Source organism: Streptomyces sp. RLB3-17 (assembly GCF_007113425.2).
Classification (GTDB): domain Bacteria; phylum Actinomycetota; class Actinomycetes; order Streptomycetales; family Streptomycetaceae; genus Streptomyces; species Streptomyces mirabilis_D.
In genome coordinates this window covers 8,466,320-8,924,595 of record NZ_CP041610.2, presented here as the reverse complement: position 1 = coordinate 8,924,595, position 458,276 = coordinate 8,466,320, and the positions used below count along the sequence as shown (strand labels likewise).

Genomic DNA, 458,276 nt, shown 5'->3' with positions numbered 1-458,276 from the left:
GATCGCGGAAGGGGACGAGGTACTCGCCGATGCGAGCGACGTACACCAAACCCCCGGCGGAAGCCTGCGCCGCACCGGTGGCCTCCTCTCCTCCGTCAGCGGCCATGGGCCACAGCAGACCGCCGACCTTGGCGGCCGTGTCCCTTAGCACGCGACCGGTCAGGTGCTGGTAACGGCGACGCATCCGAGCGGAGTTGCCGGGCTCCCAGCCCATGATCCGGTCCACCACGGCGTCGGGGACACCGAGGATGAGCAGGACGGTCGCGGCGGTGTGGCGAGCGTCGTGGAGGCGGCCCGTCGCGGACGGCGGCAGCCTTCAGCAGGTCCTTCCACCGGTGGTAGTCGGTGTTCGGGTTCAGCGGCTCGCCGGTCGGCGAGGTGAACACGTACCCCTTCTCCACCCACAGGTCACGGGCAAGGGCTCGCTCGCGAGCCTGCTTCTCCTTGTGCAGCCGGAGCAGCTTCACGAGTTCCTCTGGGACACCGATCGGGCGCTTGCCCGCCTTGGACTTCGTTCCCTTGGTCTCCTTGCGGGTGTTGATCTTCTGCGGGCAGTACCCGGGCTTACGGCCGCACCGGTTGCCGCAGCCGTGCTTGTAGCGGGGCCTCAGGCGGCTCTGCCGTACGCGGATCACACCGGCATCGAAGTGGACGCCACGATGCCCAGTGTCCTGCCTGGTCAGGCACCCCATTCGGGCCCATGGATTCTCGGACTGGGCGTCTGCGGATGATGAATGGCTCGGCGGCGTGTGCTGTCTCGACCCGTCCACGCACGTCCGCGTACGTCCAGACCCGCCAACTGCAGACAACTCTGACGGCCGACAGCAGTGTCGCATCCGAAGGAGGCACACGAGCTCTGCAAGCCGACTCTGTGAGCCCCCGAATGGTCGCTACGGACCGCCGCGGTATGGCCTCACCCGGCTGACGACAGGCCCCGCTTCGCATCGGAGGCGATGTGACGGCGGGTCACCTTGGCGATTTCGTCCCAGAACGGCTTGGCGGTGAGGTAGGTGCCGAGCGCGGCAAGTACGCCGAGGGAGACGTCGACGCTGAGCCGTCCCTGCCTGGCCCAGTAGACGTCCTGCAGGTCCAGCAGCAGGGCGAACTCGTCGGTGATCAGGGCGGTTCCGGCGCCGTAGGCGGCGGCGACCGCGGGATGGCCAACAGCGCGTTCGTCACCGCGTACGGCGATCAGCCCGATGCCCGCGAGGGTGGCGATGCCGAAGTTGTAGTGATGCAGGTGCTCCCCGCCGGCCGAGATGTTGCCGGGCCGAACAACAAACCCACTCCACTCTCAAGCGGCTCAGAGGGCGGCTTCATCAGGGCCGGCAGGACGGCCGGACGCTGAGCAGCTCGGTCCGCAGCACGGGCATGCCGTCGACAGGCGCCGGGTCCTGCGAAGTTGGCTCGATACCGCCAGCAGCGATCTTGTCGAGCGTCTTCAGGCCGGCGGCACCGACAGTGCCGAACACCGTGTAGTTGGGTCGCAGCGCGGAGTTGCCGTAGACGACGAAGAACTGCGAACCGTTCGTGTTCGGCCCGGCGTTGGCCATCGCCAGCAAACCGCGCCCGTAAAGGCGACGGACGCCGGTCGGATCGCTCGGTGCCGGCGGCAGGTCCACCGGCAGCTCGTCCTTGTACTCGTACCCCGGCCCACCCTCCCCAGTGCCGGTCGGGTCGCCACACTGCAGGACCTTCAGCGTCGGATACGCCGTCAGCCGATGGCACACCGTACGGTCGTAGAACCGGTGCCGCGCCAGGTGCACGAAGCTCTGGACCGTGCACGGCGCCATCGCCCGGTCCAGACTCAGCGGGAGCGGGCCCTGGCTGGTCCGGACAGCCATACCGACCGTGCCGTGACTGGGGGTGTGCCGCGGGTCGGGCGGCAGGGGAACCCGCCGCGACGCCGGCTCGTCCGGGGTCTGGGTGTACTGGCAAGGACCGTGCGTGGTTCGCGGCGGGGCATCGTAAGCGGAGGCGGTGGTGCTGCCCCCGGACACGACCAGCGCTGCTGCCGCCAATGCGGTCATGAGAGCTCGGCTCATCCTGCACACCCTCCAAAAGATCGCCAGATTTCGGAGCGGTCGCAGCCTAAAGCGCGGCCCGGCGGGCGAGAACCCGCCCGCAAGCCAAATCCACCTCCCAGCCTTCGGCCCGCGGCCGCAGGCCACTTCGTTCGGATGCAGCACAGCGTCGGCTGGCCGATCAGGGCGTCCACCCGGTGCACGACGGATGCTCCCCGAACCCGGTCGAGCGGCCTCCCCAGTCCACGCAGAGGCCCCCACCGAACGCTGCCGTGCGCATGAGGTGATCTCACCGGGGTGCCGCTGTCGAGACTGACGGTGCCGCTGCAGTCATCTCGGGTCACTCCGGGGGAAGGCGTCGCCGGTCGGCCAGCGTTCCGGCAGACCGAGAGCAGTGTGGACGGAGCGATTCGCAGGGTGGCGCTCGACCTGGATCCCAGCCAGTTGCGCGGTTGCCCAGGTAGGGAAGATGGGGGCAGGAAGCGAGGCGGGATCCGGTCTTTGCCAGAGAACGGGAGTGTTTTTCGTCCAGGTCCAGGGTGCTGGGTTGTTCACGACGAGCACGCCGCTGACACGGCTGTAGGCATGGTCGTAGGTGGCAGTCCAGTAGCCATCGGGCTTTCGGCTGAAGGTCGATCCGCTGTCGTAGGCGTACTCGACCGTACTCCCGTACAGCGCTCTCTCGATGTCCTCATCTTCGGGGAAGTCGGCTGCATGGCCTACCGCCACGATGAATGGCAGTTCCAGGTCACCTTACTTCCCACCCTTGTGCGTGACGGCGTCGAGCACTCGCTCCGATCCGTCCTCGACCGCCCACGCCGAGGGGTAGACGCCGATTGTCCTGCTGGATGGATTGCCACGTTTGCCTGGGCTGCGGGGGATCGCTTGAAACGTGAGGCACCAGCCAGCCTCTTGCCAAGTGTGACTGGGAAGCGGCACCTTGTGCTCATGGTCGGCGATGACCTTGTCGGGGTTTAAGCTTGCAAGCCATCGCGTGAGCCCGGACTTCAGCCGTCTCTGCGGCGGCGTTGCCGTACCGACGCTGTGGAGTTCGCACGATACGAAGAAGTTCGGACTCGGCAAGCGATCGATGGCATCGCTCAACTGCGGTGGGAGCGAGTAAGACCCAGCGTCGCGCTTCTGAGCCTTCCAGATCGCCTCGACGACGAACTGCTCGTTGCCGCGCGTAACCAGGAAGTCGGGCTTAGAGGTCGTCTCAAGTGGCTCGATCACTAGGCTGTCCGTCGTGATGGCGTGGGTAGGACGTCTGGTTCCGGACGGGTTGTGGGAGTTGTTTCAGCGGGTGGTCCCGGCTGCTCCGGTGCGTCCGCAGGGCGGTGGTCGACGGCGGTACGGTGATCGCGAAGTGCTGGCGGCGATCCTGTTCGTGGCCACGACGGGCTGTACCTGGCGGCAACTGCCGCCGTTCTTCGGTCCGTCCGGACCGACCGCGCACCGCCGGTTCACCGAGTGGAGCCGGGCCAGGGTGTGGAGCAAGCTCCACCGCCTGGTCCTGGACCAACTGGGCGCCCGCGGCGAGTTGGACTGGTCGCGGTGTGCGATCGACTCGGTGAACATGCGGGCCCTTAAAGGGGGGGACCTGACAGGTCCGAATCCCGTAGATCGCGGCAAGAAGGGATCAAAGATCCACTTGATCACCGAGCGGTCCGGTCTGCCCATCTCGATCGGAATCTCCGCCGCCAACACCCATGACAGCCAGGGTCTCGAACCCCTCGTACGCGGTATCCCGCCGATCCGCTCCCGCCGCGGACCGCGTCGACGACGCCCCGCCAAACTCCATGGCGATAAGGGCTACGACTACGACCACGTGCGGCAATGGCTGCGCTCTCGGAACATCACCCCGCGCATCGCCCGCAAGGGCATCGAGTCCTCCCAGCGCCTGGGCCGCCACCGCTGGACCGTGGAGAGGACGGTGGCCTGGCTTGCCGGGTGCCGCCGTCTGCACCGGCGCTACGAGCGCAAGGCCGAACACTTCCTCGCCTTCGCCGGCATCGCCGCCACCCTCATCTGCTACCGGCGTCTGGGTGGGTGAGCCGGTTCATGCGACTCCGAGGAACCCCGGATCGGCACCGTCGAGCTGAAGGAACGTGTTGCGGCTCAGGCTCAGGAGTTCCGCCATGGGCACTGCACGACGGCTGGCCGCCAGCAGATCCTGGCGGGCCTCGGCCGACCACAACGGAGGGAAGAACGACAGTCCCTGACGGGCATTGAGCAGAGAGACTTCGTCGCGCCAGCCGTCCCACCGCAGGCCCTCATAGAACTCCTGGAGCCCTCCCGAGAGAATCCAGGACAGCCATGCCGAGTGGCCGGCGCCCAGGGCCTCCCAGCCGAGAGCATCGGGGGCGAAGTAGAGGATCTCGCCCGGCTCGCCGGGCCGACCGGCCTGACGTGGGTTGCCCCCGTTGAGGGTGAAGACCCCGCCTAGCACATCGTGTGCGACCACGAGTCCTGCACCCGACGGCCATGCGGGATCGAACGTCGCGGGCATGGCGTTGATCTCGGCCAGGCCGGGCAGTCCTTCGGTGTCGGCACCACTCGGGCTTCCGAAAATCCGCAACCATCCGCTGTCCACGAGCAGTCCGCCGCAGTTCAGCACGATGCCGCCCAAATGTGATCGGGCGGAGACCTGTAGTTGCAGCAGGCAGGCGCGACCTTTCTCGGGATCGCCGGGCACCACCTCAACTGGTACGCCGGTGCCGGACAGCTCCTGGAGGAGGAGCGGCCAGGCTGGATCGTCGACGTTGATCAGCTCATTGACCTTGCGCATCCCCGCATCGTCGCACCAGCACCCAATGGCTCAGTCCGCCGGGTCGCCCGCGCCTCGATCCACCAATCGAGATGACCTCTTATAGCCACCTGTTCCCGTTTGCCGCTCAACCTCAACGCTGCAACCGGAACCGAGCAACATCTGGTGCAGGTACAACTCCCAGAGCGCAGAGTAGACATTCGCGTCGGAGTTTCGGTCCCGCAGCCGGCTGAGCAGGCCGGGTTGAGCCTGGTCAGGGAAGCGCGACCACCATTCGTTGATCACATCCCGAACCTGGTCCCAGAACGGACCGGCGACCCTCTCTCGAAGAACTCGGCCTGTGGCTCGGCCGCCCGCTTCGGCGCCGCATCCGTCCGATTCAGGCTCGCGTATACACCCATGACAGGCGATCGTAGGTCGCTCTGCGGGCCATTCTCATTCCATTTCCTCTGCGTCCCGACGACCGCAGGGCTCAACCGAGTCAGCCGTTCTCACCCCTTCCGGGCCCCTGTTGGGCCGATCGGCGAGCGCCGTGTCAGCGGCACCCGCCGACGGCAGGCGGCGGCCGTCCCCGACACCAGCAGGTGCGGCTGTCCCGACGCGGCACAGAGGGGGGGAGAGTTCCTCTGCGATGTCTTCAGACAAGGTCCTTGCGGCCGGCCTCTACCGTCTGGTCTGCGGGGCTTCCTGGCCGGGCATTTGGTGCGCCAGGACGGGTAGCGCGCATCAGCTCGAGTGCCGTCAGTGGTACGAGGGTGAGTGCGGCAGCCACCGTGCCGACCAGCGGTGGCCCTGCCTGCCGCGAATGTTGCACGCTCGAGCTACTGCATGCTGGCTGAACGCACGAATCTGATCCATTTCGGGCCCTTACCCGTGTGACTGTGGGCGTGTTGGCCGCGGTGGTTGCGGTGCAAGCTGGTCGGGAGGGGCCGCCCGGAACGCTGCACGCCCCGGACAATCCGAGATGAGTCCAGGCAGCGACTTCTGGATGAGCCCGCAGTCCTTGGCCTTCTCAGGCCGCACTCTCCGGGTTCGCCGATCCGGCTGCGTGACGGTGTTCGGCGTTGATGCGCTGTGCTTCTTCGAGCTGGTCTTCGAGGATGACGATGCGGCAGGCGGCCTCGATGGGGGTCCCCTGGTCGACGAGTTCGCGGGCGCGAGCGGCAATGCGCAGCTGGTAGCGGGAGTAGCGGCGGTGTCCCCCCGCGGAGCGCAGTGGGGTGATGAGGCGGGCTTCGCCGATGGCACGGAGGAAGCCCTGGGTGGTGCCGAGCAGCTCGGCGGCCCGGCCCATCGTGTAGGCGGGGTAGTCGTCGTCATCGAGCCGGCCGAACGAATCGTCTGCTGTCATCGCACCTCTCTGTGGAACGCCTGGAGGGGCCCTGGCGCTATTGGCGCCAGGGCCCCGAAGGAACTGCTACACCATCTGCCGGCCCTGATACTGCGCCGGCCTTCTGTGTCCGCACCAGCTCACGGGGGATGAGGGCTTGTGCGGGGATCGCGGTTGCTCGACCGGAGACCACCTCACTATCGATGTCCTGCGGTACCCGGGCTCCACATGTACGCCCGGGCGATCCTGATGGCGCTCGGCCCCTCCGTTCTTTCCCTCTTGGATCAACTAACTGCTGGTACCGCTCTACTGCGCACTGCTGGTGATGCGACCTGCTCGGTGACCTGTGACAGCGTCAATCTTCGGCAGCCAGCCCCGTCACCCGTCCTGCGACTACTGCTCTGGCTTAGAACCCCACTGCCGAACTTCCCGGTGCGCGCGCCCGCAGCCGACGCCTTCACCGAGGAACCACTTACTGACTTCACTGCTGAGTACTGCGAACTGCTCTAACGGGTAATGCACTTGCTTCAACTGCGGTCCTGCTCACGGCGACCCCTGATCGCTGCGGGCCACCCGGTCCGGTCGTCAGCCCCGTCGCCGTCCTGCAACAACCCTGGCTTCGGAACTCCACCACCGCACCGTCCTACACATTCCAACTGCATGTACTGCTGCCCGGCAGTTCGTGTCTGCCAGGCCCTGCTGATCTCGGCTACGAGAGAAACCATAGCCAGGCGATCTCCCAATGTCTACTCCAGCCAGCATAGATTTTCGTGGGTCCGGCTGGGAGGTAGTCGTCCTCGGCGGTGACGGAGGCTGAACCCGTCACTGCCAGGGTGAGCGGGCGACAGGCCCGGGGCATGCGCAGCGGGCAGAAAAGTGCCGTCGCGCGATCAAAGACCCTGGGGACCCTAACGAAGAGCGTCAACGCCACAACCACCCGCTCACCTGCTGGCCGGGGAGGATTTCGATAGGCGGGCCTGCACGTGTCGCACGGACAGGGCGTGCGACTGCGGAGTCCGGGGCGGGCATTGGCGTCTATTCAGGGACTTTGTGGCGCAATGGCATCTGCCCGGCACCGGGTCCTGTCGCCGCCCCTCGCCCACTCGGCAGGAGCCCTGAGCGTTGGCCGGCAGTAGGGAGCGAGGAGTCACCGTGACCGTATGCGGGCCTGACGAAGAAGGCAGGCCGACCGCTCGTCTTCCCGACAGCAGGGGTGGCCGGGGCAGGGCGATGACTTTGGCAGGGACGCTGGCGGCGGCGGAGGCCGCGGCGCCGGTGGAGTCCCTTGACGTGGTCGCTCGGATGCTCAAGGAGCACCTCGGGGCCGCTTCGGTGTCGTTTCTGATCACCGACTTCACCGGCGGCTCCGTCGTACGACTGGGGGCGGCGGGCAGCGTCGAGACCGACGAGCCCGCGCGGCGCATCACGTTGCGGGGAACCCTCTACGACGACGTGATCCGCACCCAGCGGCCGAGCGTGGAGGACATAGGCGAGGGCGGTCTGGTGCGGCTCATCGCCCCGGTGACCAACCGTGGGGACGCCATCGGGCTCCTGGAACTGTTCTTGCCCGCGGCACCGGACGCGGAGGTGATGCAAGAGGTCAGCGAGACCGCGCACGCCCTGGCGTACATCGTCATCGCGAACCGGTCCTTCACCGACGTGTACCAGTGGGGCCGCCGCACCGCCCCGCTGAGCCTGGCCGCGGAGATCCAGCATCGGCTGCTCCCGGCGTCGCTGGCGTGCGAGGCGGCACAGTTCGCGGTGGCCGGGGCGCTGGAGCCGGCCGAACACGTCGGGGGTGACACCTTCGACTACGTGGTCGACCGGGACACCGTCCAGCTCTCCGTCACCGATGCCATGGGCCACGATGTCGATGCCGCGCTGCTTGCAACTCTCCTGGTGGGTGCCCTGCGCCGGGCACGGCGGGCCGGTGCCGACCTCGCCGAACAGGGCCATCAGGCCGATCAGGCCGTGCACGAGCACGGCCGCCAGGGCTACGTCACCGGGCAGCTCCTGCGAATCAGCCTGCGCGACGGCACCACCGAGTTCATCAACGCCGGGCACCCCTGGCCGCTGAGGATGCGGGACGGACAGGCGCAGGAGATCACTCCGAAGGTCGACATGCCGTTCGGCTTCCACGCACCGCACAGCTACCGGGTCCAGTCGTTGGACCTGCGGCCGGGCGACCGGCTGGTGATGCTGACCGACGGCATGCTGGAGCGCAACGCCCACACCCTTGATCTGCCGGACCTGGTCGTCCGCACTCGCGCGCTGCATCCCCGCGAGGCCGCCCGCGCCCTCATCGCCGCGGTCGTCGAGGCCAACCACGGTCACCTGCAGGACGACGCGACCGTCATGTGCCTGGACTGGCAAGGCATCGGCCACTCCCATCGGGACGCCGACACCGGCGCCAACCTCGCCGATGCCTCCGCCCCCTCACCTCCGGAGGAGACTAACTGCGGACAATGACCCGAGACCGCTCCGTTCCCCCGCTTCAGCCGGGCCCGTGTGGGCAGGAGAAGCGGAGGAGCGGACGGCTCCCGCGTGCAGTGTGATGCCTCGACTGCCGTCCGACCCGTCGCGCCCTGGCACGCGGCAACGTGCGTGCCCGGCGGCGCGGGCCATACATTGTCGCGGTCAGTAGGCGGCGAGGGAGATGGCGATGTAGTGCGTCGTGAAGGCTGCCACAGTCAGGGCGTGGAACACCTCGTGGAAGCCGAACCACCGCGGCGAGGGGTCGGGGCGCTGCAGACCGTAGACGAACGCACCCGCACTGTAGAGAAGACCGCCGGCCACCACCAGGGCGAGTACGGCCATTCCGCCGGTATGCAGGAAGTCGGGCAGGTAGCGCACCGGTGCCCATCCCAGTGCCAGGTAGCACGGGGTGTACAGCCAGCGCGGAGCTCCCACCCACAGCACCCGGAACGCGATGCCGGCCAACGCGCCCGCCCACACAATCCACAGCAGCACGGACCGCTGGCCCGGCGGGAGGAGGACCACGGCCAGGGGCGTGCAGGTGCCGGCGATGATCAGGAAGATGTTGGCATGGTCGAGACGTCGCAGAAAAGCCTCGCCGAGCGGCCCCCAAGTACCGCGGTGGTAGATGGCGCTCGTTGCAAACAGCAGCCAGGCGGTGACCGAGTACACGGCGCAGGCCAGGGCCGCCTGCGGGGTGCGAGCCAGGCAGATGAGCACGATGCCTGCGATCAGTGCGGCGGGGACCATCCCGGCATGCAGCCAGCCACGCAACCTCGGCTTGATCGGTTCGGCCAGGTCGGCCGCCCGCTCCACCAGAGCGGCAACCGGGTGAGCTTCCTTTTCTGCTTCGTCGGCTTGTGATCCGGCGGGCGGCCCGTCTTCACCGCGTTCTCCACCCCTTGAGGCGGCGTGAATGTACTCGGCTTCAGCGGCGTCGCGGGACACAGCTTCTCGCCCTCCCTCTCCCTCGGACTCCTGAACGTCACCGGTGATCATGGGGTCATGCTAGGAGACGACACCCCGACGGGATTCTAGGAGCCCGGTTGCGGAGCACCACGCCCACGTCGCCGGCGTGGTGCTCCGCAACCGTTTGAACGCCGACCTCGTTGATCCTGGCGTCAATTGGGCCCGCCACAGCCGAGTAGATCGGCTGGTCATGGGAACGATCAGGACTTCCGAACGGGCATTGGGCCCGCCTACGCGCAAGGATCGCCGATGCTTCCTGAGGTCCGCCCCACGTATCCGCCCCCCTCGCACACCAGGTGGAACACCAATTGGGCCTGGCTCCGCATCTCGAAGCGGGCCATCTCGATGTGGAGCGCGTCGCCGGCATCGCAGTCGTCGCAGCCGCCCACTCCGACGGCTATGCGGCCACCGGCCATCTCCTCGGGCTGCTGGCCGCACTCCCTGCCCCCACCAAGGCAGGAGAACGCTTCTGGGCGGAGCTGTGGAGGACCTCGGGCACCGCATACCTGCTACCCGCCAACATCAAGGCCCTGGTGCTGCGTTCCCTGACAGGAGAGGGAACCGCCCTGGCCCGACAGATCCTCTCGGCCGTCGACCAGATGACCCCGCCCCAGCGCGTCGCAGCCGGAGAGGTGATCGGTCAAGCCCTCGCCGAGTCCGACCACTTTCCCGACCTCAAGACACAGGTCATCGGAGAACTGTGGCTGCGAGATCTCGAGCTCACCGCCTGGCGAGTCCTGCACGCAGACCGCAGGTCGGACGACCCCGCTGCGCGGAAAGCCTTCCTCGACGCCTGGACGAGCGCCTGAGGGGTTGTCCGCGATGCGTTCACGACACGACGCGGACGCTCCGTTCCATGCTCGTGTGCGGTGCTGATAGCTCTGTGGTGCGGCGGGCGGCGGGCCGACGCGTCAGCGCTCGCTGGCGTGAGGGGTGAAGAGTTCCAGCAGTCCCCGGACGGGCACGTGCGCCTCTGCGGGGTGGCGGAGGGTGCCGTCCGGGCAGAGGATGTAGCGCGTGCGCCGTCCGTTGCGCTCGCGGCGCATGTAGCTGGCCTGTTCGAGGTCCTTGACGATGCTTTGAGCGGTGCATTCGGTGATGTGGCAGGCCGCGGCGATGTCCCGAAGGCGGCTGGCAGGGTCTCGGGCGATGACGATCAGCACGCGGGCGTGGTTGGTGAGGAAGCTCCACTTCCCGGCCTGCTCGTTCAGGATCGCCCGTTCTTCGATGCTGACCAGTTTGACCGCAGGGAGTTTGGTGGCCATCACCATCAGCGGCAGGCCCCGCGATGTCGACCACGAGATGTGCTTGCGGTCGCTGATCCCTTTCCCGGCGCTCGATGCCACTTTGGCTGACTGCGAGTCGATTATCGTGGCGACCGCATTAGTCCTTCGTCCATATCCCGGCCGAACCTCCCGGTCAGCGCGGCCCGGACCGGGCCGACCACACCGGCAGCCGCCCAGCGGGCCATGAACCCCGGACCGTCCGCCACCGGCGCGCCTCCGGCCTGATTGGCGGCAGCGCCGGGGGTTCGGCTGAGCGTGTTTGATCGCCTCGCGCGCGCCACCGGGGTCACCCTGGTCTTCGGCGCCACGACCGTGAACGGCCTCCGCGCGCGCTGTCGCCACCGGTCAAGGGCAGGGTGGCCGGTAAATATAATCTGCCTTATGTCGAAGCCTGACGAGCTGCTCGTTGACGTCGCGGCCCTGGTGGAGTCCGGGCAGAGTAACCAGATGTCCCTGACCGTGGTCACCGGTGGTGCTGTCATCACCGGTCGGCTGGCTCCCGAAGCCGTGTGGAGGCAGAGGGTGTCGGATGTGCTGACGGATTCCGCCCGCTTGGGAGAGTTCTCCGCCGTCTTCGACACCCCCGCGAAGAAGAACGGGCCGCCCACGCATCTGCACTTCCATGTCGCCCGGATCCTGCAGGGCACGGTGGGGATCCCGGAGACAGGCGGGATGTACCGTGTGGCGATCGACGACGTCAGCGCCTGGACCATGGGCGACTTCAGCTATTCCGACCACTGAGCAGCCACTGCGGCGGGAATCCGTCGCAAGCAGGGTGGGCCCGGCCGGCGCGCGCCGGCCGGGCCCACCCTGCTGTTCAGGCGTCGGCTCGTTGCCTGTCCCGTCGGTCAGACGGACACGGGAGTACCGAGCATCGCGGCAGCATGCTGGAGCGAGCTGAGGATGCGTACGGGTGCGGCCGTGGGGAGGGTGCGGCAGGTGAAGCCGAGCTGAGTCATGGCCCGGAGGACTTCGGCGGCGCTGAAGTCACGGCGGTCCTGGCGGGTGATGACCTGGCCGACTTGCTTGACGGGGTAGTGGCGGCGACCGATGATCACCGATTCACCGGAGCCCGGCTCGGGCTTGATGCCCTTCATCGATTCCAGCACGCCGCTCTTGGTGAGCTCGAAGGGGAAGCGGGCGATGACGCAGCGCATGTGGCCTCACAGAGAGAAGGGGAGAACGGTCCGGCCAGGGTGAGGGAGTTCAGCGGGAGAGGGCGAGGGTGCCCAGGGCGCTGCCTTGCCCGTCGACCACCGGCAGGGCACCGAGCCGGCGGGAGCGCATCGCGTGCTCGGCTTCGGCCATCGTGGTCACGGGTGAGGTGAACGACCTGTGGTCGCCGAGGATGTCGCGCAGGCGGACGCGGTCCGTGTAGGCGGAGCTGGCGCGGACGGCGGTGAGTTCGGTCTGGGTGACTAGTCCGGTGCACTGGCCGTCCTGGTCGCAGACGACCAGCCGGCGCGTGCGGGCGGCGGCCATGACGGCCAGCGCCACCTCGACGCTCATGTCGTCACAGACCTGCGGTCCGGCCGTGTCCATGACCTCAACCGCCGTCCCGTGCACGGGGTTGGCGATCGCCGGGCGGGGCTGCATCTGAACCAGCGTCAAAAGGTGCCTCCTGCAGAGATGGGTCAGCTTCCTGATCACGAAGGTTCTAGGCTGCCGCATCGAAGACGGACTGGCGTACGGGCGCGCGCCGGGTCGTAGACGAGGGGCGGCGCCGGCCTCGGGAGGTGGCGCTGCGCTGGGGGCGTTCGGCCACCGGTGCGGTGATGACGACCGGGATGCCGGAGGGGGCCTGGGCGCCGGTGATCCGGCTCAGGGCCTCGTCGCCCGAGTGGATCTGGGTGGTCTGCGGCCGGATCCCGGCGTCCGACATGAGGCGGACCATGTCGCGGCGCTGGTTCGGTGTGACGAGGGTGACGACGCTGCCGGACTCGCCGGCGCGGGCGGTACGTCCGCCGCGGTGGAGGTAGTCCTTGTGGTCGGTCGGCGGGTCCACGTTGACGACGAGGTCGAGGTTGTCGACGTGGATGCCGCGCGCCGCGACGTTGGTCGCTACCAGCACGCTGACGTGCCCCGTCTTGAACTGCGCCAGCGTGCGCGTGCGCTGCGGCTGCGACTTGCCACCGTGCAGCGCGGCGGCCCGTACCCCGCTGTTGAGCAGGTCCTGGGTCAGCCGGTCGACGGCGTGCTTGGTGTCCAGGAACATGATCACCCGACCGTCGCGAGCGGCGATCTCGGTCGTGGCGGCGTGCTTGTCAGCGCCGTGGACGTGCAGGACGTGGTGCTGCATCGTCGTGACCGCACCGGCCGACGGGTCGACCGAATGCACGACCGGGTCGGTCAGATAGCGGCGCACCAACAGGTCGACGTTACGGTCCAAGGTGGCGGAGAACAGCATCCGCTGCCCCTCCGGACGCACCTGGTCGAGCAGCGCGGTGACCTGCGGCATGAACCCCATGTCGGCCATCTGGTCGGCCTCGTCCAGCACCGTGATCCCCACCTGGTTCAGCCGGCAGTCACCACGGTCGATGAGGTCCTTGAGCCGGCCCGGGGTCGCGACGACGACCTCGGCCCCGCCTCGCAGCGCGCCGGCCTGCTTGCCGATCGAGATCCCGCCCACCACCGTGGCCAGCCGCAGCCTGACGGAGCGGGCGTACGGAGTGAGCGCATCGGTCACCTGCTGCGCCAGCTCACGCGTCGGTACGAGGATCAGCCCCAGCGGCTGGCGCGGCTCAGCACGCTGCCCGGCGGTACGGGCGAGCAGGGCAAGGCCGAAGGCCAGGGTCTTGCCGGAACCGGTGCGCCCGCGGCCCAGGACGTCACGGCCCGCCAGGGAGTTCGGCAGCGTCGCGCCCTGGATCGGGAACGGCGCGCTCACGCCCTGCCTGCCGAGTTCGGCCAGTAGCTGCTCGGGCATGGCGAGATCGGCGAAGCCCTCCACGGCGGGCAGCGCGGGGGTGATCGTCGTGGGGAGCGCGAACTCCCCCTGCACCGCGGCGGGCCGACGGCCGTAACCGCCGGAACGGGCCGGGCCGCCGGAACGGCGCGGTGCCGGCGAGCCGAAGCGGCTGCTGACCTTTCCGGCGGCGGTACTGCCATTACGGGTGCGGGCGGAGCGGTCGTTCGTACGTGTGCGGTTCATGCGGAACCTTCCTCGATGTGGCACATATCAAGGAATTCCCGCAAGCGATGAGCAGCACGGAATTACAAGTATGGACCGATGTCAAAGCAAATCCGGCCGACGGGAATCCGCGCGGGCGGAGATACTGAAATAGGTGACGCAGTGGGGACGTCAAATCCGGGCGTCGACTGCGGTGCAGCTCTTCAGGATGCGCCTGCATCCCCGAAGGAGGAGTAGCGTGTGGTGAGACTGCGGATTTCTCCGAGCCGTCCCGCGAGTGAAACCGCTGCGGGAAATGGGTGCAGCTGGGGCCCGCACCCCGAAGGATGCGGGCCCCAGCTACAAAGTGTGCGTCAGCGTCAGGCCGGAACGATGTTCTCGGCCGTCGGGCCCTTCTGGCCCTGCGCGATGTCGAAGTTCACCTTCTGGCCTTCGAGCAGCTCACGGAAGCCCTGGGCGGCGATGTTCGAGTAGTGGGCGAACACGTCAGCGCCGCCACCGTCCTGCTCGATGAAGCCGAAGCCCTTTTCCGCGTTGAACCACTTCACGGTACCAGCAGCCATGTCATATCTCCTTTGGGGCAGTGCACCGGAATCCGCACTGTGCGGACGCCGTGTCGCCGCGATGATTACCCCGCCCGGAAAATGACCGGAAATACAAAAGCGCCCTCCCCGGCAAGAGCCAGGTCGGAGCACTTGAAGTTTCGGGAACCACAACTGCAACTGAGATGGACAGTAGCACGCCGCAATGGCCCGCGTCGGTTAAGTAATTCCACTCCGCTCGTCGCGGCAAAAACTCTCACTGCATCGTCCGTCAAACCCTCATGGCATGGTCCGTCAAACTCTCACCTCAAGAGCACAGATATTGACTCACTCGCAGTGCAACGTTCCAAAAAAAGGAGCGGAGTCGTCAGCCGCTACCGTGGCCGCCAGGGCGCTATGACGTGTGCGGCCGCCCGAAAGATCGCCTTCAACGCACGCGGCGGACGATCAGCCGCATGCCCTCCGGCCAGCCGTCGCGGGTGTTCAGGTAGGTCAACTCCGCGATCTGGCAGCCCGCTTGGAGGTCGCCGTCCTGCTTCAGCGAGGTCTCCCAGGCGCTTTCGGGAAGCCTCGCGATCGCCGACTCGTCCTCGGGCGTGATCTTCCAGCCGACCGTGTAACGGACCGTGCGCCGCCTCGTGTTTCACCTGGGAGCGCGCCGAGGACGTCACACGCGCCGTGCTGAGGGCCCTGGGCCACCAGCTCACCGGCGACGAACGCGTCGACCTCGCCGCCCGCCTGCCCACTGAGGCCGCCCTCGCCTTCACCAGCCAGATCCCCGACCCTCAACCGCTCACCGGCTTCGTCAAGGACCTCGCCACCTGCACAGGTACCACTCCCGCAGTGGCCCGCTGGGACACCGGAGCCGTCCTCGCCGTCATCTGCCACCTTGTCGGAACCGCCCTCCTGGACCGCATCCTCAACCAGCTCTGTTCGGCCGCGCCGAACTCGTCCCGGCCGCCTGACAGCTTCGGACAGGACCGGGCATCGCGCGCACGGTCATCTCCGTGAACCGTTCGCACAGGGGCATCTGTGATGACTGAGGGCGCGGTAGGAACGGGAAGAGGCTCCGCTGACGTCATCACCGGAGCCCTGCCGTCGGGCTGCTGTTGCCTGCCCGGCCAATGCCGTCATGCAGCTGACGGCCGCGTGAAGGCGCCGGGGCATCCTGACCCCCTCACCTTCCCTCCCCCGATGACGCCAGCCAGCACAAGAGCGCAGCGGATCAGGGGTTGAAACGGCCTGCCGTCGAGGCCGAGCTGAGTACCGGACCGGAAGACGGAGTGGCTGGTCCACAGCGCGTCAGGCTGCGGCCGTCGGGTTCGCTGATGCGGCGGCGCGGCGGTGTTCGGCGTTGATGCGCTGTGCTTCTTCGAGCTGGTCTTCGAGGATGATGATGCGGCAGGCCGCCTCGATGGGGGTCCCCTGGTCGACGAGCTCCCGCGCGCGAGAGGCAATGCGCAGCTGGTAGCGGGAGTAGCGGCGGTGTCCGCCCTCGGAGCGCAGCGGGGTGATGAGGCGGGCTTCGCCGATGGCGCGCAGGAAGCCCTGGGTGGTGCCGAGCAACTCGGCGGCCCGGCCCATCGTGTAGGCGGGGTAGTCGTCGTCATCGAGACGGCCGAACGAATCGTCTGCTGTCATTGCACCTCTCTATGGAGCGCGTCGAGGGGCCCTGGTGCCGTACGGCACCAGGGCCCCGAAGGAACTTCTACACCATCTACCGGCCCTGATACTGCGCCGGCCTTCTGTGTCCGCACGCCCGCCCGGGAGAGGACGGGGAATGCGAGGATCGCGAATGCGTGACCGGAGACCACCTCACTATCGATGTCCTGCGGTACCCGGGTTCAAGACTTCCGCCCGGGCGATCCTGATGGCGCTCGGCCCCTCCGTTCTATCCCTCTGGGATCAATCACTTACCAAACGGGAACTGCGTACTGCTGGTGATGCGAACCGCGCAGTGGCCTGTCACAGCGCCACTCTTCGGCAGCCAGCCCCGTCGCCCGTCCTGCGACTACTGTGCTGTGGCTTGGAACCCCACTGCCGAACCTCCCGGCGCGCGCGCCCGCAGCCGACGCCTTCACCGAGGTACTGCTCACTGACTTCACTGCTGGGTACCACGAACTGCCCTTACAGGTACTGCCACCGCGTCAAACGCGGTCCTGCTCACGGCGGCCCCTGATCACTGCGGGCCACCCGGTCCGGTCGTCAGTCCCGTCGCCGTCCTGCAACAACCCTGGCTTCGAAACTCCACCACCGCACCGTCCTGCGCACTGCAACTACATACTGCTACCTGGCAGTTCGTGTCTGCCGGGCCCTGCTGTCTTCCTGGCTACGAGAGAAACCATAACCAAGCCACCACCCAATGTCTACTCTGGCCACCATAGATTTCCGCATGGCCCGTGAGAAGGTAATCGAGCTCGAACGACACGGCCGCTCCCCCGGCGCCGCCGAGGCGCAACCCAGGGAGCAGTGCCAGCCGCGCCGAGTTCAGGTCGCTACCCTCACCAGCCGCCGTACCCCATGGACGCGAGGCGGGACGGGCTGCCGCGCGCCGCCCACTGCGCCGGACGCCAATCCGGCCCGGCAGGATCTACGGCGACGTCACCGTCCCATCCCGACAGCGGAGAGAGAGTTCCGTGGCCAGCGAACCGAGTCCCCAGATGTCAGCTGAGCTTTCGAGGCGGGCGGGCCACTATGCCGTTGCCGTCGCCGAGTGCCTCCTGGAAACGGATCTGCCGGTGACCGGCATTCAGAGTTGCGGTCCCTGGCGCGACACGGACGGCGCGTACCTCGATGTCGAGGCCGCCATCTCGTTCACGCAGGCATTCCAGGATCAGCATGGCGGGGGCGACTGCGGGCTCCACTGGGCGGCCACGTCCGGCTGGTGTCTCTACACCGCAGACAAGGAAGACCGGTACCTGTCCGGTGTCCGCTGGCCCGGGTCCGGCCTGCTTCCCGAGCCCCGGCTCATCGCGGCCTTCGTCGACGCTTTCCGTCTCGACCCGGCCAAATCCGGCAGCAGCGAACAGCCGTCCTACCGTCAGGAGGGCCAGGACTTCCCCATGCTGCTGGACAGCCTGGCCCCCTACCTTCCCGGCCAGCCCTGCCTGTTCGAGGAACCCCAGATCCGTTTCGCCGACCTGCACAGACGCGCCTACGAGAACCGCGTGCGGCGGGCACTGGTCTCCCGCGCCGCCGACCCCCTGACCCACCTGTACCTCCGCCAGGGTGAGCTCACAGCCCTGTTGCACCTGCTCGAGTACGCCGAAAGCAGCAACCCCAGCGCCCTCAACAGGCTGCTGGCGGCCGACCTCGGCGCCCGCGCGGGCCGGCCCCCCGAAGCCGCGGAGACACACAAGGGTGCCCTCCAGGAAGCGAACCACCGCCGACAAACGCCTTGACAGAGGCGGAGCGCAGCGGCAGAACGTGCCGCCCTGCCGCTCACTGCGCCGCCCCGGCAGCTTCCCGCTCCACGCAATCCCGCTCAGCGTGACGGCGCGGGCGGAGCGGGGTCAGGTGCCAGGTCCGCGAGGCCCCGCCCCGCGGGCGCTCGGGGAAACACGCCGGGGTGGGAGTTCATTCCAGACGGCCCAACGACCAGACGGACCAACCGGTTTACGGCCGGGCAGCCCAACGGTGTCGCACCTCGCTGAGGGAGGACGCTGGCCGAGGTCGTCGCAGCGGACCAGAAACGGTGTCCAAGAGGGCGGACGAATCGTTTTGACGAACGTGACGGATGATCATTGGACGACCTCCAGCCCCGGCGCACAGGCAGGCAGCGGCAAACGCAGAGCCGACGCCCGTCTTCCTGAACAAACGCGCCGAAGGCACCCCTCGCACGCCCGTGGCCAGACCCCAGCAGAAGCCCCGGACCAGGGCACACCCGTATACACACAGCTCGCCGCGGAATGGGCCGCACGCGGCGCCACCGTCCCCTGCCGCCCCGACCCGCTGTGGCAGCGTCTGGCTTCTCCCGAACACCTCAGACACGAGACAGAAAGCACCTTGCGCCAGCTTCACCTGGAAGGGAACACCCACCCCGCTGACCGCACACCCCAACTAGCTCAACTGGAGGCACCCCGCAGTGCGGGACGATGAGCTTCTACGCGTGGCACGCTGCCCCGCGCCAGCCCCATCCTCGCGGTACGCCGCTCTCCACACGGATCAGGGCCGCACAGCCGCTGCGCGGCCCTGATCCGTGCATCTCAGATCCCGCCGACGCGCCGGAGAAGTCCAGGCGTCCGTTGTTCGGGTCGGGCGGTACGGCCGCATGGGGCAGCCGTGCACGCCGAGCGCGGGCGGGGGGTGGGGAAGGTCAGGCCAGGTTGACGTTCTCGGCCTGCGGGCCCTTCTGGCCCTGGGTGACGTCGAACGTCACGATGTGGCCCTCCTGAAGCTCACGGAAGCCCGAGGAGTTGATCGCGGAATAGTGGGCGAAGACATCCGGGCCGCCGCCGTCCTGGGCGATGAAGCCGAAGCCCTTCTCGGCGTTGAACCACTTCACAGTTCCCGTAGCCATGTCTCATGCCTTCCAGTCGATGAACGCCTCCCACTCCATGTGGAAGGCGGAGGTGATCGCCCTGGTTCCTGCGGCACAGCACAGCAAAACGCCCACACCAAAGGCGTGGACAAAGGGCACTTCCGAACCACGACAGCTGACGCAGACGCTACACGCCCACACCCCCGTCACCAGAGGAACCGAGCCCGCGGCACGCCTCAGACACGCGCGGATGCGCGGCCCGGGACACCGGCGGGCACGCCCACCTCAGGCCGCGGGGGGCGCGGGTGTTCTCATGGCGGCATCCGGGCACTACGCGGCATGCCGGTCGCTTACGGCTCCGGGAGCCTCTTCACCAGGGCTGCCGTCAGGTGCCGCGGATGAACCCCCAACCGACGGGGCCTCGGTGAGGCGGTCGACGCTGTCGGCGGGCCGCCTGGCGGAAGACGCCGATGCTCGCCGATCAACGTCCGAGAGTGTCAGGCAGCGCGCACCCGGCGTAAGACCTGGCCACGGCCACGGCCGCTTCGCCGGACAGGTCGTTGGTGGCAGCGATGACGGCATCCAGCAGGGCAGTTCGTCGTCGCTGCCGGCGCGGGCGCAGCCCCGCTCCACGCGCCGACCGCCGCGGCCGCGCCGTGATGCACCGGCTGGTCGGGTAGCCAGTGGATCACCTCGGCAGACTCTCCGGTAACGTCAGAATATGAGTCATCCGCATCCCGAACTGCAAGCCGCCCCTCCCCTGCCTGAAGGAGGGCTGAGGGTCGTCGCCCTGGGCGGTCTGGGTGAGATCGGCCGCAACATGACCGTCTTCGAGCATGTCGGCAAGCTGCTCGTCGTCGATTGCGGCGTGCTGTTCCCCGAAGAGACCCAGCCCGGCGTGGACGTGATCCTGCCGGACTTCACCTCGCTCCGTGATCGCCTGGACGACATCGTGGCCGTGGTGCTCACCCACGGCCACGAGGACCACATCGGTGGCGTGCCGTATCTGCTGCGCGAGCGCTCCGACATCCCTGTCGTGGGCTCGAAGCTGACCTTGGCGTTCCTGGAGGCCAAGCTCAAAGAGCACGGCATCAGGCCGCGCACGGTCCGGGTCCGCGAAGGCGACCGGCGCGGCTTCGGACCCTTCGACTGCGAGTTCGTCGCGGTCAACCACTCCATCCCGGACAGTCTCGCCGTCGCGATCCGCACCGGTGCCGGGATGGTGCTGCACACGGGTGACTTCAAGATGGACCAGTTCCCGCTGGACGACCGCATCACCGACCTGCGCGCCTTCGCCCGCCTCGGCGAGGAAGGCGTCGACCTCTTCCTCACCGACTCCACCAACGCCGAGGTCCCTGGCTTCACCACCTCCGAGCGCGAACTGAACCCGGCGATCGAGCAGGTGATGCGCACCGCCCCGCGCCGGGTGATCGTCTCCAGTTTCGCCAGCCATGTGCACCGCATCCAGCAAGTCCTGGACGCCGCGCACCAGCACGGCCGCAAGGTCGCCTTCGTAGGCCGCTCCATGGTCCGCAACATGGGCATCGCCCGCGACCTCGGTTACCTGAAGGTGCCCAGCGGCCTCGTCGTGAGTACCAAGGAATTGGAGAAGCTCCCCGACCACAAGATCACCCTGGTGTGCACCGGATCCCAGGGCGAGCCGATGGCGGCTCTGTCCCGGATGGCCAACCGCGACCACGTGATCCGCATCGGCGAGGGCGACACCGTCCTGCTCGCCAGCTCGCTGATCCCCGGCAACGAGAACGCCATCTACCGGGTGATCAACGGGCTGACCCGGTGGGGCGCCCATGTCGTCCACAAGGGCAACGCCAAGGTGCACGTCTCCGGGCACGCCAGCGCCGGTGAACTCGTGTACTGCTACAACATCGTCAAGCCCCGCAATGTCATGCCCGTGCACGGCGAATGGCGCCACCTGCGGGCCAACGCCGACCTGGCCATCCGTACGGGGGTCGATCCCGAGCGGGTGGTCATCGCCGAGGACGGCGTGGTCGTCGACCTCGTGGACGGGCGTGCGTCGATCACCGGCAAGGTGCCCGCGGGCAACGTCTACGTGGACGGCATGGAGGTCGGCGGCGCCACCGAGGCGTCCCTGAAGGACCGCGTCACCCTCGCGCAGGAAGGCGTGGTCACCGTGGTGGCGATCGTCGACGCCGACACGGGCGCCCTCGCCGAGACACCCGACTTCCTGGCCCGCGGGTTCGTCCACGACGACACCACCTTCGAACCGGTCATCCCCGTCATCGAAAAGACTCTGGCGACCGCAGCCCAGGAAGGCGTCGGCGACGCACACCAGCTGGAACAGCTCATCGCCCGTGCCGTGGCGAACTGGGCCTTCCGGACCCACCGCCGCAGGCCCCTCATCATCCCCATCATCATCGACGCCTGACCAGCGGACGCCCGTCCCCACTCCTGCCCTGCCGGCAGCAGGGACGGTTCCCCGCCGGCGTCCACACCTACGCAGAGCGGCGTTCCAGACACCGACCTCGGGCACCGACCGCGCGACAGAAAGGAAAACGGATAAGCGCACTCGGCCCGCACCTGCTCCTCGCGGCGTTCGTCGTGCCAGATCACGTCCACCAGATGCGAGACGAGCTTGACCAGGTCGGCCTTCGTACACTCGTGCCACCCGGTCAGGTCCCGCAGCTCGCTGCGATACCGTTTCACGGCGCGTGAGGCGAAGTCATAAATCCCCAGCTCGGATGCGTCCACGCCCACCCAGCGGGGGTAGGACGGTCCTCCGCGGCCGCGGCGCCGTTGCCGTGCGCTGGTCGGGATGGGCGGAGTGGGCAAGTCCCAGCTCGCCGCCGACTACGCGCGCACCGCTCTGGCCGAGCGGGCCGTGGACGTGGTGGTGTGGGTGACCGCCACCGGCCGGGCGGCGGTCATCGGCCGCCTCGCCCAGGCCGCTCGATGCGCTGGGCCAGCAGGCTCAGGGTGATGTGGGTGGCCTGCGCCACGGTGTCCTCATCGCCCTCGCCGTTCCCGTCGGGCAGGCTGAGGCGCGCGCGGGTGCGGAACAGCTCGCGGTTGCCCAGGCTGGACAATCGTTCCCGTAGGGCCGGGTCGGCTATGACAACTGGACGCCCGAACCGCTGTGGAGGAGGTGGAGAACGGGGTAGTCGACGGCAGCTTTCCCTGGGCCTGCCGTGGCGAAGCCGAGCCGGTGCAGGAGAATTCCGAGCCAGCCTCGTGAGGCGGATCATGATCTATTCGCCGGTCCCGGCGGCTGGAGCCACGCCCTCATCGTCCCTGAGGCCCGGGACACCGGTCTGGAGTGGGACAGCTGGGCCTGCAAAACCAGGGCTCGAGTCATTCAGCAGACGATCCAGACCGATGTCGCCCGCTATCCCGTATGGATTTGCTCCGGTTGGATTCCCGGGCTGACCGCCTTTCCGCCGCGCCAGGCGTGGTCGATGGCGGACAAGCGTCTTGGCCTGGTCGACCAGCCGCTCGTCTGCCAGGCAGTCTCCGATCTCGCTCGCCGGGCGCCACCGTTCCCGACCTCCTGGCCCACTTCAGCAGATCCCGATATCCAGTCGCGCTGGCCGGGAACTCACTGGTGGCCAGCACCGCCCCCGTCAAGGAGAGCACCGAAGCCACATGGGCATCACGGTGCGTGTCCACTCCTAACACCACTTCCCCCGCAGGGCGGCGACGGCGGGGCTTCGGAACAGAAGACGGCGCACTGGGTCCGACTGAAGTGGACATGCCTGATCCCTTCCGGTCCGATGACGTGTCGCGTTGCCGGTACCGGGCCACGTCAGACGGTCAGAATCGTGAGGACGCCACAACGAACGGCAGGCCCCTGACTTGTTGAATCGGGCCCAGACGCGCGGTCTGACGCGTGAGCTGCTGCAGATCTGCTCGTCAACAAAAACGCGGAACTACGGACCGCGCATCAGCGGATCAAGCTGCTGAAGCAGGAGAACGAGGTCCTGTGCCGGACCGCGACTACCTGTCGCAAGCGCATCTGCCAGGAAAAGCTCTACCCGCTCGTGAGGGAGCCGGCCGTGGACGGGGTTCCCGTCACGATCACGTGCCGGGAACCCCAGCACGCCAGACGGCCCTAGGGCCTGTTGTGAAAGTGGATCTTGCTTGTGGTTGATCACGCGCCATCCGGGTGTGATGGGTGAGCAGTCGTGGGCCCGGACCAGAGCCACTCATTGACGGCCGCGACCAACATGGTCGCTTCGTAGCGGACCGCGAGTTTCATATCGGGTGGCCACAGCACAGTGGCGTTGGAGGCGGTTGATGCCGCACTCGACCGCGTGGCGCTCGCGGTAGTCGGTCTTGTCGAAGCCCGGTGGCCGACCGCCGCGGGAGCCGAGCTTCTTGCGGTTGCGGATCTGGTCCTTCTTCTGCGGGACCGTGCAGCGGATGAGGAGCGGGTGGCGTGCACGGGGCGGGCGGAGGCTGTCACCGGCCTCGCCCGCGATGCTCTCCGGCGGATGTCAGGTGTCACTCGGCGGTTGTCGGAACTCGGTTAAAGAGCCGTCCGGCCAGGTCCGCCCCGATGATGGCGCCGTTGGCGTCGCGGGTGAGGAAGCCACGCTGGCCGATCAGGCCGCCGCCGGTGACGATGTACTCGTCCCCGTTTCCGGGCAGCAGGCCGAGCCCGACCGGCGGCATGTCCGGCGGCAGTTCCGTCTCGGACGCTGCGCGGATCTCCGGCTTGATCCGGCATTCGACCGTCATCGTGTCACCGTCGGTGTCGATGATCAGTGTCATGAATTCGTTCTCGTAGTGCCCGGCGATCTCTTGGGCGCGCTCGGGGTCGTACGGGAGCGGCTCGAGGTCGCGCTCGACCACGCCGAGGTAGTGCTCGAGCGCCCAGCGGACTACGGCCTGGTTGAACTCCAGACCACTGTCGGGCCCGGCGTTGGACACAGCCACGATGGCGAAGTCCCGCTCCGGAACCAGCAGCAGGTCGGCGAACTGGCCATTGGCCGATCCGCCGTGCCCGGCGGTGCGCACACCGTCCACGTCGCGCAGGAACCAGGCGATGCCGACGGCGTCACCGAGCGTGGAGCCGTGCAGCTCGGCCGTCGGCTCCTGCATCCGACGCGCCAGGTCACCGCCGCCGAGGTGGAACCGGGCCCAGCGGAGCTGGTCGGACACCGAGGACGCCAGGCCGCCGCCCGGGTTGTTGCCGCGCGTGTCCTTCCATGTCCTCGCGACCTTGAGCGTCCCCTCGCTGAGGTTGTGGCCCACGGCGAACCGGCGGGTGATGGCCTGTCCTGCGGTGAAGACGCTGTTGGTCAGGCCGGCCTGCTCCAGGACGAGTGAGGCGACGGCGGCCTCGTAGGTCTGGCCGGTGACGTGCTCGATGACCCGGCCGAGCAGGTTGTAGCCGAGCTGGCTGTAGGAGGCACGCCCGCCGACCGGACCGATCAGTGCCACCTCGGCCATCTTGGCCACCTCGCCGGCCAGCGCGTCGTCTCCGTCTCCGCTGTCGAAGACCATCCGGGTGTCCAGCCCGGCGGTGTGGTTGAGCAGGTTCAGGATGGTGATCCGCGCTGCCGCGTCCTCGTCGGGGAGCCGGAGTTCGGGGACGTAACGGCGTACCGGCGCGTCCAGATCAACCCGGCCGGTCTCGACCAGGCGCATGATCGCGGTCGCCGTGTAGGTCTTGGTGACCGAGCCCAGCACGAACAGCGTGTCCCGGTCGACGGGCAGCGGGTTGTCGATGCTCGTCACGCCGTGACAGGCGAACAGCTCCCGTCCCTCCACCCACACCCCCACCGCGACACCCGGGATGTCGAACTCCTTGGCCTTCGCCTCGATGAACTCCGCCAGCGCATCGCGTGACATCTCAATTCCCTCTCGCTCAGATTCGTCGCACGACGACGAGGTGTCCAACGGGCACCGCGGCGACTTGCACGATGTTCAAGTGAACGCTAACGACAACTTGAACACAGTGCAAGAGCCTTCTTGAACGACGTGCAAGTCGACGGCTATCGTGACTCCATGCCCCGCGACACGCTGACCCGCGAACAGATCGTCACCGCCGCTATCGCCCTGCTGGACGCCGACGGTCTGGAGGGCCTGAACATGCGGGCGCTGGGCAAGCGGCTGGGCTCGGCGGCCACCGCGGTCTACTGGCATGTGGGCAGCAAGGACAACCTCATCGTCCTCGCCGGCGACCAGGTGTGGCACGAGATCACGCTGCCCGACCCGGACCTGGTCGACTGGCGCACGGCCGCCACTGCCATGGCCACCGACCTGTACGCGATGCTCACCCGCCACCCGTGGCTGCTGCAGGCATTCGGCTCCTTCCTGATGTCCGGCTCCGGCAAGGCCCGCCACGACGACCACCTCCTCGCCATCTATGAGGCCGCCGGATTCACCGGCGCCGCGGTCGACCAGGCTGCGGCCGCCGTCTTCACCTTCGTGCTCGGCAATGCCCTCGGCCCAGCCGCGGCCGCCTCACTCACCCGCAAACTTGGCCGCGATGGCAGTGACGGCGAGCAGATCATCCGCGACACCATGACCGAAGCCCGCCAGATCGCCGCACAGTTCCCCCGACTGCACGCCCGCTTGGACACCCACGGCGCCGACTACGGCGCCGCGCCCGACAACACTTTCCAGTTCGGCCTCCAGGCCGTCCTCGACGGGCTGGAAGCGCGACTCGGCGCGATTTGAGCAGTTAACCGGTACACCCGACTCGCTCAACGGCATCGGAACGGTGCACCTGTTCAAGTCGCTGACCGATTCGAAGCCGTCGTGCCAGTCGTAGGCGTGATGGTCACAGCCATTCGTTGATGGCCGCGACCAGCACCGTCGCTTCGTAGCGGACCGCGAGTTTCTCGTATCTCGTGGCCACGGCCCGGTGGCGCTTGAGCCGGTTGATCCCGCACTCCACCGCGTGGCGCTCCTTGTAGTCGTCCTTGTCGAACTTGGGCGGGCGGCCGCCGCGCGTCCCGAGTTTCTTGCGGTTGCGGACCTGGTCGGCCTTCTCCGGGATCGTGCAGCCGATCCCACGTCTGCGAAGGTAGGCCCGGTTCGCGCGGGAGCCGTACGCCTTGTCCGCGCGGACCCTGTCCGGCTTGGTCCGTGGGCGGCCCGGGCCGATGCGGGGCACCCGGATGCCCTCCAGGACCGGCAGGAACTGCGGGCTGTCGTGCCGCTGCCCGGCGGTGATCAGCAGCGACATCGGCTTTTGGCCCTGCTCCACGGCCAGGTGCAGCTTGGTGGTCAGCCCGCCGCGCGACCGCCCGAGGCCGTGGTCGTCGGGCTCGGTGAAGACTCCTCCGGGAGGCTCCTTCTGCAGTGCCCCTTTTTACGCGCGCCGGCAGCGTGCTGGTGAGCCCGGGCGACCGTGGAGTCCACGCTTACATCCCACGTGATCAAGCCCTTCACATCGGCCTCGGCCTGCAACTGCACGAAGATCCGCTTCCAGCTACCGTCCCGTTGCCAGCGTCGGAACAAGTCGTAGACCCGGTCCCAGGGCCCGTACCGCTCGGGCACGTCCCGCCACGGCGCACCAGTCCGGGTCCGCCACCTTATGCCGTCGATCAACTGCCTACGCGTCCACGTCGGTGGCCGGCCCGGCTTCTTGCCATGCGGCAGCAACGGCTTCAGCCGTGCCCACTGGCCGTTCGTCAGATCACCACGCCCCACGGACAGTGATCATCCACGATGGTGATCCACTTTCACAACACGCCCTAATACCGCTGGCTCGACCGGCCGGTGACCGATGCCGTACTAAAGGAGGCTTACCGCGCGAACGTGTTGTTCGACGCCCATCGTGAGGATCCGGAGTTCCGCTACCGCTTCCTGGCCGATGAAGCCCGCGACGCGAGGTCGGTCATGGCCACCGGACCGCGTGGCGGATCTGCCGGGACAACCGCTGGTGGAGCGTGTTCGGGAAAAGACGCGGCAGGACCAAAAAGGCCGGTCCGCCGGTACACGACGACATGGTCCGCCGTGACTTCACCGCAGATGGCCCGAACCGCCTGTGGCTCGCCGACATCACCGAACACGCCACCGGGAAAGGGAAGTTGTATCTCTATGCGATCAAGGACGTCTTCCGCAGGAGGATCGTCGGTTACTACATCGACGCGCGGATGAAGTCCGGCCTCGCCGTGACGGCCCTGGACAACGCCGTTGCCCGACGTGAGAAGGTCGCCGGGTGCATTCTGCATACCGATCGCGGGCCGCCCAGTTCCGGCCACGGACCTTCGTCCGGATGCTCGACGGCCACGGGATGGCCGGATCGACAGGAAGGGTCGGAGAGACAGGCGACAGCGCGGCCATGAAACACGCCGTGCGCGAGGAGGAGATCCCCAGCAACGTCGCCCGTAGCGTCCACACCGGAACTGATGCAGCCCTCTCATGGACAGTCTCCTAGCAGCGCGCCTCGTCAGCCACCGGCCGCCATCAGCTCAGCACCGGCCGCTGCTGAGCTGATGGCCCTGGGTGTCTTGTCTGCCCGCTCACATCGGCTTCGCTGCTGTGAAGTTCTAGGCGACGTCCGGGGTTCAAGAGTCCCGGTCACCGGTAGGGCTTATCTCCTTGGACTTGGTCGCTGCCCAGCTTGCGAGGAGCTTGAGCCGGTCCTCGTCAGGGGTGCCTGGCTCGGCCGTGTAGATGGTCAGCGAGTGGACCTCGCGTGGAGAAATGGGCAGGTCCAGAGGCTGGTAGACGAGTTCGAGAGGCCCGGCGTCAGGGTGCTGGAACTGTTTGACCCCACCGTGGTGGATGCGCACGTCGTGGTCGGCCCAAAGAGTGCGGAACTCGGCGCTCATCGTGCACAGTTCACCGATCAGTTCGCGCAGCGCTTTGTCGTGCGGGTAGCGCCCCGCCTCGGCACGCAGCAGGGCGACGGTGGCGCCAAGGGCGCCGTCCCAGTCGGCGACGAAGTCGGGTGCCCCGCGGTCGAGGAACCAGTACCGGGCGAAGTTCGGCCGGCCTCGAGCATCGGTGGTCTCGCTGTCGAACAGTGGCGCGAACAGGGCGCGGGCCAGTGCGTTGGCGGCGACGATGTCGAGGCGGCCGTTGGTGACGAGGGCCGCGGACAGTGTCATGGAGTCGAGCAGCCACTGGACGCGGGGCGGCACGTCGACGGCCTTGCGGCGGCGGGGGGTGCGGCTGGACGGCTGGGCTGCCCGGGCCAGGTCGAACAGGTAGGTGCGTTCGTCGTCGTCCAGCTGCAGCGCACCGGCGACCGCGTCGAGGACGTCTTCGGACACTCCGTTGATGTGGCCCTTCTCCAGACGCGTGTACCACTCGGTGCTCACGCCGGCGAGGACGGCGACCTCCTCGCGCCGCAGCCCCGGAACCCGGCGTCGGCCGCCGGTGGGCAGCCCGACCTGCTCCGGGGTGATCTTCGCGCGCCGGGTGGCGAGGAAGTCACGGATGTCGGCGCGGCGGTCGGGGAGGCGTTCCATGCCCTCAACGCTACGGCGCGAGCCGCTGAGGGAGGGGGTTGAGCTTGTCCCCCCTATAAACCCGGCCTCCCGCGCCTGCGGCAGGAGCGGTTTCGTGGGATGCGCCCCCCGATTTCGACCCGCTGCGGAGATGAAGCATGACGACGCGAGGCGACACCCTCCACGCCCCCGACGCCCTGCAGGGCACTGGCCCTGGGCAGCCGCCCGCCCGGCTTCCGCTCGTCGTCCACGTCCTGGCACTGGGCACGTTCTTGATGGGCACGACCGAGTTCGTGGTGGCGGGCCTGTTGCCGGAGATTGCCGGTGACGTGCAGGTCAGCGTGGCCCAGGCCGGTCTGTTGATCACTGTCTTCGCGGTTGGGATGATCGTCGGTGCGCCGCTGATGGCGATGCTGACGTTGCGGCTTCCCCGGAGGCTGACGCTGATCCTGGCGCTGGGGGTCTTCGCGGCCGGGCGCGTCATCGTCGCCGTCGGCTCCAGCTTCTCGCTGTTGCTGGCCGCGCGGTTCCTGACCGCGTTGGCGACCAGCGCGTTTTGGGCGGTGGCCAACGTGGTAGCCGCCCGTGCTGCAGGCCCCGTCTCGAGTTCGCGCGCCCTGGGCGTCGTGGGCGCCGGCGCGATGCTCGCCAATGCCGTCGGCGTGCCGCTGGGTGCTTTCGCCGGACAGGTCATGGGCTGGCGGGGCCCGTTCTGGGCGCTCGCGGCCCTGGGGGCGGCCGCCATGGTGCTCATCGCCCGCCACGTCGCGCCCGACGAAGTGAGTCACGCGGCGGTGTCGATCCGCTCCGAGCTGTCCGCTCTGAGCTCGGGCCGGATGTGGCTGGTCCTCGTGGCCTGCGCGACCACGACGGGCGGCGTGCTGGCGACGTACTCCTACATTTCGCCGCTGCTGACCGACCGGGCGGGGCTGGCCTCCGGCCTTGTGCCGCTGGTCCTGGTCGGATTCGGCGTCGGTGCCCTGGCGGGCTTTCTCGTGGGCGGCCGCCTGGGAGACCATCGTCCGCACACGACGACCATCGCTGCCGCTGCGACAACCCCGATCCTGCTCCTGGCGCTGTGCCTGCTGTCCCGGTCCGCCGCGCCCACGATCGTACTGGTCGCCCTGCTGGGGCTGTTCGGACTCGGGGCCAACCCGGTACTGATCTCCCTCGGCGTCCGCTTCGCAGGCCGGGCCCCCACTCTGGACTCCGCCCTCACCGTCTCGGCATTCAATCTCGGCACGGCCGTCGGCTCCTGGTTCGCGGGCCTCGCTCTGGAGTCACCCCTGCGAGCCACCGGTCCCTCCGCCGTCGGCGCCGCCATCGGGGCTCTCACGCTGATCCCCACGATCGCCATCGCACTCACCCAGCGCCGTCGCTCGGCGGTGGTGATGCCGGACCCGGGATCGGACACTTCGGCCCTTTGAGCGGGCTCGACCGCATGAGCTCTCCAAAACGAGGAAGCCGCGGCAGCGCCGTGCCTTCCTGAACACGAACCGGTGCCTTCGGGTGCCCGCACGATGAAAGCAAGGAGATCCACGATGCGTGGAGTAGTGATGTACACCGCCGGCGACGTCCGTGTGGAGGAGCGCGAGGATCCGAAGATCATCGAGCCCACCGACGCGATCGTGAAGCTGACCGCGACGTGCATCTGCGGCTCGGACCTGTGGCCGTACCGCGGTATCGAACCCGTCGACCACACGCTCATGGGCCACGAGTACGTGGGCGTGGTTGAGGAGGTAGGCGCGGAGGTGAAGACCGTCAAGCCCGGGGACTTCGTGGTCGGGTCGTTCGTCATCTCCGACAACACCTGCGAGATCTGTCAGGCCGGGTTCCAGTCCAAGTGTGTGCACGCCGAGTTCGTCCACGCGGGCATCGGCACCCAGGCCGAGAAGGCCCGCATCCCGCTGGCCGACGGCACCCTGGTGGCCACGCCCGGGCAACCCGACCCGGAGCTGATCCCCGCCCTGCTGGCCGCCTCCGACGTGCTGGGCACCGGCTGGTATGCGGCCGTCGCCGCCGAGGCCGGGCCCGGCAAGACCGTCGCGGTCGTCGGCGACGGCGCGGTCGGCCTGATGGCAGTCCTGGCCGCCAAACAGCTCGGCGCGGAGCGGATCATCGCCATGTCCCGCCACCCGGAGCGGCAGAAGCTGGCCCGCTACTACGGCGCGACCGACATCGTGGAGGAGCGCGGCGAGGAAGGCATCGCCAAGATCAGGGAACTCACCGGCGGCCTCGGCGCCCACTCGGTCGTCGAGGCGGTCGGCACGCAGGAATCGTTCATGCAGGCCGTCGGCGCCACCCGCGGCGGCGGCCACCTGGGCTACGTGGGCGTCAACTACGACGTCCAGATTCCCGGCATCCAACTGTTCTTCGCCGGTATCCACACCCTCGGTGGCCCCGCCCCCGTGCGCCGCTTCCTCCCTGAGCTGATCCAGCTCATCTGGGACAAGAAGATCGACCCCGGCAAGGTCTTCGACCTCACCCTCCCCCTGGAGCAGGCTCCGGAGGGCTACAAGGCGATGGACGAGCGTCGCGCGACGAAGGTCCTGCTTACCCTCTGAGTATCGGGCCGACAGCCCCGCTCTCGCCCTCCCACCACCTCACGGACGGAGAACCCGACCACATGGTCCTGATCTTGGTGACGGGAGCCTCCAGCGGGCTCGGCTATACGACGGCGACCGCGCTGGCCGAGGAGGGGCACGACGTGGTCGTCCACGCCCGCACCCCGGCACGCGTCACCGCGCCGGCGGGAGGGGGTCGGTGGGCGGGCGTGGTGACCGGGGATCTGGCCGAGACCGGCGAGGTCCCCGGCCTCGTTCGTCAGACCGCCGCGTTCGGCCGCTTCGACACGGTCATCCACAACGCCGGCACCATGCACACCCCCGAAGCGGCCACCGTCAACGTGATCGCGCCCTACCTACTGACGGCCCTGATGGACAAGCCGTCCCGACTCATCTACCTGAGCAGCTCCATGCATCGGGGCGGTTCCACCAGCCTTGCGCGGTTGGCGGACGGCACGGCCTCCTACAGCGACAGCAAGCTGTGGGTGACCACCTTGGCCATGGCTGTCGCCGACCGGTGGGAGAAGACGGCCGCCCAGGCCGTCGATCCGGGTTGGGTGCCCACCCGGATGGGCGGCCCCGGCGCGACCGACGACCTCGCCGCCGGCCACCAGACCCAGGTCTGGCTGGCCACCCACGACGACATCACGCCGCCCACCGGCGGCTACTGGTACCACCAGCGCGCCCAGGACCCGCACCCCGCCGCGCGCGAGCCCAAGTTCCAGGACCGGCTCCTGCACGCCCTGGAAGAGCGCACAGGGGTTCGGCTCGACTGACCGCCGACCGGGGGTCAGTGCCCCTTTCCGGTTTCGGTTGAGGTGGGGCCCAGGCTGGCGCGGCGCATGGCCTGATACAGGGCGGCGTCCTCCGGCGGGTCTGGCAGCGGGCCACGGGCGGGCGCTTTGAAGGACTGGATCATCCACGCGACCGGGCGGCGCCAGGCATCGGGCGCGTCCTCACCGGTAGCGCTCAGGACGCCGGCGTTGGCCATCAGCAGCAGGACCAGGTCCCGGCTGGTGAAGTCCTCACGCAGGTCTCCGCTGTCCTTGGCGCGGGCGATGAGCTCCAGGAAGCCCTGGTACGCCTCGGCGCGACACGCCTCCAGGGGCTCGGCCCCGGGCAGACTCATGGGCGGCGCGGTTCATCTCGACGACGTCGTCGACGGTGGGATTGGCACCGAGGGCGGCGAAGCGTTCCGGGAGGCTGTCGCGGACGCGCGCGTCCTTCACGCGGTCGGCCGCGGCCAGAGCCGCCGGCAGCTCGTCGAGGGTCAGTTCGGTGCAGTAGGCGGGGCTGTTCGGCTGCTGGCGCCAGGAGTCGGCCAGTGTGCCGGCGTCGTAGGGGTCGAAGCCGGTGTCGTTCACCAGGCTCATGGCGACCTTCCGCGCCTCCTCGGCGTCGCCGGCGACGGGGATGGCGAGGCGGCCGGGTGTTCCGGCCGGGACGCTCTTGGTCCGCTGGGTTTCGGCCAGCGCGGCGTTCCACGCCTTGGCCACGGGGCGGCCGAGCAGTTCGGCGGTGTACACGCTCTCCACCTGGCCGTTGTCCACCGCCTCGATCGGTTCGCTAAGCATGCCGGGGTAGTAGTTCGAGGTGTCGATGACCACCGTCTCGTCGGGCACCGACGCGAACAGGTCCGCCAGCTGGCCCGCCACCCCGAAGGGGATGGCCAGGACGATGACGTCCCGGCCCTGGACGGCGTCGGCGAGGTCCGCCGCGCGGGCCCCGGACTCCAGCACCTCCGCCCGGACGGCCTCGGGGCCGCGGGCGTCGGCCACCTGGACGTCGTGACCCGCCGTGCTGAGCTTGGAGGCAAGGTTCCCGCCGATGACACCGGCTCCTATGACAGTAATTTTCATGATTTGTTCCTTCGGAGGTTGTGCCGCTCCTGAGGGCAGCGCGATGTGATGGCCGGGTGGTGGTGCCGCCTGGCGTTGCGCGAGTTGGGGCGGGGTGCCTGGCGGTTTACGCCTGGGTGTCCCTCTGGCGGTAGCCGCTTGCGATGAGCGTGCGGAGCCGGTCGAGCGGCTCCTCCTCGGTGCCAGTGCCCTTGATCCAGGCAACGGAACAGGCTGCGAGGAACAGGTCGTGCCCCCGCACCGACGCGCGCACGCGACCCGCGAGCTGCGCGGCTCGCACGTACTGATCAGTGGCGGAGATGAGGATGTCGCAGGGAATCGTGAGCGGGTTGTCCGGCTCCTGCGCCCGGGCCGCGGCCATGAGCGGGTCCGGCAGCCCGCTGAAGGCGCTGAAGTACTCCTCCATCGCGCGCAGCCACTGCTCCAGCGCCTCGGCCGGGTCACCGAGTTGCTCGATGTCCGCCTGGCGGGCCACCAGCTCCTCGGAGCGCGTCTGCAGCACAGCCGCCAGCAGCGCCTCCCGGGTGGGGAAGTGCCGGTACAGGGTGCCAGGCCCGACGCCCGCCTCCCTGGCCACCGCCTCAAGAGAGGTGCCGACCCCGTGCTGCAGGAAGTGACGCTGCGCGGTCTCCAGGAGGGCAACGCGGTTGCGCTGGACGTCCGCTCGGGGCCTGCGTCCCCGCAGTTCACCGGCGCTCATGCGCCCTCCTGCCTGCCGTAATCCTGCGGCCGCATCAAAACGGATGCTGCCTCCGTATTCATTCGAGAGTAAAACGGAGGCGGCATCCGGTCAAATCGGCGGTCCGACCACGGAGCCCGGACAGCGCAGGGAGCCGACATGTCTGGCCGCAGAGCGCAGGGCAAATGCGGGCTGCACCATTCCAGGGTTCCCTTGCCCAACCCCTCCCGGGCCGAGCCCGGCCCTCTCCCCCGGTCCAGGACGTCAGGGGGTGAGCTGCTGGTGTCCGATGACGGAGAGCAGTTCGAGTTTGCTGTCGCTCTCCGTGCCGGGGCGAGTGGTCAGCACCACCAGGGTCTGGGCGCGGTTCTCGGTGAACAGGACCTGGGCGTCGACGTCGATGCGGCCGAGTTCAGGATGGAGGATGGTCTTGCAGTCGTCGTAGCGTTGCGCGACCTCCTGAAGTTCCCACATGCGGACGAACTCGGGGCTGTGTTCCTGGAGTTCGGCGAGGATCCGGGCGGCTCGGGGGGTGTCGCTGCCGGCCGTCAGCGCGGCCCGCAGGCGCGCTGCCTGGGCACGGCCGTGGCGTTCGTGGGTCTCCTCGGGAACCATCAGACGCTCGGCCGGGTCCATGAACCAGCGGTAGTAGCCGCTGCGGGCCAGACCGGTGTGGCGGGTCTGGTCGCCGAGCAGCGCGACGGCCACGGGGTTCATGGCGAGGGTGTCGAACAGGTCGGTCTGCACCATGGCCGGGGAGTCGTCCAGACGGTCCAGGACCCGCATCAGCGTCGGGCTGACATGCTCGGAGCGGTGGAAGCGGGCCGGGGCGTTGTGGCCGATGAGCACGAAGAGATGGTCGCGCTCGTCCAGGGACAGCCGCAGCGCCCGGGCAAGAGCCGCGGTGATCTGGACGGAGGGCTGCGGAGCACGCTGCTGTTCCAGCCGGGCGTAGTAGTCGGTGGACATGCCGGCGAGCTGCGCGACCTCCTCGCGGCGCAGCCCCTGCGTACGCCTGCGCGGCCCCTCGACCAGCCCGACGTCGCGGGGGCGCAACATCTCACGCCGGTAACGCAGGAATTCCGCCAGTTCCTTCTTGTCCATGCCGTCCATCCTCGCCGCATCCCGCCCGGCTATCCAGAGACCGCCGATCCATGGCTGAGCTCTCCTCTTCTGCCCGCGCGAAGCGGCGCGTACGGCCGACGCCGAGGGCGCTCGCGGCGAGACGACCCGATGATCACCTGGCCTGTCTGACCCGCTGGGAAATTCGCCGGCTGTCGGCGGTGCGGCGCAGGCCGTCGGCCTGGAAGACGGCCCGCCGCGACGGCCCCCGTCGAGGACACCCAACGCTTTGGACCCAACACTTTGACCGGCCCCGGGCCCCGGGCCTCGTCGCCCGGCCCGGCCGACACGACGATGTCCGTCGTGTCAGACAGGCGCCCGCATGCCCCTCGGCGCTCAGGACAGAGCCGGTCGCCTCCAGAGCGACGACTGGGGCGAAGCCGAAGGCGCTTCCTTACCGTTCCGCGTCTTCGGTGAGGACCTCCCCGAGGCGGGTCCAGCTCGCGTTCGTCCATGATGTGGCCCACCAAGACCTGCCCGCGTGCTGTTGTTCCGCGTCTGTCGCTGCAGGTCCGTCAGCTGCCGGTCATCATGGCGAGGACGTCGTCGTAGGAGCCGGTGGCCACCGCGTCGCGGATGAACCTGGCGCGCTCGACGACGATCTCCTTCGCGTCGGGCTTCTCACGCAGCAGGTCGAGGGTCTCGGTGAGGAAGTCGTCCAACGGCATGGACTGGTCGCTGTCCTGCTGGCCCAGCAGCGTCGTGCGCACGCCCGGCGGGACCACCTCGATCACCTGGACGCCGGCGTCAGCACCGGCGAGCTGGATGCGCAGGCTCTCGGAGAAGGAGTGCAGCGCGGCCTTGGTCGCGCTGTAGGTCGGGGTGATCGGGAACGGTACGAACGCCAGCGCGGAGGTGACATTCATGACGACCGCGTCGTCCTTGCCCACCAGCAGCGGCAGGAAGGCATACGTCATCCGGATCGTGCCGAGCAGATTGGTCGCGACGTGATCCTCAGCGACCTGGAGTCCGGCCGGGTCGAGGAGGTTCTCCAGCAGCATGATGCCGGCGTTATTGACCAGGACGTTCAGCCCCGGGTGGCTCGCCGCCACGGTCTCACGGGCCCGGGCAATCGAGTCGGGGTCCGCGACATCGAGGACGAGCGCGTCGATGCCCGGGTGCTCGGCCGTGATCTCGTCGAGGAGTTCCTTGCGCCGGCCGGCGACGATCACTTTGTTGCCGGCCTCGTGCAGGCGCAGGGCCAGGCCGAGGCCGATGCCCGAGGTGCCGCCGGTGATCAGGATCGTGTTGCCGGTCATCTTCATGGGGGTCTCGCTCCTTCGTAGCGGTGGGGCGGTGAGCGCCCGCAGCCTCGACCGTAGGGGCGCCCGCGCAGGGCCGGGAGAGGAGGGTTTATCCATGGATCGGCGGTCTCTGCCTCGTGAAGCGGCCCCGCGCAGCGGATCCGGTGTCGTGGGCGGTGGAGGTGGCGGCTCGGTGGTGACGTCGATGGCGAGGCGGTCGGCGTCGGCTGACGACGGCGAGGGCGGTGACTGAACCGCCCAGCGCCTCCATGGTGGCTGTCAGCTGGGAGACCGCGTTGCCTGCCGCGAGACTTCGAGCCGGATGGTCACCGAGTAGGAGACGCTGGGCGTGCTTACGGGAAGGGTCCTCATCTGTCCCGGTGCACGGCGGCCTGGAGGATGCCGCCGGCGGGTGACGTACATGCCGTCGAGGGGTGACTGCACTGACGGGCACGGCTACTTGCCGGCGCCGACCTTGGCGGTGTCCAACTCGTCCTGCGGCGGCGTGGTGGTGCGGGAGTGCAGGACCTTGCGGGCCTGTTCGATGTCGAAGTCGTTCTCCCAACCTGCGGCTGGGCAGCCGGGACACCCCGGCGGCCGTCCCGGCCCCGAGCCGGTCACAGTTGGGCCTGCCGCGCGCTGACGGAGCGCGCCACAGCCGCACGCATCCCTCGACTGCCGCCCCAGCAGCCTCACCTATCGGTCCGTGGCTCCTTTCTGGTTCAGGGCCCGGGTCCCTCTCCCCCTGCGGTTGGACTTGCTGCGGTTGACGTTCGTCGAGCTGCACCAGATGTCCGTCGCGCACTCGGAGCAGACCGCTGTGACGTCCTACCTGGCCCGTAATCGGGACAACATCACCGAGTACCGGAAGGTCGTCGCTGCCACCTTGGCCGACGAGGTAACCAAGGCCCGTACCCGCGGCGCACTGGCGGTGATGTCCGCCAGGGACGTTCAGCGGGCCCGTACGGATCCGGAGGCGGTGGCCGCCGAGCAGCAGCTTGACGTCACCGTCCTCCAGCAGGTGCTCGCGAAGGAACTGGACACGGTCCTGGCGGCCTGCACCGACAACCGCCACGGTCCGCATGGCCCGCCGGGAGCGCCGTGCCCGGCCTCGTTCATGCTGTGCCTGGGCTGTGAGTGCGCCCGCGCCTTGCCGCACCACATCCCCGTCCAGGTACTGGTTCACAACCGGCTGGCCGAGCGGCGCGGGCAGATGGATCCGCTGCAGTGGGCCGAGCGGTTCGCCGCTCCCCACGCGCAGCTCGCCGACCTGCTCGATCAGCAGGACGAGGCAGCCGTCGCGGACGCCCGGCGGGGCGCTACGGATGCGGAGCGTTCCCTGGCCGAACGGTTTTTGAACCGGGAGCTCGACCTGCGATGACCAAACTCGCGCGGCAACCGACAGTGGACGAGATCCCGCCCGGGACGCAGTGGCCCGACCCGGACACCCCGGTGCTGCTGAACCGTGACCTGCGACCGGAGACCGACCTCTCCCAGCTGTCGAAGTTCCGTCACGACCGGTGGGACCTCAACCCTGCGGTCTTTGCGGACCACTCCAGCTCCTACGCGCCCTCAACTTCGCCGTGGTCCCAGCCCCGTTGAGGCTGGCGGCGAAGCACAACATCTGGCAGCTGCTCAACCACACCAAGCCGCCCGCGATGCGCGGCGCGGGGCGAGTATGCGCCTTCCTGAGGCACCGCCCTGGGTACTCAGCAGGCGTGCCAGCTGCGGTGCCTCGCTCGGCGTGGGCCGCCAGGATGTCCTCGGCGAAGTTCTCGGCAAACCGCAGCCAACGTAGTCAGCGCCGCGGGCAGGCCCGCACGACCAGCTCCGTCGCCAAGGATCTGGCGGCGTTCGTGGAGTGGGTCAACACCGAGTGCCAACACCGCGGACGCACCGACCTCATCCCCGACGACGGGCGCGGCCACCTCACGACAAGCCGCTTCCGGCGCACCCTCGCCTGGTTCATCCGGCGCCGACCGCGGGGCCTGATCGCGGCCTCGATTCAGTACGCCCATCTCCACACCCGCATGCTGCAAGGCTACGCAAAGGCACCTACGAGTCGGGTTTCCCCGACGAATACGCCTTCGAGGACTGGCTCTACCGCCTGGAGAACCTGGCGGAAGACGAACAGGCACTCTCCCAGGGAGAGCATGTCAGCGGTCCCGCCGCCGACGCCTACCGCTACCGGGTCACCGCAGCCGGCCGGGAGTTCGCCGGCCGCGTCCTGACCAGCGATCGTCAGGCCCGCGACCTGCTGGGCAACCAACTCCTGCAGATCCATCACGGCATGGGGATGACGTGTGTCCTCAACCCGCAGACCGCGGCCTGCCAACTCCGTGGAGCGGTCGACGACCCAACGGTCACCCCGGACACGGACGACTGCCGCCCCCAGTGCGTCAACCTGGCCCGGACCGACCGCGACATCGCACACGTCGAACAGCAAGCGCGTCACCTCGCCGAGATCGTGGCCGATCCCCTCGCCCCGCTGATTCGTCACGCCCGTGAACAGCATGAACTGACCCGCCTCAAGCAGATCATCGAGGCGCACGAGAAGGGACGAGGGCAGCAATGACCACGTTCTCGATCGACGACGAGACCGATCCGGTCCGGAGAGCGATCGTTGCCGCCATGAACCGGCTGTTCACCGGGAAGGTCCAACGATCCAGCGGGCGGCTCAACGTCTGCCAACTCGCCATCGAAGCCGACGTCAAGCGATGGCACCTGACCCATCAACACCTCGATCTCAAAGAGCGCTTCCAGGCCCACGTCGCCCAGACAGAATCGCAGAGGGCGACACACCTTCAGGACGCGGACGCCCTCACCGAGCTCCAGCAGAAACACGCCGAGCTCCAGGCACACTGCAGATTCCTCGAAGCCCGGCTCCACACCTACGCGACGGCCCTCAACCTGCTCTCCCTGGAGAATGCCGCGCTCTGCGGACAAGACGCGGAAGCGACCAAGGTCCGCACCCTGCCTCGCCCCTCACCCCACCTGCCGTGATTGGAGGTGATCGCGACGGCCTCAACGATCCCGGCTCGGACCGTCTCGAAACCGTGCCCCACGCCGCTGTCACGCTCCCATGCCTCTGTCAGCCGACCTGGAGGGTGGCGGGAGTGCCACAGCCACCTCCGCCCTGCTCAGCTTCGGCATTCGTGCCGGTCACAGGCGTGGTCTTGGGTGGTGTGGGAGGGGCTTCGGGAGCAAGTCGGCTCCCGCATGGCTCCCGAGCGGGGATACGCGTGGCTCATCACTCGTTCGAGTCTGAGATCCCACAAGCCACTTCGTCTCAGTGCCCGGCGGCGTAGCTTCGGATGGTTGGCTCGGGCCCCGGTCCCTGGTGAGGGCTTTCGCAGCCCATCCATTCGTGCACCTCACCAGGGATCGAGGGCGTCATGCCCAACCCTCCGCCAACATCACTGCTCGATACCCAAAGTCATGGACTCAGCGTCCTTGCCACACTGCACGGCGAGATTGATCTGCTGACGGCGCCGGTGCTCAGTGCCCTGTTGACGCCACTGACCGTGTGCGCTCGGCCGGATGTGCTGGTCGACCTCCGGCAGGTCGCCTTCATCGACGGAACGGGCATCGCGGTCCTCGCGGTCGCTCGCGATGCCGCTACCGCGCACGACGGGCGCCTTCGTTTGATCTGTACGCACCCCATCACGCTGTGGATCTTGCTTCATCCTGGGCTGGGATTCGGCTTCGATGTCCTCGAGGGCCTCCCTGCAGCAGCTTGATCAGGCAGGGAGGGAGTGTCGCGGGAAGAGGTCCGGCCAGGAGGGGCCTTCGGGGCTCTCGGCGGTGGCCATCAGGCGCGTGGCCTCGGCTTTGGCTGTGTGGGGCGGGATGACCAGGAGGTCCCATCTGCCCCTGCCGGGTGCGAGCAGGCAGAGGGTGTCCGGGGTGTGCAGACCGGCGGCCCGGTGCAGCTGGATCACGTGATTGGCGATGAGGATCCGGCCGGGGAAGGCGGACCACATGGCGGCGTTCACGGTCACGTGGGCGATCTGTGGCCAGCTGTGCGGCAACGCGCGGATCAAGCGCGGCAGTTCAGCGGTCAGGTCGTCGGATCGGGGCCACCAGGCGCCGTCGATGTGCCGTGGACCGTTTCCTGACGGTGCCAGGCGCAGACGGAGCGGGCGAAGAGATCTCAAGGGCCGAGGTGTCATGGCCATGGGTGCAGGTCCTCCAGTACGGGAAAGCGGTGTCTGGTCTGTAAGGGGGCGAGTGCCCTGGGAGCCGGATGGAGCGGCGTACCGGTCGGGGTGGAAGCCGACCGGTACGCCGATGCCCTTGCAGCAGGCGAGAGGTGGCCCTGGTCGAGGTGCGGCCAGGGCCGAGGGTGCGGGGTCAGACCTGTTGTGGGACCGGGCCGGGCCTGTAGTTCGGTCCGGGATCGTGCCCCGGCTTGGTGAGGCCCGCCGGGTCCGGAGGCGTGGGTAGGAACGGTGCCGGCACCGCCGTGGCGGCTGCGGATTCCCTGCTGAGGAAGGCACCCAGTTCGCCGATGGTGCTCATCAGCGGGGCGGGGAAGACGACGGTGGTGTTCTTGTCGACGCCGATCTCCACGAGGCTTTGCAGGTTGCGGAGTTGGAGTGCCAGGGGGTGCGCCATCATCGTGTCCGAGGCGTCTCCGAGTGCCGCGGCGGCGAGCGATTCGCCTTCCGCGTTGATGATCTTCGCCCTCTTCTCCCGCTCCGCCTCGGCCTGCCGGGCCATCGCGCGCTTCATGCTGTCGGGCAGCTGGATGTCCTTGAGTTCGACCAGGGTGACCTCCACGCCCCACTCGGCGGTGGCGACGTCGAGGATCGCGCGGATGTCGAGGTTGATGCGGTCGGTCTCCGACAGGGTCTCGTCCAGCGTGTGGCGGCCGACGACCTTGCGCAGGGTGGTCTGGGCGATCTGGTTGGTCGCGGCGTGGACGTTCTCGATGGCGACGACCGACTTCACGGCGTCCACGACGCGGAAGTACGCGACGGCCGAGACGTCGACGCTGACGTTGTCGCGGGTGATGATGCCCTGCGACTGGATCGGCATCGTGACGATGCGCAGCGACACCCGGTGCAGGACGTCGACTATCGGAACGATGGTGCGCAGCCCGGGAGTTCGCGTTCCGGCCAGGCGTCCGAGCCGGAAGAGGACCCCTTCCTCGTACTGCTTGACGATCTTGAGGGCCATCGCGAGCCCCAGTAGGGCGAGCAGGCCGATGACGACGATGAGGATGATCAGGAGCTGCATGTGCGCCTCTATTCGGCGGGGGTCCGTGCGGTCAACTGCACACCCCAGGAGGGAAGTGCCTCGGGTCAGCGCTGTCCGTGTGCCCGGCGGATGCGGCGCCGTGGGCGCAGGCGCCCACGGCCCCCGTCCCGGTGATCGCGGCGCTCGGGAGCGGAGGACGGCCGGGGCGGGGCCGGGAGCGGTCGTGCGGTGCTGCCGCGAGCGCCTCGGCCGCCGGGCTGAGAGTGGCTGTAGTGGAGCAGTGCGATCCTGTCGGCACGCTGGGCGTTGAGCCGCTGGATCACGTACGCCGCTCCAACGATCAGGATCAGCAGGCCGCCGACGGTCAGGGACGTGTCCATGACGATCACACCCCCGCTTTCGGACGGCCGGCCAGGGCCACGGCGGCCGCGTGGGTCGAGGACGCGCCGCCCTCGTACTCCCACGCCTCCTCGGGGTTCTGTACCCGGCCGGCGGACGAGTCGCCGTGGCGGGCTTCTTCCACGGCCATCAGCGCGCTCGCGGTCAGCGGCGCCCCCGTGGGGTCGCTGGCGGCGGCCATCAGCCGGGCGGCGACGGCAGGGCGGGTCTCAGGTGGGATCACCAGGAGGTCCCAGCGTCCGACGCTGTAGGAGAGCAGCAGGACCTTGTGCGGGTCGAGCTCCGGGGTGAACCAGCCGACCTTCACCACGTGCCCGTGGACGGGCACCTTGCGCGGGATCACAGGCCAGTGGGCGGGATTGACGGCGATGCGGGTGATGCGCCCCCAGTGCGGGTCCAGCACGTCGGTCAGATCGGGCAGTTCACGCAGCAGGTCGCGGGAGCGGGGCCACCACGCGCCGTCCAGCAGGCCACGGGGGGTGCCCGGGGCTTTCAGCGAGAGGCGGGCGGCCGGTACGGCGGGGTCCGTGGGCGGCGGTGGGAGCAGGCTGATGGTCGCGGACATGGCGCGAACCCGTCTCCAGGCAGCTGTCCGAGGGCAGTTGGCTGGTGTATTTGCTCACCGAGAACGACTAGGGCGCGATGGCCGGTGTGCGACATGCTCTCGGTATCTCCAGGTTACTCCCCGGTCAGGCGCAACGGACCGTGCGAAGCAGCCGAGTTCGCATGCCTCCGCTCCTGGGGTGCGTGTCACGACTCGTCCCTGGCGTCACATGACCGGAAGCACGGGGGCATCGCGCTCCTTTGGTGGGAGGCTGGCCGCACGGGAGTTCCGGCCCGGGACGATCGGGCCGGACGGCCGCCGCTCCCCTGGGCGACGGCCGTGGGCGCGAGGATGCGAGGCCCCCCTCACCGCGTCCTCACGCGGTCCTCCACGGCAGCGGGGACCCAGGAAGATCCCGCTGCGGTCCCTGCGGGGAGGACGGAGGCTGGAGCCGTGTCGTCGGCGATACGGCTCCGGCCGGGCTTCGACGGTGTGCGCCGGCTCATGGGCTGGGAGCCTGGGGACCGGTGGATGGCGGTGATGCATACATCACCGTCCGGCCCATTTGCCCCTCGGGCAGCGTAGGGCGGGAGCCGTGAGCTGTGAAGGGCACACGACCGGCGCACTCGGGGCTCCCGCATCTGCAGCCGACTACCAGCAGAGGTTCCCAAGAGGCTTCTGGCGGCCTGGGCCCCGACCGTGGGCTCACTCGCCGCTGCCGTGGGCCTTGGCGTATCGCGCCGTGACGGTCCTGATCAACAACGCCGGCATATCCACCGGCGGCAACCTGCTCACCGGCGACCCGGACAACATCCGCCGGGACATGGACACCAACTTCTACGGCACCCTCTCGGTGGTCCGGGCCTTCGCACCCCAGATCGCGGCGGGCGGCGGCGGTGCCATCCTGAACATCCTGTCCGCCCTGTCCTGGTTCAGCTTCCCGGACGTCGGCGCCTACTGCGCCGCCAAGTCCGCCCAGTGGTCGCTCACCAACTCCCTGCGCGTCCAGCTCGCCGACCAGGGCATTCGGGTGGCCGGACTACACGTCGGCGGCATGGACACCGACATGTCCCGGGATCTCGACGGGCCCAAGACCACCCCCGCCGACGTCGCCCGGCTCGCCGCCGACGGCCTTGCCGAGGGCGCCTACGAGATCGTCGTGGACGACGTCAGCCGTCAGGTGCTGTCCGGTCTGTCCGGAGGCGTCGCCGCGCTGTACCCGCAGCTGCCCTGACCGACAGTCGTCCGGCACGTCGATGAGTGAGACCACCGCCCCCTCCACAACGGCGCAACTCACCACCTCAACTCCCCGATCGGCCTCGACCTCGGCGCCCACACCCCCGAGGAAACAGCCGTCTCCATCACCGCGGAGATCATCGCCCACAGCCACCGGGCCCCCGGCCTGCCCCTGTCCCACGGCACCGGCCCCATCCACCGCTCCGGCCCTGCGAGCCCAGCGCCTTCAAAGACAGCTCGAACCGCAGCGTGACCCGCTGTCCGAGCCCTGGTGAACACCGCTCCGCCCCTTCTCCGCAGTCCCCTTCCCCGACCTTCGTCAGGAGCAGCCATGCACGGCACCATCACGGTCATCGACAAGGGCCCGGTCCGCATTCACAGCTACACCGCGCCCGAGGACGGCCTGAACGTCAACACCCAGCTGATCGAGACGCCGTCGCGGATCATCGCCGTCGACGCCCAGTTCGCCCTCGCTTACGCCGACGAGGTCGTCGCCTACGCCAAGCAGCTCGGCAAGCCGATCGACCGCCTCGTCATCAGCCACGCGCACCCCGACCACTACCAGGGCGCGGCCCGCTTCGGCGCCCCCGTGCACGCCCTGCCAGAGACCACCGCGGAGATCGTCGCCATGGGCGACAAGACCGACCTGCCCACCGGCGCCCCGATCCCGCTCGCCCACATGACCCCGACTGTGGAGATCACCCCCGGCACCGAAGTCATCGACGGAATCCCCTTCGAGTTCGAGAAGGTCACCGGCGGCGAGATCCACACCACCCTCGTGATCAAGCTGCCCGAGCAGGGCGTCCTGGTCGCCCAGGACGTCGTCTACCACCGCACCCACCTGTGGTTCCTGGACAAGGACTTCGACGGCTGGCAGACCAACATCGACCGCTTCGCAGCCGAGACCGAGTGCGACACCATCCTCCCCGGCCACGGCGAACCGACCACCCCTGCCATCTGGGCCGAGCTCACCGACTACGTCAACGCCGGCCGCGAACTGCTCGGAGACGACGGCGACGCCTACAAGAAGGCCATCACCGCGCGCTATCCCACCTACAAGGGTGCCGCGCTCATCGACGTCGCCAACGCCTACACGTTCGGCCCCCAGCACTGAATCCAAGACGTTCGCAGAGGTCAAGGCACGACTCTGGTGAGACGGGCGAGTCTCGCACAGATAGTTCCTCCCCTGGCTGCCGGGGGAGGAAGGGGCCGTGAGCTGCGGCGGGTGCTACATCAGGAGGGCCGCTTGAACCCACGGCCGCCGGACTATGAGTCCTCGGGGTGCCAGGGGCACGGCCTCGTAGTGGGCGGCGACGGCGGCGAACAGCGGCAGGTACAGTGCGATGGCCTTCTCCCCGCCGGGGAGGGCGCCATGCAACTTCTTGCTCAGCGGCTGCCAACCGGTTCCGTTCGCTCGGTCGAGGCGCACGGTGAAGCGGTGCCGGACTGTGTAGTCGAGCACCTCGCCAAGCTGCTCCTCCCAGCTCGCGGCCGTGTCGCTGCCCTTGGCCTCCTCGATACGGGCGCGGAAGAAGGCGTGCAGGGCGTCCCGGTCGGTCTCGTTGATCCGGCCGGGGTCCTTGAGCAGCAGCTGACGGGCGGTTCGGGTACCGTCCGGGAGATCCAGACGGACGTCCCGGACCAGCTGGACGGCGACGTAAGGGCGGCTTCCGCATCAATCCCATCGCGGGTGAAGACGTCGCGGCCATCCTCGCTGATGCCGTCAACACCGACGACCGGGTCATTGAACTCGGCGGCCCGAGGTGCTCACGCACGAACAGATCGCAGGAGCGGCTTTCCGCGCCCTGAGCACGCCCGCCCGGATCACTCACCTCCCGCGATCGGCGCTCAGGATCTGCTTGATTCTGTTGCGCCGGCTGACAGCGACGGCGAGGAACCACGATGACCGCTCCCACGGAGGGGTCATCGTGGTTGGTTCCTCGCCGTCGAAGCCGGTCTTGCGCGACAGGCACTACCCACACGTCAGCGTGGGCAGCCCCCAGTCACCATGATCGCTGCCGTTGCCGTCGCCGCCGTCGCCGACCTTGAGGTCGATCACCTGGGCGCCACTGACGTCCACGTCGATCGGCACGACAACTTGTTTGCCGTGGATCGTCGGCGTGGTCACCAATGTCTTGCCGTCGGCCGTCACGGAGAACGTCACTGTTCCCGCGCCGCTGGTCTCGTCGTCCACACCGACCTCGGCCGTCAACCGCGAGCAGTTCCCTGCGAGATAGAGCTCGATGTCGCTGTCCGCGTTGGTGCCCAGGCCCTTGGCGTAGCTCGCACCGGCGATGCTGATCGGACGGCCGTCGCCGGCTGCCTGCTCGCCGACGCTGGTGTCACGCTCGACCGGACCCCACCCGTTGGTGGACGAGAAGAACGGCAGGTCGCTCACTGCGTTCTTCCCGGCCGGTGGAGCAGGCGGTATCGCGCCGACGATGCGCTCGTCCGTGCCAGTGGCCTGCCGTCCGTTCTGCAGGTAGTGGACTGTCCCGGTGAGTGCCGAGGCGGACGGCAGCTTCCCCGTCTGCGGTTGGACCTTCCAGGTGAAGGTGGCCGACTGGCCGGGTTGCAGGCGCTCGACCGACGCGGGGCTCGCGGCGCTCACGTCCCAGCCGTCGGGCGCGGAGAGCGAGGCCGTCAGCCGGGCGGCGGACGGTTTGTCCTTCGGCACCCGCACCGTCGCCGAGGCCGCGAAAGTCCGTCCCGACTGGGCGGTGTCGGGCACGTCCAGGGTGACGTCCGCCCCCGGCCGCTTCGGCATCGCGTACGTGTGGGCGTCGTAGCGGGGGCTGTCGTTCTGCGCGACGTGCAGGGACGAGGCGTAGCTGCCGTAGTTGGTGAGCGACACCTTGCCGAGGCCGCCGGTGCTGCCGTCCAGGTTCCATACGGCAATGGCGATGCTGTTGCGGCCGTTCGGGTTCAGGATCCCGTTCGGCACCGGGAACGTGTGCTGCGGCCCGAGGTAGTTGACGTAGTTGCCGACCTGCCAGCCGTTCACGAAGATCGTGGCCCGGTACTTGCGTGACGGGTCGTCGGTGAACGTCAGCCCGAGCGACGTGTCCTGGCCGTGCGGCAGGTCCAGGGCGACGTCGGAGCGGTACCAGGAGACCCCGGGACGGGTGTCGGTCGTCGGAAGGGACGTCTTCTTCCACTTGCCGTCCGGGTAACCGGGCAGGGACCAGCCGGCCCGCTCGCCGTACAGACCGCCCGTCGAGAGCGGCCCGCGCACCGTGTCCTGCAGGTCCTCGCCGCCGCGTACGCCCTGCAGCCGCCAGGTGACGGCGGTCAGCGGTGCCCCAACGACGGAGGCGCTCGTCAGTCCTCGGGCTGTCTTGTTGCCGTTGGTCGAGTTGTAGTCCTCCTCGTGACCCATGTTCACGGTGAGCACGGAAATGACGTTGTCAACCTTGGACTTGAGCACACCGGCCGGGAAAGTGAAGTCGGCGCTGCCGGTGGTCGAGCTGCCCAGGAAGGTGCCGTTGAGCCAGGCGGAGAACGCCTGCGCCCCTCCGCCGGAGTCCGAGACCAGGCGGACGCCGGTCTCCTTGCCGGTGGCGTGGAAGCGGCCGCGATACCACGTGTTGCCGGTGTGGAAGCCGTAGTCGTCCGCGTAGAGCACCGGCGGCGCGTTGACGCCGGAGACGCTGTTGGTGGTCGTCTTGTCGGCCACCTGCCAGCTGGTGTCGTCGAAACCGGGGGCCGCTTCGGGCGACTCCTCGCTGTGCTTCCAGTTGGTGAGTGCCGGCAGGTGTACCGGGGCTGCCGTCGGGATCTTCCCGGTGAGGCTCCCCGTGCCGCCGGCCCCGGTGTCGACGATCCGGCCGTTCCAGGTGATGTGGTCGGCGGAGGTGAACACCTCGATGTTCTTGTCGTCGGCGTTGTCGCCGGTGAGTGCCAGGGTGCGGCCGCCATGCAGGCTGGTCGCCGTCCGCAGCAGGTGGCTGCCGCGCACGAGGACAGGGCCGGCCGCTGTGTCCTGACGCCAGAAGGTCTTGGCCGTGGCCTTGTCGCCGACGAGCAGTTCGAGGAGGCGCTGTCCGCCGCCGGTGATGCTGACGCGGATCAGGTCCTTGTGCGTGTAGTTCAGCCGAAGGTCGCCGGTGGTCGCGTCCCAGGTTGTCGTGACCGGGCCGCCGCTGGAGGTCACCGTCGGCTTGGAGGCGTAGCGCAGCACGGTCTCGCCGTCGCTGCCCGCATCGCCGTAGAGCACGGCGACGTCCCGGTCACCGATGGTCGCGCTGGTCATGATCTCCGAGGTCGAGTACTGCAACTGCGAGTCGCCGAGCCGGTAGTTGGCCACGATCACGTGTGAGTCGCGTCCGTCGAGCGTGATCGCGGTGCCCGGCTGCTGGGGCACGACCGGGTAGGTCGGCTCCGCGGCGGCGGTACCCGTCGGCACGTCGATGGCGTCGATGGCCACGTAGTCATCGGTGGAGCCCGAGCTGTGACTGCCGTCGACGACGATCTTCAGGGTGTGCGCTCCGTCCGGCAGGCCGGTCTTCTGGAAGACCACTGCCTGGTTCTCGCTGCCGGAGTCGTCGACCGTCGCGACCTTGGTGCCGTCGAGGTAGACGTCGGCATTGCCGTGGTTGTTGGTCTTCGAGCCGATCCAGCGGATCGCGGTGCCGTCGAAGGGTATGGTGACCGAGTCACCGGCCTTGTTGGAGAAGGACTCGGTGTGCTTGTAGTCGCCGCCGGTGTAGCTCTGGTCGGCCACGTGCGACCACGAACCGGTGTACTGCAGCGCGGAGTCGGGGTCGTCCCAGGTGTAGGTGGTGTCGGCGGAGGGCTGGGCGTTGAAGTCCACCGCGATGTGGGTCTTGTCGACCGCGGTGGACGTGGAGTTGCCGTGCCGCAGGACGTGGAACTGCGTCTTTGTGTCGGGGTTCATCCGGGCGGTGTCGACGACCACGGAGTCGTCGGGCGGTGTGGCCCTGATCGTCTCGGTCTTGGTCAGCGGTGCGACCGACTGTGTGAAGTACCCGATCAGCTTGTCCTCGTCGTACTTCGGGTCGAGCTGGCGGTTCTCGCGGATCGCGGCGCCGTAGTCGTAGGACGTGTAATTCTGCGGCATGCCCAGCCAGCCCCAGTTGGTGCCGCCGTAGGTCATGTAGAAGCTCTGCGCGGTGGCGCCGACGGCTATGTTCTGCTTGTAGAACACGTTGGCGAACTGGTCGTTGATCAGCTGGGCGCACTTGTCGTAGCCCGGCCCGCCCCAGGGGTCGAAGGCGCCGCCCTGGAACTCCGGCGAGTACAGCGGCCTGCCGGCGGGGTGGTCGTAGCTGATGTCTGGAACGCCGTTCCACTTCGAGGGGTTCGAGCAGTCGAAGCCCTGCGGGTAGGAGTCGGGGCCGTCGACGTCCAGGGCGCCGGTACCGGAGTTGAAGGTGCCGTTGTTGTTGCCGGTCAGCGGCACGGTGATACCGTCGGCACGGGCCTTGTCCTCCAGGTGCTTCATGTAGGAGTGGCCGGCGGCCGAGCCGTTGTAGTACTCGTTCTCGACCTGGTAGGCGATGACGGAGCCGGTCCCGTTGGTCAGTTGGTGGCGGGCGATGATCCGGTCGATCTGGGTCAGCCATTCGTCCGCATACTTCAGGAACCGCGGATCGTCACTGCGGTTGTTCCCCGCCTTGGTGGTCAGCCAGCCGGGCAGGCCCCCGCTGTCGACCTCCGCGTTGATGTACGGCGCCGGGCGGGCGATGACGTAGAGCCCGGCCTCCTCGGCCATGTCGAGCAGCTTGTCGACGTCACGCACCCCGCTGAAGTCGTACACACCCGGCTTCGGCGAGTGGTATCCCCAGTCGAAGTACAGCGACGTGGAGTTGAAGCCTGCGGCCTTCATCTTCTGGAAGATGTCGCGCCACAGGTCCGGGCTCGGGAGCCGGAAGTAGTGGAACTCGCCGGACCACAGGTAGGTCCGCTTGCCGTCGACGAGGAACGAGTAGCCGTCGATACTCACCGTGTGCGCCCGCGGACTGACGGCGGGCGCGGCGGCGGGCGCCTGCGCGCCGACGTCCCGCGCCGCCGCGGCGGGCGCGCTCATGCCCGCGGCCAGGGCGATGGTCGCGGCGGTTGCGAGAACCGCCCTCCACCGTCTCCCCCGACCGGGCCTCATAACTTCTGAACTGATCCGATTACCCCGCACTGCGGCCCTCCATACGGCCCGAACGATCAGCACCAAACAGACTCAGGCAAAGTCGAACAGTAGGGCCGCACAAGGCTCAACACAATGGGGCGGGAAAGGACAGATGAGAAATGCGGGGCTGCAAATCCCTTGTACGCAGGGCTGGTTGCCCGGCTTGCGCGCAGCCACGGCCGAGCGCCGTTTCAAATACCGCCTTCGACAAAGCGTTTTCGGCCAGAGGATCCATAAGTACGAACGGGGCACGGCCGGTTGTGTACGCGTGCGCCGGGATGAGTCGGTACGAGCCAGGCCGAAGATCAGCAGGATCAGACCGGCCGTGGCAACGACCTCGCCCAGCAGCAGGTGCTGGAGACCGCGCGTGTCACCACCGAGAACAACGTCAAGCGGTCCTGCCCCTCGTCGGCGGCGTGGTCGGGTTGGCGCTGGTGGCCCTCATCTTCATGCGCGGACGATCAGCCGAGTGACCAACAGGACGCAGGTGGTGGTGATCGGCGGCGGCCAGGCCGGGCTCGCCGCCGACCCACCTGCGCCGCCTCGGCCTCGACTTCGTCATCCTCGACGCCCAGACCGAACCCGGCGGGCCTGGCAGTACACCTGGGACTCACTGCACCTGTTCTCCCCGGCCGCCTACTCCTCGCTGCCCGGGTGGTTCATGCTCTCCGCGCTTCCGCAGACGAAGGTGGTGTCCTGCAGGAGTTCCGGCGTGATGCGCCCGCCCGTCAGGTGCTCGGCGAGGGCGAATGCTGCTTCCGTGGCCAGGGGTTCTGCGGTGTCGGAGGTCTCGTCCCAGAACTGGAAGCCGCTGTGGTGCATGGCGTCCAGGAGTTCGTCAGGGGTTGTTCGCCACCGATGGTCGGGGAGCCCGGGCTCGAACGTCAGACTCCGCTGTGTCCTCGGCCCAGAGGAAGGAATCTAGGCCGTTGATGTTGACGAAGTGCGAGACCCAGCGTGTTCCCGCCGATGTCGAGAGGGCTTTCTCCTCGGTGACGCCGAGATAGCCGTTGGGCTCGATCAGCAGGGTCCGGTCGCCGACGGTGGTCATGGCGATGAACTGCCGAGCGCTGTCCGAACGACCGAGGACGGTCGAAGGCCACGTCTACTATCGCCGCCGTGCCGGTCTGGGAGGGCTCGGTCTGACCTCCGCGGCGGGCAAGTAGGTCTGAAGGTGGCAGGTTGTGCACCAGCGTGAAGCAATACGCTTCCGCGAGGGCAGGGAAGCGCTCATCGAGCCACACGTCCAAGGTTCGCGCCAAGGTCGACCGGGCCTTCGACCGTACGACCATCACGACACTGCGCGGGCGCGGCTACCGCCTGGAGACCTCCCCGTGACGCCCGGCCGACTGTCGGCGCGCTTCCGCCGCCTGCCGGTCGTCGCACGCCTGATGCTGACCGTCGCCCTCACCATGGCGCTCGTCCTCGCGGGCGCCGCGGGCCTGGTCTACTGGCGGGTCGAAGCCGCCCTGGACAGTCAGCTGGACGAGGACCTGACCGCGTACCAGCAGAGCCTGGACCGGGCCGTACGAACCGGTCAGCAGCTGCCACCCGGCGCGAACGGCAGTCTCCACCAGGTCCTCGACACGGACGGCCGGGTGCTGCGCTCCAGCGACACCGTCCGCGATCGGCCCCTGCTCACGCCCGCTGAACGTGAGGCCGCCGCGCGCGGCGCCACCGTCCACCGCGACATCGGCGCCCTGCTGCCCATCACCACCGGCACCCTGCGCCTGCGGGCCGACCGCGTCACCGCAGACGGACACCCGCGCATCGTGATCGCCGCCGCCCAGCGCGGCCACCGCGACGAGGCACTGCGCGAACTCCTCGCCCAGCTCGCCCTCGCCTCCGGCCTTACGCTGCTGGCCGCCTCGTACGTCGGCTACCGCACCGCCCGCGCCGCCCTGCGCCCCGTCGAGCGCTACCGCGTCGGCGCCGCCGCCCTCGCCGACGGCACCGACGACGAACAGGACCTGCGCCTGGAAGTGCCCGCCGACCGCGACGACGAGATCACCCGCCTCGGGCACACCCTCAACCGCATGCTCGACCGGCTGGCCGCCTCCGCCACCCGCGAACACCAGTTCATCGCCGACGCCAGCCACGAACTGCGCACCCCGCTCACCCTGATGCGCGCCGAACTAGACGTCGCTCTGCACCGGCCGCGCACCGCCGAGGAACTCACCGACACCCTGCGCGCCGTCGACACCGAGGCACGCCGCCTGGTCACCCCGGCCAACGCCCTCCTCGACCTCGAACAGCTCGCCAGCGGCGAACACATCCAGCGCACCCCGACCGCCCCCGACCGCCCTCGGCCGCCTCCTCGACGACGCCTGCGCCCCTACCGGGCAGCCGCCGAACGCGACGGCCGCACCCTCACCGTCGAACACGACCACGCCACCGTGCACATCGACCCCCGTTGGCTCGAACCGGTCATCGGCACCCTCCTGGACAACGCTCTCCGCCACGGCGCCGACACGATCCGGCTGCATGCCCAGACCCACGGCGGCCGCCTGCGCCTGTCCGTCACCGACGAAGGCCCCGGCTTCCCACCCGATTTCCTGCCGCACGCCTTCGACCGTTTCAGCCGCGCCGAGGCCAGCCGCACCACTCCCGGCACCGGCCTGGGCCTGGCCCTCGTCGCCGCGGTCGCCGCCTCGCACAACGGCACCGCCCACGCCGCGAACACCCCGCCGGGGGCCGCAGCACTCTCGACATCGCCTGCTGAGGGCCTGTCGGCGACCATTCGGGCTTTGTCATTCGTCAACCACCTATCCCTGTAAGGGCGTTCTCGTGTGATGCTCGCGAAGAGACCGAGGTGAACGCCACAGAAGTGTTCCGGGTTCCACGGCCCGCATGGCATCCGATGCCCGCGACGGAGTCCCGCGCGTCGTCACGGCTGCCTCCAACGCATCAACAACCAGGCCAGTGCACATATGTTCGACCATGGACAGTCCACAACACGGCGCGAGTGAATGGCGATGACGGTCGCCAGATACATGCAGCCCTCATCACGTGCGGGACTGCCCACAGTGCCCGGCAGGACCGGGCCGCTGCGCTGCCGGCGCCACACTGCGCCGGGCCTGCCCGGCGGCACACAAGAAGAAGCGGTGAATGGCCACCGCTGTCACGGGGGCTTGGCTGCTGACGACGAGATAGTGCGCAAAGCGGTGCGACGGCAGGAGACGGCCAGAAGCTGCCGTGCGGCCAGTCGCAGGGCCATCTCGCAGCCGATCCCGCTGCCCGCTCCGGTGACAACTCCCCGTCGGTGGTCCAGGTCCATGCCCACTCCCAAACTAGTTCTTGATTGAACTATCCATTATTGCTACGGTGACATCACCACGGCAAGGGAACCCCCTTCCATGCACGGGTTACGTATTGATCAATCCAGAAAAGGTGTGAGGTCATGGATCTCGAACTCGACAACAAGGTCGTCGTCGTCACCGGTGCCAGCAGGGGCATCGGCCTGGCTGTCGCCCGCGCCTTCGCTCACGAGGGCGCTCACGTGGTCGCAGGCGCACGCAACCCGGGCAAGGAGCTCGCCGAGCTGAGCGAGCGGCACGGTCTCGTCTCGCTGCCGGTGGACCTGAGCACGGCCGAGGGCACCGCCGCCCTCATCGACACGGCGGTCACCCACTTCGGCAGCGTCGACGTACTCGTCAACAACGTCGGCTCGGTCGCTCCGCGCCTGGGCGGGTTCTCGTCCGTCAGCGACGACGACTGGACGCAGACCTTCAACACCAACCTGTTCAGCGCCGTGCGGGCCAGCCGGGCAGCCCTCCCCCACCTCCTGGAGAGCCGCGGAGCAATCATCAACATCGGCTCCGTGAACGCGATCCTGCCCGACCCGAGCATCGTCGACTACGCGGCATCCAAGGCCGCCCTGGCCAGCTTCGCCAAGTCGCTCTCCAAGGAGGTCGGCCCCCAGGGCGTCCGCGTCAACACCATCAGCCCGGGACCGGTCGAGACCGACATCTGGCTGGCCGACGGCGGCATGGCCGACACCGTCGCCAATGCCATGGGTGTCGGACGTGCCGCGGCACGCGAGGCCATCGTCGCGGGCCTCGGCGGCCTGGCCACCGGCCGCTTCACCCGCCCCGACGAGGTCGCCGACCTCGCCCTGCTGCTGGCCAGCCACCGCACCGGCAACGTCACCGGCGCCGACTTCACCATCGACGGCGGACTCATCAAGACTCTGTGACACCCGCCCGGAGCCACCCGCGCCCCCCGCGCGTCGCGGGGGCGCGGAACGGACACACGCCCGCTCCGCGCCCTGCTCGATGCAGTCGATCGACTCATGCGCTCCAGGTGACTGTCTTGCCAAGGTCTACGGCATGACCCACATCTTCGGCTACCGCTCGCCTCTTGGCGCCGTCCAGGCCGGTCGGTACGCAACGGACGTGCGAGGAGGGGTCCTGGCCCGCCCGGGCCACCGGATCCTCGAGGAGCACCCCGCGGACACGCCGCCGCAGCCGCGGCGGCATCCGGCTTGACCAACCGCGGGCAACCGCCCGAACCCCGCGCCCGCAGACCGGTGCGCCCCTTCACCGTTCACCCCGGATCCAAGGAGACAGCCATGTCCGAGTCCGCCCCCTCCACCCCCGCTCCCCGCCGGGTCGCCGAGTCGATGTACGAGGCTCTCCTGCACTCCGACCGGGAGGCCCTCGCGGCCATCACCTCCCCCGAGATCCGGATACATGTCACGAACGACCTCGCCTACGGCGGCGAGTACGCGGGCCTGCCGGGCTTCGCCGCGCTGTTCAAGAACACCTTCGATCTGATCGACAGCCGCATCGAGATCGAGCGGTTCTTCGACGCGGGGGCCGACACGGTGGTGGCCGTGGGACGCACCCGCGGGACCGGCCGCGCCACCGGGACGCCCTTCGACTCGGCCCTCGTGCATGTCCTGACGATCAAAGACGGCCTCCTGGTGGGCTTCGACGCGTTCGTCGAGGACCAGCCGATCACCGCCGCGATCAGCGCCGCGGCCGCTCAGAACTGAGCGGGCGCAGCACTCGGGCACACCTCGGCTCCGCGCTCCGGTCCGGCCGTCGCGGCTGCTGGCCTGGGACGCGGTCGTCCCCTCGGTGATCGACCTCCCCGATACTGGAATAAACATTCCAAAAATGTTACGTTCGTTTCATGGCACGCCCTCGGAAGTTCGACACAGACCAGGTACTGGAGCGGGCCATGGACCTCTTCTGGCGTCAGGGCTACAACGCGACATCACTGCCGCAACTGACGATGGAACTGGGCATCGGCAGCGGCAGTCTGTACGGCGCGTTCGGCTCCAAGGAGGGCCTGTACGCCCAGGCCCTGAAACGCTATTGCGACAACCAGGCCGCCTCGCTCGTGGAGCGACTCGATTCCGCCTCCGACATCCGTGCGGCACTTCGGGAGACGCTGCTCGCCATGGCCGAAGCGGACCTCGCGGACCCCGAGCGCGGCTGCCTGCTGGTCAACGCGGCTACGGAGCGCGCGGCGCACGAGGCCACAGTCGAACGTGTGAAGTCGACCATGGCCACCGTCGAGTCCGCGCTGACCGGAGCGTTGCAGCGCGCCCAGGTTCGGGGTGAGCTGGCCGCCGAGAAGCGTCCGGCCGAGCTGGCTCGCTTTCTGACGACGTTCATCCAGGGCATGCGTGTGATGGGCAAGGCCCACGCGGACCGGGAGTTCCTCGAGGGCGCTGTGTCCGGCGCCCTGAAGGTGCTGGACTGAGGCCGCACGGAGGGATATGCCGCAGCGGTGTCGACGGGAACGTGAAGAACCTGACCGTCGACGCTCGGCGCCAGCAGGTCATGTCCGGCCGGTCGGCGTCTCGGCCTCCGACGGACGCGCCACCTCAGCCAGCGCATCCCGCGGCGAGGCACGTGAGGAGATGCCGAGCTTGGGGAAGCCCCCTCACCCGGAGTACAACGGTGCCCACGCTGCACGTCGTCGTGCAGTCAGCTGTCACGCGCGAATCACAGACCCCGTGGACACCCTCCCAGCACAGGATCCCGAACCTGGACATACATGTCCGCATAGGACTGGATGGACGGCCCTGGACGGCTTCTACGACATGTGCCATGTGGTACCCAGTGAGGGACCGAAGATCAGGACAGGGGCGTCTTCTGGCCCGTCAAAGCGGTATTGCAGGGTGTTCATCGGTGTCTCACTCACCCGCCTGACCCTTTCATCTGTCACGACAGCCCCTATGAGCGGGGTCCTGACTGTAGCTGTTTGACCAGGTGGAAGACCGCCCGGGCCGCCTCACGGCTTCCCAGTTCCTGGCCCGATTGCGTATCTCCCAGCACCACCTCCCCCGCAGGGCGACGACGACGGGTCTGCGGAGCAGGCGGCGTACTGGACAGGGTCGAACTGGACATGCCTGTTCCCCTTTCCGGTCCGACGGCGTGTCGCGTTGCCGGCACCGGGCCGCGTCGGGCGGTCAGAATCGTGAGGACGCCACAACGAACTGCCGCCGCACGCTCAATCAGCCTTAACACCGAGGAACATCCGTTCAAATGTGACAGCCGGGCACAGCCAGCTCCGCGCCAGCTGGTACCCATCTGCCGGTGTGCCGTCACCGCCGCGCCACCAGCCGGTCGCTCAGCGCCGCTTCCCGGTCTCGGGGGAGCTAACTCCGTGGCTGGCGCGGCGCATGGCCTCGTACAGTGCGGCGTCCTCCGGCGGGTCCGGTAGCGGGCCGCGGGCAGGGGCCTGGAAGGACTGGATCATCCACGCCACGAGGCGACGCCAGGCGTCCGGGGCGGCGTCGCCGGTGGCGCTGAGGACGCCGGCGTTGGCCATCAGCAGCAGGACTAGATCCCGGCTGGTGAAGTCCTCGCGCAGCTGCCCGCTGTCCTTGGCGCGGCCGATGAGTTCGAGGAAGCCCTGGTACGCCTGGGCGCGGAGTGCTTCCAGTGCCTGGGCGCCGGGGAAGCTCATGGTCAGGATGTCGGCGAAGCCGCGGTCGGCGGCCTGCATCGCACAGACTTCCTCGATGTAGCCGGTGAAGCCGTTCCACGGGTCCGGGTCGGCCAGGGCCTCGGCGGTCGCCTGCGCGTATGCCTCCATGCGGTCCGCAAAGACGGCGACGACCAGCTCCTCCTTGTTGGGAAAGTGGCGGAAGAGGGTGGCGATCCCCACCCCCGTCTCCCGTGCGACCGAGGCCATCGACGCGTTCAGTCCGTCGCGACCGAACACTGTGCGCGCGGCGGCGATGATCCGCCCCCGGTTGCGCTCCGCGTCGCTGCGCTTTGACGGGGCTGCGGAGTCGGCCGTGCTGCCGGTGCCGTTGGCGTGCTGGTCTCGGGGGTTCATGCCGATCAGGCTAGCAAACCGGAAAGCCCTATCCGATTTCTGTGTTACGCTCGATCGTGAACCGGATAGGGCTTTCCGGATTGAAAACGGATAGCCCTATCCATCTTTACCTCTATGAAAGGCCCCTCATGCCCACCATCGCCATCGTCGGCGCCGGCCCCCAGCTCGGTCTCGCCATTGCGCGCACGTTCGGCACCCACGGCTACGGCGTCGCGCTGATCGCCCGTAACCGCGCCAAGCTCGAGAACCTGGCCGGTGAACTGACCGCCGAAGGCATCACCGCCGCCGCGTTCCCCGCCGACGTCCTCGACCGCGACGCGCTCACCCAGGCCCTCAGGGACGCCGCCGCGCACTTCGGCGGCATCGACGTCCTCGAGTACTCCCCGGTCGGCGGCTTCGACTCGACCGTCCTGACCGCCCCGAGCGCGACCGAACCCTCGCATGTGCAGCACGAGATGGAGTTCCAGCTCTACGGCGCGATCGCCGCCAGCCAGGCGGTACTGCCCGCCATGCGCGAGGCCGGCGCGGGCACCCTGTTGTTCACCACCGGCGCAGGCTCCATCGACCCCGTGCCGCAAGTCGCCAACGTCAACGCCGCTGCCGCGGCCCTGCGCAACTGGGCGATCAACCTGCACAAGGAACTGGAGGGCACCGGCGTCCAGGCCGCCCACGTCGGCATCGACGTGTCGATCGGCATGTCGGTCGTCCCTGGGTTCCCCACGGCCAAGCCCGAGGAGATCTCGCCCGTCTACTGGGATCTGCACACCACCCGCCGCGACCAGGCCGAGCTCGTCTTCAGCCACTGACACCCCACCGCCACCCGGCCGCGTGCCTCTCGAACCCTGATCGTGCCGCGGCGTGCTCCGTCGCGGCACGATCACTGGGGCGGGCGCCTGGTCTTCGGCGCGTTCGCAGCGCGTGCAGCCAGAGGTCAGGACATGCCGGGCCGGCTGCGGCGGACCATCGCGCGATACAGCGTGGTCGGCGGGGGTGCGTCGGGTAGCGGGGGGGCGGGGCGCCGGGGGCGGCGTAGGAGCGGAGCATGTGCGCGACGAGGCGGCGCCAGGTGTCGGGGGCGGCGTCGCCGGTGGCATTGACGACGCCGGCGTTGGCCATGAGCAGAACGACGAGGTCCTGACTGGTGAAGTCGTCGCGTAGGTGGCCGGTGCCCTTGGCCCGGTCGATGGGTTCGAGAAATCCGTTGTACGCCCCGGTGCGCCGGGTCTCCAGGGCTTTGGCGGCGGCCCCGCCCACGTCGCGACCGAACGCTCCGGGCGCCGCTCGTCGGAACCATCTGGAACGGGAGATCGCCTTGCAGGCCGCCGCGATGAGGGAGCAGATCGCGCAGCCGACCGCACGGCTGGACGAGCTCGGCCGGCCCGCCGAAGAGGTCCGGATCACCCGCAAGAGGCTGCTGCAGTTGCCCGGTCCGCAGCCGCCCGCGCCACAACCCCTATGAGCGGGGTGCTGGCCGTAGCTGTTTGACCAGGTGGAAGACCTCGCGGGCCGCATAGCGTTTGAGGCAACGGACGATTTCGCGCCGGGTCTTGCCCTCCTTGATCCGGCGCTCGTAGTAGTCCTGAGTGCGCGGGTCGACCCGCAGGCGGGTGAACACGATGCGGTGGAGCGCGGCGTTGGCCTGCCGGTCGCCACCACGGTTGAGGCGACGGAACTGCCGGCGTCCCGAGGAACGCTCGACAGGGCTGACACCGCACAGCGCGGCGAACGACGCCTCACTGTCCAGCCGTTCCGGGTTGTCCCCCACCGTGATCAGCAACGTGACCGCCGTGTCCGGACCGATCCCCACCACCTCAAGCAGTTGCGGGGCATGACATTTCACGAGCCGGGCCAGACGAGCGTCCACGTCCCGGATCTGCTCGGAGAGCTGGCCGATCGGCCCGTGACCGCAACAGGTGCGGGATCTGCCGGCGCCCCGCCAGCGGCTACGACCAGGGGCGAGGGCGTCGGCGCTGGCGGTGCCTGGACGCGGGCACGATGAAAGTGTTCCTGGAAGCCGATGCTGTCCGGGTGCGCTGCCGCGAGCACGGGGTGGTGGCCGCCGCGGTGCCCTGGGCCAGACACGGCGCCGGGCACACGCTGGTCTTCTACCAGCAAGTGGCCTGGATGGCCGCCGAGTGCTCGAAGTCGGCGGTCGCGCAGCTGATGCGCACCTCGTGGCGGACGGTCGGGGCGATCGTGGAGCGGTTCGTGGCCGACCGGGACGCCGGGCTGGACCGGCTGGCGGGCCTGCGCCGGATCGGCATTGATGAGATCAGCTACCGCAGGGGGCAGCGGTACATGACGGTGGTGGTCGACCACGACACGCGGCGGGTGGTGTGGATGGCCGACGGTCACGGCAAGCAGGTGCTGCAAGGCTTCTTCGACGCCCTCGGGCCCGAGCGGGCCGCGAAGCTCACCCACATCTCGGCCGACGGGGCGGAGTGGATCGCCGAGACCGTCGCCGCCAGCGCCCCGCACGCGCTGCGGGCAATGGACCCGTTCCACGTGGTGGCCTGGGCCACCGAGGCGCTGGATGCCGAGCGGCGTGGAACCGCGCCCGCCGCCAAGCCGCCGACCCCGAGCTGGCACGGAAGCTGAAGCACTCCCGGCACGCGCTGTGGAAGAACCCCGAGGACCTCACCGAACGCCAGCAGGCCAAACTTGCCTGGATCGCCTCCACCGATCCGCGCCTGCACCGCGCCTACCTGCTCAAGGAGGGCCTGTGCACGGTCTTCGCCATCGCCGCCGAGCAGGGCCCCAAAGCGGCGATAGAGGCCCTGGACCGCTGGCTGTCGTGGGCCAGCCGCTGCCGCGTCGAGTCCTTCACCGCCCGCCCGCCGCATACGCCGCCACCGCGACGCGATCGTCAACGCCATCATCGAGCGTCTGTCGAACGGACTGATCGAGTCCACCAACACCAAGACCCGCCTGATCATCCGCCGAGGCTTCGGCTTCCGCACCGCCGACACCATCATCGCCCTCGTCATGCTCACCCTCGCAGGCGACCGCCCCACCCTTCCCGGACGCCAACTCGCCTCAGACTGACCCACACATCAAGCAGAAGAGCCTCAAAAGAGGACCCCGGCGGCGTCGAGGTCGACGGGCACACCGGGGTCACTCCTGATTGGCATCTGGAACCTACCTCGAACACAACACCGAAGGCACACAGTGTCGCGCTGTTGTGATCATCACCTCTCGACACGGCACGCCGGACCTCCTCTTAAGAAACCGAGGAAGGACCCCCAGGCAAAGTGCAACTGGTCAGAGCACACATCACCAACTACCGGTCCGTCGAGGACTCCGACATATTCGACGTCGAGAGGGACGTCACCTGCCTCGTCGGCCAGAACGAGTCGGGCAAAACGACCCTTCTCCAGGCGCTCTTCCGGGTCAACCCCGTGGAGCCCACCACCTTCGACGAGGTGGTCGACTTCCCCGCCCGCAAGATCCGCGACCGCAAGCAGCTCCGGCCGGCAAGAAGATCCCCGTGGTCCAGGCGACCTTGCGCCAGGAAATCAACTCCGACATGACGGCCTCCTCGGACACCACAATGTCGAGGTCGATGATCGGTTTGGCGGCGCACCCGGGCACGGCCGTACTGCCGACATGCTCGATGGACACAGCCAGATCCGCGACGTGAGGTTCCAATCGCTGCCGCAGTTCCTCGAACCGCTCGGACCATCGGGGGGCGTAGTCACTGACCACGATCATGCCAGTCATGTCGGCAGTCTCGCAGGATCGCCGGGACCCCCGGACCACGGTCCGTGCGTCCTTCTGCAACCAAAGGGTCTGCTGCGGCCGTGTCCTGTGGCTGTGGTGCGATGCTGGGCACTTTAGGGCTCGATGACGAGGCGTTCGATGAGGCCGTCGCTGAGTGTGAACTGGTAGCGCAGATCGATGGTGCCGCCGGGGAAGTTGCCCTCGAGGTGGTGGGTGGCGATGTAGCGGGTGGCGTCGGTCTGCTGGGCGTGGGTGAGGTGGATGGTGTAGGTGAATTCGGTGGCGGAGCGGTTGAGCCACGCCTCGATCGCCTCGGTACCCGCGTGGGTGTTGCCGTCGTCGATCACCGTGGCTTGGTCGGTGAACGCCGTGATTGCGGTGGCGGTGTCGTGGGTGCGGTGCGCGTTCAGGTAGCGGGTGATGACCTCGGGCAGGGTGTCCTGGTTGCTGGTGCGGGGCTGGTTGTCGTGCATGACGCTCCTTGGGGTGGTGGCGGGTTCAGACGGTGGGGGTGGTGCCGCCGTCGATGACGTGTTCGGCGCCGACGATGGCCGAGGCGCGGTCAGAGACGAGGAAGGCGACGAGTTCGGCGACTTCCTCGGGCCGGTTGGGACGGCCCAGCGGGATGCCGCCCAGCGAATCCATGAGCCGGCCCAGCGCCGCTTCCTGGGTGATGTCCGCGTCGTGGGCGATCCGGGTGACGAGGTTGTCGGCGGCCGAGGTCTGCACGAAGCCGGGCGAGACGGTGTTGACACGGACACCGTGCGGGGCGACCTCGTTGGCCAGGCCCTTGCTGTAGGTGGTCAGGGCGGCCTTGGCGGCGGCGTAGGCCAGGGTGCCGTTCCACAGCGGCATGCGGCGCTGGATCGAGGTGACGTGCACGACCGCCCCCTTGCCCGTGGTGATCATGTGAGGGAGGAGTGCCCGGTCCAGGCGGACGGCGGCCAGCAGGTTGGTGTTCAGCTCCCTGGCCCAGTCGTCCTCGCCGAACGCCGCGAACCCTCCGGCCGGTGCCTCGGACCCGCCGAGGGTGTTGACCAGGATGTCGACGCCTCCCACGCGGGCGTCCACCTCGGAGGCTACGCGGGCTGCGCCCTGGGCGGTGGACAGGTCGGCGGTGATGAACGTCTTCTCCTCAACGTCGTCGGGGCGGCTGCGGGCGGTCACCAGTACGGTTGCGCCGGCCTGGGCGAGACGTCGGGCGATGGCGGCTCCGGTGCCCTTGGTGCCGCCGGTGACCAGAGCGCGTCGGCCTTCGAGGGACTCGCTGAGGGGTGTGGTCACGGTGTGCTCCGTTCTCGGGTGCGGGCGCGGAAGGCACCGCTCCCTTCATTACTGCTAAAATGGAAGCTACTAACTTCGACTTTAGCAGCAACTGAGAGGATGGTCGCCGTGGCAAGCCGGATCAGGCTGGAGGACCGGGAGTGCCCGCTGTCCACGACGGTGGAACACGTAGGCGAGTGGTGGACGCTGCTGATCCTCCATGACGCCTTCGACGGCTACACCCGCTTCGACCAGTTCCAGGAGAGCCTGGGCATCTCCTCCAGCATGCTCACCACGCGGCTGAAAACCCTCGTCGCGGACGGGCTGCTGGAGCGCCGGCCCTACCAGACCAACCCCGTACGCCACGAGTACGTCCTCACCGAACTCGGGCGCTCCCTGCGACCGGTGATCGTCGCCCTGGCTGCGTGGGGCAACTCCCGCCTCACACCGGCCGAACGCAGCATGATCCTCGTCGACGCACACAGCGGCGAGGAAGTCGAGCCCGTCGTCGTCGACGCCAAGACCGGCCGCCGACTCGACAACAGCGACACGTACATCTTCACGGCCGGACCCGCGGCCAGTGACGCCATGCGCAACCGCTACACGACACGGCCGGCCATCCCCGCAAGAGGCGTAAGGCTGCCCCGGACAAGCACCGAACGACCTTGAACAGGGCCGGACCAGCGGCTCGCCCCGCCGGGCAGGGCCGGCAGGTTGGCGCGGATCAGGGTGAGGGTGTCGGCGGCGGTGAGCTGTTCGCGCCGCCCCAGCAGGCCCAGGTGTGTCACGGCGAGGGCTCAGCAGGTTGCCACCCAGCGGCGCCCGGGGCGTGCGCCTGCGGCCAGGGCGAGCAACAGACCGTGCAGGTGGGTGAGCTCGGTCAGGGCGCGTGGGCGGTTGGCTGCTTGCCGTGGTGATCTGCGGTCGGCCTGACCGATGAAGCGTGCGACCGCAGGCGGGGACAGGGAGCCTTCCCTCGGCGCAGTCAGGAGGGGATCCGTACTCCCCGCCCAGCATCACCAGGAGGGCGGCCCTGTGGATCGATGGAGCCATGGCCGTCGACGAGATTGATCTTGCGGTGCCGGGGCAGGGCTGGACCGGCCCCGCCGTGGTCAGGATGTTTCGGGTACGGCGCGCGTCAGGGGATCGAGGTCTCCGTACAGGGCGGCGTGCAGCGCGGCGGCCAGGTCACGGGCCCGCTGCTCGCTCTCCACGTCGTACAGCACGAAGTAGACCGGGCCGGCCGAGGAGTCGGCGCGGATCTGCTAAGAGCGGATGAGCCGGATGACGGCCGCGCGGATCGCGTCGTACGTGCTGTCGACGATGGTGTGGCCCGGTCCTGCGGCGAGTGCGTCGGCCTTCACCGTCCATCGCTGGCCCTGCTCCTCGACGGCGACGAACACCTGGTGCTGCTGCTTGGCCCGCCGGTAGGCGGCGTTGAAGGCGTCGACGTCGGTGGTGTCCGGGACCAGGCCGGGCGGACACGGTGTGGGCAGCGGCTGCATGAGGATCATCGTGCCAGGACCAGGAAGTACGCGGGATACCCGATGCCGGAACGGTCGCCCGCTCCGACGCGGGTGTTCGGTCAGTCGGGTGGGGGCGGGGCCGTGGCGGTACCCGTGAGGGTGTCGAGTCGGGCGGCGAGGTCGGGGTGGGTGGTGGTCAGGTGGGGGCGGGTGGCGTTGAGGGGGTGGATGAGGTCGGCGGGGTCGTTGTGGGCCAGGGCCGCGTGGAGTTGGTCGAGCAGGTGGCGGGCGGCGGTGGGGAGGTCGGTGAGAGCGGTGATCTGGCCGGCGATGCGGCGCAGGTCGGCGGCGTTGCGGCGGGCCCATTCGGCTTGGGTGCGGTCGGCGGCGCGGCGCTCGCGGGTGGCCTGGACGCGTTGTTCGCCGGTGGTTCCGGCGGGGCCGGGCCGGCCTCGCAGATAGCGGCGTTCGGCGGCCTGGCGGCTGGCGACGCCGAGGGGGTGGGCGAGGTCGGCCCAGCTGGCTCCCGCGTGCCGGGCCGTTTCGATCAGGCCGGTCTCCCATCCGGCGAGCTGCTCGCGGACCTGCCGCAGCAACAGCAGGGAGGCCAGGGCCTGCTCCGCGCCGGGGCTGGCGGCAGGGGTGTCGGAGGTCTCCTGCCGGGCGGCGTGCAGGGCGTCGTCTATGGCGTGCAGGGCCGCCGCGGCGGCGAGGAACGAGGCCGGGCTTCGGCCGTCGGCGCTGGACGGGGCCGACTGGTCGGCTGCTGTCACGGGCACCCCCTCGGGCTTGTCATCGACTGGACGACACCGTGCTTGTCATCCATTGGATGACATGTTACAACGGTTTCAGTGAAGCGCATTGGCAGCAACTGCCCGAACTTGCAGGAGGTGTTTTCACGATGTTGATGCGCACTGACTCCTTCGGTGAGCTGGACCGGCTGGCTCAGCAGCTGATGGGCCCGGGCACCTGGTCGCGGCCGTCCCCGATGCCGATGGACGCCTACCGCGAGGGCGACCGGTACGTGGTGGCCTTCGACATCCCTGGCGTCAGCGCGGACGCGATCGACATCGACGTCGAGCGGAACATGCTGACCGTCAAGGCCGAGCGCCGGCCCGTGGCGAAGGCCGACGACGTGCAGATGGAACTGTCGGAGCGGCCGCTGGGTGTCTTCTCCCGCCAGATCGTGCTGGCCGACACGCTGGACACCGAGCACATCGAGGCGGACTACGACGCCGGCGTGCTCACCCTGCGGATCCCGATCGCGGAACGGGCCAAGCCCCGCAAGATCGCCATCGGCGGCGGATCCGGCCGCAGGGAGATCTCCGGCTGACCCAAGGGCGACAAGGGCCGAACAGCGGCGGAGGACGGGTCACTGGTCTCCCCCCTCTCCCGTCCTCCGCACCCCATCGACCGGAAGAAGGTGGCGGCGGTGACCCTGCGACGCGAAGCGTTCCTCGACCGGGTGAAGGAACGCGGTAAGTACGACAGCCTGCAGGAAGCACAACGCGCGGCCCGTGTGGTGCTCGCCCTGCTGGGGGCGCACCTGGTCGGCGAGGTACGCGCCCAGCTCGCGGCGCGCCTGCCCGAAGACTTCGCCCTGATCCTCCTCAACCCGCTGCAGAGCGCCGAGCCGTTGCCACCGGAGCGGTTCGTTCGGGCGACGGCGGCCTGGATCGAGGGGGCCACCGAGCAGACCGCGGCCTGGGACGTCAGCGCCGTCCTCTCCACCGCCGCCGACGCGGCCGGTGACGACCTGCTGGGGCAGATCCTGCTCCAGCTCCCCGCGGGCTACGACCTCCTCTTCGGACACCCCCAGCCCGCCTGATCACCCACCCACTCACCCGGTTACCACCATCCCGGCGGCAGAAAGGCAACCACAGCAAGTGTTCCCCGACCCGCGCGACCCGCTGCAGCCTGTGCCCGCGATGTCGTACGAGCAGATGCTGGAGAAGGTCCGCTACGAAGGCGCCTACCCCACCCGCGAGCGGGCCGAGGAGGCCATCCGTCTGGTCGTCGCGGGATTGGGGCGCCAGCTGACGGGCGACGAGCGCGTCGAGCTCGCCGCCCGTCTCCCCATCGAAGCCGCACGCCTCCTCGCCGCTCAGATCCCCGACACCCAGCCCCTGACCGGCTGGGCCTTCGTCAAGGACCTCGCCGCCCGCGCCGAAGCCTCATTGGCCACCACCCGCTGGGACACCGGAGCCGTCTTCGCCGCCGTCGCCGCCCTGGCCGGCCCCGACCTCCTCACGCGCATCCTGCGCCAGCTCCCTTCCGGGTTCGCGCTGCTGTTCGGCCGCGCCGAACTCAACCCTGCCGCCTGAGCGCGCCGTGTCCGTCCGGCGCGGGCGCGTTGGTCACGGTGACGCGTACACGGGTTGCAAAGACCCCACGGGACTCGTGCCGCGGGCGCCGGGCCGCAGATACCCGTTCCCCCTTCCTGGCCGTCGATCGAAGCCCTGGTCCGCCCGGGACCAAGGCTTCGTGCTGCCCCCCGCGCGCTGGGAGACGGCGGGGCGGGGCGGGTGTGGACGTGACGGGCTGCGGGCCCGGCGGCAGCCCAGGAGCGCGGCGCCCGCACCGCGCGGTCAGCGACCAGGCCAGGGATGACGGCGGACAAGGATCGCACTCCTCATCCGGCCGGCCCGGTACGAGACGGCCATCCGTCTCCCACCGCAGACCGAGTTCGGTGAAGGTTGGCCTTCAACACACTGGACTTGACAGGGAACGCACCTGGTCCAACGACACCACCCTCGCGATCCACGAATCACAGACCCTGCGCATCGAGCGCGGCCACGAAGCCCACCCACGCGAGACCTCGTCCTCCCCGGGTGCCGGACGGCCGACGACGGGCCGGCGGCTCTTCGTCCTGCGCGGCCTGTTGCCTGACGACGCCGACCACCGCCTGCCGCCCCCGGCGCCGCAGACTCCGGGAACCGAGGGCGGGCAGTGAGATCGGTGCGACCCTGTGCTCGGGTCCGACCTCGGTGCTGACCGGGTTGCGCTCCATCCGGCTCGGCAGGTCGGTGAGGAAGACGCCGAAGTCTCGGTCGCCCATCCTTCAGACGGGTGCCGACGATTTCGACCACGTGGGCCACGTCGACCTGCTCGTCCGCCACCAGGCGCGCCGTCACGGTGTCCGCCTGCCGGCGGATGCCCCTGGCGATGCGGGGCACAGATCCTCCGGCAGGCGGGGGCGAGGTCCCGGGCCGTTTCGGAGGGCAGGCCCGGGTCGGCGACCAGGACGAGCCGCAGGTTTCCTGCCGTTCGTGTCCGCGTCGGGCTGCCTCATACACCCTCGTCCTGCCGCCGGGTGGGCCTCGGTGATGTCGCGCCTCCCCCAGGCTGTTGCCACCACAGGGAGGGATCCGCCCGTCCACCCGTTCGGCAGCACGACGCGCCTGCGGGCCGGGGAACCCCTACTAGCATGCTGACTGTGCGACCCATTCTCCCGAAGATCGAGGGCGGCCGGGTACAAGGCCTCCTGCAGCTCATCGAGGACGGCATCCACCTCGTCGTCGCGGCGCTCCTCGTACTGCTCGCGGGGCTCCTGACCGTCGGGGTCGTCCACGACGTCATCAGGTCGATCCAGGGTCCGTACCGCGAGGAGACGGTCGTTCTCTCCGCCCTGGACAACGGCCTTGTGCTGTTCATCGTGGCCGAGCTGCTCCACACCGTCCGCCTCACCATCAGGAACCAGACCCTCGACGCGGAGCCGTTCCTCGTCGTCGGCTTGATTGCCGGCATCCGCAAGGTGCTCATCGTGACGGCCGAGGCGGAGAAGTCCTTCCGGTGGAACGTCGAGGGGATCGAACTGCTCATCCTGGCGGGGCTGATCCTCGTGATGGCGACAGCTGCGTACGTGTGGCGGCGCTCGACGCGGCCGGGAGACTACTTCCCGCTCCAGGAGGCGCGGCGCTCCCCGTCGCCGTCACCCGCCCCGGTGCGCGGGTCCTGATCCGTACCTTCCCCCGCCACGGCCGCCCGCACCCGCTGCTCCTCGCGAGCAGAGCCGACGTCCCGTTCCAGAGGTGTGCGGCTCACGGCCGTCGCGAGGTCCTCCAAGGCCCGCTTCTGCAGTTCCGCCCCGCGCCGCACCACCGGGCTCCGGTTCTCGGCGGTGGCGCCCTCCCACGCGTGGAGCGCCTCCTCCACGCGCCCCCAGTCCGGATTCCTGTGCTCGCGCACGTCGACTGCCGCCTGCGCGGTGTCCGCCTCCAGTGCCTCGGCGAGCCGCTCCGCCTCGGGGACGAAACGGCTTTCGTCCCGCGGGACGTGGCTCTCCATGAGCATCGCCGCCCGGCCGAACCCTTTGAGCGCCTCCTGCGCCTCCTCCGCCTCGCGCGACGTCAGACCCCTGGGGCGGACCGGTTCCTGCTTTGCCCGGTCGTAGGTCTCCTGCCAGGCGGCACGTGCCTCCCTGCTCGCCAGCAGTGCCCTGCGCATCTCGGCGCGATGCTCCCGGGTCGGTTCGGCGTAGCTGCGGAGCACCGCGGCCGCGTAGCGGCCGCTGGCGGCGAGCCAGTCCGCAAGCCGACCCGGCAGCCGGGGCGTCTCCCATGCCGGGAACACCACGTACGCCAGCATGGCCAGGGCCCCGCCGAGCAAGGTGAGCACCACCCGTTCCGGGACAGTCTGCTCCCACGCCTGGCCGCCCATGCCGAGCAGGAAAACGACGTACGCGGCAGTGAAGCACTGGGAGTAAGCGTAGCCGGTACGGATCAGCGTGTACGACAGGCCCGCCGAGACCACCGCCAGCGCGCCGAACACATGGGCGTCCGGGCCCAGGGCCCGCACCATCCCGGTGGCGAGCGCGACCCCCGCCAGGGTCCCGGCGAGACGGGCCACCGCACGCGCGTACGTCCGGTGGAAGTCCGGCCGCATCACCATCACCGAGGCGATGGGCGCCCAGTAGCCGTGGCCCAGGGGTAGCCGCGCGGCGATCAGATAGCCGAGCGTGGCCACCGCCGCCAGGCGGACGGCGTGCCGGAACACGGGCGAGTCCCCACGGAGCTCACGGCGGACCGCCCGGACGACGACCGGGACCAGCCGGAACATGGTCGGGCGCACCAGGAACTGAGCGCCCGCGGGGCCGGGCGGCGTGGGCGTCCTCCCGCGCGCGCCGCCGCTCCCGGCGATCTCCAACGCCTCACCGAGCAGTTCGACGAGCCGCTCGGCGGCCCGCCGCGCGGGCCCCTCCAGCACCTCGTACTCCTCGTCGACGCGCAGGACGTCCGCGCTCCTAGGTGGCACCTCGGCGGGAGTGCCGCGGCGGATCGAACGGGCGGCCGCATCCAGGACGTCGGCGGCCGCGTCGAGCAACTCCCGCGCGCGGTCCCGCCCGGGCCCCTCCGCCGGGGCGCCGACGTCCGGGTCGGCGAGCGCGGCGACGACCGGCCGAATGCGCTCGGCGAGGCCCCGGGGACCGTGGAGGACGGGGGGACGGGTGCGGGCCTGTGATGGCGTCACGGCGGCCGCGTCCCGGGCCGTCATCAACGGCTCCGGGTCGAACAGGGCGGTCGGGTCGTGCCGCAGCCGGCGGGCGTAGTCCGCCACGGCGGCCAGGGCGTCGGCGAGCGCGTCACGATGCGCCCCCCAACGGCGGATCGGGAACAGCAAGATCAGCACGGCCTGCGCCACGCCCCCGAGCGCGATGACCCCGGCGTGCTCCAGGGCTCGCCCGACGCTCGTGGGCATGGTGACGGTCACCAGCATGCTGCCGACCGTCGTCGCTGCGACGATCCCAGCGGTCGATCCGACGGCCCACGCCATCCCCGCAGCAAAGGCCCATACGGCCAGCAGCGGGAGGAACGTCACGAGTCGCCCCGCCGCCAGGTAGCCCACGAAGGTGCTGAGCGCCAGACCCGCGCCCGCGCCGAGCGCGATCACCTTGCGTGGACGCCAGGTGCGCTGGAAGGTGGCCCCACCCGCGGAGTAGGCACCGAGGGCGGCGGACGCGGCATACGCAGGAGAGACCAACCACAGCGCCGACCCGATGACGATCGCCAGCCCAGCAGCCGTGCGCAGCGCGAGCAAGGGCTCCAGCCGCGTCTCCTCGATCGTGAGCCCGGATCGCACGACCTCCCCGAAGGCCCGCAGCCACGTCACGGGTGCGAGCCTAGCCGGAGCGCCCTGCCGGGTCGCGTCGGCCGCGCGACCCCGGGCCGACCTGCACCCACAAACCGGCACCCTCGCGTACAGGGCAATCGATGACCACACCCCCAGCGCCGACTGTTCACCGCCAGCGGCCGCGGCTCGACGTCGTCCTCGTGGCCGATACGGGATGGCCGACGGAGGTCGCGAAGCGACTGAAGAAGGGTGACGGACCTGCCGTACCGGGACATTACCCGCCCCGTCATCGCCATGATCGACCCGCCGGAGCACATCGCGCTGCTGTCGCTGCCCATGCTCAGCCTGATGCGCGTCGCCCACCGCCTGAGGGGAGCGGCCCTCGGCGTGATCGGAGCGCTGATCCCGGAGTCCGGCCACGCCCCGCCACCCGGAAGGATCCAGTACACCAGCGAGGCACAGCACTTCGTCCTGCCCGCGTCCGCGGGCGGTTGCGGCTGCTAGGCGGGATGGTCCGCGTCAACCAGCCCTGGCTGCTGATCACCGGCCTCTCCCGAGCGCTCGCTGGCGTGTTCGCCACCGCGGCGTTCGGCCTCATCCGCAGCGACATCTGGCAGGTCACCCTTTACACGGGGCCGCTCCGCGACGCGGTGTTCACCCTGCTGTCGATCCGCACGCCCGTCCGACTACCCGGGCAGTCGGACGCCTGAGCCTGGCAGGGTAATACAGGGAGGCTAATTGGTCCCGACAGGCGCATGCGTTCCCGCACGGCGTCCGCCAGGCTGGCTGGGAAGCCCAGGGGCCGGGAGCGACCCGGCGCCCGCAGCCGGAGGTTCCGTCATGACCGTGATGTCCATCGCCAGGTTCGAAAGGTTCTTCCGCGCGGCCGCGGGGCTGGACGTCGACAAGAACGATCTCAAGCGCTACAGCGACTTCGTCGACGCCAAGCTCTACGATCTGCTGACCGTCGCCCAGGCCACTGCCAAGGCCAACGGGCGCGACATCATGCGGACCTGTGACCTACCGATCACGAAAGGCCTGCAGGAGAGCATTCACCACTTCCGGAAGATCGACCAGGAAGTAGAACTCAAGCCGATCCTGGAACAGCTCGCCACCCACCCCGCTCTGGACCGCACGCCCGACGAGGAGACCGAGGCGGCCTATCCGGACATCATCGGCGGACTCAGCCTGGCCCTTGCCCAGAGCTTCAAGATCCTCCACCCCGACCTGAAGAACCCCCAGACCCAGCACTGGGACGAGGCCCGAGCCGTCTTCGACCTCCTGCTGTGAGTGGCGACCGGACCAGGCGGTGCAGGCCACGGCCACACAGCGTCAGCGCACTCTGCTTCCTCGGCTGCCGCAACGATCCTGCTGGCCCGCCGCAGGGCCTCGTCCACGTCCAGGGTGCTGCCGAGAGCGGTCGTGACCTCCGCCAGCAGCGCCAGGCGGCCCAGAGCCCGCTGCAGCGCCGCGTCCACGTCGAACTCGTCCTGCGGTGGAGCGCAACGCCCGACGCGCACTGGGCAAACAGCCCTCGGGGCGGCGGACGCACCTGGTCGGTGAGCTGGCCGAGACCGCGGCGGGCACCCGCCGGCTGCTGGATCAGACCGCTGTGCGGCTTGCGGGGATCCGCACGATCCCCGACCGGCTTGTGTCGTTAGCCGAGCCCGATGCCCGACCGATCCGCAAGGGCAAGCCTCAGCACCCCAGGCTGATCGGCCCACATCTCGGGTGTCGGAGAGCTCAGATTGTGGCGGCTCGACCTCGCAGGGATCATCGAAGGCATGGACAGGAACATGTCCGTCGGGTCCGGGGAGCAGCTGCTGGAGGAACTGGTCAGAGCAGCCCAGCTGGCATCACCTGCGGAACTGCCCGTGGTCCTGAATCGGTATGCCGGGGCCATGGGTCTGGGCAGGGCCGTTATCTATCTGGTCGACATCCAGCAAAGACTGCTGGTGCCGTTCGTCGAAGGCGAGCCGGAACTGGAGCTCGACACTTCGCTGGCCGGATGGGCCTACCGCACCGACTCTCTCCGAGTGGAAGAAGGCCCCTCCGGGGGGCTGAACGTATGGCTGCCCCTGGCCGACGGAGCGGAGCGGCTGGGCGTCGTGGAGCTGAACATGACCACCCTGGACGGGCTCAAGCTACGGCGCTGTCGAACGACGGCGCTGCTCCTCGCACTGATCATCACATCCAAGCGCACCTACAGCGACACCATCGCGCAGCGCATGCGTACCAGGCCGATGCACCTGCCCACGGAGATGGTGAGGGCTTTTCTCCCTCCCCGGTCGATCGGCACCGGGCGGGTCGTTTCGACGGCGGTTCTGGAGCCTGCGTACGAACTGGGCGGCGATGCTTTCGACCATGCGTTCACCGAGGACGTTCTGCACGCCACAATCCTTGACGGCATGGGGCACAACCTGGCGTCCGGACTTGCCACCTCTGTCGCCATGGCAGGCTGCCGTAACGCCCGGCGCAGCGGGGCAGACCTGAACGAACTCGTGGGCACCGTGGACGAGGCGCTGGCGAAGTGGCTTCCGGAGCAGTTCTGCACGGGCGTCTTCACCCAGTTGCACATGCCCACCGGTGTGCTGCGCTGGTGCAACTGCGGCCACCCGCCTCCGTTGCTCATCCGTCGCCACCGCCTGCTCCATAAAGCCTTGGAGCGGCCACCTGAGCCTCCTTTGGGTCTGCCCGCCGGTCTCGCCGGGACCGCCCGTCAGGTGCAGGACGTCAGCCTCGAACCCGGTGACCGAATACTGCTCTACTCAGACGGCGTCGTGGAGTCACGCGACGAGGCAGGCGAAGAGTTCGGCCTGGAGCGCTTCACCGACTACATCATCCGGTCGACCGCAGCCGGGCAGAGCGCCCCGGAAGTGCTGCGCCTGCTCATCCATGCCATCCTCGAGCATCGGCACAACAAACTCAGCGACGACGCCACGATCTTGATGTTCGAGTGGCAGCCCCCTGGTCCGTGACCGCAAGAGCCGGAGAGCGCAGCCGTGGCGCCGGTACTCCGAGGACGCAGACGCTGACGTCGGTGGATGCCGAGCGTAGCTCAGTCTCCGAGAAGCGGCGGGTATGGCTCCGCACATCTGCAGCGCCATACCCGCGCAGGCAGGGACCTCAGGCGACGGGCTGCAGGTCCTTGGCCGCAGCGGCGCCCTGTTTATCGGCGGATGCTGCCGGAGGCTTGGATTCTGTGGTGGCCAGCCGCAGATACACCGCCTCGTAGCCGGACGCCTTGGCGTCCGGCTGGAACCGGTCCACGACGCTCTTGCGGCATTGCGCCGGGTTGAGATCCCCCACGGCCTCCAGTGCCTCCGGCAGTCAGCAAGCGATATCCGACGGCCCAGGACGCCGAGCGTTACGCACGGGCATTCGACCGCGAGGACCAGGGGGACATGGGCCGGCGAGCACCGCTGGGCCTGCTCCCCCTTCGGCTGCTGCGCGCCTGGCGTCTGCGGCGCCGAAAGGAAGCCGGTGGGGAGCCGCGCGCTGCATCTCCGCCGCCGTGAGGGGTTGTGATATGGGACGTCGTTCATGAGCCGCCCCGGGTGTCGAGCCGCGCCGGCCCGGCCGCGGTGCCGGACGTGTGTCCGGAACCGCGGCGTTCGCGTCTCAGCCGCTGCTCTCGGTGCTTTCGCTCGTCTCGCTGATCTCGATGTGCCGGGGCTTTGCGACCTCGGCCTTGGGGACGGTGATGGTGAGCACTCCGTCCGACATCTGCGCATTGATCTTTTCGGTGTCGACCTCTCCGGGCAGCCGCAGCCGGTACTCGAAGGCTCCGGTGCGGCGGGTGCTCCGGCGCAGGACGCCTTTGCGTTCCTTCTCCTTGATCTCTCCGGTGACCACCAGCTCCTGGCCGCTAGCTTCGACGTTGATGTCCTTGCTCTTGACGCCGGGGAGTTCGATCTCGACGTGGAAGACGTCGTCGGACTCCGTGACATCCGCCAGGGGTGTCCACGCGATTGCGGGCGCAGCGCCTCCCACCGTGGATTCGATCAGTCCGCTCATCTCGCTGAGCAGTTGGTCGAACTCCGTCAGCGGATTGCGTGCCCAGCCAAGGGGCCTGTCCTGCATTGCGCCACCACGGTGGCGCAGGACGGGCGTGGTCATTCCCATCGCCTCCTTCTCCTTCTCGTAATCTCGTCGCCCGCTGGGTGTCATGCGAGCCAAGCGGACTCCTTCGGACGGGTGTGCGGGGAGCTGTCGGTGCCGCCGGGCGCCGCCGTGTGGCCCAGGTAGCGGTGCACGAAGTGGATGCTCATCGCGCCTTCGCCGACCGCGGAGGCCACGCGCTTCACTGAGCCGCTGCGGACGTCGCCGGCGGCGAAGACGCCAGGCAGGCTGGTCTCCAACGTCAGGCAGTCGCGGCCCTGGCTCTGCCACAGTTCGGGAACGGAGCACGCCTGCGCCTCCGCGCCGGTGAGCACGTAGCCGCGCGCGTCGAGGGCGAGCGCGCCGGACAGCCACTCGGTGTGAGGGTCGGCGCCGGTGAAGACGAACAGGGCCCGCACCGCGAGGTGGCGGTGCTCGCCCGTACGGTGGTCGACCACGGTGACCGCCTCCAGCGCCTTGTCGCCGAGTGCCTCGGTCATCTCGGTGTGCAGCAGCACGCGCACCCGCGGGTGGCGCTCGATCTGATCGATCAGATAGCGGGACATGTGCGCCTCGAGGCTCGGCCCACGGACGAGCAGATACACCTGTGGTGCGTACCCGGCCAGGAAGAGCACGGCCTGGCCCGCGGAGTTGCCGCCGCCGACCACCGCCACCGGGTCGGTACGGCACTGCTGGGCCTCGTAGACGGTCGCCGAGTAATGGACGCTCGCGCCCTCCAACGGCTCGATGCCGGGCACATGGAGGCGGCGGTAGCGCGCGCCGGTGGCCAGGACGACGGTACGGGCGGTGATCTCGCTGCCGTCGGCGAACCCAACGGCGTAGTGGCCGTCCCGCCGTTCGAGCCGGGCCGCCTCCGCCGGGACGCTGATCCGGGCGCCGAACTTGCCCGCCTGGAGCACAGCGCGCTCGGTGAGTTCGGCGCCGGAGATGCCGGAGGGGAAGCCGAAGCAGTTGTCGATGCGGGACGACGTCCCGGCCTGGCCGCCGGTGGCCAGCGCCTCGACCACGGTCGTGCCGAGGCCCTCCGAGGCGGCGTTCACCGCGGCGGCGAGACCGGCCGGACCGGAGCCGATGATGAGGAGATCGCCGCGGCCGTTGCCCGATTCCAGGGGCGGCAGGCCGATGAACCGGGCCAGTTCGGCGTTGCTCGGATTGCGCAGCAGGGTCGTGTCCCGCCAGATCACCAGCGGCGTCTGCTCCGGACCGACCGCGAAGCGGCGCAGCAGCGCCTCGGCCTCCTCGTCCGTCTCCAGATCGATCCAGCGGTGCGGCAGCCGGTTGCGGGCGGCGAACTCGCGCAGCCGCCGGGTGTCGGGCGAGTAGCGCGAGCCGATGATGCGGAAACCGGCGCCCTGCCCGACGAGCAGGGCACGGCGGCCCAGGCAGGCGCGCAGCACCACATCACCAAGGATGGAGTCCCGGGTCACCAGGTCACGCAGCTGATCCATGGACAGGGCGAGGATCTCGCCGGGGTCCCTGACCACGGCGGTGTAGAAGGCCACCTGTCCGTTCAGGAGGCCGAGTTCGCCGATGAAGCGGCCAGGGCCGTGCACACGCAGCAGGCGTTCGTCGGGTGTGCTGTAGCCCTCGACGATGGCGACCGAGCCACTGAGGACGACGTAGAACGCCTCGCACCGCTCCCCCTCCCGGATCAGCACGTCACCGGCGTCAACCGCGCGCCTCCGGCCATGCTGCGCCAGGCGGGCCATCTGGTCGTCCGACAGGCGGGGATAGGCGCCGTAGATGTCGGGGGTCTCGAAGGGGACGCTCTCCTCCGCCTCGTCCGGCACCGGCGCTGCGCCCGGCCGCGTCTCGTCGCCGGACATCACACGAACGCCTCGTGGACGAAGCACCACCGCCAGTCCTCGCCGGGCTCCAGCGACGCCACGATCGGATGGCCGTCGGCGGCGGCGTGACGGCGGGCGTGCCGGTTCGGCGAGGAATCGCAGCAGCCGACGTGGCCGCAGGTCAGGCAGAGCCTGAGGTGGACCCAGGGGGAACGCGTGGCCAGGCATTCCTCGCACCCCGGGGCGCGCGGGGTGACGGGGCGTACGAGGGCGAGGTGGGGGTCGGTTCGTACCGTCATGGCCGATCACCCTTTCCCGGCCGGTTCGCGGCCCGCGATCGACTGCTCCACCCACCGCCGCAGGGCAGGGGCAGGTGCGGCACCCGCCTGCCGGGCGATGGTCTGTCCTTTGTCGAGGACCAGAAGCGTCGGTACCGCCTGGACCTCGAACCGCCGCGCCAGGCGCGGGTTCTTGTCGATGTCGACCTTGACCAGCTTGATCGTTCCCGCGAGATCGGCGGCGACCTCCTCCAGCGCGGGGCTCACCATGCGGCAGGGGCCGCACCAGGTGGCCCACAGGTCGACGACGACGGGCACGGTGGCCTGCTCGACGACCTCGGTGAAGTCGTCGTCGCCCGCGTCGGCCATCCATGGCAGAGGCTGCTTGCAGTTGCCGCACCTGGGGCGGCCCTCGGCGGCAACCGGTACCCGGTTGGTGCGCCCGCAGTTCGGACAACTGACGGTTGTCGCCTGCATCGTGCTCATGCCGCCCTCGCTCCCTTCACGTCCTCGGGCTGGTCGTAGGTGACCACCAGCTCTGCGTGCTCGGCGTCGACGCGCACCGTCGCGCCGTCCTGGACGTCGCCGCGCAGCAGGGCGCGCCCGACCAGCGTCTCGACCTCGTGGGAGATGTAACGCCGCAGCGGCCGGGCCCCGTAGACCGGGTCGTAGCCGTGGTGGGCGATCACTTCCCGGGCGGAGTCGGTGAGTTCGACGGTGATGCGGCGTTCGGCGAGCCGCTGCCGCAGCTCGTCGAACTGCAGCTCCACGATCCGCTCGATCTGCCGCTCACCGAGCGGCTTGAACAGCACGATGTCGTCGACGCGGTTGAGGAACTCCGGGCGGAAGTGCCCGCGCAGCTCGCCCATCACCAGGGCGCGGGCGTCCGGCTTGATCTCACCCTCGGCAGTGGCGCCGTCGAGGAGGTGCTCGGAGCCGATGTTGGACGTCATGATGATCACGGTGTTCCGGAAGTCGACGGTGCGGCCCTGAGCATCGGTGATACGGCCGTCATCGAGGATCTGCAGCAGGGTGTTGAAGACATCGGTGTGCGCCTTCTCGATCTCGTCGAACAGCACAACCGAGTACGGCTTGCGGCGTACGGCCTCGGTGAGCTGGCCGCCTTCCTCGTAGCCGACGTAGCCGGGCGGTGCGCCCATGAGCCGGCTGACGGTGTGCCGCTCCTGGTACTCGCTCATGTCGAGGCGGACCATGTTCTCCTCGGAGTCGAACAGGGTCTGGGCGAGGGTCTTGGCCAGCTCGGTCTTCCCGACGCCGGTGGGGCCGAGGAAGATGAACGAGCCGATGGGGCGGCGAGGGTCGCGGATGCCGGAGCGGGCGCGGATGATGGCGTCGGTGACGAGCTTGACGGCCTCGTCCTGGCCGATGACGCGCTCGCGCAGGATCTCGTCGAGGCGCAGCAGTTTCTCGCGTTCGCCCTCCTGGAGGCGGGCGACTGGGATGCCGGTCCAGGCGGCGACGATCTCGGCGATCTCCTCCTCGGTGACGACCTCGCGCAGCAGCCGGTTCTGCCCTTGTTTGGCGGCCAGTTGCTCCTCCTCTGCGGCGAGTCGGCGCTCCAGGTCCTGGAGGCGGCCGTAGCGGAGCTCGGCGGCGCGGTTGAGGTCGTAGGCGCGTTCGGCCTCCTCCGCCTCGTGGCGGACCTGCTCCAGTTCCTGGCGCAGGTCCTGCACGCGGCGGATCGCCTGCCGTTCGGCCTCCCACTGGGCGTGTTTGGCGTCGGCCTCGCCGCGCAGGTCGGCCAGTTCCCTGCGCAGCTCCTCCAGGCGGGCTTCGCTGGCGGGGTCGGTCTCCTTGGAGAGGGCCGCCTCCTCGATCTCCAGGCGGGTGACGCGGCGGGTGAGCTCGTCGAGTTCGGCGGGCATCGAGTCGATCTCGGTACGCAGCCGGGCGCACGCCTCGTCGACGAGGTCGATGGCCTTGTCGGGCAGGAATCGATCGGTGATGTAGCGGTGGCTGAGGGTGGCCGCGGAGACCAGCGCGGTGTCCTGGATCTTCACGCCGTGGAAGACCTCCAGGCGTTCGCGCAGTCCGCGCAGGATGGAGATGGTGTCCTCCACGCTCGGCTCGTCGACCAGGACCTGCTGGAAGCGGCGTTCGAGGGCGGCGTCCTTCTCGATGTGCTTGCGGTACTCGTCGAGGGTGGTGGCGCCGATCATGTGGAGTTCGCCGCGGGCGAGCATCGGCTTGAGCATGTTGCCCGCGTCCATGGCCCCTTCGGCGGCGCCCGCGCCGACGACCGTGTGCAGTTCGTCGACGAAGAGCAGGATGCGCCCCTGGGCGGCCTTCACCTCAGACAGCACGGCCTTGAGGCGTTCCTCGAACTCACCGCGGTACTTGGCGCCGGCGACCAGGGAGCCCATGTCGAGGGCGAACACGGTCTTGTCGCGCAGTCCTTCGGGCACGTCGCCGCGGACGATGCGCTGGGCGAGACCCTCGACGATGGCGGTCTTGCCGACGCCGGGGTCGCCGATGAGGACCGGGTTGTTCTTGGACTTGCGGCTGAGGATCTGGGTGACGCGGCGGATCTCGGCGTCCCGGCCGATGACCGGGTCGAGCCTGCCGTCCCTGGCCTCGGCGACGAGATCGCGGCCGTACTTCTCCAGCGCCTCGTAGGCCACTTCGGGGTTGGCGGAGGTGACGCGCTGGTTGCCGCGGACCTGGGTGAGCGCGCTCAGGAACGAGTCCGTGGTGATGCCGGCCTGTTTGAGCAGTCGCCCGGCGGCGGTTGAAGAGCCCTCCTCGGCCAGGGCGAGCAGGAGGTGCTCCACGGACACGTACTCGTCCTTGAGGCGTTTGGCCTCCCGTTCGGCGGCATCGAGCAGGCGGGCGAGGCGCTGAGTGACGAAGACCTGGCCGGGTGCCGCGCCGGGGCCGGTGACCTTCGGGCGGCGGGAGAGTTCCTCGCGCACGGCCGCGCGCAGTTCCTTCGGCTCGGTGCCCGCCTGTTGCAGCAACCGCGGGATCAGACCGTCCTCCTGATCGAGAAGTGCGAGCAGCAGGTGTTCCCCGTCGACCTCGGTCTGGCCCATGCGGACGGCCGCGGTCTGGGCCTCCTGGAGGGCTTCCTGGGACTTCTGGGTGAGACGGTTCATGTCCATGGGTGTGTTTCACTCCTCGTGCCGCGGCCGCGCAGGGCGGCTTCGAGCAGGCTGATGCGGTCGAGCAGGTCGAGCACCAGGCCGATGGATGCGTAGTTGAGGCAGAGTCCGGAGCGCAGCCGCTGGATGCGGGCGAGGACCGCCGGGGCCGTGGGGTCGAACACCAGGTGCCCCGCGTCGTCGCGTTCGGCGTCGACCAGGCCGAGGGCGACGAACCGGCCGATCAGATCGGGGGGGAGGCCCGAGCGACGGGCCACGGCGTCCAGGGAGAGCCTGGGGGCGGGCACGAGCGCGTACCGGACAGCCGTCGAGGCGGTGACGTCGGCGCCCGTTCGTACCGGACGGGCGCCCACGCCGGCCCGGCCGATGCCTGCCGCTCCCGCGGGTCGGTCGTTCATCGCGTCCTCCTGGGGTCGAACGAGGAGGTGGCGGCGAGCTCCTCGAACAGTTCGCGCTCCCGGTCGCCGAGGGTGGGCGGCACCATGATGCGGAGTTCGGCGTACAGGTCGCCGTTCGCGCCGCGCGGGTTCGGCATGCCCTCTCCGCGCAGCCGCAGCCGCCGGCCGCTGGACGAGCCCGCGGGCACCGTGACCTTGGCCGTGCCACCGCCGGGGGTGGGCACCGGCACGGTCGCACCCAGGGCCGCCTCCCAGGGGGCGACCGGGACCTGGACGTGCACGTCGCGGCCGTCCAGCCGGAACCGGGGGTGGGGCTGGATACGCACCCGCAGGTACAGGTCGCCCGCGGGGGCGTCACCACTGCCCCGGCCGCCCTCGCCCGCCAGCCGGATGCGCTGCCCGTCGGTGACGCCCGGCGGCACGTCGACCTCGTACCGCCGCGGCTGCCCGGTGGGACCGGCGAGCGTGACGGTGCGGCGGCCGCCTCGGTACGCCTCCTCGACGGTGAGCGGCAGTTCGGCCTCCTGGTCCGCTCCGGGGACGCCGCCTCGGGCGGCGCCGGCTCCGAACATGGAGCCGAGCAGGTCCTCGATGTCGATGCCTTCCGCTCCGAAGTCGTCGCCGAAGCCGGTGGCGTACCGGACGCGAGGACCGCCCGCGCCTGCGGCCCTCCGACCGCGGAAGCCGCCTGTCCCCGCCGCGACCCGTTCGTCGAAGTCCTCGGGGATCTTGCGGAAATTCTCGCCGAAGCGGTCGTAGCGGGCCCGGGTCTTGGGATCGGACAGGACGCTGTATGCCTCGTTGAGGTCCTTGAAGCGTTCCTCCGCCCCGGGGTCCTTGTTGACGTCGGGGTGGTACCTGCGGGCGAGTTTGCGATATGCCTGCTGGATCTCGTCCTGGCTCGCGCTCCGCGACACGCCCAGCACCTCGTAGTAGTCCCGTGCCATGACCGGTCACTCCCGCTTCGCGACGGTCACCGCGGCCGGCCTGAGCTGCCGCTCGCCGTCCCCGTAGCCGGGGCGCAGCACCTCGACGACGGTGCCCGGTGCCGCGTCGGGGTCCTGGACGACGCCGATCACCTCGTGCCGGGCCGGGTCGAAGGCGACGCCGGTCTCCGCCCGCCGCGGGTAGCCGAGCCGTTCGAGGACGTTCACCGCCTGGTCGCGGACCGCCCGGATGCCCTCCACGATCGCGCCCGGATCGGCGCCGGCGTGGGTCAGGGCGAGTTCGAGGTTGTCGAGGACGGGCAGGAAGGCGGCCGCCGTGCGGGAACGCTCGACCGCCCGTTCGCGCTCCAGTTCCCTGGCGTGACGCTTGCGAAGGTTGTCGAGGTCGGCGAGTGCGCGCCGCCAGCGGTCCTCCAGTTCCTGGATCGCGGTCGTGTACTCGTCCTCGGCAGGCGCGGGGCCGGCGGCGTCGGGTCCCGGTTCGCCGTTCGCCGCTTCCGGCCGGGGCGGCGGGCCCGGTTGCGGCAAGTCCCCGCGAGGAGGGCGTACGGCGCCTTCCGGTACCGGTTCGACCGGATCCGACGCGGCCCGGTCGGGTTCCTGGGGGTGGCTGGGCATGGCGCGCCTCAGCTCTTGTCGAACTCGGCGTCGATCACGTCTTCGTCGGCGCCGGCCCCGCCCTGCCCGGAGCCGTCCGGCCCGGTGGTGCCCGACGGACCACTCGCCGCCGCGGCTTCGGCCTGGTGGGCGGCAAGCCCGGCGTAGACCTGCTGGAGTTCGGAGGTCAGGGGCCGCACGCGCTCCACGCCCGCCTCTTCCTTGACCGCCGTCCGGGCGTCGGACACGAGCATCTCGGCGCGTGCCTTCTCGTGCGCGGGCGCTGCGTCACCCAGTTCGGCGAGACGCTTCTCGACCTGGTACGCGACGGCGTCGAGCTCGTTGCGGGCGTCGACGGCCTCGCGGAGTGCCTGGTCCTGGCCCCGGTTGCGCTCGGCCTCCTGGACCATGCGTTCGACCTCACTGCGGTCCAGGTTGGAGCTCTCGCTGATGGTGATGCCCTGTTCCTTGCCGGTGTCCCGGTCGCGGGCCCTGACGTCGAGGATGCCGTTGGCGTCGATGTCGAAGGTGACCTCGATCTGTGGTTCGCCCCGCGGCGCCGGCCGGATGTCGGTGAGCTGGAACCGGCCGAGCACCCGGTTGTCAGCGGCCCGCTCGCGCTCGCCCTGGAGGACCACCACATCGACGGCCGGCTGGTTGTCCTCGGCGGTGGAGAAGGTCTCGCTGCGGCGCACCGGGATGGTGGTGTTCCGCTCGATGATCTTCGTCATCACTCCGCCGCGCGTCTCGACACCCAGCGACAGGGGCGTGACATCGAGCAGCAGCACGTCCTTGACCTCGCCCTTGAGCACCCCGGCCTGGATCGCGGCGCCCAGGGCCACGACCTCATCGGGGTTGACGCTCATGTTGGGTTCCTTGCCACCGGTCAGCCGGCGCACAAGGGCCTGGACCGCCGGGATACGTGTGGAGCCGCCTACGAGGATGACCTCGTCGATGTCGCTCTCGCCGACCTTGGCGTCGGCGATTGCCTGCTGGACCGGTCCCAGGCAACGCTCCACCAGGTCGCTGGTGATCTGCTCGAACGTGGACCGCATGATCGAGTCGGTGAGGTGCTTGGGGCCCGAGGCGTCGGCGGTGATGAACGGCAGGCTGACCTGCGTCTGTGTCACCGAGCTGAGTTCGGTCTTGGCCTTCTCCGCCGCCTCGAACAGTCGTTGCAGCGCCTGCGGGTCCTTGCGCAGGTCGATGCCGTTCTCCTTCTGGAAGTCGTCCGCGAGGTAATCCACCAGACGCCGGTCGAAGTCGTCGCCGCCCAGGTGGCTGTCGCCGGCGGTGGAGCGCACCTCCACCACGCCGTCGCCGACGTCGAGGATGCTCACGTCGAAGGTGCCGCCGCCCAGGTCGAAGACGAGGACGGTCTCGTGCTGCTTCTTGTCCATGCCGTACGCGAGGGCGGCCGCCGTCGGCTCGTTGATGATCCGCAGCACCTCCAGTCCCGCGATCCGTCCGGCGTCCTTGGTGGCGGTGCGCTGAGCGTCGTTGAAGTAGGCGGGCACCGTGATGACCGCCTCCGTGACCCGCTCCCCCAGCTGCTTGGAGGCGTCGTCGGCGAGTTTGCGCAGCACCTGTGCACTGATCTCCTCAGGCGCATAGAGCTTGTCGCGCACCTTGAAGCGGGCCGCCCCGCCGTCGCCCTCCACGACGTCGTACGCCACCGCCCTGGCCTCGTCGGATATCTCGTCGAAGTGCCGGCCGATGAACCGCTTGGCCGAGTAGATGGTGCCCTTGGGATTGAGGATCGCCTGGCGCCGGGCCAGCTGGCCCACCAGGCGCTCGCCGGTGTCGGTGAAGGCCACCACGGACGGTGTCGTGCGGTTGCCCTCGTTGTTGGGCACGACGGACGGTTCGCCGCCCTCCCACACGGCGATCACCGAGTTGGTGGTGCCCAGGTCGATGCCCACTGCCTTGGCCATGAGGAACTCCTCCCGGTGCGGCGGTATGCGCCGACTCTCCGGATCACGTTCGTTCAGGTACGACTGGGACCTCCGCCGGTGGTCTGCAGCCCGCCGATCAGCCGTACAGCCTCGTCGGCGACCTCCTCGTCCACCACGACCTCGTACCGGCTCGGCTGCATCGAGCGGAGCGAGGCGAAATCCCGGCGACCGCCTTGCAGGGCGTGCAGCAGCATGCCGAACAGCGCGCCGACGATCGCTCCGAAGATCAGCCCGTACAGGGCGAGGAGCAGGACGGAGACGACGGGGTCAAGCCAGTTCACAAGGCCGAAGAGCCAGCCGATCAGGACACCGGGGAGCACACCTCTCGCCGCTCCATGAAGGGCGGCCCTGCCGTAGTCCATCCGGCCGATCACCTGCTCGACCAGGCGCACGTCCCGGCCGATGATCGCCACCCTCTCCACGGGAAACCCGTGGTCAGCGAGGTGGTCAACGGCGCGTTCGGCTTCCCGGCACGTCTTGTACGAGGCAACCGGCCTGCGATGCTGCTCGGTCATCGCCCAGCCCTTCCTGCCGGTGCGCACGGAGGGTTTCGAACACTTCCCAGGGTTGCGGGCCGAGTGGCTCCACGCCTGCGCCTGGCGAGTCAGAAAAGCACGGCTTCCGTCGCCCCACGAGTACTAGAGGAAGAGTCCGAACACCTCGGATGAGCCGGCCCGAGAGCGGGTACCCGGAACACCGCTCGCCTCTCTGAAGGCTCGGGGAGAACGCAGTGATCCCATGGCCGGCAGCCGGGCGCACAACCTGTACCGCCGCCGCTCCGACCGAGAGGGCAGCCTTCCGCGGGGCAGCGCCGGGGCGGCACCCCACGGCCGCGCGGAGAGGGCCGCCCACCCGTTCCAACCCCAGCCGCCCATGCCCTCCACGAACTGATGGTGCTCTCCCGCGCCCTGTTCGGCACCCGGGACAAAGGCGAGATCCTGCGCCTGGCCATGGACCACGTAGCCGCCGCAGGGCCATACAGCGCCAAGGCCGGATACCTCAGGGTGGACGGCGACCTGGTCCCCAGCCCGAGGGACGGGCAGATCCATGCCTTGGCCGTGGACCGGAGGGTGCGGGAGCTGACCGGGCAAGACGGCCCTGTGACCGTACCCGGTCGGCCCTGGGGCTGGGCCCTGGGGCTGGGCCCTGGGGCTGCGCGGACTTGAGGGACTCCACGGCTACCTCGTGGTGACGTCCCGCTCCCGGCCCACCGAGGCCGAGCGCTCCCTGCTCGCCACGCTCGTCCGACACACCGCTGCTGCTCTGTCAGTCGCCTTCACACACCGCCGCCAACGCGAGGACGCGCTGGAGCTGCACCGGCTGAGGGAGGAACGCACAGCCCTCCAGCGGCAGCTGATCTCCGTCGTGGCTGAGCTGGGGTACCAGCGGGCTGTTCACGCGCTCATGGCCGACGTCGCTGCCTCGAGGGAATGTCCCGGCGCCCAGGCGGGAAGGGTCTGGCCGCCCAGGCTGTAGCCGAAGAGGAACACCAGCACGGGCACGCTCCAGTGGAGGCGCAGGGGCACCCCAAGGACTCGCCCGATCTGCGGCGCGTTGTTCATCGCTGTCTCCTGCACGACTGAGCGTGCGTCCGTCCACGCGTGCCGGTGGGCCACGGCGGCGTGCGCGCGACCGGACCTGCGCGGTGTCTCCTCACATACAGTCTTGCTCCGTGGAGCCGCGTAACCGAGGACGGGGTAATCGAGGGCATAGACGAGATTTCTACCGAGTAGGGCCGGACGGCGACGGCCGTCGCCCAGGTTCAGGCGTCCGCCGCGATCCTGACGAGGAGCCCCGCCGCATCGCCCAGCACTGCCCGTCGCGGAAGTGCCCGCGAAACGGCGGCCCAGGACACGATCGCCAACGGGTTGGCCGCCGTCGCGCAACGCGCACCCGGCCGGGCGGCGCGGCATGCTGGAAGTGACGCCGGCCAGCGCCAGGCTGCTCTGCGCGCGGAGGGAAGGCGAGGCGATGAACAGGTATCCCGGGCGGTGGCCCGCTGAGCAGCGCGCGGTGATCGCGGTGCGGGTGTCCGGGGTCCGGCGAGCAGGACCATGCTGCACCGGCCGGTGCGGACAAGGCGCCCGCGTCGCCGGCCCGTGGAACCGCCCTGGCGAGGAGGTCAACGGCCAACGCGTGGCTTAGCCCCGCCCCGCTCGGGAGCCGGGCTGATGCGTCAGCCACATTCCGTGCATTCCAAGGCGGTGAGGTGCGCCATGGCAACGTTGGAGATCCACGGCCTGCACTGTTCGGTCCAGACCGACACCGGTCCGCGCGAGATCCTGCGCGGGGTCGACCTGACCGTGCAGCAAGGTGACACTCACGCGATCATGGGGCCGAACGGATCCGGCAAGACGACCCTTGCATACGCCCTCGCCGGCCACCCCAAGTACAAGGTCACTTCCGGCACGGTCACCCTGGACGGGGAGGACGTGCTGGCGATGAAGGTCGACGAGAGAGCCCGCGCCGGGATGTTCCTCGCCATGCAGTACCCCGTTGAGGTCCCCGGGGTCTCCGTGTCCAATTTCCTGCGCTCCGCCGCCACCGCCGTCCGCGGCGAGGCCCCTCGCTTGCGCATCTGGTTGAAAGAGGTCCGCGAGGCGATGGAGAGGCTCCACATCGACCCGTCCTTCGCCGAGCGCAACGTCAACGAGGGCTTCTCCGGCGGGGAGAAGAAGCGCCACGAGATCCTCCAGCTGGAGTTGCTCAATCCGCGCATCGCGATCCTTGATGAGACCGACTCCGGGCTGGACATCGACGCCCTGCGCATCGTGTCCGAAGGCGTCAACCGGGTCCGCGCCACCGGGCAGACCGCCACACTGCTGATCACCCACTACACGCGCATCCTGCGCTACGTCCACCCCGACCACGTCCACGTCTTCGCCGCGGGCCGGATCATCGAATCCGGCGGCCCAGAGCTCGCGGACAAACTGGAGGAGGAGGGATACAAGGCATACGTCAAGGGCGTCGGCGACGGCTGACCGTCCCACCTCGTGCAGGCCGGACGTCGGCTGCGTCAAGGAGGTCGTTCGGGTACCGGGAACGGGGACGCCAAGCCCTGCCGCGCCGGTCACCACGGGACCGTCGACTCACCAGTGGCGCGTGCCGACAGAGGGGCGGGCAGTTTGCGGTGGTCCAGCTGCGGTCCAACATCGCGGTCGTAAGTACGGCGCCGTCGCGGCACGGGTGTTGAGGTCGTATCCCGCGCCTGTGGAAGTGATGACGCCGAGCTGTCGACATGAAGTCCATTGGTCTGGCCGGGTGGGCGCCCATAACCGACCGGCGGGGGGGTGACCGGCGCAGTTTCTGCCCGTCAGGGTGGTCAACCTCCTCGACATGTCCCGCCTCCAGACCGGCACCGGCACCCCGCTGATCCGCGAAGTGGACCTTGATGAGGTGGCCCCCATGGCCCTCGGCGGCATACCGGACCCGGAGACGACCGTCGTCCTGGACATTTCCGAGACCCTGCCCATGGTCGCTGTCGGCAAGGGCCTGCTTGAGCGGTCGGTCGCCGACGTTGTCGAGAACGCGGTGAAGCACAGCTCCAACGACGAGCCGGTCCTGGTGTCGGCGAGCGCCATCGCCGACCGGGTGGAGGTCCGCGTCGTGGACCGCGGGCCGGGCGTCCCGGACGAGGACAAGGGCCGCATCTTCGAGCCCTTCCAGCGCTACGGCGACGCCCCTCGCCCCAATGAGGTGGGTCTCGGCCTCGCGGTCCGAGGCTTCGCCGAGACCATGGGCGGCACGCTCAACGCCGAGGACACGCCCGGCGGCGGCCTGACGATGGTACTCACGCTGCCGTCGGCCAACGGCCGCGCGTCGACGGTTCAGTGGGACCTGCCGACGACGGCGACTTCATAGCCGAGGCGGCAGCGGGTCGGCGCAGGCGATGCGCTGACCGGGACAGGCCACCACGGCAGTGGACGTCTGCCTGGCCATGCGCCCCTGGTGGGTGATCGTCTCGCCGACTGAACGCAGCAGCCCGCCGATCAGCGCGGCGAGTCGTCGGCGCGCCGTTCCGCCACCGCGCAGCGCCGAGCTCACTCAGCGGGCCGGCAACAGCATCTGGGTTCTCCTGCCCTGGTACGCACAGTGCCTCTACGACTGGTAGTCCATCAACAACCGCCGCATCGAACACTGCTGCGCGCGTACGACCGGCCTCCCGAGGCGGATGAGCAGCGTTCGGGGGCGAAAGAGTCACGACCCTCATGACTGCTCCTGCGCACCGCTCACTCAGCGGCTTTCATTCATGGCCGGATCTCTTCAGGAATGGTCTGTCTCCTCAGGGACGGGAATAGCCTGCCGCCGACAGGTGGAAGAGTCGATCTTCGGTGCCAGACGCCAGAGCCATCGTGCCGTGGCCTCGGCGTCGTCCCGCACGGAGACAGCGATCAGGCTGAAAGGAGCCGTGGGCCACAGTTCGATGCACACCACGGGCCTGCCGGGCCGCACCGCCACGAAATCCTTTCCGCCGTGGTGGCCCCGCGTGCCGATGCACAGCGCACCGGGAATCCAGACGCCGCGCTGAGCGACTCCGCGCAGGGCGCGCCACCAGTCGGGTTCCACCGTCACCCGGCACACCGCCGCCAATAGCACGCGCACTGTGCCGCGGCCTGCGGCCGCCTTCTCCCACCACGACAGACGTACGACGAGGTCGTCACCCTTGACGAGGATCCGCGCCATCATTATTCCCTCTCCTCCATGCTCCCTCCGGCCTCACCGCGAGGCCATAAGCGGGGACGTCCTGCCGGCACCAGATGGGAGGCACCCCAAATGCGGTCGGCGCCCCACGGCATTTTGTCGGTGACGGAGAAGGCCGAGTGACGGCAGCGGAAAGCGGGGTCGGCGAGGAAGCCGGCGCGGTGGTGTCGGCTGCGGCCACGAGAGGGTTGGCGGTCATGGCCTCGCGCACTGGGACGCCCCGCAGGAGTACTTGGAGCGTGCCCTGCCCTCTCCGCAGTCGCTGAGGCGATCACGAACCAACCGAAGAGTACGAGCCGGATGCCGCTGAACACGGCCCCGAGGAAGACCACGTACAGGCCCAGCACGCCAGACCACAGCGCAAGAGCCCCGCACGCCGCTGACGTCACCGGGCGCAGCCGACGTCCAGCACTTCGATCACGTCACCGTGGCTGGTGTAGACAACCCAGCACCATTCACCGAATACTGCGGCCAGCTCCGGGGCCTGTGGCTTCGGGGCCCGGGCCACAGCAGTGATGAGCGTGATGATCTCCTCATGCACATCGTCCGGGACGCCGAACAGCACGTTGGCAGCCTGTTGGATCATTTCGACTTTCATTTCGCACCCCGCGGACCGCAGGAGCAGCAAGGCAGGGCAGCTGTGTACTCCGCCCGTGCCTGTGGACGACTACGACCAGAGTCCGTCATCGGTACCAAGCGCCGCAAGGTGTTGGGGTCCCCGTAGTACTCACTGCGAAAACAACGGATATCGCTGACCAGCAGGGATGCGGCTTGGATCACTGATCAGCCTTCGTGGCTGGTGCTCTCGCGGTGCTTGCGTAGGTCTCGGTACAGCGCGGAGCGGCTGACGCCGAGCTTCTGCGGCGACCTGTTCGGGGATCGCGCCGCCTTTGATCCGCTGGGCGGCTCCGGCGCGGGTGGACCCTCGTGTGGGGGGGGCAGTCCGCTCAGGTCAGGACGACGCAACTCCCGCTGATCCAGCTCGGTCAGCGTCCACGGGGAGAGCTCGCACGGCTTCCAGCGCAGGTCCGGCTTCTCCAGCGAGGGTACCCGGACGCCCCAGCCCAGTCAGCCGGGCAATACGGTTGCTCCGCACATCGAGCCGGCGCAGTCTGGGCAGTTCGGCAAAGCGTGGCTGCGTCTGCACCGTGCACCCCGGCATGACCGCCCAGCTCGTGGTCCAGGCCGCCGCCGTCCAGAGGCCGACCACCGCGGCGCCCGCCCACCGGCACAGCGACTCCTCGGGCCCCACCAAGGCGACTGCCCCGCACACCCCCGCCCGGGGCACCACGTCCGCGCACCCGCACGACACCGCATCGGCGGCCGCCGTACCGGCCGCGTCCAGCAGCCCGCCCTCCACCGCTCAGACCACGACGCCCACAGTCCAGGCGCAGGTCCCGACAGCCGCCGACAACGCCACCTCCGCCCGGCCGCTCGACCCGCTGCTCGTCCAGGCAGGCGTCGTCGCAGGGGTCGCCGTACTGTGCCTGCTGCTCGTCGGCTCCCGCTCCGCGGCCGCGTCCTGAGCTCCCCCAACGGCTGACGGCGAGGCGGACAGGAACTGAGCACGGCGTCAGGTGCGGCTCTTCCAGTTGCCGGTCGGCGTTGTCGGCACAAGAGGCGGCTGCGCCGACCTCGCTCCCGGGCCAGGAGGTGGCACACCCTAGTGCTGGCTGTTGGTGAACCCGATGACGACGGCGCCCCACCAGCAGACCTGAGAGACCAGGGCCGTAGCGGCTCCCCAGATCAGGGTCCGTCTCGCCAGAGGTGCCGCCTCGTCATGCATGCGCTTGTTGAGAAGGCCGGCCTGCAGTCCGTTGAGAGTGAGGATCAGGACAAGGGCCAGCTTGGTGCGGGTGAGGGCGGAGGCGAAGTCGGGATGGAGCATTGCCCCGCTGACGATCAGGCCGACGAGTCCGGACCAGATCGGGACGTGCAGACGAGTGGTGCTGTCGAGGGTCTCGCGCAGGGTGCAGCGCGGTCCAGGGCTTCGATCACGGTCACTGTGGTGCCGAGGTGGGCGAAGAGCTGGGCCTGCTCCAGGCCGACGGCGTTGCCGCCGACCACGAGCAGCGACCTGGGCAGGGCGCCGAGTTCCATGGCGGTGGTCGAGGTCAGATACCCGGCTTCCGCCAAGCCGTCGACGGGCGGCGCCCACGGGGCGGAGCCGGTGGCGATCAGGTAGTGGGCGGCCTCAATCCGCCTGATGCCGGTGTCGTTCAGCGCCACCTCCAGCACCGGATCGTCGGTGTTCCCGGTGAAGGCGGCGGTGCCGTGCACGATCTCCCAGCCGTAGTGGGCCGCCAGGTCGAGGTACTTCTCGGCATGTAGCCGGGTTACCAGGGCGTCCTTACCGCCGATCAACTCCGCGAAGTCCAGCGGCAGATGAGCCGGTGCCAGGCCCGGGAACCGTCCTGCGGTGGCTGCGGAGTGCCGGGCGTCGGCCGCCGCCAGCAGGGCCTTCGACGGCACACACCCGACATTGACGCAGGTGCCGCCAACGGCGCCGCGCTCCACCATCACCACCCGCCTGCCCTGGCCAGTGGCCGCGATCGCGGCGGCGAAGGCCGCCGAACCGGAGCCGACGACCGCCAGGTCGAAGCCGGGTCCCCTCGTGATCATCGCGCTGCCTCCTGGCGTCGGCCTCGACCGCAGAAGCCAGCTATACGGGTTGCCGAATAAGTCAGTGGCTTCATACTATTCGAGTAGGCGAATAGTTCCAGGGTGAGGAGGAGCCCCGTGCCCCAAGCTCGTGCCGTACTCGAGACCGCGGCGGTCCCGTGCACCCACCTGGACGCCACCGCCCGGTTTTTCCGTGCTCTGAGCGACCCCACCCGGCTCAAGCTGCTGGAGTTCATCCTGTCGGGCGAGCGCACCTCGGCCGAGTGCGTCGAGCACGCCGGAATCTCCCAGCCCCGGGTGTCGGTCCACCTGTCCTGCCTGGTCGACTGCGGCTACGTCACCTCCCGCCGCGACGGCCGCAAGCTGCGCTACTCCGTCGGCGACCCACGCGTGGCCGACCTGGTCGTCCTGGCCCGCTCCCTGGCTGCGGACAACGCCGCCGCCCTGGACTGTTGTCCCCGGATCCCCGAGAGCCGGGGCTGACCCTCACGGAACGCCCGCCCATGATCGCCACCCGCCGGCCACATCTCCGCCCCCATCAGCGCTCCGGCAACGGCACGGCTGTCGCCGGGATCTGCGCCGTCCTGTTGATGCTCGTGTGCTGCGCCGGACCCGTCCTGCTCGCCGCGGGCGTGCTGGGTGCGCTCGGCGCCTGGCTGTCCAGCCCTTGGGTGATCGCCACCGCCGTCATCCTGCTCGTCGTCGCTGTCGCCGCCGTCGTACGCCGCCGCCGCGCGGACCGCGCCACCTGCTGCCCGCGCACCGGCAACCCCACCGACCGGATACGCCCGCTCCACCCCACAGGCAAGGATGACCCGTACCGCCACTGACACCCACCCTGCGGGCGGGCCTCGCAGCGGCGCCCCTGCCCTGATCATCCGATGCCCCGACGTCCGATGCCGGTGAAGCAGCCTCCCGGCAGGTGTCCCCGCCGGGCGGTTGGTCACACCCGTTCGTCGGCATCCCAGCGGCCGGAACCTGCATTTCCGGCGACCGCGAGTTCGTAGTCGCCGATGAGGTCCCCGAGCAGGCTGACTGACACTCCGGGAAAGGGCCTGGGCCTGGCCCTCGTGGCCGCGGTCGCCGCGTAGCGTGGACGGAGAAGGAGATGAGGATCATGTCCGGACAGGTATTGACCGAGGTCAGCGCCATCGTCACACCCGAGCGCGAAGCCGACCTTGTCGCCGCCTACCGTGAGCTCGTCGCCCACACCCTGCCCGATGGGCTGATGCGCACTGAACTGCTGGGCGGGCAGGACGGACGCTGGCGCATCCAGACGCTGTGGCGGGACCGCGCCGCCCTCGACGTCGTGCGCGCGGCTCCGCAGGGATCGGCAGCGACCCGGCTCTTCCGTGGAGTCGGCGCCGAACCCGCCCTCGCCCTGTTCGACGTCAAGGCCCGCCGCATCGCGCAGACCCAACCGATCTGACACTCACACTGTCCAGTTGGGGCCGGTGTCCACATCGGCATGGGCGGTCAGCGAGCACCTGAGTCCCTGCGTATGAGGCCCCATGCCGGTCCGATCGCGAGCAGGACGGCGAGTGCCGCGTAGCCGGAGGTGAGGGTGGTGAGCGTGGCGACCGCCGCGACCAGCAACGGGCCGCCCGCATCGCCGAGTTCACGGCCGAGTTCGGCGGCGCCCATGGTCTGGCCGAGCCGTTCGGTGGGTGTGGAGGCGGCCAGGGCGGCGAAGCCGAGGGGGGTGATCAGGCCGGTTCCGACGCCGATCAGGGCAGCGCCGGACAGCACGCCGAGCAGGCCCGGCAGCATCGCGCAGGCCAGACCGGCGGCGGTGATCAGCAGCCCTGCGGTGATGCCCCCGCGCGCGGTGAGACGGCCGCCGTCCAGGGCGCGGCCGGCCCGGGGCTGGACGATCGCGGCGCAGGCGGCGAGCACCGACACCGCGACCCCGGTGGCGACCGTGCCCAGTCCGGCCGCCCGTCCGGAGACGGGCAGAAAGCCCACGCCGACCGACAGAGCGGCGGTCGCCGCGGCCAGCGCCGCGGTCGGGCGGAGGAAGTCGGGATGGGTCAGCCGCCGGGCCAGGTCGAGGACCGTCTGCCGGGCCTTGGGCAGCGGGGGTACGACGGGGACGGCGAGCGCGGCCCACAACGCCACCGCCGCGCCGAGCACCGCCAGCACCGTGAACAGCAGCCGCAGCCCCCCGGCCCACACCAGCACCCCACCGAGCAGCGGGCCGAGGGTGTAGCCGACGGACTTGTAGAAACCGTAACTGCCGAAGGCCCGGCCGCGCCCCGCCGCCGGGTTGAGCCGGGCGACCAGCGCGGAGGCCGAGGGGGAGAAGGCAGAGGCGGCGGCGCCCTGGCCGAGAACGCGCCGCCCACAGCCAGCCGGGGCTGTCCGCCAGCGCGTATACGGCGGAGGCGGCGGCGAAGGCGACAAGCCCTCCCAGCAGCACCGGGCGGGCGCCGACGCGGTCGGCGAGCGTGCCGAAGACCGGCTTGAGCAGCACCTCGGCCCCGTCGTACAGAGCGAGCAGGCCACCCAGCACCATCAGCGAAGTGACCGCGTCGTCGGAGAAACCCCCGAGGTTGGCGGCAATGCCGTGGGCGCCGAAGGCGGTGGTGAATCCGGCGGCGTACAGCGGCCACATCTGCCGGGCGGGCGCGGCCCGTACCGTCTCGCGCTGCTTCATCAACTCTGCTCCGGAGTCTCGTGCCCGAACCGCACTCGCCGGCGCCGCTCGTCCTGTCCGACCGGCCGGGGGACCACATCGAGCTCAGGGCCTGCCTGTCCCACTGGGATCCAGAGCCCGGACACCCGGTTGAGAACGAGGTCGTGGTCGAACTCGGTGTGGAGTTCCTGGAACTGAAGGAGCTTCCGCCGGAAGACGGCGCGATCCGGCTTCCACCTCGGCAGGATCCGCGCCGGCCGAGTGCAACTCCTGCTCCAGGGTCTCCCCATTCTGCGGGGCCTTCTTGGGCATGCCTACTCCTCAATCCTCCGCGTCGCCGGCGCAGTCGTGGTAGAGCTGTTCAGCCAGAGGAATGTTGTCGCGGCGCGCCAAGGGAACGGGCTTCGCGCCCTGGGCACTTCGGTCATCGAGATCGGCACGGACCGGACCATCGGCGCCGACACCATCCGTGTCACGGGGCATCAGCGCCTTCCGCGACACCGAGCGCCTCTTCCCGCTGTTCGGCCCGCCCCGCCCAAGTGCCCGTGTGGAGCACACGGGAGCGGTTCACCTGCCGGCGCTCTCGGCAAGTGTGTGCGCGACGAGTGCGTTGGCGTGGCCGTGCCCGAGGCCGTGCTCGGTCTTGAGCCAGGAGACGAGTTCCATGTGCTTGGTCAGCGGTGAGGCGCGGATCAGGTCCTTCCACTCCGCTATCGGACGGCCGTAGTTCTTCTCGATCGATGGGAAGTAGCTGGCGGGGCCCTTCACCGGTGCGGTCATGTCGGTCGCGTCCATTCCCTCAGTCGGTCAGTCGGTCAGTCGGTCAGTCGGTCAGTCGGTCAGTCGGTCAGTCGAACGACGTTGTGTCGCGGTCAGTGGTCACGGCCATCACGCGAAGTCTGCGAGGTACGCCCGCCCGCTGTCGGTCATGACCGTCGGAGGCAGAAGAAGTGATCGACCGAGAGAAGTGATCTGAGTCACCCTGCCCTGAGGTCGAAGGCCCTGAGCCTCCGCTGGTCGCGGTAGCGGAGCTGACGGTCACAGGCCACGGTGAACGGGGCGCGGTCGTGCGCCTCGGGCGCGTCGTCGGGACGGTCGCAGAGCAGTTGGCCGGTCACGCCGAAGTGCAGCATGAGGGTAAGGCCGACGGTACTCATCGCCGGATCGACGTCCAGCCGGGCGCGGATCCGTTCCGCCAGTCCTTCGTCGTATGCCATACGCCATCACAGACCTCGGGTCGTCAGGGGCGAGGGAATCGGGTCATCGCCGGGCCCGCAGCCTGCGTTCGAGGTCGCGCAGGTCCTTGCCGAGGGAGGAGCGGACCTTCCTCGCCATGAGGGGCGCGGCCAACCGGTAGTACCGGCTGGAATCGCCCTGTACGCGGATGTGCGCGAGCGTGCCTTTCGGATGGGGGCCGAAGGTGTAGGTGACGTGCATCGGCATCGGTCCGGCGACGGACACCATGTCCAGCAGCCGCCCTGGTTCGTGGGCGGCGACGCGGAGCACGTAGTCGATGCGCTTGCCGAGGAAATACGCCGTCCGGGTCACCTCCGCCCCGACGCCGAACCCGCCGCCGTCGGCCTCCCGGGTCAGGGCCGCCTCGCGGATGCCCTGGGTCCACTCGGCATCGTGGCGCCAGTCCATGGCGTAGGCCGCAACCTGGCCCGGCGGGAGCGGGATCAGCCTCTCGGCCGTCACGTCGATCGACATGACCCGCCCCGCTCAGAGGGTGAAGAAGGGCTGCGCCGTGCCCGTCTCGGCGTACTGCTTGAGCCGGGTCATCAGCCGGCTCCAAGTGTCGTCCGTGTGCGGGAGGTCGGGGTCGTCGGCGGCGAAGCCGGCGTGCCGGAAGTCCACCCGGGTGCCGGTCCCGTCGGGGGTGTCGGTCAGCTGCCAGGTGATGACGGTGCCGGACCAGTGGGGCGGGAAGGCGCCGATCGCCGTCCACACGATCTCCTCCTTGTCCGCGCGGTCCCGGCGGAGCCGGAAGGGCTCGGGGATCTCCGGGAAGTCGAAGAGGAGGACCTCGCCCTCGCGGTTCACGCCGGTGGTCCACCAGCCGGTGAGGCCGTCGTGGGTGTTCAGCGCCTCGTACACCTTGGTGCGGTCGGCGTCGATGTCGGTCCGGAGGGTGATCTCGGACATTGTGCTGCTCCTTGCGTGTGCGGGAAGAACCGGGCGGGGGGCGAACGGGGCGGGGGCTCAGAGGGTGAAGTACGGGACCGGGGTGCCGGTCTCCACGTACTCCTTCAGGCGGGCGAACATGCCCGCCCAGCCCATCGTGACCTCGCGGAACATGTCGTCGATCTCGGCGAACCCGATGTGGTCGAACCGGACCACCGTGCCGCCCTCGGGATGGGCCTCCAGGGCGTAGACGATCTCAGTGTCGATCCACTGCGGCGGTCCCGCGACCACGGTCTGCGCCAGGCGCTTGCCCGCCGCGGCCTCGTCGATGCGGAAGTCCCAGGTCATCGGTGCGCCGGGGAACGACAGCCGGTGCAGGGCGCCGACGCCCTCGCCGATCTCGGCTCCGGTGGTGAACCAGCCGGCGACGCCTTCGAGGGTCGAGACAGCGCGGTACACGGTCTCCGGGTCGGTGGCGATACGGATCTGCAGGGCGATGTCAGCCATGGGGGCGTCCCTCTCGTGGGGGATTCGGCGGACACGCCGAACCCTTCCCTTTAGTTCACACTAAAATGACACTGGGCGAGTTGGCAAATTGCAGTTAGCGCTAAAATGAGAGGTATGGATGCGGTACGGGCGGTCGCCGAGCCCAGGCGGCGCGAGATTCTGCGGCTGGTCTGGGACTCGGAGCTGTCGGCGGGTGAGATCGCCGACCGGTTCGACGTCACCTTCGGCGCGGTCTCCCAGCACCTCAAGGTGCTCAGGGACTCCGGCCTGGTTACGCTGCGCCAGGACGGCAAGAAACGGTTCTACCGAGCGGACCGCGAGGGCATGGGCCCCCTGGCCGACTACCTGCAGTCCATGTGGGCCACCAAGCTCGACACCCTCGCCGAACTGGCCGAGGCCGCCGAGCGGGCGGAGGGAACGGACGCATGAGCGTGAGCGGCGAAGTGAGCGGCGACGGCGTGGTCACGGTCGAGCGGCACATCGCCGCCCGCCCCGAGATCGTGTTCTCCTTCTTCACCGACCGGGACAAGTGGCTGTCCTGGATGGGCCGGGAGGGTGGGTTCGTGTTCGCCCCCGGCGGCGCGTACCGGACCCACGTCACCGGCGAGAACGTGGCCGAAGGCCGGTTTGTCGAGGTGGACCCGCCCAAGCGACTGGTGTTCACCTGGGGCTGGGCCGAGGGCGGAATGCCCGTACCACCCGGCTCGACCACCGTGGAGATCACCCTGCAACCCACCTCGGACGGCACTCTGCTGCGCCTGGTCCACCGCGGCCTGCCCTCGCCCGAGGCGTGCGCCGCCCACGAGGAAGGCTGGAAGCACTACGTGCAGCGCCTCGCCGTACGAGCCGAAGGCCGCGACCCGGGCCCCGACCACTGGATGTGACCTGCCTGCGCGCGGCAGCCGGTGATCTACACGCGTGTACGTGCGCACCCGAGGGTGCGCGAACGGACTCCACCAAGGAACTTGTCGCCGATGACCAGGGCTGACGGCGGGGGCGGTGGGCGCGGGGCTTGGTCTCACAACTGCCCCTATGACGGGGGGCGTGGCTGTGTGGGTCTGACCAGGTAAAAGACCTCCCGGCGGCGTAGCGGGACCCGCACTGCCACTACGGCGAGGACACCGGGATTCGCGCGCCCCCGCGACACCGGCGACCCCATCGACGCCTCCGACTGGCTCTCGAAGGATCCGCGGCCAGAATACAGGTCCACGTGGAACGTGGACGGCTGGGAGATTCCCGGCGGCGTGGTAACGGCGAGGGTGATGTTGGACTCTGCCCTTCAGCGCCTTGGAGAACGCGCCGACGCCCTCCCGGCGGGAGCCGACATTGCGGCGGGACGAGTCGACATCACCCGCGCAGAACGAGAGCGGTGGCTCACAGCCCGGGAAGAGTGCAGGCGACTGGCCGCCGCACTGGCGACCCACCCATGGCTGCCCTCGACCCACGACCCGTTCAGTGCCCGCAGGGCTGTCTTCGCCGCCGCGCGCAAAGCTCAAGCCGTGGAACCCGCCAACGCGACGTATCAGCCCAAAAAGAGCTCGCCTTGACCAGGCTTCTCGGCATAGGGGAACACCCTCTTCTTGGTGACACGGCGCGGCTCTGTGGCGACGACCTTGTCGTCCCGCATTTTCTCGATGAGCGAGATGACCTGCCAGGGACGGTAGACCGTCTCGAGCAGCGTGTACTGCTGAAGGTCCTCGACCATCCGCCCACCGGGCCTGCCGACGATGAACTGGCCTGCCGACGATGAACTCCAAGAGCATTCGGTGCAGTGGATCCGTGTTGGGCTCAAACTCCAGGTCCAGGGCCTGTTGTTGCACGTCCTTGGGATCCCGGTACTGGACACCTGGACGTGCTGAGCCAGCAGGTAGCGGGACAGGCCCGCTCCGAAGGTGCCGGTGCCCTCCACACCGGCCCGGCGCACCGCCCCCAGCTTGCGGGCCCAGACGAGCAGCCGCCGGTAGCCGGCCGCCGCGCGGTCTGGACCGACGACGACGGTCGGCGCCACTACGTCGGAGACAGCCCCGACGTGTATCTCACACTGGCCCGTCAGCGCGCGGCGGGAACGGCATGAGCACTACGTCTACGGCTAGCACGCGCGGCGACCGGCAGCGATCCAGATCCTCGGCTCCGCGCCGAGGACTCGACACCGGATGGACTCCGCTCCGATGAGAAAGCCGGCTGGCTATTCCCACCGACCACGCGACGACCCGCCGGCCGACCGCCGAGTCGGCAGCCGGTGGCGCTGGCGGGTGAGTTCGTGCTCCTAGTGCCTCCGATGCCGCAGCCCGGCACCGACGTTGACGAGCACAGCAACGACACGCTGGCGTTGTTCGTGGCGCGGGCGCGCTTTGTCCTGTGTGACGACAACCGCGCCGAGGTCATCGCGTTGTGTCAGCGGCTGGACGGGATCCCGCTGGCGATCGAGGTTGTTCCGAGATCGAAGCGTGTCCGGGTGGTCACCGCCCAGCACCCGCTGGAAATCGGTGTGGGTCTGCTCGAACAGTGAGATCGCGCGGCCCAGGTCCCCCGCCGACTGGTAGGCACGGCGAGGTTGTTCCGCGACGACAGCGTGTCGCGATGGTCGCCGCGGCAGTATGCGGGCGGTACCGCCACGCATGGCGTGATGACGCTGAGGTTGTTCGACGAATCCGTGTCGGCAACCCGACCCGAGCCGCAGCGATGACTTTCGCGGTGAGCTCGCCTCTGTATAGGTATGAGCTCATCGCGCCAGTCACAGACCACGGCGGTGGTCACCGGAGCCGGCCGCGGCTTCGGATCGGCGATCGCCGCCGCACTGATCGACCAAGGTCACCAGGTCGTCGGTGTTGCGCGCACCGCCAACGACCTGGCGGACGTGCACCGACGATTGGGTGCGGCGTTCGTCCCGGTTGTCGCCGACGCGACCGACGCGGAGACCGCCCGCACCCTGATCGAGCAACACCAACCGACGTTGCTCGTGCTCAACGCGGGCGCGACACCCGCCGTCGGCCCAGTACAGGAACAGTCGTGGGAATCGTTCAGCCGCAACTGGCAGGTCGACACCCAACACGTTTTCCATTGGATCCGCGCGGCACTGCGCCACCCGCTGACGCCAGGCAGCCTGGTGGTGGCGATATCCAGCGGGGCTGCCCTGCGCGGCTCACCGCTCAGCGGCGGATACTCGGGCGCAAAGGCGATGATCCGATTTCTCGCCGGATACGCCGCCGATGAATCCCGCCGCGCCCAGCTCGGCATCGGCTTCGCCACCGTGCTGCCGCAACTGACGCCTGCCACCGAACTCGGCGCCGCCGGGGTCGCCGCATACGCCCAGCGGCAGGGAATCGACACCAACACATTCACGGCGGCACTGCAACCGCTTCTCACGCCGGCCATCGTCGGCGCCGAGATCGCGCGGCTGTGCCAGGACATCGGCGACCAGGATGAGCACCGAGTTTACGAGCTCACCGGCCGCGGACTTCACGCGCTGGCGTGAACAACCAGAAAGAGAAGGTTATGTTGCTGGAAAACAAGAATGTAGTCGTCTACGGCGCGGGTGGCGCGGTCGGCAGCTCGGTGGCCCGCGGTTTCTCTGACGAAGGCGCGAGAGTGTTCCTGACCGGGCGCAATCTCGACGTCATCGACACGGTCGCGAAGGAGATCGCCGACGCGGGTGGAGCGGTCGAGACCGCTGTCGTGGACGCCGGGGACGAGAAAGCCGTGACCGAGCACCTGGACGCGGTCATCGCCGACGCGGGCAGCATCGACGTGTCGTTCAACGCGATCGGAATCTCGCCGGTGGGGTTGCAGGGCATCCCGCTCACCGAACTGCCGGTCGAGAATTTCCTGCGCCCGATCACCACGTATGCCCAGGCTCATTTCATCACCGCGAAATCCGCCGCACGGCACATGATCGCCCGGCGGTCGGGCGTGATCATGATGCACACACCCGAACCGGCCCGCCTGCCCCTGCCCCTGGTGGGCGGCATGAGCGTCGGCTGGGCGGCGATGGAAGGTCTCAACCGGGCACTGTCGGCCGAATGGGCCCAGCATGGTGTTCGCGCGATCTGCCTGCGCACCACGGGCATGGTGGAGACACCGGTCATCGACGTCGTGTACGGGCTGCACGCCGACGCGCTGGGCATCACGAAGGAACAGTTCACCGCGGTAGCGGGTGGGATGAGCCACCGCAAGCGCCCGACCACGCTGGCCGAACTCACGCAGGCGGCGGTGTTCCTCGCCTCCGACCGGGCATCCGCGATGACCGGCACCGTCGCCAACCTGACCGGCGGAGTCATCGTCGACTGACTCCGACTCGCCCCGACCACCGTTTCGGCGGCCGGGGCATCCGGAACAGAGGAGCAAGAGCAATGAACGATCTACTCGCGAGCGCCGTCGCCGCGCACGGTGGCTTGGACCGGTGGAACCGGATCCACACGATCGATGTCGACGCCGCCATCACCGGGGCCTTCTGGCAGATCAAGGGACAAGGCGACGCACTGACGAACGTCCGCATCGAGGTGGACACCACGCGGGAACGGCTGACCATGGACTTCGTCGGCCAGGACCGACGGTCGGTCTTCGAACCCGACCGGGTCGTCCTGCAACGACCGGTCGGCACGGTGGTCGAGGCACGCGACAATCCGGAGCGGTCGTTCGACGGTCACCAGTTCGAGACGCCATGGGACGACCTGCATCTCGCGTACTTCACCGGGGAAGCACTGTGGACGTACCTGAACACGCCGTTCCTGTTCACCTGGGCGGGGTTCGTCTGCGAGGAGATCGCCCCGATCGAGGCCGACGGTGAACAGTGGCGGCGGCTGAAAGTGACCTTCCCCGACCACATCAAGAGCCACACCCGCACGCAGGTGTTCTGCTTCGGCCCGGACGGGTTGCTGCGCCGCCACGACTTCACCATCGACATCGTCGGCCGGACGGTCGAGGCGCAGCTTTACGCCGCCGACTACCGCGACGTCGACGGCATCGTCATCCCCGCCACGCGACGGGCCTACGCCCCAATGGGCGACGACCAGATCGTCTTCGTCGCCATCGACATGGCCGACATCGCCGTCGGTTGACCAGGCCCCAGCCGTCACACCGGCGAAGTGGGAGGCCGCCCGCCTGCGGCTGCTGACAAAGGAAAAGAAACTGACCCGCGCCCGGGACGCGATGGCCGCGGACCGCAGGCGGATGCCATGGCTGATCAGTACGGCCGCCGAACTCTGCGGCGCCCGCGGTCGTTCATCGCACGAACAGCACGAATAGGGAGAACCATGCACATCGGAGTTATCGGCGCCACTGGCACCATCGGCAGCCGAATCGTCGCAGAGGCACTCGACCGCGGCCACCAGGTTACGGCGTTCAGCCGCGACGTCTCGAATGTTCGGGACGGTCGTGACAACATCGCGTGGAAAGACGTCGATGTCACCAATGCCGACGGCATCGCCGCGGTCCTACCCGGCCTCGACGTCCTGATCAGTGGATTCGGACCCGGCAATACCGCCAACGATCCCGCTGACGCCGTGACGCGCGCTATCGGGGACCCCGGGATCTACGCACGGGCGGCCACCGCGTTGCTGACCGCGCTGGCGAGCCATGCCAGAGTCCGGCTCATCGTCATCGGCGGCGCCGCCACCCTCGAGGTCAAGCCCGGACTGGCGTTCGCCGACTCCGACGAGCTTCTCCATGCCGCGATCGACAGCTTGGGCCTGCCCAGAGAATATGCAGCGGCGATGCGCGGCCACCGCGACGCGCTGAACATCTATCGCACCTCCAACCGGCTCTGGACTTACTTCTGTCCGGCCGTGGAAATCGCCCCCGGCGAACGCACCGGCCGTTTCCGCATCGGCGGCGACCAACCCGTCATAAACGCCGAGGGCCGCAGTCGTATATCCGCCGAGGACGCGGCCGTCGCCCTTCTCGACGAAGTGGAGCTTCCGCGTTTCGTACAGCGCCGCTTCACCGTCGGCTATTGACCGCGGCACCGATAGCCGACCTGGAAAACACCTGACCACGAACGGATCTGAGGCATCATGACCTCGCTCGACCGAAGCAACGCTGCCGGAGACGACACCACGGTCTCCGGCGACGTTCACCCGCCGGCGAGCCTTCTCGCTGCTCGCCGTGGCATACCTGATGACGGCCGTCGTCGACATGGCTGACATCGCCGTTCGTTGATCCGAATTCCATCTCACAAGGGACATCACGATGAACTACAGCTACCGGGCCCCGGTCGTCACGCCGGCGGAATGGGAAGCCGCCCGCCTGCGCCTGTTGGCGAAGGAGCAGGAGCTGACCCGCGCCCGGGAGGCGATGGCCGCTCAGCGCAGGCGGATGCCGTGGCTGAAGGTGGACCACGACTACGCCTTCGACGGTCCGAACGGCGCCGCCCGGCTGCTCGACCTGTTCGAGGGCCGTCGTCAACTGCTGCTCTACCGCGCCTTCTTCGAGCCAGGCGTGGGCGGCTGGCCCGACCACGCCTGCGTCGGCTGCTCGCTGATGGCCGACCAGGTCGCCCATCTCGCGCATCTGAACGCCCGCGACACCACCCTCGCGTTCGCCTCACGCGCACCGCAACCCGACATCGAGCGGACGAAAGCGCGCATGGGCTGGGCCATACCGTGGTACACGATCACCGACAGCTTCGACACCGACTTCGGCGTGGCCCAGTGGTACGGCACCAACGCATTCATCCGGGACGGCGACAACGTCTACCGCACGTACTTCATCAACGACCGCGAGCACGAGCCGATGGGAGCAACGCTGGGTTCCCTCGACTTCACCGCACTCGGACGCCAAGAGGACTGGGAGGACTCCCCCGACGGATACCCCCAGGTGCCGCGATATTCGTGGCTGAAGCGACACGACGAATACGGCCCGACCGGGCGAGCCGCGCACCCCGCCACCACAGAATCGGCGGATCATGCACACCATGACTGAAGCCAAGGCCGGCGACAAGGATTTCGGAAGGCTGAGCGAACCGTTCCGGCGTGAACTGCTCGCCTACTGCTACCGCATGCTCGGCTCGGTCGACGAGGCCGAAGAGGTGGTGCAAGACGTCTACCTCGACGCCTGGCGTGCCTACGACGCGTTCGAGGGACGGTCGTCGCTGCGTACCTGGCTGTACCGTATCGCGACCCGAGCGTGCTTCAAGGCGCTGGAAAAAAGTAGACGCAGGCCACTGCCCGCGGATCTCGGCGCCCCCCAGACAGACCTGGATGCGGCGCTCGGCGCACCAGCTCGGGAGGTACCGTGGCTCCAGCCGATACCCGACTTCCTGTTCACCACCGCACCGGTCGATCCGGCGACGGTCGTGGTGGAACGACAGACTATGCGGCTCGCGCTGGTGGGAGCGCTCCAGCAGCTGCCGCCGCGACAACGAGCCGTGCTGATTCTCCGCGACGTGCTGCAATGGCGTACCGCCGAGGTGGCGCAGTTGCTGGAGATGACGACAGCGGCCGTCAACAGCGCGCTCCAGCGCGCCCGAGCCCAGGTTCCGCTCAGCCAAGACAACCTGACCGAACCCGCCGAGCCACGACAGCGGGCCCTGCTCGACCGATACGTCACCGCCTTCGAAACCGCGGACGTCGATCAGCTCGTCGCGGTATTGACCGAGGACGCCAGATGGGAAATGCCGCCGATCGCGACCTGGTTCGAAGGCCGCGACACCATCCTCGCCTTCCTGTCCAAACAGATGCGAGTGATCGGACCGGCCGCGCTGGTCCCCACCTCCGCCAACGGACAACCCGCCTTCGCGGTGTACGCCCGCGGCCGCGACGGCGCACACCGCCCACATGCGCTGCACATACTGACACCCACAACCGAGGGCGTCTGCCGGATCGTCGCGTTCCACGGCTCAGGGCTGTTTCCACTGTTCGGGCTCTGACACGGCCAACGGCATGTCCGAACCAGAAAACATCACCCAGCACAACGAGGAGCTTCACGCACAGCTGCGACTGTTCTGCCACCTCATGCTCGGTTCGGCCGACGCCGCCGACCGCGTCATGCGGCAGATCTACCATCGCGCACTCGATCACCAAGACGATCAACAGCATCGGCAATCAGAACGCGCCCGACTGTTCAGTATCGCCGCCGACCTCTGCGGGGCCCGCGGTCGTTCACCGCACGAATAAGCTACGCGACGAACCCCAACGCCTGCATCTGGGCACCTTCACCGGCCCCGCCGGATCCTTCCCCAGCGCACCGAGCTGACCCCGGCCGTCAAGAAGACCCTCGCCGCACTCGACCTGCCCGAACCACGCTGGATGGACGGCCCTGGACGGCTTCTACGACATGTGCCAGGTGGTGCCGAGCGAGGGTCCGAGGATGAGGACCGGGGCGTCTTCCGGGCCGTCGAAGCGGTACTGGAGGGCAGGGGTCTTCGTCTCACTCACCGCACCACGCTAACTTCCGCGGCTGTGGGCGCGGACACGGGCCCCGGGTGTCCACCGCGCCCACACCGGTCCGTCACATGTTCACGTACATGGTCAGCCTGCCTGTGGTGCCTGTCCGGGATGCCGCGTGACTCGCTCGGCGCGGGCCTGCGGATCAGAGCTCGCCCGGTGCGCCGAGGCCGGTCAGGGCCCCGACCGGGTCGAGGTCGGGGGTGCCCCGGGGCCACCAGTCCTCGTGGCCCGGTTCCGATTCGTAGGCGTACCAGAGGCCGTCGTGGCCCAGGCGGAGCTGGGCGTGGCCGCGGGGGTGGGTGAGGTGGTTGCGCCAGGGGCGGAAGGCGGGGAGGTCGGCGGCGAGCAGGAGGGGGCGGGCGCGATCGAAACGGCCCGCGGGCGGGTCCCAGGGCTCTTCGAGGACCGTGAGCCCTACGAGGCCGCCCTGCCGCCAGGCGGCGACCGCGCGCGCCAGGTCGGCGGGGGTACGGCCGGCGGCGGAGGCCAGCGAGGCGTACAGGGCGCGGGTCGCTGCGGTGAGGCCGGAACCGGGGCGGGCGGCGGCGAGCCGTACCGCGTCCTGCCACAGCGTCAGCTCCGCGACCGGGTCGCGGCCCGTGGTGAGCAGCGCGTGCGCGCGGGCGGCCGCGTCCGTGGCGAGCTGGTCCAGCGCGAACGGGTCGGGGCCGCCCGGCGCGCCCGGGTAGGTCGGCGGCTGCTCGGGGTGCGCGGGGGCGGGCAGCGGCGCCGGGAGGGGCGGCAGCGCCCGACGCGCGAGGGCGTCACGGGCCCGTACGCCGGGCAGTGGCGCCGACTGCTGTTCCTGGGCGGCGCGGGCCGCGCGGGTGGCGTTGCGGCGGGACAGCGCGTCCAGCAGCTCGCGCTCGCCCCTGCCGCGCAGCAGAAGCAGCACGAAGGGGTCCTCGTCGAGCAGCCGTGCCGTCTGGTAGCAGAGGGCGGCGGCGTGTTTGCAGGGGTGGCCGTGGTCGGGGCAGCTGCACTGGGGTACGAGGTCGCCTGGGCCGGGAAGCAGGTCGGCTCCGCAGTCCGCGAGCGACTTGGGCATCTCCTTGTCGAGGAGCGCCGCGATGTGCCCGGGGCGCTCGGCCGCCGCGTCGAGGAAACGGTCCCAGTCGCCGTCGTCCAGCGTCCGCAGTCGGACCTGGACGCGGTACGGCCGCGGGCGGCTCCCGTGGACATAGGCCAGCACGAGTCCCGGTGTGACGGTGATGGCGTCGACGTGCCCCTGGTCGGCGTACGCCCGTCCGCGCGCCAGCCGCGCCGCGTCCAGGGCCCCCTCTTCGAGGGCGCGCACCCAGGCGTTGCCCCACCAGGTCTCCGCGAAGGTGTCCGCGTGCGACGTGCGGGCGGGGAGCGCTTCGAACGTGCGGCGCAGCTCGCCGTCGCGGCGCGGGGATGCCATGGAGCGCGGCACGGCGACGGCCGACGGGAACGTGCTCGCCTCGCTGAGCCGGGGCTGCGTCGGGTGCGCCGGGTGCGCTGGGTGTGCCGACCTGTGGTGCCCCTTCTCGGCGTCGGCTTCGGTGTCGGTCTTGGTGTCGCTGTTGGCGTCGGGGGCGGTCTCGGTTTTGGTGTCGATATCGGTGTTGGTGTCGACGTCGGTGTTGGTCTTGACGTCGGTCTTGGTGTCCGTGTCGGGGTGCGCCGGACGTCCGGTGGCGGTTGTCTCGCGGGGCGCTTCGGCGCCGGGCAGCTCGAATGCCTCCGCGAGCACCTCTCGTACGTCCCGGACCCGGCCTCCCCGGTCCTGGTCCCGTCGGTCGCGCCGGGCCCGCGCACCGGCCGCCGCACGGTCTGCCGACCGGTGCGCGCTTCCGGCTCCCTTGGTCTCCGCCGCCGTCCGCGCCTGTCGGGCCTCCGTGCGCGCCGCGCGCAGTGCCTCGCGGGCGATGTCACCAGGACGCGTGCCGGCCGGGGGCACGTCGGCGGACGGGGCGTCCGCCGTCTCCGCACGGGCGGAAGGCCGTACCGGACCGGGTCCGGCGCCTGAGGCGGTCTCCGGATCCGGAACGGTGTCGGCACCCGAACCCGGGTCCGGATGCGGAGTGCTCCCCCTCGTGGCGGCCCGGCGCAGGGCCTCCCTGGCCGCGTCGCCCGGTCGGGCCGCCGGGGAGGTCACCCCGTCGGACCGCGAACCCGGCTCCCCCGCCGCCGCGCCCAGGGTGTCGCGCTCCCGCGCGGCCCGCAGCGCGCGACGCGCCACGTCGGCGGGGCGCGGCCCGGCAGCCGGGCGTGACGGTTCGGCGGCCTGCGCGTCCGCGTCCCCGTTCACCGGCCGCGTCTCTTCCTGCGGACCGTTCACGACGACCTCCGCAGTGACACCAGGTCCGACAGCTCGAGGTCGGTCAGTTCGGTCAGGGAGGCCTCGCCGGAGCCCAGGATGGCGTCGGCGAGCGCCCGCTTCGCTTCGAGCATCTCGGCGATGCGGTCCTCGACCGTGCCCTCGGTGATGAGGCGGTGGACCTGGACGGGCTGGGTCTGACCGATGCGGTAGGCGCGGTCGGTGGCCTGTTCCTCGACGGCCGGGTTCCACCAGCGGTCGAAGTGGACGACGTGGCCCGCCCGGGTGAGGTTCAGGCCGGTGCCCGCGGCCTTGAGGGACAGCACCAGGATCGGGGTGGCCCCGCTCTGGAAGCGGTCCACCATGTGCTCGCGTTCGGCGACCGGCGTGCCGCCGTGCAGGAGCTCCACCGGGACGGCGCGCGCGGCCAGGTGGGCGGTGATCAGTCGGGCCATCCCCACGTACTGGGTGAAGACCAGAGCCGAGCCGTCCTCGGCGAGCAGTGTGTCCAGCAGTTCGTCGAGCAGGGCGAGCTTGCCGGAGCGGGCGGAGGGTCCGAGGGCGACCGCCCGGGCGTCCTCCTTCAGGAACAGCGCCGGGTGGTTGCAGATCTGCTTGAGGGAGGTGAGGAGCTTCAGGACCAGCCCGCGACGGGCGATGCCCTCGGTCGTCTCGATGGCGAGCATCGACTCGCGGACCACGGCCTCGTAGAGGGAGGCCTGCTCGCGGGTCAGGGGGACCGGGTGGTCCGTCTCCGTCTTGGGCGGGAGTTCGGGGACGATCCCGGGGTCGGACTTCTTGCGACGGAGCAGGAAGGGGCGGATCAGCCGGGCCAGGCGGGCGATCGCCTCCTCGTCCTCGCCGTTCTCCACGGCGCGCGCGTGTCGGGCGCGGAAGGACTTGAGAGGTCCGAGCAGGCCGGGCGTCGTCCAGTCCAGCAGGGCCCACAGCTCGGAGAGGTTGTTCTCCACGGGCGTGCCGGTGAGGGCCACGCGCGCGGGGGACGGGATGGTCCGCAGGGCCTTCGCCGTCGCCGAGTAGGGATTCTTGACGTGCTGGGCCTCGTCGGCGACGACCATGCCCCACGTCTGCTGGGCGAGCCGGGGCGCGGCCGAGCGCATCGTGCCGTAGGTGGTGAGGACGAAACCGCCGTCGAGGTCCTCCAGGGTGCGGTCGGGGCCGTGGAAGCGGCGGACGGGGACGCCGGGCGCGAAACGGTTGATCTCCCGCTGCCAGTTGCCCATGAGCGATGCCGGGCAGACGACCAGGGTGGGTTCGCCGCGGTCCCGGCGCAGGTGCAGGGCGATGACGGTGATGGTCTTGCCGAGGCCCATGTCGTCGGCGAGGCAGCCGCCGAGGCCGAGGGAGGTCATGAGGTCGAGCCAGGCGAGGCCCCGCAACTGGTAGTCCCGCAGCCGGGCCTGGAGGCCCGGGGGCGGCTCCACGGGGGTGATGCCGGCCGTCAGACGGTCGCGCAGCGTGGCGAGGGCGCCGACCGGCACCGCCTCGACCGTCTCGCCGTCGACCTCCGCGGTGCCGGTGAGCGCCACGGACAGGGCGTCGACCGGGTCGAGCAGGCCCAGCTCCCGCTTGCGGGCCTTGCGGACGAGGGCGGGGTCGACGAGGACCCACTGGTCGCGCAGCCGGACGACCGGGCGGTGGGCCTCGGCGAGGGCGTCCATCTCGGCCTCGGTGAGCGGGTCGCCGCCGAGGGCCAGCTGCCAGCGGAACTGGAGCAGTTCCTCGCTCTCGAAGAATCCGGTGCCGTCCGTGGCCGAGCCGGGCGCGGGGCGCACCACCGCGGCGGCGCTGAGGTCGTGGGCGAGGTCGCGGGGCCAGTGGACGGCGACACCGGCCGCGCCGAGTCGGTTCGCGGCGATGCCGAGCAGGTCGGAGAGCTCCTCTTCGGAGAGTGCGAGGACGTCGGGCACGTCCTGTTCGGACAGGCGGTCCAGGGGCGGCCAGACGCGGGCGGCGCGGCGCACGGCCAGCGCCGCGTCCACGCGCGCGCGGGGGCCGAAGGCCGTGTCGGCGTCGCCCGCCCACAGGGCCGCGGCGTCGACGACGAGGGTGGGGTCGGCGAGGCTGTGCACCTGGACGACGGCGGCGCCCGCGCGGTGCGCGCCCTCGCCGTCGTCGAAGAGCTGGTACGCCGACAGGTCCAGGCGGAGCGAGATCCGTACGCCCGCGTCCATGCCCGCGGCGACCTCGGCGGCCCAGTCGTGGGCTCCGGGCAGCCGCTGCGGCTCTCCGGCCGCGAAGGGTTTCCCTGAGGTGTGGGGAGCGGCGGGGGTGCGCGGCAGGGTGTCGGCGACCGCGTCCAGGAAGGAGCGCATCAGCGCTTCCGGGTCGGGCAGCCGGAGGGGGCCCTTGCCGGGCAGCGGGACGGCATGCCCTTCGTAGGGCAGAGCGGCGGCCACGGCCCGCAGGTGGGCGATGTCGTCCGGGTCCAGTGGGCCCGCGCGCCAGGCGTCGTGGCCCTCGGGGGTGAGCCCGGGCAGCATCCGGCCCCGCGCGACGAGCCGCAGCGCGTGCAGCGCGGCCGCGCCCCAGCAGGTCGTGGCCGGATGCGCGGCGCGGTCGTGGCGGGCCCCGGCGAGCAGGGGGAGGGCCTCGGCGATCGGCAGGGTCAGGGCGGGGACGGTGCCGCGGCGGGCTCCCGAGCCGTGCGGTCGTACCACCGTCAGCTCGGTCGGCTCGGCGGGCGACGTGTTCTCGGCGGGCGACCCGCTCCCGGCGCCGTCGCCGGAGGGCAGCGGCCCGCCGTCCGGGTCCCAGAAGGCGACGCGCCCCTGGCGGGGCACGGGTGCGGGCAGGAAGACGGCGGCAAGCCGCACCGGCACAGCCGTATCGGTCTTCACGGCCTCGTCGCCCATACGTCCGGTCACCTCCCGCCCCTCGGTCGAATCAGTTGTCTTCGACTCTACGGGCGGGCTCTGACAACCGGTCCCGACGGTGGCCCCGGCGCGGGGCCGGGGCGGCTCAGGGGATCGTGCGGGAGACGACGTAGACCACGGCGCGCCCGGGCTTGGGCCAGTTCACGACGATGTCCTGGGTGGGCGCCGGGTCCTTCTGTTCGTGCGTGAGGCCCCACCACGAGCCGGGGCCCGTGAACTTCCAGCCGACGACCTTCTGGTCGCGGGTGCCGATGGCGATGTTGTTCTTGCGCAGTGTGTCCCGGCTGGTGCCGACCTCCGCGAGGAACTGCTCCAGCCCCGCGCCGTTCGTGGCGAACTGCACGTAGAGACGGCTGGTCTTCCAGTTGTTCGTCTCGTAGGAGGCGACGGCGACGCCGTTCATCGGGATGGGCACCTGGTAGAGGCGGCGCTGGACGCGCGAGGGCCAGCCCACGGTGAGGCCGGTCGCCGAGTAGTTCTCCTCCTTCTGCTTGCCGCTGTCGCGGCTCTGGTTGGCGGAGATCACCAGGTAGCCGGCCGGGACGCCGATGAGCAGCACGATGATCAGCAGCGTCAGGGCACGGCGGCGGAACTTGTGGCGCGGGTCCTCCGGCGGGCGCCGGGGCTCGTCCGGAGGCGAGGCCTGGCGCGGCAGCGAGGCCGTCACAGCGTCCCCTGGGTCGTACGGCGGGACTCGGAGTAGCGCTCGTACCGCTCGTAGCGCTCCACACGGCGGCGCTTGGCGCGACGGAAGCGGCGGGCGACGAGACGCGCGAGGTCGGCGGCGCCGACCATGCCGGCCTCGGGGCCGAGCTGGGCGCGGGCGATACGGGCCTCGGGACGGTAGCCGCGGCCGGTCAGGTGGCGGCGGAAGGCGTCGCGCGCGGGGCCGATGAGGAGGTCGTCGGCCGCGCTGACGCCGCCGCCGATGACGAAGCAGGAGGGGTCCAGGGCCGCCGCCAGGTTGGCGATGCCGACGCCGAGCCACTGACCGATGTCCTGGAGCAGCTCGATGCACATGGCGTCGCCCTCGCGGGCGAGCTCGGTGATCATCGGGCCGGTGATGTCGCCGATGTTGCCCTTGACGTGCTCGATGATCCCGTACGCGACCGGGGAGTCCGCGGCGGCGAGTTCGCGGGCCTCGCGGACCAGCGCGTTGCCCGAGCTGTACTGCTCCCAGCAGCCGCGGTTGCCGCACGGGCAGCGGTGGCCGCCGGGGACCACCTGCATGTGGCCGAACTCGCCCGCGACGCCGAACTTGCCGCGCTTGACCTGGCCGTCCTCCAGCAGCGCGCCGCCGATGCCGGTGCCGAGCGTGATCATGACGAGGTTGTCCTCGCCACGCCCCGCGCCGAACCGCCACTCCGCCCAGGCGGCGGCATTGGCGTCGTTGTCGACCAGGACCGGGACGGCGAGCCGCCCGGCGAGGCGGTCGCGCAGCGGCTCGTTGCGCCAGGACAGGTGGGGGGCGAACAGGACGCGGTTGCGCTCGGCGTCGACCCAGCCGGCCGCACCGATGCCCACGGCGTGCACGTCATGCCGGTCCGAGAGGTCCAGGACCAGCTCCACGATGGTGTCCTCGACGACCTTGGGGCTCTTGGACTTGTCCGGCGTCTCGGCGCGGAGCTTCTCCAGGATGTTGCCGTCGGCGTCGACGACGCCCGCCATCACCTTCGTACCGCCGATGTCGATACCGACGGTGGGGACGCGGGGAGCCGTCAGATGGGAACGGCGTTCACGCGTCCCTACGGTCCGCAGGACGGTGGCCCGCGCGGAGCCGCGGTGTGCGAGGTCGCGGTAGGTGCTCATCGGGCCGATTCTGCCTCACCGCGCCAGGGGGGCGCATGGCGGAGTCCCCCCTGAGCTCTCCAGGGCGCCCCGCCGGAGCGCCCTGGAGAGCCTTGGGCCGTGTGTGAGCGGAGAGCCGTATGTGACTGGACGCACAGTTCCCCGCGCCCCTCAGGACGCGCTTCGCTCCAGCTCGTGTCGGAGGTCGTCCAGCTCGCTGCCGCCCGCCATCTGGCGGGTCAGCTCGTCGAGGCTGATCTCGTCGCGGGTGTGGCTGCCGAACATGGCGCCGCGCTTCAGGAGGACGAAACGGTCGCCCACCAGGTACGCGTGGTGCGGGTTGTGAGTGATGAGGACCACGCCGAGGCCGGCGTCCCGCGCGGCGGCCACGTACTTGAGGACCACGCCGGACTGCTTCACACCGAGCGCGGCGGTGGGCTCGTCGAGGACGAGGACCTTGGCGCCGAAGTGGACGGCGCGGGCGATCGCCACGCACTGACGCTCACCGCCGGAGAGGGTGCCGATGGGCTGGTCGACGTCACGCAGGTCGATGCCCATGCGCAGCAGCTCCGCGTGGGTGGTCCTGCGCATGCGGTCGACGTCCATGCGCCTGAAGGGGCCCGTGCCCCTCGACAGCTCGGAACCGAGGAAGAAGTTCCGCCACACCGGCATCAGCGGGACCACGGCGAGGTCCTGGTAGACGGTGGCGATGCCCCGGTCCAGGGCCTCGCGCGGGGAGGTGAGGCGGGTCTCCTCGCCCTCGATGCTCAAGGTGCCCGCGTCGTGCTGGTGCAGGCCCGCGATGATCTTGATCAGCGTGGACTTGCCCGCGCCGTTGTCGCCGAGCACGCAGGAGATCTCCCCCGCGTGCACCTCCAGCGAGACGCCTTCGAGGGCACGGATGTTGCCGTAGTACTTGCTGACGTCGTCGAGTTCGACGAGCGCCGTGCGTTCCGTGGCGGCCGAGCCGGTCGTCTTTCCCGCGTCCGTCGTCATGCCGTCGCCGTTCGTCGTCATGCCGTCGCCTCCGCGCGCTTGCGGACCCAGTGGTTGAGCAGGGTCGCCAGGAGCAGCATCACTCCCAGGAAGAACTTGAACCAGTCCGGGTTCCACTCGGCGAACACGATGCCCTTGCTCACCATGCCGAAGATCAGCGCGCCGACCGCCGCGCCGACCGCGGAGCCGTAGCCGCCGGTGATCAGACAGCCGCCGATGACGGCCGCGATGATGTAGATCAGCTCGTTGCCGACGCCCTCGCCGGACTGCACGACGTCGAACGAGAACAGCAGGTGCTGCCCGGAGATCCAGGCGCCGAAGGCGACACCCATGTAGAGGCCGATCTTCGTCTTGTTGACCGGGACGCCGACCGCGCGGGCCGCGTCCTCGCCACCGCCGACGGCGTAGATCCAGTTGCCGAAGCGGGTGCGCAGCAGGATCCAGGTGGCGACGACGACCAGGGCCAGCCACCACAGGATGGTGATCTTGAAGTCGACGCCGCCGATGGTGAACGTCGAGGCGAAGACGTCCCTGGCCGAGGAGAAGCCCTGCATGTCGGAGATCGACTTCGTGGAGACCGTGCCACTGATCAGCTTGGTGAAGCCGAGGTTCATGCCGGTCAGCATCAGGAAGGTGCCGAGCGTGATGATGAAACTCGGCGGGTCCGTGCGGGTCAGCATGACGCCGTTGAAGACGCCGATCGCCAGCGTGACGACCAGCGAGACGAGGACGCCGACCCAGACGTTCGCGGTCATCTGGTAGCTGAACATCGAGGAGATCAGCGCGGAGCTGGTCACCATGACGCCCGCGGAGAGGTCGAACTCGCCGCCGATCATCAGCAGCGCGACCGGCACGGCCATGATGCCGATCGTCGAGGCGGCGTACAGCACCGTGCTGAGGCTCGCGGCCCGTACGAAGCTGTCGGCGAAGATCGCGAAGAAGAGGAAGACCGCGATCGCGCCGACCACGGAGCCGAGCTCGGGCCGTCCCATGAGTCTGCGCAGGGGCGAGGTCTTCAGGAGGCGCTCGTCGACCTTGGTGTCGGGCGACGGCGCGGGTGCAGGCGCAGTGGCGCTCATCGGGTCCCCCGCTTGGTGTACTCCTCGAGCGCGGCGGCCTGATCCTTGGTGATGATCTGCGGGCCGGTGAGGACCGGCTTGCCGCCGCCGAGGACATCGGCGTTGTACTTGTAGAGCCACAGCAGGTCCACGGCCTCGTACCCCTGGAGGTAGGGCTGCTGGTCGACGGCGAAGCCGAGGGTGCCGTCCTTGAGCTCCGAGGCCACCTTCGCGTTCAGGTCGAAGGTGTCGATCTCGGCCTTGCTGCCCGCGTCGGCCTTCGCCTTCACCGCGGTGTCCGCGTACGGGGCGCCGAGCGTGACGACCGTGTCGATGGACTTGTCGGCCTGCAGCTTGGCGCCGACGGAGGACTGCACGTCGGGCATGCTGGTGCCCTGGACGTAGAGGTTCTGCACGGTGCCGTGGAAGGTGTTCTTCACACCCGCACAGCGCTGCTCGTGGCCGACGTTGCCCTGCTCGTGCAGGATGCACAGGGCCTTCTTGCGGCCCCGCTTGTTCAGCTCCTCGCCGACCGCTTCACCGGCGATCGTCTCGTCCTGCCCGATGTGGGCGAGCGCGCCGAACGCCTTGGACTGCTCGGAGCCGGAGTTCACCGTGATCACGGGGATGCCGGCCTTCTCGGCGCGCGCGACGGCGGCCTTCATCGCGTCCGGCTTGGCCAGCGTGACGATGATGCCGTCGACCTGCTTGTCCACGGCGGCGTCGACGAGCTGCGCCTGCTGCTGCGCCTCGGCGTTGTGCGAGTACAGGAAGTTGATGTTGTCCTTGACCGCTGCCTGCTTGGCGCCGTTCTGCACGATGTCCCAGAACGTGTCGCCATCGCCCGAATGGGTGATCATCGCGAAGGTCCACCTGGGCGTGTTCACCGCGGCCCTGCCCTGGGCCGACGCCGCCTTACGGGCATCCTCGGCCCGCTTCCCGCCGGTGCTGCTGCATCCCGCGAGGGACACCCCCAGCGCCCCTGCGAGCGCGATGCTTACCCAGGTCCGAGTCCGTGCCACGAGGCCGTGCCCTTCTTGCTGTGTTCTTTGGTGCGCCGGGGCCCGCGAAGCGGCCCGGCGGGCCGTTCCGCAGGCCCCGGGGGCCGACATCTCGCCGGCCCCAAACGCCCAAGTATCGAACACTGGGATCGTGCACCCCATCAGCGGGTCCCGCGCGCGGTGTACTTCTCGAGGGTCGAGGCGTCCTTCTCGGTGATGATGGCCGGGCCGGTCAGGACCGTCTTGCCGCCGCCGAGGATGTCGCCGTTGGTCTTGTAGAGCCACAGCATGTCGATGGCCTCGTACCCCTGGAGGTAGGGCTGCTGGTCGACCGCGAAGCCGACCTCCTTGGCCTGGAGGCGCTTGACCACCTCGGCGTTCAGGTCGAAGGTGTCTATCTCCGCCTTGCTGCCCGCGTCGGCCTTGGCCTTCACCGCGACGGCGGCGATCGGGGCGCCCAGGGTGACGACGGCGTCGATACCCTTCGTGGCCTGGAGCTTCGCCTCGACGGAGGACTGCGTGGCGGGAGCGTTGGTGCCGTCGACGTTGAGGTTCTCGAGCGTGCCCTTGAAGGTCTTCTTCACGCCCGCGCAGCGCTGCTCCAGCGAGACGTTGCCCTGCTCGTGGATGACGCAGACGGCCTTCTTCAGGCCCCGGTTGTTCAGCTCCTCGCCGACGGCCTCACCGGCGACCGACTCGTCCTGGCCGAAGTGCGCGAGCGCCCCGAACTGCTTGGAGAACTCGGCACCGGAGTTGATCGTGACGACCGGGATGCCCGCCTGCTCGGCCTTGGCGAGGACGTCCTTCATGGCATCGGGCTTGGCCAGGGTGACGACGATCCCGTCGACCTTCTTGTCGATGGCGGCCTGAACGAGCTGGGCCTGCCCGCCCGCTTCCTTGTCGTTCGAGTACAGGAAGTCGACGTTGTCCTTGCTCGCCGCCTGCTTGGCGCCGCTCTGCACGATGTCCCAGAAGGTGTCACCCTCGCCGGAGTGCGTCACCATCGCGATCTTCAGACGGGGCGTACTCGCGGCCTTGCCGCCGCTCCCGCCGGCGCTCGCCTTGTTCTCGGAGTCCTTGCCACCGGAGTTGCTGCAGCCGGCCGCGAGCGCGATCACGGCGATCACCGCCGCTGCCGTTCGGGCTGTACGCATGGTCGGAACACCCTCTTTTCCGCCGCACCTTTGCGGCTGAGGGGAGTTCTAGCTTTGCGCCCGCACACCAGTCAATGGACTTTTTAGAACATTCTTACGATTCAAATTCGGCCTCGCCGAAGCCGATTCACCGCCCCTTCACGGCAGCTTCACGGCCGTATTCACGACCGCTTCACGGCCGTACGAGGAGCTGGAATTCGAAGGAGTAGCGCGAGGCGCGGTACATGTGGCTGCCGAACTCGACCGCGCGCCCGGTGTCGTCGAAGGTGGTGCGCTGCATGGTGAGCAGCGGTGCCCCCTCGGGCTCGCCGAGCCGCTCCCCCTCCTCCGCGGTGGCCGCGCGGGCGCCGACGGACTGGCGGGCGCTGTGCAGCGTGATGCCCGCGGCCCGCATCAGCCGGTACAGCCCGGTGGCCTCCATCTGCTCGCTGTCCAGCTCCAGCAGCTCCGGGGGCAGATAGTTGCAGAGGTACGCCATCGGCTCCCCGTGGGCGAGCCGCAGCCGCTCCACCCGGTGCACATCACTGCCCTCGGCCACGCCCAGAGCGGCCGCGACCTCGGCGGACGCCGGTACGACGGTGTTGACGAGCACCCGGGTCGCGGGACGCTGCCCGGCCGCCTCCAGGTCGTCGTACAGACTGCTGAGCTCCAGGGGCCGCTTGACCTGGCTGTGCACGACCTGGGTGCCGACACCGCGGCGGCGCACCAGCAGACCCTTGTCGACGAGGGACTGGATGGCCTGGCGGACCGTGGGTCGGGACAGCCCGAGGCGCCCCGCGAGCTCGATCTCGTTGCCGAGAAGGCTGCCCGGGGTCAGGGTCCCGTGCTCGATCGCCGCCTCCAGCTGTTGGGAGAGCTGGAAGTACAGCGGGACCGGACTGCTGCGGTCGACGCTGAGCTGGAGCGACACGGTCGGATCCTCTTCTGGTTTCGGCACGGGCCGAGCGTAGCTCCGGGAGATGTTGACGGGAAGTTGTGTAGTTCGATTGTCCGGACAAAGCATTGACAGCGTGCCTGGCGGGCCCTCACTTTGTTCCCATGCGCATCGGACTTATCGGAACGGGTCGAATCGGCACATTTCACGCGACCGTTCTCAACCGCCACCGCGAGGTCGGCTCCCTCATCGTCACGGATGCGGACACGGTGAGGGCACATGCGGTCGCGGACCGGTTGGGCGCCACGGCGGCACCCAGCGTGGACGAGATCTTCACCTGGGGCGTGGACGCCGTGGTGATCACGGCGGCCACCTCGGCGCACGGCGAACTGATCGGTAGGGCAGCGCGCATGGGGCTCCCGGTGTTCTGCGAGAAGCCCATCGCCGTCGATCTGCCGGGCACGCTGTCCGCGCTCGCCGAGGTCGACGCGGCCGGCACGGTCCTGCAGCTGGGTTTCCAGCGCCGCTTCGACACGGGCTACGCGACCGCGCGCGAGGCGGTGCGCTCGGGGCGGCTCGGACGGCTGCACACCATCCGCGCGATGACCTCCGACCAGTCGCCGCCCCCGGCCGCGTACCTCCCGATCTCCGGCGGCATCTACCGCGACTGCCTCGTCCACGACTTCGACATGCTGCGCTGGATCACCGGCCGCGAGGTCGTCGAGGTGTACGCGATGGGCTCCGATGCCGGGCCCTCGATGTTCCGTGAGGCGCACGACATCGACACGGCCGCCGCCGTCCTCACCCTGGACGACGGCACGCTCGCCACGGCGACCGCGACCCGGCTGAACGGCGCGGGCTACGACGTCCGCATGGAGCTGGCCGGCGAGCTGGACCAGATCGGCGTCGGCCTGGACGACCGTACGCCCATCGCCTCCACCGAACCGGCCGGACCGCCGGCCGCCGACAAGCCGTGGACCGGTTTCCTGGAGCGCTTCGGCCCTGCCTACGAGGCCGAGCTCGCCGCCTTCGTCGACGTCGTGCGCGGCGAACGCGCCAACCCCTGCGACGGGCAGGAGGCCCTGCACGCCCTGCGCATCGCCGAGGCCTGCGAGCTGTCGCGGCTGGAGAGACGCCCGGTGTATCTGGCGGAGATCCCCGGCAGACGGGACTGAGCGAACACGTCCGTGCCGCTCCCCACCCGAAGCCGCACCACCGTCACCCCTCCACTCACTCCCCCACGCACCACCACTCACCAGCGCACCGGCAGGCTGCGCAGACCGCGCATCAGCATGCCCGGGAGCCAGTCACCAGGGGGCCCGTCCAGCGCGAGATCCGGGCATCTCTCCAGCAGGGAGCGCAGCGCGACCCGGGTTTCGAGACGGGCCAGCGGCGCACCCAGGCAGTAGTGGATGCCGTGCCCGAAGGAGAGATGGCCCTGCGGGGCGCGGTGGATGTCGAAGCGGTCCGGATCCGGGCAGCGCGCCGCGTCACGGTTCGCGGCGTCGAGCCCGATCATCACCGGGTCACCCGCCGCGATGGCCCTGCCACCGATCTCCAACGGCTCCGCCGCATAGCGGTACGTCGCCGTCTCGACCGGTCCCTCGAAGCGCAGCACCTCCTCCACCGCGCCGTCGAGGAGCGTCATGTCGGCCCGCAGCGCGGCGAGCTGGTCGGGGTGGGTGAGCAGGGCGTGCACACCGTTCGTGATCAGGTTGACCGTGGTCTCGTGGCCCGCGACCAGCAGGATGAACGCCATCCCGCGCAACTCGTCACGGGAGAGCCGGTCGCCGTCCTCGGCCCGGGTGCGGATGAGGTCGCTGAGCAGGTCGTCGCCGGGTGCCGTGCACCGCTTGTCCTCGATCAGCTCATCGAGATAGGCGGCCAGCTGCCGGACGGCGGCCAGCTCGGAGTCTCCATCGGTCGGCGTCACGATCTCGTTCGACATCGCGCGGAACGCCACCCGGTCGATGTCCGGGACGCCGAGCAACTCGCAGATGACGGTGATCGGCAGCGGATAGGCGAACGAGTCGACGAGGTCGGCTCCCCCCTTCGGCAGCATCTCGTCCAGCAGTTCGTCGGTGATCTGCTGGACGCGCGGGCGCAGCGCCTCCACCCGCCGCATGGTGAACGCGCCCGTGACGAGGGAGCGCAGCCGGGTGTGCTCCGGCGGGTCGGCGATCAGCACATACCGGCCCATCAGCTCTTCTTCGAGCGAACTCGACCCGCCTCTCCTCGTGTCCTTGGAGAGCCTCGGGTCGGCCAGAGCGGCCCGCGCCTCCTCGTACCCGACGACGAGCCAGCCCTCGTACGCGCCCGGCTGCGGTGTCCGCACCCAGTGGACGGGGCCGCGCTCGCGCAGCGCCGCGTACACCGGATACGGGTCCCTCGTGAACCCCGCGCCGTACTCCCCCAGATCGATCATGGTCCCCCTCCCGTTGTCCTTCCAACGCGCGGGCCCCACGCTCAGTGCCCGTCGTCTCCCTCCAGAAGTCCCGCGTCGTACGTCAACAGGGCGATCTGCACACGGTTGTTGAGGCCGAGTTTGGCGAGGATCCGTGAGACATGGGTCTTGACGGTGGCGACGCTCATGTACAGCTCGGCGGCGATCTCGGCGTTGGAGGAGCCCCGGCCGACGGCCACGGCGACCTCGCGTTCACGGTCGTTGAGCGCGCCGATCCGGTCCCGGGCGCCGGTGCGCCGCCCGCCCGGCGCCCCACCGGCCGCGTGCTCCATCAACTGGCGGGTGACGGCGGGCGAGAGCACGGGATCACCGGCCGCGACCCGGCGTACCGCGTCGAGGATCTGCACAGGCGGCGTGTCCTTGAGGACGAACCCGGCGGCACCCGCGCGCAGCGCCCGCAGCACCTGGTCGTCGGCGTGAAACGTGGTGAGGACCACGACCTGCGGCGCGTCCTCGCGGCCCCGCAGCCGTTCGGTGGCCGTGAGTCCGTCGATCACCGGCATCCGGATGTCCATCAGGACGACGTCCGGGCGGGTGCGGTCGACGAGCGCCTCGACCTCGCCGCCGTCCGCGGCCTCGCCGACGATCTCGATGTCGTCGGCGCCGCCCATCATGAAGGACAGGCCGGCCCTGACCAGCGGATCGTCGTCGACGAGAAGCAGCCGGATCGCATTCATGGTGCCTACCGTAGGTGCCCGCCGGGGCATTACCCACGCCTCGACCGCGACGAACGACTACCGTCGGCCGCCAGGACAGTCTCGACGGGGTCTCTCCCGGGAGTGAGGAGTTCAGTGCGCTATCGGCTCTTGGGCAGGACCGGCCTGCGCGTCTCGGAACTGTTCCTCGGTGCCATGACGTTCGGGGAGCAGGGCGGGGTGGGAGCGCCGAAGGAGGAGTGCGCGCGGATCCTCGACACGTACGCGGAGGCGGGCGGCAACGTGGTGGACACGGCCGTCAACTACCGCGGCGGCGCCAGCGAGGAGATCGTGGGGGAGTTGCTCAGAGGCCGACGCGACCGTTTCGTCCTCTCCACCAAGTACACCGTCTCCCGTGACGGCACCGACCCGAACGCCGCCGGGAACCACCGCAAGAACCTCGCCCTCTCCCTCGAGACGAGCCTGCGGCGCCTCGACACGGACTACATCGACGTCTACTGGGTGCACATCTGGGACCGGAACACACCGGTCGAGGAGACCATGCGCGCCCTGGACGACGCCGTACGGTCCGGCAAGGTCCTGTACGTGGGTATCTCGGACGCGCCCGCCTGGGTGGTCTCGCGGGCCAACACCCTTGCCGAGTGGCGAGGTTGGTCCCCCTTCGCCGCGCTCCAGGTGCCCTACAGCCTGCTCAGCCGCGACGCGGAGCGCGAGCTCCTCCCCATGGCGGAGACCCTCGGCATGTCGGTGGCCGCGTGGAGTCCGCTGCACAACGGCGTCCTGTCGGGCAAGTACACACGTCCGGGCGGTGTGGCCCCCGGCACGGCGACCCGCCTCTCCCCCGAGGCGATCGGGGAACTCGAACGGACGGTGGCCGAAGCGGTCCGGTCGGCGGCCGACGAACTCGGCGCCTCCCCGGCCCAGGTGGCCATCGCCTGGACCATGGCCCACTCCCCCACCGTCCACCCCATCATCGGCGCCCGCCACGTCACCCAGCTCACCGACAACCTGGGCGCGAGCGAACTCACCCTCCCCGACCACATACTGACCGGCCTGGAGGAGGCCACCGCCTTCCGCACAGGCTTCCCGACAGACTTCATCAACGAAACAGCAAGCTGGGTATACGGCACCGCAGGCCACCGAGTGATCCCCCGCATCCCCTGACACACCCGCACCCACCACCGCACCCGCAGCCGCAATGCGACGCGAGGGGCCGTGGCGGTGCGTCGCAAGCCCGTCGCTCACGCCCGGATCGAGCAGCGGCTCCCTTGCCCGGCCCCCGTCTGATCCAGCGGCGACGGGCTCGACGCACCGCCACGGCCCCGCCCCACCACGCAACCGCGGGCGCACCTCACGCACCGCAGGCGCACCTCACGCACCGCAGGCGCACCTCACGCACCGCGGGCGGACCTCACGCTCACCCACCCCATGGCAGCCACGCCCGCACCAAGAAGCCCCCACCCCCGTCGGACCCGTGCTCCAGACGCCCCCCGGCGAGAGTGGCCCGCTCGGTCAGTCCGATCAGCCCCTGCCCGGAACCCGGCACATGCGGTACCTCCCCCGGAGGAGCGGGGTTGCGCACGGACACACTCACACCGTCACCCGGGGCCCCCGAGACACCCACCGTGACCTCGGCTCCCGGAGCATGCTTACGGGCGTTCGTCAGCCCTTCCTGGGCGATGCGGTACACGGTCCGCCCGACGGACGCGGGCACAGCCGCGGCGTCGGCGACCCGCAGATCGAGAGCCACCTTCATCCCCGCCTCACGCGACTCGGAGACCAGCGCGTCCAACGCGCCGAGCGTCGGCTGCGGCCGCCCCGCGTCGTCGGAGTCACCCGCCCGCAGCACCCCGATGATCTCCCGCAGATCCTGCAGGGCCTCGTGCGCGCTCTCCCGGATCACCCCGGCGGCCCGCGCGACCTCCTCGCGAGGCGCGTCCGGACGGAACTCCAACGCCCCCGCATGCACGCTCAACAACGTCAGGCGGTGCGCGAGCACATCGTGCATCTCGCGCGCGATCGCCTCGCGCGCCAGCCGCTGCGCCTGCTCGGCCCGCAGCGCGGCCTCCGTCTCGGCCCGCCGTGCCCGGTCCCGCAGACTCAGCATGAGCTGCCGCTTGGACCGTACGAACATGCCCCAGCCGACGACCGCCAGGGTCAGCAGCGCGGTGACGGCGATGGCGGCGGCGTAGGACAGATCGGGATCGGGCCGCAGCCAGAAGTAGACCGGAAGCAGGGCGAGCTGGACACCGGCGACCCAGCCCACGTACTTGAGTGGCCGGTGCACGGCGAGCGTGAAGAGGGCGACCAGTCCTGCGCCGCCCGCGGTGTTCGAGAGCAGTCCGACGGGGATCATCGCCGCGGCCAGCCCCAGCGGCCACCGGCGGCGCGACCACACGGCGAGGCAGGCGAGTCCGCCGATCCACTGGTCGACGACGGCGAGGGCGTGCGGGGTGTCCGGGTCGCGGGTCAGCGTGTGCGCGGCCATCGCTCCGATGACGACGGCCAGCACGAAGCAGCCGAAGTCGACCACCCAGTCACGCGCGGTACGCCGGGGGCGCCCGCCCCGACCCGTCCGCTCGGGGTCGAGTTCCGCGACCACGGCCGACGGCAGCAGCCAGCGCCGCCCGGGCAGAACGGGTGCCGCCGGCACCGGATTGTCACCACTCACGGTCGACAAATCTACGGGCCGGCCCCGCGGGCGCCTCCCCCCGCGGCAGTGATCGTCGACCAAAGTAGCGGCGCCGCATACTTTCGTCCGGACGTACCTCGCCCCGCGGCCCATGACGTGGGGGGAACCGCGGGGCGAGGATCTTCCAGAAAGCGGTCAAACCAGTAGTACGCGCAGCCCTCGGCTCAGCAGCCGAAGTTGATCAGCTTGAACGTGACGTAGTGGTCCGAGGTGTAGTAGTCCTCCTGCGTCTTCTTGCCGGTCACGATGCGCTTGGCGCCACGCGTCGAGGAGCCCGGCGTGATGACGGTGTACTCGTGGTAGTACCCGGTGGACTGGGAGGGCAGGACACCCTCCCGGTTCTGGAAGACGGCCCCGTCCTGCGAGTACGGGAAGGGACCGCCGGACGCGATCAGGTCCAGCGTGTCGTACGCCTGCGACGGCAGGCTGCTGTAGCAGATGCTGCCCACGGCGGTGGCCGCCGCGTTGGCGGGGACCACGGCGGTGCCGCCGATGAGCAGCGCGGACATGAAGGCGACCAGGGCGCCGATACGAGTGATTCGTGGGGGGAATCTCATGACTCTAGGATGACGCGCGTAGACCATGGCATGTCAATGTCAAGGCGGAGGATTTCTCCCGCCAAGTCCGATGAATTTTCCGGGAGTTAACGAAGCCCGACACGACGCCCTGCGCGGTCAGCTGCTCGCGGGGCCTTCGGCGGTAGTGTGCCGAGGGACGGTGCGGTGTGCGCACGACGCCATCCACGGTGAGGGGCGATGATCGTTTCGGTGGTGTCGATGCCGGAGGGCGTCGTCGCTCGCACCGGTCTGGCACAGGCCCGGGAGCGCCTCGCGGCGACCTCCGGCTTCGTGATCGTGGACATCGATCTGGGAGACGAACCCCCGCCCGACGAGGAGCCGCTCTCCCGTCGGCTCGGACTGCACGACACGGCCGGCGAGTGGCTCGGCAGAGCGGACGAACACGTCCGGGCCGAGTACCACGACGGCACTGCCATCGGCGTCGTCCCGGTGGTCAGCGGAAACGAGGTCACCCATATCCATGTCCTCGCCGACCAGCGCCGCTTCATCACGGTGCACCACGGGCCCGTCGAGCTGATCGAGACCTTCCTCGACCAGCTGCCGCAGGACCTGCCTCCCGACACGGTGACGACGCTGTTCCTGTTTCTCCAAGGGGTCCTGGAGACCTTCCGCCGGGCCGTCACGCAGGCCCATCTGGAGGTCGAGGACCTGGAGGAGGCGATGTTCGAGCGGCGGCAGCCGGAACACGTCCAACAGCTGGCCCAGCTGCGACGGCGCGCGGCCCATCTGCATCGCGCGTTCCTGCCGTACGCCGCGGTCGCCCAGGAGATCCTGGTGCGCCGCAGGATGACGGATCACCACCTCTCGCAGGAGCGGCAGGCGATGAACCGGCTGCACGAGCACACCGTGCAGCTGGTCCTCGTGGAGATCGAGGCGCTGCGGGACGCGGCCCGGCGGGCCGCGACCAGCTACGCGTCACTCGTCGCCGATCAGCAGAACGTCGTGATCAACAGACTCACGATCGTCTCGATGATCTTCTTGCCGCTGTCGTTCCTGACCGGCTTCTTCGGCATGAACTTCGCCTACCTCACCAACCGGCTGATGAGCGAGGACTCCTTCCTGGAGTTCGGCGTGGGTCTGCAGGTGGGTGCCGTGGTCGTCGCCCTCTACTACGTGCTGTACCGCACGCACTGGCGCCAGCTGCGCGACAGCCGTACCCGCGACGCCGCCGACGACCAGTCCTGATCGCGGCCCGCCGGAGCCCAGCGCGGCGGCGCGGCCTCAGCCGCCGAGCTCCTGATACCTGGCCGTCAGGGCCGTGGCGCCCTCCTCCGTGAGGGAGCCGAACAGACGCAGGCGGGAGATGCCGCCGTCGGGGAAGATGTCCACGCGCGCGTGGGTCCCGATCACGGGCGCGGCGAGGACGAAGCGGTGGTTGGTGTCGGGCTGGAGGCGGGTACGGGGGAGGATCTCCGTCCAGTCGCCGTCGTCGCCGTCCTTCACCGACACCGACGCCCAGCCGGCACTGTTGCCCTTCAAGTACGCCGTGTCGATCTCCAGGGCGCGGATCTCGGACTGGGCGACCAACTGGTAGCGGATCCAGTCGTTGCCCTGGTCGCGGCGGCGGCGGGTCTCCCAGCCGTCGTCCATCTTGCGGGAGCGTCCCGGCTGGATGGTGTTCGTGGCGGGCGAGTAGAAGAGGTTGGAGGCGTCCTCGACCCGGCCGCCGTTCTCCAGGGCGAGAACGTCGAAGGTGCCGAGCGCGGAGAGCCACTGAGGGTCGGCCACGACCTCGCCGTGGACGCGCAGTCGGGCGATGCCGCCGTCGGGGTGCTGGTTGACGCGGAGGTGGGTGAAGCGCTGCTCGACGGAGACGGCGAAGCCGTTGGCGGCGTGGCCGCCGACCGCCGTGCGCGGTACGAGCGTCGTCCACTTCACGTCGTCCCCGAGGAGTTCCTCCGGTGACGGGGAGCCGGGCACCGAGGCGCCCTCGACCGAGACCGCCTGGGGGTAGTTGCCGCGGAAGTGGGCCGTGTCGACCACCACCCCGCGCACGACACCGGGTGCGCCGAGCCTGACGAGCGCCCAGTCGTGGTCCTCGGCCGTCGGCCACGGGTGCTCGGCCGAGGCGCCGCGGCGCCGCCGCGTCTCCCAGCCGTCCATGACCTTGCCCTTGTGCCCGAAGTGCTCGGGGTCGAACTCGGCCCGCCCGGGCAGCAGGAGGTTCTCGCGCTGGGCGAAGAACTCGTCGTTGGCGGCGATGACCCCGGCGCCCAGCTGCCGGTCGGCGAGGTTGGCGTACTGGGTGAAGGGGAAGTCGGCGGTGCGGTGGTCCGCGTACGGGTCGCCGCCTCCGTAGGGGTTCGCGTCGCCGGTGAAGTGAGGAATCGCCGTCACGTTGATCAGGTCTGCCTTTCGAGATCGGCCGCTACGGGTGCGGGTGCGGGTGCGTTCGAGGACTACGGGGTGCGCGTCAGGAGTTCGCCGCCGGGGGCGCCGAACTCGCCGTCGGACACGATGCGCTCGCCTCGCAGCCAGGTGGACTTCACGACCCCGCTGAGCGTTCGGCCGGCGTAGGCCGTGACCCGGTTGCGGTGCTGCAGCGCGGCGGGATCCACGGTGAAGGTCTCGTCGGGGGCGAGGACGGCGAAGTCGGCGTCATGGCCCACCGCGATGGCTCCCTTGCGGGAGTCGAGGCCGACCAGTCGGGCGGTGCGCGTGGACATCCAGCGGACCACGTCCTCCAGGCTGTGACCGCGCCTGCGGGCCTCCGTCCAGACCGCCGACAGGCTCAGCTGGAGCCCGGAGATACCGCCCCAGGCGGTCGCGAAGTCGTCCGTCTTCAGGTCGGCCGTGGACGGCGAGTGGTCGGTGACGACGCAGTCGATCGTGCCGTCGGCCAGCGCCTGCCACAGCAGGTCCTGGTTGGCGGCCTCGCGGATGGGCGGGCAGCACTTGAACTCGCTCGCCCCGTCCGGGACCTCCTCCGCCGTCAGGGTCAGGTAGTGGGGGCAGGTCTCCACCGTGATCCGCACGCCCGCACGCTTGGCGTCGGCGATCAGGGGCAGCGCGTCGGAGGACGACAGGTGCAGCACGTGCACACGCGCGTGGAGGCGTTCGGCCTGCGCGATGAGGTTGCCGATGGCGGTGTCCTCGGCGTCGCGCGGGCGCGAGGCCAGGAAGTCGGCGTACTTCCGGCCGCCCTTCTGAGGGGCGGCGGCGAGGTGGTGCGGATCCTCGGCGTGCACGATGAGCAGGCCGTCGAACGCGGCGATCTCGGCCAGGGACCGGGCCAGTTGTTCCTGGTCCAGCTCGGGGAACTCGTCCACGCCGGACGGCGACAGGAAGGCCTTGAAGCCGAAGACTCCCGCGTCGTGCAGCGGGCGCAGGTGCTTGACGTTGTCGGGGAGGGCACCGCCCCAGAAGCCGACGTCGATGTGCGCCTTGGAGCGGGCGACGTCCTGTTTCGTACGGAGGTGCTCGACCGTGGTCGTCGGCGGGAGGGAGTTGAGCGGCATGTCGACCAGGGTGGTGATGCCGCCGGCCGCGGCGGCGCGCGTCGCGGTCCAGAAGCCCTCCCACTCCGTGCGGCCGGGGTCGTTGACGTGCACGTGGGTGTCGACCAGGCCCGGCAGGAGGACGTCGTCGCCGAAGTCCTCCAGGCGGGCGCCGGGCGGCACCTCGGCGTCGTACGCGAGCACCGCCGTGATCCTGCCCGCGGCGACCGCGACCGTGGCGGCGCGCGTCCCTTCGGGAGTGATGACGCGCGTCGAGCGCAGCATCAGTTCGACCCATCCGACGTCGGACACCCGGACCCCTCTCTCTGCCGCTGTCGACTCCCGCTGCCGCAGTTAACTTCCACGTAACGGAATTCAACGTTCTGTTGAAGGAGTCTTCACTCAAGCCCTCGCGTCGTCAAGGGCTCACCCCTCCACCCTGCCCCCGAACGCACCCCTCTGGATATTTCCACAGAATGGAATTAGAATTCCGCAGAGCAGAACGTAGCTACGTACCACCAAGGAGTCAACCCAGTCCCGGGTAGGCTGCATCACTGCCTGTCAGCCTTGAAAGGACCGCGCCGTGCCTGCGTCCAGCGCCAGCACCACCGACGACGCCAAGTCATCCGCCCCTAGCGGTGGTGTCCAGTCCCTCGAGCGCGCCTTCGACCTGCTCGAGCGCATGGCCGACGCCGGCGGGGAGGTCGGCCTGAGCGAGCTCTCCGTGAGCAGCGGGCTGCCGCTGCCCACCATCCACCGCCTCATGCGCACGCTCGTGGCCTGCGGTTACGTACGCCAGCAGGCGAACCGCCGCTACGCGCTCGGCCCCCGCCTGATCCGCCTGGGCGAGTCCGCCTCCCGGCTGCTCGGCACCTGGGCGCGCCCCTATCTCGCCCGTCTGGTCGAGGAGACCGGCGAGACCGCGAACATGGCACTGCTCGACGGGGACGAGATCGTGTACGTGGCCCAGGTGCCCTCCAAGCACTCGATGCGCATGTTCACCGAGGTGGGGCGCCGGGTGCTGCCGCACTCCACGGGCGTGGGCAAGGCCCTGCTCGCGAACACCCCGGCGGACGAGGTGCGCGCGCTGCTCGCCCGGACCGGCATGCCCGCCGCGACGGAGAAGACGATCACCACCCCGGACGGCTTCCTCACCGCGCTGGAGGAGGTGCGCCGGCTCGGTTACGCGGTGGACGACAACGAGCAGGAGATCGGCGTGCGCTGCCTCGCCGTCTCGGTCCCCGACTCCCCCACGGCCGCCGCCATCTCGATCTCCGGTCCCGCGGGCCGGGTCACGGACGTCGCCACGGAGAAGATCGTGCCCGTGCTCCAGCAGGTCGCGGCGGAGCTGTCGGAGGCGCTGGCCAGCTCGGGCCCGGGGGCCTGACCGAGCACCCCCGGGGTCACCCGGCGGCGAAGTCCCGCGCCGTGGCCCGGCGCAGGGCCCGGTCGGGACGGGCACGGACCACCCTGCGGACGACGGTGACCTCGGACGGCGTACCGCCGAAGGCCTCCTCGAAGGCGCGGTCGAGCCGGGCGGCGGCCTCGCGGGCGCAGCGGGCGGCCCAGGCGCTGTCGGGGTTGCGGGCGTGGAGGACCTCACCCTCGGGCGGTTCCCACGCGAGTACGGCCACGAGCACGCGGCCGCTGGAGCGGGCGGCGCGGGCGGCGGTCCGCAGCGCGGCGAGGCTGGCGAGCGAGCCGCTGACGCCGACGACGACCTGTCCGGCGGCGGCCATCAGGACTCACCCCGGCGTGGCCGCGGCAGCCCGAGCCCCCCACCGGTACGGGCGGCGAAGCGCCCCGCGGCCAGCCTGCGCACCCACTCCCGCACCGGCACCCCCGGCATCCGCGCCTCCTGGCGCCGCTGCATCTCCCGCTCCGCACGATCGCTGAGGCAGTGGTCGCCTCCGTTGCCGCACGTACTCCCCTTCTCGCGGACGTTTCCGGCGTCGATCGACATCGCTCCGCTCCCCTTCCCAGGCCAATGCGGTGGGACGATTTCCCCTGGTCCCCGAAGTCTGTACGCTGATTGGCCTGCCCCACAGGGCCAATGCAAGGGAGTTGGCATGGTGAACGGACCGGTGGTTCACGGAATGGACAGGACGCTGGGAAGCCGGCAGCTCGCCGCGCTGCTGTCCGCCGCGCCCCACGCCGACGGCCGCCCCGGATATCGCGCGCTGGCCGACGGCGTGCGCAGGCTGCTCCTCGACGGCCGGATCGCGTTGCACGTCCGGCTGCCCGCCGAGCGCGAGCTGGCCTCCGCGCTCACGGTCAGCCGGGCCACGGTGACGGCGGCGTACGACCTGCTGCGCGAGGACGGGTTCGCGCGGAGCCGACGGGGCGCGGGGACCTGGACGGAGCTGCCCGCCGGCCACCGCCCGGCCAATGTGGCCTCCTTCCCGGCCGACGACGGGGTGATCGACCTGGCCATCGCGGCGCCCGGCGCGCCCGAGGCGGAGCTCGCCGCGGCCTTCGCGGAGGCGGGCGTCCTGCTGGCCCGGCGGGCCTCGACACCCGGCTATCACCCCTACGGAATCCCGGAGTTGAGGGCCGCCGTCGCCGAGCGGTTCACCCGGCGCGGGCTGCCGACACTGCCGGACCAGATCCTCATCACGAACGGCGCGCAGCAGGCCCTCTCGCTGACGCTCGGGCTGCTCGGGCGGCCCGGTGACCGGATCCTGGTCGAGAACCCCTCGTATCCGAACGCGCTCGACGCGATGCGCCGCGTCGGACTGCGCACCACTCCCGTGCCCGTCACGGCGGAGGGCTGGGACCCGGGGCTGATCGACTGCGCGCTGCGGCAGGCGGCGCCCCGGCTCGCGTATCTGATCCCCGACTTCCACAATCCGACGGGTCATCTGATGCCGCTCGAACAGCGCCTGGCGGTACTGGAGTCGGCGCGCGCGACCGGCACCTGGCTGGTGATCGACGAGACGATGACGGACATCGCGCTGGATGTGCCCGGGGCCGCGCCGTTCGCCTCGCTCGCACCCCGCGGAATGAGCGAACAGGTCGTGACGGTGGGGTCGTTGAGCAAGACGCACTGGGGCGGGCTGCGCCTCGGCTGGGTGCGGGCGGGATCCCGGCTGATCACGGAGCTGGCGACCGCGCGGGTGCCCACGGACATGGGCGGTTCGGTCCTGGACCAGCTGGTCGCGCTCGGACTGCTGGCCCGCACGGACGAGGTGCTGCGCGAGCGGCTGCCGCGGCTGCGCGTCCAGCGGGACGCGCTCGCCGACTCACTGGCCCGTCATCTCCCCGACTGGCGCTGGCAGTTGCCGCCCGGCGGACTGACGCTGTGGATCGACCTGGGCCGCCCGATCGCCTCGTCGCTGGCCCGCGCGGCCCTGGCCCAGGGTCTGCGCATCGAAGGCGGTTCCCGCTTCGGCGCCGACCCGGGCACCCATGAGCACCGGCTGCGTTTCCCCTACACCCTGCCGTCCGACGTGCTCGACGAGGCGGTACGTCGGCTCACGACCGCCCTGGACAGCGGGCTCACCGCGGCCGGAGCGGAGGCGGGCCGCCCGCACTGGGTGGCGTGAGAGGTACTCCGGGAACGCACCCGGAGAAGGACCCCCGCCCCCTCAAGGGCGCCGGGGCGGTTCCCCGAACAGCTCCACCGCGCTGCGTACGCCCGCGAGGCCGGTCGACAGCGCGCTGACCGAGCCGATCGCGCCCGCGATCAGCAGCAGGGAGCGGCGCAGCCGGGGTATCTCGGGCATGCCGCTGAGGGCCATCGCCGCGAGCGCGGCGAGCTCGTCCTCGGCGATGCCCCGGTCGGGGAACTCGGCCGGATGTGTGGCGAGTTCACGGCGCAGCCGGGAGACGGCGGTCCGCAGTTCCGCCACCCTCGGATCCTCGTCGCTGCCGGTCACTGGCCTCTGTCCCAAGCTCCGCAACACAGCTCGCCCCCTCGCACGTCCTTGTGCGCACGCCCTCGCCGGTCTCTCCCGCACCCCATGGCGATGGTCGGGCGCCGGGGGACGCGGGCCAGTAAACGCCACCCGATGCGGTGGCGCCACCGCGCAGACCGAAATTCAGCCCCGCGAGACCGTGCCCTCGGCGCCGGGTCAGGTATGCAGGAGGTATGACGCACAGGGGAGACGGCGTATGACGCACGAAGAAGACCAGGTGGCCGGGCTGCTCCTCGCGGCGGGCGGGGGGCGACGGCTCGGCGGGCGGCCCAAGGCGCTGCTCGAACATCGGGGGCGCCCCCTCGTGGAGTACGCGGTGGGGGTGCTGCGCGCGGCCGGATGCACGCGCGTCCACGTGGTGCTGGGGGCGCGGGCCGACGCCGTACGGGAGCGGGCGCGGCTCGACGGGTGTGTGCTCGTGGACAACCCGGAGTGGGAGAACGGCATGGGTTCGTCGCTACGGGCCGGGCTCGGCTCGCTCGCCGGCACGGGCGCGCGGGCGGCACTGGTCTCGCTGGTCGACCAGCCCGGCATCGGGCCGCGGGCGGTCGCCCGGGTGCTCGCCGCCCACCAGGACGACACCTCGCTGGTTTCCGCGACGTACGACGGTGTGCGCGGCCATCCCGTCCTCTTCGGCGCCGCCCACTGGGCCGGTGTCGCGGCGAGTGCCACCGGTGACCGGGGGGCACGCGCCTATCTGAAGGAGCACGAGTCCGCGATCACGCTCGTCGAGTGCGGTGACGTGGCGGAGCCGTACGACATCGACACGGAGGACGATCTGGGACACCTTGAGTGAACGGCGTGGCACTGAGCGCCACGGTGCCTCGACCTGGAGAATCTCGACATCAACAAACCATTGAACTTCCACCATGAGGAAACTACTATCCACTGTTCAGAAGCGCCGGGCTGCTCTCCCGGCGCCGATCGCCGTACCCGGGTCGCCTGGCACCCGGTGCCACGCTCGCTGAAGGAAGTGACAGCTCATGTCCGCACCAGCGCCGTCCCCGCTGGCCATCGTCGACGCCGAGCCCCTGCCCCGGCAGGAAGAGGTCCTCACCGACGCGGCCCTCGCCTTCGTGGCCGAGCTGCACCGGTTGTTCACGCCCCGGCGTGACGAGCTCCTCGCCCGCCGCGCGGAGCGCCGCGCCGAGATCGCCCGCACCTCCACGCTCGACTTCCTCCCCCAGACCGCCGCCATCCGCGCGGACGACTCCTGGAAGGTGGCCCCCGCTCCGGCCGCCCTGAACGACCGCCGTGTCGAGATCACCGGCCCCACCGACCGCAAGATGACCATCAACGCCCTCAACTCGGGCGCGAAGGTCTGGCTCGCGGACTTCGAGGACGCCTCGGCGCCCACCTGGGAGAACGTGGTCACCGGTCAGCTCAACCTGATCGACGCGTACACCCGCAGCATCGACTTCACGGACCCGAGGTCCGGCAAGACGTACGCCCTGAAGGCGAACGACGAACTCGCGACGGTCGTCATGCGGCCACGCGGCTGGCACCTGAACGAGCGTCACCTCGTCGACGCGGACGGCACCCCCGTCCCCGGCGCGCTCGTCGACTTCGGCCTGTACTTCTTCCACAACGCGCAGCGGCTGCTCGACCTCGGCAAGGGCCCGTACTTCTACCTCCCGAAGACGGAGTCGCACCTGGAGGCCCGTCTCTGGAACGACGTCTTCGTCTTCGCGCAGGACTACGTCGGCATCCCGCAGGGCACCGTCCGCGCGACCGTCCTGATCGAGACGATCACGGCGGCGTACGAGATGGAGGAGATCCTCTACGAACTCCGCGACCACGCCTCCGGGTTGAACGCGGGTCGCTGGGACTACCTCTTCTCCATCGTCAAGAACTTCCGTGACGGCGGCCAGAAGTTCGTGCTGCCGGACCGCAACGCCGTGACGATGACGGCCCCCTTCATGCGCGCCTACACCGAACTCCTCGTCCGCACCTGCCACAAGCGCGGCGCGCACGCGATCGGCGGCATGGCGGCGTTCATCCCCTCCCGGCGCGACGAAGAGGTCAACAAGGTCGCCTTCGAGAAGGTCAAGGCCGACAAGGACCGCGAGGCGGGCGACGGCTTCGACGGCTCGTGGGTGGCCCACCCGGACCTGGTCCCGATCGCGATGGCGTCCTTCGACGCCGTCCTCGGCGAGAAGCCGAACCAGAAGGACCGGCTGCGCGAGGACGTGTCGGTCGCCGCCGGGGACCTGATCGCCGTCGACTCCCTCGACGCCAGGCCGACGTACGACGGTCTGGTCAACGCCGTCCAGGTCGGAATCCGTTACATCGAGGCCTGGCTGCGCGGGCTCGGCGCGGTCGCCATCTTCAACCTCATGGAGGACGCGGCCACCGCCGAGATCTCCCGCTCGCAGATCTGGCAGTGGATCAACGCGGGAGTCGAGTTCGAGCACGCGGGGCACATCGTGAAGGCCACCCCGGAGCTGGCCCGCGAGGTCGCCGCCGAGGAACTGGCGAACATCCGCGCCGAGATCGGCGAGGAGGCCTTCGCGGCCGGCCACTGGCAGCAGGCCCACGACCTGCTCCTGGAGGTCGCGCTGGACGAGAACTACGCCGACTTCCTGACGCTGCCGGCGTACGAGCAGCTCAAGGGCTGACCTCCGAGGCGGCTCACTTGTCCGAGTGGCCCAGGGACCTTCCCGGGGCCACTCGGTCGCGTACGAGCTTCTTGACGGCCGTCGGTTCCGGGAAGCCCTGCTCGCGCCGGTCCCAGACCACCTCGTCGTTCACGCGGACGACGAACACGCCGCCGGTGCCGGGCTTCAGGGACAGCTCGGTGAGTTCCGTCTCGAAGGTGGTGAGCAGCTCCTGGGCCAGCCAGGCCGCGCGGGGCAGCCAGCGGCACTGGGTGCAGTATTCGATCTGGACGCGCTGGACGTCTGTCATCCGAGGTGCACCGACCAATCCTGTTGCGCCGCCGGTTTGCCGTGCAGGTCGGGGACCCGCTTGAGCCAGTTCGGACGGCCCTGCTGGGTTTTCGTCGCGCGGTCCGCGTCCTCGGCGGCGAGCTGTTCACGGCTCGGGAAGTCCGTGGGGAGCCAGTCCGCCGAGGCCTTCACGCGGGCGAGGAGATAGCGGACGTACGCCTCCCGCGCCTCGTCCGGGGTGGCGAAACCGGGTTCTTCCGCGAGCCAGGCGTCCGGCACCGCGGCGGTGACCTCGCGCAGCAGCTCCTCCGTCACTTTGGGCGCGAGCTCGGCGTCGGCGGCGCGGGTGTCCGGGGCGTAGCCGCCGAGGGCGTGGCGGCGGAAGTCGTACGCCTTCTCCGGGGCCGAGGCGTCCCAGCGGTGGTGGAAGACGAGGGCGGCGCCGTGGTCGATCAGCCACAGCCGCGGGGGTGCGATGCCGAACGTCGGCCAGACCATCAGGTTCGAGCTGTGCACCGTGCGGTCCACGTTGACCGTGAGGGCGTCCAGCCAGATCACCTTGCCCGCCTCCAGCGGGTCGACGGGGAACGTCCTGGCCGTCTCCGGGGTGAAGTCCTTCGCACCCGGCAGATAGTCCATGCCGAGGTTGAGCCCTGCGCTGACGCGCAGCAGGTCCTGGACCTCCTGGTGCGGTTCGTGCTCGGCGACGGCCGGATCGAAGTGGACGAGGACCAGCTCGGGGAAGCGCAGCCCGAGGGCGCGCGCCAGCTCACCGACGATCACCTCGGCGACCAGCGCCTTGCGTCCCTGCGCGGAGCCCGTGAACTTCACGACGTACGTCCCCAGGTCGTCGGCCTCGACGACGCCGGGTACGGAGCCACCGGACCGCAGGGGTGCGATATAGCGGGTCGCAGTGACCTCGTTCAGCATTTTCTCAGGCCATACATTTTCTCGACCTTACAATCCATGACCAACCTCAGACATATGCAACCAAGGTAATCGACGTGCGCCCCTTGCCTCCATCATGATCATGCCCTGTACGACTTCGAAGAACACGGCTCCTCTTCTTCAGGAAAGAAGGAGGAGCTGTGTTCCCCTCGCCGCGGAATGTCCCGTCCGGCCTCAGAGCGGGTTGGAGGGCACGGAATCCTGCGGCGTGCGGGCCGGCGGGCCGATCCGCGGGTCGGTGGGGCGAGGCACGTAGACGGGGGAGTCCGACTGGTAGAAGAGATCGATGTCGGCTTCCTCGCCGCCGACGATCAGCGTGTCCCACGCGCCGCTTTCCTGGAGCGTGCGGAGCGTGGCCGGGTCCAGCGTCAAGAGGTGGTTGCGCAGTTCCTCGTCGGTGGGCATACCGGGGAGACGGGTTGCGAGGCGCTCGCGTATCGCGGTCATGCGCTCCAGCAGGGCGTCGAGGGACGCGTGCTCGGGTTCGGAGCCGTCGCCGGGTTCCGGTTCCATGCTGCGGGCGATGATGTCCTTGATGGCCCGGGTGACGCCCTGTTCGTCTGTGGTGACCATGGCGTTCCAGGCCCGGCTCTTGTGCCGGTACTGCAGCATGGACATGGCCGCCTCGTGCCGGATGAAGTCGGCGTCGCGCAGCGGCTTTCCCTGCCATGTGCGGCTGAGGGAGCGAGCGAGCGAAGTGGCGGAGGCGAGACCGCTGTTGAGGCCGCGACCCGGCCAGAAGTGGATGGCGTTGGCCGCGTCGCCCAGCAGGAGGCCGTACGTGCCGGGGCCCGTCGCGGTCGGGCGGCTCAGCTGCGCCGTGAACCGCGGGCGCTGCACCATGTCCAGGCGGAACGACGTGATCGCGGTGAGGTCGTTCTCCGGCACGCCGAACAGCTTCAGTCCCTCCCGGATCCGCTTCCACAAGGGCGAACTGCGCAGCAGGGCGGGCAGGAAGAGGGTTCCGTGCGTGGGACAGCGGAACTCGTGGTCCTCTTCGCGGCTCATGACGCAGGGGCGAGCGGCGATGCACTCCTCGAAGACCTGACGGACCGGGTCGATGCCGATCACGTTTCGGGCCTCCTCGCGGGTGAGCCGCATGTTCAAGAAGCCCTCGCCGCGCAGCGAGTTGAGAAGGAACCTGTTCTGCGACACGGTCAGCAGGACGCTCATCTGGTCCGAGAGCGGGGACTTCACCCGAAGCCCCAGCACCACGTCCTGCAGGTGGTCGCCGTCGAGGGAGTAGATCGAGGCGTCGGCCGCGCCGAAGCGGTCGGCGTAGTGCTCCCGCGTGCGGGATCGTCCGCCTTCGCAGATCGCCAGGACGTGTTCCTGCGCGAGCCGACCCTGATGCTCCGAGGGGTCGAACCGCTCCGGCACCAGCCGGATCGCGGCGTTCTTGTTCGCCAACTCCAGCAGACAGTCCTCGATGTAGGCGATCCGGATGTTGCGGGGAGGCAGGCCGTCCACGGAGTCCGGTCCGACGGGCCACATTTCCGAATAGTCGCCCACGTCGCCGAACAGCGCCGACTGGATGTCCTCGGGCAGCGCGAGGTACTGCCGGCTCTGGACGGTCACGACCTGTTGGCGACGGACGTTTCCCTGGGTCTCGTCCTTCCAGACGACGGTGGAGCCGTTCTTGGTCCACCGCCCTTCGTAGACCGTGATCGAGACCCGCCCGCGCAGCATGTTCTCCAGCGTCAGCGCGAAAGCGAGGCCCACCGGGCCTCCGCCGGTGACGGTGACCCTGAGCACGCCAGGGTCCACGGAGGCGCTCACCCGGGGTGCGTCGAGGTGGGAGAGATCCATCATCGTCTCGATGGCGTCCTCCGACTCGAAGAGGAAGGTCTCCTCACCTATTCGGATGCGGTCGCCGGAGCGCAGTGCATGCCGGGTGATGCGCTGGTCGTTGACGAAGGTGCCGTTCCGGCTGTTGCGGTCGTAGAGCACGAAGCCGGCATCCTCCTCGAGGATTTCGGCGTGCAGACGGGAGGCGTTGGCGCTGACGATCACGACGTCGTTGTCGCTCTTGCGACCGAACGTCAGTGGAGCAGCGCTCAGGACCACGCTTTGACCAGTGAAGGGGCCCGTTTGCCCCAGGATGACCGATGGCACTCATACTCCTTATGAACGACATCCAACTGCGAAAGAGAGGCCGCGCGACGCGGCTGACCCGACACGAGACCGGAGCCTTCACTCAAACGTGAACGTGACCTGGTTTAGTTCGATTCTTGCGACAAATTCGTTCCGCGCCGCGTCGGGGGGCCGCGATCCGGACACCTCGCCGCGCCGCGGGAGAACTCCGGACACCTCGCCCCGCCACAGGAGAACTCCGGGCACGGGACGGCCCGGACCGAGGGCCGCCCCGCTCCGCAACGCGGTCCGGGCCGTCGGTCGGTGCCCGGACGACCTGTCTCAGCCCGTTCCGGCCTCGCAAGTCAGCGACAGAGGCACCATGTTGGACTTGCCCTGCACGGGTGCCTTGAGCTCCACGCCGATTTCGCTCTCGAGCTTTCCGGCCTCCGCCCACGTGCTCAGGCTCACCGTGTCCTGCTTGCTGAGTCCGCCGTCATCCGAGAACACCAGCGTCCTCCAGTGCGGATCGGTCACCGAGCCGTCCTTGGACACCCACCGGTAGGAGAATTGGGCCGGGAGCCGGTCCACCGAGAACGTCGCCGTAAAGGTGGGCGCCTGCTCGCTCGGCGGCGGGCACGGTCCCGAGTACGTCGTGTGCGAACCCGTCACCGTCACCCGCACCCCCAGGGTGGCGGAGGCGCCTTGGCCGTCGCCCTGGGTGCTGGCGGCGGTGGCGTTCCCGGCGTTCTTCGAGGCCGAGCCCGCCCCTGCGGTGGTGTTGCCGGCGTTCTGCCGATCCCCGCTTCCGTTTCCGTCGTTCATGAGCGCGTAGCCCACCCCGGCCAGCGCCAGCACGCACAGGGACACGCCCGCGGCGACGAGCGCGATGCTGCGCCGGCTGCGCCGCGCGTCAACCGGGGGGACGGGGGAGGCGGGTGTGCCGGCGGCGCGCGGATCCAGCACTGCTGGATCCGCGACCGCGGGCTGTGCCCCAGGATCCGCGTCCGCCGACCGCGCCAGGGAATGCGTGATCGTGGGCTGCGCCGAAGGATCCGCGACCGCGGCCTGCGCCAGGGGCTCGGCGACCGTGGGCCGCGTCACGGGATCCGCGTCCGCCGCCCGCACCGAAGGTTCCGCGACCGTGGGCTGCGCCGAAGGTTCCGCGACCGTCGCCTGCGCCGAGGGATCAGCGACCGTGGGCTGGTCCAAGGAATGCGTGACCGTGGGCTGTTCCCCAGGATCCGCGGGAGACGTCCGTGTCGTGGGCTGTGTCGAAACGGTCGGGGAGTCGGAGGACGGCGGCACGATTCCCGCGTCGGGGATGCCGCCCTGGCCGATGAGCCGCAGGTCCGCTGCCGCCTGCTCGGCGGTGAGGCGTTCGTCCGGATCCTTGCGCAGCAGTCCCTCGATGACCGGAGTGAGGGCGCCGGCCCGGCGGACTTGCGGCAACTCCGCGTCCACGATGGCCCGCAGGGTGCTGAGCGGGGTGTTCTGACGGAAGGGGGAGCGCGCCTCGACGGCCGCGTACAGCAGCACGCCGAGCGACCACAGGTCCGACGCGGGCCCGGACCGCTGGCCCAACGCCCGCTCCGGAGACAGGAACTCGGGCGATCCGACGACTTCACCGGTCATGGTGAGCGCGGAGTCGCCCTCGATCATGGCGATGCCGAAATCGGTGAGCACCACCCGGCCGTCCCTGGCTATCAGCACGTTGGCCGGTTTCACGTCTCGGTGCAGCACACCGGTCTCGTGGGCGGCGTGGAGCGCGGCGAGCACCTCGAGGCCGATGGACGCGGCACGTTGCGGGGAGAGTCGGCCCTCGGTCTTGAGCAGGTCGGCCAGCGACTGACCGCGGACCAACTCCATGACGATCCACGGGCGGCCCTCCTCCATGGCCACGTCGTAGACGGTCACCACGTTCGGATGCGCCACCCGGGCCGCGGCCCACGCCTCACGCTCCAGCCGCGTGTACATCCGCTCGATGTCGGGCGCCGCCAGTCCGGCAGGCGCCCGGACCTCCTTGATGGCGACCTCGCGGTGCAGCACCTTGTCGTAGGCGCGCCACACGGTGCCCATGCCGCCCGCGCCGAGGGGTGACAGCAGACTGTAGCGGCCGGCGACCACACGCTCGCTGCCCGACTCTTGGGACACGGCGTCCTCATTGGCCATCGGAGCGATTCTCCCTTTCCCTACCCAAGCCGCTCGTCAGAGCGCGGACATCGCACGTGGACCATGCACCTGGCCTGTCCGGAAAGCAGGGCACGGACGGAGTGACCCCACAGCGGAGGAACCCGTGACAACCCAACGGACCAATCCGACGGTGATCGTACCGTCGTTCACCGGACGCGGGCGCCGACGTGTGCGCGGCACCGCCCAGGTCGAATCGCTCCATCATCACGTTCACCTGACGTCGCCTTTTGTTCACCTCGCCAGGTCGGCGGGTCGGTGGTGGAGGTCCGCCCGGATCCAGGGGCCGGCACGGGAGTTGAGCTGCTCGGCCGCCAGGTGGGGAGCGTGAGGAGGAACCCGGTACTAGGCGCGGGCCAGCGGGTTCGGCAGCGGGAGGTAGCGGGCGTCCGCGCCGTCCGCGCCCGTCCAGCGAAGCAGCAGGTTCGTCTTGCCGGGAAGCGTGGGGGCGGCGAGCAACTCCGCGATCTCGTGCGCGATCCCGGGCAGGCCGTGGTGGGCCAGCTCGGTCCGTACGGCGGCCCACGGGTCCCAGCCCGGGTGGCCCTCCGCGAGCAGGGCGGCGAATTCTGACACGTTGTTGACGATCAGACAGTAGACGAGCCGCTCCCATCCGGCGGCCCGGTCCACGTCCGTGAGCAGCTTCACGCCCTCCGCGTCGCGGAACAGCGCCTGCACGGGGATGCCGTCGGCGTCCACGGCCACCACCGTGTTCTGCAGATGCGCCTCCAGGACGACTCCGTGCCGCGCGAACGCGTCCAGGGCCGGGGGGACGACCTGGCGCAGATACGCCGTCCACCAGGCGGACGGGTCGGCGAGACCGTCGAGGGGGCTGCCCTCGAAGCCCTCGACAAGGGCGGCGGCGAGGAGCGGGGTCGCGCCGGGGACGACGTGCTCGCGCAGCCCGTCACGGACGAGGACCGCGAGTTCCTCGAAGGCGAAGTCGGCGGTGCGGTAGCCGCGGTCGCTCAGCCAGGCGGCGCCGGTCCTCGTACCCGTGCTCGTCCCCGTGGTCGTGGTCGCGAACGCGGCGGCTGTCGCCTCGTCCGTACGGCGCAGTTTCAGCAGGTCGTGGCGCCACAGCCGACGGATGTCGTTGGTGATGCGCACGTCGAGGCTGAACTTGACGAAGACGTCCTCCTCGGGGGCGTAGAGCGTGCGGATCGCGGCCGTCGGCCACAGCGGACGCGCGGTGCGGCCCAGGCGGATCAGCCGGCCGTCCGCGAAGGCGGCCCGGATCTCCGGGCGGGCGCCGACCAGGTCGAGCTGCCAGGGATGGGCCGGAAGCAGCCGGTAGCCATCCGGGGACGGCCCGAAGTCGTCCAGCGTCGAGGTGTCGCCCTCCTCGACGACCGCGTCCTCCCGCACGCCGAGCAGCTCCAGCGGGAAGCGGGCGTACGCCTCGGGCGCGTACGGCAGCCAGCCGGCAACGGGACCGCCGCCCCGGGCCTTGGGCGCCGGGTGGTACGGATGCCCGGTGATCAGGGACTGCTCGGAGCGGATGTACGGGTCCGCGGGCGGCGTCGCGTCCAGGCGGGCGGCGAGCAGCGCGGCCACCGCGTCCCGGCTGTCGATCATCTCGGCGGGCAGCTCGGGGTTGGACAGACCGGTGAATCCGCGCAGTTCCTCGGCGGTGAGTTTGACCAGTTCGGCGTGGGTGAGCCGGTGCCAGGCCCCGTCGGCGTACACCTCGGGCGCCATGGGCCTGCGCGTCCCCCGCACCCGCAGCAGCCGCCCGCCGGAGCGGAGCCGGAACACACCGGAGCCCTCGGCGGGCTCTCCCACCTCCCGCAGCAGACAATTGAGCAGCGGAGCGGCGGCGTACTCGTCGGCGGCCTCTTCTATGTCGTCCCTGAGGTACCTGGGGGGCATGGAGTCCACGCGATCCATTCATTCCATACGGTGCACTGGTGATCAGTATGTCTGTCGGCGCGGGCGACCGCGACGCGCAGTCCCCGTACCCAAGGAGCCCGACCGTGCACCGTCCCCCCACGCCCGACGCCGAGGCAGCGCTCGCCGACGAGCTGAGCGCCGTACGCCCCGCCCTCGCGGCGTCGTACGCGGCCGGGCTCCCCGGTGCCCGGGCGGCCGTGCTGAGCCGTCTGTGGCGTGCGCTGGCGTATGAGCCGATGCCGTGGATCGCGCGCCGCGAACCGGGGGCCGACGGGCTCACGCTCCACCTCGCCGACGGCCGCCGGCTGCACGGCCCGCGCCCGGATCCGTACGCGACCACCTCGTACGTCACCGAGGTCCGGCTGGACGACACGGTGTACGAGCGTCCGGCGCGGCTCATGACGGCCCTCGGCATACCGCACGCGACCGCCTTCGCCGTCGAGCTCGACGACAGCGTCGCCTCGATGGCCCTGTCGCGCGCGAACCAGCCCGCTGTCGACCATGAGCCCCTCACCAGCGGGGAGTGGGAGCAGCGGGTGGTCGACGGTCATCCGTACCACCCCAACTGCCGTTCCCGGCCCGGGTTCTCGGTGGCCGAGCAGCTCGCCTACGGGCCGGAGCACCGGCCGGTCGTGGAACTCGGCCTGGTGGGCGCGGACGACTGCCTGGTCCGGGGTGAGTGGCCCAAGTGGCTGCGGGACGAGGACCGTTTCCTGATCCCCGTCCACCCCTGGCAGCTGGCGCACGTACTGCGCACCACGCCCCAGGAGGCAGTCCCCGCACACCCGTTGATGTCGCTGCGCACCCTCGCCCTGCCCGACGGACCGCACGTCAAGACCGCGCTGAGCGCCCGGCTGACCTCCTCCGTGCGGGACATCTCGGTCTACTCGATCGAGACGTCGGCGACGGTGTCGGCGTTCGCGGAGGACATGGCGGCCCGTACGGACGGCCTGCTGCACGTCACCCGCACCCTGGGCGCCCTCACGACCCACTCCCCCGACCTGGCGGCGGTGCTGCGCGAGTCCCCGGACGTGTACGCGCACCCGGGCGAGCGCGTTCTGCCCGTGGCCGCCCTCGCCACCACCGAGCTGCCCCGATCGGCCGCCTGGCTGACCGACTTCACCCGCCTCGCGCTCACCGTCTGCATGCGGCTGCTCGACCTGGGGGTGGCCCTGGAGGCGCACGGGCAGAACCTCCTGGTCGTACTGGACGCCACCGGCGCACCGGTCCGGCTCGTCTACCGCGATCTGGCCGACATCCGCGTGAGCCCGGCCCGGCTGGCCCGGCACGGCATCCCGGTTCCGGCGCTCTCCGGACGGATCGTCACGGACGACGTGACCACCCTGCGCCGCAAGATGTTCGGCTCGCTGATCGGCGGCACGCTGGGGGCGACGGCCGGTTCGTCGGCCGTACTGCGGGAGGTCCTGGAGACCGTCGTACGGGATCTGCCGCGCACCCCGGACCTGGCGGTCCTGCTCGACGAGCCGCTGCCGACCAAGGCGTTGAGCCTGATGCGGCTGTCTCCGCAGACTCCGGGGGACATCTGGGCGCAGCTTCCCAACCCGTTCGCCACCCAATAGTTCGTAGATCGTTTTGAAGCCCGGCACCTTTGCTCCATAGGATCCTGCGATGATCACAAGACAACGGCTGGCGGCAGGAGTCTGCGCCCTGCTCGCCGCCCTGACGGCCGGGATCGCCTTCCCGACCGGAGCGGTCGCCGACGAAACGGCGGAGCAGGCCGCTCCCAAGGTCGAACTCGTGCTGGACGTCAGCGGTTCGATGCGGGCGCGCGACATAGACGGCGGGTCGCGCATGTCCGCGGCGAAGCAGGCGTTCAACGAGGTGCTCGACGCGACACCCGAGGAGGTCCAGCTCGGCATACGGACCCTCGGCGCCAACTACCGCGGCAACGACCGCAAGACGGGCTGCAAGGACACCGCCCAGCTGTACCCGGTGGGCACGCTGAACCGAACGGAGGCGAAGACCGCCGTCGCGACGCTCACGCCCACCGGCTGGACGCCGATCGGTCCCGCGCTGCTCAAGGCGGCCGGCGACCTCGACGGCGGCAACGGCACCCGGCGGATCGTGCTGATCAGCGACGGCGAGGACACCTGCCAGCCGCTCGACCCGTGCGAGGTGGCCCGCGAGATCGCCGCCAAGGGCATCGGGCTCACCATCGACACCCTCGGGCTCGTGCCCGACGCCAAGACCCGTGACCAGCTCAGCTGCATCGCGGACGCGACCGGGGGCACGTACACCTCGGTCCAGCACAAGGAAGAACTCACGGACCGTGTCGGTCAGTTGGTAAAGCGCGCCGCCGACCCGGTGGTGACGCCGGTCGCCGTGGAGGGCGCCACCGCCTGCACGAGTGCCCCGACGCTGAAGTCCGGGCTGTACACGGACCGCGAGGAGTTCGGGCAGCACCGCTACTACCGCGTGGACGTCAAGCCCGGCCAGGAGCTGCGCGCCTCGGTGAGCGTCGCGGCCGACCGCGAGGTCAACCCGGACTACGGGGTGTTGCTGCGCGCCGTCACCGTGCACGGACGTGAGATCGTGCGCGGCGAGGCGGCGGGCAACGGCCGTACCGACGTCATCTCGACCGGTCTGCGCTATCCCAAGGCCAAGAGCGACGACGAGAACGCCCCCGCCGAGACCGTGTGTCTTCAGGTGTCCAACTCCTTCTCGGCGGCGAGCGGCGTGAAGACCACGCCGGGCATGCCGGTGGAACTGACGGTCGACGTCGTGGACGGGCCGGACCAGGCGAGCGACGTGGCCTCCTTCGGCCTCGGCCGCGGCTGGTGGCTGCTCGGCGCCCTCGTGCTCACCGGCTTCCTCGCGGGTGTGCTGTGGGGCTGGGTCTCGCGCCTGCGGATCGCGGTCTGGAGGACCAACTGATGCGTGTCAGAAGAGTGTTGAGCACCGCCCTGCTGCTGCTCGGGATCGCCGCGGTGCCCGCCGCGGCCGACTCCTCGCCCTCCGCGAGCCCCTCGGGCGACAGCGCCGCGCCGACCCAGGCCGGCACGTCGTTCCGTACGGCGACCGAGATCGAGCAGGGCCGGCAGGCCACCGCCAGCGGGTCCACGGGCGACTACCTGTACTGGTCGTTCCCCGCGGACTCCGGGCAGCGGCCCACCGTGAAGGCGACGGTGAAGCTCCCGGAGGCCTCCACGCGGCACGCCGGCCAGACCTGGCAGCTCGACGTCTACGACGGGCTGCGACGCCGCCAGGCCTGCCAGTACGGGGCACAGACACGGACGGCGGCACAGGACGCAGCCACCGTGGAACTGGCCTGCACCCTGCGCACGGTCCGATCCTGGTCGGAGACCTGGGCCAACGACCCGCTGCCGGGCACGTACTACGTCCGGCTGACCGTCACGGGGCTGCAGGCCTCCGACCTGGGTCTGCCGGTCGCGGCCGAGGTCAAGGTCGACTCCAAGGACGTCGGCGGGTCGGCGGCGGTGGACGGTTCGCTGGCGAAGCCGCTGGTGCCGGGCATCGCGACGAGCGCCGGGAAGTCCGACTCCGGCTCCGGTTCGTCGACGGCCGCGCTGTCGTCCATCGAGCCCGCCGACGGCTGGGCCTCCGGCTGGTGGTCCGACCGCTGGGTGTGGACCGCGATCGGCGGCATCCTCGCGGCGCTCGCGGGTATCGGCGGGTACGCGTTGACCCGGGGGTCGGGACGGCCTTCCCGGGTGCCGCCGGGTGCGTAGGCACTCGTAGGCGTCATGACGGCTACGTGACGGCGAAGGCCCGCCGTGCCCCCTCGGCACGGCGGGCCTCGTCCCCCGCCCGGGTTCCGGTCCGGTGAGGTGCTGGGTGGTGCGTTGCGAGGTGTGCGTCGCGAGTCGTGCGTTACCAGCAGGCCGGGAGCGTGTTGGTCTCGCTGCCGATGGCGGTGTCCTTCATCCAGCCGTACTCCCCGTTGTCGGCCTCGGTCCACTCCCAGCGGTAGGGATGCGGGCCGCCCACGTACTCGTCCGGGTTGCCGCCGTCGTAACGGCACTGGAACCAGCTCGGGTTGGAGTACATGTAGCCGACGATGCGGCTGGAGTCCGGGTAGAACCGGGCCAGGTCCTTGTAGCCGTAGACCGGGGCGCCGGAACGGTTGTTGCACCACCAGTGGCTCCCGCTGTACCAACAGCCGCTCGCGGCGGACGCGGAAGGTGCGGCGGTGGTGCCGAGACCGACGGCGAGCGCCGCGGCGCCGAACAGCACCGCCAGAGGCTTCTTGATACGCATGCGAGTCACCCTGTGGCCGCCGCCCCGCCGCCCGCAATGTTTTCGAACGCGCTGGAAGTGTCTGGCGCGAGCGGCGCGCGACGGCTACGGGGACCGTACCGGCGTCACTCCCCGCGCAGCACCTTGGCCAGAGTGCTCTGCCCCGTGACCTCGATCCGTCCCGCGCGCACCGCGTCCAGCACGGTCGAGGTCCCGCGGCTCACATCGGCGCAGGTTCCGGTGTCCAGGGTCAACCGGGCGTCCGGCTCCTCAGGGGCGGGCCCGTCGCCGTACACGGGCCCCTCCTCGGCGCCCAGCCACACATGGAACTCCCCCTCCTCCAGGCGGACTTCGACCAACCCTTCAGCGCCCTCCCCCGCCAGGCCCCGCAGCAGCGGCAGCGCGAACCAGTGCGCCCGTACGGCGTCCGTGGCCCCGCGCTCACCCAGCGAGGGCGCGCCCCACTCGCCGAGCGCCTGCAGCACGGGCAGCAACTCCCGTCCCCGGCCGGTGAGTTCGTAAACGTATGCGGCGCCCGGCGGCGGCAGTCGGCGCCGGGTCGTCAGTCCGTCGCGCTCCATGTCCTTGAGCCGGGAGGCGAGAACGTCCGTGCTCACGCCCGGCAGATCCGCGTGCAGATCGGTGTAGCGGCGCGGGCCGCCGAGCAGCTCGCGGACGATCAGGAGGGTCCAGCGGTCACCGACGGCGTCGAGCGCGCGGGCCGCGGAACAGTACTGGTCGTAGCTTCGGCGAGGTGACATGCGACGCAGTCTAGACATGTTGTTGGACTTTCCAAGCACTCACTTGGTAAAACCAAGCAACACCACGAACCGGAGGACACAGCGCATGGAGTTCCGGCAGTCGAGCAAGCTCAGCGAGGTCTGTTACGAGATCCGCGGCCCGGTGATCGAGCAGGCCGACGCACTGGAGGCGGCAGGCCACAGCGTGCTGCGCCTCAACACCGGCAACCCCGCGCTCTTCGGTTTCGAGGCGCCGGAGGAGATCCTCCAGGACATGATCCGGATGCTGCCGCAGGCGCACGGCTACACCGAATCGCGCGGCATCCTCTCCGCCCGCCGCGCGGTCGCCCAGCGCTACCAGGAACGGGGCCTCGATGTCGGCGTGGACGACGTCTTCCTCGGCAACGGCGTCTCCGAACTGGTCTCCATGGCGGTCCAGGCGCTGGTGGAGGACGGCGACGAAGTCCTCATCCCCGCCCCTGACTTCCCCCTCTGGACGGCCGTCACGACCCTCGCGGGCGGCAAGGCCGTCCACTACCTCTGCGACGAACAGTCGGACTGGTACCCGGACCTGGCCGACATGGAGTCGAAGATCACCGACCGCACCCGCGCGGTCGTCATCATCAACCCCAACAACCCGACCGGCGCGGTCTACCCCCAGGAGATCATCGAGGGCATCCTCGACCTCGCCCGCCGGCACGGCCTGATGGTCTTCGCGGACGAGATCTACGACCAGATCCTGTACGACGACGCGGTCCACCACTCGGCCGCGGCGCTCGCCCCCGACCTGGTGGTCCTCACCTTCTGCGGCCTGTCCAAGACGTACCGGGTGGCGGGCTTCCGCTCGGGCTGGCTGGTGGTGACGGGCCCCAAGCAGCACGCCCGCAACTACCTGGAGGGCCTGACCATGCTGGCCTCCATGCGGCTGTGCCCCAACGCGCCCGCCCAGTACGCCATCCAGGCCGCGCTCGGCGGCCGCCAGTCCATCCACGAACTGACCGCGCCCGGCGGCCGCCTCCACGAACAGCGCAACCGCGTCTGGGAGAAGCTCAACGAGATCCCGGGCGTCTCCTGCGTCAAGCCCAAGGGCGCCCTGTATGCCTTCCCCCGCATCGACCCCGAGGTCCACAAGATCCACGACGACGAGAAGTTCGTCCTGGACCTCCTCCTCCGCGAGAAGATCCAGGTCGTCCAGGGCACCGGCTTCAACTGGCCCCGCCCCGACCACTTCCGCATCCTCACCCTCCCGCACGCCGACGACCTGGACGCGGCGATCAGCCGGATCGGGCGGTTCCTGGGCGGGTATCGACAGTAGGGCCGCCGTATGGCGCACTCCGGCCTGCGGACCCCCGGGGGCGATGACACCGTACGGAAGGAATGACAGGACCGGAGAAGGGTGTCGGCCATGGGTGACCTGATCCTCGTGCGGCACGGCGAGACCGAGTGGTCCCTGTCCGGGCGGCACACCGGATCGACCGACATCCCGCTGACGGAGAACGGTCGCGAGCAGGCCAAGCGGCTGGCCCCGCTCGTCGCCTCGCACCACATCGCGGCGGCGTTCGTGAGCCCGATGCAACGGGCGCGGGAGACGGCGCGGCTGGCCGGGGTCCAGGGGGCGCGGGTGGACGCGGACCTGTGCGAGTGGGACTACGGCGGGTACGAAGGGGTCACGACTGTGGAGATCCACCGGACCCGGCCCGACTGGTTCCTGTTCGACGACGGGGTCGCGCCGGGGCCGCCGGAGCATCCCGGGGAAAGCCCGGAGCAGGTCGGGGCGCGGGCGGAGCGGATGCTCGCCAAGGTCGACGCGGCGCTCGCCGAGGCGGAGGGCAGCGTCGTCCTCATCTCCCACGGGCACTTTCTGCGGGTGCTGACCGCGCGGCGGCTGGGGCTGCGGGCTTCGGACGGCGCGTTGTTCCAGCTCGCCACCGGGACGGTGAGCCGGCTGAGCACCGAGCATCGGCGGCATGTCGTGGCCGGCTGGAATGTCAGACCCCCGTCGTAGTCTTCGAGTGTCTTCGAGTGTCTTCGAGTGGGTTCCAGTGGACCGGGGACGGGGTCGGCCCAGGGGGCGTCGTGCTTCGGCTGCGGGCCGGTGGGGGCCGTTCGCGCGGTTCCCCGCGCCCTGACGGGGCGCTGCGGCCGATGCAGGGAAAGGGGTGCCGTCATGACACGACCGCCGACCGTCGCGCAGCGCCGTGTCATCGATGCGGCGGACCCGGTGACCGGGCGGCTGAAGGGGACGGAAGCGCAGCTCGCCGCGCTGGTGAAGCGGGGGCTCGCCTTCCGGCATCCGCGGCCGCCGCACGACCATTTTCTGACGCCCGCCGGGCACCGGATACGGGAGGCGCCGGAGCCGACGGCGGCTCCTGAGCCTCCCGCCGCCCCCGCCGACTCGGGCGTGTTCACCGCGCGCATCGGCGGCGAGGAGAGCGCCGTTGACGGCCCCTCCCGCACACGCGAGGTGCACAGTGCCTGGCAGGGGCTGCTGGAGCTGCGGCGGATGACCCATCGGGACGGGGCGGTGGACCGCCCCTGCGGATGGGAACGTACGCATCTGGTGCAGGCCGCCGCACTCGCTCTGGAGGCCGCCGGGCACCGCCCCGCGGCAGCGGAAGGCCCCGGCTATCGGGTGCGGGCGACTCCGCAGCCGGAGGCCGTCGCCGTGCGCGAGCCGGACGCCGAGGCGCTGCGGGCCTGCGCGGCCACGCTGGAGAAGGCGGGCTGGCAGGTCGGCGAGCACACGGAGCCGCGTACGGGAGCGCGGTACGTGCTGGCCTCACCCCGGCGGGCGTGAGGTCCCTCGACGCCCTGCCACCCCTCAGTAGAGTGGCGCCCGTTCCAGCTGTCGTACACACGATCGAAGAAGGGAATGTCGTGGCTGAGCCGTTTTCCGTGCCCGTGACCGTCCGCGGGTACGAGACCGACATCCAGGGTCATCTGAACCAGAGCGTGTATCTGCAGTACGCCGAACACGCCCGCTGGTGCTTACTCGACGCGGCCGGGATAGGCCAGACCGATCTGATGTCCAAGGGTGTGGGACCGGTGACCCTGGAGACGACGATCCGCTATCTGCGGGAGTTGCGTGCGGGGGACCGGACCGAGGTGACCTGCGCGTTCGCCTGGGGTGAGGGCAAGACCTACCGGATCGGGCAGACGATACGGAAGGCGGACGGCACGGTGGCCGCCGAGTTCACCGCGGTGGGTGGGCTGCTGGACCTCAAGGAGCGCACGTTGGTCGCGGACCCCCGCGTGTACTTCCGCGCGCTGGCCGCGGATCCGAGCGTCTTCGGCCTCTGAGCCCACCCCGCGTGGCGTGGTCTACGCGTCCAGCAACTCCGGGCTGTGCTGGGCGTCGTAGGCCGCGCGCGACTCGGCGATCGTGACGCGGTGCCGCTCCGCCCAGTCCGTGAGGGACAGCAGGGTGGCGTGCAACTCATCGGCCACCGGCGTGAGTTCGTACTCGACCTTGGGCGGGACCATCGGGTGGACGGTACGGGTGAGGAGTCCGTCGCGCTCCAGATTGCGCAGCGTCAGGGTGAGCATGCGGCGGCTGATCCCCTCGATGCTGCGCTCCAGTTCGGTGAAGCGGATCGGGCCGTGTGCGGCGGCCACGATGATCTGCACGCTCCATTTCCCGGCGACCCTGTCAAGAACCTCGCGGACCGGGCACGCCTGCGCGTGCACGACCTGCGGGGTAACACCGGTGTTCCCTTGGGACATTGAGGTGCCTCCTTATGCCGATCTCCATGGTCACTCACGATGAACCCCGTTACAAGTCGTGCACCTATGGAAGCGCGGCACACACGTGGTCGCATACCTGGAGGTCGTCGTCATGCCGTTCCGGACCGAGTCACCGTCCGCACCGCCGGTCCCCCGACCGTACTCCCGCTGGGCCTCGCTCGTCGTTCTGTGCGCGGGCACCCTGATGACGATCCTGGACGGGAACATCGTCACGGTCGCGATGCCCGCGATCCAGAGTGATCTGGGGTTCTCGGGGCCGGGGCTCGCCTGGGTGGTGAACGCGTATCTGATCCCGTTCGGGGGGCTGTTGCTGCTCGTGGGCCGGCTCGGGGACCTCGTGGGGCGCAGGCGGATGTTCGCCGCCGGGCTCGTGGTGTTCACGGCGGCGTCCGTGCTGTGCGGGGTCGCCACCGGCCGGGGCCTGCTGGTCGCGGCCCGAGCGCTGCAGGGTGTCGGCGGGGCGATGACCTCGGCCGTCGTCCTCGGCATGCTGGTCGCACTCTTCCCCGAACCGCGTGAACAGGCCCGCGCCATCGCGGTGTTCAGCGCGGTCGGCGCGGCGGGCGGGGCGCTCGGCACCTTCCTCGGCGGGGCGCTGACCCAGACGGTCGGCTGGCACTGGATCTTTCTGATCAACCTGCCGATCGGAGTGGTCGCGTGGCTCGCCGCGATCCGGATCCTCGCCCCGGACCGGGGAGTCGGGCTCGGCAAGGGCGCAGACTATCCGGGCGCGGCGCTGGTCACGGGCGCGCTGATGCTGACGGTGTACACGATCGTCGGCGCGGGCGACCGGGATCCGGGGACCACGCTCGCACTGGCCGTGGTCTCACTCGGCCTCTACGTCGGCTTCTTCCTGCGTCAGGCGCGGGCCGCCCGTCCGCTGCTGCGGCTGCGACTCTTCCGCTCCCGCGCCCTGAGCGGCGCCAACGGGGTGCAGATCCTGATGGTCGCGGGGATGTTCGGCTTTCAGTACATCGGTGCGCTCTACCTGCAACGCGTTCTCGGGTACAGCGAGTTGGCCACCGGCACCGCGTTCCTCCCCGCGCCGATCGCGATCGGGGTGCTGATGCTGACCCTGTCCGCGCGGACGATCGCCCGGTTCGGTCCGTACCGGGTGCTGCTCGCCGGGCTCGTCCTGATCACCGGAGGCATGGCCCTGCTGAGCCGGGCCCCGGCCGGCGGCTCGTACGCCGCCGACGTACTGCCGGCGATGCTGCTGCTCGCCGCCGGTTTCGCGGCCGCGATGCCCGCGGTGACGGGCCTTGCCATGACGGGCGCCCGGGAGGAGGACGCGGGACTGGCCTCCGGGCTCTTCAACACCACGCAGGTGGTGGGCGGTTCGCTGGGGCTGGCCGTGCTGACGACGCTGGCGGCGAGTCGTACGGAGCGCCTGGCCGGTGGGGGCGAGGGAGCCGTGGCGGCCCTGGCGGACGGTTACCGGCTGGCGTTCACGGTGGCCACGGGGATCGCGCTGGCGGCCCTGGTCCTGGCGGCGGCGATCCTGCGGCCGGGGCGGGGACATGCCCCGCATGTCTCCCCCACCCGGCCCGAGCGATGGACGACGCGCCTTTCCCCTCGTAACCGGTCCTGACCAGGGCTGCACGCTCAGCTCCTGCCCCAGGGGCACCCGGCAGCCATGTAAGGAGCGCCAACTCGGCCTCGCCAGGCGGGTGTACGCCGTTCGAAATCTCTGGTAGGAAACTTTCCTAACAGTACGTGGACGCAACACTCCCCTCATCGGAGGTACCGTGCACACCCCCCACATAGATCCCCCGCTCCACACCTCACGGCGCACACTGCTCACCCTGATCGGAGCCTCGCTCGTGGCAGGCCCCCTCCTCGCGACCCAGTCCCAGGCCGCCGCCTCCGGCGGCCTGGACGACCCGGCGAAGAAGGAGATCGCCATGAAGCTGGTCTCCAGCGCGGAGAACTCCTCGCTGGACTGGAAAGCGCAGTACAAGTACATCGAGGACATCGGTGACGGGCGCGGCTACACGGCCGGCATCATCGGCTTCTGTTCGGGCACCGGCGACATGCTGGACCTGGTCGAGCTGTACACCCAGCGCAAGCCCGGCAACGTCCTCGCCAAGTACCTGCCCGCCCTGCGCAAGGTGAACGGCAGCGACTCCCACCAGGGCCTGGACCCCGGCTTCCCCGCCGACTGGCGCAAGGCCGCCCAGGACACCGCGTTCCAGCAGGCCCAGAACGACGAGCGGGACCGGGTCTACTTCAACCCCGCCGTCGCCCAGGGCAAGACCGACGGCATCGGCGTCCTCGGCCAGTTCACCTACTACGACGCCATCGTGATGCACGGCGACGGCGGCGACAGCACCAGCTTCAGCAACATCCGCAGGCGTGCCCTGGCCAAGGCCAAGCCGCCGGCCCAGGGCGGCGACGAGGTGACGTATCTGAACGCCTTCCTCGACGCGCGCGTCTGGGCGATGAAGCAGGAGGAGGCCCACTCCGACACCACCCGCGTCGACACCGAACAGCGGGTGTTCCTGCAGAAGCGGAACCTGAACCTCGATCCGCCACTGAACTGGAAGGTGTACGGGGACAGCTACCACATCGGCTGAGACCGAGACCCGGCCCCGGGGCGGGGTGCGGATCACCCGGCCCCCGGGGCATGGATCCTGACCCGGACCGCTAGGCGCCCACCACCGCGGGGCCGGGACCGGTGCGTCGGTCCACGATCTCCTCGCCCGGCTCCATCGGGGCCGTGACCTCGTCGTCGTCCCGGTGTCGGCCCAGGTGGTTGAAGACGAGGTTGAGCAGGACGGCCGCCACGCACCCCGTGGAGATCCCCGAGTCCAGGACGATCCGCGCGGTCTGGGGGAACGCGTGGTAGAAGTGCGGCGCGGTGATCGGGATGATCCCGACGGCCAGCGACACGGCGACGATCAGGACGTTGTTGTCCTTCTCCAGGCCGGCCCTGACCAGGGTCTGGATGCCGCTGGCCGCGACCGAGCCGAACAGGACGACGCCCGCCCCGCCGAGGACCGGGCGCGGTACGACGGCGATCAGCGACGCGGCCATCGGGCACAGGCCCATCAGCACCAGGAATCCACCGCCGGTGGCGACGACGTACCGGCTGCGGATCCGTGTCATCGCGACCAGCCCGATGTTCTGCGCGAAGGCACTGCACATGAAGCCGTTGAAGAGCGGGCTGAGGGCCGAGCCGAGGGTGTCCGCGCGCAGGCCCGCCGCGATGGTCCGCTCGTCGGCCGGACGCTCGACGATCTCGCCCAACGCCAGCATGTCCGCGGTCGATTCGGTCATCGAGACCACCATGACCACGCACAGCGAGAGGATCGCGGCGAGCTGGAACTGCGGGGCGCCGAAGTGGAACGGGGTCGGGAAGCCGACCACGGCCGCGTCGGTCACCGGACCGAAGTCCGTGACGCCGAACGGGATCGCCACCAGCGTGCCGATGACCAGGCCGAGCAGCACGGCGATCTGCTTGACGAAACCGCGGGTGAAGCGGCGCAGCAGCAGCACGAGCACGAGCGTGGCCGCCGCGAGGCCCAGGTAGGTCGGCGAACCGTAGTCGTGCGCCGCGGGATCGGGTCCCTGCGCCCAGCCGAAGGCGACCGGCAGCAGCGAGACACCTATGAGGGTGATGACGGTGCCGGTGACGACGGGCGGGAAGAAGCGGACGGCCTTGCTGAAGAAGGGGGCCGCCACGAAGCCCAGGACGCCCGCGACCATCACCGCGCCGAAGATGATCGGCAGGGCGTCGGACCTGTCCTTGGTGGAGGCGACGACGGCGGTCATGGGGGCGACGCCCGCGAAGGTGACGCCGTTGACGAACGGCAGCCGCGCTCCGATCTTCCAGAAGCCGAGGGTCTGGAGGAAGGTGGCGAGGCCCGCGGTGAACAGGCAGGCGCCGGTGAGGAACGTCAGCTCGGTGGGGGACAGACCGACGGCGGCGCCGACGATCAGGGGTGGGGCGACGACTCCCGCGTACATGGCGGCCACGTGTTGCAGACCCGTGGTGGCCATCTTGAGTGCGGGCAGTTTCTCGTCGACGGGGTGGGCGGTCACGGCGGCTCCTCCGGGCGGGTAACACGTCGGCTCTGACGTGGGTTTCAGGAGGTGGTGCGCGGTCGTGCGGGACCGGGGGACGGAACGCCCCAAGAGGGGCGAGGGTGACCGTTCCGGGGCGCGCACGTCCATGCACGCCCCGGAGACGGCCGCCATGGACCCCGCTCGGGTCCACGGCTACCGGCCGAGGGCCGTCCCCCTCAGCCGGAGATCAAGTGCCGGACGGGTCCAAGTGCCCTTACGGCCCAAGGAGATCGCGTACGGCGATCAGGCCTCCGCGGCGATCCGCGCGAGGCGCTGCGCCTCCTCCCGCGTGGCGCGGGCGATGGCGTCCTCGTCGACGTGCAGGAGCCGGCCGTTCTCCACCACCGGCTCGCCGCCCACGAGCGAGAGCGTGACCGGGGCCGCCGCGCCGAAGACCAGCGCGGTCACCGGGTCGGCGATCGAGGCGTGCGCGAGGGTGTCCAGCTTCCACAGCACGAGGTCGGCGAGCTTGCCCGGCTCCAGGGAACCGATCTCCGCCGCCCTGCCCAGGACCTGGGCGCCGCCGTAGGTGCCAAGGCGCAGCGCCTGACGGGCGTTCAGGGCGGCTTCCCGGTGGGCGCCAAGGCGGTTGATGAGGAGGGCGTTGCGCAGTTCGGTGTGGAGTTCGCCGGACTCGTTCGAGGCGGTGCCGTCGACGCCGAGGCCGACCGGGACGCCGGCCGCGAGCATGTCCGGAACGCGGGCGATGCCGGCCGCGAGACGGGCGTTGGACGAGGGACAGTGGGCGACACCGGTCTTCGTACGAGCGAAGGCGGCGATGTCGGAGTCGTTCATGTGGACGCAGTGCGCCATCCACACGTCCTCGCCGAGCCAGCCGGTGGACTCGAAGTACTCGGTCGGGCCCATGCCGAACAGCTCCTTGCAGAACTGCTCCTCCTCCACGGTCTCCGAGCCGTGCGTGTGCAGTCGTACGCCCTTGCGGCGGGCCAACTCGGCGCCCTGACACATGAGTTCGGTGGAGACGGAGAAGGGCGAGCAGGGCGCGACGGCCACCTGGGTCATGGCGCCGAAGGAGGGGTCGTGGTGCTCGTCGACGGTCGCCTCGGTGGCGGCGAGGGCACCTTCGAGGGTCTCGACGGCGAAGTCCGGCGGCAGCCCGCCGTCCTTCTCGCTGCGGTCCATGGAGCCGCGGGCGAGGGTGAAGCGGACGCCCATCTGGCGGGCGGCCCGGATGATGGCGCCGGACAGGTCGCCGGAGCCCCGCGGGAAGACGTAGTGGTGGTCCATGGCGGTGGTGACACCGCCGCGGGCCATCATGGCGAGGGAGCCCTGCGCGGCGGCGGACACCATCCGCTCGTCGATGCGCGCCCAGGTCGGGTAAAGCGCGACGAGCCAGTTGAAGAGGTTGTGGTCGGTGGCCAGGCCGCGGGTGATCCACTGGTAGAAGTGGTGGTGGGTGTTGACCAGGCCGGGGGTCACGAGGTGGCCCGTGGCGTCGATACGGCGTACGACGTTCTCCAGGCCCTCCGGGGCCCTGCCCGCGCCGAGCGACTCGATGCGGTTGTCCGCGACGACGACATGGCCCGAGGCGTACTCGGTGTCGCCCGCGTCCACCGTCGCGATCGCACAGTTCTCGATGACGATACGCCGGACTTCTGCCGATGCTGCCATGGTGCGTCCTTCTTCGTTTCGAGGGGTGGGCACGGCAGGACCCTAGGAGGTTTGAGTGCCGCGGCTGTCGACGCCACGGGTGCCGAAGGAGGGGCCTTCGCCAGACCTCGGAGGTTGGCTCAGAGGTTGACTCAGAGGTTGGTGAGGTCCACCGGGATGTGCGGCTCGCAGCCCTCGCGCAGGATGGTGGCCTCGATCAGTCCGTAGGGCCGGTCGGCCGCGAAGTACACCTCGTTGTCGTTCTCGAGCCCGAACGGCTTGAGGTCAACGAGGAAATGGTGCTTGTTGGGAAGGGAGAAACGGACCTCGTCGATCTCGCTGCGGTTCTCGATGATCCGCGAGCCCATCTGATAGAGGGTCTGCTGCAGCGACAGAGAGTAGGTCTCCGCGAAGGCCTGGAGCATGTGCTTCCTGACCTGGTCGTAGGACTTCTCCCAGTTGGGCATCTTCTGCTCGTCGCCGGTCCAGTTGAAGCGCCAGCGGCCGGAGACCTGGGTGGCCAGGATGCGGTCGTACGCCTCGGGGAGCGTCGTGTACTTGTCCTTGACGTAGCCCCAGAACTCGGAGTTCGTCGAGTTCATCACGACGAGGTCCTTCAGCCCCGAGATGACCTCCCACGACGAGCCGTCATAGGTGATCTGGGTGACCCGGGTCTCCTGGCCCTTGCGCACGAAGGAGTGCTTGACGTCGTCGGCGCCGATGAACCTGGAGTTGGCGTCGGAGGTCTCGATGCGCTCCCAGGCGTACTCCTCGATGCGGATGCGCGCCGTCTTGATCGGCTCCTGCGAGGTCACGAAGTGCCGGGCGAGGTGGATGCCGAACTGTTCGGCGGACTCGATGCCGTACTCCTTGGCGAAGGCGTACACCGTGTTCTTGGTGGTGTCCGTCGGCAGGACGTTCGCGTTGGAGCCCGAGTAGTGGACCTCTTCCATGTCGCCGCTCAGCGCCACGGACACGTTCAGGTCCTTGATGTGGTGCGTCGCCCCGTCGCGGGTGATCTTCACGACGCGGTTCTCGGCCTTGCCGTACTGGTTCTGCCCCAGCATCACAGGGCGACCGCGGTGGGAATTGTCGGTCATTTCTGCTAGCTCCCTCGGTAAACGGAGTAGCCGAACGGGTTGAGCAGCAGCGGTACGTGGTAGTGCTCGCCCGGCCTGACGGCGAAGGTGATCGTCACCTCGGGGAAGAACACTCCGCTCGCACCGCTGTCCCGATTCGCGGGGGCGTCCTGCTGCGCATCGGCTTGCTTCTTCTCGAAGTACGCCTCGACCTCGAAGTCGAGCCGTACGTGGGTCGTCCCCTCCGGCAGCGCCGGGAGGTCCTTGCACCGCCCGTCCGCGTCGGTCGCGGAGCCGCCGAGCTCCCGCCAGTCCGCCGTGCGGCCGCCGCGGGCCGCGAGCCGGACGGCGACGCCCTCGGCGGGGCGTCCGACGCTGGTGTCCAGGATGTGCGTGGACACGGATGCGGTGGTGTCGGTGCTCATACGTTCTCCTCCTCCACGAGACGGGCCAGCCGGATGCGGTTGATCTTGCCCAGTTCGGAGCGGACGATCTCGCGCTCCTGCTCGGGCGAGTTGCCGATCCGTTCCTTGACCGCGTCGCGCATCTGCTCGCCGGTCCGGCCGGTGGCGCAGATCAGGAAGACATGGCCGAACCTCTCCTGGTACGCCAGGTTCAGTTCGAGCATCTCCTCCTTGAGCTCCGCGGAGGCGCCGGCCATGCCGCGCTGCTCCCGGGAGGAGGTGGGGTCCCCGGGCTTCGGCCGCCCGATCGGCGGGTGCCCCGCCATCGCCTCCGCCAGGTCCTCGGCGGTCAGCTCGGCCATGGCGGCGTCGCTCGCGGCGAAGAGGTCGTCGGGGGTGGTGTACGGGCGGTGGGCGAGCAGGGTGCGCACCCAGGCCGTCGACGCGCACGCCTCGCGGAGGGCGGCGTGGGCCGCGTGCTCCTCCAGGGCGTTGAACCGGGCGAGGCCGCCGGGTGTCGTACTCGAAGTCACGGGAAGCCTCCGTGGCCTTGTGCTGGACGGGCTGCGGCTAGCTAACGCCCTCGGAAACACCACGTCAACACTTTGTTGAAAAATCGAGGTAACAACCGACGCCCCGCGCGAGGCGACAACCGCCGCCCGGCGCTCAGGCCTCCTTCTCGCGGTTCAGGTAGTTGTAGACGGTGAAGCGGCTGACGCCCAGCGCGCTCGCCACCGTCTCCACGCCGTGCCGCACCGAGAAGGCTCCGCGGGCCTCGAGCGCCCGTACGACCTCCTGCTTGGACTTGCGGTCGAGGTCGGCCAGCGGCTTGCCCTGCTTGCGCTCCAGGGCGACCAGGATGTGATCGAGCGAGTCGGCGAGCTGCGGCAGCCGTACGGCAACCACGTCCACACCCTCCCAGGAGAGCACGACGTCATCGGGGCCGGCCCGGTCGGGCGCCACCATCTCGCCCCCCATGGCGTCGACCAGCGGCTTGACCGCCGCGACGAAGGGGTCGTCTCCGATACCGGTCACTTATCGCCCTCCCCGACCGCGTTCACCTGCAGCGAGACCCTGGTGGCGCCGGCCGCCAGAGCCCGGCGCAGCAGCGCGTCGACCGCGGTGAGCACCGCGTCCGCTTCCCCCTCGGCGGTGTTGCCGAACGGGCCGACGTCCACGGCGTCCAGTTCGGCCGCCTCGATGACCTCGCGGGCGACCAGCGCGTGCGGGGGCGCCTCGTCGAGGTCGAAGGGCTCGGTCGTGAACTCCACTCTCAATCGCACGCGCTCAACCTACTGCGCGGTGCCGATTTTCCGGCAGCCCCCTCTTGACAAGCCTCGACGCCCGGCGGCAGTCTTCCATTAAGCAGAAACCAACTTCCGTAATACGGAATTCAATGACGTCTCGACACTCGCCGGCGAACGTCTCGACACCGAGGCGAAGGTCTCGACACGGAAGGGAGCGCCGAGCCACATGCCGGGTTCCGAATGGGGCACAGCCACCGAGCAACGCTTCAACGTCAACCTGTCGATCCTCTTCACCGAACTCCCGCTCCTGGAGCGCCCCGCGGCCGCCGCCGCGGCGGGCTTCACCGCGGTCGAGCTGTGGTGGCCCTGGGTCGACTCCCCCACCCCGGAGCGGTCCGAACTCGACGCCTTGAAGAAGGCGATCGAGGACGGGGGCGTCCAGCTGACGGGGCTGAACTTCTACGCCGGACAGCTGCCCGGCCCCGACCGGGGCGCGCTGTCGATCCCCGGCACCGAGTCGGAGCGGTTCCGCGCCAACATCGACGTGGCGGCCGACTTCGCGCGGTCGCTGGGCTGCAAGGCCCTCAACGCGCTGTACGGCAACCGTGTCGAGGGCGTGGAGGCGGCCGCGCAGGACGCGCTCGCGCTGGAGAACCTGGTCCTCGCGGCGCGGGCCGCCGACCGGATCGGCGCGATCCTCCTGATCGAGACCCTCAACCAGCCCGAGTCGCCGCTCTATCCCCTGGTGAGCGCCCCGGCGGGAGTCGCCGTCGTCGACCGGGTCAACGAGGCGACCGGCCTCGGCAACGCCAGGTTCCTCATGGACCTGTACCACCTGTCCATGAACGGCGAGGACCTGCCGTCGGTGATCGAGCGGTACGCCGCGAAGACCGGCCACGTGCAGATCGCCGACAACCCCGGGCGCGGCGCCCCGGGCACCGGGACCCTGCCCCTGGAGGACCTGCTCGGCCGGCTGAGGAAGGCCGGCTACGAGGGCTGGGTCGGCCTGGAGTACAAGCCGGGCGACCGTCCGAGCGCGGCGGCCTTCGACTGGCTGCCGGCCGAGGCCCGAGCCGCCCGCTGAGCGGCAACTCATCGACGTATCACAGCAGTCAGAGAGGCACCCTCATGAGCAGCACTCTTGCAGATTCTTCCCATCCGAACCGCCCGGCCCGTCCGGCGGTCGCCTGGATCGGTCTCGGCATCATGGGCTCCCCCATGTCGGAGAACCTGATCAAGGCCGGGTACGACGTCACCGGGTTCACGCTGGAGCGGGACAAGCTGGAGCGCCTCGCCGCCGCGGGCGGTACGGCCGCCGGTTCGATCGCCGAGGCCGTTCGGGACGCCGACGTGGTGATCACGATGGTGCCTGCCTCCCCGCAGGTCGAGGCCATCGCGTACGGCCCCGACGGCATCCTGGAGAACGCGAGGTCCGGCGCGCTGCTGATCGACATGTCGTCGATCACCCCGCAGACCTCCATCGACCTCGCGAAGGCGGCCGCCGCGAAGGGGATCCGGGTTCTGGACGCTCCCGTGTCCGGCGGCGAGGCCGGGGCGATCGAGGCCGTGCTGTCGATCATGGTCGGCGGCGAGCAGGCCGACTTCGACGAGGCCGAGCCGCTCTTCGAGGCGCTCGGCAAGACCATCGTGCTCTGCGGTCCGCACGGCTCCGGCCAGACCGTGAAGGCCGCGAACCAGCTGATCGTCGCCGTGAACATCCAGGCGTGCGCCGAGGCCGTGGTCTTCCTGGAGAAGTCCGGCGTGGACCTGAAGGCCGCGCTCGACGTCCTGGGCGGCGGGCTCGCCGGCTCCACCGTACTGACGCGGAAGAAGGACAACTTCCTGAACCGCGACTTCAAGCCGGGCTTCCGCATCGACCTGCACCACAAGGACATGGGCATCGTCACGGACGCCGCCCGCACGGTCGGCGCCGCGCTGCCGGTGGGTGCCGTGGTCGCCCAGCTCGTCGCCTCCCTGCGCGCCCAGGGCGACGGCGGCCTCGACCACTCGGCCCTCCTCCGCTCCGTGGAACGCCTCTCGGGCGCACAACTCTGACGAGCCCGCCCCGGCACGAGGGGCACAACCCCGACACGGCGGTCGAGGCCCGTGCGTCGGGCGCGACCGGCGCATCGGGCGCGGCCCGACACGACAGGCGCAGCCCCGGCACACCGGACGCGGCCTGACGGCGTCGGACGCAGACCGGGCACACAGACCGGGTACGGCCCCGGCACCTCGGGCGCAGCCGCGCGGCGTCGGGCGCAAACACGCCCCACCGGGCACGGCCCCGATATCCCGGGCACAGCCCGACACGACGGGCACAGCCCCGGCACACCGGACGCGGCCCAACACGACGGGCACAGCCCCGGTGCACCGGACGCGGCCCGACGGCGCCGGACGCAGCCCCGGTGCATAGACCGAGCGCGTCCCCGGCACCTCGGGCGCAGCCCGACACGATGGGCGCGGCCCGGACGCAGCGGGCGCAGCCCTTACGTCGGGCGCGGCCCGAAGCCTCGGCGCGGCCCGCTGTGCCGGGCGCAGCCCCCGATGTGTCCGGCGCAGCCCCGACGGCCTCGGGGTGGTTCTGAGACTTCCGGGTGGTGTCGTCGCTGACACCTGTCCTGTCGCGCCCAAGCGGTGGCGCCACCCGGAACCCAACCCACTTCAACAAACTGTTGACGTTCGGAACGCCCCAAACCTAGGCTCCACAAAGCGGAAGTCGGTTTCCGCTGCCCCTCGCATGGAAGGTCCACGATGTCGAAGCGTGTGCTTACGACCGAGTCCGGTGCTCCGGTCGCCGACAACCAGAACTCAGCCACCGCCGGCGCAGGCGGCCCGCTCCTCCTCCAGGACCAGCACCTTCTGGAGAAGCTCGCCCGGTTCAACCGCGAGCGCATCCCGGAGCGCGTGGTGCACGCCCGCGGCTCCGGCGCGTACGGCCACTTCGAGGTCACGGACGACGTCACCGGCTTCACCCACGCCGACTTCCTGAACACGGTCGGCAAACGCACCGAGGTCTTCCTGCGCTTCTCCACCGTCGCCGACAACCTGGGCGGCGCGGACGCGGTCCGCGACCCGCGCGGCTTCGCGGTCAAGTTCTACACGGAGGAGGGGAATTACGACCTCGTCGGGAACAACACCCCGGTCTTCTTCATCAAGGACCCGCTCAAGTTCCCCGACTTCATCCACTCCCAGAAGCGCGACCCGTTCACGGGCAAGCAGGAGCCGGACAACGTCTGGGACTTCTGGGCGCACGCCCCCGAGGCCACGCACCAGGTGACCTGGCTGATGGGCGACCGCGGCATCCCCGCCTCGTACCGGCACATGAACGGCTACGGCTCGCACACCTACCAGTGGACGAACGCCGAGGGTGAGGCCTTCTTCGTCAAGTACCACTTCAAGACGAACCAGGGCGTCCGCAGCCTCTCCACCGAGCAGGCGCAGGAGATCGCGGGCAAGGACCCGAACTCCCACCAGACGGACCTCCTGCAGGCCATCGAGCGGGGCGTACGCCCGTCCTGGACCCTCCACGTCCAGATCATGCCCGCGGCCGAGGCGGCGGACTACCGCTTCAATCCCTTCGACCTCACCAAGGTGTGGCCGCACCAGGACTTCCCGCTCCAGCGCGTGGGCCGACTGGTCCTGGACCGCAACCCCGACAACGTCTTCGCCGAGGTCGAGCAGGCCGCGTTCTCCCCGAACAACTTCGTTCCGGGCATCGGCCCCTCCCCCGACAAGATGCTCCAGGGCCGGCTGTTCGCCTACGCGGACGCCCACCGCTACCGCCTCGGCGTCAACCACACCCAGCTCGCGGTGAACGCGCCGAAGGCCACGACCGCGGACAACTACGGCCGCGACGGCTTCATGGCATCCAACGCGCAGGGCCGCGCCGCCAAGAACTACGAGCCGAACTCCTACGGCGGCCCCGCCGAGACCGGCCGCCCGCTGTCGGCCCCGCTGGCCGTCACCGGCTGGACCGGCGCCCACGAGGCTCCCCTGCACACCAAGGACGACGACTTCTTCCAGGCCGGTGAGCTCTACCGCTTGATGTCGGCCGAGGAGCGGTCCCGGCTGATCGCCAACATCGCCTGCGGCCTCGCGCAGGTCTCCCGCGACGACGTCGTCGAGAAGAACCTCGCCCACTTCCACGCCGCCGACCCGGAGTACGGCCGGCGCGTGGCGGAAGCGGTCCACGCCCTGCGCGAGGACTGACCCCTGACCGCGTCACCGGGCCAGACGGGAGGTCGGCCCGGTGACGCGCGGCCCGCGAGGACCCGAGCGACCCGGATGAGGGGTGGTCGCCGGTGGCACGCGGGCACGACGAGGACCGCGGCGGATGTGAGCCAGTGCGGTGGTGAAGGTCCCGGGACCCCCTTCTCGACCTGAGGGAAGGCCGGCCCCGGTTCCGTCGCGGCCGCCGCGGTCCCCGTCACACACCGAGCGAGGCGCCGGGTACGGACTCCGTACCCGGCGCCTCGGCGTGCTTCCCGGGGGGCTCCCTGGGTGCTCGGGGGGTGCTCCCGGGGTGCGGAGTCGGCCGGAGCACAGCAGCCTGAAAGCATGGACTATCCCAGCATCGTCGTGCACGCCCCGGCACTGGACGGCTCGCGACGGGTCACCACGGGGGACGAGACGCTCGGTGTCGCCTACCACCTCGACGACGTCATCGAGATCCTGCGGCGGGCCGAGGTCGACCTGGACGAGATCGAGGTCGACAAGACCGACATCATCGACTGGCAGGGCGGCGGCCCCGACCACTGGCCGGGATTCGAGGAGCTCGAGCTCCCGGAGGACTGACAACATGCCCCGGACACGTACTCCAGTGGACGTACGCCGGCTACGCAACCCTCAAATCAAGCTCTGAACACGACTCCAGGGGCTTCAACTCACCCCGGTGATGGGCACATTCTCGGCACACGAGGCCCGCCGGCACGGGGGCGGCGGGCCTCGCGACGGGGGTACGGGGGAACACGGGGGAACAACACGAGGGGCGGCTCACCCAAACGGTGAACCGCCCCTGGTACGTGCGCGACCGGTGCGCGAGGAACGCGTACGTCAGACCTTCAGCGTCCTGATGGACGTGGGCGCGTGGCCCGGCTCGGTCGCGATCTCCTCGAACTCCACGACGTTTCCGATGTCGTTCGTCGTGGACATCGAGATGTTGGTGACGCGCTCCAGGATCGCCTCGACGACGACCGGCACCCGGTACTCGGCGGCGAGCTTCTTGGCCTGCTCGAAGGCCGCGCCCAGCTCGGCCGGGTCGGTGACGCGGATCGCCTTGCAGCCGAGACCCTCGACGACCTTGACGTGGTCGACGCCGTAGACGCCGAGCTCGGGCGAGTTGATGTTCTCGAACTCCAGCTTGACCTGGAAGTCGATGTCGAAGGCCCGCTGCGCCTGGCGGATCAGGCCCAGGTAGGCGTTGTTGACCAGGACGTGGACGTACGGGATCCGGTGCTGGGCGCCGACGGCCAGTTCCTCGATCATGAACTGGAAGTCGTAGTCGCCGGAGAGGGCGACGACGGAGGCCTCCGGGTCGGCCTTGGCGACGCCCAGCGCGGCCGGGACCGTCCAGCCGAGCGGTCCCGCCTGGCCGCAGTTGATCCAGTGCCGGGGCCGGTAGACGTGCAGCATCTGGGCGCCGGCGATCTGCGAGAGGCCGATGGTGGAGACGTACCGGGTCTCCGGGCCGAAGGCCTTGTTCATCTCCTCGTAGACGCGCTGCGGCTTGATCGGGATGTCGTCGAAGTGCGTACGGCGCTGGAGCGTCGCCCTGCGCTCCTGGGCGGCGGCGGCCCACGCGGAGCGGTCCGGCAGCCGGCCCTCGGCCTTGAGTTCCTTCGCCACCTGGACGAACAGTTCGAGCGCGGCCCTCGCGTCGGAGGCGATGCCGTAGTCCGGGGCGAAGATCTTGCCGATCTGGGTGGGCTCGATGTCGACGTGGACGAAGGTGCGGCCCGCGGTGTAGACGTCCAGCTTGCCGGTGTGGCGGTTGGCCCAGCGGTTGCCGATGCCCAGGACGAAGTCGGACTCCAGGAAGGTCGCGTTGCCGTAGCGGTGCGAGGTCTGCAGGCCCACCATGCCGGCGTTCAGCTCGTGGTCGTCGGGCAGGACGCCCCAGCCCATCAGGGTAGGGACGACCGGGATGCCCGTCAACTCGGCGAATTCCACGAGGAGTTCGCAGGCGTCGGCGTTGATGACACCGCCGCCGGCGACGATCAGGGGCCGCTCGGACTCGTTCAGCAGCCCGATCGCCTTCTCGATCTGGGCGCGGGTGGCGGCGGGCTTGTACGCCTGGAGCGGCTCGTACGTCTCCGGGTCGAACTCGATCTCGGTGAGCTGGACGTCGATGGGCAGGTCGATGAGGACCGGGCCCGGACGGCCGGAGCGCATGAGATGGAAGGCCTGCTGGAAGACGCCGGGAACCTGGGCCGCCTCCAGCACGGTGACCGCCATCTTGGTCACCGGCTTCGCGATCGAGGCGATGTCGACGGCCTGGAAGTCCTCTTTGTGGATCACGGCGGTCGGCGCCTGGCCCGTGATGCACAGGATCGGGATCGAGTCACCGATGGCGGAGTAGAGGCCGGTGATCATGTCGGTGCCCGCGGGTCCCGACGTACCGATGCAGACGCCGATGTTGCCCGGGTGGGTGCGGGTGTAGCCCTCCGCCATGTGCGAGGCGCCCTCGACATGGCGGGCGAGGGTGTGGCCGATCCCCCCGGCGGCCTTGAGGGCCGCGTAGAAGGGGTTGATCGCCGCGCCCGGGACGCCGAACGCGTCGCTGACGCCCTCGCGCTTGAGGATCTCGACTGCCGCACGGGCAGCGGTCATACGAGCCATGGAGTACTCCTGCTTCGGCTGTCGGATTCGCGCTCCCGTCGCGCCCCTCGGAGAGCTGGTGATTCCTGGTGATTCCGCAGTACGGTGATTCCACATTGCGGAAATTAACTTCTACTATCTGGAAATAATGTAGGTGGCGTGCCGAAGAGCGTCAAGGGTGCGCGCCCGGCTGGATCCGCAGGAGGGAAGGGCGGGGGCTGTCGGGGCGTTTCGCTGCCGCGGGCCCCCCGCCTGGAGGACGATGGACACGCTGTCCCGACGTGACGTCCTGGAGTGGGCCATGGCCGAGAGCGTGCCGGTGCGGTGTCCGGCCTGCCGTCGCGAGCATCTCTTTGCCGCGCCGTCGTACCCGTGCGTGTGCGGCGCCCCCGTCACGCCTCCGCTCGACCGCCTCGCCGATCCCGCGCCGGTCACCCACCGCACCTGGGACGAGGACTGGGTCACGGTCCCCTGCGACACCTGCGGGCGCGCGGACCAGTGGCCCCATCCGGAACTGGGCTGCCCCTGCGGGGTCATGCTGCGGATTCCGGTACGAGGGGTACGGCGCCCCCTGCGCACGGAGGTCGTGCCGGGCCTCGGCGCCCCCGCGGACCTGGAGACGGAACCGGAACCGGAGGCGGCACCGCACACCCCCGAGCCACCGCCCCCCGGTACGGCAGCCACGACGCCGGGAAGCCCCCTCATCCCCGACCACCTGCCGCTGCCCCGCACCACCCCGACACCCCGCCCGGTGTTCCAGCCGGTGACCATCCGCACCGCCCGGGACGCGGTCACGGCGGCCGCGCTGTATCTGCGGTGGCTCGGCTACCGCGACATCCGCAGGGCGGATCAGCGCCCGCCCTCGGGCATCGGACTCGCCGCCCGCGGCATGCTGGCACAGGTGGACCCCACCGTCCGTCCGGCCACACTGCGCGACGTGGAGTGCCTGTGGCTGACGGCCATGTCGGAGTCCACGGGATGCGTCTACTTCTCCCTGGCCGGGTACGCGGACGACGCCCGCGGCCGCGCCGACGCCCTCGGGATCCCCCTCTTCGTGCTCGACCTCACGGGCACCCCCCAGCCGGTGAACACCCACGCCGACGAACTCCTCGCCACCGGGGCCTGAACCCCGGCAGCGGGGAGCGCTCTATTCGGCGTAGGTCTGCCGCAGTTCGATCTTGCGGACCTTCCCCGACACCGTCATCGGGAAGGACTCCAGGACCTGCAGGCGGCTGGGGATCTTGTAGTGGGACAACCGGCCCTCGCAGAAGGCGCGCAGTTCCTCCAGCGTCAGGGGGTCGGCCGGGTCCAGCGGGATGACGCAGGCGAGCACCTCCTCGCCGTAGCGCTCGTGGGGCACCCCGACCACCTGGACGTCGGCGATCTTCGGATGGGCGTAGAGGAACTCCTCGATCTCCCGCGGGTAGATGTTCTCGCCGCCGCGGATGATCATGTCCTTGATGCGGCCGACGATCTCGACGTACCCGTCCTCACGCATCACGGCGAGGTCACCCGTGTGCATCCAGCGCCCCGCGTCGACGGCCTCGGCGGTCTTCTCGGGCTCGTTCCAGTAGCCGAGCATCACGCTGTAGCCGCGGGTGCACAGCTCTCCGGCGGTGCCGCGGGGCTGCGTCACCCCCTCCGCCGGGTCGACGACCTTCACCTCCAGGTGCGGGAGCACCCGGCCGACGGTGCCGGTGCGGTGCTCCAGGTCGTCGTCCCTGCGGGTCTGCAGGGACACGGGCGAGGTCTCGGTCATGCCGTAGCAGATGGAGACCTCCGCCATGTGCATCTCGGCGACCACCCGCTTCATCACCTCGACCGGGCACGGCGAGCCCGCCATGATGCCGGTGCGCAGCGAGGACAGGTCGTACGTCGCGAAGCCGGGGAGGTTCAACTCCGCGATGAACATGGTCGGTACGCCGTACAGCGAGGTGCAGCGCTCGTCCTGGACCGCGCGGAGTGTCGCGGCCGGATCGAAGGAGGGCGCGGGGATGACCATGCAGGCGCCGTGCGAGGTCGCGGCGAGATTGCCCATCACCATGCCGAAGCAGTGGTAGAAGGGCACGGGGATGCAGATCCGGTCCTGCTCGCTGTAGGCGATCGACTCGCCCACGAAATAGCCGTTGTTGAGGATGTTGTGGTGGGAGAGGGTCGCCCCCTTGGGGAAGCCCGTCGTGCCCGAGGTGTACTGGATGTTGATGGGGTCGTCGCAGGACAGCTCGCCCTTACGGACCCGGAAGTCCTCGTACAGATCGGGGGTCCCACGCCCGATCAGGGCGTCCCAGCTGGGGTCGCCGATGTAGACGGTCTCCCGCAACTGCGGGCATCTGCCGCGCACTTGCTCGACCATCGCCCGGTAGTCGCTGGTCTTGTGGCTGAGGGAGGCGAAGAGCAACGAGATGCCGGCCTGCTGGAGGACGTACTCGACCTCGTGGGTGCGGTAGGCCGGGTTGATGTTCACCATGACCGCGCCGACGCGGGCGGTGGCGTACTGGACGAGCACCCACTCCGGGCAGTTGACCGCCCAGATGCCCACCCGGTCGCCCCTGGCGATGCCGGTGGCCAGCAGCGCGTACGCCAACTCGTCGACGTCCGCGGAGAACCGGGCGTACGTCCAGCGTCGCCCGGACGGCACGTCGACGAGCGCCTCCCGGTCCGGCCAGGCCGCGACCGCCCGGTCCAGGTTGGCCCCGATCGTGTCGCCGAGCAGGGTCGTCGCGCTGGTCCCGTGCGCGTAGGAGAGTGTGCTCACCGGAAGTCCTCCTCGCGGTACTCGGCGTCCGAGCCGGCGGCCGTGGCCTCGCGCAGCTCGATCCGGCGGATCTTGCCGGAGATGGTCTTGGGGAGTGTGCCGAACTCCAGGCGGCGGATGCGCTTGTACGGCGCGAGGACCGTCCGCGAGTGTTCGAAGAGCACCTTCGCCAGGTCGGGGCCCGGTGCGTGGCCGGTGGCGAGGACGATGTACGCCTTCGGGACGGCGAGCCGCAGTTCGTCGGGGGCCGGGACGACGGCCGCCTCCGCCACCGCCTCGTGCTCCAGCAGGGCGCTCTCCAGCTCGAAGGGCGAGATCTTGTAGTCGGAGGCCTTGAACACGTCGTCGGCGCGGCCGACGTAGGTGATGTATCCGTCCTCGTCCCGGGCGCCGATGTCACCGGTGCGGTAGTAGCCGCCCGCCATCGCCTCCGCCGTACGGTCGGCGTCGCCGTGGTAGCCGGTCATCACGCCCACCGGCCGCGCCGACAGATCGAGCGCGATCTCCCCCTCCACCGCCCCGGGCGCACCCGTGACCGGGTCGAGGAGTTCGACGCGGAAGCCGGGACTCGGCCGTCCCATGGAGCCCGTCTTGAGCTGCTGCCCGGGGCTGTTGGAGACCTGGACGGCCGTCTCGGTCTGCCCGAAGCCGTCCCGGATGGTGACGCCCCAGGCGCGCCGCACCTGCTCGATGACCTCCGGGTTCAGCGGCTCACCGGCGGCGACGGCCTCGCGTGGCGGGGTGCGCAGCTGCGTCAGGTCGGCCTGGATGAGCATCCGCCAGACCGTGGGCGGGGCGCAGAAGGTGGTGACGCCCGCCCGGTCCATCTCCGCCATCAGCCGGCCCGGGTCGAAACGCGTGTAGTTGTGGATGAAGACGGTCGCCTCCGCGTTCCAGGGCGCGAAGAGGTTGGACCAGGCGTGCTTGGCCCAGCCGGGCGAGGAGATGTTCAGATGCACGTCGCCGGGCTTGAGCCCGATCCAGTACATCGTCGACAGATGGCCGATCGGGTAGGAGGCGTGGGTGTGTTCGACGAGCTTGGGGCGGGCGGTGGTGCCGGAGGTGAAGTACAGCATCAGGGGGTCGTCCGAGTGGGTGACGCCCTCGGGCTCGAAGCTCGCGTCGGCGGCGTACGCCTCCTCGTACGACTGCCAGCCGGGCCGCGCTCCCCCCACCGTGATCCGGGTCTGGCGACCGGGCACCTCGTCGAACTTCTCGGCGTCCTCGGCGCGCACGATCACATGCCGGACGCGGCCGCGCTCGACCCGGTCGCGCAGGTCGGCGGGGCCGAGCAGAGTGGTCGCGGGGATGACGACCGCGCGCAGTTTCATCGCGGCGAGGGCCGTCTCCCACAGCTCGACCTGGTTGCCGAGCATGACCAGCACACGGTCCTCGGCGCGTACGCCCTGCGCGCGCAGCCAGTTGGCCACCCGGTTCGAACGCTCGGAGAGGGCGGCGAAGGAGAACTCGGCGCGCTCGCCGTCCTCCTCGACGATGTGCAGGGCGGTGCGGTCGTTGCCCCGTGCGATGACGTCGAACCAGTCGAGCGCCCAGTTGAAGGACTCCGGGCGGGGCCAGTCGAAGCCCTCGTACGCCGTGGTGTAGTCCGCACGGTGCTCCAGCAGGAAGTCCCGCGCGGCGCGGAACTCGTCCGTCGCACCGTTCGTCACCGTCATGTGTCCTCCTCGTTGCCGCACAGCCGCCTTCGACAAAGGCCCTAGCATCGTGTATTCCGTGATGGAGGTCTCACCACCCCCGAACGGGGGTACGCCGCGACGAAGGGGCGAACACGTGGCAGCAGACTCGGCCGAGGCGGTGGAGATGCGTGGTGCGTTGGTACGACTGCGGCGCGCCACAGGGTTGCCGGTCGCCTTCGGCGGCCTCGTCGAACCAGGTCGCGCCCAGGTACGTATCAGCGAACTCAGCGGTACGGCGACGCCCGCGCTCAGCGCCCTCGCCGTGTCCTCGGGCAACGGCCTGGGCGGCAAGGCGGTCGCGCTGGCCCGGCCCTGCGCGGTGACGGACTACTCCGCCTCCCGGCAGATCAGCCACGAGTACGACGTGGCGGTCGCCACGGAGGGCCTGTGCTCCGTGATCGCCGTACCCGTCGTCGTACGCCGCCGGGTGCGCGGGGTGTTGTACGGCGCCCTGCGCACGGCCCAGCCCCTGGGTGATCGCACGCTCGGCGCGGCGGTGGCGGCGGCCCGGGACGTGGAGCAGGCGCTGGTCGTACGGGACGAGGCGCAGGGGCTGCTGGCCGTCGCCCGGGAGCCCGAACCGGTGGTCGGGAGCCCCGCGTGGGAAGAGGTCCGCGAGGCGCACGGGGCGCTGCGGGCACTGGCGCCGCGCATCGTCGACCCGGCGCTGCGGGCCGAACTGCTGGAGGTGTGCGGGCGGCTGGCGGGTGCGGCGGCGTCCGACACCCGGACGCCTCGCGTCGACCTCGCCCCGCGCGAGGTGGACGTTCTCGCCTGCGTCGCGGCGGGAGCCACCAACGGGGTTGCCGCCGAGCGGTTGGGGCTGCGGCCGGAGACGGTCAAGGGGTATCTGCGCTCGGCCATGCGAAAGCTCGGCGCGCACACCCGGTGGGAGGCGGTGGTCGCCGCGCGCCGGGTTGGGTTGTTGCCGTAGCTTTCCGGTTGCCCCGGCTTTGGTCGCTCCGTGGCCTCTTCCCCGTCGCTCCGAGGCCTCTTCCCCGTCGCTCGGCGACGGTTTCCGACCCACCCGCCCCTTATGCCCGCTCCGCGACCCCCGTCACCAGCCGCTCCGCGGCCTCCTCCTGGCGTTCTCCATTCAGACGGCGACGCACTGAAATACGTTATGCCAACACTCTTGTTATTTCCCTCACCACCCGGAGACTCCGAAATTCAAAGAGTCGTTGCCTAATATTGGCTCGGACACGACATGCGAGGGGAGCGGTGACCGTGCGAGGGGACTTCAAGGAGCCTGCGAGACCCCGCCCCGACCTGGTCATCGGACGGGAGGAGCTCTTCGCGAGCGCGCGCGAGCAGCTCTCCGACGGAGGCAGCGTGCTCGTGCACGGCCCCGCGGGAATAGGAAAGTCCACCGTTCTGCGCGCGCTGGCCGCGGAATGCGCCGAATCGGCACGCACCGTCTTGCGCTGCTCGGCGACCGAGTCCGAATCCCATCTGCCCTTCCTCGCCCTGGCCGACCTCCTCGGCCTGGTGGTGGACCAGGTCTCCGACCGGCTGCCCGCCCCGCAGCGCACCGCCCTCGAATCGGCCCTCACCGGCCGCGGAGAATCGACCCTGCAACGCGACGGCCTCGCCCTGCGCCTCGCGGTCCTCTCCGTGCTGCGCGCGCTGGCCGCCCAGGGCCCGGTCCTGATCGTCGCCGACGACCTCCAGTGGCTGGATCCGGCCAGCGCCGAACTGCTCGGCTTCGCCGCCCGCAGGCTCGGCGAGATGCCCGTACGGATGCTGTCCGCGGTGCGCACCGACACCGAGCCACGGGACCAACAGCACGACCGCCATCTACGCGCGTCCCCGCCGGACACCCTGGCCGTGCGGCTCAACCCGCTCTCCCGCGCGCAGGTCGCCGAACTCCTCGGCCACCGCGGCTACACCGGGCTGCCCCGCACGACCGTCCGCGACATCCACCGCACCAGCGGCGGCAACCCGCTCTTCGCGCTGGAACTCGGCCGCGCGCTCGCCGAGAATCCCGCCCGGCCGAGCCCCGGCGAACCCCTGCCCGTGCCGACCTCGTTGCGCGCGCTCGTCCTCAGTCGTCTGGAGATGCTCTCGGCCGAGGCCCGCCGCACCCTGCTCGTCGCGAGCGCGGGCGCCCGCCCCACGCTGACGCTGCTGCACGCGGCCGGGCGCGAGAACGCCGAGGCCGAGACCGCGCACGCCGCATCCCTCGGACTGCTGGCTACCGAGCGCGAGACACCGGGCATCCGGTTCGCGCACCCGATGATCTCGGCCGCCCTGTACGCGGAGGCGAGTGCCCAGGAACGCCGCGCCGCCCATGCCGCGCTCTCCACGGCCGCCTCCGACCCCATCGAACGGGCCCGGCACCTCGCCCTGGCCACCACCGGTACCGATCCGCAGGTCGCCGCCCGGCTCGGGGAGGCGGCGGCCGTGGCCAGGGACCGGGGCGCGCCCTCGGTCGCGGCCGGGCTCGGGCTGCTCGCGGCCCGGCACACTCCCCCGGAGACCGTTCCCGGCCCGGACGAGCGGCGGTTGCAGGCCGCCGAGGACGCGCTGACCGCCGGGGAGTCGGACCTCGCACGGGACATCGCCCGCGACGCGCTCCGCCGGGTCACGGCGCCTGCGGATCGCGTCCGCGCCTGGATGGTCGTCATCGACGCGGCGGGGCAGGCCATGGCCGAGGTCGACGCGGTCTTCCCGCAGGCCCTCGCCGACGCGGGCGAGGATCCCCGGCTGCTCGCGCTCGTGCGCTACCAACTCGCCTGGCGGGCCCTGCTGGTGGAGGGCGAGATGGCCAAGGGCCGCGAGGAGGCCGCGATCGCCGCCCAGCTCGCCGCCCGCGCCGGGGACCGGCCCACCGAACTCCTCGCGCTCGGCTTCCAGGCCCAGATGGAGACCCTGATGGGCCACCCGGGCGCACCCGCCACCATCCAGCGGGCGATGCGCGAGCCGCAGGACCCCCGGGTGGCGTGCGACCACAACGGCGCCGGCGCCGCCCGCTTCCGCTGGCTGATCATGGGCGACCAGCTCGCCGAGGCCCGCACCACGATCACCGCCCTGCTGCGCGAGGTGCGGCGGCGCGGGATGGTCGAGAGCGAGGTGCACTTCCTGCGCGGGCTCGCCGAGACCGAGCTGCGCTCCGGGCACTGCGGGCGGGCGCTCGACCTGGCCCGGGAGAGCCTGCGGCTGGCCCGCGACACGGGAATCGGCGAGGCGGCCACCGCCATGTTCACCTCGCTCGCCGAGGCCGCGGGCGGCGACGTCGACCGGGCGCTGGCGCTGGCCCGGGAGGCCGTGGACCGCGCCGAGGAGGACGGCGACCTGGTCTACCTCTCGCGAGCCCTGGGCGCCCTCGGGCACGCCCAGTTGGTGGCCGGGGACTCGCTCGCGGTCGTGCAGTCGCTGCGGCGGGTACGGGAGCTGGAGGATCGGCTCGGGGTCACGGACCCGGCCCGGGGACGCTGGCACGGCGACCTCGCCGAGGCGCTGGTGCGGATCGGTGAGCCGGTCGAGGCGCAGGACGTCATCGACGCCACGCGGGCGCAGGCGCTGCGGCTCGGGCGGGAGAGCGTGCTCGCCGTACTCGACCGGGCGGAGGCGCTGGTGCGGGCCGCGCGCGGTGAACAGGGGCCCGCGGTACGCCAGCTGACGGCCGCTCAGGACCGGCTGGGCAAGCTGGGCTACGGCTTGGAGGAGGCCCGGGCGGCGTACGCCCTCGCCGGGCTGCGCACCCACCGGCCGGGGCCGACCTCCTACGACGAGGCGACGCGGCTGTTCCGCCGCTGCCGGGCGCTGCCGTGGCTGCGGCAGGTGGAGTCCGCGAGTGCGGCCGGGCCGGCGGCGGCCTCGGCCACGACGCCGCTCGCTCCCGCCGCGCTCGACAGCCTCGCCGCGACGGAGCGTCAGGTCGCGGCGCTGGTCATGGAGGGCGCCACCAACCGGGAGATAGCCGCGCGGCTGTTCATCAGCGTGAAGACCGTCGAGGCGACGCTGACGCGGGTGTATCGGAAGCTGGGGATTCGGTCGCGGGTGGACATCGTACGGCTGGCTGCGGGGCGCCGGAGCGGGTGAATTTTCCCCGCGCCCCTTCAGGGGCGCGGGGAACTGCGCGAGCGACCCCCACCGGCCCGCAGCCGCAGGACAACGGGCTCGGATCCAGGGCGCAGCCCCGGTCTTGAGAGCGCGGGGAACTGCGCCGGAAACCCCCAACGGCCCACAGCCGAAGGATCGGTGGCTAAACCCCGTGTCTCTCGAGCAAGGGTTTTCCCTCCCGCAACTCGCCTAGGGGGTTCCCCTCTTGGATGCGGAACCTTCCGCCTTCTAGCGTGAGCGTCGTGCCGCTCGCTCGGGCACACGGCGTCAGCCCACAGACGCCGTGCCTCACCCCCCACACCCGCGCGTCCCCCCACCGGCAACTTCTGAGGAGATCCATGTTCGGGCTCAACCGTGCCAAGAAGACCGCCGCTCTCTGCGTGGCCACCGCTGCCGCCGCCGCGACCGCTCTCCTCGGCGCACCCGGCGCCGTCGCCGCCCCCCAGCCGATCGTCGGCGGCACGACGACGACCACCACCGCGTACCCGTTCATGATGCAGATCACGGACGCCTCGCAGAACCAGTTCTGCGGTGGCACCCTGGTCGCGGCGAACAAGGTCGTCACCGCCGCCCACTGCATGGTCGGCGAGACCACGAGCAGCGTCCGCGTCGTCGGCGGCAGAACGTACCTCAACGGCACCAACGGCACCGTCAGCAAGGTCAGCAAGATCTGGATCAACCCCGCCTACACCGACGCCACCAACGGCGACGACGTAGCCGTACTGACCCTGTCGACGTCGATGTCGTACACCCCGGCGTCGTACGTCGCCTCCACGGACACCGGCGTGTACGCCACCGGCGCCACCGCCCGCATCATCGGCTGGGGCACCACCTCGGAGAGCGGCAGCTCCTCCAACCAACTGCGCACCGCGACCGTCCCGATCGTGTCCAACTCCAGCTGCGCCGGCTCCTACGGCTCCGAATTCGTGGCCAGCGACATGGTCTGCGCCGGTTACACCAACGGCGGTACCGACACCTGCCAGGGCGACAGCGGCGGCCCGCTGCTCATCGGCGGCGTCCTCGCGGGCATCACCTCCTGGGGCAACGGCTGCGCCGAGGCCGGCTTCCCGGGCGTCTACACCCGTCTGACGACCTTCTCGAGCCTGGTGAAGACGCAGATCAACTCGTAGCCATGAGTCGCCGGTGACTGTTCGTCAGTCACCGGCGGCCGACGGGCTCCCCAGACTCCTGAGCACCCCTCAGGTGAAAGCCAGGGGGCGTTGCGGGCCTCCACGAGCGGCCCGCAACGCCCCCTATCCATTTCCCCCTGTTCCTCCCCGTTGCCCCCCTCCGCTTGTCGGCTCTCCCCCTCTACTTGTCGGCGGTCAGCTTCCCCGCACTGCCCCAGCTGTCCGCCGGCACCTCGTGGATCCAGACGTGCACGCTCTCGGCGGGGATCCTGTACGCGTCGACGAAGGCGTCGGTGACGCGTTTGACGAGGTCCCGCTTGAGCTCGACGTCGCGCGGACCCTGCTGGATGGTGACGATGGGCATGGCTGAACTCCCTCTCCTGGGGCGGCTCCGGCCGCTTTCCGGGTACGGGTTCAGTTCATCGCGCGGGGGCTCGTCGACCAAGAAGCGGACGGCGACCGCAGCGATCAGTTCTCGTGATCGCCGCAGGCCGCGAGCAAGGCGTCCAGGTGAGGCGTGGGCGTCGCGCCGTGCACGGCGAGTCCCGTGGTGAGCGCGAGTCCCGGTGCCCGGAAGGGGACGAAGGCGACCCGGGGGCTGTGCAGGACGCGGGCGTGCGAGGCGTAGACGACCGTCCACAGCGGCCGGGTCCCGATGCTGGCGAGGGTGTCCTGGAGGGAGCCGCTCACCGGTCCGGGCAGTGGTTCGAAGCCGGCGTCGTGACAGGCCCCGACGACCAGGTCGACCAGGGTGGGATTGGTCCGGCGCGCGGTGATGCTCAACGGGAGTGCGGCGAGTTCGGCGAGGTCGATCCCCTCGCGGGCGGCCAGGGGGTGCCCGGCGGGCAGCGCGGCCACCAGTGGATCGGGCCACAGCGGCAGCACACGTACGCCCGCCAGGGGCTCCGCGCCCCGTACGAACGCGGCGTCGAGGCGACCGTCCACGACCCGCGCGAGCCGCTCCCGCGCGGGAAGCGAGACCAGCTCGACCTGGACCGCGGGCTTCCGCTCGGCGAGGCCCGCGAGCACCCGGTCCAGGTGAGCGCCGAGTCCGGTACTGGTGCCCAGACGCAGCACCTCGGCCGGGGCGACCGCAGCGCGGGCCCGGTCCACGGCGGCGAGCACCGTCCGCGCCTCGGGCAGCAGCCGCTCCCCCGCCCCCGTCAGCCGTACGTGCCGCGGTGAACGGTCGAACAGTTCGGCGCCCAGCTCCCGCTCCAGCCGCCGTATCTGCTGGCTGACGGCCGACTGCACGATGTGCAGACGCTCCGCCGCCCGCCCGAAGTGCAGCTCCTCGGCGACCGTGACGAAGTAGACGAGTTGCCGCAGTTCCATGTCCGGGACTGTAGGGCCCCTGTTTGAATGGCGGCCGTTGGGGGTGATGGACATGGTGTCCACGGACCGGTTCCTGGCGTTCGCGGCGATGTCGCTGCTGGTGATCGTGATTCCCGGGCCGAGTGTGCTGTTCGTGATCGGGCGGGCGCTCGCGCACGGGCGGCGCACGGCGGTGATGACCGCGCTGGGCAATGTCGTCGGCTCGTATCTGCTGGTGGCCGCGGTCGCCTTCGGGATCGGCTCGCTGGTGGAGCGCTCGCTGACCGTCTTCCTGGTGGTGAAGCTGGCGGGTGCCGCGTATCTGGTCCTGCTGGGGGTGCGGGCGTTCCGGCACCGCAAGGAGATGAAGGCCTCGGCGTTGCGACAGGAGCCCGCGGCCGCGGCGCGCGGCGATCTGCGGACCGTCCTGGACGGCGCCCTCGTCGGCCTCACCAACCCCAAGGGCCTGGTCTTCTTCGCGGCGGTGCTGCCGCAGTTCGTGGACCACTCGGCGGGGCGGGTGCCCGTGCAGATGCTGGTGCTCGGTCTGATCCCGATCTCCATCGGGCTGGTCACCGACACCCTGTGGGGGCTCACGGCGTCGGCGGCCCGCTCCTGGTTCGCCGGCTCGGACCGTCGACTGTCGCTGATCGGGGGCGCGGGCGGCTGCACCCTGATCGGGCTCGGGGTGACGGTGGCGGTGACGGGGCGCGCGGACTGAGTACCCCGGACGGTCGTACGGGCGCTGTGCGACTTCAGTGACGTGCGTGGTTCGGGTGACGTACGTGCATCGGGCTACGTACGTGGCTCGCATGATGTACGCGACTTAAGTGATGTACGTGGCTCGGGTGACGTACGTGACTCGGGTGACGTACGTGGCTTACGCGGCCACGGTCCCGAAGCGGATGTCGTACGACGCCGACGCGCCGGCCAGAGTCCGGAGCAGCCCCTCGGCCTCCGCCACCACCTCCTCCCGCTGGACCTTCGTGAGCCGGCCGAACGGTTCGATGGTGAGCACGTCCCCCTCCTGTCGCCACAAGCCCGCGAGGAAGCCGTCGACGAGCAGCGTGCAGTACGCCTGGTTGCCCGCCCAGGTACGCCCTTTGAGACCGTCTGGCACCACCCGGGAGCGGTCGGCGTGCGAGAGGAGCAGGTTGTCGAACTCGGGGAGGAAACGGGGCGGGGCCGGGGTGTCGGCATCGGGGCGGGGCGCGTCGGGGAGGTCGAAGAGTTCGACGCCGTTCTCGTCACGGAAGGTGAGCAGTCGCGGGCGGAGGCGTTCGAAGGCCTCGCGCAGCCGGGTCAGTCCCGCCCAGGTCTGCATGTCCTTCACGGAGGCGGGTCCGAACGCGGCGAGGTAGCGCAGGACGGCCGCGTCGGGGCCCGGGGACGGCTCGGTGGGACGGCCCAGCCAGTGTTCGGCGGTGGTCAGCGCGACCTGGCCGCTGCGGCCCCACAGCCCGCGCGGGGTGACCTGGACGAGCGGCAGTCGGCAGCGGGCGGCGACCGAGAGCGCGAAGGGGTCGGCGTCCGGCCAGTGGACGAGCAGTTCCTCACGCAGCTGTTTCATCGTGCGCGGCTCGGCCTCCACCAGCTCCCGAGCGATCACGGCGAGCCGGTCCAGGTCGACACCCGCGAGCCCCTTGCGGAAGTTGTTCAGCTCCCGGTCGCGGGCCCCCTGCACGAGCGGTCGCAGGGTGAGGGCGTCGTCGGCGGTGTGGGTGTGGATGGTGGAGCGCAGGGTCACGATGCGGACGACGGCACGGTCCTCCATGGCCGTCGACAACTCCTCGGGCCGGAACCCTTCGAGTCGGGCGGCGAGGGCGTAGTACGGCGGCTTCACGTTCTGCGCCTGAAGACCCACGAGGTGCCGGACGGCGTCCGTGACGCCACGACCGGCGGAGCGGCGCAGGAGGAACTGGCGGGCGAGGGTCGCGCGGTTGAGGGCGCGGGGTTCGAGTAGGGGTGCGGGGTGGGCGCCGACGCCGCGCCCCCTGTTCCCACCCCCGCCAACCTTCCTACTCCCGTCCACGCCGCTCGTCTTCGCCTTCGCGTTCGCCTTCGTCGTCATGGGGTGCACGCTAACGGGACTTGCGGACACCTTCTGTCCGCAAGCCGTGGGGCCCTCCACGGGCACGCCCGCCCGCACGGCACGCCCACTGCCCGCCCGTGACATTTGACCCGTATATCCTTCTCCGTGATCACAGCGACGTACCAGCGACTTGGGAGGCAGCCGCAATGTCCGAGCGACGCCCCCGTCCGACCGCCAAGAACGGCAGAAAGCCCGTCTGGCGACGCGCCCTGAACCCGCCGGCCGCGACCGGCGTGACGCCCCCGGCGCCGCGCGCCGACCCTCCGGAGCCGGAACCCGCCGCCGCCGACAGCGTCGTACAGGCGGCCCTGTACCGCGACGGCGTACGGGTCTCGACCCCCGCCTCCCTCGCCGACACCTTCCGAGAGCTGCGCGACCAGCCCTCCGGCATGGCATGGATCGGCCTCGCCCGCCCCACGGAGGCCGAACTCCTCTCCCTGGCCGCCGAGTTCGACCTGCATCCGCTCGCCGTCGAGGACGCGATGGAGGCACACCAGCGACCGAAGCTGGAGCGCTACGGCGACACACTCTTCGTCGTCCTGAGCGCGGCCCGCTATCTGGACGCGGCCGAGGAGGTCTACTTCGGCGAACTGCACGTCTTCGTGGGCCCCGACTTCGTGATCACCGTCCGGCACGGTGCGGCGCCGGACCTGTCGGCGGTGCGCCGCCGCATGGAGGACACCCCGGAGCTGCTGAAACTCGGTCCCGAGGCCGTCCTCTACGCGATCCTCGACTCCGTGGTCGACGGCTACGTCCCCGTCGTCGCCGGCGTCCAGAACGACATCGACGAGATCGAGACCGAGGTCTTCCGTGGCGACCCCGAGGTGTCCCGCCGCATCTACGAACTCTCCCGCGAAATGGTCGAGTTCCAGCGCGCCACCCGCCCGCTGGTCGGCATGCTGCACGGCCTGATGGCGGGTTTCGCCAAGTACGGCACCGAGGAGGAACTCCAGCGCTACCTCCGCGACGTCGCCGACCACGTCACCCACACCAGCGAACGCGTCGACGGCTTCCGCCAGGCCCTCACCGACATCCTCACCGTCAACGCCACCCTCGTCACCCAACAACAGAACGCCGAGATGCGCGCACTGGCGGAGGCGGGCTTCGAACAGAACGAGGAGATCAAGAAGATCTCGTCCTGGGCGGCCATCCTGTTCGCCCCGACCCTGGTCGGCACGATCTACGGCATGAACTTCGACAGCATGCCGGAATTGCACTGGGCGCTCGGATACCCCTTCGCGATCATCCTGATGGCGGTCGTATGCACCAGTCTGTACGTCATCTTCAAGCGGAAAGACTGGCTCTGAGCAATCGCCGCGAGAGGCGCCGCCGCGAGGAGGCGCGGCGTTATGGAGAGCGGACATCTACGCGGCCGTGACAACCGCGGCAGGTTGGCCGAGCAAGGCGTCGATGGCCCCACGCCCCTTGCCGCCGGTCTCGGGCATGAAGTGGGCGTAGTAGTCCCGTGCTCCGGCACACGTAGGCCTCGGTCATCCTCGAAGCGGGCGAGTCCGTCGTCACCCTGGGCCGTCGGCTCGGCCACTCGAGCCCGACCATCACCCACGTTCTTGGTCACGGCGCCGATGCCGTGACCGCGACGGTCGGGCAGATGTCGATGACTGGACCGCAGGGGCAGACAGGAAGTGGAGTTTCAGTACTTCTTGCTGTCGTGCATCACCCGTCGGCGAGACGTTGGATGGTGGCGCTCAGCCAGGCCTGGAGATCAGCGGGGTCGCCGAGTTCGGAACGCAGGACCCGGCGGCGGGTCGAGACGCCGAGCACGAAGGCGTCGATCGCTGCGGCTCGGCTGCGGGCGTCCGCGTCGTCCAGGCCGCTGTCGCGCAGGTAGCGGTGGAGCGGCTCCAGCGAGTTCGTGTCGAGGAAGGCGGCCAGCGTCTCCGCCGCTTCCGGGCGTTCGCCGGACGCGCGTTGCAGCACGAGCAGCGGATCCTCCCCGGGTGCACCGAACCAGCGCTGGACGATGCTCGCCGCGAGGCGCGAACCCAGCGCGGAGCGGTCGCCGTCGAAGGAGTCGGAGACCGGGATCTCCACCCGGGTGGCCGCCAGGAAAAGGCCGTCCTTGCCGCCGAAATAGCGCGTGATGAGGTTGGGTGACACGCCGGCCGCGTCGGCCACGCCTTTGACCGTGATCGCCGCGTACCCGTGCTGGGCGAACTGGCGTTGTGCGTGTTCCAGGATCCGCTGCCTGGTGGCGGCCGCATTGCGCAAAGTCATGTGTACGAGCATACACATGATGTGTACGCTGATACACATGAGCGACGAGATACGGGAACGACTCCAGCGGACGCGGCGTGTCACGACCCCGTGGAGTGACGACAGGACGCGCGGCATCAGCGGCAGCCACCTCGACGAACTGCTCGAACGCTGGGCGAACGAGTATGACTGGGGCGTGCACGAGCGCCGCATCAACGCGTTCCCCTGGGTGACGGTGCGGGCGGGCGACACCGACCTGCGGGTGATCCACCAGCGGTCCGCGGATCCCGGCGCCCCGGTTGTCGTGCTGCTGCACGGCTGGCCGGACTCGGTGTTGCGGTTCGAGCGCGTCCTGCCTCTGCTCGCGGACATGCACGTGGTGGTTCCCGCGCTGCCGGGCTTCCCGTTCGCGGCCCCGCTCACCGTTCCTGGTATGTCGGTCAACCGGATCGCCGGGATCGTCGCGGACGCTCTCGAGGAGCTCGGCCACTCGCGGTACACGGTGTCCGGCGGCGACGTGGGTGGCACCGTCGCGGAAATCCTCGCAGCCCACCACCCGGACCGGGTGGCTGCCCTGCACCTCACGAACACCGCCCCACAGCGTGCGCTCACGGCAGACCCGGCGAAGCTCGCGCCCGACGCGGCGGCCCACCTCCGCCGGTCTGCGCAGTGGTTCCGGACCGAGGGCGGATACATCGCGGAGCAGTCGACGCGGCCGAACACGCTCGCCGTCGCGCTCGGCGACTCACCCGCCGGCCTCGCGGCGTGGATCATCGAGAAACTGGAGTCCTGGTCCGACGAGTCGGCCTTCACTCCGGACGAGCTTCTCACCTGGGTCACCGCCTACTGGGTCACCGGCACGATCGGCACCTCTTTCACCACCTATGTCGAACCGGCCGCCCTCCCTGACCGGATCGACACGCCGACCGTGCTCTCCGTGTTCCCGCGCGACATCAAACCGGAGCCGCGAAGCTACGCCGAGGTGTTCCTGAACATTTGCGACTATGTGGAACACCCTGCCGGCGGCCACTTCGCAGCCTGGGAACAGCCCGAGGCCTACGCCGACGACGTACACCGCGCGGTCAAGCTGGGGGGCTGAAGCGGAGCTTGCGGATAATCCACCACTGCAACGCCGTGCGCCCGAAACAGCCCATGCCGTTGCAGCCAAATCCGTGAACGTTCGTGGTCACGGCACTAGCGGACGACCTTGACGGTCACTGGCGTGGAGATGCGGTCCGTCTTCGCGTGCTGGTGGTGCTTGTCGGTCGAGTACAGCACTGAACGAAACTGCAACTCGCCCGTGTGCGTGACCTTGACGTTGGCGCGCGCATCGCCGTCGAAGCTTCGCGTGACGGCGTGCCAGTGGCCCCAGTGGCCGGGTTTGCCGGACCGCTCCTGTATGACGAGCGTGGTGTATCGCTGGGCGTCGTCGTCACCCTGGCCGTGCACCTTCACCACGTGGCCAACATGCGCGGTGTGGGGGGTGGCCTGAATCGAGATGTCGCTCTTCGCGAACGCCGGGGATACCGCCAGTGCCGCTGAGGTCACACCCAGCGCGCCGACTACCGCGAGCCGCTTCATACCAATCCTCATGCTCAGGTCTCCTTGGATTTCTTCGTTCCCTTGGCACCAACTAAGTTTCTTAGCTGCCTAATTGGCGCGGTTTCACCGAAGAAGAGCAGTCTGCGCGCCAAGAAGTTGGCCCCCGGTTGTCACTACCTCGTAACTGGTGGCGGGTGGGCCTGACGAGGGAGGGATGGTGTCCCGTCTCCAAGGATCTGGTCTCCGTCCCAGGTGATCTGGTCCGATTCGCCTGCGGTCTCAGGTGACCTGGGTGTCCCTTGGCGGCGAACCTCGAGTGGGGCCTCCGAAAGCTGAGCAACGTGAAAGTCTGCCAGCCTCCTAGATTGATGCCAGAACACGGTCGAGCGCCGCCCGGCCCGCGGGTCCCCATGCCGGCTTGCCGCCCGGCAGACCCCGCTCCCCGGCCCGGCCCATGAGGATGAGGAAAAGGCTCTTCGCGGCAGCCAACCCTCGTGCGCGCCGGATCATCGCCTCGTCCACGTATGCGTACGCGTCGAAGAACCGTGCAGCCGCCCCCGCGGGAAGGAGCACCCAGGCGGCGGCGAGATCGACCGCCGGATCGCCGGCGCACATGTCACCGAAGTCGATCACGCCCGAGAGTGCGCCATCCGAGACGACGACATTCGCCGGATGAAGGTCGCCGTGCAGCCACACCGGCCGGTCCTCCCAATCGGGAGCCGCAACGGCCTCCTCCCAGACGTCCCGGACATCCCGGAGGTCAGCGGCAACGCCTCCGGAGGCGACTTCCTCGAGCCCCCTTTCGAAGCCGTCCGAGAGCGTTTTGAGGGGAACGCCGCGATCCTGACTGACCGGTGCATGTGCGGGCGCCCTCACATGGAGTGCCTCGAGGAAGCCCGCCAAAGTGTCGGCCGCGCTGTCGTTGCTGATTGGGGCACGGTCGGCTGGTTCGCCGGGAACCCATGTCGCGATGGTCCACGGCCGCGGGAAGCGTGCGGACGGTTCACCGATCCGCAGGGGGGTCGGGACCGGAAGTGGTAGACGCGGGGCCAGGGCGGGCAGCCACCGGTGCTCTTTGCGCAGGAGGGACGGGGCACGCTCCGTGCGCGGCATGCGCACCGCCAACTCGTCCCCGAGACGCCACAGTTGGTTGTCCCAACCGCCGACCACCTCACACAGGTCCAGTCCTGCAAGGTCCGGATGCTGCTCATGCACCAGAGAGCGCACCAAGTTCTCATTGATCTCGAAACTGCCCATGATCTCACTCAACCATCGATGGCACGGGGCCGGCTGCCGATGACACGGGAACGGGCCGGTGTCCGGATGGTGGGTGTGGGTGTGGGTGTGGTCCGAGGGACCGATGCATGGCAACGGGCGCGCGGCGATGGTCAAGCCGCCCTTCGGCGGCTCCAGCGTAGGCATGAGCCTGGTCCGCGAACGGGCAGAACTTCGGCAGCATGGATGGAGTTCATGGTGACTCCAGCTGTTCATGTATGGATGGGCCGGCACCGGCGAGTCGCCGACGCCTGCGAGCCGCAGCGGGATGTGCCTCACCGCCCGCGGGTGGCTCCCGCCTCCGAGGTGCTTCAGGCCGTGTCCTTCCAGACACCCGGCCAGGAAAGCCTGGTTGACGCTGCAGACCAGTTCCGGAGTCTTGGCCGTCATGGGGCGGAAGGGACAGTTGCGCATCCGCACCAAGGCGGGCGCGGCGCACTCCGACCCGAAACCGAAGTCCTCGAACATACGGCGGCGCAAGGCGTCGCCGAGGGCGGCCGCGGTGGTCAGTGAGCTGTGATCCAGAACCACCCGGTCAGTACACCGACCCTTTTCGGCTGAACTTCATCATTCATGCCGGTTTCATGCGAGTTACATCCTCTCCATCCATACGAGTAACGACGCTCGACGGATTGACTGGTGCGGCGTTCGCCCACCCCGAGATGACCGCCCGGCCCAGGAGCGGCCCTCGGGGCTCGCCTCGCCCTCGCGTAATGACTTCACCAAGCTTGCTTGAAATGGCGCTTCAGGGGTTGTTAGGCAAGCCTTGTCTAACCTTTACTCACTCCGCGTCCCCGCACGTCAGACCGGAGTCCCCATGTCCAGCGCGAACATCACCCTGCTCGGCGCCATCGCCGGCTTCACCATCTACCTCGGCCTCCCGATCGGCCGACTTCGCTCACCCACCCCCCGTCTCAAGGCGGGCCTGAACGCCGTGGCCATCGGCATCCTCGTCTTTCTCGTGTGGGACGTGCTGACCCACGCGTGGGAGCCGGTCGACGCGGCGCTCAGCAATCACGAGTGGGGAACGGTCGCTTCCGGGGGCGGCACCCTGGCCGTGGGCCTGACGATCGGTCTGGCCGGTCTTGTGCATTACGACAGCTGGATCAGCCGCCGCCGGGCGTCCGCCGACCGCCCGTCGGGCCCCGGCGCCGCCGCCACCGCCGAGCTGGCCCCGAAGGTCCGCAGCCAGGCAGGGTCCCTGGCGCTGATGATCGCCACCGGTATCGGCCTGCACAACTTCGCCGAGGGCCTGGCCATCGGAAACTCCGCCGCTCAGGGCGAACTCTCCCTCGCCGTCCTGCTCATCATCGGTTTCGGCCTGCACAACGCCACCGAGGGCTTCGGCATCGTCGCCCCACTGGCAGCGGAAGGCGAACGCCCGTCCTGGCTCACCCTCCTGTGGCTCGGCCTGATCGGCGGCGGCCCCACCTTCCTGGGCACGCTCGTCGGCCAGCACCTGGTCAACGACACCCTGTCGATCGCTTTCCTGGGTCTCGCCGCCGGTTCGATCCTCTACGTGGTCATCGAACTGCTGGCCGTCGCCCGCCGGACCGGGCTGAAGACACTCACCACCTGGTGCATCCTGCTCGGCCTCCTCCTCGGCTTCGCCACGGACGCCGTCGTCACGGCGGCCGGAGCCTGACCGGTCCGGCGACGCGAGCCGACAGCCGGCCTTGCCGCACTCGGGCAGCGGATGTACGACGACTTCGCCGAGGCCTTCGACGGCGTCACCGTCTGCGTCATGAGCCGCCCCGATGTCCGCCGCTTCCCGGGGCCGACTCGCTAGTTGGAGGCCACTGGGCCAGCGCGGCTTTCGGTGCGGCGGTGCACGGGGGCCGTCGCCCGGCGTCGCTGCTGTGACTGTCTTCCGGCGTGATGCCCGCGTCGGCGGCCGGGGAGGTGTGGGTGCGCCGTCTGCGCCGGAGCGGGATCGAGTGTGTGGGCGCGCGGCAGGTCTCGCGGCGCATGCGGTGGCGTACGACGGCGGTGATGGCGGCGCACTCACGGAGAAGGGGGACCGGGCCAGGTGCCGCCGCTCCTGGTCTTGGTAGGAGCGTGGTGTGAGTCCGGTATGACGACGGCACCGGCGCGGTAGGCACGACCGGCCCAAGGACCAGGCGGCGCAGGCCGCCTCGGCGGGCCGGTGTCCGGTTGCCGTGAGCAAAGGGAGCGACGGGCAGGCTGCCGGAGCTCGTCATGGGAGGGCTGTCCTCCTCGTGGCAGCGGGACGTGCCCGCACTGTGGTGGTCGTTCTGTTGGGCTCCTTCTACAGGTCTCGCGCTATTCCTCGTTGTGCGGCCGCTCTTACCGATGGTGACCGGCGCGTTGGTCACGGTGACCGCGGCGGGCGTATGCTGTGCGCGGTTTGAACAGGCACCTCGTTCGGTGAGGCGTCTTCACGGACACAGGCCACTGACCCGACGACGTCGAGAGACGCCCAGGTTCAGGACACCTCTCCCCGGCCTAAGGGGTGAGGCCAAGTGGCTTCCCGCCCAGAAGGTGGGATTACGCCGTGGAGTGCCAAAGCTCTGACGAGTTGGGGTGTACCAGGAGCATCGCGCCCTGGTCGCTCCTTGCCGAGTCGTTGTGACGCCTTGGGTGTCCCGGCCGGAGGGAGGCGAGTGATGGACAGTAGTCCCGGCCATAGTCGGCCCTCTTCCGCGTTGTCCTCGTTCTTGCCGTCCTGCCGCGACACGAGGCAGCCGATCGCTCCCTGACCGCCGTCCGGCACCGCCGTCGGCCGCCGGCTCACGCCTGCCCGCTCCCGAGCACGCTCGCGTGATTTCCCTGGCCAGGGGCGCCTGTGCTGTCTGGTGCCGCCCGGCGCCCCGCCGTCTCGTCGGGGCAAGGAGGTGTTCACCTTGGCCACCAACACTCTGCTCATGTCCACCAGCGCCCGCCTGCGCGGCCGCCGCGTCCAGCTGGAACGCCGCGCCACCGCTTCCAAGGCGGTGCGCGCGTCCCTGGTCTCGCTGGCCGGGCTGATCGGTGGACCGGTCACCAACCAGGCCGGCGAGGAGGTCGGCCGGGTCGTCGATGTCGTCGCCCGGCTCTACGGCGCCGAGCCCTACCCGCCGGTGACCGGCCTGGTCGTACGGGTCGGCCGCCGGCACGCCTTCCTGCCCGCCGACACCGTCGAGAAGGTGCACTCCGGGCGGGTCGCGCTGCGCACCGCGCGCCTGGACCTGCGCGAGTACGAGCGCCGCCCCGGCGAGGTGCTGCTCGCCCGCGACGTACTCGACCACCAACTCGTCGACGTCGATGGAGTGCAGGTCACCCGCGCCGCCGACCTCTATCTGGCCCCGCTCGCCGACCGGGTGGTGCTGGTCGGGGTGGACGTGTCGCTGCCGACCCTGCTGCGCCGGCTCGGTCCGCGCCGCTGGCAGTCCCGGCCGACCCCGGAGCGGGTGCTGGACTGGCAGGCCATGGCGCCGTTCGCCGAGCACGCCACCGACGGACCCGCCCAGGTCCAACTGCGCGCCTCCCGGGGCGCGTTGCACCGGCTGCGCCCCGCGGACCTGGCAGACCTGCTTGAAGACCTGGGCCGGGCCGAGCGGCAGCAGTTGCTCCACATGCTGGAACCCGCCGCCGCGGCGGACGCGCTGGAGGAGATGGAACCGGCCGAGCTGGAGAACCTGCTGCGCGAGGCCGAACCGGAGCATGCCGCCCGGCTGGTGGAGGAGATGGAGCCGGACGAGGCCGTGGACGCGCTGCGCGATCTGCACGAGGACGAGCGGGAGCGCCTGCTGGAGCGTATGCCCGCCGCTGAGGCCGGGCACCTGCGCCGCCTGTTGGCCTACCCCGAGGACACGGCCGGCGGTGCGATGACCACGCTGCTGGTCACCGCCCGTCGCGAGCAGAGCGTCGCCGAGGTGCGCGCGGTACTGGCCGCGCAGGCCGAGCACCGTACGGAGATCGATGCGATCGCCGTGCTGGACGACGACGGCCGCCTGGTCGCCGACGTCGCCCTGTTCGATCTGGCGGTGGCCGAGGACGCCACCAAGGTGGCCGATCTGACCGGCTGGCTGGCCCAGTTCGGGCCGTCGGCGACCGTCCACCCGGACACCCGCCTGACGGAGGCGGCCGAGCAGTTGGTCGCCGCCCGCGTCTCCTCCCTCCTCGTCGTCGACGACGAGGACCGCCCGTTGGGCCGCATCCTCGCCGACGACGTCCTGGACACGCTGCTGCCCGAGAGCGGGCGCCTGCACTTTCGGAGGTTCCTGCAGTGACCCCCGAGCTGGACACCACTCCGGCCCAGTCCGCCGTCCCCGTCACGCGGCGACGCGGCCTGGGACGCCTCGCGGTGATCGCCGCGGTCGCCGGGCCCGGCCTGGTCGCCGCGAACGCGGGCAACGACGCCGCCGGCATCGCCACCTACGCCTCCGCCGGGTCCCAATTCACCTACGGCACGCTGTTCTTCATGGTGCTCGTCACCATCGCGCTGGTCATGGTTCAGGAGATGGCCGTACGCCTCGGCGCACACACCGGAAAGGGACTCGGCGCCCTGATCCGCGAGCAGTTCAGCCTGCGGCTGACCGCGCTTGCCGTGTTCTGCCTGTTGCTGGCCAACACCGGCCTGGTGGTCTCGGAGTTCGCGGGCATCGGCGCCGCCTTCGAGCTGCTCGGCGTGCCGAAGTGGGCGGTTGTCCCGCCGGCCGCGATCCTGCTGTGGTCACTCGTCCTGTTCGGCTCCTACCGGTGGGCCGAACGCATCTTCCTGCTCATGTCGCTGGCGTTCTTCGCCTACCCCGTCGCGATGATCCTCGGCCACCCGCACTGGGGCGAGGTCGGCAAGCACCTGATCGTTCCGCACGTGGAGCCCAGCAAGGACTTCATCCTGCTCGCGGTCGCCCTGATCGGCACCACGGTCAGCCCGTACATGCAGTTCTACGCCGCTGCAGGCGTCGTCGACCGCGGCGCCAAGCCTGAGGACTACCGGCTGATCAAACTGGACGCGGTGCTGGGCGCGGTGTTCGCCTGCATCATCAGTCTGACCATCATCATCGCCACCGCCGCAGTCATCGGCGGCACCGGCCCGCTCAACTCCGCCGCCCAAGCCGCCGAAGCCCTCAAACCGGTCGCCGGACAGAACGCCGAACTCCTCTTCGCCTTCGGCCTGATCGGCGCGTCCGCCCTCGCGGGCGCGGTCGTCCCGCTGTCCGCCAGCTACGCCATCGGCGAGGCCGCCGGCGTGGAACGCTCCGTCTCTCGCAGCTTCCGCGACGCGCCCCTGTTCCTGGGCCTGTTCACCGCCCAGATCGTGCTCGGCGCGGTCGTCGCGATGACCCCGGTCGACGTCATCCAGCTGCTCATCGGCACGCAGGTCCTCCAGGGCCTGATCAGCCCCATCGTCCTGGTCTACCTGCTGGTCCTCACCAACCGCCGCTCCCTGCTCGGCCCCGCGGCCAACAGCCCGCGCTACCGCGTCGCCGCGACCACCGTCGTCGTCGGTGTCGCGGGCATGTCCACCATCCTGCTCGTGCAAACCGTCCTGGGCTGGTTCGGCCTCGGCTGACCCCAACCCAGAGGAAGGCCCCGCAAAGAAACGCGGCGTCGTGGCCCACGCCGTAACCCTCGGCCGGCTGCGAGATGCGATACGTCCTCACGCCGGCGACGGTGAACCTTCAACCCGACTCGAAGGTCAAGCGTTGAGCCCCATCACGGCAGCAGGGTTGAAGCTGGAACCCGCTGGCATTGCCGCGATCCGACTGTGCCTCTTCTCATGATCTGCGAGTGGGAACCGGTGTCACAGCCGCCCTATACGCTGCGAGCGATCTACGACCAGCGGACCGGAAGGCACGATGACGCGCACCTCCAGACCAACAACCGAAGCGATACTCGCCGTGCTTCCGGAACTCGCTCCCCACGCGCGCGACGCGGTCGTACTCCATCCCGAGCGGGCGGAGCCGGACTGCCGGAACAGTTCGATCGGCGGACCACTGCTGTGGCCGAGTGACGAACCGTGGCCCGAGTGTTCCTTGCCCGACGAGAACAGCCCTGTCGGCGTTCCCGCCACGGCCATGGTGCCGGTCGCACAGATCTTCCGGCGTGACGCGCCGGGACCCTGGTGGCCCGCCGGCATCGACCTCTTGCAGATCCTTTGGTGCCCCAACGAACACTGGGATCCTCCGGCCCAGCAGGCCGACATCAGCCCTGTGCTCGAGGTGCGATGGCGTCGGGCCGCGGACGTGATCAGCCAATTGACGACCCCGCCGTCGCCCTCGCGGTATGACGAGGACGGATACCTGCCCCAGGCGTGCGCCATCACCGCTGAGCACGTGACCGACTTCCCTTTCCGTGAGGAGCTGCCTGCAGAACTCCGTCCGCGGCTGGAGCAACTGGTCCGCGAGACCGGCGACGGCGGTGACGTCATCACCCGCCTCGCCGGCTGGAAACTCGGCGGCTGGCCGACCTGGCACCTGACGCAACCCACAGTCTTTCCCTGCGATGCCTGTGGCACGGCCATGACACTCCTGTTCACCGTGGCCAGCGACGACGAGACAGGGGTTGTCGTCGGCCGGTGGGGAGACCTGCGCATCTTCACCTGCCCCGCCGACCACCGTCACGCCTTCCAGGTGGACCTGCACTGACCTGGGACTCATCTCCCGCACCACGACCCATAGGACGGGCTCCAGGCCGACCTCCTGGCTGCGCGCGGCCTTGTGGACCAGATCCAGCTCGAACTGACCCGATACCTGTTCTGGCAGGCCCTGGCTTTGAACTCCGGCAGGCCAGGTGGGTCATGAGGGCAGTGTGGTTCTCGTCTGCGCCACCGCGGCTGGGTGCCGCGTGTGGTGCCGGTGGCCGCTGTCCGGGCTGCTTTCCATGCGCTCCGGCCGTTGTCCACCTTGCGACTCACCGGGCGGAACGGCCGCTGGACTCTGCGGATGGGGGCCATCTGCGGCGCGCCGCACTAGCCGGGGTTCGGTTCGTAGGAGCTGATGACGTACAGGGCTTCGTCGTCGATGGCGTTCTTGTCCCAGTCCAGAGAGATCCGCACCGGGCGCCCGTCGGCCGCGTAGTCCGCCTCCGCTGTGTCCGCGTCTTCGCTGCGGGCCTTGTCCAACCTCCTCAACAGCCCGCCGATGGTGGGCACTTCACCCGGCAGCTCCTGCACCTGCCGCCGACTGTCCGCGTCGACCCCGACCGCCTCCGTCACTCTGCCGTCCCGGACCTTCACCCGGAAGGTCCCCGCCAGGACCTGGGTGGTCGACGTCAGCGTGTAGGCGTACGAGGCGGGCTCTTCCCAGGTGGTCTTCGGCTCATGCGCCTCGACGGATCCTGAGGACGTCGAGGAACCGCAGGCGGTGGCGGCGCACAGCACCCCGACCAGCACGACGGTAGGCACGTAGCGAGGACGGGAACGTCCGGCGGTCATGGTGACTCCTCGGTGTCGGTCACCACTGTGACGCCGGTCGGCACAAGAGCGTTCACGGCAGCGTGTGGGGCGTTGCCCTCGGCCGTGTCACTGGCGGCCTCTGAAGCATCCGTCTCGGTCACGGAGGCTGAGGGCGTGGAGGCGGTTGCGCCGGGCGTCACGCCCTCGGTCGGGCTCACCACTGGCAGGGCGGTACGCGCCCAGCCCTCGCGACTTCGTCGCCGAGCACGTGCAGCGCCACGAAGAGACCGGCGACGTGAACCCAGGCCCCATCGAGGGCCGGCCGACGATCGTCCTCACCACCAGAGGTCGCGGGAGGGGATAGCTGCGCAAAGCTCTCTGGTCCGCGTCGAACGCGGTGGCGTCTGCGCGGTCGCGGCCCCCAAGGCCGGCACCCCGCAGCATCCCCCCTGATATCGCGACCTGATCCCGCTGATCCCGCTGGAGCCCGCCCGCCAGGACCGTAAGTAAGGTCGCACCATGGAATTCCGCAAGCTCGGCCGCAGCGGTCTGACGATCAGTGAGATCGCGTACGGCAACTGGCTCACCCACGGTTCCCAGGTCGAGGAGGACGCGGCGCTCGCCTGTGTGCGCGCCGCTCTCGACGCGGGGATCACCACCTTCGACACCGCCGACGTCTATGCGCAGACCCGGGCCGAGTCCGTTCTCGGCCGGGCGCTGAAGGACGAGCGACGGGAGGGCCTGGAGATCTTCACCAAGGTCTTCTTCCCGACGGGCCCGGGCCCCAACGACCGGGGCCTGGGCCGCAAACACATCATGGAGTCCATCGACAACTCGTTGCGGCGGCTGCAGACCGACTACGTCGACCTGTACCAGGCGCACCGCTACGACCCGTCAGTGCCGCTGGAGGAAACCATGGAGGCGTTCGCCGACGTGGTCCACTCCGGCAAGGCCCACTACATCGGCGTGTCCGAGTGGACCGCCGACCAGATCCGCAGCGCCCACGCGCTCGCCCGGGAGCTGCGCATCCCGCTGGTCTCCAGCCAGCCGCAGTACTCGATGCTGTGGCGGGTGATCGAGGACGAGGTCGTGCCGACCTGCGAGGAACTCGGCCTCGGGCAGATCGTCTGGTCCCCCATCGCCCAGGGTGTCCTCACCGGCAAGTACGCGCCGGGCGCCCCGCTGCCGGCCGGCAGCCGCGCCACCGACGAGAAGGGCGGCGCGACCTTCGTCGGCCGCTTCCTGCGGGACGACGTTCTGGAACGGGTCCAGCAGCTGAAGCCGCTCGCCGAGCAGGCCGGGCTGTCCCTGGCCCAGCTGGCCGTGGCCTGGGTTCTGCAGAACTCCAACGTCTCCGCCGCCATCATCGGCGCCTCCCGGCCCGAACAGGTCACCGAGAACGTCAAGGCGGCGGGGGTCAAGCTGGAGGCCGACCTCATGCAGGCCATCGACACGGTCCTCGACCCGGTGGTGGTGCGCGACGCCGCCTAGGCGGGCCGCGTCTGACGCAGTTCGGACCCTGTCCCTCGAAGGGGGTCGCTCCAGTTGGAGAGGCCCCCTTCGCATTCTGCGGTCAGGCACGGTCAAGGCAGTCGGACCACCTGGCCATCGCGGGCGCTGGACCGCGCGGCGTCCAGGACGGTGGCGGTGGCCACCGCGTCCCAGGGGTCGACGGGAACGGGCCCCTCGCCGCGGACCGCGGCGGCGAAGGCGGTGTAGAACAGGTCCCACCGGCCACGGGCCGAGGCGACGGGCTCGACGGTGTCTCCGCGCCGCACCTGGCCCCAGAGGTGTTCGGGCTCGGTACCCCAGCCGTCGCCCTCGGATTGCGGGGTCGCACCGCGCATCAGCGCGCGGTCCTGACTGTCCCGGTGGTCGACGACGAAGGTGCCCGTGGTCCCGGTGACACGCAGACTGGGTCCCGGAGCGCCCTGCCGCCAACTGCCCCACAGGTGCGACTGCACTCCGTTGCGGTGGGTCAGGGCCACAAAGACGTCGTCGTCGAGTCCGTCCTCGTCGTCGCGGTGGTGCATCTCGGCGTACACCCGCTCCACCGGGCCGGACAGCACCAGTGCCTGGTCGACCAGGTGACTGCCGAAGTCGACGAGGGTTCCACCGCCCGCGGCAGGAGCACCCGCCTCGGGCCGGAAGACCTCGAACCGGGATTCGTAGCGGAGCACGGTGCCGATTTCGCCGCTGTCCAGCAGCGTCCGCAGCGTGAGGAAGTCGGAGTCCCACCGGCGGTTCTGGTACACCGTCAGCGGACGGCCGTGCTTCTCCGCGAGTTCGACGGCCGCACGGGCCGAGGCCGCGTCGAGTGCGAACGGCTTGTCGCAGACGACGGCCAGGCCCAGTTCCAGCGCCTGCCGCACCAAAGGGATGTGCGTGGCGGCGGGCGTGGAGACGGCGACCGCCTCGGCGCCGGCACGGACCAGGTCCTCCAGCGAGTCGAAGGCCGGCCGGCTCACGTCCTGGGCGACCTGGGCCCGGCGCTCGGGCGAAGTGGTGACCACCCCCAGGAACTCGTATTCCGGGGCGGCGGCGAGCAGCGGGGCGTGGAAGACGCGGCCGCCGAAGCCATAGCCGATCAGTCCGATGCGTACGGGGGTGTCCAAGGTGACTCCTCTGTCTTCTTTCTGTCTTCGCCACGGCGACCCGGGCGGAGTGATCAGCGCGCCGCCCTCTTCGTGCGCCGTCCTCCTCGTCGATCGCCCCGGAGATGACGATGCCGTCCACGCCCTGGTCCAGGAGCGAGTCCACGGCCCCGGTGATGCCCGCCCTCTCGCCCTCCATGGAGTTGACCACTCGGCGTGCGTCGCCGGCGTCCCGCACAGCACGCTCGACACCCATGAGCAGCAAGGCCGGACCGTACGAAGCCATGCCGAGCGTCACCACACCGACGGACTGGTGCCATGGTGTCTCCCGATCTTCGGCAGCCGAATCCCCGTCCCAGTCCCGCACATGACTGCACTGTCATGACTGCACCGCTATGACTGCGCAGTCATATCAACGCAACGGAGCGGGACGCGTCAAGACTTCGCGCCACATCTCTGTCATCCGGTCTCACCGGAGAAGCCGCGCTCGCGTGCGCCCTACCAGGAGCAGGAAGACGACGGACCGCGCTTGCCGGGGTCCTGACGCCGTCCGTTCGGCAGGTCGGCCGCGCGGTCGGCTGGGCGACGACCATGGCAATGGCACCGGCAGCATCTTCCCTGCGGGCAACTCCGGCTGCGAAAAAGGCGGTTGCCCCACCGGTTCCGATCATGGACGGTCTCGGCCCGTGACAACGAACAGCGGCCAAGTGCGCCCCGCTCCCGGTCGGGCCCACCCGTCGGTCCGTCCGCTCGCCCTGGTCACCGGGGTGGGGCGCACCGTCGGTGTCGGTGCGGGTATCGCTCGCCGGTTGTCAGCCTCCGGCTGGGACATCAACGTGATCCTGCGCGACTGCCGCCTCAAAGGCGAAGGCGTCCACCACGTCATCCACGGCGCCCGCCTGCACAATCTCGCCCTCGCCGGGTAGGGCGACGACTGCGCTCAGGCAGACCCGCCGATCATGTCGCCGACGGCGGCGGTGTGTGCCGCGGCCACTTCACGCCGGCGTGTTCTGCCGCGGCGGCCCGGAACGCCTCCATCAGCGCTGACCCCGGATACGTCCCGAACAGTTCATATTTCCAACGGTAGTGGCACGACCAGTAGCTCACCACGCGTCGCTCCGTGCGTGCGAAGAAGTCTGGATTGCGCTCGATGAACTCGCCATAGAGCCTGCGGTCAGCCGACCCCGGGGCAACGAGGCCGGGAACACCCAGGCCGATCGCGTCAAGGATCTCCAGCACGTACTCGCCGGCCAACCGCACCACAAAGGGGACCACCCATGGCTCGCTCGACGCCATGATCTTTTCGAGGTGGCGCTGGCGGACCCTCCCATCACCGTGCCGTGAGTACAGGCAATGCAAGATCACCTGCTGGGTTTCGGTCAGTGGCCGCTCCGAGCCGCCGGTCTCCGGCTCCTCGTTGTGGATCCGGTAGGGGATGGCGACGGTCTCGCCCTGCACCTCAACAACCTCGAATGGCTCCGCTGGCGGGAACCTGGCATCCGGCATGACCGCCAAGACGCTCTGCACGGCACCGGCAAGACGTGCCGGAAAGGCTGCCACAAGGACATGCGTGACGTTCGACGGATCCCGAGGCAGCTGCATGACACGAGGGTAGGCGGATCTGCGGCTGCCCCGGGTGGTCAGCTGAGACGCGGATGGTCGGCCGAGAGCTGAGCGGGACCGACGGCGCACGGTACGGCAGCAGGGCCCGGACCGCGCGTCGCGGTCCGGGCCCTGCCCCGTGCGGTGCCGCCCTACGGCGGCGGTGCGTCAGCTCTGTGCGGTGTCGTCGCCCGCCTGCCCGGCGCCCTCAGCTGCGCCTACCTTCTCGCGCATCTTGCGCACCAGCTCCGCCTTCTGGTCGGCCGCACCCTGGCGGTCGAGGTTGCGGTACGGACCGTTGTTCTGCCGTTCGGCGCGGGACAGCTTCTTGCGCTGGCCGCCGCCCATGCCCACGGGGTTGTTGATGTTCTTGCTCACGGTCACGGGTTCTCCCGGTGATGATTTGAAGTGATCTACGGATTCATCGGTGGAGGACGGGCGGCGACGTCGAAGGACGTCAACAGGGGCCCATCACGCTCTCACTCGTAAATCGGCGTCTGGAAGAACATGGCAATGACGTTACCCGCTTCCGTCGGCCCCGCACGCCAATCCCAGCACCGCCAGCACCCGCCGGTGGTCGCCGCCCGCCCGGGCAAGTCCAGATGGGCGTTACTGGGCCGCCGCGGGCGTTGTCAGTGGTCGCGAGCACACTGACGGCATGAGAGATCATCTCACTTGCCCCCGCCGTTACGGGACAACCTTTGGGCAGGGAGTCACAGAAACTCTAATTCCCTGCCCGAAATCGGGCAGGGAAGGCAACAACTAATCGCCCGCCATCGCACATCACACATCACACATCAAGATGACGAGCGCGGCGGGTCCGCGAGGTCGGCGTGGGGCCGGTGGATCTCAGCGTTGGCCGCGCACGGCTACCGCGTGGTGGCACCCGACCAGCGTTCTCAGAGCTTCCCGCCGATCTCGCATGCCCGGCACGGCGGCCGGCCGCAGGTGCACTGCGTGATGGCGTCGAGGACGTCACGATCGTGGTAGAGGCACTCGTCCTTGCAGGTGTGGCGCGGGATGAATCCCGCCGGGATCTCACCAGGCCACGGCTCGTGACCGTCCCGGCAGCGGGCGAACCGCTCGGGGTCGGTGGAATGCAGGTCGTGCATGCTCGACCGCGCCTCGTCCTCCAGTTCTCGCACTCGCTGCACCAGGCTCTTCAGCTCGGCGGCGATGCTGGAGTACCGGTCGGCGCCGGTCCTTACGTGTGCGGCCCGCAATGCCATCGCCGCGTTGCCCAAAAACCGGCCGGCATCCTGAAGATCGGTCACGTGATGCAACTGAATGCCGTTCACGCCCCGGACCCACACGGCGTCCATGCTGCTCACTGATCCACCTTCCCGACGTTCGCCTTGAATATCTTGCGAAACAGTATGCGCGGCGCTCGCGCCTACGCATAGAAAATTCTGCCTATTTAGCAAGCTAAGGGTCTCGACCGCGCCCCGCCAGCAGATTCGGGGTGAATCGGATCACAGGGGTATGGGCTCACAACAGGCACGACACAGCCGAAGGTCCATTGCCCACTCATGTGGTGGATCTTCGGCTATGTCGTCCAATTGATCTTCTACTGATTCCTTGTCCGCCGTCTGTTATTGAGCGGGAATTATCAGGTTGCCTCGGTAAGGCGCCGTCCAGAGGTGTCGACTCACTCGGGGGCAACCGTGCCGTTCCGGCTCGATACGCGTTATCCGGCGACCGTGTAGGAGCGCGCTCCCGTCCCGGCGAGCCCACCGCCGTCGACGATCAGGTACTCCGGGCGAATGGGGCGCCCGTCGAACCAGCATTCCAGGATCTCCCGGGTACCGGCGGCGTAGCGGGCCTGTGCCGAGAGGGTCGAGCCGGACACGTGCGGCGTCATCGCCTCGTAGGGCATGGTGCGCCAGGGATGGTCGGGCGGTGGCGGCTGCGGATACCAGACGTCACCGGCGTAACCGGCCAGTTGGCCACTGTTGAGGGCCCGCACCACGGCATCCCGGTTGACGATGAGCGCACGTGCGGTGTTGACGATGTACGAACCGCGCTTCATGGCCCCGATCAGGTCGTCGTCGAAGAGGTTCTGCGTCTGCGGATGCAGCGGGGTGTGGATCGACAGCACGTCGACCGAGGAGGCCAGTGAACGAGCGTCGGGATGCCAGGTCAGCCCCAGTTCCCCTTCGACCTCCTTGGGCAGCCGGTGCGCGTCGCAGTAGTGCAGTGTGACGTCGAACGGCTTGAGGCGGCGCAGTACCGCCTGGCCGATACGGCCGGAGCCGAGGACGCCGACGTCCATGCCTTCGAGGTCGTAGGCGCGCGAGACGCTGTCGGCGATGTTCCAGCCCTTCTTGGCGGTCACCCAGTCGTGGGCCGGCATGTAGTTGTGCACCAGAGTGAGGATCTGCATGACGGCGTGCTCGGACACGCTGATGCTGTTGCTGTAGGTCACCTCCGCCACCGTCATGCCGTGGGTGATGGCGCTCGGCAGGTCGACGTGGTCCGACCCGATCCCGGCCGTGATCGCGAGTTTGAGCCGGGGAGCGGAAGCGATCCGCTCGGGGGTGAGATAGGCGGGCCAGAAGGGCTGCGAGATCACCACGTCCGCGTCGGGCAACTCGCGGTCCAGGGCGGAGTCCGGCCCTTCCTTGTCGCTGGTGACGACATAGGCGTTGCCCCGGTCCTCCAGGAACCGGCGTAGTCCGAGCTCTCCCGAGACGCAGCCGAGGAGCTGCCCCGGGGTGAAATCTATGGCTTGTGGGGTCGGCGTGGTCTGACCGCCCGGATATCCGGTGATGGCCGGAATCTCGTCGCGGGCGTAGTCGGGAGGATAACCGCCCACGGGGTCGGGATAGAGCACCGCAAGGATCTTTGCCATGGCCGTCCTCCATCGGTGGGGCCGCCGCTCCGGCGAACCGGTCGGGTACCGATGATCTTGAATTTTAGTTGAGCGCGCGTCGACGCTGCAATCCCCACGGATATCATGGTGGTGGGCCAGTGGATAACGATGCGGATATTCGGTGAGGTCTGCGGCAGGAGTTCGGGCGACAGTGCGCACCGATACGTGTTCTGTACGGAGACTGATCCGTGTTCTCTACGGAGACTTCTGATGCGGGCGAACGAATCCGTGCCCGAGAGTAAATCCCGAGACCCTGGCGGCGGTCGCGCTCGGCGGTGTTCTGGGCGGGTCGGCCCGCCACGTACTGGGACTGACGTTTCCCACACCTCGGGGGACGTCTCCGTTGACGCGTTCAACGTCTTCGGCAGCCTGTTCGCCGGCCTGGCCGCCATCGGTCTGGGCCTGGCGATCGGCAGGATGGCCTTGGCCCGGCGGGTGCGGCCTCGGCGCACGGCACGGGCTGCCGGAGCAGGCCGTGCCCATTGCCGGCGTCGGATTCTGGGACGCCTACAACAACGTTCTCCACCTTCAGTTACGAGTTGGTCCATGTGCGCGAGAAGGGACGGATCAGAAAGTCCCTGATGTACGGCGCTTCGAGCCCTCGCGGTGGGTCTGTTGTGTGGCAACGGCGGGGCCCGCCATCGGATCGTTCCGAGAAAGGGCAGGCCCAGCCGCCCGGGACTTGACACGTGGATTTACGAGACGTCTCCTTGAAGGTAGGAAAAACGCTGTGGCGTGCGCCCATTTGGGCACGCCGTACACGATCGGGTTGGCCAGCGTCCACCGGCATCCGGAGGCTGCTGATGGCAACCTATGAATATCTATGCAGCCGCTGTGGGCCCTTCGATGTGAAGTTGGAAATCGGGACGGCGCCCAAGGCTTACGGCTGCCCTGTTTGCGCAGGCGCTGCGAGACGTGTGTATTCCTCGCCCGGTCTCTCGCTGACCCCGAACGCGGTCGCCGCCCTCCATGTCCGGGAGGAGCAGGCGCGTGAGGCCCCGGCAGTAGTCTCCCAAGTGCCGCCACGCAGAAGGGTGCCACGGCACCCGCACCCCGCACTCCCGCGGCTGCCGCGTCTCTGAGGGCGGTGATCGACAAGGCAGAACGTCTCATGCGGGTTTCGACATCGGAACACGACGTCGTTCCCGTAGAGGTGCGCGGAATGCGGAATCACGCGACGCGAGCCGTGAGCCGAGCCTTATGCCGGGCAGCTCATCGGCGTCGGGGCGCCACGCGATGACGCTCCCCCACGCGGACTTGGGAGGTGTGTCCCCGTGGGCAACGTGGGACTGCTCTTTGTCGGTGCTGTGCTGTTCCTGAACGGGCTGTTGCTGCTGGGGAGGGTCGACGCCAAGTCCGCAGCGGTCTTCAACCTCTTCGTGGGCGGACTGCAGGTTCTGACGCCGACCTACCTCATCTTCACGGCCGGCGATGACCACCTGAAGATTCTGGCGGCATCCGGAATCTATCTTTTCGGATTCACCTACCTCTATGTAGGTATCGTCCTGCTCGCCGGAATCGACAACATCTGTGTCGGCTATTACTCCCTCTTCGTGGCGATCGTGGCCCTTGGATATTCGTTCGTCAATTTCCACCTCTTCAAGGATTACCCGTTCGGAGTCATCTGGCTCTACTGGGCCTTCCTGTGGTTCCTGTTCTTCCTGCTGCTCGGCCTCAAGAAGAAGAGATTGTCCGACTACGTGGGCTGGGTGACGGCGATCGAGGGCTGGGTCACGGGTGTCATTCCCGCGGCGCTGCTGCTTTCCGGTTACTGGAAGCACACCACGGAGATCGCCATCGCCCTCGGAGCCTTCGGCGTCGTCGTGTTCGCGGCGCTGTGGCCGCTCACCAGGAAAACGCGGCAGTCGGCCCCGACGGAATCGGCCGGAAGTACAGGCACAACGTCCTGACCGGATCAAAATTGAGAGGCTGTCATGCCCGAAGTCGTATTCAGTGTGGACCAGAGCAAGTCGATGCGTGACCAGGACGTTCCCGGACACAACAGGTGGCACCCGGACGTCCCCACCGTCGCCATGGTGCGGCCCGGAGCGGAGTTCCGCCTGGAGTGCCGCGACTGGACCGACTGCCAGGTCGGCAACAACGAATCCGCCAACGACGTCCGCGACATCGACCTGACCATTCCCCACATGCTCAGCGGCCCGATAGGCGTGGAGGGCGCCGAACCAGGTGACCTGCTCGTCGTGGACCTTCTCGATCTGGGCCCCGTTCCGCAGCAGACCGGAGACGCGGCAGGCCAGGGATGGGGCTATACCGGCGTCTTCGCCAAGGCCAATGGCGGCGGTTTCCTGACCGACTATTTCCCGGACGCCTACAAGGCGATCTGGGACTTCCACGGACAGCAGGCGGCCTCCCGCCACCTGCCCGGGATCCGCTTCACCGGAATCACCCACCCCGGGCTGTTCGGGACCGCTCCTTCCGCCGAGATGCTCGCCCGCTGGAACACCCGCGAGCAGGCGCTGATCGACACCGACCCGAACCGGGTCCCGCCGCTCGCCGTACCGCCGGACAGCACCAACGCGCTCGCGGGCACGGCCACCGGGGATCTCGCCCGGCGCATCACCGAGGAAGGCGCACGCACGGTGCCAGCTCGCGAGAACGGAGGCAACCAGGACATCAAGAACTTCACTCGGGGTTCGAGGGTCTTCTTCCCCGTGCACGTCAAGGACGCCAAGCTCTCCGGAGGCGACCTGCACTTCAGCCAGGGCGACGGAGAGATCACCTTCTGCGGCGCCATCGAGATGGGCGGCTTCATCGACTTCCACGTCGACCTGATCAAGGGCGGCATGGAGACGTACGGCATCTCCACCAACCCCGTGTTCATTCCCGGCAACGTCGAGCCGAGGTACACAGAGTTCCTCACCTTCATCGGGATCTCCGTCGACCACGACACGGACACGAACTACTACCTGGACGCGACGCTGGCCTACCGCCGGGCCTGCCTCAACGCCGTCGAGTACTTCAAGAAGTTCGGCTACAGCGGAGAGCAGGCCTACCTGCTGCTCGGCTCCTCCCCCATCGAGGGACGCATCAGCGGCATCGTCGACATCCCCAACGCCTGCTGCTCGCTGTACGTACCCACCGCCATGTTCGACTTCGACGTCCGGCCGACCGCCGCCGGCCCGATGAAGGCCGACCGCGGTCAGTGCGCGTTGGCCACAGCCTGAACCGGACAACGAGGGGGCCCGCCGTCACTCAATAGCGACGGGCCCACCCCCAGCCGGTGGATCAAGGTGCGGGATACACGAAAGCATCTCTGCCGATCGACACATCAGGGGCGTCACCGAAACCTTCGGTGACGCCCCTTGGTCCGCCCGTCAGAGCACGCGGCTGGGTGGTCCTGGAACTCGGTGGCCGGTCGGGGAGTCCGCGCCGCCCGCGACGCGACGCTCCGGGCAGCATGTTCGCCGGCTCGATCCCGTACGCGCCCGTCCACGCTGTGGACCACCGCGTCGGGTGCCTTGTCGTGCCGTGGCACCTCGGTGATCTGCCCCGTCCTGCCCGCCAGCGGCCGAGGGCAGCCCCGATGCGGTTTCGCCCGCAGCCTTGGACGCGCCGCTGACCAGGCATCCTCCTGCCCATCAGCGTCGCGTTATGGGTCGGGGGCTTCCCGTCAAGCATCCGTCAGTGAGGGGCCCCGTACCCGATGGGGCGGGCATAGCTTCATCGAAGCGCCCGGCCGATCCGACCGGGCGGCGCACGTCGCTTTCTTCGAGGAGCCACACCATGTCTCCAGTCGAGCATTCCGAAGACCCGGAGCCTTCCGAACGTTTCCCGGCCGGACTTCTCTTCGTTCCTGTCCGGTCGGGGCCCGCGGGCTGCACGGCCCGGTTCTTCCGCACCCCCCTGGGCGGCCGTACGGCCGTCGGCTTCACCTCGGCGGCCAGGCTCACCGCCACGCTCGGCACGGACCAGGCCTGCATACGGCTCTGCGAACCCGCGCTGCGCGCCCTCGCCGCGCCCCTGGGCGTCACCACCCTCACCATCGACCCGCAGCTCTCCGCACCTGCGGCCGACCGCACCGCGGCCACGGCCCGAGAACGCGAGAACTCCTGGCGCCGCTGGCATCCCCAGCACGTCGGCGCCCTGCGGGTGACCGGCGCCGCCGCCGTCGTCGCATGCCTGAACCTGCTGATCGGCTGAGGAGACGCCCGCCATGACCGTTTCTCTTTCCTCGTCCCTGCCGTCGGTCCCCCAGGAACTGTCCCGGATCCTCGGCGACGCCGAAGGCCTCTCCGTCTGGCCCCGCTCCGCCCGCCCCGAACCCCACGGAGACGTCTCCGTCGGCGGTGTCTCCCTCACCGAGGCCGCCGACCGCTTCGGCACCCCCCTCTACCTCCTCGACGAACAGGAAGTCCGCGAGCGCTGCCGCGCCTACCGCACCGCGTTCCCCGACGCCGACATCCTCTACGCCGCCAAAGCATTCCTGTGCCGGGCCATGGCCCACTGGATCCAGGAAGAAGGCCTCGGCCTCGACGTCTGCTCCGCCGGAGAACTCGCACTCGCCGTCACCACCGGCTTCCCACCCGAGAAAATCGTGCTCCACGGCAACGCCAAAAGCCCCGAAGACCTCAGCACCGCCCTGCGCCTCGGCGTCGGCCGCATCGTCGTGGACAGCACCTCCGAGATCACCCGCCTCGCCGCCCTCACACCCCCCGGCACCCGCCAGCCCGTCATGGTCCGCGTGACACCCGGCATCGCCGCCGGCGGACACACCAAAATACGCACCGGCACCGACGACCAGAAGTTCGGCCTCTCCCTCACCGACGGCTCCGCACAACACGCCGTCACCCGCATACTCGACCAGCCACACCTCGAACTCGTCGGCCTGCACTGCCACATCGGCTCCCAGGTCACCACCCTCAAGCCCTACGTCGCCGCGGTCCGACGCATGGTCGGGCTGATGGCCCGCATCCGCGACCAGCACGGCATCACCCTCCCCCAGCTGAACATCGGCGGCGGCCACGCCATCGCCTACCGCCCCGGCGAGGAGAGCCTCAACGTGGGTGTGCTGGCCGGCCGGGTCCGCGCCGAACTCGAAGACGGATGCGCGCGCACCGGCCTGCCCGTACCCCGGCTCACCCTGGAGCCGGGGCGGGCGATCGTCGGACCCGCGGGCGTCGCCGTGTACCGGGTCCTCGCGGTCAAGCGGACAGCGGGGCGTACGTTCGTCGCGGTCGACGGCGGTATGAGCGACAACCCCAGGCCCGCGCTGTACGGGGTGCGGTACGCGCCCCGGCTCATCGGCCGCCCCTCCTCCACGCCGCCCCGCCTCGCCACCGTCGTCGGCCGCCACTGCGAAGCCGGCGACATCCTCGCGGACGAGGTGGCGCTGCCCGGCGACGTACGCCCCGGTGACCTCCTCGCCGTCCCGGCGGCCGGCGCGTACCACCTGTCCATGGCGTCCGGTTACAACCTCGTGGGCCGCCCGCCGGTGGTCGCGGTCTCCAACGGCATCGCGCGTGTGCTCGTACGCCGTGAGTCGCTGGACGACATGAGCCGCCGGGACATCGGACTGTAGCGCCGCGTCCCTTCCCTGGACCTCCGCCGAACTCCCCCTCGGCGGAGGGCTGCCCGCTGTGCACCACGGGCAGTCCGAAAGATCACTGAACACCCCCCTATCCGCATCCCTCTCTGTGTGAGGACGAGGTCTCGATGACCGTCGAAAACACCGTCGGCCTGATCGTGGCCGTCTCCCTGCTCGCCTACCTGATCGTCGCCCTGATCAAGCCGGAGAAGTTCTGATGTCCGCTCCCGTCGAGACCCGGCCCGCGCCCGTACCGGACTCCCCTCCGCCCGGCCCGGGGCAGGTGCGCCGGATCGGCGCCGGAATGCTCGATCCGACGCAGCTGTGGCGCGCGCTTCCCCAGGCGCTGCGCAAGCTGAATCCGGTCACCCTGTTCCGTAACCCGGTCATGTTCGTGACCGAGGTCGGTGCCGCGCTGACCACGGGTATCGCGGTGGTCCACCCCAGCCTCTTCGGGTGGCTGATCACCGGCTGGCTGTGGCTGACGGTGGTCTTCGCCAACCTCGCCGAGGCCGTGGCCGAGAGCCGCGGCAAGGCACAGGCCGACTCGCTGCGCAGGACCCGGCAGCAGACCACCGCCTGGCGGCTCGCGGGCTGGGAGCCCGGGGCGACTCAGGACGCCTACCTCGAAGAGGCCGTCGCCGCCTCCGAATTGAGGCGCGGCGACATCGTGTCCGTACCGGCCGGGGAGCTGATCCCCGGCGACGGCGACGTCATCCAGGGCGCGGCGAGCGTCGACGAGTCGGCGATCACCGGTGAGTCCGCGCCGGTCATCCGCGAGTCGGGCGGCGACCGCAGCGCGGTCACCGGTGGCACTCGGGTGCTCTCCGACCACCTCGTCGTCCGGATCACCCAGGAGCCCGGGGAGAGCTTCCTGGACCGGATGATCGCCCTGGTCGAGGGCGCCAACCGGCAGAAGACCCCCAACGAGCTGGCGCTGAACCTGCTGCTGGTCATGCTGACCTTCGTCTTCCTGGTCGCGGTCGTGACCCTGCAGCCGATGGCGATCTTCTCCAAGGACGCGATGGCCGCCGCGCACGACACCGCGGCGCTGACCGCGAACGGTGTCACCGCCATCGTGCTGGTCTCGCTGCTCGTCTGTCTGATCCCGACCACGATCGGCGCACTGCTCTCGGCGATCGGCATCGCGGGCATGGACCGGCTGGTGCAGCGCAACGTCCTGGCCATGTCCGGCAGGGCGGTCGAGGCGGCCGGTGACGTCAACACCCTGCTGCTCGACAAGACCGGCACGATCACCTTCGGCAACCGGCGGGCGAGCGCGTTCCTCCCGGTCGGGGCGGTCCCCATGGAGCGGCTGGCGCAGGCCGCGCTCCTTTCCAGCCTGGCCGACGAGACGCCCGAGGGTCGTACCATCGTCGAGTTCGCCTACGAGAAGCACGAGTTGACCGAGCGGGTCGCGAACGGCGCCGAGTGGGTGCCGTTCACCGCCGCCACCCGTATGTCGGGAGTCGACCTTCCCAGCGGCCGGCGGCTGCGCAAGGGCGCGGCGGCATCGGTCACGGTGTGGGTGCGTGAGCAGGGCGGCGAGGTTCCGCTCGCGCTGGAGGCGACCGTCCAGCAGGTCTCCGCGTCGGGCGGCACGCCGCTGGCCGTGGCGCAGTCAACGAGCGACGGCGGGGCCGAAGTACTCGGTGTCGTCCACCTCAAGGACGTCGTCAAGCCGGGTCTGCGCGAACGCTTCGACGAGCTGCGCCGGATGGGCATCCGTACGGTGATGATCACCGGTGACAACCCGGTGACCGCCAAGGCGATCGCCGAGGAGGCGGGCGTCGACGACTTCCTGGCCGAGGCCACGCCCGAGGACAAGCTGGAGCTGATCAAGCGGGAGCAGGCCGGCGGTCACCTCATCGCGATGACGGGCGACGGCACGAACGACGCACCGGCGCTCGCGCAGGCGGACGTGGGCGTCGCGATGAACACGGGTACGTCGGCCGCCAAGGAGGCCGGCAACATGGTCGACCTCGACTCCGACCCCACGAAGATCATCGAGATCGTCGAGATCGGCAAGCAGCTCCTCATCACCCGAGGCGCGCTCACCACCTTCTCGATCGCCAACGACATCGCCAAGTACTTCGCGATCCTGCCCGCGATGTTCGCCGCGGTGTACCCGGGGCTCGACCGGCTCAACATCATGGCCCTGCACTCGCCGCTGTCCGCGATCCTCTCCGCGGTCGTCTTCAACGCGGTGGTCATCGTGGCGCTGATCCCGCTCGCCCTGCGCGGTGTCCGCTACCGGCCTTCCTCAGCCTCTGCCCTGCTCACCCGCAACCTGTGGATCTACGGACTCGGCGGCGTGGTCGCCCCGTTCCTGGCCATCAAGTTCATCGACTTCGCCCTCGTCCAGTTCATCCCGGGGATCTGACCATGACACGCATCCCGCACTGGCCCGCCCAGCACGTCGCAGCGCTCCGGGTGGTCCTCGTCCTGACGCTCCTGACCGGCCTGGCCTATCCGCTGGCCATGGTGGCGGCGGCCCAAGTCCCCGGACTCGACGGCAGGTCGGAGATCACCGGCGCCGACGGCAGACCGGCCGGGTCCTCGCTCATCGGCCAGTCCTTCACCGACGCCAAGGGCAACCCGGTCAAGAGGTACTTCCAGTCCCGGCCCTCCAACGCCGGTACGGGATACGACGCCACGGCGTCGGGGGCCGGCAACCAGGGCCCCGAGTCCGTCGTCGACACCACGGACAAGCCGAGCCTGCTCACCCTGGTGTGCGGGCGCAGCAAGGCGGTCGGCGACCTCGAAGGCGTCGACGGTTCGCGTCCGTACTGCACGGACGACGGCGTCGGCGCGGTCCTCGGCGTCTTCCACGAGGGTGGCACGAGCGGCCGTATCACCAAGGTGGTCAGCCTCGACCAGGCCTGCCCAGCACGGCCGTTCGTCGCCACGTACAAGGGAGTTCGTGTCTCGTGCGCGAAGCCCGGCGCGGACTACAGCCACGCCGTGACCGTCCCCGTGCGTGGTGACGCCCCGGCGAACCCGGTCGTCCCCGCCGACGCGGTCACCGCGAGCGGCAGTGGTCTCGACCCGCACATCAGCCCGGCGTACGCGAATCTCCAGGCGCCGCGCGTCGCGCATGAGCGGGGCGCGAGCGTGGCCGACGTACGGGGGCTGATCGCGAAGTACACCACCGGGCGTGCGCTCGGTGTGCTCGGTGAGCCGGGCGTCAATGTCGTCGAGCTGAACATCGCGCTCGACCGTAAGTACCCGACGACCGCGACATCCGCGTCGTCTCCGAAGCAGGGAGCCTGATCATGGCGGCCTGGATCCAGGCATCGATCATTCTCGCCGTGGTCGTGGGACTGCACGTCCCGCTCGGCGACCACATGGCCCGCGCGCTCGACGGGGGAAAGCACTGGTGGGGAGAGAAGACCCTCTATCGCGTCTGCGGCATCGACCCGGACAAGGAGCAGACCTGGCGGCACTACCTCACCGCGCTGCTCGCCTTCTCCGTCATGAGCATCGCGGCACTCTTCGCCCTGTTCACCCTGCAGGGCAAGCTGCCCTGGTCGACCGGGCACGAGGGCATGCCGTGGCGGCTCGCGCTGCACACCGCCGTCTCCTTCACGACCAACACCAGCTGGCAGAACTACGCCGGTGAGTCCACCACCGGACATCTCGCCGTGATGGCGGGCCTGGGCGTCCAGGCGTTCGCGTCGGCGGCGGTCGGCATCTGCGTGGCTCTCGCGCTGGTCCGGGGCCTGGTCCGGCGGTCCACGGACGACCTCGGCAACTTCTGGGTCGACCTGCTGCGTACGATCTTCCGGATCCTGGTCCCGATGGCCGTCCTCGGCGGCCTGATCCTGATGGCGGGCGGTGTCATCCAGAGCCTCGGCGGCGGACACACCTTCACCACGGTCGCGGGCGGCAAGCAGACGATTCTCGACGGGCCGGTGGGCTCCTGGGAGCCGATCAAGCTGTTCACCGGTGACGGCGGTGGCGTCTTCAACGCCAACAGCGCCCACCCCTTCGAGAACCCGAGCGCCTGGACCAACGCCTTCGAGATCGTGCTGATGCTGCTCATCCCGACGGCCTGCGTCCGTATGTTCGGCCGGATGATCGGCAGCCTGAAGCAGAGCTGGACCCTGCTCACGGTCGTCGGCATCCTCTTCGGCCTGCTCCTCGCCGCGGGCACACTCGCGCAGAGCGCCCACACCGGCACGGTCACCCAGGCGGTCGGCGGACCGTACGAGGGCACCGAGACCCGCTTCGGGATCCCCGGCTCGACACTCTTCGGCGTGGGGGCCACGGGTTCCGCGGACGGCGCGGCCAACTCCTCGTACGACAGTTTCTCCAGCCTCGGCGGCGGTGTGCTGCTGTCCGCGATGATGCTCGGCGAGATCGCCCCCGGCGGCACCGGCAGCGGGCTCTACGGCCTGATCATGGTGGTCCTGGTGGCCGTCTTCATCGGCGGTCTGATGGTCGGCCGCACGCCCGAGTACCTGCGCAAGCGGATCGGGTACGGGGAGATGCGGTGGGTGGTCGTGTACGCGCTGATCCCGCCGACCGTGATCCTCGCGTGCACGGGTGTCGCGCTCGCCTTCGACGACGGCCAGACCTCCATGGGGAACCCTGGGGCACACGGCCTGACCGAACTCATCTACGCGTACACCAGCAATACCAACAGCAACGGCAGCGCGATGGCCGGCTTCAACGGCGCCACCGACTTCCACAACCTGCTGATGGTGTTCGCGATGCTGGCAGGGCGGTATCTCCCGATCGTCTGCGTCCTGGCCCTGGCCGGTCGCCTCGCCAAGCAGCAGCCCGGCGTCGTCACGGTCGGCACGCTGCGCGCCCAGGGCGTCAACTTCGTCGTCCTGGCCACCGCCGCGGCCGTCGTCCTGGCACTGCTCAACTTCCTTCCGGCGCTGTCCCTCGGGACCATCGCCGACGGCCTGCTGTAGCGGCCCGGCGCGGCGGGGCACCCTCGGCTCCGCTCGCGCACTGCTGCCCGTGCGGGCGGTGTGCCGCGGCACACCGCCCGCACGGGCAGCCTCACGCCCGGCAAGGACGCCGGCGTGATCCTGCTGCGCGCCGACGACATCACCGTGGTCCCGGTCACCGATCCGGCCGGCACGATCGTCGCGGCCGGTCACGCCTGGTCGACACGGTTCTCGTCGCGGGCCGACCGCGTGACCGCACGAGCCGCAGGCCGCGCTCCGCGCGGTTCGCCTCATGTCATCCGACGAGGAAGGAGGTTGGCCCGTGAAGTTGGTGACATTCAACGACGTCATCGCCCGGGACCTGCAAGAACAGGGCACCCCACGGCGCGCGAAATGGTCACGGCCTGCCTGCCGGCAGACGCCCATCAGGACCTGCGTGCCGCGATCGTAACGGCCCTGGCCTGACCTGAGACGTCGGCTTCACCCGCACCCGCAGATGACGCGCGGCGAGTACAGCAGCGACAAAACGTCCCAGGTCCCAGGTGCTGGTCGCGGCGAGCGAGGCCGTGGCCACGCGCAGGAGGCGCAGCCGCGCGGGCAGGAAGGCCCAGTAGCGGCGGCGCCGAGCGGCCCACGCGGCCACGGCCTCGCGACGGGGGCGACGGCCCCCGGGGGCCCGGCCGCGACCCCCCTCCGGGTCGCGGACCTGGCTCCCCCCAGGCGGGACGACCGGTCCGTGTTCTCACCGTGGCTGCGGCTGCGGCTGCGGCTGCGGCTGCGTGACAGTCCCGGTCCCCGCCTCAGGACTGCGCCTCGTACCGGCCGTGACAGTCACGAGCCCTCCGACGTCACGCCGCGGACGGTCGACCGTGTCCCCGTGTCGGTCAGTCTGGAACCGGTTTCGGCCGCCGACGTCGTCCGTTGATGGTCTCCTGACGCTTTCTCGGGTGACCTTGGCGGGGCCTTGATGTCGCCCTCCGACCGGGCGTAAGAGAGGCGCAAATTCCATGCTCGGCCGTGCGGTTCGAAGGCGTGGCCGGGCTAGATTTCCCCTCGGCCGCCGGAGAGGCCTCGGACGTCGGTGACTGACGGCTTCACCCCGGAAGCACCCTCGGCCGCCTTCCTCACCCGAAGGCATCCGAATGGCCTCCCGGCGGCCGAGCACGCGGCGGCGTTCTCGTCGTCATCGCGCCACCGACGCCCGTGCGCAGCTCCGCGGTGCCGTGACCCCGGCACCGCGGAGCCCGGCGGCCACCACACGCTCTGTCAGCCCGACCGGTCGCCGACGTGCCTCCGTGCGCGTGGGTCCGGCTCCTCACCGAGGCACGAAGGTCCCCATGTTCTCCGCCGCTCCTCAGCAAGCCCCGCCGTCCCGCCCTCGGCGCACCCCCCGGCCCGGACCGGACGGAGGGGCGAAGCGCCGGGCACCGAGCGGGCTGTTCGAGCCGGCGCAGCTCGTGCAGTCGTTCCCCGAGGCGCTGCGCAAACTGCACCCGCGGGTCCTGGTCAAGAACCCCGTGCTGTTCGTCGTCTCCGTCGGAGCCGTCCTCACCACCCTGTCCGCGGTCCTCCACCCCGCCGTCTTCACCTGGGTGATCAGCGCCTGGCTGTGGCTGACGGTGATCTTCGCCAACCTCGCGGAGGCCGTCGCCGAGGGCCGCGGCAAAGCACAGGCCGAGTCGCTGCGCAGAGCCCGTACGGACACGGTCGCGCTCCGCCTGCGCCACTGGAACTACGGCATCGACCCGCGGCACGCCGAGACGGAGGCCGTGGCCGCCACCGACCTCAAACCGCTCGACGTCGTCCTGGTCGAGGCGGGCGAGCTGATACCGGCGGACGGCGATGTCATCGACGGTGTCGCGGCCGTCGACGAATCCGCCGTCACAGGGGAATCCGCACCCGTCATCCGCGAATCGGGCGGCGACCGCAGCGGCGTCACCGGCGGCACGACCGTCCTCTCCGACCGCATCGTCGTCCGTGTCAGCGCCCGCCCGGGCCACTCCTTCCTCGACCGGATGATCGCTCTGGTCGAGGGGGCCTCGCGCCAGAAGACCCCGAACGAGATCGCGCTGAACATCCTGCTCGCCGCGCTCACGATCATCTTCCTCCTGGTCGTCGTCACCCTCCAGCCGATGGCCGAGTACGCCGACGCCGCCCAGTCCACCACCGTCCTCGTCGCCCTCCTCGTCACCCTCATCCCCACGACGATCGGCGCGCTGTTGTCCGCGATCGGCATCGCGGGCATGGACCGCCTCGTCCAGCGCAACGTCCTCGCCATGTCCGGCCGCGCGGTCGAGGCCGCCGGCGACGTGGGCACCTTGCTCCTCGACAAGACCGGCACCATCACCCTCGGCAACCGCGAGGCCGCCGCGTTCGTGCCGCTGCCCGGCATCACGGAAGGCCAACTCGCCGACGCCGCCCAGCTGTCGTCCTTGGCCGACGAGACACCGGAGGGCCGCTCCGTCGTCGTACTGGCGAAGGAGCGGTACGGGCTACGGGCGCCCGCCGAGGGCGAGTTGAGCCATGTTCGGTGGGTGAGGTTCACCGCCCAGACGCGGATGAGCGGCGTCGATCTGCGCTGGGACAACGGTGCGGTGTGCGCGATCCGCAAGGGCGCCGCCCAGGAGGTCATCGAGTGGGTTCAGATGTACGGCGGCCATGTCCCGTCCGAGGCACGGTCGTTGACGGTCTCCGTGGCCGGATCGGGCGGCACTCCGCTCCTGGTGGCCGTGCACGACTGGGACGGGCCGCGGGTACTGGGCCTGATCCATTTGAAGGACGTCGTCAAGGACGGCATCCGCGAGCGCTTCGCCGAGCTGCGCCGCATGGGCATCCGCACGGTGATGATCACCGGCGACAACCCGCTCACCGCCCGTGCCATCGCCGAAGAGGCGGGTGTGGACGACTACTTGGCCGAGGCGACCCCCGAGGACAAGCTCGCGCTGATCAAACGGGAGCAGGAGGGCGGCAAGCTCGTCGCCATGACCGGGGACGGCACGAACGACGCGCCGGCGTTGGCACAGGCCGACGTCGGCGTGGCCATGAACACCGGCACCGCGGCCGCCAAGGAGGCCGGGAACATGGTCGACCTGGACTCCAATCCGACGAAGCTCATCGAGATCGTCGAGATCGGGAAACAACTGCTGATCACGCGGGGCGCGCTGACGACGTTCTCCATCACCAACGACGTGGCGAAGTACTTCGCGATCATCCCGGCGATGTTCGCGGGCGCCTACCCGGGCCTGAAGTCGCTCAACATCATGGGCCTGCACAGCCCCACCTCCGCGATCACCTCGGCAATCATCTTCAACGCGCTCATCATCGTCGCGCTGATTCCGCTCGCGCTGCGGGGCGTGCGCTACACGCCGTCGTCGGCACACGACCTGCTGCGGCGCAACCTCATGCTGTACGGCCTCGGCGGGCTCGTCCTGCCCTTCGTCGGCATCAAACTGATCGACCTGGTGATCTCCGCGGTGCCCGGGCTGGGATGAGGACGCTCCGGCCGGCCGGGCGGAGTCCGTCAGGGAAGCGTCCGTGCACGTCAGGGGCGCGTATGGGAAGGGGAGTTGCGCTTGTCCGGGGCGTGCGGGACGGCTTCCATGGGTCCTGTGAACAGCGCATGGCTTCTCTTCGACCGGCCGCCGAGTCCCGGCGCGACCCGTCGTGCGCCTCGCTGCCCGGAAACGCCCGCGTCCGCTCTCCGCTGACGTCGACGCGTCGTCCGTGGCCCTCGGGGCGCCGTGATTCGTTCCGGCGCCCCGTCCTTCGTATCCGCACCTGTCCGGCGTCCCCGCGCCGGGGCCGCCGACGTGCCCGCAACCCCGGATGGACCATGTCTGACCAAGACCTCTCCCCTCTTCCCGGCCGCACCGTCCTCGTCACGGGGGCCACCACCGGCATCGGCCTGGAGACCGCCCGGCAGCTCGCCGCACGCGGTGCCACCGTGCTGCTGCACGGCCGCACCGCCGAGGAGGCGCGTGCCGCCGCCGACCGTCTGATCGCCACGGCAGGCATCGACGCCGCCCGACTCCACCCTGTAGCGGCCGACTTCACACACCTCGACGAGGTCGAGTCCCTGGCGAACCAGGTCGTCGCCCAGCACCCGCATCTCGACGTGCTCGTCAACAACGCGGGCATCGCGGCGCCCGAGCGGCACACCGTCACCACGGACGGCAACGAGATCGCCTTCCAGGTCAACTTCCTCGCCCACTACCTCCTGACCCGCCTGCTGGAGCCGGCGCTCACCAGCGACCCCGGCGGCCGAGTCGTCAACGTCTCGTCGTCCCTGCACCGCACCGCGAACATCCAGTGGAACGACCCCCAGCGCGCCCGCCGCTACTCCCGGCTCGCCGCCTACGCCCAGTCACAGCTCGCGCTCACCGTCTTCGCCGCCGACCCGCGCGTCACCGCGGTCTCCGTCCACCCCGGCGTCTGCGACACGGCGCTGATGCCGCTGTACGCCCACGAAGGCATCACGCCCGCCGAAAGCGCCACGCACGTGGCCCGGCTCTGCGACCCGGCCGTCGAGATCGTCAACGGCGCCTACTACGACCGCGCCGAGCGCGTCGCACCGGCCCCGGTCGCCACCGAGGACCGCACGATCAAGCGCCTCAACAGGCTCGCCGACCTGCTCGTCGGCCGCACCACCTGAACTTCCCTTCCACACCACGGAGTTGATGTCCATGTCGAAGCGCACCCGCAAGAAGAGGGCCCGCCGCAAGAACAAGGCGAACCACGGCCGCAAGGCCGGTCAGCGTTGAGCCCCAGGGGCGACCCAGGACACACCGGGGTCGCCCCGTACCCCGTGAAAGGCAACCCGTGATCCAGCTCCTCCCCCACCAAATCCCCGCCCTCTCCCGGTGGTTCCCCGCCGCGGCGCCCGGTCCCGCCGCCCTCGCCGAGCACGCCCTGGCCACCGGGACCGGGCAATGGTGGGCCGACCGGGCGGTACACCCGCGCACCGTCGCCGTACGCTGCGCCGACCACGCGCTGCTGCGTGGTGACCCGGACGCCCTCACCGCCGGCGACCTCACGCCGCTGGCCGACTGCTGGATCGACGCGCACGACCGCTTTCTGCCCGTCCTCGCCACGACCTTCGACCGGGTCACCCCGTGGGAGCGCATGGTGTACGTACAGCGCACGCCACCCTCCTCGACACCCCGTCTCCCGTGGGGCGTGACGGTGCGGCGGCTGACACCCGAGCACGCCCCGGCCCTCGCCGGACTCGGCACCGACGCGGCCTGGATCCACGGCACATGGGGCGGACCGACCGCTCTCGCGGCCTCCGGTCTCGGCTGGGTCGCCCTCCACAAGGACCGCGTCCTCGCCGTCGCCTGTGCCTACCTCCTGAGCAGCACACACGAGGACATCGCCTGCCTCACGGTCCCCGAGCACCGACGCGAGCACCTCGCCCTCGCCTGCGTCACCGCCCTGTGCACGGACATCGCGGCCCGCGGCCACACCGCGAGCTGGTCCTGCTCCCGCGACAACCGCCCCAGCCGCCTGCTCGCCTGGACCGCCGGTTTCCGACTGGAGCGCGAGTACGTGCACTACGTGACCGGAAGTCCCGCGCGACACGACCACCTCACCGCGTAGCCGCCGCCTCGCCGGTACGTCAGGATCACGCCGGGCGGGCGGCGTCGAGCGCCGGCGGGGGGCTCACAGGTGGATGGGCAGGTGGCGGGGTCCGCGGAGCATGGCGTTCTGCCGGTAGGGGGGCGGGTCTTGGACCAGGCGGGCCGTGCCGAGGTGGGGAAGCAGCGCACCGAGCGCGGTCTCGGCTTCGATACGGGCGAGTGGTGCGCCGTAGCAGAGATGGATCCCGCTGCCGAAGCCGAAGTGCTCGTTGTCCGGGCGGGTGGGGTCGAACCGGTCGGGCTCGTGGAACCGCTTGGGGTCGCGGCTGCCCGAGGCCAGCGCCAGGATGACGGACGTGCCCTCGGGGATCGTGGTGCCGGCGACGTCGATGTCGGCGAGAGGGATCCTCTCGCGCATGTGGACCGGGGGTTCGTAGCGCAGCAGCTCCTCCACCGCGCGCGGCAGCAGGCCGGGTTCGCGGCGCAGCCGGTCCAGCTCGTCGGGCCGGCGCAGCAGGGTGAGGACGCCGTTGGTGATCAGGTTGACCGTGGTCTCGTGTCCGGCGATGAACAACAGGATGGTGGTTTCCGCCAGTTCCTCGACGGTGAGCCGCAGGGCGGGGTCCGGTTCGTTGATGAAGTCGGAGAGCATGTCGCCGGTGGGACGGCCGCGGCGTTGTTCGGCGAGGTCGACCAGGTACCGGCCCATCTCCTGCCGGGCCTGCAGGCCCGCCTTGTCCCGTTCGGTGGTGTCCTCTTCGGGCCCGATGTCGGCGGACGCGACGATCACGTCGGTCCATCCCTGGAACAGTGCCTCGTCCTCGCGCGGGACGCCCATCAGCCGGCAGATGACGGTGATGGGCAGGGGGTAGGCGAAGTCGTCGACGACGTCGATCTGCTCGCGGTCCCGGAGCGCCTCGATCAGTTCGCCGGTGATGTGGGCGATCTCGCCGCGCATGGCGTCGACCCGGCGGGGGCTGTGCGGCGGCCCGAACGGCCGCATGGTCAGGGTGCGCAGTCTGTGGTGCTCGGGGTCGTCGAGCCGCAGGAACGGCGGCCGCCTCGTCTCCTCGGACGACGACGAGTCGGTGCGGCTGCGCGGTTCGGCACTCATCCGCGGGTCGTGGAGCAGAGCGGCGATTTCGTGGTAGGTGCCGATCAGACAGCTGCCGTCGGCCTGCCGCACCACGGGACCGGCCTCGCGGAGTTCCGCGTACAGCGGGTAGGGGTCGGGGCGGTTCGCGTAGTCGGAGATCCGTGCCAGCAAGGTCTCGGAGGCCATGGTGGCTCCTCGTCGTTGGGCGGGACGTGGGTCAGCGCGTGGGCTGCACCACTGTCAGTCGTCGATCGGGCAGGTGACCGGTGAGCGCCACGGTGGGGCCGTGCGACAGCCCGCTCGGATCGGGCACGTCGGACGGAATCGTGACGTCGGCCGCGATCGCGCGGTCCGCCGCGCCGGGCGGGGGCGGGAACGGAGCTGCCGTCTCGATCAGGTGCTTGTAGTAGTCGAGCGACTTGGCCATGTCGACGGTGACCGCGGCGGTGACCCGTCCCTGGAAGCCGTAGACCACCGCCAGACGGCGCGCCTCCAGAGAGCCCTGGGCGATGACCACGTGGTCGGAGTAGGTGGGCACGCCCACCGACTTGATGTTGAGCCCGAACTGGGTCGACCAGAACGTCGGGACGGCGAGGTGCGGGCGCCGCAGGGGCCCGGGGCTGACCATGTTGTGGGCAGCCACCTCGGCCTGTTCGACCGCGTTGCCCCAGTGCTCCAGGGAGAGCATCTGGTACCCGAACAGCGGGTGCGGGAACCGGGAGACGTCACCGGCGACGAAGACGTCGTCGGTCACTATCCCGTACATGTTGAAGGCCCGGCACCCGGCGTCGCAGGCGATCCCGCGCGGACCCGCCGCCAGCCCGGACTCCGCCAGCCACTCGACGTTGCGGACCGCCCCCAACGCCACCACGCACACATCCGCCTCGACACGACTGCCGTCGGACAGGTCCGCGCCGGTGAACCGGCCGTTCCCGTCCCCGCGCAGCGCGGTGACCGTCACCCCGGTGCGCAGGTCCACGCCGTGGTTGCGGTGCATGGCCGCCGCGAGTTTCGCCAGGGTGCCGCCGAGCGCGCCCACCAGGGGTGCGGGGCCGCGTTCTGCGACCGTGACCTCGATACCCCGCTCCCGGCAGGCGGAGGCGATCTCCGAACCGGTGAAACCGGCACCGATCACCAGCACCCGCTCCGGCCCGGCGGCCAGCCGCTCGGCCAGCTTCCCGGCCTCGTCACTGGTGCGCAGGGTGAACACGCCGTCCAGGGAGGCCTCGTCCGGGTTGGGCCAGGGGCGCGCCCGGGTCCCGGTGGCGATCAGCAGCCGGTCGTACGGCAGCGAATCGCCGTCGGCCAGCATCACCCGTTTCTCCAAGGGGTCCACGCCGGTGGCGGCCACTCCCAGTCGCCAGTCGGCGTCCGGGTCCCGGCGCATCGGCAGCGCCGTGGTGTCCGCCGGCGCCTTGCCGAGCAGCACCTGCTTGGACAGCGGTGGCCGGTCGTAGGGCGCACAGGGCTCGTCCCCCACCACGGTCAGTGAGCCGGTGAAACCCTCCTCGCGCAGCGTCTCCGCGGCCCTGAGCCCTGCCAGCGACGCGCCGACGATCACGATGCGGCCGTCGCTCAGATCACCGGGCACCGGCGCTCACCCCTTCACCGAGGATGATGGCCTGGACCGGGCACGCCGCCGCGGCCTGGCGCACGTGCTCGACCTGGTCGTCCGGGACGGCCGTGGCGTACAGCAATCCCTCCTCGCCGTGCAGCTCGAACACCTCCGGCGCGAGGAACACGCACTGCGCATAGCCCTGGCAGCGCGTGAGATCCACAACGGTCTGCATCCTCACCACCTCCTCCGTGGCCTCACCCCCTCATCCAGCATGGGGGGAGATCCGGAAGCCCGCACGGCCACCGCTCGCCGCCGTGGCGCCGCCGCGGCTTCCGCCCTACCCGGGCAGTTCGAGCGAGATGTGCGGGGACAGGGCGCGCAGGAAGTCGGACGCGTCGAAGATCTCACCGGCGGAGGCGACACCGACCGCACGGGTCCGGCCGGTGAGGATGCGGTGGACCGCCTCCACCGCGAGCGGCGCGCTGACGGCGTAGATGTCCCGGCCGCGTGCCACGGCGCGCCGTTCGGTGCCACCGGAGCGTACGACGACGTCGACGACGAAGGTCTGGTCGGACCGCCCGTCCTCGTCGGCCGCGGTCGGCGCCGGTGTGTCCGCGGCAAAGAGGTCCCTGGCCGCTTCGGTCGTCATGTGGGTGCGCACCTCGGGGATGGAGAGGTGGCTGGGGATGGTGACCACGTCGGCCATCGTGAACTCCGCGACGACCTCCCTGGTGCCCATGGGGTCGGGGAAGCGCCACTTCAGGAGCGTCGGCTTGTCGTCGTGGTACTCCAACCGCCCCTCCGTGTGGCGGACGCGCCGGCCGCCTCGCCGCTCCTGGGAGACCGTGCCCGCGGTGCGTGTCCCGGAGGTGGGGTGCCAACTGCTCAGTCCGTACGCGATGTTCGCTTCGTCGGCCGCCGTCCAGTCCCCCATCGCGGCGGTGGCCAGCAGGTCGCCGAGGCCGCCGTAGAAGGCCATCGCGGGGACGATCACCGCTCCCGCCGCGCGGGCGCGGTCCGCGAAGTCCGTGAACGTGTCGAGGTTGGCCTCGATCTCGGCCGCCACATCGACGTACGGGATCCCGGCGCGCAGTGCCGCCTCGATCACGGGAGCCGCGGTCACGGCGAAGGGCCCGGCACAGTTGATCACGGCGTCCGCACCGTCCAGGGCGCGGTCGAGCGAGGCAGGGTCGTCGACGGACGCCGGCCGGACCTCGAGTCCGGGGACGGATGCCGCCAGCGCCCGCAGCTTGCCGGCGTCGCGGCCGGAGAGCACCGGCACGAACCCGCGCTCCCGCAGATGTGCCACCACAAAGCGTCCGGTGTGTCCGTACGCGCCGAACACCGTCACCGTCTGTCCCGATCCCATGGGTTCTCCCCCGTGCTCGAATGATCCGCTGAGAACATCCTGGCGAGGACGGGCACCTCGTCGTGAGTGTCCGGAACGACGTCCCCCGTACAATTCCGGACATGGTTACCGTCGCGCTGGCCGTCACCCAGGGGATGCTGCACTTCGAACTGTCCATGGCGTACGAGGTGTTCGGCGCCGCTCCGGTCGACGTGACCGTCCCCTGGTACGACGTCGAGGTCTGCGGGTCGGACGCCGTACGGCTCGGCCGGTTCCGGCTGGAGCCCGACCAGGGGCTGGACCGGCTCCGGCATGCCGACACCGTGATCGTCCCCGGCTGGGCGGACGCCGACGAGGACCCGCCCGCCGATCTCGTCGGCGCGGTGCGTGCGGCCCACGAGGCGGGGGCGCGCGTGGCCTCCCTGTGCACGGGCGCGTTCGTGCTGGCCGCCGCCGGACTGCTGGACGGAAGGCGCGCGACCACCCATTGGGCGCACACCGGGGCCCTGGCCGCCCGCTACCCGCGGGTGGAGGTCGATCCGGACGTGCTCTACGTGGACAACGGCAGCGTGCTCACCTCCGCCGGCAAGGCCGCCGCGATGGACCTGTGCCTGCACCTCGTCCGTCTCGACCACGGCTCGTCCGTCGCCAACGCCGTCGCCCGCCGCCTGGTCGTGCCGCCGCACCGAGCCGGCGGCCAGGCCCAGTTCGTCGCCGCCCCGGTGCCCACCCGGGACGACCACCCGCTCGCCGCGCTGCTCCCCTGGGTCATCGAACGCCTCGACCGTCCCCTCACCGTGGAGGACCTGGCGCGCCAGGCCCGGATGAGTTCGCGCCAGCTGGGCCGCCACTTCAGGGCGGTGACGGGCACCACTCCGCTGCAATGGCTGCTGACACAACGGATCCGCCGCGCGCAGGAGTTGCTGGAGACCACCGACGACGTCGTCGACGCCATCGCGACAGCCACCGGCATGGGCACCGCCACAACGCTGCGGCGACACTTCAACCGGACGGTCGGCGTGCCTCCGGACACCTACCGCCGAACCTTCCGCTCACGGCCCCGCACCGACTCGCACGACGACCGGCAACGCCAGCGCCGACGCTGACGGTGTCCCAGCCGGCCTACTCGGCCCGGGATCCCGCGGAGCGGCTGCGCAGGACCGCGAACACGGCTGCGGCCAGTCCCAGTACACCCACGGCCAACCCGCCGACGCCGAGCCCGCGAGCCGTCGAATCGCCGCTCGACGCGGTCGACTTGGAACTTCCTGAGGTCTTCGAGGTCGCCGCCGAGGCGGTCGGGGCGCCGCTGTCCCCGTCCTGCGCGCTCTTGGCCGTGAGCTTGAGGACCGGCGCCGGGTTCTCCGGCTCCTGGCCGCCGGAAGCCTCCTCGATCCAGCGAACGGTCTTGCCGTCGGAGTACGTCTGCAGGGTCTTGAAGGTCAACTGGTCGGTGTCGTCGGGCAGCTGGCCGAAGGCGACGTTGAAGTCCTCGTACTGCCCGACCCCGATCTTGCCGCCGGTCCAGGTGATCTCGGAGACGGCGTCGGTGATGGTGCCGTCATCGGTCTTGACGGGCGTCTTGAGCTTCGTGTCCGTCACCTTGGCGGTCCAGCCGTCCTGCGGGGTGACGAGCACGCCGAGGACGGGGTGGTCGGTGGGCAGGAAGACCTGGACCTTGGTGGTGCCGGCCGTGTTCTCCTCGTTGGGGACACGGAAAGTGAGGACACCGTCGGTGGCGCCCTTGGCGTAGCTCTCGGGGTGGACGGTGACGTGCGCGGAGGCGACGCCCGCGGCGGTCAGGACCCCGGTGGCGGCGAGAGCGGTGACGAGGCCGGCGCGGCGCAGGGGGGTGCGTGTCGTGGACATGAGCGAGGGGATCTCCGTACTGAGGGAGGGATGTCGAGGGTCGGACGGCGTACGACATCCCCCTCGGCGGCCCGCGCCGGTGTACGGCGTGCCGCAGCCTCAACCGCCGCGGTGACCATGCCCCATGGGCAGCCCGGCGCGCCGGTTCCGGCGTACTCGATATTCCCCGGAACCCTCCAGCCACCTGCCACCAGGCAGCCAGCCCCGGCACGAACACGACCGCCCGCCGCAGCAGCGACCACAGCGCGGCCTCGCCGCGCCGCAGCCACCAGGTCAGCACCAGGGCCGCCACGACATGGACGGCGGTGGCGTGCGGTGTCAGCGCATGGGAGTGGGGGTGCGTATGGGACATGCGCAGCCCGTGCATGGCCATCACGGCGTGCGGCCGACCGGCGTCGAACGCCAGGTGCAGGCCTCCCTGGGCCGCGACCGTCGCAGCGCCGATGGCGACCAGCGAACGCTCCCGCCCGCCCAGCAGACAGCCGACCACGAAGACCGGCAGAGCGCCGAGGACCTGCACCCGCACGGGGGGCGCCGCGCCCATGGCCAGCGCATGTCCCCCGGCGGCGAGCAGCACACACAGCACGGCGAACACGGCCGCGCGCAGACTCCGCACCGCCAGGGACACGTTCACGTCACCCGATGCCGCCGGGCAGCCGGAGAATCTCTCCCCTTCACCGCGCATCCGCACCACCGCCACGTCCTACCTGGTCAGACTGCTCCCCTTTACGAGTCGGACGCGGACCCCGTTCAGTTCCCGGGCGATCAGAACGCGGCCCGGAGCCGTCCGGCGGGCTGTGACGCGCGGTAACACATTCTGTGACGTAGGGTCAATCCCTGGGGTGGAATTCCTGGGGTGGAGTCCCTGGGGGATTCTTCGAGGAGGGGGCGAATTGGGGCTGGAGCCGGTGCGGTTCTCGGTTCTGGGGCACGTCCGTGCCTGGCGGGCGGGAACGGAACTGGACCTGGGGCGCCCTCAGGAGAGGGCACTGCTGGCGCTGCTGCTGGTGCGGGCCGACCAACCGGTCGGCATGGGCGAGATCGTGAGCGCGCTGTGGGGGCACCGCCCGCCGCACAGCGCCGTCAACGTGGTGCACCGTCTCGTCGGTGCGCTGCGCCGGCTGCTGGAGCCCGGACTGCCCGCACGGGCGACGGGCCGCTGGCTGGTGCGGGACGCGGGCGGCTACCGGCTGCTCACCGACAGCGGCTCCCTGGACCTCCTGCGCTTCCGTGAACTGCGGGACCAGGCCCGGCGGGCCGCCGCGGAGGGGGTGCCCGCACGCGGCGCGGAGCTGTTCGCCGAGGCGCTGTCCCTGTGGCAGGGGCCGGTCGCCACCGGGATCGGCGCGGAGGTACGGGCGCACGCGGCGTTCGGCCTGCTCAGCCACGAGTACGTCACCGCCGTACGGGAGGCGGCCGACGCGGCGCTGCTCGCTGGTCTGCCCGGCACGGTCCTGCCCGCATTGCGGAGGGCCGCCGCCGAGCATCCCTTGGACGAACCCCTGCTGTCCCGGCTGATTCTCGCGCTGGCCGCCGACACTCGTCGTGCCGAGGCGCTGAGCACCTACCGGGAGGCCTGTGCCCGGCTCGCCGGTGAGCTGGGCATCGACGCGGGTCCTCAGCTGCGCGAAGCCCACCGGACGGTGCTGCTGAACGACCCCGGCACGGCGGCGGCGGACGTGTCCCGGACGGACCTGGCCGAGACGGGCGCGGTCACCTCCGAGGCCGATGAAACGGGCCCGGGTTCCGCCGGTCCACGGACACCCCCGGTGCCGGCCCCCGCCCAACTCCCCCACGACCTGCCGACGTTCACCGGTCGGGAACCCGAACTGGACGAGACACTGGGGCCGCTCACCGGTGAGAGGGCGCTCGCGGAGACGGTGGTGATCAGCGCCATCGGCGGCATGGCCGGAATCGGGAAGACCACGCTGGCCGTGCACTGGGCCCATCAGGTCGCCGACCAGTTCCCCGACGGGCAGCTCTACGTCAATCTGCGGGGGTTCGACCCGTCGGGCACCGTCATGAACCCGGCCGAGGCCGTGCGCGGGTTCCTGGACACGCTGGGCGTGCCGCCCGAGCGCGTCCCGCACGGCGTGGACGCCCAAGCCGCGCTCTACCGCAGCCTGTTGGCCGGGCGCCGCTTCCTCGTCCTGCTGGACAACGCCCGCGACACCGACCAGGTGAAACCGCTGCTCCCCGGGGCCCCCGGGTGTCTCACCATCGTCACCAGCCGCAACCAGCTGTCCGGGCTGGTGGCCGCGCACGGAGCCCGCTCACTGACCCTGCGTCCCTTCGACGCCGACCAGGCCCGCGCCTTCCTCGCCCGGCGGCTGGGCGCCGCGCGCATCGACGCCGAGCCCTGGGCCGTGGCCGAGATCACCGCTCTGTGCGCCGGACTGCCGCTCGCCCTGGCCTGCGTCGCCGCCCGCGCGGCCACCCACCCCGACTTCACGCTGTCGGCGATCGCCGCCGAACTGCGCGCGGCACACGGCAGTCTGGAGGCCTTCGCCCACCCCGACACCTCGGCGGACGTCGGCGCGGTCTTCTCCTGGTCCCTGGCCGCCGTCTCTGCCCCGGCCGCCCGGCTCTTCCGGCTGCTCGCCCTGCATCCCGGCCCCGACCTCTCCGTACCGGCCGCGGCCGCCCTCGCCGGACGTCCGGTGCGCGAAACCCGGCGGCTGCTGAGCGAACTGACCGGCGTCCACCTCCTCGACGAACACGCTCCCGGCCGGTACGCCTTCCACGACCTGCTGCGTGCCCACGCCACCGAACTCGTCCGCACCCAGGACTCCGAGGAGGACCGCGGCGCGGCCGTGCGGCGGCTGTTCGAGCACTGTCTGCACACCGCCCGCGCGGCCGGTCTGCTGCTCGCCCCGCACGAGGACCCGATGCCGCTGGAGCCGCCCGCTCCCGAGAGCGTCCCCGAGCCGCTCGTCGACGACACCGCCGCGCTGGCCTGGCTCACGGCCGAACACGCGGGGCTGCTCGCCGTCGTCGACGCGGCCGCGGGCTCCGGTCACGACCGGCTCGCCTGTCTGCTCGCCTGGTCCCTCGAGCCCTTCTTCGACCGGCGCGGAGCCTGGCACGACTGGGCGGTCGTCGAGCAGACCGCGCTCGATGCCGCCGAGCGGCTCGGGGACCCGGCGATGAAGGCCCGCGGACTGCGGGCGCTGGCCCGCGCGGAGGGCAGGCTGGGCCTGCACGACCGCTCGCGCCCGCGTCTCGAACGCGCTCTGGAGCTCTTCACCGGGCTGGGAGACGCGGTCGGACGGGCCGACACCCACCGAAGTCTGGGCTGGGAGAGCGAACAGCGGGGCGACCTGCCCGGTGCCCTGCGCCACAACCAGCTGGCCCTGGAGCTGTTCCGGAGCGCCGGCCTGCGAGCAGCACAGGCCAGCGTCCTCAACTCCGTGGGCTGGTACCACGCCCTGCTCGGCGAGCACCGGCAGGCGCTGAGCCACTGTTTCGAGGCCCTGACCATGCTCCAGGACCTGGGGGACCGCTACGGCCAGGCGGGCACCTGGGACAGCATCGCCTACGCCTACCAGCACCTGGGCCGCCATCCGCACGCCCTGCTCGCCTACCGCAACGCGCTCTCCCTCTACCGGGAGCTCGGGGTGCCGTATCCGGAGGCCGAGACCCTCACCCGCCTCGGCGACACCCATTTCGCGATGGGCAACCACACGAGCGCCCGCGACTCCTGGCGAGCGGCCCTCGTCCTGCTCACCGCACTCGGCCACCCCGACGCCGAACAGGTCCGCGCCCGACTGCGTGAACGCGCCGAGCGACGCGGCTCCGCATGAACGCGCGCGAACGCCCGGATCGCGCGGACGTCCGGACCGCGGAGACGTCCGGACCGCGCGGACGCCGGCGATCCACAAGGGCGAGCATGGACGTCGAGAATTTCCTCAGTCAGGGCCCTGGGCCCGACATCTCACCTCGGGAGTCCTCATGATCGACTCGGTGACGTCACGCGACACCGCACCGGTCCGTCGTCTCTTCCGGCTGCCGGACACGACCGACGACGCGTTCCTGCACCTGGGACTGCACGTCCAGGGCTCCGTCTCGGTGACACGGGGCGGCACCCAGGTGTTCCTGGCCCCCGGTGACCTGGTGTTCCACGATCCGGCCCGGCGTGACCACCTGCGTTTCAGCGGCCCTTGCCGACTGACGGTCTTCCGGGTGCCCCGCGGTCACCTGGGGGTGTCGCCCTCGGACCTGCACCGGGTCATGGGCCGGCGCGTGCGGGGCGACGAGGGTGTCGGCGCGCTGGTGTCCCACTTCCTCTCGGCGCTCGCCGCCGAGACGGACTTCCGCGGGTCGAGGACGGGCCACCGGCTCGCCCGCTCCGCCGTCGACCTCGTCGCCGTGCTCGTCATGCAACTCCTCGGGGAGGAAACCCCCGACGCGTCGGACGTCGGTACCGAGACGGTGTCGCGGATCCAGGCCTTCATCGAAGAGCATCTGACGGATCCGGATCTGTCACCGGAGTCGATCGCGCTCGCCCACCACATCTCCGTCCGCTACCTGCACAAACTCTTCCAGCAGGAGGGCACCACGGTGGGCCAGTGGATACGGCGGCGCAGGCTGGACGCGTGCCGGCGCGAGCTGAGCCGGAGCGCGAACCGCAGGCCGAGCGTGGCCGCCGTGGCGCGGCGCTGGGGGTTCAGCAGCCCGTCGCACTTCAGCCGCACCTTCCGGGACGCCTACGGCATGTCCCCCAGCGAATGGCAGAGTTCGACGAGGTGATGCGGTTCGAGGTGCTGGGTCCGTTGCGGGTTCGGCGGGCCGAGCGGGAACTCGATCTGGGGTTCCCGCAGCAACGCGCTCTCCTGGGGCTGCTCATGGTGCGGGCGGGGCGGCCGGTGCAGGTGAGCGAGATCGTGGATGTGCTGTGGGCGAGCCGTCCGCCGGCCAGCGCCCCGAACGTGGTGCGCCGGTACGTCGGTGCGCTGCGGCGGCTGCTCGAACCGGGGCTGCCGCCCCGGGCGTCCGGCCGTCGTCTGCCGCGCCGCACCGGTGCCTACCTCCTGGACGCGGAGCCGGACGAGATCGATCTGCTGCGGTTCCGCGAGCTCACCCTGCGGGGCAAGCGGGCGGTCGCCACCGGTCGGCCCGAGGTGGCGGTACGGCAGTTCGTCGGGGCCCTCGGCGAGTGGCGCGGGCCGGTGGCGATGGGGCTCCCCGCGTCGGCTCGCGAGCACGCCCTGTTCCGCGCCGTGGAGCACGAACTCGTGCTCACCACCCGGATGGCGGCCGACGCGGCCCTGCTGTGCGGCACGGCGGGCCTCGTGCTGCCGAGCCTGCGCCGGGCCATCGACCTCGAGCCCCTGGACGAGTCCCTGCACGCCCGGCTCGTGATGGTGCTGGCGTCCTGCGGACTGCAGGCCGAGGCGCTGACGGCGTACGAGGAGGTACGGCGCCGACTGGCCGCGGAGTTGCGGGTCGCCCCGGGCGCCGAGCTGAGCCAGGCCCACACCCGGGTCCTCCGTCAGGAGGTGCGCGCGTCGGCGCCCCCGGTGCACCGACCGGCCGGGACGGCGCTGTCCGAACCGGTGAAACTCCTCGCCAGACCCGCCCAGTTGCCGCCCGGCCTGACGGTCTTCGCCGGTCGGAGCGAGGAACTCGCGGAGCTGACCGCCCTCGCCGGGGCGGCGGCGTCCTCCGGGGCGCCCGGGACGATCCTGGTCAGCGGAATGGCGGGCGTCGGGAAGACCGCGTCGGTCGTGCACTGGGCCCATGAGGTCGCGCATCGGTTCCCGGACGGTCAGCTCTACGTCGAGCTGCGCGGCCACGATGCGGCCGCCGGGCCCACGCCGGAACCCGTGGAGGCGCTGCGCGGGTTGGTGGTGGCACTCGGAGCGCCGCCCCGGCACCTCCCGGACGACCTGGCCGCGCTCAGGGACCTCTACCGCGAGCTGCTGGCGGACCGCCGGGTCCTCGTCGTGCTCGACGACGCCGCCCGCACCGAGCACGTACGTCCGCTGCTGCCCACCGCCCCGGGCTGTCTGGCCGTGGTCACCAGCCGTGACCGGCTGCCCGGTCTGATCGCCTCCGGGGCCCGGCCGCTGTGTCTGGAACTGCCGTCCGCCGCCGAGGCCCGCGCCGCGCTGGCCCTGCGCGTCGGCCGACGGCGGTCGGCCGCCGAGCCCGGGGCGACCGAGGAGATCATCGACCGCTGCGGCCGGCTGCCGCTGGCCCTGGCCATCGTGGCCGCGCGCGCCGTCAGCCGCCCCGACTTCCCGCTGGCCGCCCTCGCCGCCGAACTCCGCGCCGCGCACGGGAGCCTCGACGCCTTCGCGGGCGTCGACGGGACGGCCGACGCCCGCGCCGCGTTCGCCGCGTCCCACCGGTCGCTGCCACCCCCCGACGCCCGGCTCTTCCGCCTCGTGGCGCTGCACCCCGGCCCCGGCATCACGGCGGACACCGCCGCCCGCCTCGCCGGTCTGTCGCCCGGCGAGGCCCGGCCGATCCTCGGTCGTCTCGCCGACGCCCATCTCGTGCGCGAGGACGCGCCGGGCCGCTACACCGCGCACACTCTGCTGCGCGCGTTCGCCGCCGAGCTCGCGGAGGCCGCCGAGGCCGCCGCGACGGAGTCCCTGTCACTCCCGCGTCACTCTTTTTGAACTCGCCCCGACCTACTCTCCGAGCGGAGTGGACGACCGTCCCACGAAGCGTCGTCGCTCCTCTCGACAGTTCGGCAGGGCTCGGAGGCAACGGCGGATGACGTCCAGTTTCAGCACCATTCGGACCGGCCGCGGTGAGACGGACGAGGCGGGTGAGACCGGTAGGTGCCGCATGCCCATGGGCCTCGACATCGTCGTCTCGGGCGCGGCGCCCGCGGAGCTGCCCGGGGCGGGCCGGCCCTACCCGGCCCGGCGGGCACACCGGTTGGTCGCCCGGGACAGCGGCGAGTACCTCTTCGTAGGTATGAGGGGCGCGGCGGGCGTACGAGGTGCGGCGGGCTTGCGAGGCGGGAGCGACGTACGAGGCGGACGCGAGGCACGCGGCGGGAGCGGCGCGCTGGGTCCGCGGCGGCCCGAGGACGTCTTCCTCGGGCCGGGAGACATCTGCTTCTACGACGCCAACGGTCCGGCGACGCTCGACTTCCCCGAGCGTTTCCGCATGAAGGTGTTCCTCGTGCCGTACGAGTCGCTCGGGCTCGACGCGGCCGATGTGGCCCGGCTCGCGGGGACGCCGGTACCCCGTGTGTCCCGGCTGGGCAGCCTGCTGTCGCCGTTCCTGTCGGAACTCGCCGACACGGCCTCCTCGTCCCGGCCGCCGGTCGGCGAGCTGCTCGCCTGGAACGCCGTGAACGTGCTGGCCACCCTCGCCACCGAGCGGCTGGGCCGGGACGCCACCGCGACGCCCGACGCCCGGACACCGCTGAGGGCCCGGATCCTGGAGTTCATCGACCTGCATCTGACCGACGAGGACCTGTCCCCCGAGACGATCGCCGGGGCCCATCACATCTCGGCGCGCTATCTGCACCGGCTCTTCCAGGACGAGGGCACCACGGTCGGCCGGTGGATCCAGCGGCGCCGGCTCGAGGAGTGCCGCCGGGACCTGATGATCCGGGCCAGGGGCGGTCGGACCATCGCGGCGGTGGCCAACCGCTGGGGGTTCATGAGCGCCACCCACTTCAGCCGGGTCTTCCGGGCCGCGTACGGCATGTCGCCCAGCGAATGGCGGGACACCGTCGGCCGCGCCACGCCCACCGCTGAGACCGTCGACGCGTTGGGCGCTGTGAGTTCAACGGCCGTGCGCTGACGGACCACTCACGCCCGCACCGCGCCTCTAGCGTGACTGCGAGGCCGGAGCATCGCCCGGCCTCGCACCCAGGAACGACGCTTCAGGAGATTCCCATGTCCGACGCCGTAGAGCCGGTCAAGCCCGTACTGGAACCGGCCGCCGCCGCTTTCGCGGAGGCCACCGCCAATCCGCCGTACCTGTTCGACCTCGCCCCTGCGGAGGGTCGCAAGGCCGTCGACGAGGTGCAGTCCGGCGAGATCGAGATGCCGAACATCGACGAGGAGTGGGTCACCGTCTCGGGCGGTCCGACGGGCAGCGTCCGGGCCCGGATCGTCAAGCCCGCCGGTGTCACCGGCACCCTCCCGGTGATCCTCTACATCCACGGCGCGGGCTGGGTGTTCGGCAACGCCCACACCCACGACCGCCTGGTCCGCGAACTGGCCGTGGGCGCCGAGGCCGCGGTGGTCTTCCCCGAGTACGACCTCTCGCCCGAGGCCCGCTACCCGGTCGCCATCGAGCAGAACTACACGGTCGCCCAGTGGGTCGTGCAGCAGGGCGCGTCCAAGGGCCTGGACGGCAGCCGCCTCGCGGTGGCCGGCGACTCCGTCGGCGGCAACATGACCGCCGCGCTGACCCTGATGGCCAAGGAGCGCGGCGATGTCCCGCTGCTCCAGCAGGTCCTGTTCTACCCGGTCACCGACGCGAACTTCGACACCGGCTCCTACCACCAGTTCGCGGAGGGCTACTTCCTGCGCCGCGACGGCATGCAGTGGTTCTGGGACCAGTACACGACCGACGAGGCCGACCGCGCCCAGATCACCGCCTCCCCGCTGCGCGCCACCACCGAGCAGCTCACCGGCCTGCCCCCGGCCCTGGTCATCACCGGCGAGGCCGACGTCCTGCGCGACGAGGGCGAGGCCTACGCGGGCAAGCTGCGTACGGCCGGAGTGCCCGTCACCGCCGTGCGCTTCCAGGGCATCATCCACGACTTCGTGATGCTCAACGCCCTGCGCGGCACCCACGCCGCCGAGGCCGCGCTGACGATGGCCACCCGCACGCTGCACACCGCGCTGCACGCGGGCTGACCGGGTCCACCAGACCGACAAGGAGAAACAGTCATGTCCGGGAACACCACTCCCACCGCCCTGCTCGTGCACGGTGCCTTCGCCGACGCCGCCAGCTGGTCCGGCGTCATCGCGGAACTGCAGAACCACGGCATTCCCGTCGTCGCGCCGCCGAACCCGCTGCGCTCTCTCGCCTCCGACGCCGCGTACATCGCCTCGGTGGCCGCGCAGATCGACGGCCCCGTCGTGCTGGTCGGCCACTCCTACGGCGGCGCGGTCATCACCGTCGCGGGCACCGCGGAGAACGTGGTCGGCCTGGTCTTCGTCGCGGCGTACGTCCTCGAGGAGGGCGAGAGCCTGGGCGAGTTGCAGGGCCGCTTCCCCGACTCGCCGCTGGGCAGCAGCCTGAAGCAGGCCACGTATCCGGTCGAGGGCGGTGACCCGGCCGTCGAGGTCACCATCGTCCCCGAGGCGTTCCCGGCCGTCTTCGCCGCGGACGTCCCCGCCGACGTCACCAAGGTGCTGGCGGTCGCCCAGCGTCCGCTCGCCGCCGGGGCGTTCACGGAGACGGCCACCGCCGCCGCGTGGAAGACCAGGCCGTCCTGGGCCCTGGTCGCCGCCGCGGACCAGGCGATCAACCCCGAGGTCGAGCGCTTCGGCGCGAAGCGTGCGGGAGCGACGATCCTGGAGGTCGAGGGCGCCTCGCACGCCGTCGCGGTGTCCCGGCCGAAGGTGGTCGCCGAGCTGATCCGCGACGCGGTCCGCGCGACCGGCTGAACGACCGGCCGAGCGAGCCGACGGCGGCCGGGTGGAGGTACTCCTCCGTGGTCACGGGAGCGCGGGCGGGAGGGGGAGCCGGATCGTGAACGTCGTCGAACCGGGGCGGCTGGTCACCTCGATGGTGCCGCCGTGTGCCCGGACCAGTGAGCGGGCGACCGCGAGGCCCAGCCCGCTGCCGCCGCGGTCGCGGCTGCGGGCCTTGTCGACGCGGTAGAACCGGTCGAAGACCCGTTCCTGGTCGGCGGCCGGTATCCCGGGCCCGGAGTCGCAGACCCGCACGACCGCCGTGCCGGACGAGCCGACGCGCACCGCCTGCCCCGCCCCCGTGGCCGACACCTCCAGGCGCACCTTCGTCCCCGCCGGGGTGTGCATGGCGGCGTTGGTGAGCAGGTTGTCGAGGACCTGCCGGATCCGCAGGGGGTCCAGGCGCAGGCGCACCGGGTCCGGACCGGCCGTCACGGACAGCACGTGCTCCCCTCGTCCGGCGCGGAAGGCGTCCGCGGCCTCCCGCGCCAGCTCCGTCAGGTCCGCGTCCTCCAGCCGCAGCGGTGTCTCCACCTCGGCGGCGTCCAGGCGGGCGAGGAGGAGCAGGTCGTCGAGGAGTACGCCCATCCTGGCGGCCTCGGCGCGCAGCCGGGCCAGGTGCTTCTCGCGTTCCCCGGGCTCGTTGGCGGCGGCGTACTGGAAGAGGTCCGCGTAGCCGCGTACCGACATCAGGGGCGTACGCAGCTCGTGCGAGGCGTCCGCGACGAACCGGCGCAGTCGCTGCTCGGCCTCGGTACGGACGGCGAGCGCGTCGTCGATGTGCTCCAGCATGGTGTTGAACGCCGTGCGCAGTTCCTCGACCTCGGGTCCACCGCGCCCGCCCCCGGCCCGCACCTCCAGCCCCGCCGAGCCGGTGAGGTTGTGCGAGGTGATGCCGCGGGCGGTGTGGGCCATGTCGCTGAAGGGCTTCAGCCCGCGCCGCAGTACCGTCCGGCCGATCACGACGAGCCCGAGCAGGGCGAGCGCGAAGGTGACGACCTGGACCGTGATCAGCTGCCGCACGGTGGCCTGCATGTCCTGCATGGGCGCCGCGGTGACGAGGACGACGCCGGGTTCGACCTCGCAGGCACGCAGCTTGTACGTGCCCTCCCCCGCGATGTGCGCGGTGCGCAGCAGGTGCGCGTCACCTCCGTCCGGCAACGCCTGGGCGACGGCGGTGAGTTCGGCGGTGTCGGCGGGGACGTCGGCGGGCTTGCGCAGGACCGCCGTACGGCCCCGGACGTCGTACACGGCGGTGAACCAGCCGTAGTAGGGGCGCCGCTGGACGATGCCGTGCGCCTGGGCGTCCTTGGACTGGGTGACCTGGACGAGCTTCATCTGCTCGCCGAGCTGACGCTCCAGGTACTCCTTCATGTACGTCGTCAGGGCCGTGCCGACGACGGCGAACACGACGAGGGACAGCACGCCGATGCCGAGGGCCAGCCGGGTGCCCAGGCGTGTGCGGCGGTAGGCGCCCCGCAGACGGCGCAACGCGCCGCCGGTCCCGGGGCCGCTCACTCGGCGACCTGCCGCACCACGTACCCGACGCCGCGCACGGTGTGGATGAGCGACTCGCCGCTGTCGGTCGCATTGTTGCCGTCGAGCTTGCGGCGCAGTCGGCTGACGACGAGTTCCACCACGTTGGAGCGGCCACCGAAGCCGTACTCCCACACGTGGTCGAGGATCTGGGCCTTGGTGAGGACGGTCGGCGACTTGCGCATGAGGTAGCGCAGGACCTCGTACTCGGTCGGGGTGAGGGTGAGCAGCCGGTCGGCGCGCCGCACCTCACGGGTGTCCTCGTCCATCGTCAGGTCGGCGACCTGGAGCACGGAGCGCTGGAAGCCGGGGCCCGCGGCGCGGCGCAGGACGGTCCGCAGCCGCGCCATGAGCTCTTCCACGGCGAACGGCTTGACGAGGTAGTCGTCGCCGCCTCGGGTGAGGCCCGCGACCCGGTCCGCGACGCCGTCGCGGGCGGTGAGGAAGACGACGGGCACCATCGTCCCGGACTGCCGCAGCCGGTCGAGGACGGCGAATCCGTCGAGGCCGGGCAGCATCAGGTCGAGCACCACGATGTCGGGGTGGAACTCGGCGGCCCGGCGCAGCGCGTCCTCACCGGAGTACGCGGTCATCGCCTCCCAGCCCTCGTAGCGGGCGACCGTCGCGACGAGGTCGGCGATGGGAGGGTCGTCGTCCACGACCAGGAGGCGCACTTTTTCCACCCGCTCATAGTGCGTGACGTGGCCGCCGACGCCATAGCCGCCGGCGTCTCTGATCCACATCGATAAACACTTGAAAGTTGAGCGACAGGAAAACGACAGCTCCCACCGGGCAGGCTCGGTGTCCCCACACCCGAACGAGGAGCTGCTCTCCGTGACCACTGTCGAACGTGTCCAGCCGCCCCCGACGGCGATACGCCCGAAGGTGGTGGCCCGCACCGGGCTGTACGCCCTGCTGGCCGCGAACGCGGCCGTCGTGACCGTGTTCTTCCTCCAGGCCGGGCCCGGCCCGGACACCCTGATCATGCTCGGCCGGCTGGCGGGCCTGTACGGGGCGCTCCTGATGGCCTTCCAACTGCTGCTGGTCGCCCGCCTGCCGTGGCTCGACCACCGGATCGGCATGGACCGGCTGACCTCCTGGCACCGCTGGGTCGGTTTCGGCCTGCTGTGGACGCTGCTGTCGCACGCGCTGTTCATCACCCTCGGCTATGCGGGTGCGGCGTCGGCGTCCTTCTGGGACGAGCTGGTGGAGCTGGCCACGACGACCGAGGGTGTGCTGCGGGCGATCGTCGCGCTGGCCCTGATCCTCGTGATCGGCGGGGTGTCGGCCCGCTTCGCGCGGCGCCGGCTGGCCTACGAGACCTGGCACTTCATCCACCTCTACACGTATGTCGCGGTGGTGCTGGCCTTCACGCACCAGGTCGCGGTGGGCACCACCTTCACCACCTCGTCCGCGGCCACCGCCTACTGGTGGGGCCTGTGGGGTGTGGCGCTCGGTTCGGTGTTCCTGGGCCGGGTGGTCCTGCCGGTGTGGCGGAACCTGCGCCACCGGCTACGGGTCTCGGCCGTCGTCCCCGAGTCCGACAACGTCGTCTCGATCTACGTCACCGGGCGCGACCTCGACCTGTTGCCCGCGCGGGCGGGGCAGTTCTTCCTGTGGCGGTTCTTGACCAAGGACCGCTGGTGGCAGGCGAACCCGTTCTCCCTGTCGGCCGCCCCGGACGGCAACCGGCTGCGGCTGACCGCGAAGACGGCCGGCGAGGGCACCGCGGCCCTGCGGCATCTGAAGGTGGGCACGCGGGTCTTCGCCGAGGGCCCCTACGGCGCCTTCACCACTCTGCACCGCACCCGCTCGGAGACCCTGCTCGTCGCGGGCGGCGTGGGCATCACCCCGATCCGGGCCCTGCTGGAGGACCTCCACGACCATGTCGTGCTCATCTACCGGGTGGCCACGGACCGGGACGCGGTGCTCCTCGACGAGCTGCGGGAGCTCGCGCAGGCCAAGGGCGCCGAGCTGCACGTGGTGACCGGACCGGCCACACCGGACAAGCTGGCGCCGCGCGAGCTCGCGCGGCTCGTGCCGGACGTCGCCGAACGGGACGTCTTCGTGTGCGGGCCGCCCGCCATGACGCGCGCGGTGCTGCGCACCCTGCGCGACCTGGGTGTGCCCAAGCCGCAGATCCACTTCGAGCGTTTCAGCCTGGCGGGATGAGAGGGACACCGTGAAACGAGCACTGCCTGTAGTGGCCCTGTCCATCGCCGGTCTGATCCCGCTGTGGCGCTACGCACCGTCGAGCGGTACGACGACGACCACCGAGGTCGCCGCGCCCGCCTCGACTCCGTCTTCATCGTCATCATCGTCGTCTTCGTCGTCTTCGTCTTCGTCGTCGTCTTCGTCTTCGTCGTCGTCTTCGTCGTCGTCTTCGTCTTCGTCTTCGTCGTCCGCGTCGTCCTCGGCCGCGGCCTCCCGAGTCGTCCAGGGCTCCACCGTCAACACCTCCAAGGGCGCCGTGCAGGTGGAGGTGACCTTCGAGGGCGACAGGATCAGTTCGGTACGGATGCTCCAGCAGCCGAACCACCCGCAGACCACGGCGGCCGTACCGAAGCTGATCCAGGAGACGCTCCAGGCACAGAGCGCCGACATCGACGCGGTGTCCGGCGCCACGATCACCAGCGACGGATACGTCACGTCGCTGCAGGCCGCCCTCGACGCGAAGGGATAGCGGGATGCGGCGCGTCGAACAGGTCATGGGGTTCCCGGTCTCGCTGCGGATCGACGACGAGAGCGCGTCCGAGGAGACCGCGGACCCCGTGTTCGCCTGGCTGCGCGAGGTCGACGCCCGCTTCAGCCCGTTCCGTGCGGACAGCGAGGTGTCCCGGCTCGACCGGGGTGAGCTCACCCCCCACGAGCTCAGCCCGGACCTGACCGAGGTCCTCGACCTGTGCGAGGAGTACCGGGTCGCGACCGGCGGCGCGTTCGACGTGCGGCTGCCGGGCCGCGGCCTGGACCCCTGCGCGATGGTGAAGGGCTGGTCGGTGCAGCGGGCCGCCAACCTCCTCAGCGGTCCGGGGACTTCCCGGTTCTGCCTGAACGCCGGTGGTGACGTGGTGGCCGCGGGCGGTCCCTGGCGGGTGGGCGTACGCCATCCCGAGCGGGCCGACCAACTGTGCACGGTGCTGGAGATCACCGACGGCGCGGTGGCGACCTCCGCGCGCTACGAACGCGGGGACCACATCCTCGACGGGCGCACCGGCCGCCCTGCCACCGGGCTGCTCAGCGTCACCGTCGTGGCGCCGTCCCTGACCGAGGCGGACGCGACGGCGACGGCGGCGTTCGCGATGGGCGCGGAGGGCGTGGAGTGGGCCGCGTCGCGCGAGGGGTGCGAGGTGTTCGCGGTCGACGCCGAACGCAGGGTCCTGCGTACGGCGGGGCTCCCTGTGGCCGGATGACCACCCCTGGGACTTCCGCGCCAAGATCGAGCCGAACGTCACCGACCTGGCCGACTCGCAGTTCGGGGTGAGGGGCGGACTCGCCGGGACCGGGACCGTCTCCCTCGAACTTCGCCGACACGGCCTCCGGTGTCTCGTTCGAGTCGTACAGCGGCGCCGGCCGCCACCTCCGGCACTACGACCGCCTGCTCCACACCCGGCCCGCCGACACGACGCTCGCCAGGGCGGACGCGACGTTCTACGCCGAGTGACCCGCCCCGCCACCTTTGGATCCAGCCACGGCCCGGCCGCTCCCGCGGCCGGGCCGTGCTGTTGAAATGAGCCAACTTACCGACGAGTACGAATCGTGGCCATTCACCCTCAAGTGCCGAAATCCCACCCTTCCACCCAACGTGAATTTTGATTATGAAGAGGGGAACTAATAAAAGTTTCAATTTACAGCGGGGGAAACAGTTCGTTTCCGCAAGATCGAAGTGGACCCCCTGTTCGACACTGCGTCAGCAGGCATTGCCGCAGGCCGAATCGGGGGCGCGGAGCCGACCGACCAGCGGTCACCGACCCCCTCAACTCCTCGGAACAAGGCCTCTGTTGCCAGCTCGCATCTGGCTCGGCGGCGGCTGTGTCGACCGTGTTACGTCCGGTAATGGCAGCCTCCTTGAGAGTTTGACTTTCACGGGGATGCGCAATAAGCATGAGCGTGCTTCACATCAGCTGACGGCTTGTTGTGAAGCGCAAGCGCTCTCCGCTCTCCCCCACCAATCCTCACCCTCGTGCGATTTGGAGCGTTCGCGTGCCTGTGTCGAAGTTCGATACTTCCGGCCTGTTTGCCGTAGAGGACATCGTCATCGCCCTGAACCCGTTCGCCGTCCCCTCGGCTCGGGTCACGGCGGCCGCCGTACGGGCGGGCGGTCTCGGGGTGCTCGACCTCACCGCGGGTGGGCGCCGGGCGGCGGCGGAACTCGCGTCGGCCGAGGAATGGTCGGCCGCCGGTTTCGGCGTACGGCTCCGCGACAACGATGCCTTTCCCGCGCGGGACCTCCCCGCCTGTGTCCACACCGTCCTGCTGACCGCCGACGCCTCCTGCACGCCCGCGGACTTCCCCAGCCACCGCGTACTCGTCGAGGTGACCGGCCGCGCCCAGGCGTTACGGGCCGCCGCGGCCGGGGCACACGGGCTGATCGCCCGGGGCCATGAGGCGGGCGGTCCCGTGGGTGAACTGAGCACCTTCGTACTGCTCCAACAGCTCCTCGACGACGACGAGTTGGACCTTCCGGTCTGGGCCTGCGGCGGCGCGGGCCCGCACACCGCGGCGGCCGTCGTCGCGGGCGGTGGCGCCGGTGTCGTCCTGGACACCCAGCTCGCCCTGCTCGCCGAGGCCGAGGCCGAACTGCCCGCCGGGACCTCCGCGCTGCTCGCCGGGCTCGACGGCTCCGAGACCACCGTGCAGGACGGCCGCCGAGTCGTACGGCGCCGGGGTGCCCAGGCGGGCACGCCCGCCCCCGAGGTCGGTCAGGACGGCTTTCTCGCCGCCCGCTTCCAGGAGCGCTGGGGCACCGTCCACGCGGCGGTGCGGGGCGTACGGGACGCCGTCCTCGACGCGTTGAAGAGCGCGGGTCCCGGTCTCGACCCGGCGAAGAACGCGGGTGTCTCGCTCGGCCCCGACGGCTCGGGCACCCGCCCCTTCGGGAGCGAACTGCCCGTCGCCCAGGGGCCGATGACCCGGGTGAGCGACCAGGCCGCGTTCGCCGCCGAGGTGAGCGGCCACGGCGGGCTGCCCTTCATCGCGCTCGCGCTGTCCGGCGCCGACCAGACCCGCGCCGTACTGGAGCAGACCAGGGAGGCGCTCGGCGACGCGCCCTGGGGCGTCGGCGTCCTCGGCTTCGCCGCCGAGGAGATCAAGGCCGCCCAGCTGGAGGTCGTACGGGAGATCCGCCCGTCCCACGCGATCATCGCGGGCGGGCGTCCCGCGCAGGCCGCCGCGCTGGAGGAGGTGGGCATCTCCACCTTCCTGCACGTGCCGTCGCCGGGGCTGCTGAAGCAGTTCCTGGAAGCGGGCGCGCGCAAGTTCGTCTTCGAGGGCGCCGAGTGCGGCGGCCATGTCGGGCCGCGCAACAGCTTCCCGCTGTGGGAGGCGCAGCTCGGCGTGCTCGACGACTTCCTGGCGGGCGCGAAGAACGGCACCGCCACCGAACTCCAGCTGTTCTTCGCGGGCGGGGTGCACGACGAGCGCTCCGCCGCCATGGTCACCGCGCTCGCCGCGCCGCTGAGCGCGCGGGGTGCCGCCGTGGGCGTGCTGATGGGCACGGCGTACCTGTTCACCGAGGAGGCCGTGAGCGCGGGCGCGGTGCTGCCCCTGTTCCAGCGGCAGGTGATCGACGCCGAGCGCACCGACCTCCTGGAGACCGCTCCCGGACACGCCACCCGCTGTGTCCACAGCGCGTTCACCGACGAGTTCGCGGCGGTCAAGGAGGACCTGGCCGCCCGCGGGACACCCGGCCGCGAGGCCTGGGAGCAGTTGGAGCGGCTCAACGTGGGGCGGCTGCGGCTGGCCAGCAAGGGCATCGAACGGGTCGACGGCGGGCTGAGCGCGGTCGGCGAGGACAGACAGCTCGCCGAGGGCATGTTCATGGCCGGCGAGGTCGCCGTGCTGCGCTCCGCCGTCACCACCGTCGCCGAGCTGCACGCCTCGGTCACCAGCGGCGCGGCCGGCTTCCTCGCGGCGCGGCGGGAGGCCCTCGGCATCGGGGAACCCGCCGCCGAACCCTCCCCCGAACCGCTGGACATCGCGATCGTCGGCATGGCCTGCATGTTCCCCGGCGCCCCCGACCTCGCCACCTTCTGGGCGAACGTGCTGGCGGGCGAGGACGCCGTCACCGAGGTGCCCGCGACCCGCTGGGACGCCGAGCTCTACCACGACCCGCGGGGCGCCGGGGAGAAGACCCCGTCCCGCTGGGGCGGCTTCCTGCCCGAGATCCCCTTCGAGCCGCTGCGGTACGGCATCCCGCCCGCCTCGCTGCCCGCCATCGAGCCGGTGCAGCTGCTCGCCCTGGAGGCGGCGCGCCGCGCCCTGGAGGACTCCGGCTACGGCAGCCGGTCCTTCGACCGGACCCGCGCGTCGGTCGTGTTCGGCGCGGAGGCGGGCAGCGACCTGTCCAACGCGATGACCCTGCGCTCCGTCCTGCCCGCCTACCTGGGCAGCCTGCCGCCCGCGCTGGACGAACAACTGCCCAAGCTCACCGAGGACTCCTTCCCCGGCATCCTCGCCAACGTCATCGCGGGCCGGATCGCCAACCGCCTCGACCTCGGCGGCGCCAACTACACCGTGGACGCCGCCTGCGCCTCCTCCCTCACCGCCGTCGACGTGGCGTGCAAGGAGCTGGCGAGCGGGACGAGCGACCTGGTGCTGTGCGGCGGCGCCGACCTGCACAACGGCATCAACGACTACCTGCTCTTCGCCTCCGCGCACGCCCTCTCGCCCTCCGGCCGCTCCGCGCCCTTCGACAGCGCGGCCGACGGCATCGCGCTCGGCGAGGGCGTCGGCTGTGTCGTCCTCAAGCGGCTCGCGGACGCCGAGCGGGACGGCGACCGGGTGTACGCGGTGATCAAGGGCGTCGGCAGCGCCAGTGACGGCCGGGCGCTCGGGCTGACCGCGCCCCGGCCCGAGGGCCAGTACAACGCGCTGACCCGGGCCTACCGCAACGCCGGCATCTCGCCCGCCGAGGTCGGGCTCGTCGAGGCGCACGGCACCGGCACCGTCGTCGGTGACCGCACCGAACTCGGCTCTCTCACCCGGGTGTTCGAGGAGGCCGGGGCTCCGCCCGGCGCGTGCGCGCTCGGCTCGGTCAAGTCGCAGATCGGGCACACCAAGTGCGCGGCCGGACTCGCCGGACTGATCAAGACCTCGCTCGCCCTGCACACCGGTGTCAAGCCGCCGACCCTGCACCTCACCGAGCCGAACCCGGCCTGGGACGCGCAGAGCAGCCCGTTCGCCTTCCACACCGAGGCCCGCCCCTGGTCCGCCGCCCCGGCCGAACGGGTGGCCGGCGTCAGCGCCTTCGGTTTCGGCGGCACCAACTTCCACGTCGTCCTGCGGGCCCACGGGGACGGGCCGCCGCCGGTCACCTCGGCCCAGCACTGGCCCGCCGAGCTCTTCACGTTCCGGGGCGCGGACCGGGCGGCGGCGGTACGGGCCGCCTGCGAACTGCTCGCCCTCGTGGAGGCGGATCCCGGCGCCTACGAGCCGTGGCGGCTGCGGGACTTCGCGCTCGCGGCGTCCCGGCGCGCGGAGGCCGCCACCACCCGGAGCACGACGGGCACGGCGAGCACCGCGAGCACCCGTGGCGCGCGGACCTGGATCGCTTTCGTCGCCGGGTCCACCGAGGAGCTGACGGCGCTGCTGCGTCGCGCGATCGCCGGTGAACACGCCCCGAAGGAAGGCCTGTTCGCCGCCGACGAGGACGAGACGGGTGACGTGGCACTGCTCTTTCCCGGGCAGGGCAGCCAGCGCCCCGGGATGTTCGCCGAACTCTTCGTCGCCTTCCCCGAACTCCAGCGCCACCTGCGGCTCGACGAGACGACGGCCCGGGTTCTGTTCCCGCCGACCGCCTTCGACGAGACGGGCCGCAAGGAGCAGCAGGAGCGCATCACCGACACCACCGTCGCGCAGCCCGCGCTCGGTCTGACCGGGCTCGCCGCGTTCCAGCTCCTGACCAGGGCGGGAGTGCGTCCGGCGATGGCCGCGGGCCACAGCTACGGAGAACTGGCCGCGCTGGCCGCGGCGGGCGCCCTCACCCCGGACGCGCTGCTGCGCATCAGCCGCGAACGCGCCGCCGCCATCCTGCGCGCCACCGGCGAGGGCGACCCCGGCACCATGGCCGCCGTCGCCGCGGGCGAACCGGAGGTCGCGGCGGCCCTCACCGCCGCCGGCCTGGCCGACTCGGTGGTGACGGCCAACCGCAACTCGCCCCGTCAGACGGTCATTTCGGGTCCCACCGAGGACGTCCTCAGCGCCGTCGAGCGACTGCGCGCGCAGGGGCTCGGCGCCAAGCGCATCCCGGTCGCCTGCGCGTTCCACAGCCCGCTGGTCGCGGCGGCCGGCGAGACCTTCGCCGCGGTGCTCGCCGAAGTCCCCCTCGCCCCCACCGACTTCCCGGTCTGGTCGAACCGTACGGCCACCCGCTACCCGCGGGGCCCCGAGGAGATCCGGGCCGAACTCGCCGCGCAGATCGGCTCCCCGGTCCGGTTCGCCGACCAGATCGAGGCGATGTACGAGGCCGGGGCCCGCGTCTTCGTCGAGGCCGGACCCGGCTCGGTGCTGACCCGGCTGGTGGGTGCGGTCCTCGGCGACCGGCCGCACCGCACGGTCGCCCTGGAGGAGGGCCGACGTGCCGGTCTCGCCGGGTTCCTCGCCGCGCTCGCCCAACTGGCCGTCGCCGGTGCGGACATCAGGACCGCGTGGCTCTTCCAGGGCCGGGACGCGGTCCCCGCCGACGCCCGCGCCCCACGTCCCAGGCGCGCCGCGTGGACGGTCGACGGCCATCTGATCCGTACGGCGGACGGCGTGATCCCCGCCGCCGCACTCCACCCCGCCGAGCGTGTCCCGGAGGCCCTCGTGACCCACAGCAGCCCGGTCGGACCGGTGGCGGCGGCCACCGGGTCCGAGGCCCTGATCAGCGAGTTCCTGCGCACGAGCCGGGAGATGATCGCGGCGCAGCGGGATGTGATGCTGGGGTACCTGGGAGCGGATCCGGGGATACGTCCCGCGGCCCCCGCCCCGATCACGTACACCGACGCTCCGGTCACGGTGACCGCGCTGCCCGCCGACACCTCGGTGACGGTGACCGCACTGCCCGCCGCCGCGCCGGTCGCGGTGGCCGCACCGGCCGGCGGCTCGGTGCTGTCGGTCGTGCTCGAGGTGATCGGCGAGCGCACCGGCTACCCGGTCGACATGATCGAACCGGACCTCGACCTAGAAGCCGACCTCAGCGTCGACTCCATCAAGAGAGCCGAGATAGCCGGCGAACTCGCCACCCGCCTCGGCCTCACCACGACCGGCGACACCGACCTCGAAGAACTGACCAAGGCCCGTACCGCCGCCGCGATCACCGCGCTGATCGAGCGGGTGACCGGCTCGAAAGACACCCCGGCGCCCGTTTCCGCACCCGCCGCAGGGCCCGCCCCGACCGCCGAATCCGTCCTCGCCGTCGTCCTCGACGTGATCGGCGAACGTACCGGCTACCCGGTCGACATGATCGAACCGGACCTCGACCTAGAAGCCGACCTCAGCGTCGACTCCATCAAGAGAGCCGAGATAGCCGGCGAACTCGCCACCCGCCTCGGCCTCACCACGACCGGCGACACCGATGTCGAAGAACTGACCAAGGCCCGTACCGCCGCGAGCATCGCCGCCCTGGTGGCGGGCGCCCGGGGTGAGGCGGCCGAACCCGCGGGCCCGGAAGCCGGGCCGGCCGCCCCCGAACCCGTCGTCGTGGCGCCCAAGCGTCTCGTGATGCGGGAGTTCGACCTCGCCCCCGCCGATCCGGCGCCCTCCAGTGACCTGCTGATCGGTCGCAGTTTCCTGCTGCTCGGCTCCGGACCGGTCGCCGAGGCGCTGACCGCCCGCCTGACCGTGCACGGCGCCCATGCGGTGACCGCCGAAGAACCCCCGGCCGAGGGAGAGTTCGACGGGCTCGTGCACCTCGTCGCGCCGGACGCCCCGCCCGTCCTGCCGGACGTCTTCCCCGCCTACCAGCGGGTGCTGGCGGGCAACCCGCGCTGGGTGCTGGCCGCGGGCGCCTCCGCCGGGCTGCGCGGCTTCTTCCGCTCCCTCGCGCGGGAGTATCCCGACACGGTCGCCCGGGTCGTCGAGCACGCGCCCGGCACCGCGCCCGAGGACATCGCCGCGGAGCTGGTCGCCGAACTCACCGCGCCCGACCACGAGCCGGTCGTCCTGCGCTCCCCCGGCACACGGCGCGGACTGCGCATGGCCGAGGAGGGGCTCGGTCTGCTCGGCAGCACGGGCGCGGGGCCGGCCGGGGACGGTGCCGCCGAGGCCGCCGCGCTCGGCCTGGACGCCGACTCGGTCGTCCTGCTGGTGGGCGGCGCCCGGGGGATCACCGCACGGTTCGCCGCGACCCTGGCCGCCGCGAGCCGCTGCCGGATCGAACTGTTCGGCCGCACGGCCCTGCCCGAGGGCGCGGAGGACCCCGCGCTCGCCGCCGCGGGCACCGCCGGTGAACTGCGGAGCGCGCTCATCGCGGGCGGGCTGCGCGTCCCCGCCGAGATCGAGCGGGCGATCGGCCGGATCCAGGCCGAACGCGAGGTGCGCGCCACCCTGCGCACACTCGCCGCGCTCGGCTCCGAGGTCCGCTACCGCACCGTGGACGCGCTGGACGGCGACGCCGTGCGCCGGGCGGTGAAGGAGATCCACGCCGAGCACGGGGGGATCGACGGCGTCGTGTACGCGGCGGGCGTGATCGAGGACAAGCTGATCGCCGAGAAGAGACCGCGGTCCTACGATCGGGTGTTCCGTACGAAGGTCGACGGGGCGCGCGAACTACTGTCCGCGCTGGGCGAGTTGCCGGACGGGGAAGGCCCCCGGTTCGCCGTGCTGTTCGGCAGCATCGCCGCGGCCCTAGGCAACCGCGGACAGTCCGACTACGCCGCCGCCAACGACGCCCTGGAGACCCTCGGCGCCCGCTGGGCGGGCTCCGGTACCGGCCGCCGCGGACTGACCGTCCACTGGGGTCCGTGGGCGCCGACCGGCGACGGCAACCACGGCATGGTCACCCCCGAGCTGATGCGGCACTACGCGGGCCGCGGTATCCAGCTCATCGACCCCGACGAGGGCACCATGAGCCTGCTGCGCGAGCTGGCCTGGGGACCCGAGGGCGACACCGCCGTCGTCTACACCGCGTCGGGCTGGTGACCGAGGTGACCGGCCCCCGCGCCGAACCCATCGCCATCGTCGGCATGTCGGTGCTCTTCCCGGGCGCCCCCGACCTCGCCACGTACTGGCACAACCTGGTCTCCGGTGTCGACGCCATCACCGAGGTGCCGCCCGGCCGCTGGGACGCCGAGGAGTACTACGCGCCCGGCGGCGAGGCCCGCGCCGACCGGGTCTACTGCCGGCGCGGCGGTTTCGTGGACGAGCTGGCCGAGGTGGACGTCACCGAGTTCGGGATCATGCCGGCCGCGGTCCCGGCCACCGAGCCCGACCAGCTGATCGCGCTGCGGGTGGCCGCGGCGGCCCTCGCCGACGCGGGCGGCCAGGGCCGGCTGCCCGCCGACCGGCACCGGGTCGGTGTGGTACTCGGCCGGGGCGGCTATCTCACCCCCGGCCTGGTCCGGCTCGACCAGCGGGTGCGGACCGCGAGCCAGCTCGTGCGCACCCTGGGCGAGCTGCTGCCGGACCTCGGCGCCGACCGACTGGAGGCGGTGCGGCAGGCGTTCACCGACCGGCTCGGACCCGAGGCACCGGAGTCCTCGATCGGTCTCGTGCCCAACCTCGCCGCGTCCCGGCTGGCGGGCCGGCTCGACCTGCGCGGGCCCGCCTACACCGTGGACGCCGCCTGCGCCTCCTCGCTCATCGCCGTCGACCACGCCGTGCGCGAACTCGGCAGCGGACGCTGTGACGTGATGCTGGCGGGCGGGGTGCACCACTGCCACGACATCACCTTCTGGAGCGTGTTCAGCCAACTCGGCGCGCTCTCGCCGAGCGAGCGCATCCGGCCGTTCGACCGGGGCGCGGACGGCGTACTGATCGGTGAGGGCACCGGCGTCGTCGTCCTCAAGCGGCTCGCCGACGCCGAGCGGGACGGCGACCGGATCTACGCCGCGATCACCGGCACCGGCGTCGCCTCCGACGGACGTACGACCAGTCTGATGGCGCCCGACTCCGGCGGCCAGGTCCGCGCGGTCCGCCAGGCCTGGGAAGCCGCCGGGCTCGACCCGTCCGCCCCCGGCTCGATCGGCCTCCTGGAGGCACACGGCACCGCCACCCCGGCGGGCGACGGCACCGAACTCACCACGCTCGCCGAGGTGTTCGGCCCACCGTCGACAGACGCCTCCGTTGACGCGCCGGACGCCGTCATCGGCTCGGTGAAGTCGATGATCGGCCACACCATGCCCGCGGCGGGCGTCGCCGGGCTGATCAAGGCCGCACTCGCCGTCCACCACCAGGTGCTCCCGCCGACCCTGCACTGCGACGACCCGCATCCGGCGCTCGCCCGCACCCGGTTCACCCCCATCGGCACCGCCCTGCCCTGGCGGACCGACGACCGGCAGCCGGTGCGCCGGGCCGCCGTCAACGCCTTCGGGTTCGGCGGCATCAACGCGCACGTCGTGCTCGAAGAGGTCGCGGTCGCGCGGCGGCCGGCCGAGGTGTACGAGCCGGAGCCGGTGCTGCGGCTGACCGCGCCGACGCCTGAAGCGATGGCCGCGCTCCTCGACCGCTCCGACTCCGCGATCATCACCGCCGGTCTCGACGAACGCGCCCCCGCCACCGATCCGGTGCGGATCGCCGTCGTCGGGCCGACGGCCAAGCGCCTCGCGCTGGCCCGCAAGGCGGTCGCCAAGGGGAAGGGGTGGCGTGGCCGGGGCGACGTGTGGTTCGTGCCGCGCCCTCTGCTGGGCCCCGGCGGTGGCAGGCTCGCGTTCGTCTTCCCCGGCCTCGAGGCCGAGTTCGCGCCCAACTCCGAGGACGTCGCTCGGCACTTCGGGCTGCCCTGGTCGCGCGCCGTCACCGACGCCACCGTGGGTGACGTGGGCCGGCAGGGCACCGGCGTCTTCGAGCTCGGCCGGCTCCTCGACACCGCGCTGCGCCGCCTGGGCGTCGTCCCGGACGCGCTCGCCGGGCACAGCCTCGGCGAGTGGACCGCGATGGCCGCCGCCGGAATCCACCCTCCGGAGGAGGTCGACGCCTTCCTCGCCGACTTCGACCCCGACGCGCTGAGCGTCCCCGGGCTGGCCTTCGCCGCGATCGGCGCCCCCTCCGAGGTGGTGCTGAGCGAGCTGGACGGCCGCGGTGACGTGGTCCTCTCCCACGACAACGCGCCCAACCAGTCGATGATCTGCGGCCCCGAGCCCGCCGTCGCCGCACTGGTCGAGGTGTTCAGGGCCCGGGCGGTGATCTCACAGATCCTGCCGTTCCGCTCCGGCTTCCACACACCGATGCTGGAGCCCTACCTCGACCCGATCAGGAAGGCCGCCGAGGCCTACACCCTGCACCCGGCCGCGCTGCCCGTGTGGTCCGCGACGACCGTCGCCCCCTACCCGGACGAACCGGCCGCGATCCGCGAGCTGTTCATCCGCCACCTGTTGGAGCCGGTCCGCTTCCGGCCCCTGGTGGAGACGATGTACGCGGCGGGCTTCCGGGCGTTCGTCCAGCTCGGCGCGGGACAGCTCGGCTCGCTCATCGACGACACCCTGCACGGCCGCGACCACCTCGTGGTCCCCGCGCACTCCCCGCACCGCCCGGGCCTGCCCCAACTCCACCGTGTGGCGAGCGCGTTGTGGGCGGACGGGGCCACGCCGGACCTCGTCCCGCTGCTGGGCGGCGCCTCGACCGTCACACCGGCCCGTACGGTCCGCCGTCCGAGCCGTCCCGTGCGGCTGGACCTCGGCGGCGCGAACGTCTCCCTGGACCCGGAGACCCGCGAGCGGCTGAGCGCCGCGCTGGCCCGGCCGCGGCACACCGCGCCCCAGGAGGCCGACGCCCTGGCGGCACAGGGCCCGCTGGGCGCGGAGTTGTCGGCACTGCTGCGGGACGCGACGGCGCTCGCCTCGGACGTGGTGACGGCGGGGCGACGCGGACGCGGGGCCCCGCCCCTCCCCCGTACGGGCGCCGGGCGCCCGCCCCACCCCCGTACGGGCGGCACGCCTGCGAAGAACGGCGCCGACCTTCGTACGGCCGAGCCCACCACACCCGAACCCCAGCCCCAGCCCCTCGAAGCAACCCTCCACGTCTCCGTCGACACCATGCCGTACCTCCTGGACCACTGCTTCTTCCGGCAGCCCGCCCAGGCCGATCCCGCCGACCGCTGGCCCGTGGTCCCGGGCACGACCGTGATCGCCCATCTCATGGAGTTCGCCGAGCGGGCCGCGCCCGGCCGGCGCGCGGTGGCCGTCCACGACGTACGGCTGCACCAGTGGATCACCGCCACTCCGGCCGTCGACATCCCCGTACGGATCGTCCCCGAGGGTCCGGACAGAGTCACCGCCTCACTCGGCCCGTACGCCCGCGCCGTGGTCGAACTCGCCCAGGATCGGCCCCGGTTCACACCTCCGGAGCCCTGGACCTTTCCCGCCGAGCGGGAGGAGAAGCCCGAGCTGACCGCGGCGGAGCTGTACTCACGCCGCTGGATGTTCCACGGCCCGCGCTTCCAGGGCCTGGCCGAACTGACCGCGGTCGGCGACCGGCACGTACGCGGGGTGCTCGTCACCCCGCCCGCTCCGGGCGCCCTGCTGGACAACGTGGGGCAGCTCCTCGGCTACTGGATCATGGCCCGGCAGCCGGTGCGGACGACGGTGTTCCCGGTCGGCATGAAGGAGATCCGCTTCCACGGCCCGCACCCCGCTCCCGGCGAGCGCCTGGAGTGCCTGATCCGGATCACCTCCGTCACCGACGCCACCCTCGAGGCGGACATGCAGCTGGTCCATCGGGGGCGGGTGTGGGCGGAGTTCAGCGGCTGGCAGGACCGCCGGTTCGACAGCAATCCGCGCATCCGCAAGGTGGACCGGGAGCCCGAGCGGTACACGCTGTCCCGGATGCAGCCCGGCGGCTGGGCGCTGGTCCACGAGGAGTGGCCCGATCTGGCCACCCGCGAGCTGATCATGCGCAACATCCTGGCGGGCGAGGAACGCGAACGGTACGCGGTGCACGCCCCACGCGGCCGGCGGCAGTGGCTGCTCGGCCGGATCGCCGCCAAGGACGCCGTACGGAACGTGATGTGGGACGCCGGGGCGGGCCCCGTCTACCCGGCCGAGGTCAGGGTCGGCAACGATCCGGCCGGCCGCCCCTTCGTGACCGGCGGCTACGGCAGGACCCTGCCCGAACTGCACGTCTCCATCGCCCACCGCGGCGAGACGGCCGTGGCGATGGCCAGGGCCGAGGGACCCTGCGGCATCGACATCGAGGAAGTCACCGACCGCCCCGAGGGCACCCTCGCCGTGGCCCTCACCACCGCCGAACGCGAGCTGCTCACGTCGCTCGTCCATGGCCCGGGGGGAGCCCCCGAACGGCTCTGGTTCACCCGTTTCTGGGCCGCCAAGGAGGCCGTCGCGAAGGCGCGCGGCACCGGACTGGGCGGCGAGCCGAAGCGGTTCGAGATCACCTCGGTCGACGGCGACCGGCTGACCGTCCGCACCGCGGGCGAGGAGTACCGCGTGCGGCACTGTGCGCTGACCACCCCCCGGCCGTCCGCGGGGCCCGACAAGGAGTACGTCGTGGCCTGGACGGCAGTCAACGATCAGGAGAACGAAGATGACCACTGAACTCGACCGTCCCGTGGGCCAGTCGGACAGGGGACAGGCCTCGGCGCCCGACGCGGCGACCGCGCTCGCCGACATCTCGGCCATCCTGCGCACCGTGCTGGAGGAGTACGGGCTCGACGACTCCGAGATCACCCTCGACACCTCCTTCCACGACGACCTGGAGCTGGAGAGCATCGACCTCGTCACCCTCTCCGCCCAACTGCGCGAGTTCTACGGCGAGCGGGTCAACTTCGCCGCGTTCATCGCCGACCGCGGGCTGGAGGAGATCATCGCGCTCACCGTCGGCGACCTCGTCGGCTATGTCGTGGACTCACTGGCCGTCGCGGAGGTGGGCTGACATGGCGACGATGCGGGTGAACGGCATCGACGTGCACGTCCAGCGGCTGGGCCACGAGAGCGGCTCCCCGCGCCCCGTCGTGGTCCTCATCCACGGCCTGCTCATCGACAGCCTCGCCAGCTACTACTTCAGCCTCGCGCCGCGGCTCGCCGAGGAGGGCCTGGACGTCGTCATGTACGACCTGCGCGGGCACGGCAAGACCTCCCGGCCGCCGACCGGCTACCGGATGGAGGACTTCGTCGACGACCTCGACGGACTGCTGGACGCGCTGGTGATCGACCGCCCGGTGCACCTCGTCGGCAACTCCTTCGGCGGCGCCGTCGCGTACGCCATGGCCGCCGCCCGCCCCGAGCGGGTCGCGAGCGTGATCGCCATCGAGGCGGAACCGCCGGCCCGGGCGTGGGCACGGAACATGTACGAGGGCCTGGTCGGCGAACAGGGCGGACTGGTGGTCCAGCAGGTCACCCAGTGGCTGCGGGAGAACCCGGGCGAGCGCAACGCCCGGCCCTTCCGGGCGGCGGGCCGGGTGCTCGACGAGACCGCGCTCGCCCAGGAGATCCCGCTCAGCGCTCTCCTCGACGAGGACCTGTCCGCGATCCGCTGCCCGGTCTTCGCCATCTTCGGCGGCGCGTCCAAGCTGTCGGCGCAGACCGGGATGCTGGAGGCCGCGCTCCCCCACTGCCGTACGGTCGTCCTGCCGGACCTCGGCCACTCGGTGCTGGTCGAGGCCACCCAACAGACGTACGCCCTCGTACGCGACTGGCTGCTGCTCGGCCAGGAGGCGCACGCGCTGCGGGAGGCCCGCTAGATGGGCCGCTTCCTGTTCGTGGTGCCGCCACTGGTCGGGCACGTCAACCCGGCCGTGGGCACCGCGGCGGCACTCGCGGGGCGCGGGCACGAGGTTGCGTGGGCGGGCCACCCGGAACTCGTCCGCGCTCTCGTCGGATCCGACGCCGTCGTCTTCCCCTGCGCCCTCCCCGAGGACGGTCTCTCCCGGCCCGCCGACCTGAAGGGACCGGCCGCGTTCCAGTTCCTCTGGGAGAGCTTCCTCGTCCCGCTGGCGGACGCGATGGCGCCCGGGGTGCGAGCGGCGATCGAGGCGTACGACCCCGATGTCGTCGTCTGCGACCAGCAGGCGGTGGCCGGTGCGCTGGTCGCCGAGTCCCTCGGGCGCGTCTGGGTGACCTCGGCCACCACCTCCGCCGAACTCGTCGACCCGCTGGCCGGTATGCCGAAGGTCGCGGCGTGGCTGGACGGGCTGCTGGCCCGGTTGCGCAACCGGATCTGCGACGGGGCCGGCTCGGCGGACCCCCGCTTCTCCCCGCACGGCGTCCTGGCGTACACCACCCGTGCGCTGCTCGGCCCGGCCGAACTGCCCGACCGGGTCTGGCTGGTGGGCCCGTCCGTCGCCGACCGCCCCGCGAGCGGCGACGACTTCCCCTGGGACTGGCTGGACGCGTCGCCGCTGCCCACCGTCCTGGTCAGCCTCGGCACGGCCAACAACGACGCCGGGGCCCGTTTCCTGAACGCGGCCGCGCAGGCGCTCGGCGGACTCGCGGGCCGAGTGCGCGCGGTGCTCGTCGACCCCGGCGGCCTCGTCCAGGGCCCGGTCCCGGACAACATCCTCCTGCGTCCCCACGTGCCCCAACTCGCCCTCCTCCCCCGGCTCGACGCGGTCGTCTGCCACGCCGGGCACAACACCGTGTGCGAGGCGCTGTGGCACGGTGTCCCGCTCGTCGTGGCGCCGATCCGCGACGACCAGCCGATCGTCGCCGGGCAGGTCGTGGACGCGGGCGCCGGGATACGGCTGCGGTTCGGTCGCGCCGACGCGGCCAGGATCCGCGCGGCGGTCGAGACGGTCCTCGACCCGGCCGGGGGCCACCGGAAGGCGGCCGAGGCCGTCGGGGAGTCCTTCCGCGCCGCGGGCGGCAGCGCCTCCGCCGCCGACCGCCTCGCGGCACTGCCGGCCGGGTCGGCCGTGACACGCGCACGAGGCGGCGCATGACCGACAACGGCACGACCGAGCACCGGCCGCCGACCGACGGCCGTCGTCCCGACCCGGCCCAGGGCACCGCCCACGTCCAGGATCACGGCCCGACGGCGCCCAAGACGCCGGGTCCGGCCCCGCGGGCGCGCCACCTGGCACCGAGCGCGGACACGCCCTCCGCCGAGCGGGCGGACATGCCCACCCCGCAACGGCGACCCGGCACCCCGACCGACACCACACCAAAACCCGAACCGGCCGCGCCGCCGCCGCCCACCGGCTCGCTCGCCGCCCTCCTCGGCTACGCCCGGCCCCACTGGCGCGTGCTGCTCCTCTCCCTCGTCCTCACTCTGCTGGCCAGCGTGTCGGGGCTGGTGCAGCCGAAGTTCGCGCAGGCGATCCTGGACCGGCTGGACGGCGGCGGCAGCGTGGTCGCGCCGGTCGCGCTGCTCGCCGTGTTCCTGGTCGCGGGCGCCCTGCTCACCGGTCTCAACGCCTGGCTCCAGCAACGGACTTCGGAGCGGGTGGTGCGGGAGGTGCGGCGCGGTCTCGTGCACCGTCTGATCCGGCTGCGGGTCGCCGAGCTGGACCGGCGGGCCCCCGGCGACCTGATCGCCCGCGTCACCTCCGACAGCACCCTGCTCAAGAGCGCCGCCACCGAGGGCCTGATCATGACGGTCAACGGCGTCCTGACCTTCGCCGGGGCCCTGTTCATGATGGCGACGCTCGACGCGCGTCTGCTCGGCGTCACGCTGCTCGTGCTGACGACGGTCGGTGTCGTGATCACCGTCATCCTGCCCCGGATCAAGGCGGCCGTGGCCCGCTCCCAGGCGTCCGTCGGAGCGGTCGGCGCCGTCCTCGACCGCACCCTCGGCGCGGCCCGCACGGTCAAGGCCAACGGTGCCGAGGGCCGCGAGACGCGCACCGCCGAGGACGCGGTCGACGAGGCGTACGCCGCCGGGCTGGTCGGCGCCCGCTACAGCGCCCTCGTCACCATGGTCGGCGGCGCCGCCATCCAGACCGCGTTCCTGGTGGTGCTCGGCGTGGGCGGCACCTTCGTCGCCCACCACTCGATGTCGGTCTCCGAGCTGATCGCCTTCCTCCTGTACGTCTTCTTCCTGGCGAGCCCGGTGTCGCAGTTGGTCGGTGGCGCGGCCCAACTCCAGCAGGGGCTGGGCGCGGTGGGCAGGATCCAGGAGGCGGGCGCGCTGCCGGTCGAGGACGACATCGACGCGACCGGGCCCGCGCACACCCCCGCCCACGCCGCGCCACCGGCCGTCGAACTGACCGGGGTCGAGTTCACCTACCCCGGCCGCGCCCCGGCCCTGCGCGGCGTGAGCTTCACCGTCCCCGGCGGCACCCGGACCGCGCTGGTCGGCCTGTCGGGCGCGGGCAAGACCACCCTCTTCTCCCTCCTCCAGCGCTTCTACGAGCCGACCGCGGGCACGATCAGGATCGGCGACCAGGACATCGCGGCCCTGCCGCGCGCCGAGATCCGGCGCCGGATCGCCTACGTCGAGCAGGACTCCCCCGTGATGGCGGGCACCCTCCGCGAGAACCTCCTGTACGCGGCACCCTCGGCCACCCGGGAGCAGCTGGCCGAGGCCCTGGCCGTCACCCGCCTCGACGGTCTCCTCGCCCGGCTTCCCCAGGGCCTGGACACGCCCGTGGGCCCGCGCGGCGTCACCCTGTCCGGCGGCGAACGCCAGCGCCTCGCCATCGCCCGCGCCCTGCTGCGCCGCCCCCAGGTGCTTCTCCTCGACGAGGCGACGGCCCAGCTCGACGCCCGCAACGAACAGGCCCTGGGCGAACTCGTCGCCCGCACGGCGGGCCGCTGCACGGTCCTGCTGATCGCCCACCGGCTGTCCACGGTCACCGACGCCGACCAGATCGTGGTCCTGGAACACGGCGACGTCCGCGCCGTGGGCACCCACCACTCCCTGGTCGACGACGACGACCTCTACCGCGAACTGGCCGCCACCCAACTCCTGGCCGCCGAAGGGGCGGAGCACCGGGTCAGCGCAGCGTCAACCGGTACGTCAGCGGTGAGCGCCCCGTGATCAGCACCCGTACCCCGTCCGGGGTCAGGGAGCCGTTCAGCCAGGCGTAGCGTTCGCCCGGGTCGACCACCGCGGGCCGGCGGCCGCCCTTGCCGTTGCCGGGGCCGAAGGTGATGTGGTCGGTGCCGACGGTGTAGGTGGCCTCGCCGGAGACGAGCTGGAAGGTGTCCGGGGAGCCGGGGACGGGTTCGAGGCCGTCCCCGGTCAGGGTGCCGCCGGGGCGGAAGCAGAGTTCGAGGGCGAGCGGGCTCGCGCAGCCCTCACCCGAGAGGTCGAAGGAGATGTCCCAGCCTCCGCCGCCGACCTCATGGACCAGGACTTCGGTGCGGAGTGTGCGGTACTCCTTCGGGCGGTGCGGGAAGTCCATCGCGGACCAGAAGCGGCTGTCGTCGGTGAGGGGGTAGGCGCCGTCGGGACGGCGGTGCTCGGGGGGCAGCGGGTGGTGGAAGGCGCCGCGGACCTCGGCGTGCAGCCGCCAGCCGTCGTCCGTGCGTTCCAGTCCCTCCGCCCGGAAGTGGCCGAGCGCGAAGAACCGCGGGGCCAGTCGGAGCGAGTCGAGGATCGCCGCGCCCTTGCGCATCTTGAAGAAGGTCGGGTTGGTGGACAGGCCGGACGAGATGGCGTGCAGTTCCGGGAAGTCGGTTCCGCCGAAGATGCTCGCCGTGTGCGTGCCGCGGCGGACCCGGACGAGGCGGCAGCTGTCGTCGTGGTGCTCGAAGTCGTTGGGCAGGGAGGTCACTTCGGGCAGGGGGGCGGCCAGCTCCGGCCGGTCCAGGACCTGGGCGAGGCGCTCGCCGATGGGGGTCTCGCCGAAGGTCTGGTCGGTGCCGCGCTCCTGGAGCAGCGCGGCCACCGCCGCGAAGCGTCCGTCTCCGTCGCGCAGCGCCATCTCCCGGTACTGGAGCCAGAGCTCGGGCAGGTGCTGGACCCTCGTCTGGTCCTGGCGGCGTGAATGGACCGTCTCCACCTCGCCGTTGGGCTCGATGACGTACAGGTTGGCGGCCAGGTTGTCGCGTACGTTCGTGTAGAGGTCCGTACGTCCGTAGTGGCGGGCCAGCACGAGCAGCGCCGGATTGGTCACCGCGGCCGAGTAGATGGGGCTGCGTTCGCTGTACTCGCCGCCGGGCAGCTGGTCGATGCCCTCGGCGAGCCAGGTCTCGATGCGCTCGGGGTAGGCGGGGTCGGGCCAGCGGGCGTGGATGCGGGCGAGGGCCGCGCAGACCAGCCAGCGGTGGTTGGCGGTGTGGACGCCACCGGTGGCGAGGGAGGGGCCCGCCAGGCGCAGGATCCGCTCGATCGTCGCCCGCAGTCCGGTGGTCGGCTCGTGGGCGTCCTCCTCCAGCAGGTGGTGGATCAGGCTGAGGTCGACGATCGAGAAGGCGGTGTCCGCCGGGTTGCCGTCCGCCCCGTGCTCCCACAGCCCGTTGTCGTACTGCTCCTCGGCGAGCGCGTCGGCGAGTTCGGCGGCGGGGCCCAGGAGCGCGGCGGAGTGGTGGTATGCCGAGCCCTCGTGCACGTACACCGAGACGAGGGTGCGCAGCGAACGGGTGGCCGCGCGGGCCTCGCCGCCGTCACGGAGTTCGACGAGGTCGGCGCCGTACCCGTCGAGGACGGCCTCGGCGCTGGTCTCGGCGGTCGCGGTGAGCAACTCGACGAACGCGGTGTCGAGGGGGACACCGGTGTCGGCGAGCGCGGCGAGGAAGGTCTTGCGGGCTGTCACTGGGGCTCCTGGGAGGGGTCGCGCTGGTCTTCCACGTCGCTGTGGTCGAGGTAGGTGTCTTTTACGTCCGTGTGGTCTCTTACGTCTGTGCGGTCCCGCGAGTCGATCGCGGTGAGCGCGATTGCCAGTGACCCTCCCTTTCAGAAAGCGCTTGCACCAGGAACGACCCTAGGTAATGCGCGAATGTCACTACAAGACCCCTACACGGATCGGCAGGACGGATCCCCAGGACGGACGGAGACCGTATGACCCCCGCTTCCCCACGCCGCCGCGCCGCCGTGGTGGGCCTCGGCGCCCGCGCCCAGCTCTACACCGAGGCGCTGACCGGCCCGCACGCCGACCGTGTCGACCTCGTCGGCCTCTGCGACGCGAACGCCCACCGCATGGCGGTGCACAACGAGTGGACCGCGGCGGCCCACCCCGGCCGGGCGCCCGTACCGGCGTACGCGGCCGAGGACTTCGACCTGATGCTGCGCCGCGAGCGCGTGGACCTGGTCGTGGTGTGCACCGTGGACCGCACCCACGACGCGTACATCGTGCGCGCCCTGGAGGCGGGCTGCGACGTGGTGACCGAGAAGCCGATGACCACCGACGCCGACCGCGCCCGCCGCATCCTGGACGCCCGGCGCCGCACCGGCCGTGAGGTCCGCGTCGCCTTCAACTACCGCTACAACCCGGTGCATTCGGCCGTACGGGAGATCCTCGCGTCCGGCGGGATCGGCGAGGTCGGCTCGGTGCACTTCGAGTGGCTGCTCGACCTGCGGCACGGCGCCGACTACTTCCACCGCTGGCACCGCGAGAAGGCGAACTCCGGCGGCCTGATGGTCCACAAGTCGACCCACCACTTCGACCTGGTCAACTGGTGGCTGGGCACCCGCCCCGAGACCGTCTACGCGCAGGGCGACCTCTTCTTCTACGGCGACACGGCGGGCGGGCGCCGCGGACTCGCCCGCCCGTACACCCGGGCCCACGGTTCCCCGGCGGCGCGGGACGACCCCTTCGCCGTACATCTGGCGGACTCACCGGCACTGCGCGCGCTGTATCTCGACGCCGAGCACGAGGACGGCTACCACCGGGACCAGAACGTGTTCGGGCCCGGCGTGACCATCGAGGACGACATGGCGGTCCTGGTCCGGTACGCGTCCGGCGCCACCCTCACCTACCACCTGACCGCGTACGCGCCCTGGGAGGGCTACCGGGTCTGCTTCAACGGCAGCGAGGGGCGGCTCGAACTCCTCGTGGAGGAGTCCACGTGGTCGCGGCCCCCGGTGCGGACGCGGACCTCGGGCCCGGTGATGCACGGCGCGGCGGTCGGTGACGAGGCCGGGCGCACGGAGTTGCTGCTGCGCCGCTTCTGGGAGCCGCCGCAGGAGGTGAAGGTGCCGACGGGCGAGGGAGGCCACGGCGGCGGGGATGTCCGCATGCTGGCCGATCTGTTCGGGGAGCGGACGGACGGGGCCGATCCGCTCGGGCGGGCGGCGGACGCGGTGGACGGAGCGCGGTCGCTGGTGACGGGCCTGGCCGCGAACCGGTCGTTCGAGAGCGGGCTGCCGGTACGGGCACAGGCGCTTCTGGACGTCTGAGCAGGGGTTTCTTCGGAATCCGAACGCTTCGGGCACCCCTATGCATGTGGTGTATACACCAGCTGTACAGTCTCCGCATGCCTTCGCTGACCATGAAGATGAAAAGACCGGGGACCTGGTTGCGTTCGACGGCCGCCTTTCTGGCGGCCGTTTCGCTTGCCCTGCCGCTGACGGGGTGCACGACCGTCCACACCACCGCGCCGGCCGCCGCCCGCACGCAGGCCGCCGCCGGCGCCCCGGCGAAGTTCGGGACCGTGGACTGCCGCCGGGCCAAGTGCATCGCGCTCACCTTCGACGCCGGGCCGAGCGAGAACTCGGCCAGGCTTCTCGACATCCTCAAGGAGAAGCAGGTCCCGGCGACCTTCTTCCTGCTCGGCAAGCGGCACATCGAGAAGTACCCGGAGCTCGTCACGCGGATGGCCGCCGAGGGACACGAGGTCGCCAGTCACACCTGGGACCACAAGATCCTGACGGAGATCAAGCCCGCTGAGATCCGCGAGGAGCTGGAGAAGCCCGACGACGCGATAGAGAAGCTCACCGGGAAGCGGCCGACGCTCATGCGCCCGCCGCAGGGGCGGACCAACGACACCGTGCACAAGATCAGCCGCGAGCTCGGCCTCTCGGAGGTCCTGTGGAGCGTGACCGCCAAGGACTACAAGACGTTCGACCCCAAGGTCATACAGCAGCGCGTCCTGAAGCAGTCGAGCCGGGACGGGATCATCCTGCTGCACGACCTCTACCCGGGCACCGTGCCCGCGGTGCCCGGGATCATCGACGCGCTCAAGGAGCGGGGGTACGTGTTCGTGACCGTGCCGCAGCTGCTGGCGCCGGGGAAGGCGAAGCCCGGTACCGTCTACCGCCCCTGACGGCCGCGCGTCAGCCCAGCCGCACCGGCAGCACCCGGTAGCCGTGGCCGATGAAGGACTCGGCGAGGCGGGCCGGGCCATGGGTGTCGTCGAGGCTCAGGTCGGGGAAGCGGGCGAAGAGCGCGGGGAGCGCGAGGGACGCCTCCAGGCGGGCCAGCGGGGCGCCGATGCAGTAGTGGACGCCGTGGCCGAAGGCGAGGTGCTCCTTGTCCGCGCGGCTGAGGTCGAAGCGGCCCGCGCTCTCGCCGTGCCGCAGGGGGTCGCGGCCGGCCGCCGCGTACGTCGCCAGGATCGCGTCGCCCCGCGCGATCAGCGTGCCGTCGGGGAGCTTGATGTCCTCGACGGCGTACCGCAGCGGGAGGTTGGCGATGGAGGGCGCCCAGCGGAGGGTCTCCTCGATCACCTCGCTCCAGGGGATCTCGCCGCTGTGCACCCGGAGCAGCTGCTCGGGGTGGGTCAGCAGGGCGTGGACCGCGTTGCCGATCAGGTTGACCGTGGTCTCGTGTCCCGCTCCGATGACGAGGAGGAGGGTGTCGATCAGTTCGCTCTCGGCGAGCTGCGAACCCTCCTCGTCCCGGGCCGTGATCAGGGCGGTCGTCAGGTCGTCGCCCGGCCGCTCACGCTTGGCGGCGACCAGTCCGGCGAGCAGTTCGTGGATCTCCCGGTAGGTGGCCATGGCCTGTTCGGGGGTGATGGTGGTGTCCATGTTGGCCTCGATGAGACGCGCGGTGTCGGCGCGCCGGTCCTCGGGCAGGCCGAACAGCTCGCAGATCACCTGCATCGGAAGCGGGTGCGCGTAGGCGGACCGGAGGTCGACCCGCCCGTCGGGGGCCTCGGCCATCCGGTCGAGCAGCGTGGCGGCGAGTTCCTCGATGCGGGGCTTGAGCGCGTCCGTACGGCGTTTGGTGAACGCGGGCGAGACGAGTTTGCGCAGCCTGCGGTGGTCGGCGCCGTACGCGGTGAACATGTTGGTCACGCCGACCCAGAGGGTGATCCAGCTCTCGCGGTACTCGCCACTGATCCAGGCGGGCCAGTGCTGGTTGGGGTCCTTGGACACCCGGTCGTCGGCCAGGAGCCGCTTGAGGATCTCGTACTGGGTGGGCGCCCAGGCCCTTATCCCGCCCGGTAGTTCGATGAGGGCCGCGGCACCGCGTTCGCGCAGCAGATCCGCCTCGCCGTGGAGGTCGGCGCCGGCGGGGTCGATGACGTAGGGCTGGTCCGGCACGTGGACTCCTGCTCTCTGGACCGGTCGGTCACGGGGGTGGAGGGCAAACGGGGAGCACTCCCCGGATAGCCTGGTGCCTGACGGACGGTGTGTCAACAGCGCGGGGACGAGCGGGAGTTGCCCGCGGCCGGGCCGAAAACGACGGGCGGGTGGTCGGGCGGCGCGGTTAGCATCGCGTGCTGTCGGCCTCGTGCCGTGGGGCGGGGTTTTGGTGAGGGAAGCGGGGGCGTATGGGCGGGGAGTCGCTGACGGCGGCGGTGCGCAGTGGCGACGTGAAGGCGGTGACGGCACTCCTGGACGCCGGCGGCGATCCCGACGCCGTCGACGACCGGGGCACGCCCGCGCTCCGCCTGGCGGTGGACGGCTTCGACCTGGCCACCGTCGAGGTCCTGATGCGCTCCGCCCGGCTGGACCGGGTCACGGACGGCCAGACCCCGCTGCTGCGGGCGGTCGACCGCGGCGCCTCCGACATCGTGAACGCGCTCATCAACCAAGGCGCGCAGCTGTGGCACAAGGACCGTGAAGGACGTGACGCCCTCGCGCTGGCCCGGTCCTGGCACGGGACGGGTGCCGTGGCCGAGCTGCGCCGCAGGAGCGGTTCGGCGGGAACGGTGCGGCGGGAGACGGTTCGTGACGAGCACGGGGTGAGCGTCGAGGAGCTGACGCTGGGGGGCCTGACGGTCCGTACCGGGCACAGCGCGATCCTGACGGCGCTGGAGCCCCGGTACGGGATCAGGACCCCGTTCGCCGAGCTGCTGTCGAGGGCGCTGGCCGAACCGGACGTCGACCACGAGATCTGGTGGGTGACGACGGATGTCCTGCAGCAGCGCCGCGATCGAGCCACGTGGGACATGTCCGCCGCACTGCGGGACCGGCCGGACCCGCGGGAGCGGTACTTCGGCGCGGAAGTGCTCCGGCTGTTCAACCTCTTCGACTACAGCGACGAGGCGCCGTTCGACGCCCCGCTGGTCGATCTCTTCCTGCCGTGGGCCGCGCGCGAACCGGATCCGCGCGTGCTGCGGCCCCTGACCGCGGGACTGTCCGGCGCCCAGGATCCCCGTGCCGAGCGACCCCTGCACGACCTCGCCCGGCACGCCGACAGCGAGGTCCGTGGGTGGGCGGTCTTCGGCCTGCGGTACGGAGTCGACGCCGGGCGCCGTGACGCCCTGGCCACGGTCCTCGCGTGCACCCGGGACGAGGTGGCCGAGGTCCGCCGGGGGGCCTGCGCCGCGCTGGTCTCCGCGCCCGCGGATTCCGAGGTCTCGGACGCGCTCGCGGCGTGCCTCACCGACGAGACGGAGGACGTACGGGTCACCGCGGCCGTGCAGTTGGCCCTGCGGGACGATCCCCGCGGGGACGAGATCCTGGCCGCCCTCGACGCCGGCGATGTGGAGGGGCCGTACTTCGGGCAGCTCTACGACGTGGGGCGGCACCGCCGGAAGACGGGCGCGGCCGCGCCGCGCTGACCCGCGGGTCGTGGGTGGGTCGGGGCCGTGCCGGTACGTCGAGCCCGTCGCCGCCGGATCAGACGTGGGCCGGGCAAGCGAGCCGCTGCTCGATCCGGACGTAAGCGACGGGCTTGCGACGTACCGGCACGGCCCCTTCCGTACGTGTGCGGGTGGCGGTCGTGGGGGGGGTGGCCGTTCGGGCCGCCTACGATCGGGCCGTGGTCCTCTTCCAGCTGGAACGTGTGTCCCCCTCTCCCGTCGAAGAGAGTTGGCGTCGCCTCACCGACTGGCCCCGGCACGCCGCCGTCGTCCCGCTGACCCGGGTCACCGTGCGCACGCCGCCACCGACCGGCGAGGGCACGGTGTTCGTCGCGCGGTCGGGGGTGGGCCCGTTGGCCTTCGACGACCCGATGGAGGTCGTCACCTGGCGGCCACCCCGGGACGGGGGCGCGGGAAGGTGCCGGCTGGTCAAGCGCGGCACGTTCGTCACGGGGTGGGCCGAGATCGAGGTCCGTCCGGTGGCGGGCGGGGGCTCGCGGGTGCTCTGGCGGGAGGATCTGAACGTACGGTGGCTGCCGCGGTTCCTCGACCGGCCCCTGGGGTGGGCGGGGCGGTGGATGTTCGGGCGAGCGGTGGGAGGGCTGCTGCGGCCGGAATCATGACGCTCCGTGCGCACGGCGGGTCGCGCGCCCATGTGCGAAACGGGAAAATTGTAGTCTTTAAATCATGAATACACGGCTGGCTCTGCTCAGCGCGGTGGACCCTGGTGTCACGGAGAGTGAGATCTTCCGGCTGGCGCTCCAGCACGCGGTGGGGGAGCTGGGTGCCCTGGGAGGAATGATCCATCTGCGGGGCCCCATGTCCGCGCTGCGCCTGGTGTCGGCGGCCGGCCTGCCCGCGATCCTCACCCGGCCCTGGGAGATCATCGACCAGGAAGGCGCGCTGGCCCCGGCCCGGGCCCTGCACCAGGGCCGGGGTGTGTGGATCGCGCCGGGCTCCGGCGAACAGCCCGGATCCGGTGCGGTCTCCTGGCCCGGGACCGGGCTGGCGGCCGTTCCGGTGTTCAGCGGCGACCGCGGCATCGGCGCGCTCACCGTGGTGATGGGCGCCCAGGGGGAGCCGGCCGTCGAGCAGTGGGGTTTCCTGCAGGCCGTGATCGCCTGGACCGAGGAGCGCATGCAGCAGGCACCGCCGCCCACTCGGCCGCCCCGGGCGGAACTGAGCGGTGACCGGCTGCGGCAGGCCCTGGAGGAGGTCCGGGTCGGCTCGTGGGACTGGAACATCGAGACCGGCGAGCTGGTCTGGGACGAGGCCGCCCTTGAGCTCTACGGCACCAGGCCCGCCGAGTTCACCGGCCGGATCGAGAACTGGATGAGGATCGTCCACCCCGACGACCTGGCGCCGACCCTGGGGGCGGCGGAGAAGGCGCTCCGGGACCATACGGTGTTCGAGGCCGAGTACCGGGTGCGCCGCCTGGACGGCACCTACGGATGGACCCAGGCCCGCGCCCGGGCGACCTACAACGCTCAGGGCGAACCCGTACGGATGATCGGGGTGGGATGGGAGAGCAACGAGTCCCGCTCCGCCCGCGACGCGCTCAGCCGGGCTCTGCACCACATGAGTGACGGCTTCCTCGCGGTTGACGACCGCTGGCGGATCACCTTCCTGAACCTGGCGGCCGAGCGCATGCTGGGCTCCTCCGAGGAGGAGCTGTTCGGCCGCGTCCTGTGGGAGCTTCCCTCCGTCCAGCAGGTCCCCGATCTGGAGAAGCGCTGCCGGGAGGCCGCCGCAGCGCAGCAGCCCGCCGGCTTCGACATGGACACTCCGAACACCGGGCGCCGCCTCCACCTGCGGCTGGTCCCGGGACCCGACGGCCTCACCCTCTACTTCACCGACGTGACCGAGATCCGGCGGCACGAGGACGAACGGTCCGCCGCCGAGCAGGCCGCCGCCGAGCGCGCCGCCCGGATCGCCGAGCTGACCGCGTCCCTCGCCAAGGCGACGACCTCCCGGGACGTGGTGGACGCCGTCGCACGGCGCGTGCTGCCGCCGTTCGGCGCCACCGGCCTCGTGGTGCAGGCCATCGAGGACGACCGGGTGTACAACGTCGGGGCCGTCGGCTACCCGCCCGCCTTCCTCGACACGATCAACGGTCGTGCCCGGGTGGCCCGCGACCCGGTCTGGGAGCCGATCCTGAGCGGCGCGCCGCTGTTCCTCTCCACGCGCGCCGAGTACACGGCCCGCTACCCCGAACTCGCCGCCCGACCGCCCAAGGCGGGCAAACAGGCCTGGGCGTTCATGCCGCTGACCGCGTCCGGGCACACGTTCGGGGTGTGCGTGGTCTCCTTCGACCGGCCCCGCCGTCTCAGCGACGAGGAGCGCACCCTGCTGACCACGATCAGCGCCCTCGTCGCACAGGCCCTGGAACGGGCCCGGCTCTACGACGCCGAGCACACCCGTTCCCAGGAACTCCAGCGCAGTCTGCTCCCCAGCGGCCTGCCCGAACTGCCCGCGTGCACCGCTGCCGCCCGCTATCTCCCCGCCGGACAGGGCATGGACGTCGGCGGCGACTGGTACGACATCATCCCTCTCTCCGGCGGCCGGGTCGCCCTGGTCGTCGGTGACGTGATGGGCCACGGGCTGCCCGAGGCGGCCACCATGGGGCGGCTGCGCACAGCGGTGCACACCCTGGCCGACCTCGAACTTCCCCCCGACGAGATCATGAGCCATCTCAACGACATCGTCGGCGGCATGGCGGAGGAGTCCTACGCCACCTGCCTGTACGCGCTGTACGACTCCACCACCCAGATCTGCTCCGTCGCCCGCGCCGGACATCCCCCGCCCGCCGTGGTCCACCCCGACGGCAGTGTGTACTTCCCCGAGCTCGCCCCCGATCCGCCGCTCGGCGCGGCGGAGCCCCCCTTCGAGACCTTCGAGATGATGGTGCCGGACGGGAGCCTGCTCGTCCTCTACACCGACGGCCTGGTCGAGTCGGCCACCCGTGAGATCGACGACGGCATGGCCGAACTCGCCCGGCTGCTGCGGGCCGCGCACGAGGGTCCCGGTGAGGTGGCCGCCGACCTGGAGCGCCTCTGCGACACCGTCACCGCAGGACTGCTCCCCGCCGAGCACTCCACCGCCGACGACGCGGCCCTCCTCATCGCCCGCCTCCACGCGCTGACCGACGACGACATGGCTTCCTGGCTGCTCCCCGAGGACCCGCGAGCGGCCGGGCAGGCCCGCTGCCACATCCGCGAGCAGCTTCACACCTGGGGCCTGGACGACCTGACGCCGACGACGGAACTCCTCGCCAGCGAGCTGGTCGGCAACGTCGTGCGCCACGCGAAGGGACCCGTGCGGCTACGCCTCCTGCACGGCCCCGAGCTGGTCTGCGAGGTCTTCGACGGGAGTCTGACCATGCCGCGCATCCGCCGGGCGTCGGAGACCGACGAAGGCGGACGCGGACTGCAACTCGTCACCGCGCTCTCCCGGCGCTGGGGCACCCGCTACACGGCGACCGGAAAGTGCATCTGGACCGAGCAGCCACTGCTCGGCCCGGAGAGCCCGACAGGCCTGCCCACCGACGTCCTGGACCTTCCGTTCCTGGACACCGAGGAGTTCGCCCGAGACCTCGACGAGCTCACCTCCGGGGACCAGGAACTGCCGGGCCCTGCCCCCCAGTAGCCGACCGGCGGCCGCATCACCCCCGCGCTCCCCCCGACACCGGCCCGGCTCAGGCCACCGACCCGATCCGCCGCACCGGAACCGACGTCGCGTCGTGGTGGATCGGCGTGTGCGCCCCGGTGAGCGACACCCCGCTCCCCCCGCGCCGGTCGGCCACGATCTCCGAGACGATGGACAGGGCCGTCTCCTCCGGGGTGCGGGCGCCCAGGTCGAGGCCGATGGGGGACCTGAGACGCGCCAACTCCAGCTCGGTGACGCCGACTTCGCGCAGCCGGTCGTTGCGGTCCAGGTGCGTGCGCCGGGAGCCCATCGCGCCGACGTACGCGACCGGAAGCCGCAGCGCGAGCCGCAGCAGCGGTACGTCGAACTTGGCGTCGTGGGTGAGGACGCACAGGACGGTCCGGGCGTCCACCTCCGTGCGCTCCAGGTACGTGTGGGGCCACTCGACGACGATCTCGTCGGCGTCGGGGAAGCGGGTGGCGGTCGCGAAGACCGGGCGGGCGTCGCACACCGTGACGCGGTATCCGAGGAACTTGCCCATGCGGACCAGCGCCGACGCGAAGTCGATCGCGCCGAACACGATCATGCGCGGAGGCGGCACGGACGACTCGACGAGAACCGTGAGCGGTGCTCCGCAACGCGAGCCCTGCTCTCCGATCTCCAGGGTGCCGGTGCGGCCCGCGTCCAGGAAGGCGCCCGCCTCGCCGACCACCGTGCGGTCCAGCTCGGGATGGGCGCCGAAGCCGCCCTCGTACGAGCCGTCGGGGCGGACGAGCAGCGCCCGGCCCCGCAGTTCGGCGGGACCGTCGACGATCCGCGCGACGGCCGCCGCCTCCCCCCTCGCGGCGGCGGCCAGCGCGGCGCCGAGCACCGGCCGGGCGGGGTCGGCCGCCCGGACCGGCGTGACGAGGATGTCGATGATGCCGCCGCAGGTCAGACCGACGGCGAAGGCGTCCTCGTCGCTGTATCCGAAGCGCTCCAGGACACTCTCGCCGTCCTCGAGCGCCCGCTGGCACAGTTCGTAGACCGCGCCCTCCACGCACCCGCCGGAGACCGAGCCGATCGCCGTGCCGTCGGAGTCGACGGCGAGTGCCGCGCCGGGCCGGCGGGGCGCGCTGCCGCTGACGGCCACCACGGTGGCCACGGCGAAGTCGCGTCCCTGCTCGACCCACCGGTGCAGCTCTTCGGCGATGTCCAGCATGTCTCTGTCTCCTTAACAGGGGGTGCGTGGAGGGTCGTCGACCGGAAGGGGTGTGTCAGTGCACGCCCATCCAGCTCTCGATCGGATTCAGGGCGAAGAAGACGAGGAAGATCGCCGCCAGGCCCCACATGAACGCCCCGATCTCCCGGGCCTTGCCCTGGGCGATCTTGATGGCGACGTACGACAGCACTCCGGCCGCGACGCCCGCGGTGATGGAGTACGTGAACGGCATGACGACGACGGTCAGGAAGACCGGGATAGCGGTGGCTCGGTCGGCCCAGTCCACATGGCGGGCGTTCATCATCATCATGGCGCCGATGACGACCAGTGCCGCCGCCGCGACCTCGCCGGGGACGATCGCCGTCAGCGGGGTGAAGAAAAGACACGCCGCGAAGAACAGGCCGGTGACGACGGAGGAGAGGCCCGTACGGGCACCCTCGCCGACCCCGGTCGCCGATTCGACGAAGACCGTCTGGCCCGACGCGCCCGCGACCCCGCCGACCGCTCCGCCCGCGCCGTCGATGAACAGCGCCTTGGACAGGCCCGGCATCCGGCCCTGCGCGTCGGCGAGCCCCGCCTCCGTGCCGACGCCGATGATGGTGGCCATCGCGTCGAAGAACCCGGCGAGGACGAGCGTGAAGACGATCATGCCGACCGTCATCACTCCGACGTCGCCCCAGCCGCCGAACTCGACCTTGCCGAAGAGTGAGAAGTCCGGCATCGAGACCGCGCTGCCGTGCAGTTCGGGGGCACCGCTCGCCCACTGCTTGGGGGCGATGACGCCGAGGGCGTTGAGGACCACGGCGAGTACGGTGCCGCCGACGATGCCGATCAGGATCGCACCGGGGACGCCGCGCGCCTGGAGCATGAAGATGGCGAGCAGCGTGGCGGCGAAGAGCAGGACCGGCCAGCCGGCGAGTTCACCGGCCGGGCCGAGGGTGACCGGGGTGGACTTCCCCTGGTGCACGAAACCGGCCTTGTAGAAGCCGATCAGCGCGACGAACAGGCCGATGCCCATGGTGATGGCGTGCTTCAGCGCCAGCGGGATCGCGTTCATGATCATCTCGCGCAGGCCGGTGACGACCAGGAGCATGATGACCACTCCGTAGATCACACACATGCCCATGGCCTGTGGCCAGGTCATCTGCGGGGCGACCTGCGAGGAGAGCACCCCGGAGACGGAGAGTCCGGCGGCGAGGGCCAGGGGCACCTTGCCGAAGAAGCCCATCAGGAGCGTGCTGAAGGCCGCCGCGAACGCGGTCGCGGTGATCAGCGCGTTCTGGCCGAGCGTGTGCCCCGCCGCGTCCTTGCCGGACAGGATCAGAGGGTTGAGCAGGAGGATGTACGCCATCGCCATGAAGGTGGTGACGCCGCCGCGCACCTCACGCGCGACCGTGGATCCCCGCTGGGATATGTGGAAGTAACGGTCGAGCCAGGACCGCCCGGCCGGGACGCGGGTACCCGCACCCGCGTCGTCGGCGACGGTCCTGGGCTCCACTGACTGCTGGGTCATGGTGCCATCTCCCAAGGTTCACAGGGGCACCCGCGCCGGCGACCACGGTGGTCGCTGCGGGATTTGGGATGTGCACGACCCGGGGGACGGCCCGAGACGAACAGAGGGTTACTTGCCGGTCAGATGCTCGGGACGTACCGGCGTCCTGTTGAGCTCCAGACCCGTCGCGTTCCGGATCGCCGCGAGGACGGCCGGGGTGGACGACAGGGTCGGGGCCTCGCCGATGCCACGGAGCCCGTACGGGGCGTGGTCGTCGGCGAGTTCGAGCACGTCGACCGGGATGGTCGGCGTGTCGAGAATCGTGGGGATCAGATAGTCCGTGAAGGAGGGATTGCGCACCTTCGCGGTCTTGGGGTCGACGATGATCTCCTCCATGACCGCGATGCCCAGGCCCTGGGTGGTGCCACCCTGGATCTGGCCGACGACGGACAGCGGGTTGAGCGCCTTGCCGACGTCCTGGGCGCAGGCCAGCTCGATGACCTTGACCAGCCCGAGTTCGGTGTCGACCTCGACCACCGCGCGGTGCGCGGCGAACGTGTACTGGACGTGGCCGAAGCCCTGTCCGGTACGGAGGTCGAAGGCCTCGGTCGGGCGGTGCCGCCACTCGGCCTCGATCTCGACGGACTCGTCGCCGAGCACGTCCACCAGGTCGGAGAGGACCTCGCCGCCGTCGGTGACGACCTTGCCGCCCTCCAGGAGCAGCTCCGCGGTCGCCCAAGCGGGGTGGTACGTACCGAACTTGCGGCGGCCCAGCTCCAGGACCTTCTCGCGGACGAGCTCGCAGGAGTTCTTGACGGCGCCACCGGTGACGTACGTCTGCCGGGACGCGGACGTCGAACCGGCGCTGCCCACCTGGGTGTCGGCCGGCTGGATGGTCACCCGGGCGACGCCCAGCTCGGTGCGGGCGATCTGCGCGTGGACGGTGACACCGCCCTGGCCGACCTCGGCCATCGCGGTGTGCACGGTCGCGACCGGCTCGCCGCCGACGACCTCCATGCGGACCTTGGCCGTCGAGTAGTCGTCGAAGCCTTCGGAGAAGCCGACGTTCTTGATGCCGACCGCGTAGCCGACACCGCGTACGACGCCCTCGCCGTGCGTGGTGTTGGAGAGACCGCCCGGCAGCTGCCGTACGTCGGCCGCCTCGCCGGCGGCGAGCCACTGCTGCTCCGGCGGCAGCGGCATCGCCTTGACCCGGCGTAGGAGTTCGGCGACCGGGGCCGGCGAGTCGACGACCTGCCCGGTCGGCATGACGGTCCCCTGCTCCATCGCGTTGAGCTGACGGAAGGCCACCCGGTCCATGCCCACCTTGTCGGCGAGCTTGTCCATCTGGGCCTCGTAGGCGAAGCAGGCCTGGACCGCGCCGAAGCCGCGCATCGCGCCGCAGGGCGGGTTGTTGGTGTAGAGGGCGATGGCCTCGATGTCGACGTCGTCGACGACGTACGGGCCCGCGCCCAGCGAGGAGGCGTTGCCGACGACCGCGGGGGAGGCGGAGGCGTAGGCGCCGCCGTCCAGGACGATCCGGGCCTTCAGGTGGGTGAGCTTGCCGTCCTTGGTCGCCCCGTGCTCGTAGTAGAGCTTCGCGGGGTGGCGGTGGACGTGCCCGAAGAAGGACTCGAAACGGTTGTAGACGATCTTGACGGGCTTGCCGGTGCGCAGGGCGAGCAGACAGGCGTGGATCTGCATCGACAGGTCCTCGCGTCCGCCGAACGCGCCGCCGACGCCCGAGAGCGTCATCCGGACCTTGTCCTCGGGCAGGCCCAGGACGGGCGCGATCTGGCGCAGGTCGGAGTGCAGCCACTGGGTGGCGATGTAGAGGTCGACGCCACCGTCCTCGGCGGGCACGGCGAGACCGGACTCGGGGCCCAGGAACGCCTGGTCCTGCATGCCGAAGGTGTACTCGCCCTTGACGACGAAGTCGGCCTTCTTGGCGGCCTCTTCGACGTTGCCGCGGACGATCGGCTGGCGGTGCACGATGTTGGGGTGCGGGACGTGGCCGATGTGGTGGTCGTCGCGGTTCTCGTGGATGAGGATCGCGTCCGGCGCGGTCGCGGACGCCTCGTCCGTGATGACCGGCAGCTCGCGGTACTCCACCTTGATCTTGGCGGCGGCGCGGCGCGCGGTCTCCGGGTGGTCGGCGGCGACGATCGCGACCGGCTCACCGTGGTGGCGGACCTTGCCGTGCGCGAGAACCGGGGTGTCCTGGATCTCCAGGCCGTAGTTCTTCACCTCGGTCGGCAGGTCGTCGTACGTCATGACGGCGTAGACACCGGGCGTCGCGAGGGCCTCACCGGTGTCGATGGAGACGATCTCGGCGTGGGCGACCGTGGAGCGCAGGATCTGGCCCCAGAGCATGTCCTCGTGCCACATGTCGGACGAGTACGCGAACTCGCCGGTGACCTTGAGGATGCCGTCCGGGCGCAGTGTCGACTCGCCGATGCCGCCCCTGGTCCCGGAGCCCTGCGTGAGGTTGGTGGGTGTACCCGTGGTTCCCATGGTCAGACCGCCTCGGACTGCCGGGCGGCCGCGAGGCGGACCGCGTCCATGATCTTCTCGTAGCCGGTGCACCGGCACAGGTTGCCGGAGAGCGCCTCGCGGATGTCCGCGTCGGTCGGCGTGGGGTTGCGCTCCAGCATCTCGTCGGCGGCGACCAGCAGACCCGGGGTGCAGAAGCCGCACTGGACGGCGCCAGCGTCGATGAACGCCTGCTGGATCGGGGAGAGTTGTCCGCCCTCGCCGGTGTGGGAGTCCTGGGGCTTCGACTCCCAGCGCCTGGCCTCGTCCAGCGAGGTGCCGCAGGAGCCGGTGGCGCAACCGCCGTGCTCCGCGCGCTGCTTGGCGAACTCCGCGAGGCCCTCGACGGTGACGACCTCGCGGCCCTCGACCTGGCCGGCCGCGACCAGACACGAACACACCGGCACGCCGTCCAGGCGGACCGTGCAGGAACCGCACTCGCCCTGCTCGCAGGCGTTCTTGGAGCCGGGCAGGCCCAGGCGCTCGCGCAGCACGTACAGCAGGGACTCGCCCTCCCACACGTCGTCGGCCTCCTGGGGACGGCCGTTGACCGTGAAATTGACACGCATTACGCGACTCCCTCCGTGTGAGCGGCGGTGCCGCGGTACGACTCCCAGGTCCAGGTCAGGGTGCGGCGGGCCATGATGCCGACCGCGTGGCGGCGGTAGCTCGCGGTGCCCCGGACGTCGTCGATCGGGTTGCAGGCGGCGGAGCAGAGGTCCGCGAACTGCTTGGCGACCGACGGGGTGATGATCTTTCCGTTGTCCCAGAAGCCGCCCTCGTCGAGCGCGGCGTTCAGGAACTCCTCGGCGGCCTTCGCCCGGACGGGGGTCGGCGCGGCGGAGCCGATGCCGGTGCGGACCGTACGCGTCTCGGGGTGCAGGGCCAGGCCGAAGGCGCAGACCGCGATCACCATGGCGTTGCGGGTGCCGACCTTGGAGTACTGCTGGGGGCCGTCGGCCTTCTTGATGTGGACGGCGCGGATCAGCTCGTCGGGCGCGAGCGCGTTGCGCTTCACGCCGGTGTAGAACGCGTCGATCGGGATCAGACGCGATCCCCGTACGGACTCGGCCTCGACCTCGGCGCCGGCCGCGAGGAGGGCGGGGTGGGCGTCGCCGGCCGGGGAGGCGGTGCCGAGGTTGCCGCCGACGCCGCCGCGGTTGCGGATCTGGGGAGAGGCCACGGTGTGGGAGGCCAGGGCCAGGCCGGGAAGCTCGCCGCGCAGGTTCTCCATGATCCGGGTGTACGGGACGGAGGCGCCCAGGCGCACGCTCTCCGCGCCGACCTCCCACTCGCTCAGCTCGCCGACGCGGTTCAGGTCGAGGAGGTACTCGGGCCGGCGGTGATCGAAGTTGATCTCGACCATCACATCGGTGCCACCCGCAATCGGCACAGCGGTGGGGTGCTCGGCCTTCGCGGCGAGCGCCTCCTCCCAGCTGGCGGGGCGAAGGAAGTCCATGAGTGGCTCTCTTCTTCGTATCGTGGGTCGTTCTGATCAAGCCAGATCGTGTGCGGCGGCCCGGGCTCGTTCATGAGTTGTTCACGTGGAGTGAGGTCAGTACACCGCGCTGTCCTCCACCGGGGTCAGTCACCGAAACCATGAAGGAGTTGGCTGGCCAGGGCGGTCATCTTGTAGATTCGTATGAACGGAGGTCATCAGTAACCTCCTCGTTTTCCTATGGAAACGACAGGAAACATCCAGCACACGCTGGGACCAGGGAGTACGGCTCGCGGACCCGCTCGCCCATTGCTCACCTTCAGATCCATCGTAGATTTCGAGACAAGAACGGCGGCGACGAGAATGCGGCTGCGCGCACTGCTGGACACCGACGCGCTGGGCCTGCGGCTGCTCGGCGGCGAGGACGAGCTGGACCGCACCGTACGCGGTGTGATGACCACGGACCTCAAGGACCCCAGCCGCTACCTCTCCGGCGGCGAGCTGGTCCTCACCGGGCTCGCCTGGCGGCACGACGCCGCGGACTCCGAGCCCTTCGTACGGATCCTGGCGGCGGCCGGGGTCGCGGCCCTCGCCGCCGGCGAGGCGGAGCTCGGCGACGTCCCGGAGGACCTCGTCCTGGCCTGCGTCCGGCACCGGCTGCCGCTGTTCGCCGTGCACGAGTCGGTGGCGTTCGCGACGATCACCGAGCATGTCGTACGACAGGTCTCGGGCGAGCGCGCCGGGGACCTCGCGGCCGTGGTGGACCGGCACCGGCGGATGATGACGTCCGGCCCGGCGGGCGGCGGCCCCGACGTGGTCCTCGACCTGCTCGGCACCGACCTGGACCTGCGGGCCTGGGTGCTCTCCCCCACCGGACGCCCCATCGCCGGTTCGAAGCTCGCCGGGGCCGCGCCGCCCGCCGACGTGTCCGCGAAGCTGGCCGCGGAGCACCTCGCGGCGGCGCGCACCGGGCGGCGCGGACCGCACCGGGTGCTCGTGGGCACGACGACCTACTCCCTCTTCCCGATCCGCTCCTCCGGGCGCTCCGCGGCCGCCTCCCGCGATGTGCGCGAGACGGTGCTCTCCGACTGGCTGCTCGCGGTCGAGGCGGACGCCGGGGACTGGCCCGCGGAGCGGCTCGACCTGCTCCAGGGCGTCACCCAGCTGATCGCGGTCGAGCGGGACCGGCGGGACGCGGCGCGCACGGTACGGCGCCGGCTCGCGCAGGAGGTCCTCGAACTGGTGCAGACGGGGGCGGCCCCCGCGGAGATCGCGGCCCGGCTGCGCGTCGCCGCGCCGGTGCTGCTGCCCGGGCTCGGCGCCGCACCGCACTGGCAGGTGGTGGTGGCCCGCGTGGAGTGGGACGGCGGCGAGATCGAGGGCGGGCCGGCCGCCCAGTCGCTCCTGGAGGAGATCCTCGTCGACCCGCTGACCAGCGGTCCCGAGCACTCCGACCGGATCGCCGTCGCCCATACGGGTGAGGAGGCGATCGCGCTCGTCCCTCTTCCGGCGGTCTCCTCGGAGCACGACGGGTCCGAGTCGGGCATCCTCGCGGACGCCCTTCTGGAGACCGTACGCGACCCGCTGTCGGCCGGCCTGAACGACGACGGGCGGCTCACGCTCGGCGTCAGCGCCGCCGTGCACTCGGCCGAGGGGCTGCGTGGCGCCCTGGAGGAGGCCCGGCACGCGCGCCGGGTCGCCGCCGCCCGCCCCGGCCGGGTCTGCGCGGCCGGGCACCAGGAGCTGGCCTCGCACGTCCTCCTGCTGCCCTTCGTGCCGGACGACGTACGCCGCGCCTTCACCGCGCGCCTGCTCGACCCGCTCCGGGACTACGACCGCCGCCACCGCGCCGAACTCATCCCCACCCTGGAGGCGTTCCTCGACTGCGACGGCTCCTGGACGCGCTGCGCCACGCGGCTCCACCTGCACGTCAACACACTGCGCTACCGGGTGGGCCGCATCGAACAGTTGACGGGCCGGGACCTCTCCCGCCTCGAGGACAAGCTCGACTTCTTCCTCGCGTTGCGCATGAGCTGAGGTCACGGGTCCGTGCGGCGCGTGTCAGCAAGTGCCGCACCAGTCCCACGACTTTGTGAAATCCTTCACCCACCCCCTTGGCCGGGTGCCGCGATCCGTGCTGAGATGCCACCACTCAACAGCTCAATGGCGTGCTCGGGGAGGGCAACGTGGCGCATACCGCCATGTCTGGTTCCGGAACGAACGCAGGGGACGATCCACTCCAGACCGCGGTATGGCGGCTGCGCTCGCGCGCCTGCTGGGTCGACGCGGCCGCACTGCTCCAGCCCGGGACGGCGGGTCCCGCACTGCAGAGAGCCTCGCTCCTCGTGGAGCGGTGCCTGTACACCGAGCAGGGCTGGGCCGAGGCGGAGGACGCGCTGCGGACGGCGGAGGCGGTGGCCCAGAGCGACGACGAGCGCGGGGCGGCGGCCTGTGAGCGCGGGCAGCTCGCGTACGCGGCCACGCTGCTCGGGGTGCGCGACCGGGCGGACGAGGCGCGGGCCGCGCTCGGGCGGGCCGCCGCGCTGATCGCCCCGGGGGCGCCGGGGCGGGCGCTGCTGGACTTCCGGCGCGGGCTGCTCGCCGAGAACCTCGCGCAGTCGCCGCAGGCCGCGCGGGCCGCGTACCGGCGTGCCCACGCGGGCGCCGTCGCCCAGGCCGACCCGCTCCTGCTCTCCTTCACCTGGCGGCACCTTGCCGGACTCGCCCTGCGGGACGGGGAGTTGGCCGAGGCGCGGCACGGGTTCGCCGAATCCCTGCGGATCCGGGAGGAGTTGGGGTACTTGGTGGGCACGGCTCCGGCATTGGCCTCGCTCGCGGATGCCGAGACCGAGCCGGAGGCGACTCGGTTGCGGGCGGAGGCGGGACGGTTGTTCCGGTTGCTCGGGGGTGTGCCGACGTGGCTGGCACGGCAACTCACTCCGCCTGCCGCGACGGCTTGAGGTTGCGGGGAGACCGCGGATTCGTCGTGGCTGGCCGCGTTCGCCGGACCGGGTCAGTTGCTCTGGACGTGCGCCAGGAGGTCGCGGGCGAAGTTCCCCACCGCGGTGCGCAGTTCGGGGTCGTGGGCGACGTAGACCACGACCCCGACGAGGACGATCAGGACCAGGAGGCCGCGCAGGCCGCCGCCCCGGGCGCCGGTGTGCGGCACGGGGCGGTGCGTGTGGGGCGCCCCGGTGTGACGGGCGTGGGCCCGGGCCATGTCGTGCGCCGCACGGTGGTGGCGTACGTGGTTCTGGTGGATCTGCTGGGCCTGCTGCGCTTGCTGCATCGCCTGCCAGGACGGGTCGGGCATCGTCTTCTCCCCCGGTTTCTGCTGGTACCGGGGGACACGCGTGCGGGGCCGTCCGGGTTCCCGGCGGCGCGTCCTGTTGCTCGGCGCCCACGGAGCCGTGACGTCCGCCAGGGGAAGGCGACGTACCGGACCTAGTTGTCGGCGAAGTGCTCTCGTACGAGGGACTGGACGGCCGGGAGGTCCTGGGCCGTCAGGGCGTCCAGGAGGGCGAGGTGCTCGGCGGCGTCGGCCATGAGGTCCGCGCGGCCACGCGGGACGGGGCCGCCGACGAGGGGCCACTGGGCGCGGCGGTGCAGGTCGTCGGCGATCTGCACGAGCTGGTCGTTGCCGGCGAGGGCGAGCATCGCGTGATGGAAGGCGCGGTCGCACTCGGCGTAGGTGGCACGGCACCCTGCGGACGCGGCACGCGCCGCCGCCTCGGCGAGCGGGCGCAGTTCGGCCCAGCGCGCGGCGGGCACCGTGCGGGCGAGGCGCAGCACCACCGGGACTTCGAGGAGGGCGCGTATCTCGGCGAGTTCGGCCAGCTCACGCGTCCCGCGCCGGACGACCCGGAAGCCCCGGTTCGGTACGACCTCGACGGCGCCTTCGAGGGCGAGCTGCTGCATCGCCTCACGTACCGGTGTGGCGGACACCCCGAAGCGTTCGCCGAGCACGGGCGCCGAGTACACCTGGCCGGGGGCGAGCTCGCCCGCGACGAGGGCGGTGCGCAGGGCGTCGAGGATCTGCCCGCGGACCGAGGCCCGCTGGACCACGGGGCGCGCCGTCTCCACGGGGCGCGCGGCCTCGACAGGACGCGCGGCCTCGACAGGGCGCGCGGTCTCCACGCGGGGGTGCGGGATGGGCGGCTCGCTGTGGGTGTGCTCGCCACGGGCCCCGGAGGCGGACCGGGACTCGTCCGAGGCCACGCCCCGCTCCCGCTCGACGTCCGCCGCCCGCGCCTGTGCGGGCACCCGGACGGACGCCGTACGGATGTCCGGGGCCGCCGACCCGGTGGAACCGCGCGCGCTCAGCGAACCGGCCTGCTCCACGGGGTCCTCCTCCGGGCTTGGTGGTACTTGGGGGTCATTGCGGCGGTTGTTACCCGTCCGTCAAGCACCATAGGCGCACATGGCCCCAGTTCAAACATCCGATATTGAGGGTAAGGTAAGCCTAACCTGTTAACGATCGTGAAGCGGGGTACCCGTATGTCCGCTCCCGCCCTGGCCACAGGCGCCCTGGGCCTCACCGACGCCCACCCCGCCCGCTCGGCCGTCACGGACGCGTACATCCGGCTGACCGAGGTCTTTCCGGGGCTGAGCGTGCGGGAACTGGGACACGGGGAAGCGGCTCCGGAGGGCGACGGCTGGGTCGGCGCCGCCGGGCTCGCGGCGGGCGGGGCGGACCTCGACACCTTCCTCGCCTGGGACGAGGCGCAGGTCATCAGGGACTACGGACAGCGGGCACGCCCGGACGTGGTGGCGAGCTTCGGACTGCACCGGTACGCCTGGCCGGCCTGTCTGCTGATCACCGTGCCGTGGTTCCTGCTGCGCCGGGTGCCCCGCCTCCCTGTGGAGCGCGTCACATTCCAGCGCACGCTCGGCCGGATGGCGGTCCGGGTCGAGGAATTCGCCTGCCTGCCCGGCGACCCGGCGGCCCGGCTGCCCGGCGCCCGGGTCGTCCCGGACGAGGAGGCGCTGCGGGCCGAGGTGCGGGCGGCGGCGGCCGAACACCTGGAGCCGGTCCTCGGCGGCTTCGGCCCGCGCACGCGGCGCCGCGGCCGGGCCCTGTGGGGCATGGCGACCGACGAGGTCGTCGAGGGTCTCTGGTACGTCGCCGAACTGCTCGGCGAGGAGCGGCGCGCGCGGCGCGAGCTGGAGCTGCTGCTGCCGGGGGCCACCCTGCCGTACGTCGGTTCCGCCGCGTTCCGTGAGCTGAGCGGCCCGAACGGGGAGTCCCTGCCCACCCGCGACCGGGCGAGCTGCTGCTTCTTCTACACCCTGCGTCCCGAGGACACCTGCGTCACCTGCCCGCGCACCTGCGACACGGACCGCATCGCCAAGTTGACGGCCACCGCGACGGATTGAGCGCCGACCCCGCCGTACGGACGGGCCTCCCGAGTGCTCTAAGATCAACTCCGACTGAGACTCCCGACGGGTGCCCGACAGATGACAGGCACTTCACAACTTCCTCACTTGTCGCAGGAACTTTCCGTAGAACCATCCGTACGGGTAATCTTATTCGCACTCAGCTCCCGTCCCTCGTGCGGCAGTTCGAGCAGAATGTCGCCCTGCGCATCCCCTTGCACTCTCTTGGCGGCCTCTTGCCCCGAAACCCCCTGAGGGTCGACGGGCGTGGGCCAATATGGCGGGCGTTACGCCCTATCCCAATGCAAGGGACCCCAGATGAGATTGACCGACATATCGCTGAACTGGCTGCTTCCGGGCGCCGTTTTGCTCCTGGGACTGCTGGCGGCGGTGGCGGTGCTCGCGCGCAGCAAGCGGTCCGGGGAGAACGCGAGCAGCAACAACGACGACTCGTGGGAGCGCAGCGAGGAGCGTCGCAGGCGTAAGGAAGCCGTCTACGGCACGGCCTCCTATGTGCTGCTCTTCTGCTGTGCCGCGGTCGCCGCGGCACTCTCCTTCCACGGCCTCGTCGGCTTCGGCCAGCAGAACCTCGGACTCACGGACGGCTGGGAGTACCTCGTCCCGTTCGGTCTGGACGGCGCGGCCATGTTCTGCTCCGTCCTCGCCGTGCGCGAGGCCAGCCACGGTGACGCGGCGCTCGGCTCCCGGATACTCGTGTGGACCTTCGCCGGTGCCGCCGCCTGGTTCAACTGGGTGCACGCTCCGCGGGGTGTGGACCACTCGGGCGCTCCCCAGTTCTTCGCGGGCATGTCCCTGTCGGCCGCCGTGCTGTTCGACCGGGCGCTGAAGCAGACCCGCCGTGCCGCGCTCCGTGAGCAGGGCCTGGTCCCGCGTCCGCTGCCGCAGATCCGTATCGTCCGCTGGCTGCGCGCGCCCCGTGAGACGTACAGCGCCTGGTCGCTGATGCTCCTGGAGAACGTCCGCACGCTGGACGAGGCGGTCGAAGAAGTCCGCGAGGACAAGCGCCAGAAGGAGCAGAACCGTCTGCGTCGGCGGAACGAGGAGCGGGTCGAGCGGGCGCACCTCAAGGCGCTCAGCCGCGGTCACCGGGGTCTGCCCGGCCGTGGTGGCGGTGGTGGTGGCCGGCAGCAGCTGGAGACGACCGTGGAGCGCGCTCCCGCGCAGGCCACCGCGGAGCCTGCCATAGCGCCGGAGCTGCCCGTACGCTCACGGCCTTCCCTTCAGCCCGTCCGCAAGAGTGGTGACCCGATCACCGTCGATCTCACCGCGGAGGACGACACCATGGCCCTGCCGCGACTCGACTCCCTGGAGCGCAAGCTCAAGGACCTGGAGCAGCAGTTCGGCTGAGACACCGGGGTGGTCCGGCCGTTGAACGGCCGGACCCCGGACAGGAATTACGGCGGCGCGGTGACTACACCGCGCCGCCGTCCAGTTCGAACCAGACCGACTTGCCCACGCCGTGGGGGCGTACCCCCCAGGCGTCCGCGAGCGACTGGACCAGGACGAGGCCTCTGCCGTGCGTACCGTCGTCGGCGATCGGTACCCGCAGTCTGGGCCTGCGTCCCACGAAGTCCCTTACCTCCACGTGGAGTCCGCGGGGTCCGACGGTGGCCGTCAGGACCGCGTCATGGTCGGTGTGGATGAGGGCGTTGGTGACGAGTTCGCTGGTCAGCAACTCGGCTATCTCGGACTTCTCCGGCTTCCCCCAGTGCCGTAAGAGTTCCCTCAGCGCCCTGCGGGCCTCTGGCACCGCCCGTAGGTCGGCCCTGGCCAGCCGCCGCCTGAGCTGCGCGGCGGCCGGTTCCCTCGTACCGTCGGTCGCTTCTTCCTCCACTGCCTGTGCCGAGGAGGCCCCGATGGCCACGGGACCGCCTCCTCGTACCTGCCTCTTCATGACCCCCGCCTGCATGCCGATGTCGGGTTCCCCTCCTGATCGAACATGTTCACGGGAATCCATGCCCCATCGGGGACGCGGCAGTCATGTCGAATGGTCAACCACCGGCCAATCCCGAGCGGAAGCACGGCGTCGCGCCGAGGCGGTGGCTCGTGGGGCGCCTCCGCCCGTACGTCAGGGCTCTCCGGGGCCGGCCCGCGCGACGGCGATCCGCCCCGTGGAAAGCCCTGCTTGCCCTGTTCAACGCCTGTTGAGGCGCACGGTTCGGCCCCGGCGCACGGCGGCGACGCACCCGGCGGACCCGCACCACCCGGCGCCTCCCTCTCCCGGGCGACGTGTTGACCACGGGCGCTCGGCCCATCTACCGACTCTCGGCTGCGGGTATGGCCGTACTCGACGGGGAGTCGGCCCGGCGGCCCGGGCTCGGTGGTGGTGTCGCCGCTCCGCTCACGGAGCTCGGTGGCGGGCCGAGGGAACGGTCAAGGACGCGGCACGTTGCGCAGGTTGGAGCGGGCCATCTGCACCATCCGGCCGACACCCCCGTCCAGAACCATCTTCGACGCCGAAAGGGCGAACCCGGTCACCATCTCAGCGCTGATCTTCGGCGGGATGGACAGGGCGTTGGGATCGGTGACGACGTCGACGAGGGCGGGGCCCTTGTGCTTGAAGGCGGCCTTCAAGGCGCCGGTGAGGTCCTTGGGCTTCTCGACGCGCACGCCGTACGCCCCGCACGCACGCGCGACGGCCCCGAAGTCGGGGTTCTTGTTCGTGGTCCCGTACGAGGGCAGACCTGCGACCAGCATCTCCAACTCGACCATGCTCAGGGCGGAGTTGTTGAAGAGGACGACCTTCACCGGCAGGTCGTACTGGACGAGGGTGAGGAAGTCGCCCATCAGCATGGCGAACCCGCCGTCTCCGGACATCGAGACGACCTGCCGGCCCCGGTCGGTGAACTGGGCGCCGATCGCCATCGGCAGCGCGTTCGCCATCGAACCGTGCGAGAACGAACCGATGACCCGGCGGCGGCCGTTGGGCGAGATGTAGCGGGCCGCCCACACGTTGCACATCCCGGTGTCGACCGTGAACACCGCGTCCTCGTCGGCGAGTTCGTCGAGGACGGAGGCCACGTACTCCGGGTGGATCGGCACGTGCTTCTCGACCTTGCGCGTGTACGCCTTGACGACACCCTCGAGCGCGTCCGCGTGCTTCTTCAGCATCTTGTCGAGGAAACGACGGTTCCCCTTGGGCTTCACCCGGGGCGTCAGACAGCGCAGGGTCTCCTTCACATCGCCCCACACCGCCAGATCCAGCTTGGAGCGGCGGCCCAGGCGCTCGGGCCGGACGTCGACCTGGGCGATCTTGACGTCGTCCGGGAGGAAGGCGTTGTAAGGGAAGTCGGTGCCGAGCAGGATCAGCAGGTCGCACTCGTGGGTGGCCTCGTAGGCGGCGCCGTAGCCGAGCAAACCGCTCATACCGACGTCGTACGGGTTGTCGTACTGGATCCACTCCTTGCCGCGCAGCGCGTGTCCGACCGGGGACTTGATCTTCTCCGCGAACTCCATGACCTCGGCGTGCGCGCCCGCCGTGCCGCTGCCGCAGAAGAGCGTGATTCTGTCGGCCTCGTCGATCATCGCGACGAGCTTGTCGATCTCGGTGTCGCCGGGGCGGACCGTGGGCCGGGAGGTGACGAGGGCGGTCTCCAGGGCCTTGTCCGGGGCGGGCTCGGAGGCGATGTCACCGGGGAGGGAGACGACGCTGACACCCGACTGGCCCACCGCGTGCTGGATGGCGGTCTGCAGCAGCCGCGGCATCTGCTTCGGGTTGGAGATCATCTCGTTGTAGTGACTGCACTCGCGGAAGAGCTGGTCCGGGTGGGTCTCCTGGAAGTAGCCGAGGCCGATCTCACTGGAGGGGATGTGCGAGGCGAGGGCGAGAACGGGAGCCATGGAGCGGTGGGCGTCGTACAGACCGTTGATGAGGTGGAGGTTGCCGGGGCCGCAGGAGCCGGCGCAGGCGGCGAGCTTGCCGGTGATCTGGGCCTCGGCGCCCGCGGCGAAGGCAGCCGTCTCCTCGTGCCGGACGTGGATCCAGTCGATCGCCGCGTTGCGCCGGATCGCGTCCACCACCGGGTTGAGGCTGTCGCCGACGACGCCGTACAGGCGCTTGACGCCCGCACGGACGAGGATGTCGACGAACTGCTCGGCGACGTTCTGCTTGGCCATGCTGCACGCACCTCTTTGTGATCCATGGATCCCGCGGGTCCCTGTTCGTCCGTCGGGTCCATGAATTCACACGGTGCGCCGTTACGCCTCCCAAACGGCCGCGACGGTCCGGTCGTCGGCGTATCCCTTGACCCGCACCTGGGTGTCGGCGAGGAACGCGGCGAGGCCGGGCGGCTCGGCCGCCGACCACCGTTCCGTCAGGTGCTCGCACAATTGCGGCTCCCCGCGCAGGGGCTCCGCGAGGCCGCCGGTGCACAGCAGCAGCGTGTCACCCGGTCGGGCGACGGAGGCGCGGAAACGGAAGGGCTCGCGGGGCGGTTCGGGGGCCGGTTCGTACGGACTCGGGGGCGTGGTGATGCCCAGGTCCATGGTGAGCCGGTCGCCCTCGGGGGTCTCGTGCGGCAGCGATCCGAAGCCGACCACGGCCTCACCGGTGGTCTCGGCGACCCGCGGCTCGATGTCCTGCCACTCGCCGTCCCGCAGCCGGAACAGGCCGCCGTCGCCGACCCCGAAGAAGACGCGTGTACGGCACTCGGGGTCCCCGGTGAGCAGCAGGCAGCGCAGCCCGGCGGTGTACTCCTCGGGTTCGATGCCCTGTTCGGCGGCGCTCGCGCGCAGCTTGCCGAGACTGCGGTCGGTGAGCCGGTGCAGGCCCGACTTCAGGTCGCCGCGACGGGCCGCCCTGATGTCCTCGGCCAGCCGCGCGTGGCTGCGGCCCACGGCGCGCCCGATCCACCGGCATGCCTCGGCCGCCGCCCGGTGCGCGCCGGGCGTCGCCCGGGCGCCGGTCGCCATCGCCACCAGCACCAGCGCGTGCTCGCCCGCTCCGAAGCGGGCGGTGAGCAGGGAGTCCCTGCGCGGCTCGCCCCTGAAGCGGGCGGAGTCGCCGCGCACGGAGGCCGCGCGCAGGGTGCTCGCCCCGTAGCGCGCCCCGTCCAGGACGGTGTCGGCGACCAGGTCGTCGAGGTCGTCCGGATCGGCGGGCGGGAGGGCGGTGGGCTCGGCGTCGTAGGTGGGCGGGCCCGAACCGACGTGGTCGACGGGGGGTGGCTGGTGGGGGACGGTGAGGACCGGCTCGGGGAGGGCGTCCTCGGAGGCGGCCGCGCCGGGCGGGGCGGGATGCGGCGGCGCGGTGGGGCGCGGTGGCACCGCCGCGCCGGGCGGCTCCTTGGGCGTACGGCCACGGAGCGACTCGGCGTGGAACCCGGGCGGCGTCGGTCCCGGCGGAAAGGTCGCGGGGGTCGGCGGTTCGGCGGGCGGGGGTCCCCAAGGCGGCAAGGGCTCTTCGCCACCCCCCGAGGAGCGAGGATCCGCACCACCCCGAGAGAAACCGGTCGCCTCCCTGCTCCACCAAGGGCCGGGCTCCGCATCGGCCGACGAGAGGCCGGGATCCTCCCCGCTCCCCGAGGGGCCCGGGCACCCGCTACTCCACGAAAGGCCCGGGTCCCCGCCGCCCCGGGAGATGCCGGATCCCTCCCCATCCCCCGGGCCGTCCCCCGGGAGGCCAAGGTCCCCGCCGCTCCGCGAGGAGCCGCGGCCTCCGCCGCTCCACAAGGGACCGGGATCCTCCCCGCTCCCCGAGGGACCGAGACCCTCCCCACTCCCCGGGCGACCGACACCCTCCCCGCTCCCCGAAGGGACGGCGTCCTCGATCTCCGAGGGGTCCGGGGCGGCATCGGCGCTCGTCGAGGGGGGCAGGTCCTCGGCGGGCCCTGTCGGGTCGAGGAAGCGGTCCGGTGGGTCGGACCGGGGCTCGCGGTCCCAGCGGGCGGGGCGCCGGCCCGGTGCCTCGCCGCGCGGGGTGGCGCCGCCGCCCCGTTGCTCGGGGACGACGGGAGGCCCGTCCGGCTCGGGTGGCGCGGACCCCGATCCCACCGTCCCCGCGGCCGACGCGAAGCGGTCGTCGAGGGAATCGGCCGCGGGTGTGGGCCCCGTGTCCCCGGTGGCGTCGTACAGCTGCCCCCACCAGTCGTCCTCGTGACCGGTAGGCCTCTCCCCCTGCTGGCTCATGCCCCTAATTGTCCACCGCGAGAGCCGGATGAAAACGGGGCATCCGGAAAAACCGGCCACGGGACTGGTAGTCGAACGGCATATCGGGTGATGTGTCGAACGGCCGTATGGGTGGAGAGGGTTGACGAATCGTCGGACGCCGCGTCGACATGGACGCCGCGTCGAAGCCGCCGGACGATCCCACCCCCCACGGGAGAACCGCCCGGCGGCGCCCTGAGTGTGACCTGCTTCCCTGAGGTTCTTCTGTGACGCGCGCTGCCGCGCTCCCCAAGGAGCCACTCCCAAGATCACGCCGCCCGGTCCGCACAGGCCGGTCTGGCCCAAGCCGGGCATTAAGGGCGGCTGTTGCTGCCGCGGTGCCGTGAGCTTGGCAGAGTTACGGGTGCTGCGGCGATGATGTGCCGAGGCGGGTTTGCGCCGTGGCTGATTTCCGCCAGGTCACGGCCGGAACGGGATTTGGGGAGGGCATCGCCGCATGCTGGGAGCGATAGGTCTGGACGAGACGCACGAGTCGGCGTACCGCGCACTGGTGTCCGTGGGCGCCGCCGACGTGCCCGACCTCGCGCGGCGGCTCACGCTCGGCGAGCACGACACCGAGCGCGCCCTGCGCCGACTGGAGCGGCACGGTCTCGCGGCCCAGTCCTCGGGCCGCCCGGGACGCTGGGTCGCGGCGCCGCCCGGCGTCGCCCTCGGCGCACTGCTCACCCAGCAGCGGCACGAGCTGGAGAAGGCGGAACTGGCGGCCGCCCTGCTCGCCGAGGAGTACCGCGCCCAGGCCACCGAACCCGCCGTGCACGACCTGGTGGAGGTGGTGATCGGAGCGGCGGCGGTCACCCAGCGGTTCCTCCAGCTCCAGCTCGGCGCGGCCACGGAGGTGTGCGCGCTGGTCACCGGGAACCCGATGGTGGTCTCCGGGATGGACAACGACGCGGAGGAACAGGCCGCGGGACGGGGCGTCGGTTACCGCGTGGTGCTCGAACGCGCCGTACTCGACCAGCCCACCGGCCTCACCGAACTGTCCGCCGCGCTCAGCCGCGACGAGCAGGTACGGGTCGTGGACAAGGTGCCGACCAAGCTGGTGATCGCCGATCGGTCGCTCGCGATGGTGCCGCTCACCTCGCACACCGCGGAGCCCGCCGCCCTCGTCGTGCACGCCAGCGGGCTCCTGGAGCTGCTGTCGGGCCTGTTCGAGTCGGTGTGGCGGGACGCGCTGCCGCTGCGGCTCGGCAGCCGGGGTGTCATGGAGCAGGAGCCGGACGGCCCCGACGTCACCGACCTGGAGATCCTCTCCCTGCTGCTGGCCGGGCTGACCGACGCGAGCGTCGCGAAACAGCTCGATCTGGGCCTCAGGACCGTACAGCGCCGGGTGAAGCGGCTGATGGAGCTGGCGGGCGTCACGACCCGGCTCCAGCTGGGCTGGCACGCCTACGAGAAGGGCTGGGTGGCCCGCGACTGACCTGCGCTTTCGCGCCCGCTCAGTCACCCTGGGCAGATGGGAGCGTGGGAACTCCTGCTGGTCGGCGTGGTGATCGCGCTCGGCCTGTGCGGAGTACTGGTGCCCGGTGTGCCGGGGTCGTGGCTCGTCTGGGCCGCGGTCCTGTGGTGGGCCCTGACCGACCCGCGGGCCCTCACCTGGGGCGTACTGGTGGGCGCGACCGTGGTCCTGGTGCTGGCCCAGGCGATCCGCTGGGGGCTGTCGCCCCGACGGCTCCGGGAGGCCGGGGCCACTCCCCGCATGGGCGTGTACGCCGGGGTCGGGACACTGCTGGGTTTCATTCTGCTGCCGGTGGTCGGCGCGGTCGCGGGCTTCCTCGGCGGGATCTATCTCTACGAGCGGCCACGGCTGGGCGGGCACGGCCCGGCGAAGGCGGCGGTGGGGACGGTCATGCGGTCGGGCGGCTGGCACGTCCTGACGGAGCTGTTCGCCTGCCTGCTGGTCACGGCCGCCTGGCTGGCCACGGCGATCTGGGGCTGACCCACGCTCGTCAGCGCGGGCAACACATCGGATCTCTCCCTTCATATTGACGGGCTGCAGCCACTTCTCTACGTTGCATCGCGGGATAGCTCCGATGAATCGATCGAATCGCCTGAAGTGCAGTCGCTAGAGCCGCCTGGAGGCACCCGCATGCCCAGCCCGTCCAGACGTACCGTCCTCGCCACCGGATCCGCCCTCGGCGGCACTCTGCTCGCCGGAGGCCTGCCCGCCCAGGCACGGGCGGCCGATCACGCGGACACCTCCGACCCCTGGCACACCGTCCTCGACGACGCCGATCTGGTCTGGCAGCGGATGCCGAAGACCTGGTACGAGGGCCCCTACCTCGGCAACGGCTTCCTCGGCTCCGGGATCTACGCCGAACCGGGCGCGGAGACCGGTTCCTTCTCGGCCGTGCGCTTCAACGTCCAGCACTCGCAGGTGCAGGACCACCGCCCCGAGTTCGGCTCCCTCTTCGGCCTCGCCCGCCTGCCCATCGGCTGGTTCACGCTGGAGCCGGTCGGCGCGATCACGGGCCTGGACTGGCGGCTCGGCCTGCGCGACGCCGAACTGACCGGCACACTCACCACGGACAAGGGCACGCTCACGCTCCGCGCTCTGGTGCACAACTCCCGCTCGGTCCTCGCCGTCGAGGTGACCCCCAGCGAGGGCGAGCGCGACTTCCGCTGGGTCTTCCACCCGGCGGACGCGATCAGCCCGCGCGCCGACTTCAAGCCCCTCCCGGACGGCTACCAGGGCAACCCGCCCGCCGAGGTCGCCACGCACGACGGCGTCTCCACCGCCGTACAGCCCCTGCTGTCGGGTGGACAGCATGTGACGGCGTGGCGGGAGCGGACGCGGGGCAGGACACGATGCCTGTACGTGCATGTCGCGCACTCGTATCCCAAGTCCACGGCGCTGGGCCGGGCGCTCGCCACCGTGCGCGGGGCGTCGGCGCTGCCCTACGACCTGCTGGCCGGAACCCACCGTGCCTGGTGGCACGCCTACTACCGCAAGAGCTTCCTCTCCCTCCCCGACGCGCGCATCCAGCGCTTCTACTGGATCCAGCTCTACAAGGCGGCGTCGGCGGCCCGGCGGGACGCGCCCGTGATGGCGACCAGCGGCCCCTGGCTGGAGTCCACGCCCTGGCCCAACACCTGGTGGAACCTCAACGTCCAGCTGGAGTACTGGCTGATCCACGGCTCGAACCATCTCGAACTCGACGCCGTGACGCGGGCGTTGAGCGAGTTCCGGGGCAATCTCTCGAAGGAGGTGTCGGACCGGTACCGCGCCGACTCGCTCGGCATCCCGCGCACCACGGACCCGCAGCTCGTCAACGGCGCGGCGGGCACCCTCACCGGCTACGGCGTTGGCATCCCCGGCCAGGACCCGCCCACTCCCGAGGTCGGCAACCTCACCTGGGCCCTGCACAACGTGTGGCTCAGCTACCGCCACACCATGGACGAGTCGATCCTGCGGGACGTCCTCTTCCCCCTGCTGCGCAAGGCGGTCAACTACTACCTGCACTTCCTGGAGCCGGGCACGGACAGGAAGTTGCACCTGCCCGCCACCTTCTCCCCCGAGTACGGCGGCAACTCGCGCGACTGCAACTACGACCTGATGCTGCTGACCTGGGGGTGCCGAACCCTGCTGGAGTCGGCCGAACTCCTCGGCCTCGACGACGAGTTGGCACCACGCTGGCGCGAGGTGCTGGCCAAGCGGGTGGCGTACCCGACCGACGCCAACGGCTTCATGATCGGCGCGGACATCCCCTTCGCGAAGTCGCACCGGCACTACTCGCATCTGCTCGCGGTGTACCCGCTGTACGAGCTGACCGGCCGCACCCCCGACGAACGGGCCCTGATCGAGAAGTCGTTGGCGCACTGGGTGGGCTTCGAGGGCGCCCTTCAGGGCTACACCTTCACGGGCGCCGCCTCGATGTCCGCGCTGCTCGGCAAGGGCGAGGACGCTCTCAAGTACCTCGGCCAGCTCATGACCCGCTTCATCCAGCCCAACACCATGTACAAGGAGTCGGGCCCGGTCATCGAGACCCCGCTGTCGGCCGCCCAGTCCCTGCACGACATGGTCTGCCAGTCCTGGGGCGGCGTCGTCCGGGTCTTCCCTGCCCTGCCCGCCGACTGGGCGGACCTGACGGTCCACGACTTCCGCACCCAGGGCGCCTTTCTGCTCAGCGCGGTACGGAAGGGCGGTGTGACCCGCTGGGTCCGGCTGGTCAGCGAGGCGGGCGCGCCCTGCGTCGTACGGCACGGCATCGCGGGCGCGATCGACGTGCGGGACGGGCGGGGACGGCAGCTGCGGTACGAGACGGTGGGCGACGGGACGATCCACGTCACCCTGCGCCGCGGCGAGTCGGCGCTGATCACCGCGAAGGGCGACCGCCCGGACCTGACCGTCACACCGGTACGGCCGAACGCGGACGCTCCCCGGTGGGGGCTGCCCGCCTAGAGAAGGAGCGTGTCAAGGTCGATGTCGTCGGCCAGCGCCCGCATCCCCGTGTCGTTGAAGTGGAGGTGGTCGCCGGGGTCGTAGGCGGGGAGGATGCGGTGCGGGTCGGACGGGTCGCGCACGGCGGCGTCGAAGTCCACGACCGCGTCGAAGAGATCGGCGTTGCGGATGAAGGCGTTGACCGTCAGCCGGATCGCCTCACGGCGCTCCGTATAGGCGCTGTACCCGCCGTACGGGGTGATCGTGGCGCCGACGACCCGGATCCCGCGGGCGTGGGCGCGCTCCACGATCCGGCGGTACGCGTCCTCGATGGCGAGGGGATCGGTCTGCTCGGGCGTGCCCTTGATGTCGTTGATGCCCTCCAGCACGATCACCGCGCGCACCCCGGCGCGGGAGAGCGCGTCGGCGTCGAGACGGGTCAGGGCGCTCGGGCCACCGTTCTCCAGCAGGAGGCGGTTACCGGAGATCCCCGCGTTGAGGACACCGAGCCGGCGGTACGCGGGCAGCGTGCGGAGACGGGCCGCGAGCAGGTCGGGCCAGCGGCGGTTGGCACTGTACGTCGAGCCGGTGCCGTCGGTGAGGGAGTCCCCGAGCGCGACCACGCTGCCCGCGGCGGGAGCGTCGAGTACGTCGACGCCGGTCACGTAGTACCAGTTGTCGAGGGTGACGGTGTACGCGGTGCCGGGCTCGTCGGCGGTCCGGTCCCCCTCGCGGGCCAGGAAGTTGGCCTGGAATGCGGAACGGTGGTAGGTCGCCGGGCCGGAGTCGGCGGGGGTGTGGACCGAGATCAGGAGGTTGGCGTCGGCGGGGACCGGGAGGTCGACGGGGTCGCTGACCATGTCCTGCCCCACGGGGACCGTCACGGACCGGCGGCCGGCGAACGTGGCGACGCGCAGCGATCCCGGGGCGGCGTTCGGGCTCATGGGCCTGCCCCACTCCTGCAACGCGACCGTGACGGCGTCGAGTTGGAGCGGCGCGTTGCCGAGCCGGTTGGAGACGCGGACGCGGGCGGCGCTGCCGCCGACGCTGGTGTGTACGACGTTGCGGATCGAGGCGCCGGGCAGGGCGGGGGCGGTTCCGGAGGGGGCGGTCTCCCAGGTGCCGGTCCAGCGGGCCTGGTCGTCGTCGTGGGCGGTGAGAGAGGTGGACCCCGCATTGGCGCTCGCGGCCGGCGGGACGAGCGCCAGAACGGTCACCAGGGCGGTGAAGAGATCGCGAGCCTTGATCACGCGGGTCATGCGGTATCGCTTCCCTGCCCGCCAGGCTGGTCAACGGAAGGTCACACCGTTGGCCGTGCGCACTCACCCACACCACTGATTCGTAGGACCTATCGTTCGATCGTCCCGAACAGAGCGACGTCCGAACCTCTTTGGGGCGGGAGACCTAGGACCAGGACCCGATGCGGTCCGTGCACGGGCGTGTTTGGCTGCGTCCATGACCGAATTCAGCGAGGCGGAACGTGCCTACCTCACCACGCAGCGACTGGGTCGCCTGGCCACCGTCGACGCCCACGGGCAGCCGCAGGCGAACCCCGTCGGCTTCTTCCCGCAGGACGACGGGACGATCCTGATCGGCGGTTACGCGATGGGCACCACGAAGAAGTGGCGCAACCTGCAGAAGAACCCGAAGGCGGCGCTCGTCGTCGACGACATCGTCAGCCACCGGCCGTGGAAGGTGCGCGGCATCGACATCCGGGGCGAGGCCGAACTCCTCACCGGCCCGCACGACTTGGGTCCGCACTTCAGCGAGGAACTGATCCGAGTCCATCCCCGGCGCATCCACAGCTGGGGCCTGGAGGACTGACCGGAGTCCTCGACGGCGCTTGATGGGCACGGCGAGCAGGTTCGCCACCGAACCGCCCATCACCCATTCACCGACCATGACCGCCACGGAACCCACCGTCCTGGCCACGCGTCGCCGATCGCGGTACCGACGTACATGACCCGGGGCGAGGAGCGCGTGGAACCGCGCCTGCTCCCGGCACCGCGGCACTGACGTTCCCGACGGCCCCCCCAGGGGTCTCACTCCAACTCCCCGGCCGCCCTGAGGTGTTGAACGGCGTACGAGCGCCACGGGCGCCACGCGTCCGGCACGTCCACGCCCGGCGGCACCACGTCGGGGTCGCCGAGCGCGCGCGTACGGATTTCGGCGGCGGTACGGCCGTCCAGCCCCGGCAACGCCAGCAGCGCCTCCTGCGCCTCGTCGCGCTCCGCGCCCGCGTCCAGCCGCAGGGTGCCGTCGGCGAGGGCGGTGGTGAGCGCGCCGAGGGGGCCGTCCGGCTCGGCCTCCGCGAGGACGGCCGGCTCCGGGAACACATGGGTGAGCGTGCCGCTCGGGGCGTCCAGCGCCTTCCCGTACCGCCGCACCAGCCGCTCGGCCTCCGCCCGCCCCACCAGTGCGCGCACGGCCAGCTCGTCCGGATCGGCGGCACCCGGCGAGCGCAGGCCGGGGCGCGCGGCGACCAGCGGGGCCAGCCGGGGATCGGCGCCCAGCCGCTCGTCGACGGCGTACGGATCGGCGTCGAGGTCGAACAGCCGGCGCAGGCGCTGGACGGCGGTGGTGAGGTCGCGCAGGTCGGTGAGGTGGAGCCGGGCGTCGAGCCAGCCGCGTGAGCGTTCGTCCACCGCGACGATTCCGGTGCCGTACGGGAGGCGGAGGATGCGGCGGTACGTACGGCGGCCGGGGGTGCCGTCGATGTCCTCGACCCCCGGGACCGCCTCGTGGGCGAGCAGGTCGAAGACGGCGGCGGACTGGTACGGGCCCCGGTGGGCGAGGCGCAGGGGGATCCCGGCGGTGGGGGTGACGGTGCGCCGGGTTCCGGTCCCGCCCCGGGGTGCGGCGGCCGCGCGCAGTTCGCTCGGCGTCGAGGCGTACACCGCGCGGATCGTGTCGTTGAACTGGCGGACGCTGGCGAACCCGGCCGCGAACGCGATCTCCGTGATCGGCAGGCCGGTGGTCTGGAGCAGGACGCGGGCGGTGTGGGCGCGCTGGGCGCGGGCGAGGGCGACGGGGCCCGCGCCGACCTCGGCGGTGAGCTGCCGCTGCACCTGGCGGGCGCTGTATCCGAGCCGGACGGCGAGCCCTCCGACGCCCTCGCGGTCGACCACGCCATCCCCGATGAGGCGCATGGCGCGCCCTACGACGTCGGCCCGCACGTTCCACTCCGCGGAGCCGGGCACGGCGTCCGGGCGGCATCTGCGGCAGGCTCGGAAGCCCGAGCTCTGCGCCGCGGCGGCCGTCGTGTAGTACCGCACGTTCTGCCGCTTCGGCGTCACCGCCGGGCAGCTGGGCCGGCAGTAGATCCCGGTCGTCTCCACCGCGAAGAAGAACTCCCCGTCAAACCGGGCGTCCCTGCTCCGCACCGCCTCGTACCTGGTCTCCGCGTCAATCACACCCACCAGTCTGCGCCGCCCCCGCTCCATCGACTGGCGGCTTTCAGACACAACACTCAAACCACAACCTGATCCCGCCCCCGCCGCCCCTACCCGTCCCATCCCCAGGGGCTCCGCCCCTTCCACCCCACTGGGGGCTCCGCCCCCAGACCCCCGGTGGGTTCGTCGGCTGCGGGCCTGTGGGGGCCGATCGCGCAGTTCCCCGCGCCCCTGGGCCACGGGGCTGCGCCCCGGCCCCCCATCGCCCTGAACGGCCTCGTCCTCAAACGCCGGACAGGCTGAAGACGCGGGGCGAAGCCCCCGCCTCAGGGGCGCGAGGAACTGCGCGCCCAGCCCCCACCGGGCCCGCAGCCAAAAAACTTCGGGCGGGCGGGGAATGCGGGGCGAAGCCCCCGCCTCAGGGGCGCGGGGAACTGCGCGCCCAGCCGCCGGGCCGGCAGCCGAAGAACACACCCAGGGGGGCCTCGGGCGCAGCCCTGGGACGCCGTTCCGCGTGGGCTCAGTGCCAACGACCCCGTTTGGCGTCCATCGCCGCCCTCCCCTCCGCCCCCTTCCGCTTCCAGTCCCGTCGAATCTCCGCCCTCACCCGCGCATCCGTCTTCGCGACGATCCGCTGGTTCTCCCGCAGCAGCTTGCGATAGCTGGCGAGACGGCGTTCGGGAAGGACGCCGGAGTCGACGGCGGCGAGCACCGCGCAGCCGGGCTCCGCTTCGTGCGCGCAGTCGTGGAAGCGACAGTCGGCGGCCAGTCCCTCGATCTCGGAGAAGACCTGCCCGACGCCGGTCTCGGCGTCCCAGAGGCCGACCCCGCGCAGTCCGGGCGTGTCGATGAGGACACCCCCGCCGGGGAGGGCGAGCAGGTTGCGGGTCGTCGTGGTGTGGCGGCCCTTGCCGTCCACGTCACGCGCGGCCCGTACGTCCATCACGTCCTCGCCGATCAGGGCGTTGGCGAGGGTCGACTTGCCCGCGCCGGACTGTCCGAGGAGGACGGACGTGCCGCCCGACAGCACCGCCGCGAGTACGTCAAGACCCTCGCCGGCGCTGGAGCTGACCGGCAGCACAGGGACACCGGGCGCCGTCTTCTCGACGTCCTGGACGAGGTGTCCGAGCGTCGCCGCGTCGGGCACGAGGTCGGCCTTGGTGAGGACGACCAGGGGCTGCGCACCGGACTCCCAGGCCAGCGCGAGGAATCGTTCGACGCGGCCGAGGTCGAGTTCCAGGGCGAGGGACACGGCGACGACGGCGTAGTCGACGTTGGCCGCGAGGATCTGCCCCTCGGAGCGCTTGGAGGAGGTGGAGCGCACGAAGGCGGTACGGCGCGGCAGATACGTACGCACGTAGCGCGGGTTGCCGGCGGGTTCGACGGCGACCCAGTCCCCGGTGCACACGACCCGCATCGGATCGTTCGGCGTCACGAACGCGGTGTCCGCGCGCAGCACCCCGTCGGTGGCGACCACGTCGCACTGACCACGGTCGACCCGGATCACCCGTCCGGCCAGCAGCCCTTCGGTGGCGTAGGGGGTGAACTCGTCCGCCCAGACGTCGTCCCAGCCGTAGGGAACGAGCGCGGCGAACGGTGAAGAGGGGAAAGCGAGAAAAGCGGAAGTCAAGGGAGACCCTTCACAAGGGCGGCCCCGGCACGCGCGCTCGGGCGCGGAGAGAAGAGGAAGGTCAGCCGGCGGCCACGGAGGTGGACTTGATGAACTTCTGGATGCGGGCAGCGCCCATCTCGAAGACAGCCATCGGTCACACCTCCCGGACATGCACCAGACGTGCACGAGTCACCCGCGGCAACCCTCGGTCACCGCTCGAACAGCCACGACCATAGAGGCACACGGACCCGCGACGCCATCGAATTACGGCGCACCCGACAGCGTTCCCGGGCCGGGCTGCCCGGTGATCCGTGGCAGTGCCTGCTCGGCCCAGATCACCTTGCCCTGGGGGGTGTACCGGGTACCCCAGCGCTCGGCCATCTGCGACACCAGGAACAGGCCCCGGCCGCCCTCGTCCATGGTCGCCGCGTACCGCAGATGCGGCGAGGTGCTGCTGCTGTCGGACACCTCGCAGATGAGGGTACGGTCGCGGATCAGCCGTACGTGGATCGGCTCGGAGCCGTAGCGCATGGCGTTGGTGATGAGCTCGCTCAGGACGAGTTCCGAGCTGAAGCCGAGCTCGGACAGGCCCCACTCGTCGAGCTTCTGGGACACGGTCTCGCGCATCCCGGCGACGGCCGCCGGGTCGAGCGGCACGTCCCAGTCGGCGATCCGGTCGGACGCCAGCCCCCGGGTGCGGGCGATGAGCAGGGCGACGTCGTCCTTGGGGCGGCCGGGCAGCAGTTCGTCCAGCACGGCCTGGCAGCTCTCCTCGGGCGAACGGTCGGGGTGCCCCGCCAGTGCGTCGCGCAGCAGTTCCATGCCCACGTCCAGGTCGCGTCTGCGGTCCTCGATGAGGCCGTCGGTGTACAGGACGAGCTGGGCGCCCTCCGCGATGTCCAGTTCGGCGGTCTGGAACGGCAGGCCGCCCAGGCCGAGGGGAGGCCCGGTCGGCACGTCCACGAAGGTGACGGTTCCGTCGGGGTGGACGAGCGCGGGCGCCAGGTGTCCCGCACGTGCCATGACGCAGCGGCGCGTCACGGGGTCGTAGATCGCGTACAGGCAGGTGGCGCCCACGACGCCCGCGGCACCGTCCGTGTCCTGCTCGTCCTGGTCGATGCGGGCGACCAGGTCGTCGAGATGGCTCAGCAGCTCGTCGGGGGGCAGATCGAGGGTGGAGAAGTTGTGCACCGCGGTCCGCAGCCGCCCCATCGTGGCGGCGGCGTGCAGGCCGTGGCCGACCACGTCGCCGACGGCCAGCGCCACCCGGCTCCCCGGCAGGGGAATCACGTCGAACCAGTCCCCGCTCACGCCCGACTGGGCGGGCAGGTAGCGGTAGCCGACGTCGAGGGCGCTCTGCTCGGGCAGGGCCCGCGGCAGCAGGCTGCGCTGGAGGGTGACCGCCAGCGCGTGCTCGCGGGTGTAGCGGCGGGCGTTGTCGATGCTGACCGCGGCCCGGGCCACCAGTTCCTCCGCCAGCGACAGCTCCTCGTCGTCGAAGGGCTCGTGCTGCTTGGCGCGCCAGAAGTTGGCCACGCCCAGCACGACACCGCCGGCCTGGATCGGGGCGGCGATGAGGGAGTGGATGCCGTAGTCGATGATCTCCTTGGTGCGCTCCGGATCCTGCGCGTGCCAGCCCGTGGCGGTCGACAGGTCGGTCACCAGTTCGGAGCGGCCGCTGCCGTAGCCGCGCGCCTGAGGCGTGGAGGGCACGAAGTCGATCAGCCGGCCCCTTTCGTAGAGCGGATGGTCGTTCCGGACGCCGCACACGGCGATGCGTCGCAGGTCCGTCGCCGTGGTGGCCGGCTCCTCGCCGTGCAGCACGGCGTCGGCCAGGTCGACGGTGACGAAGTCGGCGAAGCGGGGGACGGCGACCCGCGCCAGCTCGTCGGCGGTGCGCCGCACGTCCAGGGTGGTGCCGACGCCGAGTCCGGCGTCGTACAGCAGCTTCAGCCGCTCCCGTGCGACCTCCGCCCTGCCGGTGACCGCCTGGAGCTCGGTGGAGTCGCGCAGCGTCACCACCGTTCCCTCGATGCCTCCGTCGCGCCCCGTGGGCCGCTGGTTGACCGCCAGCAGCCGCTCCCCGGCGAAGTGCACCTCGTCGGTGGCCTCGCGCCCGGAGACGAGCAGCTCCACCATCTCGGGTTCGAGGTTCGACAGCTGTGACACGAGTCGCCCCTCGGCGTCGGGGGGCAGCTCCAGCAGCCGTCTGGCCTCGTCGTTCACCAGCAGCAGCCGCCCGTCGCCGGCGACGATGAGCACTCCTTCGCGTACGGAGTGCAGCACCGTGTCGTGGTGGTCGTACATGCGGGTCATCTCGTCCGGGGCCAGGCTGTGGGTCTGCCGTCGCAGCCGCCTGCCCACCAGTGCCGTCACCCCGGTGGACACCACGAGTGCCCCGGCCCCGGCACCCACGATGATTGTCAGTTGCCGGTCCACCTGACTGGTCACGTTCTTGACCTTCAGACCGGCCGACACCAGGCCCACCACCTTGTCCGTGCCGTCCTTGATGGGAACGGTGGCCTGGACCTCGTGGCCGAGCGGGCCGTGCACGCTTTCCGTGTAGACCTTCCCCGCCAGCGACGGCCCGATGGTGCCCACGAATCTCTTGCCGATCAGGCTCGGTATGGGGTGGGTGTAGCGGATGCCCTTGGTGTTCATGACCACGATGAAGTCGACCCCGGCGGCCTTGCGGGCCGCCTCGGTGGCCGGCTGGAGGATCTTGCTCGGGTCGGGGGTCCGCAGCGCCGCCACGACCCCGGGAGCATGCGCGAAGGTCTCCGCCGTGGCCACGGAACGGCGCTTGGCCTCGGCGGTGGTGTCCCGCTCCGACTGCAGGGCAAGGGCGAACACACCGCAGGCCACGAGCAGCACGACCAGCGCCACCTGAAGAACGAACACCTGCCCGGCTACGCTTCGCGGGCTCCTGCTGACCAGCGGCCTGAGTGAAAAGCGTCGAAAACCGGCGAAACGATTCGCCATGTGACCTTTCTAGCACTGGTGATCCCGAGCGGCCATGGCCCACCCGTGGCCCTTGATCGCCCGGGGACGCGCCCGACGGCCGGAGGCGACCGCACGAGCGCGTATCTCCACGCAGACCCGCGGCCTCCTCGGGCTCGTCGTCATGGAGGCCGCTCAATCAGTGCTTCGGCTCACAGGACGATCAGGACGATGGTGATGAGCACGGCGATGACCGAGAAGCCGACTCCCATCACGCAGCCCGGGTTGTTCGTCAGGTCGGAGAGCCGGGACGTGAGGGTGGGGGGTCTCGGCGGGACGGAGGAGGGTTCCGGGGCCGTCGTGGGGTCCGGGACGGTGTAGGGCGCCTGGGAGGCGGAGGGCGGCTGCGGGGCAGCGGGCGACGGCTGGGCGGAGGGGGCTCGCTCGCCCCGGCTGAGCACGTCGCGCAGGATCTGCTGCCACAGGACCGGCGGCAGGTCGGGGACCTGGCCGTTCGCCGGGGCGATGATGCTCTGGCGGAGCCAGTTGCCCCCGGTGGGGTGGCTGTCCCGGGTCATGCGGTGAAGCAGCTCGCGTAGATCGCGCAGATAGCGCTCTTCCCGGGCCAGCGGGGCGACGGCCCAGGTGAAGAGGTCGGCGGCCCGGGTGACCATGGCCGTCCTGGACACGGGTTCCGGGCCCTGTCCGTACGGCGTGAAGTACAGGCCGTTGTGGAGCACCTCCGCGCACAGGTCGTGCCGCATCTCCGGTCGGCGCTCCTGGAGGCGGTGCTCGTTCCCCAGCTCGTCGAGTAGGAGTTCCACGGACTCCGGCGGCAGGTCGGCGGAGCACAGCTCGCCCAGGAGCAACTCGTCGGGCAGGGTGCGCAGACGCGCCGCCAGGAGACTGCGTTGCATGTGGTTCCCGCGCCGATGGTCAAGGAGGTCCTGGTGCAGCCCGTACGCCTCGTGGGCGGGAGTCCGGCCCGGCGCCTGGACCGGCGCCCGCAGCGGGCGCGGAGGGGCCATGGGGGGAGAATCCTCGGGTGCCGGGGCCGCGTAGGTGTCCGGATACGGGTCGGCGTACGAGTCCGGATGCGGGTCCGCGTACACATCCAGGCGCGGGTCCGCGTACACATCCGGGCGCGGGTCGAGGTGCGGGGCGGGGTACGGGTACGGCTTCGGGAGCCGCGGCGGGGGCGTCGTCTCGGCCCGTTCCCGGTCCTCGCCCCTCTCGCCCCCCTCGTCCCCCTCCCCGACCGGGCCCGGTTCCGCGGAGCGGGGCGCGGGCGCGTCGGTGCGCGTGCCGGTCCGGCGGTCGGTGCTGAGGATCTCGTGCAGCAGGACGCGCCGCCGCGCCCACTCCAGCCCCGCGCCGCCGGCGAGCTCATCGACCAGCTGGGGCACCCCGGCGGGGGCGTCGGGATGCGCGCGGAGGCGGTCGAGGAGGTGGTCCACCAGTCGGGCGGCCGCCTTGTGCTCGAACCGGGGGGTGACCCGACGGCCCGTGACCCGGGCCAGTGGGCCGGCCCCGCCCGCGTCCGGCTCCCAGTGCGGGACGCACGTCAGACGCAGCTGATGGGTGTCCACCGTGTCGTGGGTCGCGAACGTCCACTCCTGCCCCAGCCAGCGCCCGAAGAGCAGGAACAGCCCCAGATACGCCACCGGCACGGTGTCCTGCTCCGGCCAGCCGGGCTGCCCCTTCTCCTCCGCGAGCAGCGACACCCGCTGCGCCGGATCGCGCAGCCACTCCGCGGCGACCAGGATCAGCGCGTGCTTGACCGCCGGCAGCAGCTCCAGCATGGCCGGGAGCCGCTTGCGCGCCATCGCGTCGAGCTGGGCGCACTCGATCACGCGCAGGCGTCCGGAGGCCTTCTCGGCGGACTCCCGGCCGCCCCAGCCGCCGTAGGAGAGGCCGAGGCACTGGCGGATCTTCAGAGTTCCGGGGTCACCGATCAGGACATGGCTGATCGTGCTGGGCCGGCCGCCGCGGTCGGTGGTGGGCCAGCGCTGGACGAGCATGACGTCGCCGTCGCGGGACAGGGTGCGTACGACGCTCTGCCGTGCGGCGGCCGTACCGGACACCCACAGCAGCGGGCCCAGTTCCCTGCCCAGTTCCTCGGCGCGTTCGGCCGGACAGGAGTGGGCGACGGCCTTCATGCCGGTGCCCTGGCGGCCCTGGTTGCCGTCCCAACGGAAGACGACCTGGTGCACCGAGCCCCCGGTGCCGCCACCGCCCGGCCCGTGCGCGCCGGCCTGCTCCCCGTGGGCGGCCGGACTCCTCCGCTCCCGGAAGTCGCTCACTCGATCCTGGAAGTCGCTCACTTCGCCTCACCTCGCGCGGATCCCGCGGCTCCCACCGCTCCCCCGGTTCGTCCGGCCCTCGCCGACGGCACAGCCTCGAACGCGGGCACCTCTCCCACGGCGAACGCCTCGGCGCCGCCCGGCACTTCGACCATCCCGTGCAGCGCCAGCAGCGCCAGCAGCGGCTCCAGCACCCGCCGGGGCCCCGCCCCCGCCGGATAGCGGCCCTGTTCCTCCTGGCCGCCGGTGGCCGACGCGACATGCAGGGTGCACCGGCGGATCGCGTCGAAGGGGCGCAGCCAGGCCGGGCCGGCGTGCTGTCGCAGCAGCCCGTAGACGTCCCGGCTCTCCTCACGCGTCCGTTCGGGGTCGAGCGAGGTGGCCGGTGCCCGGCCCAGCCACCGGTCGACGGGCGGCTGGAACCGCAGGAGGTCCGCCTTGCCGAGCACCATCGCGGCGGCCACGTCCAGATACGGTCCGTTCTTCGGCAGCCGGTCGAGGACGGTGCCGAAGGCGAGGTCGCCGTCCCGGTTCACCTCGACACCCCAGCGTTCCCTGGCGTGGTCCAGATGGGGCAGCGGAAGGGCCAGCGCCGGGTCGACGACGAAGATCAGCGCGTCGATCCCGAGCAGGAAGCGCAGCGCGGCATCGGTCCGTACGAGGTCCTCGCCGCCGAGGTCGAAGAAGGCGACCGGACGTACCTGCCCGTGGGCGTCGGTGATGAGGAGGGACTCCACGAAGCGCGCGAAGCCGTCCAGGCCGAGGGCACCGGTGTGGTCGAGGACCTTGCCGTTGCGCAGCGGCTGCACCCGTTCCCGTACGAACCGTGCGTGCTGCTCCGGGTTGACGGACTGCCACTTCAGGCCGAACGGCTCCAGGCCGCCGTCGGTGATCTCCGCGATCATCTGGGTCAGCAGGTGGCTCTTGCCGGTGGACGACTGGCCGACCATAGCGACGGTCAGGGGGCGGCCGTAGGTGAGGTAGGGCACCGGGATGAAGTGCTCGGGGAAGTCCCGGTCCGCGGTGCACTTCTGGACGGCACCGCGCATGACGTCCTGGCGGCGCAGGGCGTTGCCGATCGTCGAGACGTCCAGCGGCTTGTACTGCATCCTGCTGTCGGTGACGAAGAGCTGGGCGAGGTCGAGCTGGATGTGCTCCAGGCAGTACGGGCACAGCACCTGGCCGTCGCTGCTGCGCCCGGCCGGTGTCCCGGCCCCTTGGTGGGGGACGGGCGCCTGCCGCTTGAGGCGCAGCGCCTGCTCGAACGCCTCCCGGTGCGCGCGGGTCTCGTCGGCGGGCACGGCGAGCGTGACGCGCCGGGCGGCTCCCGGCGCCAGAGGGTCGAGCAGTTGGGCGGGGGTCGGCCGGTCGGCGGCCAGCGGGGCGAAGGCGCCCCGCAACGTCTCGGCGAGCACCCGGTGTTCGCCGAGGTCGGTGGGTGCCCGGTCACCGGGGCCGGGCCGGCCGGTCACCAGCTGGTAGAGCACCTGGGCGGCGCTCCACACCGCGTCCCGGGGGTCGACGAGCCCCTCGCCCCGGCGCTGTTCGGGCGAGCAGTAGGGCGCCCGGCCCCACCGGGTCCTCGGCCGTCCGGTACGGGCCGCCCCCTCCAGTCCCCAGAGCTGGACCGAGGCGCCGTCCCAGAGCACGGTGGCGGGCGAGATGCCCCGCAGCACCAGCTCCTGGCTGTCCAGCAGGCACAGGGCGAGCATCAGGTCGCGGGTGAGGACCCGTTGGTCGGTCGCGGACATCACATGGGTACGCGCGAGGGCGGCGCCGCGCGGCGCGGCGTACAGCAGGAACGGCTCGGCCGCGTCCAGTTCGTAGCCGACGATCCTCGGGAAGAGCGCCGTGTACTCCGTGTCGTCGAGGGCCCGGTGCAGGTGCAGGGCGGTGCCCGCCTCCGCGTCGAGCAGGGCGCGCGCGGCCGGGTTGGCCGCGTCGGCGGCGTTCAGGCGGACCTGGACGCACTGCTGCCCCTCGTCGTCGAGCAGTCCGTTGCGGATCAGCTGGGGCAGCAGCGGATCGCGGCGGGACTCGGGGCCGAAGCGGACGGGGGCGACCCGGCGCCGGCCCGAGGGGACGGTGAACGCGAGCGTCTTCCAGCGCGGACCGTCCGGCTCCGTCAGGTGGGGATGCGAGGTGCTGGTCACCAGCGGTCGCCGTCCTCTCGGTCGTACGGGTGCGCCGGGCCGGGATACGGGATGCGGGTCACCAGCTGTCGCCGTCCTCACGGTCGTGCGCGTCCGCGCGGTCGTACGGGTCGAACCCGTCGGCCGGGGAGTTCTGGCGGGAGCGGACGGTGTCCACCACGCCCATCCGCAGCGGGGTGAGCCGGACCAGGCCGGCGTAGCGTCCCGAGGAGGTCCACAGCGTCTGCTCCGGCGGTACGCAGCCGGTGGTCCGCCAGGTCTTCTCGACCTCGTCGCGCACGGCCTCCGGCGCGAACCTGATCCACACCGCGGCCGCCGGGTCCCGGCTGAGCAGCGTTCCCTGCTCGGGTGAGGAGAGCTGGACCACGGCCTGCCGGTCCGCCTCCGTGCCCACCAGGTCGGCCACCCGGCGCGGGTCGGTGCCCAGCAGGTTCGCCGAGCCGGCCCGGGTGCGGTGGTCGGCGGCGAACGGGGGCGGGGCCAGTACTCCGTTGTGCTGGAGGTGGCGGCGGGCCGTGGAGAGCAGGTCGCGGACCCGTTCCTCGGTGCGCCGGACGGCGAGGGCGCCGGCCTGGCCGCGCTCGACGGCACCCCAGTAGGGCTCCATCGCCACCATGGCGGCGTCCGTCAGGTCACCGGCCAGGACGGCGACCAGCTCCGGTCCGCCCTCGCCGCTCTCGCGGTCCAGCCAGCGCGGAACTCCCGCGGTACGGTCCGCCCACGGGTCGGCGGGCCCCGCGGACTCCGCGAACCCACCCCGCGCGCCGGGCTGACCGGGCTCGCCGGGCTCGCTCCAGGAAGCCCCGTCCTGCCAGGCGTACGCGCTCGCCCAGTCGCTGTCCCCGTCGTCGGGCACCGCGAACGCGTCCGTCTCCAGGACCGAGGTACTGGTCAGCCAGTCGTCCGCGTCGAGCGGCTCGGGGCCGGGCGCGCCGGTGACCGTGGGCCGCTCGGGTTCGGGCACCGCCTCGGCCACCGCGGCGGCGGCCGTCGCCCGCAGCATGCCGGCGACGGACCGGGCGGCGTCGGCGCAGTGCAGGCGCTCCTCGACGGCCCAGTGTTCACGGACCGCCTCGGCCAGCAGCGCGTCGAGCCCGGCCAGGGCCTCGCGCAGCGCGGTGGTGGCGTGGAAGGCCGCCCAGGAGTCGATCGCGGCGCGCCACAGCCGGCGCGCCGTCTCCACCGCGACACCGAGGCCCGCCAGGAGACCGAGCGCGCTCAGCCAGAGCGGGGGCTCGACCGCGTACGCCACCACCACACCCGCCGCGGCGCCACCGAGTGCCGCGGCCCGGGGACCCCAGCCCCAGCGGCCCGGGCGTCCCGCGCCCCGCAGCCTGGACGCGCCGAGCAGCGCCACCGCGAGGAAGACCAGCGGGACGGCGATCGCCAGCGCCGCCAGAGGCCCCCGCCACAGGCCCCCGAGCAGCCCCGCCACGGCCGCCGCGGGCAGCGCGCCGTGCCCCGTGGCCACGGGGCCGTTCCCCACGACGGGCCGCCGGGACAACGCTTCGGTGGAGTGGTCGGCGAGTTTGCGCACCAGTGCCGAACCCGGTACGGGCTCGACCCGCCCGGCCAGCCCAGTGAAGCGCTGGGCCACGGACCGCAGGGCGAGCCCCTGTCCCAGCAGCTTTCCGGCGAACTCCCGCAGTCCCTCGCCGATCCGCTCCCCCATGCCCTCGGCCGAGGGCACCCGCAGCCCGAGGGCCCCGAGCCGGGCCGCCGTCTCGGCGGCGGACGGCGCCGTACCGGAGCCACCGCCGCGCAGGGCCGTGCCGACGAGGTCCCGGTACTCGCCGAGCGCCTGGTGCGCCTGGTCGAGGTCCGCCTCGAACGCCTGCCTGCGGGAGGCCCACAACAGCCCGGGCAGGGAGCGCAGTCCGGCCAGCGCGTCCTCGGCGTAGTCGAGGGCCTGTGCGCCGGCGGCGTACGTGCTGTCCGCCACGCCGCCCGGCTCCCGGTGCCGTTGGTCGCGGCCGCCCCGGCCCGCCACCAGACTCCGCAGCGGCTCCGGCAGATCGGCGCCGGAGGAGGCGGTCGCCAGCAGGTCGGGGGCGAGTTCGGTGTCCTCGCCCGCGAACCTGACGAGCGCGTCGCGCCAGGCCCGGTCGCGCACCTCAAGGGGCAGGTCCTGTTCCAACAGCCGCACGCCGGGCGCGGCGACGGCGTCGGGCAGCGCCCCGAGGCCGTCGAGGACCTTCAGGTAGACGTCCGGGACCGACAGCACGTCCACCAGGACGGCGAGCGCCTCCGGGGCGTCGGGCTCGGGCTGTTCCAGCGCCGTGCGCGCGGAGCGCAGATCGCCCGCCCACAGCAGGGCGGTGCCCGAGGCCCGCAGCACCGCGGGCCGCACGAGGCGCCGGTCGGGCTGGAAGGCCTCGTCCTCACCCGCGTACGAACCGGGTGCGCTGCCCACCAGCAGGACCAGGATCCTGACCTCGCCCACGGCCCGGTAGGCGGTGAGCAGTTCGTACTGCCGCTGGTGGTCGGTCAGCCCGGCCGGGGTGTCGATCACCAGGAACAGCGGATCGTCGGGTTCGGGCAGCCCGGCGCGGCCCAACTGCCGGGCGACACTGGCCCGCACGGTCTTGGCGGTGTCGAGTTCCGCCGCGCCGCTGCGCAGGTCCAGCCGGATGACGGTGCCGAGGTCTTCGGACGTCTTCACTCCGGGTCACCGTCCCAGGGGTTGCGGCGGGAGCGTTCGCGCTCACCGTCGTCGCCGTACGGGCCGGGGTCACCGGGCTCGTCCCAGGGCACCGAGGGCCGGTCGGCGCCGCCGGAGCGCCCGTTGACGCGGTCACCCCGATCACCGCGGTCGGCGCGGTCACCCCGATCACCGCGGTCGGCGTCGTACCCGTCGTCGTAGTCGTCCACGGACGCGCGGCGCGGACGTTCCTCCGCGCCGCTCGGGTACTTGTCGAAGGAGGCGCGCGGTGCGGTGCCCCAGTCGTCTTCGTCGGGCACGGCACGCCGGGGTTCGGGGACCTCCTTGCGGACGTGCGGCGTGGGAGTTCCGCCGCGTACGTGCTCCAGCAGCGTGCGCAGCGTCGGCTGGACGGCGCGCTGGTCCCCGAACTCGGTGTCCAGCGCGGCGGGCAGTGTCTTGGCCCAGAACTCCCACAGCGGGCGCACCCATCCCTCGACCCGCTCGCCGCCGCGCTCCCGGCGGTCGGCCAGCAGTTCCAGTTGCCGCGGGGCGGTCTTCTCGACGAGTTCGACGAAGAGCGGATGCGGTTCGCTCGCGCTCCTGGCGAGACCGAGCGGCTGCGCCCCCATCAGTTCACGGCAGTAGTCCTCCACGGTCCGTTCGTCGTCGAGGACGGTCCAGCGTTCGTACGACCGCAGCAGCTCCGCCCAGCTCGACACCCCGCCGGGGAAGTCCCCCAGCCGCAGCCGGACGCCGGGCACATGGGCGCCCTTCTCGGGGAACAGCCGCAGCCTCAGCCGCTCCGGCGACGCCGGGTCGCCGTCCACCACGTCGACCTGGCCGTTCCACATGCAGCACAGCAGCCGGTGCAGGATGACGCGGCGGTCCTCCTCGCTGCTGACCATCCAGCTGTCCCGGTAGCCGAGCCGCTGCCGCCAGCGCAGTACGTCCTGGGCCTGCTCGGAGTCCTTCGCCCTGGCCCACTGGCGGAGCACCTTGCGGGCCTCGGGGACCTGGGTGAGGCTCATCTCGCTGCGGAAGAGGACCACGGTGACGGAGTCGCTCTCCACTCCCCGGTACTCCACGGAGTTCTTGGCGTCGGACGGCAGCCGCAGCGCCTTGCCGAGGTACTCCTGCACCTCCTCCACGGCCTGCACCCGCGGGTGGGTGACCAGGACCCGCAGCGGTCCGGTGCCCTCCGGGGTGAAGCCCACCGGCAGCAGCCCGGTCAGCTTGCGGCCGAACAGGTCGAGCGCCTCCTTGCTGACCTGGTCGGCGGCGTCCGCGTCGCCCGCCGCGGCGGCCAGCAGGGTGCCCATGGCGGGCAGCAGCGGGCGTTCCTCCAGGTGTTCGCCGCTCTCCGCGAACAGCCGGGTGATGCGGCCCTCCAGCTGTGCCTTGACGACCGCGACCGCGTTGTCCGGATTGCGGCGGCTGAGGGTGTGGACCTCGCGCCAGGTGTCCCCGTCGATCATCCTGAGCAGGAGCGCGGCCTCGTCGTCGTTCTCGCGCATTCCCTCCCGCCGGATCAGCCGGGTGACCACGTCCTCGTAGAAGTGGTTGAGGGTGCGCTGCGGCGGCAGCAGATACGAGATCCCGGTGCGGTCCTCGTACAGTTCGAGGCCCTTCTGCGCGGAGACCTTGCGTTCCTGGTCGGAGTGTTTGCGGAAGGCGTTGACCAGGCGTCCGAGGTCGGCCCCGGCGGTGGCCGCCGGGGGCTGCCACTGCTGCTGCTGTTCCCGCCAGGCCTCGTGCCACACGGTCCGGCTGCGCCACTGGTACCAGAGGTCCTGCTCCTGGAGCGCGGCCTGCACGTCGTCGTCGCCCCAGCGGGCCGGTGACATACCGGCCAGCCTGCCCTTGATCCTGGGGGTCTTGGGCGGCTGATCGGTCACGCCCGGCGGGCGCTGCGGGGCGCGGGAGCGGCTGTCGAGCATGCCGAGGAAGCCGAGCCGGGCGATCGGTTCGTCGCTGTCCTGGACGCCTCTGACGATGCGTTCGGCGAGGAAGGGGTCCACACTCTGGAGGAGTTTGTCGATGGCGGGTCGCGGGGCGAACCGGTCGGCCATCGAGGCGGCCTGGCGGTCGGCGATGGACTGGAGGTCGGACAGCAGCCGCTGCATGTCCGTGAGCCGTTCGCCGAGCGCCTGCTCGATGGCCTTGCCGCCGCGCGGCAGCGGATCGGGTTCCGGGACGGCCAACTGGGCGCGTTCCCACAGCTCTTCGAGGTGGGAGTCGGCGAACAGCTGCCTGATCAGCGGCACCGCGTTGTCGCGCAGCGCGGTACGGGGCCGCTCCACGAGGTCGGTGACCGCCTCCCGCAGCAGGCGGCCCGCCACCAGGTCGGCCAGTTGGTCCATGGGGGCGGTCATGGAGGCCACCAGGCTGGTGGAGACGCCCTGTCGGCCGATGCCGGTGGGGGACACGGCGCTGCGGTGCACGCCCCGGTTGATGAAGCTCGCGGCGAAGGTCTGGAAGTCGTCGTCGGTCGCCGTCGCCCGGCCCCTGGGACGGCTGTCGCCCAGTTCGGTGCCGATCAGCGACATCACCAGGGAGACGATGGAGCGGCGCAGGTCGTCCTGGCGGATGCCGGCGGTCGGGCTGAACAGGAAGGCCGTGGGCAGGATGCCGGTGCGCAGGCGGATCGGTGTCGTGCCCGGGTAGCGGATGCCGAGCCCGGAGTCGAGGTCGAGGTCAAGGTCGCCGATCTCCGTTCCCTCGCTCGGCGCGTTCTGCGCGTCGACCAGCCGGAACAGGTCGACCAGCGCGCGGGCCGCGTTGAGCTCCGCCTCCCGTCCGCCGCCGCCCGCCGAGGAGAACGAGGACGGCATCACGACCAGCGGGTAGATCTTCACGCCGTCGAAGCGGCGCAGCTGGAAGGCGTGGTTGATCAGGTGCAGATAGTCCAGGAAGATCCCGGCGCCGGTGCCTCCGGCCACCGAGAAGGCGACGAACACGTCGCAGCCGTTGACCTTGCCGCCGCCGAGCTCGGCCAGTTCACCGGCCGACTTGGCGATCGCGTCGATCGCCTGGAGCAGCGGCTCGAGGACCGGGGCGAGGCTGTGCCGGAGGGTGGCGAACAGGGCGGCGCGTCCGACGGTGGGCAGTTGGCCCGCGCCGTTGTGCAGCGGGGTGACCTTCGGTTCGTCGATGCGCGGCGGCAGCCAGTCGGCGACCTCGTCGCGCAGGCTCGCCCGGAGCATCTTGGTCAGTTCGGGTGACGCGTCGAAGTTCGGCAGCAGGTTGTGGGTGGCCCGGGAGGTACGGGAGTACGCGGCCCGCAACGAGGGGTCCACGTTGAACTGGGGCAGCCGCTGGAGGTCGGACTCGCTGTAGTCCGCGTAGACGAACTGGAGGCAGTCGGGCAGCTGGTAGGGGGCGTGTCCGCTGAGGTGGCTGAGCGCGACGCCGTCCGGTCCGCACAGCTCGGCGCGCAGTTTGCGTTCGAGTTCGGCGCCGACCAGGCCACCGGTGCCGCCCAGGCCGACGAAGAGCATCGGCTGGAAGATCTTCATGGGTTTCCTCCCCGCTTGCGGCCGTCGCGGCGGCCGGTTCGTGCTCGGTACGTCCGTGGAGTGCGCGCGGCACGGCGGCCGGGCCGCGGTGCGGTGCGCGGGGCGGCCCGGTGACGCGTCGGGCCGCCCGAGGCGTCACAGATACGACCCGTACGAGCTCCCGCTCTCGCCGGTACCGGTCGCGGAGGTGGTGGAGCCCGCGGTCGTCCGGGCGGAGGGCCGCGGTCGGCGGACCTTCGAGGCGCGGGTGTCCTCGCCGAGGGCCAGGCTCAGCGTGTCGGTCAGCTGGACCTGGCCGCGGGCGGGCAGCGGGGTCCGGCCGCCGCCGCGCTTGCGCAGCACCGCTCCGCCCTCGGGGCTGCGCTGGACGGCGTACGGGCCGTGGGCGCGCCGTTCGATGCGCGGGCTGCGGTGGGGTTCGACGACGGCGAACTCGTACCACTGCTTGTGTCCGTGTCCTGCGAGGTGCTCGCCGAGGACGTCGCCCTCCGCGGAGACCAGCCGCAGCACCAGGCCGAACGGGTCCCTGCGGGTGCGTCGTTGGCGCAGCCAGGCGAGGACCGCCACGGTGGCCAGCGCGATCAGTGCGGCGGCGGACACGAACGCCCACCAGTACTTCGCCCAGACGCCCGGTTCGGGTGTCACCCGGACCGAGAGCGGGGTGCGCACCAGGGTCCGGTCGTGGTCGGTGGTGTCCACGACGGTGACCGTGCCGCCGAGTTGCAGTCCGCCGTCGCCGAGGCGGTCGCCGAAGACGTCGCGGGGGGCGACCTCGACCGTGATCTTCCGGGTGCCGGACTCGCCGGGCTTCACCTGGATCTCGGCCGGGGTGAGCGTGAGCAGCCCGGACTTGAGGTCGGCGACGGACAGCCGCAGGGTGTGCGGGGTGTCGCTGGTGTTGTGGACGGCCAGCGTGCCGGTGACCGTGGAGCCGGGGTGGGTGTTCGCGGTGGGCAGTTCGAGCGCGGTGGTGACGGGCAGTGCGCCCGGTGCGATCTGGCCGCCCTCGCTGCGGGTGTCGGCGCTCAGCCCCGAGGCCGTCAGCGTGCCGCTCACCTTCAGTGCCCCGTCGGCGCTCTTGGGGATCTCGACGGAACCGGTGAAGGAGCCGTCGCTCGCCTTGGAGTCGGGCCCCTCGCCGTCGTCGGTGAGGCGCAGCGCCAGCGGGTCGAAGCCGTCGCCGGTCAGTTCACTGCGGACGCGCAGCCCCTCGTAGTCGCGCGCGTCCTTGATCTCGTAGCCCTCGCGGGTCTGCAGGCGCATGGTCACCGTGACCTTTTCGCCGGCCTGCGGGGACGGCGGGTCCATGGTGATGGCGCCGCGCAACTCGCCCTGCCACAGCACGCTGACGGCGACGGGCAGGGAGCGGTGGCCCTCCGGCGCCTCGGCCTTCACGCGCCAGGTGCCCGGCACCGGGTCGACGATCTTCAGTGCCTCGACCGTGCCGCTGCCGCCCGCCAGTTCGAAACCCGACTTGCGGTACGTCCCCGTGGTGGGGACCTGGTGGCCGTTGGGGTCGAGGTAGGTGATCTTCACCTGGGGGTCGCCCTTGTCGACGACGATGCTGCCCACGGTCGCCAGCGGCGAGATGCCGATCTCCAGGGTGGCGGGCGGCCGCTTGCTGGGGCCCTGTTCGTGGCGCAGGCAGTGGGCGGCGGCGAAGATCTTCTCCAGCACGGGGCCGACGTCCTTGGCCCCGGAGACCTTGCCCGCGCTCGGGCGGGCGGAGGGCAGTTCGACGCAGCCCTTCTGGTATCCGCCGGCGGCGATCCGGTCGAGTTGCGCCTTGTCCGGGTCGGGTCCGAAGCCGAGCGGCCAGATCTGTACGTGCTGGGCGGCGGCGTTCTCGAGCTCCTGTGTCAGCTGCTGTTCGCCCTCGTCCTTGCGGTGCGCGGGGTCGCCGTACTTGGGGCTGTCCTGGACGTCCAGCTTTCCGTCGGTGAGCAGGAACAGCACGCGGGGCTGGGAGGGGTCGGTGCCGGTGGTGAGGTCGTGGGCTCCCTGGCGTATCGCGCTCGGGAAGTCGGTGCCGGTGCCCTCGTTCTTCGTGCGGCCGCGCAGCTTGTCGACGCAGGTGCCGACCGTCTCGCGGCCCGCCGCGTCCAGCGTGGTGCGCGGGCAGACCGGGTCCACCGCGCGCTGGGAGTCGGACTCGGCGGCGGCGAAACCGAAGACGGTGGCGTGGGAGGACGAGGAGACGTCGCCGAGCGCGATGCGTGCGGCGGCGGCCTTCTCGGCCTTCATGTCCTCGGGTGCGAGGCTGGCGGACTCGTCCACGGCGATGGAGTAGTTGACCGCCGGGAAGGCGGGTTCGGAATCCGCCGCCGGCACCGGATCATGGCCGGCGGGTGCCAGCAGGGACACGAGCACCGCCATGCCGCCGAGCGCGCCGACCGCTCGGCGGCGCACCCGGCCCCTTCCTGTCTGCCGTCTTCCCGTGATGCTTTCCACGGCCGTCCCCCTGGTTCCTTGGTTCGTCTCTGTGTCGTGTACGTGCTGTGCCGCGTGTCAGCGGGCGGTCAGGCTCCAGGCCAGGGCCAGCGCCGTGGAAGGTGCGAGCGAGCCCACTCCCCAGCGGATGGCCCGGTACTTGGCGGACAGGATCGAGCTGACGTCCACGGCTTGGACGAGCAGCCATCCGGCGGTGTCGCGTCCGGCCTCGGTGACGTCGGCGGACAGCCCCGCGAGGTCGCGGGGGGCCAGCAGGTCGCCGAAGTACGTCACCCCGTCCCGGCCGCGGACCGTGCGGGTGCGCGGCATGAGCGCGCCGACCAGCGCGGTCACCGCGACCACCCAGAGAACGCTCGCGAGGATCAGCGTCACGTCGGCGAGCCCGCGCCAGTCGGGCGGGCCGTGCCGTCCGATCAGGAACGCGGGCAGCGCCAGCGTTCCCGAGAGCAGTACGGCCGCCTTCGCGTCGGCCCGGCCGAGGTCCTCCCTGACCGTGCTCAGCAGCCTTTCGGCGATGCGTTCTCCCCGGTCGGACCCGTGCGGACCCCCGTCCGGCACGGGCCCGACCGGGTCGGGGGAGGTGCGCGCCGGGCCGTCGCCGGTCACCGGTCCTCCTCCGCCCAGGACCATCCGTCGTCCCGGGAGCGTGTGCGGCGGCGCGGCGGTTCGGGTTCGGCGTCCTGGGGGTCGCCCTGGTAGGGCTCTCTCGCGCGTGGTCCCCGGTCCGCCCGGGAGGGCGGTTCGTCCGCCACCCAGTCCGGGGTGAACGGCTCGTCGGCGGCCGGCGCCAGCTGTGGGGTCTCGCGGCGGGCGGGCAGCGAGCCGATGGGTCCCTGGAGGGGGTGGCGGCCCTGGTTGAGGAGGTTGAGGGCCTGTGTCTCCATGTCGTTGGACTGGATCTGGCCGCTGGCGACCATGGCGAAGAGCCGGTCGACCCGTTCCTTCTCGTCCTGCCGGCCCTCCTGGCGGATCTTCTCCAGGAAGTCCTTGGCCGCCTCGGGCTCGGCCGCCAGCATGTAGCTGAGCTGTTCCAGCTCGCCGCCCTGCAGCATCTTGCGGAACGCTGCCTGGTGCACCCGGGTCACCTCGGCCGAGGCGTGCGCGTCCCGGATGCCGTCCATGTGCTCGATGGTCCGGTCGTCCACCCGCAGGCGGACGTACAGCCGTACCCGCATTCCGAGTTCGGTGCCCAGGTCGGCCCAGCGTCCGCCGGCGCACTCCAGGGTGATGGCGCGGTCGGCCTGTTCGGCCTGGGTCACCCGGTAGGCCGAGGACACCTCGCGCAGCCGCTCCAGCACCGGGGCGGTGAGCCGCTGGGCGACGTCGGTGACGACCTCGGTGGCGGTCAGATGGGGATCGGTCACCGTCCAGTGGATGTCCACCTCGGCCTTGAAGAAGGTGGTGCCACCGGCGGCCGGCAACTCCATCTGAAGCGTCGTCACATAGGTGCCGAGCGCGATCTCGCAGACGGTGTACGGACGGGCCAGCGCCCGCTTGTCGACGTGCCGGACACCGGAGACGGTGACCACGCTGTAGCCGCCGTTGCGGTAGAACAGCACCGAGGCCTTCTGGGCGCTCACCTGCGGGGATCCGCCCGTCGGCGCGTACTCCCGCAGGAAGGGGCCCGCGGGTCCCGCGGCCGCCTTCCGCGCCCTCAGCCGCTCCCTCGCCTTCGCCCGCGCGTCCTGGTCCTCAGCCATGACTGTCCTCCTCGCCCGTCCTCTCCTTCGGCGGGACGGCGAGCCACCACAGGGTGCGCGCCTGCGCGTCGGGGAGCGGATCCTCCGGATCGTTCATCATTCGGCGCAGCAGCCAGTCCAGCCGCCGCCGGTCGTTCTCCTCGGTCGCCAGCGCGGGCAGCAGCGCGGCCAGCCCCGGCCGGGTCCCCTCGGTGCCGTCCCCGCGCACCGCCGAACGCAGCAGGGACTCCAGCGCGTCCAGAGCCACGTCCTTCGAGCGCGCCGTGTTCAGCGCGCTCCACATCAAGTCGGCCATGGGGAGCACGAGTTCGGGACGGGAGACGGCGAGGGCGAGCGGCAGTGGCCAGTCGGCGCGGTCGGCCAGCGGGGAGTCGGGCTCGTCGGACAGCACCTCGTCCACCGAGGTCACGGCGAGCCGGACAGTGGTCACCAGACCGAGGTCCTGGTACTCCGCGCGCTTGTGGTGGGTCCAGTCGGCCATCCGCCGCAGCACCTTGGCACCGTCCGGGAGCGCCAGCAGCCGTACGGCGTTGAAGGAGGCGACCGCAAGCTGCTCCCCGTCGTCGCGGACCCCGATCCGGGCCAGGGCGTCCAGGGCGTCCTCCGTCGTGTCCGCCGCGTTCCCGTAACCCAGTGCCATCGCCGCGGTCCAGCGCAGCGCCTTCGTCCCGTACCTGCTCCAGTCGTCGACCAGCTTGCGCACCGCCTTGCGGTGCGAGGCGTGACCGGCCGCCTGGTCGAGGGTGGTGGCCGCGAAGATCCTCCGACGGGGTGTGGCCGCCTCGGCGAGCGGCCGGATCAGCTCCGCGTATCCGTGGTCGAAGTCCCGCGCGCACAGCTCCCCGGCGGCCACCGCGGCGCGCATCCACACCTGGGGGCGTGGATCGTCGGCGAGCAGCCGCAGCCAGCGCACGATCGGTGCCCGGACGGGGAAGTGCCGGTCCCAGATCTCGGTGAGCACCGCGGAGGGCAGGGCGGATCCCCGGTACCAGATCAGCCGGGCCGGAACCTCGGTCCCGGCCACCTCGAGCCGGCCGTCGGTCAGTTCGGCGCGCGAGAGAGCGAGATCGGCTTCCGGGTCGTCGCAGAACAGCGGGCGGGCCGGGGTGTGGTCCGGATCGCACTGTACGGACAGTTCCCAGGTCAGCAGGTGGGCGGCGGCGGCCACGGCGCTGTGCGAGGCGCCGCCCAGTACGGCGAGAGCGATACGGAACGCCACCGGGTGGAACAGGGCCGCCGTACCGGGCCGGCCCGCGCCGCCCTCAGGCTCGGCGGGAGGCGCCGTCAGCGCCCGGTCCACTCCGGCGAACCACTCCTGGGCCTGGTCGGCGGCGAGGCTCCGGCAACCGGCCAGCAGTTCGTCCCGCGGGACCTCCCCCAGTTGGTGTGCGGCCAGCAGCGAGGCGAGCAACTCGGCCTCGGCGGGGCGCAGGTCCTTCAGTCCGACCGCGTCCTTGACGTCCCGGCGGACCGCCAGTTCCTCCGCCCCGGCGAGCAGGTCCTCCAGCCGGACCTCACCGTCCGGGGCGGCGGCGACATGCTCCTCCAGCCGCTCCCGTAACCGGGTGGTGAGCAGTTCCTGGGTGGGTGCGGGAGGGCAGAGTCTGCCGTACCGCCCGGCCAGCAGCGGGTTGGCCGCCGACCCGACCGTGACGACGACCACCGCGTACGACTCGCACCGGGCCAGCGCCGCGGCGAGCCCGTCGAGGTCCATCTCGTCCGGGGGCAGCGCACCGGGCCCGGTGAGGGAGAGCTCCAGCAGGTAACCGGTGCCGCGCCGCGCCTCCTCGCCCTCGACGGCCAGCGAGCCCGCCAACTTCCGCACCCCACCGTCCGGATCGACCCGGCGCACCCGGGATCCGGCCCCGGGCTCCGTGCCCGTGGCGTCCGCCGCGGGGCCGGTGACCTCGTCGAGGAGCGAGAGCGCGGTGCTGGTGCGTCCGGTGCCGGGGGCGGCGCCGAGCACCAGCAGCCGACGGGCGCCGAGGGCGTTGCGCAGCTGTACGTACCCCTGCGGTTCCACATGGACGCGGCGGAGCCTGCGCAGTTCCTCGTCGGGCACGGGTCCGCTGCGCATCCCCGCACCGGAGTGACGGGCGTCCATCCGCAGGTGGATGTCGCCGATGTGCGCGCTCTGGAAGTACGAGCGGTCGAAGCTGTTCAGGTCCCGGCCGGTGTCGAACAGCATCCGGGTGGCGCGGCGGGCCCGCGAGGCGGCGGCGAGGTCGGTGGTCCCGTCCTCGCCCTGCTCCTCGGCGAGCGGGTCGCGGGTGTGTTCCTTGAACCGCCCCGCGGCGCGCTCGCGTTCCTCCTCCTGCTTCTTCCCCTGGTCCTTCTTGACGTCGCCCTCGTCCGGGGCGTCGTTCCCCGCGGCACCCTCGTCGCCTTCGGCCTTGCCCTCGTCGGCACGGGGCGGGTCGTTCCTGGCCTTCCCGTCGGCCTCGGGCGAACGGGCGTCGGCCCCCTTGCGGGGTGCGGGCTCGGCGCCGCCGCCCGCCTGCTGATCGTCGGTCACCGCGATCAGCCCTTCCGTCGGCCGGCGTCGCCGGTGATGCGCCCGATGTGCACGGGCTGCTGGTAGACGTTGTCGCTGTGCTGCGACATGTCGCCGTGGACGGTGTAGTGGGCGCGAGGAGCGTCGGCGCGGTCCTCTCCGTCGACGCGACGGGCGTCATCGACACCACGGGTGTCATCGACACCACTGGCGTCACTGACATCACGGGTGCCACTGACATCACGGGTGCCACTGACATCACGGATATCGCGGGCGTCATCGACGTCATCGGCACGGTCGGCGTCAGGTGCTGCCGGTGCGGCGGTGGGGATCTCGGGAGCGGGCCGGCCGGGAAGGTGGAACCAGGCGGTGACCTCGCCCTCCTTGAGCTCCAGGCGGGCCGAGGAGTAGTGCGCGGGCTCGATGAACTTGCCGCCGCTGCTGACCACGTCCTCGTAGAGCGACTGGGAGGCCACCAGCACGAGGTCGGCCCGCTCGGCGTCCAGCAACCGTCGGGCGAGCGGCGAGTCGGCCAGCCGGCAGGCGAGGTCGACCGCGCGCCCGCTGATGCCCCGGCCGTCGTGCCGGACAGGCCCGACGTGCATGCCCACCCGAAGCCCGAGGGGAACACTCAGGCCGCGGTTCTCGTCCCGCAGATTCTCGTGCACCTCGACCATCCACAGGCCGAGCAGGCGGGTCACCGCGATCCGGCCGGCCACCGACAGCAGCACACCGTCGCCGCGGTCCTCCATGTGTACGGCGTCCCGCGCCACCTTGGCGTGGGTGAAGGCCGCCTCCAGCACCCGGTAGATCCGCTCGCGCATGCGCTGCTTGTCGACGTCGTCGTACTCCCCGGAACGCCGGGCGTCGACGCTGATCACCAACTCGTAGCGTGCTTCGGCGAGATCCATCGCGTCGTGGTCCACCCCGTGCCCCCTTGTTCTCTCCACTTGCCGTCCCCCTCAGCGTCGGGCCCGGGGACGAAGGCCGTCTGTAGCCGTTTACACACGACGAGGCGTGGGTTACGGCAAGGTGTGGGTCTACTCCTGATGACCGTCCGCGAGGAGTGCGAGCAGTTCGGGGTCGAGGATCTCCACCATCCGGTTGCCGGTACGCACGACGTGCTGGGTGCGCAGCAGCTTCAGTGCCTTGGCGACGGCTTCCCGGGTGGCTCCGATGGTGGCGGCCAGTTCGTCCTGGGCCAGTTGGACGACGGTGCCGGTGTGCGTGGCGCCGCCCGGTACGGCCGGGTTGTAGGGGCCGGAGGGCTCGGCTCTCGACAGTTCGGTGAGCCGGCCGGCCAGCCGTTGCAGCACGGTGAGCGAGGCGAGCGCGGACCGCTCCTGGTCGGCGCTGCGCAGCCGGAAGGTGAGCTGGCGTATCACCAGACCGCTGACGCGGGGATGCAGGGCGAGGAACCGGCGGAACGCGTCCCCGGATATGACCTGGGTCTCGGTCGGACCCAGCGCGCGCACGGTGGCGCTGCGGGGATGCGGGTCCAGGGCGGCCATCTCGCCGAGCAGTTCACCGGGACCCCGCAGACCGAGTATCAGCCGTGTGGCACCCCGGTCCGTCGCCACGGAAACGGTCACCCAGCCCCGAATGATGATCAGGACGTGACTGGACCGGTCACCCTCCGTCAGAAGGTGGGCATCGGCCGCGTAATGCTTCCGGCTGCCGAGAGCCATCACGCTCTCGCGCTCCTGAGGGGTCAGAGCGCGCGCGAAAGCCAGCTCATTGCCGAGCAGCCCCATGGCCACGCCCCCCGCCGCAATCATGCCGCCTGACTTTTCAGAGGCGTTGATGGTGGCAGAGCGAAGCATTGAGACGAGTGAATTACGCCAGATCGGCAGTACTGGTCGGTAAGTGGCGAAGTGCCAGGTGGGTCGCCCGGGGAGGGCGTCCCCTCAAGGCCCCCACCACCGGTGACCGCGGCCGGACCGTCCGACTCCGCTCCCGCCCCACCGACGACCTTGAGGTCAGGACCAGCGCCGAACGGCCGGCCCCGTCGACACGGGAAACGGCCAGGGTGGCGGACTTGGCGAAAAATCAGGTTTCCGCCGCCGGAGGGGTGGTGAGGAGGTGGCGACGGGGTGAGGGGACGGTGTCCGGTTCTTCGCGCGTCACACCGGCTCTTCGCGCGTCACCCCGGCCCTTCGCGCGTCACACCGCTCGGCCGGATGCTCAGCCGACGGCCTGGCAACTGGCCTTGTTGAGGGTGAAGTTGCGCGCGGCCGAGTTGGAGCCGGTCCAGGAACCGAGGAAGCCGAAGGTGAACGTGCCGTTCGCGGCGACGGTCTTGTTGTAGTCGGCGGCGGTGGCCGTGACGTGGGAGTCGTCCTGGGTGAAAGTGCCGTCCCACATCTGGCCCACGCGCTGGCCGTCCTTGAAGGTCCAGCCGAGGCTCCAGGTGGCGAGGGCCTTGGTGGAGGTGACGGTGACGGTGGCCTGGAAGCCGTCCGGCCACTCGCTCACGATCTCGTACTTGACCCGGCAGTCCGGCGCGGCGCTCTTCGTGGAACCCTTCGCCCCGCCCTGCTTCCCGGCGGGCGACGAGGACTCGCCCTGGGCCTCCTGATCGGAGTTGCCCGCCGGACGCGAGGTCGAGTCCGCCACCGCGGGCGAGCCCGCCGTCCCCGTCCCCGATCCCGACCCCGACTTCGTCTTCGAGCCCGAGGGGAAGGTGGGGCCCGGGTCCGCCACGGACTGCCCGTCCGTCGACTCGCCCTGCGCGGCGTTCGCGTCGTCGCCCTTCGAGCCGCCGAAGGGCATCAGCGAGACCGTGAGCGCCAGTGCGGACACGAGGACGGCCGTCACCAGGATCCCGGTCCGGCCGATCCGGGGCCGGACCGGCTTGCCCTCGTTCAGCCCCGTGTCCACGGCCGCGTCCGTGCGTCCGCCGATCATGCCGGCCTCGGCGGCCCGGCGCCGCCGTTCGAGATACGCGAGGCCGCCCCAGCCGATCACACCGCTGGAGAGCGCCGCGGGCAGCCCGCCGCCGTGCAGCCGCAGACAGGCGGCGGCCTCCGCGCACTCGACGCAGCGCGCCATGTGCCGGGAGAGGTCCTCGGGCGTCTCGGCGCTGGGTGAGCGGGTGACCGCGTCGAGGAGCCGCGCATAGCTGCGGCAGTGGGCGTCCATCGGCGTGTCGAGGTGGTTGCGGTGGCAGCGGTCCCGGAACAGCGCCCGCACCTGGGCGAGTTCGGAGGACGCGGCCGCCGGATCGAGACCGAGCCGCCGGGCCACCGCGGACATCGGCAGCGACTCGACCTCGGCCAGCCACAGCAGAACGGCGTCCGGCTCCTGCATGTCCCTGAGGCCGCGCAGCGCGAGCGGGCGGTGCAGCGGCGGTCCGACGTAGCGGGCGGCCTTGTCCGAGTGGAGCCACAGGCGCAGGTCGGGGTCGAGCCGATGGCCGAGCCCGCTCGTCTCCCAGGCGGCGGCCACGGTACGGACCGAGGCCAGCAGCAGCGGAATGCGGGGCAGCCTGAGCGCCCGGCGTCCGGTACCGGTACTCTTCGATGCCGCGGTGGCGGCGCGCAGTTCGTCGATGCCGTGCGTAAACGCCTCGGTCGCCAGCTGCGTGGCCGAGGCCGAACCGGACGTGCACAGATCGGCGTACGACAGGACCGCGTCCCAGCACTCCGAGAGCAGCGCGGCCTCGGCGGCGTTCTGGGGGGTCGGCAGGTCGGGCATGGGGGGCTCCTGCATCAACTGCTTCCAGGTGCAACGTCTAGAAACGTCTGAACGTGATCGTCAACTCACCCTCTGTACAAGGGAGTTGAGGCCGTCTCAACGACGGGGCCCGAGCCTTTCACGCTTTCCACACAACTGACAAGCGAGGTATTCAATTAGCGTGGCAAGCGGTTGCGGCGCCATACGTCCGAGCGCGCGCAGCCTCCCTCCCGCCGTATGGAAGGTGATACGGAAGGGAGGCCGATACGTCTCGATCGCCGTCGACTTTTGAGAGGTTCTACGGAATCTTCGGTCCGGCCGCTTCCGCCACCGCGGGTTCCCGCGCCGGGAGGCTGTCCATGAAGGAGCTCACCGAGAAGACCGCGTGGCCGGGTCCGGGCGGCCCGTATCCGGGCGGCGAGGACAGCCCGAAGTCCTCCATGGTCGAACGGTAGGCCTCCAGCAGCCGGATGTGGTACTCCAGCGGCGCGCCCTGGGGGTTGGCCTTGCCGAGCGGGGTCGTGGGCTCCGGGCACCAGGTGGTGAAGCGGGGCGTGATGCCGTGCGACATGAAGAAGCGCAGCCCCTCGGTGGTGGAGGCGATGGCCTCGTCGACGGTCGTGAAGCCGAACGGTTCCGCCATCTCCACGCCGGCCACGAAGTTGGGGATCACGTTGCGCGCGCCGAAGACCTCCGCGGAGTCGAGGATGCGCTTGTGCCACTCGTCGCGGCCGACGTATCGCTCCTTGCCCGGGCAGTACAGCTCGAACAGCCGGCGGTCCCACACCTCGTAGTTGGGGTGGTAGATCTGCACGCCGTAGTCCTTGAACCGCTGCACGTCGTCGCGCGGCAACGCCTGCGCGACGACCTTGCCGATCCAACGTCCCGGGAAGCGCTCCTCGATGGCCTTGGCGTAGTGGCCGTAGAAGTCGGCCTCGTCGCGCCCCTGCAGCTTCGACGTGATCGCGCCGCCGGTGAGGGTGTACGCGGTGGAGGCCTTCGCGGTGTCGTACCGGTCGATGATCTCCAGGGCTTCGAGGACCTCCTCGACGTCCTTCACCCCGGTGTACGGGCGCCCCGCCGCCTTGTGCTGGCGCCAGTTGTGGTTGATGTCGCAGTACTGGCACTCCTCCTTGGCACCGAAGTACTGGCAGACCCGGAAGACGGTGAGGTAGATCAGATAACCCCACTGGATGGTGGGGGCGACCTCCATCACGGACTTCCCGTTGGAGAGCGTGTGCCGGTAGTACTCGGGCATCGGCGGCACGCCGACGTCGGCGATGCGCTTCCCGTCGAGGTAGAGCCCGAGCATGCCTTCGTCGTCCGCGGCGACGCGATAGGGCGAGGCGGGATTGACCCGCACGGACACCACGGTCCGCCGCAGGTCGTACGGCCCACCCGTGAGGATGATCTCCTCGGGCGGGCGGCGCAGCGCGGCCTCGCCGAGCTCGGGCAGGGTGCCGTGGTCGAAGGAGAAGATGAAGTACGACTTCGGCTTGACGTCACCGTCCTCGTTGTCGGAGAGCGCCGACTCGTCGAAGGCCACACCTCCGCGGAGCAGGTCCTCCTTGAAGACGGCCTCCCGCGGTACGTGCGGGAACCGCTCCATCAGATCCTCGACCAACGCGGTGCGGCTGCCGACCATCCCGTTCTCCTCGCTCCCGACCCGTTCCCGACTCGTTCAAGTCTCCGTGCTCGACTCCTCACGGTATGCCCCTGCCTGTGCGTCAGCCGTGCCGGGTCCCCTCGCGGCGCGCGATGCGCACGTCCGACGGCGGCGCCGGGTCGGGTTCGGGCGCGCCCAGATGGCCGCGAGCGGCGCGGCCCCGCCCCAGACTCCGAGGACCACGTCCGCAACGCCCGTACGGACCTTCACTTCCCGGAGCAGGAGCAGGGCCGCCGCGACGAGTTCCCCACGGGTGCCCCGGAACGGGCCCCGAGCGCAACCCAGCTGCGGGTGCGCCCCAGAACCCCAAGACCCACCCTGATCCACAGCCCCGAACAGGCCCCCAAGGGCCAAGCCCCGAACACGGCCCCAGAACGGCACCCCAAACACGGACCGCCGCCCGAGCCCCGGGAAGCCCTGGGTGGGGGCCGGGGGCACAGCCCCGAGCGCGGGTCCGGGGCACAGCCCCGAGCGCGGGTCTCAGGGGCGCAGCCCCAGGCAAGAGGCCGGGGGCACAGCCCCGAGAGCGGCTGCAGGGCGCAGCCCCAAGTGGGGGTCCCCCGGGGCGAGCCCCGGGCGCGGGACCCGGGGCGCAGCCCCGAATGGGGGTCCCAGGGGCAAGCCCCAAGCCGGGGTCCCGGGGCACAGCCCCAGGCAGGCGGCCGGGGAGCAGCCCCGAGCGTGGGCCCGGAACGGAGCCCCGAGCAGGGGTGCCAGGGGCGCAGCCCCGAGCGCGGGCCCGGAACGGAGCCCCGGGCAGGGGTGCCAGGGGCGCAGCCCCAGGCAGGCGGCCGGGGGCACAGCGCCGAGAGCGGCTGCGGGGCAGAGCCCCAAGCCGGGGTCCTGGGACACAGCCCCAGGTGGGGGCCGGGGGGCGCAGCCCCCGGGGATGGGATGGGTAGGGGCGGCGGGGGCGAGGAAAGTCCGGGCGCCGCGTCACGCCCCCCGTTCCAACACCCCCACATCCACCCCGAACTCCACCCCCTCCCCCGCAACGACCCGTTCCGCCTCGGAGAGAACCGTCAGGCCCAGACGGGTGAGTTCGTTGCCCTGGGAGCCGGCGAGGTGGGGGGTGACGAAGGCGTTGGGGAGGTCGTAGAGGGGCGAGTCGGCCGGCAGCGGCTCGGGGTCGGTCACGTCGAGGATCGCGCTCAACCGCCCGACCCGCAGCGCGTCGATCAGCGCGTCGTGGTCGACGAGCGACCCCCGCGCGGTGTTGATGAGGACCGACCCGGCCGGCATCAGGCCGAGTTCACGGCGACCGATCAGGTGCCGAGTCTCGGGGGTCTGGGGGGCGTGGACGGTGACGATGTCGCTGGTGGCGAGCAGGTCGTCGAGCGGGAGGAGAGGAACCCCCAGTTCGGCCGCCCCGCCCTCGTCGACGTACGGGTCGGTGAGGCTCACCCTCAGATCGAAGGGCCGCAGCAGTTCGATCACACGGCGGCCGATACGGGACGCTCCGACGACACCCACACGGCGCCCGTAGTTGCCGATGCCGGGAACGAGGGCCCACCCGGGCACGGAGCGCCGCGCGCGCAGCCGGTCGCGCTGGGCGAAGAGGTCCTTGCCGGCGAGAAGGATCATGGCGAGGGTGTATTCGGCGACGGGCAGCGCGTTGGCGACGGCGGCCGAGGACACCACGAGTCCGCGGTCCCAGACCGCCGGTGTGGTGAAGCCCTTCACCGAGCCCGCGGAGTGCAGCACGGCACGCAGCTTCGGCGCCGCGTCCAGCGTGGCCGCATCCAGCCGCGGGCAGCCCCAGCCGGTGATCAGGATCTCGGTCCCGCCGAGCGCCTCGCGCACACGAGGCTCCGAGAAGTCCTCGGCCACCAGCGCGGGGTCGATGTCCACGACCTCGCGCAGTCGGGTCATGACCTCGGCCGGAAAGATCTGCGGCACGTTCTCGGCGGACATGGCGAACATCGCCACGGGACGCTCGGGCAAGGAGTCAACCCTCCGGCTCGGTGACTGACGAAACAGGGCGACTACGGGAGAGGGCGGCTAGGCAAGAGGGCGACTACGGGACAGCGCCACACAGCAAGCGCTCTCTACCACCTCTACCGTAACCGCGGTCCGCCACGCGCGACAGGGGACAGGCCCGGGACACCGGACCGGCCGACCCCGAGGTAGTTTCCAGCAGTGGCCACCGCACGGCCGCGCACGGCGACTTCCCGGGGAGGCACGACAGGGATGACAGAAACCCTGACCAACTGGGCCGGCAACATCACGTACACCGCCAAGGAACTGCACCGCCCGCACACGCACGACGCCCTCGCGGCGCTCGTCGCGCAGAGCGCACGCGTCCGCGTCCTCGGCAGCGGGCACTCGTTCAACAAGATCGCCGAGCCCGGCGACGACGGCGTACTGGTCTCGCTCACCGCGCTGCCCCCGACCGTGGACGTCGACTCGACCGCCCGTACGGTACGGGTCGCGGGCGGCGTCCGGTACGCCGAACTGGCCCGCCGGGTGCACGAGCACGGGTTCGCCCTGCACAACATGGCCTCCCTCCCGCACATCTCCGTGGCGGGCTCGGTGGCGACCGGCACCCACGGCTCGGGCGTCACCAACGGCTCCCTCGCCTCCGCCGTGCGCGAGGTCGAGATCGTCACGGCGGACGGCTCGACGGTCACGATCGGCCGCGAGGACGCACGCTTCGACGGCGCCGTGACCTCCCTCGGCGCACTCGGTGTCGTCACCACCCTCACCCTCGACCTGGAACCGGACTTCGAGGTGAGCCAGCACGTCTTCACCGAACTTCCCCTCGCCGGGCTCGACTTCGAGACGGTGGCGGCGACGGCGTACAGCGTGAGTCTCTTCACCGACTGGGGGCGCCCGGGCTTCCGGCAGGTGTGGCTCAAGCGCCGTACCGACCAGCCGCTGCCCGACTTCCCCTGGGCCGCGCCCGCCACCGAGGCGATGCACCCCGTGCCGGGCATGCCCGCCGAGAACTGCACCCAGCAGTTCGCGGTGCCCGGACCGTGGCACGAGCGGCTGCCGCACTTCCGGGCGGAGTTCACCCCGAGCAGCGGGGCCGAGCTGCAGTCCGAGTACCTGCTGCCGCGCCCGCACGCGCTCGCGGCGCTGGGCGCCCTCGACGCGATCCGCGAGCACATCGCGCCGCTGCTCCAGATCTGCGAGGTGCGCACCGTGGCCGCCGACCGGCAGTGGCTGAGCCCCGCCTACGGCCGGGACACCGTGGCCCTGCACTTCACCTGGGTCGAGGACACGGCGGCCGTCCTGCCGGTGGTGCGTCGGGTCGAGGAGGCGCTGGAGCCGTTCGATCCCCGGCCGCACTGGGGCAAGGTGTTCACCACGCCCGGGGAGGTGCTGCGCGGGCGCTACCCGCGACTGGACGACTTCAGGGCCCTGGCCGAAACCATGGACCCGGCGGGCAAGTTCACCAACCCCTTCGTGCGGGACTTTGTTCACCCCCTTTCCTAACCCCTTGTCGAACCTCCTCGCCAGGCCATAGCCTTGCGCCGCGCCGGGACCGTCGAGCCCCGCTGTGCGGTACGGAGGACCGAGGTGGCAAAGCAGGCGAAGCGGACATCACGCGACATCCGCACCGCGAACCGCTACGAGGTGCTGCGTCAGATCATCGCCGCGTCCCCCACCTCACGACAGGAGTTGGCGGCGGCCACCGGGCTGAGCCTGGCCACGGTCGCCACGCTCGTCGGTGAACTGCTCGACCTCGGCATGCTGACCGAGGTCGGGTTCGAGGACTCCGCGGGGGGCCGCCCCCGCGGACTCGTGGCCGTCAACGCGTCGGGGGGCGCGTTGATCGGCGTCGACATCGCGGAGACGTACGTCCGCGTGGAGCTGTTCGACCTCGCGCTGAACGTGCTCGCCCGCGCCGCCGAGGACATGCGCCCCGGTGAGAGCCGCCCGGAGCAGGTCGTCGGGCATGTCGCCGCGGCCGTCGGCTCGGTGGTCGCGCAGGCCGGGGTCGAGGGCGCGCGCGTCCTGGGCGTCGGGGTCAGCGTGCCGGGCCAGGTGGACCGCGACACCGGCATCTCCGAGTACGCGCCGAACTGGGACTGGCACGACGTGCCGCTGCTCGACCTGCTGGCCGAGCACATCGCCTACCCCCTCCACCTCGACAACCCGCTGCGCGCCTGCGCGGTCGCCGAGCTGTGGTTCGGCGCGGCCCGCGGTCGCGGGGACGCCGTCGTCGTCAACCTGGGCACGGGGGTCGGTGCCGGCCTCGCGCTCGGCGGCGGGCTGCACCGCGGGGTGAGCAACAGCGCGGGCGAGTGGGGCCATACGACGCTGGTCCTCGACGGGCGGCCGTGCCACTGCGGCAACCACGGCTGCGTGGAGACGTACGTCGGGGCGCCCGGAATCATGCGGAACCTGCGGGAGTCGAGCCCGCAGAGCCCGCTGCTGCACCCCGACGACCAGACCGCCACCATCGACGCCCTGTCCCGCGGGGTCGCCGCCGGCGACCCGGTGGCGCTCCAGGTCGTCCGGGACACCGCCCGCTATCTCGGCGCGAGCATCGCGGACCTGATCAACCTCCTCAACCCCGAAGTCGTCGTGCTCAGCAGCTGGGTGGCCGCCGCACTCGGCGAACCGCTGCTGCGCGAGGTGCGCGAGGCCGTCGCCCGGCACGCGCTGCGGCGACCGCTGGCCGCCACCGAGATCGTCCTCTCCCCCATCCCCACCGACCCGGTCTGCCTGGGCGCCGCGACCTTCGCCCTGGAGGGCGCCCTGAACGCGGTGGGCCAGAAGCCCGTCGGCGGCAGGGCCGTCCCGCGCCGCACCGCTCTCTAGGAGGCCGTGGGCCGCCGGGCCGGCGGTCCGCCAACTCGCCCTGCCGACACGCCTGTTCGATCCACCGAACCGAAGACAACGCTTCGAACAGACTTCGTCCAACCCCTTGCCGAAGCCTTAACAGAAGGTTAGCGTCCCGCACCGCACAGCGATTTCGAGCCGCAGCCGTACAAGAGACAAGGACGTCACCATGTCGGCAATGAGCAGCAACTGGGACCGTCGATCCGTCCTGCGGGCCGCAGCGGGGCTGGCCGCGCTGGGGCCGCTGGCCGCGTGCGGAAGCAACAACGGGCGTTCCGGGGGCGGGAGTTCGGGCAAGTCCATCAAGCAGTACTTCCACGCGTACGGGGAGGCCGGCGTCGAGGACGCCCTCAAGCGGTACGCGAAGGCCTACGACAAGGCCGCGGTGAACACGCAGTGGATCACCAGCGCGGACTACGAGAGCAAGCTCTTCTCCGCACTGCTCACCGACAACGCCCCCGACGTGTTCGAGTTCCACCCGCAGATCCAGCTCATCAAGAGCGGTCAGGTGGCGGACCTGAGCGACATCATCGATCCGGTCAAGTCCGACTTCAACCCGGCCGACATCGCCTCGCACACGGTGGACGGGAAGATATACGGCGTCCGGATGATCGACGACCCGCAGTTCTTCTTCTACCGCAAGTCCGTGCTGGAGAAGGCGAAGATCCAGCCGCCGACCACCCTCGACGAGTTGATCGAGGCCGCGGCGAAGCTCACGACCGGCAAGGTCAAGGGCCTGTTCATCGGCAACGACCTGCACGCCGTCATCAACCCGCTGATCTGGTCGTCCGGCGCCGACACCCTCGACGCGAAGAACCAGATCGCGTACCACACGGAGGGCGTCAAGGAGGGCATCAAGAAGATGCGCCAGCTGTTCACCAGCGGCCACCTTCTCCTCGACGCCCCGACCGACTACTGGGACCCCTCCGCCATCGTGCAGGGTCTGACCCCCATCCAGTTCTGCGGTATGTGGGCCATGCCGGTCATGCAGAAGGCGCTCGGCGACGACCTCGGGATCTTCCCCTTCCCGAAGGTCACCGACTCCGGCAAGCAGTCGGTCGTCAACGGCGGCTGGTCGATGTTCGTCAACGCCAAGGGCAAGAACGCCGACCTGGCCAAGGAGTACGTGAAGTGGCTGTGGATCGACCAGAAGAAGTACCAGGAGGACTTCGCGCTGTCGTACGGCTTCCACATCCCGCCGCGCGCCTCGATCGCCGCGTCCGCCACCAAGCTCAAGACGGGCCTGCCCGCCGAGGGCGTCAAGCTCTTCAACGACTTCGGACACTTCGACAACATCGGCTGGACCCAGGCCATGATCACCGCGCTGGAGGACGTCTTCGCCAACTGCGTCCGCAAGAACGGTGACCCGGAGGCCGAGCTCTCCAAGGCCGACACCACCGTCAACCGCGAGCTCAAGAAGCTCTTCGGATAGGCCGGGACGGAGACAGACGGACGGGTAGCGACATGTCGACCACCACCACGCGCGGTGTCGCGCGCCCCGCCTCGGCCAAGGCCTCACCGGCCAGGCCGCGGCGGGGGCTGCGGGGCAGCAGCACCTTCAACTTCTGGCTCTTCACGAGCCCTTTCCTCATCGGCCTGACGGTCTTCGTCTATGTGCCGATCGGCTGGAGCCTCTGGCTGAGCTTCTTCGAGGCGCGCTTCACAGTGACGCCGAGCAAGTTCGTCGGCTTCGACAACTACTGGCAGATGCTGCAGGACAGCAAATTCATCGGTTCGCTCGTCACCTTCACCGTGTTCGCCGCCTTCATCGTGCCCACCACCTGGGCGCTGTCGCTGGGCCTCGCCCTGCTGGTGAACCGGCTGCGTTTCATGAAGGCGTTCTTCCGGTCCGTCTTCTTCCTGCCGACCGCGTGCAGTTATGTCGCCGCCGCGCTGATCTGGAAGATGTCGATCTTCAGCGGGGTCCGCTTCGGCCTGATGAACACGATCCTCGGCTGGTTCGGCGTCGAGAACATCGCCTGGCTCGCCAACCCCGATCCGCCCTGGTACTGGCTGGTCATCGTGACGCTGCGGCTGTGGCTGCAGGCCGGCTTCTACATGATCCTGTTCCTCGCGGCGCTGCAGAACATCCCGCCCGAGCTGTACGAGGCCGCCGCCATCGACGGTGCCAAGCCCGGCTGGCAGACCTTCCGTCACATCACTCTGCCGCAGCTGCGGGCCACCTCGACCGCGGTGATCCTGCTGCTGGTCATCGCCGCCTACCAGGCCTTCGACGAGTTCTACAACCTGCTGGCGAAGACGACCTGGGGCCGGCCGCCGCTCGTCGAGCTGTACAACACCGCGCTCGGCGAGAGCCAGGACTACGGCGAGGGCAGCGCGGGCGCGGTGATCCTCACCCTGCTGATCCTCATCGTGACACTGGCGCAGGGCAGGTTCCTGGGCTTCGGAAGGGGTGACGACAAGTGACCGCCACCGTGCCTCCAGTCACTCCGGTCGACAAGCCACGCCGTGTCAAGCGCGGCAGCGTCATCGGCAACACCGGCCTGTACGTCTCCATCGGCGTCGCCGCCCTGCTCTTCCTCGTCCCCTTCTATCTGATCGCCCGCAACGCGCTGTCGACGGACCCCGAAATCACCGGCGAGAACTGGAAGTTCTTCCCCACGAACCCCCAGTGGAGCAACTTCACCGAGCTGTTCCACGACACGACGGTCGACTTCGGCCGCTCCCTGCTGAACTCAGCGGTCGTCGCCGTCCTGATCACGGTGGGCACCCTGCTGGTCTGCTCGCTCGCCGGCTACGGCCTGGCCCGCATCCCGTACAAGCACGCCAACAAGATCTTCTACATGGTCCTGGGGACCCTGATGGTGCCGCCCGCCGTCACCTTCGTGCCGAGCTTCGTGCTGGTCTCCTCGCTGGGCTGGGTGGACAGTTACCGGGGTCTCGTCATTCCGGTGCTCTTCAGTGGTTTCGCCTGCTTCCTCTTCCGGCAGTACTTCCTGGGGTTCCCCAAGGAGCTGGAGGAGGCGGCGCGCGTGGACGGGCTCGGCTACTGGGGCGCGTACTGGCGCATCGTCGTACCGAACTCCCTGAACTTCTTCGCCGCGATCGCGACCATCACCTTCATCAGCGGCTGGAACGCCTTCCTGTGGCCGCTGGTCATCGGCCAGGACCCGAGCGCCTGGACGGTGCAGATCGCGCTCTCCTCGTACATGACCAACCAGACCGTCAACTACCACCTGATCTTCATGGCCACCGCCATTTCCATCCTGCCCCTGGTGTTCGTGTTCCTCTTCCTCCAGCGCTGGCTGGTGCAGGGGGTCGCGCAGACGGGCATCAAGGGCTGATCGACAAGCTCGACGGGCACCAAGGGACGATCTAGGAGACCGATGTCTTTCCGCACGACTTCCGCCATTGACTACGTCGAGGACGTCTCGCCGGGCAGTGGGGCGCTCCCGCCACGCGCCCGGTACGCGTCCTCGGACGCGCGGTCCTTGTCACTGAACGGCAGTTGGCGCTTCCGTCTGTCCCCCACCGCCGACGCCGAGGACGACTCGTTCGCGGCGCAGGGGTTCGACGCCGGGGGCTGGGCCGAGGTGTCCGTCCCCGGCCACTGGGTCCTCCAGGGGCACGGCTCACCGATCTACACCAACCACCTCTACCCGTTCCCGGTCGACCCGCCGCGCGTGCCGACCAAGAACCCGACCGGCGATCATCTGCACACCTTCGACCTGCCGTCCGACTGGCCCTCGGACGGCGGGGCGGTGCTGCGCTTCGACGGGGTCGAGTCCTGTGCCCGGGTCTGGCTGAACGGCACGGACATCGGGGAGTTCAAGGGGTCGCGGCTGCCGCACGAGTTCGCGGTCGGCCATCTGCTCAAGCCGGGTGGCAATGTGCTGGCGGTCCGTGTCCACCAGTGGTCGGCGGGCTCGTACCTGGAGGACCAGGACCAGTGGTGGCTGCCGGGCATCTTCCGGGACGTCACGCTCCTGCACCGCCCGGCGGGCGGCGTCCTCGACTTCTTCGTGCACGCCTCCTACGACCATGTCGAAGGTCTCGGGACCCTGCGCGTCGACTCCGATGTCGACGGCCGGGTCACCGTGCCCGGCCTCGACATCGATGTCGCGACCGGCGAGTCGGTCACCGTACCGGTGCGGCCGTGGACGGCCGAGACACCCCGGCTGTACGACGGTGTGCTCGCGACCGAGGGCGAGCGCGTCCCGCTGCGCGTCGGCTTCCGCACGGTCGTCCTGGAGGACGGCCTGATCAAGGTCAACGGCACACCGCTCCTCTTCAAGGGTGTCAACCGGCACGAGTGGCACCCGGAACGGGGCCGCGCCCTCGACCTGGAGACCATGCGCGAGGACGTGCTGCTGATGAAACGGCACAACATCAACGCGGTGCGCACCTCGCACTACCCGCCGCACCCCGCCTTCCTCGACCTGTGCGACGAGTACGGCCTGTGGGTCGTCGACGAGTGCGACCTCGAGACGCACGGCTTCACCGAGCAGGCCTGGCGCGACAACCCCGTCGACGACGACCGCTGGACCCCGGCCCTGCTCGACCGCGCGGCCCGCATGGTCGAGCGCGACAAGAACCACCCCTCCGTCGTCATCTGGTCCCTCGGCAACGAGGCCGGCACCGGGCGCGGGCTGACCGCGATGGCCGAGTGGATCCGCGGCCGGGACGGCTCACGCCTCATCCACTACGAGGGTGACATCGACTGCCGTGACACGGACGTCTACTCGCGGATGTACGCCGACCACGCCGAGGTCGACAGGATAGGCCGCGGCCTCGACGGCGGCACCCACAGGCGTCGCGGACTCCCCTTCATCCTCTGCGAGTACGGGCACGCGATGGGCAACGGTCCCGGCGGGATCGCGGACTACCAGCACCTGTTCGAGTCGTACGACCGCATCCAGGGCGGCTTCATCTGGGAGTGGATCGACCACGGCATCAAGGACGAGCGGTTCGGGTTCGCGTACGGCGGCGACTTCGGCGAGGAGCTGCACGACGGGAACTTCGTCTGCGACGGGCTGCTCTTCCCCGACCGGACCCCGTCCCCGGGTCTCGTCGAGTACAAGAAGGTGATCGAGCCGGTCCGGATCGTCGGCGACAGGGCGGACGGGACCGTACGGGTCACCAACGCGTACGACTTCGCGGATCTCTCCGCGCTCACCTTCGAATGGTCCTACCAGGTCGACGGCGAGACCGTCGAGTCGGGCGTCCTGCCGGTGCCGGAGCTCGCGCCGGGCGAGTCCGCGGACGTGAAGCTGCCGGACCCGCCGGCCGACCCACGGGGCGGGGAGACCCAGTGGACGGTACGGGCGACGCTCGCGGCCGACACCGCGTGGGGGCCGAGGGACCACCTGGTGGCCTGGGCCCAGTTCCCCCTCTCGCCACGGCCGTTGACCGTCGTGGCGCGGAGCGACGGACCGGTCCTCGGCAAGGGGCAGATCACCCTGGGCCCGGCGGCCTTCGACGCCCGTACCGGCGCGCTGCGCTCGATCGGCGGGATCGACGTCAGGGGACTGCGACTCGACGTGTGGCGTGCGCCGACCGACAACGACAACGGGGCGGCCTGGCAGCCGGATCTGCGCTACGGCCCGCTCTGGCGCGAGCTCGGCCTGCACCGGATGCAACACCGGTTGAACTCGGTGGAGTTGGGCGACGACGCGCTGACCGTACGGACCCGGGTGGCGCCCGCCGCCCGCGAGGTGGCCCTGCGCACGGTCTACCGGTGGACGTCCGACGGAACACGGCTGCGGCTGACCGTGTCCGTGGCGCCCGAGGGCGACTGGAGGCTGCCGCTGCCCCGGCTCGGGATCCGGCTGGGACTCGCGGGCTCGGTAGACGGGGCGAGGTGGTTCGGCGGCGGTCCCGGCGAGGCCTACCCGGACACCAAGTCGGCCTCCATGGTGGGGCGTTGGGAGTCGACCATCGACGCACTCCAGACGCCGTACGTCCGTCCGCAGGAGAACGGCGCTCGGGCCGACGTCCGCTGGGTGGAGATCGGTGGGCTTCGGGTCGAGGGCGAGCCGGAGTTCTGGTTCACCGCGCGCCGCTGGACGTCGGAGCAGCTCGACGCGGCCGAGCATCCGACCGATCTGAAGGCCGGTGACACGGTCTGGGTCAATCTCGACCACGGCCAGCAGGGCATCGGCTCGCAGTCGTGCGGGCCGGGCGCGCTTCCGCAGTACCAACTGCGGCCCGCGCCCGCCGAATTCACGTTCCTCTTCTCGGAGATCCATGGCTGACACCCTCACGAGGACCGCGGCCGGTCGGCTCTTCAGCCGACCGGCCGCGGTCGCGTCGTGTATCGGATTCGTCCTCATCGGCATGCTGCAAGCGCTCTACGGCCCCGCGGTCCCGGGCCTGCGCGCGCAGTACGGCCTCTCCCCCTCGGCGGCGGGCCTCGGCCTGAGCCTGCACTTCACCGGTGGTGTCGTGGGCGTCCTCGCCTTCAACGCCATCCATTCCAGGATCTCCAACAGGGCGCTCCTGGCGGCAAGTTACGCGCTGATGGCGGCGGGCGGCGCGGGCTTCGCGCTCGCCGCGAACTGGCCGCTCGCACTCGCCGCCGCCTTCCTCGGCGGCCTCGGCTTCGGCGGGATCGACTACGGCCTCAACCAGCTGTTCGCGGTCGGCTTCGGCGACCGTTCGACGGCCATGCTGAACGTCCTCAACGCGCACTTCGGCATCGGCGCGGTCCTCGGCCCGGCGCTGGTCGCGTGGCTGGGGCCCGGCGACTACCCGTACGCCTTCGGTGCGTGCGCGGTGCTCGCGGGGGCGCTGATCCTGTGCACGGGAGGGGTCCGCAGCCAGGCGCCGCCCGTCTCCCCGGCCGAGCGGCCCGCCGCTTCCGGTGGCCTGCTCTCCCGCGTCCTGGTGGGCTTCCTGCTCCTCTACATCCTGAACGTCGGTGTCGAGGCGGGCGTCGGCGGCTGGGAACCCACCCACCTGGAGACCGTCGGTTACAGCGCGACGGTCGCCGCCTCCGCCACCTCCGTCTACTGGCTGATGATGACCGCGGGCCGCTTCCTCGTCGTCCCGGTCGCCCTGCGGTACGCGCCCGAGCGCATCCTCGCGGTCTGCGCGGCCGGGATGACCGCGTGCCTGCTGCTGGCGCTGATCCCCGGGGCGGCGCCGGTGGCGTACGCCGGTGTGGGTCTGTTCATCGCGCCCGTCTTCCCGACCGGGCTGCCGTGGCTCAACAGGGCCCTCCCGCAGGCGAAGAGGGCCGGGGCCTGGGTGATCGCGGCGTCCATGATCGGCGGGGTGGCGGCTCCTCCGCTGCTCGGCGTGGGCATCGAGGCGTCGGGGATCCACGCCGTCCCCTGGCTGCTGACCGCCCTGTCCGCGGCCTCGCTCGTGGCCACCCTGTGGCTGATCGCACTGACCCGGAAGGCGTCCGCATGAGCGGCAGCATCCAGGTCCGGGGGCTGTCCCGGACCTTTCACACCACCGTGCGCCGCCCGGGCTTCTCGGGCGCGCTCAAGTCCCTCGTCAAGCCCGAGCGGGTCGCGAAGGAGGCCGTCTGCGACGTCACCTTCGAGGTGGCGCCCGGCGAACTGCTCGCGCTGCTCGGCCCGAACGGCGCCGGCAAGTCCACCACCATCAAGATGCTCACCGGCATCCTCACCCCGACCTCCGGCGAGGCGCGCGTCGCGGGCGTCGTCCCGTACCGGGAGCGCGAGCGCAACGCACGCAACATCGGGGCGGTGTTCGGACAGCGCACCCAGCTGTGGTGGGACCTGCCGGTGCGAGAGTCCTTCGCGATCCTGCGGGACATCTACGGGGTGCCGGAGCGTGAACACCGCGTCCGCCTCGGCGAGTTCGACGAGCTGCTCGCCCTCTCCTCCTTCTGGGACACCCGCGTGCGCCATCTCTCCCTCGGCCAGCGGGTGCGCTGCGACCTCGCCGCCGCGCTGCTGCACGACCCGCCCGTGGTGTTCCTCGACGAACCCACCATCGGCATGGACGTGGTGGTCAAGGAACAGGTACGCGGCTTCCTCAAGCACCAGGTGGAGGAGCGCGGCCGGACCGTGCTGCTGACCACGCACGACATGACGGAGGTCGAGCGGCTCGCCGAGCGGGTCGTGCTCATCAACCACGGGCGGCTCGTCCTCGACGGCACCCTGGACGAGATCAGGCGCAGGTTCGGCTCGACCTGGCAGGTGCGGGCCACGCTCGCCGATCCACAGGCGGCGATCGCCCCACCGCCGGGCATCGCACTGCTGCGCCGCGAGGGCCCCCAGGTGGTGTTCGGACCGGACGGGCCCGGCGCCCCGACGGTCCACCAGGCGCTCAAGCAGGTCGTCGAGCGGTACGAGGTGACCGACCTCGCGATCGACGAGGCGGACCTGGAGGACGTGATGCGGGCGGCGTACGTCCAGGCGGAGGCCGCGTGAGCGCGACCGTCCCCGGCGGCTGGCGGGCCGCCCGGGTCACCCCGCTCGGCGAGCTGCACACCCCGCCCCGGATGACCGCCGCGCTGCTGCGCCTCGTCGTGCAGGTGGTGCTGGTGGCCTCGCTGTGGCGCGGCCTGTACGCGACGACCGGCACCACCGCGGGCCTCACCCGCGACCAGGCCGTCACCTACGCCGTGCTCGCGGTACTGGCCACCCGGATCAGGGCGTTGGACCAGTACTCGGGCCGGGACACCGTCCAGCAGCACATGCACTTCGGCACCATCGTGTACTGGTATCTGCGCCCGCTGCCCCCGCAGCGCTACTACGCGTTGCGGGCGCTCGGCGAGCAACTCTACGGATTCCTCTGGGCGTCGACCGGATACGCGGTGTGTCTGGCCGTCGGGTTCGTCCAGCCGCCCGGGTCGGCCGCCGTGGCGGCGGTGTTCGGGCTGAGCGTGCTGCTCGGCCAGTGGGTCCTGTACTACGTGATGCTGGTGATCGACCAGCTGTGCTTCTGGACGCTCCGCAACGGCGCCGCGATCCTGATCCTGGTCTTCGCGCAGAACCTGCTGTCCGGGGTGTACGCGCCGCTGTGGTTCTTCCCCGACTGGTTCATCACGCTCAGCCGCTTCCTCCCTTTCCAGGCGACGCTGAGTGTGCCGCTGTCGCTGTACGTCGGCCGGATCCCGGTGTCGCAGGCGGCGCCCCAACTCGCCCTGCAGGCCGCGTGGGTGGTGGCCCTCGCCCTGTTCACCCGGCTGCTGTGGCGCCGGGCCGCCCGGCGCGTGATCTCGCAGGGAGGCTGAGCATGACGGACAGACCGAACAGGACGTACGGGCCGAACACGACGGACAAGCTCAGCACATCACTGAAATCCCTGCGGATCGTGTGGCGCATCACGCGTCTCAACTTCCGCGCGCAGCTGGAGTACCGCTCCGAGTTCCTGCTGATGATCGCGATCGGCGCGATCTGGCAGGTGTCGGTGATCGTGTTCGCGACGGTGCTGCTCACCCGGTTCGCCGGGATGGGCGGCTGGGCGAGCCAGGACGTGCTGCTGATCGCGGCGACGCGGATGCTGGCGCACGGTCTGTTCGTGCTCTTCCTGGGCCGGGTGCACGGACTGGCCCGGCACATCCAGGAGGGTGTGATCGACACGTATCTGGTCCGCCCGATGCCGGTCCACCGGCAGCTCCAGCTCTCCGTCTTCCCCACGAACGCGATCGGCGACCTGACGGTGGCGACCGGGCTGATGGTGGGCGCGCTGACCCGCAGCCAGCTGGACTGGAACGCGGCCCGGATCTCGTACCTCGTCGTCTGTGTGCTGGGCGGGATGCTCCTGGAGGCGGCCCTGTTCACGGCGGTGGCCTGCGCCTCGCTGCGTTTCCCGGCCGCCGACTACTGGGGGCGCTGGCTGGAGGAGCTGCTCGGCACGTTCGGCAGCTATCCGCTCAACGTGCTGCCGCGCGCGGTCGGCGGTTTCCTCACCTTCGGGCTGCCGCTGGCCTTCGTCGCCTACTTCCCGGCCGCCGTGCTGACCGGACACGGCGGCGACTCGGGGGTGCCGTACTGGCTGGCGGCGGCCTCACCGCTGGTGGGGCTGCTCGCCTATCTGGGCGCGCGGCTGCTGTGGCGCTGGAGCCTCGGCCACTACTCCGGGGTCAACGGCTGACGACCGGTGCGCCGGCGCCATCTGTACGGGGCCGGCGCACCGGGGTGAGCAGCGCCAGTACGGCGACGAGCACGCAGCAGGCGCCCGCGACCACGCCCACCGCCGCCGTGCCGTGGCGCCCCGCGGCCCAGGTGAGGACGGCCGCGCCGGCCGGGGCCGCCGAGTAGTGCAACGTCCAGAACGCCGAGGTGACCCGTCCGAGCAGATGCTCCGGAGTCACCTCCTGCCGCAGCGACATGGAGCACGTGCCCGCCACGCTCCCGAAGCCCAGGAAGACCGCGGTCAGGGCGGCGACGGCCGGCACGCTGCGGGCCCAGCCCAGCCCCGCCAGCGCGCATCCGCACACCGCCACCGAACCGATCCAGGTCGGGCCGAAGCCCAGGCGTCGGCGCACCCGGGCCACCAGGAGCGCCCCGGCGATCGTGCCGAGCGCGCCGACCGCGAACACGGTGCCGACCGCGGCGTCGTCGCGGCCGAGATCGTGCTTGAGGTGGTAGATCAGCAGGTCGTTCAGGCCGAGTGTCAGGAAACTGAAGAAGGACAGCAGGACGGTCAGCACGCGCAGCACCGGATGCCGGACCAGGAAGGACACCCCGGCGAGCAGATCCGTCCACAGCCGCCGGACCACTCCCGTTCCGGCCACGGGTCCCGGTGCGGGGCGTGTGGTGCCCTTGAACCGTACGAAGCCGACGCAGGCTGCCGACACGCCGAAGCTCGCCGCGTCCACGCCGACGGCGGCGGCCGGCCCGAGCCACGCCGCCACCAGCCCCGCGCACACCGGACCGGCCACCCCGGCCGCCGCCGCGGTCGCGTTCAGCCTGCCGTTGGCCTCCGTGATCCGCTCGACGCCGACGAGGTTGCGGATGACGGTGACGTAGGCGACGGAGAACAGCATGCCGACGGCCTCGCACAGCGGCAGGACCACGTAGAGCAGCCAGATCCGCGGTCCGAAGACCCAGACCAGCGGAATCACCGCGTACAGCGCCATACGGACCAGATCGCAGGTCACCAGCAGCTTCCTACGGTCCACCCGGTCGACGACGACCCCGGCGAAGACCCCGGCCACGACCGAGGCCGCCCCGCCGACGGCCGTCAACAGGCCCATCCGCGCGACGGATCCGGTCGCGTGCAGCACGAGCAGCGGCAGGGCGATCAGTGCGAAGGAGTCCCCGAGGACCGAAAGGGTCTGAGCGACCCAGAAGACACCGAAGTCACGGTCCCGCCGCAACGGTTGTGGGGTGCCTTCGTCAACAGTGCCTTCTGCCGCCCGCTCCGAAGGCCTGGGCTCTCTCCCACGCCGCGCCCTGTACGCCACCGTGTCGGCCCCCGTCACCCCGATCCACTCGTCGACCAGCCTAGACGGGACGGGTGCACGGATGCACACGTGACTGAATCTGCACAGCGAATGCGCAACTGCGGCACGGGTGGGTTCTATTGGTACGGAGTTGTCCTGGTCGGAGCCGCCGTGGCAATAGCTGTCGGATTCCTGTGCCGGGCTACATGTAGAGAAGCTGCCCTGAATTCGTGTGCATGCGTGCATGGATGAGTAGCCAAGTGTTCCAACTGCCGTGCTGGGAGCGGCGAACGACTGGATGCCGGGCACCCTCCGTGATTTGATCCTTCGCGCCGACGGCATCGCGCCAAGACGTCCGGAAACGGATGGCGCGCGCCTGCGGTCGCGGCCCACCGGCTATCCCCAGCCTGGCCGCTCCCCCCTTGTGGAACATCCATACGAAGGGCAGTTTCATCATGAACTCCGCTCCCCAGGTTCAGACCCTCGAAATCTCTGACGCCGAGCTCGACACCGTCTCCGGCGGTCTGAGCCCGCAGGTCGGCATGGCCGCCGGCCCCACGGCGATCAGTAGCTCGGACCTCGTGGGTCAGTTCGGCGCGGTCAAGGACGAGGTCCTGGACACCGTCGGCCAGTACCACCAGGTCGGCCTGACCGTCTCCTTCTGATCGTCCGATCGCGGGACTTCCTCATCGCGGGATCGCTGACACCAGCAGCCTGACCGCCGATCGGCGTCCACAGCGACAAGCCCCCTGCCCGCGGGTCCGCGCCGGTAGGGGGCTTGATCGTCGGGGGCTGCTGCTTCTTTCCCTGGGTCTTGTCGGGGATCTTGGTGAGCTGGGCTTTCCCGAGCGACGTACGTCCGGTTGCCACCCGGCGGCAAGGTCTCGCTCGAAGCGTTGGCTGCGCTGGTGGCAGGCGCTGCGCCGTCTTGGTACGAGCGATATCACTCGGCTGCGGTCGTGGTGCTCGCTGTACTCCACTGCTGTACAGCGGTCACGGGATCAGGAAAGCCGCCCGGCCTCGTAAAGCGCGTCGAAGGCCATCTCGTCGACGGCCGAGACTCGGTCCCGATCGGCGTAGCGGAACCACGCCTTCTCGGCGATCTCCCTCGACGGGGTCAGCTCACCGCGGTGATCGGCGGTGTAACAGATCATTCGGAAAGGGCCGTGATCCGGATGGCCCTCGCCGATCTCGAACGTGCCGAAGTGCACCATGGAACCGGGGTCGATCGCCGCCTGCAGTTCCTCGTCGATCTCCCGCACCAGGGTCTCGCCGTCGGACTCGCCCGGCTCACGATGACCGCCCGGGAAGTAGAAGCGATCTCTGCCGTGACTACGCGTCACCAACACCCGGTCGTCCCGAACCAGGATCCACGCCACCTTCTCCGGCACACCGCTGCCATTCGCCATGCCTCGGGACCGTATCGGAGGGCATCGTTTGCGTCAGCACCGTCCGCACACTGAGCTTGGGAAGCTGAGGTGTTCCGGGACGGGTTGCCCGGTCGACCTGCGGTGGCGTGGTGCCGGCGTCCAGCTGACCGCCGACTTGGTGCCCGGTGTTCCCCGTGATTCCCCGCAACGATCTGGCACGGGTCTGGCACGGTATCCAACTCTGTGGCCGCGGTACGGCGTCATGCTTGATGATCGAGCCCCATGGATGCTGTCGTTCAGCGGGTGCGCACGTCGTGGACGAAGAAGTCGCGCGGCGGCTCTGAAGCTGCCCGGAGGAACGCTGCCCCAACGGTCTTCTTGCTGCCTCCGGGCTTGAGTTCTGCCCTCCATGAGGTCGCTATGGGAGAGGCCGATTCCTTCGAGCCTCGTATGCAGGTGCGGGATCTGTCGGCGCCCGGCATGATCCTCCGCGAAGTCGACGGCTTGCTGCGCGTGGATCCGCCAGAGGTGACCATGTTTGGCATGCCTCGACGCAATCGACGCCCGCCCGCCGTTCGCCTGGCTCCCGGCCAGTGGCTGCAATGGCAGATCAACCACCGGTTCGTCGGCAGTTGTGACGGGGCCTGGTCCTATCAACTGGAGACATTCAACATCCTTTATGGCCCCGCAGCGCCCGATGTGTTCCTGAGCGTGCCGACACGCCGTGTGGACGAGCGGGGGCCTCTGCGCTGAACTCCGGGGCCCTGAAACTCTCGGTGCCTCACGGATGGCCCGGGTGAGCGTTGAGCTGTCTCCTGATGGCGGGAGCTTCTGACCGGTGGCTCAATGCAGATCGGCCGGCGACGGCCATACCGGCCGCTTCGAGGCTCTGAGGGCGCTGTCGGTCTGGCTTGGTTGTTGGGGTTGCGGCACTGCGCTGCTGTGCCCGCTCCTTCACAGATCCACATGAAACTGTGTCTCCGCAGCCCCGTGACGCAGGACGACATGCGCCGGCCTGAACGGAAGTCCACGCAGTATCGGTTCCATGACCTTGAAGAGGACTCCGGCGTCAGGCCCGTACGCGTACACCATGGCCTCGCCGCCACCGAACTCGTTCCCCTCCACCTCCCCAACTCCCGCTTCCCCGACCGCGACCGCCATAGCGCGTTCCGCGCGGAAGATCACTGCGCGCTCAGCACGCTCGCCGAACTCTTCGCCACTCAGCCGGAAGCGAGCGATGACAACCTGCTCGGGGGCACTCGTTACGGGGAGGTCGAAGATCGCGTCCATGCGCGACACGATCTCACCGCGGTCTGACATCGGAAGACCATCGACCCTGGCCGCTTCACACACGCGACCTCTGCTTTGTAAGGGCAGCCGTGGTCGGCGGCGGAGTCGCCCAGGTCACCCTGGCTGCAGCAGTAGCCCAGCTGAACGGGGCATCGCAACTGCGGCGAACCGTCGTTGACTGTGGTTGCCCGCACGATGTGGCACGGCTGTGGCACGTTCCGAACGACGGAGCGCCTAGAAAGGGCGCTCTGTGGCTGCGTCCCGTCCCCCTCTTGGCCTGTGGCTCTTCCTCAGCTGAGCTGCTTGCCGGTGGAACTTCGACACGGATTCGACACGCAGTGTCCTGGCGGATCTGTACGGTGCGAACGACACACACGCTAGGGGCGAACTGTTGGGGGCGGGCATGACGGCGTATCTGACTGAGGCTGATCCACGATGGGCTAAGCACTCTGGTGAAGCGGGGCACTATGGAGCCTCGGAATGGGGTCCGGAGGACTTGGAGCGCGCCGCGATGTTCTTGGCCGAACTCGCGCCGCAGGCCCGGCGGGTGTTCCAGCACCTGCTGCGCAACCCTGGCCGGAGGATCCACTGCACGGAGTTGGTGGATAAGGCCCTGGGCGGGCCGAACGAGAGTGATCCGGCGCGGCGCGTGGCAGGGGTGCTGTCCGGGATGAGCAAGGGACACAGCAACAGTGAGCGGCGGCTTCCGTTCTACTGGTGGGAGGCTCCTGAGGGGAGCGCGGGTGCAACGTACGCAGTCCGCCCCTCGGTGGCAGCGGTGTTCCTGGCCACTCAGTTCGACGCCGCGTGATCTGCACAACCCCAACTGATCATTGGCGGCCGCCACCTGCGGCTGGCTAACCGATCAACGCTCTGACCTGCTGCTGAGCTATCGGCAGTGGTCGACGTTGGTCACCATCGAGCGCCCTCCCACGGCCCCGGTACGGCCCGGGAGGGCGCTCGGGCGTTGGGGGAGAGAGACAGCCGCCTTGTAAGTTCGATCACTCTGTGCCATAGCCTCCTGGAACGCGGTTCTGGGTTTGCCATTCGTTCCGACCGTGGTCGTCCCTGTCCGCCACTGTTCGGCGCCGTTGATGTCAGCCGGTGATGTCAGGCGGACAGCCTTAGTGGGTGCGATCCCGCCCCGCGTTGGCTCTGGCTCACCTGGCTGGCTAGGTTTTGGCACGACCATCGATCGTGGCGAGTGGAGAACACAGGTGCAGATCGCAGGCGTTGAGGTGTATGTCAATCACCCAGTGCTCCACCTGGGCGCGACTGACTGGGTTCCGACCTCCCTCGACCTGGGAGACGCGGATGCGGCAAGCTGCGACACCCATGTCGCAGTCCGCGTACGGCCTCAGCTGGATCTCATCCGAGTGCGCGTCTTCCGGAACTCCGACGATCCCGCGGGGGCCGATCCGAGATTTATGACCGTGTTTGACGGCCAACTCCTCCTGCCGGATGGGCGCCTGGCTGTCGGCGACGTCGAGGGGCTCACCCGCTTCGTACGCCTGGTGGGGGACCGGGGAGCCTGGAACGTCCGTGTGGCGGTGGACAACCCGGGCTGGGAGGCTCGTGCCATCGATGTGACTATTGGCTGGCCCGGCACGTAGCTCGATCAGCGGCCTGCGGCTCACCACCTACCCCGGAGTGCACAACACTGCGGCGGCCGCGAGCACAGCAGAGACCGCTGTGGACCTCAGCTTGGGAAGCTGCGTCCCTTTGAGGCCTGGTAGGGCGCTGACCTGAATGAACGGTTGGTGGCCGGCCTCGTCGGCTCGGCGGCTTTCACCGTGGTTCCCCCGCTGTTCCCCACTCGATCTGGTGCGCATGCGGTGCGGCTCAAGCTCGGGGAGTCAGGACCCCGAGTAGAGGGTGCCGATTCCGTAGGGTGTGCCGCTGTCAGGATGCTCTTCTGGCAGCGGAGCGCGAGCGAACTGGGCGCTGCGCTCGTCGCACGCGCCGAACACGTGGAAGTTCCGGCGAGCTTGGCGCAGACTGAGGCCGCGATTGGGGCCGCCGTGCACCTCGCTCGCGTCGTGCTCGTCCTGGCCGTCGTCCTCCCAGCGGCAGACGGTGCAGATCTCGAAGACTCCACGCTCGGCCAGGGTGATGAAGCCGCAACAGGGACAGCGGTACGGCCCGCACTCGGCGCTTCCGCGAACCACCATGAAGGTCACGTCTGCATCCTGATCTGCTGACACCGCGCGTTCAAGGGCTTTTGACTCCGGTGTGCTCGCTTTCCAAGCGTGTTGGTGGGGCGGTGGGCTGTGTGCAAAGGCGTTCACCTGCGTTCATGGGCGAGTGAACACCGTGACGTCTTCTGCTGATGGACCCGCCTGAACGACGGTGAACGTCGCTGAATGATAGGGAAACTGAGACGGCCTGGCACGAGGCCAGACCGTCCCCATCTGGTGCAACCTTCTGATCCATAGCTCTACAGAGGTCGGTCATTGAAGGTCATACGGGCTACCGCGATGGCTATGAGGGCCACCGTTGGGCGCTGCTGGTTGCTGGGTTGCTGTATTTCGCTGCTGTACGCGCCCACCTCACCGCGCTAGTTCTTCCCAAGGGTCGTAGCGCTCCAGCATCGCCGGCTCCAGCAGCCCCAGCTGCCTCGCCGCCCGGCGTCGCTCCCGGACCTCTGCGGTCGAGCGCGGTCGGTAGCCGGGGCCGCCACAACCGCACGAGTGGAAGGTGAGGCCGGCACGCAGCGTGGCCTCAAGTGCCTCCCAAGCGCTCTTGTCTCGGTCGTGTCCCAGGACGTGGTGTAGGGGATCAAGCGCTACGCGTTCCGGTTCGAGACCCGTGGCGATCTCTGCGGAGACTGCAGCCCACGAAGCGTCCCGGTAAGGCGAGTTGGACATCCGATCGGGCATCGTCGGCGCCCCTGGCCTGCGGATTCCGGTGTCTTGATCCCCTACACCACGTGGCGGGACGCCATCCTTGTCTCTACGGCGAGGGACAGCAAGGTCGAACCCGGCATTGATCATCGGCGTACGGCAGCGCGGGCACGGATGCGCCCGCGGCGGCAGCGGGCTCTGCTTGAACGACGACCGGCACGCAAGACACACGAAGTGCGGTTTGTAGGGGGTCGCGTATCGGCACATGCGGACAGGGCAGAGAGAGTGCCTGGACGGGACCACTGCTTTAGGAGAGAGGCGGGGGAATCGTGCCGCTGCGCTGGGGCTTCAATACCTGGTCAGGCTGCCGGAAACTCGACCGCGAGACAACCCCGTTGACCGTGGCTGACCCCCGCATCTGGCACGGCAGTGGCACGTGATTGAGGCGCGGCGGCGCGGGTTGTACTTCAACGTAGCTGGCAGGGCCGCACGTAGGCCTAGCCAATAGGTGCCTGGATCGCCGCCACAACGTTGACCGCTGTTGGAAAAGTGAAGATGCCCCCGCGCCGATCCGCACGCACACGGCGATTTCGGCGGCCGCGACTCAACAGCGGGGGCGAGACCAGTCGATCGGCGGTTCTCATCGTCGTGAGTGGGGCCATCAGGCTCTATCCTGTGCTGCGCTGCCTCCTCCATACATGCGAAGAGACGGCAGTCATGGCCGTTCGAGAAACAGTTGTCAGTCGGCGGGTGCCGACGCGGCAAAAAAGCTACCTAGACATCAGTGGCGTCTCGAAAAAAGGCTTGCCATGAATTCTTGAGAGTTCCATAAAGTCGCGCAGATCCAACTTCTGAAACTTCGATTGAGAAACTATTCCACCGAGGCGCCCGATATGGGCGGAATTCGAGTTGGATTTTCCCTGGGGGGGTATCGGCGTCAATCAGAATTACAGCCGCCTGTGGCAAAGTTGCGGATGTCTTGATGTGTAGATTTCGCTTGCCGTTTTCAGAGAGCGTAAGTTTCAGCTCTCCAAGAGCGCTCAGCCCGTGATTCACATGGTGTCGAATTGCATCTGCCGACATCTCCAGGTCTTTACTCAACGCTTCTGGCAAAACGCTAGTAGGGCCGATCATGGCAATCTCTACAACTACGCCCCTCTCAGCCAACTCCGCGAACACCCGAGGAATCCCCTCAAGAGTCCCCTGCGCCATCCAGTAGCAAGCAATTTGCACAGAGCTCCTGGCTTGTCTCAGGTAGTCGGCGAGGCTGGATGGAGTTCGATAGCGAGGCCACTCATCACGACCCACGTAGAAATTAGAAACTCCTTCTGAAAACATTCGCAAGCTAAAACGCTGCGCTTGCCTCAAGGCGAGTTGACGGCGCACTCGTGATGTAATCCGAACTCGCGTTCGAGCCACAATGAATCCGAGGACACTCAGAACAGCGGCGGATACGATCCCGATCACTAGCTCGTTGAGCATCCGAGGTCAGTCCCCCATTTAGCGTTTTGGTTTCTAAAAGTGACTAGTGATCAACTCAACTGCTTCGCGTACGGACCAAGGAGAAGACAGCTCGATTACATTCTCTGCGTCGGTAACGAATTCGTCAACCAGGCTATTTTCGTAACACTCTACAGTTCGGTAGAAAATCAATGCTTCATATGATGTCGTGCGCTTTTCGGTGACTCTCTCCAGAAAGTCATGATCGGGCAAGCGGAGCTTTACTATGTGTGGTGTAAAAATCTCCAGCTGGCGCATTAGTGCATCTCGATAGCGAGCCACCGTTTCATCTGAACCACGGGCCATGGCGAATGCAATGTTCCCGATGTGCCAACTTTCGATGACTGGCAGACGCTTTTCTCGATTAATTTTCGCGTCACGCTCAAGTTCAATTTGCATGACCTGAGTATCAAATGATTCAACCGGTACGGTAACTCCGTAATCAACAGCCGCACGCAATGTAGTGCCTATCTGCGGGAAGAAGGCGAATTTGCCACTGGGCAGTGCGGACCCTAGCGTAGTCTTCCCCGCCCCATGGACCCCTAGCAGAACCACCACGCGCATATCTCGCTCCTCAAAGCCCTTCTAGGTAATTCTTCACGGATTCAACAGAAGGGTTCGATGTGAGGTCGAAGGAGTTATCCTCGCGCACTATGCACGGCTGCAATTTCCCAATCGGCGTAATGCGGAGAGCGAAGATCCCCTCCTTGCATATTTCCTTCACTTGGCACGTGTGGCAAGCCAAGAATTTCTGCTGTGCGCCTATTTCAAGATGCTTAACCTCAATCTCACCACCGCCCTCAAGCTTCATTACTTTGACGGGGAGAGAGTATGGGTCTATTTCCTCTGTAACGCTTTCAACCGGCAATGTGGCCAATTTTTCCAGAAGTTGAGATATTGGCATCCCGTCCCGGGAAGACAGTGATGGAATTCTGTTCAGTACGTTCACGCGGACTGACCGCTCGCGCGCGAATGCCAATATGTCATGCAATGTGCCCATGTCTTGGAAGACGTGATTAATCTTTCCAAGAATCCCGAGAGATGCCGTGCGATCTATCCCGGAGACGACACGGCTCATTAGACTTGCTGGGCCCACGTTTTCTCTAAAGAACTCTGGGTTTAGGCTAAATAGGGAAACGTTGACCCTATTGATTCCGGCCTCTTTATATGCCTCGCCCAGACTTGCCAGTCGGCTGCCGTTCGTCACCATGGACAGATCAAGCGCAGGGTCGATCTGCCGAAGCCCGCTGAGTATCTCTGGTAGATCTTGTCGGAGAGTTGGCTCTCCTCCCACGATTTTGAACTTGCGAACCCCTGTCTCGTAAAGGATTCGAGAAAATGAGACGATTTGCGCTGGCGTCAGCATAGGTCCTGGGCTCGTGCGTTGCATGCCCTCCTCATGGCACCAAACGCAATGCATGTTGCATGTCTTGCTATGATTTACAACTATTCGAAGGTAAGGATGAAGATTCGATTTCATGCCTTCGGCCTCGCAAAGTCGGGCTCTTCGAACCAGAGTTGTGACAGCTCTCTGTCTAGTGTGAGAGTGATGGCCTTCCTTATGTACGGAATCGTCTCATGGGGCAGGGAGCGGACATTAAACCAGCGCACATCGTCACATTTATTGGGCTCATTGTTGGTTATGTTGCCCCTCCATGATCGTCCGGTAAGGAAGAACTCAATCCTCTCCTCATCCGACAAGCGATGCATGACCCCAACCAGGCTCAAGTCCGAAGGGGATATAGACACATCAATCTCTTCTGCTGCTTCGCGGCAGGTGGCTTCTATTATGTCTTCCTGGCCCTTGAGGTGGCCGGCGACAACACCGTAGAGGCCGTCGCAATAGCCGGTATTGTATCGACGCGTGAGAAGTATCTGATCATTAGAGAAAAGGAGGAGATGCACTGCGACTGGGAAACGCATGTGCTGCCCGCCCATGGGACCTCCCCGGCTGGACAAAGGGAAATCACCCCTCGGTCACGTTACTCAGCGGTGACTCGTTCCAGGTTCTTGGGTGCTCCGTGCTCCGTAGCGGAGTCTAGGCGCTAGCGATGAGCCTTGCCATATGTCGGTTCGGCTGGGGTAATCCGTAACCGCCAGCTGTCCCAGTCAGGGCGTAGCTCTTCTACGACGGCAAGCGGCTGCATGCTGTGCGCGCGGCACGGACGCCGGCCGGGCTGGAGCGGGACGGAGGCAGGAGCGCAGGCCCGGGCGGGGGCCGTGCCGCGCGCGGGGAGCGGAGCGAGCCGCACTTGCTTGAAGTCGTATGCACAGGCTGAGAGTTCAATGTCTCGCCGGTCTGCCAGGGGCAGGAAGATCGTCGGTCGGGCCGTCCAATTGATGTCTGTGTTGTCCAGGTTGATGGTGACCGTGCAGGGCTCCGAACATAGGAGAGCTCTCCTCGTCTCGATGCGGCCCTCGTACAGCCACTCCCAGGCTTCGTCGGAGGCTCTGGAGTCCAGTGCTGGTGTGATGGTGCGCAGTGCGATCGCTGTCCAGCGGTCTGCCTGTCCGGCCGAGTGGGCATCGAAAGAGCCGCGGAGCGTCGGGTGCCGCGTCTCGGTGAGGTCTTCGGTCCAGCATTCGCACCAGAAGCCGCGGGTGTATCCGTTCACGAGGTCGCTCCCGGCGGCTAGGCCACGAGGACGTAGCGCGTGTTCTCGTCGTGCAGGGTGAGTTGGTAGGCCGTGTCCATGGTCAGGTAGGGCGATGGCTCGTTCGTGTTCCGTCTCGTCCCTCAGCCAGTAGCGGCGCGGCTGGGCGTGTGCCATGTCGAGTTGGTCCGTGACGTTCCTCGTGCGCTCGCGAAGCCACCACCGATGTCCTGGCCATAGGTCAAGTGCGTCGGCGCTCGACATCAGGTCGGTCACCTTCCCGCGGACCATTGCAGTGAGGCACCGCACCAGGTGCCCGATTTCCAGGCGTGGTGGCAGGGGGGGCGACGTCGGCTGGAACCGTCACCACGGTTCCAGCTGACTGCCCTCATCGTCCTCGTCGGGTCAGTGGTCCGCGCAGCACGGTGTCGGGTCCGGGACCTCGAACGGGACCAGTGTCCCGCCCACGGCCGGCATCGCGGCCAGGGTCAGTCGCCCTTCGCGCCACTCCGGTCGTACGTGATCGCGGGTGACGATCCGCTGGTCCGGGTCGGGGCCGTCGGGCGCCCCGAGGACGACGATCCGCTCGACCGCGGAGACGGTCAGCAGCCGGGCGACGGTCACCGTGCCCGTGAGCGCGTCGACCCCGGCGTACCGGACGGCACGGCCACCGGTGCGCGCGAGGTGCTCCGCGGCGGCGTGCGCGGCGCCGGCGGCCAGCTCGTCCGGACCGTGCCGCTCGGCGCCCAGAGCTGCGCCGAACTCCCGTTCCGTGAGCGCCCGCCAGGCCGCGCGGGCCACCCGCTCCGAGGGCGTGGAGAAGGACAGCGCAGTGTGCCGCCGCCCCTCCCGCACATGGTGCGTACAGCCCACCACCCCGTCGTCCAGGCCGAGTTCGGCAGCGAGGTCGAGGAGGAGATGGTCGGCCGCCCGCAGGGTTCCGGACAGACCGGTGTCGACCCCGACGACGTACCGTTCGGTCACGACGGCAGGACCCACACCGGGTTGGAGTAGAACCACAGGTCCTTCCACGGGTCCGCGTCGCCGACGACGTCCACGGCCGGGCCCGCCGGGTCGACCGCAGCGCCCATCAGACCGGTCGCGGAACGGTTGCCGTCGGTGCCGCGCAGCCGGACGTACACCGGGCGGTCGACCGCGCCGAGGGAGTACGACAGACGCACCACGCCCGTGGACTTGTTCACCTCGTACGACCGGACGACCTTCGCGGTCGGCGCGGTGAAGGTGTCCCTGTCCGCGACGGCGCCCGTGACATCGCCCTGGATGACGTCCACGCGGGCCAACTTCGGCACGAATCCCGCCCAGTTGGGACCGTCGGCGAGCGCGATGTCGACCGTCAGCGTGACGTTCTGCCCCTTCTTGACGTGCAGCGCGCCGCCCAGGGTCGCCCAGCGACTGCCGCCCGCCACCCGCGCGTCGAGGCCGCTGATGAGCTGCCCGTGGTCGACCCACACGCGCCCGGCCCGGATGCCGTCCATGACGGCGGCGTACGAGAAGCCGTCGGCACCGACGTGGGTACGGCTGTACTGGCCGGGCCAGTAGTCGCCCTGGGTGAGGTCAATCTTGCCGCCGTAGACCGGGTCGGTGTGCCTGCCGTTGGCGGTGAAGTCGCTGTCCGGGCCGCCGCGGACGGCGGTGTCCGTGTACACCTGGTGGGAGTCGGAGTTGGCGGTGATCCACCAGGGCTTGCCCTCGGCGAGGAGGCTGTCCCACAGGCCGCCGACCGTGGCGGTCATCCAGTCGAAGCCGCCCCAGGTGCGGTAGCTCTCCAACGGGTAGCCGGCGAAGGAGTCGGCGCTCGGGTTGTTGTCGTAGATGCCCCGGGCGCGCCCCATGCCCAGCGGCGTGGCGATGCCCCCCGCCTGGTGGCCCGGCGCGCCCTCGAAGCCGACGGCGATCTGACGGCCCGAGCCGGTCGCGTCGCGCCAGCCGCGGATCTCGTGCGGCGAGTCGACACCGCGCCGCGCCGGGTGGTTGGCGAGCATCAGCGCGTCCTTGACCTTGCGCCGCTGCACCTGCTCCGCGAGGAAGTTGAGGCCCGCGACGGCGAGCGCCTCGTTGGCGGGCGAGGACCCGCTGGTACCCGTCACGCTGCCGTCGTAGGACGTCTCGAACGCCTTGAGGACGCTGACCTCGTTGTTGCCGGGGTGAACGAACACGGTGCCGTGCTCGGCGCCGGGTATGTTCCACTCGAGCCCCTGGAAGACGAGCGTGTCCTCGTACTTCTCCCGGGCCTCCTTGATGTCCGGGTTGACCTTGTCGACACCGATCTTGGCGTGCGTCTCGCTGCCGTGGTCGGTGATGACCATCCAGTCCAGACCGTGCCGGGCGCCCTGCCGGACCTGGTCGCCGACGCGGTACTTGCCGTCACTGCTGTACTGGGTGTGGATGTGGTGGTCACCGGACAGCCAGAGGAACCCGTTCCGTCTGCGACCGCTCGTGGCGCTGGAGGCGTACGCCGGTGCCGCCGCCCCCTGCGCGAGGACGCCACCGGCGGCCAGTCCCGCGCCGAGCAGCCCCGCGCGGCGCAGCAGCGAGCGGCGCGACTGCTGCTCGGGGGTCAAGGCCTCGTCGGGCACGGAGGGGTCGAACGCGGCGGGCAGCGACTCACTCTCGTGGTCGTGCCCGTGGCTGTGGTCGTGCTGGTGACCGTGGTGGTGATGCCCGTGCCCCATGCCTGCCTCCTGAGTCGTGCGCCGCGAGTGCGAGAGCGCGCCACGAGGAGATTCGATGCGGAACGTGAACGCCGGACGGCGGGCGCGTGATCGGCGGGCGAGGGGGCGAGTCGACTCGCCCCGCCCACCTCAACTACCCACCCAGGCCCACCAGTAGCTCCGCCCACACGACCTTGTGCGCCATCCCGATCCGGGGCTCCACACCCCACCGCTCGGCCAGCGCCGCGACGAGCACCAGCCCGCGTCCGCCTTCGCCGTCCGGCTCCCGCAGCACCGGCAGCCGCTCGGTCCGCCCGTCGGCGACCTCCACGCGTACGACGCCGTCGCGCAGCACCAGCCGTACGCGGAAGCTGCGCCCGCGCACGCTCCCGTGCCGTACGGCGTTGGCGGCCAGCTCGGCCACGACCAGGCTCACGTCCTCGCTGGCCTCACTGTCGTACGCGAATCCCCACACGTCCATCCGGTTCGCGACCAGCCGCCGCGCGAGCCGGGCGCCTCGCGGCGTGCTGCTGAAGAGTTGCGTGAACGTACGTACGGTGACCGGTTCCTGGGCCCGGATGTCTCCTTGCATGGCCCAACGGTCCCGGGTGTCATGGGCGTCGACCAGCGACGCCACTCGTACGCCGGGTTCTGTAGGAGTTCACGCTATGGACAGTACGAGTCACCGTCCGTGACCATACCCGTCATGACCAACAGCACCACGAACGAGCCCGAACCGTCGGACAGTCTGAAGACGTTCGGCCTGGTCCACAAGGCCTGCCGCAAGCGGGCGGGGCTGACGCAGGAGGAGTTCGCTCCCCTCGTGGGGTACCAGCCGTCCACGGTCGCGTCGATCGAACAGGGGCGACGGTTGCCGCCGCGGGCGTATGTGGAGAGGGCGGAGGAGGTGTTGGATGCGTTCGGTGTGCTTCGGGCAGCGGCGAAGTATGCGACGCGGCAGCCGGGTTTGGCGTCCTGGTTCCGTAAGTGGGCAGACCTGGAGGAGCAAGCGGTCACTCTGCACACGTACGAATGCCGCGTCGTTCCGGGCCTGTTGCAGACCGATGCGTACGCCCGGGCGGTGATCTGGAGCGTGCCGCCGCTGCCCACCGAGGAACAGGTCGAGCAACGTGTGGCCGCGCGGCTGGCCCGTCAGGAGTTACTCAGCGCGCGCAGCGAGCCCCCGACTGCGTTCAGCTTCATCATCGAGCAGGCTGTGCTGGAACGCCGCACTGGCGGGGACGACGTCACGCGGGGGCTGATCGACCATCTGCTGGAGGTGAACAACCACCACTGGAACGTCGAGTTGCAGCTGATGCCCCGCCAGCAGACTATGCACGCGGGGCTCGACGGCCCTGTACAGCTGCTGGAGACGCCGGAGAACGAGTGGTTCGCTTACTCGGAGGGCCAGCAGACCGGGGTTCTCATCTCCGACCGGAAAGACATCAGCTTGATCCAGCAGCGGTATGCCAAGATGCGCTCACAGGCTCTCACCCCAGAAGACACAGCGAGCCTGCTCCGGGAGATGCGAGGAGCGCTATGAGCACCACCGAACTGGCCTGGTTCAAGAGCACGTACAGCGGCAGCGAGGGTGACGACTGCGTCGAAGTGGCCCTCTCCTGGCGCAAGTCGACCTACAGCAGCGGCAGCCAGGGCGACTGCGTCGAGGTCGCCACCTGCCCCACCACCATCCACATCCGCGACTCCAAGCACACCCCCGGCCCTCAACTCGTCCTCTCCCCCACCACCTGGACCGAGTTCGTGGAGTTCGCCGCGCGCGAGGGCGTGGACCGGTCCCGCTGAATCCACAGCACGGCGCCCGCCAGCAACGCGGTGCCGCCCAGTAGCCACGGCAGTGGCCCCGCCGGAAGCACCCCGACGACCAGACCACTGAGCGCCGCCACGAGTTGGAGGGCCAGGGACTGGACGGACAACGCGGTGGCGCGCCCGGCGCTGGGGACTCGGCGGTGCAGGAGCTCGTTCTCGCTGGGCGCCGCCGCCCCGATGCCGAGGTAGACGAGGGCGTAACCGCCGGCGGCTAGGACCGTGGCGAACGGTGCCGTGGACACCGCCGTGGCGCCGAGAAGCAGCAGCCCGCTCGCCCCGGCGCCGAGGCTCACCATGACGGCGCGCTGCCCGCTGCCCGCGAGCCGGGCCGTGAGCGGAGCGAGGTGGCTGCCGACGCCGGAACTGACGAAGCCGAGGCAGGCGATGACGGCGTAGAGGACGGCGCCGGACTCCGAGGCGCCGGTGAGGGCGGCGGCGCGGCCGGGGGTGAGGAGTTCGAGCGCGGCCAGGGCGCAACCCACGGCCCCGGCACTGAGGAACACGCGCCGGACGAGCGCGTCCCGTGCGCCCAGCCGCAGTCCGCCCACGACGGTGGCCGGGATGCCCTGAAGGACGTCGCGGAGGGTGGTCTTCGCGCGGGGCGGCTCACGCAGGGCGGTCAGGACGTACAGCACGAAGGCGATGTCGACCACGGCGCCGAGGAGCAGCGGAACGGAGAGGGGCAGTACGAGCCCGGAGGTCGCCCCCGAAAGACCCGCCCCGAGGTCGGGGCCGAGTCCGAGGAGCCAGGGCAGGGCGCCGCCGAGGAGCGTGCCCGTGGCGAGCGCGGCGGAGGTCGCGGAGCCGCCGCGGGCGAGTCCCGTACGGAGTTCGGCGTCGGGGCCGGCATGGGCGTGGACGGTGTCGACGTACCAGGCTTCGGCGGGGCCGCTGGACAGGGCGCGGGCCGTGCCCATGAGGACCATGCCGAGGGTGAGGACCCAGGCGGTGGTGCCCAGCGCCTGGAGGGTCAGAGCGGTCAGGTTCAGCAGCCCGGCGGCGGCCAGGACGGCACGGCGGCCGAGTACGTCGGAGAGTCCTCCGGTGGGCAGTTCGAGCGCGGCGGCGGTGAGGGAGTGGGCGGCGAAGAAGCCCGCGATGGCGGCCATGGTCATGCCCCGCTCCGTGAAGAGCAGGATGAGGGGAGCGGTGGTCAGCCCCGCGGGCAGCCAGAAGAGGGCGCAGGCCGTGACGTAGCGGCGGCGGGCGGTGTGTAAGTCCAGCGACGTGGTCATGACCCGGAACCACCCTCGGTCCCCGAGCCCGCCGTACCCGGCTCCTCTCTTCCCGGCTCCTCTCGTCCCGGCTCACCTCGTCCCGGCTCCGCGTCCGGCTCGCGCGGCGCGAGCGGCAGCCCCGCGGCGACGAACACGACCCGCTCGGCCCGCGGATCCTCCGCGTCGCGCGCGGCCAGTTCCTCCAGCTTCCGGTCGATCACCTCCCAGAGTTCGGAGAGCGACTCGGGCGTCAGACGGGGCATCAGGTCGGTGATCCCGGACGGCTCGACCCACTCCTGGCCCAACCGCCCTTCGGCGACGTCCGCTTCGTACCGTACGAGCGACGCCTCCAGGTGCTCGATCTGGCGCCTGCGCGACAGGCTCACGAAGTCGCGGCTGGCCGGGGAGTCCTCCATGGCCTTGTTGCTCCAGGAGGTCACGGAGTGCACCGCCTGCCAGCGGCGCTCCCGCCCGTCCCGGTGAGCGGCCTCGGCGACGAACGCGTACTTCGCCAGGACGCGCAGGTGATAGCTGGTGGAGGCGGACGACTCCCCGGTCCTGACCGCGAGTTCACTCGCGGTGGCCGGTCCGTCCTGTCGCAACATCCCGAGCAGTTGGATACGCAGGGGGTGAGTGAGTGCCTTCAGGGCCCCGGCGTCCCGCTCGGGATCGAGTACGCGTTTGTGCTCGTCGCTGACCATGCCGGGAGCCTAGAGCGCACCGGACACTTTCCAAAAGTATTTTTGCAGAATTTATTTGGCGATCTGGCGATCAGGTGTTGGCGCCGCGTGCCGCCACCCGCCAGCGGTCCAGTTCCACGCCCTGGCGGGCGATCACCAGCTCGTCCGCGAGGTTCACGGGCTGGCAGACGTGGTTGGGGACGACGGCGAGTACCGCGCCGAGGCGGGGGGCGGGTGCGCCTTCCGGGAGGTGGACCACCGCGTGGTGCTCCCAGAGGGCGGTGATCGTGGCCTCGGGGTACTGGGGGAGGTAGCCGTGGCCGGTCACCCACGCGGAGCGGTCCGCGCCGAGGACCTTGCTGCCCGCGTCGAGGACGAAGCGGTCCGGGGCGGGGACACTGATGACCGTCGAGGCGGCCGCGAGGGCCAGGTCGTCGACACCGCAGCAGCCCATGGCCAGTTGCTGGGCGTCGTTGAAGACGTAGACGCCGGGACGGAGTTCGTCCACCGGGCCGGGGCGCCAGCGACCCGCCGTCGGAGTCGATCCGCCGCTCAACACCCGGGGTTCCAGGCCCAGTTCGCGCAGGGCCTCCGCCGCCTCGGACAGGGCCCGTTCCTCGTCGCGGGCCGCCCGCTCCCGGGCCTCGGGGTCATGGCCGTATCCGTGTCCGGGAAAGGTGAACGCACCGAGCACGCCCAGCCCGGCGTCCGACGCGGCGCGGGCCACCCGACCCGCGTCCGCGGCCGGCACCCCGGTCCGCGCCGTCCCGCAGTCCACCTCGACCAGGACCTCCACCGCGCGGTCACTCCCCCGCACCGCGTCCCCCAGCCGCCGCGCCGCCTCCACCGAGTCGACGCCGACCCGCAGCGCGACCACGTCGGCCAGTCGGCGCAGGCGGCGCGCCCTGCTCTCGTCCGGCCAGAGCGGATACGCGATGAACAGGTCGTCCACGCCCGCCGCCGCGAACGCCTCCGCCTCGCTCAGGGTCGCCACCGACAGTCCACGCGCACCCGCCCGGAGCTGCCGCCCCGCGATCTCCGCGCACTTGTGGCTCTTGGCGTGCGGACGGAGAGCGAAGCCGCCGGTCCTGGCGGCCTCGGCCATGCGGGCGATGTTGCGGTCCAGTACGTCGGCGTCCACGACCAGCGCGGGCGTGACGAGCCCTTCGGGCAGTTGCTCAAGCATCACTACGTCCTCCCCGGACCACTACGTACTCCCCGCGTCACTACGTCCTCCCCCGTCCGCTACAGCCTCTCACTCCCCGCATGCCTGTGTATATTAGGTCTCCGCCTAGGGGTCCTAGGCAATCAGGCGAGGCACATCAGACAAGCGAGTGCTCCAGAGGTGGTCCCCATGGCCCGTGCCGGGCTCACGGCCGACCGAGTCGTCGAGGCCGCAGCCGATCTCGCCGACGAGGTCGGGTTCGAGAACGTCACCCTGTCCGCGTTGGCGCGCCGGTTCGGGGTGAAGGACGCGAGCCTGTACTCGCACGTCAAGAACCTGCGGGATCTGCGGACACGGGTCGCGCTGCTGGCCGCGGGCGAGATGATCGACGGGATCGCCACGGCGGTCGCGGGGCGGGCCGGCAAGGACGCCCTCGTGGCCTTCGCGGGCGCCTACCGGACGTACGCGCTCGCGCACCCCGGCCGCTACGCCGCCACGCACACCCCGGTCGACCCCGCCGTCGGCGCCGCGTCCGACGCGTTCCGGCGTACCGCGGAGATCACCTACGGCATGCTCCACGCGTACGGCCTGTCCGAGCCGGACCTCACCGACGCCGTACGGCTCTTGCGCAGCACCTTCCACGGTTTCTGCGCTCTGGAGGCGATCGGCGGCTTTCACGCCGCCAGGGACGTGCAGACCTCGTGGGAGCGGGCCCTCGACGGCCTGCACACGGCCCTGGAGCACTGGCCACGGAGCAGCGAGCGGAAGGAAGAGGATCATGCGTGACAGGCAGTACGACGGGCACTACGACGTGCGGGGCAGCGGGCCCCTGCTGCTGATCATTCCCGGCGGGGCCGGTCACCCCATGGGGCTGGAGGGCGCCGTCGCACGCCTTTCCGAGCGGTTCACCGTGGTGACATACGACCCGCTCGGGCTGTCCCGCGGCCCGCTCGACGGGCCGGTCGGGGACCAGCGGGTGGAGGTGTGGAGCGACCGCGCCCACCGGCTGCTCGGTTCCCTCCTCCCGGACGGCGAGTCCGCCCGCGTCTTCGGGAGCAGCTCCGGCGGGATCGTCGCCCTGGACCTGCTGGCCCGGTACCCGCAGCGGCTGCGGCGCGTGGTCGCGCACGAGCCGCCGAGCATCGGAGTGCTGCCGGACGCTGTCCGGCAGCACGCGATGATCACGGAGGTGTACGAGATCCACCGCACGGAGGGGGTGGCGGCGGCGACGGCCCGGCTCAGCGCCGGTCTGGAGGGCCGAAGTTGGGAGCCCGGTCCGCACCCCGCGTCGACTGCCGCCGACGGCGGCGAGAACACGCGGAGCACGCCGGACTCCCAGGGGGCGCAGAACACGCCCATGGACATCTTCCTCAGCCACGTCCTACGCCCCTTCACCTCCCATGCCCTGGACCTGGACGCCCTGAAGGGTCTGTCCTCCCGGCTCACGCTCGGTGCCGGACGCGACTCGCGGGGCCAACTCCCCTTCCGCACGGCCTCGTTGCTCGCCGAACTCAGCGGCAGCGACTTCGTCGAGTTCCCCGGAGGCCACCTCGGTGTCCTCCAGCACCCGGTCGCCTTCGCGGACCGGCTGGCCGAGGCGCTCTGAGTCGCCCGGCAGAGGGAGGGATCAACCAGGCGCCGCGAAGAGCTGTATCGAGTACTTTCCGCTGACGGCAACGCCGGTGTCCGTGAACGAGCAGTTGAGGATGTTGCCCTTGTGGCCTGCGCTGTTCATCCAGCCGTCGACGGCCTGCTTGGCGCTGGTGTCTCCCCAGGACATGTTCTCCGCTGACGGCCCCGCGTTGTAGCCGGCTTCCTTGATGCGCGTTTGGGGCGTGGAGCCGTCGGAGCCCGTGTGGTTCGTCAGGTTGTGCTTGGCGGCGTCATCCGCGAAGACCTTGGCGGCGTGGGTCAGCTGCGCGTTCTCGTGGAGCGCGGGGCAGTTGACCTTGGCGCGTTCGGCGTTGACCAGTTGCAGAATCTCGCCGGGCGAGGTCTGCAGGGCGCGTGGCACGGATGCGGGCACGGTGGCCGTCGCCGCGGCGCCTGCGGCGGCCGCTCCGGAGAGCACCAGCAGAGGGGCCGCACACGCGGCAACGCAGACACGACGTATTCGATTGCTCTTGGTTCGCACGGGATTCCCTTTCGTCAGGGGCGGTCGGCAGCTCCCCGACATCGCGTGCGACGCGACGCGAGGAACGTGACGGCACCCTCCCCGCCCTTGGCCGTCACCAGCCCGCGGCCTCTTTCGCCGCTCGGGTGAGGGGCATGACAACGCCTCCTCGTACAAATCCACCGTAAGCCCGACCACGCGCGCTCACGACTCGGGCGGCCCGGGGGCGGCGCCCCGGGATAAACACGCCATCGGAGCCGGTCTGTTGAGAAATCGCGTCATCATCGGCGTCCGTGGCCGCATCGACGTCTCCGTCCGCCCCGGAGTCCGCGTCCGCGCCGACCTCCGAGGCTCCCGCCGACCCGCTCGGCGCGGCTCAGCCGAAGGCAGCCGCACTGTCGGGCACCGAGGTGGACGGCTGCCGGATCACCGCGTTCCCCGCGAAGCCCGACGGGGGCGCCACCGCCCTAGGAGGTCCGGTCCTGCGTGCTGAGGGCCTGTACCTCGTCGTACGTCGGCGCGGTGCCCCGCGGCGGGCGGCCGGAGCGGATGTCGGCCATCGCGTCCAGCGCCGCGCCCAGGGCCCGCCGGTAGAGGTACGAGCCCAGGCTGATCCTGCGTACGCCGAGGTCGGCGAGGTGGGAGACGGGCGGGCCGGCGGGTGAGTAGAGGATGTTCAGTGGCACGTCGAGGGTCTTGAGCAGGGTGGTGACGCGGGCCGGGTCGGTCAGTCCGGGAACGAACACACCGTCGGCGCCCGCCTGTTGGTAGGCGTCGAGACGGCGGACGGTCTCCCGCTCGTCCACACCGTCGCCGAGCCAGTGGGTGTCGGTGCGGGCGTTGACGAAGAGGTCCGGTACGGCCGCCTTGACCGCCGCGATCTTCGCCGCGTGCAGGTCGGCGGGGCCGAGGCCGTCCTCCAGGTTGATGCCCACCGCCCCGGCGGCGGCCAGCTCGCTCGCCAGCTCCGCCACCTCGGACGGGTCCTGGGCGAAGCCGTCCTCGGCGTCGACGGACAGCAGGTACGGGCCGGCGCCGAGCTGCCGCGCGAGCCGCACGGTCAGGTCCCGGGTCGCCGCCGCCCCGTCCGGCAGTCCGGCCGCCGCGGCGACACCGAGACTCGTCGTACCGATCGCCGCGAAGCCCTGAGCGGCAAGGAGCGCGGCCGAGGCGTGGTCCCAGGCGTTGGGCAGCAGGAGGGGCGCGTCGGCGTGGTGGAGCGCGGCGAAGGGAGTCATGTCGGCCTTCCGGTGCGGGGGCTGCGGGCGATCACGTCAGCTTGCCGACAGCATCGGCGTAGTACGTCGATCCCTCGAGGTGCTCGGCCAGTTGACGGAAGCTCCACCCCTCTCCCGGGGAGTCGTCGAGCTGGTCCTCGGTCAGCGTGTCCAGCCGGTTCGCCCAGATACGGGCGAGGCGGGTGAGCCGACTGCGCGCCTCGTCCAGGTCCTCGCGGGTGAAGGGCGCGAGGTCCGCCCGCGACGTGCTCGCCGACGCGTGCCAGTGGTCGGGCAGTGGCTCCTCGCCCACGAGCCGAGCCTCCAGCTCGGCCAAGTGGTCGAGGAGATGGTCGGCGACCCGGCGGATCGCCTTGTGCGGGGTGTGGACACGGTCGTCGGCGTGGGTGGGCCTGCCGTCCCAGGCCGTCCAGGTCGCCGCCAGATCGAGGACGTGGTCCACCATGGCGACGACGCCTTCGGCCGGTTTCCGGGGTGAGGAGTAGTCCATACCGCGAACGCTAGACGCGCGATCCTTCGGCGCCCGCCGAACCGTGTCCGCCGTCGCGCCCCGGGAAGCGCGGCAACCTTTCGCCCCGCGGTGGCGACCACCCGACATGACCAACGCAAGACCCACCACATCGCACCGCCGCCGCCACGTGGCCCGTAAGCCCCTGGCGGCCGGACTCGGGGCCGTCGGTGTCCTGGCCGGTGCCTGGTACGCGACCGCCACGCCGACGACGACCACGACGGCCGCCGCCCCGCAGCTCGCGGCCGTCACGAACACCACGGTGAACCTGGCCGCCAAGTTCCCGTACCTGTCCGCGGGCTACAACAACACCCGCGAGTGGACGCGCACCGCGACCGCCGTCGCCCCGAACGGCACCCTCCGCGTGGCCTGGCCCGCGTCCGACGGCGTCCACGTCACCCCGCTGACGGCGGCCGGGAGACGCTCCGGTACGGACACGGTCGTCAAGGGAGCCAAGGAGGTCGGCGGCCTGGTCGCGCACAACGACGGCTTCGCGCTGCTGACCCGCGTCTCCGACACCAACAAGTGGAAGGAGACGGCGGCGGCCCTCATCCGCTACAAGAACGGCACTCAGGCCTTCCGTACGAAGCTCACGGGGACCGCCTCGCACGACACGGCTCCGCTGCTGGACGGCCAACTCACCTGGAACGGAACCAAGTACGGCACGTACTTCGTCGTGCACGGCGCGGGCGGCTTCGCGGACGGCCACTTCGGCGACAAGCTGAGCTATGTGAGCGCCAAGGGCGCGAAGCTGACGGGCGGCTGGAGCTGGGGCTGCAGCCACAACGAGGGCATCGCGCTGCACGCGGAGACGACGGGCGCGTTCACCTCCCTGTGCTTCGACGACTGGCGCTCGGGCCTGTTCGTCTCGACGGGCATCGGCGCCCCCGACAACGCGCCCGCCGTGCAGCGCGAGCAGTGCTGGGCGGGCTACTGCGGCGGCACGTTCGCGGGCCGCACCGGCGACCTGGTGAAGTCCTCGACGGGCCGGTACGCCACCGCCTTCGCCTCCCGGGGCGCCGCCTCCGCGGCCAAGAACCCGGACGACGCGAGCGGGCGCGGCTGGACGGTGAAGCCGAAGACGTCGACCCACCAGGTGGCGGTCGCCTTCCTCAAGAACCGCAACACCCCGGCGGGCAAGCCGGTCTACCTCACCAGCGCCGCCGGCACCGAGAACGTCGACGTCCACATAGCCCCGTACGGCAAGGACCGGCTCCTCGTCTCCTGGGAGTCCCTCAGGAACGCCAAGTGCTCGTCCGGCACCTGCACGGGCACCTTCACCGGTACCCACCTGCGCCTGATCGACTGGAACGGCGCCCTCAAGACGCCGGACAAGGTCGTCCAGGCGCGGATCTCCGGTGATGTCGCGACCCTCAAGGACGGCTCCCTGACCTGGGCGTACGCCCCCGTCACCCCGTCCTACGCGAGCGCCCTCACCGGGGCTTCACCGACCACGACGACGCTGAAGGTCGCCCGTCTGAAGCCCTGAACCGGAAGCACGTCGAGGGGCCCGAGGGCCAGCTCACGCGGACGTCGTACTCCCCCTGCCCCTCCTCCCCCTCCACCTTCACGGACACCGACTCCGTGAGGGGCAGGGGGTCCGGCTCGCCGGTGAGCCGGGCGAGGGCGACGAAGAGGGTGGCGCCGGGTCCCGTGACACCGGCGGAGTCCAACAGGTTGTGTGCGGGGAGGAGTTCGGCGTGCACTCCGTCGTCTTCCGGCCATCCCGTGACGCGTACCGGCGTCCCCTGGGCCGCTCCCGCCACCAGGTGGGCCCGCACCTCCACCGCTCCCCGCGCGACGACCAGGTTCACGACCCGCGCTCCCCCACCCGCCGTGTGCCGGGACGCCACCCAGCCGTCCCCGGCGCCCAGCGGCTCGATGTCCGTCCGGCTCGGATCGTCACCGACGATCACGCTGTTGTCGTACGACGTCGAGGGCGCGGTCGCGGTCGAGTACCCGAGCCGCGTGTAGTAGGGGTCGTAGCGGACGTCCTCGCTGCCGTGGTTGTGCAGACGGACCAGCCCGTCCGAAGTCGTGGTCTGGAGCAGCCAGTTGGGTGGTCCGACGGGGGTGACGGCGTCGGCGCGGTCCGTCGGGCCCGGCTCCTCCCGCGCCGTCCACACCTCGTGGTCCGGTGGGAGGAGCAGGCCGACGAAGGCCTTGCTCGCCCAGTACGGTGAGGCCGGGCCCGAATAGCCCTGAAGGACCGTCTCGTCGGGGCCGTGCCAGCCGAGGGTGAGCAGGCCCCGCTCGTCGACCGCGCCCCGGTCGAGGAAATGGCGCAGGGCGCCGGACGCCAGGCGCCGGGTCTCGCCCGGCGACAGCGGCGTACGGCCGGTGAGGGCGCCGAGCCACAGCGGGGCGGTCGTCGCGAAGCGGTAGGTGAGGGAGCGGCCCTGGCGCATCGGGGCGCCGTCGCCGCCGAACAGCCGGGCGTAGTCGGTGAGATGGCGGGAGAGCCGGCCGCCGTACAGGTCGAGGAGCCGGGTGTCGTCCGCGAGCCAGGCGTGCAGCACCGGGTACAGGTGCATCGCCCAGCCGTTGTAGTAGTCGAAGGCGCGGCCGGGGCCGTCGGTGTACCAGCCGTCGCCGACGTACCACTCCTCGATCCGCTCCAGGCCCCGCTCGATCGCGGCCCGCGACGCCTCGGGCTCGTGGCCGACCTCGGCCAGGAAGCCGCCGACCGTCACCGGGAACAACTCCCAGTTGCAGGCCCAGGGTTCGGCCGTGAGCGCGTCGCCGAGCCAGGCCGCGGCCCGCTGCCGCACACCGTCGTCCAGGCGGTCCCACAGCAGCGGCCGGGTGAGCCGCAGCGCGAGGGCGATCGAGGCGGCCTCGACGAGGGGCTGGCTGCGGTCCTCGACGCGCGGCCAGACCCCGGCCGTACCGGCGGCGAGTCCGTCGGCGTACCGCTCCAGGGCCTTCTCGTCGCGCCGGAAGGCGGCCAGGAGCAGGGTGCGGGCGTAGCCCTCCAGACCGTCGGAGAGCCGGCCCGACCAGCTCGTGTGCGCACCGGGGAGGTGGTAGAGGGCGCCGTTCCCGGTCGCGTACGGGGCGACCGCGGCGAGCAGGGAGTCGGCCGCCGCCTCCCAGTGGGCGCGGGTGTAGCCGGTGTACGGGCTGAGGGTGCGGTCCTCGTCGGGCATCAGTGGCGCTCCGTGGTTCGGCGGCTCGGTCGGGTGGTACCTGGGGCGCCCCGGTTCCGGACGGGACGCCCCAGGAGTTCATCCCACCCTCACCAGGCGCTCGGGCACCAGATGCTGGGCGAGGAGTTCGTCGCGGACGAGGCCCGCGTAGACCGTGGCGCCGTGCACGGAGGTGTGCGTGTTGTCCCGCTTCTCGTTGTAGAGGTAGATCGCCTTGGAGCCCTCGACGCCCAGCGACTCGACCAGGGCCTTGGTCTTGGCCGTCAGGTCGATGAGGGGCACGTGCTCGGCGGCGGCGACCGAGCGGATGACGGCCGGGTGGTTCACACCTAGGCCGTTGACCAGCAGCGCGGTGTCGTTGTTCAGCGTGCCGTCCGCGTTGAACCAGCGGCGGACGATGGGGGTGACCAGGACCGGATCACCGCCCCGCGCGCGGACCCCGGCGACCAGGGTCTCCAGGTTCGCGCGGTACGTCGGCTCGTCGGTCGTCTTGTCGTTGTGCGCGAGCTGGATGAGGACCAGGTCGTGGCGGCGGATGAGCGGCTGGACGATCGGGAAGAGCGCGGGGTTCTCGAGGTAGGTGACCGTGCTCTCCCCGGAGTCCGCGTAGTTGGCGACCGAGACGCCCTTGCGGAGGTACTGGGGCAGCTGCTGGCCCCAGCCGGTGTAGGGGTCGCCGGGCTGGTCGCAGACGGTGGAGTCGCCGACCAGGAAGATCTGACGGGTGTGGGGGACGGCCGGGGTCACCCGGATGTCGGCCAGCGCGGGCGCGGAGCCGCCGAGGACCAGGTCCAGGCCGGGGGTGCCGTCGGGGCCGGTCGGCTCGCCCTCGGGGGTGCGGACGTTCACCGTGAAGCTGCGGGTCACGGGCTTTCCGGCCGCCGTGGCGGTCTCGGGCAGCAGCGCGCGGCGCGTCTCACCGCCGACGCTCGTGCTCGCCGCGGCCTCCCCGCCGAGCCGTACGCGCACGTCGTACGTGCCCGGCGCGACGTCGAAGTGGCAGGCGGTCGCGGTGCAGTTCTCCAGGCCGAGGGCGCGGGGCCCTCCATGTGCTTGGGCGGGCGTGGCCGTCAGCGCGGTGGCTGCGGCCAGCACGACCGCCGCGGCGGCGATGAAACGTCTCATTGCGGCTCCTCCAACAGGACGACAAGACCTGGCGGCAGGACCGTACCGCTCTCCGCAAGCGCTTTCTAGTGCGCGGCGCGTTTTCACATGATTGCCAACTCCCAGGAAGCGAAAGCCCTTTCGCGAAATCGATTCAACTGTCAGTCTTCCGGACACCCGCACACCCCCACCTCCGAAGGAGGCACCCCCATGTCCGGATCCACCGACAGATCCCTCGGACGCCGCACCTTCGTCCTCGGTACGACCGCGGCGGCCGTGAGCGCGACGGCCCTCACCCCGACGGCCGCCGCCGCGAGCTTCGGCTACACGGACGACGGTTCGAACTACGTCGTCGACACCGGCGCGAACCTGGTCTTCAAGGTCAGCAAGACCAACGGCGACCTGACCTCGCTCGTCCACCGCGGCACCGAGTACCAGGGCTACGGCGGCAAGAACTCGCACGTGGAGTCCGGCCTCGGCACCTCCACCGTGACCATCGCGCAGTCCGGTTCGACGATCCTCGTCTCCGTCGCGTACGGCACGCTCAAGCACTACTACGCGGCTCGCAGCGGCGAGAACAACGTCTATCTGTGGACCAACAAGGCCGACACGTCGGTCAGCGCCACCCGGTACATCGTGCGCGTCAAGGCGGGCCTGTTCCTCAACGACGAGCCGGACTCCTACACGTACGCGCCCACCACCATCGAATCCGCGGACGTGTTCGCGAAGTCCGACGGCCAGACCCGCTCCAAGCACTACTCGAAGCTCCGGGTCATCGACTACGACTACATGGGCTGGACCACCGGAAGCGTCGGCCTGTGGATCGTGCGCAGCAACCACGAGAAGGCCTCCGGCGGCCCGTTCTACCGCTCCCTGCTGCGCCACCAGAGCGCGGACGGCGGCGGGCTGTACGAGATCCTGTACTACGGCGAGAACCAGACGGAGTCGGAGCGCTTCGGCCTCCAGGGTCCGTACGTCATCGCCTTCACGGACGGCGGCGCGCCCTCCTCCTCGCTGTACGCGGGAAACCTCACCACCTCCTGGGCGGACTCGCTCGGGATCTCCGGGTACACGGCCGCGAGCGGCCGGGGCCGGGTCGCGGGCGTGGGCATCTCGGGGCGCGACACGGCGTACGCGTACACGGTCGGGCTCGCCAACTCGGCCGCGCAGTACTGGGGTTCGGCGCGGGCCTCGGACGGCTACTTCTCGATCGCGGGCGTGCTGCCGGGGTCGTACACCCTGACGGTCTTCAAGGGCGAACTCGCCGTGTACAGCACGTCGGTGACGGTCACGGCGGGCGGGACCACGACGCTGAACAGCATCGCGATCCCCTCCTCCAACGACCCGTCCAACGCGAGCGCGATCTGGCGGATCGGCACCTGGGACGGCACGCCGAGCGGGTTCAAGAACGCGGACCTGATGACGTACGCGCATCCGTCGGACGTCCGGGCCGCGTCCTGGACCGGCAACGTGGTCGTCGGCAGCGGCACCGAGACCTCGGCGTTCCCCTGCTATCTGTGGAAGGACGTCAACAGCGGCATCATCGTGTACTTCAAGCTGACCGCCGCCCAGGCCGCCGCCGCGCACACCCTGCGCATCGGCGTGACCACGGCCTACGCGAACGGCCGCCCGCAGATCGTGGTCAACGACGCCTGGACCTCGGCCGTCCCCTCACCGCCCACCCAGCCGAGCACCCGGTCGCTGACCGTGGGCTCCTACCGGGGCAACAACTACACGTTCACCTACAGCGTTCCCGCGTCCGCCTGGCTGACGGACACCGGTGCGTACAACACGCTGAAGATCTACGTGGCGAGCGGCTCGGGGTCGACGTCCTTCCTCAGCGCGGGTACCTCCATCGACGCCGTGGATCTACTGACCTGATGTCATGTTTTGCGCGTCCACTGCTGGTTGGCCCCTCCGTTGCAGGTGTACGTGATGATCGCGGCGGAGTTGGCGGTGGACGCGCCGGACACGTCCAGGCACTTGCCGCTCGCCCGGGCCTTGACGAGCACATAGCTGCCGGACGTGGTCAGGCTCCACTGCTGGGCGGTGGCGCCGGTGCAGTTCTCCTGGGTGACACTGGCGGAGTTCTCCTGGAGGCACAGGGAGCTGCCCCGGCCCATGAGTGCGTAGTAACCGGTGCCCAGGTCCTTGAACCACCACTTCTGATTGGTGCCGCTGTTGCAGGTGTACTGGCTGATCGCGACGCCCTGCCACAGCGACTGGCTGGGAACGTCCGCGCACTTGCCGCTGCCCCGCCCGACGAGCGTGTTGTAGGTGGTGCTCGTCCCGGCGATCGTGCCGGCCGTGGTGTCGAGCGAGACCTCCGGGTACCAGGACATGGACATCGAGGTGGAGGTCGGGAAGGTCAACGGCAGCCAGACGTAACGCGAGTCGTTGACGGTGCCGCCGAAGGAGTTGCCCCACCGGTCGCCCATGTACAGGTACGAGGTGCCCGAAGTTCCCTGGACCGGCAGGACGTACGCGGTCTGCGAGTTGTACGTCGTCGAGTCGCCGACGTTGGTCATCGCGGTCCAGGGGCCGGCGATGCTGGTCGCGGTGGCGTACTGCTGCTGGTTGGCGTTCCAGCCCGTGGCAGCCGAGGTCAGCATGAAGTAGACGCCGCCCCGCTTGAACAGCGCCGGTGCCTCGCGGTGGCCGCCCACCCACGGGTTGGCGACCAGGCTGTCGATGCCCGTGTAGTCGGCGGTGAGCTTGTAGATCTGCAGGTCGTAGTTCTCGCGGGCCGCCGACACCATGTAGCCGGTGCCGTCCGTGTCGACGAAGGTCGTGATGTCACGGGACATGTACTGGCCGAGCGGCTGGAAGCTGCCCTGGTAGGTGTAGTTCCCGTCGACCGTGTCCGAGACGGCGACGGCGGCGCGCGCCTCGCTGTAGTCGACGCCGTTCTCCTTGTGCATCCACATCACGAACTTGCCGGTGGACGCGTTGTAGATGACCTTCGGCCGCTCGATGTAGGCGGTGCCCAGCTCGGAGGCGCTGGACTGGGTCAGTACGTGATTGCGGAACTCCCAGTTCTTCAGGTCGGTGGAGCGGTAGGCGTCCACGTACCTGAAGGTGTTGTCGGCGTTGCGGTCCTCGCCGAACCAGTAGTAGTAGCTGCCGACCTTGATCACCCCGCCGCCGTGCGCGTGCACGGCGTTGCCCGAAGTGTCGGTGAACTGCGTGCCGTTGGTGATGGTCTGGGCCGCCGCCTGGGCCGGTCCGGCGGTCACCAGTGCCGCGGCGAACACACAGCACAGGGCGACAAGGATTGCGTACACACGTCTCATCTGACGCCTCTCGGAGGGGGTTCGAGATTTCGTACGGCATCTGTCATTACGAACGCCGAAAAGGTAAGGGTGTGTTACGGGAAGGTCAACGGGTCGCGCGTGACAAAGATGGACGCGAGATTTCTGTTATCGCCGACGTCCGCGTACGTCTCCGATGACGTGCGCAGCCATACCCACAAGACAGCAGCCGCCGTTGGCGCCCTCGTGACCGTCGCCTTCCTGGTCACCGCGCCTCCCTCTTTCGGCTCCGTTCGCGCGGCGGCCTCGGAGGCCGGCGGCCGTGACGCCACCGCCGACGTCCTCGCGGACCGGGACGTCACGCTCACCGGCGACACAGTGGTCACCGTGCCGTCCGGCACGACGACGTACGACGGGGTGTTCCGCGGCCGGGGCACCCTCACCGTGCGCGGCGGCGGCACGCTGATCCTCGCCAAGGACAGCGACTTCACGCTCCCGGCGGCCCGGCAGCGGCAGAAGGTGACCACCCAGGGCGGCAACCACCCGTATACCACCGTGAGCGACCCCGACCCGCCCGCGATCACCGTCGAGCGGGGCGCAACCCTCCAGTACGGCACCGGCGGCGGCACCGGTCTGATCGGCCACTTCCCCTACAGCACGCCCGGATACCAGCTGAACCAGCTCAACGTGCGCGTCGACGGCACCCTGCGCCTCTCCCTCACCCGCACCTTCAACATCGGCACCATCAGCGGATCAGGCCTGGTCACCCAGCCGCGCGACATGTGGGGCACCCTGGACCTGGCGGGCACCCACCCCTTCTCCGGAGTGATCGACAACGGCACCGGCATGGCGGTGGGCCGCCCCGAGTACCCGGTGGCGCTGCCGAACGCCCGCGCCATTCTCAACCAGGGCTCCTGGATCATCGACACCCCGCTGTACCAGACGATCACCCTGCGCCAGAACTTCTACCAGCGCGCGTACGGCAGCGACGTCAACGTCCACTCGCGGCCCGGCAGCAAGGTCGTGCTCACCGGCCAGTACGGCTACAGCGACCAGGGCGGCGACACCGACCCGTCGTTGAGCGACCCGGGCATCAACTGGCGCCCCATCGCTCATCAGTTGAACAAGCGCGGCACCAACATCGAGGGTGCGGACGTCCAGTGGGGCGACGGGACCACCCACAAGATCTTCATGCCGGGGACGAAGGACACCGTCTACGTCAACCTGCACATGGCGAGCGGCGTCCGGTCCCGGCTGACCTTCGCCTACGACGGTCCCGTCACCCTGGGCGCGCCCATCGGCGGCGGCCGGTACCACGACACACTCGCCGCGCCCGGCGCCGGGGACGTCGTGATCAAGGGGACACCCGGCAACGACGTCACCTTCGCGGCGGAGCAGTACTACGACGGGTCGACGACCATCGAGAAGGGCGCCGTGCTGCGGCTGGGCTCGGGCGCGCGGGGCGGTGACGGCTCGCTGATGACCGGCACCGAGCGCAGACGGATCGTCGACGACGGCACGCTGATCGTCCGCAACACCACAACTCCGGTGTCGCTGGCCCGTGTCGACGGCGTCGGCGGGCTCACCCAGTCGGGCGCCGCGACGACGACCCTGACGGGCGGCGAGGTGTCGTACACGGGCCCGACGACGGTCACCAAGGGCACACTCGCCCTGACCTCCAGCGCCACGCTCGCGCACAGCAAGGCGATTCGGCTCACCTCGGCCGGTGCTCGGCTGGACGTGCGGACGACCGGACTTCGGGTGTCCACGTCCCTCAGCGGCAAAGGCACGGTACGGGGCGCTGTCGTCAACGACGGCGAGGTCGCGGGCGCCCTCACGGTGACCGGCGACTACACGCAGGGCGCGAAGGGCACGCTGGTCCTGCGCGACAAGCCCCTGAAGGTGACGGGCGCGGTCCGGCTGGCCGGGGACCTCGATCTGTCGGCCGCCGGGACCGGCCCCGCCCGCGAGATCAGGGTGCTCGACCACACCGGCCGGGCGAGGACGACCGGCGCCTTCTCCGGCCTGCGCGAGGGCGCCACGGTCGCGCTCGCCGACACCACGTACCGGATCAGCTATCGCGGGGGCGACGGCAACGACGTCACCCTGAAGGCCGTACCGAAGCACCGGACCGCGGCCCCGTCCCCCGCCACGTCCGGCGCCGCGTCCGTGAAGAACTCCAGCGCCGTCGGCGACAGCGAGGACGCGAACTCGTGGTGGCCGCTGCTGCTCGCGCCGCTGCTGGCCGCGCTCGCGGTGCCGGTGGTCCGGCGGAGCCGGTCACGGCGACGCGGTGGACGGCGGCACGCCGCCTCCCGGTGAGTCATGGGTGGACGAGTGGGTCATGGGTGGTCGAGTGAGTCATGGGTGGACGAGTTGTGGGTCATGGGTGGACGACGGTCACCCCGCGTTCCGCGAGCTTCGTCATGACGGGATCGGGATCTCCTTGGTACTCGCGGTACCACATGCGATAGGGCATGGTGACGTGCTTCAGGGACGGCAGGTCGAGCAGGGGGCGGCAGTCCTCCAAGTCGCGGCAGTGGCCCAGATTGATCTCCGTGAGTGCGGACAGTCCCGTCAGCGCGCCGAGGTCCCGCAGCTCGGACAGGCCCCTGATGTCGAGTTCGCGAAGGCTCGTGTGGCCGGCCAGGCGGGACACGTCCTTCCAGGCCAGGCCGGACAGGCAGAGCGTCTCGATTCCCCCGGCGGGTATGTCCTGCGCCAGGGGGCAGCTGATCAGACTCAGACTCCGCAGGTCGGGGCACTCCTCCAGGGCACGCAGCGAGTCCAGGACGCGGTTGCGGGAGAAGACCGCCTCGCGCAGCCGGGAGCCGGCCAGGCCGTCGGCGTCCGTGAGCAGGGGGCAGTCCAGGACGGTCAGCTTGCTCAGCGCGGGCAGGCCGGCGAGACCGTCGAGGTCGGTCAGGGACGGACAGTCGTGGATCCAGAGGCTGCTCAGCGCCGTCAGACCGGAGAGTTCTCCGAAGGTGCGCAGGTTGCGGCAACCGGTGACCGACAGATCAGCCAGTCGGTCGTGACCCACGAGGCCGAGTGGGGACAGGTCGCGGAGCTGGTCCAGCCCGACCATGGAGAGCCCTTCCAGCAACGGGAGGACGCCGAGCGCGGAGAAGTCCCGCAGGGACGGGCAGTCGAGGACGCCGACCGATTTCAGGAGGCGCAGTGACGCGATGTCCCGCAGGGAGGTGAGCCGATCGCTCCCCCGGAGGTACAGGCGGGTGAGGTTCGTCAGTGTCGACAGTCCGCTCAGGTCGGCCAGTTCAGGGCACCCATGGATGCCGATCCTGGTCAGCCGGGGATGGACCCCGAATCCGTCGACGCTCTTCAGGCGGGGACATTCGTCGAGGGTCAGCTCGGTCAGGTCGGACAGCGCGTCGATGCCCCGCAGGTCGCGGAGTTGGCCGCAGCTGCGCAGGTCGAGGTGGGTGACGGCGGGGACGTCGCGCAGGCCGCTCAGGTCGCGGATGCCGGTCCAGCCGAGGTCGAGGTGGGTGAGCCGGCGCAGGCCGGACAGCTGACCCGCGTCCTTGAAGGCCCGGCAGCCGCGCAGCGTCAGGGTCTCCAGGGCGGGGAAGGCCGCTCCGAAGCCGTGGGTGGCACGCACCTTGGTCATGCTCAGGTCCAGCTCGCGCAGTCTGCCCAGGGTCAGCAGCGGGGTCGTGTCCGCGACGGCCCGGCAGCGGTGCAGATTGAGCCGGGTCAGCTCGGTGAGGCCGCCGAGAGGCCTGAGGTCCTCGATGCCCGCGCACCCGTTGAGATCGAGATCCCTCAGTTCGCCGAGCGCGCCGACCTCGGTGAGGTCCGTGATCTCCTTGAGGCGGTCGAGGTGGAGGCCGCGGAGCATGGTGAGGTGCCGCAGTCCGCGGAGCGAGGCCGTGCGCCGCAGCCGCAGCTCGGTGCGGCCCTCGCGACGGAAGGCCGGGGCGAGCAGGGCCTCGCAGAAGCCGTCGGGGTCGGCGGCCGTCGGCCACAGTCGTAAGAGCAGCTCCGAGGAGTAGTCGGCGATCCGGGCGAAGCGGACGGCCAGGTCGAGCGCCTCCCCGGCGTCGGCGCGCGTGACGAGTTCCCTGACGGCCTTGCGGGCCCGGGCCGGTTTGGCACTCTCCAAGAGGGCGCGCAGCGAGTCGAGTTGGGATGCGGCGCCGTTGCCGTGGTCCGAAGTCATGAACGGGACTGTAGGGGCAGGGTCCGACAACGACGGCGCCCCCTTCTTCAACGGCCGGTCGGTGCCGGTGGGAAGCCCAGGAGCGGGGCGAGTTCACGTGCCTCGGCCGCCCAGCCGGCGAGGAAGGCGAAGCCCAACCCCCGCTCCCGGTAACGCCGTTCGACAGGCGCCTCCCCTCTGCCGCCGTAGGCGGACTGCCGCGCCTCGTCGGCGCGGGCGAGCATCAGGGGCGCGAGCCAGTCGTACTTCAGCGCCGAGGCGCACATGCCCAGGCGTACGAGGCGTTCGTCGCCGCGCCAGCCGCTTCCGCGCCGTGGACAGCATCCGCGCCGTGGGGGGCGTCCGCGCCGTGCGTGAGCGCCGCGCCGTGCGCGGCGCCCAGGCGCCGTGCGTGCTCGGCATGGCGGGCGATCGACCACGTCCTGCCGGACTCCCCCCGGTGTCCTTGCCCCGGGTGAGCGCCTTCAGGACGAGGGAACGATCACCGACCGTGACACGCCACACGCCACCGGTGACACCGTTCTTGAGGTTGTGGACGAGGGCTTCGAAAACGGCCCGGTCCGCCCGGGCTCCGAGGATCTCCCGCACCTCGGCGCGGAGGATGTCACCCCCTTCGGCGTCGAGTTGATCGACTTCTCGCATGCCCCAGGCCAGGGCCTCTTCTACTCACCAGATGGACATAACGGGTCGCGGCCGTCCCCATCGACTAGCGTCGTGACATGACCAGCGACACCTCCCGCAGCGCTTCCTCCCCCTCCCTCGCCGACGCCCTCGCCTCCGGAACGGTCGTCCTGGACGGCGGCATGTCCAACCAGCTGGAGTCGGCCGGGCACGACCTGAGCGACGAGCTGTGGTCGGCGCGGCTGCTCGCCGAACGGCCCGAGGCGATCACCGAGGCGCACCTCGCGTACTTCGAGGCGGGCGCGGACGTGGCGATCACCTCCAGCTACCAGGCCACCTTCGAGGGCTTCGCGAAGCGCGGCATCCCGCACGGGCGGGCGGCCGAACTCCTCGGCCTCAGCGTGGAGCTGGCGCGGGAGGCGGCCCGTCGCGCGCACGCGAAGGGTGCGACCCGGCCGCTGTGGGTGGCCGCTTCGGTCGGCCCGTACGGGGCGATGCTCGCGGACGGTTCGGAGTACCGGGGGCGGTACGGGCTGAGCGTCGCCGAGCTGGAGCGGTTCCACCGCCCCCGCCTGGAGGTACTGGCCGCCGCCGCGCCCGACGTACTGGCCCTGGAGACCGTGCCGGACGCCGACGAGGCCGAAGCGCTGCTGCGGGCGGTACGCGGTCTTGGCGTACCGGCGTGGCTGTCGTACACCGTCGCCGGGGACCGTACGCGGGCCGGGCAGCCCCTGGAGGAGGCCTTCGCCCCGGCCGCCGACGCGGACGAGATCATCGCGGTCGGCGTGAACTGCTGCGCCCCCGAGGACGTGGACGGCGCGGTGGAGACGGCGGCGCGGGTGACCGGAAAGCCGGTGGTGGTGTACCCGAACAGCGGCGAGGTGTGGGACGCCGAGGCGCGGGCCTGGAACGGGCTGTCGACCTTCACGGCCGAGCAGGTGACCGGCTGGCGGCGGGGCGGGGCACGGCTGATCGGGGGGTGCTGCCGGGTGGGACCGGGGGCGATCGCGGGGATCACCCGGGCGCTGGCGCCGGTGCGGTGATCGGGTGCTGACGCCCGTGCAGTAACTCGCGTGAAGCACGCGCTCAACGAGGGCTTCACGGACGGGTGATGGAGTCCCCGTACTCGTCAGCCGATCATGGAGGCCCTCTTGAGCGAGCCCACCACCGAGCAACTGGACGCCTACGTACGGACCCGCCTCGCACTCGCGGGGTTCGACCTCTCCCTGCTGCCCGAGGTGTTCGACGCGGCGACGGGCGTGCCCACACGGGACCAGGTGCTGGCCAACCTGCGGTCGTTCGTGGCCTCCACCCCCGGCGCGATATCCGGCTGGGCGCCGCCCGCCGAGGCCCCCGCGTACGCGCAGCAGGCCTCGCCGCCCCTCATCTACCCCTCCATCACGGAGGCCTGGACGGGGAAGGCGGACGCCCGATGAGCAGAGCCCTCAACCGCCGGGTGTTCCTGGCGAGTTCGACAGCCGTGGCGAGCGGGGTCGCCTTGCGGACGGCCACCGCGGCGCAGGCCTCCACCACTCCCCGTGTGCCCGACATCCACGTACGCGCGGCTGCCCTCGACGACCCCACCGAGGCCACACTCACCGAGGCCGTCGTGCTCATGCGGCGCGGGAAGCTGACCTCCACGACCCTCACCGAGGCGTACCTCGACCGGATCGAGCGGTACGACGGGACGTATCAGGCGTACGCGGAGGTGACCGCGGACGCGGCGCTCGCGGCGGCGCGCAAGGCGGACCGGGGGCAGGGCGCCAGGGGCGTACTGCGCGGGATCCCGCTCTGCGTCAAGGACAACTACTTCACCCGGGGCGTGCCGACGCGCTGCAACTCCTCCATCTTCGTGGACTTCGTGCCGGACGAGGACGCGACGGCCGTGGCCCGGCTGAAGGCGGCCAGCGCGATCGTGCTCGGCAAGGGGCAGATGGGGCCGCTGGCCACCACCCGGGCGACGAAGCCGAACGGGACGGTGACCACGGTCAACGCCTGGACGCCCGGGGATCCGGGCGTCGACCCGGGTGGCTCCTCGACCGGACCGGCCTGTTCGGTCGCCGGGCGCATGGCGGCGTCCTCGATCGGCACCCAGACCGGCGGCTCCATCGTGCTGCCCTCCAACCAGCAGAACCTGACCGGGCTGAAGCCGACCATGGGCCGGGTGTCCATCCACGGCGTCATCCCGCTGTCCTTCACCCGCGACCACTCGGGTCCGCTCGCCCGCGACGCCATGGACGCGGCGCTCATGCTCCAGGTCATGGCCGGTCCCGACGCGAAGGACCCGCGCACGCTGGGACTCCCGGCCGTGCCCGATCTCGTACGGGCCGCCACGCCCGTTCTCTCGCGCGGCGGGCGGTTCGGATGCGCCGGGCCACCCGGATCGGGGTGCCGTCGGACTTCCTGGCCGCGCAGAAGGAGCTGCGCACCGCCCTCCTGGACCAGCTGGACGCGATTCCCGGTGTCACCCTCGTCGACATCGCCTATCCCGCCGACTGGACCCTGCTGACCGGCACCTTCAACGCGGCCCGGCTCGCCGAGCGCACCGAGCCGTTCCGGCACTGGCTGCGCGAGGACCCGGCCAAGTTCGGTGTGTCACTGCTCAGTTGGCTCCAGGGGCTGATGCTCTCGGGCGACGAGTGGATCACGGCCCAGCGCGCCAAGAACCATCTGCTGCGGGAGGTCCTGGACGGGCTCATGAACCGCTGCGACGTGCTTCTGCAGACCGGGCCCGTCCCCTTCGACATCCTCGGGCTGCCCGAGATCGCCTTCCCCATCGGTTTCGACGCGGGCGGGGTGCCGGTGGGGGCGATCCTCGGCGGGCAGCCCTACGAGGAGGACCGGCTGCTGGAGGTCGCCGCCGCGTATCAGGCGGTCACCGACTGGCACACGCGGCGACCCGCCGACCCGGTCCCGGCCGCCGCGCGCCTCAGGGCAGCGATCGCCCGCCCCCGGCTCTCGGCGGACGAGGTGGCCACGAGCTCGGCCTGACGGCCATGACCCGGCGGGGTCGGCGCGGGCGCGTCGACGGGGTGGACTCCGGGGAGCTGAGCGGGGCACCGGGCCGCCCCGACTCGGCGTCCCACAGCGCCAGTTCACGGTCGCGCGGTCCGAGTACGGTGTGCGGTGCGCCCGCACCGAAGATCCGCACCGGGTGCGAGGCGTCCCAGGCCTGCCAGCCCGGGTCGCCCTCGACCGCGAACCGCACCCACGCCGAGTGCATCGCGTCGGCGAGTTCCTGCGGGGCGCCCGGGCCCGCGAGCTGCGCCGCCTGGGGCACCTCCACGGTGTCGAAGACGAAGCCGAGCTCCAGGGCGTGGCAGGCGCCGAGACCCGGCACGTTGGAGGGCCAGGCGAACTCGTAGACGTACGCGGGTGTCCGCGGCGGACGGGCATCGGCGAGCCGGTGCAGCGGCACCCGCAGCAGATGGTCGGTGACCATCTGCCCGACGAGGTCCGCGGTGCCCGCCCCCGGATGGATCGCGCGATAGCCGCGGGGCACCTCGTGGCCGCAGCGGCAGCGGGCCATGGCACCGGCCAGGGCGACGGGACCGAGCCGGTCGACGCGCTCCAGCAGACCTCCCGGGGCCAGCCACAGCCGGTACTCCTCGCTGGTCCAGCCCAGCAGCAGTTCGACGTCGGGCGCGCCGCCCGCGAGGAGTGCCTCCATCGGGTGGCGCGGGACGAGGTCGCCGTCGACGACGATCCCGAAGGCGGGCCCGCCGAGGACCGGGCTGCCGAGCCTGGCCACGTCGGCCTGGGTGCGCAGCAGCAGGGCGCGGTCCACGGCGGCGAACGCCCGCGCCGTCGCCGGGACCTTCAGCCGGGTGGCCATCCTGCGCACCATGCGCCGTACCTTGTCGCGCTCGCTCGCCTCCGGCGGTCCGCTCTGCAGGACGGCCCGCCGGAACAGCCCCTGGGCGCGCGGGCTTGCCAGCAGCGCCCCGATGCTGATGGCCCCTGCCGACTCGCCGAACACGGTCACCCGGTCCGGGTCGCCGCCGAACCGCGCGATCGACTCCCGCACCCACTCCAGCGCGGCGAGCTGGTCGCGCAGCCCGGCGTTGGGCGGCGCGTCCGGGAAGAGGCCGTAACCCTCCACACCCAGCCGGTAGTTGATCGAGACGAGGACGACACCGTCGCGTGCGAAGGCCTGGCCGTCGTAGACGGGCACGGCCGACGAGCCGCGGGTCAGGGCGCCGCCGTGGATCCACACCATGACGGGCAGCCGGGCCCCGGGGCCGGGCTCCGGGGTCCAGACGTTCAGGTTGAGGCAGTCGTCACCGGGCACCACGGGGTCGGCGAGGAGCCGTGCGAACGCCTCGGAGTACGGGGGCTTGGGCGGCGTCGGCCCGAACTCCCCGGCGTCACGCACACCGTCCCAGGGCTCGGGCGGGACGGGTGGCCGGAAGCGGCGGGCGCCGAACGGCGGGGCCGCGTAGGGGATGCCGCGGAAGACGGCGATCCCGTGCTCGTACCGGCCGCGCACCGCTCCGTAGGGAGTGGTGACCACCGGGTCGTGCGTCCCTGAAGCCGAGTCCACCGCGTCCACCGCCATCCGCCCACCAGCTCCTCACCCGGCGCGTCGTGTCCTTGCGCAGCAGAGCATCACACCGCCTCCAGTGAGCGCGACTCCCCATGAAGTGGATCGCGACACATCGAGATCCACTTCTGAACGGACCCTAGTGCCCGCCGTGCCCGGACCCGGGCACCGTCACCGGCTCCCCCCGGAAACAGCCGAGGGAGTACGGATACTCTCCGTTGAGGTGATAGTGGTACATGACGACCTTCTTGCCGTCCCACATGATCGCGTGCGTGTGACCGTGACAGACGTCCAGATCCCTGTTCCTGACGATCCTTCCGTCCTCGCCGCGCGGCCCGAAGATCCCGAAGCCGTCGATGGCGTATCCCACGAGCGGTGAGTGCCGGGAACGGGAACGGGTGCTCGCGGACCCTCTCGAAGGCTTGCTGCCGAAGCAGGTCTGCGAAGGACCGTGGTAGTGGTACTGCGTGTCGTACGGATGGCCCCAGCAGCGGTCCAGCGGCAGGGCCGCGTTGGGGTCGACCGGTCGGTCCTCCGCGTCGGTGGCCACCTCCAGGTGGAAGGTCCCGCCCGCCAGAGCCATCCCGGTCGTCAGCTGGTCGATGCACGTGGGCTGCGCCCGGACAGACGGATCGCGCGGAACGGTGACGTCGAGGTTCCACGGCTCGATGGGGATCGCGGCGGCGTTGGGGTACCCGTGCGCGGGAATCTCCGCGTAGTACTTGTAGGCGCGGGTGCCCTTCCGGACGGGAAAGCGCCCGGTGGAATGGTCCGGGAGCCCGTTGCCCCTGAAGCGCCTCTTGGTCGCGGTCGTCGTCACCTTCAGGTACTTATGCCAGTGCATGGTCCCCGACACGAACGGGCGCTTGAGTACGTCGATCACACCGTGCGCGTCGATCCACGGGCGGTCGGGCCGGGTGAGGGTCCCCCCTTTGCAGGCGAAGAGGGTGTCGCGCGCGGGTGAGGCGATCGACGTGCCGGTAGGGGGTGTGTGCAGGTGGGTGATGAGGGTGCCGTCTCCCCCGCCTCGTACGTCCTCGGCCGCCCGCGCGGGATGGGGGGCTCCCACCGCCACGGACCCGAAGTCGGCCGGGGCCGTCGATGGACCCAGCAGCGCACAGGCGGCACCGGCCGCCACGGCAACGGATCTGAGTACGCCGTACATCAACGCTCCCCATTTCGACCAGGAACAGACGCGCGGCGAGCCGGCGAATCCGGCCCGGTTCCCGCCGCCCGCATCACCACACCACGCTCGGCTGCCGATGCCCTGCCGACGCGTACGCGCGTTCGGGTGAGGCCGCGTCCGGAGCGGGTCGCGCCGCCGCCCGCCCGTCTCACAAAGTGGCTTCGGGCGCTCTCCACGTTCAGGCGCTCGACGAAACTCACCCCGGCGTACCGGAGTTGCGGTCGCGGCTGTGGTGGGCGCAGGCGCGGTCCCTGTGGTGAGAGCACCGCCCGCGCCTGCGGGGGATGTCGTACCGGGCACGAATTGGTTGCGGCCCGGGCTCCCCGCGGTGGCCCGTGGTGGCACTGCGGCAGCATGACAGCCCATGAACCGAGACCGCTACGTCGACTTCCTGCGCGCGTGGGCGATCGGCCTGGTGGTGCTCGGCCACTGGCTGATCACCGCCCTCGTCCGGGAGCCCGGCGGGGAGATCCGCGCGCCGGAGCTGCTGGCGACCGTGCCCTGGACCCAGTGGCTGACGCTGGGGTTCCAGATCATGCCGCTGTTCTTCCTCGCCGGGGGCCATGCGGCGGGCGGCAGTTGGGCGCGGGCCCGGGCGGCGGGCGGTACGGCCGCCGGATGGGTCGGAGCGCGGGCGCTGCGGCTGCTGCTTCCGGCCGCCGTGTACAGCGGACTTGTGCTGTCCGCCGTAGGGATCTGCTCGGCGGTCGGCGTGGACCCGAACACCCTTGAACTGGTGGGCTGGGCGATGGCGATGCAGTTCTGGTTCCTTCCGGTGTATCTGCTCCTCAGCGCTCTGACCCCGCCGCTGCACGCGGCCCACCGACGCTGGGGGCTCCTCGTCCCGGTGGCGATGGGCGCGGTCGCCCTCGTGGCCGACACCCTGGTGGTGACGGTGCACACGCCCTACGTCGGACTGCTCGACTACGTGCTCGTCTGGGGCGTGGCCTACCAACTGGGTTTCTGCTGGCGGGACGGCCTGCTGACGGAGCGTCGGCCGCTCCCGGCCGCGCTGGCGGCGGGCGGCGCACTGGCCTTCGCCGCGCTGATCACCCTCGGGCCGTTCCCGGTCAGTCTGATCCTGGTGACCGGGCAGACCCCCAGCAACACCGATCCACCGTCGGCGGCGATGCTGGCGTGGGCGGTGGCCCAGGTCGGCCTGTGCCTGCTGGCCGCGCCTGCGGTGCGACGGCTGCTGGACCGCGAGCGGGTGTGGCGGGCGGTGCGCCCCGTGGGCGGCGCCAGCATGACGCTGTATCTGTGGCACATGCTGCCTGTGCTGATCGTCGCCGCCGCGTTCTATCTGACCGGCCTCGCGCCCGAACCCACCCTCGGGTCCGCGGCCTGGTGGGGACTCCGGCTGCCGTGGCTCCTCGTGCTCGGCGTCGTCCTGACCGGTGTCGTGCGGGCACTGCGTCCCCTGGAGCGCGGGCTGAGCCTCCTCTACGAACGGACGCGCCCGGACCCCGGTTTCTCCCGCTCCTCCCGCTCCTCCGGCTCCTGGCTGCCCTGGCTCGGTCTGGCGGCGAGCGTCACCGCCCTGACCCGCTTCGCCACCCGGGGCTTCGCCCCCGACGGCCGGTTCCCCGTCCTGCCCGCGCTGGGCCTGCTGTTGGGCACGACACTGTTGACGGCACGTCGCCGGACGACGGTCGACCGGGACACCGGGGAGCCCAAGGAGGCTTTGCGGGAAGCCGCCTGACGTTACGTCGGCCTCTGTCGGCGGGACTGGCGGTCGGCAGATTTCAGGACTTTCCCCGTGTCGTCCATGGCTTCGTGGAAGGCTGATCCGTTCCGGTCAGAGCCGTCCGAGGAGCTCTCTTTGGTGCGCATCGCGAAGGAAGACGCCGAGATCATCCGACGGGACTGCGGTCCCGGGGTCGTCGAGGAACTCACCGACTGGGCGCGGGAGGAGGGGCTGACGGCCCTGTATGTGCGGCGACCCCTGTGGAGTGTGCCCGGCAGGAGCTACACGGGCGCCTCGCTCCTCGCGGTGGAATGCGCGCCTCCGGCCCGGATGCTCATCGTCAAGGTCCTCCCCGCCGGAGCGTCCGCCCGCGAACCCGAGGCGCTGAGCGCGGCGCTGGACGCGGCCCCGGACTTCGCCCGGCGTCACCTGGTGGGACAGCCGTTCCCCGCCCGGGACCTTCCCGACGGTCGGACCCTCATGTTCCAGGAAGCGGCGGGCGACAGCCTGCGGGACAGCGCGCCGTTGGGTTCGCTCGACGGCCAGGAGACCGACCGGGTGCTCGCGGAGGTCGTGCGCGGGCTGCTGACCGAGTGGAACGGTCCCGCCGAGGAGCGCGCACAGGCCGCCGTCCCGGAGCCGGTGACCGCCTCGGAGTTCCTGCGCGCCGAACTGGGCGACGCCTGGGAGGGCGGTGGTTCGGTCCGGGCCTGGGGTCGCGGACTGGGCGTCCTGGAACCCTCTCCGCCCTGGGTCTACAGCGACGGACTGCGTCTGCCCAACCCCTACTTGATGGTGACCGGCGGCTCCGCAGCGCTGCCCGACCCCTCCGTACGCGTGCTGCGCGGCCGGGCCCACGGCGATCTGCACCTGGACAACATCATCGTGTCCCGCTGGGAGAAGGAGGTCCGCGCGGACGAGTACCGCCTGATCGATCTGTGCACCTTCCGCGACCGGGCCGCGCTCGGCCGCGATCTCGCGACCCTGCTGCTGTCCGCCCTGGTCCCCCACATCCGGCACCCCCTGCCGCCGGACCAGCGCCACGCCCTGCTCCGGTTCGTGGTCGACCCGGCCGCCACGCACCGCGCCGAGATCGTGCCGAAGGCGGCGGCGCGGGTGGCCGCCGTCCGGGACACGGCGCTGCGGATCATGCGCGAGCGGCACTGGAGCGAGTCCTGGGAACTGCAGTTCCTGCTCTCGCTCCAGGCCCAGGCGCTGCTGTTCACCTCGTACACCGACCTCGGCGACACCGGTCGTACGTGGTGCGCGCGGCTCGCCGCGCACGCGGCCGGAGAACTGCTGGGGCGCACCGGCTCGGGCAGGACGGCGGATCTGTCGTCCGAGCGGCCCGCCAGGGATTCGTTCGAGATGCCCGGACTGACCGGGCCGCGCGCGCCGGCGGCCCCCGCCTTCGTACCGGACCAGGCGCCCCGCCGGAAGCTGTGGAGTGCGGAATCGGGGGTGCGGGACAAGGAGGCCGTGGTCGGGTTCGGACCGGACCACACGGTCGTGGTCGTCGACGGGCGCGGAGGCGTCACGCGGTGGACCGTCTCGGGTGAGGAACTGCCCGGCGTCGGGGGCCGGTCACCGGCGCTGCGGCTCGGGCACCAGGCCCTGGTGGCCTCCCTGACCCACAGCGTCGTCGCCGCTCGTCCGGAGGAACTGGACATCACACACTTCCCCAGGGACGGCGGTGTGCGGCGCGCGGCCCCGGTCCGACTCGGTACCGATCACTTCCTGGTGACCAGCGGCGGCGACGTCCTGGCGACACACGACAGGAATCGGCTGACGGTACGGAGGTTCGACGACGGGACGCCGATCGAGTCCGTCGTGTGCCCGCCGGCCCTGGCGGCGAGCGCTGTCAGCACCGACGGTTCCGTGATCGCCATGGCGAGTTCGAGGCGGGTCCACATTCACCGGAGGGGCGGCGAGCCACTGCTGAAGGAGACCGTCAACAGCCTGCCTTACGCCAGGCACAGGTTCCTGCGCGCGCTGCTGCCCGACCCCGGGTGCTGGCTGGCGGTCTCCCCGTCCGGCGGCCACGTGGGGTGCGTGACCTTCGAGGAGGTCGTGGTGTGGAGCGTCGACGACGACAAGGAGGTCTACCGCAGACCGCTGGGAGACCGGGAGAGCCTCGAAGGAGGCGGCGCGGCGCAGATGCGTCTGGTGTGCACGGACACGGGCACCCTGCTCTGGCTCAAGCGCGGCCGGCTCGTGTGCCCCACCGTCGGACCGGCCGGGACCCAGCTTCAACAGTCGGGGTACTACAACGACTTCGCCGCCACCCGTGACGGACGGCGGATCGCGACACTCGACACCACGGGCCGGCTCGACGTGTGGGAGACGTGACGCCGACCGGGGCACCGAGACGTGCGGGAACGGCCCCCGAAGGGGACACCCGGGACGTGCCGGAACGGCCTCCGACGGGGGCGCGCGGTGGCACACGTCCTCCCCAGCACGCGCCCCTGGTGAAACGCACTCCGATTGCCGGATCGGAAGTGCCGAGCGTGCCCACACGCCGCCTTTCAGCTGGCTAGCGTGACCGTCACATTGTGTGTCCGGGCGGGCCGACTTGGCCTGCCCGGACGCATGTCACCAGCACACGAACCGGGACGCGACCGGTCCCGGCCGGTCCACCGGTCCGTCGCTCCACAGAGGGACAACTGTGAATCTCGACAAGCAACAACGGGACGCCACCGATCCGCCACCCGCTCCACGCCGTCAGCGGGGCATTCCGCGGTGGGTCGAACTGCTCGTCCTCGCCGCGACGGCCGTGGGTGGCTTCTTCGGCGGGCAGGTGGTCGTGATCAACAAGGATTCCGGGGGCGACGCGAAGCCGTCGGCGGAGGCCACCGTGACCGCGACCGTGACAGCCACTTCGACCGTCACGGCGAGCCCCTCCGACACCACTCTCTCCGGGGGCGAGCCACCCACCGACGACCCGAGCGCCCCCTCCGGGAGCCCCGCCCCGGGCCGACGGACCTTTCTCGCGGACCTGGGCGTGGTGGACGGCGGGGGCGAGGCGAACGCCTCCCCCGCCACGCTGCTCGGTCACAGCTATCCGAAGGCCGTCCGGCTCAACTGCGACGCGAACGGCCAGAGCGCCGTGTACAACGTCAGCGGCTACAAGACCCTCCAGGCCTCGGTGGGCATCGCCTCCGATTCGTACAACGCGATCGGGTCGGTCGGCTCCGTCTCCGTGACCAGCGCCTCGGGGAACCAGATCGGTCGCCCCGTGGAGACCCGTTCCAGCTCCGTCGCGAAGCTCTCGGTCGACATCTCCGGGCAGGACCAGGTGAAGATCACCTGCGTCATGACGAAGACCGGCTCGGAGGGCAAGTCCTACTTCACCACGGCGCTGGGCGACGCCGTCCTGATCGCCTGACCGTGCCCGGTCTCATGGTCGGCCCGATCCGGCGCATGTTCGGCATTTCGAGAGTTTCAGCCCGCGAGGAGTCCCGAGGACTTCCGTCAACCCTTCCCTCTTCACGCCGTATTGAGGCGGGCTTAGTGTAGAAAGCGGTTGCTACGCGGTCGCGATGCCGGTCGCGCGAGCAGTGCTGTTCGAAACTTTCGACGGGCCCTCGGGCGGGCCGGGGAGGCGGGCTCTCATGGTGCGTACGGGAAGCGTGGCCGGGCCGACGCTGGCGGTCGTCGCCCGTGCGGCGGGGGTCTCGGTGCCGACGGCGTCGAAGGTGGTCAACGGCCGGGAGGACGTGGCACCGGAGACCCGCCGCCGGGTCACCGAGGCGCTCGACCGGCTCGGCTACGTCCGCAGACCCCGCTTCGAGGTGGCGAAGCCGCCGGGGCTGGTCGACCTCGTGGTGCACTCGCTGGAGAGCTCCTGGTCGGGCGCGGTGCTGCACGGGGTGGAGGGCGCGGCGCACGACGCGGGCCTGGAGGTGGTCGTCTCGGCCGGCCTGACCCGGACCGGGGGCGAACGCCCGCAGCGCGACTGGCTGGACAAGCTCACCACGCGGGGCTCGGCGGGCGTGCTGTTCAACCTGGCCGAGCTCACCCCGTCCCAGTACGCCTGGCTGGAGCAGCACCGCATCCCGTTCGTGATGATCGACCCGGTGCTCGAACCGCCGCCCGGTGTGGTGTCGGTGGGCGCGGCCAACTGGCAGGGCGGGGTGCTGGCGACGGAACATCTCCTCTCCCTCGGCCATGAACGCATCGGCGTCATCGGCGGCTTCCGCCGCAGGATGTGGGGCGGCGCCCGGGTCGCCGGCTACCGCTCGGCCCTCGCCTCGGCCGGGATCGGGCACCGCCCCGAGTACGTCCGTTACGGCGGCTTCAGCGAGACCGGCGCCCACCGCCGCATGCGGGAACTCCTCGACCTCCCCGAGCCGCCCACCGCCGTCTTCGTCTGTTCCGACCGGATGGCCCTCGGTGCCTACCAGGCCCTGTCCGAACGGGAGTTGAGAGTCCCGGACGACTTCAGTGTGGTCGGCTTCGACGATCTTCCCGAGTCGCGCTGGGCCACTCCGGCCCTCACCACCGTGCGTCAGCCGCTTTCCGAGATGGCCGCGACGGCACTGCGCCTGCTCGTGCGGATGATGGCGGGCGAGCAACCCGAGGGCACGCGTACGGAGTTGTCGACGCGTCTGGTGGAACGGGCGAGTACGGGGCCGGTACCGAGCCGCTGGAGAGCGGCCGAATCGCTCAGCGGGCGGCCGCCCAGGTGATGCCGCCGAGCAGATGCGCACGGAAGTCGGGGTCCTCGTACGCCTCCGCGGCGTGCCCGAGAGCGGTGTAGAAGACCCGGCCCGCGCCCTGTTGCCGGCACCAGACGAGGGGATGGTCCCGGCCCATGCCGCCGCCCTCGTACGAGGATTCGTCGGCGGAGGCGAGGACGCGGACCGCACCTCGCGGATTGGCGCGGAAGTCGTACCACTCGTCGGTGAACTCCCAGACGGTCGGCAGGTGTTCGGTCGCGGGATGCCCGCGGTCCTCGACGACGGCCTTGCCCGGCTGGTACTCCGGGTGCCGGTCGAAGCGCGCGCCGAGGAGTTCGCCGTAGTACGGCCAGTCGTACTCGGTGCAGGCGGCGGCGTGCACTCCGACGAACCCGCCGCCGCCCTCGACGTACGCCGCGAGCCGGGTCCGTCCGGGCGCGGTCAGCACGTCCCCGCTGGTGGAGAGGAAGACGACCGCCGCGTACGGGTCGAGGGGCGTCTCGAACGCGGCCGGGTCCTCGGTGGCGTCGACGTCGAAGCCGTGGGTCGCGCCGAGCGAGCGTACGGCGGCGACGGCGGCCGGGATGGAGTCGTGCCGGTAGTCGGTGGTGCGGGTGTAGACGAGAACGCGGGTGGTCATGGGCGCGAGCCTATGCCCGGGGATCGCCTTCGGCTGTCGGATGTCCCGTCCCCCGTCGACGGCAGGTCACCCCGCTCCACGGGTGTCGTGGCTGTTCAAGCCGGAGGCAGGACGGCGGCGAGTTCGGTGTCGCTCGGGCGGTGGGCGGAGTGGAGGGCGGAGTGGAGGGCAGAGCGCAGGACGGCCTGCGTCACCTTCGTCGAGTCACCGCTCACCTTCAGCACATGAACCTTTTCGACGAGCGCGTACTCGTGCCGGCCCCCACCGGCGCGGTACCACGCGTCGCCGTCCCGCTCACACACCGTCCGCTCGCCCGCCATGCCGCCGACCGGCTGCTTCGGGCAGGACCGCGCCGTCATCGTGCCCCGTTCCGTCCACTCCGGACCCGGCCCCCGCCTTCTTCGAACCGCACCCCGTGAGCAGTACGGGAACCAGCAGCACCGCCGGGAGCAACAGCACGCGCACAGGTCGGATCATGGCGCCCATCCTGCCGCGCAGGTGTTCCACAGGTGTGCCTCGGTGCGGATACACGTCAGTTCACGGCGATGAAGACGCCCACCGTGAGGAAGGCCGCTGCAGCGAACGCCATGACGACCACCGGTCCCGTCGTGTGCCGCCACATCCGCACCCGGGCCCGTTGTGGGTTGTGCGGCGGATAGATCACGGGCACGGTCAGTCCGGTGGCGAGCCCCATTCCGGATCCGCGCATACGGGGCTTGAACTCCACTCGGTGGCCCCGTTGGTCCAGGAACTCGATGACCGGCACCCATTCCCGCCCGTCCTCACTGCGGACGCGGACGTTGTCCACCACCACGCCGTGGGTGTGGAGCCCGTGACGGCGCAACCGGCGCATCTGGACGCCTTCCGAGAGCGTGCAGCCGAGGAGGAACACGCCGACTCCCCCGCACAGGACGCCCCCGAGTGTGCCTGACATGCCTTCGCCTTCCCTCCACACCGGTGACCCGTACTTGATCTGTCCCGGCCACTGGAGACGTGCTCCTCCGTGAGTTCGGGTCCCGTCGTTCCGCCCGCCGAGGGACTCCGTCCGATTCGTTCAAGACCCGCTTCCCGCGCTCTTCCTACGGTGTCCCCATGACTCCACGATTCGCCGTGATCGGCGTGGTCGCCTCCGACATGGCCGCCACGCTCGCCTTCTACCGCCGCCTCGGGCTCGTCTTCCCCGAGGGCGCCGAGGACCAGCCGCACGTCGAGGCCGAACTGCCCGGCGGGTCCCGGCTGGCGATCGACACCGAGGAGACGGTCCGTTCGTTTCACGCGGGGTGGCGGCCGCCGGCCGACGGGGGCGGCCGGATGTCGCTCGCCTTCGGCTGCGACGGCCCGGCGGAGGTCGACTCCGTCTACGAGGACCTGGTGGGCGCCGGGTACCACGGCGAGCTCAAGCCGTGGGACGCCTTCTGGGGGATGCGGTACGCGGTCGTGCACGACCCGGACGGCAATGGCGTCGACCTGTTCGCGACGCTACCCGCGCCCGAGTAGTTCCCCCAGCGGCATGCCCGCCAACTCCCGTACGTCCCGGGCCAGATGGGCCTGATCGGCGAAGCCGGAGCGGGCCGCCGTCTCCGCGAAGGGGACCCCGGTACGGGCGAGGGCGAGCGCCCGTTGCAGGCGCAGGACGCGGGCGAGGGTCTTGGGCCCGTAGCCGAAGGCGGTCAGTGAGCGGCGGTGCAACTGGCGTGCGCTCAGACCGAGTCGGTCGGCCGTCGCCGCGATCGACCGGCCCGCGTCCAGGGCCGTCACGACCTCCCGCAGCAGCGGGTCGGGGGGATCGGTGGCTGCCGCCCGGTCCAGTGTCACCTGCTCCAGCGCGGTCACCGGGTCGGCGGCAGCGGCGACCCGCGCGGTGCGGCGCCGGACCTCCGAGGCCGGCCACAGGTCCGCCAGGTCGACCCGCAGGTCGCGCAGTTCGTGGGCGGGTACACCGAGGAACGTCGGCCCCGTGCCGGGGTAGAAGCGGACGCCCGCCCAGTGCCCGGCCGCGCCCTCGGGAACGTACGCCCGGGTGTCGGGCCCGGCGACGAGCAGTCGCCCCTCGTGCCAGAGCAGGTCCATACAGCCGTCGGGAAGCACGGACCCCACCGTGGAATCGGACGTGCCACGGGACCACACGACGGCGCCCGTCAGCCGGGAAGGCCGCTCCACGTACATGTACGTCACGCTACGCCGCCCGCGTCCGATGCTCCTGCGGGCTCACCCCGTACACCCGTTTGAAGGCGCTGGACAGGGCGAACGCGCTGCCGTAGCCGACGTGGCGGGCGATCGCCTCGAGGGTGTCGTCCGTTTCGCGCAGCCGGTCGGCGGCCAGGGCGAGGCGCCAGCCGGTGAGGTACGTCATCGGGGGCTCGCCCACGAGTTCGCTGAAGCGGCGGGCCAGCGCGGCGCGGGACACCCCGGCCTTCGCGGCGAGCGTCGCCACCGTCCAGGGGTGTGCCGGGTCGTCCTGGACGAGCCGCAGCACCCGGCCGACGACGGGGTCCGCGAGCGCCCGGTACCAGGCGGGGGCGGCGGCCTCCGGACGGGAGAACCAGGCGCGCAGCGCGGCGATCATGAGGAGGTCGAGGAGCCGGTCCAGGACCACCTCCTGGCCGGGCTCGTCACGGACGATCTCCTCGGTGAGGATCGCGGTGAGCGGGCAGTCCCACACGTCCTGGGTCAGGGAGAGCAGCGGCGGCAGGGCGTCGAGCAGCCTGCCGTTGATCTCGCCCCGCATCATGTACGTCCCGATCAGCAAAACTGTGGAGCCGTCGAGCCGGTCGCCCCAGGTGCGGACGTCCAGGTCCCACTGGCCCTTCAGGGACCGCCCGTCGGGGTAGGTGCACTCGCCGCCCGGCAGGATCACCGCCTGCGGCGGGGTCCCCGGGTCGTCCGCGCAGGTGTACGGGTCGGGGCCGCGGGCGATCGCGAGGTCACCTGCCCGCAGGAACACGCGTTCCCCCGCGTCCGGCACGACCCAGGCCCCGCCGCGCACCACGAGCATGATCGTGAGGGGGGCGCGGTCCTCGACGCGTACGCACCAGGGCGGGTCGAAGCACGCACGGATCATGAAGGCGCCGCGTGCCCTGGGGCCCTCCAGCAGGCCGGCGAGTGCGTCCATGGCGTCAGCGTAGACGTCTGAGAGGAAGGGACGTAGACGTCCGCTTATGGGAATGAGTCCCTCGGCGATGGGAGCCCTGCGCGGGCGGCGCTTCACTGTCGGTATGACGCGGAACAGGGCAGGCGAAGAGCACGTAGGGGACATGACGGTGCTGGTGACGGGCGCCACGGGGCGTACCGGACGGCGGGTGGCCGAGGCCGCGCGGGCGGCGGGGCTGAGGGTGCGGGCGGCGTCCCGAGCGGCGGGGTTCGACTGGACGGACCGGTCGACGTGGGCGGACACCCTGCGGGGTGCCGACGCGGCGTATCTCGTCCACCCCACGGACGTCGGCTCGCCCGACGCGGCCGAGGTGGTCGGGGGTCTGGCACGGGAGGCGGTCGGGCTCGGGGTGCGGCGGCTGGTGCTGCTGTCCTCGCGGGGTGAGGAGCGGGCGCGGCCGGCCGAGGAGGCGCTGAGGGCGTCGGGCGCCGACTGGACGGTCGTACGGGCCGCGTGGTTCGCGCAGAACTTCAGCGAGGGGCCGCTGGTGGAGGGGCTGCTCCGCGGGGAACTGGTGTTTCCCGCCGGTGAGGTGCGGGAGCCGTTCGTCGATGTGCGGGACATCGCGGACGTCGTGGTGGCCGTGTTCACGGGGGGCGACCGGTATGTCGGGCAGGAGCTCGCCGTCTCCGGGCCCCGGCTGCTGAGTTTCCGGGAGGCGGTGGGAGAGATCGCGGCGGCGACGGGGCGTGAGCTGACGTATCTCCCGGTGACGGCGCGCCAGTACGGCGATCAGCTGGCCGGGTTCGGGGTGCCGGCGGAGGAGGTCGAGTTCCTCGTCGAGCTCTTCGAGAGCCTGCTCGACGGGCGCAACTCCTACCTTTCGGAGGGTGTGCGGGAGGTTCTGGGGCGGGAGCCGCGCGACTTCACCGCGTTCGCTCGGGAGGCGGCGGTGGGGGGTGCGTGGAAGGGGTAGGTCCGCCCCTCCCCAATCTGGGGGCTCCGCCCCCAGACCCCCGGGGTGCGTTCTTCGGGTGTGGGTGGTGGGGGTCGAGCGCGCGGTTCCCCGCGCCCCTGAGGGGCGCGTCCTACTCCCCCGCGCAGTCGTCGTCGTTGCTCTTGCGGGGGTGGTGGGAGCTCTTGACGTGGGTGCGGAGGCGGGAGGTCACGTCCTCCGGGGGGAGGAAGCGGGACCAGCGTTCCGGGAACTCGGAGGGCATGTCCGGGTCGTCGGGGTCGGGGTCGGCGGCGCGGTGGGCGGCGGCGCGGGCGACGTACTCGGCGGCCTGCTCCTGACGCAGACGCTCGTTCGCGGCGCGGGCCGCGGCCGTGGCGGCGGCCGGCCAGACCCGGTCGATGGCCGCGTTGACGGCGGCGCCGACGAGGACGGCGAACGCGGACACACCGATCCACAGGAGGACGGCTACGGGGGCGGCGAGTGAGCCGTAGATCGTCGGGCCCTCGACCGTGCTGGTCAGGTAGATACGGAGCAGGAAGCTGCCGAAGACCCACATGGCGAGGGCGACCAGGGCGCCGGGCACGTCCTCCACCCAGGGTGAGCGGACGGGCACCGACACGTGGTACAGCGTGGTCAGGAAGACGACCGAGAGCACGATGACGACAGGCCAGTACAGGACCTGCACGAGCGTCGCCGACCACGGCACGATCTGCACCACCGCGTCCGGGCCCGCGACCATCAGCGGCAGCGCGATCGAGCCGATCAGCAGCGCCACGATGAACAGCAGGAACGACATCACGCGCGTCGCCACGATCCCCCGGGTGCCGTCGAGGCCGTACATCACGGTGATGGTGTCGACGAAGACGTTCACCGCGCGCGAGCCCGACCACAGGGCGAAGAGGAAACCGAGGGAGATGATGTCGGGCCTGCCGCCCTTCATCACGTCGTGAAGGATCGGTTCGGCGATCTGATGGACGCCCTTGTCCGTGAGGACCGTGCGGGAGGCCTCCAGGATGTTGGACTCCAGGCTCGCGATCGAGTGCGCGCCGGTCCAGTCGTCCACGTACCCGAGCAGTCCGATGAGGCTCAGCAGCAGGGGCGGCACGGACAGGAGTGTGAAGAAGGCGGCCTCGGCCGCCAGCCCCAGGATCCGGTACTCCATGCAGGAGTTGACGGTGTCCTTGAGCAGCAGCCAGGCGGTCCTGCGCTTCGACACGTTCCTGTACAGCGCGCGAGCGCGGTGAAAGCGGCCCACGGGAGACCGTTCAGGTGTTTCTTTTGCCTGGTGCACGTCCTTACCGTATCCGTATGGCAGCCAGCACCCACACCGTGACCAACCAGGCTCCGCCCCTGGTCGGATATGACGTCTTCGCCGCCGACCGGGCCCTCGTGGAGGCGGTCGAGCGACACCTTGATCCAGGACTTCTCGACGAGGCACACGAGGAGCTGTCGCTGCTCGGGCGTACGACGGGCTCCGCGCAGGTGCAGGAGTGGGGGGTGCTCGCCAACGAGAACCCGCCGAAGCTGCGCACCCACGACCGCTACGGCAACCGCGTCGACGAGGTCGACTTCCATCCCGCCTGGCACCGACTGCTCGGCAAGGGCGTCTCGGCGGGGCTGACGGCGGCCTGGAGCCGTCCCGGCGGTCACCTCAGGCGCGCGGCCGGCTTCGTCGTGTGGTCGCAGGCCGAGGCGGGCCACGGCTGCCCGCTCTCGATGACCCACGCGGCGGTGCCCGCCCTGCGCACCGACCCGGCACTCGCCGCCCTCTGGGAACCGCTGCTCACGTCCACCGTCTACGACCAGGGGCTGCGGCCCGCCTCCCAGAAGGCCGGTGTGCTCTTCGGGATGGGCATGACGGAGAAGCAGGGCGGCAGTGACGTACGGGCGAACAGGACCGAGGCGCGGCCGCTCGCCGAGGACGGGACCTACGAGCTGACCGGGCACAAGTGGTTCTGTTCGGCGCCGATGTCGGACGGGTTCCTGGTGCTGGCGCAGGCGCCTGGCGGGCTCACCTGTTTTCTGGTGCCGAGGGTGCTGGAGGACGGGACCCGCAACGTGTTCCGCATCCAGCGGCTCAAGGACAAGCTCGGCAACAAGTCGAACGCGTCGAGCGAGGTCGAGTTCGACGGGACCTGGGCGCGCCGGGTCGGGGACGAGGGGCGCGGGGTGCGCACCATCATCGAGATGGTCGCCGTGACCCGGCTGGACTGTGTGCTCGGCGCCGCCGCCGTCATGCGGCAGGCCGTGGCGCAGGCCGTGCACCACTGCACCTACCGGGAGGCCTTCGGCGGCAAGCTGATCGACAAGCCGCTGATGCGCAACGTGCTGGCGGACCTCGCGCTGGAGTCGGAGGCGGCGGCGACGCTGGCGATGCGTCTGGCGGCGGCGTACGACGACGGTGGCGAGGACGAGCGGGCCTTCCTGCGGCTCGCGGTCCCGGCCGCCAAGTACTGGGTGACCAAGCGCTGCACCCCGGTGGCGGTGGAGGCGCTGGAGTGCCTGGGCGGCAACGGGTACGTCGAGGAGTCCGGCATGCCGAGGCTGCTGCGCGAGTCGCCGCTCAACTCCATCTGGGAGGGAGCGGGCAATGTGCAGGCCCTCGACCTGCTGCGCGCGATCCAGCGGGAGCCGCAGGCGCTGAACGCGTTCCTGCAGGAGGTGGGCCGGGCCCGAGGCGCCGACCACCGGCTCGACGGCGCGATCAAGAACCTGCTGGGCGAACTCGCCGACCTGGACGGCATCGAGGGCCGCGGGCGCAGGCTCGCGGAGCGTGTCGCACTGGTGCTGCAGGGGTCACTGCTCGTGCGGTACGCGCCCCCGGAGGTCGCCGACGCGTTCTGCGCCTCACGGCTGGGCGGTGACTGGGGCTCGGCCTTCGGCACCCTGCCGCACAGTCTCGATCTGGCCACGGTGGTGGAACGGGCCCGACCGGTTTCCTGAACTGCTTCCCGAGCTGATTCCTGAGCTGTTTCCTGAGCCGGGCTCCGCACCGGGCGCGGGGGTGGTGCTGCGCCGACACGGCACCACCCCCGCTCTCTGGCCCCGTTGTGAGGAGCGCGAACGCCGCACAGGCGGCGTTGCTCAAGTTTCCGACCCCGTACGGCTGTTCGCCAGGGTTGCAGGGGGTTGCAAGTTTTCCGGCCTGTGTGGCCGGACTGTGTCCCTCCGTCGGCGCCGAGCGGCACTATGAGAACAGCAGTCAGTACGGGCCCGGGCGCCCGTGGCCGAAAAGGGGCCGGGCAGTGTGGGCCTCACATGCCCCGAACCCGTCGGTCCGTCCGTCCAGGGAGGATGGGGAGGATCCCGTGGCGCACTCTCCGATCGACGTGACGCGGCTCGCCGCCCTGGACGCCGCCCAGGCGGCCCGTGTGCTGCGCGAGGTGCGCGACGCCACCCTCTCCGGACAGCCCGCCCGCCTCGCGCCACGCCCGGTGATCGAGCAGTCCTGGGAGCGCATGCTGCGCGGCGGAGTCGACCCCGACCACGACTTCCGGGCCGGGCTGCTGGTCCGTGACGAGGTCGAGCGGCGGCGCCAGACCTCGCAGCTGCGGCATGTCCTGCCGGTGCTCCGCGAGGGCCTGCTCTCGGTCGCGGACGTCGCGCACCACATCATGGTGGTCGCGGACGCGGAGGGCCGGGTGCTGTGGCGGGAGGGCAGCGCGTCCGTGCTGCGCAAGGCCGACGGGTTCGGATTCGAACTCGGGGCGGACTGGCGCGAGGGCGTGGTCGGTACGAACGGTGTGGGCACCCCGCTGGTCGCCCGGCGCCCCGTCCAGGTCTTCTCCGCCGAGCACTTCGTGCGCACCCACCACTCGTGGACCTGCACCGGCGCCCCGATCACCGACCCGCGCGACGGCAGTCTGATCGGCGTCGTGGACGTGAGCGGGCCGCTGGACACCCTGCACCCGGCGACGCTCGCCCTGGTCGGCTCGGTGGCCAAACTCGCCGAGGCGCGCCTGCGCGAGCTGCACCTGACCTCGCTGGAGGGGCTGCGCGCGGTGGCGGCGCCGGTGCTCGCCCGGCTCGGCGGGCGCGCCCTCGCCGTGGACCAGGACGGCTGGACGGCCGCGGTCACCGGGATGCCGTACACCGGACGGCTCGCGCTTCCCAAGGCGCTCGCCCCCGGGCGGAGTTGGCTGCCGACGCTCGGGCTGTGCGTGGTGGAACCGCTGCCCGGAGGCTGGCTGCTGCGGGCCGCCGACGAGCCGGGGCCCCGGCGGGCCGCGCGGATCGTCCTGGACCTGGCGCACCCGCGGCGCTCCTCGGTGACCGTCTCGTCCGAAGCGGGCTCCTGGTGCCACGAACTGAGCCCCCGCCACGCCGAGTTGCTGTATCTGCTGGCCGTCCGACCCGCCGGGCGCAGTGCCTCCGGGCTCGCCGACGACCTGTTCGACGACCCCGGTCGTACGGTGACGGTACGGGCCGAGATGTCGCGCGTACGGCGGTATCTCGGGGCTTTTCTGGAACACCGGCCGTATCGTTTCTGCGAGGCCGCGGAGGTCGAGTTGGTGCTCCCGGAGGACCCCCGGGACCTGCTCCCCCACTCGACGGCGCCGGCGGTGCGCAGGGCGCGTAAACCCGGGCCCCCTTGTACCGCACCGGGGCCCGACGCGTCACCCGACCGGCCGAATATGCCCCCTGCGGGAAGCAAGGAGCGTATTTCGGGACCGTCTTCCGGGGTCCTTGACCAGGCACGTGGCTCTCTGACGTAGCATCCCTCCACAGGCCACCCCACCCGTCTCTCCGTCAACGTATCGATCATGAGGGGCAGTTGGCCTTCCTCGGGAGGACGCATGAAGCACCGCGGCAGACACCGTCGTAGGCGAAGGGGACAGGCGCTGCGCGCCACTCTGGCCGGAACCGCCCTCGCGCTCACCGCGGCCGCCACGCTGATCAGCACCTCCCAGGCCACGGGCAGCAACAGTCCGGGCGCGCTGACCCCGCTCACCTCGGTCGCCGAGACCAGCAGGCTCCAACTGCACGAGAACCTGGTCGCCGGGGACACTCTCAGCACGCTCAGCCGGAACATGGGCGGGAACGTCGGAGTCTCCGGCGTGCTGGCGAGCGCCGACCACACGATGCGCGGCGAGGCCGACTGCTCCGGGACCGAGCGGGCCGCGCTGCCCCTCGAACCGGTCGCCACCCGCGCGTACTGCTGGGCCTCGGACGACGCGCGGAGCCGGCAGTGGGCGCCCGCCTCCGTCACCACCTCCGGTGACGCCGAACAGGACGGCCGGTGGGGCGACCGGCGGGTCATCCTGGCGGGCTGGAACCACGACGACCGGGCCGCGGGCGCCTCCGCCACGGACCGGGGTCTGGCCCGGGTCGCCTTCATCGACGCGAGCGACCCGGCGGCGCTCAGGTACCGCTGGGTGCTGCTGGTCGCGCCGCGCGACGGCGGCAAGGACTTCGGCGCGGTCCGCTCCCGGCTGGGCGGCATGGTCTGGTACCAGGGCAAGCTGATCGTCACCGCGCAGAACGGCGCGGGGCGGGACGACTCCCTGCTCGTCTTCGACCTGCAGCACCTCCTGAAGGCGGGCGTGGACAGCGGGGCGATCGGCAAGGTGCGCGGCGGCTACTCCGCGCACGGCTACCAGTACCTGCTGCCGGCCGTCGGCTCGTACAGCCCGGCGGGCGGCACGTGCGGCTCGGGCGAGGCCCGGGCGAACCCCTGTTTCGGTTCCCTGTCGCTGGACCGCACCTCGACGCCGGACAGCCTGGTCGCCACCGAGGCGGCGCCGGCCGACGGCACGGAGCGGACCCGGATCTGGCGGTACTCGTACAGCACCGGCGCCGGCCGGGCGGGGTTGCTGGGCAGTGACTCCCTGGGGCGGGTCGACGCACGCGAGGCCTACACGACCAAGGCCGCCGGGCTCTCGGGTGTCCTCTCCTATACGCCGGCCGGGGCGCGCAAGGCCGACTGGTACGTCGGCCACACGCCCGCCAGCGGTGGGCGGCACGGCACGCTGTGGCGCCAGAGCGGACACACCGCCGAGGCGGTGCAGTGCACCGGGGACCAGTCCTACGCCTGCTGGGGCCAGCACGCCGCCTCCCTGTCCTACTGGCAGGAGACCGGCGAACTGTGGACCCTCACCGGCGCCGCCCCGGACACGACACCGGAGCGCGTCCTGTACGCGGTCCCCTTGACCGCGGTGAACAAGTCCCTGGGCTAGGCACCCCGGGGGTTCTTCGCCCCCGCCGCCCCTACCCGTCCCATCCCTGGGGGCTCCGCCCCCAGACCCTCCGGGCGTGTTCTTCGGCCGCGGGCCGGTGGGGGCCGTTCGCGCAGTTCCTCGCGCCCCTGAAGACCCCCTGCGGGGGTCCAGGGGGCGCAGCGCCCCTGGCGGGGTCTGGGGCGGAGCCCCAGAAGGATGGGACGGGTAGGGGCGGCGGGGGCGAAAACATCTGGCCCGCTTTGGAGCGCGGCGCAGCCGCGTGGTTCCCTGGCCCCCATGAGCAACGTCACTGTGACCACCTGGTCCCTGGAGCAGACCGCGGCAAGCGACCTGCTCCCCGCGATCACGCCCGACGGCGACGTCCGGATCGTGCGCTCCGAAGTCCCCTCACCCGAGTTCAACCGCTTCCTGTACGCCTCCGTGGGCGGGGACATCCGCTGGACCGACCGCCTGAGCTGGACGTACGCGCAGTGGCAGGAGGTCCTGGACCGCCCCGCCGTGGAGACCTGGGTCGCCTACGACCGGGGAACGCCCGCGGGCTATGTCGAGCTGGACCCGCAGGACGACGGCGTCGTCGAGGTCATGTACTTCGGACTGATCCCCGCCTTCCGGGGCCGCCGGATCGGCGGGCACCTGCTCTCGTACGGGGTGGCGCGAGCCTGGGACCTGGCGGAGCGCTGGCCGGGGCGGCCCGAGACGAAGCGCGTCTGGCTGCATACATGCAGCAAGGACGGGGAGCACGCGATGGACAACTACCTGCGCCGCGGCTTCAAGCTCTTCGACACCAAGGTGGAGGAGGAGCCGGAGATCGCCACCCCCGGGCCCTGGCCGGGCGCAAGCGCGGGCTGACCTGCCGCGGGCCGTCCCTCGGCCCGCCATCGGGCGGTCACCGGGCCACCGGATCGTCCATTTCTGCCCAGCCGTGTGACCGACGACACCTTTGTCTCGCCATTCGGGACAAGGGTGTCCACATGATGGATGACGGTGGACTGGCCCGAGATCCCCGTGACACGCTTCCGTCATGTCTGGAACTGGAATTGCCTTGGTGAGTCGGCGGCACGTCGACCTCGGCCGCATGTCCAGCGCCATCTGTCCGGCGAGCTGACAGCCCCGGCCCAGCCGACATTCTCCCTTTTGCCTCCCTCTGCGCAATGACGCGCGCGTACTTTCCGTATGCGCCCATATGCGCAGTTGAGAGCCGCTCTCCTTCCTGTCCCGCAGTCCCGAAGGACGTATCAACCATGGCCGCCACCCCGCAGAATCCCGCCGCCGCGCCCCGCCGCAAGGTGAGTCGTCACCGCGGCGAGGGTCAGTGGGCCGTGGGTCACTTCACCCCGCTCAACGGAAACGAACAGTTCAAGAAGGACGACGACGGTCTCAATGTGCGGACACGCATTGAGACGATCTACTCGAAGCGCGGCTTCGACTCGATCGACCCCAACGACCTTCGTGGACGTATGCGCTGGTGGGGGCTGTACACCCAGCGCAAGCCCGGGATCGACGGCGGCAAGACCGCGATCCTGGAGCCGGAGGAGCTGGACGACAAGTACTTCATGCTGCGCGTCCGCATCGACGGCGGCCGGCTGACCACCGACCAGCTGCGCGTCATCGGCGAGATCTCGCAGGAGTTCGCGCGCGGCACCGCCGACCTCACCGACCGCCAGAACGTGCAGTACCACTGGATCCGCATCGAGGACGTCCCCGAGATCTGGAACCGGCTCGAAGCCGTCGGGCTGTCCACCACCGAGGCCTGCGGTGACACGCCCCGCGTCATCCTCGGCTCGCCCGTCGCCGGCATCGCCGAGGACGAGATCATCGACGGCACCCCGGCCATCGACGAGATCCACCGCCGGATCATCGGCAACAAGGACTTCTCGAACCTGCCCCGCAAGTTCAAGTCCGCGATCTCCGGCTCGCCGCTGCTCGACGTGGCGCACGAGATCAACGACGTCGCCTTCGTCGGCGTGAACCACCCGGAGCACGGCCCCGGCTTCGACCTCTGGGTCGGCGGCGGCCTCTCCACCAACCCGAAGATCGGCCAGCGCCTCGGGGCCTGGGTCCCGCTGGACGAGGTCCCTGACGTCTACGAGGGCGTCATCTCGATCTTCCGCGACTACGGCTACCGGCGCCTGCGCACCCGCGCCCGTCTGAAGTTCCTGGTCGCCGACTGGGGCGTGGAGAAGTTCCGTCAGATCCTGGAGGACGAGTACCTCGAGCGGAAGCTCCTCGACGGCCCGGCCCCCGACCAGCCGGTCGCCCGCTGGCGCGACCACGTCGGTGTGCACCGCCAGCAGGACGGCCGCTTCTACGTCGGCTTCGCGCCGCGCGTCGGCCGCGTGGACGGCACCACCCTCACGAAGATCGCCGAGCTGGCCGCGGCACACGGCTCGGGCCGGCTGCGCACCACCGTCGAGCAGAAGATGATCGTGCTCGACGTGACGGAGGACCAGATCGACTCGCTGGTGGAGGGCCTCGAAGCCCTCGACCTGACCGTCAGGCCCTCCACCTTCCGGCGCGGCACGATGGCCTGCACCGGCATCGAGTACTGCAAGCTCGCGATCGTCGAGACCAAGGCGCGCGGTGCTTCCCTGATCGACGAACTCGAGCGCCGCATCCCCGAGTTCGAAGAGCCCATCACCATCAACATCAACGGCTGCCCGAACGCCTGCGCCCGTATCCAGGTCGCGGACATCGGTCTCAAGGGCCAGCTGGTCCTGAACGACCAGGGCGAGCAGGTCGAGGGCTTCCAGGTGCACCTGGGCGGCGCGCTCGGCCTGGAGGCCGGCTTCGGCCGCAAGGTCCGTGGCCTGAAGGTCACCTCGGACGAGCTTCCCGACTACATCGAGCGGGTCCTCAAGCGCTTCCAGGCGGAGCGCGAGGACGACGAGCGCTTCGCCACCTGGGCCGCCCGTGCCAGCGAGGAGTCGCTGTCGTGAGCGAGCGAGCGGCTCCCTTCTACTGCCCCTACTGCGGCGACGAAGACCTCCGTCCGAGCGAACAGGGCCACGGCGCGTGGGAATGCGCGGCGTGCAACCGAGCCTTCCAGTTGAAGTTCCTCGGACTGCTCGCCCGTGGGGTTCAGCGCAACGAAGGTGGAGGGGACGAGATATGACGACGATTCAGGAAGACCGGGAAGATCAGGAAGATCGGGAAGGCCGGGAAGGCCGTACGGCCGAGGACCTGAAGCGCCTCGCCGAGCAGGCGGGGCGCGACCTCGAGGACGCCTCGGCCCTGGAGATCCTCCAGTGGGCCGTCGAGACCTTCGGCAAGACGTTCTGCGTGACCTCCTCCATGGAGGACGCGGTCGTCGCCCACCTCGCCTCCCGCGCCCAGCCGGGCGACAGCCAAGTAGACGTGGTCTTCCTCGACACCGGCTACCACTTCCCCGAGACCATCGGCACCCGTGACGCGGTCGAGGCCGTGATGGACGTCAACGTCATCACCCTCACCCCGCGCCAGACCGTCGCCGAGCAGGACGCCGAGTACGGCCCCAAGCTGCACGACCGCGACCCCGACCTGTGCTGCGCCCTGCGCAAGGTCAAGCCCCTGGAAGAGGGCCTGACCAGGTACGACGCCTGGGCGACCGGACTGCGCCGCGACGAGTCCCCGACCCGGGCGAACACCCCGGTCGTCGGCTGGGACGAGAAGCGGCAGAAGGTCAAGATCTCGCCGATCGCCCGCTGGACGCAGGACGACGTGGACGCGTACGTCGCCGAGCACGGCGTCCTCACCAACCCGCTGCTGATGGACGGCTACGCCTCCGTCGGCTGCGCGCCCTGCACCCGCCGTGTGCTGGAGGGCGAGGACGCCCGCGCCGGCCGCTGGGCGGGACGGTCCAAGACCGAGTGCGGGCTGCACGGATGACCACGACCACCCAGATCTCCCAGGAGCAGCAAGTGACGACCGGAGCCACCATCTGGCTCACGGGTCTGCCGAGCGCCGGCAAGACCACCATCGCGTACGAGCTGGCCGGCCGGCTGCGCGACGAGGGCCACCGTGTCGAGGTGCTCGACGGCGACGAGATCCGCGAGTTCCTCTCGTCGGGCCTCGGTTTCTCGCGCGAGGACCGCGACACGAACGTGCAGCGGATCGGTTTCCTCGCCGAGCTGCTCTCCCGCAACGGCGTCAAGGCGCTCGTCCCGGTGATCGCGCCGTACGCCGACAGCCGCGAGGCGGTCCGCAAGCGTCACCGGACCGGCGGCACCCCGTACCTGGAGGTGCACGTGGCGACGCCGGTCGAGGTCTGCTCCGTGCGCGATGTGAAGGGGCTGTACGCCAAGCAGGCCGCGGGGGAGATCTCGGGGCTGACCGGCGTCGACGACCCGTACGAGGAGCCCGCGTCGCCCGATCTGCGCATCGAGTCGCACACCCAGTCCGTGCAGGAGTCCGCGGCCGCGCTCCATGCGCTGCTCACCGAAAGGGGTCTCGCATGACGACCGTCGCCAGTGTCTCCGAGGAGACGGACAGCAGCCCGTACGCGCTCTCGCACCTGGACGCCCTGGAGTCCGAGGCCGTCCACATCTTCCGTGAGGTCGCGGGCGAGTTCGAACGGCCGGTGATCCTCTTCTCCGGCGGCAAGGACTCCATCGTCATGCTGCACCTCGCCCTGAAGGCCTTCGCCCCCGCCGCGATCCCCTTCACCCTGCTGCACGTCGACACCGGACACAACTTCCCCGAAGTCCTCGAATACCGCGACCGCACGGTCGACAAGCACGGACTGCGGCTGCACATCGCCTCCGTGCAGGACTACATCGACCGCGGAGTCCTGCGCGAGCGCCCCGACGGCACCCGCAACCCCCTGCAGACCGTGCCCCTCACCGAGAAGATCCAGTCCGAACGCTTCGACGCCGTCTTCGGCGGCGGACGCCGCGACGAGGAGAAGGCCCGCGCGAAAGAACGCGTCTTCTCCCTGCGTGACGAGTTCTCCCAGTGGGACCCCCGACGCCAGCGCCCCGAACTGTGGCAGCTCTACAACGGCCGCCACGCACCCGGCGAACACGTCCGCGTCTTCCCCCTCTCCAACTGGACCGAACTGGACGTCTGGCAGTACATCGCTCGCGAAGGCATCGAACTGCCCGACATCTACTTCGCGCACGAGCGCGAGGTCTTCCAGCGGTCGAACATGTGGCTGACCGCCGGTGAGTGGGGCGGACCCAAGGACGGCGAGACGGTCGAGAAGCGGCTCGTCCGCTACCGGACCGTCGGCGACATGTCCTGCACCGGCGCCGTCGACTCCGACGCGACCACGCTGGACGCCGTGATCGCCGAGATCGCCGCCTCCCGGCTCACCGAGCGGGGCGCCACCCGCGCCGACGACAAGATGTCCGAGGCCGCGATGGAAGACCGCAAGCGCGAGGGGTACTTCTAGACATGACCAGCACCACCGAACCCACCGAGCCGCTGTCGGTCGAGCAGTTGTCGGCGACCACGCTCCTGCGCTTCGCGACCGCCGGCTCCGTCGACGACGGCAAGTCCACGCTGGTCGGACGACTGCTGCACGACTCCAAGTCGGTCCTGACGGACCAGTTGGAGGCCGTGGAGCGCGTCTCGGCGAGCCGGGGCCAGGACGCCCCCGACCTCGCCCTCCTCACCGACGGCCTGCGCGCCGAGCGCGAGCAGGGCATCACCATCGACGTCGCCTACCGCTACTTCGCGACGGCGCGCCGCCGGTTCATCCTCGCCGACACCCCCGGGCATGTGCAGTACACCCGGAACATGGTCACCGGCGCCTCGACCGCCGACCTGGCCGTCGTCCTCGTCGACGCCCGCAACGGCGTCATCGAGCAGACCCGCCGGCACGCGGCCGTCGCCGCGCTGCTGCGCGTCCCGCACGTGGTCCTCGCCGTCAACAAGATGGACCTCGTCGAGTACAAGGAGTCCGTCTTCGCCGCGATCGCCGAGGAGTTCACGGCGTACGCCTCCGAGCTGGGCGTTCCCGAGATCACCGCGATCCCGATCTCGGCGCTCGCCGGTGACAACGTGGTGGACGCCTCCGCGAACATGGACTGGTACGGCGGCCCGACGGTCCTGGAGCACCTGGAGACGGTCCCGGTCAGCCACGACCTGGGGCACTGCCACGCCCGTCTGCCCGTGCAGTACGTGATCCGCCCGCAGACCGCCGAGCACCCCGACTACCGGGGGTACGCCGGTCAGATCGCCGCCGGTAGCTTCCGGGTCGGCGAGAGTGTGACCGTGCTGCCCTCCGGGCGCACCACGAAGGTCGCCGGGATCGATCTGCTGGGCAAGCAGGTCGACGTGGCGTGGACCCCGCAGTCGGTGACCCTCCTGCTGGAGGACGACATCGACGTCTCGCGCGGTGACCTGATCGTGCCGAGCAAGGACGCGCCCCCGACCACGCAGGACGTCGAGGCGACCGTCTGCCACGTGGCCGACCAGCCGCTCACCGTCGGCCACCGGGTGCTGCTCAAGCACGGCACCCGCACGGTGAAGGCGATCGTCAAGGACATCCCGTCCCGGCTGACGCTCGACGACCTGTCGCTGCACCCGCACCCGGGTCAGCTGGTCGCCAACGACATCGGCCGCGTCAAGATCCGTGCCGCCGAGCCCCTTCCGCTCGACTCGTACGCCGACTCCCGGCGCACCGGCGCGTTCATCCTGATCGACCCGGCGGACGGCACCACGCTGACCGCGGGCATGGTCGGCGAGTCGTTCGCCGCGCCGCAGCCGGTCAAGGACGAGGGCGACGACGACGGGTGGGACTTCTGACATGACGTCCACCGACTTCTACTCCACGTTCGCCAAGGAGGGCGGCCGCGTCGGCAGCGGCGCCCTCGGCAGCGGGCAGGGCGGAGTGGCGCGATGTGCGGAATGACGTACGCGCACTGCCTGCGCGCCCCGTCCCCCCACCCGACGTCCCGGATGCGACGACGAAGACCTGCCGACCTCCCGGCCACGACCTGAAAACGTGACCGCCGGGCCAACGAGAGGAACCCCTCCCGTGCCTGCCATCCGCTCGAACCTTGTACGCCGTGGCATAGCCACCGCCGTCGCACTCCCCCTGCTCGCGCTCGCCGCCTGCAGCTACGGCTCCCAGTCGAAGAGCGACTCCTCCTCCAAGGAGAAGGTCGCCGCCGGATCCTCGAAGATCGACGGCCTCGACACCGTGAAGATCGGCTACTTCGGCAACCTCACGCACGCGACCGCGCTGGTCGGCCGCCAGGAAGGCCTCTTCCAGAAGGCGCTGGGCGGCACGAAGGCGGAGTACTCCACCTTCAACGCGGGCCCCTCCGAGATCGAGGCGCTGAACTCGGGCTCGATCGACATCGGCTGGATCGGCCCCTCGCCCGCGATCAACGGCTTCACCAAGTCCCAGGGCAAGAGCCTGCGCATCATCGGCGGTTCGGCGTCCGGCGGTGTGAAGCTCGTGGTGGACCCGAAGAAGATCAAGTCCCTGAAGGACGTCAAGGGCAAGAAGATCGCGACCCCGCAGCTCGGCAACACGCAGGACGTGGCGTTCCTCAACTGGATCGCGGACCAGGGCTGGAAGGTCGACGCGCAGAGCGGCAAGGGCGACGTCTCGGTCGTCCGTACGGACAACAAGATCACCCCGGACGCCTACAAGTCCGGCTCCATCGACGGCGCCTGGGTGCCGGAGCCGACCGCGTCCAAGCTGGTCGCCGAGGGCGGCAAGGTACTGCTCGACGAGGCCTCCCTGTGGCCCGACAAGAAGTTCGTGATCACGAACATCATCGTGTCGCAGAAGTTCCTCAAGGAGCACCCGAAGGTCGTCGAGGCCGTGCTGAAGGGCTCGGTCGACACCAACAAGTGGATCAGCGCCAACCCCGACCAGGCGAAGGCCGCGGCCAACGCCCAGCTGAAGGTCGACTCCGGCAAGGAGCTCCCGGCGAAGGTGCTCGACCCGGCCTGGAAGTCCATCCAGATCACCAATGACCCGCTGGCCTCCACCCTCAACACCGAGGCGGAGCACGCGGTCAAGGCGGGCCTGCTGAAGAAGCCCGACCTGAACGGGATCTACGACCTCACGCTCCTGAACAAGGTCCTGGGGGCCGCGGGCGAGAGCACGGTCGACGACGCCGGTCTCGGCGTCAAGTAAGGACCCACACCGATGAGTTCCCAGGAGGTGACGACCATGGCCACGACCCTCGCCAAGGCCGCCGACGGCGCCGAAGTGGTGGAGCACGCCGCCCGGATCGAGCATGTCTCGAAGTCCTTCACCGGACCGACGGGGCCCCAGCTCGTCCTCGACGACATCACCCTCGATGTCGCGCCGGGCGAGTTCGTCACCCTCCTGGGGGCCTCGGGGTGTGGAAAGTCGACGCTGCTCAACCTGGTCGCGGGCCTCGACGCCCCGACCGCGGGCAACATCACGACCAACGGGCGTCCGGCCCTGATGTTCCAGGAGCACGCCCTCTTCCCGTGGCTGACCGCGGGCAAGAACATCGAGCTCGCGCTGCGGCTGCGCGGCGTCGCGAAGTCCGAGCGCCGCGACCGGGCGGAGGAACTGCTCGAACTCGTCCGACTGAAGGGCGCGTACGGGAAGCGGGTGCACGAGCTGTCCGGCGGTATGCGCCAGCGCGTCGCGATGGCCCGCGCGCTCGCCCAGGACAGCCAGATCCTGCTGATGGACGAGCCGTTCGCGGCGCTGGACGCCATCACACGGGACGTCCTGCACGACGAACTGACCCGGATCTGGCGCGAGACCCAGCTGTCCGTCCTCTTCGTCACCCACAACGTGCGTGAGGCGGTGCGGCTGGCCGAGCGGGTCGTCCTGCTGTCCTCGCGCCCCGGCCGGGTGGCCCATGAGTGGCGGGTCGACATCCCGCAGCCGCGTCGTATCGAGGACGCGGCCGTGGCGGAGCTGTCCGTCGAGATCACCGAACAACTGCGTGGGGAGATCCGCCGCCATGGCCAGCACTGAGACGAAGGCCGACGCGGCCGGCCGGCCCGTCAAGGACAGCCCCGGCAACGACATGGCGGGCCTGGAAGCGGGCCTCGACGCCCTGGAGACGACCGCGCACACGGGCAGGCCGGCCTTCCGCCAGACCTTCGTCGAGAAGATACTGCCGCCGCTCGTCGCCATCGCCCTGGTGCTGGTGGTGTGGCAGGCGCTGATCTCGTTCAAGGTCGTCACCGACCCGAGCAAGCTGCCCTCACCGTCCGACGTCTGGGGCGAGGTCAAGGACGCCTGGCTGCAGGGCACGCTGCTCGGCTACATCTGGACGAGTGTCTCGCGCGGTCTGCTCGGGTTCCTCTTCGCCCTGGCGATCGGCACCCCGCTGGGTCTGCTGGTGGCCCGGGTGAAGTTCGTCCGCGCCGCGATCGGCCCCATCCTCTCCGGGCTCCAGTCGCTGCCCTCCGTGGCCTGGGTGCCGCCGGCCGTCATCTGGCTGGGCCTGAACAACTCGATGATGTTCGCGGTGATCCTGCTCGGCGCCGTCCCCTCCATCGCCAACGGCCTGGTGTCGGGCGTGGACCAGGTGTCGCCGCTGTTCCTGCGGGCGGGCCGCACGATGGGCGCGACGGGCCTGCGCGGGACCTGGCACATCGTGATGCCGGCCGCGCTGCCCGGCTATCTGGCCGGTCTGAAGCAGGGCTGGGCGTTCTCCTGGCGCTCCCTGATGGCGGCGGAGATCATCGCCTCCTCCCCCGACCTGGGCATCGGCCTCGGTCAGCTGCTGGAGAACGGGCGCACCGCCAGTTCCATGTCGATGGTCTTCCTCGCCATCTTCCTCATCCTGTTCGTCGGTATCGCCATCGACCTGCTGATCTTCAGCCCGCTGGAGCGGTGGGTGCTGCGCAGCCGCGGTCTCCTGGTGAAGAGCTGAGCCCGTCATGACGAGTCGTCCGGTCCTCCTGGTCATCGCCCACGGCAGCCGCGATCCGCGTCATGCCGCGACGGTGCACGCCCTTGTGCGGCGTGTGCGGGCCCGGCGTCCGGGCCTGCGCGTGGAGACCGGCTTCCTCGACTTCAACATCCCCTCGGTGCCGGGGGTGCTGGAGTCCCTGGCGGCGGAGGGCGTACGTGATGTGGTCGCCCTCCCTCTCCTGCTCACCCGCGCCTTCCACGCGAAGGCGGACATCCCGGCGGTCCTGCGGGAGGCCCCGGCGCGCCTGCGCATCCGTCAGGCGGAGGTGCTCGGCCCCTCCCCCCTGCTGACGGCGGCGCTCGAACGCCGGCTGTACGAGGCGGGGCTGACCCCCGCCGACAAGTCCTCGACGGGGGTCGTGCTGGCCTCCGCGGGGTCCACCGACCCGGAGGCGATCGCGGTGATCGCAGAAATCGCGCGGGAGTGGCGGCACACCGGTTGGTGCGCCGTGCGGCCCGCGTTCGCCTCCGCATCCCTTCCGCGCACCGAGGACGCGGTGCGCGGACTGCGCGCCCTCGGCTGCGAGCGTGTCGCCGTCGCCCCCTACGTCCTCGCCCCCGGCTTCCTCCCGGACCGCATCGCCCGGGGCGCCGCCGAGGCGGACGTACTGGCCGACGTGCTGGGCCCGGCACCGGAGGTGGCACGGGTCCTGCTGGAGCGGTACGACGAGGCACGCGTCCCGGTGCCGGCGGCGCTCGGCGCCTGAACGGTCACGCCCTGGTGGTGGCCGTCACGGTGGCCGCCGGTCCCGTGCCCGCCGCCGTCACCGTCGCGATCGTGACGGTGTACGAGGTGCCGGGGCTGAGGCCTCCGATCACTCGGAACATGCCCTTCGCGGAGGGCTGACCGACCAGCACGTCCCGGCCCGTGACGTCGATCGGGGCGCGGCCGTCGGAGACGGTGACGCGGTAGCCGACGACCTTGGCGTCGCCGGTCGCCGTCGGCGGGGTCCAGGCCACGGTGGCGGCGGTGGACGCCGTACGCAGCTTGGGGCCGGTCGGTGCGCCCGGCAGCGCGGTCACGGCGGTCGGGGTCAGCGGAAGCGAGGCGAGCGACGGGGCACTGGTGCCGTGGGCGTTGCTCGCGGTGACGGTGACCGTGAGCGGGCCGGCCGACGCGGGCAGTCCGCCGATCCGTACGACCGCCGTGCGCTTGAACTCGGCCGCATCGACGGCCTGTTCGCCCACCTGGCGTCCGGACGCGTCGTACGCCCGCGCCGTGTAGCCGGTCACCGGTGAACCGCCGTCCACGAAGCTCGGGTTGAAGGTGACGTACAGGGCGTCGACTCCCGCCGCGCTCGTACCGACGCGGGAGGGTGCCTCCGGGGTGGAGACGGCGCCGACGCGGCGGTTCAGCAGTCCGCGGTGGGCGGGTTCGAGTCCCGCGTTGCCGAGGATCTCCGGCGGTACGTCGGACGGGGCCGTCATGATCTTGTTTCCGCTCGTCACCAGGCCCTTGTTGTCGCCGTCGGCGGTTCCCTCCTCCCACCAGTTGTCCTTGACGAGGGTCGGGTCGTTGTTGCCGAGCGTGTCGCGGTAGTCGGTGTGGCGGGAGGCGACGTTGGCGTACGAGGCGTTGTAGAGGACGTTGCCCTCGACCGTCTCGTAGGTGCAGCCGTTGTCGGTGTAGACGTTCTTGCCGAGGCCCCACTGGTCGTGGATGACGTTGCCGGTGACCTTCTCGCCGTCGGCCAGGGAGGTGCCCGTCAGTCCCTGGGTGTAGATGCCGCCGCCGTCGTCGAGCATCTGCATGTAGTCGAAGATCAGGTTGTCGCGGACCGTGTTGTCGTGGCTGGGGTTGGGGGTCGCCGGGTCGCCGATCTTGTCGGGCCAGCCGCCCCAGCCGAGGGAGACGGCGCTGTAGCCGACGTGGTCGATCTGGTTGTGGGCGATCGTGGTGTTCTGGGTCCAGCCGTTGAGGATCGCCACGCCGCCGTGGTACTCGCGGGGCAGTCCATAGAGGTGATTGTCCGTCACCTGGACTCCGGAGGCCGGGGTTTGCCCGTCCACCGAGCCGATCTCCAGTCCGTTGCCGGAGATGTCGGTGAAGACGCTGGCGCCGACCGTGGAGTCCTTCGAGCCGGTGCCCAGGTCGAGGCCGGAGGCGCCGAGATGGGCGAAGACGTCGTCGCTGAACGCGATGCGCTGCCCGTACGCGAAGGAGACGTTGCCCGGCATCTTGGTCCAGGACGCGAACGGGCAGGTGCCGCCCTCGACGTACTGGCACAGGCCCTGGGTCGCCCAGCCCTTCTCGCCGGTGATGGTGTAGCCCGCCTGGATCTCGGAGAAGCCCTCCGGTCCCGAGGGGGTGAGCCAGGTGGCGTAGCTGAACTGCAAGCCGCGGAAGGCGAGGTCGTGGACGGGCGCGGCGGCCGTGCCCCGTCCGTCGATCAGCTTCTCGGCCTGTGCCGCCTCGACGTCGGCGCGCGCGAGGTTCTCGCCCTTGCGGGGCAGGTAGTAGACCCGGTGCGCGGTGCGGTCGAGGTACCACTCGCCGGGCTGGTCCAGGAGTTCGTAGGCGTTCTCGACGTAGGTCGCCCTGCCGCCGTTGGTGAGGTGGCCGGGCCCGACCATGCTGACCGTGCGGCCGGGGATGTCCGGGAACTCGACCCGCTTGTTGGAGTTGTCCCAGCACGGCTGGACCATCGTGATCGTGGCGGCCTCGGCGGCGGCGATGCGGCAGCGCGGCTCGGTCCACTGGCCCAGGCCGTTGCGCTCGACGTTCCACAGGGACTCGCCGCTGGTGTAGACGAACTCGGCGTCGGAGGGGTGCTTCCAGTGCGCGAGGGTGTCGGAGGACGCCGTGTATCCGGTGGCGGTCTGGGTGAGGGTCACCGGCACGGCCCCGCGGGCGCGCTGGGCGCGCACCCCGTCGACGTACAACTGCCGCGTGTCGGTGAGGCCTTGGGGAGCGGGCGCGGACCACAGGCCCGGCCTCCCGGCGACCGGGCGCCAGCCCTGGACCTGTCGGCCACCGCTGACGACGGTGTTCCCGGTGCCCTGCCAGATCACCTGGTGGCCACCGGTGCCGGAGTCCCGGGCGTCGAGGGTGAGGGGCGCGATCTGCCGGTACGTACCCGAGGCGAGGTGGACCGTCAGGTCGCCCTTCATCCCCGTGACGCGCTCGCGGACGAGGTCGCGGGCGCGTTCCAGGGTGCGTACGGGGTGGCGGGCGGTGCCGTTCGCGTGGTCGTTCCCGCTCGGGGAGACGTAGAGGTCGGAGGTCGCGGGCTGGGCGGAGGACACGGCACCCGGAATTCCTAGGGCCAGGACCGTGGAGATCAGGGTGACTAGGGCGGCTCTTCGGCGCATGGGCATGTTCCCCTCCCGTGGGATCAGCCTGTACCCAACGCCGAGAAAGGTAGGATCTATTGCGGGTCACCGTCAATGAATGCGGCAGAGAACGGCCCAACTCCCTTCTACTGGACACCCATTCATCCGAGCAGCGTTCATATTCCAGATCCCTGTTCAGTCGAAGGACAGTCCTCCCGTCCTCGTCCGCTTGAGCTCGAAGAAGTCCGGGTGGGCGGCGAGGACACGGAAACTGTCGAAGAGCTCCGCCGCGCGCTCGCCCCGCGGAACGGCCCGCAGGACGGGGCCGAACCACACCGTTCCGTCGACGTGGAGGGTGGGGGTCCCCACATAGCCGTCCGAACCGGGCTCCCGGCCTGCCTCGTGACTGCGGCGTACCGCCTCGTCGTACGCGGAGTCGTGGGCCGCGGCGGCCAACTCGGCCGGGAGACCAAGCTCGGCGAGGGAGTCGGCGACCACGGCGTCGAAGTCCTCGACCCCTCGGTCGTGGATGCGGGTGCCGAAGGCGGTGTAGAGGTCGCGCAGCACCTTCTCGCCGTGCTGTTCGGCGGCGGCCACCGCGACCCGTACGGGGCCGACGGACTTTTCCACCAACTCCCGGTACCAGTGAGGGAGTTCATTGCCCAGGTTGTGCAGGTGGAGGCTCATCACGCGGAAGCGGAGGTCGAGCGGGCGGGCACGCTCGACCTCCAGCATCCAGCGTGAGGTGATCCAGGCGAAGGGGCAGGTCGGGTCGAAGTAGAAGTCGACGCGGGTGGGTGAGTCGTCCGTCCTCGGGTTCGTCATACCGACGAGGCTAGCCACTCAGTGGCACAGGAACACGGCCCAATTCCGCTCTCAATCACTGGTCCATTGCCGTGCGGGCCAGATGCGGGTTGCGGCCGCTGTGGGCGAGGGCACGCTCGAAGACGGGCGCGTCGTCGGACACCGGCACCGGGTCGGCGAAGCCGTCGTACTGGCGGTAGAGGTCGGCGTGCGTGTCGACGACGTCCAGAACGAACCGGGCCGCGCCGTCCGAGATCCGGAACTCCTGGCCGGTGGCCGTCGCGACGTCCCAGCCGTGCACGGCCATCTCCTTGACGATCATCGAGGCGATGTCGGCGGCGGACATCTTCGCCATCCCGAGGTCGACCTCGCCCTCCCACACCGCGGGGTCGTCCCAGGCGGCCACGGCGCGGTCGAGCTGCTCGGCGTACGCCCGCGCCCAGCCGGGATCCGCCGTGAAGTCCCGGCCGGTCAGCTCCTCGGAGAGCTGCTCGCGCAGCGCACGGTGCTCCAGGCCGTGCGAGGTGTAGAGGACCCAGTGGTTCACCAGGGTGCGCAGGTCCCAGTCCGGGCAGTGCGTGGGACCGGGCTCCGCCAGCCGCGCCGTCGTGACACCGCCGGCCACCCGGGCGGCCTCGGCGGCGCATTCCACCATGTACGGGTGCACGTTCTTGTACGGATTGCTCATGCGCTCCACGCTAGGGACGCGGCGCGCGCTCCTCTTGAACAAACGCGACAGCCTCGTCGGCCAGGCGTACGAGCTCCGCGACCGGCAGTGACCCCGCCGCCCTGCGCTCGCGCGCGAAGGTGTTCGCGAGCCGCTGGAGCAGCTCGTTGAGCGGGGTCGGCACACCGTGCAGCCGGCCGAGGAGGACGATCTCGCCGTTGAGGTCGGCCTCGATGGTGCCATCGACCGCTCCCGCTCCGATGATGATTTGACCTGCTCCTCGGGCTAAAGCCCAAGGATTCCGGCCTTCCGGTCCGGTGCCGTGCCACATAGCGGCACGGCACCGGACCGGATTCCGTGGCTTCCTGCTTCTTCGCGCTGCGCCGGAACCTTAGGTTCTGGTCTTACCTGCGCTCAACAGGCTGTCACCGCCAGTCCGGCGGCCTGTTTGACGTTCTTGGCGGCGTTGTGGTCCCGGTCGTGCCGGGCACCGCAGTACGTGCAGGTCCACTCCCGTACGTGCAGAGGTTTGGGCCCGTCCTTGATGCCGCAGACCGAGCACACCTGACTGGTCGGCTCGAACCGGCCGACCTTCACAAACGCGCGCCCGTACCGCTGCGCCTTGTACTCCAGCATCGCCAGGAAAGACGCCCATCCGGCGTCATGGACGGACTTGCCGAGCCGGCTGCGCGCGAGCCCCTTGACCGCCAGGTCCTCCACCGCGACCGCTTGGTTCTCGCGGATCAACTGGGTGGAGAGCTGGTGGTGGAACTCCCGGCGGGCATCGACCACCTGCGCATGCGCGCGGGCGACTCGGAGGCGGGCCTTCTCCCGGTTCCTGCTGCCCTTCTGCTTGCGGGACAGCTCTTTCTGGGTCTTCTTCAACTTCTTCTCCGCCCGCCGCAGAAATCGCGGGCTGTCGATCTTCGTCCCGTCGGACAAGACCGCAAAATGGGTCAGTCCCAGGTCGATCCCGACACTCGGCAGGTCATAGGCCCCGGGCATCCGCGCCAGATCTGCATTCGGGTCGGTCTCCACCACAAAGGAGGCGAAGAACCGCCCAGCCGCATCGCGGATCACCGTCACGCTCGAAGGAACGGACGGCAGAGTGCGGGACCACTTCACCCGCACCTCGCCGATCTTCGGCAGGAGCAGCCGCCCCGCCTCGGTGATCTTCCAGCGGGCATTGGCAGTGAACCGGATCGTCTGTCGGGCATCGCGCTTCGACTTGAAACGCGGCGCCCCCACCCGCGCCCCCTGCCGCGCGCCTTTGAGGGAGGAGAAGAAGTTGGTGTAAGCACGCTCGACATCCCGCAATGCCTGCTGCAACACCACCGCCGACACCTCGGACAGCCAAGCCCGCTCCGGCATGGTCTTCGCCCGGGTGATCAGCGCCTTCGACAGTTCAGCCGCACCCGGGTACGCGGCGCCCTCCCTCCGGGCCCGCTCACGGGCGGCGACCGCGTCGTTGTACACCACCCGCGCACACCCGAACGCCCGCGCCAGCGCAACGCGCTGGCGCGGACCCGGGTCGAGACGGAAGGCATACCGCAGCTGCATGATCCGGACGCTAACACCCACCACCGACACTCAGTACCCGATCGGTCGAATCCGGATCTGCCGCAACGATTCGGTAGCCTGGACGGAGCGCTCCCCCAACTCCGCCGGGACACTTCCGCGGCGCTCCGCACCGCAATCACGTGATCCGCTTCACCACCCGCCTCAAGACCGGTGCGCTGCGGATGAATCCAGGTAACGCCTGAAACGAGCCCGCACAGTCGCGTGTACCCTCCATGAAATGGTTCCGGGAAGATCTGCCACCGACTCCGCAGCAGGCTTCTCGCCGGACTTTGCACTCGGCGGGGAGCCGGTGCGGCGGCTCGGCTACGGCACCGCCCAGTTGACCGGTCCCGGCTACTGGGGGCCGCGCGGGGACGCCCGGGACGCGGTGGCCGTGCTGCGGCGGGCCGTCGGGCGCGGGGTCACCCTCGTCGACACCGCCGACAACTACGGTCCCTCGATCGCCGAGGAGCTGGTAGCCGAGGCCCTGTACCCGTACGCCGAGGGCCTGTTGATCGCGACCAAGGGCGGTGTCGTGCGCACCGGCGACCGCGCCTGGCACGTCGACGGGCGGCCGGAGCGGTTGCGGGCGATGTGTGAGGCGAGCCTGCGGCGGCTGCGACTCGAGGCGATCGATCTCTACCAGTTGCACCGGCTCGACCCGGCCGTGCCGATGGCCGACCAGCTGGGCGCGCTCGACGAGTTGCGCGCGGAGGGCAAGATCCGGCACATCGGGCTCGACTCCGTCACCGCCGAACAGCTCGAAGAGGCGATGGAGTTGACCGACATCGCCTCGGTCCAGAACCGCTTCAACCTGCTCGACCGCGACTCGGAGCCGCTGCTGAAGCTGTGCGAGGCGCGCGGCATCGCCTTCCTGCCCTGGTTCCCGCTGGGCAACGGCTCCCTCACCGCCGACCCGGCGTGCGCCCGGATCGCCGCCGCGCACGGGGCGACAGTGGGGCAGATCGCCCTGGCCTGGCTGCTGCACCGCTCCCCGGTGCTGTGCCCGACCCCGGGCACGGGATCCCTCGCCCATCTGGAGGAGAACCTCGACGCGGGCGCGGTGCGGCTCACCGCCGAGGACATGGCGGCGCTGGGTTGACCCTGCCCCTGGGGCAAGGACGAGGATCCCGGGCATGGACCAGTACCTGAAGCAGACGCCGTACAGCGATCCGGGCGACGCCCTGGACCTCGGCGGGCTGCCCCGTGATCCGGGGCAACTCGCCCGTGTCGTCAGAGATCTGATCATCCATCGGGGCGAGGGTCCGCGCTTCGACTACGCCATCCCCGAGGAACGGGTGCACGCGGACGCGGAGTCGCGTTACGCGTCGGAGGTGCTGCGGATCCTCGCGGAGCGCGGTGACGCGCCGCTCACCGAACGGCGGGCGCCCGCGGAGCGGTTCGTGGGCACGTGCCGGGACTTCGCGCTGCTGCACTGCTCCCTCCTGCGGGCCACGGGGACGGCCGCCCGGCTCCGTTGTGGCTTCGCCCGGTACTTCGACGCGTACTACGCCGACCACTGGGTCACCGAGTACCGTCTGCCGGACGGCAGTTGGCGGCTGGCCGACCCGCAGGTCCACCACGAGTACGACATGGGCTTCGACCCGATGGACGTGCCCCGCGACCAGTTCCTGGTGGCCACCGACGCCTGGCGGGCGTGCCGCGAGGGCGGAGCCGACCCCCGGAGGTTCGGCGTGTTCGACCTCAACGGGATCGAGGGCCTGTCGTATCACGGCCTGTGGTTCGTCCGCGCCGACGTCCTGCGCGACCTGGCCGCCCTCAACGGCGTCGAACTACTGCCCTGGGACGCCTGGGGCCCGGAGATCCTCGACGACGCCGCGCTCGACGCGGACGAGCTCGCCCTGATCGACTCCGTCGCCGCGGCGGGCTGCGAGGACGAGCTGCGACGCCTGTACCGGGACCCGAGGCTGACGGTCCCGGACGAGATCGTCTCGTACACCACCTATGGCGGCGTACGAAAGGTCACTCTGGCTCGGGCCTGAACGGTGTGCCCTGGTGGAAGTACAGGCGCCAGCCGTCCTCCGTCCGCCGCCACAGCGAACTCCGGTGCACGCGGCGGCCGCTGTCCTCCTCCGTGTCGAAGGTGAGGTGGACCAGGTCCGGTGCGAGCTGGACGCCCTTCATCCGCGAGGCGGTGAGGGGCCGCGACCCGGGCACGTCCTTGCCGGTCAGTTCGGCGAGGACGGAGGCGCGGTCCCACAGCCGCCCGGAGCTGCCGAACTCGTAGAAGTCGGGGTGGAGCAGCGCTCCGAGCCGCTCCGGCGAGCGGCGGACCTCCGCGTCGAGCAGCCTCAGTTCGCCCATGATGGCGGCCTCCACGGCGGGGTTGTGCTCAGGCACCGGTCAGCTCCTCGAGTTTGACGACCGTGTTCCAGTTGCGGGTGGTGGCGGTGACGCCCTTGAGGAGCCGCGGCTTCGACAGGGCCTCGGCGAGCTTGGAGCGTCCCAGGCCGTCGGGTGCGTACAGGTAGAGCGCCCGGTCGCCGAGGCGGAACTCCTCCGGCAGGAACACCGCCGGGTCGACGGAGGCGAAGCGCTCGGCGTCGACGGGGTCCGAGAAGTAGGTGACGTGCAGCTGCTTGGCCTCCAGTTCGGCGGCCGGGAACGGGCACGCCTCCCGTACGGCGCTCAGATAGGCGTGGTCGCGGACCAGTACGCCGACGCCGAAGCCGAAGTGCTTCTCCATGGCCTCGGCCAACTCGGCCGCCAGGGAGTCCTCGTCCCCGCGGTCGGTGGAGAAGACGGCGTTGCCGCTCTGGAGATACGTCTGTACGTCGCCGTGGCCGAGTTCCTCGATCAGTGTGCGCAGCTCGGCCATCGGCACCTTCTTGTTGCCGCCCACGTTGATCCCGCGCAGCAGTGCCGCGTACGTCGTCGTCATCCGCACACCATAGGACGGCCGTCGGGCCCAGGCGGATCAACACCCGCACCCCGGTTCCGATCGGCGAGCGCACCTGATCCGGATCCCCGAGAGGCCCGGATAGGTGTAAGGGGCCCCTGTCCTCCCCAGTGCGGAGACGACGGGGTCCGAGGGGAGGAGCCGGAGGTCCCGCGGTTCACCGGGCAGCACGAGGAGACGTTCTTATCCGACCCCTACCTTCATAAGCAGAGGTGACGGCAGGGGGCTGTCACCGTGCACAAGGGGGCTGGCCCGTCATGGGGAACGGAGACATACGGGTGCGGGGCATCGCCGCGCGGGCAGGCGGCTGGAGCGCCCGGCACCGATGGGCCGCCGTGGGAATCTGGGTGCTGTTCGTCGTCCTGGCGATGGGGCTCGGCTCGGCGGCGGGCCGCGTCGACGTCAAGGAGAGCGATCAGCTCAAGGGCGAGACACACACCGCCGCGAAGATCATCGAGGACTCGGGGATCAAGGCCCCGGCCGGTGAGAGCGTCCTGATCCAGGGGAAGGACGCGAACGTCAAGGCGACGGACGCCGACTTCCGCGCCGCCGTCACCGCCGTCGTCAAGGCCGTCGAGGGGACCGGCAAGGTCACGGACGTGACCTCCCCGTACGACACGAAGACGATCTCCAGGGACGGGCGCAGCGCGCTCGTGCAGTTCGACATGCGGGGCGACGCGGACACCGCGGGCGACCGCGTCGAGCCGGTGCTGAACGCCGTCAAGGGTGTCCAGAAGGACCATGCGGGGCTGCGGATCGAGGAGATCGGCGGCGCCAGCATGCAGAAGACCTTCTCGGACGCGTTCGGCGACGACTTCAAGAAGGCCGAGTACTCCGCGGTGCCGGTGGCCCTCGGTATTCTGCTGATCGCCTTCGGCGCCCTGGTGGCGGCGCTGCTCCCGGTGGCGCTCGCGCTCACCGCGATCATGGCGACGATGGGCCTGATGGGCATCGTCAGCCACCTCCAGCCGATGAGCGACACCGCCAACTCCGTGATGCTCCTGGTGGGTCTGGCCGTCGGCGTCGACTACTGCCTGTTCTATCTGCGCCGCGAGCGTGAGGAGCGCGAGGCCGGCCGGGACGCCGGGGCCGCGCTGCGGATCGCCGCCGCCACCAGTGGCCGCGCCATCGTCGTCTCCGGTGTCACGGTGTGCGTGGCGATGGCCGGCATGCTCTTCACCGGGCTCGCCGAGTTCGAGGCGATGGGGCTGGCCTCGCTGATGGTCGTGGCGGTCGCCATGGTCGGCTCGGTCACCGTGCTGCCCGCGCTGCTCTCGCTGCTCGGCGAGCGGGTCGAGAAGGGCCGCCTGCCGTTCCTGCACCCGGACAAGCGGCGGGCCAGGGGCAAGCGCGTCCGGTCCGCCGAGGAGGGCAGCCGGTTCTGGAGCGCGGTGCTGCGGGTCGTACTCGCCAAGCCCGCCGTCTCGCTGGTCGTCGCGGCCGGTGCGCTGCTGGCCATCGCCGCTCCCGCCCTCGGCATGAAGACGCAACAGCTGACGCTGGACAAGGAGTTCGGCAACTCGCTGGCGATCGTGGGGACGTACAACCGGGTCAACGACGCCTTCCCGGGCGGCTCCGAGCCGGCCGAGGTGGTCGTCAAGGCGCACGACATCAACGCCGCCGACGTGAAGGCCGCGCTCGCCGACTTCCGTACGCAGGCCATCAGTTCGGGTGCCTCGCGCGGCCCGGTCGACATCAAGGTGCACGCGGCGCAGAACGTCGCCTTCGTGTACGTGCCCCTCGTGGGCGGCTCCGACCAGGACAAGGCGGAGAAGAGCCTTCAGCTGCTGCGCGACAAGGTGCGGCCCGACACGCTCGGCAAGGTCGACGGCGTCCAGGCGCCGATCACCGGACAGGTCGCCGGATCGCACGACTTCAGTGACCAGTTGCTGGGCTCGGTGGCCCCGGTCTTCGCGTTCGTGGTCGTCTTCGCCTTCCTGCTGATGCTGCTCTCGTTCCGCTCGCTGACGATCGCGATCACCTCGATCGTGCTCAACCTCCTGTCGGTCGCGGCGGCCTACGGCATCCTGGTCGCCGTCTTCCAGCACGGCTGGGGCGCCTCGCTGGTCGGCGCGGAGGGCGTGGGTGCCATCATCACCTGGCTGCCGCTGTTCCTCTTCGTGATCCTCTTCGGGCTCTCGATGGACTACCACGTGTTCGTGGTCTCGCGGATCCGTGAGGCGCGGCTGCGGGGCCGGGACACCAAGGACGCGATCCGGCACGGGGTGGTCACGACGGCCGGTGTCGTCACCAGCGCCGCCGTCATCATGGTCGCCGTCTTCGCGATCTTCGGGACGCTGTCCATGCAGTCCATGAAGCAGATGGGTGTGGGCCTGGCGGCCGCGGTGCTCATCGACGCGACGATCATCCGCGGGGTGCTGCTGCCGGCCGTGATGGCGCTGCTCGGCGAGCGCAACTGGTATCTGCCGAAGTGGCTGAACCGGCTGCCGGACTTCACCCACGACGAGTCGCCGGAGGCCGCGTCCGGACCGCCGGCGGTCGAGGGCGAGAAGGTGGGCGTCTGATCTCCGCACGGTGAGGTCGTACGTGGCCGGGGCCGCGTCTGATCTCCGCACGATGAGGTCGTACGTGGCCGGGGCGCACACGCCCCGGCCACGTTGCCGTGCGTCGGGTCTACGCCTGGCGCAGGCGCAGCTCGGCCTCGATGAGGTCGGCCGCGCGCCCGGTGCCGCCCTCCCCCGCCATCTCCTCCCGGATCATCGCCAGGCGGCGCGCCACCTCGGGATACTCGACCAGGGCGAGGACCGCCTCCCGCAGGGTCTCGGCCGTCGCCTCCGTCATCGGCAGGTGGCGGGCCACGCCCAGCGCCTGGAGCATGTCGGCGTTGCCGAACTGGTCGACGGCCTGCGGTACGGCGACCATCGGGGTGCCGGTGGCCAGCCCCTCCTGGCTGCCGCCCGCACCGGCGTGCGTGATGAACGCGTCGGCCTGGCGGAGGATCGCGAGCTGGGGCACCCACGGGTGGACCTCCACGTTGCCGGGCACCTCCCCCAGCTCCGCGGGGTCGACGAAGCGACCGATCTGCAGCACGACGTGCCAGCCCGGAAGCCCTCCGAAGGCCTCGACGCACGCGCGGTAGAAGGCGGGCTGCTTGGTGAAGCTGGAGCCCAGGGACACGAGCAGGACCTTCTCGGCGTCGGCGGGCCGCCGCCAGTCCCCCTGCGCGGCGCGCTCGCCCTGACAGGCGCCGACGAAGGTGTACCGCTTCTCGTCGACGCGGTCGGCGTTCGGCTGGAGAGCCTTGGGGATGAGGACGAGGCACCGGTCGGGGCGGCCCATGAAGTCCTCGACGCTCAGGTCCATGCCGTTCTCCGCGATCCAGCGCGCGAAGGTGTCGTAGAACGCCTTGCCGCGCGGGGTCTGCTTGAGCGGCTCGAACAGCGGTTTGCCGACCTCCTCGTCATACCCCTCCCAGGCGACGAGGTTCGGGGAGAGCTGCACGATCGGGACGCCCCAGCGGTGGGCGAGCACCCGGGCCGGGTACGCGGTGATGTCGTACAGCACAAGGTCCGGTTCGTCGCCCTCGTAGGCCGCCGCGAGTTGCGGCTCGGCCTGCAGCGCGTCGGTCAGGAACGGCTCGATGTTGTCGATCAGCTCGGTCCCCCAGGCCTCCGGATCGTCGTCCGTGGGCAGGGTCGAATGCCAGAGCCTCGGCTCGGCCCCCGTCTCGGCGACCTTCTCGGCGAAGGCGGGCGGAATCGCGTACGTCACGCGATGACCGCGCGCCACGAGCTCGCGGATCACCTCGATGCTCGGGTTCACGTGTCCGTGGGCGGCGATGGAGAACATGGCGATGTGGGCGGGGCGGGTGGTCATGCGACGACCCTAGACAAGACGAGACGTCTCGTCCAACCTGTTTTCGCTCGTGCCGACGGCCACCGCCGGCTCGGGACCGGCCCCGCCCCCTCACCTCCGGCCCCGCCCCTCACCTCCGGCCCCGCCCTATCACCTCTGATAGCGGGCCAGCACCAGGTTCCCGTCCCTCACCAGCCGCTTTCTCAGCTCGGCGAGCCCGATCGCCCCGCTGTAGTACTCCTGGAACGCGGGGGTCGCCACCTTGTCCTTCCACTCGGGATAGCCGCGCACGGACTGGGCGGGGGCCGGGCGGAGGTGGGAGGCGAGGGCGGCGCCGGTCGCCCAGCCGTCCTTGGCGGTGTGCAGGGCGGGGTCCTTGAGCGCCTCGGTCCCCGTGGGCAGCATCCAGTCGCCGAGGGCGAGGCGGACCATGTTCTCCGGCCGGAGCAGGAAGTCGATGAACGCGGCGGCCTCCTTCTTGTGCGGGCTGTCGGCGGCAATGGACAGCGTCTGCGGGCTGACGCCCTGGGCGAGCCCGTCCGCACCGGCCGGGGCGGGCAGCACCTGCCAGTCGAAACCCTTCGGCGCCTGCTGCACGATCTGCTGGCGGTAGGAGAACCCGAGCGGCACCATCGCGTACTTCCCGCCGAAGAACCCGGGCAGGGTGTCCGAGCCGCCGCTCCCGAGCGTCGTGGGTGAGGCGCTGTGGTCCACGTCCGCCTGGTCGTGGATCGTGCGCGGTACGACCTGGTCGGCCGCGTCGAAGCGCACCGCCACCTTGCCGTCCGCGCCCCGGTGGAAGAGTTCACCGCCCGCCGACAGGGACAGGTTGAGCGTGGCGGACACGGGCTCCTTGAGCGGCCAGGCCACGCCGTACTTGCCGTCCCCGCTCAGCCGCCGAGTGACGGCCCTGAACTCCGGCCAGCTCCACGGATGTTCGGGGGTCGGAATGCGTACGCCCGCCTTCCTCAGCCAGGTCGCGTTGGCGACGATCACCCGCGGTTCCTGGAGGAACGGCACGCCGTAGATCCCGTCCCCGAAGGTCGCCGTCTCCCAACTGCGCTGCGGGATGTCGGACTTGAGCCGGGCGGGCAGCAGGTCCCGGAGGTCGGCGAGGTAGCCGCCGTAGGCGAAGTCCGCGAGGTCGTCGGAGGCGTCGTGGATGATGTCCGGCGCCTCACCGCCCTCGAAGGAGGTGAGCAGCTGGTCGTGGACGCTGTCCCAACTGCCTTGCACGTACTCGACCTCGACGTCCGGATGGGTGGCGTTCCACTCCTTCACCAACTCCTTGTTGGCGGTGACGGACTCCTCCTGCCAGGCCAGGGACTGGAAGCGGAGGATGATCCGGCCGCCCGCCGAGCCGTTTCCGCCGCCGCCCGTGCAGCCGGCGAGGAGCAGGCCCACGACGAGGACGATGATCCACTTGGGTCGCATCAGCTCTTCACCGCCCCGGTGAGCATGCCGCCCGTGATCCGGCGTTGGATCAGCGCGAAGACGACCAGGGAGGGCAGAGTCGCGAGGAACGCGGCGGCGGCCAGCGGGCCGAGGTCGGCGACGCCCTCCGCGCCGATGAAGTGGGTGAGGACGACCGGCAGGGTCTGTTTCTCCGGGGTCTTGAGCAGGACCAGCGCGAAGAAGAACTCGTTCCACGCGGTGACGAACGCGAACAGTGCCGTCGCCACGATGCCGGGGGCGAGCAGGGGTGCCGTCACCGAGACGAGGGTCCGGAGCTTCCCGGCGCCGTCGACCGCGGCGGCCTCCTCCAACTCGGTCGGAACCGCGCGTACATACCCGACGAGCATCCACAGCGCGAACGGCAGCGACCACACCACGTACACCAGCACCAGCCCGGCCAGGGAGTCGATCAGCCGCAGGTTCTTCAGCACCAGAAACAGCGGGATGATCACCAGCACGAACGGGAACGCCTGGCTGACCACCACCCACCCGGTCGCGGCCCGCGCGAGCAGCGTCCGGCGCCGGGCCATGACCCATGCCATCGGTGTCGCGATCACCACGGCGATCAGCGCGGCCCCGAGCGCCGCGAGCAGGGAGTTCAACGCGGCGTGCAGCAGCGGCTGTTCGTCGAAGGCCTGGCGGAAGTTGGCGAGGGTGGGGTGCCGGGGGATCCAGGTGGGGTGCAGAGTGCCCAGCTCGCGCGGCGACTTGAAGGCGGTGGAGATCAGCCAGAGGAAAGGGAAGGCGAGGAAGACGAGATAGGCGAGCAGGGCGACGTACTGTCCGGCGCGGGCTCCGGTGCTGGTCCTCATGACTCGTCTCCTCCCCTGATACGGCCCACGAGGAAGACGGCGAGGAGCACCGAGATCACCGCGACCATCACGCAGCCCATGGCCGCCGCGTAGCCGAACTGCCCGTAGCGGAAGGCTTCTTCGTAGGCGAAGAGCATGGGCAGCCGGGTGCGGCCGCCGGGTCCGCCGTTGGTCAGGACGTAGACCAGGGCGAACGAGTTGAAGTTCCAGATCAGGTTGAGTGCCGTGATCGCCAGCGCCACCGGTCGGAGGGCGGGCCAGGTGACCGTGCGGAAGCGGCGCCAGGCTCCGGCGCCGTCGACCGCCGCCGCCTCGTGGAGTTCGCGCGGGGTGTTCTGCAGCCCGGCGAGCAGGGCGACCGTCGTCTGCGGCATGCCCGCCCAGACGCCGACGACGATCACCGCGGGCAGGGCGGTGCCGAGACCGCTCAGCCAGTCGTGGCCGTCGCCGAGGCCGAGGTCGCGCAGGGTCTCGTTGAGGATGCCCGCGTCGGGGTTGTAGACGAGCCGCCACATGATGCCGACGACGACCTCGGGCATGGCCCAGGGAATGATGGCGAGGGCGCGGGCGAGCGGACGGAGGCGGAGGTCCTGGTTGAGCAGAAGCGCGAGGCCCAGGGCGAGGAGGAACTGCGGCACGGTCACTCCGACCGCCCACAGCAGTCCGATCCGGAACGATTCCCAGAACAGGGTGTCGTGCAGCAGGTCCTGGAAGTTGAGCGCCCCGATCCACTGTGTGGGCGCGGTCCGGCCCGACTGCGCGTCGGTGAACGCCAGCGCGATCCCATAGAGCAGCGGCCCGACGCTGAGCACCAGGATCGGGATCAGCGCGGGCAGCACCAGGAACCAGGCCCCGTGGTCGACGGGGCGCCGCCTCCCGCCCGCATCGGGGGTGCGCGTCGCCGACCGCCTGGTCGCGCTCGCCAATGTCATGGAATCGGCTCCTTTGCGCGACTCGTGGCGGTCTGGCCGTCCCGGCGACCCCCGTCATGGTCCTGACGGAGACGGAGGTCGTCAAGACACCTCGCACGCGGTCCGACCTGTGCGAATGCGACACTGGCCGACGGATGGCGGGAACGCGACGCCTTACCCGAAGGTCGTACACGAGGGTCGTGCACGGGCTGTGCGCGAGGACACGGAGGCGAAGGATGGACGAGGCACGGGCGCGGGACGTACTGGCCGCGGCCGAGGTGCTGCCCGGGCCGGCGCGGGACGCGACGCTCCTCGCCCTGGGCGAGAACGCGGTGTTCACCGCCGGTGACCTGGTGGTCAAGGTGGGACGCGACGCCGAACTCCTCGACCGCGCCCGGCGGGAACTGGACATCGCCGCGTGGCTCGCCGAGGCGGGCGTTCCCGCGGTGCGGGCGGCCGAGTCCGAGGCTCTGCTGGTGGACGGCCACCCGGTGACGGTGTGGCACCGGCTGCCCGATCCCGTACGCCCCGCCGAGCCGCGGGATTTGGCCGAACTGCTACGCGTGGTGCACGCGCTGCCCTCCCCCTCCTTCCCCCTGCCGCCCCGCGAGCTGCTGGGCGGGGTGGAGCGCTGGCTGCGGCTCGCGGGCGAGGCGATCGACCCCGCGGACGCGGCATATCTGCGGGCGCGGCGCGACGGCTTCGCGGACGCCGCGGCCGCGCTCACCCCGCATCTCGCGCCGGGCCCCATCCATGGCGACGCGCTGCCCCGCAATGTGCACGTGGGTCCCGACGGCCCGGTCCTGGTCGACCTGGAGACCTTCTCCGCCGATCTGCGCGAGCACGACCTGGTGGTCATGGCCCTCTCCCGCGACCGCTACGGGCTGCCCGCCGAGGCGTACGACTCCTTTACCGAGGTCTACGGCTGGGATGTGCGCGCTTGGGAGGGCTGCTCGGTGCTCCGGGGCGCCCGCGAGACGGCCAGCTGCGCCTGGGTGGCCCAGCACGCGCCGAGCAACCCGAAGGCCCTGGCCGAGTTCGAGCGACGGGTGGCGTCGCTGCGGGACGGGGACGAGACCGTGCGCTGGTACCCCTTCTGACGCTTCCCGGCCGACCTTTCCGGGCTCCCCGGGCAGCGCGGGCCGTCCGACCGGGCCCGGTACGGCGCGGGTACGGCGCGGGTTCGGTCAGACCTTCTGGTCCGCCAGGTCCCGCATCGGCCATGTCCCGTCGACGACCGCGTCCGTCTCCCCCTTGCGGCGCAGGAAGCTCTGGAAGTCGGCCGCCCACTCGGCGTACCACTCGATCTGGCGGCGGTGCAGCTCCGCCGGGCCGAGGGCCGCGACCTTCGGGTGGCGGTCGGCTATAGCTCGGGCGAGCCGGGCCGCGGCGAGGGCGTCGGCCGAGGCGTCGTGGGCGGCGTCCAGCGACACGCCGTACTCCGTGCAGACCGCTTCGAGGTTGCGCTTGCCTCGGCGGTAGCGGTCGACGGAGCGGTCGATCGTGTACGGGTCGACGACCGGCGCGGGGTCGGTCCCGCCGAGCCGCTCGCGCAACGACGGCAGCCCGTACCTGCGCAGTTCGGCGGAGAGCAGGGTCAGGTCGAAGGCCGCGTTGTACGCCACGACCGGGACGCCGCTCTTCCAGTACCCGGTGAGGACGCCGGCGATCGCGTCGGCGACCTGGTCGGCGGGCCTGCCCTCCGCTGCCGCCCGCTCGTTCGAGATCCCGTGCACCGCCACCGCGTCCGCCGGAATCTCCACGCCCGGATCGGCCAGCCACTCACGGCGCCCTATCGGCTCTCCGTCCTTGACCTCGATCACGGCACCCGTGACGATGCGCGCCTCGCGCGGATCGGTCCCGGTCGTCTCCAGGTCGAAGCCGATCAGCAGCTCCCGGTGCCAGCCCATGGGCGGCCCCCCTTCTTCGTGGTGCTTTCCCCCAGTGGTCTCCACGATCGCACGAGCCACTGACAGTCCGAGGACCGCGTTCCGCTTCCCGCGCCGGACACCACGTCACGCCCGCGTCGGGGCGACGTTTCAGGACACCGGGCGCGAATCCGCCCAGGCCACCTCGAACTCCTCGCGATACGTCGGGAAGAGTCCCTCTTCTCCTATCTCGTCCGGTTTGACCACCCGGCCGCCGCCGCGCAGGACCAGCACCGGCGCCTCCATACCGCGGGCGCGGCGCAGATACGACTGCACGATCGCGATGCCGTCGGAGCCGTCCCCGTCGACGAGGTACGCCGTGAAGCGCGGCGTCTCGTCGTACACCTGGATCTCGAACGCGCCGGGGTCGCGCAGCCGGGCCCGTACCCGCCGCATGTGCAGGATGTTCATCTCCACGGCTCGGCTCAACTCGCCCCGCTTGAGACCGAGTTCGCGCTCGCGCCGCTTGACCGCGCTGGATGCGGGGTTCAGGAAGAGCAGCCGCACCCGGCAGCCCGTCTCGGCGAGGCGTACGAGCCGCCGCCCGGAGAAGTTCTGCACCAGCAGGTTCAGGCCGATGCCGATGGCGTCGAGGCGGCGTGCGCCGCCGAAGAGGTCCTCGGCGGGGAACTGGCGCAGCAGCCGCACCCGGTCGGAGTGCACGCCGACCACGTCCGCGTACCGGTCACCGACCAGGTCCTCGACGGCGTCGACGGGCAGCCGGCGCGCGGAGGGCACGTCGCCGCCGGCGCCGAGGATCTCCAGGAGCTTGGCCGCGGCCCGCTCGGCCTGGCCCAGGACCGCCTCGGACAGGGCCCGGTTGCGGGAGACCACGTTCCGGGTGACTTCCAGTTCGTCCAGCGCGAGTTCGACGTCCCGGCGCTCGTCGAAGTAGGGCTCGAAGCACGGCCAGTGCTGCACCATCAGCTCGCGCAGCTGCGGCAGGGTGAGGAAGCTGAGCACGTTGTCGTCGGCCGGGTCGAGCAGGTAGCCCTTGCGGCGGCTGACTTCGCGTACGGCGACCGCGCGCTGCACCCACTCCTGCCCCGCGGGTCCGGCGGCGGCGACCACCCAGTCGTCGCCGTGGACGGGTTCGTAGATGGGACGCAGAACAGCGGCCACGACCGCGCGCAGCCGCTGTTCGACCAGGTTCAGCCAGATATAGGCACGGCCGGCTCGCTGGGCGCGCGTACGCACCTCACGCCAGGCGTCGGCGCCCCAGTCCAGTTCCGGTCCAATGGATCCCATCTCCATCGGCCGTGCCAGGGACACCGCGCCGGGTGGGACATCTGTGGAGTTCCCCTCGTGACCCTCGTCACCAGGAGGCAACTCCAGCCCTCCCGAGCCCACCCGCGCACCGCCTTCCGCTCCCCCGAGCTCTTCCGTGGGTCAGCCCCACTCAACGATCAAGGAAGGGTACTCCGGGAGCGGCGGGCGGTGCAGCCCGATAGACAGGTCGTTTCTCAACTACCGTTTTCCACATGCCCGTTCTGGTCGGCGAGCTCCGGCGGAGTGAGCGGATTCATAGCGGTGACGTCGCGCGGAGCGATGGAAAAGCCCTGCCAGTGGACGGGCATGGGCTGCTGGTCCTCGTCGCGCGCTATGTGGTGGAAGCCCACGTTGACCCACACGATGGGGTGGGTGAGCGTCTGTCCGTTGACGTACTTATCGACGGACTTGCCCGCTCCGGCACCGCAGTTGAGCAGGTTGTCGGTGGCGAACTGCTCGCACTTCTTGTACTCGGTGAAGTACACGTCGTGCTTGGTGAAGGGGCGGCCGAGGTACTTGGTGGTGGCGCCCGGGACGATCTCGTAACTGCGGGCGTGGTCGTCCTTGTTCTTGCCCGTGTCGCTGACGACGCGCCACCAGCGCATGTTCGCGGCGTCGCCCGCGAGTTCCTTGGTGACCTTGGTGAGGGTGGTCTTGTTGGTCGGGCCCTCGTTGCCGTTGCGGGGCGGGCTGACCACGGAGTCGTACTGCTCGACCTTGTTCTTGGAGGAGCCGTCGAGGCCGAAGTCCAGCCGCCAGAAGACGTTGTGGCTGTGGCTGGTGGCGTAGGCCTTGGCGCCCTTGCCGATGGGCCAGCCGCGGCCGTCGCCCGCGTCGTAGTCGCCGGGCGAGAGGCTGCCGGTGGCACCGATGTTCATGCTGATGGTGCCGTCGTCCTGGAAGCGCCACTCGCTGATGTACTCGTACCAGCCGACCTTGTTGACGGTGTAGATCAGCAGGTCCTTGCCCTGCGTCTGGAAGACCTTGTTGCCCGTGTCGGCCTCCATGCGGTAGGCGTGGCCGCGCGAACGGGTGGTGGTGCACAGGCCGTTGACGTTCGGGTGCTGCGGGTCCCAGGCGTTGGGGATCTTCACGGTCTTGATGGTGCCGCCGGGACACTCGCCGGGCGCCATCTTCATCAGGCCCTGGCCGAAGCCGGCGCCCGTGAGGTCGTCGTACTCCGCCTTGCCGTCGTCGTAGGGGACGTGGATCTGGCCGAGCTTGGCACTGGTGAGGACCTTGATCGGCTGGGCCTCGCCCTTGGGCTGGTACGAGATGTTCTCCAGGACGAGCCCGGCCTCGCTCTCGTAGTGCCAGCACATGCGCCAGGTGGTGCCGGTGGAGAGCTTCTGCTCGATCTTGTACGCCGTGCTGCAGCTGGGGGCCGCCGCGGGCGCGGCCTTGGGCTGGGCGACGGCCGGACCCGCGGCCGTCGTCGCGCCGACGGCGAGTGCGGCCACCGAGAGACCGACCGCCGTCCGGCTGCGGGCACGACTGATTCTGTTCACGCGCATGACGAAGAGACTCCTTGCGAAAGCATGCGAAAGAAGGAGATGGGTTGGAAAAGCGAACGGAGGCGGCTCAGCCGCCGGGAGCGCGTCGGTCGCGACTCAGCCGAGCTTGCCGACCTTGCGAGCGCTCAGATCGATCACCAGTTGACGGGCATCGATCCAGGACCCGTTCAGGACCTTCGGGAACAGCCTCACGCAGCGGTGCTCGCCGCACTTCGCGAGGAGAGCGGGCTGGGCGCCGGAGGTCGCCCGGTAGACCATGCTGTTCAGCGTCAGCTGGTCGGGCGAGGTGAGTTCCTTGCCGGTGGCGTCCTTGTAGTCGGCCCGCAGGCCCGCGCCGAGCGGGTCGGCGATCAGCAGTTTCGCGGCCTCGACCATCTCGTCGCGGCTGATGGGCGGCTGGACACCGTGCTGGGTGTCCGTCCGCTCGACCTTCCCGCTGCCGAGGTTGACCGTCTTGGTGACGAGCGTGTCGTCCTTGTAGTCGTAGAACGTGACGTCGGCGCGGCGCGGCGCGTTCGGGTCGTCGAGTTCGTTCTCCTCCGGGTCGGCGAGGTCGACACTGATGCGCTGCGGGCCGCGCTGCCCCTCGACGTTCTCGCCGGAGGTCAGCAACTGCCGGTTCAGCGCGATCTGTTCGACCCGCTTGGTCTCGTCGTCGGTCAGCGGGTCACGGCCGGTGCCCTTGTCGCCCTCGGCCGGGGCCCGCTCGACGACACCGGGCTCGACGGCCGTCTGCCCCTGACCCTGGCCCGCCTGCTGTGCGGCCTGGCTGCCGCCGCGCAGGCCGCCCGAACTCTCATCGGCCCCCGCCGAGCCCGGAAGGGTGATCCCGACCATCACGGCCGTCCCGGCCACCGCGACGGCCGCACCCGCCACCACCTTTCCCAGATGGCGGTGCACTATCTTGCGCACATTTCCCCCTACTCCCTCTGTTTCTCCAGGAGTGATCTGAGCCCCACTGGTTCGGCATACGACGTATGCCTGGTCAGCGGGTAAGAGGGACATAAGACATAGGAGGTTCCCTCAGTTTCGGGGAGACTCGACTCCGAGTTGCCCCCAGGGGCGCGGCACTACTGGAAGAGTCGTATCCATGCAGGTCTGGCCTGGAGAGGCATATCCACTCGGTGCCACGTACGACGGCGCCGGTACCAATTTCGCGGTCTTCTCGGAGGCCGCCGACCGGATCGAGCTGTGTCTGCTGCAGGACGACGGCTCGGAGACGGCGGTCGAACTGCGCGAGAGCGACGCGTTCGTGCGCCACGCGTATCTGCCGGGGATCATGCCCGGGCAGCGGTACGGGTTCCGGGTGCACGGACGGTACGCGCCCGAGCGCGGACAGCGCGTCAACTCCGCGAAGCTGCTACTGGATCCGTACGCGCGTGCGATCAGTGGCTCGATCAAATGGGGCGAGGAGGTGTACAGCTATCCGTTCGGGGCGCCCGACAAGCGCAACGACCTGGACTCGGCGCCGCACACCATGACCTCGGTCGTGGTCAACCCCTACTTCGACTGGGGCGACGACCGGCGCCCGCGCACCGAGTACCACCACACGGTGATCTACGAGGCCCATGTGAAGGGCCTGACGATGCAGCATCCGGCGCTGCCCGAGGAACTGCGCGGCACCTACGCGGCGCTCGCCCACCCGGCGATCATCGAACACCTGACGGAGCTGGGTGTCACGGCGCTGGAGCTGATGCCCGTACACCAGTTCGTGAACGACCACCGACTGGTGGAGATGGGCCTCAACAACTACTGGGGCTACAACACGATCGGCTTCTTCGCCCCGCACAACACCTACGCGTCCTGGGGCGACCGCGGCCAGCAGGTCCTGGAGTTCAAGTCCGCGGTCCGAGCGCTGCACGAGGCCGGGATCGAGGTCATCCTGGACGTGGTCTACAACCACACCGCCGAGGGCAACCATCTGGGCCCGACCCTGTCCTTCAGGGGCCTCGACAACGCCTCGTACTACCGCCTCGCGGACGATCCCCGCTACTACATGGACACCACGGGGACCGGCAACTCGCTCCTCATGCGCTCCCCGCACGTGCTCCAGCTGATCATGGACTCGCTGCGCTACTGGGTCACCGAGATGCACGTCGACGGCTTCCGCTTCGACCTCGCGGCCACGCTGGCCCGCCAGTTCCACGAGGTGGACCGGCTGTCGTCGTTCTTCGATCTGGTCCAGCAGGATCCGGTGGTCTCCCAGGTGAAGCTGATCGCCGAGCCCTGGGACGTCGGCGAGGGCGGCTACCAGGTGGGCAACTTCCCGCCCCTGTGGACCGAGTGGAACGGCAAGTACCGCGACACCGTACGGGACCTGTGGCGCGGCGAGCCGCGCACGCTGGCCGAGTTCGCCTCCCGGCTGACCGGCTCCTCCGACCTCTATCAGGACGACGGCCGCCGTCCGCTCGCCTCCATCAACTTCGTCACCTGCCACGACGGGTTCACGCTCAACGACCTCGTCTCCTACAACAACAAGCACAACCAGGCCAACGGCGAGGACAACCGCGACGGCGAGAGCCACAACCGGTCCTGGAACTGCGGCGCCGAGGGCGACACCGACGACGCGGCCGTACTCGCGCTGCGGGCCCGTCAGAAGCGCAACTTCATCGCGACGCTGATGCTCTCCCAGGGCGTGCCGATGCTCAGCCACGGCGACGAGTTCGCGCGCACCCAGAACGGCAACAACAACGCCTACTGCCAGGACAGCGAGCTGGCCTGGGTGCCGTGGCCCGAGAACGACGGCGAGCTGCTGGACTTCACGCGCGCGATGGTGTGGCTGCGCCGCGACCACCCGGTCTTCCGGCGGCGCCGGTTCTTCCACGGCCGCCCCGTCCAGGGCACCCACGACGAGCTGTCCGACATCGCGTGGTTCACCCCGGCGGGCACCGAGATGACCCAGCGCGACTGGGGGTCCACGCAGGCGCAGGCGCTGTCGGTCTTCCTCAACGGCAACGCGATCTCCGAGCCGGGCCCGCGCGGTGAGCACATCGCCGACGACTCCTTCCTGCTGATGTTCAACGCCTCGCCCAAGCCCCTGGAGTTCGTGGTTCCGGTCAACCACGGACGGCAGTGGCAGGTGGTCGTCGACACGGCCCTCCCGGACGGGGTGGCGGCGGGCACGGGCGCGAAGGTCCAGGCCGGCGACCGGCTGACCCTGCTCGACCGGAGCCTGACCGTGCTGCAACGGCCCGCGTAGCCGGTCATTCGGACGTACGTCGATGACACGAAAGAGGACGAGGCGGGTACGTAGGTTTCCATGACACCTGAGCGTCCCGAACGGGAGACCCCTGCCCCGGTGGTACCCGCCGCGCCCACCGCCACCTACCGGCTGCAGTTGCAGCCGGAGTTCCCCTTCGGGGCCGCCGAGGCCGCCGTGCCGTACCTGGCCTCGCTCGGCGTCTCCCATCTGCACCTGTCCCCCGTCCTGGAGTCGGTCCCCGGCTCGACGCACGGCTACGACGTGGTGGACCACGCGCGTGTACGGGGTGAACTGGGCGGCGAGGAGGGGCTGCGCGCCCTCGCCCGCACGGCACGGGAACACGGGCTCGGCCTCGTCGTGGACATCGTGCCGAACCACATGGCGATGGCCCCCCGCCACAACCACGCCCTGTGGGAGGTACTGCGCGAGGGCCCCGAGTCGCCGTACGCGCGCTGGTTCGACATCGACTGGGACGCCGGGGACGGCCGGCTGCTGCTGCCGGTGCTCGGGGGCCGGCTCGGCGTGGAAATCGACCACCTGAAGGTGGACGGCGACGTACTGCGCTACTACGACCACATGTTTCCGCTGCGCGAGGGCACCGCGGGGCTGCCGCTGCCGGAGCTCCTCGACGCCCAGTGGTACCGCCCGGCCTGGTGGCGACTGGCCCGCACCGACCTCAACTACCGCCGCTTCTTCAGCATTTCGGAGCTCATCGGCGTGCGCGTCGAGGACCCGGAGGTGTTCACGGCGACCCACGCGAAGATCCTGGAGCTGCTCGACGAGGGAGTGGTCGAGGGACTGCGCATCGACCACCCGGACGGCCTGGCGGACCCGGACGCCTATCTGCGCCGCCTCCACGAGGCGACCGGCGGGCGCTGGACGGTGGTCGAGAAGATCCTCGCGGACGGCGAGCCGCTGCCCGCCGCCTGGCCCGTCGCGGGCACCACGGGCTACGACGCCCTGCGGCACGTCGACGGCCTCTTCACGGACCCGGCGGGCGCGGGGGAACTCCTCGGCCAGTACCGGCGGTTCGCGGCCCCCCAGGCCGATCGGGGCGGCAGCTGGGAGGCGACGGTGCGCCGGGCGGCGTACAAGGTGATCACGCACGAGCTGGCCACGGAGTTCGACCGCCTCACGCGCGTGGCGAGCCGGCTGTGCGCCGACTCCCCCGACCCGGAACCGCGCGACCACGCCCCGTGGGCCCTGGGCACCGCGCTGCGGGAGCTCCTGGTGCGCGTCGAGGTGTACCGGCCGTATCCGTCCACGGACGCCTCCCTCGTCGTGACGGAGGAGGCCGCCGAAGAGGCCCGGGCGGTCTTCACGGTGCCGGAGGAGGCGCACGCCGTGGACGTCGTGCGGGACCTGCTGCTCGGGCGGGCCGGTGACGGACCCGAGCACGCGGAGTTCCGGGCCCGGTTCGCGCAGACCTCGTCCGCGCTGCGGGCGAAGTCCGTGGAGGACACCGCGTTCTACCGCTATGTGCCCCTGCTGTCGGCCAACGAGGTGGGCGGCAACCCGGGTGCTCCGGCCGTGTCCCCGGAGGACTTCCACGCCTACTGCGCGCGCGTGCAGCGCGACTGGCCCGCCACCGGCACCGCCCTGTCCACGCACGACACCAAACGCAGCGCCGACGTCCGCGCCGCCCTCTCGGTGCTCACCCAGTGCCCCGAGCGGTGGGCGGACGCGCTGGCCGAGGTGACCCGCGAGGGGACGACGGGCGTACCCGACCCGCAGACGGCGTGGGCCGCGTGGCAGACGGTGTTCGGGCTGGGTCCGGCCGACGCGCAACGCGTCCAGGGGGCACTGCTCAAGCACGTCCGGGAAGCAGGGCTGCACACCTCCTGGACCGAGCAGAACCCCGCGTACGAGGAGTCGGTGGCGTCCTTCGTCGCGGCGGGCCCCTGCGGGCCGCCCGGGCGGCACGTGGCCGGCTTCCGGACCTCGCTCGCCCCGCACGTCCGGGCGAACGTCCTGGGGGCCGCTCTGGTCCAGCTGACGATGCCCGGGGTGCCCGACGTCTACCAGGGCACCGAGGGCGAGTACCTGGCACTGGTGGACCCTGACAACCGGGAGCCGTTCGCCCCCCCGGAGCAGGCTTCGGCGAAGGCCGCGCTCACCACGGCGGCGCTGCGGCTGCGCGGGCGGCGCCCCGAGGTCTTCGGCGACGCGGCGACGTACGTGCCGCTGGCGGCGGAGGGGCCGGGCGCCGCGCACTGCACGGCGTTCGTCCGCTCCGGGGAGGTGATTGCCGCCGTCACCCGGCTTTCGCTGCGCCTGGCGGAGGCGGGCGGCTGGCGCGACACCCGGCTCGCGCTCCCGGAGGGGCGGTGGGCGGACGTGCTCGACCCGGAGCGGGAATTCACGGGGCACACACGTGTGGCGGAGCTTTTCGAACCGTCGCCGGTGGTCCTTCTGGAGCGGGTCGGCGCAGACGGACCAGCAGGCTCCGGGGAGAGCGGCTGATCAGGCCCTCCGCGACGGGACGGAAGCCCGGGGACCTGCGCAGCTCCGGGAGGGCGGCGAACAGGGCGCGCAGGCCGTGTTCCGCGGTGAGCCGGGCGAGCAGCGCGCCCGGGCAGAAGTGCCGTCCGGAACCGTACGCGAGCTGCCCGGGATCGGGCCGGAAGACGTCGTAGCGGTCCGGGTCGGCGAACCGGGCCGGGTCGCGGCCCGCGGCGCCCAGCAGACACGCCACGGTGGCGCCCACGGGTACCGCGCCGACCGGCTCGACGGCCCGGCGCAGCACGATGTGCAGCGGGGGATCGCGGCGCAGCGACTCGGCCCAGGCCCCGGCCGTCAGCTCGGGGCGGGCGCGGACCAGCGCCAGCTGTCCGGGGTGGTCGAGGAGGTTGGCGAGGAACGACGCCAGCGCGTGCGCGGTCGCCTCGCCGCCCGCGCCGAGGAGCGTCCCGGCGATCCCCGCCACCGCCTCGTCGGACAGCGGGCGCCCGTCCGCCCGCGCCGTGCACAGCGCGGAGAGCAGATCGTCGCCCGGGTGGGCGCGCCGACGGGCGATGTACGGGAGCAGGAAGACGTCGAGCTCGGGATGGTGGCCGCCGAGGTGGTCGAGGCCCGTGCGGCACCAGGCGTGCACGCGCGCGGTGTCCTCGTACGGCAGCCCGAGCGCGGCGACGGCCGCCGCGGTGGGCAGCCAGTGGCAGAACTCGGCGACGAGGTCGGCCTCCTGGCGGTCGGCGAGGCGGCGGGCGAGGACGTACGCCGTCCGTTCGACCCCGGCGGTCAGCGCGGTCAGGGCGTGCCCGCGGAACGCCGGTGAGACGAGCGCCCGGTGCGCGCTGTGCGTGCCGCCCTCCAGGTGGGCCAGGGTGCGTCCGGGCGGCGCGGCGACGAGCCGGGGGTCGGCGAGGGCGGCGCGTACGTCGGCGTACCGGCTGACCAACCACGCGCCGAACGGCCGGTCGTACACGAGCGGGAACTTCTGGCGCAGGGTGCGGTACAGGGGGTACGGGTCGCGTTCGATGCCGGGGGTGAGCAGGCTCGGGGGGTCGGGCAGCCGTCGTACGACGGGCGGTCGTGTCGAGGTCGCGAGCGGCGTGGCGGGGGCGACGGGGGCGACGGGGGCGACGGGGGCGACGGGGGCGACGGGGGCGACGGGGGCGACCGTAGCGGTGGGCGCGATCGAAGCGCCTTCTGCGGGAAGGCCATGAGGACACAACACCGCGGGCCTCCCACCTCGGGTCTGCGCGCCGAGGAGCGGCACGTGGTTGTTCCCAGCGGACCACCGCGGCCCCCGGACCGCAGTCCTCGTACGCCCGGACGGGTGACGCCGAGGCTCGCCCCTCGGACCGGCTCGCGACCGCGCACGCTCCCAGGGCTCGCACCGGACGGAGGGACGGTGTGTGGGGTGGGCGACGACGAGCGGGCCGCGCCGGGACTCCCGAGGTCGGCCCCGGCCCTCGGACCTGCACGAGCGGCGCCGCGTACGCCCCTTCCGGCGCCGCCCGCCCGTCCTGGCGGAGATCAATGCCACCTGGCGCTCCGGAGCGCCGCCGCGCCGTCTCCTTGACAGTTCCCCCAGACCGTGGAGTACTGCGGAAAGCGACGCAGGGCGGACAAGTCGGGGGTGAGTCTCCTGCCGGAGTTGCGCTACCCCAGTGTGACCGAAATCGTCTCGTCCGCTCGGACGTTGGCGGCTCACCGTCCCGGGCTGTGCGCCCTCAGACAGATCGGCGTCTCGCGCGCGGGCAGACCCCTCCATCTGCTGTCCGTCGGTCACGCCGAGCGCGCGGTCCTCGTCGTGGCGGGCGCCCACGCGAACGAGCCGACCGGCGGCTCGACGCTCCAGGCCCTGGCCGAACGTGTACTGCACGAGCGGGAGTTGCGGGCCGACACCTCCTGGCACTTCCTCCTGTGCGCGGACCCGGACGGCGCGAGCCTCCATGTGACACCGGCCCCGCGCACGCTGTTCGACTACCACCTCGGGTTCTTCCGTCCGGCCGGCCCCGAGCAGCCCGAGTGGTCGCCCTCCGTCCTGCCGCCCGACCGGCTGCCCCCGGAGACCCGCGCCCTCACCCGGGTCATCGACGAGCTGCGGCCCTACCTCCAGGTGACCCTGCACGGCACCGATCTCGGCGGCAGCTGGGTGCAGCTGACCAAGGACATCCCGGGCCTCGCCGAACCCTTCGCCAAGTCCGCGGCGGAACTGCACATCCCCGTGGAGACGGGCGCCTCCGACGCCGCCGGCTGGCCCGCTTCCGGACCCGGGGTGCATGTGATGCCGGCGCCGGGCTCGAACGCCGCGTACCCGAGCATGCCCGACGACGCCCGGCACAGCACCTGGTATCACACCCACCGGTACGGCGGTCTGACCGCGGTCGTCGAGGTGCCGATGTGGGCCAGCGACCTCGTGGACGACCCGGCGCCTCATCCCGCACCGGATGCGGCGCTGCGACGCCTGGCACACCGGCTGCTGCGCGACGCGCTCCAGGTGCAGACGGTGCTCACGGAGGTCCTGCCCAGACTCCCCGGCCCCGACGGGCCCCTCCTGCGCGCCGCGAAGTGGGCGCTGGAGCTGGTGCCGGGCCTCGCCCACGACTGGGTGCGGACGCCGCCCGCCGATTCGACGATGGCGTACGTCGGCAGTGTCGACGCGTTCGGGCGCCGGCTCCCCTTGCGGGCCGCCGCGATGCTGCTGCGGGTCCTCCAGGAGGCCGACGACCGCGCGGCACCGCGCCTCGAGCGCCTGGTCGCCGCGTGGAGCGACGCCTTCGCCGAACGCTTCCGGGCCCGCTGGGTTCCCCTGGAACACCAGGTCGAGCACCAGTCCCGCACGGTGGTCGCGGCGGCGCGGCATGCGCGGGACGGCGCGGCCTGACGTCTGACAGACGACAGACGACAGACGACAGATAACGAATGACGGATCCCGCCTGACAGATCGCGTTTGACGGATCGCAACTGACGGATGACAGATTTCAGATGACGGCTTTCAGATGACAGATATCGTCATCTGTCATCCGACGTCACCTCAGCCCGACCACGCAAACACCGCCCCCGTCCCAGCCCCCATCACACACGAGTTCGAGAATGTGTGCGAGTACGTCACCTGCCGCCCCTCCCACTCCCCGCGCGCGGAGGCGGTGACCGGGCCGTAGATCATCGAGCAGATGGTGTCGGGCCTGGGCGGGATCCGGGAGATGTCTCCCCCGGCGGTGGCGAGTTCGGCGCAGGCCTCGGCCGCGCGAGCGTGGCCCTGGGGCGGGTCGCAGAGCAGGAGCGTGCCGCGGATGCTGCTGGCGTGGGCGTCACCGGTGGTGAGGGTGAGGTAGAGCCAGTTGCCGGGGATCGCCTGGTGGGACGTCGCCTGGGCCGGGGTCGCGCCCAGGGTGAGCAGGGCGACGGTCGCGAGGAGGGCGTTGCGTACCACGTGGATGTTTCTCGTCATTCCCGGTGCATCGGCAGCGCGGCCTGCGCGCCCCACCCCGTCTCACCCGAATGGGAGCGCACGGGCGCGTACCGCCCGGCGAGTTCGAACGCGGCGATCACCACGCGCGCCTGGTACTCGACCTGGCGGGCGACCGGGATCCAGCGCGCCCCGCAGCCCTCGCGGTAGTCGGCGCACCATGCGTCGATCAGCCGGTCGAGCTCCGGCAGCGCCCCGCTCTGGTCGCGCCCGGAGCCGGTCACGAGCTGGTGCAGCAGCCCGGCCGTGCGCAGGGCGACCCGGCGTCCGGCGAGGCGCAGGGCGGTCAGGCGGGCCGTGTCGAGCGGTGGCAGGGGGCGCGCCCTGGCGTCGTGCACGTCGGGGTCCCAGGAGTCGGCGAGGCCCGGGCCGACGAGTAAATAGTCGTCGACGGGTGCGAGGAGGCAGGCCGTGTCCGGGGAGGTGTCGAGGCCGGGCCGGATCCGCCCGAGGATGCCTTCCAGGAGCCGTGTGTCGTGGCGCAGCGTGTGACTGACGGAGCGCAGCACGGCGTCGGCGTCGGTGGGCCGGGTGGCGTCCTCCACGGCCGCCACGCCCCACATGGGGGCCTCGACGACGGCGGTGACGGTGCCGTAGCGGTGCGGGTGGAACCAGGTGGACTCGACGGCGGCCTCGGTGATGGCGGCGGCCAGGTCGCCGGGGTGCGGCGGCGGGATGCGGTAGACGGCGGGGCCGAGCCTCGGCCAGTACAGGGTGTCGTAGGGCCCGAGTTCGCGCGGGATGCCGAGGCGGGCCGCGGTGTGGGCGACGCGCTGGGCGAGGCCGGGCAGTTCGCGGGTCAGTTCGACGAAGGCGCCGCCGACGTCGACGCCGTGCAGGGAGCACTGGAAGACCGGCCGCAGTTCGTCCTGGAGGTCGAGGAGGGCGCGGGTCTCGGGGAGGGTGACGCCCGCCGCGCCCTTTGGCAGCCACTCGGGCTGTTCGAGGAAGCCGGGGCGAAAGAAGTTCCGGAAGTAGTGGCCGAGGGTGTACGGGCCGGACAGCCAGGCCTCGTTGCGGCGGGCACCGTCGGGGTCGAGGCAGAGCAGCAGGTTCCAGGTGGCGTCGGCGCCCTCGCGGAGCCGGGGGTCGGCGAGCACCCGTTCGGCCAGGCGCAGGGCCGTGGCACCACCCACGGGTTCGTTGGCGTGGGGTCCGGCGACGACGAGGACCTGGCGGCCGCCGTGTCCGACGGACAGCAGCCACAGCGGGGTGCCCGCCCGTGACGTGCCCACGCGGCGCAGTCGGGCGTCGCGCGGCCGACGGGCGACGAGCGCGGCCGCACGGGCGCCCAGCTCGTCCACGGTCGGGTAGCGGAGGAGTGGCGGCAGGGCACACCTCCACAAATGTGGTGCCGTCGATTCACCTGATGTACATGGTGTACGCACAGTCAGTCACGGCTGTGGAGGTACGTCAACACCGTCGAACGTAAGGGAATTTAAGGAAATCGCTGAGTGAAACCGAGGCCAAGGCTCACGCGGGCGCGGGTCGGTCGCTCAGGAGGAGGAGAGGCGGAAGGACATGCGTCCGAAGCTGATCTGGTCGCCCTCTTTGACGACGGCGGCGCTGATCACCCGCCGTCCGTTGACGGTCGTCCCGTTGGTCGAGCCGAGGTCGCGCAGCACCCACAGGCCGCCCTGGCGGCTCAGTTCGGCGTGGACGCGGGAGACCGTCTCGTGGTTGAGCCGCAGTCCGCTCGCGGGGTCGCGGCCGATCCGCAGGGGGTAGTTGTTGCCCGGGTGGGGCAGTAGCAGTTTGGGGAGCCGCTCGGCCTGCCAGGCCCTGCGCAGCCGTACGGTGAAGCCGGAGATCGCCTCGACGGTGCCGAACACCAGTTTCGACCAGCGTCCCTCGGTGGGCAGGTCGGCGATGAGCACGGCGAGTTCGTCGGAGCGGCGGGCGGCGAGCGCCAGTTCCATCCGGCGGACGAACGTGTCGTGCGAGAGGCGCCCGAGGGCGACGCCGTCACTGAGCGCCTTCAGCGCCCGGTCGCGCTCCGCGTCGGACAGCCGCGCGGGGTACGTGTGGAACTCGAAAGACGACGTCACGGAGGTGATTGTCGGTCAGTAGGAGCGGGGTGTCCAGAAGACCCGGAAAAGGCCGCTGCCGCCGACAGGTGGGTTCCACGCGTCCATCACGTGGCAAACACACGGCAAAAGGGTGGATTCGAAAGCGAATTGATCTCGTGTGAAGCACCATGGACGTGCTACGTCACCACATGTTGCGTCACTCACGTCGCGCTCTGTCACGAAGAGCGGACAACGGACAACCGGCAACGGACAGCGGACAGCGGACAGCGGACAGCGGACAACAGAGAGCGGACAAGGGGGAACCGTCTGTGCGGTTCGAGGTGTGGGCACCGGAGGCCGACCGGATGACGCTCCACTGCGCGGGCGCCACGCACGCGCTGGAGCGCGATCCGGAGCGCGCCGGATGGTGGGCGGGCGACGCGGACGCGCGGGACGGCACGCGGTACGGCTTCGCGGTGGACGACGGCCCCGTGCTGCCCGATCCTCGTTCGCGGCGGCAGCCGGACGGCCCGGACGGACTGAGCGCGGTGGTCGACCAGGCCCGGTACGCGTGGCGCACGGAGTGGGCGGGGCGCCCGCTGCCGGGCGCGGTCCTCTACGAGCTGCACGTGGGGACGTACACCCCCGAAGGAACGCTCGACGCGGCCGCCGGACGGCTGGAGCACCTCGCGGAACTGGGCGTCACCCACATCGAGTTGATGCCGCTGTGTCCGTTCCCCGGGCGGCACGGCTGGGGGTACGAGGGGGTCTCCCTGTGGGCCGTGCACGAGCCCTACGGGGGCCCGGAGGCGCTGAAGCGTTTTGTCGACCGGGCGCACGAACTCGGCCTGGGTGTGGTCCTCGACGTCGTGCACAACCACCTCGGCCCGTCCGGGAACCACCTCCCCGCGTTCGGGCCGTACTTCACGGACACCCATCAGACGCCCTGGGGCTCCGCGGTGAACCTGGACGCACCGGGTTCGGACGAGGTGCGCGCGTATCTCGTCGACAGCGCCCTGGCCTGGCTGCGGGACTTCCGGCTGGACGGGCTGCGACTGGACGCGGTGCACGCGTTGCGGGACACCCGCGCGATGCACTTCCTGGAGGAGTTGTCGACGGCCGTGGACGCCCTCGCCGACGACCTGGGCCGGCCTCTGTTCCTGATCGCGGAGTCGGATCTGAACGACCCGCGGCTCGTCACCGCGCGCGCGGAGGGCGGTCTGGGACTGCACGCGCAGTGGAACGACGACTTCCACCACGCGCTGCACACCGCGCTGACCGGTGAGGGGCAGGCCTACTACGCGGACTTCGCGCGGTCCCCGTTCGCGGCGCTCGCGAAGACGCTGACGTCCGGCTTCTTCCACGACGGTACGTACTCGAGCTTCCGCGGACGCCGCCACGGCCGCCCCCTGGAGCGTACGCGCGTCTCGGCTCACCGGCTGCTCGGCTACTCCCAGACCCACGACCAGATCGGCAACCGTGCCCAGGGGGACCGGCTGTCCGCGTCCCTCTCCCCCGGCCTGCTGGCCTGTGCGGCCGCGCTGACGCTCACCGGGCCCTTCACCCCGATGCTGTTCATGGGCGAGGAGTGGGCGGCCGGCACCCCGTGGCAGTTCTTCACCGACCACACCGATCCCGAGCTCGCACAGGCCGTACGGCGGGGCAGGCGGCGGGAGTTCGCGGCCCACGGCTGGGCAGAGGAGGACGTCCCCGACCCGCAGGACCCGGCGACCCGCGACCGCTCCTGCCTGGACTGGTCGGAACCCGAAAAGGCACTCCACGCGCGTGTGCTGGCCTGGTACCGCGACCTGATCGCCCTGCGCCGGCATCAGCCCGACCTCGCGGACCCCGATCTCGCCGCCGTCAAGGTCGCCTACGACGACCAGGCCCGCTGGCTGGCCCTGCGGCGCGGGGACGTACGGGTGGCGGTGAACCTCGGCAAGGAGGCCGCCGCGATCCCGCTGGGGCTGCGCCACGCGCGCGTGCTGGCCGCGTGGGAACCGGTCGAGGCGCCGGACGCGAACGGGGTGTTGAGCGTGCCCGGCGAGTCGTGTGTGGTGCTGACGCAGGCGTGAGCGCCTGGCGCCTTCGCGCGGTCTGGCTCAGCCGTCGCCCGGCAGTTCCGTGACCCGTTCGAGGAGGATCGGCTCCCAGGCGCGTCCCAGTTGGGTCCGCAGCAGCGGGAGCGGGCCTTCGCCGCGGCCCCGCAGGCGCTCGGCGAGGCGGATCACCGTGTCGCAGCGGGACAGCCACAGGCCGCGCAGACAGGGGCGGGCCCCGTAGTCGGCGAGGGTGGCGGCGCGTACGGCGGCGGGGGCTCCGACGGCGATCGCGAGCCCGGCGATGTCCTCGGCGGGGTCCCCGAGGACCGCGTCGGCCCAGCCGAGGACGCCGCGCACCCGCCCGTCGGCGCTCACCACCAGGTGTTCGCCCTTGAGGTCGTGGTGGACGAGGACGGCGGCCGCGGTCTGCGCGGCCAGCTGGCCGGCGGCGGGCTGGGTGAGCTGGGCGAGGCGTCCGGGGTCGAACTCGTCGGCGGCTGCGAGCCCCTCGGCGGCCCGCTCCGCGGCCGTCCGCAGCTCCTCCAGGGAGCGGGGCGCGGCCCGTGGCACGCCGAGCGCCTCGGCCTGCCGTACGGGCACCTCGCGCAGCCCCGTGAGCAGTCCCGCGAGGTCCGCCTCCCCGACCGCGGAGACGTCCTGCGCCTCGCCCGAGCGGCCGGGAAGCCGGGTGTCCAGGGTGTAGGTCAGGCCGCCCGCCCAGTCGCCGTGCGCGACGCTGGTCGGCACCGCGACCCCGACGAGCGGGCGGACCAGGTCGCGCAGCCGCAGCTCGCGCCGCCGGCGCACGGCGGTCTCGCGGTCCGGGGCGAGCCGCAGCACATGGCGGGTGCCGACCCACCAGGTGGAGTGTTCACCGCCCTCGGTGACGGGCCGGACGTCGGGTCCCGCGCCCGCCACCTGACTGTCGGCGAGCAGCGAACGGACCAGTCGGCGGACGGTGTCCGCGCTCGGTGTCGGTGCCTGGGTCATGGTCGCGCCGTTGCCGTCGGGGGCCTTGGACTGCCGGGAGGCCCTGGGGAGTACTCCTGGTGACCGGTCAGTCGACGATCGCCATCTCGCGGGACGTGGTGTTGAGGCGCCATCCGCCCTCCTCGGTCACCGTGACGATGTCCTCGATGCGTACCCCGAAGCGGCCGGGCAGATAGATGCCGGGCTCCACGGAGAAGCACATCCCGGGCACGAGGGGCAGTTCCTCGCCCTCGATCATGTACGGCGGTTCGTGGGTGGTGACGCCGATGCCGTGTCCGGTGCGGTGGATGAAGAACTCGCCGTATCCCGCCTCGGTGATGACGGCGCGGGCGGCCCGGTCGACGTCCTGGCAGGCGGCCCCCGGCCGGACCGCCGCGACGCCCGCCTCCTGGGCGGCGCGCACGACGTCGTGCACCCGGCGCTCCTCGAGGTCCGGCTCGCCGACGTGGACCGTGCGGGAGGTGTCGGAGCCGTAGCCGTGCTTGAGACCGCCGAAGTCGAGGACGACCATGTCGCCGCGCTCGATGACGCGCTCGCCCGCCTCGTGGTGCGGGTTGGCGCCGTTCGGGCCCGAGGCGACGATGGTGAAGTCGACCTGGGAGTGGCCGAAATGCCGCAGCAGCTCGGCGAGGTCGGCGGCGACGTCCGCCTCCCTGCGCCCCGCGAAGGGCACCTTCCGGATCTCCTCGTACGCGGCGTCCGCGGCCGCCCCGGCCTCCGCCAACCGCGCCACCTCGGCCGCGTCCTTGACCGCCCGCAGCATCGGCAGGGCTTCGGTGAGTGCCACGTACCGCGTGTCCGGCAGCCGCCGCTGGAGGCCGAGCAGATGCAGGGCCCAGGAGTTGTCGCTGACGCCGAAGCGGCCCGCGCTCCCGACCAGGGACGCGGCCGCCTCGTACGGGTCCTTGCCGTCGGTCCAGTCGCGCAGGGTCAGCATGGGGGCCGCCGCTGCCGCGTCCGGGGCCTCCAGGGTCGGCACGACGAGCACGGGGTCCTGCCCGGCCCTGAGCACCAGCAGGGTGAGGCGTTCGGTCTCCACGGGCCGGTAGCCGGTCAGCCACACCAGATCGGGCCCGGGGGCGATCAGGACGCCGTCGAGTCCCGCGTTCACGGCGGCCTCGGTCGCGCGCCGCATACGGGCCCCGTAGTCACCGGCGGTGAAGGGCGCGGGGTCACCGGCGGTGAAGGGCGCGGGCGTGCCGGTCATCCATGCCTCCGTCTGTCCGGAGTTTCCCCAGGGGCTACGGGCAGCATCCTGCCCGTTCGCCGTTGCGGACGCGAGCCGGTTGCGGCCGTGGCGTCGATCCGAGAGCTCAACTAACGGTTGATCGTTGCCAGTCCATTAGCGCTAATGGTTTGATGCGGATGTTCCATTAACTTCCAGGGGGAGGCCTCAGGCCATGCTCGTACTGGCACACATCAGCGATCTGCATCTCGACGGCACCCGGCGCGCGACGGAGCGGGCCGAGCGGGTGCGGGAGCGGCTGTGGGAGCTGCCGGGGCGGGTGGACGCCCTGCTGGTGACCGGCGACATCGCGGACCACGGCGCGGAGGCGGAGTACGAGGAGGCGGCCCGTCTGCTCGGGCTGCGCGACGGGGAGCCCCCCTTCCCCGTACTCACCTGCCCGGGCAACCACGACAGCCGAGCGCCCTACCGCAAGGCCCTGCTCGGGCAGCCCGCGTCCGAGGGGCCGGTCAACAGCGTCCACGTCTTCGACGACGCCGCCGTCCTGATGTGCGACTCCAGCATCCCGGGCCAGGACGAAGGAGAGCTGGACGAGGAGACATACGCGTGGATCGGGACGACGCTCGACGAACTCGACGGCACCGTCCCGGCGTTGCTCGCCTTCCACCATCCGCCGGTGGCACTGCACCATCCCCTCCCGGACGCCTACCAACTGCGCCGGCCGGCTTCCCTGGCCGCGCTGTTGGAGCGCAGGCCCGAGGTCGTCGGGCTGATCACCGGGCACGCGCACACGCCCGCCGCGACCGCCTTCGCCGGGCGGCCGCTCGTCGTCGGTCCCGGGGTGACCTGGACGTTGCGGCTGCCCTGGGAGGGCGAGGGGGCCGCCGACCGGGACGCACCCCCTGGCTTCGCGTTTCATGTACTGGCCGACGACGGGCGGCTGACCAGCCACTTCAGGACCGCCTGACCGACTCGTCGGCGTCAGGTCACGATGCGCGGGACCGTGGACAGTTGCTGCTGGTTGCCGTTCGCGTGGCGCACGTCGAGCGTGACCGTCGTCCCGGGGTCCGCGGTCGAGACCGCCCGCGCGAGGTCGGCGGCCGAGCCGAGCCGGGCCCCGGCGAAGGCGATCAGGGTGTCACCGCGGACCAGGCCCGCGGTGTAGCCGGAGCCCGGGACGTGCACACCGACGACGAGCGCGCCCCCGCCGTGGGGGGCGTCGACCGCCTCGATGCCGAGCGTGGCCTTCCCGGGCGCGGGCTCCGGTGCCGTCGAAGTGACCGGACTCCCGCCGCCGGGCGCCGACTTGGTGCCACCGACCTGCGGCGCGCCGGATGCCTGCCCGGGCCCGGACGGCCGGCCGGACGGCCCCTGCGCCGCCCCCGCCCGCTTCTGGAGGTCCGCCAGCCTGCTCATACCGATCACCGTGGCGCCCACGGTCCCGAGTCCGACGCCCGACAGGACCAGCACGGTCGCGACGAGGAGACCGAAGAACAGCGACATCAGCCGCCTGCCACGCCGTCGCGCGGCGTGCGGGCGCTTGGTGGTGCCGGTCGAACTCCGGTCACCACCCGGATCCTGACCGGGCATCGGCTTGGGACGCAGTGCGGCCTGTTCCATGGATCGCCTCCTGCAGATGCTCTACGGACCGCCCCCGGCTCTTGCTCTACCCCGCGCTCCGGCGCACGACGATTCACGAACGAGTGAGACTGTCAAACACGTTCGAGAAGTTTGTCCACCAAGGCCGCGGCGGCTCCGCGCGGAGACCCGCTGTGCACCAGTTCCGTACGGTGCACCAGGCGCGGCGCCACGAGCGGCGCGGCCACCGCCCCGGGGACGCCGGTGGCCGCGGCCCGCGGCAGCAGCGTGAGACCGTGCCCGGCGGCGGCCAGGGCGGCGAGGGTGAGCACGTCGGTGCCCTCGTACCGCAGGGCCGGGCGGAAGCCCCCGCTGCCGTTCGCCCGGCGGAGGTGGGCCAGGGGCAGTCCCGCGTCGGGGGCGTCCAGCCAGCGGGCGTCGACGAGATCGGCGAGGCGCAGCCCGTCGCACCGGGCGAGCGGATGAGTCTCGGGCAGCAGCACGCAGACGGGTTCCTCGCCGACGCCGTACGTGGTCAGCGGGGCCACGTCGGGATGCCGCAAGGGGTCGTTGGGCGCCGTGAGTCCGTCCACCAGACCCAGCTCCGCCCCGCCCTGCGCGACGGCGGCGGGGATCTCCTCGCGGGCCAGCACCCGCAGGGTCACCCCGGCGGCGGGCAGCGCCGCGAGCGTGCGCGAACCGAGCGCCGTCGGTGTCGCCGCGAGCGTCAGCCCGTGCTCGGGCGCGCCCACCATCCGTACGACGTCCGCGCGGGCCGCGTCCAGGCGCAGCAGCAGCGGCCCGGCGTGTTCGAGGAGCCGTTCGCCCGCCGCCGTCGGTGCCACGGGGCGCCGGGTCAGCAGCGGCGCGCCGAGGTCCTGCTCCAGCGCGGCGATGTGCTGGGACACCGCGGACTGGGTGTAGCCGAGTTCCCGTGCGGCCTCCGAGAAGGAGGCGACACGGGCCACGGTGACGTAGGTGCGCAGGAGATGCGGATCCATGCGCTCCAGGATCCCGTACTGATGCTGTATGCCACCAGCACCTCCTGGGCCACGAGGCCGCCGTCACCATCGAACCGGGTTCGCTCGCCCAGTCCGTGATGGGCGCCGAGCGGACGGTCGAACGCTATTTCTGCGCGTACGGCCCCACTCGCCACCTCGACACCCTGCGCGCCCACGGCCTGCGCTTCAGCGGCCACGACGAGGACGGAAACGTACGGATCGTCGAACTCCCGGGCCACCCCTTCTTCCTGGGCACCCTCTTCCAGCCGGAGCAGTACGGGGACGGCTCACGCCCGCACCCGATCGTGCGGGCGCTGGCGCGAGCCGCGGTGGCACACGCGGCCGTCGGGGAACTCCGGGAACTCGGCGGGGCCGACGAGGTCGGCGGACGGCGTCAGCCCGTGTGACGGACGGAGCCGTTTGTCAGTGCCGGCTGTTACGTTCGGCGGCATGAGCGATCACGCCCTGCGGCTGCTCCGGAAGCAGCCTCACCTGGCCGAACTGGCCGCGTTCCCCTTCAACTTCGACCTGACCCGGGCCGACCACGGCGAGGCCGTCCGGCTCGCCTCGGGCGGTCCGCTGGAGGCGGTGGCGGGGGACGACACGGGCGGCACGTATTTCGTGTGCGGGGACGGCTCCGTGCTGTACGCGGACTCCGAGGGCTCCGCCGGAATCATCGGCAACAGCGTCGACGAGGCGCTGGAGGTGCTGGTCGGGCTGCCCGGCTGGCACGACTATCTGGGGCTCGCGCCGGCCGACGGCGAGGAGAAGATCCGCGCGGCGGTCGCCGAGACGGAGGAGGAGATCCGGGAGTACCACGGGATCGACGACGAGCGGACCGAGCTGCGGGCCGGTCTCGGCCTGCCCGAGCGCTCACCCGTCGAGCTCATCGGCCTGCTGCACGCGGCCCTGCTGCGCACCGAGCCCGACTTCCTCCTTCTGAACGCGGAGGAGGGCGGCGCGCACGACCTCCTCGACCGCCACCCCCGTCCCCCGCTGTGGGAGACGGTCCTCGCGCGGGGCCGCACCGACCTCACGCTGCTGCGCGAGGGCTCGGCGTGGGACGAGGTGGCCGGGGACCGGGCGCGCCGGGCGCTCGCGCTGCGCGCCGCCCAGTTCGACCGGCGCGAGGGCGATCTGCCGCTGCTGCGGCATCTGCTGAGGCACGAGGCCGAGGCGTCGATGACCGACGAACTGCGGCTCGCCGCCGTCCTGGTGGGCCTGCACGGCTGCGCGGAGGATCTGCCGCTGCTGTACGAGGTCCGTGAGACGGACTTCGACACCTGGTGCGGACTCGGCGGGATGCCCGAGCCGGACGCCGATCCGGCCGAGCTGCGGAGCTGGGCGCGCGACCTGGACGACTCGCTCTTCGGTACCGACCCCACCGACGAACCGCTGTTCACCTGGACCGGCCTCGCCCACGAACAGGGTCTGGTCGAGCTCGCCCGCGCCGCGCTGATCCGGCGGTTGGACGACATCGACTTCCGGGCGTACTGCGACGCGCGCGACGGCAAGGCCACGGACCGCCGCGATGCCTCCCAACTGGGCTCACTCGTCCACGAGTTCGAGCAGTTGGGCGACACCTTTCAGGCGCTGCGCGCCCAGCGGCTGTACGTACCCCTGCAGACCAGTGCCTGGGACCGCGTCTCGGCCCTCCTCAGGCTCGCCCGGCTGGAGCGGGAGGAGGGCCGGTTCGGCGCGGCGATACGCACGTTGGCCTCGCTGCGGGACACTCTCGCCGAGCCGGACGGCGGCGCCGACGTCGGCGGCGGGAGCGGGAGCGGGAGCGACAAATCGTTGGGGCACTGGCAGCGCACCAACCTGGGCGCGTACATCGTCGAGGAGCACTACGCGGTCGCCCGGACCGCGGCCACCGACACGGCGCTCGCCGACGAGGTCCGGGCCGTCACCGTGGCCGCCGGGGAGCTCCTGGCGAGACTCTCCGGGACGGCCAGGGCGAACGTGGAGCGGCACCTCGCCAGGACGACCGACACCCATACGGACAGCCGTACAGACATCCACACGGACACCGGTGCGAACCCCGATGCCGGCGTCAGTGCGGAGCCGACGCCGCCTCAGCCTTCGGCAGGCTGAACTCCGCGGCGGCTCCCACCCCCTTCGGCAGGGTGAACGACGAGGCGGCGCCCGCCACGGTCCTGGGAGTGAGGTCCGGCGGGGATTCCGTCTCCGCCATGCCCTGGGGACTGAGCGCCGGGACCGGCACCGGCACGGTCCCGGCCCCCGTCCCGGGGAACGGGACCGTGGGGGCCCGGTCCGGCAGGAAGCCGTGGGCGCGGCGGGCCAGGTCCTCGGCGCCGTAACGGTGGCAGTCCTGGTGCCACTTCAGGATTCCGGACAGCCAGTTCTCGAGTTGCACCACATAGCCGTCCATGATGCCGCGCACTTCCGGCGAGAGCTTGAAGTCCTCGTACAAGACGGGCAGTTCATGGGCGGCGACGTGCTGGAACTGCTGCATGCGCTGGGTCATCAGGTCGTGGACGACGCCGAGGCCGGTCGGGTAGTCGCAGCCGAAGAAGTTCTGCACGACGAGGATGGCGTTGTGGACCTCGCCCTCGTACTCGATCTCCTTCTGGTACGAGAAGACGTCGTTGATCAGCATCGCGTAGTCGATGGCGGCGTTCTCCAACGACCGGACGGGACCGCTCAGGTACACCTCGGGCGGGACCTTGGGGCCGTGGCCCAGGCGGCACAGGTTCAGGGTGAGGTCGGAGCCGAAGGTGGCGCGGCGCATCTCCAGGTAGTCGACCGGGTCGGGGATGCGGTGCTGGAGCTGGTTCGACAGCTCCCACACCCAGCTCTCCGTCATCTTGTCCACGTCACCGCGCAGCTTGCGCCGCTCGTCCGGGGTCATCTTCGCCGCCGTGCGCTCCCACAGGTCGAGGAGGCCGTGCTCCATGGCGTTGGCCGGGACCGGGGTCGGCTCGCCGTCGATGGGCATGCAGGCCGAGAGGCGTGCGGTGGTGGTCCTGGCCGCCGCCAGGTCGCGGCGGTGTCCGAAGACCAGCGGGTAGTAGTCGTCGCCGTACGTCCCCCAGGCCAGCCACTGCGAGCCGAGGTCGAGGGCCTCCTCGGTCGCGTCCGGATGGATGCCCGCGGCGCACAGCGGAAGGTCGTACGCGTCCAGCTTGTCCTCGTCCCAGACGCCCTCCTGAAGCATGCCCTTCTCGTACATCCAGCCGGTGAGGCGGTCGCGGGCGCCGTCCAGGTGGGGGCTGAGGGTCGGCTCGAAGGGCATGTAGAAGTCGGGGAGCAGGGACGGGCCGACCTTCTGGTACGGGACGTGGGTGTACCTGCGCAGCCGCTGTGCCCCGGCCGCGGAGAGCAGGGCGCCGACATCGACGGCCGCGGTGCCGAACCCGGCGCTGCCGAGCGGCCGGCTGCCCTCCACCGCCGCCTCGTTCATGTAGCGGCTGGAGCGCAGGTGCCACTCGTGACCGCCCGACTGCCAGTCCTGGAGCCCCTGGGTGTACGCGGCGACGGCGGCGACCTGGTCCGGGGTGAGCCCGTTCTCCGCGGCGATTGCGGGCACTTCGGTGAGGGCCGTGTGTTCGAACTGGTGCAGGCGTGAGGTGAGGATGTCGTTGACGGTCTCGGCGGCCTCCTGGGTGGTGCAGCCGAAGAAGGTCTCCAGGACGAGGATGCCGTTGCTGAGCTCGCCCTCCTCCTCGACCTCGCGCTGGTAGGAGAACAGGTCGTTGCGCAGATGGACCCCGTCGGAGAACGTCTCCATCAGCACGCGCAGCGGGCGCGTCCCCGCGACGGAGGCGGGCACCTCGGCCGTCGCGTACTCCACGAGCCCCGCCGACCAGGGGGCGCCGCCCACCTTGCGGCGCATCTCGATGTACTCGACGGGGTTGGCGATCCGTCCCTCGTTGATGTTGGAGAGCTCCCACATCGACTCGTTGAGCAGGTGCTCCGTGGACACCGCGAACCGCCCGCGCCAGTCCACCGACATCGCGGGCACCGTGCGGGCCCAGAGGTCGGCGAGCCCCGCCTCGACCGGGTTCTCCGGCTCCGGTACGGGGGTCGAGAGGTCCAGCGGCATGAAGAGGGGCAGCCGGTCCAGGTAGGCCTTGCCGCCGTCGCGGTCCTGGGTGCGTTTGAAGGTCTCCAGGAAGTGGTCGTCGAAGAAGAACACCCACACGTACCAGTCGGTGATGAGCGAGAGTGCCGGGCCGTCGCAGTCGGGGTGGGTGTACGCACAGAGCAGCCCGTAGTCGTGCGCGTCGAGGTCGGACTGTTCCCAGATGCCGGAGCCCTCCAACATGCCCATCCCACGGGCCCATTCGACCGTGTGGGCGCGCGCCTCGTCGAGGTGCGGGTTCAGCCGCGCGGGATACGGCATGTAGAAGTGCGGGAGTTCGAACGGCTGCGTCATGGCCGGGCCCTACCCAGGGCCCTCCGGAGGCATCCACCGGGCGGGACATGATCACACCATCGCGTGAATTTACCCCTTTTCGAGGCAAGTGACGTGCACGGCGGCGCCCACAAGGTGATCGCGCCGCACGACTGGTGGCCGCTTGGCCCTCAGGCCCGCACCTGGATCAGGGCGTGTGTGCCGCTCGTGCGCCAGCGTCCGCCCTCGGCCGCGTCGAGGGCGGCCTCCGTACGGGCGTCCAGGCCCACGATCACATCCGACTTGAGGGTGCGCAGGGCGGCGACCGGGCCCGGGAAGTACGCGGTGGGCTCCGCGAAGGGGGTGGTGGCGGGGTAGCGCCGGTCGCCGACCAGGCGTCGGTAGTTCAGGTCGCCCTTCATGAGGGTCACGTCGGCCTCGGCGAACTCACGGCGCAGGTCGTCGGGCATGTCGGCGTACGGCAGCGGGGCACAGGAGAAGGGGTGGGCCCGGACGGTGAGGCGACCGTCGGTCATGGCCGCCCAAAGCCGGAGGCCGGACTCGGCCGCCGCCCCCTTCGCGCCGGTGAGGTGACGCAGGGCGTCGACCACGTCGGCGGTCGTGGCGTCCGAGACGTAGTACGGGTACGGCTTCACGTGCAGGAGCGCCCGCCCGACGCGGCGGTGGTGGAGCAGATGGTCGATCAGGAGCAGATCGGGGATGAGTTCCCGGCCGGAGTTGTCCGCGACCAGGCAGAGGGTGCCGCCCGCGAACAGGGAGCGCAGCGACTCACCTTCGTTGGCGACCAGTTCGGCGACGATGTCCGATTCCCCGTCCGCGGCGGCGAGACGGAAGCCGAGGTCCGCGCGGTTGCCCCACAGCGAGCCGTGCAGCAGCGCCTCCTCCCGCTCCTCGACCGGCCGCTCGGCGAGCGGGTCGAGCGCGGCGAGCTCCTCGTCCGCCTCCGGGGCGCTGAGCTCCGCGAGCTTGAGGGGGCGGAAGGGGTCGATGCCCTTCCAGGGTCCGGGGGTGAAGTAGCCGACGGCTTCGAGGAGTTGACGGTAGAAGTAGCTCTCGGACCAGAGGAAGGGAACGTCGAACCATGAGCGCCCGGCGTACTCCTCGCCGCCCCAGCGCTCCCACTGCTCGCGGTCCGCCGCCCGCTCGCCGAGCGGTTCGATGACGCCCTCGGTGGCGTTCTTCAGCAGGGCGTCGAGCGCGCGGTGCTGCTCGGGGCCGTAGGGGAAGGCGTCCCGGACCTTCCGGACGAGGGCCGGATGCCGCTCGGCCAGCACGCTCCAGGGGAACGAGCCCGGCTCGTCGCTGAGGATCACGGGCGCGTCGGCGGGTTCAGACATGTGGCTCACGGTACCGGCCGAGCCGAAAGGGGCGGCCCGCGCCGCGCGTGGGCCGCCCCTCCCCCCGTGGGCCGCGCTCAGAGGGTCAGTTTCCAGCTGTTGAGCTTGCCGGTGTCCGACGCGGCCACGTCCTGGACGCGGAGTTTCCATGTGCCGTTCGCGGTCCCACTGGACGCGTCGACCGTGTAGGTGGTGTTGACGTTGTCCGCGGAGTCCGAGGTGCTGGAGGACTTCAGGCGGTACGTCGAGCCGTCCGGGGCGACCAGGTCGATCGGGTCGGCTGTGCCCGAACGATAGGCAAAGCCCAGGTAACACGGATACAGGGGAAACCCTCGATCTGGCCGGTAACCGCCCCTCAAGGGCCCCCGTTGGCCGGGAGTGCCCTGTTTCACCTGGCTCGCGCATCTGAACGCACGGCCCTGTGCCCCCGTACTTCACGGTGCGGCCACGCCTGCGCGCGATGCCGTACGGCCGCACCCGCCGACCCCACCCCGCGAGGAGACCCACCGGATGACCGCACACCGCACCGCCACCGCGGCCGCTGTCGCCGTGGCGGCCCCGCTGCTTCTTCTGACGTGGGCCGCCGGTCCGGCCCAGGCGCACGGCGCGCCGACGGATCCGGTCAGCCGGGTGGTGGCCTGTTCGCCGGAGGGCGGCAGCAACACCGGTACGGCGGCCTGCAGGGCGGCGATCGCGGCGAACGGCGCGCCCTTCACCGCCTGGGACAACCTCCGGGTCGCCGGTGTGGGCGGCAGGGACCGTCAGGTGATCCCGGACGGGCAGCTGTGCAGCGGGGGGCTGCCCGCCTACAAGGGGCTGAACCTGGCCCGCGCCGACTGGCCCTCCACGCGGATGACGCCGGGCGCGACCTTCACGCTCTCCTACAGTTCGACGATTCCGCACACGGGGACCTTCAAGCTGTATCTGTCCAAGCCCGGGTACGACCCGACCAAGCCTCTCAAGTGGTCCGATCTGCCGACGAAACCGTTCGCCACCGCCACCGATCCGGCGCTGGTGAACGGCGCCTACCGGATCAAGGCCACGCTGCCCTCCGACCGGACCGGCCGGCAGATGCTGTACACGATCTGGCAGAACACGAGTACGAGCGACACGTACTACTCATGCTCGGACGTGGTCTTCCCGACCGCGAGCGGCGGTGGGGCCGCCGCGCCGACGACCTCGTCCCCCGCGCGTACGACACCCACGGCGAACCGGACGGCTCAGCGGAGCCAGGAACCGACCGCGACCACGGCCACCCCCGGCGACCGGTCGCCGTCGCCCGCCCCGGAGACCACCGCGGCGACGACGGAGGTGACCGCGCCCGACCATCTCGCGCCGGCCGCGGACAGCTCGTCCGGCGGCAGCAACACGCTCCCCCTCGTCGCCGGGGCGGGGGGAGCGGTCGCGTTCCTGCTCACCGCGGGCGTCGCCATCACGCTGCGACGCCGTCGGTGACCGGTCGTCCGGGTCGGGTCAGTTGACGGTGACCGCCGGGCTGCCCGACTGGGTGGTGTCGGAGACGGGCGCGTACTTCGCGGTGAAGTAGCCGCTGCTGAAGCAGAGCGACGAGCCCGAGGACTTCGCGAACGCTTGGTTGGTGAAGGTGATGCTGTTGTCGGTGTTGCTCGCCGTGCCGGTCAGGCTGGGCGCCTGGTAGACGCAGTTGATGCTGCCGAGCAGGGTGCGCAGCACGACGGTGGTCTGGATGGTGGAGCCGGCGGCCGGGGTCACGGTGACCGTGCCGCCGGAGGCGACCGTGGTGGTGTACGGGAGGTTGTTGACCGTGACGCTGGTGACGCCGAGCACGCCGAGGACGTTGCTGGTGCAACTGCCGAAGGTGTGGGCGCTGAGCGACTCGGTGGCGGTGCCGGGGGCCGTCGGGTTGTCGGTGACGGAGGCGGTGAAGGTCGACGCGGCACAGGAGACACCGCTCGTGCCGGTCGCGCTGGAGTAGAGCGTGGCGGCGGTGCCGCTCGCCAGTGAGGCGGTGAGGACGTCGCCGGTGGCGACGGCGGCTCCGCCGGCGGTGAGCACGGGGGTGTCGTCCGCGGAGGCGGGGGCGATCGCGGAGACCGAGAGCGCGGCGGCGGTACCGAGGAGGGCGAGCAGGGATCGAGTGCGCATGGGGGTGCCTCTTTCTCAGACGGGGGTGCGGGTGGGTACGAGGCCGTCGCGGACATGCCGTCACGGCGGACCGCTGCCGGTCCGTGACGCCTTCTCCTTACGTCACGGACCGGCAGCGGAAGCCGGGCGACCGGACACGGCTCAGGGGGGAAAGTGCCGTGCCGGTGCCGCGGGGGGAGGTGGTTTCGGCGTTGGAGCGCACCGCACGTTCAGACATGCCACGGCCACCCCGCGAGGAGCGGGGGGTCCAGGAGGTGGCGTACGTGCCGCGCATCGGATCCGGCGCCACGGATCCGAGGGAAACCATGCAGAGTTCTAGACCTGATGAATGGTCAACGTCAAGGCGTAGTAAGGAAGTTGAAGGTCAGCGGCCTCAGGGAACGGGGCGGTGTCCGGCCCGGCCGTGAGCTCGTCGCGGGACCGAGTGCGAGGTCGGCGCGACCGGACCTCCACAGTTGGCACACAATCAACATCCCTTTGCCACAAGTCTCTTGACCCACGAATGTAACCCCCGGTAACTTCCACGTCGGCTACTGCTGCGTAACGAGAAAGCCCTTGCGACCGCCGGGAGTTGTGAGGAGGCGTGCGCGGCAGCCGCTGTCCGCGCCAGGACAACGTGCCCGTTGAAGCCCCACCTGCATGACTATGTCCAGGGAGCAGAACATGGCCTCGTCCTCGGACGCCACGGCGTCCACCGATTCGACCCCCGAGAACGAAAGCGGTTCCGGCAGACGTGGGCGGGTCCGCCTGCGCCGCGCCGCGGTGATGGCGGTGCCTGCCACCGCGGTCGCCGCGGGACTGATGATCCTCACCGCCCAGGGCGCTCTGGGGGTGCAGTTCGCCATCTCCGGCATGCCGTTCACGGTCACGGCCACCGAACTCAACGGCACCGGCTTCGAGCAGTTCGGCAACCTCGACAACATGGCCGACGGCAGCCCGAACGCAGGCGACACCGGCGGCCAGGTTCTCGTCATCACCTCCGCGATCAAGAACGCGACACTCACCAAGCTGTGCCAGAGCGTGGACCTGGGCGGTACGAACCTGGTCATCACCGCGGGCGGCGGCACGGACAAGGTGCAGGCGACCAACCTGACGACCGACTCGACCGAGCTGTCGGGCGACGCGGCCTTCAACAACATCGAGATCGGCAACGACGCGAGCACGCTCGACAAGGCCGGGGTGCAGGGCAACAAGGGCGTCTTCAGCCAGCAGGCCGACACCGTCCACATCGGGAACCTGCGGCAGACCAACTACTCGACCACGGCAGCGGTGTTCAAGCTCCCCGGTCTCAAGCTCCGCTTCAGCGACTCGGGCTGCTGATGCCGGCCGTCCGGGATCTGCGGTCCGGCTTCCGGCGGTGGCGTGCGGACCGCCCCTTCTGGGGCGGCCTGCTGCTCACCCTGGGCGGGGCGGAGATCCTCCTCACCGAGAAGGCGTCCCTGAAGGTCGTCATGCACATCGGGATGCAGGGCATGGCGGGCTATCTGCTGCCGACGGTCATGATCCTCTGCGGTCTGCTGATCCTCTTCAACCCGACGCAGCGCCTCTTCTACTCCCTGCTCGGCATCCTCCTCTCCCTCGGCACCTGGCTCACCTCCAACCTCGGCGGCTTCTTCATCGGCCTCCTCCTCGGAGCGACCGGCAGCTGCCTGGCCTTCGGCTGGCTTCCCCACCAGGAGCCGCGCAAGCGACGTCTGCTGCGCAGGCGCCGTCGGCAGCAGATGGCGACCGAGGCGTAGCGAAGGCGAAACGGAAGGGGTCCGCCCCGGCCGAGCTCAGGGCAGTGGGCGGCCGGGGCGGGAGCTGTGACGGTACGACTCCAGGAGGCGGACCGTCCTCCGACTTGCTTGTACGCGCAGGAAATTTGCCCTCGCACGCAGTGGATGCCGGACGGCCGCATCGGGGAACGTCACCCTCGCGTAGCGTGACGCGCCGTACTGACGTCCGAGTGCCAGGGAGGCTTCCGATGGGAACCCCGAGTCCCTTGACGGGCAACCCGAGCCCCTTGGTGGTGGACGCGACGGGCCGTGACATCCACGCGGAGGCGGCCCGCATCCGCGCGCGCGGACCGGCGACCCGTGTCGCCCTGCCCGGTGGCGTCGAGGCCTGGGCGGTCAGCAGCCCCGAGCTGCTCAAACGGCTGCTCCTGGACCCACGGGTGTCCAAGGACCCGCGCCGGCACTGGCCCGCCTGGATCAACGGGGAGATCTCCCCCGAGTGGCCGCTGTTCACCTGGGTCGCGGTGCAGAACATGTTCACCGCGTACGGCGGCGACCACCGGCGGCTGCGGACCCTCGTCTCCACGGCGTTCACGGCCCGCCGCACGGCCGCGCTGCAACCCCGGATCGAGGAGATCACCGCCGGCCTCCTCGACCGCATCGCCGAGGCCGGCGAGCACGGCGAAGTCGTCGATCTGCGCGAGGAGTTCTGCTATCCGATCCCCATCCAGGTGATCAGCGAGCTCTTCGGACTGCCCGAGGACAAGCGGACGGACCTCAGGGACCTGGTGGACAGCATCTTCCACACCTCCGCGCAGCCCGAGGAGGTGACGGGCAACTACGCCAGGCTGTACGCCGTACTGGGTGAACTGGTCGCCGACAAGCGGGAGTCCCCCGGCGACGACCTGACCTCCGGCCTCATCGCGTCCCGCGACGAGGGTGACGGCCGGCTGAGCGAGCAGGAGCTGCTCGACACGCTGGTCCTGATGGTCAGCGCCGGTCACGAGACCACGGTCAACCTCATCGACAACGCCGTGCACGCCCTGCTCACCCACCCCGAGCAGCTCGCACACCTTCGCGCCGGACGCGCCACCTGGGACGACCTGATCGAGGAGACCCTGCGGGTCGAGGCGCCCGTCGCGAGCCTGCCGCTGCGCTATGCCGTGGAGGACCTCGACCTCGCCGAACTGGGCGGTCCGGACGGCACGGTGATCGGCCGGGGCGAGGCGATCCTCGCCGCGTACGCCGCCGCCGGACGCGATCCCGAGCGCCACGGCAAGGACGCCGACCTCTTCGACGTCACCCGGGCGGACAAGGAGCACCTCGCCTTCGGACACGGTGTCCACCGCTGCCTCGGCGCCCCGCTGGGCCGCCTGGAGGCCCGCATCGCCCTCCCCGCCCTCTTCGACCGCTTCCCCGACCTCCGACTCGCCGTACCGGCATCGGATCTGGAGCCGGTGGACTCCTTCATCTCCAACGGCCACCGCACCCTGCCCGCCCGGATCAGCTAGCGGCCGGCGCTCACTCGCCACGCCACCAGGACAGGAGTCGGGTCCAGCCGCTTCGCGGGCGGTCGGGCTCCGGGGCGGGGGGCTCGGTCACGAGAGCCGGGAGGGGGCTCGCGTACGACGGGCGCTCGCCTTCGGGCCGTTGGACCGTCGCGGTGGGCGGGAAACGGACGGGCAGCGCCGCCAACGCGCGGTGGAACGGTCCGGGCCGCCAGGACAACTCGCCAACCGGTAAACCGAGTTCGACATCGGGGAGGCGGTCGAGGAGCTTCTCCACCGCGGCCGTCGCGATCAGCCGGGCCGGGCTCTGCGCCGGGCAGTTGTGGGGTCCCGCGCTCCACGCCAAGTGGGCCCGGTTGCCCGCCCGTTGATCGGCGGTCAGGGCGGGATCGGTGTTGGCCGCGGCGAGACTGACGACCAGTGGATCGCCCGCGCGCAGCACCGCTCCCTCGTACACGACGTCGTGCAGCGGATAGTGCACGGCGTAGTTGGCGATCGGCGGATCGGTCCACAGCACCTCGTCGAGGGCGTCCTCCACGGGGAGGCTGCCGCCGGACAGATCGCCCGCGAACCGTTCGTCGGACAGCAGCAGCCGCAGGCTGTTCGCGATCAGGTTCTGCTGGGGCTCGGTGCCGGCGCCCATCAGCACCACGAGGGTGTGGATCATCTCCTCGTCGGTGAGGTCCGCGGGGTGCGCCATCAGCCAGGACGTCATGTCCTGACCGGGGTTGCCCCGCTTCAGCGCGACCAGGTCGAGCAGGGTGCTGGTCAGCAGTTCGTCGGCCTTCTCCGCGTCCACCCCGTCGAAGATCCCGGACATGCCCTCGACCAGCCTGACCCCGTACTCGGCCGGGCAGCCGAAGAGGTGGTTGAAGACCAGCAGCGGCAGGACCTGCGCGTACTCGCCGAGCAGATCCGCGGTGCCGAGCGGCGCGAAGCGGTCGATGAGGGTGTCGGCGCTGCGCTCCACATAGCCGCGCAGGGTGTTCGGATCGACGAGCGCGAGGCTGTCGGTGATCGCGCCGCGCAGCCTCTCGTGCTGCTCGCCGTCGGTGAACAGCGCGTTGGGCCGGTACATCATCATCGGCACGACGGGGCTGTCCGGCGGGACGGTCCCGTCGGCGAGGTCGCGCCAGCGGCGGGGGTCCTTGGAGAAGGTCTCCGGACTGCGCAGGACGTGCAGGGCGGCGTCGTAGGAGGTGACGAGGGTGGCTCTGACGCCGGGTGCGAGCTCGACGGGTGCGGTCGGTCCCGCCGTACGCAGCCGCCGGTAGACGGCGGCGGGGTCGGCCGCGAAGTCGGGCCCGTACAGGGGCTCGTGCGCCGGGCAGCCGGGCGGTGGCCCGGACGGTGGAGACAGGGAGGGTGGTGACACGGACGGTGGCGGTACCGGCGGTGGTGGTTCGGAGGTCACACGGGCTCCAGTTCGCCGCTGCGGGTCATCAGGTACTCGACGAGGGCGATCAGCGCCTCGGTGGACGAGACCCGGTCGCGGGCGTCGCAACGCACGAGCGGGGTCGAGGGCAGCAGGTCGAGGGCCTCGCGCACCTCGTCCAGGTCGTGCGCCGCGGAGGCGTCGTCGAAGTCGTTCAGGGCGACGGCGTACGGCAGGCCCAGCTCCTCCAGTACGCCCATGACGTCGAAGGACTCGGACAGCCGCCGGGTGTCGGCCAGCACCAGCGCGCCCAGCGCTCCGCTGGTCATGTCCTTCCAGAGTTCGGTGAAACGGTGCTGTCCGGGAGTGCCGAAGAGGTAGAGCACCAGGGCGTCGCTGAGGGTGAGGCGGCCGAAGTCGAGGGCGACGGTGGTGGTCGTCTTCTCCCTCGAACCGGCGAGGTCGTCGACGCGTGCGCCCGCCTCGGTCATCACCTCCTCGGTGCGCAGCGGCCGGATCTCGGAGAGCGCGCCGACGAACGTGGTCTTGCCGACCGCGAAGTGGCCCACGATCAGGAGTTTGACCGCGGTGCGCACATCCGGGCCGAGGTGGACGTCGTCAGAGGCGGGCGCGGAGCCCATCCAGTACCTCCTGGAGGATGCGGGCGTCGGAGAGACGGGCGGCCGGTACCGGCGCCCGGGTGACGAGGTGACCGCTGTCCATGAGGTCGGCGATCAGTACTTTGGTGACGCTGACCGGGAGTTCCAGATGACCGGCCACCTCGGCGACCGACAGCGCTCCCGGCCGGCACAGCTCCATCAGCCGGCGCTTCTCCGGGTTCAGCCCCGTCAGCGGCAGGTCGTCGGCGGCGATCAGCAGGGTGACGAGGTCGAGGGTGTTGCGGGAGGGGTGGGCGCGGCCGTCCGTGACGACGTACGACCGCACCAGCCTCCCGCCCGGCCGGCGCCCGGGCGTCATGCCGGGCTGCCGGTGTCCTGCCGGGCCGGGCTGGTCAGCTCCTTGCCGAGTCGGTCGACCAACTTGTGCATGCGGTAGGTGACCGCCTCCATGTCCACGTCCTCACCGGTGGACACCGCGAGGTGGGCGCCCTGCCCGGCGGCGACGAGGAAGACGTACCCGTGCGCGAACTCGATCAGGGTCTGCCGCCACGGCGCGGTCGCGCTGCCGCAGAACTCGGCGGTGCTGCGGCTGATCGACTGCACCCCGGACAGGCCCGCGGCCAGCCGTTCGGCGTCGTCGCGGCCGATGTCGGCGGAGTGGGCCCGGAGCATGCCGTCGGCGGACAGCAGGATGGCGTGCCGCGCCTCCGGCACCTTCAGGACCTCGTCGAGCATCCACCCCAGCTCGTTGGTCATGGGCGCGATCATCCCTGTGTGTTCCCTTCGGATTCGTGGGGGGCTTCGATGTCGTGAGGGGTCCCGGCCGCGGTACGTGAGGAGGGCGCGGTGTCCTGCTCGGCCCGCGCGGAGCGGGTGCCGCGCGCGAACGCGCCCATGCGCCGGGCGTTCTCCTCCGCGGAGCGGCCCCCGCTCTCCTCGGCTGGTGCGGCCGGTGCGCCCGGGGCCGCCGCGGGCTGTTCGGCGGCGGGCGGGGACACGGGTGCGCGGCGGCGCCGCTTGGGCAGTCCGCCGGGGGTCGTCGCCTCCGCGGGCCCGCTCGTCCGGGCCGTACGCCGGGGCGTGCGCGCCGGTTCCCTCGGCGGCGGGGGTTCCTGGACCGGGTCGGCGTGGGTGAGCAGCGCGGCCGGTACGAAGACCACGGCGCGCACGCCGCCGTACGGGGAGCGGGTGTCCACGGAGACGCTGAACCCGTAGCGGGTGGCGAGGACGCCGATGACGGCGAAGCCGAACTGGGGCGGGTCGTCGAGGCGCGTGACGTCCACCGCGCGGCGGCCGGTCAGCAACGCGGCGGCGTGCTCGGACCCGCGGCTGTCCATGCCGACGCCCGCGTCGTCGATGACCACGACGGCGCCGTTGTGCACCGCCTGGACGATGACCTCGACCGTGGTGTTGGGCTGTGAGTGGCGCGCGGCGTTGTCCAGGAGTTCGGCGACGGCGAGGACGACCGGTTCGACGGCCCGGCTCTCGACGGCGACGTCGGCCTGTCCGTTGATGCGGATGCGCCGGTAGTCGCGGATGCGGGAGGTCGCGCCGCGGACCACCTCGATGAGCGGTGAGGTGGCCCGTTGGCGTCCGGGCCAGGAGCCGCACAGTACGGCGATGGCCTGCGCGCGACGGCCGAACTGGGCGTTGGTGTGGTCGATCTCGAGCAGGTCGCGCAGCACGTCGGGGTGGTCGTGGCGGTCCTGCATCTCCGAGATGGACACCTGCTGCTCGTTGGCGAGGGCCTGGATCGAGCGCATCGACGCCTTGAGGGCGGCCTTCGCGGACTGGTCGGCGCGGGCCTGTGCGTGCCGCACGGCGTCGGAGAAGCGCTCCAGGAGAGCGTCGAGGCACTTCGCGAAGTCGGTGTCGGCCAGCCGCGCGTCGAGCAGGCCCGCGACGGGGAGGGCCGGTGCGGGGAGGGACGCGCCGGCCGCGGGCAGGGGCCGGCCTGGCGCGGAGAGAGGGTGACCCGTCACGGAGTGGTGGTGCCCCGTCGCGGAGGCGGGCTGGTGCGGGGCGCTTTCGAGCGCGGGCAGGCGGACCGCGACCAGATGGCGCAGCTCCTCGTCCCGGGCCCGCAGCGCGTCCGCGAGCTCGGCGCTCCGGCCGCGCTGCCGTCTCGTGATCCCGCGCTGGCGCACCAGCAGCACGATGACGGCGAGCAGCCCGACGGCCAGGCACCAGAACGCCGCCTCCGGTATCCGTTCGGTCATGAAGTCCTCAATGGCATATGCAAGTTGACGGGTCGCACGACCCTAGCCGCCCGTCGGCACAAGCGCTTGCCGTCGCGCGCAAGGAAGTTGCCGTGGGGCGCACGGACTGTATGCACTAGGCTGACGTGGAGTAACTACCGCTCGCTGCACGGGAGTTGAGGGTGTCATTGCCCGCGGAAAGCTACATCGTGGAAACACGGACGACCGCGGAGGTGGATCCGCACGAGCGGGCCGACTTCTGGAGCGAGCACGTCGGGTCCCACCAGTCCAGAATGGGCTACCGGTACGCGCGCACCGACGACTTCCGCGGCGCGACGGTCCGCCAGCGCACCGAGCGCTATCAGCTCGTCAAGTTCTGGTCGGACGAGGTCGCGTACAGCAGGACCGCGCGCCAGGTCCGCCAGGACCCCGACGAGGACTACCGATTACTGCTGCCGCTCAGCGGGGAGATCGTGCTGCGGCAGGACGGCCAGGAGGCCCGGCTGACACCGGGCACCGGCACCCTCGTCAGCTTCGCGGCGCCCTTCGAGTGCCTCCAGGACGCCTCGACGCACGCGTTCGTCCTCACCATCCCCGCGCGTGAGATGGACGGCCCGCTGAACCGCAAGTCGCCGCTGGCCACCGGGCTCGATCTGAGCAGGGGGCTCGGCCGGGTGGTGAGCTCCATGATCGGCGACCTGCACGCGGAGCGGGACCACCTCACCGACGCGCACTTCAACGCCGTCTCCGACCGCGTCGTCGAGCTGCTGTGCATGCTCACCCTCGGCGACGACCGCCCCGACGGGGCGGGCCAACTCACCGACGTGGAGACGATGGTCCGCCGCTACGTCCGTGAACACGCCGCCGACCCGGGTCTCACCGGTACGTCCATGGCGCACGCGCTCGGCTGGTCGCTGCGCCAGATCCAGCTGGCCCTGCAGCGCGCCGGCACCACCCCGCGCGACCTCATCCGCGAGGAGCGGCTGCGGCTGGTTCGTGAGCGTCTCCAGTGCGGCGACTGCGAGCACCTGACCATCACCGATCTGGCCTTCGCCTCGGGGTTCTCCTCGGCGAGCGCGCTGAGTACGGCGTTTCGGCAGCGGTACGGGGTGAGTCCTCGGGAGATGCGGTCCGGGGGGCGGCGGCCGTGACGCCGTGGTTCGGTCGGCACCCGAGGCCCGCGCTCCTGAAAGCAGGAGGCCCTCCTCACCGGGGGCCCAGCACCGCCCCCCCGTCGGACGTCACCGTGGTCGCCGAGCTCGCCGACGGGCAGCCGCCGGGCAGGAGGCCGTGGCACCGGAGGACCCCCTGCGACTGCTGAGCGACCCTTCCCGGACCGGATTCCGGCCCACTCCCGGGTTGATGTGACTGCCGGATCACATCATCCTTGTACATATGGTGAAAATCCCGGGCGATGCTGGGCGGGCAACCACGGCCGGTGACGCCATGGTGGTGGTTGACGCGCACGGAGTCGTGACCGGCTGGAGCGAGGGCGCGCAGCTGCTGACCGGGTACGCCGCGGCGGACGTCACCGGCCGACCGGTGTCGGACCTGCTGGAAGGGGACCCGGGCGAGGCCTGGCGGGCGCTGCGGGCGAACGGCGGCCATGGTGTGGTGCCCGTACGGCGTGAGGACGGGCGCCGCACGGAGCTGGCCCTGCGGGCGTACCCGCTCCAGGGCCTGGAAGGGGCCCCGGCCGGATACGTGATCACCGCGGCGCCGGACGGGCGGGGCCGCGACCTGGGAGAGCTGGCGTTCAAGCAGGCGTCGGTGTCCATGTCGGTCTTCGACACCGAACAGCGCTATCTGCGGATGAACGACACCGCCTGCCGGATCATGGGCGTCCAGGAGGCCGAGGTCCTGTACCGCTACTTTCCGGACACCGTCGAGAACGCGGAGCACAGCCGCGGCTTCTTCAACCATCTGCGCCAGGTGGTCGAGACCGGCCGCCCCGTCCACTACGAGAGCTGGACCCGGGCCCCCTCCGGACTGCGTATGCACGCCTGGAACATCGAGATGTGGCCGCTGCGGGCCCCCTCCGGACAGTTGCTCGGCGTCTCGCTGGCCGGTTACGACAGCACCGAGCAGTACCGGGCCCGACAGCGGCTCGCCCTGCTGAGCAAGTCCGCCGCCGCCATCGGTACGACGCTGGACGTGATCCACACCGCCCGTGAGCTGGCCCAGCTGGCGGTGCCCCAGCTGGCCGACTTCGTGAGCGTGGACCTGCTGGACTCGGTGGTCGAGGGCGAGGAGCCCACCGGCGGCCCGGTGGAAGCCGATGTGGAGCTGCGCCGGGTCGCGCACCACTCCCGTACCGCCGGGGTGCAGGAAGCGGCGATCGACCTGGGCGCGGCGGACGTCTACCCGTCCTCCTCCCCACCGGTCCGCGCCCTGGTCACCGGGCACGCGGTGCTCACCAGGACCGGCGACCCGGACGTCGACGGCTGGCTCAGCCGGCACGGCGCCCAGGCCGCCAGGCCGCACCAGGCGGACCGCCGGGACTTCTCACTGATGGCGGTACCGCTGGTGGCACGCGGTACGACGCTGGGGGTGGCGGTCTTCGTGAGGCTGCTCACCGCCGAGAGTCCGGACCCCTTCGACCAGGACGACGTGTCGCTGGCCCAGGAGCTGGCCAGCCGCACGGCCGTCTGCGTGGACAACGCCCGCCGGTACGCCAAGGAGCGCACGACCGCCGTGGCCCTCCAGCGCAGTCTGCTGCCCCAGGCGATGGCGGGACAGGCGGCGGTGGAGTTCGCCTCCCGCTACCTTCCGGCGCTGTCGCGGGCGGGCGTCGGCGGTGACTGGTTCGATGTGATCCCGCTGTCCGGGACCCGGGTGGCGCTCGTCGTCGGCGATGTCGTCGGGCACGGCATCCACGCCTCCGTCACGATGGGCCGGCTCCGCACGGCGGTATGGACGCTGGCCGACGTCGACCTGCCGCCGGACGAGCTGCTCACCCACCTCGACGACCTGGTCGGACATCTGGCGGCCGACGAGAGCCCGACGGGCGCGGAGATCGGCGCCACCTGTCTGTACGCGGTGTACGACCCGGTCTCCGGGCACTGCGCCGTCGCCACGGCCGGGCACCCGCCGCCCGCCGTGCTGTTCCCGGACGGCACCGTGAAGGTCGTCGAGGTGAGCGCGGGACCGATGCTCGGCGTGGGCGGGCTCCCCTTCGAGGCCACCGAGCTGCACCTGCCGGAAGGCACCGTGCTCGCCCTCTACACCGACGGTCTCTTCGAGGCCCGCCACCTCGACGCGGACGCGGGCACGGCTGTGCTGTGCAGCGCGCTGACGGTCCCCGCCGGAAATCTGGACGAGGCCTGCGACAACGTGCTCCAGGTGCTGCTGCCCAAGCACCCCAAGGACGACGTGGCCCTGCTGCTGGCCCGCACCCGCACCCTGGACAGCGACGAGGTGGCGGTGTGGGACCTGCCCGCGGATCCGGCGGAGGTCGCCACCGCCCGGCAGTACGCGACCGAGCAGCTGACCCGCTGGGGGCTCGACGAGGTCGCGTTCGTCACCGAACTCGTCGTCAGCGAACTGGTCACCAACGCCATCCGCTACGGCGGCGCGCCGATCCAGCTCCGGCTCATCCGCGACCGCACCCTCATCTGCGAGGTCTCCGACGCCAGCAGCACCTCGCCCCATCTGCGCCGGGCCCGCACCTTCGACGAGGGCGGCCGCGGACTGCTCCTGGTCGCCCAGCTCACCGAGCGCTGGGGCACCCGCACCACCGGCACCGGAAAGACGATCTGGGCCGAACAGGCGCTGCCGTTCGAGTGACCGCGGCCTCGCGGGGCTACTGGAAGTCGCAGCCGGGGTTGGGCGCGTCCTCCGAGAACGGTGAGCCGTGGGGCAGGACGTACAGCACGTCCAGGACGACGGGGACCGAGCCCTCGTTGCGGCCGATGTGCACATGGGCGGGACCCGGGGGCTCGGTGATCGTACGGCCGGCCGGGTAGGTGCCGTCCTGCGCGCAGGTGGCGTCGAAGTGGCTGAGGGTGCCCTTCTTCACGAGGCCGTACAGGGGACCGTCGTGGTAGTGCCAGCCGGTGCTCTGGCCGGGCGGGATGGTGATCTCCCGGAGCGTGTAGTCCGTGTTCCCCACGGTGGTCCGATAGAGCACCGTCGCGGTGACACCGGGGCCGGCGGGAGTCGCGTACGCGGTCCCGGCGACCAACGACATGGCCGACAGGCCGACGACCGCGGCACCCGTCACTCCCGTACGCAGCACGGCACGGACAGCGGAAACCTCACGCGTCATCTCGTCCTCCCCCGTATGAACGCAACAGCCCATCAACGGCAGGCCCGCGCACCATCATTGAACATCCGCGCCCCGTGCGGAAGGTGCGATACCACCCAACTCGCATATCCCGCGTCCAACTAGTGACGATGCGGCGACGACACCCTCGCGCCGACCATCTCCGGCATATGCCCGCTCACTTGACGGCCGAGTGTGACACACGATTGGCTCCGGCCCAACGAAAGTACGACAGTCGGTACACAACATCCCGACATCGCACCGATCTCACTCTCCCCGACCCACCGCTGGGCCGCACAGCGAGGTGCCGCACCCATGAACATGTCCCCCACACCTCACCACTTCACCAGATCCCCGCACCGCGCCGCCCTCGTCGCCGCCGTCGCCGCGGCCTGTCTGCTCGCCGCCGGCTGCTCCGGCGGCTCGAACGACACGAGCGACGCCTCTGCGGGCAAGGCGGGCACCGGCCGGATCAAGATCGCCCTGATCACCCACGGCGCCCGCGGAGACGCGTTCTGGGAGCTGGTGCGCAAGGGCGCACAGGCGGCGGCCACCAGGGACGGCATCGACCTGACGTACGCGAGCGACTCCGAGGCCGCCGCCCAGGCCAGCCTGGTGCGGGACGCGATCCGCGACCGGGTGGACGGCATCGCGCTGACACTGGCCAAGCCGGAGGCGATGCAGGGCGCGGTCAGCGCGGCCAAGGCGGCGGGGATACCCGTGGTCGGTCTCAACTCCGGGATCGACGCCTGGAAGTCCGAGGGCCTGCTGGAGTACTTCGGCCAGGACGAGAGCGTCGCGGGCCGGGCCACCGGCGACAAACTGGACGAGCTGAAGGCCAAGCACGCCCTGTGTGTCATCCACGAACAGGGCAACATCGCCCTCGAGGCCCGCTGCGCCGGGGTGAAGAAGACGTTCGGCGGCGAGACCGACATGCTCTATGTGAACGGCACCGACATGGACGCGGTGGGCGCCGCCGTCACGGCCAGACTGCGCCAGGATCCGAGCGTCGACGAAGTCGTCATGCTGGGAGCGCAGTTCGCGCTCGCCGCGGTGAAGTCGGTGAAGACGGCCGGCAGCAAGGCCCAGGTCGCCACCTTCGACCTCAACAGTTCTCTGGTGAAGTCCGTGCAGAGCGGGGACGTGCAGTTCGCGGTGGATCAACAGCCCTATCTCCAGGGCTATCTGGCCGTGGACTCGCTCTGGCTCTACCACTCCAACGGCAACTTCAGCGGCGGCGGAACCGCTCCCGTGCTCACCGGTCCCGCGTTCGTCACCAAGGAGAACGTCTCCTCGGTCGCGAAGTTCGCGGCGAACGGAACCCGCTGACCGGCCGCTGCCCGCACAGGCGGCACCAAGGTTTTCCGTCCCTCACGGTGCGTACGGTCACTTGTACGGATAGCATCCTGCGCACCCTCTCATCGCTGATCGCTCTAGGACGACGATGTCTCCACGGACCGGTGCCCGGCGCCGTCTCGGCTCCATACGTCTCTCCCTGATCCTGCTGGCGCTGGTCCCCAGCGTCACCCTCGCCGCCATGTGGGGTGTGACGACGACGCAGATCTTCTCGGAGGGGCTGCGACTGCGCGAACAGACGGGGCTGAGCCGGTCGACGGGTGCCATGGGCACCGAGGCGACGCTCGCGCTCCAACAGGAGCGCAGCCTGTCGGCCGCCTGGATGGCCTCGCCGCACGGTTCCCGGGCCGCCCTGGACCGGCAGCGCGGGCGCACGGACGTCGCGGTCGCGAAACTGGTCCGCCGGTCCCAGGACTTCAAGAACGCGCCCGCCCGGATCGGCGACCGGATGTACTCGGTCATCGCCTCGGTGGGAAGCCTGGAGTACTACCGGGGACAGGTGGACCACCCCACCGACATCACCGCCCAGCAGGCCCTGGACCAGTACACCTCGATCATCGGCGACCAGATCCACGCCTTCCAGGAACTCTCCCAGGTCGACGACGGCGACCTCACCTCGCAGGCGGGGCCGCTGATCACGGTGGGGAACGCGGCGGAGCTGGTCGCCCAGGAGGACGCCCAGCTCGCGCTGGCCTGGCCCTCGGGAAAGCTCGACGAGCAGTCGTGGCGGCAGTTCGCCCAGCGGGTCGACGTGCGCCGCTGGGTCTTCCAGAGCCAGGTCCTCAACTCGCTGCACGGCACCGTGAAGGACCAGGTCGAACGGGTCCTCCAGAGCCAGGACTGGAAGACCCTGGAGACCGTCGAGGACCAGATCGTCGCGGCCCGGACGGCGCACGGCCGGGTGGCCAGGACGGTCGACCTGCCCGACGCCCACGCCCGCTGGAACACCGCGCTCGGCAGGATCTCCGACCAGTACACGAACCTGATCCAGCAGCAGACCACGCAACTGCTCGACCGCAGCGCCGACAAGGCGCACAGCCTGCTGATCAAGGCGGCGGCGCTGAGCGCCGGCGGACTCGTCGCCCTGCTGGTGTGCGTCGTGATGTCCTGGCGCATCACCCGCTCCCTCTCCCGACGGCTGCGCGGTCTCCGGATGGCCACGCTCAGCCTCGCCGAGGAACGGCTGCCCGACGTGGTCGCCCGGCTGAACCGGGGCGAGAAGGTCGACGTGGAGTCCGCCACCCCGCCCCTGGACTACGGCGAGGACGAACTCGGTCAGGTGGCCAAGGCGTTCAACACCGCCCAGCGCACGGCGGTGTACACCGCGGTGGAACTCGCCGACACCCGACGCGGCTTCCAGAAGGTGATCCTCGGCATCGCCCGGCAGAGCCAGAACCTGGTCAACCTTCAGCTCAGCAAGCTCGACGCGCTGGAACGCGAGCACCAGGACCCGGGGATCCTCAAGGGCCTGTACGAACTCGACTCCACCGCCAGCCAGCTCCGCCGCTACGAGGAGAACCTCGTCATCATCAGCGGCGAGCAGCCGCGGCGCAGCTGGACCGAACCGGTCGCGCTGATCGACATCCTGCGCAGCGCCGTCGGCGAGGTCGCCCAGTACCAGCGGGTGGACGTGCACACCGACGACGAGGTGTACCTGAGCCCGCCCGCGGTGGCCGACGTCATCCATCTGCTGGCCGAGCTCATCGACAACGCGACCACCTACTCCCCCGCGCCCAGCCCGGTGGGGGTGCGGGCCGCGATGGTGGCCAAGGGACTGGCCGTCGAGATCGAGGACCGGGGCCTGGGCCTCGCCGAGGAGGACTACGCCGCGTTCAACGCCCAGTTGGCGGTGGCCCCGCAGTTCGACGTGGTGGCACTCGCCGACGACCTGCGGCTCGGCATGTTCGTGATCGCGCGGCTCGCCACCCGGCACGGCATCGCCGTCACCCTGCGCTCCTCGCCGTACGGCGGGACCACCGCGATCGTGCTGATCCCGCACGACGTCGTGGTCCGCGACATCCCCGACTCCCCCGCCACGGACGGGGAGGTCGCGGTACCGGCGGGGGTCGTGGCGGCGAAGGGCTCCGCCGACGACGCGGTCCCGGAGCGTCGGCCCCATGAACGCGCGGAGGAGGCACCCCCCTCCGCCCGGGCCCGCACGACCGGCTCCGCCGCGCCGCGCTCCGGACCCGCTCAGGACGCCGACCGCCGCGGCGGACTCGCTCCGCTGCCGCGCCGGGTGCCGCAGACCAGCCTGGCCACGGAGCTGCGGGAGGAGACGGCGCCCTCCGAGGCCGACGACAAGGACGCCACCGACCTCGCCGACTTCACCGCGGAACGTGCCGCCTCCTCACTCGCGGGCTTCCAGCGCGGGACGCTCCGGGCCCGCGACGACGAGGAGATGTCGTACGACCACGGGGGCGAGGAACCGTCGTACGACCACGGGGAGGACCAGGCCCCGACCCAGCCCGCAGACCGCTCGTGGACTCCGCCCGCCGACCGCTCGTGAAGGACAGAGAAATGACACGCCCCAGCACCGCCACACACAGCCAGCTCGACCAGCTGCTCACCGGACTGGTGGAACGGGTCGCCGATGTGAACCACGCCGTCGTGCTCTCCGAGGACGGACTGGTCGTCAGCAAGTCCACGGCGTTCGTCCGCGACGACGCCGAACGGCTGGCGGCGACCGCGTCCGGCCTGATGAGCCTCAGCAAGGGCGTCAGCATGGACTTCCGCGGCGGTCCGGTGCGCCAGGCGCTGATCGAGATGCGCGACAGCTATCTGATCCTCACCGCCGCGGGCCCCGGCGCCCATCTCGCCGTGCTCACCAACAAGGGCGCGGACGTCGGCGTGGTGGCGTACCAGATGAACATGCTGGTGAAGAAGATCGGCGAGCACCTCAGGGCAGCACCTCGTGCGGGCGTCGCCGCCGCGGCCGACAACGGCGAGTGAGGTGAGCGAAGGCGACGCGGCCGGCCGGCTGGTACGGCCGTTCACGCTGACCGGAGGCCGCACCCGGCCCAGCCGCGCCGACTTCACCCTCATCACGTCGGTGACCGCGGTGGATCCGCCGCCCGAGGGCGCCACCCGGCCGCAGCCCGAGCACGCCCGGATCCTGCGGCTGTGCGCGAAGCCGATCGTGGTGGCGGAACTCGCCGCCGAACTCGACCTGCCGGTGAGCGTGGTCGTGATCCTGCTCTGCGATCTGCTGGAGGCGGGCCGGATCACCGTCCGGGCTCCGCGTCTCGTCTCCCGTACCCCGGACCTTGACCTGCTGCAGAAAGTGAGGGACGGCCTTGGCCGGCTCTGACCCCGCCGCGCGCGGGACTTCGGCACCCGACGCACCCCCCGCTCCCGACGCGGTCAAGATCCTGATCGCCGGAGGGTTCGGCGTCGGCAAGACGACCATGGTCGGCGCGGTCAGCGAGATCGTCCCGCTGCGCACCGAGGAACCCCTCACCTCCGCCGGTCTGAACGTCGACGACCTCGACGGCATCGAGGAGAAACGGGCCACCACCGTGGCCCTGGACTTCGGGCGGATCACCCTCAGCCCCGAACTGGTCCTGTACCTCTTCGGCACCCCGGGCCAGCAGCGGTTCTGGTTCATGTGGAACGACCTCGCGATCGGCGCCCTGGGCGCCGTGGTCCTCATCGACGTCCGCAGGCCGGAGTCCAGCTTCGCCGCC

At 70.7% G+C, this 458,276-nt stretch carries 400 protein-coding genes, 23 pseudogenes and 1 riboswitch (2 of these 424 running past the window's edge); of the genes and pseudogenes, 206 read left to right on the top strand and 217 right to left on the bottom strand.

The window, feature by feature from the left end:
- Positions 1-214, bottom strand: partial view of a hypothetical protein gene (locus FNV62_RS57670; RefSeq protein ID WP_205523184.1) — the 5' end (the start) only. 341 nt of this gene lie to the left of the window's left edge; only the first 214 of its 555 coding nucleotides appear in the window; it begins with the start codon at positions 212-214; its stop codon lies beyond the left edge, outside the window.
- 741 nt (positions 215-955) lie between these two features.
- On the opposite strand from FNV62_RS57670, the gene FNV62_RS54760 reads away from it, so the two are divergent.
- Positions 956-1,348: a hypothetical protein gene (locus FNV62_RS54760; protein WP_205523183.1), complete on the top strand. Its 393-nt coding sequence runs from the start codon at positions 956-958 to the stop codon at positions 1,346-1,348.
- On the opposite strand, the gene FNV62_RS40080 is transcribed toward FNV62_RS54760, so the two are convergent.
- Entirely contained in the window at positions 1,320-2,045 is a 726-nt protein-coding gene (locus FNV62_RS40080) for a peptidylprolyl isomerase (protein ID WP_144315922.1), read from the bottom strand. The two genes, FNV62_RS54760 and FNV62_RS40080, sit on opposite strands and share 29 nt — an antisense overlap.
- 732 nt (positions 2,046-2,777) lie before the next feature.
- Positions 2,778-3,257 (bottom strand): hypothetical protein, encoded by a 480-nt coding sequence (locus FNV62_RS40075; protein WP_144315921.1) that lies wholly within the window; start codon positions 3,255-3,257, stop codon positions 2,778-2,780.
- Positions 3,258-3,273: 16 nt separating this feature from the next.
- Here FNV62_RS40075 and FNV62_RS40070 point away from each other — a divergent pair, with 16 nt between their 5' ends.
- A complete protein-coding gene (locus FNV62_RS40070; protein WP_144316550.1) occupies positions 3,274-4,077 on the top strand; it encodes an IS5 family transposase in 804 nt (267 codons plus the stop codon).
- Positions 4,078-4,083: 6 nt separating this feature from the next.
- Here the strand turns inward: FNV62_RS40070 and FNV62_RS40065 are convergent, their stop codons facing one another.
- Both FNV62_RS40065 and FNV62_RS40060 read right to left on the bottom strand, forming a co-directional pair.
- Positions 4,084-4,812, bottom strand: coding sequence for a DUF2625 domain-containing protein (locus FNV62_RS40065; protein ID WP_144315920.1), 729 nt, complete (start codon positions 4,810-4,812; stop codon positions 4,084-4,086).
- 991 nt (positions 4,813-5,803) lie between these two features.
- Entirely contained in the window at positions 5,804-6,142 is a 339-nt protein-coding gene (locus FNV62_RS40060; protein WP_097224249.1) for a MerR family transcriptional regulator, read from the bottom strand.
- Between the two features lie 1,209 nt (positions 6,143-7,351).
- Here FNV62_RS40060 and FNV62_RS40055 point away from each other — a divergent pair.
- Positions 7,352-8,590, top strand: a complete 1,239-nt coding sequence (locus tag FNV62_RS40055; protein ID WP_143609696.1) for a PP2C family protein-serine/threonine phosphatase — start codon at positions 7,352-7,354, stop codon at positions 8,588-8,590.
- 168 nt (positions 8,591-8,758) lie between these two features.
- Here FNV62_RS40055 and trhA read toward each other — a convergent pair whose 3' ends face one another.
- Positions 8,759-9,595, bottom strand: coding sequence for a PAQR family membrane homeostasis protein TrhA (gene trhA / locus FNV62_RS40050; RefSeq protein ID WP_225900539.1), 837 nt, complete (start codon positions 9,593-9,595; stop codon positions 8,759-8,761).
- 278 nt (positions 9,596-9,873) lie between these two features.
- Here trhA and FNV62_RS40045 point away from each other — a divergent pair, with 278 nt between their 5' ends.
- Positions 9,874-10,374, top strand: a complete 501-nt coding sequence (locus tag FNV62_RS40045) for a hypothetical protein (RefSeq protein WP_144315919.1) — start codon at positions 9,874-9,876, stop codon at positions 10,372-10,374.
- A gap of 447 nt (positions 10,375-10,821) precedes the next feature.
- On the opposite strand, the pseudogene FNV62_RS56110 reads toward FNV62_RS40045, so the two are convergent.
- Positions 10,822-11,101, bottom strand: a pseudogene (locus tag FNV62_RS56110) (IS5/IS1182 family transposase); the annotation flags it as partial.
- A 131-nt stretch (positions 11,102-11,232) separates the two neighbouring features.
- Between FNV62_RS56110 and FNV62_RS40035 the strand changes: the two are divergent.
- On the top strand, positions 11,233-11,592 hold the full coding sequence (locus FNV62_RS40035) for a hypothetical protein (RefSeq protein WP_143609695.1): 360 nt from the start codon (positions 11,233-11,235) through the stop codon (positions 11,590-11,592).
- A gap of 107 nt (positions 11,593-11,699) precedes the next feature.
- On the opposite strand, the gene FNV62_RS40030 is transcribed toward FNV62_RS40035, so the two are convergent.
- From FNV62_RS40030 to FNV62_RS40015, 4 genes are all read right to left on the bottom strand, one after another.
- Positions 11,700-12,008 carry an SCO5918 family protein gene (locus FNV62_RS40030; RefSeq protein ID WP_143609694.1) on the bottom strand — a complete coding sequence of 103 codons (309 nt, stop codon included), beginning with the start codon at positions 12,006-12,008 and terminating at the stop codon, positions 11,700-11,702.
- 49 nt (positions 12,009-12,057) lie between these two features.
- Entirely contained in the window at positions 12,058-12,462 is a 405-nt protein-coding gene (locus tag FNV62_RS40025; protein WP_143609693.1) for a CBS domain-containing protein, read from the bottom strand.
- A 46-nt stretch (positions 12,463-12,508) separates the two neighbouring features.
- Positions 12,509-14,002 (bottom strand): DEAD/DEAH box helicase, encoded by a 1,494-nt coding sequence (locus FNV62_RS40020; protein ID WP_143609692.1) that lies wholly within the window; start codon positions 14,000-14,002, stop codon positions 12,509-12,511.
- Positions 14,003-14,340: 338 nt separating this feature from the next.
- Entirely contained in the window at positions 14,341-14,544 is a 204-nt protein-coding gene (locus FNV62_RS40015) for a cold-shock protein (RefSeq protein WP_003973099.1), read from the bottom strand.
- Positions 14,545-15,201: 657 nt separating this feature from the next.
- Between FNV62_RS40015 and FNV62_RS40010 the strand changes: the two genes are divergently transcribed.
- Entirely contained in the window at positions 15,202-15,534 is a 333-nt protein-coding gene (locus tag FNV62_RS40010) for a DUF2267 domain-containing protein (protein WP_225900538.1), read from the top strand.
- A gap of 291 nt (positions 15,535-15,825) precedes the next feature.
- Here FNV62_RS40010 and FNV62_RS40005 read toward each other — a convergent pair whose 3' ends face one another.
- Positions 15,826-16,164 (bottom strand): MerR family transcriptional regulator, encoded by a 339-nt coding sequence (locus FNV62_RS40005; protein WP_143609691.1) that lies wholly within the window; start codon positions 16,162-16,164, stop codon positions 15,826-15,828.
- A 1,097-nt stretch (positions 16,165-17,261) separates the two neighbouring features.
- Between FNV62_RS40005 and FNV62_RS40000 the strand changes: the two genes are divergently transcribed.
- Entirely contained in the window at positions 17,262-17,924 is a 663-nt protein-coding gene (locus FNV62_RS40000; RefSeq protein ID WP_143609690.1) for a DUF6292 family protein, read from the top strand.
- A 914-nt stretch (positions 17,925-18,838) separates the two neighbouring features.
- Here the strand turns inward: FNV62_RS40000 and FNV62_RS39995 are convergent.
- The gene (locus FNV62_RS39995) at positions 18,839-19,042 is read right to left on the bottom strand and encodes a cold-shock protein (RefSeq protein WP_144315918.1); all 204 of its coding nucleotides are present in this window, start codon (positions 19,040-19,042) and stop codon (positions 18,839-18,841) included.
- Between the two features lie 682 nt (positions 19,043-19,724).
- Between FNV62_RS39995 and FNV62_RS39990 the strand changes: the two genes are divergently transcribed.
- From FNV62_RS39990 to FNV62_RS56105, 3 genes and pseudogenes are all read left to right on the top strand, one after another.
- Positions 19,725-21,410, top strand: a complete 1,686-nt coding sequence (locus FNV62_RS39990) for a ribonuclease J (protein ID WP_143609688.1) — start codon at positions 19,725-19,727, stop codon at positions 21,408-21,410.
- 387 nt (positions 21,411-21,797) lie between these two features.
- Positions 21,798-21,962: a hypothetical protein gene (locus FNV62_RS39985; protein WP_144315917.1), complete on the top strand. Its 165-nt coding sequence runs from the start codon at positions 21,798-21,800 to the stop codon at positions 21,960-21,962.
- Between the two features lie 235 nt (positions 21,963-22,197).
- Positions 22,198-22,503: pseudogene (locus FNV62_RS56105) on the top strand (DNA cytosine methyltransferase); the annotation flags it as partial.
- Positions 22,504-23,482: 979 nt separating this feature from the next.
- Here FNV62_RS56105 and FNV62_RS39975 read toward each other — a convergent pair.
- On the bottom strand, positions 23,483-24,835 hold the full coding sequence (locus FNV62_RS39975; protein WP_144315916.1) for a serine hydrolase domain-containing protein: 1,353 nt from the start codon (positions 24,833-24,835) through the stop codon (positions 23,483-23,485).
- A gap of 129 nt (positions 24,836-24,964) precedes the next feature.
- Between FNV62_RS39975 and FNV62_RS39970 the strand changes: the two genes are divergently transcribed.
- Positions 24,965-25,666 carry a TetR/AcrR family transcriptional regulator gene (locus FNV62_RS39970; RefSeq protein WP_225900904.1) on the top strand — a complete coding sequence of 234 codons (702 nt, stop codon included), beginning with the start codon at positions 24,965-24,967 and terminating at the stop codon, positions 25,664-25,666.
- Positions 25,667-25,769: 103 nt separating this feature from the next.
- Here the strand turns inward: FNV62_RS39970 and FNV62_RS39965 are convergent.
- Positions 25,770-26,644 (bottom strand): IS5 family transposase gene (locus FNV62_RS39965; RefSeq protein ID WP_225900536.1). Its coding sequence is split into 2 segments (ribosomal slippage): positions 25,770-26,251 and positions 26,251-26,644, totalling 876 coding nucleotides; the frame shifts between segments, so codons are not numbered across the junction.
- A gap of 239 nt (positions 26,645-26,883) precedes the next feature.
- Between FNV62_RS39965 and FNV62_RS39955 the strand changes: the two genes are divergently transcribed.
- Positions 26,884-27,282 carry a DDE-type integrase/transposase/recombinase gene (locus FNV62_RS39955; RefSeq protein WP_205523182.1) on the top strand — a complete coding sequence of 133 codons (399 nt, stop codon included), beginning with the start codon at positions 26,884-26,886 and terminating at the stop codon, positions 27,280-27,282.
- A gap of 222 nt (positions 27,283-27,504) precedes the next feature.
- Here FNV62_RS39955 and FNV62_RS39950 read toward each other — a convergent pair whose 3' ends face one another.
- Positions 27,505-28,413, bottom strand: coding sequence for a helix-turn-helix domain-containing protein (locus FNV62_RS39950; protein WP_144315913.1), 909 nt, complete (start codon positions 28,411-28,413; stop codon positions 27,505-27,507).
- Positions 28,414-28,550: 137 nt separating this feature from the next.
- On the opposite strand from FNV62_RS39950, the gene FNV62_RS39945 reads away from it, so the two are divergent.
- The 3 genes from FNV62_RS39945 to FNV62_RS39935 all read left to right on the top strand — a co-directional run bounded on the left by FNV62_RS39945 (position 28,551) and on the right by FNV62_RS39935 (position 31,732).
- On the top strand, positions 28,551-29,819 hold the full coding sequence (locus FNV62_RS39945; protein ID WP_144315912.1) for an MFS transporter: 1,269 nt from the start codon (positions 28,551-28,553) through the stop codon (positions 29,817-29,819).
- Positions 29,820-29,933: 114 nt separating this feature from the next.
- Positions 29,934-30,956, top strand: a complete 1,023-nt coding sequence (locus FNV62_RS39940) for a zinc-dependent alcohol dehydrogenase family protein (RefSeq protein ID WP_186003150.1) — start codon at positions 29,934-29,936, stop codon at positions 30,954-30,956.
- Between the two features lie 62 nt (positions 30,957-31,018).
- A complete protein-coding gene (locus FNV62_RS39935; protein WP_144315911.1) occupies positions 31,019-31,732 on the top strand; it encodes an SDR family NAD(P)-dependent oxidoreductase in 714 nt (237 codons plus the stop codon).
- A gap of 14 nt (positions 31,733-31,746) precedes the next feature.
- Here FNV62_RS39935 and FNV62_RS39930 read toward each other — a convergent pair whose 3' ends face one another.
- The 6 genes from FNV62_RS39930 to FNV62_RS39905 all read right to left on the bottom strand — a co-directional run bounded on the left by FNV62_RS39930 (position 31,747) and on the right by FNV62_RS39905 (position 36,481).
- Positions 31,747-32,085, bottom strand: coding sequence for a hypothetical protein (locus tag FNV62_RS39930; RefSeq protein ID WP_225900535.1), 339 nt, complete (start codon positions 32,083-32,085; stop codon positions 31,747-31,749).
- The gene (locus FNV62_RS39925) at positions 31,982-32,815 is read right to left on the bottom strand and encodes an NADPH-dependent F420 reductase (RefSeq protein ID WP_225900534.1); all 834 of its coding nucleotides are present in this window, start codon (positions 32,813-32,815) and stop codon (positions 31,982-31,984) included. Before FNV62_RS39925 ends, FNV62_RS39930 begins: the two co-directional genes overlap by 104 nt.
- Positions 32,816-32,921: 106 nt before the next feature.
- Positions 32,922-33,515, bottom strand: a complete 594-nt coding sequence (locus tag FNV62_RS39920) for a TetR/AcrR family transcriptional regulator (protein ID WP_144315910.1) — start codon at positions 33,513-33,515, stop codon at positions 32,922-32,924.
- Positions 33,516-33,758: 243 nt separating this feature from the next.
- Positions 33,759-34,598 (bottom strand): helix-turn-helix transcriptional regulator, encoded by an 840-nt coding sequence (locus FNV62_RS39915; protein WP_144315909.1) that lies wholly within the window; start codon positions 34,596-34,598, stop codon positions 33,759-33,761.
- 533 nt (positions 34,599-35,131) lie between these two features.
- The gene (locus FNV62_RS39910; RefSeq protein WP_095851108.1) at positions 35,132-35,881 is read right to left on the bottom strand and encodes an SDR family oxidoreductase; all 750 of its coding nucleotides are present in this window, start codon (positions 35,879-35,881) and stop codon (positions 35,132-35,134) included.
- A 435-nt stretch (positions 35,882-36,316) separates the two neighbouring features.
- Positions 36,317-36,481 (bottom strand): hypothetical protein, encoded by a 165-nt coding sequence (locus tag FNV62_RS39905; protein ID WP_164657655.1) that lies wholly within the window; start codon positions 36,479-36,481, stop codon positions 36,317-36,319.
- A gap of 145 nt (positions 36,482-36,626) precedes the next feature.
- Between FNV62_RS39905 and FNV62_RS39900 the strand changes: the two genes are divergently transcribed.
- Both FNV62_RS39900 and FNV62_RS39895 read left to right on the top strand, forming a co-directional pair.
- A complete protein-coding gene (locus FNV62_RS39900) occupies positions 36,627-37,241 on the top strand; it encodes a hypothetical protein (RefSeq protein WP_144315908.1) in 615 nt (204 codons plus the stop codon).
- Positions 37,238-37,462 (top strand): hypothetical protein, encoded by a 225-nt coding sequence (locus tag FNV62_RS39895; protein ID WP_144315907.1) that lies wholly within the window; start codon positions 37,238-37,240, stop codon positions 37,460-37,462. Before FNV62_RS39900 ends, FNV62_RS39895 begins: the two co-directional genes overlap by 4 nt.
- Positions 37,463-37,901: 439 nt before the next feature.
- Here the strand turns inward: FNV62_RS39895 and FNV62_RS39890 are convergent, their stop codons facing one another.
- Positions 37,902-38,411, bottom strand: a complete 510-nt coding sequence (locus FNV62_RS39890; protein WP_144315906.1) for a hypothetical protein — start codon at positions 38,409-38,411, stop codon at positions 37,902-37,904.
- Positions 38,412-38,431: 20 nt separating this feature from the next.
- Here FNV62_RS39890 and FNV62_RS39885 point away from each other — a divergent pair, with 20 nt between their 5' ends.
- Together FNV62_RS39885 and FNV62_RS39880 are read left to right on the top strand one after the other, a co-directional pair.
- Positions 38,432-38,863 carry a hypothetical protein gene (locus tag FNV62_RS39885; RefSeq protein ID WP_144315905.1) on the top strand — a complete coding sequence of 144 codons (432 nt, stop codon included), beginning with the start codon at positions 38,432-38,434 and terminating at the stop codon, positions 38,861-38,863.
- 392 nt (positions 38,864-39,255) lie between these two features.
- Positions 39,256-39,600, top strand: a complete 345-nt coding sequence (locus FNV62_RS39880) for an STAS domain-containing protein (RefSeq protein ID WP_144315904.1) — start codon at positions 39,256-39,258, stop codon at positions 39,598-39,600.
- Here the strand turns inward: FNV62_RS39880 and FNV62_RS39875 are convergent, their stop codons facing one another.
- The 4 genes from FNV62_RS39875 to FNV62_RS39860 all read right to left on the bottom strand — a co-directional run bounded on the left by FNV62_RS39875 (position 39,601) and on the right by FNV62_RS39860 (position 42,026).
- A complete protein-coding gene (locus FNV62_RS39875; protein WP_144315903.1) occupies positions 39,601-40,038 on the bottom strand; it encodes a DUF5994 family protein in 438 nt (145 codons plus the stop codon).
- A 175-nt stretch (positions 40,039-40,213) separates the two neighbouring features.
- The gene (locus tag FNV62_RS39870; RefSeq protein WP_144315902.1) at positions 40,214-41,101 is read right to left on the bottom strand and encodes a slipin family protein; all 888 of its coding nucleotides are present in this window, start codon (positions 41,099-41,101) and stop codon (positions 40,214-40,216) included.
- Between the two features lie 65 nt (positions 41,102-41,166).
- Positions 41,167-41,442, bottom strand: a complete 276-nt coding sequence (locus tag FNV62_RS39865; RefSeq protein WP_144315901.1) for a hypothetical protein — start codon at positions 41,440-41,442, stop codon at positions 41,167-41,169.
- A 5-nt stretch (positions 41,443-41,447) separates the two neighbouring features.
- Positions 41,448-42,026, bottom strand: a complete 579-nt coding sequence (locus FNV62_RS39860) for a DUF5994 family protein (protein WP_144315900.1) — start codon at positions 42,024-42,026, stop codon at positions 41,448-41,450.
- 721 nt (positions 42,027-42,747) lie between these two features.
- Here FNV62_RS39860 and FNV62_RS39855 point away from each other — a divergent pair.
- The 3 genes and pseudogenes from FNV62_RS39855 (at position 42,748) to FNV62_RS39845 (ending at position 44,355) form a co-directional block, all read left to right on the top strand.
- On the top strand, positions 42,748-43,239 hold the full coding sequence (locus FNV62_RS39855; RefSeq protein WP_263986796.1) for an SDR family NAD(P)-dependent oxidoreductase: 492 nt from the start codon (positions 42,748-42,750) through the stop codon (positions 43,237-43,239).
- 66 nt (positions 43,240-43,305) lie between these two features.
- Positions 43,306-43,494, top strand: a pseudogene (locus FNV62_RS39850) (XdhC family protein); the annotation flags it as partial.
- A gap of 78 nt (positions 43,495-43,572) precedes the next feature.
- Positions 43,573-44,355 carry an MBL fold metallo-hydrolase gene (locus FNV62_RS39845; protein WP_144315898.1) on the top strand — a complete coding sequence of 261 codons (783 nt, stop codon included), beginning with the start codon at positions 43,573-43,575 and terminating at the stop codon, positions 44,353-44,355.
- A 135-nt stretch (positions 44,356-44,490) separates the two neighbouring features.
- On the opposite strand, the pseudogene FNV62_RS57665 reads toward FNV62_RS39845, so the two are convergent.
- The 3 genes and pseudogenes from FNV62_RS57665 to FNV62_RS58095 form a co-directional block, all read right to left on the bottom strand.
- Positions 44,491-44,898, bottom strand: a pseudogene (locus tag FNV62_RS57665) (SbcC/MukB-like Walker B domain-containing protein); the annotation flags it as partial.
- A 315-nt stretch (positions 44,899-45,213) separates the two neighbouring features.
- Positions 45,214-49,290, bottom strand: coding sequence for a beta-galactosidase (locus FNV62_RS39835; protein ID WP_225900531.1), 4,077 nt, complete (start codon positions 49,288-49,290; stop codon positions 45,214-45,216).
- Between the two features lie 327 nt (positions 49,291-49,617).
- Positions 49,618-49,749: pseudogene (locus FNV62_RS58095) on the bottom strand (aquaporin family protein); the annotation flags it as partial.
- A 103-nt stretch (positions 49,750-49,852) separates the two neighbouring features.
- On the opposite strand from FNV62_RS58095, the pseudogene FNV62_RS56090 reads away from it, so the two are divergent.
- Positions 49,853-50,047 (top strand): annotated as a pseudogene (locus tag FNV62_RS56090) (NAD(P)-binding protein); the annotation flags it as partial.
- Here FNV62_RS56090 and FNV62_RS57230 read toward each other — a convergent pair.
- Positions 50,020-50,214 (bottom strand): DUF6461 domain-containing protein, encoded by a 195-nt coding sequence (locus tag FNV62_RS57230; protein ID WP_263986830.1) that lies wholly within the window; start codon positions 50,212-50,214, stop codon positions 50,020-50,022. The pseudogene FNV62_RS56090 and the gene FNV62_RS57230 sit on opposite strands and share 28 nt — an antisense overlap.
- 7 nt (positions 50,215-50,221) lie before the next feature.
- Entirely contained in the window at positions 50,222-50,434 is a 213-nt protein-coding gene (locus tag FNV62_RS57225; protein WP_263986795.1) for a DUF6461 domain-containing protein, read from the bottom strand.
- Between the two features lie 143 nt (positions 50,435-50,577).
- Here FNV62_RS57225 and FNV62_RS56085 point away from each other — a divergent pair, with 143 nt between their 5' ends.
- From FNV62_RS56085 to FNV62_RS39795, 6 genes are all read left to right on the top strand, one after another.
- Positions 50,578-50,721: a helix-turn-helix domain-containing protein gene (locus FNV62_RS56085; RefSeq protein ID WP_225900956.1), complete on the top strand. Its 144-nt coding sequence runs from the start codon at positions 50,578-50,580 to the stop codon at positions 50,719-50,721.
- The gene (locus tag FNV62_RS39815) at positions 50,718-52,160 is read left to right on the top strand and encodes an ATP-binding protein (RefSeq protein ID WP_144315896.1); all 1,443 of its coding nucleotides are present in this window, start codon (positions 50,718-50,720) and stop codon (positions 52,158-52,160) included. Before FNV62_RS56085 ends, FNV62_RS39815 begins: the two co-directional genes overlap by 4 nt.
- 623 nt (positions 52,161-52,783) lie before the next feature.
- Complete coding sequence (locus tag FNV62_RS39810) at positions 52,784-53,578, top strand: oxidoreductase (RefSeq protein ID WP_144315895.1); 795 nt, start codon at positions 52,784-52,786, stop codon at positions 53,576-53,578.
- 133 nt (positions 53,579-53,711) lie between these two features.
- Entirely contained in the window at positions 53,712-53,870 is a 159-nt protein-coding gene (locus FNV62_RS39805; RefSeq protein ID WP_164657654.1) for a hypothetical protein, read from the top strand.
- Positions 53,871-53,953: 83 nt separating this feature from the next.
- Complete coding sequence (locus FNV62_RS39800) at positions 53,954-54,379, top strand: nuclear transport factor 2 family protein (RefSeq protein ID WP_144315894.1); 426 nt, start codon at positions 53,954-53,956, stop codon at positions 54,377-54,379.
- 140 nt (positions 54,380-54,519) lie between these two features.
- Positions 54,520-55,095, top strand: a complete 576-nt coding sequence (locus FNV62_RS39795) for a TetR/AcrR family transcriptional regulator (protein ID WP_144315893.1) — start codon at positions 54,520-54,522, stop codon at positions 55,093-55,095.
- Positions 55,096-55,437: 342 nt separating this feature from the next.
- On the opposite strand, the pseudogene FNV62_RS56080 reads toward FNV62_RS39795, so the two are convergent.
- Both FNV62_RS56080 and FNV62_RS39785 read right to left on the bottom strand, forming a co-directional pair.
- Positions 55,438-55,539: pseudogene (locus FNV62_RS56080) on the bottom strand (3-oxoadipate enol-lactone hydrolase); the annotation flags it as partial.
- Positions 55,540-55,968: 429 nt separating this feature from the next.
- Positions 55,969-56,682 (bottom strand): TetR/AcrR family transcriptional regulator, encoded by a 714-nt coding sequence (locus FNV62_RS39785; protein ID WP_144315892.1) that lies wholly within the window; start codon positions 56,680-56,682, stop codon positions 55,969-55,971.
- A gap of 128 nt (positions 56,683-56,810) precedes the next feature.
- Between FNV62_RS39785 and FNV62_RS39780 the strand changes: the two genes are divergently transcribed.
- Entirely contained in the window at positions 56,811-57,488 is a 678-nt protein-coding gene (locus FNV62_RS39780) for an SDR family NAD(P)-dependent oxidoreductase (protein ID WP_144315891.1), read from the top strand.
- Here the strand turns inward: FNV62_RS39780 and FNV62_RS39775 are convergent.
- Entirely contained in the window at positions 57,478-57,936 is a 459-nt protein-coding gene (locus tag FNV62_RS39775) for a hypothetical protein (RefSeq protein WP_205523269.1), read from the bottom strand. The genes FNV62_RS39780 and FNV62_RS39775 overlap by 11 nt on opposite strands.
- A 73-nt stretch (positions 57,937-58,009) precedes the next feature.
- On the opposite strand from FNV62_RS39775, the gene FNV62_RS57220 reads away from it, so the two are divergent.
- On the top strand, positions 58,010-58,141 hold the full coding sequence (locus FNV62_RS57220; RefSeq protein ID WP_263986794.1) for a hypothetical protein: 132 nt from the start codon (positions 58,010-58,012) through the stop codon (positions 58,139-58,141).
- Here FNV62_RS57220 and FNV62_RS39770 read toward each other — a convergent pair.
- A complete protein-coding gene (locus tag FNV62_RS39770; protein WP_318658477.1) occupies positions 58,136-58,546 on the bottom strand; it encodes an IS110 family transposase in 411 nt (136 codons plus the stop codon). The two genes, FNV62_RS57220 and FNV62_RS39770, sit on opposite strands and share 6 nt — an antisense overlap.
- Before the next feature lie 11 nt (positions 58,547-58,557).
- Between FNV62_RS39770 and FNV62_RS58090 the strand changes: the two are divergent.
- Positions 58,558-59,727 (top strand): annotated as a pseudogene (locus FNV62_RS58090) (ISL3 family transposase); the annotation flags it as partial.
- Positions 59,728-59,933: 206 nt separating this feature from the next.
- On the top strand, positions 59,934-60,212 hold the full coding sequence (locus FNV62_RS56070) for an AAA family ATPase (RefSeq protein ID WP_225900530.1): 279 nt from the start codon (positions 59,934-59,936) through the stop codon (positions 60,210-60,212).
- 46 nt (positions 60,213-60,258) lie between these two features.
- On the opposite strand, the pseudogene FNV62_RS56065 reads toward FNV62_RS56070, so the two are convergent.
- From FNV62_RS56065 to FNV62_RS39750, 3 genes and pseudogenes are all read right to left on the bottom strand, one after another.
- Positions 60,259-60,393: pseudogene (locus FNV62_RS56065) on the bottom strand (GrpB family protein); the annotation flags it as partial.
- A 122-nt stretch (positions 60,394-60,515) separates the two neighbouring features.
- A complete protein-coding gene (locus FNV62_RS39755) occupies positions 60,516-60,875 on the bottom strand; it encodes a nuclear transport factor 2 family protein (RefSeq protein WP_144315889.1) in 360 nt (119 codons plus the stop codon).
- A gap of 25 nt (positions 60,876-60,900) precedes the next feature.
- Entirely contained in the window at positions 60,901-61,686 is a 786-nt protein-coding gene (locus FNV62_RS39750; protein WP_144315888.1) for an SDR family oxidoreductase, read from the bottom strand.
- Positions 61,687-61,785: 99 nt separating this feature from the next.
- Between FNV62_RS39750 and FNV62_RS39745 the strand changes: the two genes are divergently transcribed.
- On the top strand, positions 61,786-62,334 hold the full coding sequence (locus tag FNV62_RS39745; protein ID WP_181649299.1) for a winged helix-turn-helix transcriptional regulator: 549 nt from the start codon (positions 61,786-61,788) through the stop codon (positions 62,332-62,334).
- A gap of 596 nt (positions 62,335-62,930) precedes the next feature.
- Here FNV62_RS39745 and FNV62_RS56060 read toward each other — a convergent pair.
- Both FNV62_RS56060 and FNV62_RS39735 read right to left on the bottom strand, forming a co-directional pair.
- A complete protein-coding gene (locus FNV62_RS56060) occupies positions 62,931-63,170 on the bottom strand; it encodes a hypothetical protein (RefSeq protein ID WP_225900529.1) in 240 nt (79 codons plus the stop codon).
- A gap of 80 nt (positions 63,171-63,250) precedes the next feature.
- A complete protein-coding gene (locus tag FNV62_RS39735) occupies positions 63,251-63,904 on the bottom strand; it encodes a type III effector protein (protein WP_144315887.1) in 654 nt (217 codons plus the stop codon).
- A 128-nt stretch (positions 63,905-64,032) separates the two neighbouring features.
- Here FNV62_RS39735 and FNV62_RS39730 point away from each other — a divergent pair, with 128 nt between their 5' ends.
- From FNV62_RS39730 to FNV62_RS39720, 3 genes are all read left to right on the top strand, one after another.
- A complete protein-coding gene (locus tag FNV62_RS39730; protein WP_144315886.1) occupies positions 64,033-64,464 on the top strand; it encodes an Hsp20/alpha crystallin family protein in 432 nt (143 codons plus the stop codon).
- 99 nt (positions 64,465-64,563) lie between these two features.
- Positions 64,564-64,959, top strand: a complete 396-nt coding sequence (locus FNV62_RS39725; protein WP_144315885.1) for a DUF2267 domain-containing protein — start codon at positions 64,564-64,566, stop codon at positions 64,957-64,959.
- A 100-nt stretch (positions 64,960-65,059) separates the two neighbouring features.
- Positions 65,060-65,455: a DUF2267 domain-containing protein gene (locus FNV62_RS39720; RefSeq protein ID WP_144316546.1), complete on the top strand. Its 396-nt coding sequence runs from the start codon at positions 65,060-65,062 to the stop codon at positions 65,453-65,455.
- A 443-nt stretch (positions 65,456-65,898) separates the two neighbouring features.
- Here FNV62_RS39720 and FNV62_RS39715 read toward each other — a convergent pair whose 3' ends face one another.
- Positions 65,899-66,189, bottom strand: coding sequence for a hypothetical protein (locus tag FNV62_RS39715; protein ID WP_164657653.1), 291 nt, complete (start codon positions 66,187-66,189; stop codon positions 65,899-65,901).
- Between the two features lie 369 nt (positions 66,190-66,558).
- Here FNV62_RS39715 and FNV62_RS39710 point away from each other — a divergent pair, with 369 nt between their 5' ends.
- On the top strand, positions 66,559-67,089 hold the full coding sequence (locus tag FNV62_RS39710; protein ID WP_144316545.1) for a phosphate-starvation-inducible PsiE family protein: 531 nt from the start codon (positions 66,559-66,561) through the stop codon (positions 67,087-67,089).
- On the opposite strand, the gene FNV62_RS39705 is transcribed toward FNV62_RS39710, so the two are convergent.
- Positions 67,023-69,239: an FUSC family protein gene (locus tag FNV62_RS39705; RefSeq protein WP_225900528.1), complete on the bottom strand. Its 2,217-nt coding sequence runs from the start codon at positions 69,237-69,239 to the stop codon at positions 67,023-67,025. The genes FNV62_RS39710 and FNV62_RS39705 overlap by 67 nt on opposite strands.
- A gap of 210 nt (positions 69,240-69,449) precedes the next feature.
- Here FNV62_RS39705 and FNV62_RS39700 point away from each other — a divergent pair, with 210 nt between their 5' ends.
- From FNV62_RS39700 to FNV62_RS39680, 5 genes and pseudogenes are all read left to right on the top strand, one after another.
- On the top strand, positions 69,450-69,704 hold the full coding sequence (locus FNV62_RS39700; RefSeq protein ID WP_164657574.1) for a hypothetical protein: 255 nt from the start codon (positions 69,450-69,452) through the stop codon (positions 69,702-69,704).
- 5 nt (positions 69,705-69,709) lie between these two features.
- Positions 69,710-69,910: a hypothetical protein gene (locus tag FNV62_RS39695; protein WP_164657573.1), complete on the top strand. Its 201-nt coding sequence runs from the start codon at positions 69,710-69,712 to the stop codon at positions 69,908-69,910.
- Positions 69,911-70,040: 130 nt separating this feature from the next.
- Positions 70,041-70,490 carry a DUF1931 family protein gene (locus tag FNV62_RS39690; protein ID WP_144315882.1) on the top strand — a complete coding sequence of 150 codons (450 nt, stop codon included), beginning with the start codon at positions 70,041-70,043 and terminating at the stop codon, positions 70,488-70,490.
- Between the two features lie 202 nt (positions 70,491-70,692).
- Positions 70,693-70,920 (top strand): annotated as a pseudogene (locus FNV62_RS39685) (ISNCY family transposase); the annotation flags it as partial.
- A 64-nt stretch (positions 70,921-70,984) separates the two neighbouring features.
- A complete protein-coding gene (locus FNV62_RS39680; protein WP_144315881.1) occupies positions 70,985-72,178 on the top strand; it encodes a PP2C family protein-serine/threonine phosphatase in 1,194 nt (397 codons plus the stop codon).
- Between the two features lie 148 nt (positions 72,179-72,326).
- Here the strand turns inward: FNV62_RS39680 and FNV62_RS39675 are convergent, their stop codons facing one another.
- From FNV62_RS39675 to FNV62_RS39615, 13 genes are all read right to left on the bottom strand, one after another.
- Positions 72,327-72,509: a hypothetical protein gene (locus tag FNV62_RS39675; protein ID WP_144315880.1), complete on the bottom strand. Its 183-nt coding sequence runs from the start codon at positions 72,507-72,509 to the stop codon at positions 72,327-72,329.
- A 312-nt stretch (positions 72,510-72,821) separates the two neighbouring features.
- The gene (locus tag FNV62_RS39670; RefSeq protein ID WP_186003144.1) at positions 72,822-73,319 is read right to left on the bottom strand and encodes an Hsp20/alpha crystallin family protein; all 498 of its coding nucleotides are present in this window, start codon (positions 73,317-73,319) and stop codon (positions 72,822-72,824) included.
- 47 nt (positions 73,320-73,366) lie between these two features.
- Positions 73,367-75,148: an FAD-dependent oxidoreductase gene (locus FNV62_RS39665; protein WP_143628688.1), complete on the bottom strand. Its 1,782-nt coding sequence runs from the start codon at positions 75,146-75,148 to the stop codon at positions 73,367-73,369.
- Positions 75,148-75,408, bottom strand: a complete 261-nt coding sequence (locus tag FNV62_RS39660) for a UBP-type zinc finger domain-containing protein (protein WP_075033266.1) — start codon at positions 75,406-75,408, stop codon at positions 75,148-75,150. Before FNV62_RS39660 ends, FNV62_RS39665 begins: the two co-directional genes overlap by 1 nt.
- 6 nt (positions 75,409-75,414) lie before the next feature.
- Positions 75,415-75,873 (bottom strand): thioredoxin, encoded by a 459-nt coding sequence (gene trxA / locus FNV62_RS39655; RefSeq protein ID WP_143628687.1) that lies wholly within the window; start codon positions 75,871-75,873, stop codon positions 75,415-75,417.
- On the bottom strand, positions 75,870-78,509 hold the full coding sequence (gene clpB, locus FNV62_RS39650; RefSeq protein WP_143628685.1) for an ATP-dependent chaperone ClpB: 2,640 nt from the start codon (positions 78,507-78,509) through the stop codon (positions 75,870-75,872). The genes trxA and clpB overlap by 4 nt, the downstream gene beginning before the upstream one ends.
- Positions 78,500-78,907: a chaperone modulator CbpM gene (locus FNV62_RS39645; protein ID WP_143628684.1), complete on the bottom strand. Its 408-nt coding sequence runs from the start codon at positions 78,905-78,907 to the stop codon at positions 78,500-78,502. Before FNV62_RS39645 ends, clpB begins: the two co-directional genes overlap by 10 nt.
- Positions 78,904-79,854, bottom strand: coding sequence for a DnaJ C-terminal domain-containing protein (locus tag FNV62_RS39640; protein ID WP_143628682.1), 951 nt, complete (start codon positions 79,852-79,854; stop codon positions 78,904-78,906). Before FNV62_RS39640 ends, FNV62_RS39645 begins: the two co-directional genes overlap by 4 nt.
- 6 nt (positions 79,855-79,860) lie before the next feature.
- Positions 79,861-80,472 (bottom strand): nucleotide exchange factor GrpE, encoded by a 612-nt coding sequence (locus FNV62_RS39635; protein WP_143628681.1) that lies wholly within the window; start codon positions 80,470-80,472, stop codon positions 79,861-79,863.
- An 8-nt stretch (positions 80,473-80,480) separates the two neighbouring features.
- Entirely contained in the window at positions 80,481-82,385 is a 1,905-nt protein-coding gene (gene dnaK / locus FNV62_RS39630; RefSeq protein WP_143628679.1) for a molecular chaperone DnaK, read from the bottom strand.
- Positions 82,386-82,438: 53 nt separating this feature from the next.
- Positions 82,439-82,921 carry a general stress protein gene (locus FNV62_RS39625; protein WP_143628678.1) on the bottom strand — a complete coding sequence of 161 codons (483 nt, stop codon included), beginning with the start codon at positions 82,919-82,921 and terminating at the stop codon, positions 82,439-82,441.
- Between the two features lie 751 nt (positions 82,922-83,672).
- Positions 83,673-83,804, bottom strand: coding sequence for a hypothetical protein (locus tag FNV62_RS57200; RefSeq protein ID WP_260691556.1), 132 nt, complete (start codon positions 83,802-83,804; stop codon positions 83,673-83,675).
- Entirely contained in the window at positions 83,801-83,968 is a 168-nt protein-coding gene (locus FNV62_RS39615; protein ID WP_164331398.1) for a hypothetical protein, read from the bottom strand. The genes FNV62_RS57200 and FNV62_RS39615 overlap by 4 nt, the downstream gene beginning before the upstream one ends.
- Positions 83,969-84,622: 654 nt before the next feature.
- On the opposite strand from FNV62_RS39615, the gene sufC reads away from it, so the two are divergent.
- Together sufC and FNV62_RS39605 are read left to right on the top strand one after the other, a co-directional pair.
- Positions 84,623-85,387: a Fe-S cluster assembly ATPase SufC gene (sufC, locus tag FNV62_RS39610; RefSeq protein ID WP_143628676.1), complete on the top strand. Its 765-nt coding sequence runs from the start codon at positions 84,623-84,625 to the stop codon at positions 85,385-85,387.
- A gap of 337 nt (positions 85,388-85,724) precedes the next feature.
- Positions 85,725-86,267: pseudogene (locus FNV62_RS39605) on the top strand (sensor histidine kinase); the annotation flags it as partial.
- Between the two features lie 402 nt (positions 86,268-86,669).
- On the opposite strand, the gene FNV62_RS39600 reads toward FNV62_RS39605, so the two are convergent.
- Positions 86,670-87,092 carry a hypothetical protein gene (locus tag FNV62_RS39600; protein WP_143628673.1) on the bottom strand — a complete coding sequence of 141 codons (423 nt, stop codon included), beginning with the start codon at positions 87,090-87,092 and terminating at the stop codon, positions 86,670-86,672.
- A gap of 400 nt (positions 87,093-87,492) precedes the next feature.
- Entirely contained in the window at positions 87,493-87,705 is a 213-nt protein-coding gene (locus FNV62_RS39595; protein WP_143628672.1) for a hypothetical protein, read from the bottom strand.
- A 562-nt stretch (positions 87,706-88,267) separates the two neighbouring features.
- On the opposite strand from FNV62_RS39595, the gene FNV62_RS39590 reads away from it, so the two are divergent.
- Complete coding sequence (locus FNV62_RS39590; protein WP_143628670.1) at positions 88,268-88,633, top strand: hypothetical protein; 366 nt, start codon at positions 88,268-88,270, stop codon at positions 88,631-88,633.
- 137 nt (positions 88,634-88,770) lie between these two features.
- On the opposite strand, the gene FNV62_RS39585 is transcribed toward FNV62_RS39590, so the two are convergent.
- Both FNV62_RS39585 and FNV62_RS39580 read right to left on the bottom strand, forming a co-directional pair.
- A complete protein-coding gene (locus tag FNV62_RS39585; RefSeq protein WP_143628669.1) occupies positions 88,771-88,995 on the bottom strand; it encodes a hypothetical protein in 225 nt (74 codons plus the stop codon).
- A 59-nt stretch (positions 88,996-89,054) separates the two neighbouring features.
- Positions 89,055-89,729 (bottom strand): annotated as a pseudogene (locus FNV62_RS39580) (FAD-dependent oxidoreductase); the annotation flags it as partial.
- A 117-nt stretch (positions 89,730-89,846) separates the two neighbouring features.
- On the opposite strand from FNV62_RS39580, the gene FNV62_RS39575 reads away from it, so the two are divergent.
- From FNV62_RS39575 to FNV62_RS39565, 3 genes are all read left to right on the top strand, one after another.
- Entirely contained in the window at positions 89,847-90,212 is a 366-nt protein-coding gene (locus FNV62_RS39575) for an ArsR/SmtB family transcription factor (RefSeq protein WP_143628667.1), read from the top strand.
- 20 nt (positions 90,213-90,232) lie between these two features.
- Positions 90,233-90,559, top strand: a complete 327-nt coding sequence (locus FNV62_RS39570; RefSeq protein ID WP_143628665.1) for a hypothetical protein — start codon at positions 90,233-90,235, stop codon at positions 90,557-90,559.
- A gap of 287 nt (positions 90,560-90,846) precedes the next feature.
- Positions 90,847-91,158 (top strand): antibiotic biosynthesis monooxygenase, encoded by a 312-nt coding sequence (locus FNV62_RS39565; protein WP_143628663.1) that lies wholly within the window; start codon positions 90,847-90,849, stop codon positions 91,156-91,158.
- A 47-nt stretch (positions 91,159-91,205) separates the two neighbouring features.
- Here the strand turns inward: FNV62_RS39565 and FNV62_RS39560 are convergent.
- The 7 genes and pseudogenes from FNV62_RS39560 to FNV62_RS39530 all read right to left on the bottom strand — a co-directional run bounded on the left by FNV62_RS39560 (position 91,206) and on the right by FNV62_RS39530 (position 94,995).
- Positions 91,206-92,343: pseudogene (locus FNV62_RS39560) on the bottom strand (MFS transporter).
- Between the two features lie 342 nt (positions 92,344-92,685).
- Positions 92,686-92,847 carry a hypothetical protein gene (locus FNV62_RS39555; protein ID WP_164331832.1) on the bottom strand — a complete coding sequence of 54 codons (162 nt, stop codon included), beginning with the start codon at positions 92,845-92,847 and terminating at the stop codon, positions 92,686-92,688.
- Between the two features lie 84 nt (positions 92,848-92,931).
- A complete protein-coding gene (locus tag FNV62_RS39550) occupies positions 92,932-93,144 on the bottom strand; it encodes a DUF4287 domain-containing protein (protein ID WP_143628661.1) in 213 nt (70 codons plus the stop codon).
- Positions 93,145-93,341: 197 nt separating this feature from the next.
- Positions 93,342-93,581 (bottom strand): DNA-formamidopyrimidine glycosylase family protein, encoded by a 240-nt coding sequence (locus FNV62_RS57660; protein WP_143628659.1) that lies wholly within the window; start codon positions 93,579-93,581, stop codon positions 93,342-93,344.
- 43 nt (positions 93,582-93,624) lie between these two features.
- Positions 93,625-94,074: an SRPBCC family protein gene (locus FNV62_RS39540; RefSeq protein ID WP_143628657.1), complete on the bottom strand. Its 450-nt coding sequence runs from the start codon at positions 94,072-94,074 to the stop codon at positions 93,625-93,627.
- A gap of 12 nt (positions 94,075-94,086) precedes the next feature.
- Positions 94,087-94,509, bottom strand: a complete 423-nt coding sequence (locus FNV62_RS39535; protein ID WP_143628655.1) for an SRPBCC family protein — start codon at positions 94,507-94,509, stop codon at positions 94,087-94,089.
- Between the two features lie 57 nt (positions 94,510-94,566).
- On the bottom strand, positions 94,567-94,995 hold the full coding sequence (locus FNV62_RS39530) for an SRPBCC family protein (protein WP_143628653.1): 429 nt from the start codon (positions 94,993-94,995) through the stop codon (positions 94,567-94,569).
- Positions 94,996-95,109: 114 nt separating this feature from the next.
- On the opposite strand from FNV62_RS39530, the gene FNV62_RS39525 reads away from it, so the two are divergent.
- The gene (locus tag FNV62_RS39525) at positions 95,110-95,424 is read left to right on the top strand and encodes an ArsR/SmtB family transcription factor (RefSeq protein ID WP_143628651.1); all 315 of its coding nucleotides are present in this window, start codon (positions 95,110-95,112) and stop codon (positions 95,422-95,424) included.
- Positions 95,421-95,879, top strand: a complete 459-nt coding sequence (locus FNV62_RS39520; protein ID WP_143628649.1) for an SRPBCC family protein — start codon at positions 95,421-95,423, stop codon at positions 95,877-95,879. The genes FNV62_RS39525 and FNV62_RS39520 overlap by 4 nt, the downstream gene beginning before the upstream one ends.
- A 638-nt stretch (positions 95,880-96,517) precedes the next feature.
- On the opposite strand, the gene FNV62_RS39515 is transcribed toward FNV62_RS39520, so the two are convergent.
- The gene (locus FNV62_RS39515) at positions 96,518-97,003 is read right to left on the bottom strand and encodes a hypothetical protein (RefSeq protein WP_143628647.1); all 486 of its coding nucleotides are present in this window, start codon (positions 97,001-97,003) and stop codon (positions 96,518-96,520) included.
- A 270-nt stretch (positions 97,004-97,273) separates the two neighbouring features.
- Here FNV62_RS39515 and FNV62_RS39510 point away from each other — a divergent pair, with 270 nt between their 5' ends.
- The 9 genes and pseudogenes from FNV62_RS39510 (at position 97,274) to FNV62_RS39470 (ending at position 103,106) form a co-directional block, all read left to right on the top strand.
- Positions 97,274-97,504: a hypothetical protein gene (locus FNV62_RS39510; protein ID WP_164331831.1), complete on the top strand. Its 231-nt coding sequence runs from the start codon at positions 97,274-97,276 to the stop codon at positions 97,502-97,504.
- A 207-nt stretch (positions 97,505-97,711) separates the two neighbouring features.
- Positions 97,712-98,470 carry an SDR family oxidoreductase gene (locus FNV62_RS39505; RefSeq protein ID WP_143628645.1) on the top strand — a complete coding sequence of 253 codons (759 nt, stop codon included), beginning with the start codon at positions 97,712-97,714 and terminating at the stop codon, positions 98,468-98,470.
- Positions 98,467-99,282 carry an SDR family NAD(P)-dependent oxidoreductase gene (locus FNV62_RS39500; RefSeq protein WP_143628643.1) on the top strand — a complete coding sequence of 272 codons (816 nt, stop codon included), beginning with the start codon at positions 98,467-98,469 and terminating at the stop codon, positions 99,280-99,282. The genes FNV62_RS39505 and FNV62_RS39500 overlap by 4 nt, the downstream gene beginning before the upstream one ends.
- A gap of 62 nt (positions 99,283-99,344) precedes the next feature.
- Positions 99,345-100,052 (top strand): hypothetical protein, encoded by a 708-nt coding sequence (locus FNV62_RS39495; RefSeq protein ID WP_143628641.1) that lies wholly within the window; start codon positions 99,345-99,347, stop codon positions 100,050-100,052.
- A 13-nt stretch (positions 100,053-100,065) separates the two neighbouring features.
- Positions 100,066-100,239: pseudogene (locus FNV62_RS54740) on the top strand (DUF899 family protein); the annotation flags it as partial.
- An 8-nt stretch (positions 100,240-100,247) separates the two neighbouring features.
- On the top strand, positions 100,248-100,949 hold the full coding sequence (locus FNV62_RS39485; protein ID WP_143628639.1) for an NAD(P)-dependent oxidoreductase: 702 nt from the start codon (positions 100,248-100,250) through the stop codon (positions 100,947-100,949).
- Positions 100,950-101,181: 232 nt separating this feature from the next.
- Positions 101,182-101,913, top strand: a complete 732-nt coding sequence (locus FNV62_RS39480; protein ID WP_143628637.1) for a DUF899 domain-containing protein — start codon at positions 101,182-101,184, stop codon at positions 101,911-101,913.
- Positions 101,906-102,859 (top strand): sigma-70 family RNA polymerase sigma factor, encoded by a 954-nt coding sequence (locus tag FNV62_RS39475; protein WP_240361351.1) that lies wholly within the window; start codon positions 101,906-101,908, stop codon positions 102,857-102,859. The genes FNV62_RS39480 and FNV62_RS39475 overlap by 8 nt, the downstream gene beginning before the upstream one ends.
- Before the next feature lie 13 nt (positions 102,860-102,872).
- A complete protein-coding gene (locus tag FNV62_RS39470) occupies positions 102,873-103,106 on the top strand; it encodes a hypothetical protein (RefSeq protein WP_143628633.1) in 234 nt (77 codons plus the stop codon).
- 415 nt (positions 103,107-103,521) lie between these two features.
- Here the strand turns inward: FNV62_RS39470 and FNV62_RS39465 are convergent, their stop codons facing one another.
- The 9 genes from FNV62_RS39465 to FNV62_RS39425 all read right to left on the bottom strand — a co-directional run bounded on the left by FNV62_RS39465 (position 103,522) and on the right by FNV62_RS39425 (position 115,467).
- The gene (locus FNV62_RS39465) at positions 103,522-105,684 is read right to left on the bottom strand and encodes an SWIM zinc finger family protein (protein WP_413083891.1); all 2,163 of its coding nucleotides are present in this window, start codon (positions 105,682-105,684) and stop codon (positions 103,522-103,524) included.
- On the bottom strand, positions 105,681-108,539 hold the full coding sequence (locus FNV62_RS39460) for a DEAD/DEAH box helicase (protein ID WP_143652285.1): 2,859 nt from the start codon (positions 108,537-108,539) through the stop codon (positions 105,681-105,683). The genes FNV62_RS39465 and FNV62_RS39460 overlap by 4 nt, the downstream gene beginning before the upstream one ends.
- A 106-nt stretch (positions 108,540-108,645) precedes the next feature.
- On the bottom strand, positions 108,646-109,227 hold the full coding sequence (locus FNV62_RS39455; protein ID WP_097286813.1) for a sugar kinase: 582 nt from the start codon (positions 109,225-109,227) through the stop codon (positions 108,646-108,648).
- Positions 109,224-110,369 (bottom strand): ROK family glucokinase, encoded by a 1,146-nt coding sequence (locus FNV62_RS39450; RefSeq protein WP_075032911.1) that lies wholly within the window; start codon positions 110,367-110,369, stop codon positions 109,224-109,226. The genes FNV62_RS39455 and FNV62_RS39450 overlap by 4 nt, the downstream gene beginning before the upstream one ends.
- Before the next feature lie 150 nt (positions 110,370-110,519).
- Entirely contained in the window at positions 110,520-111,344 is an 825-nt protein-coding gene (locus FNV62_RS39445; RefSeq protein ID WP_143605704.1) for an ATP-binding cassette domain-containing protein, read from the bottom strand.
- Between the two features lie 17 nt (positions 111,345-111,361).
- Positions 111,362-112,423, bottom strand: a complete 1,062-nt coding sequence (locus tag FNV62_RS39440; protein WP_054237089.1) for an ABC transporter permease — start codon at positions 112,421-112,423, stop codon at positions 111,362-111,364.
- Positions 112,420-113,424, bottom strand: coding sequence for a sugar ABC transporter substrate-binding protein (locus tag FNV62_RS39435; RefSeq protein ID WP_144315878.1), 1,005 nt, complete (start codon positions 113,422-113,424; stop codon positions 112,420-112,422). Before FNV62_RS39435 ends, FNV62_RS39440 begins: the two co-directional genes overlap by 4 nt.
- Positions 113,425-113,564: 140 nt before the next feature.
- Complete coding sequence (locus FNV62_RS39430) at positions 113,565-114,557, bottom strand: sugar ABC transporter substrate-binding protein (protein WP_060898452.1); 993 nt, start codon at positions 114,555-114,557, stop codon at positions 113,565-113,567.
- Between the two features lie 172 nt (positions 114,558-114,729).
- Complete coding sequence (locus FNV62_RS39425; protein ID WP_060898451.1) at positions 114,730-115,467, bottom strand: GntR family transcriptional regulator; 738 nt, start codon at positions 115,465-115,467, stop codon at positions 114,730-114,732.
- 128 nt (positions 115,468-115,595) lie between these two features.
- Between FNV62_RS39425 and FNV62_RS39420 the strand changes: the two genes are divergently transcribed.
- Positions 115,596-116,606, top strand: a complete 1,011-nt coding sequence (locus tag FNV62_RS39420) for a Gfo/Idh/MocA family oxidoreductase (RefSeq protein ID WP_144315877.1) — start codon at positions 115,596-115,598, stop codon at positions 116,604-116,606.
- 77 nt (positions 116,607-116,683) lie between these two features.
- On the opposite strand, the gene FNV62_RS39415 is transcribed toward FNV62_RS39420, so the two are convergent.
- Entirely contained in the window at positions 116,684-117,856 is a 1,173-nt protein-coding gene (locus FNV62_RS39415) for a cytochrome P450 family protein (protein ID WP_097286812.1), read from the bottom strand.
- A 41-nt stretch (positions 117,857-117,897) separates the two neighbouring features.
- Positions 117,898-118,572 carry a response regulator gene (locus tag FNV62_RS39410; RefSeq protein ID WP_143628631.1) on the bottom strand — a complete coding sequence of 225 codons (675 nt, stop codon included), beginning with the start codon at positions 118,570-118,572 and terminating at the stop codon, positions 117,898-117,900.
- Between the two features lie 114 nt (positions 118,573-118,686).
- Between FNV62_RS39410 and FNV62_RS39405 the strand changes: the two genes are divergently transcribed.
- Entirely contained in the window at positions 118,687-119,715 is a 1,029-nt protein-coding gene (locus FNV62_RS39405; protein WP_143628629.1) for an aldo/keto reductase, read from the top strand.
- Positions 119,716-119,968: 253 nt separating this feature from the next.
- Here the strand turns inward: FNV62_RS39405 and FNV62_RS39400 are convergent, their stop codons facing one another.
- Both FNV62_RS39400 and FNV62_RS39395 read right to left on the bottom strand, forming a co-directional pair.
- Positions 119,969-121,231, bottom strand: a complete 1,263-nt coding sequence (locus FNV62_RS39400; protein WP_097286809.1) for a sensor histidine kinase — start codon at positions 121,229-121,231, stop codon at positions 119,969-119,971.
- A gap of 176 nt (positions 121,232-121,407) precedes the next feature.
- The gene (locus FNV62_RS39395; RefSeq protein ID WP_097286808.1) at positions 121,408-121,800 is read right to left on the bottom strand and encodes a ribonuclease domain-containing protein; all 393 of its coding nucleotides are present in this window, start codon (positions 121,798-121,800) and stop codon (positions 121,408-121,410) included.
- Positions 121,801-121,998: 198 nt separating this feature from the next.
- On the opposite strand from FNV62_RS39395, the gene FNV62_RS39390 reads away from it, so the two are divergent.
- Positions 121,999-123,006 (top strand): CorA family divalent cation transporter, encoded by a 1,008-nt coding sequence (locus tag FNV62_RS39390; protein WP_143628627.1) that lies wholly within the window; start codon positions 121,999-122,001, stop codon positions 123,004-123,006.
- Positions 123,007-123,042: 36 nt separating this feature from the next.
- On the opposite strand, the gene alc is transcribed toward FNV62_RS39390, so the two are convergent.
- Both alc and allB read right to left on the bottom strand, forming a co-directional pair.
- Positions 123,043-124,158, bottom strand: coding sequence for an allantoicase (gene alc, locus FNV62_RS39385; RefSeq protein ID WP_143609614.1), 1,116 nt, complete (start codon positions 124,156-124,158; stop codon positions 123,043-123,045).
- Positions 124,159-124,220: 62 nt separating this feature from the next.
- Positions 124,221-125,543: an allantoinase AllB gene (allB, locus tag FNV62_RS39380; RefSeq protein WP_143605703.1), complete on the bottom strand. Its 1,323-nt coding sequence runs from the start codon at positions 125,541-125,543 to the stop codon at positions 124,221-124,223.
- 298 nt (positions 125,544-125,841) lie between these two features.
- On the opposite strand from allB, the gene FNV62_RS39375 reads away from it, so the two are divergent.
- Complete coding sequence (locus FNV62_RS39375) at positions 125,842-126,645, top strand: IclR family transcriptional regulator (RefSeq protein WP_060901051.1); 804 nt, start codon at positions 125,842-125,844, stop codon at positions 126,643-126,645.
- 16 nt (positions 126,646-126,661) lie between these two features.
- On the opposite strand, the gene FNV62_RS39370 is transcribed toward FNV62_RS39375, so the two are convergent.
- Both FNV62_RS39370 and FNV62_RS39365 read right to left on the bottom strand, forming a co-directional pair.
- Positions 126,662-126,997, bottom strand: a complete 336-nt coding sequence (locus FNV62_RS39370) for a universal stress protein (RefSeq protein WP_143628625.1) — start codon at positions 126,995-126,997, stop codon at positions 126,662-126,664.
- Entirely contained in the window at positions 126,997-127,221 is a 225-nt protein-coding gene (locus tag FNV62_RS39365) for a hypothetical protein (protein ID WP_097286804.1), read from the bottom strand. The genes FNV62_RS39370 and FNV62_RS39365 overlap by 1 nt, the downstream gene beginning before the upstream one ends.
- A gap of 106 nt (positions 127,222-127,327) precedes the next feature.
- On the opposite strand from FNV62_RS39365, the gene FNV62_RS39360 reads away from it, so the two are divergent.
- Positions 127,328-128,803, top strand: a complete 1,476-nt coding sequence (locus tag FNV62_RS39360; RefSeq protein ID WP_225900526.1) for a PLP-dependent aminotransferase family protein — start codon at positions 127,328-127,330, stop codon at positions 128,801-128,803.
- Positions 128,804-128,845: 42 nt separating this feature from the next.
- Here the strand turns inward: FNV62_RS39360 and FNV62_RS39355 are convergent, their stop codons facing one another.
- The gene (locus FNV62_RS39355) at positions 128,846-129,163 is read right to left on the bottom strand and encodes a DUF5955 family protein (protein WP_054237073.1); all 318 of its coding nucleotides are present in this window, start codon (positions 129,161-129,163) and stop codon (positions 128,846-128,848) included.
- 208 nt (positions 129,164-129,371) lie between these two features.
- Here FNV62_RS39355 and FNV62_RS39350 point away from each other — a divergent pair, with 208 nt between their 5' ends.
- Positions 129,372-129,971 (top strand): NTP transferase domain-containing protein, encoded by a 600-nt coding sequence (locus FNV62_RS39350; RefSeq protein WP_097286802.1) that lies wholly within the window; start codon positions 129,372-129,374, stop codon positions 129,969-129,971.
- 187 nt (positions 129,972-130,158) lie between these two features.
- Complete coding sequence (gene aceB / locus FNV62_RS39345) at positions 130,159-131,793, top strand: malate synthase A (protein ID WP_143603358.1); 1,635 nt, start codon at positions 130,159-130,161, stop codon at positions 131,791-131,793.
- Positions 131,794-131,806: 13 nt separating this feature from the next.
- On the opposite strand, the gene FNV62_RS39340 is transcribed toward aceB, so the two are convergent.
- The 5 genes from FNV62_RS39340 to FNV62_RS39320 form a co-directional block, all read right to left on the bottom strand.
- Complete coding sequence (locus tag FNV62_RS39340; protein ID WP_054237070.1) at positions 131,807-132,082, bottom strand: SelT/SelW/SelH family protein; 276 nt, start codon at positions 132,080-132,082, stop codon at positions 131,807-131,809.
- Positions 132,079-132,993, bottom strand: a complete 915-nt coding sequence (locus FNV62_RS39335) for a HipA family kinase (protein ID WP_143628623.1) — start codon at positions 132,991-132,993, stop codon at positions 132,079-132,081. Before FNV62_RS39335 ends, FNV62_RS39340 begins: the two co-directional genes overlap by 4 nt.
- A 192-nt stretch (positions 132,994-133,185) precedes the next feature.
- Positions 133,186-135,126, bottom strand: coding sequence for an FHA domain-containing protein (locus FNV62_RS39330; protein ID WP_143603353.1), 1,941 nt, complete (start codon positions 135,124-135,126; stop codon positions 133,186-133,188).
- Positions 135,127-135,426: 300 nt separating this feature from the next.
- The gene (locus tag FNV62_RS39325) at positions 135,427-137,256 is read right to left on the bottom strand and encodes a serine/threonine-protein kinase (protein WP_143628619.1); all 1,830 of its coding nucleotides are present in this window, start codon (positions 137,254-137,256) and stop codon (positions 135,427-135,429) included.
- A gap of 363 nt (positions 137,257-137,619) precedes the next feature.
- Positions 137,620-139,164, bottom strand: coding sequence for an IucA/IucC family protein (locus FNV62_RS39320; protein ID WP_143628618.1), 1,545 nt, complete (start codon positions 139,162-139,164; stop codon positions 137,620-137,622).
- Between the two features lie 86 nt (positions 139,165-139,250).
- Here FNV62_RS39320 and FNV62_RS39315 point away from each other — a divergent pair, with 86 nt between their 5' ends.
- The 3 genes from FNV62_RS39315 to FNV62_RS39305 are packed head-to-tail and all read left to right on the top strand — an operon-like array spanning position 139,251 to position 142,877.
- On the top strand, positions 139,251-140,747 hold the full coding sequence (locus FNV62_RS39315; RefSeq protein ID WP_205523178.1) for an IucA/IucC family protein: 1,497 nt from the start codon (positions 139,251-139,253) through the stop codon (positions 140,745-140,747).
- Between the two features lie 49 nt (positions 140,748-140,796).
- Positions 140,797-142,062, top strand: a complete 1,266-nt coding sequence (locus tag FNV62_RS39310; protein WP_054237065.1) for a VWA domain-containing protein — start codon at positions 140,797-140,799, stop codon at positions 142,060-142,062.
- Positions 142,062-142,877 (top strand): hypothetical protein, encoded by an 816-nt coding sequence (locus tag FNV62_RS39305; RefSeq protein WP_143609604.1) that lies wholly within the window; start codon positions 142,062-142,064, stop codon positions 142,875-142,877. Before FNV62_RS39310 ends, FNV62_RS39305 begins: the two co-directional genes overlap by 1 nt.
- A gap of 142 nt (positions 142,878-143,019) precedes the next feature.
- On the opposite strand, the gene FNV62_RS39300 is transcribed toward FNV62_RS39305, so the two are convergent.
- Positions 143,020-143,406 (bottom strand): hypothetical protein, encoded by a 387-nt coding sequence (locus FNV62_RS39300; protein WP_054237063.1) that lies wholly within the window; start codon positions 143,404-143,406, stop codon positions 143,020-143,022.
- A gap of 104 nt (positions 143,407-143,510) precedes the next feature.
- Positions 143,511-144,146, bottom strand: a complete 636-nt coding sequence (locus tag FNV62_RS39295; protein ID WP_225900524.1) for a winged helix-turn-helix transcriptional regulator — start codon at positions 144,144-144,146, stop codon at positions 143,511-143,513.
- 85 nt (positions 144,147-144,231) lie between these two features.
- Here FNV62_RS39295 and FNV62_RS39290 point away from each other — a divergent pair, with 85 nt between their 5' ends.
- From FNV62_RS39290 to FNV62_RS39275, 4 genes are all read left to right on the top strand, one after another.
- Positions 144,232-145,440: a pyridoxal phosphate-dependent aminotransferase gene (locus FNV62_RS39290; RefSeq protein ID WP_143628616.1), complete on the top strand. Its 1,209-nt coding sequence runs from the start codon at positions 144,232-144,234 to the stop codon at positions 145,438-145,440.
- A gap of 90 nt (positions 145,441-145,530) precedes the next feature.
- Positions 145,531-146,130: a histidine phosphatase family protein gene (locus FNV62_RS39285; RefSeq protein ID WP_060894373.1), complete on the top strand. Its 600-nt coding sequence runs from the start codon at positions 145,531-145,533 to the stop codon at positions 146,128-146,130.
- A gap of 162 nt (positions 146,131-146,292) precedes the next feature.
- Positions 146,293-146,922, top strand: a complete 630-nt coding sequence (locus FNV62_RS39280) for a hypothetical protein (protein WP_097286791.1) — start codon at positions 146,293-146,295, stop codon at positions 146,920-146,922.
- 80 nt (positions 146,923-147,002) lie between these two features.
- Complete coding sequence (locus tag FNV62_RS39275) at positions 147,003-147,425, top strand: acyl-CoA thioesterase (protein WP_143628614.1); 423 nt, start codon at positions 147,003-147,005, stop codon at positions 147,423-147,425.
- Positions 147,426-147,446: 21 nt separating this feature from the next.
- Here the strand turns inward: FNV62_RS39275 and FNV62_RS39270 are convergent, their stop codons facing one another.
- Positions 147,447-147,848, bottom strand: coding sequence for a winged helix-turn-helix transcriptional regulator (locus FNV62_RS39270; RefSeq protein WP_075032875.1), 402 nt, complete (start codon positions 147,846-147,848; stop codon positions 147,447-147,449).
- Between the two features lie 205 nt (positions 147,849-148,053).
- Here FNV62_RS39270 and FNV62_RS39265 point away from each other — a divergent pair, with 205 nt between their 5' ends.
- The gene (locus FNV62_RS39265; RefSeq protein WP_186003237.1) at positions 148,054-149,460 is read left to right on the top strand and encodes an MFS transporter; all 1,407 of its coding nucleotides are present in this window, start codon (positions 148,054-148,056) and stop codon (positions 149,458-149,460) included.
- A 157-nt stretch (positions 149,461-149,617) separates the two neighbouring features.
- Positions 149,618-150,445 carry a chitosanase gene (locus FNV62_RS39260; protein WP_225900523.1) on the top strand — a complete coding sequence of 276 codons (828 nt, stop codon included), beginning with the start codon at positions 149,618-149,620 and terminating at the stop codon, positions 150,443-150,445.
- Positions 150,446-150,515: 70 nt separating this feature from the next.
- Here the strand turns inward: FNV62_RS39260 and FNV62_RS39255 are convergent, their stop codons facing one another.
- The 7 genes from FNV62_RS39255 to FNV62_RS39225 form a co-directional block, all read right to left on the bottom strand.
- On the bottom strand, positions 150,516-151,913 hold the full coding sequence (locus FNV62_RS39255) for a nucleobase:cation symporter-2 family protein (protein WP_097286788.1): 1,398 nt from the start codon (positions 151,911-151,913) through the stop codon (positions 150,516-150,518).
- A gap of 267 nt (positions 151,914-152,180) precedes the next feature.
- Positions 152,181-153,569 (bottom strand): 8-oxoguanine deaminase, encoded by a 1,389-nt coding sequence (locus tag FNV62_RS39250; protein WP_144315876.1) that lies wholly within the window; start codon positions 153,567-153,569, stop codon positions 152,181-152,183.
- Between the two features lie 131 nt (positions 153,570-153,700).
- Entirely contained in the window at positions 153,701-154,648 is a 948-nt protein-coding gene (gene pucL / locus FNV62_RS39245; protein ID WP_054237055.1) for a factor-independent urate hydroxylase, read from the bottom strand.
- 5 nt (positions 154,649-154,653) lie between these two features.
- The gene (gene uraH, locus FNV62_RS39240) at positions 154,654-155,052 is read right to left on the bottom strand and encodes a hydroxyisourate hydrolase (protein WP_060894368.1); all 399 of its coding nucleotides are present in this window, start codon (positions 155,050-155,052) and stop codon (positions 154,654-154,656) included.
- A complete protein-coding gene (gene uraD / locus FNV62_RS39235; RefSeq protein ID WP_060894367.1) occupies positions 155,049-155,564 on the bottom strand; it encodes a 2-oxo-4-hydroxy-4-carboxy-5-ureidoimidazoline decarboxylase in 516 nt (171 codons plus the stop codon). Before uraD ends, uraH begins: the two co-directional genes overlap by 4 nt.
- Before the next feature lie 133 nt (positions 155,565-155,697).
- On the bottom strand, positions 155,698-156,066 hold the full coding sequence (locus FNV62_RS39230) for a helix-turn-helix domain-containing protein (protein WP_097286783.1): 369 nt from the start codon (positions 156,064-156,066) through the stop codon (positions 155,698-155,700).
- Positions 156,063-156,314, bottom strand: a complete 252-nt coding sequence (locus FNV62_RS39225; RefSeq protein WP_097286782.1) for a hypothetical protein — start codon at positions 156,312-156,314, stop codon at positions 156,063-156,065. The genes FNV62_RS39230 and FNV62_RS39225 overlap by 4 nt, the downstream gene beginning before the upstream one ends.
- A 190-nt stretch (positions 156,315-156,504) precedes the next feature.
- Here FNV62_RS39225 and FNV62_RS39220 point away from each other — a divergent pair, with 190 nt between their 5' ends.
- From FNV62_RS39220 to FNV62_RS39205, 4 genes are all read left to right on the top strand, one after another.
- Positions 156,505-157,362 carry a TIM barrel protein gene (locus FNV62_RS39220; protein WP_143603341.1) on the top strand — a complete coding sequence of 286 codons (858 nt, stop codon included), beginning with the start codon at positions 156,505-156,507 and terminating at the stop codon, positions 157,360-157,362.
- Positions 157,363-157,406: 44 nt separating this feature from the next.
- Entirely contained in the window at positions 157,407-158,333 is a 927-nt protein-coding gene (locus FNV62_RS39215; RefSeq protein ID WP_143609603.1) for a 2-hydroxy-3-oxopropionate reductase, read from the top strand.
- Positions 158,334-159,029: 696 nt separating this feature from the next.
- Positions 159,030-160,487: a catalase gene (locus FNV62_RS39210; protein ID WP_143628612.1), complete on the top strand. Its 1,458-nt coding sequence runs from the start codon at positions 159,030-159,032 to the stop codon at positions 160,485-160,487.
- Between the two features lie 348 nt (positions 160,488-160,835).
- The gene (locus FNV62_RS39205) at positions 160,836-161,072 is read left to right on the top strand and encodes a hypothetical protein (protein ID WP_054237047.1); all 237 of its coding nucleotides are present in this window, start codon (positions 160,836-160,838) and stop codon (positions 161,070-161,072) included.
- A gap of 258 nt (positions 161,073-161,330) precedes the next feature.
- Here the strand turns inward: FNV62_RS39205 and gcl are convergent, their stop codons facing one another.
- Entirely contained in the window at positions 161,331-163,115 is a 1,785-nt protein-coding gene (gene gcl, locus FNV62_RS39200; protein WP_144315875.1) for a glyoxylate carboligase, read from the bottom strand.
- A gap of 241 nt (positions 163,116-163,356) precedes the next feature.
- Between gcl and FNV62_RS39195 the strand changes: the two genes are divergently transcribed.
- Positions 163,357-164,220 carry a hypothetical protein gene (locus tag FNV62_RS39195; protein WP_382147107.1) on the top strand — a complete coding sequence of 288 codons (864 nt, stop codon included), beginning with the start codon at positions 163,357-163,359 and terminating at the stop codon, positions 164,218-164,220.
- A 21-nt stretch (positions 164,221-164,241) separates the two neighbouring features.
- Here the strand turns inward: FNV62_RS39195 and FNV62_RS39190 are convergent, their stop codons facing one another.
- Positions 164,242-165,849, bottom strand: coding sequence for an AMP-binding protein (locus FNV62_RS39190; protein ID WP_143628609.1), 1,608 nt, complete (start codon positions 165,847-165,849; stop codon positions 164,242-164,244).
- Positions 165,846-167,525: an AMP-binding protein gene (locus tag FNV62_RS39185; RefSeq protein WP_143609599.1), complete on the bottom strand. Its 1,680-nt coding sequence runs from the start codon at positions 167,523-167,525 to the stop codon at positions 165,846-165,848. The genes FNV62_RS39190 and FNV62_RS39185 overlap by 4 nt, the downstream gene beginning before the upstream one ends.
- A 115-nt stretch (positions 167,526-167,640) precedes the next feature.
- Here FNV62_RS39185 and FNV62_RS39180 point away from each other — a divergent pair, with 115 nt between their 5' ends.
- The 3 genes from FNV62_RS39180 (at position 167,641) to FNV62_RS39170 (ending at position 172,741) form a co-directional block, all read left to right on the top strand.
- Positions 167,641-168,480 carry a helix-turn-helix transcriptional regulator gene (locus FNV62_RS39180; protein WP_097286776.1) on the top strand — a complete coding sequence of 280 codons (840 nt, stop codon included), beginning with the start codon at positions 167,641-167,643 and terminating at the stop codon, positions 168,478-168,480.
- A gap of 287 nt (positions 168,481-168,767) precedes the next feature.
- The gene (locus tag FNV62_RS39175; protein ID WP_179858318.1) at positions 168,768-171,590 is read left to right on the top strand and encodes an AAA family ATPase; all 2,823 of its coding nucleotides are present in this window, start codon (positions 168,768-168,770) and stop codon (positions 171,588-171,590) included.
- Between the two features lie 359 nt (positions 171,591-171,949).
- Positions 171,950-172,741, top strand: a complete 792-nt coding sequence (locus tag FNV62_RS39170) for a S1 family peptidase (protein ID WP_097286775.1) — start codon at positions 171,950-171,952, stop codon at positions 172,739-172,741.
- A 181-nt stretch (positions 172,742-172,922) separates the two neighbouring features.
- On the opposite strand, the gene dmpI is transcribed toward FNV62_RS39170, so the two are convergent.
- Entirely contained in the window at positions 172,923-173,105 is a 183-nt protein-coding gene (gene dmpI / locus FNV62_RS39165; protein ID WP_054237041.1) for a 4-oxalocrotonate tautomerase DmpI, read from the bottom strand.
- Positions 173,106-173,209: 104 nt separating this feature from the next.
- Positions 173,210-174,076 carry a LysR family transcriptional regulator gene (locus FNV62_RS39160; protein WP_144315874.1) on the bottom strand — a complete coding sequence of 289 codons (867 nt, stop codon included), beginning with the start codon at positions 174,074-174,076 and terminating at the stop codon, positions 173,210-173,212.
- Positions 174,077-174,128: 52 nt separating this feature from the next.
- On the opposite strand from FNV62_RS39160, the gene FNV62_RS39155 reads away from it, so the two are divergent.
- Positions 174,129-174,776: a LysE family translocator gene (locus FNV62_RS39155; protein ID WP_054237120.1), complete on the top strand. Its 648-nt coding sequence runs from the start codon at positions 174,129-174,131 to the stop codon at positions 174,774-174,776.
- Positions 174,777-174,935: 159 nt separating this feature from the next.
- Here FNV62_RS39155 and FNV62_RS39150 read toward each other — a convergent pair whose 3' ends face one another.
- Complete coding sequence (locus FNV62_RS39150; protein ID WP_144315873.1) at positions 174,936-176,126, bottom strand: winged helix DNA-binding domain-containing protein; 1,191 nt, start codon at positions 176,124-176,126, stop codon at positions 174,936-174,938.
- 167 nt (positions 176,127-176,293) lie between these two features.
- Between FNV62_RS39150 and FNV62_RS39145 the strand changes: the two genes are divergently transcribed.
- On the top strand, positions 176,294-177,454 hold the full coding sequence (locus FNV62_RS39145; protein ID WP_144315872.1) for a magnesium and cobalt transport protein CorA: 1,161 nt from the start codon (positions 176,294-176,296) through the stop codon (positions 177,452-177,454).
- A gap of 367 nt (positions 177,455-177,821) precedes the next feature.
- On the opposite strand, the gene FNV62_RS39140 is transcribed toward FNV62_RS39145, so the two are convergent.
- On the bottom strand, positions 177,822-178,382 hold the full coding sequence (locus FNV62_RS39140) for a TetR/AcrR family transcriptional regulator (RefSeq protein ID WP_097289286.1): 561 nt from the start codon (positions 178,380-178,382) through the stop codon (positions 177,822-177,824).
- A 37-nt stretch (positions 178,383-178,419) separates the two neighbouring features.
- Between FNV62_RS39140 and FNV62_RS39135 the strand changes: the two genes are divergently transcribed.
- Positions 178,420-179,460 carry an epoxide hydrolase family protein gene (locus FNV62_RS39135; protein WP_143628603.1) on the top strand — a complete coding sequence of 347 codons (1,041 nt, stop codon included), beginning with the start codon at positions 178,420-178,422 and terminating at the stop codon, positions 179,458-179,460.
- A 95-nt stretch (positions 179,461-179,555) separates the two neighbouring features.
- Here the strand turns inward: FNV62_RS39135 and FNV62_RS39130 are convergent, their stop codons facing one another.
- The gene (locus tag FNV62_RS39130; RefSeq protein WP_097286772.1) at positions 179,556-179,942 is read right to left on the bottom strand and encodes a hypothetical protein; all 387 of its coding nucleotides are present in this window, start codon (positions 179,940-179,942) and stop codon (positions 179,556-179,558) included.
- A 321-nt stretch (positions 179,943-180,263) separates the two neighbouring features.
- Positions 180,264-181,160 (bottom strand): aminoglycoside phosphotransferase family protein, encoded by an 897-nt coding sequence (locus FNV62_RS39125; protein ID WP_143652273.1) that lies wholly within the window; start codon positions 181,158-181,160, stop codon positions 180,264-180,266.
- A gap of 370 nt (positions 181,161-181,530) precedes the next feature.
- Here FNV62_RS39125 and FNV62_RS39120 point away from each other — a divergent pair, with 370 nt between their 5' ends.
- From FNV62_RS39120 to FNV62_RS39100, 5 genes are all read left to right on the top strand, one after another.
- A complete protein-coding gene (locus tag FNV62_RS39120) occupies positions 181,531-181,698 on the top strand; it encodes a hypothetical protein (protein WP_164450330.1) in 168 nt (55 codons plus the stop codon).
- A gap of 297 nt (positions 181,699-181,995) precedes the next feature.
- Positions 181,996-182,823 (top strand): ZIP family metal transporter, encoded by an 828-nt coding sequence (locus tag FNV62_RS39115; protein WP_143609544.1) that lies wholly within the window; start codon positions 181,996-181,998, stop codon positions 182,821-182,823.
- A gap of 728 nt (positions 182,824-183,551) precedes the next feature.
- Positions 183,552-183,729: riboswitch (M-box (ykoK) riboswitch) on the top strand.
- 313 nt (positions 183,730-184,042) lie between these two features.
- Positions 184,043-185,410, top strand: a complete 1,368-nt coding sequence (locus FNV62_RS39110) for a magnesium transporter MgtE N-terminal domain-containing protein (protein WP_143628599.1) — start codon at positions 184,043-184,045, stop codon at positions 185,408-185,410.
- Positions 185,407-186,696 (top strand): NRAMP family divalent metal transporter, encoded by a 1,290-nt coding sequence (locus FNV62_RS39105; protein WP_225900522.1) that lies wholly within the window; start codon positions 185,407-185,409, stop codon positions 186,694-186,696. Before FNV62_RS39110 ends, FNV62_RS39105 begins: the two co-directional genes overlap by 4 nt.
- Before the next feature lie 286 nt (positions 186,697-186,982).
- Complete coding sequence (locus tag FNV62_RS39100) at positions 186,983-187,771, top strand: hypothetical protein (protein WP_225900521.1); 789 nt, start codon at positions 186,983-186,985, stop codon at positions 187,769-187,771.
- A 323-nt stretch (positions 187,772-188,094) separates the two neighbouring features.
- Here FNV62_RS39100 and FNV62_RS39095 read toward each other — a convergent pair whose 3' ends face one another.
- Positions 188,095-188,559: a DUF6174 domain-containing protein gene (locus tag FNV62_RS39095; RefSeq protein WP_144315871.1), complete on the bottom strand. Its 465-nt coding sequence runs from the start codon at positions 188,557-188,559 to the stop codon at positions 188,095-188,097.
- Positions 188,560-189,039: 480 nt separating this feature from the next.
- Between FNV62_RS39095 and FNV62_RS39090 the strand changes: the two genes are divergently transcribed.
- On the top strand, positions 189,040-190,011 hold the full coding sequence (locus tag FNV62_RS39090) for an aldo/keto reductase family protein (RefSeq protein WP_060900816.1): 972 nt from the start codon (positions 189,040-189,042) through the stop codon (positions 190,009-190,011).
- A gap of 92 nt (positions 190,012-190,103) precedes the next feature.
- On the opposite strand, the gene FNV62_RS39085 is transcribed toward FNV62_RS39090, so the two are convergent.
- Together FNV62_RS39085 and FNV62_RS56050 are read right to left on the bottom strand one after the other, a co-directional pair.
- A complete protein-coding gene (locus FNV62_RS39085; RefSeq protein WP_143603332.1) occupies positions 190,104-191,135 on the bottom strand; it encodes a Gfo/Idh/MocA family protein in 1,032 nt (343 codons plus the stop codon).
- Between the two features lie 58 nt (positions 191,136-191,193).
- Positions 191,194-191,427, bottom strand: a pseudogene (locus tag FNV62_RS56050) (transcriptional regulator); the annotation flags it as partial.
- 373 nt (positions 191,428-191,800) lie between these two features.
- Between FNV62_RS56050 and FNV62_RS39080 the strand changes: the two are divergent.
- A pseudogene (locus tag FNV62_RS39080) lies at positions 191,801-191,947 on the top strand (short-chain dehydrogenase); the annotation flags it as partial.
- A 6-nt stretch (positions 191,948-191,953) separates the two neighbouring features.
- A pseudogene (locus tag FNV62_RS39075) lies at positions 191,954-192,040 on the top strand (IS5/IS1182 family transposase); the annotation flags it as partial.
- Between the two features lie 31 nt (positions 192,041-192,071).
- On the opposite strand, the gene FNV62_RS39070 reads toward FNV62_RS39075, so the two are convergent.
- From FNV62_RS39070 to FNV62_RS39055, 4 genes are all read right to left on the bottom strand, one after another.
- Positions 192,072-192,716, bottom strand: coding sequence for a hypothetical protein (locus FNV62_RS39070; RefSeq protein WP_143628593.1), 645 nt, complete (start codon positions 192,714-192,716; stop codon positions 192,072-192,074).
- 168 nt (positions 192,717-192,884) lie between these two features.
- On the bottom strand, positions 192,885-193,100 hold the full coding sequence (locus tag FNV62_RS39065) for a DUF6243 family protein (RefSeq protein ID WP_179858316.1): 216 nt from the start codon (positions 193,098-193,100) through the stop codon (positions 192,885-192,887).
- A gap of 515 nt (positions 193,101-193,615) precedes the next feature.
- Complete coding sequence (locus FNV62_RS39060; protein ID WP_054237114.1) at positions 193,616-194,038, bottom strand: hypothetical protein; 423 nt, start codon at positions 194,036-194,038, stop codon at positions 193,616-193,618.
- A 365-nt stretch (positions 194,039-194,403) separates the two neighbouring features.
- Entirely contained in the window at positions 194,404-195,567 is a 1,164-nt protein-coding gene (locus FNV62_RS39055) for an NAD-dependent formate dehydrogenase (RefSeq protein WP_143628591.1), read from the bottom strand.
- 824 nt (positions 195,568-196,391) lie between these two features.
- Here FNV62_RS39055 and FNV62_RS58085 point away from each other — a divergent pair.
- From FNV62_RS58085 to FNV62_RS38990, 14 genes are all read left to right on the top strand, one after another.
- Complete coding sequence (locus tag FNV62_RS58085) at positions 196,392-196,670, top strand: FmdB family zinc ribbon protein (protein ID WP_097286766.1); 279 nt, start codon at positions 196,392-196,394, stop codon at positions 196,668-196,670.
- A gap of 192 nt (positions 196,671-196,862) precedes the next feature.
- The gene (locus tag FNV62_RS39045; protein ID WP_143603331.1) at positions 196,863-197,498 is read left to right on the top strand and encodes an AmiS/UreI family transporter; all 636 of its coding nucleotides are present in this window, start codon (positions 196,863-196,865) and stop codon (positions 197,496-197,498) included.
- Between the two features lie 24 nt (positions 197,499-197,522).
- Complete coding sequence (gene fmdA, locus FNV62_RS39040; protein WP_143603330.1) at positions 197,523-198,773, top strand: formamidase; 1,251 nt, start codon at positions 197,523-197,525, stop codon at positions 198,771-198,773.
- Positions 198,774-199,332: 559 nt separating this feature from the next.
- Positions 199,333-199,749, top strand: a complete 417-nt coding sequence (locus tag FNV62_RS39035) for an SAV_915 family protein (RefSeq protein WP_143603329.1) — start codon at positions 199,333-199,335, stop codon at positions 199,747-199,749.
- A gap of 13 nt (positions 199,750-199,762) precedes the next feature.
- Positions 199,763-201,127: a diaminopimelate decarboxylase gene (gene lysA, locus FNV62_RS39030; RefSeq protein WP_143628589.1), complete on the top strand. Its 1,365-nt coding sequence runs from the start codon at positions 199,763-199,765 to the stop codon at positions 201,125-201,127.
- A gap of 134 nt (positions 201,128-201,261) precedes the next feature.
- On the top strand, positions 201,262-201,351 hold the full coding sequence (kdpF, locus tag FNV62_RS39025; RefSeq protein WP_101913836.1) for a K(+)-transporting ATPase subunit F: 90 nt from the start codon (positions 201,262-201,264) through the stop codon (positions 201,349-201,351).
- Positions 201,351-203,516 carry a potassium-transporting ATPase subunit KdpB gene (gene kdpB / locus FNV62_RS39020; protein WP_143603327.1) on the top strand — a complete coding sequence of 722 codons (2,166 nt, stop codon included), beginning with the start codon at positions 201,351-201,353 and terminating at the stop codon, positions 203,514-203,516. The genes kdpF and kdpB (FNV62_RS39020) overlap by 1 nt, the downstream gene beginning before the upstream one ends.
- Positions 203,517-203,518: 2 nt before the next feature.
- The gene (locus tag FNV62_RS39015; protein WP_143603326.1) at positions 203,519-204,406 is read left to right on the top strand and encodes a potassium-transporting ATPase subunit C; all 888 of its coding nucleotides are present in this window, start codon (positions 203,519-203,521) and stop codon (positions 204,404-204,406) included.
- A gap of 2 nt (positions 204,407-204,408) precedes the next feature.
- Entirely contained in the window at positions 204,409-206,058 is a 1,650-nt protein-coding gene (gene kdpA, locus FNV62_RS39010; RefSeq protein WP_143603325.1) for a potassium-transporting ATPase subunit KdpA, read from the top strand.
- Positions 206,059-206,172: 114 nt separating this feature from the next.
- Complete coding sequence (locus tag FNV62_RS39005; RefSeq protein WP_164404782.1) at positions 206,173-206,502, top strand: hypothetical protein; 330 nt, start codon at positions 206,173-206,175, stop codon at positions 206,500-206,502.
- A gap of 872 nt (positions 206,503-207,374) precedes the next feature.
- Positions 207,375-209,528 carry a potassium-transporting ATPase subunit KdpB gene (kdpB, locus tag FNV62_RS39000; RefSeq protein ID WP_144315869.1) on the top strand — a complete coding sequence of 718 codons (2,154 nt, stop codon included), beginning with the start codon at positions 207,375-207,377 and terminating at the stop codon, positions 209,526-209,528.
- Between the two features lie 341 nt (positions 209,529-209,869).
- Positions 209,870-210,688, top strand: a complete 819-nt coding sequence (locus tag FNV62_RS38995) for an SDR family NAD(P)-dependent oxidoreductase (protein ID WP_143603321.1) — start codon at positions 209,870-209,872, stop codon at positions 210,686-210,688.
- 31 nt (positions 210,689-210,719) lie between these two features.
- Positions 210,720-210,797 (top strand): 50S ribosomal protein bL37, encoded by a 78-nt coding sequence (locus FNV62_RS58080; RefSeq protein ID WP_371651371.1) that lies wholly within the window; start codon positions 210,720-210,722, stop codon positions 210,795-210,797.
- A gap of 58 nt (positions 210,798-210,855) precedes the next feature.
- A complete protein-coding gene (locus tag FNV62_RS38990; RefSeq protein ID WP_143603320.1) occupies positions 210,856-211,632 on the top strand; it encodes a GNAT family N-acetyltransferase in 777 nt (258 codons plus the stop codon).
- Positions 211,633-211,695: 63 nt separating this feature from the next.
- On the opposite strand, the gene FNV62_RS38985 is transcribed toward FNV62_RS38990, so the two are convergent.
- The 4 genes from FNV62_RS38985 to FNV62_RS38970 all read right to left on the bottom strand — a co-directional run bounded on the left by FNV62_RS38985 (position 211,696) and on the right by FNV62_RS38970 (position 215,636).
- On the bottom strand, positions 211,696-212,895 hold the full coding sequence (locus FNV62_RS38985) for a cytochrome P450 (protein ID WP_097286755.1): 1,200 nt from the start codon (positions 212,893-212,895) through the stop codon (positions 211,696-211,698).
- A gap of 31 nt (positions 212,896-212,926) precedes the next feature.
- Entirely contained in the window at positions 212,927-214,300 is a 1,374-nt protein-coding gene (locus tag FNV62_RS38980; RefSeq protein WP_143603319.1) for an NAD(P)/FAD-dependent oxidoreductase, read from the bottom strand.
- Entirely contained in the window at positions 214,290-214,499 is a 210-nt protein-coding gene (locus FNV62_RS38975; RefSeq protein WP_060896502.1) for a ferredoxin, read from the bottom strand. Before FNV62_RS38975 ends, FNV62_RS38980 begins: the two co-directional genes overlap by 11 nt.
- A 105-nt stretch (positions 214,500-214,604) precedes the next feature.
- Entirely contained in the window at positions 214,605-215,636 is a 1,032-nt protein-coding gene (locus FNV62_RS38970) for a saccharopine dehydrogenase family protein (RefSeq protein WP_143603318.1), read from the bottom strand.
- Between the two features lie 101 nt (positions 215,637-215,737).
- On the opposite strand from FNV62_RS38970, the gene FNV62_RS38965 reads away from it, so the two are divergent.
- Entirely contained in the window at positions 215,738-216,721 is a 984-nt protein-coding gene (locus FNV62_RS38965; RefSeq protein ID WP_143603317.1) for a helix-turn-helix domain-containing protein, read from the top strand.
- Positions 216,722-216,737: 16 nt separating this feature from the next.
- On the opposite strand, the gene FNV62_RS38960 is transcribed toward FNV62_RS38965, so the two are convergent.
- The gene (locus FNV62_RS38960) at positions 216,738-217,481 is read right to left on the bottom strand and encodes a YcnI family protein (RefSeq protein ID WP_143603316.1); all 744 of its coding nucleotides are present in this window, start codon (positions 217,479-217,481) and stop codon (positions 216,738-216,740) included.
- An 893-nt stretch (positions 217,482-218,374) separates the two neighbouring features.
- Here FNV62_RS38960 and FNV62_RS38955 point away from each other — a divergent pair.
- From FNV62_RS38955 to FNV62_RS38930, 6 genes are all read left to right on the top strand, one after another.
- Positions 218,375-221,284, top strand: coding sequence for an AfsR/SARP family transcriptional regulator (locus tag FNV62_RS38955; RefSeq protein ID WP_143603315.1), 2,910 nt, complete (start codon positions 218,375-218,377; stop codon positions 221,282-221,284).
- A 148-nt stretch (positions 221,285-221,432) separates the two neighbouring features.
- On the top strand, positions 221,433-222,230 hold the full coding sequence (locus tag FNV62_RS38950; RefSeq protein WP_143603314.1) for a helix-turn-helix domain-containing protein: 798 nt from the start codon (positions 221,433-221,435) through the stop codon (positions 222,228-222,230).
- Positions 222,209-224,107 (top strand): BTAD domain-containing putative transcriptional regulator, encoded by a 1,899-nt coding sequence (locus tag FNV62_RS38945; protein WP_225900520.1) that lies wholly within the window; start codon positions 222,209-222,211, stop codon positions 224,105-224,107. Before FNV62_RS38950 ends, FNV62_RS38945 begins: the two co-directional genes overlap by 22 nt.
- A 172-nt stretch (positions 224,108-224,279) precedes the next feature.
- Positions 224,280-225,251 carry a helix-turn-helix domain-containing protein gene (locus FNV62_RS38940; protein WP_205523177.1) on the top strand — a complete coding sequence of 324 codons (972 nt, stop codon included), beginning with the start codon at positions 224,280-224,282 and terminating at the stop codon, positions 225,249-225,251.
- A gap of 95 nt (positions 225,252-225,346) precedes the next feature.
- A complete protein-coding gene (locus tag FNV62_RS38935) occupies positions 225,347-226,318 on the top strand; it encodes an alpha/beta hydrolase (RefSeq protein WP_054236991.1) in 972 nt (323 codons plus the stop codon).
- A gap of 33 nt (positions 226,319-226,351) precedes the next feature.
- Positions 226,352-227,074, top strand: a complete 723-nt coding sequence (locus FNV62_RS38930; protein ID WP_054236990.1) for an alpha/beta fold hydrolase — start codon at positions 226,352-226,354, stop codon at positions 227,072-227,074.
- 51 nt (positions 227,075-227,125) lie between these two features.
- On the opposite strand, the gene FNV62_RS38925 is transcribed toward FNV62_RS38930, so the two are convergent.
- Both FNV62_RS38925 and FNV62_RS38920 read right to left on the bottom strand, forming a co-directional pair.
- Positions 227,126-228,619: a sensor histidine kinase gene (locus FNV62_RS38925; RefSeq protein ID WP_225900519.1), complete on the bottom strand. Its 1,494-nt coding sequence runs from the start codon at positions 228,617-228,619 to the stop codon at positions 227,126-227,128.
- Positions 228,616-229,380, bottom strand: coding sequence for a response regulator transcription factor (locus FNV62_RS38920; RefSeq protein WP_225900518.1), 765 nt, complete (start codon positions 229,378-229,380; stop codon positions 228,616-228,618). The genes FNV62_RS38925 and FNV62_RS38920 overlap by 4 nt, the downstream gene beginning before the upstream one ends.
- 91 nt (positions 229,381-229,471) lie before the next feature.
- On the opposite strand from FNV62_RS38920, the gene FNV62_RS38915 reads away from it, so the two are divergent.
- The 10 genes and pseudogenes from FNV62_RS38915 to FNV62_RS38870 all read left to right on the top strand — a co-directional run bounded on the left by FNV62_RS38915 (position 229,472) and on the right by FNV62_RS38870 (position 248,920).
- Entirely contained in the window at positions 229,472-230,809 is a 1,338-nt protein-coding gene (locus FNV62_RS38915; protein ID WP_143603311.1) for a ferric reductase-like transmembrane domain-containing protein, read from the top strand.
- A 10-nt stretch (positions 230,810-230,819) separates the two neighbouring features.
- Positions 230,820-231,320, top strand: coding sequence for an FMN-binding protein (locus tag FNV62_RS38910; RefSeq protein WP_143628578.1), 501 nt, complete (start codon positions 230,820-230,822; stop codon positions 231,318-231,320).
- A 4-nt stretch (positions 231,321-231,324) separates the two neighbouring features.
- A complete protein-coding gene (locus FNV62_RS38905) occupies positions 231,325-232,047 on the top strand; it encodes an FAD:protein FMN transferase (protein ID WP_143609525.1) in 723 nt (240 codons plus the stop codon).
- 179 nt (positions 232,048-232,226) lie between these two features.
- Positions 232,227-232,298 (top strand): annotated as a pseudogene (locus FNV62_RS57655) (hypothetical protein); the annotation flags it as partial.
- Between the two features lie 539 nt (positions 232,299-232,837).
- Positions 232,838-239,974, top strand: a complete 7,137-nt coding sequence (locus tag FNV62_RS38895) for a type I polyketide synthase (RefSeq protein ID WP_143628575.1) — start codon at positions 232,838-232,840, stop codon at positions 239,972-239,974.
- Positions 239,975-240,018: 44 nt separating this feature from the next.
- Positions 240,019-244,539 (top strand): type I polyketide synthase, encoded by a 4,521-nt coding sequence (locus FNV62_RS38890; RefSeq protein WP_240361523.1) that lies wholly within the window; start codon positions 240,019-240,021, stop codon positions 244,537-244,539.
- Positions 244,529-244,876: an acyl carrier protein gene (locus FNV62_RS38885; protein ID WP_054236986.1), complete on the top strand. Its 348-nt coding sequence runs from the start codon at positions 244,529-244,531 to the stop codon at positions 244,874-244,876. The genes FNV62_RS38890 and FNV62_RS38885 overlap by 11 nt, the downstream gene beginning before the upstream one ends.
- Before the next feature lies 1 nt (position 244,877).
- Positions 244,878-245,684 (top strand): alpha/beta fold hydrolase, encoded by an 807-nt coding sequence (locus FNV62_RS38880; RefSeq protein ID WP_060899186.1) that lies wholly within the window; start codon positions 244,878-244,880, stop codon positions 245,682-245,684.
- Complete coding sequence (locus tag FNV62_RS38875) at positions 245,685-246,881, top strand: glycosyltransferase (RefSeq protein ID WP_143609522.1); 1,197 nt, start codon at positions 245,685-245,687, stop codon at positions 246,879-246,881.
- Positions 246,878-248,920: an ABC transporter ATP-binding protein gene (locus FNV62_RS38870; RefSeq protein ID WP_225900517.1), complete on the top strand. Its 2,043-nt coding sequence runs from the start codon at positions 246,878-246,880 to the stop codon at positions 248,918-248,920. Before FNV62_RS38875 ends, FNV62_RS38870 begins: the two co-directional genes overlap by 4 nt.
- Here FNV62_RS38870 and FNV62_RS38865 read toward each other — a convergent pair.
- The gene (locus FNV62_RS38865; protein ID WP_143609521.1) at positions 248,877-250,640 is read right to left on the bottom strand and encodes a hypothetical protein; all 1,764 of its coding nucleotides are present in this window, start codon (positions 250,638-250,640) and stop codon (positions 248,877-248,879) included. The genes FNV62_RS38870 and FNV62_RS38865 overlap by 44 nt on opposite strands.
- Positions 250,641-250,885: 245 nt before the next feature.
- Between FNV62_RS38865 and FNV62_RS38860 the strand changes: the two genes are divergently transcribed.
- Positions 250,886-252,223: a Gfo/Idh/MocA family protein gene (locus FNV62_RS38860; RefSeq protein ID WP_143651747.1), complete on the top strand. Its 1,338-nt coding sequence runs from the start codon at positions 250,886-250,888 to the stop codon at positions 252,221-252,223.
- Positions 252,224-252,321: 98 nt separating this feature from the next.
- Positions 252,322-253,089, top strand: a complete 768-nt coding sequence (locus FNV62_RS38855; RefSeq protein WP_097289276.1) for a polysaccharide deacetylase family protein — start codon at positions 252,322-252,324, stop codon at positions 253,087-253,089.
- Positions 253,090-253,099: 10 nt separating this feature from the next.
- Here the strand turns inward: FNV62_RS38855 and FNV62_RS38850 are convergent, their stop codons facing one another.
- Complete coding sequence (locus tag FNV62_RS38850; RefSeq protein ID WP_143628571.1) at positions 253,100-254,314, bottom strand: cytochrome P450 family protein; 1,215 nt, start codon at positions 254,312-254,314, stop codon at positions 253,100-253,102.
- 230 nt (positions 254,315-254,544) lie between these two features.
- Between FNV62_RS38850 and FNV62_RS38845 the strand changes: the two genes are divergently transcribed.
- The 3 genes from FNV62_RS38845 to FNV62_RS38835 all read left to right on the top strand — a co-directional run bounded on the left by FNV62_RS38845 (position 254,545) and on the right by FNV62_RS38835 (position 259,446).
- Positions 254,545-255,780, top strand: a complete 1,236-nt coding sequence (locus FNV62_RS38845) for a HEAT repeat domain-containing protein (protein WP_143628569.1) — start codon at positions 254,545-254,547, stop codon at positions 255,778-255,780.
- Between the two features lie 200 nt (positions 255,781-255,980).
- Positions 255,981-256,424: an SRPBCC family protein gene (locus FNV62_RS38840; RefSeq protein ID WP_143628567.1), complete on the top strand. Its 444-nt coding sequence runs from the start codon at positions 255,981-255,983 to the stop codon at positions 256,422-256,424.
- Positions 256,425-256,488: 64 nt separating this feature from the next.
- Complete coding sequence (locus FNV62_RS38835) at positions 256,489-259,446, top strand: SpoIIE family protein phosphatase (protein ID WP_143628565.1); 2,958 nt, start codon at positions 256,489-256,491, stop codon at positions 259,444-259,446.
- Positions 259,447-259,495: 49 nt separating this feature from the next.
- Here FNV62_RS38835 and FNV62_RS38830 read toward each other — a convergent pair whose 3' ends face one another.
- The 5 genes from FNV62_RS38830 to FNV62_RS38810 form a co-directional block, all read right to left on the bottom strand.
- Entirely contained in the window at positions 259,496-260,647 is a 1,152-nt protein-coding gene (locus tag FNV62_RS38830) for an XdhC family protein (RefSeq protein WP_143628564.1), read from the bottom strand.
- 55 nt (positions 260,648-260,702) lie between these two features.
- Positions 260,703-262,160, bottom strand: a complete 1,458-nt coding sequence (locus FNV62_RS38825; RefSeq protein WP_054236977.1) for an NCS2 family permease — start codon at positions 262,158-262,160, stop codon at positions 260,703-260,705.
- 108 nt (positions 262,161-262,268) lie between these two features.
- Positions 262,269-264,653, bottom strand: coding sequence for a xanthine dehydrogenase family protein molybdopterin-binding subunit (locus FNV62_RS38820; protein WP_054236976.1), 2,385 nt, complete (start codon positions 264,651-264,653; stop codon positions 262,269-262,271).
- A 2-nt stretch (positions 264,654-264,655) separates the two neighbouring features.
- Positions 264,656-265,240, bottom strand: a complete 585-nt coding sequence (locus FNV62_RS38815) for a (2Fe-2S)-binding protein (RefSeq protein WP_060901054.1) — start codon at positions 265,238-265,240, stop codon at positions 264,656-264,658.
- On the bottom strand, positions 265,240-266,130 hold the full coding sequence (locus FNV62_RS38810; RefSeq protein ID WP_054236974.1) for an FAD binding domain-containing protein: 891 nt from the start codon (positions 266,128-266,130) through the stop codon (positions 265,240-265,242). Before FNV62_RS38810 ends, FNV62_RS38815 begins: the two co-directional genes overlap by 1 nt.
- Positions 266,131-266,472: 342 nt before the next feature.
- Here FNV62_RS38810 and FNV62_RS38805 point away from each other — a divergent pair, with 342 nt between their 5' ends.
- A complete protein-coding gene (locus FNV62_RS38805; RefSeq protein WP_143628562.1) occupies positions 266,473-268,146 on the top strand; it encodes a PucR family transcriptional regulator in 1,674 nt (557 codons plus the stop codon).
- A gap of 149 nt (positions 268,147-268,295) precedes the next feature.
- Positions 268,296-269,069, top strand: coding sequence for a hypothetical protein (locus tag FNV62_RS38800; RefSeq protein ID WP_054237104.1), 774 nt, complete (start codon positions 268,296-268,298; stop codon positions 269,067-269,069).
- Between the two features lie 53 nt (positions 269,070-269,122).
- Here FNV62_RS38800 and FNV62_RS38795 read toward each other — a convergent pair whose 3' ends face one another.
- A complete protein-coding gene (locus tag FNV62_RS38795; RefSeq protein ID WP_060894557.1) occupies positions 269,123-269,422 on the bottom strand; it encodes a hypothetical protein in 300 nt (99 codons plus the stop codon).
- A gap of 131 nt (positions 269,423-269,553) precedes the next feature.
- Positions 269,554-270,450 carry a GntR family transcriptional regulator gene (locus FNV62_RS38790; protein ID WP_399223070.1) on the bottom strand — a complete coding sequence of 299 codons (897 nt, stop codon included), beginning with the start codon at positions 270,448-270,450 and terminating at the stop codon, positions 269,554-269,556.
- Between the two features lie 156 nt (positions 270,451-270,606).
- On the opposite strand from FNV62_RS38790, the gene FNV62_RS38785 reads away from it, so the two are divergent.
- Together FNV62_RS38785 and FNV62_RS38780 are read left to right on the top strand one after the other, a co-directional pair.
- Positions 270,607-271,485, top strand: a complete 879-nt coding sequence (locus tag FNV62_RS38785; RefSeq protein ID WP_143609514.1) for a (2Fe-2S)-binding protein — start codon at positions 270,607-270,609, stop codon at positions 271,483-271,485.
- 318 nt (positions 271,486-271,803) lie between these two features.
- Complete coding sequence (locus FNV62_RS38780) at positions 271,804-272,853, top strand: DUF2637 domain-containing protein (RefSeq protein WP_075031095.1); 1,050 nt, start codon at positions 271,804-271,806, stop codon at positions 272,851-272,853.
- 64 nt (positions 272,854-272,917) lie between these two features.
- Here the strand turns inward: FNV62_RS38780 and FNV62_RS38775 are convergent, their stop codons facing one another.
- The 3 genes from FNV62_RS38775 to FNV62_RS56040 form a co-directional block, all read right to left on the bottom strand.
- The gene (locus FNV62_RS38775) at positions 272,918-273,400 is read right to left on the bottom strand and encodes an ATP-binding protein (RefSeq protein WP_211179121.1); all 483 of its coding nucleotides are present in this window, start codon (positions 273,398-273,400) and stop codon (positions 272,918-272,920) included.
- A gap of 479 nt (positions 273,401-273,879) precedes the next feature.
- A complete protein-coding gene (locus tag FNV62_RS38770) occupies positions 273,880-275,622 on the bottom strand; it encodes a pyruvate dehydrogenase (RefSeq protein ID WP_054236969.1) in 1,743 nt (580 codons plus the stop codon).
- An 81-nt stretch (positions 275,623-275,703) separates the two neighbouring features.
- Entirely contained in the window at positions 275,704-277,632 is a 1,929-nt protein-coding gene (locus FNV62_RS56040; RefSeq protein WP_225900516.1) for a protein phosphatase 2C domain-containing protein, read from the bottom strand.
- A 475-nt stretch (positions 277,633-278,107) separates the two neighbouring features.
- Between FNV62_RS56040 and FNV62_RS38760 the strand changes: the two genes are divergently transcribed.
- From FNV62_RS38760 to FNV62_RS38750, 3 genes are all read left to right on the top strand, one after another.
- A complete protein-coding gene (locus tag FNV62_RS38760; RefSeq protein ID WP_054236967.1) occupies positions 278,108-279,088 on the top strand; it encodes a TrmB family transcriptional regulator in 981 nt (326 codons plus the stop codon).
- Between the two features lie 36 nt (positions 279,089-279,124).
- Positions 279,125-279,607 (top strand): DUF456 domain-containing protein, encoded by a 483-nt coding sequence (locus FNV62_RS38755; RefSeq protein ID WP_143628561.1) that lies wholly within the window; start codon positions 279,125-279,127, stop codon positions 279,605-279,607.
- 150 nt (positions 279,608-279,757) lie between these two features.
- The gene (locus tag FNV62_RS38750; RefSeq protein WP_143628560.1) at positions 279,758-282,070 is read left to right on the top strand and encodes a glycosyl hydrolase family 95 catalytic domain-containing protein; all 2,313 of its coding nucleotides are present in this window, start codon (positions 279,758-279,760) and stop codon (positions 282,068-282,070) included.
- Here FNV62_RS38750 and FNV62_RS38745 read toward each other — a convergent pair.
- Complete coding sequence (locus FNV62_RS38745) at positions 282,067-283,308, bottom strand: SGNH/GDSL hydrolase family protein (RefSeq protein WP_143628558.1); 1,242 nt, start codon at positions 283,306-283,308, stop codon at positions 282,067-282,069. The two genes, FNV62_RS38750 and FNV62_RS38745, sit on opposite strands and share 4 nt — an antisense overlap.
- A 196-nt stretch (positions 283,309-283,504) precedes the next feature.
- Here FNV62_RS38745 and FNV62_RS38740 point away from each other — a divergent pair, with 196 nt between their 5' ends.
- Positions 283,505-283,873, top strand: a complete 369-nt coding sequence (locus tag FNV62_RS38740) for a PPOX class F420-dependent oxidoreductase (RefSeq protein ID WP_143628557.1) — start codon at positions 283,505-283,507, stop codon at positions 283,871-283,873.
- 218 nt (positions 283,874-284,091) lie between these two features.
- Here FNV62_RS38740 and FNV62_RS38735 read toward each other — a convergent pair whose 3' ends face one another.
- From FNV62_RS38735 to FNV62_RS38660, 16 genes are all read right to left on the bottom strand, one after another.
- Positions 284,092-285,492, bottom strand: coding sequence for a bifunctional transcriptional activator/DNA repair enzyme AdaA (locus FNV62_RS38735; RefSeq protein WP_143652258.1), 1,401 nt, complete (start codon positions 285,490-285,492; stop codon positions 284,092-284,094).
- A gap of 469 nt (positions 285,493-285,961) precedes the next feature.
- Positions 285,962-287,071, bottom strand: a complete 1,110-nt coding sequence (gene rsgA / locus FNV62_RS38730) for a ribosome small subunit-dependent GTPase A (protein WP_143628555.1) — start codon at positions 287,069-287,071, stop codon at positions 285,962-285,964.
- Positions 287,072-287,317: 246 nt separating this feature from the next.
- Positions 287,318-290,035, bottom strand: coding sequence for a SpoIIE family protein phosphatase/ATP-binding protein (locus FNV62_RS38725; RefSeq protein ID WP_143628554.1), 2,718 nt, complete (start codon positions 290,033-290,035; stop codon positions 287,318-287,320).
- Between the two features lie 170 nt (positions 290,036-290,205).
- Positions 290,206-292,317, bottom strand: a complete 2,112-nt coding sequence (locus FNV62_RS38720; protein WP_143628553.1) for a hypothetical protein — start codon at positions 292,315-292,317, stop codon at positions 290,206-290,208.
- Entirely contained in the window at positions 292,314-294,449 is a 2,136-nt protein-coding gene (locus FNV62_RS38715) for a hypothetical protein (RefSeq protein WP_225900515.1), read from the bottom strand. The genes FNV62_RS38720 and FNV62_RS38715 overlap by 4 nt, the downstream gene beginning before the upstream one ends.
- Positions 294,450-294,507: 58 nt before the next feature.
- On the bottom strand, positions 294,508-297,111 hold the full coding sequence (locus FNV62_RS38710; protein WP_143628551.1) for a hypothetical protein: 2,604 nt from the start codon (positions 297,109-297,111) through the stop codon (positions 294,508-294,510).
- On the bottom strand, positions 297,108-300,608 hold the full coding sequence (locus FNV62_RS38705) for a tubulin-like doman-containing protein (RefSeq protein WP_143609506.1): 3,501 nt from the start codon (positions 300,606-300,608) through the stop codon (positions 297,108-297,110). Before FNV62_RS38705 ends, FNV62_RS38710 begins: the two co-directional genes overlap by 4 nt.
- A 135-nt stretch (positions 300,609-300,743) precedes the next feature.
- On the bottom strand, positions 300,744-303,017 hold the full coding sequence (locus FNV62_RS38700) for a VWA domain-containing protein (protein ID WP_225900514.1): 2,274 nt from the start codon (positions 303,015-303,017) through the stop codon (positions 300,744-300,746).
- Between the two features lie 99 nt (positions 303,018-303,116).
- Complete coding sequence (locus tag FNV62_RS38695) at positions 303,117-303,665, bottom strand: Pycsar system effector family protein (protein WP_060898396.1); 549 nt, start codon at positions 303,663-303,665, stop codon at positions 303,117-303,119.
- On the bottom strand, positions 303,662-304,759 hold the full coding sequence (locus FNV62_RS38690) for a hypothetical protein (RefSeq protein ID WP_225900513.1): 1,098 nt from the start codon (positions 304,757-304,759) through the stop codon (positions 303,662-303,664). Before FNV62_RS38690 ends, FNV62_RS38695 begins: the two co-directional genes overlap by 4 nt.
- Positions 304,752-307,274 carry a hypothetical protein gene (locus FNV62_RS38685; RefSeq protein ID WP_143603282.1) on the bottom strand — a complete coding sequence of 841 codons (2,523 nt, stop codon included), beginning with the start codon at positions 307,272-307,274 and terminating at the stop codon, positions 304,752-304,754. The genes FNV62_RS38690 and FNV62_RS38685 overlap by 8 nt, the downstream gene beginning before the upstream one ends.
- A 5-nt stretch (positions 307,275-307,279) precedes the next feature.
- A complete protein-coding gene (locus FNV62_RS38680) occupies positions 307,280-308,179 on the bottom strand; it encodes a hypothetical protein (RefSeq protein ID WP_143628550.1) in 900 nt (299 codons plus the stop codon).
- 114 nt (positions 308,180-308,293) lie between these two features.
- Positions 308,294-309,007 carry a Crp/Fnr family transcriptional regulator gene (locus FNV62_RS38675; RefSeq protein WP_054236954.1) on the bottom strand — a complete coding sequence of 238 codons (714 nt, stop codon included), beginning with the start codon at positions 309,005-309,007 and terminating at the stop codon, positions 308,294-308,296.
- A 430-nt stretch (positions 309,008-309,437) separates the two neighbouring features.
- On the bottom strand, positions 309,438-310,949 hold the full coding sequence (locus tag FNV62_RS38670; protein WP_097286723.1) for a cellulose-binding domain-containing protein: 1,512 nt from the start codon (positions 310,947-310,949) through the stop codon (positions 309,438-309,440).
- Positions 310,950-311,226: 277 nt separating this feature from the next.
- Positions 311,227-312,573 carry a radical SAM protein gene (locus FNV62_RS38665; protein WP_143628549.1) on the bottom strand — a complete coding sequence of 449 codons (1,347 nt, stop codon included), beginning with the start codon at positions 312,571-312,573 and terminating at the stop codon, positions 311,227-311,229.
- 957 nt (positions 312,574-313,530) lie between these two features.
- Positions 313,531-314,538, bottom strand: a complete 1,008-nt coding sequence (locus FNV62_RS38660) for a hydroxyacid dehydrogenase (RefSeq protein WP_097286721.1) — start codon at positions 314,536-314,538, stop codon at positions 313,531-313,533.
- Between the two features lie 246 nt (positions 314,539-314,784).
- On the opposite strand from FNV62_RS38660, the gene FNV62_RS38655 reads away from it, so the two are divergent.
- The 10 genes from FNV62_RS38655 to FNV62_RS38610 all read left to right on the top strand — a co-directional run bounded on the left by FNV62_RS38655 (position 314,785) and on the right by FNV62_RS38610 (position 327,426).
- Positions 314,785-316,035: an FAD-binding protein gene (locus tag FNV62_RS38655; RefSeq protein ID WP_097286720.1), complete on the top strand. Its 1,251-nt coding sequence runs from the start codon at positions 314,785-314,787 to the stop codon at positions 316,033-316,035.
- Positions 316,036-316,119: 84 nt separating this feature from the next.
- The gene (locus FNV62_RS38650; RefSeq protein ID WP_097286719.1) at positions 316,120-317,367 is read left to right on the top strand and encodes an ROK family transcriptional regulator; all 1,248 of its coding nucleotides are present in this window, start codon (positions 316,120-316,122) and stop codon (positions 317,365-317,367) included.
- Positions 317,368-317,557: 190 nt separating this feature from the next.
- Positions 317,558-318,820, top strand: coding sequence for an ABC transporter substrate-binding protein (locus FNV62_RS38645; protein WP_097286718.1), 1,263 nt, complete (start codon positions 317,558-317,560; stop codon positions 318,818-318,820).
- A 32-nt stretch (positions 318,821-318,852) separates the two neighbouring features.
- Positions 318,853-319,815 (top strand): carbohydrate ABC transporter permease, encoded by a 963-nt coding sequence (locus FNV62_RS38640; RefSeq protein WP_144315867.1) that lies wholly within the window; start codon positions 318,853-318,855, stop codon positions 319,813-319,815.
- On the top strand, positions 319,812-320,693 hold the full coding sequence (locus tag FNV62_RS38635; RefSeq protein ID WP_060901062.1) for a carbohydrate ABC transporter permease: 882 nt from the start codon (positions 319,812-319,814) through the stop codon (positions 320,691-320,693). Before FNV62_RS38640 ends, FNV62_RS38635 begins: the two co-directional genes overlap by 4 nt.
- 42 nt (positions 320,694-320,735) lie before the next feature.
- Positions 320,736-323,603, top strand: a complete 2,868-nt coding sequence (locus FNV62_RS38630) for a glycoside hydrolase family 2 TIM barrel-domain containing protein (RefSeq protein ID WP_144315866.1) — start codon at positions 320,736-320,738, stop codon at positions 323,601-323,603.
- Entirely contained in the window at positions 323,596-324,765 is a 1,170-nt protein-coding gene (locus FNV62_RS38625) for an MFS transporter (RefSeq protein WP_143628545.1), read from the top strand. The genes FNV62_RS38630 and FNV62_RS38625 overlap by 8 nt, the downstream gene beginning before the upstream one ends.
- A complete protein-coding gene (locus tag FNV62_RS38620; RefSeq protein ID WP_097286714.1) occupies positions 324,762-325,757 on the top strand; it encodes an ATP-binding cassette domain-containing protein in 996 nt (331 codons plus the stop codon). Before FNV62_RS38625 ends, FNV62_RS38620 begins: the two co-directional genes overlap by 4 nt.
- A gap of 71 nt (positions 325,758-325,828) precedes the next feature.
- On the top strand, positions 325,829-326,563 hold the full coding sequence (locus FNV62_RS38615) for an ABC-2 family transporter protein (RefSeq protein ID WP_079090233.1): 735 nt from the start codon (positions 325,829-325,831) through the stop codon (positions 326,561-326,563).
- 2 nt (positions 326,564-326,565) lie between these two features.
- Positions 326,566-327,426, top strand: a complete 861-nt coding sequence (locus FNV62_RS38610; protein WP_382108654.1) for an ABC transporter permease — start codon at positions 326,566-326,568, stop codon at positions 327,424-327,426.
- Here FNV62_RS38610 and FNV62_RS38605 read toward each other — a convergent pair.
- Positions 327,416-328,741: an MFS transporter gene (locus FNV62_RS38605; RefSeq protein ID WP_143652253.1), complete on the bottom strand. Its 1,326-nt coding sequence runs from the start codon at positions 328,739-328,741 to the stop codon at positions 327,416-327,418. The two genes, FNV62_RS38610 and FNV62_RS38605, sit on opposite strands and share 11 nt — an antisense overlap.
- Positions 328,742-329,175: 434 nt before the next feature.
- On the opposite strand from FNV62_RS38605, the gene FNV62_RS38600 reads away from it, so the two are divergent.
- Entirely contained in the window at positions 329,176-329,385 is a 210-nt protein-coding gene (locus tag FNV62_RS38600; protein ID WP_060897029.1) for a hypothetical protein, read from the top strand.
- A 336-nt stretch (positions 329,386-329,721) separates the two neighbouring features.
- On the opposite strand, the gene FNV62_RS38595 is transcribed toward FNV62_RS38600, so the two are convergent.
- Entirely contained in the window at positions 329,722-330,129 is a 408-nt protein-coding gene (locus FNV62_RS38595) for an NUDIX hydrolase (RefSeq protein ID WP_143603276.1), read from the bottom strand.
- 381 nt (positions 330,130-330,510) lie between these two features.
- On the opposite strand from FNV62_RS38595, the gene FNV62_RS38590 reads away from it, so the two are divergent.
- A complete protein-coding gene (locus FNV62_RS38590) occupies positions 330,511-330,843 on the top strand; it encodes a hypothetical protein (protein WP_313905051.1) in 333 nt (110 codons plus the stop codon).
- A gap of 201 nt (positions 330,844-331,044) precedes the next feature.
- On the opposite strand, the gene FNV62_RS38585 is transcribed toward FNV62_RS38590, so the two are convergent.
- Entirely contained in the window at positions 331,045-331,380 is a 336-nt protein-coding gene (locus tag FNV62_RS38585) for a hypothetical protein (RefSeq protein ID WP_143628541.1), read from the bottom strand.
- A gap of 496 nt (positions 331,381-331,876) precedes the next feature.
- On the opposite strand from FNV62_RS38585, the gene FNV62_RS38580 reads away from it, so the two are divergent.
- A complete protein-coding gene (locus FNV62_RS38580) occupies positions 331,877-332,191 on the top strand; it encodes a DUF6416 domain-containing protein (RefSeq protein WP_263986790.1) in 315 nt (104 codons plus the stop codon).
- A 616-nt stretch (positions 332,192-332,807) separates the two neighbouring features.
- Positions 332,808-332,993, top strand: a complete 186-nt coding sequence (locus FNV62_RS56030; protein ID WP_225900510.1) for a hypothetical protein — start codon at positions 332,808-332,810, stop codon at positions 332,991-332,993.
- Between the two features lie 243 nt (positions 332,994-333,236).
- Here the strand turns inward: FNV62_RS56030 and FNV62_RS38570 are convergent, their stop codons facing one another.
- The 9 genes and pseudogenes from FNV62_RS38570 to FNV62_RS38535 all read right to left on the bottom strand — a co-directional run bounded on the left by FNV62_RS38570 (position 333,237) and on the right by FNV62_RS38535 (position 341,581).
- The gene (locus tag FNV62_RS38570) at positions 333,237-333,551 is read right to left on the bottom strand and encodes a CPCC family cysteine-rich protein (protein WP_144316542.1); all 315 of its coding nucleotides are present in this window, start codon (positions 333,549-333,551) and stop codon (positions 333,237-333,239) included.
- A 1,446-nt stretch (positions 333,552-334,997) separates the two neighbouring features.
- Entirely contained in the window at positions 334,998-335,609 is a 612-nt protein-coding gene (locus tag FNV62_RS38565) for a hypothetical protein (RefSeq protein ID WP_144315863.1), read from the bottom strand.
- Between the two features lie 129 nt (positions 335,610-335,738).
- Positions 335,739-336,287 carry a hypothetical protein gene (locus FNV62_RS38560; protein ID WP_144315862.1) on the bottom strand — a complete coding sequence of 183 codons (549 nt, stop codon included), beginning with the start codon at positions 336,285-336,287 and terminating at the stop codon, positions 335,739-335,741.
- 10 nt (positions 336,288-336,297) lie between these two features.
- Positions 336,298-337,203 (bottom strand): radical SAM protein, encoded by a 906-nt coding sequence (locus FNV62_RS38555; RefSeq protein WP_144315861.1) that lies wholly within the window; start codon positions 337,201-337,203, stop codon positions 336,298-336,300.
- Positions 337,200-337,661 (bottom strand): NUDIX hydrolase, encoded by a 462-nt coding sequence (locus FNV62_RS38550; protein WP_144315860.1) that lies wholly within the window; start codon positions 337,659-337,661, stop codon positions 337,200-337,202. The genes FNV62_RS38555 and FNV62_RS38550 overlap by 4 nt, the downstream gene beginning before the upstream one ends.
- 317 nt (positions 337,662-337,978) lie before the next feature.
- A pseudogene (locus tag FNV62_RS56025) lies at positions 337,979-338,338 on the bottom strand (hypothetical protein); the annotation flags it as partial.
- Positions 338,339-338,722: 384 nt separating this feature from the next.
- Entirely contained in the window at positions 338,723-339,301 is a 579-nt protein-coding gene (locus FNV62_RS38545) for a hypothetical protein (protein ID WP_143609490.1), read from the bottom strand.
- Positions 339,298-341,010 carry a PHP domain-containing protein gene (locus tag FNV62_RS38540; protein ID WP_143609489.1) on the bottom strand — a complete coding sequence of 571 codons (1,713 nt, stop codon included), beginning with the start codon at positions 341,008-341,010 and terminating at the stop codon, positions 339,298-339,300. Before FNV62_RS38540 ends, FNV62_RS38545 begins: the two co-directional genes overlap by 4 nt.
- 133 nt (positions 341,011-341,143) lie before the next feature.
- The gene (locus FNV62_RS38535) at positions 341,144-341,581 is read right to left on the bottom strand and encodes an ATP-binding protein (protein ID WP_060898683.1); all 438 of its coding nucleotides are present in this window, start codon (positions 341,579-341,581) and stop codon (positions 341,144-341,146) included.
- A gap of 114 nt (positions 341,582-341,695) precedes the next feature.
- On the opposite strand from FNV62_RS38535, the gene FNV62_RS38530 reads away from it, so the two are divergent.
- Both FNV62_RS38530 and FNV62_RS38525 read left to right on the top strand, forming a co-directional pair.
- Complete coding sequence (locus FNV62_RS38530; protein ID WP_143628539.1) at positions 341,696-342,532, top strand: helix-turn-helix domain-containing protein; 837 nt, start codon at positions 341,696-341,698, stop codon at positions 342,530-342,532.
- Positions 342,529-342,792, top strand: a complete 264-nt coding sequence (locus FNV62_RS38525; protein WP_143609487.1) for a DUF397 domain-containing protein — start codon at positions 342,529-342,531, stop codon at positions 342,790-342,792. The genes FNV62_RS38530 and FNV62_RS38525 overlap by 4 nt, the downstream gene beginning before the upstream one ends.
- Here the strand turns inward: FNV62_RS38525 and FNV62_RS38520 are convergent.
- The 3 genes from FNV62_RS38520 to FNV62_RS38510 all read right to left on the bottom strand — a co-directional run bounded on the left by FNV62_RS38520 (position 342,714) and on the right by FNV62_RS38510 (position 345,899).
- Positions 342,714-344,051, bottom strand: a complete 1,338-nt coding sequence (locus tag FNV62_RS38520) for an MFS transporter (protein WP_143628538.1) — start codon at positions 344,049-344,051, stop codon at positions 342,714-342,716. The genes FNV62_RS38525 and FNV62_RS38520 overlap by 79 nt on opposite strands.
- The gene (locus FNV62_RS38515; RefSeq protein ID WP_143609485.1) at positions 344,048-344,734 is read right to left on the bottom strand and encodes an ArsR/SmtB family transcription factor; all 687 of its coding nucleotides are present in this window, start codon (positions 344,732-344,734) and stop codon (positions 344,048-344,050) included. The genes FNV62_RS38520 and FNV62_RS38515 overlap by 4 nt, the downstream gene beginning before the upstream one ends.
- 70 nt (positions 344,735-344,804) lie before the next feature.
- The gene (locus tag FNV62_RS38510; RefSeq protein WP_143603255.1) at positions 344,805-345,899 is read right to left on the bottom strand and encodes an alanine racemase; all 1,095 of its coding nucleotides are present in this window, start codon (positions 345,897-345,899) and stop codon (positions 344,805-344,807) included.
- Positions 345,900-346,067: 168 nt separating this feature from the next.
- Between FNV62_RS38510 and FNV62_RS38505 the strand changes: the two genes are divergently transcribed.
- Together FNV62_RS38505 and FNV62_RS38500 are read left to right on the top strand one after the other, a co-directional pair.
- On the top strand, positions 346,068-346,664 hold the full coding sequence (locus FNV62_RS38505; protein ID WP_054234069.1) for a TetR/AcrR family transcriptional regulator: 597 nt from the start codon (positions 346,068-346,070) through the stop codon (positions 346,662-346,664).
- A complete protein-coding gene (locus tag FNV62_RS38500; protein ID WP_143609484.1) occupies positions 346,657-347,484 on the top strand; it encodes an alpha/beta fold hydrolase in 828 nt (275 codons plus the stop codon). Before FNV62_RS38505 ends, FNV62_RS38500 begins: the two co-directional genes overlap by 8 nt.
- 21 nt (positions 347,485-347,505) lie before the next feature.
- Here FNV62_RS38500 and FNV62_RS38495 read toward each other — a convergent pair whose 3' ends face one another.
- The 3 genes from FNV62_RS38495 to FNV62_RS38485 form a co-directional block, all read right to left on the bottom strand.
- A complete protein-coding gene (locus tag FNV62_RS38495) occupies positions 347,506-348,012 on the bottom strand; it encodes a CAP domain-containing protein (protein WP_164331829.1) in 507 nt (168 codons plus the stop codon).
- 446 nt (positions 348,013-348,458) lie between these two features.
- Positions 348,459-349,229, bottom strand: a complete 771-nt coding sequence (locus FNV62_RS38490) for an isocitrate lyase/PEP mutase family protein (protein ID WP_143609482.1) — start codon at positions 349,227-349,229, stop codon at positions 348,459-348,461.
- A gap of 31 nt (positions 349,230-349,260) precedes the next feature.
- Complete coding sequence (locus FNV62_RS38485; protein WP_143609481.1) at positions 349,261-349,719, bottom strand: hypothetical protein; 459 nt, start codon at positions 349,717-349,719, stop codon at positions 349,261-349,263.
- A 106-nt stretch (positions 349,720-349,825) separates the two neighbouring features.
- Between FNV62_RS38485 and FNV62_RS38480 the strand changes: the two genes are divergently transcribed.
- Entirely contained in the window at positions 349,826-351,226 is a 1,401-nt protein-coding gene (locus FNV62_RS38480) for a hypothetical protein (protein WP_143609480.1), read from the top strand.
- Here the strand turns inward: FNV62_RS38480 and FNV62_RS38475 are convergent.
- A complete protein-coding gene (locus FNV62_RS38475; protein ID WP_143628534.1) occupies positions 351,171-352,886 on the bottom strand; it encodes a DUF2264 domain-containing protein in 1,716 nt (571 codons plus the stop codon). The genes FNV62_RS38480 and FNV62_RS38475 overlap by 56 nt on opposite strands.
- A gap of 78 nt (positions 352,887-352,964) precedes the next feature.
- The gene (locus FNV62_RS38470) at positions 352,965-354,011 is read right to left on the bottom strand and encodes a rhamnogalacturonan acetylesterase (RefSeq protein ID WP_144315859.1); all 1,047 of its coding nucleotides are present in this window, start codon (positions 354,009-354,011) and stop codon (positions 352,965-352,967) included.
- A 189-nt stretch (positions 354,012-354,200) separates the two neighbouring features.
- Here FNV62_RS38470 and FNV62_RS38465 point away from each other — a divergent pair, with 189 nt between their 5' ends.
- On the top strand, positions 354,201-355,871 hold the full coding sequence (locus tag FNV62_RS38465) for a rhamnogalacturonan lyase B N-terminal domain-containing protein (protein ID WP_143628530.1): 1,671 nt from the start codon (positions 354,201-354,203) through the stop codon (positions 355,869-355,871).
- 2 nt (positions 355,872-355,873) lie between these two features.
- Here FNV62_RS38465 and FNV62_RS38460 read toward each other — a convergent pair whose 3' ends face one another.
- A complete protein-coding gene (locus FNV62_RS38460) occupies positions 355,874-357,283 on the bottom strand; it encodes an RICIN domain-containing protein (RefSeq protein WP_143628528.1) in 1,410 nt (469 codons plus the stop codon).
- Positions 357,284-357,442: 159 nt separating this feature from the next.
- On the opposite strand from FNV62_RS38460, the gene FNV62_RS38455 reads away from it, so the two are divergent.
- Entirely contained in the window at positions 357,443-359,563 is a 2,121-nt protein-coding gene (locus tag FNV62_RS38455; RefSeq protein WP_144316541.1) for an autotransporter-associated beta strand repeat-containing protein, read from the top strand.
- 61 nt (positions 359,564-359,624) lie between these two features.
- On the opposite strand, the gene FNV62_RS38450 is transcribed toward FNV62_RS38455, so the two are convergent.
- Positions 359,625-361,424, bottom strand: coding sequence for a leucine-rich repeat domain-containing protein (locus FNV62_RS38450; RefSeq protein WP_143656088.1), 1,800 nt, complete (start codon positions 361,422-361,424; stop codon positions 359,625-359,627).
- Positions 361,425-361,471: 47 nt separating this feature from the next.
- A complete protein-coding gene (locus FNV62_RS38445; protein WP_205522302.1) occupies positions 361,472-361,690 on the bottom strand; it encodes a hypothetical protein in 219 nt (72 codons plus the stop codon).
- A 453-nt stretch (positions 361,691-362,143) separates the two neighbouring features.
- Between FNV62_RS38445 and mmuM the strand changes: the two genes are divergently transcribed.
- The 3 genes from mmuM to FNV62_RS38430 all read left to right on the top strand — a co-directional run bounded on the left by mmuM (position 362,144) and on the right by FNV62_RS38430 (position 364,554).
- Positions 362,144-363,088, top strand: coding sequence for a homocysteine S-methyltransferase (gene mmuM / locus FNV62_RS38440; protein WP_097286675.1), 945 nt, complete (start codon positions 362,144-362,146; stop codon positions 363,086-363,088).
- Between the two features lie 108 nt (positions 363,089-363,196).
- A complete protein-coding gene (locus tag FNV62_RS38435) occupies positions 363,197-363,481 on the top strand; it encodes a hypothetical protein (RefSeq protein ID WP_205521775.1) in 285 nt (94 codons plus the stop codon).
- On the top strand, positions 363,478-364,554 hold the full coding sequence (locus tag FNV62_RS38430) for an amidase (protein WP_205523176.1): 1,077 nt from the start codon (positions 363,478-363,480) through the stop codon (positions 364,552-364,554). Before FNV62_RS38435 ends, FNV62_RS38430 begins: the two co-directional genes overlap by 4 nt.
- Before the next feature lie 420 nt (positions 364,555-364,974).
- Here FNV62_RS38430 and FNV62_RS38425 read toward each other — a convergent pair whose 3' ends face one another.
- Together FNV62_RS38425 and FNV62_RS38420 are read right to left on the bottom strand one after the other, a co-directional pair.
- Entirely contained in the window at positions 364,975-366,603 is a 1,629-nt protein-coding gene (locus FNV62_RS38425; protein ID WP_144315858.1) for a carboxylesterase/lipase family protein, read from the bottom strand.
- Positions 366,604-366,727: 124 nt separating this feature from the next.
- Positions 366,728-367,753, bottom strand: coding sequence for a YHYH protein (locus FNV62_RS38420; protein ID WP_144315857.1), 1,026 nt, complete (start codon positions 367,751-367,753; stop codon positions 366,728-366,730).
- Between the two features lie 385 nt (positions 367,754-368,138).
- Here FNV62_RS38420 and FNV62_RS38415 point away from each other — a divergent pair, with 385 nt between their 5' ends.
- The 4 genes from FNV62_RS38415 to FNV62_RS38400 all read left to right on the top strand — a co-directional run bounded on the left by FNV62_RS38415 (position 368,139) and on the right by FNV62_RS38400 (position 374,149).
- Entirely contained in the window at positions 368,139-369,476 is a 1,338-nt protein-coding gene (locus FNV62_RS38415) for an acyltransferase family protein (protein ID WP_143656084.1), read from the top strand.
- Positions 369,477-369,599: 123 nt separating this feature from the next.
- Positions 369,600-371,810, top strand: a complete 2,211-nt coding sequence (locus FNV62_RS38410) for a hypothetical protein (protein ID WP_144315856.1) — start codon at positions 369,600-369,602, stop codon at positions 371,808-371,810.
- A 316-nt stretch (positions 371,811-372,126) separates the two neighbouring features.
- Positions 372,127-372,846 carry a hypothetical protein gene (locus tag FNV62_RS38405; RefSeq protein WP_060897670.1) on the top strand — a complete coding sequence of 240 codons (720 nt, stop codon included), beginning with the start codon at positions 372,127-372,129 and terminating at the stop codon, positions 372,844-372,846.
- A gap of 226 nt (positions 372,847-373,072) precedes the next feature.
- Positions 373,073-374,149 carry a LacI family DNA-binding transcriptional regulator gene (locus tag FNV62_RS38400; RefSeq protein WP_097286669.1) on the top strand — a complete coding sequence of 359 codons (1,077 nt, stop codon included), beginning with the start codon at positions 373,073-373,075 and terminating at the stop codon, positions 374,147-374,149.
- Here the strand turns inward: FNV62_RS38400 and FNV62_RS38395 are convergent.
- The 3 genes from FNV62_RS38395 to FNV62_RS38385 form a co-directional block, all read right to left on the bottom strand.
- Positions 374,127-374,780, bottom strand: coding sequence for a ThuA domain-containing protein (locus tag FNV62_RS38395; RefSeq protein WP_060897672.1), 654 nt, complete (start codon positions 374,778-374,780; stop codon positions 374,127-374,129). The two genes, FNV62_RS38400 and FNV62_RS38395, sit on opposite strands and share 23 nt — an antisense overlap.
- Before the next feature lie 95 nt (positions 374,781-374,875).
- Complete coding sequence (locus FNV62_RS56020; RefSeq protein WP_225900509.1) at positions 374,876-375,139, bottom strand: hypothetical protein; 264 nt, start codon at positions 375,137-375,139, stop codon at positions 374,876-374,878.
- A gap of 173 nt (positions 375,140-375,312) precedes the next feature.
- Entirely contained in the window at positions 375,313-375,714 is a 402-nt protein-coding gene (locus tag FNV62_RS38385) for a DUF3592 domain-containing protein (RefSeq protein WP_144315854.1), read from the bottom strand.
- A gap of 158 nt (positions 375,715-375,872) precedes the next feature.
- On the opposite strand from FNV62_RS38385, the gene FNV62_RS38380 reads away from it, so the two are divergent.
- Positions 375,873-376,277 (top strand): VOC family protein, encoded by a 405-nt coding sequence (locus FNV62_RS38380; protein WP_097286666.1) that lies wholly within the window; start codon positions 375,873-375,875, stop codon positions 376,275-376,277.
- Here the strand turns inward: FNV62_RS38380 and FNV62_RS38375 are convergent.
- Positions 376,260-376,946, bottom strand: coding sequence for a helix-turn-helix transcriptional regulator (locus FNV62_RS38375; protein ID WP_144315853.1), 687 nt, complete (start codon positions 376,944-376,946; stop codon positions 376,260-376,262). The genes FNV62_RS38380 and FNV62_RS38375 overlap by 18 nt on opposite strands.
- Before the next feature lie 10 nt (positions 376,947-376,956).
- Positions 376,957-377,892, bottom strand: a complete 936-nt coding sequence (locus FNV62_RS38370) for an AraC family transcriptional regulator (RefSeq protein ID WP_143603238.1) — start codon at positions 377,890-377,892, stop codon at positions 376,957-376,959.
- 103 nt (positions 377,893-377,995) lie between these two features.
- On the opposite strand from FNV62_RS38370, the gene FNV62_RS38365 reads away from it, so the two are divergent.
- Positions 377,996-378,847: an NAD(P)H-binding protein gene (locus tag FNV62_RS38365; protein WP_144315852.1), complete on the top strand. Its 852-nt coding sequence runs from the start codon at positions 377,996-377,998 to the stop codon at positions 378,845-378,847.
- Between the two features lie 112 nt (positions 378,848-378,959).
- On the opposite strand, the gene FNV62_RS38360 is transcribed toward FNV62_RS38365, so the two are convergent.
- The gene (locus FNV62_RS38360) at positions 378,960-380,120 is read right to left on the bottom strand and encodes a YihY/virulence factor BrkB family protein (protein WP_097286664.1); all 1,161 of its coding nucleotides are present in this window, start codon (positions 380,118-380,120) and stop codon (positions 378,960-378,962) included.
- A gap of 17 nt (positions 380,121-380,137) precedes the next feature.
- Between FNV62_RS38360 and FNV62_RS38355 the strand changes: the two genes are divergently transcribed.
- From FNV62_RS38355 to FNV62_RS38285, 15 genes are all read left to right on the top strand, one after another.
- Positions 380,138-381,772 carry an acyl-CoA dehydrogenase family protein gene (locus FNV62_RS38355; protein ID WP_143628507.1) on the top strand — a complete coding sequence of 545 codons (1,635 nt, stop codon included), beginning with the start codon at positions 380,138-380,140 and terminating at the stop codon, positions 381,770-381,772.
- Between the two features lie 365 nt (positions 381,773-382,137).
- Positions 382,138-383,544: a GAF domain-containing protein gene (locus tag FNV62_RS38350; protein WP_097286663.1), complete on the top strand. Its 1,407-nt coding sequence runs from the start codon at positions 382,138-382,140 to the stop codon at positions 383,542-383,544.
- Between the two features lie 81 nt (positions 383,545-383,625).
- Positions 383,626-385,005: a hypothetical protein gene (locus tag FNV62_RS38345; RefSeq protein ID WP_144315851.1), complete on the top strand. Its 1,380-nt coding sequence runs from the start codon at positions 383,626-383,628 to the stop codon at positions 385,003-385,005.
- A 279-nt stretch (positions 385,006-385,284) separates the two neighbouring features.
- Positions 385,285-385,857: a GNAT family N-acetyltransferase gene (locus FNV62_RS38340; RefSeq protein ID WP_143628504.1), complete on the top strand. Its 573-nt coding sequence runs from the start codon at positions 385,285-385,287 to the stop codon at positions 385,855-385,857.
- Positions 385,858-386,029: 172 nt separating this feature from the next.
- Positions 386,030-386,113 carry a putative leader peptide gene (locus FNV62_RS57650; RefSeq protein ID WP_309486338.1) on the top strand — a complete coding sequence of 28 codons (84 nt, stop codon included), beginning with the start codon at positions 386,030-386,032 and terminating at the stop codon, positions 386,111-386,113.
- Positions 386,114-386,249: 136 nt separating this feature from the next.
- A complete protein-coding gene (locus FNV62_RS38335; protein WP_060901070.1) occupies positions 386,250-387,944 on the top strand; it encodes a nitrite/sulfite reductase in 1,695 nt (564 codons plus the stop codon).
- On the top strand, positions 387,941-388,120 hold the full coding sequence (locus FNV62_RS38330; protein ID WP_079090235.1) for a hypothetical protein: 180 nt from the start codon (positions 387,941-387,943) through the stop codon (positions 388,118-388,120). Before FNV62_RS38335 ends, FNV62_RS38330 begins: the two co-directional genes overlap by 4 nt.
- Positions 388,117-388,872, top strand: a complete 756-nt coding sequence (locus FNV62_RS38325; RefSeq protein WP_225900508.1) for a phosphoadenylyl-sulfate reductase — start codon at positions 388,117-388,119, stop codon at positions 388,870-388,872. Before FNV62_RS38330 ends, FNV62_RS38325 begins: the two co-directional genes overlap by 4 nt.
- Entirely contained in the window at positions 388,869-389,441 is a 573-nt protein-coding gene (gene cysC, locus FNV62_RS38320; RefSeq protein WP_054234101.1) for an adenylyl-sulfate kinase, read from the top strand. Before FNV62_RS38325 ends, cysC begins: the two co-directional genes overlap by 4 nt.
- Positions 389,438-390,376: a sulfate adenylyltransferase subunit CysD gene (cysD, locus tag FNV62_RS38315; RefSeq protein ID WP_097286660.1), complete on the top strand. Its 939-nt coding sequence runs from the start codon at positions 389,438-389,440 to the stop codon at positions 390,374-390,376. The genes cysC and cysD overlap by 4 nt, the downstream gene beginning before the upstream one ends.
- 2 nt (positions 390,377-390,378) lie before the next feature.
- Positions 390,379-391,734 (top strand): sulfate adenylyltransferase subunit 1, encoded by a 1,356-nt coding sequence (locus tag FNV62_RS38310; protein WP_054234103.1) that lies wholly within the window; start codon positions 390,379-390,381, stop codon positions 391,732-391,734.
- Positions 391,735-391,966: 232 nt separating this feature from the next.
- On the top strand, positions 391,967-393,082 hold the full coding sequence (locus FNV62_RS38300) for an aliphatic sulfonate ABC transporter substrate-binding protein (protein ID WP_054234105.1): 1,116 nt from the start codon (positions 391,967-391,969) through the stop codon (positions 393,080-393,082).
- Between the two features lie 36 nt (positions 393,083-393,118).
- On the top strand, positions 393,119-393,907 hold the full coding sequence (locus FNV62_RS38295; protein WP_054234131.1) for an ABC transporter ATP-binding protein: 789 nt from the start codon (positions 393,119-393,121) through the stop codon (positions 393,905-393,907).
- Complete coding sequence (locus FNV62_RS38290) at positions 393,894-394,814, top strand: ABC transporter permease (RefSeq protein WP_054234106.1); 921 nt, start codon at positions 393,894-393,896, stop codon at positions 394,812-394,814. The genes FNV62_RS38295 and FNV62_RS38290 overlap by 14 nt, the downstream gene beginning before the upstream one ends.
- Before the next feature lie 7 nt (positions 394,815-394,821).
- Positions 394,822-395,562: a sirohydrochlorin chelatase gene (locus tag FNV62_RS38285; protein WP_097286658.1), complete on the top strand. Its 741-nt coding sequence runs from the start codon at positions 394,822-394,824 to the stop codon at positions 395,560-395,562.
- 4 nt (positions 395,563-395,566) lie between these two features.
- On the opposite strand, the gene FNV62_RS38280 is transcribed toward FNV62_RS38285, so the two are convergent.
- From FNV62_RS38280 to FNV62_RS38260, 5 genes and pseudogenes are all read right to left on the bottom strand, one after another.
- Positions 395,567-398,167 carry a fibronectin type III domain-containing protein gene (locus FNV62_RS38280; RefSeq protein WP_225900507.1) on the bottom strand — a complete coding sequence of 867 codons (2,601 nt, stop codon included), beginning with the start codon at positions 398,165-398,167 and terminating at the stop codon, positions 395,567-395,569.
- Between the two features lie 156 nt (positions 398,168-398,323).
- On the bottom strand, positions 398,324-398,953 hold the full coding sequence (locus tag FNV62_RS38275) for a DsbA family protein (protein WP_143609455.1): 630 nt from the start codon (positions 398,951-398,953) through the stop codon (positions 398,324-398,326).
- 55 nt (positions 398,954-399,008) lie between these two features.
- Positions 399,009-399,620 carry a TIGR03086 family metal-binding protein gene (locus FNV62_RS38270; protein WP_143609454.1) on the bottom strand — a complete coding sequence of 204 codons (612 nt, stop codon included), beginning with the start codon at positions 399,618-399,620 and terminating at the stop codon, positions 399,009-399,011.
- Positions 399,621-399,630: 10 nt separating this feature from the next.
- A pseudogene (locus tag FNV62_RS38265) lies at positions 399,631-399,843 on the bottom strand (ketopantoate reductase family protein); the annotation flags it as partial.
- Between the two features lie 173 nt (positions 399,844-400,016).
- A pseudogene (locus FNV62_RS38260) lies at positions 400,017-401,159 on the bottom strand (RNA-guided endonuclease InsQ/TnpB family protein); the annotation flags it as partial.
- A gap of 238 nt (positions 401,160-401,397) precedes the next feature.
- Here FNV62_RS38260 and FNV62_RS38255 point away from each other — a divergent pair.
- Together FNV62_RS38255 and FNV62_RS38250 are read left to right on the top strand one after the other, a co-directional pair.
- Positions 401,398-402,261, top strand: a complete 864-nt coding sequence (locus FNV62_RS38255; RefSeq protein WP_143628500.1) for an aldo/keto reductase — start codon at positions 401,398-401,400, stop codon at positions 402,259-402,261.
- Between the two features lie 34 nt (positions 402,262-402,295).
- Complete coding sequence (locus FNV62_RS38250; protein ID WP_143628498.1) at positions 402,296-403,162, top strand: transglutaminase-like domain-containing protein; 867 nt, start codon at positions 402,296-402,298, stop codon at positions 403,160-403,162.
- On the opposite strand, the gene FNV62_RS38245 is transcribed toward FNV62_RS38250, so the two are convergent.
- Both FNV62_RS38245 and FNV62_RS38240 read right to left on the bottom strand, forming a co-directional pair.
- Positions 403,143-403,520: a DUF4440 domain-containing protein gene (locus FNV62_RS38245; protein ID WP_143628497.1), complete on the bottom strand. Its 378-nt coding sequence runs from the start codon at positions 403,518-403,520 to the stop codon at positions 403,143-403,145. The genes FNV62_RS38250 and FNV62_RS38245 overlap by 20 nt on opposite strands.
- On the bottom strand, positions 403,513-404,061 hold the full coding sequence (locus FNV62_RS38240; protein ID WP_143628495.1) for a DUF1697 domain-containing protein: 549 nt from the start codon (positions 404,059-404,061) through the stop codon (positions 403,513-403,515). The genes FNV62_RS38245 and FNV62_RS38240 overlap by 8 nt, the downstream gene beginning before the upstream one ends.
- Positions 404,062-404,336: 275 nt before the next feature.
- Here FNV62_RS38240 and FNV62_RS38235 point away from each other — a divergent pair, with 275 nt between their 5' ends.
- On the top strand, positions 404,337-406,604 hold the full coding sequence (locus FNV62_RS38235) for an MMPL family transporter (protein ID WP_054234113.1): 2,268 nt from the start codon (positions 404,337-404,339) through the stop codon (positions 406,602-406,604).
- Positions 406,605-406,713: 109 nt separating this feature from the next.
- Here the strand turns inward: FNV62_RS38235 and mgt are convergent, their stop codons facing one another.
- The 4 genes from mgt to FNV62_RS38215 form a co-directional block, all read right to left on the bottom strand.
- A complete protein-coding gene (gene mgt / locus FNV62_RS38230) occupies positions 406,714-407,916 on the bottom strand; it encodes a macrolide-inactivating glycosyltransferase (RefSeq protein WP_143628492.1) in 1,203 nt (400 codons plus the stop codon).
- Between the two features lie 129 nt (positions 407,917-408,045).
- Complete coding sequence (locus tag FNV62_RS38225) at positions 408,046-409,329, bottom strand: ABC transporter substrate-binding protein (protein ID WP_143628491.1); 1,284 nt, start codon at positions 409,327-409,329, stop codon at positions 408,046-408,048.
- Positions 409,329-410,162 (bottom strand): carbohydrate ABC transporter permease, encoded by an 834-nt coding sequence (locus FNV62_RS38220; protein ID WP_143603225.1) that lies wholly within the window; start codon positions 410,160-410,162, stop codon positions 409,329-409,331. The genes FNV62_RS38225 and FNV62_RS38220 overlap by 1 nt, the downstream gene beginning before the upstream one ends.
- Positions 410,159-411,094, bottom strand: a complete 936-nt coding sequence (locus FNV62_RS38215) for a carbohydrate ABC transporter permease (RefSeq protein ID WP_143603224.1) — start codon at positions 411,092-411,094, stop codon at positions 410,159-410,161. The genes FNV62_RS38220 and FNV62_RS38215 overlap by 4 nt, the downstream gene beginning before the upstream one ends.
- 215 nt (positions 411,095-411,309) lie before the next feature.
- Here FNV62_RS38215 and FNV62_RS38210 point away from each other — a divergent pair, with 215 nt between their 5' ends.
- Positions 411,310-412,173: a phosphotransferase enzyme family protein gene (locus FNV62_RS38210; RefSeq protein ID WP_143656073.1), complete on the top strand. Its 864-nt coding sequence runs from the start codon at positions 411,310-411,312 to the stop codon at positions 412,171-412,173.
- An 87-nt stretch (positions 412,174-412,260) separates the two neighbouring features.
- On the opposite strand, the gene FNV62_RS38205 is transcribed toward FNV62_RS38210, so the two are convergent.
- The 4 genes from FNV62_RS38205 to FNV62_RS38190 all read right to left on the bottom strand — a co-directional run bounded on the left by FNV62_RS38205 (position 412,261) and on the right by FNV62_RS38190 (position 416,696).
- On the bottom strand, positions 412,261-412,983 hold the full coding sequence (locus tag FNV62_RS38205; RefSeq protein ID WP_054234119.1) for a 3'-5' exonuclease: 723 nt from the start codon (positions 412,981-412,983) through the stop codon (positions 412,261-412,263).
- 129 nt (positions 412,984-413,112) lie between these two features.
- Positions 413,113-414,351, bottom strand: coding sequence for an SAV2148 family HEPN domain-containing protein (locus FNV62_RS38200; protein WP_054234120.1), 1,239 nt, complete (start codon positions 414,349-414,351; stop codon positions 413,113-413,115).
- 113 nt (positions 414,352-414,464) lie between these two features.
- Entirely contained in the window at positions 414,465-415,784 is a 1,320-nt protein-coding gene (locus FNV62_RS38195) for a copper amine oxidase (RefSeq protein ID WP_143603223.1), read from the bottom strand.
- Between the two features lie 96 nt (positions 415,785-415,880).
- Positions 415,881-416,696 (bottom strand): Tat pathway signal sequence domain protein, encoded by an 816-nt coding sequence (locus FNV62_RS38190; protein WP_097286645.1) that lies wholly within the window; start codon positions 416,694-416,696, stop codon positions 415,881-415,883.
- A gap of 178 nt (positions 416,697-416,874) precedes the next feature.
- Here FNV62_RS38190 and glgX point away from each other — a divergent pair, with 178 nt between their 5' ends.
- Positions 416,875-418,983 carry a glycogen debranching protein GlgX gene (gene glgX / locus FNV62_RS38185; protein ID WP_060898367.1) on the top strand — a complete coding sequence of 703 codons (2,109 nt, stop codon included), beginning with the start codon at positions 416,875-416,877 and terminating at the stop codon, positions 418,981-418,983.
- A gap of 60 nt (positions 418,984-419,043) precedes the next feature.
- Entirely contained in the window at positions 419,044-421,449 is a 2,406-nt protein-coding gene (gene treY / locus FNV62_RS38180) for a malto-oligosyltrehalose synthase (protein ID WP_144315849.1), read from the top strand.
- On the opposite strand, the gene FNV62_RS38175 is transcribed toward treY, so the two are convergent.
- Positions 421,346-422,665 carry a cytochrome P450 gene (locus FNV62_RS38175; RefSeq protein WP_225900506.1) on the bottom strand — a complete coding sequence of 440 codons (1,320 nt, stop codon included), beginning with the start codon at positions 422,663-422,665 and terminating at the stop codon, positions 421,346-421,348. The two genes, treY and FNV62_RS38175, sit on opposite strands and share 104 nt — an antisense overlap.
- Positions 422,666-423,070: 405 nt before the next feature.
- Between FNV62_RS38175 and FNV62_RS38165 the strand changes: the two genes are divergently transcribed.
- Positions 423,071-424,321 (top strand): M14 family zinc carboxypeptidase, encoded by a 1,251-nt coding sequence (locus tag FNV62_RS38165; RefSeq protein WP_097286643.1) that lies wholly within the window; start codon positions 423,071-423,073, stop codon positions 424,319-424,321.
- Between the two features lie 150 nt (positions 424,322-424,471).
- Here the strand turns inward: FNV62_RS38165 and FNV62_RS38160 are convergent, their stop codons facing one another.
- The 3 genes from FNV62_RS38160 to FNV62_RS38150 all read right to left on the bottom strand — a co-directional run bounded on the left by FNV62_RS38160 (position 424,472) and on the right by FNV62_RS38150 (position 426,954).
- The gene (locus tag FNV62_RS38160; RefSeq protein ID WP_143609442.1) at positions 424,472-424,888 is read right to left on the bottom strand and encodes an SSI family serine proteinase inhibitor; all 417 of its coding nucleotides are present in this window, start codon (positions 424,886-424,888) and stop codon (positions 424,472-424,474) included.
- Positions 424,885-426,252 (bottom strand): M14 family zinc carboxypeptidase, encoded by a 1,368-nt coding sequence (locus tag FNV62_RS38155; protein WP_143656071.1) that lies wholly within the window; start codon positions 426,250-426,252, stop codon positions 424,885-424,887. The genes FNV62_RS38160 and FNV62_RS38155 overlap by 4 nt, the downstream gene beginning before the upstream one ends.
- A gap of 150 nt (positions 426,253-426,402) precedes the next feature.
- Positions 426,403-426,954, bottom strand: a complete 552-nt coding sequence (locus FNV62_RS38150; RefSeq protein ID WP_054236796.1) for a DUF1707 and FHA domain-containing protein — start codon at positions 426,952-426,954, stop codon at positions 426,403-426,405.
- Between the two features lie 290 nt (positions 426,955-427,244).
- Here FNV62_RS38150 and treZ point away from each other — a divergent pair, with 290 nt between their 5' ends.
- A complete protein-coding gene (gene treZ, locus FNV62_RS38145; protein WP_143656070.1) occupies positions 427,245-428,990 on the top strand; it encodes a malto-oligosyltrehalose trehalohydrolase in 1,746 nt (581 codons plus the stop codon).
- A 27-nt stretch (positions 428,991-429,017) separates the two neighbouring features.
- Here treZ and FNV62_RS38140 read toward each other — a convergent pair whose 3' ends face one another.
- Together FNV62_RS38140 and FNV62_RS38135 are read right to left on the bottom strand one after the other, a co-directional pair.
- Positions 429,018-429,947, bottom strand: coding sequence for an aminoglycoside phosphotransferase family protein (locus FNV62_RS38140; RefSeq protein ID WP_097286639.1), 930 nt, complete (start codon positions 429,945-429,947; stop codon positions 429,018-429,020).
- A 67-nt stretch (positions 429,948-430,014) separates the two neighbouring features.
- Positions 430,015-431,154 (bottom strand): aminopeptidase P family protein, encoded by a 1,140-nt coding sequence (locus tag FNV62_RS38135; protein WP_143656068.1) that lies wholly within the window; start codon positions 431,152-431,154, stop codon positions 430,015-430,017.
- Positions 431,155-431,347: 193 nt separating this feature from the next.
- Here FNV62_RS38135 and FNV62_RS38130 point away from each other — a divergent pair, with 193 nt between their 5' ends.
- Positions 431,348-432,100, top strand: coding sequence for a metallophosphoesterase (locus FNV62_RS38130; RefSeq protein WP_144315848.1), 753 nt, complete (start codon positions 431,348-431,350; stop codon positions 432,098-432,100).
- 14 nt (positions 432,101-432,114) lie between these two features.
- On the opposite strand, the gene FNV62_RS38125 is transcribed toward FNV62_RS38130, so the two are convergent.
- Together FNV62_RS38125 and FNV62_RS38120 are read right to left on the bottom strand one after the other, a co-directional pair.
- The gene (locus FNV62_RS38125; RefSeq protein ID WP_143656067.1) at positions 432,115-432,753 is read right to left on the bottom strand and encodes a PDZ domain-containing protein; all 639 of its coding nucleotides are present in this window, start codon (positions 432,751-432,753) and stop codon (positions 432,115-432,117) included.
- 92 nt (positions 432,754-432,845) lie between these two features.
- Entirely contained in the window at positions 432,846-433,712 is an 867-nt protein-coding gene (locus FNV62_RS38120) for a LysR family transcriptional regulator (RefSeq protein ID WP_143656066.1), read from the bottom strand.
- 41 nt (positions 433,713-433,753) lie between these two features.
- Here FNV62_RS38120 and FNV62_RS38115 point away from each other — a divergent pair.
- A pseudogene (locus FNV62_RS38115) lies at positions 433,754-434,119 on the top strand (hypothetical protein); the annotation flags it as partial.
- A 43-nt stretch (positions 434,120-434,162) separates the two neighbouring features.
- Positions 434,163-435,806 (top strand): hypothetical protein, encoded by a 1,644-nt coding sequence (locus FNV62_RS38110; RefSeq protein ID WP_205522301.1) that lies wholly within the window; start codon positions 434,163-434,165, stop codon positions 435,804-435,806.
- On the opposite strand, the gene cyc2 is transcribed toward FNV62_RS38110, so the two are convergent.
- From cyc2 to FNV62_RS38095, 3 genes and pseudogenes are all read right to left on the bottom strand, one after another.
- On the bottom strand, positions 435,766-438,111 hold the full coding sequence (cyc2, locus tag FNV62_RS38105; RefSeq protein ID WP_225900505.1) for a germacradienol/geosmin synthase Cyc2: 2,346 nt from the start codon (positions 438,109-438,111) through the stop codon (positions 435,766-435,768). The genes FNV62_RS38110 and cyc2 overlap by 41 nt on opposite strands.
- Positions 438,112-438,260: 149 nt before the next feature.
- Positions 438,261-439,427 (bottom strand): damage-control phosphatase ARMT1 family protein, encoded by a 1,167-nt coding sequence (locus FNV62_RS38100; protein ID WP_143656065.1) that lies wholly within the window; start codon positions 439,425-439,427, stop codon positions 438,261-438,263.
- A gap of 77 nt (positions 439,428-439,504) precedes the next feature.
- Positions 439,505-439,699: pseudogene (locus FNV62_RS38095) on the bottom strand (proprotein convertase P-domain-containing protein); the annotation flags it as partial.
- A 238-nt stretch (positions 439,700-439,937) separates the two neighbouring features.
- Between FNV62_RS38095 and FNV62_RS38090 the strand changes: the two are divergent.
- A complete protein-coding gene (locus FNV62_RS38090; protein WP_097286633.1) occupies positions 439,938-440,882 on the top strand; it encodes a lytic polysaccharide monooxygenase in 945 nt (314 codons plus the stop codon).
- An 18-nt stretch (positions 440,883-440,900) separates the two neighbouring features.
- Here FNV62_RS38090 and FNV62_RS38085 read toward each other — a convergent pair whose 3' ends face one another.
- Positions 440,901-441,551, bottom strand: a complete 651-nt coding sequence (locus tag FNV62_RS38085; RefSeq protein ID WP_054236785.1) for a hypothetical protein — start codon at positions 441,549-441,551, stop codon at positions 440,901-440,903.
- A gap of 663 nt (positions 441,552-442,214) precedes the next feature.
- On the opposite strand from FNV62_RS38085, the gene FNV62_RS38080 reads away from it, so the two are divergent.
- The 3 genes from FNV62_RS38080 (at position 442,215) to FNV62_RS38070 (ending at position 444,780) form a co-directional block, all read left to right on the top strand.
- A complete protein-coding gene (locus FNV62_RS38080) occupies positions 442,215-442,871 on the top strand; it encodes a DUF6230 family protein (RefSeq protein ID WP_143657170.1) in 657 nt (218 codons plus the stop codon).
- Positions 442,871-443,290, top strand: coding sequence for a DUF6114 domain-containing protein (locus FNV62_RS38075; RefSeq protein WP_060896901.1), 420 nt, complete (start codon positions 442,871-442,873; stop codon positions 443,288-443,290). The genes FNV62_RS38080 and FNV62_RS38075 overlap by 1 nt, the downstream gene beginning before the upstream one ends.
- 227 nt (positions 443,291-443,517) lie before the next feature.
- Entirely contained in the window at positions 443,518-444,780 is a 1,263-nt protein-coding gene (locus tag FNV62_RS38070) for a cytochrome P450 family protein (protein ID WP_143656064.1), read from the top strand.
- A gap of 10 nt (positions 444,781-444,790) precedes the next feature.
- Here the strand turns inward: FNV62_RS38070 and FNV62_RS38065 are convergent, their stop codons facing one another.
- From FNV62_RS38065 to FNV62_RS38045, 5 genes are read right to left on the bottom strand one after another with little or no spacing between them, the layout of a single operon-like run.
- Positions 444,791-446,137, bottom strand: a complete 1,347-nt coding sequence (locus FNV62_RS38065) for a cytochrome P450 (protein ID WP_371651379.1) — start codon at positions 446,135-446,137, stop codon at positions 444,791-444,793.
- Between the two features lie 50 nt (positions 446,138-446,187).
- Entirely contained in the window at positions 446,188-446,793 is a 606-nt protein-coding gene (locus FNV62_RS38060; RefSeq protein WP_060896899.1) for a GTP-binding protein, read from the bottom strand.
- The gene (locus FNV62_RS38055) at positions 446,771-447,130 is read right to left on the bottom strand and encodes a DUF742 domain-containing protein (protein WP_054236780.1); all 360 of its coding nucleotides are present in this window, start codon (positions 447,128-447,130) and stop codon (positions 446,771-446,773) included. Before FNV62_RS38055 ends, FNV62_RS38060 begins: the two co-directional genes overlap by 23 nt.
- Entirely contained in the window at positions 447,127-447,540 is a 414-nt protein-coding gene (locus FNV62_RS38050) for a roadblock/LC7 domain-containing protein (RefSeq protein ID WP_054236779.1), read from the bottom strand. Before FNV62_RS38050 ends, FNV62_RS38055 begins: the two co-directional genes overlap by 4 nt.
- Complete coding sequence (locus FNV62_RS38045) at positions 447,537-448,991, bottom strand: ATP-binding protein (protein ID WP_225900503.1); 1,455 nt, start codon at positions 448,989-448,991, stop codon at positions 447,537-447,539. The genes FNV62_RS38050 and FNV62_RS38045 overlap by 4 nt, the downstream gene beginning before the upstream one ends.
- Positions 448,992-449,179: 188 nt before the next feature.
- Between FNV62_RS38045 and FNV62_RS38040 the strand changes: the two genes are divergently transcribed.
- Positions 449,180-450,121, top strand: coding sequence for an AraC family transcriptional regulator (locus FNV62_RS38040; protein ID WP_169081101.1), 942 nt, complete (start codon positions 449,180-449,182; stop codon positions 450,119-450,121).
- 244 nt (positions 450,122-450,365) lie between these two features.
- Positions 450,366-452,756, top strand: a complete 2,391-nt coding sequence (locus FNV62_RS38035) for a SpoIIE family protein phosphatase (RefSeq protein ID WP_143603209.1) — start codon at positions 450,366-450,368, stop codon at positions 452,754-452,756.
- A gap of 16 nt (positions 452,757-452,772) precedes the next feature.
- On the opposite strand, the gene FNV62_RS38030 is transcribed toward FNV62_RS38035, so the two are convergent.
- Complete coding sequence (locus tag FNV62_RS38030) at positions 452,773-453,237, bottom strand: cupin domain-containing protein (protein ID WP_097286628.1); 465 nt, start codon at positions 453,235-453,237, stop codon at positions 452,773-452,775.
- A gap of 312 nt (positions 453,238-453,549) precedes the next feature.
- Between FNV62_RS38030 and FNV62_RS38025 the strand changes: the two genes are divergently transcribed.
- The 5 genes from FNV62_RS38025 to FNV62_RS38005 all read left to right on the top strand — a co-directional run.
- Entirely contained in the window at positions 453,550-454,563 is a 1,014-nt protein-coding gene (locus FNV62_RS38025; RefSeq protein ID WP_143603208.1) for a substrate-binding domain-containing protein, read from the top strand.
- Between the two features lie 115 nt (positions 454,564-454,678).
- A complete protein-coding gene (locus FNV62_RS38020; RefSeq protein WP_097286626.1) occupies positions 454,679-457,099 on the top strand; it encodes a nitrate- and nitrite sensing domain-containing protein in 2,421 nt (806 codons plus the stop codon).
- A gap of 11 nt (positions 457,100-457,110) precedes the next feature.
- Entirely contained in the window at positions 457,111-457,542 is a 432-nt protein-coding gene (locus tag FNV62_RS38015) for a roadblock/LC7 domain-containing protein (RefSeq protein WP_097286625.1), read from the top strand.
- Between the two features lies 1 nt (position 457,543).
- The gene (locus FNV62_RS38010; RefSeq protein ID WP_097286624.1) at positions 457,544-457,900 is read left to right on the top strand and encodes a DUF742 domain-containing protein; all 357 of its coding nucleotides are present in this window, start codon (positions 457,544-457,546) and stop codon (positions 457,898-457,900) included.
- Positions 457,887-458,276: the 5' portion of a GTP-binding protein gene (locus FNV62_RS38005; protein ID WP_097286623.1), read on the top strand. It continues 213 nt past the right edge of the window; the window shows 390 of its 603 coding nt (coding positions 1-390); it begins with the start codon at positions 457,887-457,889; the stop codon falls past the right edge of the window. The genes FNV62_RS38010 and FNV62_RS38005 overlap by 14 nt, the downstream gene beginning before the upstream one ends.

Coding starts and splice junctions, on each gene's coding strand:
- FNV62_RS40080 (WP_144315922.1), bottom strand. CDS start 2,045: ATGAGCCGAGCTCTCATGACCGCATTGGCGGCAGCAGCGCTGGTCGTG.
- FNV62_RS40070 (WP_144316550.1), top strand. CDS start 3,274: ATGGCGTGGGTAGGACGTCTGGTTCCGGACGGGTTGTGGGAGTTGTTT.
- FNV62_RS40065 (WP_144315920.1), bottom strand. CDS start 4,812: ATGCGCAAGGTCAATGAGCTGATCAACGTCGACGATCCAGCCTGGCCG.
- FNV62_RS40060 (WP_097224249.1), bottom strand. CDS start 6,142: ATGACAGCAGACGATTCGTTCGGCCGGCTCGATGACGACGACTACCCC.
- FNV62_RS40055 (WP_143609696.1), top strand. CDS start 7,352: ATGACTTTGGCAGGGACGCTGGCGGCGGCGGAGGCCGCGGCGCCGGTG.
- trhA (WP_225900539.1), bottom strand. CDS start 9,595: ATGATCACCGGTGACGTTCAGGAGTCCGAGGGAGAGGGAGGGCGAGAA.
- FNV62_RS40035 (WP_143609695.1), top strand. CDS start 11,233: ATGTCGAAGCCTGACGAGCTGCTCGTTGACGTCGCGGCCCTGGTGGAG.
- FNV62_RS40030 (WP_143609694.1), bottom strand. CDS start 12,008: ATGCGCTGCGTCATCGCCCGCTTCCCCTTCGAGCTCACCAAGAGCGGC.
- FNV62_RS40020 (WP_143609692.1), bottom strand. CDS start 14,002: ATGAACCGCACACGTACGAACGACCGCTCCGCCCGCACCCGTAATGGC.
- FNV62_RS40015 (WP_003973099.1), bottom strand. CDS start 14,544: ATGGCTGCTGGTACCGTGAAGTGGTTCAACGCGGAAAAGGGCTTCGGC.
- FNV62_RS40005 (WP_143609691.1), bottom strand. CDS start 16,164: ATGACAGCAGACGATTCGTTCGGCCGTCTCGATGACGACGACTACCCC.
- FNV62_RS39995 (WP_144315918.1), bottom strand. CDS start 19,042: ATGGCTACGGGAACTGTGAAGTGGTTCAACGCCGAGAAGGGCTTCGGC.
- FNV62_RS39990 (WP_143609688.1), top strand. CDS start 19,725: ATGAGTCATCCGCATCCCGAACTGCAAGCCGCCCCTCCCCTGCCTGAA.
- FNV62_RS39985 (WP_144315917.1), top strand. CDS start 21,798: ATGGGCGGAGTGGGCAAGTCCCAGCTCGCCGCCGACTACGCGCGCACC.
- FNV62_RS39975 (WP_144315916.1), bottom strand. CDS start 24,835: ATGTCACGCGATGCGCTGGCGGAGTTCATCGAGGCGAAGGCCAAGGAG.
- FNV62_RS39950 (WP_144315913.1), bottom strand. CDS start 28,413: ATGGAACGCCTCCCCGACCGCCGCGCCGACATCCGTGACTTCCTCGCC.
- FNV62_RS39945 (WP_144315912.1), top strand. CDS start 28,551: ATGACGACGCGAGGCGACACCCTCCACGCCCCCGACGCCCTGCAGGGC.
- FNV62_RS39940 (WP_186003150.1), top strand. CDS start 29,934: ATGCGTGGAGTAGTGATGTACACCGCCGGCGACGTCCGTGTGGAGGAG.
- FNV62_RS39935 (WP_144315911.1), top strand. CDS start 31,019: ATGGTCCTGATCTTGGTGACGGGAGCCTCCAGCGGGCTCGGCTATACG.
- FNV62_RS39930 (WP_225900535.1), bottom strand. CDS start 32,085: ATGAGTCTGCCCGGGGCCGAGCCCCTGGAGGCGTGTCGCGCCGAGGCG.
- FNV62_RS39925 (WP_225900534.1), bottom strand. CDS start 32,815: ATGAAAATTACTGTCATAGGAGCCGGTGTCATCGGCGGGAACCTTGCC.
- FNV62_RS39920 (WP_144315910.1), bottom strand. CDS start 33,515: ATGAGCGCCGGTGAACTGCGGGGACGCAGGCCCCGAGCGGACGTCCAG.
- FNV62_RS39915 (WP_144315909.1), bottom strand. CDS start 34,598: ATGGACAAGAAGGAACTGGCGGAATTCCTGCGTTACCGGCGTGAGATG.
- FNV62_RS39910 (WP_095851108.1), bottom strand. CDS start 35,881: ATGAAGATGACCGGCAACACGATCCTGATCACCGGCGGCACCTCGGGC.
- FNV62_RS39895 (WP_144315907.1), top strand. CDS start 37,238: ATGACCAAACTCGCGCGGCAACCGACAGTGGACGAGATCCCGCCCGGG.
- FNV62_RS39885 (WP_144315905.1), top strand. CDS start 38,432: ATGACCACGTTCTCGATCGACGACGAGACCGATCCGGTCCGGAGAGCG.
- FNV62_RS39880 (WP_144315904.1), top strand. CDS start 39,256: ATGCCCAACCCTCCGCCAACATCACTGCTCGATACCCAAAGTCATGGA.
- FNV62_RS39875 (WP_144315903.1), bottom strand. CDS start 40,038: ATGGCCATGACACCTCGGCCCTTGAGATCTCTTCGCCCGCTCCGTCTG.
- FNV62_RS39870 (WP_144315902.1), bottom strand. CDS start 41,101: ATGCAGCTCCTGATCATCCTCATCGTCGTCATCGGCCTGCTCGCCCTA.
- FNV62_RS39865 (WP_144315901.1), bottom strand. CDS start 41,442: ATGGACACGTCCCTGACCGTCGGCGGCCTGCTGATCCTGATCGTTGGA.
- FNV62_RS39860 (WP_144315900.1), bottom strand. CDS start 42,026: ATGTCCGCGACCATCAGCCTGCTCCCACCGCCGCCCACGGACCCCGCC.
- FNV62_RS39845 (WP_144315898.1), top strand. CDS start 43,573: ATGCACGGCACCATCACGGTCATCGACAAGGGCCCGGTCCGCATTCAC.
- FNV62_RS39835 (WP_225900531.1), bottom strand. CDS start 49,290: ATGAGCGCGCCCGCCGCGGCGGCGCGGGACGTCGGCGCGCAGGCGCCC.
- FNV62_RS57225 (WP_263986795.1), bottom strand. CDS start 50,434: ATGACCACCGTCGGCGACCGGACCCTGCTGATCGAGCCCAACGGCTAT.
- FNV62_RS39810 (WP_144315895.1), top strand. CDS start 52,784: ATGGATCTCGAACTCGACAACAAGGTCGTCGTCGTCACCGGTGCCAGC.
- FNV62_RS39805 (WP_164657654.1), top strand. CDS start 53,712: ATGACCCACATCTTCGGCTACCGCTCGCCTCTTGGCGCCGTCCAGGCC.
- FNV62_RS39800 (WP_144315894.1), top strand. CDS start 53,954: ATGTCCGAGTCCGCCCCCTCCACCCCCGCTCCCCGCCGGGTCGCCGAG.
- FNV62_RS39795 (WP_144315893.1), top strand. CDS start 54,520: ATGGCACGCCCTCGGAAGTTCGACACAGACCAGGTACTGGAGCGGGCC.
- FNV62_RS39785 (WP_144315892.1), bottom strand. CDS start 56,682: ATGAACCCCCGAGACCAGCACGCCAACGGCACCGGCAGCACGGCCGAC.
- FNV62_RS39780 (WP_144315891.1), top strand. CDS start 56,811: ATGCCCACCATCGCCATCGTCGGCGCCGGCCCCCAGCTCGGTCTCGCC.
- FNV62_RS57220 (WP_263986794.1), top strand. CDS start 58,010: ATGAGGGAGCAGATCGCGCAGCCGACCGCACGGCTGGACGAGCTCGGC.
- FNV62_RS39755 (WP_144315889.1), bottom strand. CDS start 60,875: ATGCACGACAACCAGCCCCGCACCAGCAACCAGGACACCCTGCCCGAG.
- FNV62_RS39745 (WP_181649299.1), top strand. CDS start 61,786: ATGGTCGCCGTGGCAAGCCGGATCAGGCTGGAGGACCGGGAGTGCCCG.
- FNV62_RS56060 (WP_225900529.1), bottom strand. CDS start 63,170: ATGCAGCCGCTGCCCACACCGTGTCCGCCCGGCCTGGTCCCGGACACC.
- FNV62_RS39730 (WP_144315886.1), top strand. CDS start 64,033: ATGTTGATGCGCACTGACTCCTTCGGTGAGCTGGACCGGCTGGCTCAG.
- FNV62_RS39720 (WP_144316546.1), top strand. CDS start 65,060: ATGTCGTACGAGCAGATGCTGGAGAAGGTCCGCTACGAAGGCGCCTAC.
- FNV62_RS39715 (WP_164657653.1), bottom strand. CDS start 66,189: ATGGGCGACCGAGACTTCGGCGTCTTCCTCACCGACCTGCCGAGCCGG.
- FNV62_RS39710 (WP_144316545.1), top strand. CDS start 66,559: ATGCTGACTGTGCGACCCATTCTCCCGAAGATCGAGGGCGGCCGGGTA.
- FNV62_RS39695 (WP_164657573.1), top strand. CDS start 69,710: ATGGTCCGCGTCAACCAGCCCTGGCTGCTGATCACCGGCCTCTCCCGA.
- FNV62_RS39690 (WP_144315882.1), top strand. CDS start 70,041: ATGACCGTGATGTCCATCGCCAGGTTCGAAAGGTTCTTCCGCGCGGCC.
- FNV62_RS39680 (WP_144315881.1), top strand. CDS start 70,985: ATGGACAGGAACATGTCCGTCGGGTCCGGGGAGCAGCTGCTGGAGGAA.
- FNV62_RS39670 (WP_186003144.1), bottom strand. CDS start 73,319: ATGACCACGCCCGTCCTGCGCCACCGTGGTGGCGCAATGCAGGACAGG.
- FNV62_RS39665 (WP_143628688.1), bottom strand. CDS start 75,148: ATGTCCGGCGACGAGACGCGGCCGGGCGCAGCGCCGGTGCCGGACGAG.
- FNV62_RS39660 (WP_075033266.1), bottom strand. CDS start 75,408: ATGACGGTACGAACCGACCCCCACCTCGCCCTCGTACGCCCCGTCACC.
- trxA (WP_143628687.1), bottom strand. CDS start 75,873: ATGAGCACGATGCAGGCGACAACCGTCAGTTGTCCGAACTGCGGGCGC.
- clpB (WP_143628685.1), bottom strand. CDS start 78,509: ATGGACATGAACCGTCTCACCCAGAAGTCCCAGGAAGCCCTCCAGGAG.
- FNV62_RS39645 (WP_143628684.1), bottom strand. CDS start 78,907: ATGAACGACCGACCCGCGGGAGCGGCAGGCATCGGCCGGGCCGGCGTG.
- FNV62_RS39640 (WP_143628682.1), bottom strand. CDS start 79,854: ATGGCACGGGACTACTACGAGGTGCTGGGCGTGTCGCGGAGCGCGAGC.
- FNV62_RS39635 (WP_143628681.1), bottom strand. CDS start 80,472: ATGCCCAGCCACCCCCAGGAACCCGACCGGGCCGCGTCGGATCCGGTC.
- dnaK (WP_143628679.1), bottom strand. CDS start 82,385: ATGGCCAAGGCAGTGGGCATCGACCTGGGCACCACCAACTCGGTGATC.
- FNV62_RS39625 (WP_143628678.1), bottom strand. CDS start 82,921: ATGACCGAGCAGCATCGCAGGCCGGTTGCCTCGTACAAGACGTGCCGG.
- FNV62_RS39615 (WP_164331398.1), bottom strand. CDS start 83,968: ATGAACAACGCGCCGCAGATCGGGCGAGTCCTTGGGGTGCCCCTGCGC.
- sufC (WP_143628676.1), top strand. CDS start 84,623: ATGGCAACGTTGGAGATCCACGGCCTGCACTGTTCGGTCCAGACCGAC.
- FNV62_RS39600 (WP_143628673.1), bottom strand. CDS start 87,092: ATGATGGCGCGGATCCTCGTCAAGGGTGACGACCTCGTCGTACGTCTG.
- FNV62_RS39595 (WP_143628672.1), bottom strand. CDS start 87,705: ATGAAAGTCGAAATGATCCAACAGGCTGCCAACGTGCTGTTCGGCGTC.
- FNV62_RS39590 (WP_143628670.1), top strand. CDS start 88,268: ATGACCGCCCAGCTCGTGGTCCAGGCCGCCGCCGTCCAGAGGCCGACC.
- FNV62_RS39585 (WP_143628669.1), bottom strand. CDS start 88,995: ATGCTCCATCCCGACTTCGCCTCCGCCCTCACCCGCACCAAGCTGGCC.
- FNV62_RS39570 (WP_143628665.1), top strand. CDS start 90,233: ATGATCGCCACCCGCCGGCCACATCTCCGCCCCCATCAGCGCTCCGGC.
- FNV62_RS39565 (WP_143628663.1), top strand. CDS start 90,847: ATGTCCGGACAGGTATTGACCGAGGTCAGCGCCATCGTCACACCCGAG.
- FNV62_RS39555 (WP_164331832.1), bottom strand. CDS start 92,847: ATGCCCCGTGACACGGATGGTGTCGGCGCCGATGGTCCGGTCCGTGCC.
- FNV62_RS39550 (WP_143628661.1), bottom strand. CDS start 93,144: ATGACCGCACCGGTGAAGGGCCCCGCCAGCTACTTCCCATCGATCGAG.
- FNV62_RS57660 (WP_143628659.1), bottom strand. CDS start 93,581: ATGGCATACGACGAAGGACTGGCGGAACGGATCCGCGCCCGGCTGGAC.
- FNV62_RS39540 (WP_143628657.1), bottom strand. CDS start 94,074: ATGTCGATCGACGTGACGGCCGAGAGGCTGATCCCGCTCCCGCCGGGC.
- FNV62_RS39535 (WP_143628655.1), bottom strand. CDS start 94,509: ATGTCCGAGATCACCCTCCGGACCGACATCGACGCCGACCGCACCAAG.
- FNV62_RS39530 (WP_143628653.1), bottom strand. CDS start 94,995: ATGGCTGACATCGCCCTGCAGATCCGTATCGCCACCGACCCGGAGACC.
- FNV62_RS39525 (WP_143628651.1), top strand. CDS start 95,110: ATGGATGCGGTACGGGCGGTCGCCGAGCCCAGGCGGCGCGAGATTCTG.
- FNV62_RS39520 (WP_143628649.1), top strand. CDS start 95,421: ATGAGCGTGAGCGGCGAAGTGAGCGGCGACGGCGTGGTCACGGTCGAG.
- FNV62_RS39510 (WP_164331831.1), top strand. CDS start 97,274: ATGCCGCAGCCCGGCACCGACGTTGACGAGCACAGCAACGACACGCTG.
- FNV62_RS39505 (WP_143628645.1), top strand. CDS start 97,712: ATGAGCTCATCGCGCCAGTCACAGACCACGGCGGTGGTCACCGGAGCC.
- FNV62_RS39495 (WP_143628641.1), top strand. CDS start 99,345: ATGAACGATCTACTCGCGAGCGCCGTCGCCGCGCACGGTGGCTTGGAC.
- FNV62_RS39485 (WP_143628639.1), top strand. CDS start 100,248: ATGCACATCGGAGTTATCGGCGCCACTGGCACCATCGGCAGCCGAATC.
- FNV62_RS39480 (WP_143628637.1), top strand. CDS start 101,182: ATGAACTACAGCTACCGGGCCCCGGTCGTCACGCCGGCGGAATGGGAA.
- FNV62_RS39475 (WP_240361351.1), top strand. CDS start 101,906: ATGACTGAAGCCAAGGCCGGCGACAAGGATTTCGGAAGGCTGAGCGAA.
- FNV62_RS39470 (WP_143628633.1), top strand. CDS start 102,873: ATGTCCGAACCAGAAAACATCACCCAGCACAACGAGGAGCTTCACGCA.
- FNV62_RS39460 (WP_143652285.1), bottom strand. CDS start 108,539: ATGGGCGACGAGGCCGTGAAGACCGATACGGCTGTGCCGGTGCGGCTT.
- FNV62_RS39450 (WP_075032911.1), bottom strand. CDS start 110,369: ATGAGCACCTACCGCGACCTCGCACACCGCGGCTCCGCGCGGGCCACC.
- FNV62_RS39445 (WP_143605704.1), bottom strand. CDS start 111,344: ATGACGACGGACGCGGGAAAGACGACCGGCTCGGCCGCCACGGAACGC.
- FNV62_RS39440 (WP_054237089.1), bottom strand. CDS start 112,423: ATGAGCGCCACTGCGCCTGCACCCGCGCCGTCGCCCGACACCAAGGTC.
- FNV62_RS39430 (WP_060898452.1), bottom strand. CDS start 114,557: ATGCGTACAGCCCGAACGGCAGCGGCGGTGATCGCCGTGATCGCGCTC.
- FNV62_RS39420 (WP_144315877.1), top strand. CDS start 115,596: ATGCGCATCGGACTTATCGGAACGGGTCGAATCGGCACATTTCACGCG.
- FNV62_RS39415 (WP_097286812.1), bottom strand. CDS start 117,856: ATGATCGATCTGGGGGAGTACGGCGCGGGGTTCACGAGGGACCCGTAT.
- FNV62_RS39410 (WP_143628631.1), bottom strand. CDS start 118,572: ATGAATGCGATCCGGCTGCTTCTCGTCGACGACGATCCGCTGGTCAGG.
- FNV62_RS39395 (WP_097286808.1), bottom strand. CDS start 121,800: ATGAGATTCCCCCCACGAATCACTCGTATCGGCGCCCTGGTCGCCTTC.
- FNV62_RS39390 (WP_143628627.1), top strand. CDS start 121,999: ATGATCGTTTCGGTGGTGTCGATGCCGGAGGGCGTCGTCGCTCGCACC.
- allB (WP_143605703.1), bottom strand. CDS start 125,543: ATGCTGCGCTCGACGCGCGTCATCACTCCCGAAGGGACGCGCGCCGCC.
- FNV62_RS39370 (WP_143628625.1), bottom strand. CDS start 126,997: ATGGCCGCCGCCGGACAGGTCGTCGTCGGCGTCAGCGGCTCGCTCGCC.
- FNV62_RS39365 (WP_097286804.1), bottom strand. CDS start 127,221: ATGTCGATCGACGCCGGAAACGTCCGCGAGAAGGGGAGTACGTGCGGC.
- FNV62_RS39360 (WP_225900526.1), top strand. CDS start 127,328: ATGGTGAACGGACCGGTGGTTCACGGAATGGACAGGACGCTGGGAAGC.
- FNV62_RS39350 (WP_097286802.1), top strand. CDS start 129,372: ATGACGCACGAAGAAGACCAGGTGGCCGGGCTGCTCCTCGCGGCGGGC.
- aceB (WP_143603358.1), top strand. CDS start 130,159: ATGTCCGCACCAGCGCCGTCCCCGCTGGCCATCGTCGACGCCGAGCCC.
- FNV62_RS39340 (WP_054237070.1), bottom strand. CDS start 132,082: ATGACAGACGTCCAGCGCGTCCAGATCGAATACTGCACCCAGTGCCGC.
- FNV62_RS39335 (WP_143628623.1), bottom strand. CDS start 132,993: ATGCTGAACGAGGTCACTGCGACCCGCTATATCGCACCCCTGCGGTCC.
- FNV62_RS39325 (WP_143628619.1), bottom strand. CDS start 137,256: ATGGCCAATGAGGACGCCGTGTCCCAAGAGTCGGGCAGCGAGCGTGTG.
- FNV62_RS39320 (WP_143628618.1), bottom strand. CDS start 139,164: ATGGATCGCGTGGACTCCATGCCCCCCAGGTACCTCAGGGACGACATA.
- FNV62_RS39310 (WP_054237065.1), top strand. CDS start 140,797: ATGATCACAAGACAACGGCTGGCGGCAGGAGTCTGCGCCCTGCTCGCC.
- FNV62_RS39305 (WP_143609604.1), top strand. CDS start 142,062: ATGCGTGTCAGAAGAGTGTTGAGCACCGCCCTGCTGCTGCTCGGGATC.
- FNV62_RS39300 (WP_054237063.1), bottom strand. CDS start 143,406: ATGCGTATCAAGAAGCCTCTGGCGGTGCTGTTCGGCGCCGCGGCGCTC.
- FNV62_RS39295 (WP_225900524.1), bottom strand. CDS start 144,146: ATGTCACCTCGCCGAAGCTACGACCAGTACTGTTCCGCGGCCCGCGCG.
- FNV62_RS39290 (WP_143628616.1), top strand. CDS start 144,232: ATGGAGTTCCGGCAGTCGAGCAAGCTCAGCGAGGTCTGTTACGAGATC.
- FNV62_RS39285 (WP_060894373.1), top strand. CDS start 145,531: ATGGGTGACCTGATCCTCGTGCGGCACGGCGAGACCGAGTGGTCCCTG.
- FNV62_RS39280 (WP_097286791.1), top strand. CDS start 146,293: ATGACACGACCGCCGACCGTCGCGCAGCGCCGTGTCATCGATGCGGCG.
- FNV62_RS39270 (WP_075032875.1), bottom strand. CDS start 147,848: ATGTCCCAAGGGAACACCGGTGTTACCCCGCAGGTCGTGCACGCGCAG.
- FNV62_RS39265 (WP_186003237.1), top strand. CDS start 148,054: ATGACGATCCTGGACGGGAACATCGTCACGGTCGCGATGCCCGCGATC.
- FNV62_RS39250 (WP_144315876.1), bottom strand. CDS start 153,569: ATGGCAGCATCGGCAGAAGTCCGGCGTATCGTCATCGAGAACTGTGCG.
- pucL (WP_054237055.1), bottom strand. CDS start 154,648: ATGACCGACAATTCCCACCGCGGTCGCCCTGTGATGCTGGGGCAGAAC.
- uraH (WP_060894368.1), bottom strand. CDS start 155,052: ATGAGCACCGACACCACCGCATCCGTGTCCACGCACATCCTGGACACC.
- FNV62_RS39220 (WP_143603341.1), top strand. CDS start 156,505: ATGCCGGGTTCCGAATGGGGCACAGCCACCGAGCAACGCTTCAACGTC.
- FNV62_RS39215 (WP_143609603.1), top strand. CDS start 157,407: ATGAGCAGCACTCTTGCAGATTCTTCCCATCCGAACCGCCCGGCCCGT.
- FNV62_RS39210 (WP_143628612.1), top strand. CDS start 159,030: ATGTCGAAGCGTGTGCTTACGACCGAGTCCGGTGCTCCGGTCGCCGAC.
- FNV62_RS39205 (WP_054237047.1), top strand. CDS start 160,836: ATGGACTATCCCAGCATCGTCGTGCACGCCCCGGCACTGGACGGCTCG.
- gcl (WP_144315875.1), bottom strand. CDS start 163,115: ATGGCTCGTATGACCGCTGCCCGTGCGGCAGTCGAGATCCTCAAGCGC.
- FNV62_RS39195 (WP_382147107.1), top strand. CDS start 163,357: ATGGACACGCTGTCCCGACGTGACGTCCTGGAGTGGGCCATGGCCGAG.
- FNV62_RS39185 (WP_143609599.1), bottom strand. CDS start 167,525: ATGACGGTGACGAACGGTGCGACGGACGAGTTCCGCGCCGCGCGGGAC.
- FNV62_RS39170 (WP_097286775.1), top strand. CDS start 171,950: ATGTTCGGGCTCAACCGTGCCAAGAAGACCGCCGCTCTCTGCGTGGCC.
- dmpI (WP_054237041.1), bottom strand. CDS start 173,105: ATGCCCATCGTCACCATCCAGCAGGGTCCGCGCGACGTCGAGCTCAAG.
- FNV62_RS39160 (WP_144315874.1), bottom strand. CDS start 174,076: ATGGAACTGCGGCAACTCGTCTACTTCGTCACGGTCGCCGAGGAGCTG.
- FNV62_RS39155 (WP_054237120.1), top strand. CDS start 174,129: ATGGTGTCCACGGACCGGTTCCTGGCGTTCGCGGCGATGTCGCTGCTG.
- FNV62_RS39150 (WP_144315873.1), bottom strand. CDS start 176,126: ATGACGACGAAGGCGAACGCGAAGGCGAAGACGAGCGGCGTGGACGGG.
- FNV62_RS39145 (WP_144315872.1), top strand. CDS start 176,294: ATGTCCGAGCGACGCCCCCGTCCGACCGCCAAGAACGGCAGAAAGCCC.
- FNV62_RS39140 (WP_097289286.1), bottom strand. CDS start 178,382: ATGACTTTGCGCAATGCGGCCGCCACCAGGCAGCGGATCCTGGAACAC.
- FNV62_RS39135 (WP_143628603.1), top strand. CDS start 178,420: ATGAGCGACGAGATACGGGAACGACTCCAGCGGACGCGGCGTGTCACG.
- FNV62_RS39130 (WP_097286772.1), bottom strand. CDS start 179,942: ATGAAGCGGCTCGCGGTAGTCGGCGCGCTGGGTGTGACCTCAGCGGCA.
- FNV62_RS39125 (WP_143652273.1), bottom strand. CDS start 181,160: ATGGGCAGTTTCGAGATCAATGAGAACTTGGTGCGCTCTCTGGTGCAT.
- FNV62_RS39115 (WP_143609544.1), top strand. CDS start 181,996: ATGTCCAGCGCGAACATCACCCTGCTCGGCGCCATCGCCGGCTTCACC.
- FNV62_RS39100 (WP_225900521.1), top strand. CDS start 186,983: ATGACGCGCACCTCCAGACCAACAACCGAAGCGATACTCGCCGTGCTT.
- FNV62_RS39095 (WP_144315871.1), bottom strand. CDS start 188,559: ATGACCGCCGGACGTTCCCGTCCTCGCTACGTGCCTACCGTCGTGCTG.
- FNV62_RS39090 (WP_060900816.1), top strand. CDS start 189,040: ATGGAATTCCGCAAGCTCGGCCGCAGCGGTCTGACGATCAGTGAGATC.
- FNV62_RS39070 (WP_143628593.1), bottom strand. CDS start 192,716: ATGCAGCTGCCTCGGGATCCGTCGAACGTCACGCATGTCCTTGTGGCA.
- FNV62_RS39060 (WP_054237114.1), bottom strand. CDS start 194,038: ATGGACGCCGTGTGGGTCCGGGGCGTGAACGGCATTCAGTTGCATCAC.
- FNV62_RS39055 (WP_143628591.1), bottom strand. CDS start 195,567: ATGGCAAAGATCCTTGCGGTGCTCTATCCCGACCCCGTGGGCGGTTAT.
- FNV62_RS58085 (WP_097286766.1), top strand. CDS start 196,392: ATGGCAACCTATGAATATCTATGCAGCCGCTGTGGGCCCTTCGATGTG.
- fmdA (WP_143603330.1), top strand. CDS start 197,523: ATGCCCGAAGTCGTATTCAGTGTGGACCAGAGCAAGTCGATGCGTGAC.
- FNV62_RS39035 (WP_143603329.1), top strand. CDS start 199,333: ATGTCTCCAGTCGAGCATTCCGAAGACCCGGAGCCTTCCGAACGTTTC.
- lysA (WP_143628589.1), top strand. CDS start 199,763: ATGACCGTTTCTCTTTCCTCGTCCCTGCCGTCGGTCCCCCAGGAACTG.
- kdpF (WP_101913836.1), top strand. CDS start 201,262: ATGACCGTCGAAAACACCGTCGGCCTGATCGTGGCCGTCTCCCTGCTC.
- kdpB (WP_143603327.1), top strand. CDS start 201,351: ATGTCCGCTCCCGTCGAGACCCGGCCCGCGCCCGTACCGGACTCCCCT.
- FNV62_RS39015 (WP_143603326.1), top strand. CDS start 203,519: ATGACACGCATCCCGCACTGGCCCGCCCAGCACGTCGCAGCGCTCCGG.
- kdpA (WP_143603325.1), top strand. CDS start 204,409: ATGGCGGCCTGGATCCAGGCATCGATCATTCTCGCCGTGGTCGTGGGA.
- kdpB (WP_144315869.1), top strand. CDS start 207,375: ATGTTCTCCGCCGCTCCTCAGCAAGCCCCGCCGTCCCGCCCTCGGCGC.
- FNV62_RS38995 (WP_143603321.1), top strand. CDS start 209,870: ATGTCTGACCAAGACCTCTCCCCTCTTCCCGGCCGCACCGTCCTCGTC.
- FNV62_RS58080 (WP_371651371.1), top strand. CDS start 210,720: ATGTCGAAGCGCACCCGCAAGAAGAGGGCCCGCCGCAAGAACAAGGCG.
- FNV62_RS38985 (WP_097286755.1), bottom strand. CDS start 212,895: ATGGCCTCCGAGACCTTGCTGGCACGGATCTCCGACTACGCGAACCGC.
- FNV62_RS38975 (WP_060896502.1), bottom strand. CDS start 214,499: ATGCAGACCGTTGTGGATCTCACGCGCTGCCAGGGCTATGCGCAGTGC.
- FNV62_RS38970 (WP_143603318.1), bottom strand. CDS start 215,636: ATGGGATCGGGACAGACGGTGACGGTGTTCGGCGCGTACGGACACACC.
- FNV62_RS38965 (WP_143603317.1), top strand. CDS start 215,738: ATGGTTACCGTCGCGCTGGCCGTCACCCAGGGGATGCTGCACTTCGAA.
- FNV62_RS38960 (WP_143603316.1), bottom strand. CDS start 217,481: ATGTCCACGACACGCACCCCCCTGCGCCGCGCCGGCCTCGTCACCGCT.
- FNV62_RS38950 (WP_143603314.1), top strand. CDS start 221,433: ATGATCGACTCGGTGACGTCACGCGACACCGCACCGGTCCGTCGTCTC.
- FNV62_RS38945 (WP_225900520.1), top strand. CDS start 222,209: ATGGCAGAGTTCGACGAGGTGATGCGGTTCGAGGTGCTGGGTCCGTTG.
- FNV62_RS38940 (WP_205523177.1), top strand. CDS start 224,280: ATGCCCATGGGCCTCGACATCGTCGTCTCGGGCGCGGCGCCCGCGGAG.
- FNV62_RS38935 (WP_054236991.1), top strand. CDS start 225,347: ATGTCCGACGCCGTAGAGCCGGTCAAGCCCGTACTGGAACCGGCCGCC.
- FNV62_RS38930 (WP_054236990.1), top strand. CDS start 226,352: ATGTCCGGGAACACCACTCCCACCGCCCTGCTCGTGCACGGTGCCTTC.
- FNV62_RS38920 (WP_225900518.1), bottom strand. CDS start 229,380: ATGTGGATCAGAGACGCCGGCGGCTATGGCGTCGGCGGCCACGTCACG.
- FNV62_RS38905 (WP_143609525.1), top strand. CDS start 231,325: ATGCGGCGCGTCGAACAGGTCATGGGGTTCCCGGTCTCGCTGCGGATC.
- FNV62_RS38890 (WP_240361523.1), top strand. CDS start 240,019: ATGTCGGTGCTCTTCCCGGGCGCCCCCGACCTCGCCACGTACTGGCAC.
- FNV62_RS38885 (WP_054236986.1), top strand. CDS start 244,529: ATGACCACTGAACTCGACCGTCCCGTGGGCCAGTCGGACAGGGGACAG.
- FNV62_RS38880 (WP_060899186.1), top strand. CDS start 244,878: ATGGCGACGATGCGGGTGAACGGCATCGACGTGCACGTCCAGCGGCTG.
- FNV62_RS38875 (WP_143609522.1), top strand. CDS start 245,685: ATGGGCCGCTTCCTGTTCGTGGTGCCGCCACTGGTCGGGCACGTCAAC.
- FNV62_RS38870 (WP_225900517.1), top strand. CDS start 246,878: ATGACCGACAACGGCACGACCGAGCACCGGCCGCCGACCGACGGCCGT.
- FNV62_RS38860 (WP_143651747.1), top strand. CDS start 250,886: ATGACCCCCGCTTCCCCACGCCGCCGCGCCGCCGTGGTGGGCCTCGGC.
- FNV62_RS38855 (WP_097289276.1), top strand. CDS start 252,322: ATGAAAAGACCGGGGACCTGGTTGCGTTCGACGGCCGCCTTTCTGGCG.
- FNV62_RS38845 (WP_143628569.1), top strand. CDS start 254,545: ATGGGCGGGGAGTCGCTGACGGCGGCGGTGCGCAGTGGCGACGTGAAG.
- FNV62_RS38835 (WP_143628565.1), top strand. CDS start 256,489: ATGAATACACGGCTGGCTCTGCTCAGCGCGGTGGACCCTGGTGTCACG.
- FNV62_RS38830 (WP_143628564.1), bottom strand. CDS start 260,647: ATGCTGGACATCGCCGAAGAGCTGCACCGGTGGGTCGAGCAGGGACGC.
- FNV62_RS38825 (WP_054236977.1), bottom strand. CDS start 262,160: ATGACCCAGCAGTCAGTGGAGCCCAGGACCGTCGCCGACGACGCGGGT.
- FNV62_RS38820 (WP_054236976.1), bottom strand. CDS start 264,653: ATGGGAACCACGGGTACACCCACCAACCTCACGCAGGGCTCCGGGACC.
- FNV62_RS38815 (WP_060901054.1), bottom strand. CDS start 265,240: ATGCGTGTCAATTTCACGGTCAACGGCCGTCCCCAGGAGGCCGACGAC.
- FNV62_RS38810 (WP_054236974.1), bottom strand. CDS start 266,130: ATGGACTTCCTTCGCCCCGCCAGCTGGGAGGAGGCGCTCGCCGCGAAG.
- FNV62_RS38805 (WP_143628562.1), top strand. CDS start 266,473: ATGCGGCTGCGCGCACTGCTGGACACCGACGCGCTGGGCCTGCGGCTG.
- FNV62_RS38795 (WP_060894557.1), bottom strand. CDS start 269,422: ATGCCCGACCCGTCCTGGCAGGCGATGCAGCAAGCGCAGCAGGCCCAG.
- FNV62_RS38785 (WP_143609514.1), top strand. CDS start 270,607: ATGTCCGCTCCCGCCCTGGCCACAGGCGCCCTGGGCCTCACCGACGCC.
- FNV62_RS38780 (WP_075031095.1), top strand. CDS start 271,804: ATGAGATTGACCGACATATCGCTGAACTGGCTGCTTCCGGGCGCCGTT.
- FNV62_RS38775 (WP_211179121.1), bottom strand. CDS start 273,400: ATGAAGAGGCAGGTACGAGGAGGCGGTCCCGTGGCCATCGGGGCCTCC.
- FNV62_RS38770 (WP_054236969.1), bottom strand. CDS start 275,622: ATGGCCAAGCAGAACGTCGCCGAGCAGTTCGTCGACATCCTCGTCCGT.
- FNV62_RS56040 (WP_225900516.1), bottom strand. CDS start 277,632: ATGAGCCAGCAGGGGGAGAGGCCTACCGGTCACGAGGACGACTGGTGG.
- FNV62_RS38760 (WP_054236967.1), top strand. CDS start 278,108: ATGCTGGGAGCGATAGGTCTGGACGAGACGCACGAGTCGGCGTACCGC.
- FNV62_RS38755 (WP_143628561.1), top strand. CDS start 279,125: ATGGGAGCGTGGGAACTCCTGCTGGTCGGCGTGGTGATCGCGCTCGGC.
- FNV62_RS38750 (WP_143628560.1), top strand. CDS start 279,758: ATGCCCAGCCCGTCCAGACGTACCGTCCTCGCCACCGGATCCGCCCTC.
- FNV62_RS38745 (WP_143628558.1), bottom strand. CDS start 283,308: ATGACCCGCGTGATCAAGGCTCGCGATCTCTTCACCGCCCTGGTGACC.
- FNV62_RS38740 (WP_143628557.1), top strand. CDS start 283,505: ATGACCGAATTCAGCGAGGCGGAACGTGCCTACCTCACCACGCAGCGA.
- FNV62_RS38735 (WP_143652258.1), bottom strand. CDS start 285,492: ATGGAGCGGGGGCGGCGCAGACTGGTGGGTGTGATTGACGCGGAGACC.
- FNV62_RS38725 (WP_143628554.1), bottom strand. CDS start 290,035: ATGGCGAATCGTTTCGCCGGTTTTCGACGCTTTTCACTCAGGCCGCTG.
- FNV62_RS38705 (WP_143609506.1), bottom strand. CDS start 300,608: ATGAAGATCTTCCAGCCGATGCTCTTCGTCGGCCTGGGCGGCACCGGT.
- FNV62_RS38690 (WP_225900513.1), bottom strand. CDS start 304,759: ATGGCTGAGGACCAGGACGCGCGGGCGAAGGCGAGGGAGCGGCTGAGG.
- FNV62_RS38675 (WP_054236954.1), bottom strand. CDS start 309,007: ATGGGGCTGCTCGGCAATGAGCTGGCTTTCGCGCGCGCTCTGACCCCT.
- FNV62_RS38670 (WP_097286723.1), bottom strand. CDS start 310,949: ATGCCCGACCTGCCGACCCCCCAGAACGCCGCCGAGGCCGCGCTGCTC.
- FNV62_RS38665 (WP_143628549.1), bottom strand. CDS start 312,573: ATGGTCGGCAGCCGCACCGCGTTGGTCGAGGATCTGATGGAGCGGTTC.
- FNV62_RS38655 (WP_097286720.1), top strand. CDS start 314,785: ATGACAGAAACCCTGACCAACTGGGCCGGCAACATCACGTACACCGCC.
- FNV62_RS38645 (WP_097286718.1), top strand. CDS start 317,558: ATGTCGGCAATGAGCAGCAACTGGGACCGTCGATCCGTCCTGCGGGCC.
- FNV62_RS38640 (WP_144315867.1), top strand. CDS start 318,853: ATGTCGACCACCACCACGCGCGGTGTCGCGCGCCCCGCCTCGGCCAAG.
- FNV62_RS38630 (WP_144315866.1), top strand. CDS start 320,736: ATGTCTTTCCGCACGACTTCCGCCATTGACTACGTCGAGGACGTCTCG.
- FNV62_RS38625 (WP_143628545.1), top strand. CDS start 323,596: ATGGCTGACACCCTCACGAGGACCGCGGCCGGTCGGCTCTTCAGCCGA.
- FNV62_RS38620 (WP_097286714.1), top strand. CDS start 324,762: ATGAGCGGCAGCATCCAGGTCCGGGGGCTGTCCCGGACCTTTCACACC.
- FNV62_RS38615 (WP_079090233.1), top strand. CDS start 325,829: ATGACCGCCGCGCTGCTGCGCCTCGTCGTGCAGGTGGTGCTGGTGGCC.
- FNV62_RS38610 (WP_382108654.1), top strand. CDS start 326,566: ATGACGGACAGACCGAACAGGACGTACGGGCCGAACACGACGGACAAG.
- FNV62_RS38600 (WP_060897029.1), top strand. CDS start 329,176: ATGAACTCCGCTCCCCAGGTTCAGACCCTCGAAATCTCTGACGCCGAG.
- FNV62_RS38595 (WP_143603276.1), bottom strand. CDS start 330,129: ATGGCGAATGGCAGCGGTGTGCCGGAGAAGGTGGCGTGGATCCTGGTT.
- FNV62_RS38590 (WP_313905051.1), top strand. CDS start 330,511: ATGGGAGAGGCCGATTCCTTCGAGCCTCGTATGCAGGTGCGGGATCTG.
- FNV62_RS38585 (WP_143628541.1), bottom strand. CDS start 331,380: ATGGACGCGATCTTCGACCTCCCCGTAACGAGTGCCCCCGAGCAGGTT.
- FNV62_RS56030 (WP_225900510.1), top strand. CDS start 332,808: ATGACCGTGTTTGACGGCCAACTCCTCCTGCCGGATGGGCGCCTGGCT.
- FNV62_RS38570 (WP_144316542.1), bottom strand. CDS start 333,551: ATGGTGGTTCGCGGAAGCGCCGAGTGCGGGCCGTACCGCTGTCCCTGT.
- FNV62_RS38560 (WP_144315862.1), bottom strand. CDS start 336,287: ATGCGCGTGGTGGTTCTGCTAGGGGTCCATGGGGCGGGGAAGACTACG.
- FNV62_RS38555 (WP_144315861.1), bottom strand. CDS start 337,203: ATGAAATCGAATCTTCATCCTTACCTTCGAATAGTTGTAAATCATAGC.
- FNV62_RS38550 (WP_144315860.1), bottom strand. CDS start 337,661: ATGGGCGGGCAGCACATGCGTTTCCCAGTCGCAGTGCATCTCCTCCTT.
- FNV62_RS38540 (WP_143609489.1), bottom strand. CDS start 341,010: ATGGGGCACGGGCATCACCACCACGGTCACCAGCACGACCACAGCCAC.
- FNV62_RS38535 (WP_060898683.1), bottom strand. CDS start 341,581: ATGCAAGGAGACATCCGGGCCCAGGAACCGGTCACCGTACGTACGTTC.
- FNV62_RS38530 (WP_143628539.1), top strand. CDS start 341,696: ATGACCAACAGCACCACGAACGAGCCCGAACCGTCGGACAGTCTGAAG.
- FNV62_RS38525 (WP_143609487.1), top strand. CDS start 342,529: ATGAGCACCACCGAACTGGCCTGGTTCAAGAGCACGTACAGCGGCAGC.
- FNV62_RS38520 (WP_143628538.1), bottom strand. CDS start 344,051: ATGACCACGTCGCTGGACTTACACACCGCCCGCCGCCGCTACGTCACG.
- FNV62_RS38515 (WP_143609485.1), bottom strand. CDS start 344,734: ATGGTCAGCGACGAGCACAAACGCGTACTCGATCCCGAGCGGGACGCC.
- FNV62_RS38510 (WP_143603255.1), bottom strand. CDS start 345,899: ATGCTTGAGCAACTGCCCGAAGGGCTCGTCACGCCCGCGCTGGTCGTG.
- FNV62_RS38505 (WP_054234069.1), top strand. CDS start 346,068: ATGGCCCGTGCCGGGCTCACGGCCGACCGAGTCGTCGAGGCCGCAGCC.
- FNV62_RS38500 (WP_143609484.1), top strand. CDS start 346,657: ATGCGTGACAGGCAGTACGACGGGCACTACGACGTGCGGGGCAGCGGG.
- FNV62_RS38490 (WP_143609482.1), bottom strand. CDS start 349,229: ATGACTCCCTTCGCCGCGCTCCACCACGCCGACGCGCCCCTCCTGCTG.
- FNV62_RS38485 (WP_143609481.1), bottom strand. CDS start 349,719: ATGGACTACTCCTCACCCCGGAAACCGGCCGAAGGCGTCGTCGCCATG.
- FNV62_RS38480 (WP_143609480.1), top strand. CDS start 349,826: ATGACCAACGCAAGACCCACCACATCGCACCGCCGCCGCCACGTGGCC.
- FNV62_RS38475 (WP_143628534.1), bottom strand. CDS start 352,886: ATGCCCGACGAGGACCGCACCCTCAGCCCGTACACCGGCTACACCCGC.
- FNV62_RS38470 (WP_144315859.1), bottom strand. CDS start 354,011: ATGAGACGTTTCATCGCCGCCGCGGCGGTCGTGCTGGCCGCAGCCACC.
- FNV62_RS38465 (WP_143628530.1), top strand. CDS start 354,201: ATGTCCGGATCCACCGACAGATCCCTCGGACGCCGCACCTTCGTCCTC.
- FNV62_RS38460 (WP_143628528.1), bottom strand. CDS start 357,283: ATGAGACGTGTGTACGCAATCCTTGTCGCCCTGTGCTGTGTGTTCGCC.
- FNV62_RS38450 (WP_143656088.1), bottom strand. CDS start 361,424: ATGACTTCGGACCACGGCAACGGCGCCGCATCCCAACTCGACTCGCTG.
- FNV62_RS38445 (WP_205522302.1), bottom strand. CDS start 361,690: ATGTGCGCCTCGGCGCTGAAGTACGACTGGCTCGCGCCCCTGATGCTC.
- mmuM (WP_097286675.1), top strand. CDS start 362,144: ATGACCAGCGACACCTCCCGCAGCGCTTCCTCCCCCTCCCTCGCCGAC.
- FNV62_RS38430 (WP_205523176.1), top strand. CDS start 363,478: ATGAGCAGAGCCCTCAACCGCCGGGTGTTCCTGGCGAGTTCGACAGCC.
- FNV62_RS38425 (WP_144315858.1), bottom strand. CDS start 366,603: ATGGCGGTGGACGCGGTGGACTCGGCTTCAGGGACGCACGACCCGGTG.
- FNV62_RS38420 (WP_144315857.1), bottom strand. CDS start 367,753: ATGTACGGCGTACTCAGATCCGTTGCCGTGGCGGCCGGTGCCGCCTGT.
- FNV62_RS38415 (WP_143656084.1), top strand. CDS start 368,139: ATGAACCGAGACCGCTACGTCGACTTCCTGCGCGCGTGGGCGATCGGC.
- FNV62_RS38400 (WP_097286669.1), top strand. CDS start 373,073: ATGGTGCGTACGGGAAGCGTGGCCGGGCCGACGCTGGCGGTCGTCGCC.
- FNV62_RS38395 (WP_060897672.1), bottom strand. CDS start 374,780: ATGACCACCCGCGTTCTCGTCTACACCCGCACCACCGACTACCGGCAC.
- FNV62_RS56020 (WP_225900509.1), bottom strand. CDS start 375,139: ATGACGGCGCGGTCCTGCCCGAAGCAGCCGGTCGGCGGCATGGCGGGC.
- FNV62_RS38385 (WP_144315854.1), bottom strand. CDS start 375,714: ATGTCAGGCACACTCGGGGGCGTCCTGTGCGGGGGAGTCGGCGTGTTC.
- FNV62_RS38380 (WP_097286666.1), top strand. CDS start 375,873: ATGACTCCACGATTCGCCGTGATCGGCGTGGTCGCCTCCGACATGGCC.
- FNV62_RS38375 (WP_144315853.1), bottom strand. CDS start 376,946: ATGTACGTGGAGCGGCCTTCCCGGCTGACGGGCGCCGTCGTGTGGTCC.
- FNV62_RS38370 (WP_143603238.1), bottom strand. CDS start 377,892: ATGGACGCACTCGCCGGCCTGCTGGAGGGCCCCAGGGCACGCGGCGCC.
- FNV62_RS38365 (WP_144315852.1), top strand. CDS start 377,996: ATGACGCGGAACAGGGCAGGCGAAGAGCACGTAGGGGACATGACGGTG.
- FNV62_RS38355 (WP_143628507.1), top strand. CDS start 380,138: ATGGCAGCCAGCACCCACACCGTGACCAACCAGGCTCCGCCCCTGGTC.
- FNV62_RS38345 (WP_144315851.1), top strand. CDS start 383,626: ATGAAGCACCGCGGCAGACACCGTCGTAGGCGAAGGGGACAGGCGCTG.
- FNV62_RS38340 (WP_143628504.1), top strand. CDS start 385,285: ATGAGCAACGTCACTGTGACCACCTGGTCCCTGGAGCAGACCGCGGCA.
- FNV62_RS57650 (WP_309486338.1), top strand. CDS start 386,030: ATGTCTGGAACTGGAATTGCCTTGGTGAGTCGGCGGCACGTCGACCTC.
- FNV62_RS38335 (WP_060901070.1), top strand. CDS start 386,250: ATGGCCGCCACCCCGCAGAATCCCGCCGCCGCGCCCCGCCGCAAGGTG.
- FNV62_RS38325 (WP_225900508.1), top strand. CDS start 388,117: ATGACGACGATTCAGGAAGACCGGGAAGATCAGGAAGATCGGGAAGGC.
- cysC (WP_054234101.1), top strand. CDS start 388,869: ATGACCACGACCACCCAGATCTCCCAGGAGCAGCAAGTGACGACCGGA.
- cysD (WP_097286660.1), top strand. CDS start 389,438: ATGACGACCGTCGCCAGTGTCTCCGAGGAGACGGACAGCAGCCCGTAC.
- FNV62_RS38310 (WP_054234103.1), top strand. CDS start 390,379: ATGACCAGCACCACCGAACCCACCGAGCCGCTGTCGGTCGAGCAGTTG.
- FNV62_RS38295 (WP_054234131.1), top strand. CDS start 393,119: ATGGCCACGACCCTCGCCAAGGCCGCCGACGGCGCCGAAGTGGTGGAG.
- FNV62_RS38290 (WP_054234106.1), top strand. CDS start 393,894: ATGGCCAGCACTGAGACGAAGGCCGACGCGGCCGGCCGGCCCGTCAAG.
- FNV62_RS38285 (WP_097286658.1), top strand. CDS start 394,822: ATGACGAGTCGTCCGGTCCTCCTGGTCATCGCCCACGGCAGCCGCGAT.
- FNV62_RS38280 (WP_225900507.1), bottom strand. CDS start 398,167: ATGCGCCGAAGAGCCGCCCTAGTCACCCTGATCTCCACGGTCCTGGCC.
- FNV62_RS38275 (WP_143609455.1), bottom strand. CDS start 398,953: ATGACGAACCCGAGGACGGACGACTCACCCACCCGCGTCGACTTCTAC.
- FNV62_RS38270 (WP_143609454.1), bottom strand. CDS start 399,620: ATGAGCAATCCGTACAAGAACGTGCACCCGTACATGGTGGAATGCGCC.
- FNV62_RS38255 (WP_143628500.1), top strand. CDS start 401,398: ATGGTTCCGGGAAGATCTGCCACCGACTCCGCAGCAGGCTTCTCGCCG.
- FNV62_RS38250 (WP_143628498.1), top strand. CDS start 402,296: ATGGACCAGTACCTGAAGCAGACGCCGTACAGCGATCCGGGCGACGCC.
- FNV62_RS38240 (WP_143628495.1), bottom strand. CDS start 404,061: ATGACGACGACGTACGCGGCACTGCTGCGCGGGATCAACGTGGGCGGC.
- FNV62_RS38235 (WP_054234113.1), top strand. CDS start 404,337: ATGGGGAACGGAGACATACGGGTGCGGGGCATCGCCGCGCGGGCAGGC.
- mgt (WP_143628492.1), bottom strand. CDS start 407,916: ATGACCACCCGCCCCGCCCACATCGCCATGTTCTCCATCGCCGCCCAC.
- FNV62_RS38225 (WP_143628491.1), bottom strand. CDS start 409,329: ATGCGACCCAAGTGGATCATCGTCCTCGTCGTGGGCCTGCTCCTCGCC.
- FNV62_RS38220 (WP_143603225.1), bottom strand. CDS start 410,162: ATGAGGACCAGCACCGGAGCCCGCGCCGGACAGTACGTCGCCCTGCTC.
- FNV62_RS38215 (WP_143603224.1), bottom strand. CDS start 411,094: ATGACATTGGCGAGCGCGACCAGGCGGTCGGCGACGCGCACCCCCGAT.
- FNV62_RS38210 (WP_143656073.1), top strand. CDS start 411,310: ATGGACGAGGCACGGGCGCGGGACGTACTGGCCGCGGCCGAGGTGCTG.
- FNV62_RS38205 (WP_054234119.1), bottom strand. CDS start 412,983: ATGGGCTGGCACCGGGAGCTGCTGATCGGCTTCGACCTGGAGACGACC.
- FNV62_RS38195 (WP_143603223.1), bottom strand. CDS start 415,784: ATGCGCGTGAACAGAATCAGTCGTGCCCGCAGCCGGACGGCGGTCGGT.
- glgX (WP_060898367.1), top strand. CDS start 416,875: ATGCAGGTCTGGCCTGGAGAGGCATATCCACTCGGTGCCACGTACGAC.
- treY (WP_144315849.1), top strand. CDS start 419,044: ATGACACCTGAGCGTCCCGAACGGGAGACCCCTGCCCCGGTGGTACCC.
- FNV62_RS38160 (WP_143609442.1), bottom strand. CDS start 424,888: ATGACGAGAAACATCCACGTGGTACGCAACGCCCTCCTCGCGACCGTC.
- FNV62_RS38140 (WP_097286639.1), bottom strand. CDS start 429,947: ATGACCCAGGCACCGACACCGAGCGCGGACACCGTCCGCCGACTGGTC.
- FNV62_RS38135 (WP_143656068.1), bottom strand. CDS start 431,154: ATGACCGGCACGCCCGCGCCCTTCACCGCCGGTGACCCCGCGCCCTTC.
- FNV62_RS38130 (WP_144315848.1), top strand. CDS start 431,348: ATGCTCGTACTGGCACACATCAGCGATCTGCATCTCGACGGCACCCGG.
- FNV62_RS38125 (WP_143656067.1), bottom strand. CDS start 432,753: ATGGAACAGGCCGCACTGCGTCCCAAGCCGATGCCCGGTCAGGATCCG.
- FNV62_RS38120 (WP_143656066.1), bottom strand. CDS start 433,712: ATGGATCCGCATCTCCTGCGCACCTACGTCACCGTGGCCCGTGTCGCC.
- FNV62_RS38110 (WP_205522301.1), top strand. CDS start 434,163: ATGAGCGATCACGCCCTGCGGCTGCTCCGGAAGCAGCCTCACCTGGCC.
- cyc2 (WP_225900505.1), bottom strand. CDS start 438,111: ATGACGCAGCCGTTCGAACTCCCGCACTTCTACATGCCGTATCCCGCG.
- FNV62_RS38100 (WP_143656065.1), bottom strand. CDS start 439,427: ATGTCTGAACCCGCCGACGCGCCCGTGATCCTCAGCGACGAGCCGGGC.
- FNV62_RS38090 (WP_097286633.1), top strand. CDS start 439,938: ATGACCGCACACCGCACCGCCACCGCGGCCGCTGTCGCCGTGGCGGCC.
- FNV62_RS38085 (WP_054236785.1), bottom strand. CDS start 441,551: ATGCGCACTCGATCCCTGCTCGCCCTCCTCGGTACCGCCGCCGCGCTC.
- FNV62_RS38080 (WP_143657170.1), top strand. CDS start 442,215: ATGGCCTCGTCCTCGGACGCCACGGCGTCCACCGATTCGACCCCCGAG.
- FNV62_RS38075 (WP_060896901.1), top strand. CDS start 442,871: ATGCCGGCCGTCCGGGATCTGCGGTCCGGCTTCCGGCGGTGGCGTGCG.
- FNV62_RS38070 (WP_143656064.1), top strand. CDS start 443,518: ATGGGAACCCCGAGTCCCTTGACGGGCAACCCGAGCCCCTTGGTGGTG.
- FNV62_RS38060 (WP_060896899.1), bottom strand. CDS start 446,793: ATGGGCTCCGCGCCCGCCTCTGACGACGTCCACCTCGGCCCGGATGTG.
- FNV62_RS38055 (WP_054236780.1), bottom strand. CDS start 447,130: ATGACGCCCGGGCGCCGGCCGGGCGGGAGGCTGGTGCGGTCGTACGTC.
- FNV62_RS38050 (WP_054236779.1), bottom strand. CDS start 447,540: ATGATCGCGCCCATGACCAACGAGCTGGGGTGGATGCTCGACGAGGTC.
- FNV62_RS38045 (WP_225900503.1), bottom strand. CDS start 448,991: ATGACCGAACGGATACCGGAGGCGGCGTTCTGGTGCCTGGCCGTCGGG.
- FNV62_RS38035 (WP_143603209.1), top strand. CDS start 450,366: ATGGTGAAAATCCCGGGCGATGCTGGGCGGGCAACCACGGCCGGTGAC.
- FNV62_RS38030 (WP_097286628.1), bottom strand. CDS start 453,237: ATGACGCGTGAGGTTTCCGCTGTCCGTGCCGTGCTGCGTACGGGAGTG.
- FNV62_RS38025 (WP_143603208.1), top strand. CDS start 453,550: ATGAACATGTCCCCCACACCTCACCACTTCACCAGATCCCCGCACCGC.
- FNV62_RS38020 (WP_097286626.1), top strand. CDS start 454,679: ATGTCTCCACGGACCGGTGCCCGGCGCCGTCTCGGCTCCATACGTCTC.
- FNV62_RS38015 (WP_097286625.1), top strand. CDS start 457,111: ATGACACGCCCCAGCACCGCCACACACAGCCAGCTCGACCAGCTGCTC.